General features: G+C 51.1%; 461 protein-coding genes, 6 tRNA genes, 2 rRNA genes, 2 other RNA genes and 41 pseudogenes (1 of these 512 running past the window's edge). 263 read left to right on the top strand and 249 right to left on the bottom strand.

Going from position 1 to position 441,486, the window contains the following annotated elements:
* Positions 1-16 precede the first annotated feature (16 nt).
* The 5 genes and pseudogenes from A7C91_RS11085 to A7C91_RS03865 form a co-directional block, all read left to right on the top strand.
* The gene (locus tag A7C91_RS11085) at positions 17-196 is read left to right on the top strand and encodes a hypothetical protein (protein WP_199920105.1); all 180 of its coding nucleotides are present in this window, start codon (positions 17-19) and stop codon (positions 194-196) included.
* Positions 197-533: 337 nt separating this feature from the next.
* Complete coding sequence (locus A7C91_RS03880) at positions 534-830, top strand: thermonuclease family protein (protein WP_324609532.1); 297 nt, start codon at positions 534-536, stop codon at positions 828-830.
* Between the two features lie 72 nt (positions 831-902).
* Positions 903-2,177 (top strand): amidohydrolase family protein, encoded by a 1,275-nt coding sequence (locus tag A7C91_RS03875; RefSeq protein WP_068665070.1) that lies wholly within the window; start codon positions 903-905, stop codon positions 2,175-2,177.
* Positions 2,174-3,133, top strand: a complete 960-nt coding sequence (locus A7C91_RS03870; RefSeq protein ID WP_068665067.1) for a DUF835 domain-containing protein — start codon at positions 2,174-2,176, stop codon at positions 3,131-3,133. Before A7C91_RS03875 ends, A7C91_RS03870 begins: the two co-directional genes overlap by 4 nt.
* A 348-nt stretch (positions 3,134-3,481) precedes the next feature.
* Positions 3,482-4,298: pseudogene (locus tag A7C91_RS03865) on the top strand (NAD(P)H-hydrate epimerase); the annotation flags it as partial.
* 128 nt (positions 4,299-4,426) lie between these two features.
* Here A7C91_RS03865 and A7C91_RS03860 read toward each other — a convergent pair.
* Both A7C91_RS03860 and A7C91_RS11080 read right to left on the bottom strand, forming a co-directional pair.
* Positions 4,427-4,723, bottom strand: coding sequence for a hypothetical protein (locus tag A7C91_RS03860; RefSeq protein ID WP_068665066.1), 297 nt, complete (start codon positions 4,721-4,723; stop codon positions 4,427-4,429).
* A gap of 48 nt (positions 4,724-4,771) precedes the next feature.
* Positions 4,772-4,993: a hypothetical protein gene (locus A7C91_RS11080; RefSeq protein ID WP_199920104.1), complete on the bottom strand. Its 222-nt coding sequence runs from the start codon at positions 4,991-4,993 to the stop codon at positions 4,772-4,774.
* Between the two features lie 18 nt (positions 4,994-5,011).
* Here A7C91_RS11080 and A7C91_RS11075 point away from each other — a divergent pair.
* From A7C91_RS11075 to A7C91_RS03830, 6 genes and pseudogenes are all read left to right on the top strand, one after another.
* Positions 5,012-5,212, top strand: a pseudogene (locus A7C91_RS11075) (IS6 family transposase); the annotation flags it as partial.
* 94 nt (positions 5,213-5,306) lie between these two features.
* Complete coding sequence (locus A7C91_RS03855; protein WP_068665064.1) at positions 5,307-6,272, top strand: radical SAM protein; 966 nt, start codon at positions 5,307-5,309, stop codon at positions 6,270-6,272.
* Positions 6,273-6,310: 38 nt separating this feature from the next.
* Positions 6,311-7,683, top strand: a pseudogene (locus A7C91_RS03850) (NAD(P)H-hydrate dehydratase).
* A gap of 219 nt (positions 7,684-7,902) precedes the next feature.
* Entirely contained in the window at positions 7,903-8,523 is a 621-nt protein-coding gene (locus A7C91_RS03845; protein WP_199920103.1) for a hypothetical protein, read from the top strand.
* A gap of 285 nt (positions 8,524-8,808) precedes the next feature.
* Complete coding sequence (locus tag A7C91_RS03835) at positions 8,809-9,252, top strand: hypothetical protein (RefSeq protein WP_199920102.1); 444 nt, start codon at positions 8,809-8,811, stop codon at positions 9,250-9,252.
* Between the two features lie 82 nt (positions 9,253-9,334).
* Positions 9,335-9,781 carry a hypothetical protein gene (locus A7C91_RS03830; protein ID WP_068665055.1) on the top strand — a complete coding sequence of 149 codons (447 nt, stop codon included), beginning with the start codon at positions 9,335-9,337 and terminating at the stop codon, positions 9,779-9,781.
* 394 nt (positions 9,782-10,175) lie between these two features.
* Here A7C91_RS03830 and A7C91_RS10740 read toward each other — a convergent pair.
* The 5 genes and pseudogenes from A7C91_RS10740 to A7C91_RS03810 all read right to left on the bottom strand — a co-directional run.
* Positions 10,176-10,334 (bottom strand): annotated as a pseudogene (locus A7C91_RS10740) (alpha-amylase domain-containing protein); the annotation flags it as partial.
* 137 nt (positions 10,335-10,471) lie between these two features.
* Positions 10,472-10,738: pseudogene (locus A7C91_RS12315) on the bottom strand (alpha-amylase); the annotation flags it as partial.
* Between the two features lie 231 nt (positions 10,739-10,969).
* Positions 10,970-11,527 carry an ArsR/SmtB family transcription factor gene (locus A7C91_RS03820; protein WP_068665051.1) on the bottom strand — a complete coding sequence of 186 codons (558 nt, stop codon included), beginning with the start codon at positions 11,525-11,527 and terminating at the stop codon, positions 10,970-10,972.
* Positions 11,528-11,833, bottom strand: coding sequence for a DUF211 domain-containing protein (locus A7C91_RS03815; protein ID WP_068665049.1), 306 nt, complete (start codon positions 11,831-11,833; stop codon positions 11,528-11,530).
* A gap of 24 nt (positions 11,834-11,857) precedes the next feature.
* Entirely contained in the window at positions 11,858-12,433 is a 576-nt protein-coding gene (locus A7C91_RS03810) for a winged helix-turn-helix domain-containing protein (protein ID WP_068665047.1), read from the bottom strand.
* A 143-nt stretch (positions 12,434-12,576) separates the two neighbouring features.
* On the opposite strand from A7C91_RS03810, the gene A7C91_RS03805 reads away from it, so the two are divergent.
* From A7C91_RS03805 to A7C91_RS03770, 10 genes are all read left to right on the top strand, one after another.
* On the top strand, positions 12,577-13,899 hold the full coding sequence (locus A7C91_RS03805) for an SLC13 family permease (protein WP_068665045.1): 1,323 nt from the start codon (positions 12,577-12,579) through the stop codon (positions 13,897-13,899).
* Positions 13,900-13,950: 51 nt separating this feature from the next.
* Positions 13,951-15,360, top strand: a complete 1,410-nt coding sequence (locus tag A7C91_RS03800) for an acetate--CoA ligase family protein (protein ID WP_068665043.1) — start codon at positions 13,951-13,953, stop codon at positions 15,358-15,360.
* 120 nt (positions 15,361-15,480) lie between these two features.
* On the top strand, positions 15,481-16,635 hold the full coding sequence (locus tag A7C91_RS03795) for a tryptophan--tRNA ligase (RefSeq protein WP_068665041.1): 1,155 nt from the start codon (positions 15,481-15,483) through the stop codon (positions 16,633-16,635).
* A gap of 283 nt (positions 16,636-16,918) precedes the next feature.
* Positions 16,919-17,836 (top strand): hypothetical protein, encoded by a 918-nt coding sequence (locus A7C91_RS03790; RefSeq protein WP_068665039.1) that lies wholly within the window; start codon positions 16,919-16,921, stop codon positions 17,834-17,836.
* A gap of 300 nt (positions 17,837-18,136) precedes the next feature.
* Positions 18,137-19,183 carry an aromatic amino acid transport family protein gene (locus A7C91_RS03785; RefSeq protein ID WP_068665037.1) on the top strand — a complete coding sequence of 349 codons (1,047 nt, stop codon included), beginning with the start codon at positions 18,137-18,139 and terminating at the stop codon, positions 19,181-19,183.
* A 184-nt stretch (positions 19,184-19,367) separates the two neighbouring features.
* The gene (locus A7C91_RS03780; RefSeq protein WP_068665035.1) at positions 19,368-20,045 is read left to right on the top strand and encodes a fumarylacetoacetate hydrolase family protein; all 678 of its coding nucleotides are present in this window, start codon (positions 19,368-19,370) and stop codon (positions 20,043-20,045) included.
* Positions 20,046-20,079: 34 nt separating this feature from the next.
* Positions 20,080-20,352 (top strand): hypothetical protein, encoded by a 273-nt coding sequence (locus A7C91_RS11070; protein WP_199920101.1) that lies wholly within the window; start codon positions 20,080-20,082, stop codon positions 20,350-20,352.
* Between the two features lie 397 nt (positions 20,353-20,749).
* Entirely contained in the window at positions 20,750-21,598 is an 849-nt protein-coding gene (locus tag A7C91_RS11645; protein WP_234394463.1) for an OPT/YSL family transporter, read from the top strand.
* Positions 21,562-22,476 (top strand): OPT/YSL family transporter, encoded by a 915-nt coding sequence (locus A7C91_RS11640; RefSeq protein ID WP_324609531.1) that lies wholly within the window; start codon positions 21,562-21,564, stop codon positions 22,474-22,476. Before A7C91_RS11645 ends, A7C91_RS11640 begins: the two co-directional genes overlap by 37 nt.
* A complete protein-coding gene (locus tag A7C91_RS03770) occupies positions 22,473-22,901 on the top strand; it encodes a cell division protein (protein WP_234394462.1) in 429 nt (142 codons plus the stop codon). The genes A7C91_RS11640 and A7C91_RS03770 overlap by 4 nt, the downstream gene beginning before the upstream one ends.
* Before the next feature lie 93 nt (positions 22,902-22,994).
* On the opposite strand, the gene trm14 is transcribed toward A7C91_RS03770, so the two are convergent.
* The 3 genes and pseudogenes from trm14 to A7C91_RS03755 all read right to left on the bottom strand — a co-directional run bounded on the left by trm14 (position 22,995) and on the right by A7C91_RS03755 (position 25,458).
* Positions 22,995-24,092: a tRNA (guanine(6)-N2)-methyltransferase gene (gene trm14, locus A7C91_RS03765; protein ID WP_068665033.1), complete on the bottom strand. Its 1,098-nt coding sequence runs from the start codon at positions 24,090-24,092 to the stop codon at positions 22,995-22,997.
* A gap of 6 nt (positions 24,093-24,098) precedes the next feature.
* Entirely contained in the window at positions 24,099-25,172 is a 1,074-nt protein-coding gene (locus A7C91_RS03760; RefSeq protein ID WP_068665031.1) for a GTPase, read from the bottom strand.
* A pseudogene (locus A7C91_RS03755) lies at positions 25,126-25,458 on the bottom strand (TIGR04076 family protein). The gene A7C91_RS03760 and the pseudogene A7C91_RS03755 overlap by 47 nt, the downstream one beginning before the upstream one ends.
* 73 nt (positions 25,459-25,531) lie before the next feature.
* On the opposite strand from A7C91_RS03755, the gene A7C91_RS03750 reads away from it, so the two are divergent.
* The 5 genes and pseudogenes from A7C91_RS03750 to A7C91_RS03730 all read left to right on the top strand — a co-directional run bounded on the left by A7C91_RS03750 (position 25,532) and on the right by A7C91_RS03730 (position 31,816).
* Positions 25,532-26,977 (top strand): DUF515 domain-containing protein, encoded by a 1,446-nt coding sequence (locus A7C91_RS03750; RefSeq protein WP_324609513.1) that lies wholly within the window; start codon positions 25,532-25,534, stop codon positions 26,975-26,977.
* A 10-nt stretch (positions 26,978-26,987) separates the two neighbouring features.
* Entirely contained in the window at positions 26,988-27,971 is a 984-nt protein-coding gene (locus tag A7C91_RS03745) for a hypothetical protein (protein ID WP_068665027.1), read from the top strand.
* Between the two features lie 3 nt (positions 27,972-27,974).
* Positions 27,975-29,830, top strand: a pseudogene (locus A7C91_RS03740) (CpaF family protein).
* A gap of 10 nt (positions 29,831-29,840) precedes the next feature.
* Positions 29,841-30,905, top strand: a complete 1,065-nt coding sequence (locus A7C91_RS03735) for a type II secretion system F family protein (RefSeq protein ID WP_068665024.1) — start codon at positions 29,841-29,843, stop codon at positions 30,903-30,905.
* Positions 30,906-30,910: 5 nt separating this feature from the next.
* A complete protein-coding gene (locus A7C91_RS03730; RefSeq protein ID WP_068665022.1) occupies positions 30,911-31,816 on the top strand; it encodes a type II secretion system F family protein in 906 nt (301 codons plus the stop codon).
* On the opposite strand, the gene A7C91_RS03725 is transcribed toward A7C91_RS03730, so the two are convergent.
* Complete coding sequence (locus tag A7C91_RS03725; protein WP_068665020.1) at positions 31,790-32,281, bottom strand: FKBP-type peptidyl-prolyl cis-trans isomerase; 492 nt, start codon at positions 32,279-32,281, stop codon at positions 31,790-31,792. The two genes, A7C91_RS03730 and A7C91_RS03725, sit on opposite strands and share 27 nt — an antisense overlap.
* Before the next feature lie 134 nt (positions 32,282-32,415).
* Here A7C91_RS03725 and A7C91_RS03720 point away from each other — a divergent pair, with 134 nt between their 5' ends.
* A complete protein-coding gene (locus tag A7C91_RS03720) occupies positions 32,416-32,709 on the top strand; it encodes a hypothetical protein (RefSeq protein WP_068665018.1) in 294 nt (97 codons plus the stop codon).
* A gap of 37 nt (positions 32,710-32,746) precedes the next feature.
* Here A7C91_RS03720 and A7C91_RS03715 read toward each other — a convergent pair whose 3' ends face one another.
* Positions 32,747-33,241, bottom strand: coding sequence for a DUF2118 family protein (locus A7C91_RS03715; RefSeq protein ID WP_068665016.1), 495 nt, complete (start codon positions 33,239-33,241; stop codon positions 32,747-32,749).
* 69 nt (positions 33,242-33,310) lie between these two features.
* Here A7C91_RS03715 and A7C91_RS03710 point away from each other — a divergent pair, with 69 nt between their 5' ends.
* From A7C91_RS03710 to A7C91_RS03690, 5 genes are all read left to right on the top strand, one after another.
* Positions 33,311-34,153, top strand: coding sequence for a DUF4129 domain-containing protein (locus A7C91_RS03710; protein WP_068665014.1), 843 nt, complete (start codon positions 33,311-33,313; stop codon positions 34,151-34,153).
* A complete protein-coding gene (locus A7C91_RS03705; protein WP_068665011.1) occupies positions 34,140-34,592 on the top strand; it encodes a hypothetical protein in 453 nt (150 codons plus the stop codon). The genes A7C91_RS03710 and A7C91_RS03705 overlap by 14 nt, the downstream gene beginning before the upstream one ends.
* Entirely contained in the window at positions 34,561-35,514 is a 954-nt protein-coding gene (locus tag A7C91_RS03700) for an AAA family ATPase (protein WP_068665009.1), read from the top strand. The genes A7C91_RS03705 and A7C91_RS03700 overlap by 32 nt, the downstream gene beginning before the upstream one ends.
* 90 nt (positions 35,515-35,604) lie before the next feature.
* Complete coding sequence (locus A7C91_RS03695; RefSeq protein ID WP_068667390.1) at positions 35,605-36,831, top strand: DUF58 domain-containing protein; 1,227 nt, start codon at positions 35,605-35,607, stop codon at positions 36,829-36,831.
* The gene (locus tag A7C91_RS03690; protein WP_068665007.1) at positions 36,828-37,253 is read left to right on the top strand and encodes a hypothetical protein; all 426 of its coding nucleotides are present in this window, start codon (positions 36,828-36,830) and stop codon (positions 37,251-37,253) included. The genes A7C91_RS03695 and A7C91_RS03690 overlap by 4 nt, the downstream gene beginning before the upstream one ends.
* On the opposite strand, the gene A7C91_RS03685 is transcribed toward A7C91_RS03690, so the two are convergent.
* On the bottom strand, positions 37,250-38,089 hold the full coding sequence (locus A7C91_RS03685) for a carbohydrate kinase family protein (RefSeq protein ID WP_068665005.1): 840 nt from the start codon (positions 38,087-38,089) through the stop codon (positions 37,250-37,252). The two genes, A7C91_RS03690 and A7C91_RS03685, sit on opposite strands and share 4 nt — an antisense overlap.
* Positions 38,090-38,245: 156 nt before the next feature.
* On the opposite strand from A7C91_RS03685, the gene A7C91_RS03680 reads away from it, so the two are divergent.
* On the top strand, positions 38,246-39,745 hold the full coding sequence (locus A7C91_RS03680) for a carboxypeptidase M32 (protein WP_068665003.1): 1,500 nt from the start codon (positions 38,246-38,248) through the stop codon (positions 39,743-39,745).
* A gap of 31 nt (positions 39,746-39,776) precedes the next feature.
* On the opposite strand, the gene A7C91_RS03675 is transcribed toward A7C91_RS03680, so the two are convergent.
* From A7C91_RS03675 to A7C91_RS03655, 5 genes are read right to left on the bottom strand one after another with little or no spacing between them, the layout of a single operon-like run.
* Positions 39,777-40,643, bottom strand: a complete 867-nt coding sequence (locus A7C91_RS03675) for a hypothetical protein (protein WP_068665001.1) — start codon at positions 40,641-40,643, stop codon at positions 39,777-39,779.
* The gene (locus A7C91_RS03670; protein WP_068664999.1) at positions 40,636-41,007 is read right to left on the bottom strand and encodes a prenyltransferase/squalene oxidase repeat-containing protein; all 372 of its coding nucleotides are present in this window, start codon (positions 41,005-41,007) and stop codon (positions 40,636-40,638) included. The genes A7C91_RS03675 and A7C91_RS03670 overlap by 8 nt, the downstream gene beginning before the upstream one ends.
* 44 nt (positions 41,008-41,051) lie before the next feature.
* Positions 41,052-41,267, bottom strand: coding sequence for a hypothetical protein (locus A7C91_RS03665; protein WP_068664997.1), 216 nt, complete (start codon positions 41,265-41,267; stop codon positions 41,052-41,054).
* A gap of 57 nt (positions 41,268-41,324) precedes the next feature.
* Positions 41,325-41,675: an ASCH domain-containing protein gene (locus tag A7C91_RS03660; RefSeq protein ID WP_068664995.1), complete on the bottom strand. Its 351-nt coding sequence runs from the start codon at positions 41,673-41,675 to the stop codon at positions 41,325-41,327.
* A gap of 9 nt (positions 41,676-41,684) precedes the next feature.
* Positions 41,685-42,800: a geranylgeranyl reductase family protein gene (locus A7C91_RS03655; protein WP_068667388.1), complete on the bottom strand. Its 1,116-nt coding sequence runs from the start codon at positions 42,798-42,800 to the stop codon at positions 41,685-41,687.
* 61 nt (positions 42,801-42,861) lie between these two features.
* Between A7C91_RS03655 and pcp the strand changes: the two genes are divergently transcribed.
* Together pcp and A7C91_RS03645 are read left to right on the top strand one after the other, a co-directional pair.
* Positions 42,862-43,464: a pyroglutamyl-peptidase I gene (pcp, locus tag A7C91_RS03650; RefSeq protein WP_068664993.1), complete on the top strand. Its 603-nt coding sequence runs from the start codon at positions 42,862-42,864 to the stop codon at positions 43,462-43,464.
* A gap of 49 nt (positions 43,465-43,513) precedes the next feature.
* Positions 43,514-45,508: a DUF460 domain-containing protein gene (locus A7C91_RS03645; protein ID WP_068664991.1), complete on the top strand. Its 1,995-nt coding sequence runs from the start codon at positions 43,514-43,516 to the stop codon at positions 45,506-45,508.
* On the opposite strand, the pseudogene A7C91_RS03640 reads toward A7C91_RS03645, so the two are convergent.
* The 6 genes and pseudogenes from A7C91_RS03640 to A7C91_RS11065 all read right to left on the bottom strand — a co-directional run.
* Positions 45,495-45,790 (bottom strand): annotated as a pseudogene (locus A7C91_RS03640) (transcriptional regulator). The gene A7C91_RS03645 and the pseudogene A7C91_RS03640 sit on opposite strands and share 14 nt — an antisense overlap.
* A gap of 9 nt (positions 45,791-45,799) precedes the next feature.
* Positions 45,800-46,327: a hypothetical protein gene (locus A7C91_RS03635; RefSeq protein WP_324609511.1), complete on the bottom strand. Its 528-nt coding sequence runs from the start codon at positions 46,325-46,327 to the stop codon at positions 45,800-45,802.
* A gap of 145 nt (positions 46,328-46,472) precedes the next feature.
* A complete protein-coding gene (locus A7C91_RS12135; RefSeq protein WP_267886253.1) occupies positions 46,473-46,604 on the bottom strand; it encodes a hypothetical protein in 132 nt (43 codons plus the stop codon).
* Positions 46,601-47,572 (bottom strand): TIGR00269 family protein, encoded by a 972-nt coding sequence (locus A7C91_RS03630; protein ID WP_068664989.1) that lies wholly within the window; start codon positions 47,570-47,572, stop codon positions 46,601-46,603. The genes A7C91_RS12135 and A7C91_RS03630 overlap by 4 nt, the downstream gene beginning before the upstream one ends.
* Before the next feature lie 202 nt (positions 47,573-47,774).
* The gene (locus tag A7C91_RS03625; RefSeq protein ID WP_068664987.1) at positions 47,775-48,911 is read right to left on the bottom strand and encodes a site-2 protease family protein; all 1,137 of its coding nucleotides are present in this window, start codon (positions 48,909-48,911) and stop codon (positions 47,775-47,777) included.
* A gap of 72 nt (positions 48,912-48,983) precedes the next feature.
* A pseudogene (locus tag A7C91_RS11065) lies at positions 48,984-49,256 on the bottom strand (NAD-dependent epimerase/dehydratase family protein); the annotation flags it as partial.
* Between A7C91_RS11065 and A7C91_RS11635 the strand changes: the two are divergent.
* The 3 genes and pseudogenes from A7C91_RS11635 to A7C91_RS11625 all read left to right on the top strand — a co-directional run.
* Positions 49,253-49,389, top strand: a pseudogene (locus A7C91_RS11635) (NDP-sugar synthase); the annotation flags it as partial. The pseudogenes A7C91_RS11065 and A7C91_RS11635 sit on opposite strands and share 4 nt — an antisense overlap.
* Before the next feature lie 40 nt (positions 49,390-49,429).
* Positions 49,430-50,050 (top strand): glycosyltransferase, encoded by a 621-nt coding sequence (locus A7C91_RS11630; protein ID WP_068664985.1) that lies wholly within the window; start codon positions 49,430-49,432, stop codon positions 50,048-50,050.
* Positions 50,051-50,080: 30 nt separating this feature from the next.
* Entirely contained in the window at positions 50,081-50,578 is a 498-nt protein-coding gene (locus A7C91_RS11625) for a glycosyltransferase (RefSeq protein WP_234394461.1), read from the top strand.
* Here A7C91_RS11625 and A7C91_RS03610 read toward each other — a convergent pair.
* Genes A7C91_RS03610 through A7C91_RS03585 form a run of 6 tightly spaced genes read right to left on the bottom strand, consistent with a single transcriptional unit; the run spans position 50,512 to position 55,019 of the window.
* The gene (locus A7C91_RS03610; RefSeq protein ID WP_068664983.1) at positions 50,512-51,870 is read right to left on the bottom strand and encodes a nucleotide sugar dehydrogenase; all 1,359 of its coding nucleotides are present in this window, start codon (positions 51,868-51,870) and stop codon (positions 50,512-50,514) included. The two genes, A7C91_RS11625 and A7C91_RS03610, sit on opposite strands and share 67 nt — an antisense overlap.
* Positions 51,867-52,817, bottom strand: coding sequence for a UDP-N-acetylglucosamine 3-dehydrogenase (locus A7C91_RS03605; RefSeq protein ID WP_068664981.1), 951 nt, complete (start codon positions 52,815-52,817; stop codon positions 51,867-51,869). The genes A7C91_RS03610 and A7C91_RS03605 overlap by 4 nt, the downstream gene beginning before the upstream one ends.
* A gap of 45 nt (positions 52,818-52,862) precedes the next feature.
* A complete protein-coding gene (locus A7C91_RS03600; protein WP_068664980.1) occupies positions 52,863-53,102 on the bottom strand; it encodes a hypothetical protein in 240 nt (79 codons plus the stop codon).
* On the bottom strand, positions 53,099-53,284 hold the full coding sequence (locus tag A7C91_RS03595) for an antitoxin family protein (RefSeq protein ID WP_068664978.1): 186 nt from the start codon (positions 53,282-53,284) through the stop codon (positions 53,099-53,101). Before A7C91_RS03595 ends, A7C91_RS03600 begins: the two co-directional genes overlap by 4 nt.
* Before the next feature lie 6 nt (positions 53,285-53,290).
* A complete protein-coding gene (locus A7C91_RS03590) occupies positions 53,291-54,394 on the bottom strand; it encodes a DegT/DnrJ/EryC1/StrS family aminotransferase (RefSeq protein WP_068667386.1) in 1,104 nt (367 codons plus the stop codon).
* Positions 54,395-54,404: 10 nt separating this feature from the next.
* A complete protein-coding gene (locus tag A7C91_RS03585; protein ID WP_068664976.1) occupies positions 54,405-55,019 on the bottom strand; it encodes an acyltransferase in 615 nt (204 codons plus the stop codon).
* Between the two features lie 59 nt (positions 55,020-55,078).
* On the opposite strand from A7C91_RS03585, the gene A7C91_RS03580 reads away from it, so the two are divergent.
* The 6 genes from A7C91_RS03580 to A7C91_RS03560 all read left to right on the top strand — a co-directional run bounded on the left by A7C91_RS03580 (position 55,079) and on the right by A7C91_RS03560 (position 61,352).
* Entirely contained in the window at positions 55,079-56,065 is a 987-nt protein-coding gene (locus tag A7C91_RS03580; RefSeq protein ID WP_068664974.1) for a glycosyltransferase, read from the top strand.
* A gap of 5 nt (positions 56,066-56,070) precedes the next feature.
* Positions 56,071-57,207: a glycosyltransferase gene (locus tag A7C91_RS03575; protein ID WP_082871978.1), complete on the top strand. Its 1,137-nt coding sequence runs from the start codon at positions 56,071-56,073 to the stop codon at positions 57,205-57,207.
* A gap of 39 nt (positions 57,208-57,246) precedes the next feature.
* On the top strand, positions 57,247-57,411 hold the full coding sequence (locus A7C91_RS10725; RefSeq protein ID WP_324609530.1) for a UDP-N-acetylglucosamine 2-epimerase: 165 nt from the start codon (positions 57,247-57,249) through the stop codon (positions 57,409-57,411).
* A gap of 112 nt (positions 57,412-57,523) precedes the next feature.
* Positions 57,524-59,356: an asparagine synthase (glutamine-hydrolyzing) gene (gene asnB / locus A7C91_RS03570; protein WP_082871977.1), complete on the top strand. Its 1,833-nt coding sequence runs from the start codon at positions 57,524-57,526 to the stop codon at positions 59,354-59,356.
* Entirely contained in the window at positions 59,356-60,507 is a 1,152-nt protein-coding gene (locus A7C91_RS03565) for a glycosyltransferase (protein WP_068664970.1), read from the top strand. The genes asnB and A7C91_RS03565 overlap by 1 nt, the downstream gene beginning before the upstream one ends.
* Positions 60,504-61,352 carry a class I SAM-dependent methyltransferase gene (locus A7C91_RS03560; protein WP_068664968.1) on the top strand — a complete coding sequence of 283 codons (849 nt, stop codon included), beginning with the start codon at positions 60,504-60,506 and terminating at the stop codon, positions 61,350-61,352. The genes A7C91_RS03565 and A7C91_RS03560 overlap by 4 nt, the downstream gene beginning before the upstream one ends.
* A gap of 28 nt (positions 61,353-61,380) precedes the next feature.
* On the opposite strand, the pseudogene A7C91_RS03555 reads toward A7C91_RS03560, so the two are convergent.
* The 6 genes and pseudogenes from A7C91_RS03555 to A7C91_RS03530 all read right to left on the bottom strand — a co-directional run.
* Positions 61,381-61,800, bottom strand: a pseudogene (locus A7C91_RS03555) (sulfite exporter TauE/SafE family protein); the annotation flags it as partial.
* 21 nt (positions 61,801-61,821) lie between these two features.
* Positions 61,822-62,364, bottom strand: coding sequence for an adenylyl-sulfate kinase (gene cysC, locus A7C91_RS03550; protein WP_068664966.1), 543 nt, complete (start codon positions 62,362-62,364; stop codon positions 61,822-61,824).
* Positions 62,365-62,376: 12 nt separating this feature from the next.
* Positions 62,377-63,798, bottom strand: a complete 1,422-nt coding sequence (locus A7C91_RS03545; protein WP_068664964.1) for an alkaline phosphatase family protein — start codon at positions 63,796-63,798, stop codon at positions 62,377-62,379.
* Positions 63,799-63,802: 4 nt separating this feature from the next.
* Entirely contained in the window at positions 63,803-64,738 is a 936-nt protein-coding gene (locus A7C91_RS03540) for a DHH family phosphoesterase (protein ID WP_068664962.1), read from the bottom strand.
* A gap of 29 nt (positions 64,739-64,767) precedes the next feature.
* Positions 64,768-65,907 (bottom strand): sulfate adenylyltransferase, encoded by a 1,140-nt coding sequence (gene sat, locus A7C91_RS03535; protein ID WP_068664960.1) that lies wholly within the window; start codon positions 65,905-65,907, stop codon positions 64,768-64,770.
* Between the two features lie 25 nt (positions 65,908-65,932).
* Positions 65,933-66,160 carry a ribbon-helix-helix domain-containing protein gene (locus tag A7C91_RS03530; protein WP_012572670.1) on the bottom strand — a complete coding sequence of 76 codons (228 nt, stop codon included), beginning with the start codon at positions 66,158-66,160 and terminating at the stop codon, positions 65,933-65,935.
* A gap of 391 nt (positions 66,161-66,551) precedes the next feature.
* Between A7C91_RS03530 and A7C91_RS03525 the strand changes: the two genes are divergently transcribed.
* Positions 66,552-67,412, top strand: coding sequence for a cation diffusion facilitator family transporter (locus A7C91_RS03525; protein ID WP_068664958.1), 861 nt, complete (start codon positions 66,552-66,554; stop codon positions 67,410-67,412).
* A gap of 33 nt (positions 67,413-67,445) precedes the next feature.
* Here the strand turns inward: A7C91_RS03525 and A7C91_RS03520 are convergent, their stop codons facing one another.
* From A7C91_RS03520 to A7C91_RS03505, 4 genes are all read right to left on the bottom strand, one after another.
* Positions 67,446-69,026 (bottom strand): hypothetical protein, encoded by a 1,581-nt coding sequence (locus A7C91_RS03520; RefSeq protein WP_068664956.1) that lies wholly within the window; start codon positions 69,024-69,026, stop codon positions 67,446-67,448.
* A gap of 173 nt (positions 69,027-69,199) precedes the next feature.
* Positions 69,200-70,363 (bottom strand): tyrosine decarboxylase MfnA, encoded by a 1,164-nt coding sequence (gene mfnA, locus A7C91_RS03515; protein WP_068664954.1) that lies wholly within the window; start codon positions 70,361-70,363, stop codon positions 69,200-69,202.
* Between the two features lie 37 nt (positions 70,364-70,400).
* Positions 70,401-71,576 carry a cation:proton antiporter gene (locus tag A7C91_RS03510; RefSeq protein WP_068664952.1) on the bottom strand — a complete coding sequence of 392 codons (1,176 nt, stop codon included), beginning with the start codon at positions 71,574-71,576 and terminating at the stop codon, positions 70,401-70,403.
* A gap of 1 nt (position 71,577) precedes the next feature.
* Positions 71,578-71,823, bottom strand: a complete 246-nt coding sequence (locus A7C91_RS03505; RefSeq protein ID WP_068664950.1) for a TIGR00304 family membrane protein — start codon at positions 71,821-71,823, stop codon at positions 71,578-71,580.
* A 76-nt stretch (positions 71,824-71,899) separates the two neighbouring features.
* On the opposite strand from A7C91_RS03505, the gene A7C91_RS03500 reads away from it, so the two are divergent.
* On the top strand, positions 71,900-72,598 hold the full coding sequence (locus A7C91_RS03500) for an HAD family hydrolase (protein WP_068664948.1): 699 nt from the start codon (positions 71,900-71,902) through the stop codon (positions 72,596-72,598).
* Positions 72,570-73,199: a diacylglycerol/polyprenol kinase family protein gene (locus A7C91_RS03495; protein WP_068664946.1), complete on the top strand. Its 630-nt coding sequence runs from the start codon at positions 72,570-72,572 to the stop codon at positions 73,197-73,199. Before A7C91_RS03500 ends, A7C91_RS03495 begins: the two co-directional genes overlap by 29 nt.
* A 39-nt stretch (positions 73,200-73,238) precedes the next feature.
* Here the strand turns inward: A7C91_RS03495 and A7C91_RS03490 are convergent, their stop codons facing one another.
* Positions 73,239-75,323, bottom strand: a complete 2,085-nt coding sequence (locus A7C91_RS03490) for a CARDB domain-containing protein (RefSeq protein WP_234394460.1) — start codon at positions 75,321-75,323, stop codon at positions 73,239-73,241.
* Positions 75,311-75,709, bottom strand: a complete 399-nt coding sequence (locus tag A7C91_RS11620) for a hypothetical protein (protein WP_234394459.1) — start codon at positions 75,707-75,709, stop codon at positions 75,311-75,313. The genes A7C91_RS03490 and A7C91_RS11620 overlap by 13 nt, the downstream gene beginning before the upstream one ends.
* A gap of 451 nt (positions 75,710-76,160) precedes the next feature.
* On the opposite strand from A7C91_RS11620, the pseudogene A7C91_RS03485 reads away from it, so the two are divergent.
* Positions 76,161-78,115 (top strand): annotated as a pseudogene (locus A7C91_RS03485) (alpha-amylase/4-alpha-glucanotransferase domain-containing protein).
* Between the two features lie 54 nt (positions 78,116-78,169).
* Here A7C91_RS03485 and ttuA read toward each other — a convergent pair.
* Together ttuA and A7C91_RS03470 are read right to left on the bottom strand one after the other, a co-directional pair.
* On the bottom strand, positions 78,170-79,096 hold the full coding sequence (gene ttuA, locus A7C91_RS03480) for a tRNA-5-methyluridine(54) 2-sulfurtransferase (RefSeq protein ID WP_068667384.1): 927 nt from the start codon (positions 79,094-79,096) through the stop codon (positions 78,170-78,172).
* A 245-nt stretch (positions 79,097-79,341) separates the two neighbouring features.
* On the bottom strand, positions 79,342-80,802 hold the full coding sequence (locus A7C91_RS03470; RefSeq protein ID WP_068664940.1) for an NAD(P)/FAD-dependent oxidoreductase: 1,461 nt from the start codon (positions 80,800-80,802) through the stop codon (positions 79,342-79,344).
* Positions 80,803-80,959: 157 nt separating this feature from the next.
* On the opposite strand from A7C91_RS03470, the pseudogene A7C91_RS03465 reads away from it, so the two are divergent.
* From A7C91_RS03465 to hisS, 5 genes and pseudogenes are all read left to right on the top strand, one after another.
* Positions 80,960-81,507 (top strand): annotated as a pseudogene (locus A7C91_RS03465) (CBS domain-containing protein).
* A gap of 19 nt (positions 81,508-81,526) precedes the next feature.
* Positions 81,527-82,383, top strand: a pseudogene (locus A7C91_RS03460) (cation:proton antiporter); the annotation flags it as partial.
* 1 nt (position 82,384) lies between these two features.
* Positions 82,385-83,506: pseudogene (locus A7C91_RS12510) on the top strand (cation:proton antiporter).
* Between the two features lie 103 nt (positions 83,507-83,609).
* Positions 83,610-84,221: a MarC family protein gene (locus A7C91_RS03450; RefSeq protein WP_068664938.1), complete on the top strand. Its 612-nt coding sequence runs from the start codon at positions 83,610-83,612 to the stop codon at positions 84,219-84,221.
* A 78-nt stretch (positions 84,222-84,299) separates the two neighbouring features.
* A complete protein-coding gene (gene hisS / locus A7C91_RS03445; RefSeq protein WP_068664936.1) occupies positions 84,300-85,607 on the top strand; it encodes a histidine--tRNA ligase in 1,308 nt (435 codons plus the stop codon).
* 4 nt (positions 85,608-85,611) lie between these two features.
* Here hisS and A7C91_RS12130 read toward each other — a convergent pair whose 3' ends face one another.
* A complete protein-coding gene (locus A7C91_RS12130; RefSeq protein WP_267886267.1) occupies positions 85,612-85,737 on the bottom strand; it encodes a hypothetical protein in 126 nt (41 codons plus the stop codon).
* A gap of 32 nt (positions 85,738-85,769) precedes the next feature.
* Positions 85,770-86,534: a phospholipase D-like domain-containing protein gene (locus A7C91_RS03440; RefSeq protein ID WP_068664934.1), complete on the bottom strand. Its 765-nt coding sequence runs from the start codon at positions 86,532-86,534 to the stop codon at positions 85,770-85,772.
* Between the two features lie 134 nt (positions 86,535-86,668).
* Between A7C91_RS03440 and A7C91_RS03435 the strand changes: the two genes are divergently transcribed.
* Genes A7C91_RS03435 through A7C91_RS03425 form a run of 3 tightly spaced genes read left to right on the top strand, consistent with a single transcriptional unit; the run spans position 86,669 to position 90,157 of the window.
* A complete protein-coding gene (locus A7C91_RS03435) occupies positions 86,669-86,965 on the top strand; it encodes a hypothetical protein (RefSeq protein ID WP_068664932.1) in 297 nt (98 codons plus the stop codon).
* 58 nt (positions 86,966-87,023) lie between these two features.
* Entirely contained in the window at positions 87,024-89,756 is a 2,733-nt protein-coding gene (alaS, locus tag A7C91_RS03430; protein ID WP_068664930.1) for an alanine--tRNA ligase, read from the top strand.
* Between the two features lie 17 nt (positions 89,757-89,773).
* The gene (locus A7C91_RS03425) at positions 89,774-90,157 is read left to right on the top strand and encodes a hypothetical protein (RefSeq protein WP_068664928.1); all 384 of its coding nucleotides are present in this window, start codon (positions 89,774-89,776) and stop codon (positions 90,155-90,157) included.
* Here A7C91_RS03425 and A7C91_RS03420 read toward each other — a convergent pair.
* Positions 90,126-90,593: a hypothetical protein gene (locus A7C91_RS03420; RefSeq protein ID WP_068664926.1), complete on the bottom strand. Its 468-nt coding sequence runs from the start codon at positions 90,591-90,593 to the stop codon at positions 90,126-90,128. The genes A7C91_RS03425 and A7C91_RS03420 overlap by 32 nt on opposite strands.
* 80 nt (positions 90,594-90,673) lie before the next feature.
* Complete coding sequence (locus A7C91_RS03415) at positions 90,674-91,429, bottom strand: Nif3-like dinuclear metal center hexameric protein (protein WP_068664924.1); 756 nt, start codon at positions 91,427-91,429, stop codon at positions 90,674-90,676.
* Positions 91,430-91,560: 131 nt separating this feature from the next.
* Here A7C91_RS03415 and A7C91_RS03410 point away from each other — a divergent pair.
* The 8 genes and pseudogenes from A7C91_RS03410 to A7C91_RS03380 all read left to right on the top strand — a co-directional run bounded on the left by A7C91_RS03410 (position 91,561) and on the right by A7C91_RS03380 (position 97,411).
* Positions 91,561-93,338, top strand: a pseudogene (locus tag A7C91_RS03410) (tRNA uridine(34) 5-carboxymethylaminomethyl modification radical SAM/GNAT enzyme Elp3).
* A 168-nt stretch (positions 93,339-93,506) separates the two neighbouring features.
* On the top strand, positions 93,507-93,668 hold the full coding sequence (locus A7C91_RS11600) for a hypothetical protein (protein WP_234394455.1): 162 nt from the start codon (positions 93,507-93,509) through the stop codon (positions 93,666-93,668).
* Positions 93,669-93,692: 24 nt separating this feature from the next.
* Positions 93,693-94,082 carry a hypothetical protein gene (locus tag A7C91_RS03405; RefSeq protein WP_234394454.1) on the top strand — a complete coding sequence of 130 codons (390 nt, stop codon included), beginning with the start codon at positions 93,693-93,695 and terminating at the stop codon, positions 94,080-94,082.
* 44 nt (positions 94,083-94,126) lie between these two features.
* The gene (locus A7C91_RS03400; protein ID WP_068664922.1) at positions 94,127-94,657 is read left to right on the top strand and encodes a hypothetical protein; all 531 of its coding nucleotides are present in this window, start codon (positions 94,127-94,129) and stop codon (positions 94,655-94,657) included.
* Between the two features lie 322 nt (positions 94,658-94,979).
* The gene (locus A7C91_RS03395) at positions 94,980-95,414 is read left to right on the top strand and encodes a YkgJ family cysteine cluster protein (RefSeq protein WP_082871976.1); all 435 of its coding nucleotides are present in this window, start codon (positions 94,980-94,982) and stop codon (positions 95,412-95,414) included.
* 41 nt (positions 95,415-95,455) lie between these two features.
* A complete protein-coding gene (locus A7C91_RS03390; protein WP_082871975.1) occupies positions 95,456-95,965 on the top strand; it encodes a PUA domain-containing protein in 510 nt (169 codons plus the stop codon).
* Between the two features lie 153 nt (positions 95,966-96,118).
* Positions 96,119-96,865: a KaiC domain-containing protein gene (locus A7C91_RS03385; protein ID WP_068664918.1), complete on the top strand. Its 747-nt coding sequence runs from the start codon at positions 96,119-96,121 to the stop codon at positions 96,863-96,865.
* Between the two features lie 21 nt (positions 96,866-96,886).
* The gene (locus A7C91_RS03380) at positions 96,887-97,411 is read left to right on the top strand and encodes a hypothetical protein (RefSeq protein WP_068664916.1); all 525 of its coding nucleotides are present in this window, start codon (positions 96,887-96,889) and stop codon (positions 97,409-97,411) included.
* Positions 97,412-97,444: 33 nt separating this feature from the next.
* Here A7C91_RS03380 and speD read toward each other — a convergent pair whose 3' ends face one another.
* Positions 97,445-97,870 (bottom strand): adenosylmethionine decarboxylase, encoded by a 426-nt coding sequence (gene speD / locus A7C91_RS03375; protein WP_068664913.1) that lies wholly within the window; start codon positions 97,868-97,870, stop codon positions 97,445-97,447.
* A gap of 161 nt (positions 97,871-98,031) precedes the next feature.
* On the opposite strand from speD, the gene A7C91_RS03370 reads away from it, so the two are divergent.
* From A7C91_RS03370 to A7C91_RS03300, 15 genes are all read left to right on the top strand, one after another.
* Complete coding sequence (locus tag A7C91_RS03370; RefSeq protein WP_068664911.1) at positions 98,032-98,949, top strand: protein translocase subunit SecF; 918 nt, start codon at positions 98,032-98,034, stop codon at positions 98,947-98,949.
* Positions 98,946-100,469, top strand: a complete 1,524-nt coding sequence (locus tag A7C91_RS03365; RefSeq protein WP_068664909.1) for a preprotein translocase subunit SecD — start codon at positions 98,946-98,948, stop codon at positions 100,467-100,469. Before A7C91_RS03370 ends, A7C91_RS03365 begins: the two co-directional genes overlap by 4 nt.
* Positions 100,469-101,164 (top strand): potassium channel family protein, encoded by a 696-nt coding sequence (locus tag A7C91_RS03360; RefSeq protein ID WP_068664906.1) that lies wholly within the window; start codon positions 100,469-100,471, stop codon positions 101,162-101,164. Before A7C91_RS03365 ends, A7C91_RS03360 begins: the two co-directional genes overlap by 1 nt.
* Positions 101,165-101,267: 103 nt before the next feature.
* On the top strand, positions 101,268-101,579 hold the full coding sequence (locus A7C91_RS03355; RefSeq protein ID WP_068664904.1) for a V-type ATP synthase subunit H: 312 nt from the start codon (positions 101,268-101,270) through the stop codon (positions 101,577-101,579).
* Position 101,580: 1 nt separating this feature from the next.
* Entirely contained in the window at positions 101,581-103,560 is a 1,980-nt protein-coding gene (locus A7C91_RS03350) for a V-type ATP synthase subunit I (RefSeq protein ID WP_068664902.1), read from the top strand.
* A gap of 15 nt (positions 103,561-103,575) precedes the next feature.
* Positions 103,576-104,064 (top strand): V-type ATP synthase subunit K, encoded by a 489-nt coding sequence (locus A7C91_RS03345; protein WP_068664900.1) that lies wholly within the window; start codon positions 103,576-103,578, stop codon positions 104,062-104,064.
* Between the two features lie 44 nt (positions 104,065-104,108).
* Entirely contained in the window at positions 104,109-104,720 is a 612-nt protein-coding gene (locus tag A7C91_RS03340) for a V-type ATP synthase subunit E (protein WP_068664898.1), read from the top strand.
* Between the two features lie 5 nt (positions 104,721-104,725).
* A complete protein-coding gene (locus tag A7C91_RS03335; protein ID WP_068664896.1) occupies positions 104,726-105,832 on the top strand; it encodes a V-type ATP synthase subunit C in 1,107 nt (368 codons plus the stop codon).
* The gene (locus tag A7C91_RS03330) at positions 105,829-106,137 is read left to right on the top strand and encodes a V-type ATP synthase subunit F (RefSeq protein ID WP_068664894.1); all 309 of its coding nucleotides are present in this window, start codon (positions 105,829-105,831) and stop codon (positions 106,135-106,137) included. Before A7C91_RS03335 ends, A7C91_RS03330 begins: the two co-directional genes overlap by 4 nt.
* 5 nt (positions 106,138-106,142) lie before the next feature.
* A complete protein-coding gene (locus A7C91_RS03325; protein WP_068664892.1) occupies positions 106,143-107,900 on the top strand; it encodes an ATP synthase subunit A in 1,758 nt (585 codons plus the stop codon).
* Positions 107,901-107,905: 5 nt separating this feature from the next.
* Positions 107,906-109,297 (top strand): ATP synthase subunit B, encoded by a 1,392-nt coding sequence (locus A7C91_RS03320; RefSeq protein WP_068664890.1) that lies wholly within the window; start codon positions 107,906-107,908, stop codon positions 109,295-109,297.
* A 29-nt stretch (positions 109,298-109,326) separates the two neighbouring features.
* Positions 109,327-109,971 (top strand): V-type ATP synthase subunit D, encoded by a 645-nt coding sequence (locus tag A7C91_RS03315; RefSeq protein WP_068664888.1) that lies wholly within the window; start codon positions 109,327-109,329, stop codon positions 109,969-109,971.
* Between the two features lie 106 nt (positions 109,972-110,077).
* On the top strand, positions 110,078-110,845 hold the full coding sequence (locus A7C91_RS03310) for an oxygen-binding di-iron domain-containing protein (RefSeq protein WP_068667382.1): 768 nt from the start codon (positions 110,078-110,080) through the stop codon (positions 110,843-110,845).
* Between the two features lie 10 nt (positions 110,846-110,855).
* The gene (locus tag A7C91_RS03305; protein ID WP_068664887.1) at positions 110,856-111,620 is read left to right on the top strand and encodes a methyl-accepting chemotaxis protein; all 765 of its coding nucleotides are present in this window, start codon (positions 110,856-110,858) and stop codon (positions 111,618-111,620) included.
* Between the two features lie 13 nt (positions 111,621-111,633).
* Positions 111,634-112,854, top strand: coding sequence for an alanyl-tRNA editing protein (locus A7C91_RS03300; RefSeq protein ID WP_068664885.1), 1,221 nt, complete (start codon positions 111,634-111,636; stop codon positions 112,852-112,854).
* Here A7C91_RS03300 and A7C91_RS03295 read toward each other — a convergent pair.
* From A7C91_RS03295 to A7C91_RS12505, 6 genes are all read right to left on the bottom strand, one after another.
* Positions 112,837-113,667 carry a 7-cyano-7-deazaguanine synthase gene (locus tag A7C91_RS03295; protein WP_068664883.1) on the bottom strand — a complete coding sequence of 277 codons (831 nt, stop codon included), beginning with the start codon at positions 113,665-113,667 and terminating at the stop codon, positions 112,837-112,839. The genes A7C91_RS03300 and A7C91_RS03295 overlap by 18 nt on opposite strands.
* Before the next feature lie 30 nt (positions 113,668-113,697).
* Positions 113,698-114,384, bottom strand: a complete 687-nt coding sequence (locus A7C91_RS03290; protein ID WP_199920099.1) for a hypothetical protein — start codon at positions 114,382-114,384, stop codon at positions 113,698-113,700.
* Positions 114,385-114,403: 19 nt separating this feature from the next.
* On the bottom strand, positions 114,404-115,294 hold the full coding sequence (locus tag A7C91_RS03285; protein WP_068667380.1) for a radical SAM protein: 891 nt from the start codon (positions 115,292-115,294) through the stop codon (positions 114,404-114,406).
* Positions 115,295-115,375: 81 nt separating this feature from the next.
* On the bottom strand, positions 115,376-116,077 hold the full coding sequence (locus A7C91_RS03280; protein ID WP_068664879.1) for a dihydroorotate dehydrogenase electron transfer subunit: 702 nt from the start codon (positions 116,075-116,077) through the stop codon (positions 115,376-115,378).
* The gene (locus A7C91_RS03275; RefSeq protein ID WP_394326665.1) at positions 116,061-116,906 is read right to left on the bottom strand and encodes a dihydroorotase; all 846 of its coding nucleotides are present in this window, start codon (positions 116,904-116,906) and stop codon (positions 116,061-116,063) included. Before A7C91_RS03275 ends, A7C91_RS03280 begins: the two co-directional genes overlap by 17 nt.
* Positions 116,792-117,286, bottom strand: a complete 495-nt coding sequence (locus A7C91_RS12505; RefSeq protein ID WP_394326660.1) for an amidohydrolase family protein — start codon at positions 117,284-117,286, stop codon at positions 116,792-116,794. Before A7C91_RS12505 ends, A7C91_RS03275 begins: the two co-directional genes overlap by 115 nt.
* A 358-nt stretch (positions 117,287-117,644) precedes the next feature.
* Here A7C91_RS12505 and A7C91_RS03270 point away from each other — a divergent pair, with 358 nt between their 5' ends.
* From A7C91_RS03270 to A7C91_RS03235, 8 genes are all read left to right on the top strand, one after another.
* Entirely contained in the window at positions 117,645-120,107 is a 2,463-nt protein-coding gene (locus A7C91_RS03270) for an ABC transporter substrate-binding protein (RefSeq protein WP_068664877.1), read from the top strand.
* A 167-nt stretch (positions 120,108-120,274) separates the two neighbouring features.
* A complete protein-coding gene (locus tag A7C91_RS03265; protein ID WP_068664875.1) occupies positions 120,275-121,330 on the top strand; it encodes an ABC transporter permease in 1,056 nt (351 codons plus the stop codon).
* A gap of 11 nt (positions 121,331-121,341) precedes the next feature.
* A complete protein-coding gene (locus tag A7C91_RS03260; protein WP_068664873.1) occupies positions 121,342-122,802 on the top strand; it encodes an ABC transporter permease in 1,461 nt (486 codons plus the stop codon).
* Positions 122,803-122,812: 10 nt separating this feature from the next.
* Positions 122,813-123,772: an ABC transporter ATP-binding protein gene (locus A7C91_RS03255; protein WP_068664871.1), complete on the top strand. Its 960-nt coding sequence runs from the start codon at positions 122,813-122,815 to the stop codon at positions 123,770-123,772.
* A 10-nt stretch (positions 123,773-123,782) separates the two neighbouring features.
* Positions 123,783-124,790: an ABC transporter ATP-binding protein gene (locus A7C91_RS03250; protein WP_068664869.1), complete on the top strand. Its 1,008-nt coding sequence runs from the start codon at positions 123,783-123,785 to the stop codon at positions 124,788-124,790.
* A gap of 32 nt (positions 124,791-124,822) precedes the next feature.
* On the top strand, positions 124,823-125,299 hold the full coding sequence (locus A7C91_RS03245; protein WP_068664867.1) for a hypothetical protein: 477 nt from the start codon (positions 124,823-124,825) through the stop codon (positions 125,297-125,299).
* Positions 125,296-126,057 (top strand): NAD+ synthase, encoded by a 762-nt coding sequence (locus tag A7C91_RS03240; protein WP_068664866.1) that lies wholly within the window; start codon positions 125,296-125,298, stop codon positions 126,055-126,057. Before A7C91_RS03245 ends, A7C91_RS03240 begins: the two co-directional genes overlap by 4 nt.
* 9 nt (positions 126,058-126,066) lie before the next feature.
* On the top strand, positions 126,067-126,936 hold the full coding sequence (locus A7C91_RS03235) for an EamA family transporter (protein WP_068664864.1): 870 nt from the start codon (positions 126,067-126,069) through the stop codon (positions 126,934-126,936).
* Here the strand turns inward: A7C91_RS03235 and glnA are convergent.
* Entirely contained in the window at positions 126,933-128,255 is a 1,323-nt protein-coding gene (gene glnA / locus A7C91_RS03230; protein ID WP_068664862.1) for a type I glutamate--ammonia ligase, read from the bottom strand. The genes A7C91_RS03235 and glnA overlap by 4 nt on opposite strands.
* A gap of 220 nt (positions 128,256-128,475) precedes the next feature.
* Here glnA and A7C91_RS03225 point away from each other — a divergent pair, with 220 nt between their 5' ends.
* The 4 genes from A7C91_RS03225 (at position 128,476) to rnpB (ending at position 131,181) form a co-directional block, all read left to right on the top strand.
* On the top strand, positions 128,476-128,883 hold the full coding sequence (locus A7C91_RS03225) for a DUF61 family protein (protein WP_068664860.1): 408 nt from the start codon (positions 128,476-128,478) through the stop codon (positions 128,881-128,883).
* Between the two features lie 66 nt (positions 128,884-128,949).
* Positions 128,950-129,165 carry a hypothetical protein gene (locus tag A7C91_RS03220; protein ID WP_324609529.1) on the top strand — a complete coding sequence of 72 codons (216 nt, stop codon included), beginning with the start codon at positions 128,950-128,952 and terminating at the stop codon, positions 129,163-129,165.
* A 42-nt stretch (positions 129,166-129,207) separates the two neighbouring features.
* A complete protein-coding gene (locus tag A7C91_RS03215; protein ID WP_068664855.1) occupies positions 129,208-130,812 on the top strand; it encodes a hypothetical protein in 1,605 nt (534 codons plus the stop codon).
* Positions 130,813-130,859: 47 nt separating this feature from the next.
* Positions 130,860-131,181, top strand: an RNA gene (gene rnpB / locus A7C91_RS03210) — RNase P RNA component.
* Here rnpB and A7C91_RS12500 read toward each other — a convergent pair.
* From A7C91_RS12500 to priL, 3 genes and pseudogenes are all read right to left on the bottom strand, one after another.
* A pseudogene (locus A7C91_RS12500) lies at positions 131,167-131,968 on the bottom strand (DMT family transporter). The gene rnpB and the pseudogene A7C91_RS12500 overlap by 15 nt on opposite strands.
* A gap of 44 nt (positions 131,969-132,012) precedes the next feature.
* Positions 132,013-133,047: a DNA primase catalytic subunit PriS gene (priS, locus tag A7C91_RS03200; RefSeq protein ID WP_068664854.1), complete on the bottom strand. Its 1,035-nt coding sequence runs from the start codon at positions 133,045-133,047 to the stop codon at positions 132,013-132,015.
* Complete coding sequence (gene priL, locus A7C91_RS03195; protein ID WP_068664852.1) at positions 133,040-134,242, bottom strand: DNA primase large subunit PriL; 1,203 nt, start codon at positions 134,240-134,242, stop codon at positions 133,040-133,042. The genes priS and priL overlap by 8 nt, the downstream gene beginning before the upstream one ends.
* A 135-nt stretch (positions 134,243-134,377) precedes the next feature.
* On the opposite strand from priL, the gene A7C91_RS03190 reads away from it, so the two are divergent.
* From A7C91_RS03190 to A7C91_RS03180, 3 genes are all read left to right on the top strand, one after another.
* The gene (locus tag A7C91_RS03190; RefSeq protein WP_068664850.1) at positions 134,378-135,127 is read left to right on the top strand and encodes an ATPase domain-containing protein; all 750 of its coding nucleotides are present in this window, start codon (positions 134,378-134,380) and stop codon (positions 135,125-135,127) included.
* A 67-nt stretch (positions 135,128-135,194) separates the two neighbouring features.
* Positions 135,195-136,361, top strand: coding sequence for a hypothetical protein (locus tag A7C91_RS03185; RefSeq protein ID WP_068664848.1), 1,167 nt, complete (start codon positions 135,195-135,197; stop codon positions 136,359-136,361).
* Positions 136,343-137,470, top strand: coding sequence for a tripartite tricarboxylate transporter permease (locus A7C91_RS03180; RefSeq protein ID WP_068664846.1), 1,128 nt, complete (start codon positions 136,343-136,345; stop codon positions 137,468-137,470). Before A7C91_RS03185 ends, A7C91_RS03180 begins: the two co-directional genes overlap by 19 nt.
* 13 nt (positions 137,471-137,483) lie before the next feature.
* Here A7C91_RS03180 and A7C91_RS03175 read toward each other — a convergent pair whose 3' ends face one another.
* Complete coding sequence (locus tag A7C91_RS03175; RefSeq protein ID WP_068664844.1) at positions 137,484-137,792, bottom strand: DUF5748 family protein; 309 nt, start codon at positions 137,790-137,792, stop codon at positions 137,484-137,486.
* A gap of 73 nt (positions 137,793-137,865) precedes the next feature.
* On the opposite strand from A7C91_RS03175, the pseudogene A7C91_RS03170 reads away from it, so the two are divergent.
* Positions 137,866-139,055: pseudogene (locus A7C91_RS03170) on the top strand (class I SAM-dependent rRNA methyltransferase).
* Between the two features lie 76 nt (positions 139,056-139,131).
* Here the strand turns inward: A7C91_RS03170 and A7C91_RS03165 are convergent.
* A complete protein-coding gene (locus A7C91_RS03165; protein WP_068664842.1) occupies positions 139,132-139,875 on the bottom strand; it encodes an RlmF-related methyltransferase in 744 nt (247 codons plus the stop codon).
* A gap of 535 nt (positions 139,876-140,410) precedes the next feature.
* On the opposite strand from A7C91_RS03165, the gene A7C91_RS03160 reads away from it, so the two are divergent.
* Both A7C91_RS03160 and A7C91_RS03155 read left to right on the top strand, forming a co-directional pair.
* Complete coding sequence (locus A7C91_RS03160; protein ID WP_068664840.1) at positions 140,411-140,968, top strand: hypothetical protein; 558 nt, start codon at positions 140,411-140,413, stop codon at positions 140,966-140,968.
* Positions 140,961-141,449, top strand: a complete 489-nt coding sequence (locus A7C91_RS03155) for a hypothetical protein (RefSeq protein WP_068664838.1) — start codon at positions 140,961-140,963, stop codon at positions 141,447-141,449. The genes A7C91_RS03160 and A7C91_RS03155 overlap by 8 nt, the downstream gene beginning before the upstream one ends.
* 522 nt (positions 141,450-141,971) lie before the next feature.
* Here A7C91_RS03155 and A7C91_RS03150 read toward each other — a convergent pair.
* From A7C91_RS03150 to A7C91_RS03135, 4 genes and pseudogenes are all read right to left on the bottom strand, one after another.
* Positions 141,972-143,102 (bottom strand): annotated as a pseudogene (locus tag A7C91_RS03150) (serpin family protein).
* Positions 143,103-143,310: 208 nt separating this feature from the next.
* Positions 143,311-144,579, bottom strand: coding sequence for a M20 family metallo-hydrolase (locus A7C91_RS03145; RefSeq protein ID WP_068664836.1), 1,269 nt, complete (start codon positions 144,577-144,579; stop codon positions 143,311-143,313).
* A gap of 12 nt (positions 144,580-144,591) precedes the next feature.
* Complete coding sequence (locus A7C91_RS03140; protein ID WP_068664834.1) at positions 144,592-144,927, bottom strand: PqqD family protein; 336 nt, start codon at positions 144,925-144,927, stop codon at positions 144,592-144,594.
* Positions 144,928-144,966: 39 nt separating this feature from the next.
* Complete coding sequence (locus A7C91_RS03135; protein WP_068664832.1) at positions 144,967-146,847, bottom strand: OPT family oligopeptide transporter; 1,881 nt, start codon at positions 146,845-146,847, stop codon at positions 144,967-144,969.
* A gap of 368 nt (positions 146,848-147,215) precedes the next feature.
* Here A7C91_RS03135 and A7C91_RS03130 point away from each other — a divergent pair, with 368 nt between their 5' ends.
* Complete coding sequence (locus tag A7C91_RS03130) at positions 147,216-148,031, top strand: MBL fold metallo-hydrolase (protein WP_068664830.1); 816 nt, start codon at positions 147,216-147,218, stop codon at positions 148,029-148,031.
* Between the two features lie 2 nt (positions 148,032-148,033).
* On the opposite strand, the gene glmM is transcribed toward A7C91_RS03130, so the two are convergent.
* The 8 genes and pseudogenes from glmM to A7C91_RS11575 form a co-directional block, all read right to left on the bottom strand.
* Positions 148,034-149,401 (bottom strand): phosphoglucosamine mutase, encoded by a 1,368-nt coding sequence (glmM, locus tag A7C91_RS03125; protein WP_068664828.1) that lies wholly within the window; start codon positions 149,399-149,401, stop codon positions 148,034-148,036.
* Between the two features lie 29 nt (positions 149,402-149,430).
* Positions 149,431-149,835 carry a UPF0146 family protein gene (locus tag A7C91_RS03120; RefSeq protein ID WP_068664826.1) on the bottom strand — a complete coding sequence of 135 codons (405 nt, stop codon included), beginning with the start codon at positions 149,833-149,835 and terminating at the stop codon, positions 149,431-149,433.
* Between the two features lie 32 nt (positions 149,836-149,867).
* Positions 149,868-150,993: pseudogene (locus A7C91_RS03115) on the bottom strand (ABC transporter ATP-binding protein).
* A 29-nt stretch (positions 150,994-151,022) separates the two neighbouring features.
* Positions 151,023-151,952, bottom strand: a pseudogene (locus A7C91_RS03105) (glucodextranase DOMON-like domain-containing protein); the annotation flags it as partial.
* Positions 151,934-152,179 carry an alpha-amylase family glycosyl hydrolase gene (locus A7C91_RS11590; protein WP_234394452.1) on the bottom strand — a complete coding sequence of 82 codons (246 nt, stop codon included), beginning with the start codon at positions 152,177-152,179 and terminating at the stop codon, positions 151,934-151,936. The gene A7C91_RS11590 and the pseudogene A7C91_RS03105, both read right to left, overlap by 19 nt.
* Positions 152,089-152,343, bottom strand: a complete 255-nt coding sequence (locus tag A7C91_RS11585) for a hypothetical protein (RefSeq protein WP_234394510.1) — start codon at positions 152,341-152,343, stop codon at positions 152,089-152,091. Before A7C91_RS11585 ends, A7C91_RS11590 begins: the two co-directional genes overlap by 91 nt.
* 8 nt (positions 152,344-152,351) lie before the next feature.
* A pseudogene (locus A7C91_RS11580) lies at positions 152,352-153,028 on the bottom strand (alpha-amylase family glycosyl hydrolase).
* Between the two features lie 27 nt (positions 153,029-153,055).
* Complete coding sequence (locus A7C91_RS11575) at positions 153,056-153,655, bottom strand: alpha amylase N-terminal ig-like domain-containing protein (RefSeq protein WP_234394451.1); 600 nt, start codon at positions 153,653-153,655, stop codon at positions 153,056-153,058.
* 71 nt (positions 153,656-153,726) lie between these two features.
* On the opposite strand from A7C91_RS11575, the gene trmBL1 reads away from it, so the two are divergent.
* The 4 genes and pseudogenes from trmBL1 (at position 153,727) to A7C91_RS03080 (ending at position 157,263) form a co-directional block, all read left to right on the top strand.
* Positions 153,727-154,749 carry an HTH-type sugar sensing transcriptional regulator TrmBL1 gene (gene trmBL1, locus A7C91_RS03095; protein WP_068664820.1) on the top strand — a complete coding sequence of 341 codons (1,023 nt, stop codon included), beginning with the start codon at positions 153,727-153,729 and terminating at the stop codon, positions 154,747-154,749.
* Positions 154,750-154,789: 40 nt separating this feature from the next.
* Positions 154,790-156,032: pseudogene (locus A7C91_RS03090) on the top strand (glycogen/starch synthase); the annotation flags it as partial.
* 14 nt (positions 156,033-156,046) lie between these two features.
* A complete protein-coding gene (locus A7C91_RS11570) occupies positions 156,047-156,811 on the top strand; it encodes a hypothetical protein (protein WP_234394450.1) in 765 nt (254 codons plus the stop codon).
* Positions 156,808-157,263 (top strand): hypothetical protein, encoded by a 456-nt coding sequence (locus tag A7C91_RS03080; RefSeq protein WP_068664815.1) that lies wholly within the window; start codon positions 156,808-156,810, stop codon positions 157,261-157,263. The genes A7C91_RS11570 and A7C91_RS03080 overlap by 4 nt, the downstream gene beginning before the upstream one ends.
* Positions 157,264-157,283: 20 nt before the next feature.
* On the opposite strand, the gene A7C91_RS03075 is transcribed toward A7C91_RS03080, so the two are convergent.
* Positions 157,284-157,646, bottom strand: a complete 363-nt coding sequence (locus A7C91_RS03075) for a ribonuclease P protein component 2 (protein WP_068664813.1) — start codon at positions 157,644-157,646, stop codon at positions 157,284-157,286.
* A gap of 82 nt (positions 157,647-157,728) precedes the next feature.
* On the opposite strand from A7C91_RS03075, the gene A7C91_RS03070 reads away from it, so the two are divergent.
* Entirely contained in the window at positions 157,729-158,811 is a 1,083-nt protein-coding gene (locus A7C91_RS03070; RefSeq protein ID WP_068664812.1) for a radical SAM protein, read from the top strand.
* A gap of 108 nt (positions 158,812-158,919) precedes the next feature.
* Here A7C91_RS03070 and ileS read toward each other — a convergent pair whose 3' ends face one another.
* The 3 genes from ileS to A7C91_RS03055 form a co-directional block, all read right to left on the bottom strand.
* On the bottom strand, positions 158,920-162,117 hold the full coding sequence (gene ileS, locus A7C91_RS03065; protein WP_068664810.1) for an isoleucine--tRNA ligase: 3,198 nt from the start codon (positions 162,115-162,117) through the stop codon (positions 158,920-158,922).
* A 431-nt stretch (positions 162,118-162,548) separates the two neighbouring features.
* The gene (locus tag A7C91_RS03060; RefSeq protein WP_068664808.1) at positions 162,549-162,923 is read right to left on the bottom strand and encodes a hypothetical protein; all 375 of its coding nucleotides are present in this window, start codon (positions 162,921-162,923) and stop codon (positions 162,549-162,551) included.
* A 63-nt stretch (positions 162,924-162,986) separates the two neighbouring features.
* Positions 162,987-163,817: a DMT family transporter gene (locus A7C91_RS03055; RefSeq protein ID WP_068664806.1), complete on the bottom strand. Its 831-nt coding sequence runs from the start codon at positions 163,815-163,817 to the stop codon at positions 162,987-162,989.
* Between the two features lie 113 nt (positions 163,818-163,930).
* Between A7C91_RS03055 and A7C91_RS03050 the strand changes: the two genes are divergently transcribed.
* From A7C91_RS03050 to A7C91_RS03035, 4 genes are all read left to right on the top strand, one after another.
* A complete protein-coding gene (locus A7C91_RS03050; RefSeq protein WP_068664804.1) occupies positions 163,931-164,458 on the top strand; it encodes an aliphatic sulfonate oxidoreductase polyferredoxin-like subunit in 528 nt (175 codons plus the stop codon).
* Positions 164,459-164,462: 4 nt separating this feature from the next.
* A complete protein-coding gene (locus tag A7C91_RS03045) occupies positions 164,463-166,334 on the top strand; it encodes an aliphatic sulfonate oxidoreductase WOR-like subunit (protein WP_068664802.1) in 1,872 nt (623 codons plus the stop codon).
* Between the two features lie 24 nt (positions 166,335-166,358).
* Positions 166,359-166,580: a MoaD/ThiS family protein gene (locus A7C91_RS03040; protein ID WP_068664800.1), complete on the top strand. Its 222-nt coding sequence runs from the start codon at positions 166,359-166,361 to the stop codon at positions 166,578-166,580.
* 73 nt (positions 166,581-166,653) lie between these two features.
* Positions 166,654-167,085: an OsmC family protein gene (locus A7C91_RS03035; RefSeq protein ID WP_068664798.1), complete on the top strand. Its 432-nt coding sequence runs from the start codon at positions 166,654-166,656 to the stop codon at positions 167,083-167,085.
* Here the strand turns inward: A7C91_RS03035 and A7C91_RS03030 are convergent, their stop codons facing one another.
* On the bottom strand, positions 167,086-167,394 hold the full coding sequence (locus tag A7C91_RS03030; RefSeq protein ID WP_068664796.1) for a hypothetical protein: 309 nt from the start codon (positions 167,392-167,394) through the stop codon (positions 167,086-167,088). It lies immediately after the preceding gene.
* A gap of 116 nt (positions 167,395-167,510) precedes the next feature.
* On the opposite strand from A7C91_RS03030, the pseudogene A7C91_RS03025 reads away from it, so the two are divergent.
* Together A7C91_RS03025 and A7C91_RS11060 are read left to right on the top strand one after the other, a co-directional pair.
* Positions 167,511-169,196, top strand: a pseudogene (locus A7C91_RS03025) (glycoside hydrolase).
* Between the two features lie 151 nt (positions 169,197-169,347).
* Entirely contained in the window at positions 169,348-169,491 is a 144-nt protein-coding gene (locus tag A7C91_RS11060) for a hypothetical protein (protein ID WP_199920098.1), read from the top strand.
* Here the strand turns inward: A7C91_RS11060 and cca are convergent.
* From cca to A7C91_RS02990, 7 genes are all read right to left on the bottom strand, one after another.
* A complete protein-coding gene (cca, locus tag A7C91_RS03020) occupies positions 169,488-170,855 on the bottom strand; it encodes a CCA tRNA nucleotidyltransferase (protein ID WP_068667379.1) in 1,368 nt (455 codons plus the stop codon). The two genes, A7C91_RS11060 and cca, sit on opposite strands and share 4 nt — an antisense overlap.
* Before the next feature lie 2 nt (positions 170,856-170,857).
* Positions 170,858-171,412 (bottom strand): RNA 2',3'-cyclic phosphodiesterase, encoded by a 555-nt coding sequence (thpR, locus tag A7C91_RS03015; RefSeq protein ID WP_068664794.1) that lies wholly within the window; start codon positions 171,410-171,412, stop codon positions 170,858-170,860.
* A gap of 138 nt (positions 171,413-171,550) precedes the next feature.
* Positions 171,551-172,210: a hypothetical protein gene (locus A7C91_RS03010; protein WP_068664792.1), complete on the bottom strand. Its 660-nt coding sequence runs from the start codon at positions 172,208-172,210 to the stop codon at positions 171,551-171,553.
* Positions 172,211-172,242: 32 nt separating this feature from the next.
* Positions 172,243-172,932, bottom strand: a complete 690-nt coding sequence (locus A7C91_RS03005) for a PEGA domain-containing protein (RefSeq protein ID WP_068664790.1) — start codon at positions 172,930-172,932, stop codon at positions 172,243-172,245.
* A gap of 6 nt (positions 172,933-172,938) precedes the next feature.
* Positions 172,939-173,463, bottom strand: a complete 525-nt coding sequence (locus tag A7C91_RS03000; RefSeq protein ID WP_199920097.1) for a hypothetical protein — start codon at positions 173,461-173,463, stop codon at positions 172,939-172,941.
* Between the two features lie 63 nt (positions 173,464-173,526).
* Positions 173,527-173,946, bottom strand: coding sequence for a C1 family peptidase (locus tag A7C91_RS02995; protein ID WP_199920096.1), 420 nt, complete (start codon positions 173,944-173,946; stop codon positions 173,527-173,529).
* 661 nt (positions 173,947-174,607) lie between these two features.
* Positions 174,608-175,072 (bottom strand): phosphoribosyltransferase, encoded by a 465-nt coding sequence (locus A7C91_RS02990; RefSeq protein ID WP_068664784.1) that lies wholly within the window; start codon positions 175,070-175,072, stop codon positions 174,608-174,610.
* Positions 175,073-175,533: 461 nt separating this feature from the next.
* Between A7C91_RS02990 and A7C91_RS02985 the strand changes: the two genes are divergently transcribed.
* Both A7C91_RS02985 and A7C91_RS02980 read left to right on the top strand, forming a co-directional pair.
* A complete protein-coding gene (locus A7C91_RS02985; protein ID WP_068664782.1) occupies positions 175,534-176,400 on the top strand; it encodes a hypothetical protein in 867 nt (288 codons plus the stop codon).
* Entirely contained in the window at positions 176,397-176,789 is a 393-nt protein-coding gene (locus tag A7C91_RS02980) for a hypothetical protein (RefSeq protein ID WP_068664780.1), read from the top strand. The genes A7C91_RS02985 and A7C91_RS02980 overlap by 4 nt, the downstream gene beginning before the upstream one ends.
* A gap of 12 nt (positions 176,790-176,801) precedes the next feature.
* On the opposite strand, the gene A7C91_RS02975 is transcribed toward A7C91_RS02980, so the two are convergent.
* The 14 genes from A7C91_RS02975 to A7C91_RS02915 form a co-directional block, all read right to left on the bottom strand.
* Positions 176,802-179,534 carry an adenosylcobalamin-dependent ribonucleoside-diphosphate reductase gene (locus A7C91_RS02975; RefSeq protein WP_068664778.1) on the bottom strand — a complete coding sequence of 911 codons (2,733 nt, stop codon included), beginning with the start codon at positions 179,532-179,534 and terminating at the stop codon, positions 176,802-176,804.
* Positions 179,535-179,724: 190 nt separating this feature from the next.
* The gene (locus A7C91_RS02970) at positions 179,725-180,159 is read right to left on the bottom strand and encodes a ferritin family protein (RefSeq protein WP_068664776.1); all 435 of its coding nucleotides are present in this window, start codon (positions 180,157-180,159) and stop codon (positions 179,725-179,727) included.
* Entirely contained in the window at positions 180,156-180,962 is an 807-nt protein-coding gene (locus A7C91_RS02965) for a 2-phosphoglycolate phosphatase (RefSeq protein ID WP_068664774.1), read from the bottom strand. The genes A7C91_RS02970 and A7C91_RS02965 overlap by 4 nt, the downstream gene beginning before the upstream one ends.
* Positions 180,963-181,021: 59 nt before the next feature.
* The gene (locus tag A7C91_RS02960) at positions 181,022-182,260 is read right to left on the bottom strand and encodes a glycosyltransferase family protein (RefSeq protein ID WP_068664772.1); all 1,239 of its coding nucleotides are present in this window, start codon (positions 182,258-182,260) and stop codon (positions 181,022-181,024) included.
* A gap of 9 nt (positions 182,261-182,269) precedes the next feature.
* Positions 182,270-183,109 carry an ArnT family glycosyltransferase gene (locus A7C91_RS02955; RefSeq protein ID WP_068664770.1) on the bottom strand — a complete coding sequence of 280 codons (840 nt, stop codon included), beginning with the start codon at positions 183,107-183,109 and terminating at the stop codon, positions 182,270-182,272.
* Between the two features lie 25 nt (positions 183,110-183,134).
* A complete protein-coding gene (locus tag A7C91_RS02950) occupies positions 183,135-183,611 on the bottom strand; it encodes a hypothetical protein (RefSeq protein ID WP_068664769.1) in 477 nt (158 codons plus the stop codon).
* Positions 183,612-184,338: 727 nt separating this feature from the next.
* Entirely contained in the window at positions 184,339-184,935 is a 597-nt protein-coding gene (locus A7C91_RS02945; RefSeq protein WP_068664767.1) for a TasA family protein, read from the bottom strand.
* Positions 184,936-185,019: 84 nt separating this feature from the next.
* The gene (locus tag A7C91_RS02940; RefSeq protein WP_068664765.1) at positions 185,020-186,009 is read right to left on the bottom strand and encodes a DUF1616 domain-containing protein; all 990 of its coding nucleotides are present in this window, start codon (positions 186,007-186,009) and stop codon (positions 185,020-185,022) included.
* 111 nt (positions 186,010-186,120) lie between these two features.
* Complete coding sequence (locus A7C91_RS02935) at positions 186,121-186,675, bottom strand: hypothetical protein (RefSeq protein WP_068664763.1); 555 nt, start codon at positions 186,673-186,675, stop codon at positions 186,121-186,123.
* Positions 186,672-187,004, bottom strand: a complete 333-nt coding sequence (locus A7C91_RS11565) for a hypothetical protein (RefSeq protein ID WP_234394448.1) — start codon at positions 187,002-187,004, stop codon at positions 186,672-186,674. The genes A7C91_RS02935 and A7C91_RS11565 overlap by 4 nt, the downstream gene beginning before the upstream one ends.
* A 50-nt stretch (positions 187,005-187,054) precedes the next feature.
* Positions 187,055-187,954, bottom strand: a complete 900-nt coding sequence (locus A7C91_RS02930) for a DUF58 domain-containing protein (protein WP_234394447.1) — start codon at positions 187,952-187,954, stop codon at positions 187,055-187,057.
* The gene (locus A7C91_RS02925; RefSeq protein ID WP_068664761.1) at positions 187,951-188,871 is read right to left on the bottom strand and encodes an AAA family ATPase; all 921 of its coding nucleotides are present in this window, start codon (positions 188,869-188,871) and stop codon (positions 187,951-187,953) included. Before A7C91_RS02925 ends, A7C91_RS02930 begins: the two co-directional genes overlap by 4 nt.
* Before the next feature lies 1 nt (position 188,872).
* Positions 188,873-189,871, bottom strand: a complete 999-nt coding sequence (locus tag A7C91_RS02920) for a DUF4350 domain-containing protein (RefSeq protein WP_068664759.1) — start codon at positions 189,869-189,871, stop codon at positions 188,873-188,875.
* Positions 189,864-191,612, bottom strand: coding sequence for an Ig-like domain-containing protein (locus tag A7C91_RS02915; protein ID WP_234394446.1), 1,749 nt, complete (start codon positions 191,610-191,612; stop codon positions 189,864-189,866). Before A7C91_RS02915 ends, A7C91_RS02920 begins: the two co-directional genes overlap by 8 nt.
* Positions 191,613-191,663: 51 nt before the next feature.
* On the opposite strand from A7C91_RS02915, the gene A7C91_RS02910 reads away from it, so the two are divergent.
* Together A7C91_RS02910 and A7C91_RS02905 are read left to right on the top strand one after the other, a co-directional pair.
* Entirely contained in the window at positions 191,664-192,383 is a 720-nt protein-coding gene (locus A7C91_RS02910; RefSeq protein ID WP_068664755.1) for a DUF7982 domain-containing protein, read from the top strand.
* Positions 192,374-192,613 carry a DUF8044 family membrane protein gene (locus tag A7C91_RS02905; protein ID WP_068664753.1) on the top strand — a complete coding sequence of 80 codons (240 nt, stop codon included), beginning with the start codon at positions 192,374-192,376 and terminating at the stop codon, positions 192,611-192,613. The genes A7C91_RS02910 and A7C91_RS02905 overlap by 10 nt, the downstream gene beginning before the upstream one ends.
* A 1-nt stretch (position 192,614) precedes the next feature.
* On the opposite strand, the gene A7C91_RS02900 is transcribed toward A7C91_RS02905, so the two are convergent.
* Complete coding sequence (locus A7C91_RS02900) at positions 192,615-193,568, bottom strand: NAD-dependent epimerase/dehydratase family protein (RefSeq protein ID WP_068664751.1); 954 nt, start codon at positions 193,566-193,568, stop codon at positions 192,615-192,617.
* Between the two features lie 86 nt (positions 193,569-193,654).
* Between A7C91_RS02900 and A7C91_RS02895 the strand changes: the two genes are divergently transcribed.
* From A7C91_RS02895 to A7C91_RS02815, 18 genes are all read left to right on the top strand, one after another.
* A complete protein-coding gene (locus A7C91_RS02895; protein ID WP_068664749.1) occupies positions 193,655-194,650 on the top strand; it encodes a sugar phosphate nucleotidyltransferase in 996 nt (331 codons plus the stop codon).
* Positions 194,651-194,827: 177 nt separating this feature from the next.
* On the top strand, positions 194,828-196,102 hold the full coding sequence (locus A7C91_RS02890) for an ATP-binding protein (protein WP_199920094.1): 1,275 nt from the start codon (positions 194,828-194,830) through the stop codon (positions 196,100-196,102).
* Between the two features lie 534 nt (positions 196,103-196,636).
* Complete coding sequence (locus A7C91_RS02885) at positions 196,637-196,882, top strand: hypothetical protein (RefSeq protein WP_199920093.1); 246 nt, start codon at positions 196,637-196,639, stop codon at positions 196,880-196,882.
* Positions 196,879-197,148, top strand: coding sequence for a hypothetical protein (locus A7C91_RS02880; protein ID WP_068664745.1), 270 nt, complete (start codon positions 196,879-196,881; stop codon positions 197,146-197,148). Before A7C91_RS02885 ends, A7C91_RS02880 begins: the two co-directional genes overlap by 4 nt.
* A gap of 123 nt (positions 197,149-197,271) precedes the next feature.
* Positions 197,272-198,330: a glucose-1-phosphate thymidylyltransferase gene (locus tag A7C91_RS02875; protein WP_068664743.1), complete on the top strand. Its 1,059-nt coding sequence runs from the start codon at positions 197,272-197,274 to the stop codon at positions 198,328-198,330.
* 9 nt (positions 198,331-198,339) lie between these two features.
* Positions 198,340-199,341 (top strand): dTDP-glucose 4,6-dehydratase, encoded by a 1,002-nt coding sequence (gene rfbB, locus A7C91_RS02870; protein WP_068664741.1) that lies wholly within the window; start codon positions 198,340-198,342, stop codon positions 199,339-199,341.
* A gap of 418 nt (positions 199,342-199,759) precedes the next feature.
* Entirely contained in the window at positions 199,760-199,969 is a 210-nt protein-coding gene (locus A7C91_RS02865; RefSeq protein WP_068664739.1) for a DUF2281 domain-containing protein, read from the top strand.
* 4 nt (positions 199,970-199,973) lie between these two features.
* A complete protein-coding gene (rfbC, locus tag A7C91_RS02860) occupies positions 199,974-200,531 on the top strand; it encodes a dTDP-4-dehydrorhamnose 3,5-epimerase (RefSeq protein ID WP_068664737.1) in 558 nt (185 codons plus the stop codon).
* Positions 200,532-200,620: 89 nt separating this feature from the next.
* Entirely contained in the window at positions 200,621-200,749 is a 129-nt protein-coding gene (locus A7C91_RS12125) for a hypothetical protein (RefSeq protein WP_267886251.1), read from the top strand.
* A complete protein-coding gene (rfbD, locus tag A7C91_RS02855; protein ID WP_068664735.1) occupies positions 200,746-201,609 on the top strand; it encodes a dTDP-4-dehydrorhamnose reductase in 864 nt (287 codons plus the stop codon). Before A7C91_RS12125 ends, rfbD begins: the two co-directional genes overlap by 4 nt.
* A 240-nt stretch (positions 201,610-201,849) precedes the next feature.
* Positions 201,850-203,229, top strand: coding sequence for an ATP-binding protein (locus A7C91_RS02850; RefSeq protein WP_234394445.1), 1,380 nt, complete (start codon positions 201,850-201,852; stop codon positions 203,227-203,229).
* A 393-nt stretch (positions 203,230-203,622) separates the two neighbouring features.
* A complete protein-coding gene (locus A7C91_RS02845) occupies positions 203,623-204,234 on the top strand; it encodes a helix-turn-helix domain-containing protein (protein WP_234394444.1) in 612 nt (203 codons plus the stop codon).
* Positions 204,221-205,081: a V-type ATPase subunit gene (locus A7C91_RS02840; RefSeq protein WP_068664730.1), complete on the top strand. Its 861-nt coding sequence runs from the start codon at positions 204,221-204,223 to the stop codon at positions 205,079-205,081. The genes A7C91_RS02845 and A7C91_RS02840 overlap by 14 nt, the downstream gene beginning before the upstream one ends.
* Positions 205,082-205,200: 119 nt before the next feature.
* The gene (locus tag A7C91_RS02835) at positions 205,201-206,214 is read left to right on the top strand and encodes an AlbA family DNA-binding domain-containing protein (RefSeq protein ID WP_234394487.1); all 1,014 of its coding nucleotides are present in this window, start codon (positions 205,201-205,203) and stop codon (positions 206,212-206,214) included.
* Between the two features lie 58 nt (positions 206,215-206,272).
* On the top strand, positions 206,273-206,881 hold the full coding sequence (locus tag A7C91_RS02830; protein WP_068664727.1) for an IS607 family transposase: 609 nt from the start codon (positions 206,273-206,275) through the stop codon (positions 206,879-206,881).
* Entirely contained in the window at positions 206,862-208,043 is a 1,182-nt protein-coding gene (locus A7C91_RS02825; RefSeq protein WP_068664725.1) for an RNA-guided endonuclease InsQ/TnpB family protein, read from the top strand. The genes A7C91_RS02830 and A7C91_RS02825 overlap by 20 nt, the downstream gene beginning before the upstream one ends.
* Before the next feature lie 28 nt (positions 208,044-208,071).
* The gene (locus tag A7C91_RS02820; RefSeq protein WP_234394443.1) at positions 208,072-208,395 is read left to right on the top strand and encodes a DeoR family transcriptional regulator; all 324 of its coding nucleotides are present in this window, start codon (positions 208,072-208,074) and stop codon (positions 208,393-208,395) included.
* Between the two features lie 629 nt (positions 208,396-209,024).
* Positions 209,025-209,564 (top strand): hypothetical protein, encoded by a 540-nt coding sequence (locus A7C91_RS02815; RefSeq protein WP_199920092.1) that lies wholly within the window; start codon positions 209,025-209,027, stop codon positions 209,562-209,564.
* A gap of 391 nt (positions 209,565-209,955) precedes the next feature.
* Here A7C91_RS02815 and A7C91_RS02810 read toward each other — a convergent pair whose 3' ends face one another.
* From A7C91_RS02810 to pyrB, 4 genes are all read right to left on the bottom strand, one after another.
* On the bottom strand, positions 209,956-210,519 hold the full coding sequence (locus A7C91_RS02810; RefSeq protein WP_068664719.1) for a hypothetical protein: 564 nt from the start codon (positions 210,517-210,519) through the stop codon (positions 209,956-209,958).
* A gap of 204 nt (positions 210,520-210,723) precedes the next feature.
* Entirely contained in the window at positions 210,724-211,179 is a 456-nt protein-coding gene (pyrI, locus tag A7C91_RS02805) for an aspartate carbamoyltransferase regulatory subunit (protein ID WP_068664717.1), read from the bottom strand.
* A complete protein-coding gene (locus A7C91_RS11055; RefSeq protein ID WP_199920091.1) occupies positions 211,180-211,347 on the bottom strand; it encodes a hypothetical protein in 168 nt (55 codons plus the stop codon). It abuts the gene before it with no gap.
* Positions 211,348-212,274: an aspartate carbamoyltransferase gene (pyrB, locus tag A7C91_RS02800; RefSeq protein ID WP_068664715.1), complete on the bottom strand. Its 927-nt coding sequence runs from the start codon at positions 212,272-212,274 to the stop codon at positions 211,348-211,350.
* A 119-nt stretch (positions 212,275-212,393) separates the two neighbouring features.
* Here pyrB and A7C91_RS02795 point away from each other — a divergent pair, with 119 nt between their 5' ends.
* From A7C91_RS02795 to A7C91_RS02780, 3 genes and pseudogenes are all read left to right on the top strand, one after another.
* Positions 212,394-213,284, top strand: coding sequence for a thiamine-phosphate synthase family protein (locus A7C91_RS02795; RefSeq protein WP_068664713.1), 891 nt, complete (start codon positions 212,394-212,396; stop codon positions 213,282-213,284).
* A gap of 276 nt (positions 213,285-213,560) precedes the next feature.
* On the top strand, positions 213,561-213,974 hold the full coding sequence (locus A7C91_RS02790) for a secondary thiamine-phosphate synthase enzyme YjbQ (protein ID WP_068664711.1): 414 nt from the start codon (positions 213,561-213,563) through the stop codon (positions 213,972-213,974).
* Between the two features lie 606 nt (positions 213,975-214,580).
* Positions 214,581-215,815 (top strand): annotated as a pseudogene (locus A7C91_RS02780) (RNA-guided endonuclease InsQ/TnpB family protein).
* Between the two features lie 76 nt (positions 215,816-215,891).
* Here the strand turns inward: A7C91_RS02780 and A7C91_RS02775 are convergent.
* Both A7C91_RS02775 and A7C91_RS02770 read right to left on the bottom strand, forming a co-directional pair.
* Positions 215,892-216,113, bottom strand: a complete 222-nt coding sequence (locus tag A7C91_RS02775; RefSeq protein ID WP_068664707.1) for a PLDc N-terminal domain-containing protein — start codon at positions 216,111-216,113, stop codon at positions 215,892-215,894.
* A gap of 89 nt (positions 216,114-216,202) precedes the next feature.
* Positions 216,203-217,549: a cyclic 2,3-diphosphoglycerate synthase gene (locus tag A7C91_RS02770; protein ID WP_068664705.1), complete on the bottom strand. Its 1,347-nt coding sequence runs from the start codon at positions 217,547-217,549 to the stop codon at positions 216,203-216,205.
* 208 nt (positions 217,550-217,757) lie between these two features.
* Here A7C91_RS02770 and A7C91_RS02765 point away from each other — a divergent pair.
* A pseudogene (locus tag A7C91_RS02765) lies at positions 217,758-218,204 on the top strand (alanyl-tRNA editing protein).
* Here A7C91_RS02765 and A7C91_RS02760 read toward each other — a convergent pair.
* The 6 genes from A7C91_RS02760 to A7C91_RS02735 all read right to left on the bottom strand — a co-directional run bounded on the left by A7C91_RS02760 (position 218,201) and on the right by A7C91_RS02735 (position 224,022).
* Complete coding sequence (locus A7C91_RS02760) at positions 218,201-218,992, bottom strand: DODA-type extradiol aromatic ring-opening family dioxygenase (RefSeq protein WP_068664703.1); 792 nt, start codon at positions 218,990-218,992, stop codon at positions 218,201-218,203. The pseudogene A7C91_RS02765 and the gene A7C91_RS02760 overlap by 4 nt on opposite strands.
* 379 nt (positions 218,993-219,371) lie before the next feature.
* A complete protein-coding gene (thrC, locus tag A7C91_RS02755; protein WP_068664701.1) occupies positions 219,372-220,511 on the bottom strand; it encodes a threonine synthase in 1,140 nt (379 codons plus the stop codon).
* Positions 220,508-221,602: a hypothetical protein gene (locus A7C91_RS02750; protein WP_068664699.1), complete on the bottom strand. Its 1,095-nt coding sequence runs from the start codon at positions 221,600-221,602 to the stop codon at positions 220,508-220,510. Before A7C91_RS02750 ends, thrC (A7C91_RS02755) begins: the two co-directional genes overlap by 4 nt.
* A 38-nt stretch (positions 221,603-221,640) precedes the next feature.
* Positions 221,641-222,243, bottom strand: coding sequence for an archaeal proteasome endopeptidase complex subunit beta (psmB, locus tag A7C91_RS02745; protein ID WP_068664697.1), 603 nt, complete (start codon positions 222,241-222,243; stop codon positions 221,641-221,643).
* 46 nt (positions 222,244-222,289) lie between these two features.
* Positions 222,290-223,009 (bottom strand): ABC transporter ATP-binding protein, encoded by a 720-nt coding sequence (locus A7C91_RS02740; protein WP_068664695.1) that lies wholly within the window; start codon positions 223,007-223,009, stop codon positions 222,290-222,292.
* Entirely contained in the window at positions 223,006-224,022 is a 1,017-nt protein-coding gene (locus tag A7C91_RS02735; RefSeq protein ID WP_068664693.1) for a FecCD family ABC transporter permease, read from the bottom strand. Before A7C91_RS02735 ends, A7C91_RS02740 begins: the two co-directional genes overlap by 4 nt.
* Positions 224,023-224,295: 273 nt before the next feature.
* On the opposite strand from A7C91_RS02735, the gene A7C91_RS11560 reads away from it, so the two are divergent.
* Both A7C91_RS11560 and A7C91_RS11555 read left to right on the top strand, forming a co-directional pair.
* Complete coding sequence (locus A7C91_RS11560) at positions 224,296-224,886, top strand: hypothetical protein (protein WP_234394441.1); 591 nt, start codon at positions 224,296-224,298, stop codon at positions 224,884-224,886.
* Between the two features lie 4 nt (positions 224,887-224,890).
* Positions 224,891-226,054, top strand: coding sequence for a hypothetical protein (locus A7C91_RS11555; protein WP_234394440.1), 1,164 nt, complete (start codon positions 224,891-224,893; stop codon positions 226,052-226,054).
* 15 nt (positions 226,055-226,069) lie between these two features.
* Here the strand turns inward: A7C91_RS11555 and nurA are convergent, their stop codons facing one another.
* From nurA to herA, 4 genes are read right to left on the bottom strand one after another with little or no spacing between them, the layout of a single operon-like run.
* A complete protein-coding gene (gene nurA, locus A7C91_RS02725; RefSeq protein WP_068664691.1) occupies positions 226,070-227,401 on the bottom strand; it encodes a DNA double-strand break repair nuclease NurA in 1,332 nt (443 codons plus the stop codon).
* 2 nt (positions 227,402-227,403) lie between these two features.
* Complete coding sequence (gene rad50, locus A7C91_RS02720; protein ID WP_068664689.1) at positions 227,404-230,058, bottom strand: DNA double-strand break repair ATPase Rad50; 2,655 nt, start codon at positions 230,056-230,058, stop codon at positions 227,404-227,406.
* Entirely contained in the window at positions 230,055-231,425 is a 1,371-nt protein-coding gene (mre11, locus tag A7C91_RS02715) for a DNA double-strand break repair protein Mre11 (RefSeq protein ID WP_068667377.1), read from the bottom strand. Before mre11 ends, rad50 begins: the two co-directional genes overlap by 4 nt.
* Before the next feature lie 9 nt (positions 231,426-231,434).
* On the bottom strand, positions 231,435-233,195 hold the full coding sequence (herA, locus tag A7C91_RS02710) for a DNA double-strand break repair helicase HerA (protein WP_068664687.1): 1,761 nt from the start codon (positions 233,193-233,195) through the stop codon (positions 231,435-231,437).
* Positions 233,196-233,394: 199 nt separating this feature from the next.
* Here herA and rimI point away from each other — a divergent pair, with 199 nt between their 5' ends.
* A complete protein-coding gene (gene rimI / locus A7C91_RS02705; RefSeq protein WP_068664685.1) occupies positions 233,395-233,898 on the top strand; it encodes a ribosomal protein S18-alanine N-acetyltransferase in 504 nt (167 codons plus the stop codon).
* Positions 233,895-234,410, top strand: coding sequence for a tRNA-intron lyase (gene endA / locus A7C91_RS02700; protein WP_068664683.1), 516 nt, complete (start codon positions 233,895-233,897; stop codon positions 234,408-234,410). The genes rimI and endA overlap by 4 nt, the downstream gene beginning before the upstream one ends.
* A 24-nt stretch (positions 234,411-234,434) precedes the next feature.
* On the opposite strand, the gene A7C91_RS11550 is transcribed toward endA, so the two are convergent.
* The 3 genes from A7C91_RS11550 to A7C91_RS02690 all read right to left on the bottom strand — a co-directional run bounded on the left by A7C91_RS11550 (position 234,435) and on the right by A7C91_RS02690 (position 237,125).
* Positions 234,435-234,626, bottom strand: a complete 192-nt coding sequence (locus A7C91_RS11550) for a hypothetical protein (RefSeq protein ID WP_234394439.1) — start codon at positions 234,624-234,626, stop codon at positions 234,435-234,437.
* 194 nt (positions 234,627-234,820) lie between these two features.
* Positions 234,821-235,831: a hypothetical protein gene (locus A7C91_RS02695; RefSeq protein WP_234394438.1), complete on the bottom strand. Its 1,011-nt coding sequence runs from the start codon at positions 235,829-235,831 to the stop codon at positions 234,821-234,823.
* A gap of 106 nt (positions 235,832-235,937) precedes the next feature.
* Positions 235,938-237,125, bottom strand: coding sequence for a glycine C-acetyltransferase (locus tag A7C91_RS02690; RefSeq protein WP_068664681.1), 1,188 nt, complete (start codon positions 237,123-237,125; stop codon positions 235,938-235,940).
* On the opposite strand from A7C91_RS02690, the gene A7C91_RS02685 reads away from it, so the two are divergent.
* Together A7C91_RS02685 and A7C91_RS02680 are read left to right on the top strand one after the other, a co-directional pair.
* Entirely contained in the window at positions 237,124-238,299 is a 1,176-nt protein-coding gene (locus A7C91_RS02685) for a replication factor C small subunit (RefSeq protein WP_324609504.1), read from the top strand. The genes A7C91_RS02690 and A7C91_RS02685 overlap by 2 nt on opposite strands.
* Before the next feature lie 6 nt (positions 238,300-238,305).
* Entirely contained in the window at positions 238,306-239,802 is a 1,497-nt protein-coding gene (locus tag A7C91_RS02680) for a replication factor C large subunit (protein WP_068664677.1), read from the top strand.
* A gap of 5 nt (positions 239,803-239,807) precedes the next feature.
* Here A7C91_RS02680 and taw22 read toward each other — a convergent pair whose 3' ends face one another.
* Genes taw22 through moaA form a run of 3 tightly spaced genes read right to left on the bottom strand, consistent with a single transcriptional unit; the run spans position 239,808 to position 242,684 of the window.
* Positions 239,808-240,827, bottom strand: a complete 1,020-nt coding sequence (gene taw22, locus A7C91_RS02675; RefSeq protein ID WP_068664675.1) for a tRNA (guanine(37)-N1)/4-demethylwyosine(37)-methyltransferase Taw22 — start codon at positions 240,825-240,827, stop codon at positions 239,808-239,810.
* A complete protein-coding gene (locus A7C91_RS02670; protein ID WP_068664673.1) occupies positions 240,784-241,722 on the bottom strand; it encodes a DUF835 domain-containing protein in 939 nt (312 codons plus the stop codon). Before A7C91_RS02670 ends, taw22 begins: the two co-directional genes overlap by 44 nt.
* Positions 241,723-241,760: 38 nt before the next feature.
* A complete protein-coding gene (gene moaA / locus A7C91_RS02665) occupies positions 241,761-242,684 on the bottom strand; it encodes a GTP 3',8-cyclase MoaA (RefSeq protein WP_199920126.1) in 924 nt (307 codons plus the stop codon).
* A 133-nt stretch (positions 242,685-242,817) separates the two neighbouring features.
* On the opposite strand from moaA, the gene A7C91_RS02660 reads away from it, so the two are divergent.
* The gene (locus A7C91_RS02660) at positions 242,818-243,564 is read left to right on the top strand and encodes a hypothetical protein (RefSeq protein ID WP_068664669.1); all 747 of its coding nucleotides are present in this window, start codon (positions 242,818-242,820) and stop codon (positions 243,562-243,564) included.
* On the top strand, positions 243,530-244,945 hold the full coding sequence (locus tag A7C91_RS02655) for an Rne/Rng family ribonuclease (RefSeq protein ID WP_068664667.1): 1,416 nt from the start codon (positions 243,530-243,532) through the stop codon (positions 244,943-244,945). The genes A7C91_RS02660 and A7C91_RS02655 overlap by 35 nt, the downstream gene beginning before the upstream one ends.
* Before the next feature lie 84 nt (positions 244,946-245,029).
* Here the strand turns inward: A7C91_RS02655 and radB are convergent, their stop codons facing one another.
* On the bottom strand, positions 245,030-245,734 hold the full coding sequence (gene radB, locus A7C91_RS02650) for a DNA repair and recombination protein RadB (RefSeq protein WP_068664665.1): 705 nt from the start codon (positions 245,732-245,734) through the stop codon (positions 245,030-245,032).
* An 11-nt stretch (positions 245,735-245,745) separates the two neighbouring features.
* Positions 245,746-246,381, bottom strand: a complete 636-nt coding sequence (locus A7C91_RS02645; RefSeq protein ID WP_068664663.1) for an MBL fold metallo-hydrolase — start codon at positions 246,379-246,381, stop codon at positions 245,746-245,748.
* 123 nt (positions 246,382-246,504) lie between these two features.
* Here A7C91_RS02645 and A7C91_RS02640 point away from each other — a divergent pair, with 123 nt between their 5' ends.
* The 3 genes from A7C91_RS02640 (at position 246,505) to A7C91_RS02630 (ending at position 248,489) form a co-directional block, all read left to right on the top strand.
* Positions 246,505-246,885 carry an ASCH domain-containing protein gene (locus A7C91_RS02640; RefSeq protein WP_234394437.1) on the top strand — a complete coding sequence of 127 codons (381 nt, stop codon included), beginning with the start codon at positions 246,505-246,507 and terminating at the stop codon, positions 246,883-246,885.
* Positions 246,878-247,582 (top strand): DUF1614 domain-containing protein, encoded by a 705-nt coding sequence (locus tag A7C91_RS02635; protein WP_068664661.1) that lies wholly within the window; start codon positions 246,878-246,880, stop codon positions 247,580-247,582. Before A7C91_RS02640 ends, A7C91_RS02635 begins: the two co-directional genes overlap by 8 nt.
* A gap of 67 nt (positions 247,583-247,649) precedes the next feature.
* A complete protein-coding gene (locus tag A7C91_RS02630; protein ID WP_068664659.1) occupies positions 247,650-248,489 on the top strand; it encodes a ribose-phosphate diphosphokinase in 840 nt (279 codons plus the stop codon).
* 84 nt (positions 248,490-248,573) lie between these two features.
* Here the strand turns inward: A7C91_RS02630 and A7C91_RS11050 are convergent, their stop codons facing one another.
* Entirely contained in the window at positions 248,574-248,822 is a 249-nt protein-coding gene (locus tag A7C91_RS11050) for a hypothetical protein (protein ID WP_199920090.1), read from the bottom strand.
* A gap of 356 nt (positions 248,823-249,178) precedes the next feature.
* Here A7C91_RS11050 and A7C91_RS02625 point away from each other — a divergent pair.
* The 5 genes from A7C91_RS02625 (at position 249,179) to A7C91_RS02605 (ending at position 255,018) form a co-directional block, all read left to right on the top strand.
* Positions 249,179-250,665 (top strand): 16S ribosomal RNA (locus A7C91_RS02625).
* 52 nt (positions 250,666-250,717) lie between these two features.
* A tRNA-Ala gene (locus A7C91_RS02620) sits at positions 250,718-250,794 on the top strand.
* A gap of 120 nt (positions 250,795-250,914) precedes the next feature.
* Positions 250,915-253,943, top strand: a 23S ribosomal RNA gene (locus A7C91_RS02615).
* The 16S and 23S rRNA genes sit together here with 1 tRNA gene alongside, the layout of an rRNA operon.
* Before the next feature lie 243 nt (positions 253,944-254,186).
* The gene (locus A7C91_RS12290; RefSeq protein ID WP_324609503.1) at positions 254,187-254,429 is read left to right on the top strand and encodes a hypothetical protein; all 243 of its coding nucleotides are present in this window, start codon (positions 254,187-254,189) and stop codon (positions 254,427-254,429) included.
* A 22-nt stretch (positions 254,430-254,451) separates the two neighbouring features.
* Positions 254,452-255,018 carry a DUF366 family protein gene (locus tag A7C91_RS02605; protein ID WP_068664657.1) on the top strand — a complete coding sequence of 189 codons (567 nt, stop codon included), beginning with the start codon at positions 254,452-254,454 and terminating at the stop codon, positions 255,016-255,018.
* Here the strand turns inward: A7C91_RS02605 and A7C91_RS02600 are convergent.
* The 3 genes from A7C91_RS02600 to A7C91_RS12280 form a co-directional block, all read right to left on the bottom strand.
* The gene (locus A7C91_RS02600) at positions 255,015-255,623 is read right to left on the bottom strand and encodes a diacylglycerol/polyprenol kinase family protein (RefSeq protein WP_068664655.1); all 609 of its coding nucleotides are present in this window, start codon (positions 255,621-255,623) and stop codon (positions 255,015-255,017) included. The two genes, A7C91_RS02605 and A7C91_RS02600, sit on opposite strands and share 4 nt — an antisense overlap.
* A gap of 66 nt (positions 255,624-255,689) precedes the next feature.
* Positions 255,690-256,130 carry a hypothetical protein gene (locus A7C91_RS12285; RefSeq protein ID WP_324609502.1) on the bottom strand — a complete coding sequence of 147 codons (441 nt, stop codon included), beginning with the start codon at positions 256,128-256,130 and terminating at the stop codon, positions 255,690-255,692.
* Between the two features lie 39 nt (positions 256,131-256,169).
* Entirely contained in the window at positions 256,170-256,520 is a 351-nt protein-coding gene (locus A7C91_RS12280; protein ID WP_324609501.1) for a hypothetical protein, read from the bottom strand.
* Positions 256,521-256,657: 137 nt separating this feature from the next.
* Here A7C91_RS12280 and lysS point away from each other — a divergent pair, with 137 nt between their 5' ends.
* Both lysS and A7C91_RS02585 read left to right on the top strand, forming a co-directional pair.
* Positions 256,658-258,238 carry a lysine--tRNA ligase gene (gene lysS, locus A7C91_RS02590; protein WP_068664654.1) on the top strand — a complete coding sequence of 527 codons (1,581 nt, stop codon included), beginning with the start codon at positions 256,658-256,660 and terminating at the stop codon, positions 258,236-258,238.
* 127 nt (positions 258,239-258,365) lie between these two features.
* Positions 258,366-258,947 carry an indolepyruvate oxidoreductase subunit beta gene (locus A7C91_RS02585; protein ID WP_068664652.1) on the top strand — a complete coding sequence of 194 codons (582 nt, stop codon included), beginning with the start codon at positions 258,366-258,368 and terminating at the stop codon, positions 258,945-258,947.
* A gap of 5 nt (positions 258,948-258,952) precedes the next feature.
* On the opposite strand, the gene A7C91_RS02580 is transcribed toward A7C91_RS02585, so the two are convergent.
* The gene (locus A7C91_RS02580) at positions 258,953-260,122 is read right to left on the bottom strand and encodes an MFS transporter (RefSeq protein WP_068667373.1); all 1,170 of its coding nucleotides are present in this window, start codon (positions 260,120-260,122) and stop codon (positions 258,953-258,955) included.
* 90 nt (positions 260,123-260,212) lie between these two features.
* On the opposite strand from A7C91_RS02580, the gene A7C91_RS02575 reads away from it, so the two are divergent.
* The 4 genes from A7C91_RS02575 to A7C91_RS02560 all read left to right on the top strand — a co-directional run bounded on the left by A7C91_RS02575 (position 260,213) and on the right by A7C91_RS02560 (position 264,249).
* Positions 260,213-261,127, top strand: coding sequence for a phosphate signaling complex PhoU family protein (locus A7C91_RS02575; protein ID WP_068664650.1), 915 nt, complete (start codon positions 260,213-260,215; stop codon positions 261,125-261,127).
* Positions 261,128-261,193: 66 nt separating this feature from the next.
* Entirely contained in the window at positions 261,194-262,114 is a 921-nt protein-coding gene (locus tag A7C91_RS02570; protein WP_068664648.1) for an isoaspartyl peptidase/L-asparaginase family protein, read from the top strand.
* Positions 262,115-263,299: an MFS transporter gene (locus tag A7C91_RS02565; protein WP_068664646.1), complete on the top strand. Its 1,185-nt coding sequence runs from the start codon at positions 262,115-262,117 to the stop codon at positions 263,297-263,299.
* A 2-nt stretch (positions 263,300-263,301) separates the two neighbouring features.
* A complete protein-coding gene (locus tag A7C91_RS02560; RefSeq protein ID WP_068664644.1) occupies positions 263,302-264,249 on the top strand; it encodes a LipS2 family lipoyl synthase in 948 nt (315 codons plus the stop codon).
* Here A7C91_RS02560 and A7C91_RS02555 read toward each other — a convergent pair.
* Positions 264,239-264,730 carry a hypothetical protein gene (locus A7C91_RS02555; protein ID WP_068664642.1) on the bottom strand — a complete coding sequence of 164 codons (492 nt, stop codon included), beginning with the start codon at positions 264,728-264,730 and terminating at the stop codon, positions 264,239-264,241. The two genes, A7C91_RS02560 and A7C91_RS02555, sit on opposite strands and share 11 nt — an antisense overlap.
* On the bottom strand, positions 264,720-265,652 hold the full coding sequence (locus tag A7C91_RS02550) for a serine/threonine-protein kinase RIO2 (protein WP_068664640.1): 933 nt from the start codon (positions 265,650-265,652) through the stop codon (positions 264,720-264,722). The genes A7C91_RS02555 and A7C91_RS02550 overlap by 11 nt, the downstream gene beginning before the upstream one ends.
* Before the next feature lie 117 nt (positions 265,653-265,769).
* On the opposite strand from A7C91_RS02550, the gene A7C91_RS02545 reads away from it, so the two are divergent.
* Entirely contained in the window at positions 265,770-266,903 is a 1,134-nt protein-coding gene (locus tag A7C91_RS02545) for an MFS transporter (protein WP_068664638.1), read from the top strand.
* Here the strand turns inward: A7C91_RS02545 and A7C91_RS02540 are convergent.
* The gene (locus tag A7C91_RS02540; RefSeq protein WP_068664636.1) at positions 266,890-268,086 is read right to left on the bottom strand and encodes a proteasome-activating nucleotidase; all 1,197 of its coding nucleotides are present in this window, start codon (positions 268,084-268,086) and stop codon (positions 266,890-266,892) included. The two genes, A7C91_RS02545 and A7C91_RS02540, sit on opposite strands and share 14 nt — an antisense overlap.
* A gap of 201 nt (positions 268,087-268,287) precedes the next feature.
* On the opposite strand from A7C91_RS02540, the gene cas6 reads away from it, so the two are divergent.
* Complete coding sequence (gene cas6, locus A7C91_RS02535; RefSeq protein WP_068664634.1) at positions 268,288-269,037, top strand: CRISPR-associated endoribonuclease Cas6; 750 nt, start codon at positions 268,288-268,290, stop codon at positions 269,035-269,037.
* On the opposite strand, the gene A7C91_RS02530 is transcribed toward cas6, so the two are convergent.
* Positions 268,994-269,902, bottom strand: a complete 909-nt coding sequence (locus A7C91_RS02530; RefSeq protein ID WP_068664633.1) for an MraY family glycosyltransferase — start codon at positions 269,900-269,902, stop codon at positions 268,994-268,996. The two genes, cas6 and A7C91_RS02530, sit on opposite strands and share 44 nt — an antisense overlap.
* A gap of 57 nt (positions 269,903-269,959) precedes the next feature.
* Between A7C91_RS02530 and A7C91_RS02525 the strand changes: the two genes are divergently transcribed.
* Together A7C91_RS02525 and A7C91_RS02520 are read left to right on the top strand one after the other, a co-directional pair.
* Positions 269,960-271,282 (top strand): glycosyltransferase, encoded by a 1,323-nt coding sequence (locus tag A7C91_RS02525; RefSeq protein ID WP_068664631.1) that lies wholly within the window; start codon positions 269,960-269,962, stop codon positions 271,280-271,282.
* Positions 271,283-271,287: 5 nt separating this feature from the next.
* Entirely contained in the window at positions 271,288-271,653 is a 366-nt protein-coding gene (locus A7C91_RS02520) for a DUF2304 domain-containing protein (RefSeq protein WP_068664629.1), read from the top strand.
* Here the strand turns inward: A7C91_RS02520 and A7C91_RS02515 are convergent.
* The 3 genes from A7C91_RS02515 to A7C91_RS02505 are packed head-to-tail and all read right to left on the bottom strand — an operon-like array spanning position 271,650 to position 273,347.
* A complete protein-coding gene (locus A7C91_RS02515; protein ID WP_068664627.1) occupies positions 271,650-272,189 on the bottom strand; it encodes a deoxycytidylate deaminase in 540 nt (179 codons plus the stop codon). The two genes, A7C91_RS02520 and A7C91_RS02515, sit on opposite strands and share 4 nt — an antisense overlap.
* Before the next feature lie 9 nt (positions 272,190-272,198).
* Entirely contained in the window at positions 272,199-272,975 is a 777-nt protein-coding gene (locus A7C91_RS02510) for a M48 family metallopeptidase (protein ID WP_068664625.1), read from the bottom strand.
* A gap of 6 nt (positions 272,976-272,981) precedes the next feature.
* Positions 272,982-273,347, bottom strand: coding sequence for a BlaI/MecI/CopY family transcriptional regulator (locus tag A7C91_RS02505; protein ID WP_068664622.1), 366 nt, complete (start codon positions 273,345-273,347; stop codon positions 272,982-272,984).
* Between the two features lie 144 nt (positions 273,348-273,491).
* Between A7C91_RS02505 and A7C91_RS02500 the strand changes: the two genes are divergently transcribed.
* From A7C91_RS02500 to A7C91_RS02480, 5 genes and pseudogenes are all read left to right on the top strand, one after another.
* A tRNA-Arg gene (locus A7C91_RS02500) sits at positions 273,492-273,569 on the top strand.
* A gap of 472 nt (positions 273,570-274,041) precedes the next feature.
* The gene (locus tag A7C91_RS02495; protein WP_068664620.1) at positions 274,042-275,169 is read left to right on the top strand and encodes a tungsten cofactor oxidoreductase radical SAM maturase; all 1,128 of its coding nucleotides are present in this window, start codon (positions 274,042-274,044) and stop codon (positions 275,167-275,169) included.
* 233 nt (positions 275,170-275,402) lie between these two features.
* Positions 275,403-277,219: pseudogene (locus A7C91_RS02490) on the top strand (aldehyde ferredoxin oxidoreductase family protein).
* Between the two features lie 309 nt (positions 277,220-277,528).
* Positions 277,529-279,499, top strand: a complete 1,971-nt coding sequence (locus A7C91_RS02485) for a S8 family serine peptidase (RefSeq protein ID WP_068664618.1) — start codon at positions 277,529-277,531, stop codon at positions 279,497-279,499.
* 40 nt (positions 279,500-279,539) lie between these two features.
* Positions 279,540-281,300 (top strand): prenyltransferase/squalene oxidase repeat-containing protein, encoded by a 1,761-nt coding sequence (locus tag A7C91_RS02480; protein ID WP_068664616.1) that lies wholly within the window; start codon positions 279,540-279,542, stop codon positions 281,298-281,300.
* 149 nt (positions 281,301-281,449) lie between these two features.
* Here A7C91_RS02480 and A7C91_RS11045 read toward each other — a convergent pair whose 3' ends face one another.
* Positions 281,450-281,629 carry a nucleotidyltransferase domain-containing protein gene (locus A7C91_RS11045; protein ID WP_068664614.1) on the bottom strand — a complete coding sequence of 60 codons (180 nt, stop codon included), beginning with the start codon at positions 281,627-281,629 and terminating at the stop codon, positions 281,450-281,452.
* The gene (bpsA, locus tag A7C91_RS02470; RefSeq protein WP_068664612.1) at positions 281,626-282,678 is read right to left on the bottom strand and encodes a N(4)-bis(aminopropyl)spermidine synthase; all 1,053 of its coding nucleotides are present in this window, start codon (positions 282,676-282,678) and stop codon (positions 281,626-281,628) included. Before bpsA ends, A7C91_RS11045 begins: the two co-directional genes overlap by 4 nt.
* Before the next feature lie 109 nt (positions 282,679-282,787).
* On the opposite strand from bpsA, the gene A7C91_RS02465 reads away from it, so the two are divergent.
* From A7C91_RS02465 to A7C91_RS02450, 4 genes and pseudogenes are all read left to right on the top strand, one after another.
* Positions 282,788-283,528: an ATPase gene (locus A7C91_RS02465; protein ID WP_068664610.1), complete on the top strand. Its 741-nt coding sequence runs from the start codon at positions 282,788-282,790 to the stop codon at positions 283,526-283,528.
* 63 nt (positions 283,529-283,591) lie between these two features.
* Positions 283,592-284,122, top strand: coding sequence for a metal-sulfur cluster assembly factor (locus tag A7C91_RS02460; RefSeq protein ID WP_068664608.1), 531 nt, complete (start codon positions 283,592-283,594; stop codon positions 284,120-284,122).
* Between the two features lie 175 nt (positions 284,123-284,297).
* Positions 284,298-284,488: pseudogene (locus tag A7C91_RS02455) on the top strand (ferredoxin).
* 123 nt (positions 284,489-284,611) lie between these two features.
* Positions 284,612-284,815 (top strand): ferredoxin, encoded by a 204-nt coding sequence (locus A7C91_RS02450; RefSeq protein ID WP_068664605.1) that lies wholly within the window; start codon positions 284,612-284,614, stop codon positions 284,813-284,815.
* 76 nt (positions 284,816-284,891) lie between these two features.
* Here A7C91_RS02450 and A7C91_RS02445 read toward each other — a convergent pair whose 3' ends face one another.
* The gene (locus tag A7C91_RS02445) at positions 284,892-286,064 is read right to left on the bottom strand and encodes a nicotinate phosphoribosyltransferase (protein ID WP_068664603.1); all 1,173 of its coding nucleotides are present in this window, start codon (positions 286,062-286,064) and stop codon (positions 284,892-284,894) included.
* A gap of 284 nt (positions 286,065-286,348) precedes the next feature.
* Positions 286,349-287,269, bottom strand: a complete 921-nt coding sequence (locus tag A7C91_RS02440) for an MBL fold metallo-hydrolase (RefSeq protein WP_068664601.1) — start codon at positions 287,267-287,269, stop codon at positions 286,349-286,351.
* A gap of 126 nt (positions 287,270-287,395) precedes the next feature.
* Here A7C91_RS02440 and A7C91_RS02435 point away from each other — a divergent pair, with 126 nt between their 5' ends.
* Complete coding sequence (locus A7C91_RS02435) at positions 287,396-287,860, top strand: hypothetical protein (protein WP_068664599.1); 465 nt, start codon at positions 287,396-287,398, stop codon at positions 287,858-287,860.
* A gap of 15 nt (positions 287,861-287,875) precedes the next feature.
* Here A7C91_RS02435 and gltA (A7C91_RS02430) read toward each other — a convergent pair whose 3' ends face one another.
* Positions 287,876-289,324, bottom strand: a complete 1,449-nt coding sequence (gene gltA, locus A7C91_RS02430; RefSeq protein WP_068664597.1) for an NADPH-dependent glutamate synthase — start codon at positions 289,322-289,324, stop codon at positions 287,876-287,878.
* Positions 289,325-290,173, bottom strand: a complete 849-nt coding sequence (locus tag A7C91_RS02425; RefSeq protein WP_068664596.1) for a sulfide/dihydroorotate dehydrogenase-like FAD/NAD-binding protein — start codon at positions 290,171-290,173, stop codon at positions 289,325-289,327.
* A 206-nt stretch (positions 290,174-290,379) separates the two neighbouring features.
* Here A7C91_RS02425 and A7C91_RS02420 point away from each other — a divergent pair.
* A pseudogene (locus tag A7C91_RS02420) lies at positions 290,380-291,164 on the top strand (4-phosphopantoate--beta-alanine ligase).
* Here the strand turns inward: A7C91_RS02420 and A7C91_RS02415 are convergent.
* Positions 291,161-291,892: a helix-turn-helix domain-containing protein gene (locus A7C91_RS02415; RefSeq protein WP_068664594.1), complete on the bottom strand. Its 732-nt coding sequence runs from the start codon at positions 291,890-291,892 to the stop codon at positions 291,161-291,163. The pseudogene A7C91_RS02420 and the gene A7C91_RS02415 sit on opposite strands and share 4 nt — an antisense overlap.
* Positions 291,893-292,247: 355 nt before the next feature.
* Here A7C91_RS02415 and dph5 point away from each other — a divergent pair, with 355 nt between their 5' ends.
* Together dph5 and A7C91_RS02405 are read left to right on the top strand one after the other, a co-directional pair.
* The gene (gene dph5, locus A7C91_RS02410) at positions 292,248-293,042 is read left to right on the top strand and encodes a diphthine synthase (protein WP_068664592.1); all 795 of its coding nucleotides are present in this window, start codon (positions 292,248-292,250) and stop codon (positions 293,040-293,042) included.
* A gap of 43 nt (positions 293,043-293,085) precedes the next feature.
* Positions 293,086-293,163 (top strand) — tRNA-Val (locus A7C91_RS02405).
* A 1,392-nt stretch (positions 293,164-294,555) separates the two neighbouring features.
* Here the strand turns inward: A7C91_RS02405 and A7C91_RS02400 are convergent.
* Positions 294,556-294,643 (bottom strand) — tRNA-Leu (locus A7C91_RS02400).
* 101 nt (positions 294,644-294,744) lie between these two features.
* Between A7C91_RS02400 and A7C91_RS02395 the strand changes: the two genes are divergently transcribed.
* From A7C91_RS02395 to A7C91_RS02370, 6 genes are read left to right on the top strand one after another with little or no spacing between them, the layout of a single operon-like run.
* Positions 294,745-295,038: a DUF2178 domain-containing protein gene (locus A7C91_RS02395; protein ID WP_068664590.1), complete on the top strand. Its 294-nt coding sequence runs from the start codon at positions 294,745-294,747 to the stop codon at positions 295,036-295,038.
* Positions 295,039-295,410 (top strand): hypothetical protein, encoded by a 372-nt coding sequence (locus A7C91_RS02390; RefSeq protein ID WP_068664588.1) that lies wholly within the window; start codon positions 295,039-295,041, stop codon positions 295,408-295,410.
* 11 nt (positions 295,411-295,421) lie between these two features.
* A complete protein-coding gene (locus A7C91_RS02385; protein WP_068664586.1) occupies positions 295,422-295,628 on the top strand; it encodes a helix-turn-helix transcriptional regulator in 207 nt (68 codons plus the stop codon).
* Complete coding sequence (locus tag A7C91_RS02380; RefSeq protein ID WP_199920089.1) at positions 295,615-295,803, top strand: hypothetical protein; 189 nt, start codon at positions 295,615-295,617, stop codon at positions 295,801-295,803. Before A7C91_RS02385 ends, A7C91_RS02380 begins: the two co-directional genes overlap by 14 nt.
* Positions 295,784-296,542 (top strand): ABC transporter ATP-binding protein, encoded by a 759-nt coding sequence (locus A7C91_RS02375; RefSeq protein WP_068664582.1) that lies wholly within the window; start codon positions 295,784-295,786, stop codon positions 296,540-296,542. The genes A7C91_RS02380 and A7C91_RS02375 overlap by 20 nt, the downstream gene beginning before the upstream one ends.
* The gene (locus A7C91_RS02370; protein ID WP_068664580.1) at positions 296,539-297,816 is read left to right on the top strand and encodes an ABC transporter permease; all 1,278 of its coding nucleotides are present in this window, start codon (positions 296,539-296,541) and stop codon (positions 297,814-297,816) included. The genes A7C91_RS02375 and A7C91_RS02370 overlap by 4 nt, the downstream gene beginning before the upstream one ends.
* A 12-nt stretch (positions 297,817-297,828) precedes the next feature.
* On the opposite strand, the gene A7C91_RS02365 is transcribed toward A7C91_RS02370, so the two are convergent.
* Complete coding sequence (locus A7C91_RS02365; RefSeq protein WP_068664578.1) at positions 297,829-298,236, bottom strand: RNA-binding domain-containing protein; 408 nt, start codon at positions 298,234-298,236, stop codon at positions 297,829-297,831.
* Positions 298,237-298,306: 70 nt separating this feature from the next.
* On the opposite strand from A7C91_RS02365, the gene A7C91_RS02360 reads away from it, so the two are divergent.
* Complete coding sequence (locus tag A7C91_RS02360; protein WP_068664575.1) at positions 298,307-299,116, top strand: ZIP family metal transporter; 810 nt, start codon at positions 298,307-298,309, stop codon at positions 299,114-299,116.
* On the opposite strand, the gene A7C91_RS02355 is transcribed toward A7C91_RS02360, so the two are convergent.
* Both A7C91_RS02355 and A7C91_RS02350 read right to left on the bottom strand, forming a co-directional pair.
* Complete coding sequence (locus tag A7C91_RS02355; protein ID WP_068664573.1) at positions 299,102-299,659, bottom strand: dephospho-CoA kinase; 558 nt, start codon at positions 299,657-299,659, stop codon at positions 299,102-299,104. The genes A7C91_RS02360 and A7C91_RS02355 overlap by 15 nt on opposite strands.
* 180 nt (positions 299,660-299,839) lie before the next feature.
* Positions 299,840-302,023 (bottom strand): ATP-dependent DNA helicase, encoded by a 2,184-nt coding sequence (locus A7C91_RS02350; RefSeq protein ID WP_068667371.1) that lies wholly within the window; start codon positions 302,021-302,023, stop codon positions 299,840-299,842.
* Positions 302,024-302,385: 362 nt separating this feature from the next.
* Here A7C91_RS02350 and A7C91_RS11545 point away from each other — a divergent pair, with 362 nt between their 5' ends.
* Positions 302,386-302,601, top strand: a complete 216-nt coding sequence (locus tag A7C91_RS11545) for a hypothetical protein (protein ID WP_234394509.1) — start codon at positions 302,386-302,388, stop codon at positions 302,599-302,601.
* 156 nt (positions 302,602-302,757) lie between these two features.
* Here the strand turns inward: A7C91_RS11545 and A7C91_RS11535 are convergent.
* Positions 302,758-303,856, bottom strand: a pseudogene (locus A7C91_RS11535) (ABC transporter ATP-binding protein); the annotation flags it as partial.
* A gap of 424 nt (positions 303,857-304,280) precedes the next feature.
* On the opposite strand from A7C91_RS11535, the gene A7C91_RS02335 reads away from it, so the two are divergent.
* Entirely contained in the window at positions 304,281-304,526 is a 246-nt protein-coding gene (locus A7C91_RS02335; RefSeq protein WP_068664571.1) for an Lrp/AsnC family transcriptional regulator, read from the top strand.
* On the opposite strand, the gene A7C91_RS02330 is transcribed toward A7C91_RS02335, so the two are convergent.
* Entirely contained in the window at positions 304,527-304,865 is a 339-nt protein-coding gene (locus A7C91_RS02330) for a signal recognition particle protein Srp19 (RefSeq protein WP_068664569.1), read from the bottom strand.
* 58 nt (positions 304,866-304,923) lie between these two features.
* Here A7C91_RS02330 and A7C91_RS02325 point away from each other — a divergent pair, with 58 nt between their 5' ends.
* From A7C91_RS02325 to gltA (A7C91_RS02310), 4 genes are all read left to right on the top strand, one after another.
* Positions 304,924-305,562, top strand: a complete 639-nt coding sequence (locus tag A7C91_RS02325; protein ID WP_068664567.1) for a DUF257 family protein — start codon at positions 304,924-304,926, stop codon at positions 305,560-305,562.
* On the top strand, positions 305,543-306,304 hold the full coding sequence (locus tag A7C91_RS02320; protein WP_068664565.1) for a tRNA (adenine-N1)-methyltransferase: 762 nt from the start codon (positions 305,543-305,545) through the stop codon (positions 306,302-306,304). Before A7C91_RS02325 ends, A7C91_RS02320 begins: the two co-directional genes overlap by 20 nt.
* Before the next feature lie 198 nt (positions 306,305-306,502).
* Positions 306,503-307,369: a sulfide/dihydroorotate dehydrogenase-like FAD/NAD-binding protein gene (locus tag A7C91_RS02315; protein WP_068664563.1), complete on the top strand. Its 867-nt coding sequence runs from the start codon at positions 306,503-306,505 to the stop codon at positions 307,367-307,369.
* Complete coding sequence (gene gltA, locus A7C91_RS02310; protein ID WP_068664560.1) at positions 307,369-308,817, top strand: NADPH-dependent glutamate synthase; 1,449 nt, start codon at positions 307,369-307,371, stop codon at positions 308,815-308,817. Before A7C91_RS02315 ends, gltA (A7C91_RS02310) begins: the two co-directional genes overlap by 1 nt.
* Positions 308,818-309,276: 459 nt before the next feature.
* Here the strand turns inward: gltA (A7C91_RS02310) and A7C91_RS02305 are convergent, their stop codons facing one another.
* From A7C91_RS02305 to gcvH, 4 genes and pseudogenes are all read right to left on the bottom strand, one after another.
* Positions 309,277-309,657, bottom strand: coding sequence for a hypothetical protein (locus A7C91_RS02305; protein ID WP_068664558.1), 381 nt, complete (start codon positions 309,655-309,657; stop codon positions 309,277-309,279).
* Positions 309,658-309,841: 184 nt separating this feature from the next.
* On the bottom strand, positions 309,842-310,465 hold the full coding sequence (locus A7C91_RS02300; protein WP_068664556.1) for a hypothetical protein: 624 nt from the start codon (positions 310,463-310,465) through the stop codon (positions 309,842-309,844).
* A gap of 548 nt (positions 310,466-311,013) precedes the next feature.
* Positions 311,014-311,352 (bottom strand): DUF7132 family protein, encoded by a 339-nt coding sequence (locus A7C91_RS02295; RefSeq protein ID WP_068664554.1) that lies wholly within the window; start codon positions 311,350-311,352, stop codon positions 311,014-311,016.
* A 61-nt stretch (positions 311,353-311,413) separates the two neighbouring features.
* Positions 311,414-311,817 (bottom strand): annotated as a pseudogene (gene gcvH / locus A7C91_RS02290) (glycine cleavage system protein GcvH).
* Between the two features lie 135 nt (positions 311,818-311,952).
* On the opposite strand from gcvH, the gene A7C91_RS02285 reads away from it, so the two are divergent.
* The 8 genes from A7C91_RS02285 to A7C91_RS02250 are packed head-to-tail and all read left to right on the top strand — an operon-like array spanning position 311,953 to position 315,737.
* Entirely contained in the window at positions 311,953-312,558 is a 606-nt protein-coding gene (locus tag A7C91_RS02285) for a Na+/H+ antiporter subunit E (RefSeq protein ID WP_068667368.1), read from the top strand.
* On the top strand, positions 312,534-312,803 hold the full coding sequence (locus tag A7C91_RS02280) for a monovalent cation/H+ antiporter complex subunit F (RefSeq protein WP_068664552.1): 270 nt from the start codon (positions 312,534-312,536) through the stop codon (positions 312,801-312,803). The genes A7C91_RS02285 and A7C91_RS02280 overlap by 25 nt, the downstream gene beginning before the upstream one ends.
* Positions 312,796-313,110, top strand: coding sequence for a monovalent cation/H(+) antiporter subunit G (gene mnhG / locus A7C91_RS02275; protein ID WP_068664550.1), 315 nt, complete (start codon positions 312,796-312,798; stop codon positions 313,108-313,110). Before A7C91_RS02280 ends, mnhG begins: the two co-directional genes overlap by 8 nt.
* Positions 313,091-313,321, top strand: a complete 231-nt coding sequence (locus A7C91_RS02270) for a hydrogenase subunit MbhD domain-containing protein (RefSeq protein ID WP_068664548.1) — start codon at positions 313,091-313,093, stop codon at positions 313,319-313,321. Before mnhG ends, A7C91_RS02270 begins: the two co-directional genes overlap by 20 nt.
* Positions 313,318-313,560, top strand: coding sequence for a Na(+)/H(+) antiporter subunit B (locus tag A7C91_RS02265; RefSeq protein ID WP_068664546.1), 243 nt, complete (start codon positions 313,318-313,320; stop codon positions 313,558-313,560). The genes A7C91_RS02270 and A7C91_RS02265 overlap by 4 nt, the downstream gene beginning before the upstream one ends.
* Entirely contained in the window at positions 313,557-313,958 is a 402-nt protein-coding gene (locus A7C91_RS02260) for a Na(+)/H(+) antiporter subunit B (protein ID WP_068664544.1), read from the top strand. Before A7C91_RS02265 ends, A7C91_RS02260 begins: the two co-directional genes overlap by 4 nt.
* A complete protein-coding gene (locus tag A7C91_RS02255; RefSeq protein WP_068664541.1) occupies positions 313,951-314,250 on the top strand; it encodes a cation:proton antiporter subunit C in 300 nt (99 codons plus the stop codon). The genes A7C91_RS02260 and A7C91_RS02255 overlap by 8 nt, the downstream gene beginning before the upstream one ends.
* Entirely contained in the window at positions 314,250-315,737 is a 1,488-nt protein-coding gene (locus A7C91_RS02250; RefSeq protein WP_234394436.1) for a proton-conducting transporter transmembrane domain-containing protein, read from the top strand. Before A7C91_RS02255 ends, A7C91_RS02250 begins: the two co-directional genes overlap by 1 nt.
* Here A7C91_RS02250 and A7C91_RS02245 read toward each other — a convergent pair.
* Positions 315,720-316,127, bottom strand: a complete 408-nt coding sequence (locus A7C91_RS02245; protein WP_068664537.1) for an ACT domain-containing protein — start codon at positions 316,125-316,127, stop codon at positions 315,720-315,722. The two genes, A7C91_RS02250 and A7C91_RS02245, sit on opposite strands and share 18 nt — an antisense overlap.
* Before the next feature lie 77 nt (positions 316,128-316,204).
* On the opposite strand from A7C91_RS02245, the gene A7C91_RS02240 reads away from it, so the two are divergent.
* From A7C91_RS02240 to A7C91_RS02200, 9 genes and pseudogenes are all read left to right on the top strand, one after another.
* Complete coding sequence (locus A7C91_RS02240) at positions 316,205-317,353, top strand: cation:proton antiporter (protein ID WP_068664535.1); 1,149 nt, start codon at positions 316,205-316,207, stop codon at positions 317,351-317,353.
* A 164-nt stretch (positions 317,354-317,517) separates the two neighbouring features.
* Positions 317,518-317,990: pseudogene (locus tag A7C91_RS02235) on the top strand (pyruvoyl-dependent arginine decarboxylase).
* 52 nt (positions 317,991-318,042) lie between these two features.
* Positions 318,043-318,894: a polyamine aminopropyltransferase gene (speE, locus tag A7C91_RS02230; RefSeq protein ID WP_068664533.1), complete on the top strand. Its 852-nt coding sequence runs from the start codon at positions 318,043-318,045 to the stop codon at positions 318,892-318,894.
* A 42-nt stretch (positions 318,895-318,936) separates the two neighbouring features.
* A complete protein-coding gene (locus tag A7C91_RS02225; protein ID WP_068664531.1) occupies positions 318,937-319,725 on the top strand; it encodes a UbiA prenyltransferase family protein in 789 nt (262 codons plus the stop codon).
* Positions 319,726-320,868, top strand: a complete 1,143-nt coding sequence (locus A7C91_RS02220; RefSeq protein WP_068664529.1) for a glycosyltransferase family 4 protein — start codon at positions 319,726-319,728, stop codon at positions 320,866-320,868.
* 10 nt (positions 320,869-320,878) lie between these two features.
* Positions 320,879-321,595: a creatininase family protein gene (locus tag A7C91_RS02215; protein ID WP_068664527.1), complete on the top strand. Its 717-nt coding sequence runs from the start codon at positions 320,879-320,881 to the stop codon at positions 321,593-321,595.
* Positions 321,595-322,236: an AAA family ATPase gene (locus A7C91_RS02210; RefSeq protein WP_068664525.1), complete on the top strand. Its 642-nt coding sequence runs from the start codon at positions 321,595-321,597 to the stop codon at positions 322,234-322,236. Before A7C91_RS02215 ends, A7C91_RS02210 begins: the two co-directional genes overlap by 1 nt.
* A 42-nt stretch (positions 322,237-322,278) precedes the next feature.
* Positions 322,279-323,091 (top strand): hypothetical protein, encoded by an 813-nt coding sequence (locus A7C91_RS02205; RefSeq protein ID WP_068664523.1) that lies wholly within the window; start codon positions 322,279-322,281, stop codon positions 323,089-323,091.
* Between the two features lie 118 nt (positions 323,092-323,209).
* Entirely contained in the window at positions 323,210-323,356 is a 147-nt protein-coding gene (locus A7C91_RS02200; RefSeq protein ID WP_068664521.1) for a C2H2-type zinc finger protein, read from the top strand.
* Positions 323,357-323,432: 76 nt separating this feature from the next.
* Here A7C91_RS02200 and A7C91_RS02195 read toward each other — a convergent pair whose 3' ends face one another.
* Positions 323,433-324,434, bottom strand: a complete 1,002-nt coding sequence (locus tag A7C91_RS02195; protein ID WP_068664519.1) for a cell wall-binding repeat-containing protein — start codon at positions 324,432-324,434, stop codon at positions 323,433-323,435.
* 45 nt (positions 324,435-324,479) lie between these two features.
* On the bottom strand, positions 324,480-325,154 hold the full coding sequence (locus A7C91_RS02190; protein ID WP_068664517.1) for a metal-dependent hydrolase: 675 nt from the start codon (positions 325,152-325,154) through the stop codon (positions 324,480-324,482).
* Between the two features lie 187 nt (positions 325,155-325,341).
* Between A7C91_RS02190 and A7C91_RS02185 the strand changes: the two genes are divergently transcribed.
* From A7C91_RS02185 to A7C91_RS02175, 3 genes are read left to right on the top strand one after another with little or no spacing between them, the layout of a single operon-like run.
* A complete protein-coding gene (locus tag A7C91_RS02185; RefSeq protein WP_068664515.1) occupies positions 325,342-326,721 on the top strand; it encodes an acetate--CoA ligase family protein in 1,380 nt (459 codons plus the stop codon).
* A gap of 11 nt (positions 326,722-326,732) precedes the next feature.
* Positions 326,733-328,679, top strand: coding sequence for an indolepyruvate ferredoxin oxidoreductase subunit alpha (gene iorA, locus A7C91_RS02180; protein ID WP_068664513.1), 1,947 nt, complete (start codon positions 326,733-326,735; stop codon positions 328,677-328,679).
* Positions 328,676-329,284, top strand: a complete 609-nt coding sequence (locus A7C91_RS02175) for an indolepyruvate oxidoreductase subunit beta (RefSeq protein ID WP_012572273.1) — start codon at positions 328,676-328,678, stop codon at positions 329,282-329,284. The genes iorA and A7C91_RS02175 overlap by 4 nt, the downstream gene beginning before the upstream one ends.
* Positions 329,285-329,293: 9 nt before the next feature.
* Here A7C91_RS02175 and A7C91_RS02170 read toward each other — a convergent pair whose 3' ends face one another.
* From A7C91_RS02170 to A7C91_RS02160, 3 genes are all read right to left on the bottom strand, one after another.
* A complete protein-coding gene (locus A7C91_RS02170; protein ID WP_068664511.1) occupies positions 329,294-330,301 on the bottom strand; it encodes a histone deacetylase family protein in 1,008 nt (335 codons plus the stop codon).
* 21 nt (positions 330,302-330,322) lie between these two features.
* On the bottom strand, positions 330,323-330,895 hold the full coding sequence (locus A7C91_RS02165; protein ID WP_068664509.1) for a TATA-box-binding protein: 573 nt from the start codon (positions 330,893-330,895) through the stop codon (positions 330,323-330,325).
* Positions 330,896-331,019: 124 nt separating this feature from the next.
* Positions 331,020-332,723 (bottom strand): DUF505 family protein, encoded by a 1,704-nt coding sequence (locus A7C91_RS02160; protein WP_068664507.1) that lies wholly within the window; start codon positions 332,721-332,723, stop codon positions 331,020-331,022.
* Between the two features lie 117 nt (positions 332,724-332,840).
* Here A7C91_RS02160 and A7C91_RS02155 point away from each other — a divergent pair, with 117 nt between their 5' ends.
* Entirely contained in the window at positions 332,841-333,248 is a 408-nt protein-coding gene (locus A7C91_RS02155) for a DUF356 domain-containing protein (RefSeq protein ID WP_068664505.1), read from the top strand.
* A gap of 56 nt (positions 333,249-333,304) precedes the next feature.
* Here A7C91_RS02155 and A7C91_RS02150 read toward each other — a convergent pair whose 3' ends face one another.
* Positions 333,305-333,838 (bottom strand): multiprotein bridging factor aMBF1, encoded by a 534-nt coding sequence (locus tag A7C91_RS02150; protein WP_068664503.1) that lies wholly within the window; start codon positions 333,836-333,838, stop codon positions 333,305-333,307.
* A gap of 72 nt (positions 333,839-333,910) precedes the next feature.
* Here A7C91_RS02150 and A7C91_RS02145 point away from each other — a divergent pair, with 72 nt between their 5' ends.
* Both A7C91_RS02145 and A7C91_RS02140 read left to right on the top strand, forming a co-directional pair.
* Positions 333,911-334,414, top strand: coding sequence for a GNAT family N-acetyltransferase (locus A7C91_RS02145; RefSeq protein ID WP_068667367.1), 504 nt, complete (start codon positions 333,911-333,913; stop codon positions 334,412-334,414).
* Between the two features lie 17 nt (positions 334,415-334,431).
* Positions 334,432-334,737 (top strand): hypothetical protein, encoded by a 306-nt coding sequence (locus A7C91_RS02140; protein WP_068664501.1) that lies wholly within the window; start codon positions 334,432-334,434, stop codon positions 334,735-334,737.
* Positions 334,738-334,827: 90 nt separating this feature from the next.
* On the opposite strand, the gene A7C91_RS02135 is transcribed toward A7C91_RS02140, so the two are convergent.
* Genes A7C91_RS02135 through A7C91_RS02125 form a run of 3 tightly spaced genes read right to left on the bottom strand, consistent with a single transcriptional unit; the run spans position 334,828 to position 337,457 of the window.
* Positions 334,828-335,232 carry a Zn-ribbon domain-containing OB-fold protein gene (locus A7C91_RS02135; RefSeq protein WP_068664499.1) on the bottom strand — a complete coding sequence of 135 codons (405 nt, stop codon included), beginning with the start codon at positions 335,230-335,232 and terminating at the stop codon, positions 334,828-334,830.
* A gap of 1 nt (position 335,233) precedes the next feature.
* Positions 335,234-336,394 carry a thiolase domain-containing protein gene (locus A7C91_RS02130; protein ID WP_068664497.1) on the bottom strand — a complete coding sequence of 387 codons (1,161 nt, stop codon included), beginning with the start codon at positions 336,392-336,394 and terminating at the stop codon, positions 335,234-335,236.
* Between the two features lie 10 nt (positions 336,395-336,404).
* Positions 336,405-337,457, bottom strand: a complete 1,053-nt coding sequence (locus tag A7C91_RS02125; protein WP_068664495.1) for a hydroxymethylglutaryl-CoA synthase — start codon at positions 337,455-337,457, stop codon at positions 336,405-336,407.
* A gap of 151 nt (positions 337,458-337,608) precedes the next feature.
* On the opposite strand from A7C91_RS02125, the gene A7C91_RS02120 reads away from it, so the two are divergent.
* Complete coding sequence (locus A7C91_RS02120) at positions 337,609-338,280, top strand: TIGR00266 family protein (RefSeq protein ID WP_068664493.1); 672 nt, start codon at positions 337,609-337,611, stop codon at positions 338,278-338,280.
* Between the two features lie 580 nt (positions 338,281-338,860).
* Here A7C91_RS02120 and A7C91_RS02115 read toward each other — a convergent pair.
* Complete coding sequence (locus A7C91_RS02115; RefSeq protein ID WP_068664490.1) at positions 338,861-339,541, bottom strand: fibrillarin-like rRNA/tRNA 2'-O-methyltransferase; 681 nt, start codon at positions 339,539-339,541, stop codon at positions 338,861-338,863.
* Positions 339,542-339,546: 5 nt separating this feature from the next.
* Positions 339,547-340,824: a C/D box methylation guide ribonucleoprotein complex aNOP56 subunit gene (locus A7C91_RS02110; protein WP_068664488.1), complete on the bottom strand. Its 1,278-nt coding sequence runs from the start codon at positions 340,822-340,824 to the stop codon at positions 339,547-339,549.
* A 612-nt stretch (positions 340,825-341,436) separates the two neighbouring features.
* Here A7C91_RS02110 and A7C91_RS11530 point away from each other — a divergent pair.
* Both A7C91_RS11530 and A7C91_RS11525 read left to right on the top strand, forming a co-directional pair.
* Positions 341,437-341,628, top strand: coding sequence for a hypothetical protein (locus A7C91_RS11530; RefSeq protein ID WP_234394435.1), 192 nt, complete (start codon positions 341,437-341,439; stop codon positions 341,626-341,628).
* 81 nt (positions 341,629-341,709) lie between these two features.
* Positions 341,710-342,192 (top strand): hypothetical protein, encoded by a 483-nt coding sequence (locus A7C91_RS11525; protein WP_234394434.1) that lies wholly within the window; start codon positions 341,710-341,712, stop codon positions 342,190-342,192.
* Between the two features lie 54 nt (positions 342,193-342,246).
* Here the strand turns inward: A7C91_RS11525 and A7C91_RS02100 are convergent, their stop codons facing one another.
* Positions 342,247-343,215, bottom strand: a complete 969-nt coding sequence (locus A7C91_RS02100) for a ribose 1,5-bisphosphate isomerase (protein WP_068664486.1) — start codon at positions 343,213-343,215, stop codon at positions 342,247-342,249.
* 238 nt (positions 343,216-343,453) lie between these two features.
* On the opposite strand from A7C91_RS02100, the gene A7C91_RS02095 reads away from it, so the two are divergent.
* Both A7C91_RS02095 and A7C91_RS02090 read left to right on the top strand, forming a co-directional pair.
* Positions 343,454-344,710, top strand: a complete 1,257-nt coding sequence (locus A7C91_RS02095) for an aminotransferase-like domain-containing protein (protein WP_199920085.1) — start codon at positions 343,454-343,456, stop codon at positions 344,708-344,710.
* A gap of 65 nt (positions 344,711-344,775) precedes the next feature.
* A complete protein-coding gene (locus A7C91_RS02090; RefSeq protein ID WP_068664482.1) occupies positions 344,776-345,612 on the top strand; it encodes a gamma-glutamyl-gamma-aminobutyrate hydrolase family protein in 837 nt (278 codons plus the stop codon).
* Here the strand turns inward: A7C91_RS02090 and A7C91_RS02085 are convergent.
* Positions 345,539-346,381 carry an SPL family radical SAM protein gene (locus A7C91_RS02085; protein WP_068664480.1) on the bottom strand — a complete coding sequence of 281 codons (843 nt, stop codon included), beginning with the start codon at positions 346,379-346,381 and terminating at the stop codon, positions 345,539-345,541. The two genes, A7C91_RS02090 and A7C91_RS02085, sit on opposite strands and share 74 nt — an antisense overlap.
* Before the next feature lie 59 nt (positions 346,382-346,440).
* On the opposite strand from A7C91_RS02085, the gene A7C91_RS02080 reads away from it, so the two are divergent.
* The 3 genes and pseudogenes from A7C91_RS02080 (at position 346,441) to A7C91_RS02070 (ending at position 347,854) form a co-directional block, all read left to right on the top strand.
* On the top strand, positions 346,441-346,848 hold the full coding sequence (locus A7C91_RS02080; RefSeq protein WP_068664478.1) for an OsmC family protein: 408 nt from the start codon (positions 346,441-346,443) through the stop codon (positions 346,846-346,848).
* Positions 346,849-346,887: 39 nt separating this feature from the next.
* A pseudogene (gene snatA / locus A7C91_RS02075) lies at positions 346,888-347,528 on the top strand (neutral amino acid NAAT transporter SnatA).
* 44 nt (positions 347,529-347,572) lie between these two features.
* Complete coding sequence (locus A7C91_RS02070; protein WP_068664476.1) at positions 347,573-347,854, top strand: family 4A encapsulin nanocompartment shell protein; 282 nt, start codon at positions 347,573-347,575, stop codon at positions 347,852-347,854.
* Here the strand turns inward: A7C91_RS02070 and A7C91_RS02065 are convergent.
* From A7C91_RS02065 to A7C91_RS02040, 6 genes are all read right to left on the bottom strand, one after another.
* A complete protein-coding gene (locus A7C91_RS02065; protein WP_068664474.1) occupies positions 347,838-348,734 on the bottom strand; it encodes a triphosphoribosyl-dephospho-CoA synthase in 897 nt (298 codons plus the stop codon). The genes A7C91_RS02070 and A7C91_RS02065 overlap by 17 nt on opposite strands.
* Positions 348,735-348,962, bottom strand: a complete 228-nt coding sequence (locus A7C91_RS02060) for a hypothetical protein (protein ID WP_068664473.1) — start codon at positions 348,960-348,962, stop codon at positions 348,735-348,737.
* Between the two features lies 1 nt (position 348,963).
* A complete protein-coding gene (locus A7C91_RS02055; RefSeq protein ID WP_068664472.1) occupies positions 348,964-349,392 on the bottom strand; it encodes a PspC domain-containing protein in 429 nt (142 codons plus the stop codon).
* Between the two features lie 42 nt (positions 349,393-349,434).
* Complete coding sequence (locus A7C91_RS02050) at positions 349,435-350,085, bottom strand: hypothetical protein (RefSeq protein WP_199920084.1); 651 nt, start codon at positions 350,083-350,085, stop codon at positions 349,435-349,437.
* 145 nt (positions 350,086-350,230) lie between these two features.
* Complete coding sequence (pfpI, locus tag A7C91_RS02045; protein WP_068664470.1) at positions 350,231-350,731, bottom strand: deglycase PfpI; 501 nt, start codon at positions 350,729-350,731, stop codon at positions 350,231-350,233.
* A 77-nt stretch (positions 350,732-350,808) separates the two neighbouring features.
* Positions 350,809-351,261 (bottom strand): Lrp/AsnC family transcriptional regulator, encoded by a 453-nt coding sequence (locus A7C91_RS02040; RefSeq protein ID WP_068664469.1) that lies wholly within the window; start codon positions 351,259-351,261, stop codon positions 350,809-350,811.
* A 118-nt stretch (positions 351,262-351,379) separates the two neighbouring features.
* On the opposite strand from A7C91_RS02040, the gene A7C91_RS02035 reads away from it, so the two are divergent.
* A complete protein-coding gene (locus tag A7C91_RS02035; protein WP_068664466.1) occupies positions 351,380-352,546 on the top strand; it encodes an OBG GTPase family GTP-binding protein in 1,167 nt (388 codons plus the stop codon).
* 5 nt (positions 352,547-352,551) lie between these two features.
* Here A7C91_RS02035 and A7C91_RS02030 read toward each other — a convergent pair whose 3' ends face one another.
* Entirely contained in the window at positions 352,552-353,034 is a 483-nt protein-coding gene (locus A7C91_RS02030) for a hypothetical protein (protein WP_068664464.1), read from the bottom strand.
* A gap of 319 nt (positions 353,035-353,353) precedes the next feature.
* Here A7C91_RS02030 and A7C91_RS02020 point away from each other — a divergent pair, with 319 nt between their 5' ends.
* From A7C91_RS02020 to A7C91_RS12270, 5 genes are all read left to right on the top strand, one after another.
* On the top strand, positions 353,354-354,970 hold the full coding sequence (locus A7C91_RS02020; protein ID WP_068664462.1) for a sodium/proline symporter: 1,617 nt from the start codon (positions 353,354-353,356) through the stop codon (positions 354,968-354,970).
* Positions 354,971-355,101: 131 nt separating this feature from the next.
* A complete protein-coding gene (locus tag A7C91_RS02015; RefSeq protein WP_068664460.1) occupies positions 355,102-356,586 on the top strand; it encodes an FAD-dependent oxidoreductase in 1,485 nt (494 codons plus the stop codon).
* Between the two features lie 5 nt (positions 356,587-356,591).
* A complete protein-coding gene (locus tag A7C91_RS02010; RefSeq protein WP_068664457.1) occupies positions 356,592-357,752 on the top strand; it encodes an NAD(P)/FAD-dependent oxidoreductase in 1,161 nt (386 codons plus the stop codon).
* Between the two features lie 87 nt (positions 357,753-357,839).
* Positions 357,840-358,316: an MFS transporter gene (locus A7C91_RS12275; RefSeq protein ID WP_324609499.1), complete on the top strand. Its 477-nt coding sequence runs from the start codon at positions 357,840-357,842 to the stop codon at positions 358,314-358,316.
* A 336-nt stretch (positions 358,317-358,652) separates the two neighbouring features.
* Positions 358,653-359,129: an MFS transporter gene (locus A7C91_RS12270; protein WP_324609498.1), complete on the top strand. Its 477-nt coding sequence runs from the start codon at positions 358,653-358,655 to the stop codon at positions 359,127-359,129.
* On the opposite strand, the pseudogene A7C91_RS02000 reads toward A7C91_RS12270, so the two are convergent.
* From A7C91_RS02000 to A7C91_RS01985, 4 genes and pseudogenes are all read right to left on the bottom strand, one after another.
* Positions 359,060-359,568: pseudogene (locus tag A7C91_RS02000) on the bottom strand (RNA 2'-phosphotransferase). The gene A7C91_RS12270 and the pseudogene A7C91_RS02000 sit on opposite strands and share 70 nt — an antisense overlap.
* Before the next feature lie 381 nt (positions 359,569-359,949).
* The gene (locus A7C91_RS01995; protein WP_068664455.1) at positions 359,950-360,660 is read right to left on the bottom strand and encodes a M48 family metalloprotease; all 711 of its coding nucleotides are present in this window, start codon (positions 360,658-360,660) and stop codon (positions 359,950-359,952) included.
* A 169-nt stretch (positions 360,661-360,829) separates the two neighbouring features.
* A complete protein-coding gene (locus A7C91_RS01990; RefSeq protein WP_068664453.1) occupies positions 360,830-362,566 on the bottom strand; it encodes an endonuclease/exonuclease/phosphatase family protein in 1,737 nt (578 codons plus the stop codon).
* 99 nt (positions 362,567-362,665) lie between these two features.
* Complete coding sequence (locus tag A7C91_RS01985; RefSeq protein WP_068664451.1) at positions 362,666-363,985, bottom strand: NAD(P)/FAD-dependent oxidoreductase; 1,320 nt, start codon at positions 363,983-363,985, stop codon at positions 362,666-362,668.
* A gap of 630 nt (positions 363,986-364,615) precedes the next feature.
* Between A7C91_RS01985 and A7C91_RS01980 the strand changes: the two genes are divergently transcribed.
* The gene (locus A7C91_RS01980) at positions 364,616-364,837 is read left to right on the top strand and encodes a hypothetical protein (protein ID WP_068664449.1); all 222 of its coding nucleotides are present in this window, start codon (positions 364,616-364,618) and stop codon (positions 364,835-364,837) included.
* A gap of 121 nt (positions 364,838-364,958) precedes the next feature.
* A complete protein-coding gene (locus A7C91_RS01975) occupies positions 364,959-365,357 on the top strand; it encodes a hypothetical protein (protein WP_068664447.1) in 399 nt (132 codons plus the stop codon).
* Positions 365,358-365,371: 14 nt separating this feature from the next.
* Here A7C91_RS01975 and A7C91_RS01970 read toward each other — a convergent pair whose 3' ends face one another.
* The gene (locus A7C91_RS01970; protein WP_068664445.1) at positions 365,372-366,748 is read right to left on the bottom strand and encodes a hypothetical protein; all 1,377 of its coding nucleotides are present in this window, start codon (positions 366,746-366,748) and stop codon (positions 365,372-365,374) included.
* A 408-nt stretch (positions 366,749-367,156) separates the two neighbouring features.
* Positions 367,157-367,348: a hypothetical protein gene (locus A7C91_RS11020; protein WP_199920083.1), complete on the bottom strand. Its 192-nt coding sequence runs from the start codon at positions 367,346-367,348 to the stop codon at positions 367,157-367,159.
* A gap of 60 nt (positions 367,349-367,408) precedes the next feature.
* On the opposite strand from A7C91_RS11020, the gene A7C91_RS11015 reads away from it, so the two are divergent.
* Positions 367,409-367,684, top strand: a complete 276-nt coding sequence (locus A7C91_RS11015; RefSeq protein WP_199920082.1) for a hypothetical protein — start codon at positions 367,409-367,411, stop codon at positions 367,682-367,684.
* 438 nt (positions 367,685-368,122) lie between these two features.
* Here A7C91_RS11015 and A7C91_RS01955 read toward each other — a convergent pair whose 3' ends face one another.
* The 10 genes from A7C91_RS01955 to A7C91_RS01915 all read right to left on the bottom strand — a co-directional run bounded on the left by A7C91_RS01955 (position 368,123) and on the right by A7C91_RS01915 (position 375,810).
* On the bottom strand, positions 368,123-368,398 hold the full coding sequence (locus A7C91_RS01955) for an SPASM domain-containing protein (RefSeq protein WP_068664439.1): 276 nt from the start codon (positions 368,396-368,398) through the stop codon (positions 368,123-368,125).
* On the bottom strand, positions 368,395-368,802 hold the full coding sequence (locus tag A7C91_RS01950; RefSeq protein ID WP_234394485.1) for a radical SAM protein: 408 nt from the start codon (positions 368,800-368,802) through the stop codon (positions 368,395-368,397). The genes A7C91_RS01955 and A7C91_RS01950 overlap by 4 nt, the downstream gene beginning before the upstream one ends.
* A 70-nt stretch (positions 368,803-368,872) precedes the next feature.
* A complete protein-coding gene (locus A7C91_RS01945) occupies positions 368,873-369,064 on the bottom strand; it encodes a hypothetical protein (RefSeq protein ID WP_068664435.1) in 192 nt (63 codons plus the stop codon).
* A 254-nt stretch (positions 369,065-369,318) separates the two neighbouring features.
* Positions 369,319-369,432, bottom strand: a complete 114-nt coding sequence (locus A7C91_RS12495) for a putative toxin-antitoxin system toxin component, PIN family (protein WP_394326664.1) — start codon at positions 369,430-369,432, stop codon at positions 369,319-369,321.
* 178 nt (positions 369,433-369,610) lie between these two features.
* A complete protein-coding gene (gene pyrH, locus A7C91_RS01940) occupies positions 369,611-370,288 on the bottom strand; it encodes a UMP kinase (RefSeq protein WP_068664433.1) in 678 nt (225 codons plus the stop codon).
* Between the two features lie 78 nt (positions 370,289-370,366).
* On the bottom strand, positions 370,367-372,277 hold the full coding sequence (locus A7C91_RS01935; protein WP_199920080.1) for a KamA family radical SAM protein: 1,911 nt from the start codon (positions 372,275-372,277) through the stop codon (positions 370,367-370,369).
* A 162-nt stretch (positions 372,278-372,439) separates the two neighbouring features.
* Positions 372,440-373,606 (bottom strand): NAD(P)/FAD-dependent oxidoreductase, encoded by a 1,167-nt coding sequence (locus A7C91_RS01930; RefSeq protein ID WP_068664431.1) that lies wholly within the window; start codon positions 373,604-373,606, stop codon positions 372,440-372,442.
* Positions 373,599-373,871, bottom strand: coding sequence for a (2Fe-2S)-binding protein (locus tag A7C91_RS01925; RefSeq protein ID WP_068664429.1), 273 nt, complete (start codon positions 373,869-373,871; stop codon positions 373,599-373,601). Before A7C91_RS01925 ends, A7C91_RS01930 begins: the two co-directional genes overlap by 8 nt.
* Positions 373,868-374,374 (bottom strand): 4Fe-4S dicluster domain-containing protein, encoded by a 507-nt coding sequence (locus tag A7C91_RS01920; RefSeq protein ID WP_068664427.1) that lies wholly within the window; start codon positions 374,372-374,374, stop codon positions 373,868-373,870. Before A7C91_RS01920 ends, A7C91_RS01925 begins: the two co-directional genes overlap by 4 nt.
* The gene (locus tag A7C91_RS01915) at positions 374,371-375,810 is read right to left on the bottom strand and encodes an FAD-dependent oxidoreductase (RefSeq protein WP_068664425.1); all 1,440 of its coding nucleotides are present in this window, start codon (positions 375,808-375,810) and stop codon (positions 374,371-374,373) included. The genes A7C91_RS01920 and A7C91_RS01915 overlap by 4 nt, the downstream gene beginning before the upstream one ends.
* Before the next feature lie 460 nt (positions 375,811-376,270).
* Here A7C91_RS01915 and ffs point away from each other — a divergent pair.
* The 3 genes from ffs to queC all read left to right on the top strand — a co-directional run bounded on the left by ffs (position 376,271) and on the right by queC (position 378,336).
* An RNA gene (gene ffs, locus A7C91_RS01910) (signal recognition particle sRNA) lies at positions 376,271-376,584 on the top strand.
* 81 nt (positions 376,585-376,665) lie between these two features.
* A complete protein-coding gene (locus tag A7C91_RS01905) occupies positions 376,666-377,568 on the top strand; it encodes a dihydroorotate dehydrogenase (protein WP_068664423.1) in 903 nt (300 codons plus the stop codon).
* A gap of 48 nt (positions 377,569-377,616) precedes the next feature.
* Positions 377,617-378,336: a 7-cyano-7-deazaguanine synthase QueC gene (gene queC, locus A7C91_RS01900; RefSeq protein WP_068664421.1), complete on the top strand. Its 720-nt coding sequence runs from the start codon at positions 377,617-377,619 to the stop codon at positions 378,334-378,336.
* Here the strand turns inward: queC and A7C91_RS11520 are convergent.
* The 3 genes from A7C91_RS11520 to A7C91_RS01885 form a co-directional block, all read right to left on the bottom strand.
* Positions 378,333-378,554, bottom strand: a complete 222-nt coding sequence (locus tag A7C91_RS11520) for a hypothetical protein (RefSeq protein WP_068664420.1) — start codon at positions 378,552-378,554, stop codon at positions 378,333-378,335. The genes queC and A7C91_RS11520 overlap by 4 nt on opposite strands.
* A gap of 327 nt (positions 378,555-378,881) precedes the next feature.
* Positions 378,882-379,106, bottom strand: a complete 225-nt coding sequence (locus tag A7C91_RS11515; RefSeq protein ID WP_234394433.1) for an ATP-binding cassette domain-containing protein — start codon at positions 379,104-379,106, stop codon at positions 378,882-378,884.
* Positions 379,099-379,344: a hypothetical protein gene (locus tag A7C91_RS01885; RefSeq protein WP_068664419.1), complete on the bottom strand. Its 246-nt coding sequence runs from the start codon at positions 379,342-379,344 to the stop codon at positions 379,099-379,101. Before A7C91_RS01885 ends, A7C91_RS11515 begins: the two co-directional genes overlap by 8 nt.
* A gap of 24 nt (positions 379,345-379,368) precedes the next feature.
* Between A7C91_RS01885 and A7C91_RS11010 the strand changes: the two genes are divergently transcribed.
* A complete protein-coding gene (locus tag A7C91_RS11010) occupies positions 379,369-379,533 on the top strand; it encodes a hypothetical protein (RefSeq protein WP_199920079.1) in 165 nt (54 codons plus the stop codon).
* Between the two features lie 245 nt (positions 379,534-379,778).
* Here A7C91_RS11010 and A7C91_RS01880 read toward each other — a convergent pair whose 3' ends face one another.
* The 3 genes from A7C91_RS01880 to A7C91_RS11005 all read right to left on the bottom strand — a co-directional run bounded on the left by A7C91_RS01880 (position 379,779) and on the right by A7C91_RS11005 (position 381,208).
* Positions 379,779-380,153: a hypothetical protein gene (locus tag A7C91_RS01880; RefSeq protein ID WP_199920078.1), complete on the bottom strand. Its 375-nt coding sequence runs from the start codon at positions 380,151-380,153 to the stop codon at positions 379,779-379,781.
* Positions 380,154-380,413: 260 nt separating this feature from the next.
* The gene (locus tag A7C91_RS01875; RefSeq protein WP_068664415.1) at positions 380,414-380,605 is read right to left on the bottom strand and encodes a hypothetical protein; all 192 of its coding nucleotides are present in this window, start codon (positions 380,603-380,605) and stop codon (positions 380,414-380,416) included.
* 342 nt (positions 380,606-380,947) lie between these two features.
* Positions 380,948-381,208: a hypothetical protein gene (locus tag A7C91_RS11005; RefSeq protein ID WP_199920077.1), complete on the bottom strand. Its 261-nt coding sequence runs from the start codon at positions 381,206-381,208 to the stop codon at positions 380,948-380,950.
* Between the two features lie 270 nt (positions 381,209-381,478).
* On the opposite strand from A7C91_RS11005, the gene A7C91_RS01870 reads away from it, so the two are divergent.
* Together A7C91_RS01870 and A7C91_RS01865 are read left to right on the top strand one after the other, a co-directional pair.
* Positions 381,479-381,555, top strand: a tRNA-Phe gene (locus A7C91_RS01870).
* A 12-nt stretch (positions 381,556-381,567) separates the two neighbouring features.
* Positions 381,568-381,644, top strand: a tRNA-Gly gene (locus A7C91_RS01865).
* A gap of 267 nt (positions 381,645-381,911) precedes the next feature.
* Here A7C91_RS01865 and A7C91_RS01860 read toward each other — a convergent pair.
* From A7C91_RS01860 to cgi121, 32 genes are all read right to left on the bottom strand, one after another.
* Positions 381,912-382,265 carry a hypothetical protein gene (locus tag A7C91_RS01860; RefSeq protein ID WP_068664413.1) on the bottom strand — a complete coding sequence of 118 codons (354 nt, stop codon included), beginning with the start codon at positions 382,263-382,265 and terminating at the stop codon, positions 381,912-381,914.
* Between the two features lie 213 nt (positions 382,266-382,478).
* Complete coding sequence (locus A7C91_RS01855; protein WP_199920076.1) at positions 382,479-382,751, bottom strand: hypothetical protein; 273 nt, start codon at positions 382,749-382,751, stop codon at positions 382,479-382,481.
* Positions 382,738-383,004, bottom strand: coding sequence for a hypothetical protein (locus tag A7C91_RS01850; RefSeq protein ID WP_068664409.1), 267 nt, complete (start codon positions 383,002-383,004; stop codon positions 382,738-382,740). The genes A7C91_RS01855 and A7C91_RS01850 overlap by 14 nt, the downstream gene beginning before the upstream one ends.
* Positions 383,004-383,528: a hypothetical protein gene (locus A7C91_RS01845; protein ID WP_068664407.1), complete on the bottom strand. Its 525-nt coding sequence runs from the start codon at positions 383,526-383,528 to the stop codon at positions 383,004-383,006. Before A7C91_RS01845 ends, A7C91_RS01850 begins: the two co-directional genes overlap by 1 nt.
* The gene (locus tag A7C91_RS11000) at positions 383,528-383,686 is read right to left on the bottom strand and encodes a hypothetical protein (protein ID WP_199920075.1); all 159 of its coding nucleotides are present in this window, start codon (positions 383,684-383,686) and stop codon (positions 383,528-383,530) included. Before A7C91_RS11000 ends, A7C91_RS01845 begins: the two co-directional genes overlap by 1 nt.
* Positions 383,667-383,900: a hypothetical protein gene (locus A7C91_RS01840; RefSeq protein ID WP_199920074.1), complete on the bottom strand. Its 234-nt coding sequence runs from the start codon at positions 383,898-383,900 to the stop codon at positions 383,667-383,669. Before A7C91_RS01840 ends, A7C91_RS11000 begins: the two co-directional genes overlap by 20 nt.
* 14 nt (positions 383,901-383,914) lie before the next feature.
* Positions 383,915-384,454 carry a hypothetical protein gene (locus A7C91_RS01835; RefSeq protein WP_068664403.1) on the bottom strand — a complete coding sequence of 180 codons (540 nt, stop codon included), beginning with the start codon at positions 384,452-384,454 and terminating at the stop codon, positions 383,915-383,917.
* A 17-nt stretch (positions 384,455-384,471) separates the two neighbouring features.
* Positions 384,472-384,645, bottom strand: coding sequence for a hypothetical protein (locus A7C91_RS10995; RefSeq protein ID WP_199920143.1), 174 nt, complete (start codon positions 384,643-384,645; stop codon positions 384,472-384,474).
* 385 nt (positions 384,646-385,030) lie between these two features.
* Positions 385,031-385,471 carry an AbrB/MazE/SpoVT family DNA-binding domain-containing protein gene (locus A7C91_RS01830; RefSeq protein WP_068664401.1) on the bottom strand — a complete coding sequence of 147 codons (441 nt, stop codon included), beginning with the start codon at positions 385,469-385,471 and terminating at the stop codon, positions 385,031-385,033.
* Between the two features lie 92 nt (positions 385,472-385,563).
* Positions 385,564-386,973, bottom strand: coding sequence for a hypothetical protein (locus tag A7C91_RS01825; protein WP_199920073.1), 1,410 nt, complete (start codon positions 386,971-386,973; stop codon positions 385,564-385,566).
* 13 nt (positions 386,974-386,986) lie between these two features.
* Positions 386,987-387,241, bottom strand: coding sequence for a hypothetical protein (locus A7C91_RS01820; protein ID WP_068664395.1), 255 nt, complete (start codon positions 387,239-387,241; stop codon positions 386,987-386,989).
* A complete protein-coding gene (locus A7C91_RS01815; protein ID WP_068664394.1) occupies positions 387,234-388,403 on the bottom strand; it encodes a coiled-coil domain-containing protein in 1,170 nt (389 codons plus the stop codon). Before A7C91_RS01815 ends, A7C91_RS01820 begins: the two co-directional genes overlap by 8 nt.
* Entirely contained in the window at positions 388,384-389,676 is a 1,293-nt protein-coding gene (locus A7C91_RS01810; protein WP_068664392.1) for an ATP-binding protein, read from the bottom strand. The genes A7C91_RS01815 and A7C91_RS01810 overlap by 20 nt, the downstream gene beginning before the upstream one ends.
* Positions 389,673-390,248, bottom strand: a complete 576-nt coding sequence (locus A7C91_RS01805) for an ArsR family transcriptional regulator (protein WP_068664390.1) — start codon at positions 390,246-390,248, stop codon at positions 389,673-389,675. Before A7C91_RS01805 ends, A7C91_RS01810 begins: the two co-directional genes overlap by 4 nt.
* A 169-nt stretch (positions 390,249-390,417) precedes the next feature.
* A complete protein-coding gene (locus A7C91_RS01800; protein WP_068664388.1) occupies positions 390,418-391,308 on the bottom strand; it encodes a hypothetical protein in 891 nt (296 codons plus the stop codon).
* Complete coding sequence (locus tag A7C91_RS10990; RefSeq protein ID WP_199920072.1) at positions 391,283-391,429, bottom strand: hypothetical protein; 147 nt, start codon at positions 391,427-391,429, stop codon at positions 391,283-391,285. Before A7C91_RS10990 ends, A7C91_RS01800 begins: the two co-directional genes overlap by 26 nt.
* Positions 391,430-391,434: 5 nt before the next feature.
* The gene (locus A7C91_RS01795; RefSeq protein ID WP_068664386.1) at positions 391,435-391,749 is read right to left on the bottom strand and encodes a hypothetical protein; all 315 of its coding nucleotides are present in this window, start codon (positions 391,747-391,749) and stop codon (positions 391,435-391,437) included.
* Positions 391,750-392,412, bottom strand: coding sequence for a hypothetical protein (locus A7C91_RS01790; protein ID WP_068664384.1), 663 nt, complete (start codon positions 392,410-392,412; stop codon positions 391,750-391,752).
* Between the two features lies 1 nt (position 392,413).
* Positions 392,414-393,118: a hypothetical protein gene (locus A7C91_RS01785; protein WP_068664382.1), complete on the bottom strand. Its 705-nt coding sequence runs from the start codon at positions 393,116-393,118 to the stop codon at positions 392,414-392,416.
* Positions 393,119-393,120: 2 nt separating this feature from the next.
* Positions 393,121-393,501 (bottom strand): hypothetical protein, encoded by a 381-nt coding sequence (locus A7C91_RS01780; protein WP_068664380.1) that lies wholly within the window; start codon positions 393,499-393,501, stop codon positions 393,121-393,123.
* A gap of 41 nt (positions 393,502-393,542) precedes the next feature.
* A complete protein-coding gene (locus A7C91_RS01775) occupies positions 393,543-393,776 on the bottom strand; it encodes a hypothetical protein (protein ID WP_234394432.1) in 234 nt (77 codons plus the stop codon).
* Between the two features lie 27 nt (positions 393,777-393,803).
* The gene (locus A7C91_RS10985) at positions 393,804-393,950 is read right to left on the bottom strand and encodes a hypothetical protein (RefSeq protein ID WP_199920071.1); all 147 of its coding nucleotides are present in this window, start codon (positions 393,948-393,950) and stop codon (positions 393,804-393,806) included.
* Positions 393,947-395,518 carry a S8 family peptidase gene (locus A7C91_RS01770; RefSeq protein WP_068664376.1) on the bottom strand — a complete coding sequence of 524 codons (1,572 nt, stop codon included), beginning with the start codon at positions 395,516-395,518 and terminating at the stop codon, positions 393,947-393,949. Before A7C91_RS01770 ends, A7C91_RS10985 begins: the two co-directional genes overlap by 4 nt.
* Positions 395,519-395,531: 13 nt before the next feature.
* Positions 395,532-396,842 (bottom strand): hypothetical protein, encoded by a 1,311-nt coding sequence (locus A7C91_RS01765; protein ID WP_068664374.1) that lies wholly within the window; start codon positions 396,840-396,842, stop codon positions 395,532-395,534.
* 31 nt (positions 396,843-396,873) lie between these two features.
* Positions 396,874-398,652, bottom strand: a complete 1,779-nt coding sequence (locus A7C91_RS01760; RefSeq protein ID WP_199920070.1) for a hypothetical protein — start codon at positions 398,650-398,652, stop codon at positions 396,874-396,876.
* Between the two features lie 153 nt (positions 398,653-398,805).
* Positions 398,806-399,000, bottom strand: a complete 195-nt coding sequence (locus A7C91_RS01755; RefSeq protein WP_199920069.1) for a hypothetical protein — start codon at positions 398,998-399,000, stop codon at positions 398,806-398,808.
* A gap of 133 nt (positions 399,001-399,133) precedes the next feature.
* The gene (locus A7C91_RS01750; protein WP_068664367.1) at positions 399,134-400,000 is read right to left on the bottom strand and encodes an integrase; all 867 of its coding nucleotides are present in this window, start codon (positions 399,998-400,000) and stop codon (positions 399,134-399,136) included.
* A gap of 891 nt (positions 400,001-400,891) precedes the next feature.
* Positions 400,892-401,218, bottom strand: coding sequence for a hypothetical protein (locus A7C91_RS01745; protein ID WP_068664365.1), 327 nt, complete (start codon positions 401,216-401,218; stop codon positions 400,892-400,894).
* Complete coding sequence (locus A7C91_RS01740; RefSeq protein WP_068664364.1) at positions 401,208-402,413, bottom strand: MFS transporter; 1,206 nt, start codon at positions 402,411-402,413, stop codon at positions 401,208-401,210. The genes A7C91_RS01745 and A7C91_RS01740 overlap by 11 nt, the downstream gene beginning before the upstream one ends.
* 14 nt (positions 402,414-402,427) lie before the next feature.
* Entirely contained in the window at positions 402,428-402,691 is a 264-nt protein-coding gene (locus A7C91_RS01735; RefSeq protein ID WP_068664362.1) for a TMEM165/GDT1 family protein, read from the bottom strand.
* 11 nt (positions 402,692-402,702) lie between these two features.
* Positions 402,703-403,881, bottom strand: coding sequence for an aminotransferase class I/II-fold pyridoxal phosphate-dependent enzyme (locus A7C91_RS01730; RefSeq protein ID WP_068664360.1), 1,179 nt, complete (start codon positions 403,879-403,881; stop codon positions 402,703-402,705).
* Between the two features lie 84 nt (positions 403,882-403,965).
* Positions 403,966-404,373 (bottom strand): KEOPS complex subunit Cgi121, encoded by a 408-nt coding sequence (gene cgi121 / locus A7C91_RS01725; RefSeq protein ID WP_068664358.1) that lies wholly within the window; start codon positions 404,371-404,373, stop codon positions 403,966-403,968.
* A gap of 210 nt (positions 404,374-404,583) precedes the next feature.
* Here cgi121 and A7C91_RS01720 point away from each other — a divergent pair, with 210 nt between their 5' ends.
* From A7C91_RS01720 to A7C91_RS01705, 4 genes are all read left to right on the top strand, one after another.
* On the top strand, positions 404,584-404,775 hold the full coding sequence (locus tag A7C91_RS01720) for a ribbon-helix-helix domain-containing protein (protein ID WP_068664356.1): 192 nt from the start codon (positions 404,584-404,586) through the stop codon (positions 404,773-404,775).
* A 65-nt stretch (positions 404,776-404,840) separates the two neighbouring features.
* Complete coding sequence (ftsZ, locus tag A7C91_RS01715) at positions 404,841-406,085, top strand: cell division protein FtsZ (protein WP_068664354.1); 1,245 nt, start codon at positions 404,841-404,843, stop codon at positions 406,083-406,085.
* 38 nt (positions 406,086-406,123) lie between these two features.
* Positions 406,124-406,894: a ParA family protein gene (locus tag A7C91_RS01710; protein ID WP_068664352.1), complete on the top strand. Its 771-nt coding sequence runs from the start codon at positions 406,124-406,126 to the stop codon at positions 406,892-406,894.
* Complete coding sequence (locus tag A7C91_RS01705; RefSeq protein ID WP_068664350.1) at positions 406,881-407,222, top strand: CopG family transcriptional regulator; 342 nt, start codon at positions 406,881-406,883, stop codon at positions 407,220-407,222. The genes A7C91_RS01710 and A7C91_RS01705 overlap by 14 nt, the downstream gene beginning before the upstream one ends.
* 72 nt (positions 407,223-407,294) lie before the next feature.
* Here the strand turns inward: A7C91_RS01705 and A7C91_RS01700 are convergent, their stop codons facing one another.
* The 6 genes and pseudogenes from A7C91_RS01700 to A7C91_RS01675 form a co-directional block, all read right to left on the bottom strand.
* Positions 407,295-407,735, bottom strand: a complete 441-nt coding sequence (locus A7C91_RS01700; RefSeq protein WP_068664348.1) for an FAD synthase family protein — start codon at positions 407,733-407,735, stop codon at positions 407,295-407,297.
* A 1-nt stretch (position 407,736) separates the two neighbouring features.
* Positions 407,737-408,255: an RNA-binding protein gene (locus A7C91_RS01695; protein WP_068664346.1), complete on the bottom strand. Its 519-nt coding sequence runs from the start codon at positions 408,253-408,255 to the stop codon at positions 407,737-407,739.
* 3 nt (positions 408,256-408,258) lie between these two features.
* Positions 408,259-408,890, bottom strand: a pseudogene (pyrF, locus tag A7C91_RS01690) (orotidine-5'-phosphate decarboxylase).
* A gap of 4 nt (positions 408,891-408,894) precedes the next feature.
* Positions 408,895-409,497 (bottom strand): DUF4443 domain-containing protein, encoded by a 603-nt coding sequence (locus A7C91_RS01685; RefSeq protein WP_068664344.1) that lies wholly within the window; start codon positions 409,495-409,497, stop codon positions 408,895-408,897.
* Between the two features lie 63 nt (positions 409,498-409,560).
* Positions 409,561-410,709: an inositol-3-phosphate synthase gene (locus A7C91_RS01680; RefSeq protein WP_068664342.1), complete on the bottom strand. Its 1,149-nt coding sequence runs from the start codon at positions 410,707-410,709 to the stop codon at positions 409,561-409,563.
* A gap of 43 nt (positions 410,710-410,752) precedes the next feature.
* Positions 410,753-411,733: pseudogene (locus A7C91_RS01675) on the bottom strand (NTP transferase domain-containing protein).
* Between the two features lie 100 nt (positions 411,734-411,833).
* Here A7C91_RS01675 and A7C91_RS01670 point away from each other — a divergent pair.
* The 3 genes from A7C91_RS01670 (at position 411,834) to A7C91_RS01660 (ending at position 414,986) form a co-directional block, all read left to right on the top strand.
* Positions 411,834-412,520, top strand: coding sequence for a diphthine--ammonia ligase (locus A7C91_RS01670; protein ID WP_068664340.1), 687 nt, complete (start codon positions 411,834-411,836; stop codon positions 412,518-412,520).
* Positions 412,521-412,749: 229 nt separating this feature from the next.
* Positions 412,750-413,511, top strand: coding sequence for an ABC transporter ATP-binding protein (locus tag A7C91_RS01665; RefSeq protein WP_068664338.1), 762 nt, complete (start codon positions 412,750-412,752; stop codon positions 413,509-413,511).
* An 8-nt stretch (positions 413,512-413,519) separates the two neighbouring features.
* Complete coding sequence (locus tag A7C91_RS01660; protein WP_068664336.1) at positions 413,520-414,986, top strand: hypothetical protein; 1,467 nt, start codon at positions 413,520-413,522, stop codon at positions 414,984-414,986.
* On the opposite strand, the gene A7C91_RS01655 is transcribed toward A7C91_RS01660, so the two are convergent.
* From A7C91_RS01655 to A7C91_RS01645, 3 genes are all read right to left on the bottom strand, one after another.
* Complete coding sequence (locus A7C91_RS01655; protein ID WP_068664334.1) at positions 414,976-415,329, bottom strand: Mth938-like domain-containing protein; 354 nt, start codon at positions 415,327-415,329, stop codon at positions 414,976-414,978. The two genes, A7C91_RS01660 and A7C91_RS01655, sit on opposite strands and share 11 nt — an antisense overlap.
* Before the next feature lie 4 nt (positions 415,330-415,333).
* Positions 415,334-415,843, bottom strand: coding sequence for an NUDIX domain-containing protein (locus A7C91_RS01650; protein WP_068664332.1), 510 nt, complete (start codon positions 415,841-415,843; stop codon positions 415,334-415,336).
* A gap of 93 nt (positions 415,844-415,936) precedes the next feature.
* Entirely contained in the window at positions 415,937-416,782 is an 846-nt protein-coding gene (locus A7C91_RS01645) for a carbohydrate kinase family protein (RefSeq protein ID WP_068664330.1), read from the bottom strand.
* A 122-nt stretch (positions 416,783-416,904) separates the two neighbouring features.
* Between A7C91_RS01645 and A7C91_RS01640 the strand changes: the two genes are divergently transcribed.
* Genes A7C91_RS01640 through A7C91_RS01630 form a run of 3 tightly spaced genes read left to right on the top strand, consistent with a single transcriptional unit; the run spans position 416,905 to position 418,642 of the window.
* Entirely contained in the window at positions 416,905-417,213 is a 309-nt protein-coding gene (locus tag A7C91_RS01640; protein ID WP_068664328.1) for a Gar1/Naf1 family protein, read from the top strand.
* A 13-nt stretch (positions 417,214-417,226) separates the two neighbouring features.
* Complete coding sequence (locus A7C91_RS01635) at positions 417,227-418,138, top strand: transcription initiation factor IIB (RefSeq protein WP_068664326.1); 912 nt, start codon at positions 417,227-417,229, stop codon at positions 418,136-418,138.
* Positions 418,139-418,147: 9 nt separating this feature from the next.
* A complete protein-coding gene (locus A7C91_RS01630) occupies positions 418,148-418,642 on the top strand; it encodes a metallophosphoesterase (protein ID WP_068664324.1) in 495 nt (164 codons plus the stop codon).
* A gap of 32 nt (positions 418,643-418,674) precedes the next feature.
* On the opposite strand, the gene hpkB is transcribed toward A7C91_RS01630, so the two are convergent.
* Positions 418,675-418,878, bottom strand: a complete 204-nt coding sequence (gene hpkB, locus A7C91_RS01625; RefSeq protein ID WP_068664322.1) for an archaeal histone HpkB — start codon at positions 418,876-418,878, stop codon at positions 418,675-418,677.
* A 391-nt stretch (positions 418,879-419,269) separates the two neighbouring features.
* Here hpkB and rbcL point away from each other — a divergent pair.
* A pseudogene (rbcL, locus tag A7C91_RS01620) lies at positions 419,270-420,603 on the top strand (type III ribulose-bisphosphate carboxylase).
* A 97-nt stretch (positions 420,604-420,700) separates the two neighbouring features.
* Positions 420,701-421,279, top strand: coding sequence for a thymidine kinase (locus tag A7C91_RS01615; RefSeq protein ID WP_012572193.1), 579 nt, complete (start codon positions 420,701-420,703; stop codon positions 421,277-421,279).
* Here the strand turns inward: A7C91_RS01615 and thrC (A7C91_RS01610) are convergent.
* Positions 421,276-422,445 (bottom strand): threonine synthase, encoded by a 1,170-nt coding sequence (gene thrC, locus A7C91_RS01610; protein ID WP_068664320.1) that lies wholly within the window; start codon positions 422,443-422,445, stop codon positions 421,276-421,278. The two genes, A7C91_RS01615 and thrC (A7C91_RS01610), sit on opposite strands and share 4 nt — an antisense overlap.
* 112 nt (positions 422,446-422,557) lie before the next feature.
* On the opposite strand from thrC (A7C91_RS01610), the gene A7C91_RS01605 reads away from it, so the two are divergent.
* Complete coding sequence (locus A7C91_RS01605) at positions 422,558-423,154, top strand: heat shock transcription regulator (protein ID WP_068664318.1); 597 nt, start codon at positions 422,558-422,560, stop codon at positions 423,152-423,154.
* A gap of 53 nt (positions 423,155-423,207) precedes the next feature.
* Here the strand turns inward: A7C91_RS01605 and A7C91_RS01600 are convergent, their stop codons facing one another.
* Positions 423,208-423,411, bottom strand: coding sequence for a 30S ribosomal protein S17e (locus A7C91_RS01600; protein ID WP_068667361.1), 204 nt, complete (start codon positions 423,409-423,411; stop codon positions 423,208-423,210).
* 110 nt (positions 423,412-423,521) lie between these two features.
* Here A7C91_RS01600 and A7C91_RS01595 point away from each other — a divergent pair, with 110 nt between their 5' ends.
* The 4 genes and pseudogenes from A7C91_RS01595 to A7C91_RS01585 all read left to right on the top strand — a co-directional run bounded on the left by A7C91_RS01595 (position 423,522) and on the right by A7C91_RS01585 (position 425,933).
* A complete protein-coding gene (locus A7C91_RS01595) occupies positions 423,522-423,941 on the top strand; it encodes a DUF371 domain-containing protein (protein ID WP_068664316.1) in 420 nt (139 codons plus the stop codon).
* A gap of 97 nt (positions 423,942-424,038) precedes the next feature.
* Positions 424,039-424,197: pseudogene (locus tag A7C91_RS10980) on the top strand (UPF0128 family protein); the annotation flags it as partial.
* Positions 424,178-425,254: pseudogene (locus A7C91_RS01590) on the top strand (glycerate kinase type-2 family protein); the annotation flags it as partial. The pseudogenes A7C91_RS10980 and A7C91_RS01590, both read left to right, overlap by 20 nt.
* Before the next feature lie 46 nt (positions 425,255-425,300).
* Positions 425,301-425,933: a diacylglycerol/polyprenol kinase family protein gene (locus A7C91_RS01585; protein ID WP_068667359.1), complete on the top strand. Its 633-nt coding sequence runs from the start codon at positions 425,301-425,303 to the stop codon at positions 425,931-425,933.
* Positions 425,934-425,942: 9 nt separating this feature from the next.
* Here the strand turns inward: A7C91_RS01585 and A7C91_RS01580 are convergent.
* Positions 425,943-426,731: pseudogene (locus tag A7C91_RS01580) on the bottom strand (radical SAM protein); the annotation flags it as partial.
* Positions 426,732-426,769: 38 nt separating this feature from the next.
* Here A7C91_RS01580 and A7C91_RS11510 point away from each other — a divergent pair.
* From A7C91_RS11510 to A7C91_RS01570, 3 genes are read left to right on the top strand one after another with little or no spacing between them, the layout of a single operon-like run.
* Positions 426,770-427,102, top strand: coding sequence for a YgjP-like metallopeptidase domain-containing protein (locus A7C91_RS11510; RefSeq protein ID WP_234394431.1), 333 nt, complete (start codon positions 426,770-426,772; stop codon positions 427,100-427,102).
* Positions 427,051-427,416: a M48 metallopeptidase family protein gene (locus tag A7C91_RS11505; RefSeq protein ID WP_234394430.1), complete on the top strand. Its 366-nt coding sequence runs from the start codon at positions 427,051-427,053 to the stop codon at positions 427,414-427,416. Before A7C91_RS11510 ends, A7C91_RS11505 begins: the two co-directional genes overlap by 52 nt.
* Positions 427,413-427,796, top strand: a complete 384-nt coding sequence (locus tag A7C91_RS01570; RefSeq protein ID WP_068664314.1) for an NfeD family protein — start codon at positions 427,413-427,415, stop codon at positions 427,794-427,796. The genes A7C91_RS11505 and A7C91_RS01570 overlap by 4 nt, the downstream gene beginning before the upstream one ends.
* Here A7C91_RS01570 and A7C91_RS01565 read toward each other — a convergent pair.
* Positions 427,768-428,085 carry a hypothetical protein gene (locus A7C91_RS01565; RefSeq protein ID WP_234394429.1) on the bottom strand — a complete coding sequence of 106 codons (318 nt, stop codon included), beginning with the start codon at positions 428,083-428,085 and terminating at the stop codon, positions 427,768-427,770. The genes A7C91_RS01570 and A7C91_RS01565 overlap by 29 nt on opposite strands.
* Positions 428,086-428,254: 169 nt before the next feature.
* Between A7C91_RS01565 and A7C91_RS01560 the strand changes: the two are divergent.
* A pseudogene (locus tag A7C91_RS01560) lies at positions 428,255-428,685 on the top strand (CoA-binding protein).
* Here the strand turns inward: A7C91_RS01560 and A7C91_RS01555 are convergent.
* Entirely contained in the window at positions 428,682-429,776 is a 1,095-nt protein-coding gene (locus A7C91_RS01555; RefSeq protein WP_068664313.1) for a methyltransferase domain-containing protein, read from the bottom strand. The pseudogene A7C91_RS01560 and the gene A7C91_RS01555 sit on opposite strands and share 4 nt — an antisense overlap.
* A gap of 119 nt (positions 429,777-429,895) precedes the next feature.
* Here A7C91_RS01555 and A7C91_RS01550 point away from each other — a divergent pair, with 119 nt between their 5' ends.
* Complete coding sequence (locus A7C91_RS01550; RefSeq protein ID WP_068664311.1) at positions 429,896-430,177, top strand: hypothetical protein; 282 nt, start codon at positions 429,896-429,898, stop codon at positions 430,175-430,177.
* Positions 430,161-430,565, top strand: a complete 405-nt coding sequence (locus A7C91_RS01545) for a secondary thiamine-phosphate synthase enzyme YjbQ (RefSeq protein ID WP_068664309.1) — start codon at positions 430,161-430,163, stop codon at positions 430,563-430,565. The genes A7C91_RS01550 and A7C91_RS01545 overlap by 17 nt, the downstream gene beginning before the upstream one ends.
* 1 nt (position 430,566) lies before the next feature.
* On the opposite strand, the gene A7C91_RS01540 is transcribed toward A7C91_RS01545, so the two are convergent.
* A complete protein-coding gene (locus A7C91_RS01540) occupies positions 430,567-431,127 on the bottom strand; it encodes an Era-like GTP-binding protein (protein ID WP_068664307.1) in 561 nt (186 codons plus the stop codon).
* 50 nt (positions 431,128-431,177) lie between these two features.
* Between A7C91_RS01540 and A7C91_RS01535 the strand changes: the two genes are divergently transcribed.
* From A7C91_RS01535 to wtpC, 5 genes are all read left to right on the top strand, one after another.
* Positions 431,178-431,492 (top strand): GTP-binding protein, encoded by a 315-nt coding sequence (locus A7C91_RS01535; RefSeq protein ID WP_068664305.1) that lies wholly within the window; start codon positions 431,178-431,180, stop codon positions 431,490-431,492.
* A gap of 2 nt (positions 431,493-431,494) precedes the next feature.
* Positions 431,495-432,049 carry an HD domain-containing protein gene (locus A7C91_RS01530; protein WP_068664303.1) on the top strand — a complete coding sequence of 185 codons (555 nt, stop codon included), beginning with the start codon at positions 431,495-431,497 and terminating at the stop codon, positions 432,047-432,049.
* Positions 432,050-432,115: 66 nt separating this feature from the next.
* Positions 432,116-433,159, top strand: coding sequence for a tungstate ABC transporter substrate-binding protein WtpA (wtpA, locus tag A7C91_RS01525; RefSeq protein WP_068664301.1), 1,044 nt, complete (start codon positions 432,116-432,118; stop codon positions 433,157-433,159).
* 40 nt (positions 433,160-433,199) lie between these two features.
* Complete coding sequence (gene wtpB, locus A7C91_RS01520; RefSeq protein ID WP_068664299.1) at positions 433,200-433,952, top strand: tungstate ABC transporter permease WtpB; 753 nt, start codon at positions 433,200-433,202, stop codon at positions 433,950-433,952.
* The gene (gene wtpC / locus A7C91_RS01515) at positions 433,939-434,973 is read left to right on the top strand and encodes a tungstate ABC transporter ATP-binding protein WtpC (protein ID WP_068664297.1); all 1,035 of its coding nucleotides are present in this window, start codon (positions 433,939-433,941) and stop codon (positions 434,971-434,973) included. Before wtpB ends, wtpC begins: the two co-directional genes overlap by 14 nt.
* Here wtpC and tsaA read toward each other — a convergent pair.
* The 3 genes from tsaA to A7C91_RS01500 form a co-directional block, all read right to left on the bottom strand.
* Positions 434,945-435,604 carry a tRNA (N6-threonylcarbamoyladenosine(37)-N6)-methyltransferase TrmO gene (tsaA, locus tag A7C91_RS01510; RefSeq protein ID WP_068664295.1) on the bottom strand — a complete coding sequence of 220 codons (660 nt, stop codon included), beginning with the start codon at positions 435,602-435,604 and terminating at the stop codon, positions 434,945-434,947. The genes wtpC and tsaA overlap by 29 nt on opposite strands.
* A 40-nt stretch (positions 435,605-435,644) precedes the next feature.
* Complete coding sequence (locus tag A7C91_RS01505) at positions 435,645-436,442, bottom strand: caspase family protein (RefSeq protein ID WP_234394428.1); 798 nt, start codon at positions 436,440-436,442, stop codon at positions 435,645-435,647.
* A gap of 301 nt (positions 436,443-436,743) precedes the next feature.
* Positions 436,744-438,009, bottom strand: coding sequence for an adenosylhomocysteinase (locus tag A7C91_RS01500; protein WP_068664293.1), 1,266 nt, complete (start codon positions 438,007-438,009; stop codon positions 436,744-436,746).
* Between the two features lie 54 nt (positions 438,010-438,063).
* On the opposite strand from A7C91_RS01500, the gene A7C91_RS01495 reads away from it, so the two are divergent.
* Both A7C91_RS01495 and A7C91_RS01490 read left to right on the top strand, forming a co-directional pair.
* Complete coding sequence (locus tag A7C91_RS01495; RefSeq protein ID WP_068664291.1) at positions 438,064-438,633, top strand: cyclase family protein; 570 nt, start codon at positions 438,064-438,066, stop codon at positions 438,631-438,633.
* Between the two features lie 229 nt (positions 438,634-438,862).
* Positions 438,863-440,008, top strand: a complete 1,146-nt coding sequence (locus A7C91_RS01490; RefSeq protein ID WP_068664289.1) for a cell wall-binding repeat-containing protein — start codon at positions 438,863-438,865, stop codon at positions 440,006-440,008.
* A 33-nt stretch (positions 440,009-440,041) separates the two neighbouring features.
* On the opposite strand, the gene A7C91_RS01485 is transcribed toward A7C91_RS01490, so the two are convergent.
* Together A7C91_RS01485 and A7C91_RS01480 are read right to left on the bottom strand one after the other, a co-directional pair.
* Positions 440,042-440,428: a ribonuclease P protein component 4 gene (locus A7C91_RS01485; RefSeq protein ID WP_068664287.1), complete on the bottom strand. Its 387-nt coding sequence runs from the start codon at positions 440,426-440,428 to the stop codon at positions 440,042-440,044.
* Positions 440,429-440,432: 4 nt separating this feature from the next.
* Positions 440,433-441,486 carry the 3' portion of a hypothetical protein gene (locus tag A7C91_RS01480; RefSeq protein WP_082871967.1) on the bottom strand. It continues 485 nt past the right edge of the window, so the window shows 1,054 of its 1,539 coding nt (coding positions 486-1,539); its start codon lies off the right edge, out of view; the stop codon is at positions 440,433-440,435.

Raw genomic sequence — 441,486 nt, 5'->3', positions numbered from 1 at the left:
GTCTTTTGAGAGCCACGTGATTTTTATGAAACCGGACAAAATAATTAGGGAAGATTACATCAACGGCTCCTTGGCCAAGAAAATCATCATAGAAAACGGCACACAGAAAGTGATATCCTCAAACGACACTTTCGTGCTTAACACCACGGTTGATGATGTCAGTGCCCTTGACCCATTTGCGGCCATACTGAACTGAACGATTCAACGTTACAATGGAAGGTGACACCTTGATTCTCAAGCCCAACGATACTGAAAAACCTGTCTATGAAGTTAAGCTAAAAGGAAAACTTCCGAAGAGCATCACAATTAAACAGGTTTTATGGTGGAGTACATGGATGTAGAGGTGAAGACTAGTTAGCCCGTAAACTGTTGACGGTGAACTTCCAGTTTATGGCTATCCAATCAATTTTAAACAGTTTTTGACTCTTCGGGCTTTACCGTGCCTGCGAGTTTGAGGCCTATGGGGGGTGATTGATGTTGTTGACAGCAATACTGTCTGGTTTTAGTCTTATAGAGGCTATCATGCTGGAGAGCTGTTCAAGATACGCCTTGCGGACATAAACGCGCCGGAAATTTACACAAGCGATGGCAAAAAGGCATGGCGTGCCCTTACCCGGTTGATACTTGGAGAGTACGTTTACATCGATGTCGATGATATATACGAAACCGACCCATACGACCGTGTTGTCGCTGTCGTTTATCTTCCCTACTGGGACGACGGTTATGCTCTCAACGTCAATGAGTGGCTGGTTGAGAACGGCTACGCCTACATTTGGGATCACTATAACGAGTTCAACCCATACGAATGGGCTCTCTGGGTTCCCCTTTGACTTTTCTCTCTTTCCCGACATCTTTTTAACTTATCTTCTAAATACCTCCTCTTAAAAAAGAGGGTGGTAGTTATGAGCATTCTAATCAAGAACGGCTACGTGGTTTACGGCGAGAACCTTGAAGTTATCAAAGCGGACGTCCTCATCGAGAGTAATAAAATAGTGGAGGTTGCCAAAAACATCAACAAGAGCGCCGACACTGTCATAGACGCCAAGGGAAAAGTTGTTTCTCCGGGATTCGTAAATTTGCACACCCACTCTCCAATGGGACTCTTTAGGGGCTTGGCCGACGATCTGCCATTGATGGACTGGCTTCGAGAGCACATCTGGCCGAAAGAGGCTAAGCTGACAAGGGAGTACACCAAAGTCGGCGCTTATCTTGGCGCGCTGGAGATGATAAAAAGCGGGACGACGACGTTTGTGGATATGTACTTCTTCATGGATGCCGTTGCAGAGGTAACCCTCGAAAGCGGTCTGAGGGGTTATCTGAGCTACGGCATGATCGACCTGGGCGACCCCGAGAAGACGGAGAAGGAGGTAAATGAAGCTCTCAGGATAATGAAATTCATAGATGAACTTGACTCAGACAGGGTTCACTTCGTATTCGGGCCCCACGCCCCATATACCTGCTCGATAGCCCTCCTTAAAGAGGTCAGGAGACTCGCGAACGAACACGGCAAGCTCATAACCATCCACGTCAGCGAAACAATGGCCGAGATAGGTCAGATAGCTGAACGCTATGGAAAGAGCCCAGTTGTTTTGCTTGATGATATCGGATTCCTAGCTGATGATGTTATAATAGCTCACGGCGTATGGCTTGACAGCAGAGACATACAGATTCTGGCGAGACACGGCGTTACCGTCGCCCACAACCCTGCGAGCAACATGAAGCTCGCCAGCGGCGTTATGCCCCTTCAGAGGCTTCTTAATGCGGGCGTTAACGTCGGCCTTGGTACTGACGGTTCAGCGAGCAACAACAACCTCGACATGCTTGAGGAGATGAAGCTTGCGGCTCTCCTCCATAAGGTTCACAACCTCAATCCAACGGTTGCAGATGCAAGGACGGTGTTTAAAATGGCAACTCAGAACGGTGCGAGGGCACTCGGGCTCAAGGCAGGCATGATCAGGGAGAGCTACTTGGCCGACATCGCGATAATCGACTTCAACAAGCCTCACCTGAGGCCAATTAATAACGTCATCAGCCACCTCGTTTATTCGGCAAACGGCAATGATGTCGAGACAACTATAGTGGATGGAAAAGTTTTAATGCTGGATCGGGAATTACTCACTTTGGATGAGGAGAAAATCCTTAATGATACCGAACGGGTGATCGGTGAGCTAACATGATTGAGTTCGTCTTTGGGGTTGCCCTTATCGTTTCATATGTTCTCCTTTTCTATAATTACCACGCTACTGGGCGGAAGGCATTAGCTTACTACGCGCTCGCATGGTTCAGCCTTTCTGTTCACTTCTTTGTCCCGGAGAAATCTGTGTACATCGTAGGTCTGGCATTTTTTGCGTTCCTCGTTTGGCTTGGGAATCTCCGCGCCTCGGAAGAGCTCCTCTGTAATATCTCCTATGTCCGTGAGCTAAGATATTTTTCTGCTGTCCCTCTCGCAGGGCTGATATTCCTGTTTCCTGAGCATATGACGTACTCCATGGTTGTTTTGGCAGGAAGTGTGGCTTTTTCAGGGATTTACCTCCTCCTTACCAGAAACGAATCTCTCAGACTAATGGGTATCTTGGAGATGGCTTTTGCCGTCATCGTCTTTTTGAGGGGCTACTACTTTACTAACCAGTACATAGGTCTCGTTACTGCTGTCTTTGCTGTTGTTCTAGCATACGTTTCAATAAAGACGTTCCTCGATAGTTCTTTTATAGGTGAATTTGAGCTCTCTGATGTTAAACTCGAGCTCAAACACGGCCTTACAATGATGCCTTCTGTTCCCGATGACATCTTGGAAGGAGCACTCGTATTTTCTAGGGTACGTAAGGACAGATCGAACTGGTTCTGGATAACCAAGTTGTCAGAAGAGCGTGCAATAAGCCCTACGAACCTGGCCAGGATGCTTGATATGGCCGTTAAGTTCATGAAAAGTGCATCTGATCTGGGAAAGAATGCTGTCATAGTCATAGACGGGCTTGAGTACCTGATCTTAGAGAATGGTTTTGTTCCGGTGATGAAGTTTTTGTCCGCGCTGAGGGATTACTCACTTCTGAATGGGGCAACGGTAATATTGATTGGTGACGACTCTTTTCTTGATGAGAGGGAGAGGCAGATTCTTAGGAAACTTTTCGACTGAGAGGAGTATGGTTTCCTTTGGGGTTGTTATAGGGAATATCATCCGCTTTCCTGCTGAGGCGATAGTCAATACAGCCCAACTATAAGGATAGGTAAGGAAGCTATGAGAGAGCAAAGTGGGCATGGTGAAGTCGTTGTAACACCAGCTTTGGCGCTGGGGCAGTATGAATTCTCGGAGCTTTGAGAAAAGCCGATGAATTAAAAGTTAGAAGCCTTCGGCGCTTCTTATGGGAACGTTCCTTGAAACGGCGAAAGACTTTTCAGAGGAGACTAAGAGTATTAAAGAGGTTTATCTTGTGCTCTATTCCGAATAGGGACTGTGATAAGACCAGAGCGATGTTTGAAAATGGTGATCATTGAAGTCGTTTACATCTGGGATATCAACGCCAAGTGGCTTGGCATCTCACCCTTTCAGCTCATGGAAAATGCCGGCGCTGGAGTGGCAAGAGCAATAGAAGAAAAGTTTGGAAAAGGCCTTAACGTGGCAATATTCTGCGGGACGGGAAACAACGGTGGGGATGGCTTTGTTGTTGCTAGACATTTAAGCTTCGAGAATGATGTGACGGTCTTTTTGGTGGGTGATGAAATAAAAATCTAGAAGTGAGGAAGCCAGGCACAACTGGGAAATCCTTAGGAAGCTTGACTTTGTAAGGATCAAAATCCTTAAGGACTCAAGCCAGATAAAGGCTCTCAATCTTGAGGATTATGATGTTATCGTTGATGCCCTTCTTGGAGCCGGCACAAAGGGCGAGCCGCGCGAGCCGATACGTTCCGCAATTGAGAAAATCAACGAATATTCTGGAAAAGCTAGGATTGTGAGTGTTGACCTGCCAAGTGGCTATCCCTCAAGAGTTCAAGTTAAGTGCAACTTTGCTGTAACATTCCAGTGGGACAAGGAGGAGTTTGAGGGTTTTGAAAGAATCGTTGCCAAAATTGGTTATCCAAAGGAGCTTTATCACCTAGTTGGCCCCGGTGATGCGAAGTTCGCTTTAAGGAAGAGGGGCGAGCACAAGGGTCAGAACGGAAAGCTGTTAATAATCGGTGGAAGTGAGGACTACTTCGGTGCTCCTTACTTGGCGGCAAAAGCTGCCAGCTATATCGTTGATTTAGTGTATCTGGTGATGCCGGAATATCCTGCGAAGCGCATAACCGATCCAGATATTATTTAGTATGAAGATGAGGTATAGCATATTAGAACGAAGGGTATTACCTGAAACATTTAACTACAATGCTCTTTTGATTTAGGTGTTAGATTTGAGCTTTAATGTTCTTAATGAAATTCCAAAAACAGCTCTCACCCTTCCTCATAGACGACAACGTTATCTAGCAAAGCTTTCTCATTGTAGGCCATCATTCCTCCTACTTCATGAATCCATTTTATTTCGTGAGTGCCTGCTGTTAGCGAAACCTTTGCATGGTGCCATTCCCCATCTTTCGTACAGATTTTCTTTAATTTTCCATCAACGTAGAAGTGGAACCAAGTTCCAGAACCACTGCAAAGCCAATCGAATTCTATCCAACCATCCGAACGTAGTGTAACAGTTCTGTAAATAACCGCCTTCGCACCAACTGCATTGGCCGTGCTCTCCACATAGCCATCCGTGAACTTCCAGCCCGAGCAGAATTTGGAGGGGTATTGTCATCCATCTTCCGGTCCGTCATTAAAGTCATCTTCAAATATGACTTTGGGCGCTGGTGTAGGCGTTGAGATGGAACATTTTATAGTTTCATTTATTTCAGATTCTATAGTTTCAAGCGTTCTTTCAGACATTTCAAATATAGGGCTGATTGTCTTTATTAGTATTGCTACTGTTATAGCTACCATTAGTATACCTATTACTAGAGTTACAATCATTCGCATTGCGTTTAATAATAAGTAATTTCAGCCTTAAAACCCTTTCGCGGAAATAAAATACCAGCAGAAAAGAAAAGTAGGGCAGTTGAATTATACCTGAAAGGCCTTACCCGCTAACTCGCCAGAATCCTCGGGATCAGCCACACAACAGTACAAAAATTGTTGAGTTACCCGCCAAAACTCCTCGCAGTTAAAAAACAAAGAAATCTCATCGCAGTTGATGAAAAAGCTAATACAAGACTGCCTTCAACTTCTTGGGGCTGAATAGTGAACCGAAAGATTTAAGGCTGATTAGGTGAATCTAATTCCTGGTGTAGTTATGATTGCCTTTGGACCGGTTCCTTCAAGACGGCTGGGCAGGAGTCTGGGAATAAACAATATCCCCGACAAGGTTTGCTCCTACGCCTGTGTCTACTGCCAGATAGGGAGAACCCTTAAAATGTATGTCGAGAGAAGACCGTTTTATCCTACCGAGTTCATCTTTGAGGAAGTCAAGAAAAAAGTGGAAGAAGCAAAAATACGAAACGAAACAATTGATTACCTCACGTTCGTCCCCGATGGAGAGCCAACACTGGACGTAAACCTTGGGAAGGAAGTAGAACTTCTGAAAAGCCTCGACATTCCCCTCGCGATTCTCACCAACTCCTCGCTGGTGTGGATGGAGGAGGTTAGGGAAGACCTTCTCGGGTTCGATTTTATATCACTAAAAGTTGATGCCGTCACCGACGAAGTTTGGAGGAGAATAAACAGGCCCCATAGAAGGTTAAAACTCGAACGGATACTTGAAGGGATGCTTGAGCTCAGGAAGGAATTCAAAGGCAGACTTGTTACTGAGACGATGCTCATCGACTGGGATGGCTACGGGAAAGAGTTTGAGAGGGTAGCCGAGTTTCTTGGGGAGCTTAGGCCGGATAAGGCATACATAGCGGTTCCGACCAGACCCCCTTGTGAGAGATGGGTTAAACCAGCAAGAGAAGAGACGATAAACCGGGTGTTCCAGACCTTTGCCAAAGTCCTTGGCGAGGACAGGGTGGAGTACCTCATAGGCTATGAGGGGAACGCTTTTGCATTAACGGGGGACGTGGTGGAGGACCTGCTCAGCGTCACGGCCGTTCATCCCATGAGGGAAAGCGCGGTCAGAGAATTCCTAAATAAGGCCAATGCAAATTGGAGTATCATCGAGGGACTTTTAAAAGAAGGCAAGCTCATGAAACTGGAATATAGGGGGGAGAATTTCTACATGAGGAGACTCCCGAGCAGAGGTGATAAATCTCAAACTGACTAGGACAAGCGGGGATTACTTTCTGTTTTTCAGCAGTAAGAATGGAAAAGGTCTTAACCCTCTTTTTCCGATTTTCCCATGGTGATGCTGAAGACGTTTACATCTGGGATATCAACGCCAAGTGGCTTGGCATCTCACCATGGAAAATGCCGGCGCTGGAGTGGCAAGAGCAATAGAAGAAAAGTTTGTAACGTGGCAATATTCTGCGGGACGGGAAACAACGGTGGGGATGGCTTTGACATTTAAGCTTCGAGAATGATGTGACGGTCTTTTTGGTGGGTGATGAAAGAAGTGAGGAAGCCAGGCACAACTGGGAAATCCTTAGGAAGCTTGACTTAAAATCCTTAAGGACTCAAGCCAGATAAAGGCTCTCAATCTTGAGGATTCGTTGATGCCCTTCTTGGAGCCGGCACAAAGGGCGAGCCGCGCGAGCCGCAATTGAGAAAATCAACGAATATTCTGGAAAAGCTAGGATTGTCAGTGTTGTGGCTATCCCTCAAGAGTTCAAGTTAAGTGCAACTTTGCTGTAACATTCAGGAGGAGTTTGAGGGTTTTGAAAGAATCGTTGCCAAAATTGGTTATCCAATCACCTAGTTGGCCCCGGTGATGCGAAGTTCGCTTTAAGGAAGAGGGGCGTCAGAACGGAAAGCTGTTAATAATCGGTGGAAGTGAGGACTACTTCGGTGCTCCTTACTTGGCGGCAAAAGCTGCCAGCTATATCGTTGATTTAGTGTATCTGGTGATGCCGGAATATCCTGCGAAGCGCATAACCGATCCAGATATTATTCTAAGGCCAGTCGAAGGAAAGAACTTCACAAAAGTGCATCTTGAAGGAGTCTTGGCACTGGCAGAAAAGGCTGATGCCGTCCTCATAGGACCCGGTATGGGAGTGAAGGAAGAAACCAAGGAGTTTGTTAGAGAATTTGTAAAGCACTGCGAAAAGCCTTTGGTGGTAGATGCTGACGGACTAAAAGCCATAGCTGAGGACTTGAGCGTTCTCAAGGGCAAGACCTTCGTCCTAACTCCCCACGGCGGTGAGTTCAAGGCTCTCTTTGGCATTAAGCCCGGAGATTCCCTCCAGGGGAAAGTTAAACTCGTTATGAAAAAAGCGAGGGAAATTGATGGTGTTATTTTGCTCAAAGGTGCTTACGACGTCATAAGCGACGGGAAAACTTGGAAGTACAACAAAACCGGCAACAGGGGGATGACAACAGGGGGAACCGGAGATGTCCTTGCAGGCCTTGTCGGTGCATTGCTGGCTCTGGGCAACGAGCCTCTAAGGGCCGCTTCAGTTGGTGCTTTTCTCAACGGCCTCGCTGGAGACATGGTGAAGGACGAGCTCGGCGAGAACTTCACGGCATTGGAGGTGGCCAACAAGGTGCCGCACGCTGTGAAGAGAGTGATGGAGTTCTAAGTTTGATTTCTTAATATTTATCTGGAAATCTCTTTTACTTAACTTGTTTTAGCTGAGTTATGTTGTATTTGTCCGTAAAAATTATTTTTTATATTGGTTTGTAATTTACCATTGAAGAAAAAACTTTTTAAAAACTTAGCCTCAATAATCAAGTGAAAACTATCGGAGGCGAACCACTTGAAGTGTAAGCCTTTGTCGGCAGTCCTCTTGGGACTGCTGATGGTTGGAGTGACTGCCGGGAGTGCTTTGGCAGTACCAATCCAGAAGGAGCCAATAAAGCCAGATGATACAATAGGTATTGGTGCATATATAAAAAGCACTTTACATGGCTATCATGCAGTTGTTTCGGAAATAACAATCCCATTACCTCCTATAACTTTCATTACCAAGGTGCGATACTATAAAGTGAGGCATAATGAACTTGGTGGCATTGCTGTGAAAATATACCGCATTATTCCCCTGACAAAATATGCTGTAGCTTTTTATGTACCATCCAATCTCAAAGTGTGGACTTCTTCATTGAATGGGGCCCATCTGATTAATGTGGAGGATAAAGGCAGATATAAGGTTATAACTGTCGAAACAAACAGTAGATTTACTTCCAATATCCGGATGGGAATAACTTTCAATTCGGGATATGGAAAACATGGGATACTCGTTATCGGGCATATGAGCGCTTCCGTTCTTCAGAGCTATATAATGAGTTTAGCTAGTGCCGGTGGTATCATTGGAGGGTTCATGGCAACCGGAACTACCGCACTTCTCTCTGAGGCAATAGGTATAATTTTAACATTGGCATCGGGAGCGTCCTTGGATGCCTTAATATACGAGGAGGTATAGGGGTGAAGCTTGGAAAAGTCATTATCGTCTCATTTTCTTTTTTGTTCAATTTTATTGTAGGTGCATCTTTTGGTGGCTTTATTATGCCGAATGTTGTTGTTCCACTTTTTGTATATTGGCTCTATCTAAAATGTACATCCCCTAAATCTGAATTAAAATCTTTGTTTATCGATATCCTGCTGATCTCCACAGCGAGTTTAGTGGGGTGGTACTTGGGGTCATCTTAGATTGTGGGGGTGTTAATGTGGAAACTTTCCGGAAGTTTATAAATTTCATTCCTTTATTTTGGGAAGCGCTTTCTCACTTAAGAACATATTTGTTATTGCTACTTGGAGCATGGCTAATAATGACTGGCTGACTTCTGCTGTTCTAGTATTTGCCGCAATAATCGGTGCTCTCTTGAAATTGTTTATTGTGTATGGAGGTTCGATGATTTTAATATCAATAGGATTAGTGGTCTTGTACAGGATAAAAATCACTTCATGGACTGAACATGTTGTTTCTTTTTACCCCCTGGGTATTGCGGGCCTTTTAAACTTTGTCTTATACTTTATGGAAGCTTCATTTCTTTTAAGAGAAATTGTAATGCTAATTGGATGGATTTGCTCATATTTTTTGTTAGCTAGGAGCATATCTAACAGGCTTGTAGAGAAATTGCCACTGGGACTGCACATTAATGTTGCTTTGTCTGGTGTGTTAATGCTATTTATTTTTCCTCCTGTTCTGTGATAAAGCCTCATGACAATGAACATACGACCATTCAGTATGATTACCTCAATATTCAATACAAAACTCCCTAGGGGTGAACTTCATGAAATGGAAACCATTGATGGCAGTTCTCATTGGACTGCTGATGGTTGGGGTAGTGAAAGTGCTTTGGCAGCTACTGGATATTTCAGTATTGGGTGTGGAAGTTGGGATGAACGATATCTTTTTATTTTTTGGGGCTATGGCCGCCGTAACCCCCTGGACTGTCCTGCTGGTTGGAATAGTGGTACATGTCAATAAAATTAAGTACCCATATTCTTCAGCTTTGAGTACAAGCGTGGCCTTTTTGCTTGGAGAGTATTTGGAGCACCTTTCGGATATCTTCTACTGGGTGACAAATTTTTGGCTTGGTGGACTTCTTCAGGAGATTAACTACCATGTTGATTGGCATAAAATTGTGGATTCCAGCGTTGTTATTCGGGGCATCTGTGATTGGGATACCGAGGGCGGGTTTTCAAAAATACAAAGAAACTCGGAGGGATACCAATGAGGACGGTCAGTAAATTGTTATCCTCTTAAACTAATCCTAAAGGCTCTACCGAGTTTGGAAACCTACTTTGAATCAACTATGCCACTCGCATTAGCTGGCATGACTGGATCAATACTAAGGCTTTTCTACAATGGTTAGGTGCCTTTTAGGATAATCGTGGAGCAGATAGCTCTAATGATAGGGTTAATCCCCGCTATGCCACTGCTGGGTAGAGGATTGAGCATCGGGAAGAAGTCCTGTTCACCTTGCGCTTTGGGAGGACTTTCAGTATTTTTGATCCGGACGTTTCTACTGTTCAGGGCCGGGTTGGCATTAGGATCCGAAGAAACGCTCGGCCTGAAGAGGCCGAGAGAATAATGAGATGAGGAAAAATTTACCTAACCCCACAGTAGCTCTAGACGGAGTAGCCGTAGTAGCCATTGGCAGAGTCATGAGGTAGAGCAGTAAGCTCAACCCATCCGTCGTACTGAACGTGCCTGTCCACCCAATCCCCCTGATTGCCTGTGTACTCGTGTATGCATGAGCCAGCAAACTTCGGAACGTAGACCCACCTGCCGGTTTTGCTTGATTATTGTTATCAAAAGCCTCATCCATCTTGTAGTTTTCACTTCGCAATCCTGCCCTTTCTGCGCCAACTTTTTAGCGGGTTTTAATGAGGTCCCTCAAACATTCCTGCCGTTGGCGGGGGTTATTGATTAGAGCTATGAGCTCCTGCTTTGAGCCGAACCTCGTTTCTACCGTCTCCTTTTGGCCATATTCGCCGAGGTCGAAGTGGTCGTATGGACCATAGTCCACGGAATAGCTGCCGCTCATGTCTTTACTCGCCGGCGGCAGCCATATTGCGGCTATGCCTGCTTGAGACCACTCAGGCACTTTAGCCCTTATTGTATCCCACTAGATTCCACCCATGGGCACATCTCAGTAGAAGGCCTGCATTATGACTCTGCCGTTTTCCAGTGTTTCCCCCTGGCTGGACTTCAAACAGGCTCATGGAAATCAGAACAGCTATCAAAACTGCAACGGCTGCTTTTCTGGCCATGATATCACCCCAAGTAAGACTGGTCACAATATATCACTGATGGTGAAATATTTAAGCTTTGCCACCAATGTGCATTAGTGAACGTAATTGCTCACTCACTGACGATGACAATGAAACTTCATGTTTTATCGGGAGGATAAAAAGAAGCTTCAGAACTCCACGAGCTTCTTTACTTCCTTGGCTTTCTCGCAGAGCTCGCAGCTTTGAAGGAAGACGAGCATGTTGAGAAGGTGGAAGAGCTCTATTTCCGTCAGATCCACCCCAGCTTGAGATACCCTCTTGATTATGGGCTGGGAGTTGAGTTCGATTTCGTTGAGTACTACTTTGATGAGGCGCTTCAGCTTTTCTCGATCCTTTATTCTGACTCCTGCCTTCTCGAGGATCTGGACGAGCTTCTCGGCCTCCACCTGGAGATAGGCCTCTCTGAACTCCTCCACACTCTCGTCCAGGTCTGACTTTATGAGGAACAGCCTCGCCACCCTAGTGTAAATCCTCTCGTTTCCGTCACTGTTGAGCTCCTCGATGAGTCCTGCGTTCTCGAGCATCTTCACATGTCGATAGACGGTTGTCCTGTCCTTTCCAAGGGCCTCGCTGAGTTCGTTAATCGTCATTGGGTGCTCCTTGAGGAGTTGCAGAATCCTGAATCGGGTTTCCTCCGAGAGTACTTTGACCTTTTCAGGTTCCGTGATAATGAGGACTTCCCTCACTTAATACTCCTCCAGCTTGTCCTGAGGCGTTTCGCCTTCTTCGACAATTTTCTTTCCGGCCGCGACCATGTCTATGCTGTGTACGACCCCGCCGAATTCCTCGATGGTTCTGACTATCTCCTCGTAGTCCAGGTTGTCACCGACCATTGTTATCTTGACGTTTTCGGTCTCTTTGTCTATTTCCACGAGGGTTATGTTGACCCCATCGACTCCCTCAAGTTCACTGAGTCCCAGGGCTAGCTCAGTCACTATCGGCTGGTGTGGTTTAAGCACGTCCAAAACGAGAAGCCTTATTCCCCTTGCCATAGTTCATCGCTTCCAGTTTCACTCTTACTTTTTAAGTATTTTCCCGAGTTTCTTGAGAAGCTCAATGGCTTCCTCGTCCCTACCCATCTTGGACATTGCCAGCCACTCTATAGCGTGGATTATGTCCTCGTTGGAGAACTCCTTCAGCCTCTCTTCGTTGGCTTCTATTTCGTTGGATATATCTGTCTTGTATTCGTGCTCCTTCCTGAGGAGTTGGTCCATTACATCCAGCAGCTCCTCGTCGTTGAACTCATAACCAAGGGTCTTGAATATCTCAAGCTTCGTTTTGAGCCGTGACCTGGCTAAGTAGCGGAGCTCCTCGTCGCCGAGGTAGAGGTTTATGTAGAAGGCATCCGCCGTCCTGCCGTAGTACTTCTCCACAAGGTTTCCCTTCATTTCGGTCCTCTTGACCTCAACGAGGCCAGCCTCTTTGAGCTTCTCGATATGATGGTAAATTGTCTGGGGTGTCTTTCCCAGAATCTCGCTGAGCTGGGAAATCGTCATTTCCCTGTTCCTTAACAGTCCTAATATCTTCCTCCGAGTATCTTCAAGCATCAATTTTATTATCTCTGGGTCAGTTATGACTTTAATCTTTGCCATCGCTCCCACCCAATTTAAACGTTCTAACGGTTCTTTGAACGTTCTGGCATATAACCCTTTTGCTTTCGGCGGTAGGTTTATATATGTCAAGGCTGCCCTCCACTTGAAAGATTTGCGGATAAAATATCCAATGGGTGAGTGGCATGGAGCGCAAGGAACTTGTCCATGGGATCATAATTTCGGCGGTTGTTTTGGGTTTTTATGTTCTCTCGAGGGTTTTAATGTCTGCTCAAATGTCTCTCCTTCTACTTGGTGTGGCTTTTGTTCTGTTCTTCACTGAGATAATCCCTATTGCATTTACCGCCGTCCTCGTCCCTGTGGTGCTCTCCGTAACAGGAATTCTTGACGCAAATACGGCCTTCTCCTATTTCGGTTACAAATGGGTCATAGTGTTCCTCTTTATGTTCATGGTAGGGGAAGGCCTCTTCAGGACAGGCGCGGCTCAAAAAATCGGTGAGCTTGTCGTCAGAATCTCCGGAACAAGCGAGGTTCGTCTTATGCTCTTCATTATGATAGTTACGGCAATCCTCAGCGGTTTTCTCAGCAACACCGCAACCACCGTCGCCTTACTGCCAATTGTCGTTGCTGCCTCTCGCTCGGCTGGAATAAGTCCCAAGCGAATGCTTCTTCCGCTGGCCTGGGCTGCTTCGCTAGGCGGAACTCTCACGGTCATTGGAACACCACCCAATGGAATAGTCAATAGCGTTTTAGAAGAGATGAGCCTTCAGCCTTTTGGCTTCTTTGAGTTTGGAAAAATAGGACTTCCTCTGACGATACTCGGTATAGCCCTGGCGGTAACAGTTGGAAGGAGGTTTCTGCCGAGTTCAGAAGCGTCATTCAGTGGGAGAGCTATCTCAGAACTCGAAGAGGTCCGGGAGGACAGAATGTGGATGGCGATAGTCATCTTCGTACTGACCATACTTGCCATGATGCTCAAGCTCCTTCCGTATCAGACGGCTGCAGCACTTGGGGCCGTCCTTATGGTGGCCTTTGGTATAATCTCTGCTAAAGAGGCCTTCAACTCCGTCAGTTGGACAACTGTCTTCCTCTTCGCTGGAATGCTCCCACTGAGTAAGGCGATGGAAGTAACTGGGGCAGCGGAGATGGTAGGAAAGGCCGTCACCGGCTATATTCACTCTCATTATATTCTCCTGCTGGCGATAATGGTTATAGCCTTCCTTCTCGGCAACAGCATGTCCCACACGGCTACAACAGCCATACTATCACCTTTAGCTGTGAGCATTTCCCAGTCTGCTGGTATAAGCCCCTACCCGCTCCTAATGGCGATAGCAATGACCTCATCAATAGGGTTCTGGACGCCGGTTTCAACGCCACCCAACACAATAGTCTTCGGCCCTGGGGAATATAGCTTCATGGACTACATAAGGGCGGGAGCAATAATAGAAATTCCTCTCTTCATAGCGCTCTACCTCATGATAATCTTCCTCTATCCATTTGATTTTTAGAGAGGGAAAACTTAAATAGAACTGACCGAAAAAATTTCGGAGGTGAATGAGATGGGAGCACCAAAACTGGACTTCATGTTTTACCCGAAAAGCGTGGCTGTTATAGGCGCTTCAAATGTTCCAGGAAAGGTTGGAAACTCGATAATGCGCTCGATAACCCTCAACTTCGATGGTAATGTCTACGCCGTCAACGTCAAAGGTGGTGAGGTTGAGGTCAACGGGAGGAAGTTCCCCGTTTACAGGAGCATTAAAGAAATTCCCGACGAGGTTGACGTCGCGGTCATAGCCGTTCCGGCCAAGTTTGCTCCTGATGTCCTCGATGAGTGTGGCGAGAAGGGCGTCAAGGGTGTGGTTGTTATTTCCGCCGGCTTCAAAGAGGCTGGAAACATAGAGCTTGAAGAAGAGCTCGTTAAGAGGGCTAAGAAGTGGGACATTCGCTTGGTTGGCCCCAACTGTCTTGGTGTTACCAACCTTGAGAACGGCTTCGATTGCAACTTTAACCCGCCGGAGAGGCAGGCGAGGCCACCCTTCGGAAAAATCGCCTTCATGAGCCAGAGCGGTGCCTTTGGAGCCGCTATTCTCGACTGGGCTGCCAACCACAGGATAGGTATGAGCAAGTTCATCAGCCTTGGAAACATGGCTGACTTAGATGAGAGCGACTTCATGGCTTATCTCGGCGAGGACCCCAAGACCGGAGTTATCACCGGTTACATCGAGGGCGTCAAAGACGGAAGGAAGTTCTTCGAGACGGCTAAGGAGGTTACTCTCAGGAAGCCCGTCATAATCCTTAAGGCCGGAAGGACCGAGGCCGGCGCTAAGGCGGCGGCTTCCCACACCGGCTCGCTCGCAGGTTCATACAAGATATACGAGGCTGTCTTTGAGCAGACCGGGGTTCTCTCGGCCAAGAGCATGAGGCAGCTTTTCAACTACGCCAAAGCTTTAGCCATGCAGAAGCCCGCTAAAGGCAACCGCGTCGCTATAGTCACAAACGGCGGCGGTGCCGGAGTCATGATGAGCGATGGCCTGCTTGAGCGTGGAATGGAGCTTGCCGAGTTCACCGAGCAGACTAATGAGCGCTTTAGGAAGGACATAGAAGAGGGCAAGCTCCCGCACCACATGAGCTACAAGAACCCGATAGACGTCATTGGCGACGCCCCGTCCAGCAGGTACGAGAGGGCCATGCGCTACGCCCTTGAGGACCCGAACGTTGACGTTCTTGTCGTTATCGCACTCTTCCAGAGTCCCGCTCTCGACGAGGGAATTGTTGATGCTGTTGCAAAGATGCAGGAATACGGCAAGCCTATAGTCTTCGTCGCTCCGGGAGGAGACTACCCGCACAAGATGGCAAGGAACATCGAGCAGAAGGGCGTCCCGGTCTACGAGACCGTTGAGGACGGAGTTGATGCCGTCTATGCCCTTGTCAGGTACGGCGAGTGGCTGAGGGAGAATGGAAAACTTTAAATTCTCTTCTTCCCTTTCCATTCCCATGCCCGGTGATTGTTTTTGGCCTTGGTGAAGCCTTCCTCTTCTGGTTGAGCTTAGCCCTGAGTTTCGTTTCCACTGGAACTGGAGGTGCTTTGAATGGACGAGTTTAAGGTTACCCCATGGGACGTTGAGGGTTTGGTGGACTACAACAAGCTGATAGAGGAGTTTGGAACGAGTCCTTTGACGGACGAGCTGCTTGAGAAGACCGCCCAGCTGACCAAGAGCGAGCTACCGCTCTACTTCAGGAGGAGGTTCTTCTTCTCCCACAGGGACTACGATAAGGTTCTCCAGGACTATGAGAGCGGAAAGGGCTTCTTCCTCTACACCGGGAGGGGTCCGAGCGGGCCGATGCACATAGGCCACATCATACCCTTCTTCGCGACGAAGTGGCTCCAGGAGAAGTTCAAGGTGAACCTCTACATCCAGATAACCGACGACGAGAAGTTTCTGTTCAAGGACAAGCTCACCTTTGAGGACACCAGGTACTGGGCCTACCAGAACATCCTTGATATAATAGCGGTCGGCTTCGATCCGGACAGGACCTTCATCTTTCAGGACAGTGAGTTCACCCAGATTTACGAGATGGCCATTCCGATAGCCAAGAAGATAAACTTCTCGATGGCGAGGGCAGTGTTCGGCTTTACCGAGCAGAGCAAGATTGGAATGATTTTTTATCCTGCAATACAAGCCGCTCCGACCTTCTTCGAGAAGAAGCGCTGTCTGATTCCAGCGGCAATAGACCAGGACCCCTACTGGAGACTGCAGAGAGACTTCGCTGAAAGCCTTGGCTACTACAAGACGGCAGCTTTGCACAGCAAGTTCGTGCCCGGTCTGATGGGTCTCGAAGGCAAGATGAGCGCCAGCAAGCCTGAAACAGCGGTTTACCTCACCGACGATCCGGAGGAGGCCGGCAAAAAAATCTGGAAGTACACCCTGACCGGTGGTCAGCCGACGCTCAAAGAGCAACGCGAAAAGGGAGGAAACCCCGAGAAGTGCGTCGTCTTCAAATGGCTGGAGATATTCTTCGAGGAGGACGACAAAAAGCTAATGGAGCGCTACCACGCCTGTAAGGCCGGAGAGCTGACTTGTGGGGAGTGCAAGCGCTACCTCATCAAGAAGGTGCAGGAGTTCCTCATTGACCACCAAAAAAAGCGCAAGGAGGCCGAAAAGCAGGTAGAGAAGTTCAAGTACACCGGTGAGCTTGCTAGGGAGCAGTGGGAGAGGAGCATCCCGGAGCCGCTGAAGGGTTGAGGCCCCAGTTTTTACTTCCTTTTCTAAAGTTTTTTGTACTTCTTTGGGTTTGAATTTTACTAGTGGGTAAAATGCAGAGGGCATCGCTTTTGGTCCCTCTTGTAGTCTTCATGGTCATAGTGAGCGGCTGTCTCGGGGAAAGCGGCACGTCAACGAGCACTTCCAGCCTTACCCCTTCCAGTAGAGCCTCCAATTTCGCGGTGCTATATCCGGAAAATCCTAGGATCGAAAACCTGACACCCGTGAGCGACGATCCCCTGTGGGATGAGCTCATCTCATCAACTTGGTTCAGCGCGGCAACCTGAGCATTGAGTACGATGGGGAACTGATACGCGGGCACTACGAGTTCGTGCTGAGCAATCTCTCGGAGAAGGTGATTTATTTCATGCTCTCCCACCTCAATGACAACCCGGGCTTCCTGAGGGTCAACCTCACGATTGAAGGCATCTCCATTGACTTCTCACGGCTTGACGAGCACAGGATAGTTGAGAAGCATGGCTATCTGTCCATCTACGCGGTGAGGTTCAACTCCTCGGAGGAAACCCTTCGCGGGGAGCTCACCTACGTGCTGAACTATAGCGCCTTCGTGGAATTAACCTACCACTACACCGGCTCGCCGCTTACTTGGTGGGAGATAAACGCGGTTTCCACCGGTCTGAACCTCTCATACTCTCTGCCCGATGGATACACCCTTGTCTTACCTGGCTACGGCTTCTTCAACTCCACCGGCCGGCTCAGCGGCCCTAAGCTCCTGTATGCCTTCGGTGAGGCGTTTATCTACCGCTGGGACATCGTTACCGAGAACTTCACAACGGCAGGCATCGAAGTTACGGCCTACATTCCGCATGAGAAGTACGACCCGGTTATCTGGCGGAAGATGAAGCGCTTAATAGCACTCTCCCTCGGACTGTACATCAACGTCACCGGCGTTGCACCGCTTGAGAATTTATCTGTGGTGTTTGAGCCCTACTACAACATCGGGCACGGCATGGAGATGCCGGAGGTCAATTCGGTTGTTCTGGGTGTCAGAGAGGGTTTTGGCGACCTTGTCCACTGCAACCTGGCATTTGTGTTCTACGATTGCCCACATGTGGTTCGCCGGCTACGTAAAGCTCGGCTACCTCGACGAGAGCTTCGCCACTTACTTCCAGATGCTTGCCACCACCCACTACGCGCTTGCGAGCTACATTACCATATTTGACCACATAGAAGACTTCGTTGCCGAATACGGCACATCCAGACCGACTATTTCCGAGCCTCTGAAGCTATGATTTAGTAGGCGCTATTCTCTCCTTTTGTCTTTTTCTTCCATCAAAGAGCCGCATATTTTCGGGACTTTTGGCATTTCATGAAAATTTTTTCACAAAGAAATGCATTTCTCTGTCCATTCGTGTTCATGTGTGCAGTTGAACGCTGGGATAAAATTCATCCGAGTCTTGATTTTTCTAACGACAAAACGTATTAGGTCCGAAGATCTATCATCTAACGGAGGTGGTGTGAGATGAAGAAAAGTGAAGCCCTCGCCGTGCTTATCGGTACTCAGATAGGTGCCGGCGTCCTCGGCCTGCCATATGCCGCCAAGAGCGTTGGTTTGATTCCCGCTGTAGTTGTGCTCATCTCGGTAATGGTGCTCATGCTTTTCACCGCGAGGGTCGTTCTCGACTTCTCGGCTAGGATGAAGGGTGCCCAGCTTAGCACGATAGCCAAAAGAACCCTCGGGCGTGGCGGCGGTCTGCTCATGTTTGTGAGCGTCACGGTGATGAGCTTCGGCGCGCTCTTGGCATACATCGCCGGCATGGGTAGCGTCTTCGCGAGCCTCTTCGGGGTTAGTGAGACTCTGGGAGCACTAATATTCTGGGTTCTTGCCTCCCTGGTAATATACCTTGGTCTCGAGGCGAGTGGAAAGAGCGAGCTTGTCATGAGTCTCGTCATGCTCTTCCTCTTTCTCGCGGTCGCGGTTATGCTCCTGCCCCGTGGAAGGCTTGAGAACGCCCTATACATGAGCGACAGCGGTCTGTGGGCGATTGTGGGTGTTTCAATCTTCGCCCTTGGCTGCCATACCGTCATCCCCGATGTCTACAAGGGTCTCGGGAGCTACGAAGAGACGAAGAAGCTCCTTAACTGGGCCTTCGTGATCCCAACGGCTATCTACGCACTCTTCATGGCATCTTTCCTGCTGGTCTTTGGCACCGAAACGCCCCAGATAGCCACGCAGGCTCTTGAGAGCATCTACGGGAGAACTGGGCTTATAATCGGCAACCTTATACCTCTCTTCGCAATAACGACCAGCTACATTGGAATAGGACTCGCCCAGCTGAGCAACGTTGAGGAGTACCTGAGGATGGACAGGAAGCTTGCCTGGGCCCTGACGGTTATTCCGCCGCTGGCGGTTTACCTTTCGGGCGTTGGTGACTTCGTGAGCGTTCTTGGAATCGCCGGAGACACTGGTGACCTGATGGCCTTCATCGTGCTGCCTATGGCCATATACATAGCCGACAGGCTTGGTCTGGCGTCAATCGAGAGAGAAGCGGAGGCTAGATACGGCTAAAATACTTTCAAACTCCATTCTCTTTTTTCAAGCCCTACCGTGAGCTTCTAGCCTGGAATCCCGATACGGGGGATGTGGCTTTTGCGGGCATGACTTTGATGACTTGGAGTCATATCACGGTGTGCTGGTGAATTCCTTGGGAAGCCTTAAATTCCCTTCGTATAACTCCCGCCGGTGGACCACAGTGCTTCGCCTTCCATTCCGAGACGGGTTTTACGAGGTAAATCCTACTAAGATAGTTGCTCTGGCCAAAAACTACGCCGAGCACGCCAAGGAAATGGGGAGCGACGTCCCAGAGAAGCCAGTCTTCTTCCTAAAACCGCCCTCCGCGCTCATCGGTCCGAACTCGATGATACTCCTCCCTCGGATGAGCAAGCGCGTTGACCACGAGGTAGAACTGGCGGTGATCATCGGCAAGAGGGCGAAGAACGTTCCAGCTAAGAAAGCCATGGACTACGTCCTCGGCTACACGGTACTGCTCGACATAACCGCTCGCGACATTCAGGCCGAAGCGAGGAAGAAGGGCCTTCCATGGACAATAGCTAAGGGCTTTGACACCTTCGCCCCGGTAGGGCCAAGTGTGGTCGATAAGAGAGAGCTCGACCCGAGCGACCTGGAAATAGGCCTGAAGGTCAACGGCGAAGTTAGGCAGCTCGGAAGGACGAGCGAGATGGTTTTCAAGATCCCAGAGCTGATAGAGTACATTTCAAGCGTGATGACACTCGAACCGGGCGACATAATAGCCACGGGGACCCCAGCTGGCGTTGGCCCCCTGAGGCACGGGGATAAAGTCGAGGCCTGGATAGAGGGCATCGGAACACTGGAGGAAGATGTGATAAGCGAGGGCTCGGTACTGTGCTGAGAAACTTTTTGTTTTTTCTTACCTTTCTGATGGTGTGAATGAAGCGCGCCTTGCCTTTCTGTTCATCCTCACTGTTCTGGCATCTGGATGCCTCAAGGGCAGAAACTTCGTCTACGTCAAGGGAAAGACCCTCGCCAGAGGGCACCAAAAAGTACGTCTTCTCTGGCTCCCTGAATCTGAGCATGAATCTATACTCCAGCCCCAGTTGAGGTTAGTTTCGGAAAACGGCAGGTTTCTAAAGGACTTTGGAACCCGAACCACGTCGATACCGTTGTGGAACTCCTCGGGAGAAAGTGGTTCGTGGTGATTCATAACCCGGGAGATAAGACGACTTCCTCGACATGGTGATAAAATAGGAGGTATGTATCGAACTTCCTTCGTGACTTTTTGAATTCCGCCCGATTTTATTTCGGTTCTGTCCCTCCAACTGACTATCATTCGTTTGTTTTCTTCATTGCTCAAATGTTATTCGATACTCCATGACGCAATGTGCGCCGGTGTCTATTTGAACATGCCACTGGTGAATCCTTATTTCTAAAATACCAAAAACTGCCATGAAGGCTTAATATAGCTGTTTATTGTTTTTAAATTCTCGTCTTTGAATTTTAGCGTTCTGACAAACTTTATATTTCAAAAAAAGCAATATCTTTTCCTTAAACTCTTCGTACCAATGTGAACATGGATGTTCATAACTGTGCAGGAGGTTGGGAAATGGGTGGAGAAAAGGGAACCTATCGCGAAGTCACGCCCGCTGCGATAGTACTCGGCGTGATCTGGGGCGCATTCATGGCTGCGAGCTTCACCTACGCCGGAATGATTATGGGATTCACCTCCGGCGGCTCTGCAATAGCCGCTATAGTCGGCTGGGGAACCTCAAAGGACTGCTCAAGAAGGGAACCATCGTCGAGAACAACATTGTCCAGACAATAGCCTTCGCAGTCAACTTCTCTGTCTCCGGAGTCATATTCACCATACCGGCGCTCTACATAATGGGTCTCAACGAGGAAATCAATATGCCCTACTTTTTCATCGCGGCGGCTGCCGGAGCGATACTGGGAATCACCTTCATAATCCCACTGAGGAAGCAGACGATCGAGATAGACCGCCTCAGGTTCCCGACGGGAACTGCAGTTCTCGTCCAGCAGTTTCCCATCCTCGGCCTTCCGGAGATAATCCCGGAGTACGTCGACCTCGGCTCTATCCTTCACCTGCCCTCCTGGGTCAACTTCACAATAGCGCTCTCCCTTATGGTCCTCGGAATGGGACTCATAACCGGAAGGAATGGTATCATAGTCCTTGCCGGTGGAGTGCTCTCCTACTACATCATCACCCCACTCGTCAAGGCCCTTGGATGGATTCCAAGTGATGTCACCGACGGTGCGATAAGCTCCTTCGTCTACGCCAACATGACAAGGCCCCTCGGTATCGGAATGCTCCTTGGAGGCTCCATAGCTGGCCTCATACTCTCGCTTCCAATCATAGTCGTCGCCATCAAGAGCATTGCTGGAGCAGCAAGCTGGGCTCAAGGGCTAGGAACGAGGAGCTTCCGATAAGCTACCTCTACGCTGGGATTGTCCTGGCGTTCCCCCTCCTGCTGGTGACGACCTACCAGCTTGGAGACCTCGGCTTGGGCAGGAGCCTGCTCACAGCACTCGTCGGCGTCGCGTGGATTTTCGTCGCTTCGCTCCTCGTTGTAATGTCTACTGGAATGACCGACTGGAGCCCGGTTTCCGGCCTCTCGCTCGTGTTGGTCATGATACTCCTCTACCTGACTAACAAGAACGTCCCGCTCACAATACTCCTTGGCGCCACCGTCGGAGTTGCCATCTCCGGAGCAGCTGACATGATGCAGGACCTCAAGACGGGCCACCTCTTCGGAGGCATTCCATCAAAGCAGCAGAAGGTCGAGCTCCTCACAGCAGGGATAGGGCCGATAATAGCCCTGACCGTCGTTGGTCTCATCTGGAAGGCTTACGGAATAGGAAACGAGATGGTTCCGGCGCCACAGGCAATGGCCCTCAAGTCGATGGTCGAGGCCATCCTCGGAGGAAACGTTCCGGTGGACAAGTTCATCGCCGGTGGAATCCTCGGCTTCGCCCTTTCGATGAGCGGCATTCTAGGACTTGGAGTCCTCGTTGGACTCTCGATGTACCTGCTGATGCTTTACATCATCCCCTACGGAATCGGCTGTATAGTCCACGAGGTCGCCAAGAGGAAGAAGGGACACGAGTTCATTACGGAGAAGGTCCTCCCAGTTGCAGCAGGTCTGATGGTGGGAGAGGCCGCGATGACCCTCCTGTTCGCGGTCCTCACCGTGCTGGGGTCCTTCACCCATGAGGTGATGGAAATGAAGAAGCTCATAGGCAACGTCATACTCATCATTGGTCTCGTTGGGGAGCTATCACGGCTGCCAGGATACCGCCAATGTTGAGTAGCCTGGCGGTTTCGCTCGGCGTCATGGCCATTGGCATAGTCCTGAGAAGGCAGGGTGCCAAAGAGGAGCTCCACAGAGCTGCCCAGAGCGGAACTGGCGGCGTCAAGGAGCTTGAAAGACTCCTCACCGAGAGTCTCTCAAGGCTCGAGGCCATAATAGACGGCCCAAGGGAGAAGGTTCTCAGTGAACTCACCGCCATACTGGAGGAACTCGAAGAGTTCGCGGAGAAGGCCCAGCCTCTCAGGATAGAGGGCCTCATGACCTATGGAACCATAATGACGGTCTTCAGCAGGGGTGAGAGGGCCCTCAACAGAGCCTGGAGCGCCTTCGCCGACGGCTATGAGGAGGGAAGGAAGTACCTGCGCTTTGGCTACGAGGATCTGAAGGGGACCCTTCAGGCTATCAAGAGCCTGAGGGTCTGACTCTCTTTCCTCTTCTTCTTAGCTGTTATTTATGTCCTTTTTGGGAGCAAAAAGCTGTGGGTGGTTTTGGCTCTTTAGAAAGATTGGGGATAGTTATTCAACAACGTAGGTGTGCACCATTAATCCACCGTGCCCGATGAGCCTGCGGTGGACAATCTTGAAGCCGTTCTCCCCTATCGCCTTTTCTATGGCCCTCTTCTCCGTCGTTATGAAAACGCCGCGCTTTTCAAGAACCTTGGCCAGCTCAGCAAAGAACTCCCTGTAGAGCCGTGGTATCATGCTTTTCCTCCCGATTTTGAGGCCGTAGGGCAAGTTGCTCACCGCAAAGTCAACGCTCTCAACGTATTCGCTCAGCTTCGTCGCATCGCCGAGTATAAATTCTATCCTGTCGTAAACTCCAGCGGCCAGTGCGTTCATCTCGGCCCCATGGAGGTGCTTTCTGTACTTCTCAAGGCCAATTATTTTGCCTCCGTAGCCTCCCAAAGCCAGCTCTATCGGAATCGTTCCACTTCCGCAGAATGGATCAATGAACGGTCCGCCGTCGGGTTCTGCAAGCTCTATGAGCGCGCTGGCTATGCTGGCCTTGAGGTGTGCTGGGTGGTCGTAAACTCTCCAAGGCCTCTTGTGGAGGGAAGAATCGCCGGTGGTGTCTATCCCGAGGAAGAATACTTCACCAACCAGTTCCGCTCGGAAGATAACCGCTGGATGGTCGAGGTTAACCTTTGGCGTTCCGTATCTGCTCAGCCTGTCAAAAATTGCCTTTCCGACGGTTTTTGCTATATCGACACTGGTTATCTTGTGTTCTCCTTTCCTGAAGGAGCGAACCGCGAAGCTCTCACTGACCTTGATGTATTTTTCCACCGGAAGGGAAGCCACGAAGTCTTTGATTCTCTTCAGCGCGCTCTCTGATTCTTCCTCACTTATTCCTTCGAACCTCTCGCTCGCTATCTCAACTATGACGCGGTGGAGCAGTCTTGAGCGTTCGTTTAAATACGTCGCAACGCTCAGCTCCCTCTTTCTGCCCTTTTCGTCGGTGTAGAAGGCCTCGCCTACCTCGGCCAGGACTCTACCCTCTACACCCAGCGGCTTCTCCTCCACTCGAAACTGAGCTCCAAGCTGGCTGAGAAGGTTCTCCACTTCGGCCTTTGTCAGATACTCAATCCCCTGGGAGGTCGTGAGTAACAGCCTCATCTTTCATCACTCCATTATCACAACAACACCCTTCCACTTCTTTCCGAAGCACTCGCTCGCTATGACTTGATTTCCTGTGAGCTTTTCAAGGAGCTTTATTCCGACGTCGCACTTCTTGAAGCCCGTCGCTATTCCAACGGTGAAGCCCTCTATCTCCTTTACCCCAACGCGCTTCGTGTTGTCGAGCTTTTCCCTCAGCTCTTCGCCGTATTTCCAGAGTATCCTCCTTGGGTCGAGGAGCAAATCCTTCTCGATGCCGTCAAGGACATCCTTGAAGTCCCAGACGAACTCTTGGCCTTTCTCTTCCTCCTTTCCAAAGAGGGTGAACCTTCCTGTCTGCCACTCGCGGAGGAGCCAGCGGGCAGTTTCCTCAAGGTCAATCTCGCCACCCTTCCTGATTATACCCTTGCGCTTTCCTACCGCCCTAAGGATGTCTTCTTCGCTGGAAAAGTCTTCAATGCCAAACTTCTCCGTTAGCGCCTCCTTTCTCGTCTCCAGGATTCTGCCGATGAGCTTCAGTGCCGGCTTAACGGGTTCCTCTATCTTATCTGCCGGAAAGCCTCCTTTGATGACTAGCTCGTCGAAGTCGTCTATCGGCACGACGCCCGGAGAATCTAGGAGCCATATTTTCTTGCTGAGCCTTATCAGCTGCTTCCCCTTCGTGTAGCCGGGAATGGGCGCGGTTCCTACAGCTTTCTTTCCCTTTAGTGTGTTGATTATCGTGCTCTTCCCGACGTTTGGGTAACCTATTAGGGCCACCTTTACCCTTTCCTGCTCGTCCAAAAGCTCTTTCGCAAGTTTTTTGATCTCTCTCCTGAGTATCCCAGTTCCTTTCCTATCGCGGGCTGATATAAAGACCATCGGAAGCTCGCTCTTCCGCTTATATTCTTCGGCCCATTCTTTGGGAACCAAATCAGCCTTGTTCATAACGATGAGGAGCTTTTTGCCTTCCTCCTGGACGAGCTTTTCCAGCTTTCTGTTCCTCGTTCCTATCGGGTCTCGGGCATCTACTACCTCGATGATTATGTCGGCCTCACCTATTACTTCTCTCACAACCCTCCACGCTTTCCTCTGTTTCATCTCGCACCACCGTCATCTCGAAAATCACGGTTCCACCATCGTGTACGGCGGCCGGGGTCAGGGCACTGCACGTAGGCTTTCTCCCCCTTACCGAGGCCAAGTTCCTTGGGCTTAATGCCCTTTCGTAGTACAACTATGTACGGCAGTAGCGAGGCAAGAGCATGCGTGCACACAGCATCGGTCTCCTCTAGGTTGATGGTTGGGCCGTCAATCACGATTTTGTCTCCGGAACTAAAAACGGGACATTTCCCCGAATTTCCACTACTAGAATCCCTAACTGCTCCATACTACCACCGAAATCTAAATAAAGCTTGGGGTTCAAAAAACTATCTGATAGGAGAAGCTTATGATAACGGTTGATGGTGGTGCTCAACGTGTCCGAGGATATTGAGGCGAAGATTCGCCGTTTGAGAGAGCTGGGCAAGGCCAGTGCAGAGCCCGATGCTCCAAAGGTAGCTAAACCCCCAATCAAAAAACCCCCTAAAAAGCCCCGCTCCATCGGGAGCATTAGAGAAAGGGAGAAGAGGAAAAAAATTCTCACTGGTGCGGCTATTGTTATAATTGTTATTCTTGTACTCTCTGTGGGAGCTTACGTCTATATTCAAAACCGTGCCGCGGAGAAGCTTGCTCAGGCGAAGAATGAGAAACTGGCGGAGGTCAACCAGTACTTCCAGGGGGAAATAATGAACAGCACTATTGGTCAGCAGACCAAGCAACAGCTGATAAACGAGATTAATTCTGCCCAGTCGGTTGATGAAGTAAATGCTATAGACGTTGCAGCTGCCTATCAGAAAGCTTGGCAGGGATATCAAGCCTACCTGGAGGAGCAGCGGCGCTTGGAGTATGAGATGCAACTCAACCAGACCAAGCAAGAGAAAATAAGGCAGATAGAGCTCGAGTTCCAGCCACTTCTTTCGATGCCTCTTCCGGATGACCTCAAAAAGAAAGTTGTGGATTCCATGAAGAGCCTCGAAGAGCAGGTTGCGATCTCCACCACGATAGAGCAGGTTGATTCTATCACAGTGGCTCCGTATCTCCTTGAACTATGGAAAGATTATTACTACTACATAATCGACACTATACCGACCCAGAGTGTCATACTGGAGAAAGGTACTACAAAGAAAATCGTTACAAAGGCCGAGGCCAAGTCCATTCTTGGTGGAATACGGGATTACAAGGAGCTCATTCAGTACAAAATTTACAAGGTTGAGTTCGTTGATATCGCTCTTGTCCTCTCGAGGGATAGGATAAACGGTGCCTTCCTAGCTCCGGGCGACAAAATAATGATATTCGCCAAGAACAGCACCAGCACACTGTTCCAGGAGATTGTAGACGAGGGTTATGTCGAACTCGTCCTCTTGCCAACAGAGGCTGGAGCCATATCCGTCAACGAGGCCCAGACCCAGACCAGCTCCTCGAGCACTTCCTCGTCTACCCAGTACACTGAGGACCACACCACTACTTACACTCCAGGAGACACCTCTATAACCAATGGACAGGCCATCAGCGACGTTTACAGCAACACTCAGACCGCTAGCCAGAGTGCTTCAGCCAGCTACAGCTATACCGTTGACCTCACTGAGATCCTCAAGGCAATAGCGGCAGGAAAGATACAGGCCAGCGAGGACGTCAAGGAGCAGCTGAGGAACTATGGGTGGGAGATAGTAGACCTCGAGAAAGAATCGGGCATGCTCGTGCTCGATCCAAACACCCAGTTCCTCGTCATCGTGAGGGTCCCATCCATCTTCGTGCCCGACATCCTCTCCAACCAGCAGTATATCTACATCGCGAAGGTCGCGACCTGAGGTGAGGAACATGAAGCGCCTCGCAGTGCCTCTCTTTATTCTTTTGTTAGCTTCGTCTCTAGTCAGTGCAGCGACCTACGATCTTCCCGGGGACAACTACAATAACATCGGCATAATGGGCGAAGTCACGATAAATCTGAACGTTACTATTGTCAACACTGCTCCCTTCCCGAAGTTCATTATACTCAACCCGCGCTATGAATTCACGGTCTACAGGCTCGACAATACCGAAACGATGAACGCGTTCCTCCTGGGGGGTAATGTGGTTCACAACCTATCAAACATCCAAAAGACAACCCTCAACTACTATACCGGCTTCTGGATACTCCCCTATGAGACGGTCGTCGTGAATTTTAGGATAACCTCTCACTATCCCTACATTGTTCCCACCACAGACTATCAGACTATCTGCGGAGATCGGGCTAAAATAACATCCGTTGAGTACAATGGAAGCCAGGTTACCGGGGTCATAGAGGACTTGGATGACATCTCGGTGTTGAGCTGTGGTGTCATGTACCCGCAACTCATAAACACTCCCAAGGTCTTATACCTGAGGAGCATGTTCCCAATGGTTGATGGACATATCAGGATCCTTAAGTACGATGGAACGGTCACTTTCCGCCTCACCAACGTTCCGAATCAGGCGGGGCTGTTTAACACGTTCTTTGCCGCATCGATACCAGTTATCTTTGATGGTGCTGAAATGTACGATTTTGTTCCTAACTATACCATGACCTACAAGGAATACTTGGAGAAGTTTATCTGGGAGTACAGGGGTCTTAATCCTCCCCAGAGGACTTCACAGCCACAGCCCCTTCCTCCTATGCCAGGAATGTTCCAGCTCTCAAACACTCTCATAAGTGGAGTCTCAGTTTGGGCTCCCCAGGTCACCGTTCCACAGTCCGAGGAGTTTGACTTCCCTGTGTGGATAATCTTCATGAGCAGTAATATTGATATAACCTATCACGTTAGCTGGAAGAACGAGGGACGGTGAGAGTTGGTGCTGGGGGAGAAAAAGAAGAAAGGCCTCTCATGGATAGATGAGATACTTAACGAGGAGGATGATCTCCTAGAACACGTTCTTGGGGGAAATAAGAAAGAAGATGAGAAAGAATCTCCCCCCTTTATTAAGGAAGGGGGAGGAGTAGACTTAGGGGAGATTCTCAGTACCCCCACTCCGGAGGAAGCAGTAGAAAATAGACCAACCGGCGCCGAAGTTTTGGGTGAGATACTGGCTAAAGAGACTCCACCAGAGAAACCCAAGTCCCTAGAGAAAGCAAAACCTAAGGTTCCGTCGACCCTTCAGGATATACTGGGGACATCGGCCCGTATTGAAGAGAACACCTATGCAGGAAGGGCTAAAGTCCTTGACGCCTACGGTAACGTTCGTATCCTCAAGGTTAAGGGTGAAGCTGTCCCAATATATGAGATAAAGCTGCCCAAACTAAGTCGTGAGGAGGAAGAGCTTCTCAGGCAGGTAAGGGAAAGGGCAATAACGGAGCTTCAGATAGACCCCACGCATTCCCAGACCTCGAAGAGCGCCGGCGGGTATTCATGAACGCCGTTAGGAAGATAATAAGGGAGGTGGCACCTCACTTCTCTGAGGGTAAGATCGAGATACTCACTGAGATGATCGTCCAGTCGATGATAGGCTATGATAAACTCGATCCGCTTGTCCGCGACGACAATCTTGAGGAGATAATGGTAATCGGAACCAACAGACCCGTTTACGTCTGGCACAGACGTTTTAACATGTGTAAGACCAACATAGTGTTCCCCACAGACAAGGAGATACTCAACATAATCGAGCGCATTGCTAGAGAGGTTGGTAGGAGGATAGACCAGCAGAGCCCGCTTCTAGATGCCCGCCTGCCTGATGGAAGCCGTGTGAACGCTACCATACCCCCCATAAGTCTCGATGGACCCACCATAACCATCCGTAAGTTTAAGAAAGATCCACTCACGATTATAGACCTCATCAAGTACGGAACTATGAACACTGACATAGCAGCTCTGCTATGGATATTCGTTGATGGCCTTGGGGTCAAGCCGGCCAACGTACTCGTCGCCGGTGGAACTGGCTCGGGTAAGACCACTACCCTGAACGCCATTGGAATGTTCATCCCGCCGAGCGAGCGCGTCATCACGATTGAGGATACCGCGGAACTTCAGCTCCCGGTTGAGCACTGGGTCAGGCTTGAGACCAGACCACCGAACCTCGAGGGCAGGGGAGAGGTAACAATGGATGACCTCGTCAAGAACACCCTCCGTATGCGTCCGGACAGGATTATCGTCGGTGAGGTTCGTGGTCCCGAAGCGAGAACTATGTTTACTGCAATGAACACGGGTCATGATGGATGTATGGGAACTATCCACTCCAACTCCGCGAGGGAAACCATAATACGTCTGGAAAGTCCTCCGATGAACGTTCCGAGGATCATGATTCCAGCCCTTGACATCATCCTAATGCAGGTTAGGTTTCACAGCAGGAAGAAGGGAACCCTCAGGAGAATTACTGAGATAGCCGAGGTCACTGGTATCGAAGGAGAAAACGTTCAGCTCAACAAGCTCTACAAGTACGACCCCGCAAAGGACGACCTCGTCCCAACTGGGGTTCCGAGCAGGACTCTGAACGACTTGGCCCACCATACTGGAATGAGCATATCTGAGCTTGAGTTGGAGAAAGAGAAGAGGAAGATAATCCTTGACTGGATGATTGAAAAAGGCATCAGGAGCATTGAGAAGGTAGGGTACTACCTAAGGCAGTTTTACATTGACGAAGAAGCTCTGTTCAAGAAGATTGAATCCGATAGTAACGTCGAAACTAGCAGGCAGATTAGGAATCTGATTTAGGGTGATGATCGTGGGCATTGTTAGGGCTTTCGCTGACTTTCTGGAAAGACTGGGTGGAAAGACCATAGAGGTTGCGGAGAAGCCCATTAGAAGGGTTCCCGAGGGAAAGAGCGTTCAGGAACGATTGAGGGTACTCAAACAGCTTCAAAAAGAACTTAAAATGGAGAGAGAATTCGTAGAGACAGAGGAAGAAATAGAAGAAATCCTCGAGTGGAGAAAGCAGGAAATTCGGAATCCCTTCTCGGAGAGGCTCGCAGAGGCTGTGCTCCGCTATTTCACGGGTCCAGTTGAATCTCTCACCAACTCCCTCAAGGGCCTGGATCAGGATCTCTACCGTGCCAACATTCTTATGCCCAAGGATAAGTATGTCGCCCTCATGCTCAGTGTTGCGGTATTCGCGGGAATATTCGGATTTCTCTTCGCGTATCTCTTGTACATACCGGTAGATACTTCCCTACTGGTGGGTCTCTTGGGTTTTGTCGGTGGATTCATATACATGAGGCAGTATCCAAAAATGGTCTGGAAGCGTAGGGTAATTGAGGTTGAGAGGGCAATGCCGTACGCGCTCAGGCACATGGCTTCCCTCCTGAGTGCTGGTGTTGGCATCTCCGAAGCGATACTCTCCGTTGCTCGTGCTAATTACGGTGTTATCTCTGAAGAATTTGAGCTTATAATCAGGGATATGAGAACCGGCTCCTCTTTTGAGGAGGCACTTTCCAAGTTCGATGAGAAGATGGGTTCGGAAACCGTTAGTAGAGTTGTTAAGCAGATACTTAGGGCTGTAAAGTTCGGTGGAAACCTCTCGGAGATCCTATACAAGCTGGCCGAAGATTTTGCCTTTGAGTACAGAATGAAGCTGGTAGAGTACGTCCAGAAGGTCAATGGTATAGCGTTCATTTACATGTTCATGACGATAGTTATGCCGACGATGTTCGTTGTTGGAATACTGGCGGGTTCGGTGATGGCTCAGGCTCTCATAATGCCGATAGAAACCCTTGCGGTGATTCTGCTGTTCGCCTTCCCAACACTGTCTTTCATAATAGTCAACATGATTAAGAAGGGCGAGCCGAGGTGAAAGCAATGCCCCGAGGTATATCTTCAATTTCAACTAAACTCGTTGAAAAGCTTCTTCCAGAGAAGTGGCTGAAGCGTTATGAGGTGCTCGTATACTCCGCTGGAATAAACTTCCTAGCTGCTGAGTACCTCGTTGTTTCGTTTCTTGTTGGGATAATCGTTGCCCTCATAGTTGACATGTTCTTCACCGCAGCATACGCGGCCGTTGCGTTTTTGGCGCTGTTTTTTGGAATGGCGTTTGGCTATCCCCACTGGAAGATAAACAAGCGCATTGAAGAAATGGAGAGGATGCTTCCAGATGCCTTCTTCTATCTTGCCAGCTCTCTGAAGGCTGGTATATCCTTCTCTGAGGCCCTTGAAGAGCTTACTACTACCAAACTCGGGGCACTAACTGAGGAATTCAAAAAGACAGTGGCAGAAATAAAGAAGGGCCGCTCCACGGCCGACGCCCTCAGGGCCTTTGCCGTAAGGAACAGGAAGTCCACGGTTATATACAGATCCATAATGATTATAATTGAGGCCCTTGAAAGGGGTGCCCCGATGAGCGATGTCTTGGTCTTTGTTGGAAACGACGTCAGGGAAATACTCAGAATCAAGCAAGAGCGCAAGGCATCAACTGGCATGCAGGTGATGTTTTTCATAATTACCAGCGGAGCGATAGGCCCGCTGATCCTCGGAATAGTCTCGCAGGTAATGAAAGCCATGAGCATTGGGGAGGTCACATTTCCGATAGATACTATACAAACGATACTGCTTGGATTTGTTATCCTTCAGGCGATAGTTTCCGGCCTGGGAATAGGCGTCATACGAGAAGGAACGTTTTCAGCAGGCCTGAAGTACAGCCTGCTGCTCGTGGTCATGGGTGTTGTGGTCTTCAAGGGAGCTTCAAGCTTCCAGCTCGGAGGTTTCTGATTCCTCTGCCTTTTGTATGTCCACGATCTTGACCTCAAAGATGAGGGTTTTGCCCGCGAGCGGGTGGTTGAAGTCGAGTGTAACGTTTTCTTCGCTGACCTTTGTTATCTTGGCGATCCCCGAGTCGGTCATAACATACATTCCCTGAATTGGTTCTATGCCCACGTTTGAGAACTCGGTTATCGGCACCTCTATGATAAGTTCAGGGTTCGGCATCCCGTAGCCCTTCTCAGGCGGTATCGTGATGGTTTTCTTTTCTCCGATTTCCATTCCAATAAGGGCCTCATCGAGGCCGGGAATTATCTCACCGACGCCGACATTAACGCCGAGGGGTCCATATTCCCTATCCTCGACATATATTCCATTTTCCTTTGCAACGTCCTCGTAACTCGTGTCAAAAATCTCTCCAGCCTCAAACCTTCCGATATAATTAAACACTACAAAATCTCCAACTTCTACTTTCATTTCTTTCAACTCCAAAAGTGCCTTCAGGGGGAGTGGACTTACATCCTTTATAATGGTTTTGGTTGTAATTTTAGTAAAGAAGCGAGATAATGTATATATGGAATAAGCGAGTTAATTCTAATGAGGTATAGGAAATGGGACATCTCTCAGATAGACTCCAGGAGGAGTATAGGGATCTCCAGATCAAGGAGGTTTACGCCACAAAGCTTGGAGGCACAGACATTGAGATCCTTGAGGTCTCGAAGGATGAGCAGAAGTTTATAGCTATGTTTCAGAGCCGACTTCTCAAAGATGGTATCTTCCAGTGGTCTCTCATAATAACAAGCGCAAACAATACGAGAACCATTAAAGGTCTGGATCCAACGGACGGCATAAAACTTGCCCTTAAGTCGAGCATAGACGCCATGATAGCTGGGATGAAAGAGTGAACCTCTATCAACGTCTAAAAATTTAGACAAATAGGGGCTACTCCTCGGGCAGAATGTAGTAGACGTAGTGCGGTCTATTGGTTATCTCATCGATAAAGACGACCGTCCCTGTCTTAGGAGGCTTGAGGTAGTGGACTTCGCCCTTCTTTGTCGTTACCGCTGCGAAGGCATCTCCCGTTCTAACACGATTGCCCACGTTGGCTATCAGCGTTTTGCTGAACCCCTCAACGGGAAGTAGAAGTAGCTCGTCACCTTTCTTCAGATATATCCTCGTCCTGCCATCGGGAAGGGCGAGAACGGCATCCACCTCCATCCTGCCCTCGAGCCTGTCCACGTAAAGGTAGAACCTGTCGTAGACTTCCTTGGCGAGGAACTTGGCCTTCTCGATGTCGACGAACTCTGGAACGCTCTCACCCTTCCTCAGCCAGACCTCAACATTGTCCATGATGATGAGGCAGTCCCTCGAAGCCTTGTTGTTTTCGATACACCCCTCCTTGGGGACTTCAACGTAAAGCTTTGGCATCCTCTCCATACATATCACCTGACCTTTACCTAGGGGTAAAAGTTTTTAAACCTGCCTTCCATACTGCCCCCGATAAAAATGTCCACCAGGGTAAAATTTCTAGCTTTCTTTGGACTGCTGTTTTCATTGATGACCCTTATGCTCAACTACGGCGCTACAACCTCTGAGGTTTCTAAGGGAAATGAGGCCAAATTTACAGGCATTCTCCTCGTTCTTCTTGCACTGGTGGGTCTTATAATTATCATTGAGGTTTTCCTGAGCTGGAGGGATATTCCCCAGAAGAGAAAGAACCTGTACCGCTTTAATGAAGCTCTTTATTATATCCTCTGGGCACTGAGCGCGGTTGGGGTCGTCTTTATATCCTACGGCATCAAAAACATGAGGATTCAGCCCCTTCCAATCAACGCATCCAACAACACCTCCTCAGTAGGAACAGTCACCGCTCCGACACCGGTTTACCACAACTCAACCCTTACCCCCGGAAACGAGATGTTTCCCACTACGTTTGCTCTCTATCTTGCACTGCTGGCTGCCCTCGCTGGCTTTCTCTACTTCACCCTGGTTTACTACCGTGAGGCTCTCAAGAAGAGGAAAAGGAAAGAGATGAAGCTCAGAGCGGAGCTGTTCGATAAAAAGCTCGACGAGCTCGGCCTTGACATGTTCAGCGACCCTAGAGAGGCTGTTGTTGGTATATACAAGAACGCCGTTCTCTGGCTTGAGGTTCTGGGTATTCCCTACAGGGAGAGCTGGACTCACTGGGAGCACGCCGAGCGCGTTAGGTACATGCACGACGCCTTCGTCGATCTCACGAGACTCTTCGAAAAGGCCAAGTACGCTCCGGAGAAGGTAACCTGGGACGATGCAAAAAGGGCGCTTGATGTTTACAGGAAGATGAGGGGCGGGCTGAGTGAGGCTCAATAAATACCTTCTTCTCCTCGCGGCGGTTCCAGCGCTTGTGGCAGTAACTGCTGGCTCTTATATGGTAAGATGGCTATCTGTGCTTTTCCTTGGGGTATTGCTGGCGCTTTTCCTCTTTGGCGTTGAGCTTCAGGTTGTAAGACCGGAGTTCAAGAGGGCCAAGAAAGTTGAGAGGAAAACGGACGTCGAGAGAACCGTTGCCCTGATAGAGAAGGCCAGGAGCGGGAAGGTGGCGCGAACCCTCATAGAGGAGAAGATAATCGAGATATACGCCACCCTCTCAGAGGAATACAATCAGACCTATCTGAATCTTAACTCTGACCCCAACGAGGCTCTTAGGGTTCTCCGCTCTGAGGGTGACTTTCTTGATAATCTTGAGAAGGCCCTAACTATTGTGGAGGCGGATCTAAATGAAGGTAGAAGAGGTAAGCCTGAAGGGTAATCTGGTCTTGGAAGAGGTCAAAAAGGCCATAGTAGGAAAGGACGAGGTGCTCAAGCTAATCCTGACGACCATATTAGCCGACGGTCACATACTGCTCGAGGATCTTCCGGGTCTCGCAAAGACCCTGATGGCGAAGAGCTTCGCCAAGGCTTTGGGTGTTGACTTCAAGCGCGTTCAGTTCACTCCAGACCTGCTTCCGAGTGACATTCTTGGCGTGAGCGTCTTCAACCAGAAAACGCTCGAGTTCGAGTTCAAGAAGGGGCCGATATTCACCAACATCCTCCTCGCTGACGAGATAAACCGTGCCCCTCCGAAGACCCAGAGCGCTCTCCTCGAGGCAATGCAGGAGAGACAGGTCACAGTGGAGGGTAAGACCTACGAGCTGCCCAAGCCCTTCATAGTTATAGCCACCCAGAACCCAATAGAGCAGGAGGGAACCTATCCCCTGCCAGAGGCCCAGCTCGACAGGTTTCTGGTCAGGCTCCGCGTCGGTTACCCTAGCAAGGGTGAGGAGATAGAGATACTCCGCAGGAGGATGGCCAGAAAGAAGGAGGAGGTGGATATAAACTCCATCCTTACTCCTGAGGAAGTCGTGGAGATGCAGAGGGCAATCGAGGATGTCTACGTCAGCGACGCCATCCTTGAGTACATAACGGACATCGTCATCGCCACCCGAGAGGACAGAAAGGAGATAGAGGTCGGTGCCTCTCCGAGGGGAAGCCTTGCTCTCCTCAAGCTCTCCCGCGCCTATGCCGCACTCGGGGGCAGGGACTACGTGATTCCCGACGATGTTAAAGAGATAGCCGTTCCTGCCCTGAGCCACAGGTTCATCCTCAAGCGCGAGCTCTGGTACACCAAGGTCAGCCAGGAGAGCATCATGGAGAAGCTCATTGAGCGCGTTCCCGTTCCCAAATTTGAGTGAGGTGGAAGAGTGGCCGAGAGCAGTGAGGTCATACTCCGGACCCCAACGGACGTCGAGGGCAGGGAAGAGCCTGCAGGACTAGCTGGGAGAATGATGATCACCGAGAAGGCCGAGCAGATACTGATAGCCCTGTGGCTTATCGTCCTCTTTGCCTTTCTCTTGCTCCGCTGGGAGATGGTTTACCTCGTTCTTCCAGTTCTCTGGCTGCTCTTCATAGCCGTTTTCTTCTTCAAGCCCAGCTTGAACGTTGAGATAGAGCGTATCATTCCCCATGATCGCTTTCTAGAGGACACCGAAGTCGAGATCCGGCTCAGGATAAAGTCCCATGAGAGGATCCCGAGCCTTAAGCTTGTGGAGGACATACCGCCCGGCCTTGAGCTCGTCGAAGGGAGCAGGGAACACGTGCTCTCCCTGAAGACGGGCGAGGAGAGGACGCTTAGATATAAGGTCCGTATAAAGCGTGGAATCCACGAGTTCAACTGGGTCGAGCTCAGCTACCGTGACCCCTTTGGCTTCTTCAAGGTTGATAAGAAGATTGAGCTCTACACGGAAATCGTGGGCGTTCCCATAATCGAGGGCGTCCCCACCCCATACTCCACAAGAGGAACAAAGATAACCGTCGGTCCACTGCCGTCGCCAAGGGTCGGCGAAGGTGTCGAGTTCCACGCGATAAGGGATTACCAGCCCGGTGACCCGCTCAAGATAATCAACTGGAAGGCCACCGCGAGGACTGGGAAGATAATGGCCAACGAGTACGAGAGCGAGAGGAAGGTGGACGTCGTCTTCATCGTCGATTCCTCCTATACGGGAGAGCTCGTCTTTGACTATCTTGTCCGCGCTGCTGCCTCGCTCATGCTCGACGCCCTTAACAACGGCACGAGCTTCGGTTTGCTACTGGCTGAAGAAGTCCCCCTCTGGATCAGGGTGGACTACGGAAAGAGGCACTTCTTCAAGTGCGTTGACTTTCTCAGCACCGCAAAGCCGGACAAGAACAACCTGATTGGCTATCAGGTTGAGCACCTCATAAAGTCCCGCTTCCCAGCGAGGGCTCAGCTGCTGTACTTCTCGCCCCTTCTGACGGAAGAGAGCAGGGAGGCGCTTAAAACCATGGCGAGGTACGGCTACAACGTCGTTGTCATAAGTCCCAACTCATACACGGCCCTCGAGCCGAAGAGCAGGGAAGAGGAGCTCGCATTGAAGCTTCTCAGCCTTCAGAGAAAGGCCATACTGAGGAAGATGGCAGCTTATGGAATAATAATCGACTGGGATGTCAGGAAGCCCCTTAAATCCGCCATCGCCGAGGTGATTGGGATATGAGGATAAAGAGACGGCTCTTTTCAGTGATTCCATTGGCTCTCCTCTTTGCGCTGCTGGTGAGGATTGACGGTAGGACCCTCTTCCTAATCCCCCTTGGACTTATGGGAATCCAGTGGTACTTCATTGGCTCCCTCTTCCTCGTTACTGTGGGCGCTTTCCTCATCTACACACGCACCGGAGGACTTTACGGCCTCGCGATAATAGTCCTAACTCTTCTGGCCATCGAGATGGGCTACCTCGACAGGGAGAGGGCTCCAAAGGAGCACTACTTCGTCGTCTTAGCTGTGGTAGTGCTGGCTTTTCCAATTTACCTCCTTATGGAGAGTATCTCCCCTGCTCTTCCGAGGCTCGAGGTTACTACCTTAGCCTCTTTCCTGCTCATAGCCCTGTACGTCTTTGCGAAGGCCGTTGCTGAGAGCTAAACCTCTATGCTCCAGCTCCCCATCTTTTTGAGGATCTCGCGGGCTCTTTCAAGACCCGTTCTAACGCATTCCTCAAGAGGTGCTCCCTTCGAGTATCCCGCCAGGAAGCCGCCCGCGAATGCATCTCCAGCCCCGGTCGGATCCACGATCTCCTCGGGGTTTATTGGGAGTGCCGGGAACTCTTTAAAGGTTCCATCGTAGATTAAAACTCCCCTCTCGCTCCTTGTGATGACCACCAGCTTTGCGCTCCAGTCGTGGAGAATCCTCGCGGCTTCCTCCACGGTCTCGGCTTTCGTTATCGTTAACGCCTCCTTCTCGTTGGGGAAGATAACCTCAACGCGCGAGACTATCTCCTTCATAAGTTCGGTTTTCCTCTCGTAGTCTTCCATGTAGGTCGGGTTGAAGTCGAGGCTTATCCTTTTCCCTTCGAGCCTTTTGATGGCTTTCAGCTGCTCCTCTGGGGGAATTGGGGCTATGTGGAAGAGTTCGGCTTTGAGGTATTCCTCGGGAATGGGCGTTTCCCCCATGGCCTGGGCAACTCCCATGTCAACGGGTGCATCCACGCTTCCGTCCTCGTGGTATATCATGTAGATGTGTATCGTCCTTCCCGGGAGAACCTGAACGCCTCTAACGTCGAGGACCAATGAGAGCTTCTCCAGCCACTCCTTCGGGAAATCCTCCCCCACCTTGGTAACGAGGCCCACCTTAGCCCCTGCTAGGGCCGCGGAAGTCGCTACTGCCGCTGCAGCTCCTCCCGAAAGGAGTATCTCCTCCCTGCCTGGAAACCTGAGGTGGTCTATTGAGACATGACCGAGCACGACGAGATCCATCCTCATCACCATTTTCTCTGTTTTATTTTGGCCATCATTATGAACCGATCTTTAAGCGATTTCCGGTTGAGTAATCGATTTCTACCCTCCGTTCAGATGCTCATCGAAAAGATTAAAAGAGCCTAATTCCAATGCTGAATTAAAGACAGTGGGGTGGTTGCCATGGAGGAAGTCTTCCAGAACGAAACCATCAAGCAGATTCTCGCCAAGTACAGGCGCATCTGGGCCATTAGCCACGCCCAGAGCGTTCTCGGCTGGGACATGGAGGTTAACATGCCTAGAGAGGGCATACTAGAGCGCTCTGTTGCCCAGGGCGAGCTTTCCGTCCTTAGCCAGGAGTTCCTTCTAAGGCCTGACTTTGTCGAGCTCGTCGAGAAGGCGAAGGGAATCGAAGACCTCAACGAGTACGAGCGCGGCGTCGTTCGCGTCCTCGACCGCTCAATCAGGATAAGCAAGTCTTTCCCACCCGAGTTCCTCCGGGAGATGAGTGAGGTAACGAGCCAGGCAACAAAAGCATGGGAAAATGCTAAAAGAACCAACGACTACTCCAAGTTCGAGTCCTGGCTCGACAGAATCATAGACCTCGCCAAGAGGGCTGCTGACTACCTCGGCTACGAGGACGAGCCCTACGATGCCCTGCTCGACCTCTTTGAGGAGGGGACAACCACCAGAGACGTCGAAAGGATGTTCAAAAAGCTGGAGAAGGAGCTCAAGCCGCTCCTCGAAAAAATAATGGAGGAGGGAAAGGTCCCGCAGAGCCATCCGCTCGAAAAGGAAAAGTACGAGAGGGAGCAGATGGAGCGCGTTAACCTCTGGATTCTGGAGAAGTTCGGCTTCCCGCTCGGCGTCCGCTCGAGGCTTGACGTCTCGGCCCATCCGTTTACCACAGAGTTTGGCATAAGGGACGTCAGGATAACGACCAGATACGAGGGCTACGACTTCAGGAGGACCATACTGAGCACCGTCCACGAGTTCGGTCATGCCCTCTACGAGCTCCAGCAGGATGAGCGCTTCATGTTCAGCCCAATCGCTGGAGGCGTCTCCCTTGGAATCCACGAGAGCCAGAGCAGGTTCTGGGAGAACATAATCGGAAGGAGCAGGGAGTTTGCCGAGCTGATTCATCCCGTGCTCAAGGAGAACCTGCCCTTCATGGCCAACTACACGCCCAAGGATGTTTACCTCTACTTCAACATGGTCAGGCCGGACTTCATCAGGACCGAGTCCGACGTTGTAACCTACAACTTCCACATACTCCTTCGCTTCAAGCTCGAGAGGATGATGCTCAACGAGGGTGTCAAGGCGAAAGACCTCCCCGAGCTCTGGAACGAGGAGATGGAGAGGCTCCTCGGCATAAGGCCCAAGAATTACACCGAGGGAATACTCCAGGACATCCACTGGGCCCATGGTACTGTCGGCTACTTCCCGACCTACAGCATCGGAACGCTCCTTTCAGCGCAGATATACTACCACATGAAGAGGGACATTCCGGACTTCGAGGAGAAGGTTGCTAGAGCCGAGTTCGAGCCCATCAATGCCTGGCTGAGGGAGAAGATACACCGCTGGGGTAGTATCTACCCACCGAAGGAGCTCTTAAAGAAGGCCATCGGCGAGGAGCTGAACCCGGACTACTTCGTCCGCTGGGTGAAGGAGAGGTATCTGTGATTTCTTTTCCCTCTACACCTTCATTTTCTACTCACTTTGGCGCCGATGAGCACACCGAGTAGGAGTCCAGCAGCGAAAATCGCCGGCAGCTTCCATGAAAGTCCGGATTGAGAGCTTGGTTTCTCTTCCACTGGCCTGGTTTGTTGCTCTCACATTTTCCTTCGTATAGGCTCAGTGCCATCAGCGCGTAGGCCTCGCCGTCAAAGGCCATGCCCTCCCTGGAACTCACAAGTTTAAGGAACCTCAGGACATCTTCCGTACTTCCATCGTTCCTGCCGGCAAGATGAAGCCATATCGGCGCTATCGCCGTTGAATAAACATCGTGGTTCCAAGAGCCGTCGAGGTGGGGGTCTTCTATTACCGCGTAGGTCTTTTCGTCCCTGAACTGGAAAACGCTCCTTTCGGCGTATCCGCACCCGATGAAGCTGATGTAGTTCTCTGGAAGCTCTGGAAATAGCCTTATGCTCCCTCTGAAGAAGCCGGATTCGTTGCTCAGGAGGGCTTTGTTTGAGCGTATCAAAAATTTGTTCCCCCACTCCGAGATTCCCAGGCTGACGTTTATTGCAGCCTTTCTTCTGGTCCCGTTCCGGGTTTCTACCGCCGTCCAGCCCGGTATGGTGTACATCATCTTCTCCACAGTGTAGTTCGTAACTCCTGTAAAGCTCAGTCTCAGCGTCGCGTTTCCGCGGTACTGAGTCCTTTTGAGGAGGGAAGCCATGAACTCAAGTGTCTCCCTGGGCGGCGTCATGTTCTTCTCCCTCAGAAAGAACAGGGGCAGAACCAGGCTCTCGTATGGAGCCCTTATGTCGCGGTAGGGCATCAGAAATAGAAAGCCCGTGAAAAAGTTGTTCAGGTAGGGAGTTACAAGATTCTCCGGGGTGAGTCTCCCCCTATCCATTCCTATTCCCGGGAGACGTCGTATCCAGCCTTGAGAGCGCCACAACGGCGTAAGCCGTCGCCACAATGCTCGGCGACTCCTTGACCAAGTTGATTCTCGTTTCCTCCCAGTAAAGATAGACGGTGCTCGTCCAGTGGTCTTCAGTCTCGTTCTTCCGGAGGAATTCTGTGGCTTTAGCTATGACATCTGAGTCCGGGCTCTCACCAGCTTCGAGGAGAGCGATTATTGCAAGCCCGGTTTCGGCTGCCTTTGAAAATTCCCAGTAGAACAGCTCCCCCTCCTGCTTAGGATAGTCGTCGATGATTATCGCCGGAAAAGATCCGTCGGAGTTTTGCTTCGATTTTATCTCCTCAACCAGCCTCAATAACTCCGTCGAGTTCCTTGGATAACCGCTCCTCGCGAGGGCTATTACTTGAGACAGGTCAGGTAGAAGGACTCGTTCTCCCGGAAGGCTCCCCATCCTGAGACGCTCTCGATGCTGTCCCAGGTGTAGGAGTGGAGCGTTCTGAGTTGATACTCCTCAATGTAATGCTCCGGGACTGGAAGTCCCGCCGATATTAATGGCGCGAGGACTGGGGAAGAAAGCATCAGGAGTATCACGAGAATCGTGGACGGTCTTTTCATACACCACACCGTGTTAAAAAGGAAGGGAATGATTTTAACTTTTTGGTAGTCCGGAGCTCACTCCAGCGGCTCCCCAACCCACCCAATAGGCTCTACCTCCAGGGCCGCGACACCGTACTTCTTCTCCTTATCCTCGCTGTAGAACTTTCTGTAAACCTTCACGCCTCCTTCGATGCTATCTACTCCAGGCAGGACGTTCTCAAGGCCCTCTTTCTCAAGCATCTCTCTGAAGGAGGAGTAAACTCTGATGTCCTTCACGACCACCATGAGCTTGTTCTCGAAGATTATCGTATCGCCTGGCTTTATTCCCTGCCTCTTCTCGTCGTAGAGTCTTCCCTCGACCTTCTTCCTGCCCTCGGCTATCGCCTTGAGGTACTCCTCCTGAAGACCCATTCTCCACGTTGCCATACTATCGCCTCACACAAGGTACCTGACGATGCTCGGGCTTATCCTCAGGAGCTTCGCGAGGAGCTTCGGCCTTCTAATTATGGCTTTGGCGGTCTTAACATGGTCGTCGAAGTCGGCCTGGCTCTCTATTACTTCCTTTGCCTCCTCACTTCCGAGAACCTCAAAAACCTTTTCGATGTCATCCTGACTCAGGCCTTTGAAGACTTTCCTGAAGCGGAGCCCAAAGGATATCTGTCTTTTTATGCTCTTGCACAGCTTTTCGTATTCCTTGGGCCTGCCTTCGATAAGGGCGCTTCTGAGGGCGTGGGCGCAGATCATCCCGTACACTATTCCCCCCGCCGTGGTGGGCTTTATCTGAAGTGCCGCATCGCCTATAAGCGCCACATTCCCCCTTATCCAGGGCTTTCTCACACCAAAACCGACGCTTCCTGCCTTGAACTCGACCACAGCGTTCGGCTTGAGCATCCTGATCTTGAGGAACCTGTAGAGTGCATCGAGGCTTCCGAAGGTTCCGACCCTTGCTAGACCTTCGTTAACCGGCGCAACCCAGAAGAAGAACTCCTTGTTTATGTCCTTGTTCACCCACACCTCAACGAAGTCCTTCCTCGGGAAGTCACCGACTACTTCAACCTCGTAGCCACTCAGGAACTCGGCGTTTGTCTGAGCTCCAATGGCCTTCGCCACGGTGCTGCTCACGCCGTCGGCGCCGACATAGAAGCCAGCTTCAATCTCAAACCTCTCGCCGAACCTCTGAAGAACGGCCCTTCCGTTCTTGAAGCCTAGGAAAGTCGTGCCCATGTAATAGTCCACTCCACGCTTAGCGGCCTTCTCAGCGAGGCTTTTCTCAAGGATTTTTCTGTCGACAAGGTAAGCTTGCGGTGATTTTCTCTCAATCTCGAAGCTCTGTATTCTGGAGTAGAAGACTGCTCCCCTAAGCTTGTTGAGGATGGCCTCCTCCGGAAGACCGAGCCTCTCGAAGTTCTCGGCTCCTATTATGCCAGTGCAGGCTTTTCCTCCGAAGGAGCCCTTCTTCTCCACCACCGCGACGCTGAAGTCCCTCGCGAGCAGGTTAGCGAGATAATTGCCAACGGGTCCACCACCGATTATAAGAACGTCGTACTTCATCCTCATCCCTCACACTGGGTGCGTTTTTAAACCTAAAAACCTAACCTTTTTGGTGGTCATCATGAAGGTGCTGATTACTGGTTTCGAGCCCTTCGGTGGGGAGAAGATAAATCCCTCGTGGGAGGCAGTCAGGAGGTTGCCGGACGAGATCGCCGGTGCAGAGCTGATAAAGCGCCAGCTTCCAGTTACTTTCAGGGGCGTTAGAGAGCTCTTGCCGAGGCTCATAGTGGAGACAAAGCCGGATCTGGTCATTCTGACTGGGCAGGCCGGCGGGAGACCGAACATCACAGTGGAGCGTGTTGCCATAAACGTAATGGACTCAACGATGCCCGATAATGAGGGTTTTGTTCCGGAGGACGAGCCGATTTTCGAGAGGGCACCGGATGCATACTTCGCCACCTTGCCGGTAAAATCCATCGTTAAGGCATTGAGGGAAGCAAAGATACCCGCGGCCGTTTCAAACACCGCCGGAACCTACGTCTGCAACACGGCTATGTACACTGCCCTCCATACGATAGCCGTCGCCGGAATGGAAACCAAAGCCGGCTTCATCCATGTTCCTTTCGTCTACGAGCAGGCCCTCGACAAACCTGGGCCCTCAATGGCCTTAGAAACGATAGTGAGGGCCTACGAGGTTGCTATTAGAACCTCGCTGAAGGACTAAAACCTTTTTAAAGCTCTTTCCCAACTTTTTATAAATCCCCCTGAGGGTGATGCCTATTCTAATCCTCGGAATTGACATAATAAGCGAGCACCCTAAGAGGTTTGCCGTCGTGAGCTGGTTCAACGGCAAACTCGAGAGAAAGGGTGAGTTCACTCTATACCGCTTAATCCGTTTCATCCAGAGCAAGAGGCCGGATATAGTCGCCATGGACAGCGTAACCGAGCTGGGTGATGATCTGAGAAAGTTCCTCCGGGCGCTACCCAATGAGACAAAGCTCGTTCAGGTAACCGGAAGACCTGGCGAGCAGCGCTCCCTCTGGAGCTTGGCTAAAGAGCATGGGATAAGGGCTGGCGATAAGTTCGATCCCTACGAGGAGGCCAAGGTATGCGCCCTCCTCGCTGCCAGGGGAGTTGGTTATGAAGTTCTGGCCTTCGAGGATGAGGTCGTAATCAAGGTAACACGCGGTAGGAGCCATGGGAAAGGTGGCTGGAGCCAGGACCGCTATAGGAAGCGCGTCCACAACCTGGTTAGAGACAAGGTTAGGGAGATAGAGGACAGGCTGAAGAGGGCCGACGTTCCCTTCGATTTAGAAGTTGAAGAAAAGGACTACGGCCTGGCGAAGGGCGAGTTTAAGGTCTACGCGAGCAGGGAAGAGCTGGCTGGCTTAATAAGACCCATGCGCGGCGGCGACGTTGAGGTCAGGATTTACCCAGTCGAGAGGGCCGAGATGGGTTTTGCTCCGCTGAAAAGCGAGAGGGCCATAAAGGAGCGCAGGAGCATAATAGTCGGCATAGATCCGGGAATAACCGTTGGAATAGCGGCTATTGATTTAAGCGGAAACATAGTGGCGCTCCACAGTGAGAGGAACATGCCCGTCGGTGAGGTCTTCCGCTTCATAAGCGACGTCGGTCATCCGGTAATGGTGGCAACCGACGTTAATCCCGCCCCTGGTTTCGTCGAGAAGATAGCCCGTTCCTTCAAGGCCCAGCTCTTCGTCCCGAGGGAGAGCCTCCGCGTGGAGGAGAAAAACGAGCTTTTGAGAAACCTTGGTGTAAGCGTTGAGGACGATCACCAGCGCGACGCCTTGGCTGCAGCCTACAAGGCCTACTTGAGGCTAAAGCCGAAGCTGGATCACGTGGAGGCGAAGCTCCGGGAGGCAGGGCTGACCAAAAGGGCAGATGAGGTCAAGGCCCTTGTGATTCAGGGCTACAACCTCGGCGAGGCCATGCAGCGTGTAACCCTCCGTGAGAGGCCAAAGAGGGAAGAGGAGAAGCCTGAGGAAAAGCCGAGCGTTGATCTTGGGCCATATCTCAGGAGAATCCGTGAGCTTGAGAAGAGGATTGAGCTCCTCGAGAGGGAAAACGAAGAGCTGAGGGGAATCATAAGGGAGCAGAGGAAGACGATAGGAAGGTTTGAGAGGAGGCTCGTGGATTACGACGAGGAGGTCAGGAAGAAGATTCTCCGCGAGAGGGAGCTTGAGGCCAAGGTCAAGCGCATAGAGAGGCTTGAGAGAGAACTTAGAGAGGCGAAGGCGATAATCGAGCGTTTGAGCAGAGATCTGGCTCAAGTTAAGCGGATGAACGTCATTGAGATACGGGGAAGTGCAGTTCCTCTCAAGGTCATGGAGGTTCTCAGCTGGCGCGAGCTTGAGAGGCTTGAGCGGGAGATAGGAATCAGGAAGGGTGACGTCCTCTTCGTGATCAACCCGGCCGGCGCCGGAAAAGCCATAGCGGAGTCTCTAGTCGAAAAGAAAATCCGAGCGCTGATAACTGAGAAGCCCCTGCCTTTAGCCGTTGTCGAGGTTCTCAAGGAGGCTCACGTGCCCTTCTTCACCTCTCAGGAGCTCGACGTCAAGAGGGTTGACGAGTTTGCCGTTGTGGAGAGGGAAACACTGGAGAAGGCCATCGGGGAACTCTTGGCGAAGTGGGCGGAGGAAGACCGCGAGAGGGAAACTGAAAAGTTCCTCCGCCTTATCGAGGAGTACCGCATCGAGCGTGTTAAGGAGCTGATGAGAAAAGCTGAGGACGAGTCTAAATCTCACTGAGGATCTTCTTCAGCGTCGCCAGGTACTCTGCCATTTCCTTTGCTCCTCTCTCCGTTATTTTAACTGCAGTCCTAGTCTGTAGGCGATTACCTTGTAGATCTCAACGTAGCTGGCTTTTTCAAGGGCCTTTAAATGGGAGTCAAGGTTTCCGGGCGTTACCTCGAGGACTTCGAGCAGATCTCAGAACAGGACCTTTTCTCTGGGCAGAAGAAAGAGCATAATGCCCAACCGAATCGGATTTCCGAGGACGTGGTTCTTCGTCAGCTCCCTCAGGGGCTCCATTCTATCACCCTACTCGATGGCCTTGAAGGCGTTGTGGATGTAGAGGAGTATCGTGACCGCGAAGCCCAAGGCCACGACGAAGCCGGCCAGAATCATGGCTCCATTCTCCATGTTCCAGACTACAGGAATGTGTATTCCTGGAATGAGGAACGCGGGAATTATCTCCTTCCCAGTTCCGCTGAACTTGGCTATGACTAGGAACATGCCGAGTATGGAGAGCGTTATGAAGCTCAGGGAGCCGACCGCGAGCTTCGCTTCTGCGTTAACTGCTATTGAGGTCTGGAGGATCACTCCTCCTATCACGATTCCGAGAATCCACGAGAGAGCAATGAGCATTCCTTCCCTTTTTGAGGACTCCACCTTTCTGCCAGTTGCCTTTGCTATCTCGACGAACCTCTTCCACACCCTTCCTGCGAACGTTATCGCCACGATAAAGGCAATCGGCCAGTAGACGAGATTGAACTGCCACGGTATATTAAGGAGTGCCGGGGTGTCGTAGTAGAGGAAAATTATTGCCAGCCATATCGCGAAGTTCAAGGCCTCATAGAGCTTGCCGGCAGCGATAAGTTTTCTCTCAACACGCTCTTAAGCTCCCTAACTTCCTCCATGCTTTCACCTCAATTAAATATACGCGGTAAAGCTATTTATAACCCGTGTGAAATTCTGGAATGCAGAAAAAATTTCAGTTGCCGGCTCTCGTGAGTCTGGGCCTCTCAATGAACTTCTCGACTTCTATATTTCGATACCTCCCTCGGGGGATGCCGTAGAAGTTACTCCAGTCCCTTGAGAAGTGGCTGTGGTGATGAGCTTTCATCCCACCCTAAAGGTTAAGCCCCTCTCCCTATCTTTCTTCTCCACCTGTAACCTGAACTGGCAGGCCTTGCATATCTCGCCCGTCGTCGGTTGGCCACATATCTTGCAGCGGTTAAGCTCGCTCGTCTTCTTCGTGTAGGTCTTCGCTATGAGCGGGAAGAGCTTGTCGTAGCTCCTGAGAATCTGGTACTTCGTTCCCGGATGCTTTTCCTCCATCTCGTTAAGCCAGTCCCTTATCTCGGCGCGGAAGGCTTCGACGGCGTAGGGGCACTCGCTCAAATCGACTTCAATATGGTTCAGCACCGCGTAGAGTATTATCTCCTTCTCGGGAATCTCGCGGAGGGGCTTTATCCTTGGAACCAGTTCGGGGTGAATCTCCTCGTAGTAAGGCCCGGTCCTGCCCAAGCGGGCAATGTCTCCCCTCAATATGTTCATTATGAACATCTGAACCTCATCGTCGAGGTTGTGGCCTACAGCCAGCTTATCGGCCTCCACATCTTTGGCCGCGTAGTTGAGGAGCCATCTTCTCCAGACGCCGCAGTAGGAGCAGGCACCTACTCTTTCACCTTTCTCAAAGCTTCCCATTATCTCAACGGTCTCATCGAGGGTGAAGCCTATGTACTCTTTGAAGGAATAGATTCTGTGCTCTATGCCGAGCTCTTTGGCGTTTCTCTTGGCTATCTCCACGCTCGGTGGACGGTAGCCGGCTATTCCTTCGTCTATCGTTACCGCCACCAGCTCGAAGGGAAACTTTTTCTGGAGCTTAGCAAGGAGGTGGAGCAGAACGACGCTGTCCTTTCCGCCGCTCACACCAACGGCTACCCTCTCACCCTTTTCTATGAGCCTGTACTTCTTAACGGTCTCCTTGAACTTCTTCTCCACAATCTCGTTGAAGTGTTTCCTACAGTAGTATCTCCCAGTGTAGCGTGCATGATAGACCGCCTCGCGGTTGCACTTGGAGCACTTCATGTCCTCACCGGTGGAGCAAATGTAATACCATTTAAAAAGATTAGTTCACGACAGGGTCATGAAGTTTTGAAGTTGGTCTGGTATCTCATTTTTTTAACCTCCCTTCAGCTCCGAAGGTTATTGACGGCTTTCAAAGTTTGGGCTGTCTAGACTTTCGTGGGGGGAGAAAAGATAATATTGGGAGCGTGTGAGGTTAAACTGGTCATCCAACAAGGCTCCTCAAAGCTGGCCACAGGTTCAAAGCCAGCAGGAACAGCCCTACTCCGATTGTGAAATGCCTTACAGGTTTAGCAACATTCTCCGGCAGGTAGGCATTAACTATGTCATCAAGCATTCTGCCGCCATCGAGGGGGATCAATGGGAAAAGGTTCATCAAACCTATTCCGAGGTTGAGAGCGTATATCCAGTAGAACGTGAAGAACAGCGGAAAGATTATGTTGTTGTGTCCTACCTTTGAGACGTAGTATGGGGCTGGGTAGATTCCGATGTATCCCTTCTCTGGGTTCTCTGGATGCGCTCCGAGCTTCAGCTGGACGTTCATCTTATTCCCGTCCCTCAGTATCGTCAGCGTTACGACTTGGCCGGGCTTGGTGGTGTTCATGAAGCTGATGAACTTCTCCATGTCCTTTATCTGCTGGCCGTCCATCGCGATTATTACGTCTCCTTGGTGGAGGACGCCGTAGGCTGGGCCGTCATCTAGAACCCCTGTCACGAGTATTCCAGAGGACTGGAGAACTGGCGTTATGGCGAAGTTGATTATGAGAACCGCTATCAGCGCCGTCACTATGTTGGCGAGCGAACCGGCGCCGTAGACTCTCAGTCTCGAACGTAAGGAAGCTTTCTTGAGGGCTTCTTCGTCGGGTTCAACGAAGGCACCGGGGATTACTGCAAGAAGGACTAGGCCGACAGACTTGAGGGGCAATCCGTCGGCTCTCGCAACTATACCATGGCTCAGCTCGTGGACGACCATAACAACTACAAGGGCTATCAGGCCATATGAGAGAGGGATTGTGATGCCTGGTATCACAAGCTGGACTCCGGCCTGCTCGCCTCCGTTCTGTATCGTATTCATCGCGGTCCTTAGAAGGGCATAGAAGACATATGCCATACCAAGGAATCCGAGAACTATACCAACGTCTCCATAAATCCTCCAGAAGCGCTTCCATCTATGGGCGAGATTGTCGATGAGGCCCAGCAGCTTTTTTGTCCGCCACATTGCAATAAAAAGATCAACTGCCAGGCCCTCTTCTGTTTCCTCCTCTTTCCTGCCAAATGCGGCATACACGAGCGCCCAGAAGGCTATTATCCCAACGATGACCATAATGAGTGTGCTGACCATTATCAACACCTCCTCCCCGCTATCCTAACTACTCGGCGGTACTTTATAAAAGTTAATCCTCAGCCGGAAGAAGTAGCTCTTCCTCTGGGTTCCGTCGCCCAGGATTTCCATCTCATCGGGGTTCTTCCTGAGCTTGTTGATGAAGTCGTAGATGACGCCGTGGTTGGAGCGCTCGCCTATTATGTTGGCCAGCCTGAAGACGAGAGCTCTGAAGTCGAAGGTGTGGGCGTAGCCGCTTATCAGGGCTTCAGCCGCGAGCTTCGCTCCCCCGTAGACGCTTATCGGCTCGAGTGGAGCATAGTCCTCTGAAGTCGGAATAAGCAAAGCATCACCATAAACACTCGATAATCTTTAGGAGGACTGTGATAAGGAACTCGACGATATGGCGTTCCATAATCGATGAAAAATGTGAGATAATGAACTTGAGCTCTGGAAGAGCCTTGTTGGCGGACACGCCAAGATACAAAGAGGCGAGTGAGGGAACTCTTTTAGCCTCGCATCTTTTATCTTTATCTGTTATGGAGATCCTAAAGATAGCCTTCGTCTACGACGTTATCTATCCCGGGGTGAAGGGCGGCGTTGAGAAGAGGATTTACGAGTTGGTCATCAGGTTGGCTAGGAGTCACGAAGTTCACGTTTACGGTTACAAGCACTGGAAGGGGCCGAAGGACATGGAGCGAAATGGGGTTTATTATCATGGGCTCGGGAATCGGGAGAAGATCTATGTTTTTGGAAAGCGGAATCCTCTGCCGATGCTACGCCTTGCCGCTCTTCTCCGCAGGCGCATTGATGAGCTCCGGCGATACGATGTCGTTGACGTCCAGAACCTCTTCTATCCCGGTGCCTTTGCGCTGAGGGATCTTTCGAACGCCATCATCACGTGGCACGAGTTCTGGGGGGATTACTGGTTGAGGTACTGGGGCCCTGCGGGAATGGTGGGAAAAGCCGTTGAGAGGACCCTCTTTTCCTTTGATCGACACATTGCGGTCTCTTGGAAGACAAAACTCGACCTTCTGGAAGCTAGCCTGAGAAAACCTATCACAGTAGTACCTAACGGCATTGACGTTGAACTGATAAGGTCAATTCCTCCCGCTGAGCTTGAGTCCGATGTTATATTCGTTGGCAGACTTATTCCTTAAAAGGGCGTTGACTTGCTATTAAGGGCGCTGGTGGGGGTAAAAAAGGAAATCCCAGACGTTAGGGCCATTGTAGTTGGAGACGGGCCCGAACGTGAGAGATTAATGATGATGGCAAAGGCCCTGAACCTTAAGAAAAACGTGGTCTTTACGGGGTTCCTTCCCTATGAGCGCGTGATAGCCCTTATGAAGGCCTCGAAGGTCTTCGTCCTTCCATCGAGGAGGGAGGGTTTTGGGATGGTTGTTTTGGAGGCCATGGCTTCTGGCCTGCCGGTGGTTACGCTCAATACCCCCATGAATGCCGCGAGGTTTTTGGTAGAGAACGGGAGGGGCGGGGTTGTTGTGGAGGAAAATAAGTTTGGGAGGGCTTTGATGTCCCTTCTTGTTGGAGAGGCTTTAAGACGAAAGATGGGAAAAAGGACAAAGGGGTCTCGGTCAGTTGCGGATGGGAGAGGACAGCCGACTTATGGCTGGCGGAGATTGAGCGTACCCACCCTTAGGTATACAAAACCATGCTCCTCAGCTTTCTGAAGATCTAGGACGTTTCTCCCGTCGATTATAACCTTACTTCTCATTTCTCTAGCGAGCTCCTTCAGGTCAAGGTCCTCAAACTCCCTATGGTCAGCGGTTATGATAATAGCATCGATATTCTTGAAGTCCTCCTTCCATTCTGCCCCAAAGCGTTCTGCATCCTTTGGAGTGCAGAGTGGGTCGTAGGCGTAGACGTTGGCTCCCCACTCTTTGAGCTCATCAATGATCGGCTTCGCCGCGGCCTTTATGAATCCCCTGACGCCGCCCCTGAAAGTTAGACCGAGCACGAGAATGTTGCTTCCCTTTAGAGGTCTACCGATTTCATTGAGGGCCTTTACGGCGAGCCCAACAACGTGGTGGGGCATTGAATCGTTTATTTCCCTTGCAGTCTTGATCAGGCGAGGGTTGGTCTTTTTGGCGAGATTTATCACGAACCAGGGGTACACCGGAATACAGTGACCCCCCACACCCGCCCCAGGCATGTGGAGGTGACAGTAAGGTTGGGTGTTGGCCGCCTGGAACACTTCGAGGGCATCTAAACCGTACTCCTCACACCACATTGCCAGTTCGTTTGCGAGAGCAATGTTAACATCCCTGTATACTCCTTCAAAGACCTTGACTGCCTCGGCCGCCTTTATGGAGCTCATTGGAATAACGCCCTTCCTGTTTATCGTCTCGTAGATCCCGATGACGGCCTCAAGGGTTCTTTCATCGCTTGCCCCAACTACCTTGGGATACTGGCCGGTTATATCTCTGATGGCGGTTCCCGTCATTGTTCTCTCTGGGGCGTGAGCAAGGCCAAATTCTCCGAGCTTGAGGCCACTTTTCTCAAGGGTCTGGGCTAAGCTCTCTGTGGTTCCTGGCGGCATTGTTGCTTCGGTTATCACGATGTTCCCCTTTTCCAGCCCTTGGGAAATCTTTTCAGCGACGTCATAGACCGGGCCGAACTTGAGGTTGCCCCTCTCATCGGTGAGCGTTGGGACTAGGATTATCATAACGTCAGCCTGCTTTGCGGCCCAAACTCCGTCAGTCGTTGCCTTCAGCCTTCCAGCTTCAACGTTTCTTCTGACGAGTTCATCAAGGCCGAGCTCTTCCTTTACATGGTTCTCGCCCCTGTTTATCATCTCAACGACTTTTTCGTTGATGTCAACACCTATAACCTTGGCACCGTGATCCGCGAAAACCGCCGCGAGAGGAAGGCCCATCTTCCCTATCCCGTAGACTGCTATGGTGACCTTTCCTTCTTTGATTGCTGTCTTAATCTCTTCTCTATTCAACCCGATTAGCCTCATACCTCCACCTCCGTAACTTCCCCAGTTCTGGCGCTCTGCTGGGCGAGGAGTGCTACCTTGAGGGCATGGAGGCCACCTTTCCCGTCAACTATCGGATTTTTCCCTTCTTCCACACACTCGAGAAAGTGTTCGATTTCGTTTCTAAGAGGCTCCCTCCTCCGTATCTTAGCCTCCTTGACCCAGTCGCTATTGTAGAGCTTGAGGTTCTGCTCAATGTAGTCGAGGTACGCTATCCCCACTGTTCCGACGACAGTGAGCGTTCTGGTTTTGTGAGGTGTGAGCCAGTTGGTTTCCACTATTCCGGTGCCCTCGTCAAAGCCGAGCGTTATTAGGGCGTGGTCTTCAACTCCCGCTGGGTGAACAACGTTCCCGGCCCTCGCATAGACCGTTCTAACCGGCTCGCCGAAGAGGTAGCTTATCACGTCTATGTCGTGGACTCCGAGGTCTATTATTATCCCGACGTCGCGTATACGGGCCGCCATTGGGCCAACCCGTTTGGCGCTAATCGTTACCAATTTACCCAGCTCTCCCTGAGATATCAGCTCCTTGAGCCTCATTACAGCGGGGTTGAATCTCTCGATGTGGCCCACCATCAGAGTAACCCCCATCTCCTCCGCAGCAATAATGATTGCTTTGGCGTTTTCTATGGTGTCCGCTATCGGCTTCTCAACGAGAACGCTCGCCCCCCCCTTTATAAATTCCAGAGCGACGTCTTTGTGGAGAGAAGTTGGAACAGCAACGCTAACTGCGTCCAGGTTTTCCCTTGCGAGCTCCCGATAGTCTGCGTATGGAATCGTGCCAAACTTCCTCGCTATCCCCCTGGCTCTCTCGAAGTTGGCATCAGCAACCCCAACGAGCTCGACTTTTTCCTCTTTGGCCAGCTCCGAGTAAACCCTCGCATGGTGCTGGCCCATCATTCCAACGCCAACAACACCAACGCGGAGCATTGTCATCATCTCCCAAGCAATTTTGTTACCTCCTCAATAACCTTTTCACCTTCCAGGAGATGCTACTTTACATCCCGTTTCAAGGGCGATGGGAAATACCAGCTCAAAGAGCTCCCGGGTTTCTATGAAATTCAGAACTTTAAAAGTTGACTTCATATTAAAAAGTTCGGGTTCAAAGGGGGAAACACTGTTTACATTCTCAAAAAACTGCTCTGATAATCTCGTTCTGTTCCTGTCGTATTCAAAAAATAAATCAACGAAAACCGGGATATCAACCACGATCATCGTCTCTCCTCCAGGAACGCCGCCCGGACATCCTCTTGAACCTTCTTCCTGTGCTTTCTGGCGAATTCCACGAGTTTCCTACCAGCAGTTAGAATTACTATTCCCCTGGTTCCTTCCCTAATGTGAAGTTTCCTCAGCAGCACGAACACGCCGTTTCTGTAACCCACTCCAACCCTCCCCAAAAACCATCACCCTGAGAGCCCTTCCAGCGTTTTCACAATGTATTCGATGTCCTCTTCGCTCACCGCGGGATGAATTGGCAGGCTGAGGACTCTCTTACTTGCCTCTATCGCCTTCGGACAACAATCTTTTTCATAGCCGAGCTTCTGGAAGAGAGGCTGCCAGTGGACGGGCATGGGATAGTGGACGGCAGTGCCTACACCTCTCTCCCTCAGTTTTGCCATAAGCTCGTCCCTGCTAAGCGGAAAGTCCTCTTCAACCCTGATCACGTACTGGTGGAAAACGTGATAAACCCTTGGATCGACGTACGGTGGCGTAAGTCCGGGGATTTTCTCAATACCAGCACTAAGCCTTCTTGCGTTCTCGTTCCTAATTTCGTTCCATTTATCGAGCTTCTTGAGCTGAACCCTACCGAGTGCTCCGCCGATGTTTGTCATCCTTAGGTTGTAGCCGAGCTCAACGTGGAGATACTTCTCGGCCTGCCCGTGGCTTCTAATGAGCTTTGCCCTTTTTGCGAGCTCGTCGTCGTTCGTAACAACCATCCCGCCCTCACCGGTGGTCATGTTCTTCGTTGGGTAGAAGCTGAAGGCTGCAACGTGGCCGAAGGTTCCAACCTTCTGGCTGTTGAATTCTGCACCATGTGCCTGGGCACAGTCTTCGATGAGGTAGAGGTTATGATCCTCGGCTATTTCTTGGAAGGCCTTAATGTCCGCAGGCTGACCGTAGAGGTGGACGACGAGGATGGCTTTGGTTTTGTCCGTTATCCTCTCAAGAACTTCATTTGGATCGAGGTTGTAGGTTTTCGGATCGATATCAGCAAAAACCGGTTTTGCGTTCTGGAAGAGGATCGAAGTGGCAGAGGCTATGAAGGTGAAGGGCGTCGTTATGACTTCATCTCCAGGTCCTATTCTGAGAGCCTTGAGGGCAACGTCCAATGCAGCGGTTCCATTGGCGACTGCTATTCCGTGCTTGGCGCCGAGGTAATCGGCAAACTCCCTCTCGAAGGCTTCGACCTCCTTTCCGTGGGCCAGCATTCCACTCCTCAAAACTGCAACGACGGCGTTTATCTCCTCATCCCCTATCAGGGGCTTGGCAATGGGTATATTTCTCATTTTCACCGCCTCACAGATCTTTTTCTTTGAGATAGAGCTCATAATCCTCCCTCCTGATTTTAACCTCCCTTCCGCAGTGGGAGCATCTGAATATCACGTGCTCCCCCCCCTCGCCGATTTTTTCCCCCAGCTTCCTTCCGCAGTAGCAGACGAAGCCCTTCAAACGAGCGGGATTCCCGTAGACGAGTCCGAAGGGTGGAACGTCCTTTGTAACGACTGCCCCAGCTCCCACCATCGCGTACTCACCTATGGTGACACCGCAGACTATCGTGGCGTGGGCCCCTATGCTCGCGCCCTTCTTGACGAGGGTGGGGACTACCTCCCAGTCCTCATTGAATGCTCTCGGGTAGAGATCGTTGGTGAATGTCATGTGCGGACCGAGAAAAACGTCGTTTTCAACCTTGACGCCGTGATAAACGCTTACTCCATTCTGGATTTTTACGTTGTTGCCTATCTCAACATCCACGTCGATGTAAACGTCCTTTCCTATGTTGCAGTTCTTTCCTATCTTGGAACCCTTCCTGATATGGGCGAAGTGCCAGATCCTCGTTCCTTCTCCGATCTTTACCCCTTCCTCGACAACAGCGAGAGGGTGAACGAAATATTTTTTAACTTCCTCTGGCATTAGGAACACCCGGCAGAGATTTCCCAAGGCTGAATATAAACGTTATCCCGGTGGACTTGATGGTTGAAAACGATAGGTTTCCCTTTGTCACTGTAATCATCCCAGCATATAATGAAGAGAGATACATAGCTAAATGTCTAGAGGAGTGGGTTAATCAGAACTATCCAAAGGATCGCTATGAGATACTGGTCTATGATGGGATGAGCACGGATAGAACAGCGAAGATAGTGAAGAATTTTGAAGAGCATTATTCTAGACTTGTGTACTATAAACTTAATCCAAAGCGAAAGCAGGTGTTTGCTTTTAACATGGGAATACGGGAAGCGAGAGGGGAGTTTTTTATAATCTTTGGTGCACATGCATACCCTGAGAGGGATTTTTTGAAAAAGAGTGTTGAAACATTCTTGGAAGTTAAAAAAAGTGAACCTAAGCTGGCTGGAGTTGGAGGGAAGATAATAAAGCTCTTTGAGAATCGTTTGGCAAAACTTGTGGCATTAATCTATTCCTCTCCTCTTTCTGGAGCAAGTACATTTTGGTATGAGGAGGGGCCCCACTTTGCTAAAACCATTGCGTTTGCGTTGTATGATAAAAAGATAGTAGAAGAGATTGGGGGGTTTGATGAAGATATGCTCACCGGAAACGACTTTGAGTTCAACCTTAGGATAAACAAGCAGGGATATAAGTTGTTCTTTAATCCAGAAATCAAGAGCTACTATTATGCTAGATCTACATGGAAGGGCTTCTTAAAGCAGACGTTCAACTACGGGGCCGTTAAAGCTGTGGCTATCAAAAAGGGTTATTTCTCACCAATGTGGCTGTTTCCTCTAGCGTTTTTGGGCTTTGAGATAAGTATGATTGTCTTGCGTTCCTTAATTTGGATTTTTATGCTTTATTGGCTAGCTCTCTTGGAGGAAGCTATAAGGTTAGGAGTTAAAATGAGAAATTGGAATGCTGTTATCATGCCGCTCATGATGTTCATTTTTCACAATCTAATCTCAATTGGTTTTGTTTCTGGGCTGGTACTTGGAAAGAAATCATTTCGGTGAGGGTAATGAAAGTGGTGATGACAGTGAGCAATCCTTTCAAGCCCGATCCCAGAGTCTACAAAGAGGCCAGAAGCTTGGTTAAACATGGGTATGAAGTCACCATAATAGCGTGGGATAGGGAAGGAAAGTATTCCAAGGAGGAATTATTTGAAGGAATTAAAATAAAGAGGATCAAACTAAAATCAAGATATGGGAACTTTTTAGATTTTGGCCTTAAACTTCCACTGTTTTACATTAAGGCTTTAGTGATTCTCCTAGAGGAGGACTTTGACGTGATTCATACTCATGATTTTGACACCGCTCTTTTAGGGCTCTTTATGAAGATTCTAAAAGGAAGGAGATGGATATACGATGTACATGATCTGTACTTTACATATTTTTCAAATAAGGCACTTAGAAGGATTATAAAAACTTTTGATATTTTGTTTGCTGGATATTCTGATATTGTCTTGGTAGCAACTCAATCCTTAGGAAAGCGATATCAAGGACTTAGAGAATTTTATATCGAGAATGGTATTCACTCTGAAAAAATAGTGACAATCTGGAACGTTCCCTGTCTTAAAGAATTCCTTAACTATGAGAAATTAGATCTCAAAAAATCCAAAAAAATTACAATAGGATTTATTGGATCCATTAGAACACTCACAAATTTTGTCTCACTGTTTGAAGCTATCAAACATGATCCACACTTGTATAAGGTTATTTTTGTAGGTAATGGTAAATATTTAAAAAAACTAAGAAAGATTGTTGAAAATAACTACTCCCAGCTCGACGTAGAGTTTATCGGCCATATTAGTTATAGGTTGATACCAAACTATTACAAACTCTGCGACCTTATACTTGCACTGTATCCCCCGCAAGAAAATGTAAGCAGGGCAATAGCAATAAAGGTTTTTGAATCCGCAGTTTTGGGTATACCTTGCATAGTACCTGCTGGAACCTTGATGGAAGATTTTGTAAAAGAATATCGATGTGGGATAGCCATCAAAGAAGAAATTGAGAATCTTAGAGAGAACATAGTCAAAATCAAAAAAATTAAGTTCAATCCAGAGATCATTCGGAAAAGATGGAACTGGCAAAGAGAAGAGAGGAAACTTATAAAAATATACGAATCAATTGTTAGGGATACGCAAAAGAAGTGAAAAGGTGAGAGTTGACATAATTTCCTAAAAGTTCCCTGTATTACATTAAGAGATAGGACGGAGTGGGTTGAGACGATTGAAGACGGCTGGAACGTCCTGGTCGGAGCCAACAAAGAAAAAATATTAAAAGCCATTAAAGAATTAAATCAAACGGAGAAACATGCTCATACAAATTCGGCAACGGAAAGGCAAGAAAAAGGATAGCAAAATAATCAAAGAAGAAATTGTGGCGCTGCTTAAAACCAACGAGAAGTAATAATCTCCTCATTGAAAAGCTGGCTCAACCTTTGCTAACAAGTAGGCTGGAGGTGGATTGATGTGTGGAATTAACGGATTTTCTTGGAGTGATGAGTCTCTTATTAATAAGATGAATGCCTCAATTCGTCATCGTGGACCTGATGATGAGGGTGTTTATGTGGATGATAATGTTAGCCTTGGTCATGTTAGGCTCGCCATTATTGATCTCTCACCAAGAGGCCATCAGCCTATGAGATATGAAAAAGATGGGAAAGAAGTGTGGATCGTTTACAATGGTGAGATCTATAATTTCATGGAGCTTCGTAAGGAACTGAAGAAAAAAGGTTACACCTTCAATTCAAATACTGATACAGAAGTTATTCTCGCCGCTTATCTGGAATGGGGTTTTGACTGTGTTAAAAAATTTAACGGTATGTGGGCCTTTGCAATCTACGATAAAAGTAGGAACATACTGTTCTTAAGCAGGGACAGGTTTGGAATAAAACCATTATATTACTATTATAATGGTCAGAATATAATCTTCAGCTCTGAAATTAAAGCCATATTGACCCACAACATTGAAAGGAAACCAAACGATGCGATTGTTTTTGATTTTCTATACTACAATCTGCTTGACCATACGGAGGATACTTTTTTTGATGGTATAAAAAAGTTGATGCCAGGTCATAATTGCGTATTTGATTTAGAATCGAGGAACCTGAGGATATGGCGCTATTACGACCTGAAGACGAGAATTTCCACGAGTAAAGTTATCAAAGACAATATTCCAGAGAGGTTTAGAGAAATATTCTTTAAGGCTGTAAAACGAAGACTTATAGCCGATGTCCCAGTTGGGTCTTGCCTCAGTGGAGGGCTCGATAGTTCGAGTATAGTATGTGCTATGAGACATTTAAATCCAGAATCTGAAATAATGACTTTTTCCCTGGTTTTTCCTCGATCAAAATTCGATGAGAGCAAATACCAAAGTAGTGTCGTTCAAAAGTGCTCGGTTAAAAGATTCACTACAACTTTTACAGTAGATGATATCATTAGGGATATTGATGACCTAATATACATTCAGGAAGAACCCTTCCCTACCCTCAGCATTTATGGACAATATATGGTAATGAAACTTGCACATGAAAAAGGTATAAAGGTTCTCCTTGATGGTCAGGGGAGTGATGAAATACTCGCTGGTTATCATTATTTCTTTGGTTATTATTTTGCAGAACTATTCAGGAAACTCCAGTGGAGAGAGTTATTCAGAGAAATAATTGCATATTACACTGTTCATAAATCAACTAGTCCCCTTATAAGCATGATTTTCCATCTTTTTCCTAAATTTATTAAACATCTACTGTGGAAAAGGAGATTTAAATATATTTCTGAGAGTTTTGTTGAAAGGTATAAACACAGAAACTCTAAAGATCTTGTGTGGAGCATTAAAACTCTAAGAGAGGCGTTAATACTTGCGGAGACATACTATTCCCTTCCCCACCTTCTAAGATTTGAGGATAAGAACTCTATGAGATGGAGTATAGAGAGTAGAGTCCCCTTCTGCGATTATGAGTTAGTTGAATACGTTCTTTCCCTTCCGTCTCAGGAAATACTAAAAAAAGGAATTACTAAGAGAGTCCTCAGAGAGGCCTTAAAAGATATACTACCGGAAGATATAAGAAATAGGATCAGTAAGATAGGATTTGCTACTCCTGACAAGGGCTTACTCCGAACAGAACGGGGTTATAGATTTGCCAAATCTATAATTGAATCTGATAGATTTAAAAAGCGAAAATATTGGAAAGCCGATGTAATAAAGAAAATGCTGGAGGAACATTATAGGGGAAAGGAAGATCATTCTCAAGAACTGTGGAAAGTTATAATCTTTAGAACTTTGGCTCAGGGGGTGGTTTGATGGAACGAAGAGTACTTATGATACTTAACAATGGATATATCAATGATCCCAGAGTTACCGCCGAAGCCGAGAGTTTAGTCAGGCATGGTTACAAAGTTAGGGTCATAGCATGGGATAGGAAAAGGCAGTATTCCTCTCATGATATTATCAATGGGGTTGAGGTAATTCGAATTAGAATACCCTATCTTTTGGATAAAATTCTGCCTTTTGAAATACTGAAGTTACCAATATGGCAGACATTGGCATATAAAAAGGCGCTTGATATATACAAAAACTGGAAATTTAAAATTATCCATGTCCATGACTGCCCCGATCTCCTAATAGGTGTTAAACTGAAACAGAAAATCAAAGGGATTTTAATTTATGATTCCCATGAGGTGTGGAATTACATGGTTTTCACCAACAAATTTCCAGAATTTATAGGAGAAGTGTTGTGGAGAGAAAGAAGCATGTTAAAAAGTGTAGATGTTCTTATAACCGTAGGTAGAGGTTATAAAAAATACTTTCTCAGATATGTAGATGATGTTAAAATCATTATGAATGCCAAACATCCAGTGAGTTCGTGGAAACGTCCTAAAATCTTTCCCCTAGTTATTGTATATATTGGAGGTTTTAATAATTTCAGATGTATAAAAGAACTGGCGAGATCCTTATGTAAAATTAAATATCCTGTAGTTGCGATTATTGCAGGGCCTGAATATGCAGATTACAAAGTACTCTTTGAGCGGACTAAGGAATGTGGAGTAAAGTATATCGGGTATGTCCCAAAGTCCCAAGTCATTTCTTTAACCCTAAATTCCAGCGTGGTTTATTACGTGTTTAATCCCAAATCCCCATTATACCAGATAGGTATGCCCAATAAACTGTTTGAAGCAATAACAACTGGAAGAGCATCTATCGCTGGAAAGAACACAGATAGTGGGAGATTTGTTGAAGAGTACAAAATTGGAATTGTTGTTACATGTGCTGAAGAAGAGATAAAAAGGGCTTTAGAGTACCTCATTGAGAATCCGAAGTATATAGTAAAATTTGGAAAAAGAGCTTATTCAATTGGAAGAAAGTATAATTGGGAGTTAGAGGAACAAAAGCTCCTAAAAATCTATGATTTATTAAACACTAGAGCCAATAACATTAATGGTGATTCAAGATGAATCTACAAGTTCTGCTCCAAGAACTAGAACAGAAATTTGGAAAATATACGACTATTGAATATATATTGCCTAGTATTGTGTTTTACTCAGTAGCAGCTGAGTATCTCAACTCTTTTTCTTTAGATAGAACTAAAGTTAGAGTATTGGATGTTGGAAGTTCTTATGGATATGGTGTCTACACCATGTCTAAATTATGTCCGAGCTGTATCCTCACTGGTGTAGATATCAGTAAAACAGCAGTTTCTGTGGCTACGGATGTCTTAAAATCAGAAAATACAAGCTTTGAGGTTGTGGATATGGTAGACACGAAACAAGTTTTGCAATTTATCAAAAAATACGGGAAATTTGACGCAATAACATGTTTTGAAGTTTTTGAACATATACTCCCAAATAAGTCCAGAATGCTGCTTAAAAATCTCAACCTCCTTCTTAAGGATTCAGGATTTCTTTTTATATCCACACCAAATCAGGTTGTGTACGATGTATTTGCCTTCACTAAAGACCATATTAACGAGGTTACATTAGATAAATTTCTTGATGCTCTCAGAGAGTATTTTAATATTCTTGAGGTGTATGGTTCCGATTTACATCCCAAATTGATGATTTCTCTATTTTGGAACCTTGGTCTTGTTGCGAGACAGAAGAACAAGAAAGTGTCGATGCCCAGATATAAGAAATTTTTAAGAAAATTATTACGCACAATATTTGAGCCCAGTGAGTTTTACCTCTCAATACTAAAACAAACTAATTACAGCAGTTATTTGTTGAAAAAATTAGACACATATAAGCTAAATCAAAAGCCTGAAAATTCGTCTTTAATATTTGTAATTGCTAAAAAGAAATAATGAAGATAGTAAGCTCATCATCTGGCTCGAAGCCGAGGAGGTACACGTAGGCCATCCGCGGTTTTATTGGGACATGGAACTCCCCCTTCAGGAGGCCAAGGGCTGCACTGAGCACCAGAATGAGCCCGAGGAGGAGGGTCAGGTAGTCGTTGAGTACCTCCCTGTTTATTTCCCTTAGGATCAGTCCACCGAGGACTATCGCCGGCAGGCTGCCTGCAAAGAGCCTGAGGGCGAGGTCATAGCGTATTCTACCCTTCCTGCGGTGGAAGAACACCCCAAAAACCCTCGTTATAGTGGCGTAGAGCAGATCGGTTCCGACCGCTATCAGTGGCTCGACGCCGAGGAAGATAAGGGAGGGGGTCATTAGGGCTCCTCCACCCACACCGGTAAGACCGACGAGGAACCCCACGAAGAAGCCAAGACTGATAAAAACCAATGCTTCTTCCATTGACCACCTCCTCCGTTATCGTTACGGTAGGTACCCAAGCTCCTTGGCTTTCTGAATGACGAGTTCAGCTTCTTCCTCAGGCGTCATCTTCGAGCTGTCCACTTTAACCTCCGGATTTTCTGGCTCTTCGTAAACGCCATCGTAGCCGGTGAGGCCCTTTATCTCTCCGCGCATGGCCTTCTTGTAGAGCCCCTTCGGGTCGCGCTGAATCCTCACTTCGAGGGGGGCGTAGACGTAGACCTCGATGAAGTCCCCTATTTCTTTCCTAGCGTACTCCCTGACTGCCCTGTAGGGGGAAATCAGCGAGACTATGGCTATAACCCCGTTCTTGCTGAGGAGTTTGGCCATATGGATGACGATTCTGTTATGCATTTCCCTCGCTTCCTTAGAAAAGCCGAGCTCAGGATAGAGCGTCTTCCTTATCGTATCGCCGTCGAGTATCTCCACGCGGTAGCCCATTTCTCTGAGTTTCTTGGCAAGTTTGACAGCTAGAGTAGTCTTTCCGGCACCGCTCGGCCCTGTAAGCCACACCGTAAAGCCCTTCTCAAGGTTTCTCTGCTCCATGCTCACCACCCGTCAAACGATGCTCTTTCCGTTGAGCAACTTTATCATCCCGAAGAGCCTGAGCACGGTTGGGGCAAAGTCGTAGATTGTGAGCTGGGTCTGTTTCGACTCGTCCATGCCTGGGAGATACAGCGAGAACACGCCGTATTCTGCGTGAACTGCATCGTCTGGGCCCAAGTCGTTCTCGAGGAGGTATGGTGTCTTGTATCCAAGGGTTCCCGCTGCTCTCCAGTTCAAGTCATCCAGATAAACCATCATGTCCGGCTTGTCTCCCTTGGCGGTGGGATAGATGTCCTCTGGATAGAACACCTTGGTGTTCCACTTCTCGCCGTTCGGGCCGCGTATGTTCTTTATAAGCTCCGCGACATCGTCTCTAACCTGGTGGAACTTTTCGGGCGGGATTATTCCCTGGGGCTCCCTTCCCTTCACGTTGAGAAAGATCCTCGAGTAGTAGCCGCCCCAGGCCCAGGCCGTAGTTTTGCTCCAGTCAACCTTGAGCTCGTTGAATCTAACCTGTCTGCCTTCTTTCAGTATCTCAGGGTTCTTGATCTTGAGAAGGCCCTCCTCGATGAGCCACTGGTTTATGGCGAAAGCTCCCTTCATGGCCTTTATTCCGTGGTCTGAAACTATGAGCACAGCCGTCTCGTCGAGGTCGAGGAGCTTCAGGGTCTTGCCTATCTCTTTATCTAGGAGCTTATAGTAATCGGGGATGACGTTCCGGTAGGGGTTGTCGTCGCCAGGATAAAGGTGGTGATTCTCGTCGAAGTACTTCCAGAATGCATGGTGAACCCTGTCGAGGCCTATCTCCACGAACTGGAAGTAGTCCCAATTCTTCTCCTCGATTAGGTACCTTATCACTTCGAACCTCTTCTCTGTCATCTCCCAGAGTTGCTCTTTGACTTCGTCGCGGTTCTCCTTTCTGAAGACAACGTCGAAGATGTATTCACCGACGAGACTCTCAATCTCGCCCTTGAGCTCCTTTGGATAGGTGTAGTCTACGCTCGCGTCGGGGGTTATGAAACACGACACGAGCCAGCCGTTTATCGGCTTTGGCGGGTAGCTCGGTGGAATTCCAACGAGAACCGACTTCTTGCCCTTCTCGGCTATGTGATGCCACACAGCCTTCTCTTTTACCATAAGGCTGTGAGCAATCCAGATGTCATTGTAGGTGCCCTTCTTCCTGTGCCTGAAGCCGTACAGACCCAGCTCTCCTGGCGTTTTTCCAGTCGCCATCACCATCCAGGCTGGAATGGTAATGGCTGGAATGGTGCTCTGCATTGGACCATAAATGGAGCGCTCTACGAGCCACTTTATGTTTGGCTGGTCATCCAAAAAGCGACTGAACAAAAGCTCGGGTGGAGCGGAGTCGAGGCCAATGACAAAGACCTTCTTAACGTTCTCCAACCCTCTCTTAACCTTCTCATCAAAGCTCATAACATCACCCCAGGTATTTCTCAACAATCTTGAATGCCTCCTCAACCTTCTTCCTATTACAGACGCATCCCAAAACTTCCCTCTTGCCGCCTGTGTTTGTTCCGAGGATGCGGAGCCTCTCAATGACCTCTGCCATGTTTATCCTTTCGGCTTCCTCCTTCGAGACCCTGAAGTAGAGCTGAGCCTTTCCGTGGAAGTTTTTATTGACAACGACGGCACCTCTAAAGCCCATTTCCCAGACGAGCCTCCTTGCAACCTTGGAGATTATGTTGAACGGACTCTCGAACTCGACTATCGCGAAGCCATTCCTCTCAGCCACGCTTGAGAGGGCTTCCTCTATTATGCGTCTTATCTCATCTGCTCGCTTCACCCACGGCTCATATTCAAGGAGCTCTTTAGTTTCTTGACTGAGCAGAACTGCAACGGCATCTTCAACGGCTTCTCTGTCCACGGCTATGTAGTTCGAGTCCATCAGCTCGACGAGCCTTAAAGCCTCCTCCCTTGATAGGCCTTCCCTATCGAGGAGCTCATTAACGCGAGGAACCTCAAAAGCCCTCTCCCCGATGTCGCCGACTACGCCAAGGGCGCTCCAGGCGTTCCAGAGGCCGAAGTACTCGGAAACTACCAGCGAGGCCGATGGATAATATTCACCGTCGAGTGAGGGGTTAATCTGTTTGACCTTTGGGTTCCTTATCCTCGGCTGCGTGTGATGGTCTATGAAGAGTGTTTCGATATCTACATTCTCCACCTCACCCGGAACGTTGAAGTCCATCACGTAGAGCTTTTCAGCCCCTTCTATTGCTTTCCGGATCCTCTCATCGAAGCGGAACTCGCCTATTTGTGCTGTCATATTTGTGAAGTCTTCTAAACAGAGTGCTCTGACGAGCAAAGCCGCTGAAGTTATTCCGTCCGTGTCCCAGTGATGAACTATTAGATGCACCTAACTCACCCCGCAAAAATAAAAGGGGCTCACTCCACGAAGGGCTTCTCAAAGCTCCTTATGACTTTGTAAACCTCGGGCCTCATCATGTATTCCGGCGGCTGCTCGCCGGCCATTATCATCTTCCTGAGCTTGGTGCCGCTTATGTGGACGTGGAACTCCTTTGGATGAGGGCATATCTTGGCGTTGACCATGCCGCCGCACTTCCTGCAGTAGAAGGCCTCTCTGATGAACATCGGTGTTATGCCGAGGTCAGGGAAGTTCTCGAACATATCCCAGGCCTCGTAGGGCCCGTAGTAGTCGCTGACTCCAGCGTGGTCTCTTCCCACGATGAAGTGCGTTGCTCCAAAGTTCTTCCTCATGATGGCGTGGTGGATGGCTTCCCTCGGGCCAGCATACCTCATTTCATAGCGGACGGTCGCTAAGGTCGCGGCGTTCTTTGGGTAGTAGTGCTCAAATAGCGTCTCGTAGGCCTTGATTATGACATCATCTTTATAATCGCCCTTCTTCTTTTTACCGAGGACGGGGTTGATGAAGATGCCGTCTACAAAGGTTAGCGCCGCCTTCTGGACGTACTCGTGCCCGACGTGGGGGGCGTTCCTCGTCTGGAAGGCAACGATGGTCCTCCAGCCGCGCTCCTTGAAGAGGATCCTCGTCTCGACGGGTCTGAGGGTGTATTTGGCGAAGGGATTTGGAACTTCATTGAGGAGCTCAATCTCGCCGCCGACTAGGTATTTACCTAGGGAATAAACCTTGGCAACGCCCGGATGATTTGGATCAGTGGTTTTGAAGACTTTCTGGGCGAACTCTTTCTTATCATAGGTATATATCTCCTCAACGTGCATCCTTGCAATGGGTATATCCTCGTAGTAGAGCAGAACCGCGTCTCCCACATCAAAGGTCTTTTCCACAATGTCGATCACTATCGGAATAGTCCAGGGGGTATCATCGCTCAGACGCATGTGGTTGAGTACACTTTGGAAATCATCACTTGTGAGAAAGCCTTTCAGGGGAGAATAGACACCATGGGCGATGTTCTCGAGGTCTATCGCCCTTCCGTGGTCGATCTTAACGGAGGGATACTCCTTCTGCTCGCTCAGAATTCTCTCGCGGGTTCTCTCTGCGACGAGCCTTCTAACTAACTTGCCTCCATGGGGCTTCGAGACCATGTTACCACCTCAAAAATTTGGGGAATCAGTCGAGGTAGCCAAGGGCCCTGAGGCGCTCCTTGACCTTTTCCTCTTCCTCTTCGGTGAAGACTTCCTCTTTCTCCTCCTCTTCGAGGCTCGCAAGAACCTCGCGGAGGACGTAGGTAACGTAGTCTGAGACGGAAGTGAATCCAGTGCCCTCTATCCTCTTCTTAATCTTGTCGTAGAGGGGTTTTGGTATGGAAACGGTTGTGTACTTCTTTTCGTCAGCCATCCGATACACCTCCAGTCTTTAATGATATTTAATGACATTTAATTAAATTTCATTAATGCGTATAAGGCTTTCGGTGAGGGGGTATCTTTAAAACCCTCCGGACGTATGTTATGCTGCGATGATGATTGATGGGCGAACCGAGTTGTGAGGAAGGAAAGGTGATCGCTGAGCATACCTTTTTAAGGCCCATTCTCCCACTTTTTCTGGGATGATGATTTCAGCCTTGTCCGAGCTGTGATGAGGGAGTGACGGACTGACCTTTGACCTTATTTTTATGGCAGTTTAATTAGGAGGCTCAAATAAAATTGGAAAACCTAATAAAGTTTGGCGAAAATTCTATGCATGGTAACGTTTAAGTATTGTGTGCATATGCACAAAAATAGGTGATATGATGAGGGATGTCTATAAGCCCATCTGGGTTAGCATCGTCGGCAACGTCCTGTTAGCGCTTATCAAAATTATCGTGGGTCTCTGGTACTCGAGCATAGCAATCATCTCGGACGGCGTTCACTCGCTCTCGGATGTTGTGACGAGCGTTATTGGCTACTTCGGCATAAAGCTCGCCTCCAAGCCACCAGATAAAGATCACCCTTTTGGTCATTCCCGCTTTGAACCCTTGGTGGCGTTTCTCATCGGTGAAGGCCTTGTTATAGTTGCCTATGAGATTGGTAGGGAGGCTTTTTTTAGAATGCTTTACGGAAGCATTGTGGAGGTAAATTCTATTATGCTTGCCATCACGATTCTTTCAATCCTTGCGAAGGAGGCCATGGCGCGCTATTCCATCCACGTCGGCAAGAAGCTCAACAGCCAGATTTTAATAGCCGATGCCTACCACCACAGGAGCGACGCGCTGAGCAGCGTCGCAGTCTTCATTGGGCTGGGAACTCAAAAGCTGGGCTTTGAATATGGTGATGCCCTGGCTGGTCTGGTGGTTGCGGTTTTCCTGGTTAAGGTTTCCTTTGATATCATCCTTGAGAATATTGGCTACCTCACCGGTCAGGCGCCTCCCTTCGAGCTCTGCGAAGAGATAAAGCGCAGAGCTCTGAGCGTTCCTAATGTCCTTGGTGTTCACGATTTGAGGGCGCACTACGTTGGGAGCAGGCTCCACGTCGAGCTGCACATAGAAGTTCCACCCGAGTTGACACTAAAGGAAGCCCACGACATAAGTGAAGATGTGAAGAGGCGCATAGAGGAAATTCCCGAGGTGGATAGGGTCTTCGTGCATGTGGACATAAAGGGGGTTACAAAATAGCTGACAAATAAGAAAGAGAAAAGGATTAGTGGATTATTGCCCTGTTAAATCGTCTGAAGTGGGGCATATCCCCGTTCTTGGGTCGCATGGTGGAAGGCTTCCACTGCTATGGATATAAACATCTCCGTACATACCTGCCAGACTGTACTTGTTGTCCTTATATGGGAACTTGACTTTACTTGAATAGAAAGTTCCGTCCACATACTGGTTTTTGTACTCCTCTTTTAGTTGCAAGTTAAGATGAATTAACGAGAACTGTGTGCTGTCCGTGTTGAATCCTACTCCCATCGCCATGATGAACGGTGCAATTTCAATGTTGTTGTAGTCAAGGGTTCCGAGTACCGCCGCCGACGCTGAGAAGAGGGGAATCGTGTTGGTGGACGACACGAAATCCACGTCGAGTTTTGTCAATCCCCCCTGCTGGCTCTCGTGGATAGTTGGCTCCCAATAGCTGTGGATGAACCACATTGTCCTCTCTCCAATACCCCCATATTGGCTTGGCCACCCATGCTCCACGAACTTCTGTAGGCTCATGTCCTCTTCATCGGGCTTCCCAAGGATTACGTAGGCAACGTCGTTGAGTTTTTGATAAACGAGACCGTCCCACCAGTAAAGCCTGTATTTTGCCAGCACGACGGTGCCCTTGATGCCCGCCCCTATTACAGAGGGGTTGGAAATCTCCGAGCCCCAAATTGTGATGTGGGATTCCGGAATCGTGAGGTCTTCTGTGTTGATACTATAAGAAGTTCCTATTATCTCCGCTTCTGTAGAGGAGCTGCTACCTCCTTTTTGTACGGCCGCGGCTGCAGAGAAGATCAGTTCCAGACTCTGGGTGGTCCTCTGCCGATACATTGTAGTTACGGTAATCCCGTTTATCTTGCTTGTGTCACCAGTGACTTGGAGGGCAACCAGGGGTATTATCGTGTTGGATTTTGAGACTATGACCTGCTCTAGTTTCCATACAAGGCAAACTTGGTAGCATGACCCAGTCCACCGATCACATTTCCAGTAGCACTGATCATAGTCAAAGCTTGGCGGCCAGTTTTCTGTGGTTGCTGAAATACTGTTGCCCTTAATCTTTTGGAGTTCTATTGATTTTAGCTTCCCCTCTATCTGATTTTTGGTGTAGAGAATTTTAGAGCTCCCTCTGGGTAGCTTCACCTGAATGCTCCTCTTGTCAAGTACTTCCCCCACATTAATCGGCACCGCTTTTATGAAGTATTGCACGTTGTTGTTTTCATCTCGGAGGGTTCCCAAGAGCAGAAGTGATGCCGACACCGCTCTGGAATCGAGCTTGGCACTTTTCAAGTAAGAACCCCAGAGTTTCATTGCTTTAGTGAGCTGGCTGTAGCTTATTTTTATCTTATCCTGTCCTGAGAAAGTTCCAAGTTCCATCAGAGAACCATTTGGAAGAAGGATTGACGCCGTAACTATCCCGTATCCCTTCTCCGGAAGCTCAATCTCAAGGCTGGGGTTGAGTATGAAGTTCCGCTTGTATTCAACCTTTGCTCCAAGATACTCCTTGGAGTCTATTGGGATGTTATATACTGCAGCTCCCGAGGCTATGCTTCCCAAGAATAAAACTACTATCAGTACTATAATAGTTTTTTTCATAACACCCTCTCAATATTACAATTCGGAATCGTTCTTAAAAACTTTTTGATACTATAAAAAGAGAAGTGCCTAATACGAAAACAATAACTTCCGATTTTAGTACTTCCACTACAACGTCAATCCTCTTGTGGTCTTCTTGTATCCTTGTGTCTAAGATTAATGTTTACACTAAATCATAGCTTGATAGAATGAACCGTTACCTCCCTCAAATCTCCCAAGAACTTCTCCAAATGCTCCCTCTTGACGTGGGGCATCATGACTATTCTTATGTAACCGCGATGGGCGCTGATTCCCCAGCCACGTCTCTTCAGCTCCTTCTCGACATCTTCGAGGTTCTTCGTTCCGAAGGAGACTATGTTGAGCATAGGTTCCCTTATCAGGTAAACCCCTGGTATCTTCTTTATCTGCTTTGCAAACCACCTGCTCAGCTCCATTGCGCGCTTCACTACCTCCTTGTAGCCCTCAAAGCCGAGGTGCTTTATCAGGGCCCACACTGCCAGAGCATTTGCTCCAGGCCGTGTCCCTGTTATCGTCGCCTGCCACACCTTTCCCCCGGCCAGATAGGGCGCGGGCACGCTTATCGCCTCTAGGAACTTCTTTTTTCTGAAGATTATTCCACCTGCGGGAATCGGGGCCATTCCCATCTTGTGGGGATCTATGGTTATGCTCTGCACACCTTTAAGCCTGAAGTCGAAGTCGGGGAGATCATAACCCAGGGCCTTGGCGAAGGGAATCACGAAGCCTCCGAAGGCAGCATCAACGTGGAGGGGGATTCCGTAATCGAGGGCCAGGTCGCTCAAAGCTGGGATGTCATCAACAACACCCAGTCCGGTGGTTCCTGCTATCCCGACTATCCCGATAGTGCCCTCGGTTATTTTAGCTTCGACGTCCTTAACATCAACCGAGTAATCATCCTTCAACTCGGCCCAGACAAGCTTGACGCCGAGCATCTCGCTTGCCTTGAGGAAGGAGAAGTGGGCGCTCTTTGGGAGGATAAGCTCCGGCTTTTCAACGTCGGCTAGGTTGCGGAAGGCCCTCACGGCCAGGATGTTTGCCTCTGTTCCTCCAGAGACGATGTTCCCGTAGCCCTTCTCGAGCCCCAGGAGACTAGAGAGCATCTCCACGGCTTCTTCTTCTATTTTCTGGCTTCCGACGTGAAGGCCCGGGTCGCCGAGGTTCCTGTCGATGTACTTCATGACAATTTTCTGAGCGAAGGGATGGGGATACGTGCACATTGAGCCGAGAATCCGCCCAGAACCAAAGGTTAAATCCTCTGCCGTTTTCTCCTCCAGCTCTGCTAAAACTTCTTCCTCGCTCGCGCCTTTCCTCGAGAACATGGTCTCACCAGCCTGGCACTACTCCACACTCCTCAATTTAAGCTTTTGCCCTTTTGATGTAGGTCTTAAAGAACAAGGGTGTTGTTAAGGCTGTCATCATGGAGACGACTATGACGCTCGCAAAAATGGTCTGATCGATGAGCCCTGTGTTGAGGCCGAAGGTGAGTATCGCCAGATCCAGGCTTCCCCTGCCCCCCATGCCTATGCCAACGAGGATTGAGTCCTTCCAGCTCAGGCCGAAGAGCCTGCTCCCCAGCCCACAGCCGATGAGTTTTCCAAGAACCGCCGCCAGGTAAAGCGTTCCTATCAAGGCCAGGCTGATGCTCGCTAACGGCGGGTTGAACATCAGTCCGACGTAGATAAAGAACAGCGGTATGAAAAACTCCGTGAGGACAACTTGCAGGTCCTCTATCAGCTCATTGAGCTTTATCCTCGTAACGACAAGGGGGTCCTTCCTCTCGCGAAGTCTGCTTATCGTGAGTCCTGCCAGGTATGCTCCTATTATTTGGTTAAGACCGACCTTCTCAGCTATTATCGCCAGAGAGAACGTCAGTATGAGTGTGAATGTGAAAAATACGTTGAGGTTCTTGACTATCGAGTAGAACCAGTGGGAGCGTTTGAAAACGAGTTCGGAGATTAGGAGTATTATTGCTATGAACAGGAATATCTTGATGGTCAGTATCCCAAGGGAACGGGCATCCAAGCTACCCTTAGTCATTGCTGTGATGATGCCTATGAGGTAAACCGCGAGTATGTCATCGACGAAGGCTGCACCCATGAGGATGGACGAGATCTCCCGTTTAACGCGCTCTTTGACGAGGATACTGCTCGTGACTTCTATAGCAGTGTTTCCGAGAGTTACCCCAACAAAAATTGCCGCTGAGGTGCTCTTCCCGAAGAACTCTACTGTAGCGAAACCAAGGATAAAGGAGAAAGCCACGCCAAGGACTGCAACCATTACAGCTTTTTTGGTGTTCTGGGCTATTGCCGAGAAGTTGCTGGTGAGACCCATGTAAAGCATCATCATTATCAGGCCGAACTCCGCCAGAACGCTGAGCTCGGAAGTCGGCTCTATGAGTCCGAGGACGAATGGCCCCAGCGTTATTCCGGTCAGGACGTGGGCTATGATGGGATGTATCTCTACCCTCTCAACGAGCCACTCGATGCTCTTTGCTGTGACGAGTAGAATGGCAAGGGCCGCCAGAAAGTCCACATCATCCCCTCCTTGCAATCAGAGCGCCTATTATCCAGAGAACCATCAGGACTACTGAGAGAACCATCACAAGTGTTGCCCCCCTACTAGTACCGAAGACTATCGGAATCGGGCCTATCATTATAACTCCGCCGCCCTCAACCTCGGCCTCTCCACCTGCGCTCAGCAGGGTTCCAATAAAGACTAGGAAGAAGCCTAGGAATATCATACCCATTCCAAGAGCTATGAGCAGGGTCCCCTTCTCCATACATCAAGGGTTTCTCCTTTTGGCTTTTTAAAGCTTTAACCCAAAGAATTAAAATGGAGCTCTCCAATCATTTAACATGCTCGTGCTTGTTGACCTCGACGATACTCTCTGCAACACCTGGGATGCTGGAAAGTACACGCTCATTCGCTTGATACCTTTCCTTCTCAAACGGGGGAAGTTCAAGTCTTTCTTCTACATAATCACCGCCCGCTATAGGGAGCTCGAGCAGTCGCGGGAGTTTCACATGATGGACCTCGATAAAATTCTGGAGAAGCTCCTCGGAAAGGTCTACGCGAGCATAACCCCCGAAGAGTTCGAGGAGATAATGAGCCTCGTTGATAGAGTCTTCTTTTCGAATCTTAAGCTCTATCCCGATGCCCTCCCCTTTCTTCAGGGGCTCAGGGATATGGGAGCCAAAATAGTGCTCATAACGGACTCCTCGAGCTACTGGCAAAGAAAGAAGCTCGAGTACCTCGGCATAAAGGACTACTTCGATGCCATCATAATCAGCGGCGAGACCGGCCACAGCAAGCTCGATCCCCACAACTTCCGTTTGGCTAGGAGCAAGTTCCCCCGCGAAGAGGAGGTCTACATGGTCGGCGACAGGGACGACACCGACATGAGGGGCGGTGAGGACATTGGTGCAGTTACTATACTCGTAAAGAGAGGCTACTTCAAGGGAAGACATCACAAACACGCAGATTACGTTGTTAACGACCTGATCGAGGCTCTAAGGGTGATCAAGGATGAGCATGAAAAGCGAGCTGAAGCGTAAGTCCCTTCACCTCACTGGCGTGTTGGTTCCGGTTTCGTATCTGCTTTTTGGAAAGGACGCGACACTCACTTTGATTGGGGTAGCCTTTTTCGTATTCGTCGTCCTTGAGCCATTCAGGATAATCGAGGCGCTCAGGGACAGAATCAAAGAGCGGCTCAGGCTCTATGTCTACGACGATGTCATTGAGCGCGTGGAGAAGCTTGAGAGGCAGATAGACGAGATAACGCGTGAGCACGAGCGATACCGCGTCGCGGCTCACATATACTTCGCGGCGGCCGCATTTATAGTGGTTTATTTCTTCCCAAAAAACATAGCCATCGGAGCTATAACCGTGGCCACCATCGGCGATGCCCTTGCAGCTATAATTGGGAAGTCCTTCGGAAGACACCGCTTTAAAAACGGTAAGAGCGTTGAGGGAAGCCTCGCCTACTTCCTCTCCGGTGTGTTCATCCTTTGGCCGCTCGTTGGTCTCCCTCTGGCAGTTGTTGGTTCGCTCGCGGGGATGGTTGCTGAGTTCTATAACCTGTTGCCCGATGACAACTTCTCGAACCAGCTGGCGATAGCTGTGGTGCTCTATCTCGCGAACGCTCTTGTCCTTTGAAGCTCCAATAGATAAAGAAGAACAGAAAAGGGGAAAGGTTCACTCTATCGCAACCTTCGCGAAGGTGGTGAAGTTATCTGCGTCGGTCCACTCCTCTCCAGGTGCTCTGTCGTGAATGCTCGGGTCTTCTGGGAGGCTGTCAACTGCTGAGTCCCCAGTCCCCTGACCTGTCACATAGGCTACAATGTATATCTCAGAGGGCTTTCCTCCAAGGGCCTTCCACGGAATAGCTATCTCGAGAGTCCGTCGTCCGTTCTCTCCGCCAGTATAAGCGTAGAAGCCCGTCCACTTGAGGTCGTTGTATATCCAGGAGCTTCTGTTCCAGAGCACGAGCTGGGCGCTGGAGATATTATTTGTTCCCTTGTCTTGGTCGAACGGCCCATTCCAGTAGAAGTAGAGCTGGGCGTTGATGCCCCTGCTGAAGCTGACCTTCCTGGCCCAGCTGTCCTGGCTAGTGGTGTAGCCGTCCTCCTTATAGTCGAGGGAAATACCGTAGGCAATCCTCCAGGAGGCCTTGTTCTCCGTGGTGAGCGCTATGTAGAAAAACTGGCCGTCGTAGTCCACGTAGAGCGCCTTGAGGTTCGCACCGTCCTGGCCGAAGCCGGTAGTGTCCTCCGCAACTGGCTCAACGCTCCAGTCGTCAAGGCTGCCGTCTATTTTCTTAGTGAGGTTCTTGGCGAGCTCTTCCATCTCTTTCTGCTTCTCCAGCTCACCGCTCTTGGCCCTCTCGATCATGGCCTCGAGGTCTCTTACCATTTTCTTGAGGCCCGTGTAGGAGAGGTATATCTTGAGCGAGGCGCTGAAAGCGTAGTTCGGCAGGTCTATCATGGACTTGCCCTCGTTGTAGAGCTTCAGCAGATCCATCAGCTCGGAATCGTACTGCTCAAGCTTCTTAGCCATCTCATCGGTGAGGGGCATGTTCCTGAGCCCGGTGGCAAGTTCCTGATAGAGGGTGTAGTCCCTCTCGAAATTCCTTATGCCATAGAACCTGTTGATCATGACGAAGGTGTTCTGGTACTGGATGAGCCTCTGCACCTTGACACTAACAAGGCCAGCGCTCTCGATGATGTTATCCATGGTTATGCGGACGAAGTAGTCCGGGATATTGTCCACCAGCTCCTGGGTGGTAGTTGGCTCGAGGGTAATGGTGTCAACGATATCGCTGTTGCCGTCGTTGGCGAACGAGTCTCCGAAGTTCCAGACAACTGGGCCGTAGCTGAAGCCGGTGGCAACCTGGAAGTTGAAGCTCCTTGCTCCCTCGAAGACGCTTAGGGGAACCCTAACTTCGATGGTGTTCTGGGTGAGGTCAACTCCAACGAGAGCCCCGTCCACGGAGATAACGTTTCCTTCAGGGTCAACGAAGTAGAGTAGCGAAGTAACGCTGTTGCCTGCTGAAGTCACGGCCTGCTCTTGGCCAACATACTGGCTTCCGCCAAGGTTTATCGCCATCTGAATGTCCCATGCTATAACAGTGTCGGTGTCCATTTTACCGGCAAACAGGTATGCATCGCCGTCCTTGTAGTCTATCGGGACCGCTATGAAAGTCGCGCCGTTGTCTCCTATCTTTATGTTGCTCATGTCCGCGAACGTGAAGAGGAAGTAAACGTACCTGTCGTCTTTGGTTACGCCGACTTCGGTGAGGTCTGCGTGGGAGGATTTGCCGCCTGGCAGATATGGATCCTTGTCATGCCTCTGATCGTCAAGGGTGTCTTTCCAGATGAAGAAGCCGTTCTGGACGGTGTAGGAGTTGGACTCAAAGGTAACTGTCAGCCAGTCATCGGGGTTTCCGTCAACGTCGATGTTGCCGACCCATACAACGTCAACGCTCATGGTGAACTCGTTGTTGTCCTCGTTTGCCTCGGCTATGGCGTTCTCCTCGTCAACGACGGCCCTTATGATATAGGTTCCGGTAGCGTTGGGCATCCAGTTGAAGAGGAACCAATTCTCCTCTCCTGCTCCTAGGTCGGTCGTCCAGTTGGCGTAGAGGTTTCCGTTGATGTAGACTTTGATTGTAACATTGCTCGCGGAGACGGAGCCTTTGTTCTCGACGGTGACTTTGTACTCAGCGAGCCTGTTGAGGCCCACAACACTCGGGCCGTGGGGGGCAACAGTTAGTTCTGGCATGGGGATAAACATCTCAAGGGAGGCAAGGCTTGTGAACGTATCGGCGTCGTTCCATTCGTCTGTGTTGTCCTCGAGTGCTGAATCCACGGTACGGAGGAAACTGCACTTCCACTTCCACCAGTTATCCAGGTTATAACTGCGAAGTTCCCCTTCTTGCCTCCGAGGGCATCCCATGGTATTCTAATTTCAATGGTCTGAAGACTAACTGAGGTATCACCAGTGTAGTTAATTAAATACCCTGGGAAGCTATTCTGCCAGTCATATAACCATGCACCGTTTTCGTATTTTATTAGCTGCATGCCCTCATTTGCTCCAAAGTTGAACTCCAGCCTTCCAGCCCCGTCGTTCCACCATCCATAAAGCTCGTAGTCTATGGCATAACGCATCTAAAACCTATGTTTTTGCCCCAAGCGTCGCTTGTTCCGGTATAACCGTTTTCAGTTCCTGGGTCAACGTCAATACCGACTCCATAGCTAAGTCCCCAGTTGGCGGTGTTGTTGGTTTTTATGGCTATGTAGAGGTACTGGTCATCTCATGCAACGTAAAGCTGGTCGAGGTTTCCTCCCGCGATACCATTTTCCTTTCGGTGGCTATCAAATCGGCTGAGGTCCAATCAAAAAAGCTTCCGTCGATTATCTTCTCCCCGTATCTGGCGCTTACCATTTTAGTTGCCGGAACTAAACTTAAAAAAGCAAAACCCTCATCAAAATTCCAAGGCCTTTCCTCATAGGATTCACCTCGGGTGATATCTGTTCACCATTGATGATACCTGTGCATAGAATATTTATATACCTTTTCCGATATCACCGGTAGTGATAATGGTTTTGGGGTGCATCGATGGTCAATTTCATCTTTGGAATACACAACCATCAGCCTCTCGGCAACTTCGGATGGGTGTTTGAGAGTGCTTACGATCGCTCCTATCGCCCGTTTATGAAAATTCTCGAGGAGTATCCAGGAATGAAAGTCGCAGTCCACATAAGCGGCCCCTTGCTGGAGTGGCTTGATAAGAACAAGCCGGAGTACATTGACTTCCTCCGCTCGCTGGTGAGGAAGGGTCAGCTTGAGATAGTCGTGGCAGGTTTTTACGAACCAGTCCTTGCTGCCATCCCGAAAGAAGACCGTATAGAGCAGATTAGGCTTCTCAAGGACTTTGCCAAAAAGCTGGGCTACGATGCCAAGGGGGTCTGGCTCACCGAGCGTGTCTGGCAGCCGGAGCTGGTTAAGAGCCTCCGTGAGGAGGGGATAGATTACGTCATAGTTGACGACTACCACTTCATGAGCGCGGGTCTGTCAAAGGAGGAACTCTTTTGGCCGTATTACACAGAGGACTGTGGTGAGGTCATAGCAGTCTTCCCGATAGACGAGAAGCTCCGCTACCTCATCCCCTTCAGGCCGGTGGAGAAAACTCTGGAGTACCTCCACAGCCTTGAGGACGGAGACGAGAGCAAGGTTGCGGTCTTCCACGACGACGGCGAGAAGTTCGGCGTCGGGCCTGGAACCTACGAGTGGGTTTACAAGAAGGGCTGGCTCAGGGAATTCTTCGACAGGGTTTTGAGCGACGAGAGGATAAACCTGATGCTCTATTCAGAGTATCTCCAGCGTTTCAAGCCAAAAGGTCTGGTATACATACCAATCGCTTCATACTTTGAGATGAGCGAGTGGTCACTTCCAGCGAAGCAGGCCAAGCTCTTCGTCGAGTTTGTAGAGGGGCTGAAGGAGCGCGGCCAGTTCGAGAAGTACCGCGTCTTCGTCAGGGGCGGCATCTGGAAGAACTTCTTCAAGTACCCGGAGAGCAACTACATGCACAAGAGGAGGCTCATAGTGAGTAAGCTCGTTAGGGACAATCCGGAGGCGAGGAAGTTTATCTTCAAAGCTCAGTGCAACGATGCCTACTGGCACGGCATCTTTGGCGGTGTTTACCTTCCTCCCTGAGGAGGACAGTCTGGGAGAGCATAATAAGGGCCCAGAGCTACGTTTCCACTGGAAACCTCGTGAAGGATATAGATTTCGATGGCAGTGAGGAGGTCTTCATTGAGAGTGAGAACTTCTTCGCCGTCTTCAAGCCCTTCTACGGTGGGGCACTCTTTGAGCTCAGCTCCAAGAAAAAAGCGGTGAACTACAACGACGTTTTGGCGAGGAGATGGGAGCACTACCATGAGGTTCCAGAGGCAGCTACGCTGGAGGAAGGGGGTGACGAAGGAGTTGCTAGCATACACGAGGTCAGAAAGAAGATACCTGATGAGATAAAGCGCGAGCTTGCCTACGGCAGTCACTTAAGGGCTATCCTGCAGGACCACTTCCTCTCCGCTGAAACGAGCCTCGATGACTACAGGCTTGTGCGCTACACTGAGCTTGGAGACTTCATTGATAATTTCTATGAGTTCGAGCTTATGGATGGCGCAGTAAAGCTCTGGCGCGACGGAAACGTTGCCGGGAGCCCCATGAGGGTCGAGAAAACGGCAAAGCTGGCCGAGGACGGCTTTGTTGCCGATTACTCCGTGAAGAGCGAGGCCAGAGCGCTGTTTGGCGTCGAGCTGAACTTGGCCGTCCACAGTGTCATGGAGGAGCCGGATGAATTCGATGCCAGGAAGATAGAATTGAACGACCCATACGGCATCGGAAAGGTGGAAATAAAGCTAGACAGAAAAACTAAAGTCTGGAAGTTCCCGATAAAGACCCTTTCCCAGAGCGAGGCCGGCTGGGACTTCATCCAGCAGGGCGTCAGCTATACTGTGCTCTTCCCAGGTGATGGAGAGCTGAAGTTCAGGCTCCGCTTTGAGGAGTTGTGAGGGGGCCTAAGCTAGGGGGGCCCTCATCATCCCTCAGGGCCCGAAAGGCTCACCTCATCGGCCCTTTCCGTTAATCTTTTTTACTCTGAAATCCAGCGGCTCCTCAAGGCGCCAGAAGCGGCAGAATGAACACACCTCACCGCTCGACGGCATGCCGCAGATCTTGCACTCTCTCAGCTCTACCTCTTCAAGCTCGGCCTCGAAGATGTGCTTCTTCCTCAGGTAGCCCTTCACGAAGTTTATCTTGGTTCCCGGTCTCTTCTCCTCCATATCGTTGAGGACTTCCTTGAACTCAAGTGTTGTGGCTCCGTGAGCGTGCGGGCACTCCTCGCTGTGGTACTCTATGCCGTTGGCAAGTGCATAGGCAACAACTTCTCTCTCGGTGAGCTCGTAAAGGGGCTTAATTTTCTTCACGAATTTGCCCTCACCGGGGGTTAGCGGTCCCTGTTTGGCCAGATACTGCGTATTCCAGTGCATCATGTTGGAGAATATGAAGCTCGCCTCGTCGTCGAGGTTGTGCCCGGTGGCGACTGCATCGAAGCCGTTGTCGTAGGCGAACTTGTTGAAGATGTAGCGCTTCGTTAAGCCGCAGTAGGAGCATGTGGGTCTTCTCGTCCTTACTTCGCCAATTCCGTGACCCAGGAGCTCCTTAACGCGGACTATGTGGAGAGGAACTCCCAAAGCCTCGCACTGCTTCTGTGCATGTTCTTCGCTCTTCTCCGAGTACTCCCCTATGCCGAGGTTTATGTGGAGGCACTCTATATCGTAGCCAAGTTTTTTCAGCACGTAAGCGGTAACGGCTGAATCCTTTCCCCCGCTCACAACGACTAGAACTCTCTCGTCGGGCTTCAGCAGCTTGTATCTCTCTATTGTGCGCTTAATCTTTCTCTCGAAGTACTCGGTGAAGTGCTCAGGACAGAGGTACATCTTTGGGTAGTGAAGCTTAATGAAAGCTGGTTTCTCGCAGAACTTGCATCTCATCGGCATTCTCTCACCTCCACAGCCCTTGCAAGGCAAGCGCTGGCGGAAAAACTTTTACCACTGTGGTGGCATATCTTCCAGCAGGTGCCGACCTGATGAGTTCATCTAAATTGCTCGCTGGTAGGATGCGCTCTTCGGGCGCGAAATGAATGCGAACTTCCCTAGATGGTCGATTTCTTGTACGCACCTCTCTCAGTAGCTCCATCTTTTCACCTTAACAGAAAAACGAAAGGACGGTTAAAAACTTACTCCTCAGGCTTAAGAGATTCCACTTTTGTCCTCCAGTTACCGGGCTTCCTGAAGTCCTTCTCCGTGTAGAGGCCCTCCTTCTTGAGTATGCCCCTCGCGGCAAGAAGACCCGTCGCGGCGGCATTGACGATGTCCCTGCTCAGGCCCGCACCATCTCCAGCGGCGAATATGCCCTCGATGCTCGTCTCGAGGTTCTCATTAACCTCGGCGCGCATGGCGTAGTACTTGATCTCAGGTGCGTAGAGCAAAGTATGGTCACTGGCAACCCCGGGCAGAACCTTGTCGAGCTTCTCCAAGCCTTCTAAGATGTTGGTGACGACCCTGTGCGGTAGTGCCATCGCGATGTCTCCTGGAGTAACGTGTTTGAGTGTTGGCTCGACGTCGCTTCTCTTTATTCTACCCCATGTGCTTCTCCTTCCACGCCTTAAATCGCCGAGCCTCTGGAGGAGGGGCTTTCCTCCGCCTATGGTCGTGGCTAACTGCGCTATGCTCTTTCCGTAGGCGGTGGTATCCTCGACTGGCTCTGTGAGTTCAATCCTGCTCAGGAAGGCGAAGTTAGTGTTGTTGCTCTTCTTCTCGTGCATAGAGTGGCCGTTTACTCCAACGTATCCGTCGTAGCGCTCTTCGACGACGAAACCGTTTGGGTTGGTGCAGAAGGTTCTCACGAAGTCGTCGTAGGTGTCCGTATAGATGTGAAACTTGGGGTCGTGGTTTATGCTCGTTATGGGTTCCATCACTATGGCAGGAACCTCGACACGAACGCCTACATCGATGGGTCCATGCTTCGCTTTGAGGCCTATCTTCTTGGCCACGTCGTGGAACCAGTCCGCTCCTCCCCTTCCGGGAGCGACGATGATATAACGGGTGTTTATAGTGAAGATGTTCTTTCCCCGCCTGACCTTCACCCGTCCCTGGCCGAACTCTAGCGCTTTCGTCCAGAGAAGGAACTCAACGCCTTTGCCCTCGAGGTGCTTTTTTATGTCGCCGATAACTTCGGGCGTTCTGTCCGAGCCGATGTGCCTCTGGATGATGGGGATGAACTTGACGCCGGCCTGAGCGGCCCTCTGCTCCCAGTACTTTACATGCTCGGGGTCGCCTTTGAACAGGTTTTTTGGGGCTTTGTGTTTAAGAAAAATCTGGTCAACCTCCCAGACGAGCTGCCAGGCGTAGTTCTCGTCGTTTGTGAGCTCCTTTAGGTCGCCGCCTATGTCCGGGCGGAGATTGATGGTGCCGTCGCTCAGTCCCCCCGCACCGCCAACACCGCTCATTATGTGGCAGGGTTGGCAGCCAATGCAGTAGCCGAGCTCGTACATAGGACAGACGCGCTGGTCGATGTCACCGCCTTCGTCTATTATCAGAACCCTAACATCGCTCTTCTCTGCCAGTTCGTAGGCTGCGAAAAGACCTGCCGGACCGGCTCCGATGATCACAACGTCGTACATCTTTCCAGAAACCATATTTCCCTTGTCGAGGTTTGGGACAATTTCCTTAAAAACTTTTTGGCAAGTTTCTGGTTAATTCTGCCAAATTATCGGGCAATTTTTGACATTTAAATTTTAGATACTTTCCCGAAACCTTTAAACAGAATTGAGTAGTACGACTTTCAGTGGGAGTATGGCCGGAGAGAAATCTGATAAAGCCAAGGCAAATAAGATAAAGATAATCCACAGCAAGAGAAAGCTTCTCCAGCTCCGGAGAAAGGAGGGGCTGAGCCACAACATTCGCTACATCTCCAAAGTCCCCGTCGAGATAGTCATGGATAGGGACTTTCTTGTTGTTCATCCTGACGATCCGCTCTTCGAGCTCATCCAGAACCTTCGGGACGAGGAGAGCTCTGCGGTTGTCGTTGACGATGAGAGGAAGCTGATGGGCTTTGTAACGATGAAAGACCTGCTTCATTTCTTCGAACCCCCAAGGAGATATTCCATAGTAGGAACCGGCCTCCTGAAGAAGTACTCCATAAGCAGGGCATCCTGCGTTAGAGACATAATGGTAAGGAAGCCTATAACGATTCACATCGATGACAACCTGGGGAAAAGGCCATAAAGATAATGATTGAACCCGGGAAGCATCATCTCCCGGTAGTTGACGAGAACGGCCATCTTCACGGCGTGCTTGAAATTAAGGACATAATCTGCCTCATCCGCATAGTTTCGGCTTGATATCACTTAAAACTATACCTTCGTACTCGGCTATGTTGGCGCTCTGGCGTGGGGGTACTCCAACATACAGGCCCTCTTCCTCGGTGGAATTCTCACCGCCACCAGCATGGGCCTTATCACCAGCATACTCATGGAGATGAAGACACTGAGGAGCAGGGTGGGAACGACTATTCTCGCCGCTGCCGTAGTTGACGACGTGCTTGGTATAATAATTCTGACGGTTCTCGTGGCCATGAACACGAAGGGAAGCGTTTATCCTATGGATGTGCTCATAATCCTTGGTGAGGTTACATTGTCCTTTATTTTGGGCCTTCTCCTTGGTAGTCCCGCTATAAAGGAAGCTCTCCGCGCGTCGGAGAGAATAAACCTCCCCGAGACGGTCACGGCCTTTGCGATGGCCATAATGCTCCTCTTTGCCTACATCGCCGAGCAGTTCTAGCTGGCGGGTATAACTGGCGCTTATCTCGCAGGTTTCCTCATAGCCGGGAGTGCAGAGGCCAGAGAAATAACGAGCAAAACGCTGACCATAGGCTATTCCCTCTTCATTCCCGTTTTTCTTGTGAGCATAGGCATTGAGACTGACATCCACGTTCTGGGCCACATCGGGCTTTTTGCAGGAGGATATGTACTCCTCGCAATAGCAGGTAAGGTAGTGGGCTGCGGTATCGGCGGTCTGCTTATGAAGTTCAAGCCGCGGGAAGCTCTTCAGATAGGCGTCGGCATGGTTCCCAGGATGGAGGTTGCGCTCATAATGGCCAACATAGGCCTCCGCGAGGAAGTGTTTGACAGAGGGACTTTCTCCATCCCCGTAAGTATGGTCATCATAACGACGCTGGTAATCCCTTCCTCCTGAAGTGGGCATTTTCGAGGGAGTGATATGGAGATACTGCTCCTCATAGCCCTGATGCTTGCAACGGCTAAATTGATGGGTTACATCTTTGAGCGCGCTGGCCAGCCGGTTGTGCTGGGCCAGATATTCTGTGGGCTTTTGATTGGCATCTTCTTCGATACCAACCCAGTTATAGGGCAGTTCTCAAATCTGGGAGTCCTGCTCCTCCTCTTCATAGCCGGCCTCGAGAGCGAGCTCAAGGAGTTCAAGCGCGTCGGGAAGCAGAGCGTTATGGTTGCTGGCCTGGGGTGTTTATAGCCTTCGTCTTTGGCTTCTCGTTGCTTATCCGTTTGTTCCTCCTCACGAGGCGGTTCTCTACGGGGCGATGATGACACCCACGAGCGTCAGCATAACCGTCAAGGTGCTCATGGAGCTAAGGAGACTGAACACAAAGGAAGGGATGACGATTCTCGCTGCTGCCGTTGTCGATGATGTGCTGGGAATCCTTATCCTGACGATCGCGATTTCGATGATAAAGGGCGGTGAGGTGAACTACGCCAGCCTTGCGGAAGTCTTGATATCTGTGTCCCTCCTTCTGTTCTTCTTCCTTTACTTCGGGCCTGGACTGCGGATAGGGCTTTCATGTTCATCTCGAGGATAGACCTGCCGGAATCAGAGACAGCCTTTGCCCTAGTTTTTCTGATAGCGTTTGCATACCTTGCCGAGCACCTCAACCTCGCATCCATTCTCGGGTCATATCTTACAGGCCTCGCCCTCGGTCAGAGTGCCAAGAAAAAGGCGGTAATGGAGCACGTGAACGTTATCGGATACTCCCTTTTCATCTCCCTGTTCTTCGTCGAGGTAGGGATGAGGATTGAGCTGGGCTACATCCTCCACGCAGGCCTCTTTGCGGTTATGTACACCGCTGCGGCCATATTGAGCAAGGTGCTCGGATGCGGAGCGGGAGTAAGACTTGCCGGCTTTGACTGGAATTCCTCTGTCAGGATAGGCGTCGGCATGATACCCAGGCGAGGTGTCGAGCTGGCCATGCTGGCGATTGCACTGGCAAGTGGGATTATAGGGCCCGATGCATTGACCGTTGCAATCCTGATGGTCTTCGTTACGACGATGATAACTCCGCCCCTGCTAAAGTGGCTCTATTCGAGGTAGCTCAGCCAACCGAGTGCTCTTCATCCATCCGTCAGTGCCGGTCTCATCATCGCGTGCACACTTCAGGGCATAGGTTTATAAAATCCTTGCCGGAGGAAATGCTATGAGTGAGTTCACGGCGATACTGAGTTCGGCCCTCTTCATGCTCATCATGATAGACCCGAGCGATAAGGTACTCCTGGTCAGTCTGCTGCGTGAAGACTTCCACATAGAGGATATAAGAGCCCTAATCATTAGGGCCAACCTCATAGGATTTCTTCTCCTCTTCCTATTCGCGGTTTCCGGCCAGATAATCCTCCAGCAGATTTTCCACATAGACCTCAACGCCCTCCGTGTCGCTGGAGGCTTTGTTCTCTTCAAGATAGGTCTTGAGGCCCTTGAGAGCGGTGGAATGATAACCCTCAAGAAGGAGAAAAACATCCTTGCTCTGGCTGCCGTACCTGTGGCCACCCCGTTGATAGCCGGCCCAGCGGCTATAACAACGGCAATAACCCTCACAGCCGAGAGGGGAATCTACCACGCCACCGCTGCTATATTCATTGCTATACTCTTTACAGCCCTCGTGATGTGCCTTACCCTATACGTTATCAAGAACATCAGCAAAACAACGCTCGGTGTCTTCATCAGGACAATCGGTATGTTCACGATGGCCATTGGAGCGCAGATGATGGTTCAGGGTGTGGTGGGGATATACATCATGATGACCGCCCCCTGAGGTTTGTCATTTAGGGGGAATTGGTAGGTAATATTTTAACCCCCTTCCTACTTTCTCAACCAAGAGGGAGGGTTTGAAATGAGAATTGAGAAGGTAAAGGGAACGCGAGATCTTTTGCCGGAGGAGATGGCGAAGAGGAGATGGGTCTTTGAGAGGATAAGGGGAGTCTTCGAGCGCTACAACTTTCACGAGATACTCACACCGACCTTCGAATACACCGCTCTCTTTCAGCTGAGGAGCGGTGAGGAGGTTGTGGAGCAGCTCTACGCCTTCGAGGACAAGGGCGGTAGGAACCTCTCACTGAGGCCTGACATGACGTCGAGCGTAGCGCGCTTATTCGTCAACCAGTTCCAGAACGCACCAAAGCCTGTGAAGTGGTACTACATCGCCAACATGTTCAGGTATGAAGAACCTCAGAGCGGCCGCTACAGGGAGTTCTGGCAGGCTGGAGTCGAGCTCATCGGTAGCGACAAGGTCGAGGCCGACGCTGAGGTCATAGCCCTCCTCGTCGAGAGCTACCTCGCGACAGGCCTCAGGGAGTTCACCGTCAACATCGGCGACCGCATTCTGCTCGACGAGTTCGCGAAGATGCTTGGCGTTAGCGATGACGTTGGTCTGATGAGGCTTATCGACAAGAAGGACAAGAGGAGCAGGGAAGACTTCATAGGGTCCCTGGGAGAGTTCGGTCTAAGCGACGAAGGTATTGAGAAGGTTCTGGCGCTGATAGAGATAAAAGGAAAGCCTGATGAGGTTCTCCCGAACGCGGAGGAGCTCTTCACGAGCGATAAGGCGGGGAAGGAAATAAAGCGCCTCTACGAGCTTGTGGAGCTCCTCAAGGCTTACGGCGTCTACGACTTCATACTCATAGATATCGGCATAGCCAGGGGCTTCGACTACTACACGAGCGTCGTCTTTGAGGCGATAGCGCCGAATGACCTCGGGATAGGCTCGATAGGTGGCGGCGGCCGCTACGACAACCTTATAGAGGTCTTCGGCGGAAAGCCAACTCCAGCGACGGGCTTTGCCATCGGAATAGAGCGCCTCATACCAATCCTCGAAAGCAAGGGCCTGATTCCAGAGCCGAAGCTCCGGCCAGACGTCTACGTGATTCCAATCGGGAAAGAGCTTGAGCTCAGGGCGAAGGCCATTGAAATAACTCAGAGCCTTAGGAAGAAAGGCATCACGGCCGACTACGACCTCATGGGCAGGAAGCTCAAGAAGGCTCTAGACTATGCGGGAAGGCTCGATGTGCCGATAGTTGTCCTCGTTGGAAAGAAGGATCTCGCGGAGGGCAGGGTAACGGTCAGGGACATGGTCACGGGCGAGCAGATAGCTGTTAAAATTGAAAGGGTCCCGGAAGAGCTCTCACGGCTTCTCAGGAGGTAGACCCTTACTTTCTCTTTACCTTGAATTTATTCGCCGTTCTCTTCATTCTCCACTCTTCGAGCTTTCTGACGAAGGGGCAGCGGGAGCGCCACTTCCAGTAGGCCCTCTTCAGCGACTCCATCATCTTCACCCCGAAAATGCTGGTGGAGTGAGTTTAAAGCCTTAGCGGATGCTCCGGAAGTAGTTAATCAGGCTCTTGGCGAGATCTTCGGAGACTATCTTGATGCTGACCTCGTGGTTCCAGTAGAGGGCGCTCTCGCTCCAGTTGTGACTCCCGAGGAAGACTATTTTCCCGTCTATCACCACCACCTTAGCGTGAAGCGTCGTTTCGGGCGAGTCAAAAGAAACGTCTACGCCGTTGGCTTTCAGGTAATCGTAGGCGGCCCGGTTGATGTCCGAGGAGTCCTCGAGAAGGACATGAACGCTGACTCCCCTCTTTTCGGCCTCCGCCAGGGCTCTTATGAGGTCGTTTGCCCAGTCGAAGCTGTCCGCGGGGTCGTACTTCATGGAGAACATCATTATGTAGATGCTCTCACCGGCGTTGTTTATGGCGTTGAGAACCTCATAGTAGTATTCATTATCGAGGAGTATTTCAAAACCTGCCCCGTTTCCAAGAGCCTGCTGAATCAGACAGCTCTCGTATTTGGCCTTCAACGAGCTGAGTTCTTCCTCCTTCTTGGCCAGTGTGGAGTTGAGCTCGGAGAGCTTTGAGACGCACAAGCTAAGATTCTCGGTCAGCTCGGTGACGTTGATTTCAGGTTCTATCACTTTCACCTCGGTATGGGTTTCGGATACGGTTTCGGTGAGTGTGTGGTTCTGGATTTCAGTTACGGTGGTTGTCACGGTTTGAGTTCCACCAAGACAGCCCGCTGATAGAACAGTTATGATGAGCAGAAATACCAGAGCTTTCTTCACGCGTACCACCATCCAATGGTGTACATCCAACTTGTGAATTTAACCTTAACGTAGGGCAACCGTTAAAACCATGAACGGCCAAAGTTGTTGGGATGATGAGTCTGGAGCCCCCTGATTGGTGAGGAGGTTTCGCGGGGCTGACCGCCATGATAAAGCACTGGCTGTGTAAAGACCTCTACGAAGAGATATGTAGGCTGGAGTGCTCCCTTCAAGAGCTCGAGGAGCAGATAATAGAGCTCCGAATGCAGCTTAACATGAAGGTGGACGAGGCCAACCGTCTGGCTGTAGAGAACGCCAGCCTGAGGCACAAGCTTGAGATGATGGAGCGCCGTGAGGAGCGCCTCTGGGAGTTTCTCAGGAAGATTAAGGTGCCCCTTGTCATAGTGGATGAGGAACAGTTCGAGGACGTTGACGTTGATTTGGAGGCTGATTTGAAAGACTAACAAAAACCTTAATTAGGCTCCGGCTCTTTTTACTTCAACTTAAAAAGAGGTGATGCTCATGAGCATGGACATGACCACGAGAATGTTCAAGGAAGAGGGGTGGATGAGGAAAACCTGTAAAGTCTGCGGAAAACCCTTCTGGACGCTCGACCCCGATAGAGAAACCTGCGGGGACCCGCCGTGTGATGAGTATGAGTTCATCGGAAAGCCTGGTATTCCTAAGAAGTACACCCTCGACGAGATGCGAGAGAAGTTCCTGAGCTTCTTTGAGAAGCACGGTCACGGCAGGGTGAAGCGCTATCCCATTCTGCCGAGATGGAGAGACGACGTTCTCCTCGTTGGTGCTTCAATTATGGACTTCCAGCCCTGGGTCATAAGCGGTGAAGCCGATCCTCCGGCCAATCCGCTCACCATCTCACAGCCCTCAATAAGGTTTACGGACATAGACAACGTCGGAATAACCGGCAGGCACTTCACGATATTCGAAATGATGGCTCACCACGCCTTCAACTATCCTGGCAAGCCGATATACTGGATGGACGAGACCGTTGAGCTGGCCTTTAAGTTCTTCACCAAGGAGCTCGGCATGAAGGCCGAGGACATAACCTTCAAGGAGAACCCCTGGGCCGGCGGTGGAAACGCCGGACCGGCTTTCGAGGTCCTCTACCGAGGCCTTGAGGTTGCTACCCTCGTGTTCATGCAGTACAAGAAGGCCCCAAAGAACGCGGATCCGAGCCGGGTGGTCGAGATAAAGGGCGACAAGTACGTCCCCATGGAGACGAGAGTAGTTGATACCGGCTATGGCCTCGAGCGCTTAGTCTGGATGAGTCACGGTACTCCTACAGCTTATGACGCTGTCCTCGGTTACGTCGTCGAGCCTCTCAAGAGGATGGCGGGGATAGAGAGGATAGACGAGAGAATCCTGATAGAGAACTCTCGTTTAGCCGGAATGTTCGACATCGAGGATATGGGCGACCTCAAGGCCCTTCGTCAAGAAGTCGCCAAGCGCGTTGGAATAAGCATGGAAGAGCTCGAGAGATCAATAAGGCCCTACGAGCTCATCTACGCCATAGCTGATCACACCAAGGCTCTCACCTTCATGCTGGCGGATGGGGTTATTCCCTCGAACGTCAAGGCCGGCTATTTGGTTAGACTCCTCATAAGGAAGAGCATAAGGCACCTCCGCGAGCTCGGTCTAGAGGTTCCGCTGACGGAGATAGTCGCCATGCACATAAAGGAGCTCTCCCCGACCTACCCCGAGTTCAAAGAGATGGAGGACGTCATCCTCGACATCATAAATGTCGAGGAGAAGCGCTACTTTGATACCCTCAGGCGCGGAAGCGACCTCGTGAAGAGGGAGATAGAGAAGCTCAAGAAAAAGGGAATAGAGGAGCTCCCACTGGAGAGGCTCTTACTGTTCTATGAAAGCCACGGGCTTACGCCAGAGATAGTCGCCGAGATAGCCGAAAGAGAAGGCATCAAGGTTCACATTCCGGACAACTTCTACACCCTCGTCGCCAAAGAGGCCGAGAGGCAGACTAAGAAAGAGGAGAAGAAGGTTGAGATAGTCGACTTCGAGCTCGTTAAGGACCTCCCGGACACGAGGACACTCTACTACGAGGATCCCTTCATGAGGGAGTTCGAGGCAAAGGTTCTGAAGGTCATCAACGATTGGGTCATTTTGGACCAGACGGCATTCTATCCAGAGGGCGGCGGACAGCCCTACGATACGGGTGAGCTCAATGGCGTTAAGGTTCTTGAGGTTCAGAAGGTCGGCAAGGTAATCCTTCACCGCGTTGAGAGGCCTGAGGAGTTCAAGGAGGGCATGACTGTCCATGGAAAGCTCGACTGGACTAGGAGGATACAGCACATGCGCCACCACACGGGAACCCACGTCCTCATGGGTGCCCTGGTTAGGGTTCTCGGAAAGCACGTCTGGCAGGCTGGTTCTCAGCTTCATACCGACTGGGCCAGGCTGGACATATCCCACTACAAGCGCATAACCGAGGAGGAGCTCAGGGAGATAGAGAGGCTCGCCAATAGGATAGTTATGGAGAACAGAAGGGTAGCCTGGGAGTGGCTTCCAAGGACTGAAGCCGAGATGAAGTACGGCTTCAGGCTCTATCAGGGCGGAGTTGTGCCGGGCAGGATTATCAGGGTGCTCAGGATAGAGGACTGGGATGTCCAGGCCTGTGGTGGAACCCACCTGCCGAACACCTGCCTTGTAGGTCCGATTAAAATCCTGAGAACCGAGCGCATACAGGACGGTGTTGAGAGGATAATCTTCGCCGCGGGAGAGGCCGCCGTAAACTGGATGCAAGAAACTGAGAGAATCCTCAAGAGAACAAGTGAGGTCTTCCGCGTCCCGCCCGAGAAGTTGCCAGAGACTGCCGGGAGATTCTTCAACGAGTGGAAGGAGGCAAGGAAGGAAGTTGAGAAGCTCAGGAAGGAGCTGGCGAAGCTCCTCGTTTACGAACTTGAGGACAGAATCGAGAGGGTCGGGGAAGTTGAGTTCATTGGCGCAGTCGTTGAGGGAACCATGGACGACCTCCGCGAGACGGCAAACAAGCTCAGGAAGGATAAGAGAGTTGTCCTCCTCATCAGCAGGGAGGGTCACTTCGTCGTTGCCGTTGGCGATGGCCTCGACCTTAAGGCCGGCGAGCTTGCGAAGGTGATAACAAGCGTTGCCGGCGGTGGTGGGGGTGGAAGAAAGGAGCTCGCCCAGGGCAGGATAAAGAACCCCCTGAAGGCCGAGGAGGCTATAGCCGAGGTGAAGAAGCGCCTCGGCTGATTTTTAAACTTTCCTTGGTGGTCAAAATCAAGGTCAAGACCCTGACCAGGCAGATTGTAGAGTTCTGCTCTGAACTCGGGCTAACTACTATTCCTGAGTATAGGACTCCAGACGGGACGAGGATAGACGTGGCGATTCTGAATGGCGGACAAAAGCTCCTCGCCATCGAGCTTGAGGCTTCCTTCAAGTGGTTTCCTCAGAGGGTTCTCTACGACGTCGTCAAGGCCCATAGGGCGGGGTTTCCGGAGCTTTGGGTTATAACGCCTTTTAAAAACGTGAAGCCGGGTTGGGTTCTGAACTACGCTGAGGAGTTAGGTGTGAGACTTAAGGTGCTCCCTCCAGAAGAGCTGGAAAAGGAAATAGCTGGAATCAGGGCTTTCTCTCTTCTTTCCAATACTTGACGTAGATTACGTCTTCAGCGTGCCAGAGTGGTATCTTGTCTCCCTTTATGATTATCTCCACCTTCCCGTTCTCATAGATGAGTTTCTTTGTTACGTCTTGTGGGAGCTGAAACTGGATGTAGATTTCATCGGGCACGGTGTCTTTGTGTATGGTGACTTTGAACTCGTTGGTGCCTTTGTAGTTTTCATTCCCGTATCTGATGAGGTATGAGGTCCCCTCTGGGAACTTTATTGTCAGCTCGAAGGAGTTCACGTGGGGACTAATCTTCATAGTAAAGAGCCCGACGCCGTCCTTTGTGATGAACGTAACGCTTTGGTTGTTGGTGTAGAAGACTTCCCTGTACTCTATGCTCGCAGGGGGAATTTGTGACGTACTGAGGGCGTAGGCCGCGAGCGCTATTGTGATTATTGCCATTATTGTGAGCGCCTTGTCCATGGTATCACCCCAAAATATTTTCCCCTGCCGTTATTAACCCTTTTGTGTAAGTGTTTACAATAGAGAAAAAACCGGCAGGCTCAAAGTCCAGTTGGCTCGTCTATGAAGAAAACGTCCAGCCCAAAGCGCTCTCTGATGAGCTCCATCAGCGCCTTAACGCCGAGCGTCTCGGTCTTGTAGTGGCCCGCAACCGCGATGCTTATCCCTAAGTCCATCGCCGTCAAATAGTTGGCGTGTGTAAACTCTCCGAGAACGAATAGGTCGAGGTTTTTCCTCTTTGCTTCCTCCAAGGCAAAGCCGCCGGCTCCTGTTATCGCCCCGACGCGCCTTACCTCCCTCGCTCCGAACTCGTAGGTCTTAACTGTCGTGTCCAGCTTCTCTGCGAGAACCTGTGCCACTTCCTCCACCGGCTTTGTCTCCTCAAACTCCCCGATATAACCTATCGTGACCCCTCCGTACTCGCCGAAGGGCTCCTTCGGTTCAAGCCCGAGAAGTTGGAGTAGTTGGACGTTGTTTCCGACCTCAGGGTGGGCATCTAAAGGCACGTGGGCGACGTAGAGGCTTATGCCAGCATCGAAGAGCGCCTTAAGCCTGCGGTACGTCACTCCAGTCACGTAGTCTATGCCACCCCATATCATGCCGTGGTGGACTATCATCATGTCGGCTCTGGCTTTGGCAGCTCTCTCTATCGTCTTGAGTGTCGTGTCGACGGTGAAGGCTATCCTCTCAACTTCCTCCGTTCCCTCCACTTGGAGACCGTTATTTGACTTGTCCGGGAAGGCGTTAATGTTGAGGTATTCGTTGAGAAATGTGACTATCTCGTCCCGCGCGACCATTTCGACCACCAAACTTAATCCCCGCGAGAGCTTTTAACGTCTCCGTATTCACTATACTAAATATCTCGAGCAACATCTCGACCAGCTAACCTTTTAAAAGGCCTGCCCAACTCGCTCCGAGAGGTGTTGGTATGGGTGGGAGTGACAACTTCAGGCGAGCGGTTGAAGAGATAGCGCGGGCAGTTTTGGCGGGCGAGATTAAAGATAGAAACGAGCTGAACAGGTATAAGATAATCGTCTCGCGGAAGTATCATCTGAGCAAGATTCCCGGTAATTCTTATATTCTCAAAGCCATCCCTGAGGGGGAGCGCGACTGCTTCCGGGAGCTCCTCAAGAGGAAGCCGACCAGGACGATAAGCGGAGTTGCCATAGTTGCCATGATGACCAAGCCTTTCCCCTGTCCCCACGGACGCTGCATCTACTGCCCGGGCGGTCCGAGCGTTGGCTCTCCTCAAAGCTATACTGGAAAAGAACCTTCCGCTCTGAGGGCCGTCCAGAGCGCTTACCACCCATATATCATCATGATGCGCAGGCTAAAGCAACTCACTGATATAGGTCACGACGTGGACAAGGTTGAGGTCATAATCCAGGGTGGAACTTTCCCTGCGGTCGATTTGGACTACCAGGAGTGGTTTGTGAAGTGCGCCTTCAAGGCCATGAACGACTTCCCGCACTTCAAGGACATAGAAAACCTCGAGGAGAAGCTTGTCCGCCTGATAGTCCACGGAGATAAGTCCGTCCTTGACGAGGACACGAAGTTCAAGGAGGCCTGGGAGAAAACGCACAGAAAGCCCTACTATTATCTCGAAGAGGAGCAGAGGAAGAACGAGAAGGCTAATGTGAGGATGGTCGGATTAACGATAGAGACCGCCCGGACTGGGCCTTCGAAAGGCAGATTGACAGGATGCTCAAGCTGGGAACGACGCGCGTTGAGCTCGGTGTTCAGACGATTTTCAACTTCATCCACGAGAGGACCAAGCGCGGCCACGGTGTTGAGGAGATAGTTAAGGCTACCCAGCTCCTCCGCGACGCTGGGTTGAAGATAAACTACCACATAATGCCCGGTCTGCCCGGGAGCAACTTCGAGAGGGATTTGTACACATTCAGAGCAATATTCGAGGATGCTTGCTTCAGGCCGGACATGCTGAAGGTATACCCTACGCTCGTTACCGCTGATGCTCCTCTCTACCGCTGGTGGAAGGAAGGTAAATACCGGCCATACCGCACGGAGGAGGCGGTTAAACTACTGGTTGAGGCATACAAGCTCTTCCCCAAGTGGGTTCGCGTTATGCGCATACAGCGCGACATCCCGGCGAAGCTCATCGTCGACGGCGTCAAGCACTCTAATCTTGGACAGCTCGTCTTCAACGAGCTGATTAAAAGAGGAATTCGCCCGAGGGAGATTCGCTTTAGGGAAGTCGGCCATATGATGCAGAAGTTCGGAATAGAGCCTGAAATAGAGCACATCGAGCTCTTAAGAGAGGACTACGACGCAGCCGGTGGGAAGGAGATATTCCTCAGCTTCGAGGACACGAAGAATGACATCCTCATAGGCTTTCTCCGCCTGAGGATTCCGAGCGAAAAAGCCCATCGGAAGGAGATAAACTGCTGTCCTTCGGCCATTGTCAGGGAGCTCCATGTCTACGGTCCTCTAGTGCCAATAGGTGGGAAGCCGAAGTATGAGTGGCAGCATCGCGGCTATGGAAGGGAACTTTTAGCGGAGGCCGAGAGGATAGCCCGCGAGGAGTTTGACGTCAAGAAGATGCTCATCATAAGCGGCGTCGGCGTGAGGGAGTATTACCGTAAGTTTGACTATCGCAAGAACGGTCCGTATGTTGCCAAGAGGCTCGATAGGGGTTATGCAAACTTTGAAAAGAGTGGGAAATTTGATGCCCACTTAAACACATGAGAAGGGCCTCAAGTAGGGGCCCCTTCTCCGGTGGATTTCGCCGCCTTTATCATCACCTCCGCTGACACTTAAAATAACTTTTTGTATTTAAAAATTTTTGTTCCTCGACTTTTCTGACAGTAAATCTTAAGTACTTCTTACTCCTCGGGATTAGTTAGGTGATTCCGAGTGAAAGAGGAATCCAAGAAGGGTCTCTCCTACGAGACTTCATTCATAATCAAGGTTCTCTTAATTGTCTTCGTAGTAGGTGTGGTCGTCCTTTTCGCGGTTATTTATCCTATCCTCTCCCATAACCCAAATCCCTTCGATGTTGCGGCTCCTAAGGGCTAGATAGTCCTCGCTCAGAACTTCACTATGGGTTCCATCAACTACACCAACGCCGTGCCTATAACTTCTCAGAACAACCTTCTCGTCCTGAAGGGCAATGACAACATGGGTGATAGCTTGACAATAAGCGTAACAAGCCCGGGGTGGTGCCTCGATCTCTGGGTCTGGGGCGGTTCGAACAACGGCTGGCAGTTGAAGTACAACTGCTCCAATGAAATCCAAATGAGTCAGTACGCCTTCAGGAGAGTGCCCACCCATGATGCCAAGGAGATACTTTACTGGTACCTCGAGCCTGGCTACGCGCTGGTTCTCCACAAAACTGAACCCGTTCAGAACTACGAACTCGTGAACCTGACCGTTACCTACGGAGGAATTACAGGAGAAGGCTCCCTGAAAGTGGCGATAAAGAAGTCATAACCTTTTTATTATTCAAAATCTTAGTAAGTCCGAGAGGTGATTGTATGAGAATCTCTTATGAGACTGAGTCAGTCCTTAAGATTCTTGTTGTCGTCGCAATCATTGCGATAGTAGTTCTCTACTACCTCCTCGTGCCGATAATCACTCACAAGCTCGTTCCCTACGGTGTTGCGTCTCCCAAGGGCCGGATAATTCTGCTGGAGAACATAACCCTCGGAAATTACACTTGGAGCAACGCAGTTGACCTTCAGAAGCACCTCATTCTGAAGGGAAGCGAGGATTATGGAAACTCCGTGGTGCTGAATATCCAGAATCCTGACTGGTGCCTCGACGTCCTCTTCTGGGATGGACAGAAATACGTGAGGAGCAAGGAGTGTGTTAGGAAGCTGGTCATACCAAAATATCTGTTCATGATAAGCAGTGCCTTCTACTGGTACGTGGAGAGCGGCTACCATCTGATTGCATACAAAAGGGATTCGGCCCCGGAGAATTATGAGCTGGTCAACTTCACGGTAACCTACGGAGAAGAAACTGACTGGGGAGCGTTCAAAGTAGCCTACCCTAAGGAAAGCTAACGGAACTCTTTTGAGACTTCTCTTTAACGTTTTTTATGAGGTTCAAGCCGAAATCTTTTCGAGAAGACGTCCACTTCAAGTGCAAGTTCTGCCTTGACTGCTGTAGGGGGAGGTTCATCTATTTAACTTTAAATGATATATTTAACTTTAAATGATATATTTAACTTTAAATGATATATTTAACTTTAAATGATATATTTAACTTTAAATGATATATTTAACTTTAAATGATATATTTAACTTTAAATGATATATTTAACTTTAAATGATATATTTAACTTTAAATGATATATTTAACTTTAAATGATATATTTAACTTTAAATGATATATTTAACTTTAAATGATATTAGAGAAATAGTAAAGGCCGGCCACGATCCACAGGACTCCGTAATGCTGACCCTTGACGGCGGGAAGGTTCGCTTTGTCATGGCCTACCGTGAGTGGGATCTCGGTTGCGTCTTCCACGACCCGGAAACAGGCAAGTGCAGGATTCATGACCAAAACCCGATAATATGCCGCATCTACCCATTCATGGTCTCCAGAAAGCCCCTGGGAGTTGAGGGGGAGGAGCCCTTCGAGTATAAAGGGGAGAACCTGTGGCTCTACTACGACGAGTCCTGCCCGGGAATAAACCCGGAGGAGCCTGAGGCGGTCATAACCCCAGAGGAGATAGCTGAGCTTGGCCTTGAGTTTGAGCGGGAATTAGAGAAGACGGATATGGACGGTTTCCTCAAACTACTTGAGGAACTCGACTGAGAAGATTAATCCTTATAAACGGCTTCCCCAACTCATGACCGATGTCGATGAATGAACTCCGCTATAGACGGGCCTCTGCGTGGGAGTACGACCTCATCCTTCGCGAGGCAGAGAAGTACGGTGAGCTTAGTCACCATACCTTTGCGGTCGTTGAGGGCAGGTTTAGAGACGTCTATGCTGTGAACGAGCGCGTTTGGAAAGAACTTGAAAACCTGAAAGTTAAGCCCTATGCCTACGGAACCTTCGTTGGCACGATTAAGGTGGACAAAAACCTTGTCGAGAAGTTCTATCCAAATGTCGAGTTCTTCTACTTTGTGGATGTTAAGAAAAACTACGCAATCCTAAGCCCCAGGGCGGGCTTCCTCTTCACTACGGGAAAAGATGTCCCCAGGAGCGGCGTCAGGAAGTACGACTGGCAAGGAACGAAGAAGCTTGTGGTATATGACGAAAATGGCATCATACTCGGTATAGGACGTATAAATCCCAAAAGCAGAAACAAGTTCATTCTAAATGTGACTGACATAGGGGAGTTCATCAGGAGGAGGCGCTGATATTCAGCTTTCTTTGACTGGCCGTGGTGAATACTCGGTTGTCTTCTGTAACTGTCTGGAGATTGTCCTTAAGGGTTCTGACTCTGACGTAACGCTTTTAAACTGAAATGTTAAATTAACTATTAGTGACTAAAACTTTCGGGGTGATACCCGATGATGAAGAGGGTAAAGACAGGCATCCCGGGTATGGACGAGGTTCTTCACGGGGGAATCCCGGAGCGAAACGTGGTTTTGCTGAGCGGTGGGCCCGGAACGGGAAAGTCCATATTCAGCCAGCAGTTTCTCTGGAACGGTCTCCAGAACGGCGAGCCTGGAATATACGTGGCTTTAGAAGAACATCCTGTTCAGGTTAGGCAGCACATGGCCAACTTCGGCTGGGACGTCAGGAAGTACGAGGAGGAAGGCCTCTTTGCTATGGTCGACGCCTTCACGGCTGGAATAGGTAAGAGCAAGGAGTACGAGAGATACATTGTACACGACCTGACAGATATCAGGGAGTTCATTGACGTGGTCAGAGGAGCTATTAAGGACATTGGGGCCAAGCGCGTGGTTATTGACTCGGTTACGACGCTGTACATCAACAAACCGGCAATGGCAAGGAGCATAGTGATGCAGCTTAAGCGTGTTCTGGCCGGTCTTGGGGTTACGAGTATCCTTGTGAGTCAGATAAGCGTCGGCGAGCGTGGCTTCGGTGGACCGGGAGTTGAGCACGGCGTTGACGGAATAATAAGGCTTGATTTGGACGAAATCGACGGCGAGCTCAAGCGCTCGCTGATAGTGTGGAAAATGCGTGGGACAAGCCACTCCATGAGGAGGCACCCCTTCGAGATAACTAACAATGGAATAGTCGTCCACCCAGACAAAGTTCTCAAGAGGGGGACTGTCGTCGGGCTCGAGTGAAAGCTGGGGGAGGTGGTAGCGATGGAGATTCCGCTGAATCCCCTTGGAAGGAAAGAAATACACAGGCTCGAAAGCATCCTGCTCTTCGCAACCCTCTTCAGGCCCGAAGTGATAGAGCTCATCAAGGATCCGGCAGAGAGGCTCACCTGGGTTGACAGTCTGGCAGTCGCTGCTGGAGCGATAGCCAGGGAGAAGGCAGGTATGGCGGTGAGGGAGATAGCGGATGAACTTGGAAGAGCCGAGGCTACTATAAGGAAGCATCTCAAGGGCGAGACTAAGGCCGGCCAGCTCGTCAGGGAGACCTACGAGCTCATAAAGGCTGGAAGGCTCGATGAGCTCGTCAGGAACGTCGAGGTTTTAGCTAAAGGCGGCCAACTGGTAGCACTCGAGGAGTACGAGAAGCTCAAGAGGAGCCTGGCTGAGCTTAATGCCCAGCTTGATGAGCTCAGAAAGGAAAACAAAGAACTCAAAGGCAAGCTTGAGAAGGCCAGAGAGACAATAGCAACTATTGAGCAAAAACTCGGGGAGATAAAGAACCTGCTCTGACGTTTCAAAAGTGGAGAAGGGAAAAGGGACCTCTTAGCCCTGCCCGTTCCCGTTCTTTCTTTCGAGCTTTTCTTCCCAGGTCAGTATCATGTGGGTGAAGGTTCCGTCGTCCTCTTCAATACCGCGCTTTATCTCGGAAACGTGGGCGTATTGGGCCTTTATCTTGTCGAGGATGTAATCAACGGCCTTTTCTGGGTCTGCCGTGGTGCCGCAGGTGTAAACGTCCAGGGCCGCGTAGCCCTTCTCCGGCCAGGTGTGTATCGAGATATGGGATTCAGCCACTATGACTACACCACTCACACCGGTTGGTGAGAACTTAAAGAAATAGCTTGCTTTGACCTCCATTTTACCTACTTTTGCTGCCTCTAGGAATATTTCCCTTATTTTGTCAGCGTTACCAAGGGTTTCCGGATCGCAGCCAGCAGCCTCAACCACATAGTGAAACCCTATCGTCTCCATGGCCTCTCACCTAAGTGAGGGGTTTGGCCTTCCCTTTTTAAAGTTAAGCCTCGCATTATCCGATGAACACTAGCCATCTTTAATCATTGAACCACTAATTTTAAAACTCGTCCGGACCAACTAACGATAAGTTTTGCAAAAACTCAAGAAGGGGTGAAGGTATGTCGAAACCTAAAACCAAGGGCGAGCCCGATGCTTGGGAAGCCGTCCGAATGAAAAAACAGAAGAAACTGAGTGTTCTCGCCAGGATGGATTATAAGAAAATGATTACCTACCCTCTGGCGGTCTTTATAGTTGCCCTGATTCTACTCGCGGTTCACTTTCCGCACCTTGGAATAGACCTCCAGGGAGGTGTGGTTATCACTGCTTATGGTGTCGATACTAACCCGGATGAACTTGCCAAATACATCAGCGACCAGATTGGCGTTGATGTGAGAGTTGAGAGCTTTAGCGGTGTAGACACCAAGGGTGTGAGGGTTTACGCGCCCACTGGAACAGACCCGCTTGAGATAATCAATGTCATGAAGACCAAGTATCCTGACGCGGAGTATACTCACAGCGAGGTGCAGCCGACCTTCGGTGAGATTTCCCAGCAGCAGGGTATCAGGGCTCTTATACTGGCGTTCATCGGAATGGCCGTAGTCGTGTTCCTCTTCTTCAGGAACTTAGTCCCGTCGCTCACCATAATGTTCTCTGCCCTTTCGGACATGGTGATAGCCGTCGCAATAATGGGGATCTTCGGCATCCAGCTAACAACCGCAACCATAGCGGCCCTGCTGATGCTCATCGGTTACACCGTGGACAGCAACATTCTCCTGACCACGAGGCTCCTGAAGCGTAAGGAGGACACCATCGAGGATGCCTACCTCTCGGCGGTTTCGACTGGATTCACCATGAGCACCACCACTCTCGGTGCCCTCTTTGTGCTCTGGCTCATCTCGACCTCTCAGACTATAGACAACATCGCAGTGGTGCTCATCTTCGGTCTCCTCGCGGACTTCATGAACACCTGGCTGCTCAATGCAGGGGTGCTGAAGTGGTACTTGGCCAGAGGCTCTACTAGGGGTGGTAAGGCATGAAAAGGAGAACTAAAAAGCTCCTCCTGAACTGGAGGATCATCCTTCTCACCGTGTTTCTCATAGGCTCGGTTGTGACTCTTGCTGTTAGGCCGCTCACCTTTGGAATAGATATAAGCGGCGGTGTTGCGCTCGTCGCTCAGACTGAGCACCCCGTTGATGCCGACACGATGCAGCTCGTTGTTGATTCGCTCCAGAAGAGGCTCAACACCCTGGGATTGAGGGACATAACTGTTGAGGCCCAGGGGGACCAGATAGTGCTCGTCAAGGTCGCCAACGTCACCACCGCTGAAGAAGCCGATGCCATTAAAAACGTCATTGAAAGCCAGGGTGTATTCTACATGGAGTTTGATGGAGTAATCTTTGGAACGGGTCAGGACGTTGAGTACGTCGGCATCTATCAGATAAAGCCCGACAACACATGGAGCGTCCCCTTCAGGATATCCAAGAGTGCCGCCGAGAAGTTCGCCGAGCTGGCGAAGGGCAAGACGGGATGGCCGGTCGACATGTTCCTTGACCCACCCGTTAACTCACTTCTCGTAGTTCCTGACAGTGTATATAATCTCATGAACAGCTCGGAGTTCAACGCCCAGGTTCCTGAAGCCCCGACCCTGCTTCAGAGGATAACCAAGGCCTTTAACATAACCGTCGTTGCTTATGCCAATCAGACCGCCGATGAGCTGGCAGATATGGCCGAGGGCAGGGAGAAGATAGTCCTCGTTGACCTCAACCAGGGCCTCCAGAGTGAGCTTGAGAACATGAACGTTACCGTCAGACTCGTCCAGAGGGGCCCAGGCGAGAGCGACCACGCACTCATCATTAGGACCCTTGGTCTCTACGGCCCGTACTCAGTGGGCGAAGGCCTCGCCACCGGCCAGCCGCAGCAGGATGTTCAGATAACTGGAACCGCCTCGGACAGGCTCACTGCTGAGCAGGAAGCCAGGCAGATCTACACCGTCCTCAAGAGCGGTTCGCTTCCAGTCAAGCTCAACGTCGTTGGAATGGAATTTATCTCCCCCAGACTCGGTGAGAACTTCAAGTACCAGGCCCTGCTCGCCGGTATCGGAGCGCTTATAGCGGTCTTTGCCATAGTCTACTTCCACTACAGGAACTGGAAGATAGCCATACCAGTTGCCTCGACCAGCTTCTTCGAGGCAATAATCATCCTTGGATTCGCCGCACTCATCCAGTGGAACCTCGACCTGCCGAGCATAGCGGGTATCATAGCCGCCATCGGTACTGGCGTTGATCAGCAGATAGTAATAACCGACGAACTTCTCGGTGGGACTAAGGAGACTAGGATAACCAGGCGCTCGAACGTTCTCAAAAGGATGGGAAGGGCGTTCTTCGTTATCTTCGCCTCGGCAGCGACGACGATAGTGGCCATGAGCTTCCTGCTCATATACTTCGTCGGAACACTCAAGGGCTTCGCTTTCACGACAATACTGGGCGTGGTCATAGGAATCCTCGTTACGAGGCCTGCCTATGCTGAAATAGCCAAGTACCTGCTCGGTGAGGACTAATGTTCGTCGTGATAATGGGCGCCGGAAGGGTTGGCTATCTCGTTGCCAAGATGCTCGAGGAAGAGGGCCACGACGTGACCATAATCGAGATGGACAAGGAGAGGGCCAAGGAGCTCTCCCTCCGTATCAACGGTCTCGTCATTGAGGGCGATGCCACCGACCCGAAGACGCTCGAGGAGGCAAACATAAAGCAGGCGAATGCATTCGCGGCTTTAACCGGCAAGGACGACGCCAACCTGCTGGCGTGCATACTGGCAAAGCACCTCAACCCGAAGATAAAGACCTCACTCAGGATAGGCAACCCGAAAAACAGGCGCATCTTCGAAGAGGTGGGGGACCTCCGGAGGTACTTTGACTTCGTCATCTCGCCGGAGGAGATAGCAGCGGAGTACATCAGCAGGAACATCGTTACGCCGGGCTTTGACCGTGTCCTCTTCCCCAAGGAGGGTGCTGAGATTGTGCGCTTCACTATAGACAAGGACAGTGAGATAGCAGGAAAGCTCGTTAAGGATCTCAGGATACCAAAAGACGCTCTCATAATAGCCGTCTATGACGAAAAAGGCAACCTGCTGATACCCTCCGGCGACACGAAGCTGCCAGAGGGGGGCCAGATAATTGTCTTTGCCAAGAACAACGTTCTTGACAATGTCAAAGAACTCCTCGAGAAGAAGAAGCCTGAGGAGACGCAGGAGTAAGTTTGCTCCTTCCTTTTCTTTCACCATAAACTATTTAAACCAATTAGGGAAGCCAAAGGTGGCGTAGAGAGAACCTGTTTTCAGGGTCATTGGGGGGCTCATCATGGAGGAGGTCATCAAAGAGATTGTCGATGCCGAGAAGCAGGCTGAGAAAAGGATTGAAAAGGCGAAGGAAGACGCTAAGGTCATAGTCCTTAAAGCCAAGGAAGATGCGAAGCTAATAGAGAAGGAGATAATCCAGGAAGCTGAGGAAAAGGCCAAGGCCCTCGTTGAGAAGGCCCGCCTGGAAGGCGAGGAGGAGGCGAAGAAAATCCTTGAGGAGGGCGAGAAGGAAGTCGAAGAGCTGAAGATTAAGGCCATCAACAACTTCGAGAAGGCCATATCTGCCGGCATAGAGCTCATAAGAGGGGGCTGAGATGTTCAGGCCAGAAGAGATGGTTAAAATCGAGGTAATGGCCCTCAACAGGTACAAGGATTCTCTCTTGACTTATCTCCACGAGCAGGGTGTCGTGGAGATCAGGGAGATAGACATTAAAATCGCCCAGAAGGATTCTCCCAACGAGTTCCACAGAAAGGCTGCCTCATACAGCATAACAATCTCAAGACTCGTTGATTTCCTCAAGGATTACAGAAAGACCAAGGGCGGCGGTATAAAGGAGTTCATCTTTCCCCCCGAGAGGGAGAAGAAGACCTACAAATATGGAGGAATCGAGAAGCTCATAAAGGACGTTGAGAGCTTTCTTGAGGTTGTTGAACCAGAGATAAAGGCCGTTGAGGGTAAAATAACCGCGACCCAGACGGAAATTGAGAGGATAAAGGCCGACATCTCAATTCTTGAGCTCCTCTCCTCGTTCAACCTTGATGTCTCCTATCTCAGGTCCACCGACATAGTCGAGATAGTGGTCGGAACCATCGATAGAAACAAGTTCCCACCCCTCATCGAGGAGGTCAAAAAGGCCACCGAGGGGAGAGTGGCTTTTGTTTCCAAGGAGTTCAAAGATAAGGTTCTGGTGGTTTTCGCATTCATCAAGAGGGACTACGAGAAGGCCAATCCGATACTGGCAAAGTACTCTCTCGAGAGGCTGGAAGTCCCAGAGGGTGAGGGGACTCCAAGGGAACTTATAAAAGTCTATGAGGAGAAGCTCAGGATCAAGGAGAAGGAGCTTGAAAGCGCGAAGAAGGACGCCGAGATGCTCGCCGAGAAGTACTACGACGACGTGGTTTTCTACCAGGAGCTGATGGAGAACGAGAGGGACAAGGCCACAGTCCTGCCGATGCTCGCGAGGACAAACATGACTTTCGCCATGACGGGCTGGCTCCCGAGGAGCGAGGTTCCGAATGTTCTTGAGGGAATCAAGAGGATAACTGAGGAAAAGGCCTACATCAACATCAAGGAGCCGAGCAAGGAGGAGCTCGATGACATCCCAATCAAGCTCAAGAACCCGAGCTTCTTCAGACCCTTTGAGATGCTCACCGAGATGTACGGTGTCCCGAAGTACAATGAGATAGACCCAACGCCGATAATAACCTTCACCTACTCGTTCTTCTTCGGCTTCATGCTCACGGACTTCATGTACGGCCTCATAATAGCCATAGTCGCTGCACTGCTCATCAAGGGTCACAAGAAGTTCAACGACGGCACCTACAAGTTTGCCTACACCTTGCTCATCAGCGCCGCCTTCACTATGATCATGGGCGTCCTCTTCGGCAGCTACTTCGGCAACGCCCTCGATTTGGCTGGCTTCAACGTCTGGCGCAAGTGGGACAGCATGACAGACGCGCTGGTAGTCCTCCAGATGGCATTGGCCATAGGCCTCGCCCACCTATTCACCGGATATACCGTAGGCTTCATAGCCAAGATGAAGAACGGCGAAGTCAAAGACGCAATCTTCGACCAGCTCTCCTGGATGCTCATAATACTCGGCGTCTCGCTCCTTGGCCTGGGAGCCATGGGTCAGCCAGGCTTTACCCTGCCTGGAAAGGCTCTCTTCGGGGCTGGCCTAGTGCTCTTCATCCTCAGCGAGTTCAGGAACGGTGCACTGGCAATACTGCTGACGATATCGGACTTCTTCGGCTTCGTCGGCAGCTGGCTCAGCTACGCCCGTCTGATGGCACTGGCTTTGGCAACCGCTGGAATAGCCATGGTCGTCAACATCCTTGTCCAGATGGTCTGGGGCATCAGCATCGGCCCCGTTCCAATAGGCATAGTCATTGGCCTCATACTGTTTGTCGGCGGCCAGCTGTTTTCGGTCGCCATCAACGCCCTCGGAGCGTTCGTCCACTCGCTCCGTCTGCAGTACGTTGAATTTTTCGGAACCTTTTACTCTGGCGAAGGTAAGCGCTTCGAGCCCTTCAGGGCAAAAAGGGAGGTCTCAAAGTTAGAGTTTGAAGCTTAAGGAGGTGTTTGAGAAATGGACCCGATAGTTTACGTATCCCTTGGAGCGGCCCTTGCGGCCGGTATAGCCGGAGCAGCTTCAGCCTTTGGTGTCGGTATAGCAGGTGCAGCGGCTGCTGGAGTCGTTGCCGAGGATGAGAGAAACTTCAAGAACGCCCTCATCCTTGAGGGTCTGCCAATGACCCAGAGCATTTACGGACTCATTACGCTGTTCCTCATCCTGCTGGTCTCGGGAATCCTCGGCGGCGGCTTCAAGTTCACCGACCCCAACAACGTGGACAACATCGTCAAGAGTGCCATACTCCTCGGTGCCGGCCTTACCGTCGGCCTCACTGGCCTCTCAGCCATACCGCAGGGTATCATCGCGAGCGCGAGCATCGGCGCCGTTGCCAAGAACCCAAAGACCTTCACCCAGGGCATCATATTCTCGGCTATGGCCGAGACCATGGCAATCTTCGGTCTCGTCGGTGCCCTGATAATGATAGTTACTGGAGTTGGCTTCTGAGCCCTCCAAACTTTCTTTATATATAGCCCGACGGAGGAAGGAAGATGAATGGAGCAGAGCTGATAATTCAGGAGATAAACAGGGAAGCGGAGCAGAAGATACAGTACATACTCAACGAGGCCCAGAAGGAGGCGGAGAAGATTAAGGAGGAGGCTTGCAAGAGGGCCGAGGCCAGGGCAGAGTGGATACTCAGGAAGGCCCACACTCAGGCCGAGATAGAGAAGCAGAGGATCATAGCCAACGCCAAGCTTGAGGTGAGGAAGAAGAGGCTAGCCGTTCAGGAGGCGCTCATCCAGGAGGTCATTGCAGCCCTGCGCGAGAGGCTGGCTGAACTATCCGCCGAGGAATACTTCTCGATGCTTGTGGATTTGACGGTCCAGGCCGTCGAGGAGCTCGGAAGCGAGAGCGTTGTCATTAATTCCAATGAGAGAACCCTTGAGCTGCTCCGCGGAAGGTTTGAGGAGTTCAAAAAGGTCCTTGAGGAGAAGCTCGGGAAGAACGTTGAGATAACCCTTGGTGAGCCAATAAGCACTATAGGCGGCGTCATCGTCGAAACCATAGATAGGAGCGTTAGGGTGGACAATCGTTTTGAGTCAAGGATAGAGAGGTTTGAGAGTGACTTGAGGGCAGAGATTGCCAAGGCTCTCTTCGGGTGAGGCGAATGGAAGCAGGAGCGGTAACTGGAATCCTCAACACAACATTGGCGGTGGTCTTCGTTTGGATGGGGTACAAGACGTCCAAGATAATCTGGAAGTACACTCCCTACTCCTACCCTAACGCGAGGATAAAGGCTATGGAGGCCAAGCTCCTGACCGAGCAGAGGTTCAACGAGCTGGCGGAGAGCAGAACTCTTAACAACTTCGTGGTCAGCCTGGAGGACACTGATTATAAGGGCTACCTCGCGGGAGTTTCAAGCTACACCGTGGAGGAGATAGAGAGGGCCCTGGATAAGGCCTTGGCCGGAACCTACGAGCTCATGGTTAAGATTCTTCCGAAGAGGGTCGGCCCCTTCTTCAGGCTCCTGCTCGAGGAGTGGGATGTCAGGAATGTAACCAGCACCGTCAAGGCCAAGAAGGTCGGCGAACCCGCGAGCGACTACGTTAGCGAGATTGGAACTATGGTCCCCAAGGTCAAGGCCATGGCTGAAGCAAAGACGCTCGAGGAGATACTCGTCATCCTTGAAGGCACCCCCTACGAAGAGCCTTACCAGAAGCTTCTGTTGGGGGAGATAAGCCTCAAGGAGTTCGAGACCGAACTTTACAAGATGTACTACGCCAAGCTCCTTGAATACGCGCTCTCCAGGAAGGACGACGAGAGGATAATCCTCAAAGAGTTCGTGAGGCTCAAGATAGACAAGACCAACATAATGACCGTCATGAGGGCTAAAGCGGCAAAGATGAGCGCCGAGGAGATAAAGCCTCTCCTCATACCTGGGGGAAGGCTCGGTAGAAGCCTTGAGGCCATACTCCACGTGGACGACTTGAGCATGGCTTTGGCCGAGCTCGACTCCACGAGCTACGGCAAGGTCATCAGGGACGTCAGGGATGAGGTTGAGAAAGACTTGAGCGTCCTCGAGAGGACTCTGGAGAGGCACATCAGGGAAAGGATGAACGAGCTGACCCGGTTCTACCCGCTCAGCGTGGCAACGCCGCTCAGCTACATACTGCAGAAGGAGAGTGAGGTCAAGAAGCTCAGGGCGATAGCCAAGCTCATCGACGATGGTCTCAAGCCAGAGATGATAAAGGAGATAGTGGGTGATGTCGCATGAAGATAGCCGTCCTCGGCGACAGGGACACGGCCCTTGGCTTTAAGCTCGCCGGGGCCCATGAGGTTTATTCCTTCGAGGACACGCCCCTCGAAATGGAGAGGCTCAGGAACAAGCTCAACGAACTCATCGAAAGGGGCGATGTTGGAATAATCCTGATAACGGAGAGATTCGCCCAGAAGGTTGAGCTTTCAGAGGTTACATTTCCGATCATTCTTCAGGTGCCTGACAAGTCGGGTTCGAGGTTTGGTGAAGAGCAGATTAAGGAGATAGTTAGAAGGGCGATAGGTGTTGAGTTGAAGAGGTGAAGAAAATGGGAAGGATAGTTAGGGTTACCGGTCCACTTGTCGTCGCCGAAGGAATGAAGGGCTCAAAGATGTACGAGGTAGTCAGAGTAGGCGAAATGGGACTCATTGGAGAAATCATTCGCCTCGAGGGCGACAAGGCCGTCATACAGGTCTACGAGGAAACGGCCGGTGTAAGGCCAAGTGAGCCGGTCACGGGAACCGGTGCATCGCTCAGCGTCGAGCTTGGTCCGGGTCTACTCACTGCGATGTACGACGGTATTCAGAGGCCGCTTGAGGTTCTCAGGGAGCTCAGCGGCGACTTCATAGCGAGAGGTCTCACCACTCCTGCATTGCCGAGGGACAAGAAGTGGCACTTCACTCCGAAGGTCAAGGTTGGCGACAAGGTCGTCGGTGGCGACATCCTCGGTGTTGTTCCAGAGACTAGCATCATCGAGCACAGGATTCTCGTTCCTCCATGGGTCGAGGGCGAGATAGTGGAGATTGCAGAGGAGGGCGACTACACGGTTGAAGAGGTCATAGCCAAGGTCAAGAAACCCAACGGTGAGATAGAGGAGCTCAAGATGTACCACCGCTGGCCAGTTCGTGTCAAGAGGCCCTACAAGATGAAGCTCCCGCCCGAGGTTCCGCTCATCACCGGACAGAGGACGATAGATACCTTCTTCTCCCAGGCCAAGGGTGGAACTGCAGCCATCCCTGGACCGTTCGGTTCAGGAAAGACCGTTACCCAGCACCAGCTCGCCAAGTGGAGTGACGCCCAGATTGTCGTTTACATAGGCTGCGGTGAGCGCGGAAACGAGATGACTGATGTTCTCGAGGAGTTCCCCAAGCTCAAAGACCCGAAGACCGGAAAGCCACTCATGGAGAGAACTGTCCTCATAGCCAACACTTCGAACATGCCCGTCGCTGCGCGTGAGGCCTCCATCTACACCGGAATCACCATAGCCGAGTACTTCAGAGACATGGGCTACGACGTCGCTCTGATGGCCGACTCGACGAGCAGGTGGGCTGAGGCGCTCCGTGAGATTTCTGGAAGGCTTGAGGAGATGCCCGGTGAGGAAGGCTACCCTGCCTACCTCGCGAGCAGGATAGCTGAATTCTACGAGCGTGCCGGTCGTGTGATTACCCTTGGAAGCGACGAGAGGATTGGAAGCGTTTCCGTCATCGGTGCAGTCTCACCCCCGGGTGGAGACTTCAGCGAGCCCGTCGTTCAGAACACCCTTCGTGTCGTCAAGGTCTTCTGGGCCCTCGATGCTGACCTGGCCAGGAGGAGGCACTTCCCGGCTATAAACTGGCTCAGGAGCTACTCCCTTTACATAGACTCCATCCAGGGCTGGTGGCACGAGAACGTTGACCCAGAGTGGAGGAAGATGCGTGATAAGGCCATGGGGCTCCTCCAGAAGGAGGCCGAGCTCCAGGAGATAGTTAGAATCGTCGGTCCAGACGCTTTGCCCGACAGGGAGAAGGCCGTCCTCATAGTCACCAGGATGCTCCGTGAGGACTACCTCCAGCAGGATGCCTTCGATGAGGTCGACACATACTGCCCGCCCAAGAAGCAGGTCACTATGATGAGGGTTATCCTCAACTTCTACGAGAAGACTATGGAGGCCGTTGACAGGGGCGTTCCAGTTGACGAGATAGCCAAGCTCCCCGTCAGGGAGAAGATCGGTCGTATGAAGTTCGAGCCTGAGATAGAGAAGGTCGCTGCGCTCATAGATGAAACCAACCAGCAGTTTGAGGAGCTCTTTAAGAAGTACGGAGCGTGATGCTGATGCCTGGAATGGAGTACTCCACCGTTAGCAAGATTTACGGCCCGCTGATGATAGTCCAGGGCATCAAGGGAGTCGCCTATGGTGAGGTCGTTGAGATAGAGACGGAAAGCGGCGAGAAGAGGAAGGGTCAGGTCCTTGAGGCAAGGCAGGACATGGCCATCGTCCAGGTCTTCGAGGGAACCCGTGACTTGGACATTAAAACCACTCGCGTCCGCTTCACTGGCGAAACGCTCAAGGTTCCCGTTTCCATGGACATGCTCGGCAGGATATTCAACGGTATCGGTCGGCCCATAGATGGAGGCCCAGAAATCATCCCCGAGGACAGGCGCGACGTCCACGGCGCTCCCCTTAACCCGGTCGCTAGAGCTTACCCGAGGGACTTCATCCAGACCGGTGTTTCGGCCATTGATGGAATGAACACCCTCGTTAGGGGTCAGAAGCTCCCAATCTTCAGTGGTAGCGGTCTGCCCCACAACATGCTGGCTGCGCAGATAGCCAGGCAGGCGAAGGTCCTCGGTGAGGAGGAACAGTTCGCCGTCGTCTTTGCTGCGATGGGTATCACCTATGAAGAAGCCAACTTCTTCAAGAAGAGCTTTGAAGAGACTGGAGCCATTGAGAGGGCTGTCCTCTTCCTCAACCTTGCTGACGACCCGGCAATCGAGAGAATCATCACCCCACGTATGGCTCTGACAGTGGCTGAATATCTCGCCTTCGAGTACGACATGCAGGTCCTCGTCATCCTCACGGACATGACCAACTACGCCGAGGCCCTGCGTGAGATCAGCGCCGCCCGTGAGGAGGTCCCAGGAAGGCGTGGCTACCCAGGTTATATGTACACCGACCTTGCTACCATCTACGAGCGTGCTGGAAGGGTCAGGGGCAGGAAGGGAAGCATAACCCAGATGCCCATCCTCACCATGCCCGACGACGACATCACCCACCCGATTCCAGACCTCACTGGATACATCACCGAGGGCCAGATAGTCCTCAGCAGGGAGCTGCACAGGAAGGGTATCTACCCGCCCATCGACGTTCTCCCGAGCCTCAGCCGTCTGATGAAAGATGGTATCGGTAAGGGAAGAACCAGGGAGGACCACCCGCAGCTCAGCCAGCAGCTCTACGCTGCTTATGCCGAGGGAAGAAGCCTGAGGGATCTCGTCGCAGTCGTCGGTGAGGAGGCACTCAGCGAGACTGACAGAAAGTACCTCAAGTTCGCGGACAGGTTCGAGAGGGAGTTCGTCGCCCAGCGCTACGACGAGGACAGGAGCATCGAGGAGACTCTCGACCTCGGCTGGGAGCTCCTCGCTGAGCTTCCGGAGAGCGAGCTCAAGCGTGTCAGGAAGGAGTACATCCTCAAGTACCACCCCAAGTACAGGAAGAGGGAGGCTTGACTCCCCATTTTATCCCTTAGGTGGTCGAGATGGCAGAGTTGCTCAACGTCAAGCCCACCCGTATGGAGCTCCTCAACCTCAAGAGGCGCATTAAGTTAGCCAAAAAGGGCCACAAGCTCCTCAAGGACAAGCAGGATGCACTAATCATGGAGTTCTTCACTATCTACGAGGAGGCCCTAAGCTTAAGGCAGGAGCTTAGCCAGAAGATGGAGGAGGCATTTAAGGCCCTTCAGATGGCAGAGATTGACGTCGGAATGCTCCGCCTCAAGGAGATAAGCCTCAGCGTCGAGCCCAACAAAGAGGTGGAGATAAGGAAGAGGAACGTCATGGGTGTTCCGGTTCCACTCATAGAGGCCAAAGGCTTTAGGAGGAGCGCCAAAGATAGGGGCTACGCCTTTGTTTCCAGCTCGCCAAGGGTCGACTTGGCCGCGGAGAAGTTCGAGGAAGTGCTCGATCTTGCCGTCCGTCTTGCTGAAGTCGAGGAGACCCTCAAGAGGCTCGCTAGGGAGATAGAGGTCACCAAGAGGCGCGTCAACGCGTTGGAATACATTATCATCCCGAGGATGGAGGCAACGGTGAAGTTCATCAAGCAGCGCCTCGACGAGATGGAGCGTGAGAACTTCTTCAGGCTCAAGCGCGTTAAGGCCCTCATTGAGGCTAAAGCCGGTAGTTAACCATCGTTTGGACTTTTTCCCTCTCTTTGGGTTTGTGTAGGTAATTGTGTATGCAAATGACTTAAATAGATTTTTATCATAAAGTTTTTTGGTGGTGATAATGGGTATGGGTGAATACTTTATAGAGCCGAGCCTTGACCCGAGGAAAGATCACGTTCTCTATAGGGATGAGGAGCACTTGGTGGTTTATCTTGGGACTCAGGAAGGCGGTGAAGATGTAGATGTCAACAGTTACCTCATTGTTAGCGGAGGTAGGGGTATGCTTATAGATCCCGGTGGGTACAAGATATTCTCAAAGGTTCTCGCTAATGTTTCGAAGTACATTGATCCCAGGGACATAGAATATGTGTATATCTGCCACCAGGATCCGGATGTAGCGGGAAGTCTTCCGCTTTGGAAGGAAGTTACCAATTCCAAGATAATCGTCCATTGGCTCTGGACAAGATTTCTCCCTCATTTTGGTTTCGAAGATGCCAATTCAATAACACATCAGTTATCGGATGATGGTGAGACCATTCATTTTGGGGCTACAACCCTCGAATTCATTCCCGCCCATTTCCTTCACAGTCCGGGTCACTTCACGATATACGACCACAGGAGTAGGTTCCTGTTCACTGGTGATATCGGCATAGCCATCTTGGATGAGCCATATATAGTGGTTGAAAACATGGAGAGGCACATTCAAGCTATGAGGCCGATACATGAGCGCCTTATGCCCACCAGCGCCGCGATAAAGCTCTGGCTCAACCGCGTTCGGTATTTGGATATAGAGGCTATACTGCCCCAACACGGGGCCATTATACCCAGACAGCATGTCAAGAGATTCTTTGATTTCCTTGAGAACCTTAAAGTAGGCGTTGATACGATGCGTTGAGGTGGTTACCATGAACATTAGGAACATCGAGAAGGCATCAAGTGCACTGGCTCAATCGGTTAGGATAAAAACCTCCAGCAGAGAATCCAGCAAGATTATCAGCGAGCTTGCGGATCAGATTAGTGGACAGTTTCTTGAGAACAACATGATGATTATCGAGAATATAGAAAAACTCTCTCAGGTTATGAAAGAGCTTAAACGCTTTCAAATGGAGTTTTTACCATTCTTCCAGCGCTTTGAGGTGTTTGCTAAGGAATTTAATACCCTTGTTGAGAATCTTGAATATATTTCTCGTATAAGTGATTCGATAGCAAGCGTTGCAAAGCAGACCAATTTGGTGGCCCTGAATGCTTCGATTGAAGCCGCGAGGGCAGGAGAAGCTGGTAGGGGCTTTGCAGTGGTTGCTGATGAGATAAGAAAGATGGCTGTTCAGACCATGGATCTCGCTAAGGAAATAAAGGATTTCAATACTCGTGTCATGGGTCAGCTTGACACGCTTCGCGATGCACTCTCCGTGATGGACCGGATCAAGGAGGGCACCGAGATACTCGGCAGGGATATTGAAACCATAGTGGAGATAAGCTCCGTCCTTGATGAGATTTCCCGCGAGCAGGAGGAGATTGTAAACGACATCAAACGCCTCAATGGCATCGCTCTTGCGCTGAAGAAATTCGCGGACATGCAAGATAGATACAATAAAGAACTCGCTTCCCTGATCAGAATGCTGGTCAGCGAGTATGCAAAGGAACAGATGGAGCTCTCCAATAAAGTTTGACCGGTGGTCAGTAATGACGAAGCGTCTTTTTTACACGGACCCTTATTTGAAAGAATCTATAGCAATTGTTCAGGCTGTTGAGCAGGGAAAGAGTATAGTAAGGCTCACCCTTGACAGGACGATTTTTTATCCGGAAGGAGGTGGTCAGCCAAGTGATAAAGGGATTATCAGAGGGGAGGGCTTTGAAATTAAAGTGGAAAGAGTATATGGCAGAGATGAGATCTGGCATGAAGGGAAGATTGAGGGTCGCCTTCCCCAAGCTGGGGAGGAGGTTAAGCTTAAGCTCGACTGGGAGTGGAGATATGAAAACATGAAACAGCACACAGGTCAGCATATCCTTTCTGCAGTCCTCAAAGATCTATATGACAGCAACACAACAGGCTTCCAGATTTTTGAGAATTACAACAAGATTGAGATTGATTTCGAGGGAAAGCTTACTTGGGAGCACATTTTGAGAGCTGAGATTAGAGCTAATGAAATTGTTCAGAAGGATTTGCCCGTCGAAATTGAGTTCTATGAGGAGTTAACAGAGCACTTAAGGAAGCAGCTCCGAAAAGAGCTTTCAGATAAAGTTAAGCCGCCGATAAGGATTGTTAGGATTCCAGGCGTTGATGTAATTCCATGCGGCGGAACTCATGTAAAAAGCACGAGAGAGGTTGGCTTTATTAAAGTGGTGAACTTCTACAAGAAAAGCAAAAACATCTGGCGTGTTGAGTTTGCTTGTGGGAATAGGGTGTTGAATTACTTGGACGAACTTTTGAAGGATTACTGGGGAAGCTTAGATGAGATGCCAAATAAGAACAGACCATTAGTCGAGAGAGTTAAAGAGCTTAAAAACGAGATTGAGAAGCTTGAAGAGGAAAGGAAAGCTTTAAGGCTTGAAGTATGGGAGTGGAAGGCTAAAGTCCTGCTCAGTAAAGCTGAAGAAGTTGGGGGAATTAGGGTGATCTCTCATGTTGAAGAGCTTGATATGAAAGATGCGCAGGCTTTTGTGGTATATTTGGTTGATAAGAATCCAAACAGCATTGCTTTGGTTGTAGGGAAAAACTACGTGATATTTGCAAAGAACAGAGGTGTTAAAGGTGTTTCAATGAGGGCGCTTTTGAGAGAAGTCCTCGAGGAGACGGGCGGCGGTGGAGGGGGCAGTGAAGTTTTAGCTAAAGGGGGAGGATTTAAGGTTGAACCGGAGAAAGTGCTTGAGATTGCTCAGAAAAAGTTAAAGCATTTCCTTTAAGTTTAAGTTTAAACGCTCATAAACATCTCTCTTTATCTCCTCTGGAATCTCCGGCTTTTTCACTTTTTCCAAAGCTTTTTCCTTGTCTAAGAGTCCATACCTAACCAAAGCTGCTATTCTCCTATGCTCAAAGCTGAGTCCGTGTTTTTCATAGTACCTCTCCAAGGCTGGACCTAAGATGAGGCAGTTCGTTGTATATCCCGCTAGCTTGGGAAACTCAAAAGGTAGCTTTTTCAGAATTTCAAAGCGCTCTTTTTCACTCATCAAGCTTAAAAGCCTGATTTGGATTATTCCACCGGACATCAGACGGTAGGGATGATGGCCAAAGGGTAACTCATGACCCGTGATTATGTATTTAATTCCCTTACTCAAAGCGTGCTTCCTAAGTTTTTCCATGGTTCTCTTTGAACATCTCCTGCATGGAGATTGGGCCTTTAAGAGAGCTTCACGGAATATATCGGAATAATCGTAACGCAGAATTGTGAAAGGGGCATCCAAATATTCTGCTATTCTTTTGGCATTTTCAATTGCTTCCTTTGCCATAAATCCGTGATCAATCATAATGGCCTCAAGCTCTGGCACTTTATAGTATTCCTTGGCCAAATACAGTGCAACTGTGCTGTCTTTACCGCCTGAAAATGCTACAACAGCTTTATCAACACTTTTCATAAGCTCATCTAGCTCGGCCCTAATTTTACCTCTATCCGGCTTGTGCTTGAGGTAAACTACGCATTCTTTGCAGATGGGCTTTCTGTCAACAATTTCAATTTTTGAGGTTTTTTCGTTGTTTATGCAGAGTGAGCATGTAAGCATGATGGGAAGAAAGAAAGGGAGTTTAAAAGGTTATCTTCTAAGCTGTTGAAAAATGTGCTTGGTTTTCTTTCCTGCTTTATTTTTCAGCTTTACAGAGACCTCGGGACTTCGCTTTCCAGTGAACAAAAGCATAAGTGCAAGCTCATTCTGCAAAAGAATTCCTCGATTGTTATGTGAGATAAATGCTCCAAATGCCGCTCCAAAAACTGCTCCAGCAACCCATAGATACAGTACAAGCCTATTAAGTTCTACTCTTAGAAGAGTTGTCACTCCTGCTGTTATGGCCTTGTAGGAGAGGGCCCAGATAAACAAAAATAAAACCTCGGCTAATATACCAAGTACCACTGCCTTGCTTACCAATCCTGTGAGCTTTCTATCTTTTGTGCTTTCTTTAACTATTTTAGCGTCATGGATACCATAGATGAACCTTTTGGTTATAGTTGCTCCATTTCTAAATGTCAGGAACGTTAAAGCCGCTAAAAGCATATTTGTATTTTCAAGCCTTTTCAGAGCATAGATTCCAGCCAATAGCCATGCAATTGTAAAGAGAATTTCATAACATCTTTTTTCATTTTTGGGGATTTGGGGTTTGAGGAGCTTTGCTATAAGCTTTCCACCAGTTGAAAAGAGGAATCCAGTTGCTGAAATCATTATGTTCATTAGAATAAATGGTATCAAAAGGAAGTATACAAACAAAAGGGCTAAATCCATAATCATCACCACTTAGAGAGCCAACTTATGTATTACTCTTTTCAATTTCATCAAGCTTCTTTCTTTTAACCAAAGGTGAGACTTCTCTTGAAACTTTATACACATTATACAGCGTTAGGGCATCCATTCTCTTGAGCTGAACTAGCAAACAGCCGCTTATTCTCACATCTATGTATTTTTTAGCTTCCATTGCTACCTTGAGTAACTCTCTAACACTTTCAGCTCTCTCAAAATCCAGGCCTGCTTCTCTAAGCCGCTCTCCATTGAGTTTATGAATTGTTAAAGGCTGGAGCATCATCTCGTCCACGCCAAGTGAAGCTGCTAATTCGGCTATCTTTGGTATGTCCTCGTCGTTTATTCCTGGCATGAATATCGTCCTAACGATGGAGCGGACGGATTTATCTCTCCCAACTATTCTGAGCGCGTTGACGACGTTATCGAAAGTATCAGCGTTGGTTATCTCGAGGTGCTTCTCTCTGCTCGCCGCATCTAGGCTTATCATCACCAGGTCAAAGTCCAGCTTTTCCCAGAGCTCTTCGGTCAGAAGCGAGCCATTAGTCTGGAGGTCGAGCCTTGCCTCTGGAAACCTCTTGCGGAGAATTCTATTGACTTCTATGATCCTTGGTGATATCAGAGGCTCACCGTACTGCGAAACCGTTATTGCATTGGGGTTATCCCAGCCGTAATAGCCTGGTTTAGGAGCTTTCCCGAGTTTTACGGCTACATTTGAATAACAGAAGATGCAGTCGTGGTTGCACGCTGGAGTTAATTCGTAACTTGGATGGTGGATAGGGTTTGGATTGCTCAAATCTAGTCCCTGACAGAACCGACAGTGAGAGGGATAAGCCAAATCGTCCACAAACTTCTTTAAAAGCCTAGCCTCTTCGTTCTCCAGAATCTGAGGCTCAACGCCCATTTTTCTCGCGAATTCTTCCCACGAATACTTCACGGTTCTCACCGAGGGCGAAGGAGAAAAGGAGTTTAAAAATATGATTGGTCAAAGGAGTCCTATGAGCTTGGAACCATCAAAGACCGGACCGTCCTTGCACACTAGATATGGGCCAAGATTGCAACTGCCGCACACCCCGATGCCGCACTTCATGTATCTCTCCGCGGAAACCTGGACGTTTCTGTAGTTCATAATACGCAATACTGCTTTTAGCATGGGTTCTGGGCCGCAGGTATAGACCTGGTCAAACTCCTCCTTCCTTTCGGCCAGAACATCGGTGGAAAAGCCTCTCCTACCGGCAGAGCCATTGTCGGTGGTTATTATCAGCTCGTCTACGTAGTTCTCGATATCCATAAGTGCGAGCTCTTCCTTTGTTCTGGCTCCATAGATAAGGGTGACCTTCTCGAACCTTCCGGCGTTCTGCTTGGCGAAGGCATAGAGGGGTGGAATTCCTATTCCGCCGCCAATAAGGGCTATATTTCTCCCCTTCGGCTCGAATCCATTCCCGTAGGGTCCGCGGAGCCAGAGATAGTCCCCGGGTTGGAGTTCAAAGAGCCTGTCCGTGAACGGTCCAACGCGCTTGACTACTATGATGTCTTCATCGGCCAGGCTGAACGGCTTCTCCCCGACTCCCGGAAGCCAGGCCATCATGAACTGGCCAGCTTTAAAGTCAATTTTTTTCTCGAACCTGAAGGCTTTAACGTCCCTGACGACGTCCCAAACCTCTCTCAGCTCAACTCTTTCCAGCATCAATCCTAACCCCCTGCGGCTTTCCTATGATCTCATCATCCTCCATAACGATCTGCCCACGAAGCAGGGTCATTACAACCTTACCCCTAAGCTTTCTGCCTTTCCAAGGGCTCCATTTGGACTTGGTGTAGAACTCCTCTGGCTTTACGACCCACTCCTGTTTCATATCAATGATAGTAAAATCCGCGTCCTTCCCGACATCCAGACCTTTGTTTCTTATTTCAAATATTCTAATAGGATTCGTGTGCATCTTCTCGACGATGTCCTTAAGACTGATCACCCCTCTGTTCGCAGCATCGAGAAGCAAGGCAACTTCAGTTTCAAGTCCTGGAATCCCTGCGGCCCCATTTTCCTTGTCCTCGAGTGTGTGTGGGGCGTGATCGCTCGCTATGATTGGGATTTCATCGAAGTTTCTCCATAGGAAAGCCCTATCGCCCGCATATCTCAGGGGAGGGTAAACCTTGAGGAAGGTGTTCCCTTCGTAGTCTTTCCTTGTCAGGAAGAGGTGATGTGGTGTCACTTCAAAACTCACCCACGGAAGGTTTTTCTTCATGATTAGCTTCATACCCCCGGCTGTTGAGACATGGCAGATGTTTAGGGGCTTTTTCAATCTTTCGGAGACGTCCAAAGCTTGGCTTATCGCCAGTATCTCCGCCTCCGGCGGCCTTTCGGGACTTTTCATTATTGTACCCGCGTCTTCGGCGTGGATGCTGACTATATCCGGTGCGCACTCGAAGTCTTCCTCAAAGTCCTTCGAGTATATCCCACCTGTTGAGGCTCCCATGAATATTTTGTAGAAGTCAGCCAGGACTGTTTTGCCTCGTCGCAGTTTCCAGCGATGAGAAAACTCAGCGCGTAGTCGGAGTAGGCTTTTCTTTCGAAGGCTTCCTCCCTGAGCCTGAACGTTTCTGCGCTTCTTATGGGCGGGTCTGTGTTGGGCATGTCAAAAACAGTTGTTATTCCCCCATGGAGGGCCGCCATCGTTCCAGTTTTTATTGTCTCTTTTGGTTTCTGTCTGAAGTCTCTAAGGTGGACGTGGATGTCTATCATTCCCGGAAGGATAACCTGTCCGCGACCAATCTTCAGGGTTTCTTCTCCTTTCAACTCTCCGAGAGAAATTCGGGAAATTTTGCCATTGAGAATCCCTATGCTTCCTTCTATTAGTTTCCCATCCTTCAGAAACTTTCCATTTAGGACTAGGTCGTACATAGTACCCGCACGATGGTGGCATCTTTCAGATTTTAAGTTTTTTGCTTCTTTTAATGGTTGCTTAAATATCTAAAAGACGGCTAACGATTTTTTCGGGTTTCCCCATAACTATGGTGTCTTTTTAATTGATCTAACCTTCTTCTGACGTTTGAAACAGTATACTAGGACTTATGAAGAACGCAAATCTTGAATAGGGAAATATAAGAGTTATTATCGGTGATCACTGTCATGTCTGCATTTTTTCATCGAAGATACTTTTACAAGAACGTAACCCTTAAATAGGCTTTCAATGTATACTATCATGCCATTATACACCACATATGGCGACATTGCCAAAAAGTGAAGGAGGCAGTGGAATATGAAAAAAGCTTTGGGATTGTTTGTTATGGGTTTGATGCTGTTTAGTTTGTTTTTTGTGAACCCAGTGGGTGCAGTAGATTACACCCCCAAGGACATACCGCTTAACAGCGACGAGGCCAAGGCTAGGTTCACTGCTGACCTCCAGTGGTACCTCCAGCACGGCCACTTCGTTATCAGCAACGGTCCGTACATTCTCGCCATGTACTCTCCGGAGAACCTCTACCTCAAGCTGGAGAAGTACACTGGGGACAGGAATATATTCACCAACGACCCGAACCTCCTGAAGGACGGTTACGCTGATGTTATTGAGTACCAGGGTGTCCAGAACCCTGAGAACGTCATCCTCCAGATCGCCAAGGGCGAGTACGACCTCGGTCTGTTCGCCTTCCCGGCTGGTAAGTACCAGGGTCTTGGTGCTGACGTTCTGTCTAACCTCAATCTCTACAAGAGTGCCAGTTCCTACAACGAGTTGACCTTCAACACTTATCATGACCCGGACAAGGATGCTCCGATTGTCACCGTTGGTGACCAGGTTTACTTCAACCCGTTCGCCATCAGGGAAGTCAGGTTTGCCATGAACTGGCTCATCAACAGGGACTACATCGTCCAGAACATCTACCAAGGAAGCGGTGCTCCGATGTTCGGCTGTATCAGGCCGAGCCACCCGGCCAACAAGTACTTCGTGCCCGTTTACGAGGCCCTTGGAATGAGCACTAGCGGCAACGAGGACTTCGCCCTCAAGATAATAAACGACGCTCTGAACGAGGCCGCCCAGCAGGTTGCCCAGTACAATCACACTCTTGAGAAGGGTGGCGACGGTAAGTGGTACTTCGACGGTCAGCCGGTTACCATCAAGTTCATCATCCGCATCGAGGACAATAGGAAGGAGATTGGTCTCTACGTTGCCGACCTCCTCGAGAAGAAGGTCGGATTTACCGTTGACAGGCTCCTCTGGGACAGGCAGAAGGCCGGTCAGGTCGTCTTCGCCAAGCCGCCGAGCAACTACGAGTGGAACATCTATACCGGCGGTTGGGGTGCCAGTGGACTTCCGAGCGTCTGGATTGATGACTACACTGCCTGGTTCTATTCTGCCTGGTATGGATACGTCCCAGGTGCAGTTGAGCCGAAGCACCAGAACACTGTGACTGTTGAAGAGGCCCTCAAGTACATCGGCAACGGTGACGCCAACGCTGGCCTCCAGAAGCTTGGTACCGAGTACTACAAGACCACTGACAGCCTCGGTCCGATCCTCAACTGGACTGAGGAGGAGCTCACTTACCTGCTGACATACTTCACCACTGCAGGTGCTGAGGGCACTCCGCACATCAACGCTGACCTCATCCCCAAGGAGCCGATTAAGATAACCACTGCTGGCCAGTACTGGGACCTCCAGAAGATAAGCATGCTCATAGGTATCATGGAGAGCGAGAGGGTCTTCCTCATTGAGACTTGGAATTTCTACCCGGCCAACAAGCAGAGGGTCACCAAGATCAACGCCGAGGCCAGCACTGGTATAAGCAGCCGCTGGAGCGTCATGAGTGCCGAGACCCCAGACAAGCACCTCAAGATTGCCCAGCTCGCTTCAACCGGTGCCATGTTCATGAGCGCCTTTAACCCGGTTGGAGGTCTCAGTGACGTTTACTCCACCAGGGTCTGGAATCTCATAAGGGACTACGGTGGAACCAACAACTTCGACGGTATCTTCACTCCGTACAGGTGTACTTGGACCATTGAGAGGGGAGACTTCAAGGTTCCAGATGATGCGGTTATCTACAACCAAACCCAGGGATGGATTGCCGCTCACGCCGGCGAGGACGCCTCCGTTAAGGCTACCGTCAAGTGTGACATTGGCACCTGGCATAATGGCGTGAAGGGCAGTGTTGACGACATTAAGTACTATGTGGCCTTCCTCTACACTTGGGCTTACAAGGATGGTGCTGACGACCCATACTACGACGAGAGTCTTGGTGGAACTGCCAGTGCTCTCAGCAACATCCTCGGCTGGCAGTGGACTGATGATGGTTACGTCGTCTACGGTACTTACGAGCACCCGCTCGCCGACGACATGACTGCAGAATTCTACATCTTCTACCCGCAGATGCCATGGGAGATGTACTGGGCCATGGGTGAGCTCGTCGCTAATAGCAAGAAGTATGGCATCGACAAGACTTACTCCTTCAGCAGCGGTGCAGAGGGAGTCCTCTGGCTCGACCTCCTCACCAAGGACCACGTCGATGACCTCGCCATCGTCATCCAGAAGATGTCCGGTATAAGCCTTAAGGACCTCACCAAGACCACGACCACCCAGCCAACGACGACCACTCCAAGCGAGACCACAACAACTCCAGCCGAGACCACCACAACTACTCCGAGCGGAACCAGCACCACCACCTACGTCGTCATCGGCCTTGTGATAATCATCATCGCCGGCGCGGCCTGGTACTTCACCAAGAAGAAGTGATTTCGTTCTTTTCCTTCTTTTTTGGAATTTTACCTTGATGTGCTTCACCCTTCTCAACCCTACGCTTCTATGAAATGTGTACATTTAAGCAGTAAGATATATAAGGTCAGTTTTACAATGCTGAAAAAGATACATTAAACACGAGCAATCTACTTGGGGGTGAAAAGATGGGGTATCTCAAGTACCTTGCGTTTAGAATCGTGAACGCCATTATTGTTCTGTTGATAGTGACTTTTATTATTTCGGCACTCTTCGTTAAAGTCGCGGAGGAGAGCAATAAATCAAAGATGTATGAGGAGCTGATGCTATGGGAAAGATCCGAGGGTGCCAAAATCAAGCAGAGTCAGGGACTTGAAGCTTTTGAACAGGCCAAGGCTGCCAAACAGGCATCCCTCGAGGAGAAGTATGAGCTGAACGTCCCCTACTGGCAGAAGGTTTACAATAAGGCGGTGCGTACGTTAAAGCTTGATTTTGGAACGACGAGCATGCCTATCTTCGGTACCAACAACGTTTCGGACATCATTAAAGTCGCGGTTCCGAGGAGCATACTCCTCTTCACGACTGCTACGATAATCGTTATTATCCTGGGTATTTTCCTTGGTGTTAGGGCCGCCAGACACGCCGGAAGCGTATTTGACAGGGCGTTGTCCATCTTTGCGCTGGTCACTTACAGTCTGCCGATGTGGTGGACGGGAATGATGTTCCTGCTCATCTTCGCCTACAAGCTCGGCTGGTTCCCCTTGAGCTCGATGTTTGACCCACAGCTCACCGGCTGGGCCCACATTAAGGATGTCATCTGGAGGCTCGTCCTTCCGGTCTTCACCTACGTCTTCGTTGTCTTCGGTGGCTGGGCTTGGACTACGAGGAACATCATGATAGGTACCCTCCAGGAGGACTTCATCATGGCGGCCAGGGCAAAGGGTATCCCCGAACACAAGATAATCTACGGCCACGCACTCCGCGCTGCCGCTCCGCCGATAGTCACCATGATCATCTTCGCCCTCCTTGGTTCGCTCGGTGGTGCAATCATCAGTGAGCTTGTCTTCAACTACCCAGGAATGGGCAGGCTCTACTGGGTCGCCCTCCAGCAGAACGAGACCAACCTTCTCATAGGACTCACGTACTTCTTCACGGTGCTCTACCTTGCCAGCGTCGTCCTTGCGGACATGATATACGGATTCCTCGACCCGCGTGTCAAGGTCGGTGCCTCTGCCAGGATGTGAGGTGATTCACGATGAGATGGGTTGACATCAAAGAGGGGTTTAAAGAGTTCCTTGATGAATTCAAGAAGGAGAAGACCGGTATAGCCGGTGTGATTCTCCTTATCATCCTTGTGCTCGTTGCACTAACCGCACCGTATACTACCATTCCAAACCTCCCCGAAAAGTGGAGGAACTCCCAGTACTGGGAGGACAACCCGAAGAACGTTCCACCGACCTGGTATAACATGTTTACCTCCAAGAAGCTCGTTCCGCAGGAGATTTACTATAAGGACGAATTGAAGATAACCCAACTTAACAAGAACACCACTATAATCGAGGTTGACTACGTCCTACCCGAGAACTACTACTTTGGACCGCAGGGCATCATAGTCAAGAATATTAACGTGACGCTGAATTCCCCGTATGAGGTTCCGACTATAAGTGTGTATTTAGAGAGGCCAGATGGTAAGACCGTTCCACTCCTTATCAATAAGCAGCTCAGCTCTTCACTGACCGTTGCTGTAGGTAGGGACAGCACTATATCCTCCAACATATACATCTGGCTTGTCAATGTAACCGAGGGTAGAGAAATAACTATGTTCGAGGTTCCACTTGAGACCATCCTTATCAGCGACATGGTCGCCCCATTATTTGCCAAGGTCGAGCCGGGAATGAACGTGGACGACATCATTGAGAACCCGCAGCCACTCCCTGGAACCTACAAGCTCATACTCAAGATTGACAACCCTGCCCCGGACGAGAACAAGGTCATATACGATGACATAAAGGTCACCTTCCTTGGAAGGACCTATGGAACCATGGGTACCGATTACCTTGGCAGGGATATCTGGGCTGGTCTCATCTGGGGTAGCAGGGTCTCGCTCACAATCGGTATCCTTGTCGCCGTGCTAAGCACGATCATCGGTCTCATCTACGGAGTTACCAGTGCCTACCTCGGTGGAAACGCCGACGAGTTCATGATGCGTATCAACGAAATATTCGCCTCAATTCCGAGTCTGCCGATACTTATCCTCATAGGTGCTACTGCCGGACACATTACCCTGTGGTTCATAGTGGTGCTGTTGGTCATCTTCGGATGGATGGGAATCGCGAGGATTGCTAGAAGTATGGCACTCCAGATCAAGGAGCAGACCTACATTGAGGCAGCGAAGGCCCTTGGCGCCGGCAACGGCAGGATAATCTTCAAGCACATCCTTCCGCAGCTGCTCCCGTACGCATTCTCCGTCATAGCCCTCAGCGTTCCCGGTGCGGTTATCGCTGAGGCATCGCTGAGCTTCCTCGGTATAGGTGATCCGACGGCCGTTACTTGGGGTCAGATACTCAACGCTGCACAGGCACAGGCAGCAACTACCAAGGGATACTGGTGGTGGGTCATTCCGCCTGGACTTGGAATTGCCGTCGTTGGTCTAACCTTCGTGCTTATAGGTACGGCCCTCGATAAAATACTCAACCCGAGGCTCAGGAGGCTGTGAGGTGGTATAAATGGCTAAGAATGTGCTTGAAGTTAAAGATCTCAAGATGTATTACTTCACCAGCAAAGGTGTCGTCAAGGCCGTCGACAACATCACCTTCAACCTCAAGAAGGGTGAAGTGCTGGGACTTGCCGGCGAGAGCGGTTGTGGCAAGTCATCCCTTGGTTTTACTTTAATGGGAATGCCTACCCCGCCAGGAAAGATCGTTGGTGGTAGCGTTAAAATCGATGGTAGGGAGATCGTTGGTCTCCCAGAGGACGTTCTGAGGAAGGAGATACGCTGGCAGAGGATATCCATGATATTCCAAGGTGCAATGAACGCCCTTAACCCAGTTTACACCGTTGGCTATCAGATGATAGAACCCCTCTTGCTCCACAAGGACATGGACAAGGAGGACGCCCTCGACAGGGCGCAGAAGTACCTCGAACTCGTTGGTCTTCCGCCCGACATCGTCTACCGTTATCCGCATGAGCTTTCAGGTGGTATGAAGCAGCGTGTCATCATCGCAACTGCCCTGCTCCTCGAGCCTGATGTGGTTATCGCCGATGAGCCGACAACCGCTCTGGACGTCGTTGTTCAGGCCCAGATTATCAACCTCATGAAGAAGCTCAAGAAGGAGCTCGGCCTTTCGATGATATTCATCACCCACGACCTCAGCATCCTCGCTGAGATTAGCGACCGCGTTGCGATAATGTACGCCGGTAAGATCATTGAGATAGGCGACAGCGAGAAGATCTACTACGAGCCGGCCCACCCGTACACCCAGAAGCTCCTTGCGGCAATACCGAGGCTCCACGAAGACATTGAGAAGCTCGAGTTCATCCCTGGACAGCCGCCCAACCTGATCACCCCGCCCAAGGGATGCCGCTTCCACCCGAGGTGCCCGTACGCGATGCAGGTTTGTAAGGAGCAGGAGCCCGAGCTGAAGGAAATTGATAGGGATCACTACGCCGCATGCTGGCTGTTGTGAGGTGTGAGAGATGGCGGAGCCGGTACTAAAAGTTGAAAAACTTAAGAAGTACTTCCCGATCAAGAGGGGACTGGTCAGCGCCCTCAAGGGTGAACCCCAGAAGTACGTTAGGGCCGTTGATGGCATAAGCTTCGAGATTGGGAAGCAGGAGGTCTTTGCCCTAGTCGGTGAGAGCGGTTGTGGTAAGTCCACCACTGGTAAACTCATAGTCAAGCTCCTCGAGCCTACGGATGGTAGAATATATCTCGAGGGTAAGGACGTTACCGACGTCAAAACCAAGGAGGAGATCCTTGAGTACAGAAGGCGTGTTCAGATAATCTTCCAGGATCCATTCTCCTCCATGAACCCGCGCTTTAGGATATTTGACATCCTCGAGGAGCCGCTCCTCATACACGGCATCGGCGAAACCAAGGCCGAGCGTGAGGAGCTCATCTACAAGGCCCTTGAGATGGTCAAGATAACCCCGCCCGAGGACTACATCGGAAGGTTCCCGCACATGCTCTCCGGCGGTCAGAGACAGCGTGTCGCTATCGCTAGGGCTCTCATATTGAACCCGACGTTCATAGTTGCCGATGAGCCGGTCTCGATGCTCGACGTTTCCATTAGGGCTGAGATCCTCGAGCTGATGAAGGAGCTCAAGCAGAAGATGGGCGTCACCTACCTTTACATTACCCACGACCTCTCAACGGCCAGATACTTCGCCGACTACATTGCGGTCATGTACCTTGGAAGGATAGTCGAGATGGGTCCTGCAGAGAAAGTCATAGACAACCCACTTCACCCTTACACGAGGGCACTTCTCGCTGCCGTTCCAGAGCCGAAGCCAGAGAGGAGGAACGTCATCAAGGAGCTGCCCATCAAGGGTGAAGTTCCAAACGCCGCCGAGGTTCCACCGGGATGCAGGTTCCACCCGAGGTGTATCTACGCCCAGAAGGGACTCTGTGATACCAAGCACCCGCAGCTCGTCGAGTATGAGCACAACCACTTTGCGGAGTGCCACCTGGTCGGTAAGTACTGACCTCCTTTCAACTTTTCTTTTAGGTGAGACTCATGGGCACACTGAGGGAAGCACTTGAGTATCCGTTTCTGAAGGTCGGTCTGATAATGCTTGTTCTAGCCCTGGTAATCTCAGCTATGGGGCTTTATGGGGTCGATAAGTCCTACTCATCCAATGGCACCCTTGGCGAGGGTAGGTATCTTCTCGGAGATGAAGACTTTGAAAAGAGCTATGTTTATTATAACCGCACTCTTGTTATCTCTTCATCCAACGCAACCTTCTCTGTAGTCCAAGGAAACGTTACAGAAAAATACGCCCTGTTAAACGGAACCGTAGAGATAATACCCACGACTCGGCCTGTGATAGACGTTTTTAATGGAACTATCAATTATACCTACACCGTCAGCGCGAAGGACTACCCTTACGCGATTTATTCTCTCCTCGCCTTCGTTCTTATGCTCGTGGGAACGGTTATGGCCTTTATAGGTTACACCCAATTCCTGAGGGACATTAAGGAGGGTAAGAGATGAGGAGTTTGGATTATGATGTTGTGATTGAGAGAATCGTTTCGTTTATCCGAGAGAAGGTCAAGGAAGCCAGTGCCACGGGCGTCGTTATAGGCATCAGTGGTGGTATAGACAGTGCTACCACTGCTTATTTGGCAGTCAACGCTCTCGGGAAGGAGAAGGTTCTTGGTCTAATAATGCCCTACTACGAGAACGGCGACGTTGAAGACGCAAAACTCGTCTGCAAGAACCTCGGAATCGAGTACAAACTCATAAACATAAAACCCATCGTGGACGAATTCGAAAATGCAGTTAGCGAACTTGACGTTAAAAGCAAGGGGAACATCATGGCTAGGACCAGGATGATTCTTCTCTATGCTCACGCTAACTCCATGAATCGTCTCGTCCTTGGAACCAGCAACAGGAGCGAGCTTTTAACTGGATACTTTACCAAATGGGGTGATGGAGCAAGTGATTATGCCCCACTGATTAACCTTTACAAGACTGAAGTTTGGGAGCTGGCTAAAAGGCTAGGCGTCCCAGAGAAAATTATTCAGAAGAAGCCGACTGCTGGCCTCTGGGAGGGCCAGACTGACGAGGATGAGCTGGGAATAAGCTATAAACTGCTCGACGAAATCCTGTGGAGACTAGTCGACCTCAAGATGCCCAAAGAGGATACTGCTGGGGAGCTTGGAATCCCGTTGGAGAAAGTTGAATACGTTGAATCACTCGTCAAAAGAAGCGAGCACAAAAGAAGACTTTCATTGGGCCCCGAATTCTGAGGTGAGTCCATGAAAAAAGGCTACCTTTTCGTTTTTCTTGCTGCCTCAATGTGGGGAACTCTGGGCATCTTTGCTAAGTACTTGGACAGCTTTGGACTGAGCCCCTTCACAATGGTCTTTTACAGGGTTCTCTTTGCCCTGATGCTCCTCGCGGTTTATCTTTATTTCAGATGTGGCTTTTCGATAGAGCGCTCTCGACTGAAGTTCTACGCCCTCTATGGCTTCTTCAGCATCTTCCTATTCTACACCCTCTACTTCTACACGGTCACCATATCCTCCGTTTCCTTTGCCGTTTTGCTCCTCTACACGGCTCCCGTTTACTCAATAGTGCTGGGAAGGGTAATATTCAAGGAGGCTCTCAGCAGGGAGAAGGTCGCCGCCCTGGCTATGGTGATGTCTGGCGTTCTTCTCGTTAACTGGGGAAAGGTTCAGTTTTCCACCAAAGCGCTCATCTTTGGCCTGCTGACGGGCTTTACATATGCTCTCTATGGCGTATTAGCGAAGTTCGCCATTAGAAAGGAAGAGCCAGAGAAGGCCCTCTTCTACACCCTCCTGTTCGGTTTCATCTATCTGTTCCCGTTCACTGACTTCAGTGTCCCGGCTGGTGCGTTTCCCTATCTCTTCGCCCTAGCCTTTTTTCCGACGTTTCTTGGATACATCCTTTACAACCACGCCCTCAAAGAAGTTGAGGTCAGCAGGGCTTCAATAGTGGCTACCATAGAACCCGTGGTGGCTATTGTCCTTGCTTTCATCCTCTTTGGAGAAACCCTCACTTTGAAGCAGCTCGTTGGGGCAGTGCTCATCATAGGCGGCTCGATGCTCGTGCACGCAAGAGAAAATGAAAAACTCGGGGAAGCGACTCTTGATGAGGTTCATTAGATGTAGAAGTACCTTTCCAGCTCCCACTCTGTCACCTTTTTCGTCTCGAGTGACAGTTCTCTGGCCTCGAGGTAGGAAATGTAGTCCTCCCACTCGCGCTCCTTATATCTTATGAAGTTCTTGTATGCATCCCCGAGGGCTTCTCTTACGATCCTGTCCTTCTTTAGCTCTTCAAGGGCTTCACCAAGGCTTTCTGGAAGGGTCTCTATCCCCAGGTTGCTCCTCTTTGCGTCGCTCATCTCGTACACGTTCTCCTCAACGTAGGCCGATGGTTCGGTTTTGTGCTTGATGCCGTCCAGACCCGCGGTTAATATCGCGGCAAAGGCGAAGTATATGTTGGCGCTCGGGTCGGGACAGCGATATTCAATGCGTGCACCGTTGCCCCAGAAGGCCGGTACCCTGATGAGAGCACTCCTATTCCTGTACCCCCAGCTTATGTAGACCGGTGCCTCGTAGCCAGGAACGAGGCGCTTATAGCTGTTCACTGTGGGGTTCGTGATTGCAGCTAGAGCCTTCGCATGCTTGAGTATTCCACCGAGGACGTGGAGCGCGGTCTCGCTCAGACCATCCTCTCCTATGAAGGCGTTCTCGCCGTCCCTCCAGAGGCTTATGTGAAGGTGCATTCCGTTGCCAGGCATTCCGTAGAGCGGTTTGGGCATGAAGGTCGCGTAGAGTCCGCGCATCTCTGCTATGGATTTGACGATATACTTGAAGCTCACGATGTTGTCTGCCGTCTTCAGTGCCTCGTCAAATCTGAAGTCTATCTCGTGCTGAGCTTTCCCAACCTCGTGGTGAAGAACTTCGGGAGTTAGGCCGAAGGAGGGCATGTAGAGTGCTATTTCCCTCCTGAGGGCTCTTGCCTTATCGAGTGTAACGAGGTCAAAGTAACCTCCACTGTCTGGTATGTGGAGTTCCCACGAACCGTTCTTTTTAAATAAGTAGAACTCCGGCTCTGGGCCGATGTAGGCCTTGAACCCCTCCTCTTTGAGCCTTTTTAGGGCTTCCCTGAGAACTCCTCTTGGATCGGCATGGTATGGCTTTCCGTCCTTGTATATGTAACCATAGACCCTCGCTATTCCCTCCCACGGCACTTCAGCGTAGGTCTCTGGATCCGCCTTAAAGACTAGGTCGCTGTCCTCTATTCCCTGAAAGCCTGGGATTGAAGATCCATCGAAGGTTATGCCCTCAGTTATTGCCTCTTCGTACCTGCTCGCCGGTATCTCCATTCCCTTTGGAACTCCATTGATGTCCACGAATATCAGCTGAATGAACCTCTGGGACTCACTTGGGAATGTTCCAGCTTTGGCTATTTCGTTCATTTTTATCACCACTTAATGTTACTATGTTCAGTTTTTCGCTAAGTTTTTGAACAAACACTATAATAAAAGCCTTTTTATTGTGTTTTTGTCATTATGACGAGGTATCCCCCATTGGGAACATGTGTTGACAAAATTTTGCACATTTAGTTATCTTCTCTGCACTAAATTTACAAATTAATGTTGAACAAAGGTTTTTGTGCTTCGGGTTGTATGCAAAACCATGCCAACTGCCGAGGATATTCTGAACAGGGAAATAGCCAGGGTGAACCTCCATCTGCCGGTTGTGAGACCTACCCTGCGCCAACTCATCGATGTTGAGGAGCCTAAAGTTCGCCTCCGTGACGGAAGCTACCACTACTTCAGGCGCTCGGAGCTCGAGTACCTCCGCTCCCTTCTCGATGACGGTGAAGAGGATAAGCTCAGGGTTCCCATAGTCCTGGAGATAAGCACCATCTACAGGGGCTATTTCAGGGTTAGGGGCAGGATTGAAGTCAAGGTCATAGACAAGATTCTTGGCACCTATACCGTACTGGATGAGAAAAGCGAGGAGCTATATCTCCGGTATCTTCTGCCGAAAATCAGAAAAACCCTTCCAACCACAACAACATACGCCTTCATAGCGGAGTGATGCCCAATGGACGAAAATACACGGGTTTTAAGAGACTATCTCATTTTCACTGTCCCCCATGTGACGATGTTAGCCGGTGCGGTACTTGGTGTTCTTCTTCTCCTGGGTGTTAGACCAAACGTTGCCCTCGGGATTTTTACGGCCTTCTACGGTTTCATGCTGCTCATTCTGGCTCTTGTGATAAGACCCCACTTTTCCAAGCTGACCATCTACAAAGTTGCGGTGGCTTTTTTTGTGGGTTTGATTCTTATGGGTGTCTTGCTCCTGTTCTATGGAGAGTAGCCTTTATATGGACAAAGTCACAACTACCAATGGTGGGAACGCATGAGAAGGGCAATGGTCACGTTGATCGCTTTACTATTGGTTATCTCGACCCTGCCTGGCTCTTCCGCCCAGTTCGTGAGCTTCACAACGAATGATATAATAACCGTTCTCCGCGGAGACTACAGTACAGGAACGATCCAACTTACCAACGCTGGTGGCCTCAGCTTTAAGGTGGTCAGCTATCAAGATTTCTGGGTTGAGGACTCAAACGGAAACAGGGTTTCTGGATTCGATTTAACTATCCACCCCGGAATATTCAGCGACTGGTCACCCCAGAAAACTTACTCTCTTCTCTATAACATCTCTTGCAATGCGAGTGTGGAGGGAGGAACTTACACTCTTTATCTAAAGTTCTGGGCCTTCACCAGTGAAGGTTCGATGTATATTGTTCATGCTGAGGTTCCTCTCAGGGTTATAGCCGAACCCCTTCGCTTTGAGGTTGCAGAGGCCTACGTCAAGGAAAGGCTCGGTTCTCCGTATATCCTCAATGGGGAGACCTTAGTTGTCTTCTCTCATGTCATTAACATAGGACACTCCAACGTCAGTATATCTGCGGCAGTGTTGTTCACGGGGAATGGAAATGTCTACTTCTTCGAGAACAGGACGCTTGAGATGGTTCCTGGTGACAACTTCGTTAAGTTTGAAATTCCTGTAGGCTATGAGATTCCGGAGGGCACTTACAAACTTGACTACATCCTACAGTACAGTGATGGGAGCTATAGATACTCCAGGGAGTTTCCAGTCAAGTTTGGGGTCAAGCTTGTAGGTTTATCCCTTCAGTCGAGCGAGGTGAAACTTGGTGAGGATAACAGGGCTTACCTGACACTCATCTCTGAGAGGTCAATAGGGCTGAACCTCACCGTGGAGACTTACAAAGGAGGAAGCCTCATCTCAAACATGACTACTCCGATAACTGTTAGTGGAGGTACCGATGTTTTGGATGTGTCTCTCCCGACAGACGTTCCTGGTTTCCTTAGGGCGTTCATAAAGCTGACCTTTAACGGCAGACTGATTGGTGAGGGCAACGTATCTTATACTGTTCTGGCTCCGCCCGTGATTAGGAACGTAACGTATGAGCGGCTATCAGAGGATGGGGTTGTTTTTACCATTAGTATCCTTAACCCCAACGGGGGTAACGTTGATGGTACCCTCACGTACAGGATAATCAGTGAAGGCAACGTGCTCTACAGGGAGTCCATTTCGGAGACACTGAAGCAGGGTATCAACGAGATAACCCTTGAGCTCAAACTTCCTGTAGGGAAGGTCGTTGAATACGAATTTACGCTATCCTCAATGGATGAGGACAGCAGTAAGAAAGGGGAAGTCTACCTCCAGCCACTAGTAACTACAAAGACAACGGCAACGAGTAGTACGAACAGCACCATAACAACGACTACTGAAGGCGGCGGATCCTCTGTATGGTGGATGGCCTTTCTCGTCGTAGTCATCCTGCTTTTTGTTGCTGGCGCATTCTACTACACAAAAACTGAGGGGAAAACAAAGAAGCACTTCAGACCAAAGCCAAAAAGACGCTCACCGTTGGGCAGGTTCCAAAGGCCGAAAGAGCCAAGATTCAGTGAGAACAGGGAGCTCCCAAAGAAGTAACATTCAATACCAAACCTTTTTATTACCTTTTCTACAACTTTCCCTTGGCGAGGGGGTCGGGGGCTCTCGGGGTGCTCCTGAGGAAGTTCCGCCCACCGCACCGGGGCCGCGGTGCCGCAAGGCACCTCCTGAGAGGGAGGGCAACGGCGCAGAAACGACACGTCCCGGCGGAGATGGGTATGAAAGCGGCGAAGGGCCCGGCGACGGCGCCCGAGTTAACCCGCAGACGACCCGTCGGGGACCGGTGAAACGGCCGTCCCGCGGGGTGCAAGGCCGAGGAAGGGGCGATGAGTTCCCGGTGGGAGCCCCGTGGTAGGCCGCTTAGTCGAATGCCCCCTTGATACAGAAGGCGGGCTACGACCCCCTCGCCCAAATGTCCAGCAGTGAAGCGAGAAGAATCAGCGCACCGCCGATGACTGTTCTGAGCTCCGGCACCTCACTGAAAACTATAAATGCGTAAACCACAGCGCTCAGTGGGTTTAAATAGCTCAATATGCCGCTTCATTCACTTCGACCTCCTTCAGGCCGTCCATATAGATGAGCAATGCAAAGGCTGTGTGGACGATGACGAGCACTGTAACCGCCCACCATACAGGATTTCCAACGCCGGAAACCACTATGAATGGCGCTAGAACCAGTGATGCTATCGCCAGCTGGAGGAAAGTTAGAACTAGCTGTCAACGTTCCTCATGAACCTTCCGAGGTTCGGGATGAGGGCGTAGAAAAATGCTGCCGTTAGTGCGAAGATTATCCCCAGAAAGCCTCTGTCGTTGAAGTTCATCTTTTATCCACTCATTATGAGGAGGAGGCCGAAGAAGGCCAGACCCACTAGGGCCCACCTTTTTACAGTTAGCCTCTCCCCCAGGAAGCGCCATGAAATGAGCGTTGCTATAACTGGTGCAAGGTAGTAAACGAGAACTGCCTTCGCTATGGTCGTGTAGTTGAAGGCCGTGAATAGGAAGACCCAGTTGAGGGCCAGAGCAATTCCTAGCGCGACGAGGGCTTTCTGCTTCTCCTTTAGGGATTTCCTAATGTTTATGATCCATGTCTTTTTCCCAGCCCCACAGACCAAGAAGAGCACCAGTGCGCCCAGGGAAACCCTGAAGAAGGCCACACCTAACCCTGAGAGGTTGGAAAAGCGTGCAAAAATGCCCACACTTCCCTAGATGAGCATTGAGACTATGATTTTTATCCTCCCGTTCACAGCTCATCCCCGTGGAGTTCAATCCACTCCTCGTGGGCTTCATCGACTTCTTCCCTTCTGAACTCCGGGACGGCGTCGCGAAGGGGGTTAAACTTCTCCAGCTTCCTCTCCTCGGAGCCTATGTACGTCGCTATTAGTCCCACCTTGGAGTGTAGGCTTGATGGAAGGCGCAAAATCCTCTTAACGTCAACGGTAACGCGCCCGTCGAAGTATGCCTTTGAGAACGTGCTTGAGAGGGCGAAGAGCCTTATAAGGGTTTTGTAGCCCGTCCCCTGCGGAAAAGCTGTTAGGAGTCCCTTTCTCACGAAGCCCTCATAGATTTCCTCCCTTTTTTCGATTATCCTCCTAACTTGCCCCTTTCTTAGACCGATGTTGAGTAGATGGTTCTCGTTAATCCTCCTTATGAAGTACCCAAAACGGAGGCGGAAGACCCTAAAGTAACCCGAGGATAACATTACCTTTCTGCTCTGCACGTCTTCGAACGTTATTTCCTCTGCCGCCGATATGTACGAGAGAATCTTTTCCCTCGCCTTTGAGTCAAGCTGGAGCGCCCAGTCGTCGAGAACGCGGAGGTGGTATCCCCTTCCAGAGTAGACCACGTGCACATCTTCAAATCCAAAGTCTTCCTTGAGAATAATGAGAGTGTCTTTGGCCAGCTCTTTGGCATCCTCCAGACAGATTGGGCAGACTTTCCCAGGCTCATGATTGCACCTTCTGAGGGGTAAGTCCTTCGCGTCTATGTCGAACACCAGCTCCGCTCCGAGCCAGCCGCTCATGCCTTTTGGTTCTTCGTACAGTGCAACGCTTGAGTAAATCGCGTAGGGGGCTGTGGCCTTCACGTAGTCCTCTAGGTCTCTAATATCCATGAAGACGTTCTTCCTGTCGCTGGGCCCTTCCCCGGTGTGGTCAAAGCCAAACTCCTTGTTTTCAAGGGTTTCGATTATGAACTCTGGCAACTTTTTCGCGTCCCATTCGGTGTGGTAGTAGAGAATCCTCTCCTCTTTGCTCACCTCTCGGAAAAGTTCAGCCATTCTCATCACCTTCTCCAGTCCTTTCAGCTTTTCTGCTCTCAAAGTATAGTTTTCTGAGGTAATAGGTCAGTGGGTTCTTGATATTCTTGCAGTCTCGGTCTGGCTTGCAGAGCTGGGGCGCGTTAGCCCTAATCTTTGCACAGTTTGGAGGGAAATACCAGGTGGAGTTACCGCTGTCTTCCAGCGTTGGCCTATCAGTTAGGCCGAAACCGAGGTGGTACCAGATGTTCTTAATTTCATGGGGCTGATCCTCAAAGAGGGGCGGCGAGCAGCGGTTTCCTGCCTCTATGATGATGGGGAGTATCTCCTTCTCAATTATGCCCAACTCTTGAATGCAATCCCTGACCCTCACGTCTCTCCTTGGAGGATTTGGACATATCCTTGCGTAGCTCAGGAAGGAGGTGAGCAAAACGGTTATTGCATAATTCCTCAGGCCAGAAGGAACACCGCCGAGGGCTATCCTAACACAAGGTGGGAAAAGGTCGAAGCGCAGGGGTTGGGCTTCTGCAGAGCCCATTCTCTCAAGCCGTTCTTTAAAGTACTCCCTGGCAAGTTCACGTAGTCTTTCGTAGAGTTGAAGGTAATAGCTTGGAAGTTCATCCCTTATTTCATAGAGAAGGTTTGCTACCCTCTCAAGGTTCTTCTCGAAGGCGTTTCTCCACAGTCTCAAGATCTGCTTTTGGGTTAGGAATGCATAACCTCCCCTTATGTAGACTTCCTTCAGGTTTCCATCCCATAGATCTAGGAATTTTTTCAGCTCAATTTTGTATTTGAGTCTCAGCCTCTCTCTGTCGCCTTGGGATAGTTCGGTGTGATGGGTTCGCTCCAGTATGACCCTATCCTTATTGGGGATCTCTCCTTCTCCAGCGTTCTCCAGCGGAACTGCGATTCCCTTTATATCTCTTGCTTGCTTTATCCTTTCAGAGTAGATTTTGAGGTTTGCCTCCTTCACCAGCTCCATTTCTATACCATACGGTGAAAACGCAAGGGCTCCAAGGAGGGCGTAAAATGTCATAAGGTCCTGGAGCTCACTGAGACATAGGATATCTCCCGGAATCTCACCAGATTTTACCCAAACTACTCTCTCCAGAGCTTGTTCTATTCCAACGTAAGAGGGAATTTTCGTGAGCAGGTCAGTGATATCGCCGAGTTCTTTGACGAGCTCCCTTGCTTCATGTCCAAAGGGGTCTAACATGGCCTCACCACTCATCTTTATTTTGGTAGGGGCATAAAACTCTTATGCATCCCAAAAGTTTTATATCCATTTAAGTCCACAAGTTATATTAGATGGAGATATTGGTTCGTAGTGAACACCCCGAAGGTGATTCGGATGATCGGAAAATATGAGATTGAGAGGGTGGAAAGTGGTATTCCAGGTTTTGATGATTTAATTCAGGGGGGATTCCCAAAGGGGACTACTGTTCTTGTCACTGGTCCAACAGGGAGCGGTAAGACCACGTTTGCTGTTCAGTTTGTTTATAAAGGTGCCGAGATGTACAATGAGCCGGGAGTTATAGTTACCCTAGAGGAGAGAGCACAGGATCTAAGGAGAGAAATGAAGGCTTTCGGATGGGATCTTGAGGAATATGAGAAGAAAAGGATGATAGCTATAGTTGATGGTGTCAGTGCTGTTGTTGGTATCCCCTCTGAGGAGCCGTTCGTTCTTGAGGGGAACATCAACGCGGAGGACTTTCTCCGTTACATCTACCGCGTGGTTAAATCAATAAACGCGAAGCGACTTGTTATAGACTCCATCCCCTCAATAGCCTTTAGACTTAGGGAAGAATCCAGAATAAGGGAAGTTCTTCTGCAGCTTAACACGATACTCCTTGAGATTGGTGTTACTTCAATTTTAACCACTGAAGCTCCCGATCCTAGCAGGGGCAGGATAAGCAAGTACTGCGTGGAAGAGTATATTGCAAGGGGTGTTGTCCTACTGGACTTCGTGGAGAAGGGCGTGGAGCTGAAACGTTATCTCCTCATCAGAAAGATGCGTGAGACCAAACATTCTATGAAGAAATACCCCTTCGAGATAACTGAGGAAGGTATTGTCGTTTATCCAAGCGGTGAGGTTTATTGATTCTCTCCTTTCTGTATTCTTATTCTAGTGGGGTAAACTTTTTAAGTCTTCATTGTTACTATAAACCATGGTCAGAAACAAAAGGTTAACAGTGGTTTTAATTGTCGGCTCCATAATAGTTTTAAGCGCCATGGCTACTTTTGGGGAGCAGAACGAGAAGCTAGATGAGTTCACGGGGTTATGTGTGTACTCCTCGGCTTCTTTTTCAGTTTTGAACAACGGAAAAACGAGCGTTGGGGTTTATGCTCCCCTTGAGGAAGGAAGAGTTTACAAGATAACTGGCAGGCTTATGAACTCCTCAGGCGAGTTAAGGATAAAGCCGGTAATGATTGAACCCGCCGAGCTCGATTTTCCACTGGAAAAGATCACGGGCGCTTACTGGCCCACTGACGGCTGCTATCTTCTAACACCAGACAGGATTAGGCTCGGGAGCTGCCTTAATGCATCGAAGGGTGAGGTTGTAGAGGCTGAAGGACTGTGGTATGGGAGAAAGTTCTACGTCCTGAGATATCGAGGTTTTGGTATTCCAGAAACACCCCGGGATGGGATGCCGTGGAGTGTTGAGGGAGTTGTGCTCTATACGGGCTCGAGAACTGTTATCTGGAACGGAAGTGAAGAGATCGTTCTATATTTGCCCTACGGAACAGAGCTCGAACTCGGCAAGAAAATCCACGTTCTTGGGATAGCGAAGTTCTATTCCAGGCTTTCGCTCATCGTTGATTCCCCTGATGACGTTGATGTTGTGGGAGATGCAGATCGTAAAAACGTCTCTCTGGCGCGTGTTGGGGATATAGCCTTTGGTACCTGCATTGTCATGGATGTTGGCCGTTCTCTTAGGCTTAACTGCACGGAGTTGAGGCTCTACGGCTTCTCGGCCCGGGTTGGAGACACCGTCTCATTTGAGGCCCTCAGAAGGAAGTCATCTCTGTACTGCCTTAGCTGTGAAGTTGTCAAGCCCAGGGAGAAGCTCTCCAACGCCATCTGCGACTTCGAGGAAGGTAAACTTGTCAGAATGAGCGGAGTGGTCGAGTGGGTTAAGGTATACAAAAACGGCTTTGGGCTTGCGAACGTTACAGACGGAAACTGTTGGGTTCTCCTCAAGCTCAGGAAATCTCTTGGAATTTCGCTGGAGAAGAATCAGACGGTTACGGCCTACGGGGTCTTCACAACTTACCGAGACATGCCCGCCCTTGAAATAGCCTTGGGTGATGACCTTTGCTCAGGGAGATGCTAGCAGGGATCCTCGGCGGAACGCTGAGCGGCATTTCCCCCGGAATCCACGTGAACACCCTGGCCGCTTTCCTCTCTAAAACTGGGGTTGCGGATAACCTACTCCTTTTCTCAATGGGGCTAACCCACACCTTCCTAGACGTCGTTCCATCCGCTTTCTTTGGTGTGCCAGATGAAGGAACTTCTCTGGGAGTTCTTCCTGCGCACAGGCTCGTTCTTCAGGGAAGGGCGATGGAAGTGGTTAGAATAGCCCTCTGGGCTAGCTTTCTGGCAGTTATTATCGTCATCCCACTGATGCCATTATACATCTCGCTTGTGCATCTCTATCGCCCCACGTTCGGCAGAATATTCGTCCTTTTTCTCGCGACCTTTCTGATTCTCACCGAGAGCGGCTGGAGAAAGTCTTTTGCGCTCATTGTGTTCCTGCTCTCGGGGATCCTGGGAATTTTGACTTTCAGACTTTCTTTGAGACAGCCATATTATCATCTCTTCACTGGCCTCTTTGGTCTCCCGGTGCTTATCGAAGCACTCCGTTCTAAAAACCCTCCCATGGAAACGAAAAGCTCGGAAATTGAAATGAGTGGGGAAAGGTTCATTGGGTTTTCACTCCTGGGGACACTCCTTGGTATGATTGCCTCCCTTGTCCCTGCTTTCACGGCCTCTCAGGCTGCCCTACTCGGCTCGTTCTTTTCCCGGGATGAGCGCTCCTTCCTCACTGTTGTCTTTTCGGTGAACACCTCGAACTTCCTCTTTTCCTTTGCGAACTTCTTGGCGACTGGTAGAGTCAGAAACGGAATCGTTGCGCTGATGACTCCTGCTGGAAGCGGGGCCCTAACTTTCTATCTCCTTGCGGCGCTTTTCATATCTATGGTCGTCCTAATCTATGGTGAGACCCTTGCGGGCCTGATTCTGAGGGTCGTCTCACGCGTTCCTTACAGAATGCTCAACCTAGCCGTGATTCTTTTCCTGTTTGACCTGTCCTACCTTTTTGACGGCCCTCTTGGTGTTCTTGTCCTGATTGGGGCATCTATGATTGGCCTGCTTGCCTCGAATCTCGGCGTCAAAAGGACGAACTGCATGGGTGTTCTCATGCTTCCGATAATAATCGGATAGAAGGGAAAAGGTATTAGGCGGATTTCTCCCCCAGGATCTTCTGGAGTTCCGGGTAATCGGTAACTATCCTCTTGCCGTCGAGGGTAGTGAAATAGGCTTTTTTGAGTTTAACGGTCTTAGCGCTGACGTACTTCTTCTCTGGCGGATTATATGAACCAGGCTCTACGACCTCGTACTCTATAACGTACGTCTCGAGGTCAGGCTCCCCCATGTATTTCCAAACTTCGTAGAAAATTTTGGGGTCGAGGTGGATTTCGCCATCTATCTCTGTCCAATCCGCCCCAATTTCTTCCAGAAACTCTTTCACTACATCGAAGTTCATAGAACCACCATTAAATATTAGGGACGCTAAGGGTTATATACCTATCGTCGAACTCCTAAAGGTGGTGAGAATGGTGGCAAAGGTTTACGTTGACGCTCAAGCTGCGAGAGCTATAGGTAAAGGCGCGATGATAGTCTTTAAAAAGGGCGTGATCCGCGTTGAGGGCAAGGTTAAGCCAGGCGACATAGCGGAGGTCTACACACGCGGAAAGAAGTTCCTCGGAAAAGGCTTCGTCAATCCGAACTCCAACATAATGGTTCGTCTCGTCACGAAGGACAAAGATACTGAGATAAACAAGGAGCTCTTCCGCGAGAGGATTAAGAAGGCCAATGAGTATCGGAAGAAGGTTTTAGGTTATGATAAGGCCTACCGCATGGTCTACGGCGAGGCTGACTATCTGCCCGGTCTAATCGTCGACAGGTTCAACGAGATAGCCTCTCTCCAGATTTCGAGTGTTGGAATGGAGCGCTTCAAGCTTGATCTGGCCGAGGCCATAATGGAGGCCGAGCCTGAGATAGAGACCGTCTTCGAAAAGAACACCGGTCGTCGCGCAGGAGGGAAGGCCTGCCCGAGATAGAGTGCGTCCTCCTCGGCAAGGAGAAGTATCGCACGATAATAGAGGAAGGAAGGGCAAAGTTTATGGTGGACATGCGCGGGCAGAAGACCGGCTTCTTCCTCGACCAGAGGGAGAACAGGATAGCCCTGGAAAAGTATGTCAAGCCTGGGATGAATGTTCTAGATGTCTTCACGTACACCGGCGGTTTCGCTATCCACGCGGCCGTCGCCGGTGCCGAAAAAGTAGTTGCCGTTGACAAGTCACCGAGGGCCATCGAGATGGCCAAAGAAAATGCAAAGCTCAACGGCGTCGAGGATAGAATGGAATTTATCGTCGGCTCCGCCTTCCCTGTCATGGAGGAGATGATAAAGCGCGGCGAGAAGTTCGACATAGTGATCCTCGATCCACCCGCCTTCGTCCAGCATGAAAAGGACCTAAAGCGAGGTCTTAGAGCTTACTTCAACGTGAACTACGCAGGTTTACAGCTCGTCAAGGAGGGAGGAATACTCGTTACTGCCTCGTGCTCCCAGCACGTTGACATGCAGACCTTCAAGGACATGGTGATAGCTGCAGCAGCAAAGGCTGGCAAGTTCCTCAAAATGATTGAGCCCTACAGAACCCAGGCGCCAGACCATCCGATACTTATGGCCTCCAAAGATACGGAATACCTCAAGGCGCTCTTCCTCTATGTGGAGGACATGAAGTGAACCTGAGGGACGATGAGGAGAAAGCACCTCCTCTGATTCCGGCGTGAGTGATGAGATGCCCACGGGCCCGAGTCCCTCATGTCTCTAAAATCAGGCTGTGCCTCCAGCGGGTCCCGGCTTTGAATCTCACATCTCTGGTTTTATAATCTAGCTCTTCCCCCTTCTCCTTTATTGCCTCGATAAGCGGCTTTTTATCTGGCAGGAAGAGGGCAACCTTTCCGCGGGACGGGAGGTAATCGCGCGCCTCTTTTATAAGCCTCACTGAGAAGCCCTCTCCATATTTTCCTCCACCGACACCTTCCCTCTCCGTCAGAACTCCCCTCGTAGGCCTCTCGTAGTAGGGTGGGGCAGAGAAGATAACGTCTAACTTCTCCCCCTCAGGGATTACACCCCGGATTATCCCGCCGTCGCTTTTGATTAGTCTGACTCTGGCATTGTTCCTCTCGATGTTGGCCTTGGCATAGGCGAAAAACTCCTCATCAATCTCCGTCGCGGTAACGTCGCAGTTGAAAAGCTTCGCCGCCATGAGCGCCATCATGGCAGTATGCCCGGTTCCTATCTCAAGAACTCTCTCGCCGCCGCGGAGGAAGGTTTTCAGAAAGATGTATCGTGAAATGGGGGTAGTAACAAGTCCGCGCGGGTGGTATTCTATGTCGAGACCGAAAACGGCCTTCGCGATAGCCTGGTTGTAGAGTATCCTTGCCTCCCTGTTCGAGAAGTCCAGCCTGCCTTTCTTGTCGAGGTGTCTCTCCAGCTCCGGGAAGATCTTAACGGCCTCACTGATAAGCAGTCCGAGCTTTCCGTCCTTCCATGTTGGCATGGGAATACAATCAACAAGGAGGTTTTTCAACTTTATGAGTTATTTTGTTTAGAAGTCATAGAAAGATTTAAATAATATCGTCATTAAAATACTATTGATGATCGTTGATGGTAACATTTGGACTGTGGTATTTTAGGTGGAATGGCGAAGAGAACATCTCCACGCTGGGCAATGCTGAAAATGAGTTTGGGAGATTCTTTGACTATGCAGTGGCTCTTCCAGCTAGGAAAGGGTAGATAGTGGTGTCAAAGAACTTGCTGTATACACTGGAAATGGCTTCAATGATGGAAGAAAATTCGCTGAAGATATCTTCTCGATAATAAAAAGTATCCCGGTATATGTGGCAATTCCTTACTGGAAGAGCTATATTCCAGACCCACGAGAGAATCCAAAAGGAGGGAACAAGTACTGGCTTGATTGGCTAAACGGAGTACTGAGTGTAAATTCTTCCAACCTCAGGGGATTTTATTGGAGTCTTGAAAGTGTTTGGATGTTTATAAATTACTATAAAGATGTTCTTTGCAATCATGGATAAATGCCTTACGTGAACCCCCAAACTATTGACATTTTAAGTGAAGAAATCCACAACAGAGGCCTTGAGTTTATATGGATTCCCTACGCCAGGACATATGCCCTCCAAAATACCGATATCTGGCCCCGTGATTATCCAGTGTGCGGAAAGGATTGGTCAATTCCAGGAGGTTCAGAATTTTTTGATCTGGTCTTCGTTCAATCAAATTATTATCAATGCAGGGATTGGTATAAAAATGTGCAGTGGACAGATGAGGAAAGAAAAGTGAGGACTGGCCTTTCTTTGGGTGAATGGGTGGATATGCTAACTGACATAAATCGTTCCAAAAATACCAGCAACGTCTTCGTCGAATTTGAATGTGATGGCAGAATTTTGACAGGCGGTGATGATAATTGCAGTGGGATTTGGCATCCCTCCACTGAATACAAAGATAGGGCATGTAAATACGTCGAGTGTTCTGGGCAGCTTATTAACCTAGCATACTACTTTGATACAAACTTGAATAACATTAGTTTTATGAATGGGTACTGCCAAGAAACGTTAGGTGAAAGGTATGTCTAGCTTCCTTAAAATAATTGCAGTATCATTGTGTTTCCTTATTTTTACATTTCCTTTTGTGTCATCTAATGTCAAGATTATAACCCAAGGACTACCTCCAACCAGGGGTATTCACGTGTCCGTAGGAACCCTTCCAAATTCGAACATAATATTCATCTTCACCGAAGAGATTGATGCATACGATGATGTATGGGTGAATCCCGACACGGAAATTGATTGGTACTACTATGTGGACTCCTCTGAGGTGCGCTTTCTTGGGACTGAGTGCTACACAAGGGCATACTCAATGTGCCCCAGGCTAAATTTGAACGTTTCGGAAAATCGGGCACGATTTAGGACTAAAACAAAATTCGTTAAGGGAGTTCATGTAAATGGCTCTATACTGTTTAATTTTGGGGAGAGTATCTACAAAGTTCCTGTTTCAGAAATATTGCCATATCTCTGGGATACTGCTGGATCCGGCACCTGTGGGGATATAACATGAATGGGAGCTTGATATTTCTTCCAAAAGTAATCATTTAGATAAGGGGGGCTGGGGTTAGGTATCAAGACTGTTCTATTCAAAACAGCCCTGCATCTGTGCTATACCTTGATCAGCAGTATAACATTACATACTACGTTAAGACCTCTTGGAAAAAGTCAAAAATTAAAAGTAATGTAATAGGCCAGTACAAACTCCTGCATCTCCTTAAGAAGCCGATCTATATCTTCTTTTGCAGTGGAACTTTTAAAGCCTTTAAAGTTGGCAGGATTAATTTTAGATATTCCACTGTTCTTGCTACCGCGAACAACAGCACTTCTGTTTTTGTAAGTCCGAGTTTTTACTATTCTAACATGGCATCTCCTTTCGTTTCAGCCAATACCATATATTCACATTCGAAAGGAACTAACGTTACTTCCCCTCGCCAAGATAAACATGAATTCTGGCTGTTAGCTGTGATACTATTTGCTGTTGCTATCACATGCCTGCTGTGCAGAAACAGAAAAAAATATGTAATAGGGTTGGTCAGTCCCTCGGGTCAACCACCCTCCCCATGAAGAGTATTGCCCCCGTTTCCCTGTCGTAGATGAGGAAGATGAACGGGTGGTCTGCCCTGAATACTTTCGTGTCTTCCGGTTATACTGTGGCAGCTAGGGTCATTATGACGGCTGTTGCCGCTGCCGCCTCGGTTCCGTTCTCGGCAACGCTTATGAAAATCTTGTGGATGATGTCGCTTATAACCAGGCCACCTCCGGACGAGATTCCCGAGAAGTCTGTCAAGGTGAAGGCGCTCCTCATGCCTATCTCCATGAGGGTGTCCTTCAGGTGGTACTCTTTCTCGAACCTGAACTTTGGCAGGGTTATCTCCACGCTCTCCTTCACTTTGTCGTTCAGGATGCCCTCTATGAGCCCGAGGCTCAGGCTCGCCTCGACCTCGTCAAACCTTCTCCTTCTGGGCAGGATTATCAACATGCCCAGCCTTCCGCCTTCGTAGGGCAGCTTAAGTGCCTGGAGCTCATTGTTTTCGAAGTATGGGAACTTCCCGGTCTGGTGCATCATCGGAACCGTAACCGGGCCCGATGGCGAGTAAAACGTCCCGTTCTTTGTCTCGCTCACCTTGAATCTGCTCGACCAGTTCCCCCTGAAGTAAATCGCGTTCGTTATTACGAGCTTTGTCGAGGGGGTGAGCCTCAAGACGATGTCCTTAATCCTGCCGTTCGTCTGGTTCTCCACCCAGCCGTTTATTTCCCTGGCAGCTCCCTCCGGGTCGTTCATGAAGTCGACCTTCTCGACCTCACCCATTTAGCACATCCTCGTGACCCAGAGGTACTTCTCGTTGATTGGGTAGTCCCTCTGAACCCAGAGCGCGTTCGCGGTTTTGAGGACGTATGGAGAACCGCATGGGGTTTCCAGGGAGAGCAACAGGTACCTGAAGCCCGTCCATCTCGTGTCGTTTTCGGGGGGTAGGTGGAGGACCTTTCCCCTTTCCTCCCTCGTGCCTCCTCTCGCCCCCTCGTATGTCATTGCTAGCGCCGTTTCAACGCTGTAGGGAGAGAAGAACACGTTGTCGTCTTCTTCGGCCAGTTTGTGATGCAGGTCACTGGCAAAGGTGTTGATTCCCTCAACTACCAGGTCTTTATGACCCTCTTCCAGCATGTCGTATTTCGTTCCCGGCGGCGTGAATGTTGAGCTGCTTGATGTCGTGGAGGGCCTGACATTCTCGGCCTGCCCGAGACAGCCCGCAACGATGACGGTGAGGAGCAAGACCAGTAAAACGGCTCGTTTATGGAATCACCGAAATTACTACACTGGAGAAGTATAAATACCTGGCGATGGCTTCAAACCGGCTTGAAACGGATAAAAATCAGAGCAGCGCCAAGGCCGCCATAACCTTGGCATCTTCAACCATGTTGTCTATCTTTGCGTACTCGTTGGGCTGGTGAGCCATCTCATCAAGTGTTGCCCACACAACTGCTGGAATGCCGAGCTTTCTGAAGTAGGCCGCGAAGGTTCCGCCGCCTATTCCGCCGACCTTGGCATCCTTTCTGCGGAGCTCCTTGAGGGCCGTCTGGAGGAGTTTCACTATCTCGCTGTTCGGGTCGGTTGGCTCCGGAGCGTCGAGGCGCTGGATAACTTCGACATTTATCTCCGGGAGAACCTCTCCGCCGATTTCCTTACTGTATTTTACCTTCACTTCTTCCGCGAGCTTCTCTGCATCGCTCAGTATCTCATCTATGCTGTACTTCGGCAGAATTCTGCAGTCAAAGACTATCTCGTGCTCTCCGGGTGCGATGTTCGGCGAATCGGCCGGGCCGTTAACCATTGTCGGCTCGAAAGTGCTCTCTGGCGGATCGAAGAGCTCATCCTTCTCGGAATACCTCTCGTGGAGGAGCTTATCCAAGTGGTAAGCGTAATCAAGGGCAACGCGGTGAGCGTTTAGGCCCTTATCGGGCATGCTCGCGTGAACTTGCTTGCCTCTAACCTTAACCCTGAACCAGAGGATGCTCTTCTCTGCCACCTCGATGAAGGTTCCATCCTCGTTTCCGCCGTCCGGAACGAGAACGAGGTCGTTTTCCTTGAACAGTTCGGGGTGTTCTTTCATAAGCCACTCGATACCGTACTTGCTTCCGGTCTCCTCGTCACTAACGAAGGCCAGAACGATTGTGCGCTTGGGCCTTATCCCGAGGTTCATCATGGCTCTTACCGCATAAAGCGAAGCAACCAAGCTCTGCCCGTTGTCCTCACTTCCCCTTCCATAAACTTTGCCTTCTTTAACGACTGGCTTGAATGGCTCTGTGACTGTCCACTTGCTTGGGTCTCCGGGCGGGACAACATCGAGGTGGGTGAGTATCCAGAGCCTCGGTGACTCTTCCCCATTTTCGCCGTAGTAATAGGCGAGAATGTTCGGCCTCACGCCGTTCTTAGCCCTCTCATCTGGGGCGTTATAGACCTCAACCTTATCGAAGGGCCAGTCCTTTATTATCTCAAGGAGCTTTTGCGCCTTGTCGTATTCGCCTTCGTAGCCGTAGTTCGGGCTTATGGCTGGGATTTTGATGAGCTCCACGAGGGTTTCTACCATATCGTTGCGCAGGTTCTCGATTTCTTGAGAGACTCTTTCGAGGGTTTCGCTCATGAGTATCACCACCTACTCTAACTCGCCAACCCTTTTAAACCTAACCAGGTTCCTTTTGTGAAGTTCAAAAAGAAATGTTATCAGGCGTTCGTAAAGTGGCTCAACATCTTTTTCAAACCTGTTCCTCAGCAGCTTTCCAATCTCTTCGACCGTTCTCCTACCGTCGCATAACTCCCAGATGAAGGCTCCGACCTCGTTGAGCTCTATTCTCCTGTAATCACCATGGAGTCTCCTAGCTAAGAAATCAAGGGGCGAGTCCATTGGTACTAGGAGGTAGTATTTTCCTTCGATTTTTCTCAGTTCAACGTTTTCGTTACGCTCTGGAATCAGATATAAATATTCCTCCATCCATGAACCTCCCTAGGAGCTAAAAAGAGTAAAGAAAAATCAGTCCCTCTTCTTTCCGGTCATGTAGAGCCATGCCAAGATGCCGAGGAGGAACAGTATTCCGAGGAGGTTGCTGCTGAATCCTATGGACGGGGCAACGTCCGCCACTATGAGGGCGGCGAAGATTATTCCCATTATTGCCTCTCCAGCGATGAGACCCGCCGCTCCAAGCACTCCTGGGTCGGTTGGGCTCTCCTCTCCACCGCCCCTGGCCTTTGAGACAAGGTGCCTAGTGATTCCACCGATAAAGATAGGTACGCCAAGGCTGAGCGGCAGGTAGATACCGACAGCGACAGGCATAACTGGGGTCCTGAACTTTGAGCCTCTCTTGGCAAGCATCTCGTCAAGGATTATGAGTACAATGGCTATACCGGCGCCTATGTAGACCATAGTCCACTCGAGGGTTCCGGTGAACACACCCTCGGTAACCTTGGCCATAAGGAAGGCCTGTGGAGCGGGAAGGGCATTTTCCTTGGCCGTTGGAGTTCCTGCTATTCCATAGGCCTGAATCAGAAGGTTAAGCACGGGGGCCATGACGAGAGCTGCAAAGAAGGTGCCGATTATCTCGAATACCTGCTGCCTCTTGGGGGTTGCACCAACGATGTAACCCGTGGCGAGGTCCTGCATGGTGTCACCTGCTATCGCCGCCGCTGTACAGATGACGGCCGCGACGAGTATCGTTGCAGCCATGCCCTCCATTCCGCTGAGACCGAGGGCTTTAAGGACAAAGGCCGTGAAGAGCAGGCTCATGATGGTGATTCCCGAAACCGGGTTGTTGGAAGAACCGACGACACCTGCCAGGTAGCCAGCGATGGAGCTTCCAAGGAATCCGACGATGAGCAGTATAACTGCCATGACTGCCGCGATTCCTATCGAGTTGATTATGTGGTAGTAGAGCAGGAACAGCGGAATGACGAAGGCTGCTATGAGCATTATGACTTGGTTGAGTGGCAGATCCTCGTCAGTCCTGAGTATTGACTCTCCAGACTGCTTTCTCCTTGCGACCTCGAGACCGGTCTTAACACCCCTTATTATTGGTCTCCTGAGCTTAATAAGGCTCCAGAGACCACCAACGACCATCGCTCCAACTCCCATGTATCTGATCTTGGTGCTCCATATGGTCCAGGCGAGGTCAAGAGCGCTTAGGTTGTCGGGGTTCCCCATGTGGGAGGCATAGATGGGAATTGCAATGAACCATGCGATGGCACCACCGAGGAACACGAGGAATGCAATGTTCAGGCCAACGATGTAACCAACGCTGATGAGGGCTGCAGAGAGGTCACTTCCTATGTAGAGGACCCTTGAACCGACAATCTTGGCGGTTTCAACAGTTCCAGACCAAAGGCCGGCACTTCCAAAGAGCTTGTAGAGTCCACCGAAGATACCGCCGTAGAATATCGGCTTGGCGTGGCTTCCACCTCTATCTCCCGCTATGAGGACCTCAGCACAGGCGGTACCCTCTGGATACGGGAGCTTTTCTTCGACTATAAAAGCCCTCCTCAGAACCACTGTGAAGAGGGCACCGAGGGAACCACCGAGGGCTGCTATCAGTGTCACGAGGTAGTATGGGAACTCGGTATAATAACCGAGAACCACCAGGGCAGGCAGGGTGAATATTATGCCCGCCGCCAGAGACTCTCCAGCCGACGCTGCAGTCTGAACCATGTTGTTCTCCAGGATGTTCCTGTCCTTAAACGCGAAGAGAATTGCCATCGATATAACAGCTGCGGGAATGCTGGCGCTAACGGTCATTCCTGCATACATACCAAGGTAGGCGTTTGCTGCACCCATTATAATTGCCAGAACAACACCCAAAACAAAAGCCTTGAGGGTGTATTCTGGCAGTGATTTTTCGGGCGGGATGTATGGTTTTAGTTCCATATTTGCACCCCCAGAAGGTATATGCATATTAATTATGTTGGTTCTATGTTAAAAACGTTTCCCTTTTCTGGAAGTTACATCGAACCATTTTAACATTCACCTTATGTTATTACATTTTGTTACGCTAATGCCTGTATATATTAGAGCAATCTTGACTGTAGTTATACATCAATGTTATAAAATCGAATCTCAACTCCAATGGAGTGTTCTCTTGATCGTAAAATGCCGTGGGATTGCAGTAATGGCTCACAAATTTCTTGAGTTACCCTGATCATAACTTGAGGTACTGCTGGTTGGGGGTGGGGCAATGCCTTATATACCTTCGGCGTGATATCCGTACGTCTGCAAAAGAACACGGGGGTGAAGAGTTGATAGAGATTACCTTCCTCGGCAGCGGCGGCGGCAGGTTCATCACCATAACCCAGTTCCGCTCCACGGGAGGATTCCATATAAGGGCGAGCAGGAACGTCTACGTTGATCCCGGGCCGGGGGCACTCGTTCGCTCGTGGAGGTACAAACTCGACCCCAGGAAGCTCGATGCAATATTCGTCTCCCACAGGCACGTTGATCACTGCAACGACACCGAAGTCATGATTGAAGCCATGACTGGAGGTGCACTCAAGAAGAGAGGCATGTTGATAGCATCGAAGAGCGTTGTATACGGGGACGAGACGCACACCCCTGCGGTCTCTAAGTACCACATGAACGTCCTCGAGTCGATCCACACACCCGAACCCGGAAATAAAATACCCATTGGGGAGGAGGAGTTCATAATAACTCCCACGAAACACTCGGATCCGACGACGATAGGCTTCCGAATGAAGACCCGTTACGGAGATATCGCATATATCCCCGACACCGAGTACTTCGACGAGCTCATCGAATGGCACAACGGCTCGAGACTCATCATAGCGGCTGTGACAAGGCCGAGGGACATGGGGATTCCCTACCACCTCAGCACTGATGACGTTGTCATGATGCTCAAGAGGATGGAGCGAAAGCCCGAAGTCCTCGTCATGAGCCACATAGGCATGAAAATGCACTTTGCGAACCCGTACAAAGAAGCAAAATACATAGAGACCGTAACAGGCGTGAAGACCTACGTCGCCAAGGAGGGCTTTAAAGTAATGGTGGATAAAAACGAAATAGCGGTGCGGACGCTGAGGCCCGCGCGGTTCGTTTAGCTTTACTTCTTCTTTTTCATTGCCTCTTCCACAGCCCTTCTGACGGTGCCGTAGGTCAGCTCGAAGAGCTCGTCGCGCCTCTTCTCCGTCGGGCCTTCCACGACTAACCTTATCTTCGGCTCCGTTCCGCTCGGCCTTACAAGGACCCACGAACCGTCCTTGAGGTTGAAGCGGAAGCCGGAGATGGTTAGTATTTCCTTTATCTCGTTCCTGAGCTTCTCTTCAAGGACGTGTCTGGCCACCTCAAGCACGGTTTTCTTGTACTGGTCGGGGCACTTCACGTTCTTCTTGGTGAGGTAGTAGGTCGGAATCTCCTTGTGGATTATTTCCGACAGCGGCTTGCCCTGTTCGTCTATCAGTTTAATAAGCAGACCCATCGTGACGAAGCTGTCTATCCAGAGACCGAACTTGGGATGGATGAATTTCCATGGCTCGGCGGCAAAAATCGCGTTGTACTTCTTTATGCCGTCGTGGGGCTGGCCGAGTGGGACGCGGTAGACCCTTCCTCCGGCTTTCTCGACGACTTCATCTATGCGCGAGCCCGTGTTTATCGAGGTGACGACTACTCCTCCTCCATGCTCCTCGACATAGAGCTTAGCGAAGAGCGCTATGAGAGTGTCCTCATCTACGTAGTTGCCTTTCTCATCGAAGACCGCTATTCTGTCAGCATCGCCGTCCTGGGCTATAGCCAGGTCAACGCCGAGCTCCCTCACGAGCGGGCCGAGATATGCTATGTTATCATACTTTGGCTCGGGCTTTCTTCCCGGGAAGTGGCCGTCGATGTGGGCGTTGACGCTTATAATTTTCGCCCCCATCTCGCGGAGGAGGTATGGGGCAACAACGCTTCCGGCACCGTTGGTACCGTCGTAGAGGACTTTCAGGTTCGTCTCGTGATTGACGAAATCAAGAACCTCGCCTATGTACTCGTCCACGATGTCCTTCTCATGGACTTTCCTTATCTCATCCCACCCTGCTTTCTTGTAATTTTCCGAGAAGATTATTCTCTCCAGTTCCTCCTCCTGCTCGAGGTAGAACTCCGTTCCGTCTCCGTTGAATACCTTTATTCCGTTGTCGGTCGGCGGGTTATGGCTCGCCGTAATCATAACCCCAGTGTCGCCGTAGCGTCTGGTTCCCCACGCGAGGGCAGGCGTGGGTATAAGCCCAAACTTGATGACCTCCATGCCCAAGCTCAGAAGACCAGAAATGAGTGCATTTTCAAGCATTATGCTGGACGTTCTGCCGTCCCGGGCTATCGTGACTTTTCCTTCTCTGACATACGTTCCTAGCGCTTTTCCGACCTTCAGCGCCAAATCTGGCGTGACCTTCTCCCAAAGAGTGCCTCTAATCCCCGCTGTTCCGAAGAGCTTCATAGCACCACCATGACTACTTGGGAGGGGCTTTAAATAGTTTTAGCCATGTATATGGCCAACCTCCTGTGGTTGATAAGCTTCAGGTTACTCGGCATTGTGTCGCCGCTGAGAGGGAGAATGTAAACAGGGAGGCCAAGCCTTTTCCCGAGCTCGAGAATCTGCTGGACTATTTCGGGCGTTGGTCTTACGGAGTACATGGCTTTGGCGTCCTTGTATAGCTTTAGCCTCGGATTGAAGATGTCGTCTCGGACGGCGTTTATCCCAAGCTCCCTTGCCCTCTCAACGGAGGCTGGGTTCCAATCAACTGCGAGAACATCGTAGCCCCTTTCCCTCAGCCTTAGGGCCACCTTGAACTGAAAACCTATACCGAGTTCGACTATTTTCCCTTTCGGAACCTTTTCCGCCAAGAACTCCGCGAAGTCTTCAATTGGCATGGTAAAAAATGGGAGAGAGAGTTTAAAAAGCTTCAGAAGACGGCCGTTCCGCTTCCCTTGTCAAAGACGTGAACCTTCCTCATGTCGAAAGCGATGTCTATCTCCTGGCCTTCCTTCACCTTAGACTCCGAGCGGAAGGCTCCAAGGAACGTGACCCCACCAACGCGGAGGTGGACTATCTTTTTGCTTCCGAGATTTTCGATGATATCAACCCTGGCCCGGTTCATGTTTTCTCTAGGTATTTTGACCTGCGCGAACATTGCGTCGTAAATGTCTTCTGGGCGAATTCCGAAAATGACCTCCTTTCCGATCAGATTCTTTTCCCTGAGGACTTCGGCTTGGTCGTCGAGGAGTTTGAGCCTGAACTCTCCGAAGTCGGCCCAGACGCCTCTATCGTCCTCGATTATCGAAGCATTGATGAAGTTCATCGGCGGGCTGCCTATGAATCCTCCAACGAATGTTTTTGCTGGCCTGTCGTAGACCTCATTAGGGTTCCGATCTGATGAAGGATGCCCTGGTTTATGACCGCTATCCTGTCGCCCATGGTCATGGCTTCGACTTGGTCGTGGGTGACGTAAATCGTTGTGACTCCGAGCTGTTTCTGTAGTTTCTTAAGCTCGGCGCGCATCTTTACCCTTAGCTTTGCATCCAGGTTGCTCAGCGGCTCGTCCATGAGGAAAACCTGGGGCTTTCTCACAATGGCCCTTCCGAGGGCTACCCTCTGCCTCTGGCCGCCACTCAGCTCCCTCGGCTTCCTCTTGAGGAGTTCTGTGAGTCCGAGCATTTCGGCGACTTCCCTCACCCTCTGGTCCATTTCCTGCTTGGGAACTTTCCTGAGCTTGAGGGGAAGGCTATGTTGTCGTAGACCGTCATGTGTGGATATAGGGCGTAGCTCTGGAAGACCATTGCAATGTCCCTGTCCTTTGGTGGAACAAAGACTCCTTTTTTCGGGTCGGCGACGAGCTTGTCTCCGATGTAGATTTGCCCCTTTGTGGGCTCCTCAAGGCCGGCTATCATTCTGAGAGTCTTTGTCTTTCCACAGCCGCTCGGCCCGAGGAGTATCATAAACTCGCCGTGTTTGATCTCAAGGTTCATGTCCTTGACGGCTGTGAAGTCCCCGAACTGCTTCCAAACCCCAATGAGCTTTACTTCGGCCATGGTATCACCTCAAAAATTTGAAAGGAGAGCTACCTTCTCCTCCTGAGCAGGAGCGGAGCCAAAGCCAGTCCAAGCAAAACCGCCGGACCGCAGATTCCTCCCTCTTCACCCGGAGTGGTGGTCTCGGCTGGAGTTGTTGTGGTCTCGCTTGGAGTGATCGTCGTTTCGCTCGGTGTCTCGGTGGGTGTCTCAGTGGGAATCACTTCCTCGCCACCGGTTCCCTCGACGAGCAGTATCATGAGAACCGTCGCGAGGGTCTTCTTTTCGAGGTCGTAGGAACTCAGCTGCTCCTCCTGGGTTGGTTTGAGCCCTTATGGGACGAGCATGTCAACCACTCTCGGGGCGAGATTGTCTATGACCGCCTGCGGGTCTGCTCCACCGAGCTTCCACTGCTCGGCTTCAACTGCAACTGGCCTCCACTTGTCCGGGCCGTAGCCGTCCTGGGAGCCTACGAGCACCGCAGTGTAGAGCCCGTAGTCGGTGATGCTCAGGTACTTCTTTGGGGCCTTTACGATTATAGCGTTCTTAACTGGGTCGGCTGAAATCTGCATTTCACCCTGGTAAACGGTTCCGTCCGGGAGCACTATCCGGTTTCTGTAGTCCCAGCCCGCTATCCTAAGGGCCAGGTCCCACGGGTGTCTCGGATCGAGCTGGACGTTGCTTCCTGGGTCGTTCGGGAACATCTTGATGGCGCTGGTGTTTCCTCCGTCGGTGAAGTAAAAGTAAACCTCGATTATCTGGAGGCTGAAGCCGTTTGGCCCGTTCCACGGGTTGCCGCCGAGGTCCTTGAAGTGAAACTCCATTACGTAAGCATCGCTCTGCTCGAGCATCCTGAACCTTAGGAGGTCGAAGGCTCCAGGAACGAAGACATTGTCGGGTGGGTATATGTAGGTTCCCGGACCGTAGTCATCGCCCTCGGGGTCGGCGATATCCACGAGGGTTACTCTCTTGACCTTGGCACTCTGAGTATCTTGGTGTTCCACATCTCTTTCTCCCATTTCATTGGAGTCCTTGAGCTTTCCATCCCAGAAGCACCTATTTCCCTCAGTCCTATTTCGTCACCGTAGAAAAGCGCTGGAATCCCCTTATATGTCATTAGGAAAGCGAGAGCGCAGAGGTATCTCCGCTCGTCACCGACGAGGTCGAGGAAGCGCTCAACGTCGTGGTTGTCAAGGAAGTTGTACATGGAGTATCAGCGGGCCCATAATAGGTGCTCAGGAGCTCGAGCCAGTTGAGGAACTCTTCGGCACTTATCTCTCCACGCACGAAGAACCTTAGAATGGCCTCGTACAGGGGATAGTTCATCGTTCCGTGGAACTTGTCGAAGAGCCAGAGTCTTGCGTCGTCCATCACTTCTCCTACCAGATACGCGTCCTCATGCATTCTTTCCCTGACCTCGCGCCACAGCTCTGGCGGGACGCCGTGGGGACATCCAGTCGCCAGCCATCGGCACCTTCTTCGAGCCAGTGTTTCATTACACTGACTATGAACTCCCTAACCTGTGGATTGTCGTGGTTCAGACGGGGCATGAGCCACACTGAGAAGAAGTTCTCATAGTTCTGATGGAGCTCCTTCAGTCCCTGGTACTTTCGCTCCGGCGGTTCGTTCGAGTCGAGAACCCGAAGGAAGTCCTCCGACACCACTGGGAACTTCAAGATTCTGTAGAAGTCCCGATATCTGCTCTCTCCTCCCTTCTTCACGACGTCCTGAAAGTATGAGTGAAAAAAGATCGTGTGGTGGAAGACGCCGTCGAGAATCAGTTTATGTCCCTCCTTTTCAGCTCCCGGGCGAGCTCTCCGAAGGCCTCGTTACTTCCGAACTTCCCCGCGACCTTGAAGTAATCAACTATGTCATAGCCATGGTACGTCATGGACTCGAAGATTGGGGTCAGATAGAGTGCATTCACACCGAGCTCCTCAAGGTGGCCGAGCCTCTTCACGATTCCGGCTAAATCGCCACCGTGGTGCCCCAGACCGGTTTCGATTATCCTTCTTCTTGGCTTTTTGATCACGCCCCTTTCGAACCTATCGGGCATTATATGGTAGAACACCCGATTGAATATTCATCTTGGGACTTGGAGCTCTCTCGGTTCGGCGGTGAAGTTACCGTATTCGATTGTTCCTTCTCCGGTCTCTATCTCGAAGCCGTAGCTCAGCTCCTCGGTTCTTGGAAGAGCGGCCTCGAAGTAGTCGAAGAGCTCGTCGCTTGCCTTCTTTCTCATCTCTATACGCTCATCGGTGATGAGGTAAGTGGAGATTGCTTTTCCCTTCACAGTCCTCGGCAGGACATGGGTTCTATCGGCAAAGGAGTACAAGTAAGCGAGCGCGGGTTCGTGATAGACGTCGTCTCCGGCGGATATTTTGGCAACGCTGGTTTCCCTCTTGAATTTGTATGACAGCCGTCTGTATGTTGTCTTCTCTGGATTCTCTGAGTCTGGAGCGTATTTTCCGTCAATTGAGAAGCCGTAGTACCAGACCCCCTCCGGCAGCTCGACCCTTATCCTCCACCTTCCTGCCTCTCTTCTCATCCGAAAGCTGCCTTTATTGAAGGCGTTGGAGCTCCCGACGAGGTAGGCGTACCTTCCTCTGGACGGGACTGAAGATTCAACCTTTGCGACCCGACCAAAGTACTCGTTTGACTCAAATCCAAAAATTTTATACACCTTCTCCACCCAGGTATCACTAGTGATGATTAAACTGATGCTAGTGAACTTAAAAAGTTGGAGGTCTGGAAATGAAGGAAGAGAAAATCGTCGAAAAGCTTCAGAAACTTGGCTTGACTAAGTACGAGAGCTTAGCCTACATAACCCTCCTTAAGCTTGGTCCCAGCAAGGCCACGGACATAACGAAGGAGAGCGGAATCCCCCACACGAGGGTCTATGACGTTCTGAGCTCCCTTCACAGAAAGGGGTTCGTTGACGTGATGCACGGTGCCCCAAGGCTCTACAAGCCCGTCAATCCAGAGGTCATCCTCGAGAAGATAAAGGAGGAGTTCATCGAGGACATAGAGAACTTGAAGGCAGCCTTTCTCGAGCTCTACCGCCAAGTGCACGGGGAGGAACTGCCAGAGATATGGACGATTCAGGGCTTTGAGAACACCGTCGAGAGGGCAGAGTACATCATCAGGACGGCCAAACACGAAGTTTTAATAAACACCCCATTCGAGTTCCTTCGCCTTTTGGGGGACGAGATAAAGCGCCGGAAGGATATAATCTTCGTTATAATCAGCAACTTCGAGGAGATTCCGGAGTGGCTCAACGCCGACAACATCATCCTGGCGAAAACCGGCGGCGCCCCCTGGCTCATGGCGAGCTGGATAATCGGCGACATTGACTATGCACTCTTCTTCGGTGCTCTGCCGATGGACAAGAGGCGCGAGAAGTTCTACTCCTTCTGGGCTAAGAGTCCAAAGATCATCCAGAACTACATGCACTGGTTCTACACCATATACCTCGACAACAGTGAGATCATCAAGCCCCTCAACTACAATAAGCTTCCCAAGCCACTATCGTTTGTGAACATCAGAACTCTCATAACTGTCCTGAAGTTTACAGAACTTCCCAGGAGGGCTGAAGTCATCGGCAGGCTCGTTGAGACGAAGAAACCAATAACCCTCGATGGGGAGATAGTTGGGTACGAGTACACGCCTCTTATGGCCAACGTTACGGTTAAGGCCAACGGTAAGGAATGGAAGATCGGCGGAATAGGGAGTTACTTCGAAGAGGTTGAGGGTGAGAAGTTCATACTTTTGGAGTGATTTTTTGCTCTTTCCCTATTTTAAAAAGGAGATGACCGCAATGCAGATTCTGATATTGGGATTTGAGTACCTGCCCGTGAAGGTTGGGGGCTTGCCGAGGCCTTAACCAGCATAGCCGAGGGCCTCTCGAATCTCGGCCACGAAGTGGTGGTCTTTACCCCGAGCCACGGGGAAGAAGTGGGCGAACCTTTCACCTCCTTCAGGGTTTCGGCCTTGGGGAGAGAATGGGGGTAACTGTAAAAAAGAGAGAGCAGAATGGTGTCGTGGTTTATTCTCTTGGCGGTGGTGTTCTTGACAGTCCTGACATCTACGGTCCCGGCTGGGACGGCCTGCTGAAGAAGGCCGTTCTTTTCGGCAAGGCCAGTGTTGGAATCATGAACGAACTGATAGGTAAGTTCAAGCCCGATGTCCTCCACGCTCATGACTGGCACACGGTCTTCGCGCTCGGTCTTCTCAGAAAATACTTTGGTTTGAGGAGCGTCTTCACCGTCCACAGGCTCAACAAGGCCAAGGTTCCAGCGTGCTACTTCCATGAGGCCAACCTCGATGAGCTCGTCCCCTATCCGGACATCGACCCCGAGCATACCGCAGCTTACATAGCCGACGCAGTAACGACCGTCAGCAGGAGCTACCTCTGGGAGGAATGGGACTTCTTAGGGTTCTTCGAGGGCAAAGTTACGCACGTCTTCAATGGTATAGACTGCTCCTTCTGGAACGAGAAGCCGATAGAGACGAGAGGCCTCCCTCGGGAGGAACGCAGGAGAAGATTCTTGAGGGCATTGGATTGCGCGATGGAAAGGTCTTTATGTTCATAGGGCGTTTTGATAGGGCACAGAAGGGTGTGGACACCCTGCTGTATGGATAGAGCTCCTCTATACTGACCCCTCTTTCAGTGAAATGAGGTTCATCATCGGCAAGGGGATCCGGAGCTGGGAGCGTGGGTAAGGGCCATGGAAAACCATTTCCCTGAGAACGTGAGGACACTTACCAAACTTCTCAGCAGGGAGGTCGTTAGGGAGCTCTACGGCTCCGTGGACTTTGTTGTAATCCCATCGTACTTCGAGCCTTTCGGCCTGGTTCAGCTCGAGGCAATGTGCCTTGGTGCCGTTCCAATAGCTTTCGCTGTTGGGGGATTAAAGGACACGATAATAGACCTCAGCAGCGATCCGGAGCATGCCACAGGGATGCTCGTCCCCCCAAGGGACGCCTTTGCCCTAGCGAGGGCGATGATATGGGCCAAAGAGCTTGACGACGAGACCCTTTCTACTCCCAGATGCCGTGGGAGCTCTATTGGGCCATGGGCGAGCTCGTCGCTAAGAGCAAGGAGTACGGCATCAACAGAACCTACTCCTTCAGCAGCGGTGCAGAGGGAGTCCTCTGGCTCGACCTTCTCAACGGCACCCATACTTCTGATCTGGCTGCAATTATGGATGCTATCTCTGTAGGTAACGTTGTGGAAACTTTCCCGGGCATTAACTGGACAGCTGTGGTCGCCAGGATAAACGCGGATTTGCAATTCTACAATGAACGCGGGCATCTCGTCATAAGTAACGGTCCGTACCTTCTTGCTACGTACCCCCTAGATAGCCCCCACCTCAAGCTTGAGAAGTTCAACGGTTCAAGAACCGTTTATACAGACTCCCTCCAGAGGGATGGAAACTCCAACGTAATAGAGTTTTATGGCACCCAGGACGTGACCGGTGCCATTCTCACTATCTCCCAGGGCATATATGACTTTGGTCTCTTCAGGTTTACTAAAGGCTGGTATTACTACTTTGATTCTGACGTTCTGTCTAACCTCAATCTCTACAGGAGTGCCAGCTCCTACAATGAGCTGACCTTCAACACTTACCATGACCCAGACAAGGATGCTCCGATTGTCACCGTTGGTGACCAGGTTTACTTCAACCCGTTCGCCATCAGGGAAGTCAGGTTTGCCATGAACTGGCTCATCAACAGGGTCTTGGAACCCCTGATGCATTCTCGACCGCCCAGTACGTCTCACGTACGATACCCTTGGGCACTAGGACGATTTCGAGATCAGTCGGCGAGTTTAACATGAGCACCGTAACTACCAATGCTGTTGTTGTCTCCGTTGGCGGGCCTCTGGTTAATCCAGTAACGGCAAAATACGACGGTATAGCCCTCGTCCACATGGCAATCGACGGAACTATAACCATAGTGACCCCAGAGGGCAACTTCACGTGGACGGCTCCAGTTCCGTGGTGGAACGTCACAGAGGGCTACTTCGTTATCCAGCTCTTTAACGATAGAACAACTGGTGCCCTTGTGGTGACGATATACGGTACGGATGCCTACAGTACTGCCGCTGGAGCTTACTACTTCCTCACCCAGGTCTATCCGAATATCGCCGACTACAACGGCATCAGCTACATCGTTGGTCTCTGGGAGGACACTGAGCTTGGTGCGGACATTCCACTGTCTGGCTCGAGCCTTGGAGACGACAGCGGATTCAGCGCTGGCGACACAATAACCATTGTCGCTCAGGGATGAACGGAATTAATTCATTTTTCTTATTTCCATCCGAATTCACTCAGGAACTTTCTCTTCAGCCTCTTTATCGTCCCAGAAACGCCAAGCGTCCTGAAAATCACCTTAGAGCCGTTTATGTGAGTGACGAGCGTCAGGGCGAAGCGAAGCTCTTCCACGTGCTTTCTATCAACGCGCATTATACCAGTCTGGCTCTTCTCGTCGAACTTTATGAACCAGGGCTTGGCCCGAGCGGAGCCGAGCGTCCCGAGGGTCGAGAGGCTCGCCTCCCAGATAGCCCTCTTTATCTCGTCCTTTGTGAAGGTCCTCTCACCGATGACCTGAAAGGCAATATAGCGGTGCTTGTCCCTCAGTGTCGGCGGCAGTGTCTTGGGTCTTTCCCTCATTTCAACACCTTCTCAGATTTGGTGACCAACCTTTTTAAGGTCTGCTCCTCTGGTTGTGTTATCGAGAGCTGGAGGGAGTTGGATGTGGGAGACCCCTTACTTTTCATACGCCGTGAGAGAACTGCCGAAGGGCTGCCAGATGTGCGTTAGAGGAGAGAAGCTTGTTCTCTTCACCACGGGCGCATGTCCGAGGGATTGCTTCTACTGCCCGCTGAGCCCTTGGAGGAGGGAGGATGTCGTTTACGCCAACGAGAGACCGGTTAAGAGGGTAGACGACATTATTGAGGAGGCCAAAATTCAGGAGGCAAGGGGAGCAGGGGTCACCGGTGGCGACCCGATGGTGAGGCTCGACAGAACCGCTGAGTACATCAGGGCCTTAAAGGAAACCTTCGGCGAGGGCTTTCACGTTCACCTCTACACGACTGGGGCTTTGGCAACAAAGAAGAACCTCGAAAAGCTCTACGATGCAGGTTTGGACGAGATACGCTTCCACCCAGACCTCTTCAATCCAAACTCAAGGCTCTTCAGGGTGGAGATTGAGAACATAAAGAACGCATTCGACTTCGACTGGGGCGTTGGAGGAGAGGTTCCCGCCGTTCCTGGTCAGGGTGAGAGGATTAAGTGGTTCGCGGAGTTTTTGGACGGACTTGGAGCGAAGTTCTTCAACATCAACGAGCTGGAGTTCAGCGAGACCAACCTGAGGAACCTCCTGGATAGAGGGTACCTGCCCATCAGCGATGAGAGTTCAGCGATTAAGGGCAGCTTAGAGCTTGGCCTCGAAATTCTCCGCTGGGGCGAGGAGAACACCTCACTGAACTACCACCTCTGCACCGCCAAGCTCAAGGACGCGGTTCAGCTCAAGAACAGGCTGAAAAAGATGGCGAGAAACGTCGCTAAGCCTTACATGGAGATAACCGAGGACGGAACGCTTCGCTTTGGCATAGCAGAGTACGAGGACTTAGACGAGCTCTATACCCTCCTCGTGGAGGAGGCAGAGGTTCCCGAGGAGTGGCTTTACGTAAACCGCGAGAGGGGCAGGATAGAGATGCCTGAGGAGGTAGCTCTGGAGCTTGCCGAGGCGATAGAAGGCGACATCAGGTTCTTCATCGTCGAGGAATACCCGACCTGGGACAGGATAGAGGTGGAAAGGGTTCCGCTGCCTTGAGCCTAAATCAAACTTTTACTCTTTTAAGTTGTTGGTTCTGGTGGCGTAAGTTACTTATGGGGGCATAAGTTGTTAGGGTTTTGCTGGAAAGATAGAAAAGAAATGAGGTTAGACCAGCTCAATCCCTATCTTTGCCTGAACTTCGGGCCATTCAACGACGTAGCCCCTGGCTTCGCCGAAGATTACCTCAGTTGCCCTCGTCTCCTTCTTTACGTAGTCGAGGTTCTCATGAAGGAGCTCACGGTTCTCGTCGGTGGTCTCTATGGTGACGATTATCCTGTCGTTGACGTCCAAATCGAGGCGCTTCCTCATCTCCTGTATTCTCCTGACGAACTCCCTCGCGAGGCCCTCAGCAAGGAGCTCCCTGGTGAGGGTCTTGTCCACGAAGATCCTTCCTCCGTCGAAGTCTTCGCTGACGAAGAAGTCTGGTAGCTTCTCCTCTATTCTGAGGTGCTCCCTTGTGAGGTGGAAGGTCTTTCCTTCGATCTCGACGTCCATCTCGCCGGCCTCGTAGAGTTCCCTACCGTGCTCGACTATCCACTGGGAGATGAGCCTGGCGTCGCCCTTGAACTCCGGCCCAACCCTCGCGAAGTTCGGCTTTATGATGAGCTCGCGCTCGACCCTTCCAACGACGACCTCCTTGGCGTTGAGTTGATCCCTGAGCAGTCTGTTAAGCCTCTCGACAGCCCTCTTTACGGTTTCATCCTCGGTCTCTATGATTATCCTCCTAACCGGGTAGCGGAGTTTTATCTTTGCCTTCTGTCTGGCACTTGAGCCGGCCTCGACTATCTTCCTTACGGCTTCCATCTCCTTCTCGAGCTCTTCATCAATGGCCTTCTCATCAGCCCTTGGCCAGTCAAGCATGTGGACGCTCTCAACGCCAAGGAACGGTTTGAGGAGGTTCTGATAAATCTCCTCGGCTATGTATGGTGTAAACGGTGCCATAAGCCTCAGGAGGACGTTGAAGACCTTCCAGACGGTGTAGTAGGCAGCTAACTTGTCCGGGTCGTCGCCTTCAACCCACATGCGCTTCCTGATCAGCCTGATGTACCACCTGCTCAGGTCCTCGACGACGAAGTTGTATATCGCCCTCGTTGCCTTGGTAAGCCTGAAGGTCTCTATGCCCTCCGTGACTTCTCCGATGAGGCTGTTGACCCTGCTTAGTATCCACCTGTCCTCCTCGCGGAAGGGCAGCTCCTCGGGGTTGACTCTCGTCGGGTCAAATTTATCTAGGCTCATGTAGGTGGCGCTCAAAACGTAGACGTTCCAGAGTATGTTGAGCATCCTCTTGACCTGAGCCAGGCCCTTCCAGCTGAACTTGAGGTTCTCCCAGGGGTTGGTGGCCCAGAGCATGTAGAACCTGAAGGGGTCCCTTCCTTCCTTCTGGACGACCTCTTCTGGCCTTATGATGTTGCCGAGACTCTTGCTCATCTTGTCGCCCTTTTCGTCGAGGACGTAGCCGTGCATGGCGACCTTCCTGTAGGGGACTGTGTCGAAGGCTATAACGCTGGCTGCCTGCTGGGAGTAGAACCACTTGGTTACCTGGTCTTCACCCTCAACTATGAAGTCTGCCGGCCAGAGCTCCTTGAAGAGCTCCTCGTTTCTCGGGTAGTCGAGGGAAGCCCAGCTGGCTATTCCGCTGTCAAACCAGACGTCAACGACGTCCTTAACGCGGCGCATCTCCTTGCCGTTGACCTTTATGATGAATGCATCCACGTAGGGCCTGTGGAGGTCCTCCGGGCCGAGCTTCTCTTCGATGACCCTGAGCTTCTCGCTGTAGTCCTCCGGGAGGTCTATCCTCTCGCCGTTCACTTCTATGGCCACGGAAAGCTTGACAAGCTCCTCAAAGCTTCCAACGACGTATATTTCGCCGTCCTCACTCTGCCATATCGGCAGAGGTATTCCCCAGTAGCGCTGTCTGCTTATGACCCAATCTCCGGAGTTCATGACGCCGTTGTCGTACCTGACCTTCACCCAGTCGGGGTACCAGGTCACCTTCTCGTCGTTCTCCTTGATTATCTGGTCTTTGACCTTGCTGACCTTGAGGAACCACTGGTCGGTGGCGCGGAATATAAGCGGCGTCTTACAGCGCCAGCAGTGCGGATATTTGTGCTCTATCGTTCCGGCCTTGACGAGGTAGCCCTTCTCCTTGAGGTGTTCTATAATCTCGGGGTCGGCGTCTTTGACGTAGACTCCATTCCATCTGCCCTCCACGTATCTGCCCTGGTCATCAACTGGTGAATATGCCGGAAGGCCGTACTCCCTTCCGACTTCGAAGTCCTCCTCACCGTGGCCCGGTGCGGTGTGAACCAGTCCGGTACCGCCCTCAAGCGTCACGTGCTCGCCGAGAATAACGCGGTGGGCCCACTCGTACCTCTCGCGGAACTCCTTCTGAGTTGGGTACTCCTCCATGAGTATGTGCCTGTAGTGGAGTCCCTCGAGGTCTTCACCCTTGAACTCCTCGACTATCTCTCCCTTAACGCCGACCTCGGCAAGAACCCTCTCGACAAGGGCCTTCGCCATTATCCAGCACTCCTCGCCGTTCTCGGTCTCGACCCTGACTTTGACGTAGTCGTATTCGGGATGAACTGCAACCGCGAGGTTGGCCGGAAGAGTCCACGGCGTGGTTGTCCAGACGAGAAGGTACTCGTTGTCTTTCCCCTCAACCGGAAACTTGACGTATATGCTCGGGTCCTTCCTTATCTTGTACTCACCGCGAACCTCGTGTTCAGCGAGAGCCGTCTCACAGCGCGGACACCAGTGCAGAACCCTCTTGTCCTTCTCGAGGAGGCCCTTCTCCCAGGCGCGCTTGAGAGTGAACCAGCCCGATTCTATGTACTCGTTCTTTATGGTCATATAGGGGTTGTCCCAGTCCATCCATATGCCGAGCATCTTGAACTGCTCGGTCATCACCTTGAGGTTGTTGAGGGCGAACTCCTTACACTTTCTTATGAACTCGTCAACGCCTATCTCGGTCTCTATGTCCTTCTTGGTCTTCAGGCCGAGAGCCTGCTCGACCTTGACCTCTATGGGCAGGCCGTGCATGTCGAAGCCTGGCTGCCTGCGAACGTTGTAGCCCTGCATGATCCTGAACCTTATCACCATGTCCTTGATTATCTTGTTCCAGGCTGTCCCGAGGTGTATGGCACCGCTGACGTAGGGCGGCCCGTCGAGGAAGTAGTACTTCGGGCCGTTTGCTCTGCTGGCCTTCGCCTTCTCATAGATGTTGTTCTCCTTCCAAAAGTGCTCGACTTTCTCTTCCAGCTTCCCTGGAGAATACTCCCTAAACTCTGGCTCCCTTATCATTTCAAAACCTCCCTGTGGTCTTTGAAAGGAAAGTTAGAACTAACTAGCTCAGAACAGTGAGGGGTTTTACTCGAAACGAGCAGAGCGAAGGATAAAACACTCCCCCCTCATTGGCATCGGGGCAAAATTGGGAACTTTCCTTATAAGGTTTTTGGATGGGAAGCGCTACGCGTCTCTCATTTTCCAGACGTTCCCTCTTGATTTTGGGCTTGCTGGAGACTAGTGGAGAGAAGTGTGCCCTCCCCGACCGACCCCAGGTCACTTCTCCCAGGGGCGTGAGGGGGAGGGCGCGGTGATGATTATCTCTCTAGAGAATTTAAACCTCACGGAGAACTGGGTGACGTGAAGAGCACTGTGAGAATTGGGGGGTCCTCCGGAAGCTTGTTTACTTGGCTTGTGTCAAAAGAGGGGATTAGAAAATCGAAAGGGGCTTACTCCGTCTTCACCTGCCTCTCTTCCTCTGGCTCGCCCTTTCTTCTGCTCTCATTCTTGATGACCTGAATTACGTAGTCTATGAACTTCCTGACCTCTTCGAGGTCTTCTTCGGGGATGTTCTGGATTTTCTTATTCTTCGTCTTGTACGTAAGGAGCTTGAGAAGTGCGAGCCTTCCCAGTGCAGTCTTGGTGCTTATCTCTCCCTCCTTCCAGTCGCGCCAGATGGCGTTGGCTATGCCGTAGAACTCGGGGATGCTGTCCAGTCCGGGATCTCCGACATCGAGGACTTCCTTGCCCAGATACTTGTAGCGCTTCTCCTTCTCCTCCTTTGGGAACTCTCTGGCCTTTTCCTTAATGTATGCGTGGACCATCTTCATCACCTCCAGAAGAGTGTACTTCAAAAAATTTATTAACTTTTTGTTGGTAAATACCTCTCAGCTCTCTTTTCTGACCTCGTTCCATATGCTTGCCATAATCAGCGCCGCACCGAGGTAGCCCTTGGGGCTCAGTATCTCGCCTATCGTCAGGAAAGCCGCTATGTGGCCGAATATAGGCTCAGCGGAATATATCAATGCTGCTCTGTGGGCCTTTGTGTCCCTCTGGTACTTGACTTGGAGCGTGAAGGCCACAACCGTTGCGAATATCGCCGTGTAGAGAATGCCCATCCAAGGCATCGGGTCTCTTGGAATCACCAAAGGCTCGAAGGTGAGCGCGAAGGCCGAGGAGAAAACGAAGTTCCAGAGTATCTGCCAGAAGGCCAAGCTCAGGTAATCTTGCTCCCCAAACTTTTGGACGAGGACTATCTGGAAAGCAAAGCTCAGCGCGCTGAGGACGGTCAGCAAATCTCCGTAGTTAAAGTTTAGACTGGCCCTGGATATAAGGTAAAGGCCGGTCAGCGCCACGATCAGGGAAAGAACGTCCCTTCCTCTCAACCTGTCTCCGAGGATGAAATAGGCTATAAACGGCGTGAAGACGACGTAGAGCGACGTGATGAAGGCCGAGTTCGAGGCGGTGGTGTACTTCAGCCCCACTATCTGGAAGCCGTGGCCGAAGAAGAGGGTTAGGCCTAAGACAAACCCCTCTTTCAGTGTCTCCCTTTTGAAGACGCGAGAGCGGAAGATGATGAGCATGAGGAGCGAGGCGATTCCGAAGCGATAGGCGAGGAACAGGATTGGGGGAAGGTAATCTAGGCTCGCCTTCATAGCTGGAAACGTGAAGCCCCATATTGCCGTGATGCCTAATAGTATTAGTTCGGAGCGGTTCATCGCCGTGTGTTGTCCCCTTTAATTTATAAGAACTTCCCCGCATAGACTCACGTCTGTGCGTTTTCATAATGGTTATATAGTCTGAATTCCAACTATGGTACTAGGTGTTCCCGATGAGTGACAATGCTACCAAAGAGAGGATATGGATTCTGATAACGCCTGACAAGTGCAGCGGCTGCAGACTCTGCGAAATAGCTTGCTCACTGGAGCATGAGGGGATAATATGGCCGGAAGCTTCGCGCATAAGAATATACGAGCTTCTGCCCGGAGTTAACGTCCCGCACACCTGCGTTCAGTGTCCTGATTATCCGTGCGTTGAGGCATGCAACTTTGATGCCTTGGGCGTGAATGAGAGAACTGGAGCGGTTCTCGTGAACGAAGACAACTGCACCGAGTGCGGCGCCTGTTTCCTTGCCTGCCCCGGTAACGTCCCAAGGATTCTCCCCAGTAAGAGAAGCGTGGTCATCTGCGACCTCTGTGGCGGAAACCCGAAATGCGTCGAGGTATGCCACGAGGCTGGTCACGACGCCCTAACCCTCGTGAAGGGTGACTACCGCTCGATCTACAGGACGTTCGCCAAAGACCCTGTGGAGAAGAGCGAGGAACTCTCGAGAAAGATGTACGGGGAGTTGTTGGGGTGATAACATGAAGGGATACGCTGGAAAGCTGATAGACGTTGATCTTAGCACCGAGACAGTGAAATTCGTTGAGCTCGACGAGGAGATGCTGCGGTTCTACGGTGGCAGGGGACTGGGGACTTACCTCCTCTGGAAGGAGCTGGGAGAGAGATGGGAAGATATTGATCCACTTGGTGAGGAGAACCTTCTACTCATCCTCACGGGCCCGCTGACTGGCTACTATCCGGGTATCAAAACCTCTGTCGTTGCAAAGTCCCCCGAGAGCAACGGTATCGTTGGCAGCGTCCTGAGTAGCGAGATTGGAATCGAGCTCAAAGCCTCTGGCTATGACGGAATAATAATCCGCGGGAGGGCAAAAGAGCCAGTATATCTATTCATAAACGATGAAACCATAGAGATACGCGACGCCTCGAAGTACTGGGGAATGGGTGGTGTTGAGCTTCACAAGACACTCCTTAAGGAAGTTCATGACGAGCTGAGGAAACGGGCGAAGCTCAGGGGTGTCCCCAAGGAGCCAGCTATGATGTACATCGGGAGGGGTGGGGAGAACAAAGTCCGCTTCGCTGCGATAATGGCGAAGATGATGCACGCCGCTGGCTACGGTGGCTTTGGAGCGGTGATGGGCAGCAAGAACCTTAAAGCAGTCCTCGTGAAGGGTAACGGACCTCTGCCTGAAGTTCATGATTCAATGAAGTTCAAGGCCATGCTCCGGGAGTTCCAGCGCGAACTGTTAACCCTCACGACATTCAGGCAGTGGGGAACCGGATCTGGCGGTTACAGCGTCGGAAAGGATCGCTCGAGCCAGCCGGTGAGGAACTGGCAGGAGGAGTATCACGACGACGAGAGGATAAGTGTAGTTAACTTCGAGCTCAGGACATGGGTCAAGAAGTATTGGGCAGACTACGGCTGTCCCGTCAACTGCATGAAGATTTCCTACCTCCGCTACGGGCCGTATAAGGGAGCCATCACAGATGCCCCTGACTACGAGCTGATGGCCTACATGGGAACCAACCTCGGCATCTTCGAGCCTGAGAAGATAGTCTACCTCTCATACCTCGTGGATGAGCTGGGGTTGGATGGTATAAACGCCGGCAACGTCCTCGGCTTTGCTGCCGAGCTCTATCAGAGGGGCATCCTCACGGAGGAGGACATCGGCTTCAGGCTTGAGTGGGACGATGAGAAGGCCTTTGCGAGGCTCCTTGAACTGATAGTCGAGAGGGAAGGGATAGGTGAAATCCTCGCGGAAGGAACCTACAGGGCCGCGCTCAAGATTTCCGAGATGAAAGGCGTTGATGCCATGAAGTACGCCGTCCACATCAAGGGCATAGGCATCGGAGCGCACGGGATAAGGAGCGACCTCGACTACACCAGAGACATAAGCTATGCCGTTTCCGTTCAGGGCGGCGACCACACAGCGACGGCAGGACTTCCTGCGAGGAGCTACGAGGGTGAGCTGGTGAATGCTTTCTACGACTCGGCCGTCATCTGCATGTTCACCACCAGACCGGGCTTTGAGAGAATACTCGAGTTTGGAAACGCCATCACGGGCTTCGATCTGACATCGGAGAAGTGGTTCAACGAGACCGGTCTGAGAATAATCCATCTCCAGAGAATACTCCTTCTCCTCGGCGGACCTGACGTTTACTGGGATCCAAGGAGAGACGACGACAATCCACAGCGCTTCTACGAACCCCTGCCGAGTGGCCCTGTTAAAGGCAAGGCCCCAAGCAGAGAGGAGATACGTGCGAAGGTGAGACAATACTACGATGAGGTCGGCTACGACGAGCACGGCATCCCGAAGGAGGAAGTCCTTGAAGAGCTTGGCATAGGTGAAGCGAAGCGCGAGGTTAAGCGTATAAGGAAGCGCCTCGGCCTCTAACCTTTATTTTTCGGAGGTGGTTCAATGAAGGTCATACTGATTCTCTATGGCGAGGTGGCCCTTCGCTTCTCACCGCGGATGGAGCTTGAGCTTGAGGAAAGAACAACCGTAGGTGAGCTTCTACGGGAACTGGGGATAAGCGCCGTTGAACACCATATACTTGTGAACGAAAGAAAGGTCGATCATAGTTGTGTCTTGAAGGATGGTGACGTTGTTAAGGTTCTTCCAGTGATTTATGGGGGTTAGCTCATTGTTTTAAACTTTCAGTTTGGGAGTTTCTTTTAAACTCTTGTGTATAATAAGTTTTTGGGTGATTTGAATGCCTGGATACAAAGACTTGGAGATAAAGGCCGTGGGAGAAAGACTCTCTCCAACCAAGATGAGGGTCAGGGCCGAGGGTTTTGAAATCCTCATAGACAAGCTTGGTGGGGAGTACCCATGTCCGCTAGACTACCAGCTCGCTGCCTTGGCGGGATGCCTCAACATAGTCGGAACCCTCGTTGCCAAGGACATGGGAATAAACATCGAAAGTCTAACCGTTGAGGTAAAGGGTATCTTTAATCCTGAGAAGTTCATGACTGGAAACGGTGGCAGGGCCGGCTTCAAGGGGATAAGTGTAAAGATAAAAGTCAAGGCTGATGCGGATGAGGAGAAGCTTAAAGAGTGGATTGAAAAGGTAGACGAGCGCTGTCCCATCAGCGACAATCTCCTCAACATGACACCACTCAAGATAGAAGTCGAAAAAGCTTGATCACTCCCCTGGCCCATGGACGCAGGACATGTTCATTGCAAGGAGCATCTCGACGTAACCAGATTCGAGATTTTCCTTTACTTTCCCGGCCAGTCGCTCGAATTCTTCGAGAGTGAGCGGTCTCTTGGTTTTTAGCCACTTAATCTTGCCGTCGTTCTTGTCGAGGATTACTATTTCCCCCTCGGTTATAAGCGGGACGTAGTTCATCTTAACGCCATAGAGCTCTTCGGCAAAGGCTAACTTGGCTCGAAGAAGCTCAAGGTAATTAGCCAGATCTTCGCCCAGAATCTTCCGGAACTCACGTTCCATTCTCCCACCGGTCTAAGTTCAATGCACAGCTTTATTAACTTATCGGCCATATATGGGTAGAAATGCACCTTCGAAAGGTCAATAAAGAGAGATGATGTATCACTCTTGGTGAGACCATGTTCAAGAAGTGTTTTATGAAGTACTCACACCATTTTCACGCCTACCAGCCGGGCGACATAGTTTATGTTAAGAACGGCGATGGAAGTAAGCCTATAGAGTATGAGGAGCGAAGGAGTTCTGTTGCCATGAAAATCCACGGGGAGGAAGTCAGGGGGGAGAACTGGACGAGGGCAATGCTCTATTCCTACGAGCACATAGCCGATACACTCTCGCGGATGAAGGGAATAAGCATAGACATTGAGCCGTTCACCTTTCTAATGCTCCTCCGCTACCACGGGAAGGCCTTCGAGGAGACGGTTTCCCTCTTGGAGAAGTTTGACGCTGTCCCTACCACACCATTCCATCCAATTGTCCCGCACCTCGACGAGTTCGAGCAGCGGATTCTGGCGAGGGTTTCCTTTGACTTCTACGCCCCACTTACAGGGAGCAAGCCCGTCGTTGGCTACTGGCTTCCCGAGGCTGTCATAACATTGGGGAGCGCCGAGATAGTCGAGTCCTCAACGGATAAAAGGCTCGTCTTCCTCCTCGACGAGAGGCAGCTCTTCTACGACTTTCCTCAGGCCAAATACTCCTGCAATCGCTATTCTAACTCCTTTGTCTTCGGTCGCGAGTGGGGACTGAGCGACGCCTTCGCTTTTAACACCCTCAACGTCTCGGAACTGATAGAGGGAACCCTCAGACGGTGGGACGACTATAAGGAGAGCCTGGGAGTTCCGTACTTAGTTTTTACTGCCAGCGACCTTGAGAGCCTCCTCGGGAATCCAGCCCAGCTCGACAGGTTTACAGCATGGATGGAGGGCCTCGAAGGGAATGGTGTCGAGAGAGTTCTGCCATGGAGTTCGTTAAGAAAAAGCTCACTGATGAGTTCAAGCGCCTCGAGGGAGAATGCGAGTTTGAGATGGGCGTCAGGGACTACTCTGCCTGGAGCGACTACTTCGACTTAAGCCTCGACGGAAAGACGAGCGATTCGAGGTGGCTGGGCTACAGAAGGGCCGATGGAAAGGTCTTTGCCCGTGAGGTGGAGGGGAGGAGGATAAGTCAGCTCTGGAAGTCGCTTTCACGCGCCTTTTTGAGGAGCTAAATAGGACTGTGAGATTGGGCGTGCTTGAAGGTTTGAAGGATTTCAACGCCAACGTCGAGGAGTTCCTCGTTAGATATGCGAGGATTTTCTTCAAGGATTACTATGACTACTTCGGCATTGAAACTTCAATGGACTACGTCCTCGAGCCAGCGAACGGCGAGAAGAAGGCCCTGAAGCTCGGAAGGATTTATTACCTCATGCTTCTGGCAAATCACTCCTGCCCGAGATTCTGGGAGAACCTCGACACGCGCGTGGCTTTCGGCAACGTCTCGGTAATGGCTAAGGCCTTCATTGAGCTTATGGAGTACTTCAACGACGAGGGGAGAAACATCTTCGTCGAGGCCTACCTGAAGCTCCGGAACTTCGGTAGACTCTACCACCTTTGGAACTTCGGCTCATTACCGGCTCTCGAAGGCTGGGAAACAAGCGAGAAAGCGTGGAATAGCGCGCTGAAGCCAGAGGTACCTAACAGCGGCTACAACATGGTGACGAGGGCCGCACTCTACGTCGGAGGGGGGACATGAAGGGCGAGCTTAAGGCCCTGATCGGATCCTACAACCTCGAGTGGGTCGTTGCCGACACCGGCCACATTCCGGGCTAGAGGCACGGCCAATGGGAGAATCAGGAGTGGTGCGAGCACAGAGACTGAATATTCTGACTTCAAATTTTCTTTATTGACGCAAGCAATCATTGCGGAGATTGGAAAGATGCTGGCAAAAGAAAACCGCTCCCTATCACAAAGGTGGTGCTGAATGAAGGAGTCCAAATCCTCTGGAGGGAACTCTTTCATACTGGAGCTGATATTTGGAACCCTGAATGGAGAGGAGTACTTGAAGTTGAAACGAATACTGGAGAAGATTGAAAAGCTGTTCGATGAACGACAACTTCCGCCTTAGCCCTTCAAATTCCACTTTTTCCTGCTCAGGAAGAGGTATGCCTCTCTCTTGAGCTCCCCTGGAACGTAATCCACCAGAATATCAGCGGAGTGGATGAACTCTCTTACCTGCTTGCCCAAGGCAACTTGATTCTTCTCCAGGAGCTCTACAATGACGTCGACGATGCTCTCCTTAACCCTTTTCTCCGCGTACAGCCTCTTTCCAATCAGCCAGACGCTCTCGTTCTTCCGGTAGAAGTCCCAGCCCCTCTCAGTGAAGAACTCCGGGCCGGGCTTTATGGTTATCTTCTCGCGCACTATTCTGTCCAGCTCCAGCATGATGAACGCTTCCTCTCCAACGTAGCCGTAGTCCCAGCCGAGAACCTTGAAGTTCTCCCTTCTCAACGCTTTCTCGAAGCCTCTGGCACTCCTCTCCAGCTGCGGGAGGATCAGGTCATCAACAAGCTGGGGCTTTTTGAAGAGGAGCGTGACGAGGTGTGTTCTCTTTCTTCTGAGCTCTCCGAGGTAGTTCTCTCCCGTGCTCTCCGTCGGGAAGAAGAACTCTACGAGGGGCTCTTCCAGAAATTGGTGGGCCTTGAAGTAGAACCTCCCGAACTTCTCCCAGCCCAGATTTGCGGCGACGTTCCTCCTCGGGTCAACGGGGTCTATGACGATGAGCGGCTTGTCCCCTTCAGCTTCCCTCTTAATGGTCTTCATGGCTATTTCTGGTTCACTCTTGAGCCAGCCGGCAGGGTCTATTATCTTCTGCCTCAGCATGAAGTCGGCCTTCTCCAGAACATCTAGGAATGAGCCGTACTTGATAATCAGGATTTCGGCAAGGTAGCCCGAAAAGCCCCTCACGTAAATCTCGCTGCCGTAGGCGTTTATTCCCTTGAGGAAGCGCTTCAAAAGCCTGACATCGTCGTTTCTGCGGTGGAGGTTTTCAAGCACCCACTTCGTGTGGAGTATGGAGCGATCAACTGCCGTTCTGACGTCCTTCCAGCTGTCGACGTCGTAGCAGGGGACTATATCAACTTTGACCCCTTTATAGCGGGCTCTCACGTAGGGGTGCTCCGCGTAGGCAACTTCGTAGCTATCGAGCCTCTCCGCTATGGCCTTACCAAGCTCGAGGCCTTTCCCGCGGAGCTCTTCGAGGGGAGTGTCGAGGGGAAAGGCCATGAAGAGGTCAACGTCGTGGTCGCCGGTTAGGTAAGTGTCCTTGGCGAGGGAACCAACAAAATAAGGTTTAATGTCAAGGCCAAGCTCTTCAGCCCTTCCACGGGCTATGTTCTCGATCTCTCGCATCAGGCCTTCAATAAAAGCTCTCTCCTCTTCGTTCGGCCTGATCCTGATGAGGACTTCCCCAATAACTTCTTGAACCATTATCATCACTCCGCCAGTTCAAACCTCGCCACGGTCTCGTAAATCGGGCCCTTGGGGGTGAGCGTGCTCTTCTTGAGCTCTATGGCCTCGACCTCAAACTCTCCGAAGTCCTCGTTTGCCAGATCTTTGAGCGCCATCGCCAGCTCCAGCTTGTCCCTCACGAACTTGACGCGACCGATTGTGATGTGGGCGACGAAGTCCTTATCCTTCTTGAAGCCCAGCCTCCTCATGGCCTTCTCTACGTCCTGGGCTATCGCCTTTATGCCCTCATCGTTCTCTATTCCCGCCCAGATGACGCGAACGTAGTTCGGGTTGGGGAAGAGGCCAATGCCCTTTACCCTAATGCGGTGCTTCTTGTGCTTCTTCGCTATTTCTGCCAAAGCCCTCTTCACTTCTTCGGCGGTTGCCTCGTCGATCTCGCCGAGGAACTTGAGCGTGACGTGGAAGTTCTCCCTCTCAACGAACTTTATCTTCGCCGCTTTATTTCCAATCCTTTCCTGAGCTTTCAGGAGGTTGTCCCTCACATTGTCACTCACTTCAATTGCTATGAACGCCCTCATAACACCACCTGATACCAGAAAGAATTGGGAAGTTAAATCAGTTTTCCTGAGTGATTGGAACAATAGGTAGACCTTGGGAGAATTTCATAAGCTTAAGATGACGTGTTGGTACCTCAAAACAAAAGAAAAGAATGCTGATCATCTCATAAATACTATTGTTATACTGTCGCCCGCACTAAAGCCGCTGGTGTCTCCCTGGCTGGCTCCGGGGAGTGGAATGTCAGCGCCCGGTTCAGTATCCTGCCAGAGACTGACAATGTAGTGAATACCCCTATATCTGTCGATGTTTGGATAGATTGTGGTTAGGAAGTAGTAGGCTCCGGCAGCGGTGCTATCGGCGTCCGTGCCGTATATCGTGAACACTGTGGCATTGAGAGCTCTGTCCGCAAAGCTCTGAATGACGAAGTATCCCGGTGTGACGTTCCACCCCGGTTTCGGAGCGGTCCATGTGACGTTGCCCTGGGGCGTTACTATCGTTATGGTTCCCCCAAAGATTTCCATGTGAACCATTGAAACGTTATCGTATCTTGCGGTTATTGGATTGACGAGGGGTCCACCGACCGACACCACTGTGTCCCCTGGAGACACCTCGTTCAGGTCGAAGGTGCTGGCTAATCTTGCGGTTCTCCTAACGCTGTTTCCGGACGCCACGGTCGGTGAGACGTAAAGGGCCGTTGAGAAGGCATCTGGAGTTCCGAGGTTGTTGAACACGAAGAACAACCTGCTCGCGTTCCCCACCGAGCTGGGGTAGTCCCCGATGGGGAAGAGGGCGTAGTCACCTGATGGGGTTAGCACCATGTCGATCACCCTGCTCTCCTGGAATCCAAGCGTTACTGCTGTGGTGTAAGTTTCGTATCCCGTTCTCGCGAGTGCAATGGGTGGTTCCCCGACGGAATTTCCAGGGTTAACGGGGTCATTCCCCTGTAGTTCCCGTCGATGTAGACGCTGGCGTTCGAGGGCCTGGAGAGGATCTTGAGGGTTGCTACGGGTTCTCCCAGGAGGGTTACCCTCCTCTCGGGCAGCCTTATTTCGTTCCCATTGGTCAGGTTCAGGAGAACCTGATAGGTGTAGTTGCCTGGTTCGAGTCCTGTTGCGTTAATCTTGAAATTATTCTTCCCTCTCCACATCCAGTACGTCTCGGTCTCTCTGTCCGTCACGGCCTGTATCGTCGCGTAGGGATTGTTGTTGATGCCTATGAACGTGTCCACCAGGGTCAGCACGAGGTCAGCCCGACCAGGATAGGCAGTTCCGTACTGAAGTGGGCCGTTGACTGGGTACAGATAGACGGGTACGCTCTTTTCAAGTGTTATTGGGTCGCTTTCAACCCCCGTGGCGGCGTTTTTAACTGTGATAATGGCCCTCTGGTCAATGATGTTTATGTCAAGGACGGTAACAATCCAGTCGGTACCCTCAATAGCCTGCGGCTGACCGACCGAGTACCATTGGATGGGCCTATCCTTTCCGAGATTTGTGAGTACGAACTCGGCGTTGTTCACATCGACGATGCTCTTTACCCCCACGTAGAGCTACGACTGGGCCAGGATATCACCATCGGAGGGTGTTGGAGACACGTACTCGGCCAGCGGAATGTCTATCAAGGCTACGATGTCGTTCCCCTCTGGAATTTGGGAATTGATGTAGGTCCATGTTTTTATGTTAAGTTCGGATATTTTAGCTCCAAAATACTCGAGGGTTCCGGTGATCCCGTCCTGGTACTTGTCCCTACCCTTGATGTACACTGGCACCACCGGTGAGTCCGCAACTTGAGCGGCAACTTCTATGGCGTCGGTGATGTCCGGGTAGATTGTAGTGTTCGGAAACGGGTGGGCCTGGTAGCTGGCCAGATCCTGAGGAGAGGATTGATAGCCCATGTAGAAGTTGAAGTACCGCCTGCTCCACGTGGGAGAGTCGGGGTTTCCAATTCCTATCTCTATTCCGCCGGACTCCTGGTTCCACACCCCGCCGATTATCTCTCCCCTGAGTGGGTGATTGATTTTGAAGCCCGCGAGAATCTTGGGCTGGTACGGTTGGGGATACTTTGGTACCATCACGAAGGCATAGCCCTGACTTATCTCGTGGTTGGGGTCCTGGGCGGCATGGTAGGTGAGCCAGAATTAGCCGTTGTCGCCCCAGCTCTCGCCCCACGAGTTCAGGAGCAGGAGCGCTCCCTGACCGTCTGGGGTCTGGATTGTGTCGTCGTACCCCACTATGGTCACGGCGTGACCGCCTTCGTAGTTCCCGCGGGTCTGGTTTAGGGCGTACACGTTGTGGGTGGAGTTGAATCCGTAGAACTCGTCGTATACGTTGATTCCAGTGTACGCAACGTAACCGTAGGCAAGCAGTCCCTTCAGGTACGTGAACTGTGTACTGTTCATCAGATCGAGCATGTAGATGTCCCAAGGATATCCTACAGGAGATGCCATTCCATCAACCCCGCGGTTGTAGGGGGCACTGCGCCATTGGGTGTCGTTAGGCCATAGCCAGGCGTAGTTGTCGGGGTCTCCATAGGGCCCGTGGACGAATAGGGGAAACACGTTCAGGGGAACGGCTCCGATCGTCGAGATTAGATTCATCGCGTCCAGCATGTAGCTGCCGCTGTCGGTTCCATAGTTTATTAGGTTGTAGGTGAAGGTGGGATTCATTATCTCCCCGTCCGTGGACGGCGTAGGATTGTTCCGGAACCAGTTTATCATATAAGTCCATGTATAATATGTGGAAGCCCAGCCGACGCACGAACCCACTGCTCCCTGGCTTCTAATCGGTGGCAGGTAGAGGCCATTCACGACCTTCGCCGGCAGGCTGTCCAGTGAGAAGACGTCGGGATACGCAAGGTTCTTGAGGTTCTCCTTCAGCGCGCCCGTCCTTCCAGGATATCCTGGAGCGTTCTCAATGAGCTCTCGGTACTTCTGCGGCGTTAGCCGCTTGGGCTCGAATCCTGTAACTCTTGCGTATTCCTACGGAGAGACGTACAGGGCTCCCGGTGAGTATTTCTGTGCTGGCGTGGAACCTTTCCCTGTGGTCTCTGGGGTTCTTGGCGCCGCGTTGACGAAAAACAACGAAAAAGTAAGCACGGCCAGAATTAGGATTGCGTGTAGTTTTTTCACTAGAACCACCCCTTGAATTTCTTGGAAGTGAAAGCTTAAAACTCTTTGGATATGGAATCTGACTTTCTAGCGGAAAGTAAAAAAAGAAACCTCACTCCCTCACAACAACAGGGAACTCTTCCCAGGGGAAGACTATCCACTTGTCGGTCCTGAAGACGTAGAAGTCCGGAACGATCTTTGTCCAGGGCTTCATACTCAAACATGCGACCTTTACTTCCTTGGCGCCGAGCTTCTTGACCTCCTCAATGACCACCTCGAGGGTCTTCCCAGTATCGCTGACGTCGTCCACTATGACGACCCTCTTTCCATCCAGTGAGCCGTGCAGCGGTATGGTCACCACGGGTTTCTCCATGTGCTCCTCTATATCCTTGTAGAACTTGACGGCTATGACCTTGACGTCAACGTCACCGAGGATGTGGCTGAGCCTTACAGCTGGAATAAGGCCGCCCCTGGCGACGCCGACTATGAGGTCAGGCATGAATTTCTTCCTCATCTCTTCGGCGAGCGCGAAGACGGCCCTATCTATCTGCCACCAGGTTAAGTAAACCTTGTCCATGCTACCACCTCCAAATAGCGCAGGTTTGAAAGGCCCTTACTTTAAGGCTTTCGTCCGATGGGGAGAAGTTAAAGCCGTAGACTTAAAAAACCTCCGTTAGCAGGAAGATGTTAAAATCAATTTTTGGTGATATCTGAGAACATGTTTTGAATTAATGGATAGTTGTGCTAATTTGTTCATCAGCTTATTCCTCTTTCTTTTGTCCCAAAGTCTCAGATAAATCATGATTAGAAAGAAACACTACTAAAAAAAGAAATTACTTTTGACAAAAAAGAAAAACTTATATGTTGGATCATCAACAAATGTAATGAAAATGTTGGGGGGTGGTCTATATAAAACACCAGATCTTGGGTAGCATGATATTAGTACTACTAGTGTTTGGTATTAGTGCCATACCCGTTGAGGCATCGGGTATGCAAGGATAGGGACCAAAGATTACAAGGGATATTTTAAAGCAAGTTATGAAGGAATATGTAACGCTAAAAGCACAAGAACGGACGAGGGAAGCAGATATGCTGTTAGAGAAATATGGAATTGTTAAACTTGGAGAAATCAAAAAGACTTTCAGTATTCATGTATCGAGGGGAATTTCTTCAGTAGAGTCTCAAAAATTTGGTAAGGGCCTACCTCATCCTGACACATGGGTTTCACAAAGTGACCTTACTTTGACTATTCCTATTCAGCAACAATATGCCACTTTGTTTATTGACTATTACTGGGAATGGGATTTGACTGAGGATCTGGCTGACAGTGGGGACATGGATGTCATATCAATAACGACTGTAGTTGGAAAGGCTAGTGAAAATGTTCTTGTAGAGCCAGTGGATGTGTGGGGTGGCCAGCTGGAGCAGGGTAGTGTATTTGGTAATCATGATGTTGTAAAAACTGCAGACAATACCAGCTTTGACTGGCAGAGTGGGGTTCTTGAGCATCATTTGAGCTTTAAAGTGGGGGATCAGATAAAACGGGGCTTTATCCAGGTCATGTACGATATAAACGCGGAATATCTTCTAGGAAAAGGTGGGGCTATTGCTACCTATGTGACTTATATACATACCTTTGGGAATAAATGGTTATCAGACGTCATCTCTAAACCGGCAGGCCTTATTGCTGGAGGAGCAACGGCACTCTTACTAAAAGATCCCATTGCAGGTACTATTGTTGGTACCGTTATTCAGTTTGCAGTGGATAAAGCTGTGGAAGAAGCTGTAGAGTATTTTGGAATTGTCAGAGATGGAATGGGGGCTACTGATCCTATAAAAGCCACAATACAATTACCTGACTATTGGCCTCCGGGTGCATTGAGCGTTGGAGGGATCAATGAATGAGCATGAGGAAAGTCCTGAGTGAGTTTTGGGCAGAATTTCTCTTTATTTATCTCTTTATACCTGTCGTGTTCGTCATTTATGTAATTGCAACTCCAGTTTCGGAAAGGTTTCCGGGTTTTAGTTGGGAAGGTGTTCGAAATTTTATCTATGGAGCAGGCCTTTACTTGGCAATATACTTTGCCCTGATACGGAATCCAAGACAGAGGAAAATCGCCGAGAAGTATCGTCGTAGCAAGAGGACTATGGCATATTACATACTCTCCGTGGCCCTGGTGGCCTTCCTTCCGGTGCCTTTTCGGTATGCTCTGCCTTTAATTATCATTGTGACGGTCTTCTTCCTCTATACGACTTACAAAATACGCCTCGGGGAAATGGGGTATAAAATCTGAGAGAAAAGGGCTTCAGCTTATCACACACTTGCTCCAGCTGCAGATAGGACAGGTGGCGCAGCCGCTCTCCATCTTGAGCTCGACGAGCTTTCCGTCCTTCTCATAGCAGACGGGACAGTAAGTGACTCCCAAGAGCTCCTTTATCTTCTCTTCAGGGATCTCTGGCGGCTCCCTGTGGTGGGGGTGCTCGTGAGTTTCTGGCTTAACCGCCTTTGGAACGTTCAGGGAAAAGCTGAGTGAGGGAGCTTCCTTCTTCTCCTTGCCGTTGGTGCCGTTGAGTATGCCCTCGACGTTGATGAACTTAGCCAGCCACGGCTCGGCCTCAACGACGGTCTTGAGCTTCTCGACAGCGTAAGCGCTCGGTTTGCTCTTGATGCGCTGCTTCTTCTCTCCTTCAACGCTGTAAACCTGAACGCTAAGCGAGCCGTCGCGGTAGACGGTTATACCCTTACAGCCGAGCTTGTAAGCGAGCAGATAGGCGGCCTTGACGTCCTCAACGGTGGCATCGTTTGGCATGTTGATGGTCTTGCTCGCGCTGTCTGTAAGCCAGAGCTGGATGTTGGCCTGAGCCAGTATGTGGTCGAGCCAGTGGATGTCCATCGAGGTGACGAAAACGCGCTGTATGTCCTCTGGGATTTCCTCGAGGCCCTGGACACTTCCATAGTTGTCGCTTATCTTCCTCAGTATCTCGTCGTTCCAGAGGCCGCGCTTCTTCAGTTCGGCCTCGAAGACAGGGTCAACATAGTAGAACTCGCCAACGGTTACGCTCTTCTTGTAGACGAGGGCAAAGATGGGCTCTATGCCACTGGAGGTATCGGCTATCATGCTGACCGAACCGGTGGGCGGGCAGGTGGTCACCATTCCGTTCCTGACGCCGTACTTCTTGATTTCCTCAACCAGCTCATCCCATGGAAGTGTCCAGATTTCCCTGTGATAGTAACCCTCGACCGGAAGCTCCCCATCCTTGTACCTCGTCTTCTCGTAGAGCGGGAAGGGTCCGCGCTTTTTCGCGGCCTCAACGCTGTACTTGTAGGCGTAGAAGGTAAGGTACTCGTTTGCCTTTCTCATGAAGGCAAAGCCTTCCTCGCTGTTGTAGGCTATGCCGAGCTTGAAGAGGGCATCGGCTAGGCCCATCATTCCGACGCCTATCCTCCTCGTCAGCTTGGTGTTGTAGTCTATCTCCGGGAGCGGGAACTTGTTGATGTCGATTGCGTTGTCGAGGTACTTGGCGACCTTTTGGATTACGTAGGCGTACTTGTCCCAGTCGAAGTAGGGCGTGCCTTCTTTGTCATACTTGACGAACTTGGCGAGGTTTATGCTGGCTAAATTACAGGATTCGTAGTCGTAGAGGGGCTCTTCTCCGCAGGGGTTGGTCGCGCGTATCTTTTCGCCCTTTGCTGGCTCCAGAACGTTTCTCTTGTTGATGACATCGAAAAATATGACTCCCGGATCGGCCTTGGCCCAGGCCATGAAAGCTAACTCCTCTAAGAGGCTCTTGGGGTCTATCTCCTTGACCTTCTCACCAGTCCTCGGGTTGATGAGCGGATAGCGCTTGCCCTCTCTCAGAGCTTCCCAGAAATCGGCCCATATGCCGACGCTGATGTTGAAGTTGGACAGAACGTTCGTTCCGATGTTCTTCTCCTTGGCGTGGATGAACTTCTCTATGTCGGGATGCCAGACTTCGAGGATGCCCATGTTCGCGCCCCTTCTCACTCCACCCTGCTTTATCACGTCGCTGACGGCATCGATGAGATGCATAAAGCTGACAGGACCAGAGGCTGCTCCAGTGGTGGTCCCGACTAAATCACCCTCCGGGCGGAGCTTTGAGAAATTCAAACCTGTACCCCCGCCCATCTTCTGTATCATAGCCACGTCATGTGCTGCCTTCATTATGCTCTCCATGTCGTCCTCTATTGGGACGACGAAGCATGCTGAGAGCATCCCGAGCGGCCTTCCTGAGTTTATGAGGGCCGGCGTGTTCGGCATGAAGGTCTGGCTCGTCATCAGGTGGAAGTACTCCTCTATTTCGTCCTCATACTTGTCAAAGGCCCCGTTCTCGAGCATCCCGATGACTTCGTCGATGGAGACCTTCATCTGGCCCTTCTGGGCGAGCTCGCGGTAGAGGTTGAGGAACCTTTTGAAGTGGTACTTGTTGAGCTTGAACCTGCCGATTGAGAGTTTTCTATCATACTCGTCGAGTTTCTCCATATATTTCTCGACCTTACTTAGGTCCTGCTCGTGGTTTCCTTCCCTGTTGAAGACCCTCTCATCGTAGAGCAGATCAGGGATGACCGCCAGAATCGCGACCCTCTCGAAGAGCTCCCTCGGGCTTTCTATTATCTCACCTTTCTCGTTCTTTATGAGGTATCTACTCGCCAAAACGCGGAGGGCGTTGATGGAGAAGCGCTTGTCTATCTCGTCTAGCTTGTCCTTGTTGAGGATCTTCTTCTTTTCCTCCCTGATCTCGGCCTTCTTCTTGCGGTAGAGTATGTAGGCCTTGGCGACGTCGAAGAGACCCACTCTCATCAGTTCAAGCTCGACTATGTCCTGGATGTTCTCTATGTGGGGCACCTGCCCGTCGTAGAGTTCGTTCACCCTTTTGACGACTCTTCTGACGACCCTGTTGAGAAGCTTCTCGTCACGGATACCGACTTCGAGCATTGCCCTTTGGATAGCCCATTTTATACGCTCCTTATCAAATGGGACAATTCTGCCGTCCCTTTTCATCACTTTTTCAACAGCCATATAAACACCCCTGACATACGGTTGTCTATTGTTGTTCCCATTAGTAGAAGCATCAGCACAGCTTTATGGCTGTCACCCCTACATATATCTTACCCCAGTGGCCTTTGCAGGGGTGACGAATTTAGGGCTATAAATTTGCCTTTGGGGTAAGGGAGTAGAAAAGGATGATGTCGGATAAATTATCCAAACGTCAAAGCCCCTCGTAGACCAGCCTGAGCCTGTAGGCGTGCTTGAGCTCCTCGCTGGCCATCATTCGGAAGATCTGACTCAGGGAACCGTCCAGGATTTCAGAGAGCTTTGTGTAGAGCTCGTAAGAGTGCTTTTCTCTCACGAGGGCTTCCAGTATCAGCTCTTCAAGGCTTTCTGGCTCGGCCCTCTCGTCGCTCAGCATGGGTTCAAGGCTCAGGGAGTCGAGGTAGTCTATCACGGCCGTTCCTTCAAGGGTTCCCCCTGAGAGCATGTCCTCGAGGGTCTTCCTGTGCCTCAGTTCCTCCTCTGCTATAAGACGGAACGTCTCAACGAACTCGGACCTTTCGTAGGTGGCAAACGTTTCGCCGAGCTTGTACAGGTTGTAGAGCTCGTTCTCCTGCCAGATGAGCTTTTCGAGCAGCTCCCCAAGGTTCATTTGGAAGCCTCCACTTTGACTTTCAGGTATTCGAGGAGCTCCTCCACGCTCGGGATGATCAGGTCGGGTTTTACCTCGCTCTTCTCGACGTCCTTCAGCGTGCTGACACCGGTTAAAACCATCACCGCTTTCATGCCGAATCTCTTGGCAAAGGCTATGTCTGTATCGAGCCTGTCCCCGGCCATCCAGACCTCGTCCACATCTCCAAGCTTCTCCATAACTACATTGTAGGCAGGCTCGTTGGGCTTGCCGATTATCAGGGGCTCCCTTTCGGTTGAGGCTTTCAGTGCCGCTATTACCGAGCCAGCTCCAGGGTAGAGGCCCTCCTCAGTGGGGTAAGTTGTGTCGGGGTTGGTCCCGATGAAGTGCGCCCCGTTCCTTATGGCGAGCGTTCCGTACTTGAGCTTCTCGTAGGTTAGGGCCGGGTCAAGGCCGACCACAACGTATTTGATCTCCCTCCACCCCTCCCTTGCTTCCTCGAGGCTTATCATCGGCCAGCCTATCTTCTTTATTTCCTCTTGGAGCCCTTTCCCACCGATGACGAAAATCGGCCCCTCCTCAAAGTGGGTCTCAAGGTATCTGGCAGTAGCGTAGCCTGAGGTGATGATTCGCTCTTTCTCAACGTCTATTTCCATCTCGAGGAGCTTCTCACGGTACATTCGGGCGTTCTTGGTGGAGTTGTTGGTGAGGAAGGCGAAGGGGATGCCGTTTTCTTTCAGGAAGTTTATTACCTCCCGCGCTCCATCTATGGGCTTCTTGCCCCGATACATCACGCCGTCCATGTCAAATATTATACCAATCATCATGAGCACCGGGATAAAAAATGGTGGTGGGTTTTAAAGCCCATCGTTCCTTTGCACCACTACCTTAGATCAATGATGGTGGTAGCTTTGTAACACAGCTGTCCAACCACAGCTCGGTTGTGCCCATCGTTTTTATCTTTATCTTTTACTGACACTCTGACCCTGTTTGTGGGGTCCCAGAATCCCAGTCTAATCCGATAGCATCCTGGGGAGGGAAGTAGTATGCTTCCACGATGGTTCCCCGGCTTCCATTTTGATGTGGGGCACAGGCCGTTGCAGGGCTTATGGTCCATTTGGAAGAGTGTGTTTCCATTCTCATCGGTTAAGTGGACGAATATTGTATAGTCTGTCCCTATTCCCTTGAGGACTTTCCAGCGGTACTCTATAAGGCTAATCCCTTCAATCCAGTACACACAGATGACCGTAAGCTGAATCTTGCCCTCGAAGGTTACGTTTTCTTTTTTGCACATTACCCTGACGTTCTCCTTGGATATGTTGGAGAAAAGTGTCTCATCTTTTTCGTGCCTGTAGAGAATGCCTATGGTTCCATCAGGGAATTCAAACTTCTCAATGGGAACGAAGACTCCAGTGATGTTGTTGTACGTTATGAATAGCTTTCTGGCCAAGGTAGAGTACTTGACCTTCCAGCGTGCTGAGTAGTATTCGCTGGTGGTGTACAGAACGTAGTCCGCGGAGAACACGAGGGGAATGAGCTGGCTGGTATTGGGTTTAACGACTTTTAGGTCACTTCCGTTGATTAGCGCTCTGTATTTCAGTGGATACACTATAATGGGGTTATTCGAGAGTATATACAAGATGCCGTTGTCTCCTCCTAGTTCTTCTACTGTGGAGAGTATTCTGTTAATTTCCCATTCTTCCTCCGTCGTGTCCAGATTAAACGACCAGTAGTTCCCTGACAGATACAGGCTGCCGCCTGAGATGGGTATAAGGTCGGGATTTTTGTAGATCTCTGTTTGGGGTATCACCCTCAAGAAAGTAGCCACATTGAGTGCTCCTCCAAGCACTATGCAGACCATGAGAGCGGAAGCTATCTTTGCTTCATTTTCTATTCTTGTTGCCAGCTCCACGCCGGAGCCCATCACGAGGCCAATGAAAGGTATGACCGGCATTAGGAATCTTGGGTCTTTATTGCGTGTCAGGGTGAAGATCATGTATGCGAGCAGGATTTGGATGAGGACTAGCTTTATGTACACGGAAATGTTCTTGGCCCTGCGGAGCAGCAGTACTATGTCCACGAACAAGGCGAACAGTATCGGATTCAGGTAAAAGTTTATCATCGTGTACGTTTAGTAGAGGGTGGACTGCACTGTGAATACTGGTGGGTCCCCTTCTATGGCGCCAGAAACACTGCTGTTGTACAGAACCAAGTTCAGCAGTATCTTGAGATTGGGTATGTACCACCATCCCGCTACGAAGGTGGCCACAATCTCGAAGAGAGCGAGGTTTTCTACGGCTTTCATGTTGTGCTTCAGCTTTACCATATGCCCCTTTGCCTCTAAACCAAAGGCGATTGCTAGTTCGTAGAGTAAGACTACCAGCACAAATAACACAAACGTCCACTTGGCGAGGAGGCCGAGCCCAAAAAACACGGCCTCCAGGACTGTGTACTTCCTTCTGGAGAGCCCCTTCGATTCCATCAGGAGATACCAGGTCATCATTACGGTTGCAGTGAGGAGGATGTCTATCATGAAGGTTATGGACTGATCGAGGATAATCGGGGCTGTGAGAACGATGAACGTGGAAGCAACTGCCGCGATTTTTCCGAAGTACTTTGACAGCTTGTAGAGTGCAAAAACGAGTATAACTATCGACAGACCGTTCTCTGCGAATGTTCCTATCTGTGGGGAGACTCCAAAGATGGCATATGCCGGTAGAGGAAACAAGGACCCCAGCGGGGGCCAGTACCTATTGATATACGGGAGGTTGAACTGTACGATGGCGAAGTAGTATCTCACACTGTCCGTGAAGTGTGTCGCTGCGTCCCATATGAGGGGAGGAGTATCCTGCAGGAACAATTTGTATGCCATCACAATTATGAGCCCCACAGTGACGAGGATAAGTATGCCTGTATATCTATCAGGTACTTTGATGTTTGGACGGACTCTTGTTCCTTCTGACTGATTCAAGGGAGTACACCTTTCTGGGATGAGATCAGGATCTTTTTAGGGGGTACGAGGTAGTTGTCGTCTCGTTTATCCTAAAAATTCCTCTGTCAAGCACAGTACCATCTTTGAGGTATGAATACCTTATTACAACACTTCCGTTAAGCTCTGATGGAAGCTTGAAGTACTCCACGCCGTCCACATCGTACCTTTTCTCAAAAACGAGGGTGCCATTATCTAGGAAGCCCTCCAGGATTAAATCTGTCCCCGTGGCATTGATGAATTTTAATGTTATGTCGCTGTCATTTTTGATGACATGGACATTTGGATGGTTGAATTTAAAGATCTTAATATATCCACCATCGGAATAGATGAGGGTATAATGTGGGTACTCATTGGTAAACATGAGTTTTGCCAATGTTGTCTGGAATGAGTTATCGTTCATTAGAACGGCATATCCGTAATTCAGGTTTATATAAACGTATGCATTCGCTTTGGTTGTTCCAGTGATGTTGACTTCGTTCACATCACTCCCCACTTCAATAAAGGCCCTCTCGGGAGAAAATACGGTTCCGGCAACGTTTACAAATATCTCCTAGCCTCCATTAATAGGACGTGCAGCTATTGAATATGAATCCACAGAGAATATGAATACATCCCCCTGTTTTGCTACCAGGGGATGGGTATCATGGGGTAGTCCTTAACAGGAACTTCGGCGGTATTTAAGACAGATGGGAATTTTAGGATGGTGTCATATGACACAATGACGTAATCCACACCCAGACTCATAAGCTCCTCCTTGGTGATCATACCCAAGTAGTACTTAGCCACGAACTCGTTTGGAACTCCTTGGGTGACTGGGGCTCTCCATGAGTAGTAGGTAACCCAATATCCTTGATCCCACCAGGTGAGAACAATATCGTTTCCATTGGAATGACTTCGTTGAAGAGGTGTACCCGAATCTGTTTCTCAAATACCAGAACACCAAATACCTTGTGGGGAAATGAGAAGAGAATGACAACACTGTAATCGACGTTGCGAAATTGACTTCCCAGGATACCAACGGATTTAGCCCGGGGGATAAAATCACGATTCTCGAAACGGGATAGCCTTATTGAACCTTTAGTTTTCGGCGTTGTTTTTAGGATAATAGGTACGTAGCCGGAGTGATTTAGATTTTAGCAGTTATTTATTCCATGTTTCTAGTTTGAGCTTTGTTATGCTGGTAATTAAATGTTGAGGAGTTTAAAAGCTCACTGCTCGGCGTTTATTTTCATGTTTACCTCCACTTTGTCGGTCTGGCACTCGTTACCCGCTTCTGGTGAGAACTTTACCTTCATAACGACCTTTAGCACCTCGCCCTCTTCCAGGGAGCCTTTGAAGAGCTCTATCTCCTTCCCGTCAAGTTCCCTCAGTGTTCTGCCCGCCACCTCCGTCAGGTCGGTGGTTGTGCCTCCGTGCTGTACCGAGAGGCCCGTTATCACGAGGTAGCCGCTCAGTTCGCCTCTCTCTGTGGTGTTGTCGACTTCCTTCTCGGCGGGGGAGAGGGCACCGTCCTCCAGGTCGTTAACGTAAATGGTCATAGTAATCCTCGAAACCTCGAGGTCCCCGCGGTTTTTCACGTAAAAGGTTACGGTTTTCTCGTCGCCCGGCTTTAAATTCGAGAAGTCGAAGAGCTTGAGGTCATTATAGAATCTTTCCCCGCCCTTGCTTATGCCTATGTCGAACTCCCCAGAGGATATCTCGTTGTTCTCAGAGAGGGCTATGTCCGTGAATAGGGAGCTGGAGAGCCCCGCGAGCGCAGCCAGCAGCAGAAGGACCGCACTCAGCACAACTTCTCTACGTCTCATTTCCACCACCAGCGATAGTATTCAACTAGTGATTACGTGAGATGGACTTATAAAGTTTTCTCTCAAAATAGTAAGAAGTGAGACTCAGGGGATTACCTTCACGTTGAGCTTGAGGCTCTGCACCGTGCCGTTTATCGCCTCAAGGATGAGGTTTCTAGCATCGGTTTCGGCGTAGTTCCCGTCCGGCGGTGCCGGCGGAAGCTCTGGCGGTTCGTCCTTGAAGAGGAGGAACCAGACCTGCCACTGGCCCGGCCTGTCTATGCTGAAGGTGTAGTTGGTCTCGAACTGGGGCGTCCAGTTGCCCTCGATGTTGACGGGAACGTCTGGCAGGGTGACATTGAACCAGCCCGGCATGGGGTACATCTCGTATATTATCGTCGTGTTGGTCGTGCTGTCCCACGTCAGGTTGACGAGCCATATCTGGACATAGTATGTTACGTTCCTGTGCTCGTGGTTCACTATGCCTATTATAACCCTACCTTCCTGGCCTACCCTCAGTTCGGTTGGGTAATCGGCGGCCTTGCCCTCTGGCCCGAGAATGTAGAACTCTGTGAAGGCCTCGCCGGGCTTCGGGTGGGTTATGACGTAGCCCAGCGTTCCAATGGATGTTATGATGGCGATTATCAGGATCACCGTGAGGGCCTTGTCGAGCTTGCTCGACTCCTCCCATTCAAGTTCTTTCTTCACGTCCTCGAGCGTTATCCATGGAATCCACGGCTCGAAGGCCTTTGCTCTGCGGTAGATGGCGATGATTGAAAAAGCAATGTTGAAAATCGTCAGGCTGACGAGTATTGGGATGAGCCTTATACCCCAGGGGGTGTAGTTGAGGCCGAGGCCTATGAGTGGAACAATGGCTATGCTGAGGCCAAAGCTGAGGGCGAGCCTTTCGAGGTTGTCGAGCTCCTTCCTGTTGGGAAAGAGGGCAGTTATGAAGACGTAGCCCGGGAAGAAGAGTACAAAGGCTAATCCAAGGGCTTTTCTAAGAAGGCTGTCCGGTGCGTAGAAAATCAGAAGGTCGAGGATCAACGACAGGGCGATGATTGTGAGCAGGTCCCAGTAGTTCTTGAGCTTCATTCACTTCCCCCCTTTGGGCGTCTTCGCCCGGTTTAAAACCCTTTTCCTCCGGAACATAGAATAGATTGGGAGTACCTGTGCAGCCGTCCTTGAGCACGTCGGGCTGGACATTCACTCCCCCTCAAACAGCTTCACCTCGAGGAACTCAACATCCTTCCGCTCGGCGAAGAGGATGAAGAGCAGTCCCAGGCCGATGATGACGAAGGCCTGAGCCACGGGGTCGGTGAGGCTGTCCCTTGTTAGGTACATCACCGCCGCTGAAAGTCCCAGCCAGCCGGCGAGGTATGCAGTCGCTTTCCCGAAGTGCCTGTAGGATGAGTAGAGAACTACTGCTATGAGGACTATCAGGAATGTGTAGTCCGTCACGGCCGAGACTATTAGAACCGCTGAGAGGATAAGCTCTTCCCCTTCGACCCTGATTCCTCTGAGAACGTCGTCGAGCGCGAGGATCGTGGAGAGGGCCACAAACACGGCAAGCTTGAGTCCTTCCCATGTGTAGATGGAAGTACTGGGAAGTGATACCGCTATGGAGAGGACATAGAGGTAGAAAGCGGCCAGTGAGGCATTCCTGCTCTTTAACCTCAGCAGATAAGCCAGCATGATCAGGAGGAAGACGTAGTTTTTGAGCACTATTCCAGTTAGGATGTTCGCTATCAGCCCTATCACAGCCTACCCACCACCCTTGGAAGCACGTCTCGGGGGCCGACTTCAATGACCTTTATCCAGCCCCTGACTTTCCTCATGACCTCCTTCCTCTCGCGGTAGCCACGGTAGAGGGTCTCCAGCTCTCTCTCGGTCAGCCCCTCTTTGCTGACGAAGAATACCGGGTTTAGATACAGGAGGACGGCCTTTGAGCCTTTTCTCTCGAGCATCCTCGCTGCTTTGATTATCTCCCTCGGGTGGAGGCCGAGGTCATCGACCATTATCACGTACGCCCCGCTCTTGACTTCCATTGCCGCTTTGAGGGGACCTGAGGCGCTGGAGCCGCGCTTCATCTTCAGTACCAGTCTTCCTATCGTCGATGGGGACGACAGGCCGGATGGCTTCAGCGGGGGTAAACCTTTCTCGCCCCTGAGTCGAGCTCGGAGACGAGTGTCAGCGGGTCACTTGCGTGCTCTATTACCCTGACAATGCCCGCCTCGTCATAGGCTACAACCTTCACGCTGTGGCCGAATCTCCTGAAGTAGGCGGAAAGCTGTGCTATGATAAGGACGAGGTAGTCTATCTTGCCAGACTTTAGCTCCCTGCGGAACTTGCGGTCGACGTTGACGAGCAGGTAAACATCAGCGAGGCTTTCCCTCCTGAAGACTCTGACTATAAGCGTGTTGAGCCTTGAGGTGGCCTTCCAGTCGATTTTGGTTATATCATCCCCTGGAAGGAACTCCCTGAGCTCCTCGAAGTCAAGGGTCTCTGCCCCGATTCCAAGGGCCCTCTCGACCTCGGCCAAGGCCTCGACTTGGCGCCTCTCCCTCATGGCCTCTTTTATGCTTCTGGGTGATGGGAAGATAGTCATCTCTCCGTGTTCTATCACAGGGAAGTCCTTCTTAAAGAGCCCGCGCTCATCCTCGAAAGTCGCCTCTGCTTTGATCACTATCCTGCCCTTAGCCTGGGGAACTATCGTCTGCTCGAGATATTTCTTATCGCCGGGATTCAGGAAGGTCCTGAGTTCTCTAGCGAAGACGCTCTTCGATGTTTCCCTTATCCTCAGTACGCCCGTAACCCCGGAGAGATTCTCGACTTTGATCCTGGCCTTTACAGGCTCCCTCTCGGTTCCTCTCTCCGGAACGGTTCTCTCGATCCTTACACTGGGCTCAAAGCTTAACCTTGCCAGGGCGTAGTGGGCCATTATCCCGACCGCCATCAGCGCCGCCGCTGGGTTGCCCATCAGGTAGGCGGCGGCCGAAAGGACTGCCGCGAGGGAGAGCAAGACTTCTGCCCTTTTCATTCCATTGGCACCTCTACCCTTTCGAGGACTTCCCTTACAATGGTCTTTCCGTCGATGCCGTCCACCTCGTACTCAGGCTTGACGATGATCCTGTGGGAGATGACTGGAATAGCCAGCCATTTAACGTCATCCGGGATGACGTAGCTCCTCCCTTCTAGGTAGGCCTTAACCTTGGCGGTGTAGAGGAGATGCTCGCCAGCCCTCGGCGAGGCTCCAAGGATCACCCTCTCGTCGAGCCTCGTCTCCTTGACGATGGCGTATATATAGTCGATTGCTGCCTCACTCACGTGGACTCTCATGGCCTCTCTTCTGGCCCTGGCCAGCTCGCTCCCGAGGACGACCTGGTTTGCTTCCGAGAACTGCCCTAGGCTCTTCATCCTGAGCATTGCCTTCTCGCTCTCCTCGGGGAGGTAAGTGAGGTCTATCTTCATCATAAACCTGTCAATCTGCGCGGTAGGGAGCTCGTAGACGCCCTCCATTTCCACAGGGTTCATTGTCGCGAGGACTATGAACGGCTCCGGGAGCTTGAGGGGGAGGCCCTCTATGGTGACCTGTCGCTCCTCCATCGCCTCGAGGAGAGCTGACTGTGTCTTTGGAGAGGCACGGTTTATCTCATCGACGAGAACGACGTTGGCAAAGATGGGGCCCTTTCTTATCTTGAACTCCCCGGTTCGCATGTCGTAAAAGGTGTGGCCGATTATGTCTGCCGGGAGTATGTCTGGCGTCATCTGTATCCTCGAGAACTTCAGTCCAATGGTCTGTGCGAAGTTCTTGCTCAGGGTCGTTTTCGCTATTCCCGGGACTCCTTCCAGGAGCACGTGCCCGTTGGATATAATGGCTATTGTCATCAGCTCGATCACATCGTCCATTCCGACTATTGCCTTTCCAATCTCGGCCTTAATCTTCTTGAGTATCATATCAACCACCCATCCTTTCGAGCATCTCAATTATCTCTTTTTCATCCCAGCCCCGCTCCCTTGCCAGAGCCAGGGCGAGCTCTTCGGGGCTTTCCTTCCTTCTGAAGAAGCGCGAGACAGGCTTCCAGAGCAGCCTTCCCACCGCTCTGAAGATGCCCAGCTCCTTGAGGAGTATTAGAATACCGATGACGAGTATCAGCCTGATTACAATGTCCTTGGGCAGCAGCCTCTTTATCGTGACTGTTCCAGCGGTATACAGGTTGAAGTCCGGGTGATGGGCCTCGTCTATGTAGAAGGTATCTCCTCCGAGGTACTCGATGAGGTTCCTTAGGAAAGGCTCGTTCTCGCCGTAGAGCTGGTTTATCAGTATATCCGGGTCTGCCAGGATTACGACCCTTCCATTCCCGTATTCGACTTCAGTCATGAGCGGGTACTGCCTCCTCTGGAATTTTATCATAGCCACCTTGCTTGCGTAGACCTCACTGCCTCCCGTCACGAAAACTGCTGAGGGCTCATTTGTGACTATTCTCGTGACGTTTCTTGCCAGAAGGGGGTTCTCTATCCTAACGGAGACTATGATCCTATCATCCTTCTCGTAGAAGAAGTCGCGGAGAGGATAGTTGGATATGCTCACTGACAAGTTGAGGGCCCTTAGTATCTCGTTGCCCGTGCCGAAGTCGTCGGCTATGAAGAGGGTATTTCCACGCTCCAGGAAGGTCTTAATCTGCTCTATCTCGGCATCAGTGAAGGCCATGTTGGGGCCGACTATGACTAGAACACCGCTATTCTCGCTGATGCTGGCCATGTCGAAGGATTCGAAGATGGGAGCGACCCGTTTCCCCTCTCCGTAGGCAAGCTTGACGAAGTTTGAAATCCCGTCCCAGTTTGTGTTGAACATACTGTACTGGGTGGAGCTCTTGAACAGGGGTACCGTCAGCGGCATGGTGATGAGGGTGAAGATTAGTAGGATAAGAACGAGGTACTTTATGGTTTTATTCACTTCTCTCACCCCGAAGCAGCCTCTCGATGCTCGCCCTGAACTCGGTTAGCTCCTTTCCACCCAGGGGGATTTCCCCGTAAACGGCTTTCTCGTGGAGCTTTGTTACGGCCTCAAGGTCTGGATACAGCTCCCAGTCGCGGAGAATCCTCAGGACTTCCCTCGGAGTCAGGCTCTCGCTTATTCCGAACATCTTCCTCAACCTTTCTCTGAGGAGCTTATAAGCCTCACCAATGTCTTCGGGGATTTCAAGGAACTCTCCGGACGTTTCATTCCCCCCTACCGCGTACTTGAAGACCGTCTTCTGGGATGCTTGAGGTGTTGTTTGGTCTTTCTTTCTCCTGGTTAGGATGCCAGCCGCGAGGAGCATCGCCAGGACAACGATTGCGATGTACCTCGGCAGTGTGTTCTCCGGCGGGACGACGGTGAGGAGGACCACATTGGAGGTGGCTCCCTCGTACACCTCGCTACCGGCGAAGGCCACGTAGACCTTCAGCCGACCGGGACTCTGCGGCTCCAGGGCGAAGGAGAAGGTTCCATTCTCGGCCGTAATGTTGAACTGAGGGGTGTCGTTGACATAGACGATGAGGGGGAAGGTCATGTTCGGCTTCACCCTTCCTGTGAACGCGGCTTTTTCCCCGAGGGTTATTCTCTCTGGCCCGTTGAGGGTTATCGCAACCGGGAAGCGCCTGAACTCAACCGTGACTATCTTTGAGGTTCCGGTGTGGGTTCCGTCGCCGGCGAATTCCAGCGGCACCTGGAACGTTACGGCCTCTGAGGAGTGATAGCTCTTTGCGAAGCCTCCATCGGATCCGGTGACGAGCGTTTCGTCTCCAACCGTTATCTCCCTTTCCCCCAGGGGGTTGCCGTAGTAGTCAACGAGCTTTCCGGAGACGGTGAGGCTCTGGTTCAGAAAGGCGCTGTAGACGTTTTCGACCAGAAAGACGGAGGGTATCTTCCTCACCGTCACGTTGATGGTGTTCGACCTGAGCCCTCCTTGGGTGGCGTACACCGCGTAAGTCCCGAGCTCCCTGAACTGGTACATGGTGGCAAAGAGCCCGTTCTGGGGGGTGACTATGAGGAAGGATGTGAAGTTCCCTTTTGTGATGATCACGGTGACGGTCTCGTTGCCCGGACAGGAGCCGAAGATCGTGACTGACTGGTAGAGCATCGGCTCTGAATCCGAGATCCCTATCTCGAACTTCCCGCTGGAGGGAGTCCTGGAGACAATTTTATCTATCTCGCCGAGGTACTTTCTGACCTTCTCCGTGTTGAACTTCAGGATTTTGGTCCCGTTCATCAGTCCCAGAGAGTCTATCTCATCCAGGAGGGACTCCATGTTGAGGACTGTGCCCCGGATCCCGGCTGTAACCGCGGGTGTCGGATTTTTGCGGAACTCAAGCATGAGCTCGTTCAGAACCACCAGCTCCCGGGAGAACTCGTAGAACGGCGGGATGACTTTCATCACCGTGGAGTTAACCCCTTTCTCTCTGTAGTACAGCGCCTCCAGGTGGATGAGCTCCAGCTCGTTTAGGGTGGTGTTGGCGAGCGTTAGGCCGTAGCTCTCGTTAACCAGGGCATACTCCAGGGAGTCTTCAAAGCGGAGGATAATCTTGGAGAAGTACTCATAGAGAAAAACATCCCTTTGGGTCGGCTCTTCAACGGCCTTCCCGGAGGCGAGTGGAACGGAGCCGACGATTAGAATTAGGGTTATTATTAAAAGCAACTCTCTCCTCATCGCCATCACATCCATAAGGCATAAAAACCTTTTAAGTTTATTCATTCCGGTGTTAGAATGGGGAGGATTTTAGGAAGTATCCTTTTAGCGGCTGGAATCGTCCTATGGTACCACGGGGGCGTATCTGGAAGAACATCTCTGGTCAACCTGGGGATAGGAGCGATAATTCTCGGTCTGGTAATAGCGGCCATGCCTTCCCGGGGCCACGTTGACAGGGAAGCCCTTTTCCTAACGTGCGAGCCTTCCTGTGAGTTCGTTGAAAAGCTAAGAAATGACCTCGAGCTCAGGGGGAAGCCCCTAATCATACCGCCCTACGAGAACCTCCCCAAAGGCGGCATCTTTTTCCCCAAGTCCAGGACTGTCTCACTTAGCCTTGGAAAGTTCGACGAGGGAACCGTCTTTGTTACGGGCACCGAGGAGGAGAGCGGCGTTCTGATAAGTCCTCCTGCTGGATGGGCGCTTGTGAACTACATCGAGGAGAACGTCGGCGGATTCTCCGGAACGGGCCTCGGATACGCCTCCTCGGCTGTCTCCTCCGGCTTAAGCGCCCTGGGCCTCGGTTCAGCGGAGGCCTTTGAGAGTGAGGACGGGACGATAGAGGTCTTCGTGAAGCCCCTCTGCGACGGCCCTGTCTACGCTGACCCCGTTGCCTCGGCCGTTCTCCTCGGAATCGCCGCCGGGATGGAAGAACTCATGAGGATAGAATCCGTTGAGAACGTGAAGGACTACATCAAGGTAACCCTTAAGCGGCTCGGTGGGATCGAGAGATGGCTATGAGGGAAAACGTCGTCCTGTTCCTTGCGCTGTGGATAATCACGGCCGCACTCGTGAGCCCGTCGGTGGAGATATTCTTGACCATAGCCCTTATTGGGATATTGATAACCCTTGAGATAGGTGAGTTTTATCTGCCGAGGGACGTCAAAAGCTCTCTGAAGCTCTCTGCCTATCTGCTCCTTCTCACCTTTGCCTTCATAGTGGCGAGAAAAGTGTATGAAGTGATAAAATGAGTTAGATGGTTGAGAGAAGCTCCCTAACCGTTCTCCTCACGGCCTCGTAGCTGTTCAGCCTCGGCTCCCAGCCGGTTTTCTTCGCTTTCTCTATGCTCAGGCGCATGAACTTGACGTCGCCCTTCCAGCCGCGGCCGCCGTCGACTCCACCTATGAACCTGAAGGCTGGATTCAGCCCCATCTCCTCGCTGACCATCTCGGCGATTTCCCTGACGGTTATCCAGTCGTTGTTTCCGAGGTTGTAAGCGTCGTAGGTTTTGCCTTCCTTCCTGAAGTGCTCGAAGATGTGGAGCATCCCATCAACGGTGTCGCTCATGTGGAGGTAGCTCTTCCTCTGGGTTCCGTCGCCCAGGATTTCCATCTCATCGGGGTTCTTCCTGAGCTTGTTGATGAAGTCGTAGATGACGCCGTGGTTGGAGCGCTCGCCTATTATGTTGGCCAGCCTGAAGACGAGAGCTCTGAAGTCGAAGGTGTGGGCGTAGCCGCTTATCAGGGCTTCAGCCGCGAGCTTCGCTCCCCCGTAGACGCTTATCGGCTCGAGTGGAGCATAGTCCTCGGGAGTGGGGATAACCTCAGCGTCGCCGTAGACCGTCGATGACGAGGTGAAAACCAAGTATTTGACCCCGGTTTTTCTCATCGCTTCAAGAAGGTTGTAGGTTATAACGACGTTGGTCTCGTAGAGCAGCTCAGGACTCTGGGAGCCGATTCTAACCTCCGGATTAGCGGCGAGATGGAAAACGACCTCTACGTCTTCAACGGCCTTCTCCACGATTTCCATTTTCCTCATATCCCCTTTGATGAACTCGAACCTCTCGTGGTTCAGCCAGCGCCCAATGTTGTCCAAGCTCCCGGCACTTAAATCGTCAAGAACCCTGACCTCTTGCCAGAGCTCCATAAGCCTGTCCACGAGGTGAGAGCCTATGAACCCTGCACCGCCCGTGACTAGAACCTTCATTCATACCACCACCAATGATGAAGCAAAATTATTTAAATATGTTTAGGATAACTATGCGGTTGAAGTACGTTCAAACGGTGAGTGCCATGAAGGTTCTAATAATGGCCGGCGGCTACGCGACGAGGCTCTGGCCCATAACCAAAGATAATCCTAAAGCTTTACTCCCTGTTGGGAACAAGGTGATACTCGACTACATCCTGGAGAAAGTCGAGGGACTTGGCTTCGAAGCCTACATATCGACCAACAGGTTCTTTGAGATGCACTTCCGCCCCTACGCCGAGAGGAAGGGTCTGAACCTCATCGTAGAGGACACCCTCCACGAGGAGGAGAAGCTCGGAACGATAGGAGCCATGAAAAAGGCTGTGGAGGAGCTCGGTTCAGATGACTACCTCGTCATAGCCGGCGACAACCTGTTCTCCTTCAGTTTGGCCGACTTCCTCGGGGCCTACGACGGGAGAACCCTCATAGCGGTCTACGACGTCGGCGACCTGGAGCTGGCCAAGCGCTACGGTGTGGTCGTTCTTGAAGGCGACAGGGTCATCTCCTTCCAGGAGAAGCCGGCCGAGCCGAAGTCGACCCTTGTCAGCACGGGCGTTTACGTCTTCCCGAGAAGGGTGATGGAGAAAATCGACGAGTACCTCTCCGACGGAAACAGGGATTCACCGGGCTACTTCATCCAGTGGCTCCTGGAGAACGGTGAGGACATCAGGGCCTACCGCTTCTCCGAGTACTGGTACGACATAGGAAGTGCGGACAGCTACCTGGAGGCCCTCAAGACTCTCCTCAGGGAGAGCTACGTTGAGGAGATTCAAATAAGCCCCTACGCCAAGATAATCCCGCCGGTGGTCATAAAGAAGGGCGCCAAAATACTCGGCAGGTCGATAATAGGGCCCTACGCCTACATAGGCGAGGAGTGCGTCATAGAGAACTCCGACATCAGCGACTCGATAATATTCAGGAAGACCATTATCAGGAACTCGACGATATGGCGCTCCATCATCGATGAGAAGTGCGAGATAAGGAACCTCGAGCTCAGGAAGAGCCTCGTTGGAGGGCATGCAAAGATACAGAGGGGTGAGTAAGATCTCTACATATTTTTTGCATCTTTGAACGGCCATTCCCCACTAGAGCATCTGCAACTTTTTATACCTGTCAAGGTATAATACCTATGGGGTATAAAAAATGAAGTTTTATGACCGTGAGCGGGAGATTGAACTCCTCAGAAGGGGCAAGAGATTGCCATAATCGGACGGTGCAGAGTGGGAAAGACTAGATTGGTCGAGGAGACTCTCAACCCTATAACGCTCTTCATCCCGGCCGAAAAGAACGAGGCCTTAATATGCCGAGGTTGGAGCGAAGAAATTCGCGAGAGGAGATACATTCCAACGCTCAACTCTATGAAGGAAATCGTTGAGTTCTTAATGAGGGAAGGGGAGACGATATTCATTGATGAACTCCAGAATGCCCTCAAGGTAAATCCCTCCTTTCTTTATGATCTCCAAAGGCTCCTCGACAAGTACCGCGATGCAAAGCTCGTCGTTACGGGTTCACTCATTAGTATGAGCAAGAAGCTTGTTGAAGACTATCAAGACCCGCTTTATGGTAGGTTTGATTACATTATAAAACTCCGGGAGCTGGGTTTTTGGACAGTGACGGAAATAATGCGCGATTTGGGTTACAGCATCGAGGACGCCGTTGTGATGTGGGCAGTCTTTGGCGGCTTGCCCAAGTACTACGAGACGCTTGAGAGATTCAGTATGCCGGTTGAGGACTTCATCCGTATGATGTTCTTTGAGGAGCTTTATCCAATGTTTCCTGAAGTCCTCATGATGCTCAAGGAGGAGCTAGGTAAGGAGTACAGGACTTACTTCAGCATCCTCCAAGCGATAAGCGAGGGCAAGAACATGCTAGGGGAGATTTCCTCTTATCTGTCCGTCAATAGCACGAGCCTCACCAAGTATCTCGTAGCCCTTGAGAGGGAGTATGAACTAGTCACAAAGCGGAAAGATGTCTTTGAGCGGGGGAGAAACAGGTATTACATAACCCAAAACCTGGTTGACTTCTGGTTCAGGTTTCTGTGGCGGAATTATTCCAAGCTCGAGAGGAGCGAGCTGAGCTTTGATAAAAACGATTTCAACGCTTACGTTGGCCGTAAGTTTGAGAGTCTGGTGGAGCTGCTTGTTCCAAAACTTGTGCCTTTTGGGGTCATCAGAACGGGCAAGCTCTGGGGGAAGTTCAAAGGCAAGGAGAAGGGTAAGGATTCCTTTGAGATTGATGTGGTCGCCCTCGGAAGGGAAGACATTGCGTTTTTTGAGGTGAAGTGGGAGGAGCTGAGCTTTGGCGAGGCCAAAAAGGAGCTCAAATTGCTGTCCAAAAAAGCCGAAGCTGTGGGGGATAAGCGGAGGATTCATTTAGTGCTCGTTGCGAAGAGGATTGGGAGTAAAGAAAGGATAGGGGGTATGGTGTATGATTTGGAAGATTTAAATGAGATGCTGGCAATGGCCACACCGTTTAGAAACGGAGCGGTAGAATAGTGAGGAGCGTCATACAGACGAGTCTGGAGTGAAGTTTCACTCTTGACAGACCTTTCCCTGCGTAATAGTGGCCCATAACCCTCTCGGATCACGGAATCACTGTTCGGGTTAGATCTGCCTGGGGTGAAGCTTTCGCTTCAGTCTCCCCCGCAGGCGCTCCACATATACCCTTAGGTGCTTTAACTATATAAATCTTTACTTTTATTTAAATCAAAATTTTTTGGCAACTTTCCGAGATAATTTCAATCAGGTTGGGAATTTGGTTTGAGATGGAGTGTTTAGTAGTTAGCTAAAATGGAAATCGAATCGTACATTGAAAAGACGGAGAAATGGAATTTCCTGCTTTTTCAAACCCAACCCTTAAATTCTTCGAGAACCAAAAGTTAATGATGGGGTGTGGGTAATGGGTAAGAAATTAATTAAGGTGCTGACGGTTCTCGTGGTTGTTCTGCTTGTCTTCCACATCGGCATGGTCTACGGTGCACTCAAGCCAGGAGCATAGCGCTGGAGGAGATAGAGGGTGTCATAACCCTTGTGGATGGCATGAAGAGCGAGAGGATAACAATCCAGTATCCGTTCGACCAGGAGATACAGGTCCCTCTCCAGATGAACCTCAGTGTTCCCGTTTCCATGGTGGCGAGGGTTCCGGTAAATGAGGAGATTGCCGTGAAGGTTCCTCTCGATACCTACGTTGACGTTCCCGTAAACAGGACTGTGAAAGTGCACATCGCCCAGAACATAACACTACCGTCGAAGTTAACGGCAAGCAGGAGACGGTGATAATTCCGCTTGATACCTACGTCGATGTCCCGATAGTCACGACGGTTAGGGTTAGGTTCAAGGACGTTGTAGACACCACAGTGCCGCTCAACATGACCCTTGAGGTGCCGATAAACCAGACGGTTGTTATGCCAATAGACGAGACGCTGATCGTTCCGATTAAGATGAACCTCGCCATCGAGACGACGCCGGAGGAGATGGGCCTCGGAGATCTGATTGATAGGGTTGTTAAGATGCTCGGGGGGATGAAGGCGGCGATTGGGTGAACCGGCCTGAGCATAACGTTACATTTGGAATCCTATTCATCCACCCTCTGAGGATGTTGGCCGTTACGACGGCCACGATAAGTTTTTATTTTCTGGGATAGTATTGACGGCGGTGGGTTGGATATGAAGGCTTTAATCCTTTCGGGCGGCCACGGAACCAGGCTGAGGCCTTTAACTTACTCCCAGCAGAAACAGCTCACCCCAGTCGCAAACAAGCCCGTCCTGTTCTACGCTATCGAGGATGTCATCGAGGCCGGCATTCACGAGATTGGTATTATCGTAGGCCCAAACAAAGAACAGGTTATCGAAGCAGTTAAGAGCGTTGATTGGGATGCAAGCATTGAGTTCATCTACCAGGGCGAGCCGAAAGGTTTGGCCCATGCGATAAAAGTTGCAGGGGATTACCTCGGTGACGATGATTTTGTGATGTACCTCGGCGACAACATACTCAGGGAGGGCATTGTGAGGCACCTGGAGCACTTTAAACGGGGAAATTTCGATGCGAGCATTTTGCTTTGTGAAGTCCCAAATCCCCAGCAGTTTGGAGTTGCCGAGCTGAGCGAGGACGGAAAGACAATCAAACGTTTAATTGAGAAACCCAAGGTACCGCCGAGCAACCTTGCTCTGGTGGGGGTTTACTTCTTCAAACCGGTGATTCATGAGGCGGTCGAGAACATAAAGCCCTCTTGGAGGAACGAGCTCGAGATAACCGACGCTATTCAGTGGCTCATCGACCACGGCTACCGCGTTGGCTGGACGAAGGTCACCGGCTGGTGGAAGGACACCGGAAAGCCCGAGGACATTCTGGACGCCAACAGATTGATCCTGGACGATATCGAGAGGGACATACGGGTTGAGACGAAGGCCAGAATCCATGGAAGGGTGGTTATTGAAGAGGGCACCCAGATCGATGAGAACACCGTCATAAAGGGCCCTGTGATAATTGGAAAGAACTGTATCATCAGGAACGCCTACATCGGCCCCTACACGAGTATCGGCGATAACTGCATCATCGAGAACACGGAGATTGAGGACTCGGTAATCCTTGAGGGAAGCGAAATCAGGTGCGGCGGGAGGATCGTTGAAAGCCTGATAGGGAAGAACGTGAAGATACTGGAGGGGAATAACCATCCCATTGGAAGGAAGCTGGTCGTGGGTGACAATTCCCAGTTGATGCTGTGAGGTGGAATGATGAGGCTCTTGGTGACCGGTGGAATGGGATTCATAGGCAGCAACTTCATCCGCTACATCATAGAAAAGCATCCCGACTGGGAAGTGATAAATCTCGACAAGCTCGGCTACGGCTCGAATCCGGCGAATTTGAAAGACATCGAGGACGACCCGCGCTACACGTTCGTTAAGGGAGACATAGCGGACTTTGAACTTGTTAAGGAGCTAATCAAGAAAGTTGATGCAGTGGTTAACTTCGCTGCTGAGAGCCACGTGGACAGGAGCATTTCAAGCCCAGAGCACTTTCTGAAGAGCAATGTCATCGGTGTGTACACGATACTCGAGGCCATAAGGAAGTTCAACCCCGAAGTTAGACTAGTTCACGTGGGCACCGATGAAGTCTACGGCGATATAAAGGAAGGCTCGTTCACCGAAAAAGACGCGCTTATGCCATCATCTCCGTACTCCGCTACTAAAGCTGCCAGTGATGTTCTCGTGCTTGGCTGGACGCGGACTTACAGTCTGAACGCCTCCATAACACGCTGCACAAACAACTACGGTCCCTATCAGTTCCCGGAAAAGCTCATCCCCAAGACGATAATCAGGGCAAGCATGGGGCTCAAGATACCGATATACGGCACTGGCCAGAACATCAGGGACTGGCTCTACGTCGAAGACCACGTGAGGGCAATCGAGGCCGTTCTGCTCAAAGGGAAGCCCAGGGAAATCTACAACATTTCAGCCGGCGAGGAAAAGACTAACCTGGAGGTCGTTAAGACGATCCTTGAGCTCATGGGCAAGGACGAGTCGCTTATAGAGTTTGTTGAGGACAGGCCCGGTCACGACTTGAGGTATTCGCTCGACTCCTGGAAGATAACGCGCGACCTTAAATGGCGCCCAAAATACAGCTTTGAGGAGGGAATCAAAAAGACGGTCGAGTGGTATCTGAACAGTGAATGGTGGTGGAGGCCTTTGGTTAATGAAAAAGTCCTTCATCCAACGCCCTGGAAGCTGGGGTGGTGAGGAGGTTTAAATACGTGCATACACATAATCCGGAACTCTACCGCCGGATGAAAAGGCATCCGGAAATTAAATGAAGCGAAGTTGTGAGAAAAGCCATAGCCGAGCACCTCAGTGAGCTTGAGAACTCCCGAACCGGGATGTCCATGCCCGAGTTTAGGGAACTTTTGGGGGAAGATGGAGTCGATTTCTGACGGGACTTACGGAGAATACCGTAGAAAACTTTATGCCCTCGCCCAAAGAGTACGCTCTGACCCTTAAGCTTTCCGAGAAACTCGTGAAAGCCGGGACTATAGTTGTTGCCGTTGCAATGTTGCCCCCGAGCTCAGACTCGAACTGGTTGAATGATATGGTTATTAATCACTTGGCAGTAAGCAAAAGGTAATTAAGTTCCGCGAGAATGTTTAGGATGGTGAACGTGATGAGGAACGCTTACAAGTTCTTTCAGCAGCTCCCAGATGACCTCAAGGATGAGGTGCTGGACCACATCGAGTTCCTCCTGGAGAGGAACGCGCGCAGGAGACGCTCCCTTGGATGGCACGGGGGGCTGAAGGAGCTCAGGAAGAAGTACGATTCTGATTTTGATGCAACCGATGTCGGTAAGGTTACGCCATTTCAGGCGATGAGGTGATGTTATGCCGTTCGAATTTAAAAGTCTGGAAATTCCCGATGTTATTTTAATCAAGCCCAAGGTCTTCGAGGACGAGAGGGGCTTCTTCATGGAAACTTACAAGAAATCGGATTTTGAGAAGGCCGGAATCAAAGGGGAATTCATTCAGGACAACCATTCAAAATCAAAGTACGGTGTTCTTAGGGGTTTGCACTTTCAGAGAAATCCTTACGCCCAGGCAAAGATAGTGAGGTGCATTAGAGGGATTATCTACGATGTTGCCGTTGATTTGAGGAAGAACTCACCGACCTTTGGAAAATATGTGGGGGTTATTCTTTCAGAGTACAACAAGTGGCAGCTCTACATCCCGAGGGGCTTCGCCCACGGCTTTCTCGTACTGAGCGACGTTGCGGAAGTGGTTTACAAGGTGAACAACGTCTACGCCCCTGACTATGAGGGTGGAATAATATGGAACGACCCGGATATAGGCATAGACTGGCCGGTTGATGACCCCATAGTCTCGGAGAAGGACAGAAAGTGGCCAACCTTAAAGGAGGTCATTGATAGGGGATGGGTGTTCTGAGACACTACTATCGCAAAACATTTTATAACGCCATGATAAAAACGGTGGTTGGATATGGGAAAAATCGCCATTGAGCTTAACATCCTGCAGTGGCATCAATGGACATTTATGGTCTACCCAATGATGCCATAATCCTGGCATGTGGGGGAGATGGAATTATTTTGATTGATAGCAAGGAAAAGCTGGGTGAAATAATTGGTTCCGGTGGTTCAAAATGAAGGTCGCTGTAATCGGTGCCCACGGCCAGCTTGGAACCGACCTGGTGAAGGTCTTTGGGGAAGACCCGTCTTTTGAGGTCATCCCGCTGACCCACAAAGACTTAGACGTTACCGTTCCAGAGACCTTGAAGGTGCTGAAAGATCTGAAGCCCGACGTCATCATCAATACCGCCGCCTATGTTAGGGTTGATGATGCCGAGCTCTACCCTGATAAAGCCTTCGCCGTCAATGCAATTGGGGCTTTAAACGTTGCAGAGATTGCTAATGAAATTGATGCCGTTAATGTTTACATCAGCACTGACTACGTCTTCGATGGAACTAAGGGAGAACCCTACACTGAAGAAGATGTTCCGAACCCGATAAACGTCTATGGCGTAAGCAAGTATGCTGGAGAGATCTTCACGAGGAACTATTCTCGGAAGTACTACATCATTCGGGTCGCGAGCCTTTATGGGAAGGTCGGTGCGAGTGGAAAGGGTGGAAATTTCGTCAACTGGGTCATCGAGAAGGCAAGGCACGGAGAGGAGCTGAAAATTGTGAACGACCAGTTCATGAGCCCCACCTACACGATTGACGTTGCCAGAACTCTGAAAAAGTTCCTGGAGATTGGGCCGGAGTGGGGCATATACCACATGGTGAACGAGGGTTACTGCTCGTGGTACGAGTTCACAAAGGCCGTCTTTGAAATCCTGGGCTGGGACGTTGAAGTGAAGCCTATAAAGTCGAGCGAGCTGAACAGACTGGCGAGGCGGCCGAAGTTCTCTGCGCTGGGGAATGGGATGTTGGAGAGAATTGGGATGAAGATGAAACATTGGAGAGAGGCATTGAGAGAGTATTTGGGAGAGAAGGGGTATCTCTAGATGTCTTTGGATAAAGGAGCTCCGCCCCTTGAACCCCGTTTTATCCTCTTTATCTCGGCGCTTACGCGCCGCACGTATTATATGATGCAAAAATGAAGCAAGAATGATGCAAAAGATGCAAAAAAAAGGCGAATCCTATGAGCGAGGGAGGTTATGCTTTACATTTTTCTTTGAAAGCCTCGCCCTTCAGGCAAGGAGGAGGTCAGGTTGCTAAAACCAAAATGTTTAAATATTCGAGTCATGTTTATTATAATCATGATTCGAAAATTTGTAAATAGGAAGAGAGAGCTCGAAGTCCTAGAGAGGGTGTGGAGGGTAGGCTTTCGACTTTTTGTGGTCTATGGGAGGCGAAGAGTAGGAAAGACCGCCCTTTTGAGGAAATTCCTGGAGAATAAAAGGGGCGTATATTTCCTCTGTTCCCAGAGAGGGTATGAGAAAGACCTTGAGAGATTTTCTCACGAGATAAGCTCTTTTATTGGTGCTCCGGTAAGATTCGAAAGCTTTAGGGACGCATTTGAGTTTCTAAGGAGCCAAGGAAGGCTTTTGGTAGTTTTTGATGAGTTCCCTTACTTAATAGAGGCAGATAGAGGTGTTACATCCGAGTTTCAGGAGGTAGTGGACATAGTGCTTGAGGGTTCGGATATCACCATTGTCCTCTGCGGTTCGAGCGTTGGAATGATGGAGCGTGAGGTTCTCAGCTACAAGAGCCCCCTCTATGGGCGGGCAAGTGGGGTTCTGAAGGTCAAACCATTCCGCTTCTTCGATATGGTCGAATGGTTTGGAAAGGACTTTGAGGGGCTTTTAAGACTCTATGGGGTCACGTGGGGGATTCCTAAATACATGGAATTCTTCAAAACGGGGAGCGATGATGAGATTATCAACAACTTCTTTGACCCGAGTGCATTTCTTTTCAACGAGGCGAGGCTTCTCCTCATGGAGGAACTGAGGAATCCAACCAGATACATGCAGATCATCGAGGCCATAGCCATGGGAAAAACCCGGCTTAACGAGATCGCTCAGTACGTTGGGATGGAGGCCAAAGACCTATCTGCATATCTTAGGGTGCTCTCGAATCTTGGAATTGTGAGTCGTGAGGTTCCAATAACAGAGAGGAAAGCCAAGAGGGGGATTTATGTTATAGAAGATGAATACTTCCGTTTTTACCACCGCTTCGTCAGTCCGCATTATGAGGAGATAGACTCCCTCAACCCTGAGCCAGCAATTCAGGATTTCCTGAGGAACTTTAACACTTACCTTGGAAAGACCTTCGAAAAAGCAGCCAAAGAGTTTCTAATAGAACTTAACAAGCATGGGGAGCTGCCGTTTAAGTTTACGAAGATCGGAAAGTGGTGGCATAAAAATGAGGAAATTGATCTCGTTGCACTGGACAAAAGGGAAAATACGGCTCTGCTGGTGGAGGTAAAGTGGAAGGAGTTGAGCGAGAAAGAGGCGAGGGGAGTTTTAAAAGGTTTAGAGCGTAAAAGTGGGCTTGTCGGGTTAGAAAACTGGCAGAAGTATTACGGGTTGATAGCGAAGGGCATTGAAAGCAAGGAAACCCTCAGGGGTGAGGGCTGGCTCCTGTGGGATCTGGGGGACTTCGAGAATTTGAATTTCAAATAAGAAAACTCTGAATATGTCCATTTCGAAGGCTAAAGACTCATCGTGAGTCAAATATGAGTCAAAAGGTGAACCCCGTGGCGAGGCGAGCCAGGCTTTGCAGAAAATACTCCCCGAACTGGTTCGGGAGGTATCGGAGCGGCGAAGAGACTGACCTACTGTGCCACAGGGAAGCTGTTCGCAGTGGTCAGGGACGACATAGGGGTCTACAGGTTTTCGGATCCGGTTTACAGGTACGCTGCGGAGAGACTGCCTCTATATCTAAAGGCGAGATGAGCGGGTAGTGGTGATGAACAAAAGGTGAATCCCGTGAGCGAGACGAGTCGAAATCGGTCATGTTTTGTTATCATCAATATCAACAAAAGACTTTTAAACATTTGTTGATATTGTAGATTGGTGGAGAGAGTGAAACCTCCAACTTCGAGGGAGAAAGTTTACAGCCTGCTTTTTGATCACGCCCCAATTTCAGTTCCTGAAATCTCCAGAGTCACCGGGATGAACTACAAGTATGTTTTCCAGGTTGTCAGGACTCTAAGGAAGGAGAATTATCTAACAACGACGCCAAGCGGGAAGCTGATGATTATCGATAGAAAAGGGCTGATATTCAAGTGGGCAAAGGATAAGGGGATAATACTGAATTCTTTGAGTCCAGTAACCATGAAGCTTATCCCGGATTACGACCTGAGGGATCTGGTTCTCTTCTCCGGAAACTCAGCCCTCTGGTTGCTCGGCAAGGTAATCAGCCCTGCAGGTGGAATTCTCTACGCAAGTGAAAAAACCTTCAAAGAGCTCATGAAGTTCAGGGATCCTGAAGGCTACCCCTTCAAGGTCTACATCTACGATGACTTCTACTTCAAGATTAGGAGGGAGCTCAACGGTTACTACATTCCAAGCTGGGGAATGATTCTGGCGGACATGCTCGCTCAGGGGACGTATACGAGGCTCTTTGACGATGTTTTTGAGACCATCGTTTCCACAATTGAAGGTGGGAAGAATGAAGGGGTCTAAACTTTCTGATGATATATCCCTTGAGGTTTATGATTTGAGGAGCCACAACAACGAGGTTATCAGGGAGTCAATAGATGCAATGTTCAAAATTACTGAAGAACTAAAGGGGAAGGTCATCCTTATTGGTGGCTGGAGTGTGTATTACTGGGTGGATAACGTTTTGGGCTACAACGGAGTTCCGTCAATTGACATTGATTTCCTCTCAAGGGCTGAAAGCTTTGAGAAAATAAGAGAAGTTATGAAAAACCTTGGATTTCAAAGTGCGGGCTTCAGGTTTGCAAAACCTGTCAAAAGCAGCTTAATCATTAGGGAAGATGTGAAGGTGGATTTTCTCTTTGACAAAAAGCCCTCTCATCTCAGCTTTGACACTCCGTTCGCTTCATCAATTTTCAGAAATCGGTATTATTCGGAGGTTCACTTTGAATTTCGTGATTTTAATGGAAATACAATCGCTGAAGGGGACGTTGACGTGGCTTTTCCTGAGGCAGTTCTGGCCCTAAAGTTCGACATTTACACCAATGCCGGAGATTATCCAGACGACAAGAGGGATAAGCACTGGAAGGACGTGATTGACGTTTATTCTCTCTTAATGGGCTTCTACAAGAAAAGAGATGCGTGGCGCGGAGGGGACTTCTATCTCAGGAAGGATGTTTTAAGGGAGCTCTACAGGGCTAAGAGCTATCGTCCGACTTCAGTTTATGAGATTTTAAAGGGAAGTCAGTACCGGGAGGACATTAGGGTAATGCTGGCTGACTACGTCGGCTTCAAAGTCTTTGAGGAGAGGCTATTTGAGAGGAAATTAAAAGAACTTGAGGATGCCCTCAAAAACGCTGACGGGTCACAGTGAAGGGTGAACCCCCATGAGCGAGGCGAACGGCAGAAGATTACAAGAGGAACGGGGAGTGTTTCCCATTATGCTGAAAAGCTTATTAACTAATTACTCCCTCAAAATGTTAGGTGGGCTGTATGAATGTTAGTGACCTGCTTAAGAAAGGCAAGAGCGAAACTAGTGAGTTTAAGAGGGAGCTGAATGATTCCGTGTATAAGACGCTGTCGGCATTTGCTAACACCCACGGTGGAATTCTGCTCCTAGGTGTTGGCGATGATGGAAAGGTTTATGGCTTCTCTGGAGACTTGGACAGCTTAGCCAGATCAATAAGGCACAACCTTGGAATAAACCCCTCCATAAAAGTTGAAGATATTGATGGAAAGAAAATCGTCATCATTGAAGTTCCCCAATCCCCTGTTCCAGTTTCTTTTAGAGGGAGGTACTACAGGAGGGTCGGTGCCCAGACCGTTGAGATGGGCTGGGAGGATTTGCGGAGGTTCTTCCTTCAGAAATCTGGGGCCACATGGGATTCTCTACCGTCTCCTGCAACTCTGGAAGATCTTGATGAGGAAACGATCAGAAAGTTTGTCCGTATGGCTAGGAACAGGTTGCCGTACATCAATGAAAACGAGGACGTTGAGTCAATTCTAGATAAGCTTGGGCTTCTAGAGGATGGCAAGATAACCAACGCTGCTCTTCTTCTCTTTGGAAAAGAGCCTCAAAAATATTATATCCAGGCTAAGGTCGGAATAGGGCGCTTTAAGGATCCGGTAACAATCATAGACGACAAGGAGATTGGAGGAACTCTCTTCACCCAGGTTGAAGAAGCAATGAAGATTATAATGAGCCATATTGGAGTCAGGTACGAGTTTGAGGGAGGGCTGAGGAGAAAGGAAATTTGGGATTATCCCTTAGATGCCCTCAGAGAAGCTATAATAAACACCCTGATTCATAGAGACTACACCGACCCGAGCAACGTGCAGATTAAAATCTTTGATGACTTCATCTGGATATGGAATCCCGGGAAGTTGCCGGAGGGGATTAGCCTTGAAGACCTGAAAAAGGAGATGCACCCATCCAAGCTGAGAAACCCCAAAATTGCTCAGGTTTTCTACTATGCCGGGCTGGTTGAGAGATGGGCTGTTTTATAGATTGAAACAAGCGAAACATTTAAATATTTTCCGTACATAATTGCAATTGGGGGGAGTTATGAGGCTTTATCGGACTGGTGAAGTTGCAAAGAAACTTGGAGTTTCAACAATGACAGTGCGGCGCTGGATCAGGGCAGGGAAAATAAAGGCATATCAAATTGGGAAAGAGTTTAGAATTCCAGAAAGCGAAGTTCTAAGACTTCTTGAAGGCAAAATCCCTGATAAAGTAGTCATTTACGCCAGGGTCTCGAGCAGAGACCAGAAGGAGGACTTGGAAAGACAGGTTGAATACCTCAAAAACTACTGCTCCACCAAAGGGTATCAAGTAACAAAAACCCTCACGGACATCTCATCAGGCTTGAACGAGAACAGGAAGGGCTTAAAAGAGCTTTTTAAACTTGTGGAAAGTGGAGAGACAACCAAGGTAATAATAACATGCAGGGACAGGTTAACCCGTTTTGGCTTCAAATACCTCGAACAATACTTCAACTCTCACGGCGTTGAGATTGAAGTACTCTTCGATGACGAGGATAAAACACCAGAAAAAGAACTCGTTGAGGATTTATTAGCCATCGTAACCTCATTTGCTGGAAAGCTTTATGGTATGCGTTCTCACAGGAAAAAACGCCTCGTTGAGGCGGTAAAGAATGCCCTCCGTGACGGTTAAACTCACGGCAAAATTCAAGCTCAAGACAATTCCTGAAGGGTTAGACGGTCTCTTCTCCACTTACCGTGAAATTGTGAACTTTCTCATAACTTACGCCTTCGAGAACAACGTTACGAGCTTTTACAGGCTCAAAAAGGAAACCTACAGAGAGTTAAGGGAGAAATACTCACAACTACCGAGTCATTACCTTTACACGGCCTGTCAAATGGCCACATCAATTTTCAAAAGCTACAGGAAAAGGAAGAGGAAGGGAAAAGCTAACGGAAAGCCTATTTTTAAGAAAGAAGTCATAATGCTGGACGACCACCTGTTTAAGCTGGATCTGGAGAAGGGCTTAATCAAGCTCTCCACTCCAAACGGGAGAATTCAATTGGAGTTTTATCCTGCAAAATACCACGAGAAGTTTGGGGACTGGAAGGTTGGACAGGCTTGGTTGGTCAGAACGCCTAAGGGCGTCTTTCTTCACGTTGTTTTCTCAAGGGCGGTTGAGGTTAGAGAGCCGAAAGCTTTCATCGGCGTGGACTTGAACGAGAACAATGTAACTCTTTCCCTCCCGAATGGTGAGTTTCTCCAAATCATCACTCACGAACGTGAAATCAGGACTGGTTACTTCCTAAAGCGGAGGAAAATCCAGCGGAAAATTCGAGCTGGTAAGAAAAGGAAAGAACTCCTCGAAAAATACGGGCAGAGGGAAAAGAACAGGCTTAATGATCTCTACCATAAAATAGCCAATAAAATCGTCGAGCTGGCGGAGGAATACTGTGGAATTGCCTTGGAGGATTTGAGTGAAATCAGGGATTCGATTAGGTATTCAGCCGAGATGAATGGTCGTTTGCACCGCTGGAGTTTTTGCAAACTCCAGTCAATTATTGAATACAAGGCCAAGTTGAAGGGTATTAAAGTTGTCTTCGTTAATCCCGCTTTTACTTCCTCCCTGTGCCCGATATGTGGGGGTAGGCTAAGCCCGAATGGGTGCAGGGTTCTGCATTGTGAAAATTGTGGCTTTGAATCAGATAGGGATGTAGTTGGTAGCTGGAACATTCGCTTGAGAGCCCTGAAGATGTGGGGAGTCTCCGCTCCCCCCGAACGCCAGCCAATGAAGATGGGAGGCTGGAAGGTTACCCACTACGATAGTTTTATATGTTCCAAAAGTAGCGGGTAACCAGAACGGTACTGGAACGTTTAAGATGGTGCGCCTCTGTCTGGAGAATGGTTTACCCGAGCCTGAGTTTAGTGAAGAGGCTGGAGGTTTCGTGGTTCTTTTGAGAAAGGACATCTATACGGAGGATTACCTGAGAAAGCTGGGTTTGAATGAAAGGCAGATTAAAGCAGTGCTCTATGTGAAGGAGAAAGGCAGCATAACAAATAAAGAATATCAAAATCTGTTCAGCGTTTCAAGACAAACAGCGACAAGGGATCTTAGTGATCTGGTTAAATTGGGAATTTTCAAGCGTGTTGAAAAAGGCAGGTATAAACTAAAGACTCATCATGAGTCAAATATGAGTCAACCATGAGTCAAATGAGTCAAAGGGTGATTTCATGAGCGAATCAAGTTATGCTCTGCAGAGGATTGCAAGGGGGACTGGGATTATCTTTGCGCGATGTTCTTCCGGTTTTTGAGTAAAGCTGTGATGGTAGGTAAAAAGAAGGGCTACTAAGGATAGTAATGTTTTATTGGAAAGTTTGGCACGGTTGGATTGAAGAAAGGGCAGGAAAAAGTCTGAGAATTATGGTTGAAATCGCTGAAAGGCACTATGGGTTGGGTACATATTAGGTTTGATAACACGACTCCGAAAGTGTTAAAAAGGTTGAAATCAATACGAACTATTGGGAACAGTAATTGATGTTAGAAAACAACTCATTCCACCCGCTCCCCTGTGAAGCCCGTCCGATGACAGGAGGGGGCGGATGAGTGGGTGTGTCTCCGGTTCTCTTTTTAATGTTTTATTCCCCTTCTTCTGAGATTAACATAATTATCGGCTATTGTTATCAGGATTTTCCTCTGTAGATAGTACTCCAGTTCTCTCTCGATTTGTTTCTGCATCATAACGTCTTTTTCTTTTTGTGCCCTCCACAACTTTTGTTTTAGCTCCTCTATAGCGGGGCAATATCGCCCTCCTTTATAATCGAAATCTGCATGTTATTGAGAGAGCTGGCGGTTAAAGAAGAAATTTCTGTCAAAGAGCTTCTGGCCAAATTTAAGGTTAACAGGCCTTATCTTTACAGAATTCTCAGATCATTGGAGAGCAACGGTGCGATAATTTTGGAGACGGGGAAAATAAGGGTTGTCGATAAAAAAGCTCTCCTCTATACCTGGGGAGAGGAAAAGAGGAAGATATTCCAGGTCATTAAGGGGGTAACCTACAGGGTGAGGCCGAAAAATGTCAGAGACTTTGTGGTGTTCTCTGGTACGTCGGCGTTATGGGTTCTTGGAAAGGTTCTGGAGCCGAGCTTTGGAACGGCTTACATCAAAAGGGAAGACTTTGAAAAGCTGAAACGAATTGGAATCAAACGGGAGGGTTACCCAATCAGGTTCTACTCCTATGATGAGGATGTTTTTAGCTATACGATAGACATAGGAGGGTACAGGCTGGCAATAATCGAGCAGGTTATTGCTGACGCCTTGGGAGAGGGAATATATACAAGAACCCTCGAAGAACTGCTGGAGGAGATGAGAAATTGAATGAACATGCAGGATGTTCAGAAGACGGGTAACCGTTCTGGTTACCCGCTACTTTTGGGACCTGTGATTGTAGCGGGTAACCTTCCAGCCTCTGCTCATCGGCTGGCTTTCGGGGGAGCGGGGGCACATCTTCAGTCAACGGCCCCCATTCGGGCTTACAACCCCACATATCGAGTTACATCACTACCACTTATCCTCCAAAACCATTTAAAAATTTCGAAAAACAAAAATTACCAAATATTTCACTCGTTACTACCTACGAAACAGCACTCGCGGTGTAGTAGATGAAGGGCAGCCTGCTCCAAATCGGGCCGTCATGGACTTTGAGCGCATCGTAGTATGGGAAGTCATTGAAGAAGACAAGGATCAGGTCTTTCCTTTCCTGCTCGCTTCAGTGGTAGTAGTAATAATCCGTGGCCCTGAGGTCCAGAACTAAAGTCCTGACTGAGGGCCCATCGAGGTTGCCAAGCTTGGCCATCAGGCCGAGTGTTTTGATGTGGTAGCTTAAATCCCCGTATGCCCGGAGGTAGCTCAGGTTCCCGGTTTCCTTCCATAGGTTAAAGTACTTCTCCCTCAGCTCTTTGTTGACAGTGAGCTCGGTGGGAAAGCCTGCCTGCGCAAGGATATCCACTACAGCTGTGGAATCATCGAGAAATCTGATGGTTGATACGTCCCGGCCGATGACGCCGCTGAGCTTTTCGTCGAGTCTCATAACAAAGATGCCTGGCTCGTGGACGGGCTCCAGCGTTACCAGGTAGGTCTTTCCAGCCTCTGTGTTTACGGTTACTTTTCCACTGACGTCGAATTCAATGCTGTTCCAGTTGATTGTCCATCCTTTAATCTTGAACATAACCCTCCCGGGCGCTCCTATGTAAGCCAGCATTGAAACGTTGGTCTCGTTTATCTTTACCTCACCAATCTTGATGATTAAAAAGAGCCACCTCAAAGGCGGCATTTTTGTTTTCGATCATTGCATATATCCTAACGCCCTCCTTGTTTTTTGTGATCTGAGTTCCAATGGGCCTGTCTTTGATGGGCTCTCCCCGTAAACGAATCCTACTATGCTCACGATAAGAATGAACGCAATTACTAACACAGCGATGGCTCTTTTCATACCACCCACAATTAAAAATAAGGGGTGGGGGATTATAAGCCGTTCTTAGAGGTTGCTCAGAATTTCACTTTCCTCCATTGTCCTCTCGCAGTAATGGCAGCGCACCTTCAGAGGCTCCCTTGAGACGACGTAGAACTTTGAAGTGACGTATTCGTGGTTGCTGACGCAATTGGGATTGGCGCAGCGGAGGATTCCGCTTATCTCCTCCGGAATCTCGACCTTGAACTTCTCGGTTACCTTGTAGTTCCTCACTATGTTTACTGTGACCGTTGGAGCTATCAGAGCTATCTTGTTGACCTCCTCTTCGCTCAGGAAGCGGCCTTCAACCTTGACGATGTCCTTCTTGCCGAGTTTTTTGCTGTGGACGTTTGAGGCAAGGAGCAAAACTCCCCCTTTAAGCATGTTTAGGTGGAGTATCTCGATGACCTTGAGGCCCTTTCCGGCCGGAATATGGTCTATAACGGTTCCTTCCTTAATCGCGGTAACCTTGAGCTCGGCCATTCACAGCACCCCCAGGACTTCAGCCCTTGCCTTCGCAAGCGCCTCTCTTACTCTCGTTCGAGCGTCTTTAATGGATGGCAGAAGTTCGGGAGTCTCCACTACGGGCTCCCCTTCAAACGCATCCCCACTCCATATGTTCTGAGGGGGATGCTTGGTTAAAGAGGCCACTCATAACACCCCCAACGTTAATCCGAGCAAAGCCATCCTCACTGGAACGCCCGAGAAGACCTGCCTGAAGTAGAGCGCGTGGGGCGTCTTGTCTGCCTCTGGGTGAATCTCGTCCACCCTCGGGAGTGGGTGCATGACCTTCAGGCCTTCCTTGGCGTTCTTGAGAAGGGAGCAGTTCACCTGGTAGCTTCCCTTGACCTTGAGGTACTCCTGCTCGTCTGGGAAGCGCTCCTTCTGAATCCTTGTTACGTAGAGCAAATCGAGCTCTTCGATAGTTTTCTCCAAATCGGTTGTCTCGTGAACCAGTACACCCCTCTCTTTGAGCTCCTCGACGATGTGCTTCGGCATCCTCAGAAGCTCCGGCGAGATGAGGTAGAGCTCCACATCGTAGAATGCTAAAGCTTCAGCCAGGCTGTGGACGGTTCTCCCGTACTTCAAGTCTCCGAGGAGGCCTATTTTGAGGCCGTCGATTTTTCCGAAGGTGTGCTTTATAGTGTAAATGTCGAGGAGCGTTTGAGTGGGATGCTGGTTGCTTCCATCCCCGGCGTTTATGACGGGAATATCCGCCACTTCGGCCGCTAATCGTGCAGCTCCTTCTATTGGATGCCTTATCACTATGACGTCGCTGTACTGCTCAACGGTTTTTATTGTGTCAGCTAAGCTTTCTCCCTTCTTCACTGAAGTACTCGATGCAGAGGAGAAGCCTATGACCGAGCCTCCGAGGCGGTGCATGGCGCTCTCAAAGCTCAGTCTTGTTCTGGTCGAGGGCTCGAAGAAGAGTGTGGCCAAAATTTTGCCCCTCGCGTACTCCAGCGAGCCCTTCTCGTTGAGCTCTTTCTCGAGTCTCTTGGCAACCTTCAAAACAAACTCGATGTCCTCCTTGGAGAAGTCCCTAACGCTTATCACGTCGCGTCCTTTCCATTCCATAAGTGCCCTTCCAATGTAAAAATCGATGGGTTTTTAAACATTTTTTGACATAAACTTGTTGACAGTAACGCTTTAAACCCCAGTTCGAATATTCAATAACCAGGTTTTAGGGTGATGCTATGAGGACGCCGAGCCTCTACGTTGCCGAGGAGCTCATGCCTTTCATCAGGGCCAAGATAGCTGAGAACCTTTATAAGAGTGGCATGAAGCAGGCCCAGATAGCTGGGTATCTCGGCATAACCCAAGCTATGGTGAGCAAGTATCTTGCAGGGAAATACAAGGTTCCCCCAAAGGAGGTCGCCGATGAGCTCGAAAAGCTCGCCTCCGAAGTGTCGAAGCTAATCCTCTTCGGTGGAACTAAAGAGGACGCCATAGTTTTGACCTCCCGCAGGCTCTTCGAACTCCTCCAGAGCGGTTTTCTGTGCAGGTTTTATTCGGACTACGCCGGGATAAGTGAGAAAGCTTGCAAGTCGCTGTTTTCAGCTCAACCCGCAAGGGGTGAGATACTGGAGAGACTTAACTTGGCCCTCAACGAGCTTCTTAGAAACGAGGCTTTCCCCTCACTTATTCCAGAGGTCAGGAGCAACTTCGCGTATTCCCTTCCAAACCCCGGAGGCTCTGAGGACGTCGCGGCCATTCCGGGGAGAATCACGGCAGTTAAGGGGAAGGCCTTCGCTTTGCCACCCGAGTTCGGCGCGAGCAGCTTCACCGCTGGCATACTCGTGGAACTTGGAAAGGTTCGGCTAGAGGTCAGGAGCGTCCTGAACATACGTTATGGTAGTGACATTGAATTAGCCTTGGAACGGGCGGGTTTCAAAGTTGCAAGGGTTAAGACCGGGGGGCTGGAGGAAGACGAGGCCGTTAAGATAATCGCAGATGCATTCAGGGATGGAACCCACGATGCCGTGGTGGACGAGGGTGGCTTTGGGGTTGAGCCTGTGGTTTACCTCTTTGGGAGGGATCCCTTTGAGGTCGTGGAGAAGCTCAAGAGGCTGGTGAATGGCCTTTGAGGCGGAAGCTACTCGTCCTTTATATCCTTCTGCTTTTCATTCTCAATCTCTCCCCTAGAACACCCTCTGCCCCCGTTGCCCACGGTGATAAGGTGGTCCATTTCTTGGAGTTCCTCACTTTAGGTTTCCTCGGATGGCCGGCTTTTCTTTACCTCCTTCCCCTGCCTTTCCTTCTCGAGTTTCTCCAGCTATTCGTCCCGGGCAGGACCTTCTCGCCATACGACATGGCCGCAAATCTAATAGGATTTGGCTTTGGAGTTCTTCTGGGGTGGTGGTATGGAGGTCGTCACGAAGGAGCTTCACTTCACAACGAAGGGCGAGATTGATCTCGTGGACATAACTCATGAGGTTGAGAGAATTGTCGAGGAGTCGGGAATAAATAACGGCCAGGTCCTCGTCTTCGTTCCTGGCGCTACTGGGGCGATAGTTACGATAGAGCACGAGTCAGGTCTCTTGGAGGACTTCAAGAGGGTCCTGGGAGAGCTCATACTCAAAGGCAAGGGCTACCTTCACGACAGAATCGACGACAACGCCCACTCCCATATAAGGGCCACGCTCCTCGGGGCGAGCGAGGGCTTTCCTGTGGTTGATGGAAAGCTCGTCCGGGGGATATGGCAGCAGATATTCTTCGTCGAGCTGGATGTGAGGCCGAGGAGGAGAAAGGTCGTTGTTCAGGTCATGGGGGAGTGAGAACTCCCGGCTCTCGCTCCTTTAAAGGGGATTTCATTGATATTGGTCTAGAAATAGAATGTTGCTATTCCTTTTGGCATCTGTTTTGTATCGTTTGGATAGTCCTTCAAATGTCGTCCAGAGGATGCTGTAAACTTTTCTCAAGTCACTTCTGCCAATTTTTGGGTTTATCCCAATACTAAAGACTATATCATGATTTGCATCCCTTGCACGCATTCGAATATAATATAGCGAAAAGGTATCGTTTGTTATTTGAATGGATATTTCCTTAATGCCTTCTAAAGGAAATGACTTTGGAGAAGTTATTTCAGTGGACTTTTTTCTTAAAAGGCCTGATTTAGCTGTATTGAACATAATTACCCTTTTGTTTGTACTAGCTAATTAGTCATAGATACCCTCAACCTTCACGTGATCTAGAAGGGTTACCAAATATTCCCCGGTATTAATTATTCATGGAGATTCATCCCTCCTCCCGGAGGGTATAATACTAGGAACCTTCATACCTTGGATGCGTATTGAACACTGGTTATGACTTCCGCAACATTTAAATATCCAAATGACCACTTTGAGTGTTAATACAATATCTCTATATTTTGGTAGTGAGAAATGAAAAAAGAGACGGTTAAGCTGACTGCAAAATTCAAGCTCAAAGAAACTCCTGCCGGATTAGATAGTCTCTTCTCCACTTACCGGGAAATTGTGAACTTCCTAATCACTTACGCGTTTGAGAACAATGTAACAAGCTTTTACCGGCTGAAGAAAGAAACATACAAAAGCCTTCGGAAGGAGTATCCGGAACTTCCGAGCCATTACCTTTACACGGCCTGTCAAATGGCGACAGCCATCTTCAAAAGCTTTAGGAAGAGGAAAAAGAAGGGAAAGGCCAATGGTAAACCCGTCTTCAAGAAGGAAGTCATCATGTTGGACGACCATCTCTTCAAACTCAGCGTTGAGGCTGGAATAATCAAACTCTCCACCCCACAGGGAAGAGTCCAATTGGAGTTTTATCCTGCCAAGTATTATGAGCGGTTCAAGGGCTGGAAAGTTGGCCAGGCTTGGTTAGGGAGAACACCGAAGGGTGTTTTTCTGAACGTTGTCTTCTCGAAGGGGGTTGAAATTTGAGAGCCTAAAGCTTTCGTTGGCGTTGATTTGAACGAGAATAATGTAACCCTCGCCTTGCCAAACGGGGAGTTTGTACAAATTATCACTCATGAGAGAGAAATCAGGACTGGTTATTACTTGAAAAGACGGAAAATCCAGAAAAAGCTTAAGACTGGCAAGAGGAGGAAGAAGTTGCTTAGAAAATACGGCGAGCGTGAGAGGGACATGTTTAACGACTTGTATCACAAGCTGGCTAACAAGATTGTTGAGTTAGCTGAAGAATATGGTGGTATTGCTCTTGAGGATTTGAGTGAAATAGGGAATTCGATACGGTATTCTTCAAGATGAATGGTCGTCTTCACAGGTGGAGTTTTAGGAAGCTTCAGAGTATTATTGAGTACAAGGCTAAACTAAAGGGTGTTAAGGTTGTTTTTGTTAATCCTGCTTTTACTTCCTCCCTGTGCCCGGTATGTGGGGGTAAGTTAAGCCCGAATGGGCACAGGGTTTTGAGTTGCAAGTGCGGGTTTGAATCAGACAGGGATGTTGTTGGCTCCTGGAATATTCGTTTAAAAGCCCTGAAGATGTGGGGAGTTTCTGTTCCACTCGAAAGCCCCGCAATGAAGACAAGGGCGGGGAAGCTGGCTTCTTCCGTAACAAAAAGGGAAGGAGTCGGCGGGACGGTAATAACCCGCCCAAGTTCATTGACTCCGCCTTCGGCGGTGCTCCCCGGGCAGAGGTAGTTGGTTGTCATACCTAAAAGGCTTCCGGTCAGTAAACCGGAATGTCATCGTTGGATTAGGGACTTTCCTCTCTCGGCTACTCGTACTTGTGGCTGGACTTAACGATAACGTAGTAGATTATCGCGCCTATTATTCCGAGAAAGAGCGCTACAATGATCCATACCACCTTCTCAACGTCGGGCATACGTTTCTGGTTAACCAGCACGTCGTAGATCACCCACACAATCGCGACAAGGCCTAAAATGCCCAAAATCCATCCAAATCCCCATAGTGCAAAAAATATTCCTGACCCCGTCATGGCATTCACCAAAGATTGAGTGGGTCTCTTTTTATAAAAAGATTACTTTTGGCTAATAGTATGGAAAAGAAAACGGGAGATTAAGAAGCTCACTTCTTGAGCTTCTCGCACTTTTCGACGAACTCCTTGAGGATGTCCTTGAGCTTGGGCTGGCCGATTTCTTCGAGTTCGTAGCGGACGCGGACGGCCGGCTTGTTGAGGTTCATGAAGCGCCTGAGGTCAACTGGTGTACCCATGATGACCACATCTGCGTCGGCCCTGTTGATGGTCTCCTCGAGCTCCTTAATCTGCTTCTTGCCGTAGCCCATCGCCGGAAGGATGAGGTCGAGGTGCGGGTACTTCTTGTAGGTCTCGACGATTGAGCCGACGGCGTAGGGCCTCGGGTCGATTATCTCCTTGCCACCGAACTTCTTAGCTGCAACGTAACCAGCTCCGTACTTCATGCCGCCGTGAGTGAGGGTCGGACCATCCTCAACCACTAAAACGCGCTTGCCCTTGATGAGCTCGGGGTTGTCAACGAATATTGGTGATGCGGCGTCGATTACAGTGGCGTTCGGGTTGACCTTCTCGATGCTCTCGCGGACCTTCTGGATGTCGTCCCTGTTGGCGGTGTCTATCTTGTTGATGATTATGACATCAGCAGCCCTGAAGTTGGTCTCACCGGGGTGGTACTTGAGCTCGTGGCCTGGCCTGTGGGGGTCGGTAACGACTATCCAGAGGTCGGGCTCGTAGAACGGGAAGTCATTGTTTCCGCCGTCCCAGAGGATTATGTCAGCTTCTTTCTCGGCCTCGCGAAGGATCTTCTCGTAGTCAACGCCCGCGTAGACGACCATGCCTCTCTCGATGTATGGCTCGTACTCCTCCCTCTCTTCGATGGTGCACTCGTGCTTGTCGAGGTCCTCGAAGGTCGCGAACCTCTGGACGACCTGCTTCCTGAGGTCACCGTAGGGCATTGGGTGTCTTATGGCGACGACCTTGTAACCCATCTCCTGGAGGAGCTGGGCGACCTTTCTGCTGGTCTGGCTCTTTCCACAGCCGGTTCTGACGGCGGTAACCGCTATGACCGGCTTGCTGGACTTGAGCATGGTGCTCTTCGGGCCGAGGAGCCAGAAGTCAGCGCCAGCGGAGTGAGCGCGAGAAGCGAGGTGCATGACGTGCTCGTGGGGGACGTCCGAGTAGGCGAAGACAACGATATCAATGTCATGCTCCTTGATTATCTTCTCAAGGTCGTCCTCGCTCCATATCGGTATTCCGTTCGGGTAGAGCTCGCCGGCAAGCTCGGGCGGATAAAGCCTGCCCTCTATGTCGGGAATCTGGGTTGCGGTGAAGGCAACGACCTCGTACTCGGGGTTGTCCCTGAAGAAGACGTTGAAATTGTGGAAGTCCCTTCCAGCCGCTCCAAGAATGAGAACCCTTTTCTTTTTTTTCTCGGCCATTTTTGTTCACCCCTAAAACTTTGTCCATCAGTGTATCAAGTGTCAGGACTTATAACACTTTTTGTTTACCCGTGAAAGGCTTTCACGTATGCTTTTTGGAATCTTGAGCCTTATTCCGAAAAACTCACAGAAAAGGCCAAACTTCCGCCGCTTCGGGATTACCCGTCATGTTAATAAATGATCTTTGAAGTTAGTTTCGGGAATCGTCATGGAGGTGAGAACTCACACCGCTCTGCACATCGTCAAGGGCGCCGTTGTTAAGGTTCCCGGAGAGAGAGCAAAGTGGATGGCCTCAACCTACGTTAAGGGGAACCGAGGAGTGCTCGTCGTCAAGTTCAACAGAAAGCCAAGTGAAGAGGAGATCACCGAGATAGAGCGCCTTGCCAATGAGAAGGTTAAGGAGAACGTCCCTGTCTAGGTATACAATTCCCCTCGCGAGGAAGCGGAGAGATGCTTCGGCGAGGATATGTACGACCTTTTTCCAATCCCTCCGGAAATCAAAACCCTCAGAGTCGTCGTCATTGAAAACTGGAACGTGAACGCCTGTAAGGGGGAGCACACGGCAACTACGGGCGAAATCGGGGAGATAAGAATCAGAAAGGTCAGGTTCAGGAAAAGCAAGGGGTTGCTTGAGGTGAGCTTTGAGGTCATTTAGTTTTTCCTCACCCACAGTGCCCCAGCCATGCCGAAGTAGGTTGGACATGCGTATGCTGAACCTTCCAGCTCAAATTCCGCCTTCCTCATGGCTCCGAGCATTATCAGCATCTGCCAGTAGCTGTCCACTAAGGCATTCTTCACGAGTTTCTCTGGGATTTTGAGCAGTTCCTCGAGGCGGTTCTCGTTGATTAGCCTCATGATGAGCCTGTCGTACTCTTCACTTTCTTTCCTGTAACCGTAGGGTCCGTCCTCGTCGTGGGCATGACCGTGGTCGGCGCTGATTATCAGGGCTATCCTTCTCTTGTCAGTATCGATGACATCACCGAGGACTTCTCCAAACTTGACGAGCGTTTCCCGGCTTACGTTTCTGGCAGGGGTTATGATAACCAGTGGTTTCCTTTCGAGAAACTGGAGAGGTATGAGCTCCCCCCAGCTCAGCGGCCAGCGGGAGTATTCGCCACGTAGAGCGGCGAAGTTCAGGCCAACGACAGGCATTTCTGCCCCTTTCTCGGTCCTGTAAACCTTTTCGGCAAGCTCCCTATCGGTTTTCCACTCACCGGGCAGTTCCTTCCCCTCAAAGCCAAGCCACGAAATTAGGTTCTCTGCCAAGACGACGCCGAGATGGTCGCTCATTCTCACGTTGTGGGGGCTGATGAGGATGTAAGCGTCAACGTCCCTGAGCTTCTCGCCTATCTTCCTGAGGACCTCTGCGAGCTTTCTCGTTTCCCCATCGGGGGGTTCCAGAACTGGATTTCCGTGGGGCATGAGACCTATCCCAACCAGCATCTTCATCACCGTGCCTTTTATGTTTCAGCGCTTATACCTCTTACCAACCTTTCTGGTCGTTGAACGCTCACACATGGCCAAAATTTATAAACTTTTACATTAATGTAAAAATTGGGTGGGCGGTGTAGACTTTGGACTCTTCATGGAGCGTTGTGGCTACAATATACTTCTTGGGTTTATGATTATCTTCACCTTCGGTTTTCTGATGGGAATTCTAACTTTCTAGGCCTATTTTACAAACGGTCTTGCGATGCCTTTAATTGCTTTTTATGGCGCAATTACGGTTTTTCTCGGGTGGCTCTATATTTTCTCTTTGGTAATGACCTAAATGTTCATGAGGAAGAAAACGAAGCAAACAGAAGATTGGGGAGGAAATTTTTCATGAATTATTTTCGATACACTCTCTAAGCTTTTCGATAGAACACTCCCTTACCTTACCCAATGGTGCCGTTGAGAGAGCTTTCAAACCGGAGCCTGTGAGTATGGAGACGACATTCACACCCTCTGGAAGGTTGAGCTTTTTCAGTGCCGCTATCCCGGTGGCGCTCGACGGCTGGACGAAGAGGCCTTCTCTTGCAAGCTCCGCTTGGGCTTTTATGATTTCCTCGTCGCTCACTGTAACGCAAAGGCCGCCCATTTCACGGAAGAGCTTCAAGACAGCGTTCCCGCTCGGTGGGTATGGGTTCTCTATGGCATGGGCTATCGTTTTTGGACTTTCAAAGCGCTCGATCCTTTCCTTCCCCTCCTTGAAGGCTCTGCATATCGGCGAGCAGCCTTCAGCCTGAACGGCAACGAGTGTGGGGATTCTATCTATCAGCCCGCTCACGAAGAGCTCAATGAAGCCTTTGGCAACTCCTCTGAAAAGGCCGCCGGAAGAAGTGGGTATAAGAACGTAGTCGGGCGTGATCTCTTCAGCTATCTCGAAGCTTATTCCCTTGTAGCCCTCCACCCTGAGGGGGTTGTCCGAGTTCATGAAATAGACGCCGAGCCTCTCTCCGAGCTTAAGGCTTTTGAAGTAGAGCCTCCCGTAGTCACCTTTTACCCTTATCACGTCAGCTCCATAAACAGAAACGGCCTTCAGCTTCTCCTTGCTGGCCTCCTCCGAGACGAGGATTTTGGCCTTTAAGCCAGCCTTGGCAGCATAGGCAGCAACGCTCGCGGCCATGTTGCCTGTTGAGACGGTTCCAACGGCTTTGTATCCTTCCTTCACCGCGTGGCTTATGGCCAAAAATGTCCCCCTGTCCTTGAAGCTCCAGGTCGGATTGACGGTCTCGTTCTTGAGATAGAGCTTTATTCCCAATTCATTTCCGAGCTTCGACCTAATCAGCGGAGTATCCCCTTCGCCGAGGCTCAGCTCGGGATCCGGTTCGACCGGCCAGAAGTCGTAAAAGCGCTCCCACACGGTCTTTCCTATGTAGGGTTTTCCATGAAAGAGCTCAAACTCTACCGGCTCGCCGCACTCACACCTCTGCACGGGCCTATCGTACTCCCTGCCGCAGATTGTACACCTGAGCTTCAACGACCTTCCCTCCTTTCCGCTATCAGGAGAACCGAGTTTCCGTCTATCCTTATCGTGTAGTTCGCGTAGGTATTATACTTGGTCATCTTCTCGAGCGCCTCCCCGAAAGCCATGGCACTCGCGCTGTTTGAGAAGACGACTGCCCACTGGAGAGTGTAGCCGCTTGCGTTCTGGGTCAGGAGCAGTCTATCACCGCGCCACGCGGACGAGATGTTCCACGCGGTCTCGTTGTCATAGCTGTGGTTCCTCATGAGGATGTAAATGTAGAACTCTCCCATCCTGTCGTCGCGGAGAACGCGCGAGTTTTCTGGAGCGCTCAGGCTCACGTTAATGGGTGTCACGTTCTCGAAGTATAGCTCGGGGTGCATAACCTGCTGGGTTGAAACTGGGGGATTTCTGTAGGCCTCGTTTACCAGCTTCCAGCCGCCCTTCTCGTAGAGGTGCCTCACGAAGCGGTCTCCAAAGACGTAGGAGAAAATGTTGAGGTCTGTGAGAGAGTCGCCGCTTAGCGAGCGTATCTTGTAGATGGGAATGCCCCCCCGCTCGCAGTAGATGTCGGCTATGAGGTCGGCGTCGCCCTCCACGAGGGCCCTTATCGCGAGTGTTCCGTCGAGCGTGTATGCGCCGTACTTCGCGTTGAACCACTGCTTTTGGAGGACGTGAATTGACTCGTGGGCTATTGTTCTTTCGGCCACGTCGAGGTTCGACAGGAAGTTCTCCTGGATGACGTATATCTTATCCCCTACCGTTGCTGCTATCCAGTTGGCGGAGCGCTCGGTTTCCTCCTTGGCATACTGGTAGTCTGGTTGTAGGAGAAGGGTCATCTTGTAGGTCAGCTCCTCTATTTTCATCCTCTCCACGTCTGCCTTGGACGGTTTCCACATCGCGAGGGCCTCGTTCTTCGTGATTACGATTATCTGGGGCTTTTCTTTGAAGGTCAAGTTCCTTATCTCCTGAACCTGGGTGAGAATCTCGCTTACCTGCTCGAGAACAACGTTGGGAGTAACCGTAACCTTCTCGACTGCGTAAAAGGCGGGAATTAGAAGCAGCACGAGGGCCAGGGCGATTAATCTTTGGGTTCTCTCCTGCATGAGACTGACTTGGAAAGGAAGTTAAAAAGGGATTTGGTTCAATCCTTGAACTCGACGAACTCCTCCTCCATGCTGTCCTTCGTGATAACGACCACCTGAACCTTCTTGCTTCCGGTGTAGACGTCCCTCTTTCCTGCCGTCCTGATGGCCTTCACTGCGAGTTCCTTGGCCTCTTCGATGCTCATGTCTTCCTTATAGCCGTCCTCAAGAACGGCTATCGCGAATGGACTGCCAGAGCCTGTCGCGGTGTAGTTGTCGAATATCAAGCCGCCGAGTGGATCCAGGTTCGCCAGCTCTGGCTCAGTGACGTAGCCGCCGATGACGATCTGGACAAGATATGGGAACCACTTGTTCTCGTTCAGTATGTTGCTGAGCAGGTTGGCCATGGCCTTGGTGCTCATCGGCCTGCCCCAGGTGAACTGGTAATAGCGAGCCTCCGCCTCGAGCATTCTCGCTAAAGCCTGCACGTCTCCAACGCTTCCGGCGGTTGTGATGGCTATCCTATCGGTGATTGGGACTATCTTCCTGATGTTGAGGGTTTCGACCATGTGGTCGAGGGAAGCCTGAGTATCGGCTGCTAGGACGACACCGTCCTTGACCTTTATTCCCACAGTGGTAGTTCCAGTCTTCTTCGTTTCCATTCTCTCACCCCTGAGACTGATTCTCACGGCAGGTTTTAAACCTTTGCTAGAGGTTTGCGAGCAGGAGCCTCTCTCCGTCAACCTCAACTATCTTTGCGTTGATTCCATAGACCTCCCCAATAACGGCAGGACTCAGCTCATCTGGCGCTCCATCCCAGCGTTTCCTACCCTCGTGGATAAGTATGAGCCTTTCAGCGTAGCGGAGTGCCAGGTTTAAGTCGTGGAGAACCGTTATGACTATCCTCTCTTCCCTCAGCTCGCGGAGGAGCTCCATTATCCTGAGCGCGTGGTTAATGTCGAGGTGTGAAGTCGGCTCGTCAAGGAGAATAACCTCGCTCCCCTGAGCGAGGGCCCGGGCTATCAGAGCCAGCTGGTACTCGCCGCCGCTTAAGTTCGTTATCTGCTCCTTCCGTTTCTCCCAGAGGTCCACCCTCTTGAGGGCGCTCCTCATGTCCCTGCGCGTGGCGTAGGTTCCGAGCTCGACGAACTCCTCTATTGTGAAGGCGAACTCGGGATAGGAGCTCTGGGGAACGTAGGTTATCAGCTTCGCCCTCTCCTTTGGCTTCAGCGAGAGCAGGTCGGTCCCGTTGAGCTTCACGTAGCCTGTTGGCCTCAAGATTCCCACCATCGACTTGAGAAGTGTGCTCTTTCCGGCGCCGTTCGGTCCGATTATCGCCAGAAGCTCACCCTTCTCTGTGGTGAACTCGACGTTCTTGAGGACCTCCTTCCCGCTGTAGGAGAAGGAGAGCTTAACCTCAAGAATCATGAGTACCGCTCCCCCCTCTTGTGCTTCGTCAGCAGGTAGAGGAAGAAAGGAGCGCCCATGAGGGCCGTTATGATTCCGACGGGCAATTCAGTCGGCCTAGCAACGGTTCTAGCGAGCAAATCCGCCACCACAAGGAGAACGCCGCCGAAGAGGGCTGAAGCGGGAGTGAGCTCTTTATGGTTCGGACCAAGAAGGAGGCGCATTATGTGCGGGCTGACAAGACCAACGAATCCGATTATTCCAGCGGTTGAGACAGCGAAGGCCGTGAGGAGCGCTATTACTCCAATAACGAGCTTCCGATAGAGGTTCACGTCGAGGCCTAGGGCTATACTCTCCTCACCGAAGAGGAGCAGGTTCAGCTCGCGCCATTTCAGGATGAGAAACCCGACTCCGAAGAGTGCGACGACAAACATCTCTCCGACATCCTTCCAGCCCGTGCCGTTGAACGTCCCCATGAGCCACATCCAGGTGACGTGGGCCTTTTCTCCCTGGCTTATGACGAGGTACCACGTGATAGCGCTGGCGAGGAAGCCGTAGGCTATCCCTGCCAGGAGGAGGGTATCAATGGGGACGTGACCATCGACGCGGGAAACGGAGTAAACGACAAAAACAGAGAAAAGCGCGAAGGCGAGGGCGAATGTGCCCATATGGGTGGGCGCGTATATGGCAGCAAGCGCCGCCCCTATGCCCGCTCCAGCGCTCACTCCAATTATGTATGGGTCAGCCAGGGGGTTCTTGAAGAGGGCCTGGGAGGCAACTCCAGAGGATGCCAGACCCATCCCCACGAGGTAAGCCAGGAGAACCCGGGGGAGGCGGAGCTCCCAGATGATGATGAAGTATTTTGGCTTTTCCCCGAGCTCTATCGAGGGGAAAAAACGCGCCAGGATTGATTTTATCCCATAGGCCACGCTCTCCGTCACGTCGGATGGGGAGATGCTAACTGATCCGATGTAAATGCCGAGGAATCCGGCGATAAGGGAGAGGGCTATCAGCCCCGGAAGCCACTTCCTCATGAGCCTGGATTATTTGTCCACTCGTTTAAAGCTTTCGGGTTAGGTATAAATAGATTGGAAGCGATAATTATACCCTAGTGAGACCTATGATTAGAACATCCCTAGCAGTTCTCGTGTTGGTGCTGTTTCTTGGTTCGTTTTCGCTATATGCATCACCGCTAATAATAGTCACACACCCGCATCCTCCCTTGATAATCGTGGGAAACGTTCCGGAGGGCTTTGTCACAGAACCCTCCGAGACATACGCCGTCTAATTCTACATCGCCGAGGACTTTGGCATCAAGAACATCACGGCCTACTACAGGATCAACGGGGGGTGGATGGAAACCCGCTTATGTAAAGACAGCAGCCGGAGAGAACTGGACGATTTATCAGTCTATAATAGACCGTTTCTACGATGAGAGCCAGAACTTCTATGTTTTTTACCGCAAGTTCAACCTTCCGGCTGGGGCACCGGGCACTAAGATTGAGTTCAAGATAGAGGTCATCGACGTCGAGGGCCACGTATCCGTCAGACCCGTCTATGCCTACTACGTAGTCAATCCCTTCGGGCCAAAGATTATCATCGTTGATCCATCCGTCGAGACCATGGCTTTCGAGCGCTCTCTACCCTCGCTCATTGAGCAGTTCAACAGCTCCAGCGAGTTCTACCACAACAACCTCTCTGACTACGAGGCCATAGCCGAGCCTCTGACAAAAATAAGCCCTTGGATGCTGAGCGAGCACCACTGGGAGATGCTTTCTGAGGATTACAACATCAGGATCGTCTCTCCCGGGGAGCTCATTGAAGCCCTCTGCGAGTTCAAGCCCGAGGTGATAATCCCCATCCAACCTATGGCTTCCCGAGTGAGGCCTCTCAGCTGACGAGATGGTTGCTCTCGAGGGCTACCTCAAAGCCAACCACGCGGGCCTTATATTCACCCACGGAAGCCTCCTAGATGCCTTGAACTCACAGCACATCGGAAGCCTCGAGAGCTGGGAAGAGCCGAGCCTTGCGAAGATGGTTGGTCTTGAGATTCTTCCCATAGCGGAGAGCGCCAGGAAGGTCTTTAACCTGACTGATGTTCCAGCTGTAATTCCCTACATCAGTACGGGCTATTTCCTCGTCCTTTTGAGGGACGGCCCGTTCGCTGGAGGCAAGCTCGAGACCAATGTCTATTCTGCCGCCGGCTGGCAGTACGTCCTCCCATCCCTCCAGTTCGGAATAGCGAAGAGGAGCGTGATGCGCTTCGCCAATGAGAACGGCTTGAGGATGTGCGAGATGGGACAGAGCATGGCCAACCTGACCAGGCTGACGTTCAACTTCTCCTTTGCGGCATCTATGCCCCTAGCCGAAATCCTCACCGGGATGAGCCTCTCGGACGACGGTATTTCCCTGGGCTTTGGAGACTCGTCCGTCAATCTGACTCTTGAGAGGCCAGTCTTGGAGCGCATAAGGCTCCTCCACGCGGTGAAGAAGTACCTGCCAGCGCTCCTTACATACACCGAGGATTACAGCGGTATACTGAGGAGAGATGGTGAATACCGGGCCGTCTACACTTCCCTCGAGCTTGAAGCTGGAGGAGATGCAGAATTCTCCATCCTCGAGGAGCTTATTAACTGGACGATTGACTACCAGCCGCTTCCTGCCCCTGAGGACGTCGTGCTCGCCAACGATATAGGCTGGGACATAAGAGGGGACCTGCTCGCTTCCCAGCTTGAGGCCCTTGGCCTCTCTGTGGAGTGCGTCACTGCCAACGAATTTGAGGTATACAAAGAAAGCCCAATAGTTGTAATCCTCGGTGGCCCGGAGGCCTACGACGGCGTTGGTTCCTATGTGCAGCAGGCTCTAAGCTTGGAGGAGCAGAACGCGATAATAAACGGCGAGGCCGGGATGTTCATCAAGACCAATGTCTGGAAGAACGGGCAGGTCGTGATAGTCCTAGCTGGTCAGGACAGGTGGGGAACGAGTAGAAAAATAAAAGCCTACCTGGGGGGTCTGGACTCGGCTTACGCTGAGCTGCTCGCGGAGTTCAGCGAGGCGGTTTCCTGACACCTTTTTCTGCTTTTACTCCAGCGGACTTCTTCCGTATTTGAGAAAGACCCTAAGCTCCGGTGACTCCCTCTTGATTATGTTCAGCAGGGCAGCAAGCTCGGCCTCGAAGGCCCTCTTCTCGATCTTCACCCCCTCGTGCGCTCTCTGGAGGGGTCTGAAGTAGCCGTTGCTCTCGTGCCAGAGGATTCTGCTCAGGAGCTCATCGTTTATGGGTTCGTTGCTCTGGAGGAGGTAGATGACGCCACCTTTCATGGTTCTGATGTAGGCCATGTTGACTCCCCTGTCTAATGCGTCTTCTATATTTTTGAAACGACCCTCTAAAACGTCTGGAATAGAGTGTTCAACCTTGACCTTTTCGGGGAAAGCATAATACCCAGCTATTTCTCCTTCAAACTTCATGTGAAGGTAAGCATCCAGGTACGGAACGTCAACGACGTCTATTCCGAGTCTCTGGGTTATCCTTCTGTTGTAGAAGCTTTTTGCAATGTAGACAAGATCCATTTCCAAAAGCCTGTCGAGGGAGTAAAGATATTCGAGATAGCTCAGAACGACGTGTATGGCTTCTCTAATGTCATCAAGGACAATCGTTCTACAGAATTTCCTCTTCACATCTTCGAGGATATCTTCCACTTTCTTTCCTATGTTTTTCTCAAGGTATTCGAGAGGTATTGGTATTTTCTCTGGAGCGGTTTCACATGATGGTATTTTGACCTTTTTCGCGTAACCTATGAGTCCCTTCTTGAGGTATCTTTTCATAAATGTCTCCACAAAGTCATCCGCAAGAATAACGCCCTCGGAGAGACGGTTTTCATTTTTCAGCTTTTCTTGGAGGGATTTGTAGTGCATTTCCAGCTCGGTCAAGAAATCGTCCACGAGACGCTCAAAGTTTTCATCGAGTATTGCTTGGAGAGCGTTTATGTCCTTGACGCTCTCCGGATAAACCGGCGGCCTCGTGAGCGAGCCGGTCAGCGTTCCGTCCATCATAATGTAGTCAACCTTCCCAAGCTCCCCTGCTAAATAGCCGAGCTTGTTCTCAAGCGTTCCCATCTGAAGGCGGATAATCTGATCTGAAATTCCCTGGTTGTAGAGCATCGCGTTGGTATAAACGAGCCTGTAGGGAGGACCATTGCCAAAGGCATAGGATGAGACGGCGTAGAATATAGTCCCGCTGAGCCTTTGCTTTCCCTGGCTCCCATCGATGGCGTAAACCGTGCTTCTGACCTTCTCTTTGGGAAGCTCACGCCACTCTATATCTTTCAGCTTGTTCTGTGCCTCCGCGTAGCCCCTTTGGAGTATCGCTTTGATCCTGTCCACACTGGCCCTGTCTATCAGCCTGTAGCTCATTCTCACACCCCCAGCTCTACTTCCTTTGCCACGGAAACGCCGTTCTCGAGGCTTACCCGTATCACCCTGTCGGCAGCATCTTTAAGCTCCTCGTCATGCGAGACCACTATGACCTGCGGAATCTTCCTCAGGTAGCGCTGCATTATGTCGACCAGCCTTCTGCGCCTCTCGTCGTCGAGGTAGGGGGTAGGTTCATCGAGAATAAGGAGTGAAATCTCTCCTGCGAGGTAGAGAGACAACGCCAGGCGGAAGGCCAGGCCTAGGGCAATCCTTTCGCCGCCGCTGAGAAAACCGAGGCCGTATTCCTTTCCGTCATAGACGACACCGAGCTTGACCTTATTTTCCTCGGCCTTTACCGTTACGCCCGAGTACTTCTCCTCTGTCAGCTCCTCGAATATCTCACTCGCCAGCTCTCCAACCTTGGACAGGGCGTCCTCCTTTAGCATCGCTTTGTAATGCCTCACTTTCTCCCTGAGGTTCTGCACCCGCTCTTTAGCTTTCTTCAGCCTTTCTAGCTCCTTGACCTTTTCCTCTCGTCTTTTCTTCTCTTCCTTGAGCTTCCTCAGGTTCTCCATGGTCTCGTTTCGTTTGTCCTCCAGTGCTTCGAGCTGGGTCCTCTTTTCTGCGAGCCTTTCTTTCAGTTTTGTGAAGTCTTCCCTTAGCCTGGTGTGCTCCTTGACGCTGTAGAGCTTTTCTTTCTCCTCGAGCTTATTTTTGGCACCTTTCAATGCCTGTGCCTCTTTCCCGAGTGTTTTCTTAGTCATCTTGAGCTCCCTAAGGCTTCTCTCGAGCCTTTCCTTTTCCCTCATCAGTTCACTTGCGGCAGATTTCAGCTCGAAATATCTCCTGTGGGCGGGCTCGAGCTCTTTGATCCTGCCGTCGAGCTCCTCTAGGCTTGAAAAGCCAAGTGTCCCGAGTCCTTCCTCGAGGTTCCTGAGCCTGTCTTCTACATCTTCCAGCTTCTTTTCAATGATCCTCCTCTTCTTTTCGAGGGTCCTTGCCTTTGCCAGCTCTTCCCTGATCCCCTTGAGCTCACCTTCGATTCTGTCCAGCTCGCTCTTCAGCTTCTCGTATTCTTCCGCCCCTTTCTCAAGCTCTTCGAGGTCGTATTCTTTGAGCCTCTCCTCAAGCTCCTTAATCTGCTCCAGGAGTTCTTTCTGGGAGAAGAGCTCGCGCTCCCTCCTGAGGATGACCTCAATCTCGACCAGCTCACGCCTGAGCTTCAGTTCCTCCTCATCGAGGGCCTGGAGCTCCTTCGAGAACCCCTTAAGCTCGAGGGTGTATTTTTCCATAAGCTCTTTCCTGTGCTCCTCCGTTAATTCCCTCCCGCAGACGGGGCACTTTCCGCGGGCCTTTTTAAGCTCCAGAATGGCATTATTGCGCTCCTTGACTTGGCTCTTTATCTCGCCTCTCCTCGAGCTTATCCCCTCGAGCTCCTTCGCTATCTCCTCCATTCTCGCTCTGGCACGCTCTATCTCTTCGGCGAGCTTTTTAATCTCCTCTGGCTTTAGCTTAAGTCTCTTTCTTAGCCTTTCAAGGTTGGTAGTTAGGCTTTTGACCTCTTCATAGGCTTTGGCGCTCTTTTCAAGGCTCTTGAGCTTCTCTTCGAGATTCCTCCGTTTCTCTTCGAGCTCTTTGAGCTTCTCCTTAAGAGCCCCAAGCTCTTTCAGGCGCTCGTCTATGCCTGAAATCTGGGCCTTATAGCTCTCCACCAGCTTCTCGCTCTTGGCTTTCTCTTCGGCGTATCTCCTCCTGAAGTCCACAAGTCTGAGGTATTCCTCTGCATTCTCCTTCAGCCCTTCGAGTTCCCTGACTTTCTCTTCGAGTTCCTTAACGCGCTCTTCGCTTTCCTTTATTCTTCTCTCCAGCTCCCGGAGCTTCGCTTCGAGGGCTTTTACGTTTCCTTCCTTTCTTCTGACTTCCAGCCTGAAGAAGTTGATTTCCTCTGCAAGGGCGTCGAGCTCCTTAAGTTTCTTTTCAACTTTCTCGAGCTCTTTTCTCAGCTTTGGAATCTCCGGCGAGAGTTCATTTATGGCATTAAGGGTTTCGGCTAGCTCCTTCTCCATACCTTTAATTAGCTCGTCTATGTTCTCGGTGCTCTTGAGGTAGCCCTCTATGGATTTTATCCGCCCTTCTATTTCCTTTCTGACCTCGAGAAGGTTTTTGTATGCGTTCTCGTACTTGTCAAGGCCGAGCACTTGCCTCACGACTTTATCACGGCTTTCGTCGCTCTCCAGGATGGCGTCTATCTCCCCCTGGCGAATGTAGATAGCGTTGACGAAGACATCGTAGGGGATGGCATTCTCCATCCATTCCCTGACATGCTTCTGACCGCTTTCAAGGGGCCTCCAGGAGCTTCCGTCGTGGTACTTGACGAAGGCTATGCCCCTGGTGATGTTGCGGTGCACCTGATACCTAACCCCGTCATTCTCGAAGAAGACGGTTATCTCCGTTCCAGTCCCGCCTATCCGGAGGAGGTCGTCCTTTTTGAGGTCCTTGGGCTTGGCGGGCCAGTAGAGACCCACCAGTAGGGCATCGAGTAGCGAGCTTTTTCCGGAGCCGTTCTGGCCGACGATGAGGTTTATCCCGCTCGTGAAGGTCACCTTTGTAATCTTGTGCGAGCGGAAGTCCTTGATTAGAATCTTCTCAACCTTCATTTTTCACCACCGAGCCACGCGAGAAGGTCGGCCCCTTTCTTTGGCTTTTTGACGGGTTTATCCTTCTTTTCGACTTTCTTTGGCGGTGCGTCTTGTCCCTCTTCCACCTTTCTATCAACTTTCCCGGTTCTTTCCTCAGATTTTTCCTTCCTGCTATCTTTTGGCTTTTCAACTGCCCTTTTCTTTGGTCTCTCCTCCCAGCCCTCACCGAGGAAAAGCTCAACAACGGCGTCAACCGCTTCGAACTTCTTCTCTCTAGTTAGCTCTATCGCCTTAAGCTCCACTGGAAGGAAGTATTCCTCTGGCTTCGGGAGATTTCTAGGCTTTCCGGCCTTGAGCTTCCTCTCGAAGCGCGTCCTGATGTAGATGTAGCGAACCTTCAGGAGCTCGTGGAACGCTGAGACATCGAAGGGTCTTTCCCACTTCAGGTCAAGTCTCACGAAGGCCTCACCCGGTATCTTGGCGCCCAGCCTCTTGATCTCCTTCTTGGCAGTTTCCTCATCTGCCTCTATCTTGATGTCTATGAAGGGCCTTATCTCTAGGGGGATGAATCTCGGCTCGAAGTCCTCGACAATGTAGAACCCCTTCTTGCTTCCGGCCTTTGCCCTGAATGCCCTTCCATCCCAGCGGTATCTTATCTCATAGTCGCTGAAGTCCCAGCGCTGGAGTGAACCTGAATAAACGAGCTTTCCAGTATCGTAATTCGTTTCGAAGTTCTTGTGGATGTGGCCGAGGGCGTAGTAGATGTAGCCCTTTGGTAAGTCCTCCATCTTCAGCTCGAAGTAGTCGCGCTGGCTCTCTGGGATTAAACCCACCATCCTCTCGATGAGCTCTTTGATGCCCTGGTGGAGCATGAGGATTGCATCTCCCTTTGGCTTGAATATGTCGCTCAGCTTATTCCTTTCGAGCCAGGCCGCGCTCATGTACTTTATCCCGTGGATTTCAATGCTCTGATGTCCTTTCTCAAAGATGCCCTTGACGAGGAACTTATTTCCAAGGCGCTCGCTGGTTATGTATTCATTTTCGACCTTCTCCTCGCGCAGGCCGACAAGATGGAGCAGGCCAAGGCTTTCGAGAAGGTGGTAAGTGGAGATCCTCCTCTGGGTTCTGTCGTGATTGCCCTCTATCGCGAAGACTGGGATACCCATTTCCCTTGGCAGGTTCAGGATTTCTATGGCCTCCTTTATCGTCTCCGGACTGGGCCTGCTCTGGTGGAAAAGATCGCCAGCGATGAGTATGAAATCCACCCTCTCTTCAACGGCCTTTTCTATTGCCTCCCTGAAGGAACTGGTGAACTCTTCGGCCCTATAAGGAAGGCGGTACTGCTCAAAGCCCAGGTGCGCGTCCGCTATGTGGGCGAACTTCATTCCCATCCCTCAGAAGTCTATCTCAATCTCCTCTTCTTCGTACAGCTTTTCTTTCTCCCTCTCGAGCCTCTCACGCTCTGCCCTTTCTTTCCAGCGGCTTACAACGCCTATGTCTTCCCCGCCATAGCCACCACCGAGGGCCTTGAAGTTGTGTATCTTGACGAGCGCCGGGAGGCTTATGGCTTGGCCTACTATAACGGCCTCACCCTTGCCGAGGGAAGCTATATCTCCGAGCAAATCGGAACTCAGCTGCTCGCTCGCCCTCAGGACGTAGTCCTGATCCTTTGGATTGACGATGCGGAGGATTATCTTTGTGTTGGTCTGGCTGAGGACATCCTCGTTGAGCTTGTTGGGTCTCTGGCTTACTATCCCAAGGCCCACCCCGAACTTCCTGCCCTCTCTCGCTATTCTGCTCAGTATCCTCACCGCGTCGTTGTGTTCACCATGAGGTGCGAAGATATGCGCTTCCTCCACTATGATGAGTATAGGCTCAGCCAAAGCCGGGCTCTTGTTCTCTATCGCCCTCATCGTGCTCTCGAACTTCTTAATTTCCTCCGCCGTCTTTGAGTTGGGGTTCTCTTTCAGGTCTTCTCTCAGGCGGAGGATGTTCTTTCTGGCCTGTTCGTAGTCGACCCTTGCTTCGAATATCTTCTCGAGGAGTTTACCAACTACAACCTTCATTTGGCCCTCATCCAGCGGGCCGAGGTCAATCACGTTGGCCTTTCCTGGCTCTATCTGGGCTATCAAATCCTCACTTGTTAGTAGGGAGCCGTAATTTCTCAGGAAGCGCCTTATCCTGTAAACGACACCCCTTAGCGTTTCGATCCTCTCGCTCTTGAGTTCCTCGGGTATGTAGCTCTCCTTCCCCTCGTCCCAGAAATAAGCAGCGCGGTTCATTATCCACTCGGTTATCGTGCTCATAAGGGCCTCTATGAGCTCCCTTCCGCCGAGAGTTGGGTTTTCGTGCTTGACGGTCTCCCAGGCTTTAGCTAAAAACTCCCTCTGTATTGTCGCGTTGCTCGCTATCTCGATTAGGTCAGCCAGCTCCTCGCTGTCCATTTCCTCGGGCATTATTTTGGCTTCTATTAGCTTGACGTATTTTCTACCCGTTTCAGGAAGCCTTAGCTTTACGTAGTCGCCGTGGGGATCAAGAACCACAACCGTTCCGCGGAGCCTGTTGGTTATCTCCCCTATGAGAACCGCCACAGTGTTTGATTTGCCCGCACCAGTAACCGCTAAAACTGCGAAGTGCCTCGAGACGAGCTCGTCGGCGTTGAGGTATATGGGAACGTCCTCGCGCAGGAGAAGGTTCCCGACCTCGATGAATCCAGGGCCGCCGTAGTAGATTGCCTTAAGGAGCTCGGAGCTGGCCCTGTAGACGGTGTTGCCGTTCGGTATCGGCACGCGGTTGGGGACAATCTCCGCTCGCTCACCGTTTATGATGACCCTTCCAAGCACGCGGACGTTCACTATCAGAGCCTCGTTCTCGCCTATGCTTTCACCGTACTCCCATATGTCCAGTTGGAGGGAGTGGTAGGTGCTTTTTCCTTCGCTGAGGAGCCAGTTTATGTTCTTCAGTCCCCTTATCGTTCCAATGACCCACTCGACATCATCGCTCCAGCGGCAGTTTCTCTCCTTCGCTTCTTTACAGAGCTTGGCAACGACGAAGTCTCCGAACTTTAAATTGGCATCGGGCTGAGCATAAAACTGGAATGAGTTGACGGTCGCTTCACCAGTCACTATTCCAACGGCCTCTTCTTTAATCCGCATAACACCACCTGTCGAGTAGGTTGGTTTTTCCAGGCTATAAGTTTTACTCAACGGGATAGTGGAAGTGAGGAGAATGGCGGCAATCAGCCAGGAATCCGGTCATCATCCCTGGGTCAGGTTCGAGAGTGCTCATCACGCCCGGGTGGCCACCGCTTAGAGTTCCCTCAAGCCTTAAAAGCTTTGACTCGTAGATTCTAACATGAGCGTCTTCACAACGGAGCTGGGCGGTAGAATCCCCCTATCAAGGGTGGTCATAAGGCCCGCCAAGCTCTTCGACATGCCTGACATAGTGAGGATAGAGCGGATTTCCTTCCGTGAGCAGTACCCGAGGGGTGTCTTTTTAGTATTCCTCGAGAACAATCCCGACACATTTCTCGTCGCAGAGTACCACGGAAAGGTTATAGGTTACGTGATGGCCTATCTCAGGCCTGATTTGGAGGGCCACATAATGAGCATAGCGGTTGATCCAGCGTATCGGGGCAACGGCATAGGTTCCACCCTTCTGAGCGAGGCGATAGAAAGGTTAATAAAGAAGGGCGCGCGCTACATAGGGCTTGAAGTCCGCGTGAGCAACGAAAAGGCGATAAAGCTCTACGAGCGCTTCGGCTTCAGGAGGATTAAGCGGATAATAGGCTACTACGCCGACGGCGAGGATGCATACTACATGCTCATGCCGACCGACGAGTGGGGTGGGAGGAATTGAAGGGGCCGATAGAGTTTAAGCTCAGTGGTGACAGGGTCTTCAGCGAGAGGGAGAAGGCAATAAACCAGCTCCACAATAAGCGCTATTTCGGTGAGGTCATCAACGGGAAGCTCTTTCTTTCGCTCATAGAGGCGGCATACCTGATGGAGAGGGGTAAGATAAAGGTTCTTGACGGCGATAAAGAGCTCTCCTTTGAGGAGCTCTTTGAACTCGGCCGGAAAAAAGACGACCAGTTCGATATCAAGTACCTCGTTTATAAGGACCTGCGCGACAGGGGTTATGTCGTCAAGTCGGCCCTTAAGTTCGGCTCCCACTTCAGGGTTTACCGGCGCGGAATGGACGAGCACTCCCAGTGGCTGATATGGGTCGTCCCGGAGAACCTCCGCTTCAGCCCTAACGATATAACGGCTCGCGTGAGAGTTGCCCATGGCGTCAGGAAGAACATGGTCATGGCGATCGTTGATGAGGACAACGATGTCGTGTATTATAAGATTGAGTGGGTGAAGTTCTGAAAAAAAAGGAAAGAGATCTCTAGCTTAGTTGTCAGAATTTATGCATATGCCTGTTCTTGGATTACAGGGTGGGACTGGGGATCTGCCGTCGGTTATAATGCCAAACACAAGCGGCACGCTGACCTTTGGCCCGTAACTATTTACCTTCACCCCAAGAACGCTGTACATTGCGTAGCAGCTCTTTTTGGGCTTGACCTCGACATTGTATAATGCCATTGAACCTGCGTTCATGTACTTGTGGAATCCAAACGTTAGGCTGAGCGCGCTGGCCAGTTTTCCAAGGGTGGGATTTATACCCGCAAGGTACTTTCCGGCGGCATAGCCTATTGGGATGCTCAGGCTGGAGCTCGATGAGAAGACCTCACTTTGGGATTGTCTAACATAGACGGCACTCTCCCAACTCCCGGCACTTATCCACTTCCTTTTCCACTCCGCTTCTTTTGAGATGTTCCAGATGCTGGGGTTGTGGTGATCCTTGGAAGGTTGTTCCCCTGCGACTCCGTGAAGTAGGTGCCCCTTGTGGAAGACTCCCTTATCGTATACTTTCCGGTGCTGTGGATTTTGATCGGGTACGTTTGTGCCATCTCTATGTCCACATACCTCCCCGTGAGCTTGTCGTACGCTGGAACCTTAGCGTGAGCCACAATGTACTCCACCTTGATGTTAAGATACCTTTCCCAGGTGTCTGAATTAACTGTCAAGGGCCCCAATGAATGATAGCCTATATCCAGTGCCCAGCCTTCGAAGTGGTGTCCCTTGGATACGCTAAGCACCGCGAAGGGCCCAACGTCAATTCCAATCGTCCAGTAGCTGTAGGTACTCCTGCTGAGCACGAGAACCCAGTCGAAATTCATCTCTTCTGCGACTCTGTTCTCTATTTTTAGTCCCATCACTGAGACCCATTCGTTGAAGGTTTTTGATTTTGCCCTACTTTCAAAGTACAGATCCCATTGGGGGTTAAGGCAGTATCTGCCTCCGAAGTCTATCCAGCCCCTTGGGCACGAGCCGATGACTTCAACCTCTCCCTTCAGGTTTAATATTCCCTTTCCGTCGAGTTCAACCCTGCTGGATGTTAGGCTTTTGATCCCCAGGTTTCCGTCTCTGGTAACGTAGAGTATCAGAGGGGTTGGTGGGGCGTAGAGAGCCTCTTCACCCGTCGAGAGTTGTCTAATCCATTCCTGCCTTGGCACCTTCACAAAGGTTGGGAAGAGCTTTCCTGCTTCCCCTTTCCTGAGAACTTTAATGCTCCCATTGGGGAGGGGATAGTAGATGATGTAATCACCGGAGCCTTCTATTTTGTATACATCGTAACCAAGGATTCTGGTTACGGAGTCTTCGTTGCCTGCGGTGTAGCTCAAGGCCCCTGCCGCGGTTCCTCCGAGGAGGATCAACACTATTAGCAAAGGTTTCTTACTCACCATAGAAAGTCATGTGCCAATTACTTTATGTCAGCTTATAAAATTTACTATTAAAATTCAAAAAACTGACAGATCGCTTATAATGAAGAAGAAAAGAAGAGAGGAAAAATCACTTCAAAAATCCGGTTTTCTTTCCGAGGTCCTCGAAGGCATCGATGACGTACTGCAGGTCCTCCTTGCTGTGGGCCGCTGACGGCTCGAGCCTTATTCTGGCAGTTCCAAGCGGAACAGTCGGATAAACTATGGCCTGCGCGAAGATGTTGTACTCCTCGTAGAGCCTCTTTGAAAACTCCTGCGCCAGCTTCTCGTCGTAGAGCATGACCGGGGTAATCGGGTGCTTGGTGTTGCCGAGGTCGTAGCCGAGGTCTCTCAGGCCCTTCTGGAGGAAGTGGGTGTTGTCCCAGAGCTGTCTGACAAGTTCGTCGCTCTTCTGGAGTATCTCAACGGCCGCTATTGCCGCGGCAACGTCAGGCGGGTTCGGAGCGCTCGAGAAGAGGAACGGTCTTCCCCTCTGTTTTAAGTACTCGATGGCCTCCTCCGGACCGGCAACGTAGCCACCTATGACACCGAATGCTTTACTGAGAGTACCCATCTCGAAGTCAACCCTGTCGTGGAGCTTGAAGTGATCCACTATACCCCTTCCGCTGTCTCCGAGGACACCCTCACCGTGGGCGTCGTCGATGTAGAGTATCGCATCATACTGCTCAGCTAATTCTGCCATCTCAGGGAGCGGGGCAAGGTCTCCGTCCATCGAGAAGACACCGTCGCTGACGATGATTTTCTTCTTCTTGTCCTTGTTCTCCTCCAGCCTCTTTTTGAGGTCTTCCATGTCGAGGTGTTTGTAAATGACCTTTGGAGCGCCGCTGAGGCGCATTCCGTCGATTATGCTCGCGTGGTTGAGTTCCTCGCTAATGAATACTCCATCCTCGCCCTTCTTGAGGAGCGCACTTATAGCTCCCAGGTTGGCGTTATAACCGCTCTGGAAGAGTATAGCAGCCTCTCTCTTCTTGAACTTAGCCAGTTTCTCTTCGAGCTCCACGTGGAGCTCCATAGTTCCGGCTATGGTCCTAACCGCTCCGGCACCAACACCGTAGTCGAGAATGGCCCTTATAGCGGCCTCCTTAATCTTGGGATGTGCAGCAAGGCCGAGGTAGTTGTTGGAGCACATGTTCAAAACTTTCTTTCCATCAATGACAACCCAGGGCCCCTGGGCGCTTTCGAGCTTCCTTATGGTCACGTACAGCCCCTTGTCCTTAAGCTCCTGAAGTTCTTCCCTAATCCAGTCGAGCTTCCCCATGAGAACCACCGCTAGAAGTTGGACATTGAGGTATAAAAGCTTTGCACTAATCAGTTCAGTACATTGGTCCCAGCGGGAAGTTGACTTCTCTAGCAGAGGGGTAAATCAGCCTCGTGCTTGGCACGCTCAAGCAATTATGGCAAAAGGCTTAATACCCTCGTTGCCCATTAAACCTTTAGGTAAGGTGGTAACCATGCGAGAGGAAGTTCAGGAAGTTAAAATCCTCGAAAAGCCGTGGGTTGAGAAATACAGGCCCGTTAAGCTCGATGATATAGTTGGTCAGGGGCATATAGTCAAGCGCTTAAAGCACTACGTTAGAACCGGTTCAATGCCGCATCTGCTCTTCGCTGGTCCTCCCGGCGTTGGAAAAACAACCGCAGCACTATGTCTTGCTAGAGAACTCTTCGGGGAGCACTGGAAGCATAACTTCCTCGAACTCAACGCGTCGGATGAAAGGGGCATCAACGTCATCCGCGAGAAGGTGAAGGAGTTCGCGAGAACTAAGCCAATAGGCGGTGCAAGCTTTAAGATAATCTTCCTCGACGAGGCGGACGCTTTAACCCAGGACGCCCAGCAGGCGCTTAGGAGAACAATGGAGATGTTCTCAACCAACGTGAGGTTTATACTCAGCTGTAATTACAGCAGCAAAATAATCGAGCCAATACAGTCGAGATGTGCCATCTTCCGCTTCAGGCCGCTCAACGACGATGACATAGCAAAACGCATCAAGTACATAGCCGAGAACGAGGGGCTTGAGCTCACTGAGGACGGCCTTCAGGCGCTCCTTTATGTCGCTGAAGGTGACCTCCGGAGGGCAATAAACGTCCTTCAGGCGGCAGCAGCTTTAGACAGAAAGATAACCGACGAGAACGTCTTCCTCGTTGCGAGCAGGGCGAGACCGGAGGACGTACGTGAGATGATGAACCTGGCTCTGGAGGGCAACTTCCTCAAGGCCAGGGGAAAGCTGAGGGAGATACTCCTCAAGCAGGGCCTCAGCGGTGAGGACGTTTTAATTCAGATGCACAGGGAGGTTTTCAACCTGACGATCCCAGAGGACAAGAAGGTCGCTTTGGCGGACAAGATAGGCGAGTACAACTTCCGGCTCGTCGAAGGTGCGAACGAGATGATACAGCTCGAGGCTCTGCTCGCTCAGTTCACCCTGATGGATAAGTGATGCCCAATGCCGTCTTTCGACGTTCCCTGGGTTGAGAAGTACCGTCCGAGAAGGCTGAGCGAGATAGTGAACCAGGATAAGGCTTTGGAGCAGGTAAGGGCTTGGATAGAGGACTGGCTGCACGGTAATGCACCGAAGAAGAAGGCTCTCATCCTCGCTGGGCCTCCGGGGACGGGCAAGACCACCACTATCTACGCCTTGGCCAGAGAGTACGGCTTTGAGGTCATCGAGCTCAACGCGAGCGATGAGAGGACCTACGAGAAGATAGAGCGCTACGTCCAGGCAGCCTACACGAGGGACATCCTCGGAAAGAGAAGGAAGCTGATATTCCTCGACGAGGCCGACAACATAGAGCCGAGCGGGGCCAGGGAGATAGCCAAGCTCATCGATAAAGCCAGGAACCCTATAGTCATGTCGGCCAACCACTACTGGGAGGTCCCGAGGGGGATAAGGAACAAGGCTCAAATCGTTGAATACAAGCGCCTGACCCAGAGGGACATAATGAAGGCCCTCATAAGGATTCTAAAGGCAGAGGGTATAACCGTTCCGAAGGAAATCCTCCAGGAAATAGCCAAACACGCCAACGGCGACTTGAGGGCGGCAATAAATGACCTCCAGACGGTTGTCTCTGGTGGAATCGAGGATGCCGAGGAGGTCTTAGCTTATCGCGACGTGGAGAAGAGCGTCTTCCAGGCTTTAGCCCAGCTGTTCGCAACGGACAACGCTAAACGCGCCAAGCTGGCCGTTCTGGGCGTTGATATGTACCCCCACGAACTCCTCCAGTGGATAGACGAGAACTTGCCCTACGTCTACTACAAGCCCGAAGATATCGCGAGGGCCTATAAAGCGCTCAGCAGAGCTGATATATACCTTGGCAGGGCTCAGAGAACGGGCAACTACTCGCTCTGGAAGTACGCCACTGATATGATGACGGCTGGAGTCGCCGTTGCTGGAGTCAAGAAGAAGGGCTTCGTCAGAATTTATCCCCCAAAGACGATAAAGCTTCTCACGGAGAGCAAGGAAGAACGCTCGCTCAGGGACTCTATAGTGAAAAAAATCATGAAAGAGATGCACATGGCCAGGATGGAGGCCCTGGAGACGCTCGAGATCATCAAGTCGATATTCCAGAGCAACCCAGAGATGGCTGCGCACTTTACTGTTTTCCTCGAGCTGAGCAAGAAGGAGGTTGAGTTCCTGACCGGAGACAAGGAACTGGCCAGGACAATATGGGACAAGAGCCTCAACATCCACAAGAAGCTGAAGGAGGCGCGGAGCGAGCTGGAGGAACACGTCAAAGCTGCCGTGGAAATCATGGAGGAAGCCAAAGGGGAGGTAACGGAGGAGCCAGAGGAGGCCGAAGAAGCTGAGGAGCTCAGCGAGGAGGAGCTTGAGAAGGCCGAGGAGGAGATAGAGCCCCTCAGGAAGGAGAAGAAATCTGACAAGATAGACAAGCCCAAAAAGAAGGGCAAACAGGCGACTCTGTTCGACTTCCTGAAGAAGTGAACTTTTCATTCTTTCTCCAAGATTTTTACATCTGCACAGACCTTGAAGACGTGGGGCTTGAAGTCGCTGACCTTCTTTATCCTTACCTCGCATTCTTTTCCCAGTTTCTCGCATTCCCTTAGGATTCTTTCCTTGAAGGCGCTGATTTCGTCCTCGTGGACAAAGTCGTAGTAGTGGAGCCATCTCTCGGCCCTGCTCAGGGTTAGAGCTAGGGCATCCACTCCCCTCGGCGTTGGGCTTATAACGCGGTTGAACGTTGTCAGTTTTGGAAGTATTTCAAAGGCATCGCCGTGGATGAACTCTATCTCTCCCTTGAGATTTTTCCTGTTGAGTTCGAGGTTCTCAATGCCGAGCTTGTAGGCCTCTTTATTCAGCTCGATGGCCGTTATCTTCACCGCCTTATAGCTAGCTATAACCAATGCGTAGGGAAGGACACCGGCGAAGGGTATCAGAATCCTCTCGCCGTCCTCGACGAGCTGAGCCAGTCTGTATCTCTCTCCCTTCATCCGCGGGTTGAAGAAGGCCTTGCTTAAATCTACCCTCAGCATTACTCTGTTCTCCTTGTGAACCGTGGCTAAGCGGTGCTCGCCCCAGATTATTGAGTAGTCGCGAATTCTAAAGGCCCCCTCGTGGAAGCCCTTCCGGGCTATAACCTTCAGGAAGGGATGGACTTTTCTCAGGCCCCAGACGATGTCGTCAACACGGTGCTCCAGCTCGGGAGGGATTTGGGTTACGGCTATGTCACCCACAACGTCGTAGCGCCTCAAGTGGGCGAGCTCCTCTGGAGTCAGGCGCTCTGCTAAAACGCTCTCCAGGTTCTTGTAAATCTGCCTCTCAGGCCTAAGTGGAAGGTCAACAGCGAGAACCTCGTAGCCGAGCTTCCTCACTTCTTCCGGATTCAAAACCGGTAGAAGAACGAGCTCTCCTTCCCTTTTGGGACGTCTTTTTCCATCATAGAGACCGAGCCGTTTAAGCTTACGTTTAACCGGATCTGCTTCCCTCTTTGGAATCGCTATCGCTGGCATTCCCCTCTCCCGTTTGTTCCTCACTTTTTCTGCTTTTAACCTTTGTTTTTCCAATTAACTTGTCCATGTCCTCTCGGGTTATGCTCCCAAAGAACGCCTTACTGGATAGTATTTCCTCAACTTCCTCTATATCGGGCTTTTTGAATTCCTTGGCAAGGATGGTGAACTGTTTTTTGTCCAGGATTGAGGGTGAGGCGAGGACTATCATGTAAGCACCGTTAACGAGTGCGTAGTCCCTAAGTGTGAAGAGAAACTTTGCTATGGCATTGAACTCCACGTAGAACATTAGGTATTCTATGCCATCTATGTAAATTGCACTCCTGTCGTGATTCCTCATGAATTTCACGGATTCCTCTCTGAGGATGTGCAAACTGCTTGGGTTAACGGCATGCTTATGAGGTACTCCGCTGAGCCATAGGAATTTTTCGGGATTTATCCCGAATTTGTGCGTCCAGTCGTCCTTTGGTCGTCTGCTGATGACAAAGATTGGCACGTTCTCACGCTCAAGGGCCTTCAGGAGAAGTTTGGCTTCTTCAGTTGTTTCAACGAGAAAAACGTCTGACTTCTTTATTCCTGTCTCTCCAGTGAGTTTTTTGCCATATATACCCTGGGTTTCTTCCTCTAGGTATCTAATGGACAAAGCTACCAAGAACAAAAATCCTGTGATGAGTACAAGTTCAACCAGCAGAAATAGCCCTTCCCCGAGAAAAGCCATCAGGATCATCGTGGTCCCACCGGCAAACCCAAAGAGCACCAATGCCACTTCAAGCCCGGTAATAAATCGTCTAGTGGGACTGTCTGCGAGGCCATAGTAACGCCTAGCTCTGAGTATCCCATAGGCGGTTACAAGCAGGAGCAAAAGCCCCACTGTGAGGGGCAGGGGATTGACTTCCATCGGGTCACCATTATAGTTTGGGATGAAGTAGTATTAAACTATTTCCAGTATGGTTCCCTCAATCTTATTGCTTTCTTGAAAATCTCAATGAGCTCCTCGTCGCTGGCCCCGTTTCTGAGGGCGGTAGCGAAGTCGATAAGGTCGTTCTTCCTAAGTAAACACGTCTTGAACTTTCCGTTGGAAGTTACTCTAAGCCTCGTGCAGTTGGCGCAGAACATTGTGTTATGCATCGAGCGAACTACTTCCACCTCTGCGATGCCATGGTCTGTTGGTATGAAATATTTCTTCCTTCTGTGCATCTGCCGTTCCTTTGTCTCAATGGCCATCTCCTCCAGCTTTTGCTCCACTGGTTTTAGTGGGAAGAAATACTTCCTGAAAAAGTTCGTCTGGGTCATCTCCTTTGGAGCTTCCAGCTCTATCAGTTGGAGTATTACCCCTGTTTTGGCGGCGAACTCTATCATATCCCATATCTCGCCGTCGTTGAGGCCTTTCATCACTGTCATGTTAAGCTTAACCGGGCTTAGGTACTTTACAGCCTCGTCTATACCCTCGAGAACCGTGTCAAGCATATCAACGCCTGTTATGCGCTTGTAAACCTCTGGCCTTAGACTGTGAAGGGAGACATTGACCCTGTCCAGTCCTGCCTCCGCTAAGGGCTTCGAGAGCTCCTTAAGCCGGCTCCCGTTGGTTGTCATGGAGAGGTCGGCCACGTAGGGCTTTATGCGCCGTACTATTTCCAGGATGTCGTCCCTAACTGTTGGTTCGCCTCCGGTGAGTTTCACCTTCTTTATCCCCAGGTGGGAGGCTATTCTAACCAATCTCTCGATTTCAGCTGGAGTGAGCTCTAACCTCGCGTTGAAGTGCTGGCCCTCTCTATGGCAGAAGAAGCACCGGAAGTTGCAGTCCTTCGTGAGGGAAATCCTGAGGTTAGTCACTGGCCTGCCGAAACGGTCGAAGAGCACCATCTTTAAGCACCCGGGATAATTAACCATCTGGCTTAAAAAAAGATTTTGGGTAAGTACTTTCGTTTAATAAACTCTCATCGAAAACTACAAGTAGGTGAAATGGGAAGATAATCCTTAGGGGGTTTTCCGCATGAACGTTGAGGAACTTGGGAGTAAGCTGTCCCGTCTTGAAGCCCTTCACGCCGAATTTGAGCGTCAGTTTCCTTCCATCTATGAGGAGAAGGATTATGTGGCTCTTCTCGAGAGAATCAAGGGGCTCTACGCACTGTCCAGAGAGAAGCGGGAGATAGCCTCGGCACTCTACCGTGAGCTTGCATACATTGGTGGAAATGCCGAAGAGCTGGCAAAGGAGATTCACAGGAACGAGCACCAGATGAAGTTTCGCCTCGAGGAGGTTCTGTCGCTACTGGCGAAAACAACCGATTATGACGCCAGGCTTAGATTGAACACTGTTCTGGACAGGCTGGTTCACTTTCATAGGATTTATGACTACGCGGTGAGCAAAGCGCTCCAGGAACTTGCTACCGAGGTTGAGGGACTGACCCTTCTAACCGAAGGCGAAAAAGAGAAAAAGGTGCCTATGAGTATAATGGACAAGCTTAGGAAAATTGAGGAGCTTGAGGTTGAGCTCGGAGTCATGAGGCGCTTCATATTTCGGCTTTACTATCATCCTGGTGACGTTCATAAGGTTGAAGAGGCCCTGAAGGACTGGCATTTGAGGGGCCTGCTCTGGGTTGAGGCGAGAAACGTTGAGAAGCTCAGCGGCGTCGTGAACGCTGGAGAGATACTCGAGGGACTCACACTCATTGGGATAGTGGAAAAGAAGATGAGGGGTGGTGAAAGTGTCTACAGACACAGGAGTTTCAGTTCGGGTTAGGGGCATCTACAGCACAGCCTTGACCAAAGTGCTCCTTGACAGGGGCTTTGGTATCGTCCAGTCGAGCCAGAAGATCGTCGAGCGCTTCAACCTCGACAGAACCTACGACGAGTTTGATGTTGACATATACGACAAGAAGGATCACCATGGTGTTATTCTCGTCGGAACAAAGGTTGAGGAAGTTAGGAAAGTTCTGGAGGAGGAACTAATAGACGTTTTCTTTAGAAGGCTTCCCTATCAGATCTACGGTATCTACAAGGGCATGGTGGTTAAACGGGATGAGCGCTACGTCTATATCGACATAGGGAGTGCTATCGGAACCGTCGTTGCAGAGGAACTTCCGAACGTTATGGAGGGCGATGAGGTTCTCGTTCAAGTGAAGAAGCACAACCTCCTGCCGCACTTGAGCGTTACACTGACCATCCCCGGCGACTACGCCGTGCTGATTCCAAAGCCGATAGGGGCGCAGAGGCACGTCAAGATTTCAAGGAAAATACGCGACCAGGGTGAGAGGGAGAGGCTGAGGATTCTCGGGCTGAGCATAGGCCTCGGTGAGTGGGGTATCCTCTGGAGGACGGCCGCTGCCTACAAAGACTGGAACACCCTCAGGGACGAGATAATAAGGCTCTCAAAGCTCGCGGACAGGCTCAAGAAGGCCGATTCATACACAGCTCCGTCCGTTATAATCGAGGGAAGGAACATCTACGAGGTCGAGTTCGGTGGAGGAGCCAAGAAAAAGCTGGACGAGATAAGGAACAAGATCGTTCCGACGGTCGAGGGCCACCACCAGCTCAAGGCCTACGATCCCGAGCTGAGCTTCGCCGTCGAGATAGCTGAGGGTATTCTGAGCAAAGTCCCGTCCCAGAGGGAGAAGGTGAAGCAGGGCCTCTGGGAGGCGCTGATAGCCAACAAGGGTCCAAGGAAGGGCTGGCTCTTCAGCCTTGAACACTACAAACCCGACGGCCAGAGGATAAGAATCGGACCTGGCGAGATAATGGAGGTCTCAATGAACCCCTTGAAGGTGACCATGAAGCGCCATCTAAAGCCGGGTAAGGTCTACGACGGCCTAGACCTGCCGATAGAGTTCGGCGACTACGTGATCACTGAGATAGAGGCCGGAAAGTGGTGGTTCGTCCACAGGTACTACGACAGGAACGGCAACCTGAAGGGCGAGTACTACAACATCAACACTCCAGTTGAGATTTACCCGGACAGGGCGCGCTACGTGGACCTCGAGGTGGACATCGTCAAGTGGCCCGACGGCAAGAAGGAAATAATAGACAAGGAGAAGCTCACGGAGCACTACGAGGAGGGCATTATCACGGAGAAGCTCTATCGGGCCGTTCTGAGGATAACGCAGGAGGTCTTTGAGAAGGTCTGAGCGTGGTCTTTTTATGTCTCTCTTATTATAAACCGCAGTGCAAGTAATAATTCCCAGAAATGGCGATGGTAAGGATTCATGAAGTCAGAATGGAGTGAGGTTGCCCTCTTTCTTGACTTCCCCAGTTTCAAGCGCGTCCTCTATGCCCTTCTCCGTTATCCTGAAGTAGACTATTCCGCCCTCTGGCTTAAAACGGTGCCTCTCAAGGATTGCAACCCTTAGCCCCGGCGTGTTCAGCTTGTCCAACCTCAGTATGTCCTTGCAGCGGTAACCGAGGGTGTGCTCGGCCACCGGCTTGAGCCTCTCGGCGCGGGAGTCGAAGTGCACCTGGTTTATGACGATGACTGGAATTCTGTTCTTCCTCGCGAGCCAGAGGAGAACCTGTAACTGCTTCCCTAATTCAGCTGTCAGGTTTTTCCTCTGCTCCTCGACGCGGTAGTGGGCGGTTATAGAATCAACGACGATGAGGGAAAACGTTTTGTCAATAATCCTCTTTAGGCTGCCTATCGTTCGTCTCTGCTCCTTGAAGTCACTCGGTGTGAAGAGGATGAATCTATGAAGAGTCTCGCCGGGATCAAGACCCCACGCTGAGGCCATTTGAGCGAGCCGCTCTGGAAAAAAACTTCCCTCTGTATCAATGTATGCGACCTTCCCTCCACTCAGAAGTCCGACCTGGAGCGCCAGCGTAGTTTTGCCAGTTGCAAAGCTACCATAAACCTGTGTTAGAACCTCGGAGGCTATGCCGCCTCCTAATAGCTCGTCGAGTGATTTGACCCCCGTGGTCAGCATCAGGGTCACCGCTAAAGTGAGAGCTCCTCGTAGAACTGGAGGGGTTTTACCACAGCCCAAACACGCCTCTTTCTCAGCTCGTCCTGGAGCTTCTCGACGCTGCCCCCGCCGTAAACCCCGTAGTGCATTGGAATAACTATCTTTGGCCTGATGTCCTCGATGATTTGTGTGGCCTCTCGCTCATTTGCCGTTGAACGGCCGCTTATGGGCACCATCAGCACATCGATATTTCCTCGGAGCCTCTGAAGGGCCGGAGCTGAATAGGTATCTCCGGTGTGGAATACCGTCTTGTCGCCCTCTATCAGGTATCCAAGCGGGTACTGGCTCGAGGGGTGCTCCATGTAGATCGCCGTAACTTTAACCCCGTTGTCAAGTTCGAGGGTTTGACCCTCTTCAATCTCCTTTACCCTGGTTACGCCATCGCTGATAGCCATAAGGTAGACTGGCTTTGGCCCTATGACCGTCGCATTGCGGAGCCTTGAGAGCAGCTCGACCTTTCCGTAGTGGTCACTGTGCTCGTGGGTTATGAGGATGTAGTCAACCTCACCAATTCGGTCATCGTCAACCTCAGGGTAGGGGTCGATGAGCAGTCTCACGCCGTTGGTCTCGACCCAAAAGCACGCGTGTCCGTACCAGATGATCCTCATCGGTAATACCTCCAGAGAGTGGGTTCGGTGAGGTAAACTTAAAGTTTTTCATTGTTCACTTTTCTTTGGGAATTTCAAGGGTTGACGTTGGTTTTATAAACTGCCGCTTCGCTATTCCTTTGGATGCCTATGGGGGAGCCGGACCTCAAGAAAGGTCTCATAGTAAAGGAGCCCTTCGCGAGCTTAATCGTTGAAGGGAAGAAGACATGGGAGATACGGAAGTCTCGAACCAAGGTGAGGGGTGAGATTCTCATTCTCAACAGAGGAAGGGCTTTGGGAAAGGCTGAACTCGTCGAGGTTCTCGGGCCTTTCACACCCGAAGAGCTCGCTGAGCACAGGGACAAGCATCTCGTTGATTTGGATTTCCTAGTGGATTACTCAAACGGAAAAGCCCTCTACGCGTGGGTTCTCCGCAATGCAGAGAAGTTTGAGAAGCCCATTAAGGTATACATTGCCAAAGGGGCCCAGGTCTGGGCCAACGTGAGGGTGGATGAAGATGAATAGCCGCCGCCTTATAGTTCCGCCTGTCTCGATTCCCGTACTTATCGTGATGTTCCTCCTCTTTGTGATTCTCTTCGTGTTCTTCTCGAGCATCGTTACGGCCGCCTTTGAGAGGCTGGGAATCCCGCCGCAGGTGGCCTATGCTCTCTTTCTCTTTGCCCTTTTTGGCAGCTTCATCAACATCCCCATAGCTGAAAAGATCTCCCACGAGCCCGTCTTGAGGGTGAGGGAGGTCAGGTTCTTTGGGATACCCTACCCAGTTCCGTACTTCGATTGGGAGGAGCGAAAGGTTATAATAGCGGTAAACGTCGGCGGCGCCTTGGTTCCTCTAAGCGTCGTCATATACGGGCTGCTAAGGACTATTTACCTCGGCCAGTTCGGGCTACTCTTCAACACGTTAGTCGCCATAGCAATCGCCTCGCTGTTCAGCAACGCCGTTGCAAAACCGGTTAAGGGTCTTGGAATAGCGATGCCGATGTTGTTCCCACCACTAATGGCAGTTATTCTGGCACTTTTCTTGGGAGACGGCAATCCCCCACTGGTGGCCTACGCGAGTGGAACGATGGGAGTTTTAATCGGCGCTGATTTGATGAACTGGAATAAAATCAAGAACCTCGGCGCACCGATGGTGAGTATCGGCGGTGCTGGAACCTTCGACGGCATCTTCCTGGCAGGAATAATTGCCGTTCTTTTAGCATGACGGTGGGTTTATAAAGCAGAGATTAAACATGGAAACGGCAAGATTTCACGGTTACGAGGTGATTGATATGATCGTCGTTGGAAGCGGTGCGGGGCACCTTGAGGAAGAGGTTAGAGCTCTCGGCGGGGAACTCGTTGAGGTTGAGATAAAGAAGTTCCCAGATGGGGAAAAATACGTCAGAGTCCTCGGCTCTGGCGATGAGGCTTTGGTGGTGCAGTCCACTTTTAAGCCCCAAGACGAGAATCTCATCGAGCTCCTTCTCATCGGTGATGCCCTCCGCGAGAGGGGGTTCACCAAGCTTAGGGCCGTTGTTCCTTACTTGGCATACTCAAGGCAGGATAGGGTCACCAAGGAGGGCGAGCCGATAAGTGTTAGGGCAATAATGAGGGAGATAGGTCTCTACTACGACGAGCTCTACGTCTTCGACCTACACAACCCCGAAACCTTGAGGTTCTTCCCTGGGAAGGCTGTTAACCTTTCTCCAGCGAGAGCAATAGCTGAGTACTTCAAGGATAAGCTCGGCGATGGTGTAGTCCTTGCCCCCGATAAGGGCGCGCGCGCGAGGGCCAGAGCTGTGGCGGAAAAGCTCGGCCTTGAGTACAGCCACTTTGAGAAGAAGCGCGTTTCGCCGAGGGAAGTGAAGATGTGGCCCGTGGATATAGACGTGGTCGGGAAGAACGTCCTCATAGTTGATGACATCATCAGCACGGGCGGGACGATGGTTAAGGCAGCCAACCTGCTCAGAGCGAGGGGGGCCGAAAAGATATTCGTTGCGGCAACCCACGGTGTCTTTGCCGAGGGCGCTATTGAGCGCGTCAGCAGAGCCGTTGACGAGCTCGCGGTTACGAACACCATACCGACGCCGGTTTCGAGGATAAGCATCGTGCCTGATATACTGGCGCTTTAACTCTTCTTCACGACCCTTTCAAATCTCTCTTTGCATTTTCTCTCGAAAACCTTCAGTATGCAACGGTAGCCTGTGAGATACTCCTCAACGTAAACGCACGTCGTTCAGTTTGTCAGGAGGATATTTTTTGAGGGGCAGTGGGACGAGTGCCAGAAAGTCCAGTATCCAGTGGCCGAGGCTTCCGTAGGTAAGCAACAGCAGGATTACCAACTCGGCCATCAGGATGAGTATGATGGATGCCATACGTGCTGGCTTCTCTCTCACGCCATGATGCTTCACCACATAACTCTGGGAGTTGAGGGAGTGGATGGGAGCTTCCCAATGGTTTATCATTTTTATGTTAAAATTTTTGAATTTTTGAAACGCTTTTTAACATCTTCTTTTTCAAAAATCTGCCCCCTCAAAGGTTTTGCAAAAATTTTTCACTGTTGGAGTTCGCCCCTATTGGGTGGAGCGCCCAAACAGGGCGCGGAACACCCAGGCGCCAGACGGCGGCGTCGGGGGGAAAGGGTGCAAAGCACCCAAGATGAACCCCGCCCTCCAGCCTGGGTCACAAGAGGTGCGCTCCCGAGGAAACGCCGAAAGGCGGACCCCTCGGGGGTAAGGCAGGCCCGACATCCCGACTAAACCCCGGACGGAATTTGGTACTTCCCGCCATGGGAAGTCCCACCGGCCGTACTCCTTGCTTAATTCCGGTTGATCCTGCCGGAGGCCACTGCTATGGGGGTCCGACTAAGCCATGCGAGTCATGGGGCGCCTTGCGCGCACCGGCGGACGGCTCAGTAACACGTCGGTAACCTACCCTCGGGAGGGGGATAACCCCGGGAAACTGGGGCTAATCCCCCATAGGCCTGAGGTACTGGAAGGTCCTCAGGCCGAAAGGGGCTTCGGCTCGCCCGAGGATGGGCCGGCGGCCGATTAGGTAGTTGGTGGGGTAACGGCCCACCAAGCCGAAGATCGGTACGGGCCATGAGAGTGGGAGCCCGGAGATGGACACTGAGACACGGGTCCAGGCCCTACGGGGCGCAGCAGGCGCGAAACCTCCGCAATGCGGGAAACCGCGACGGGGGGACCCCCAGTGCCGTGGCATCGCCACGGCTTTTCCGGAGTGTAAAGAGCTCCGGGAATAAGGGCTGGGCAAGGCCGGTGGCAGCCGCCGCGGTAATACCGGCGGCCCGAGTGGTGGCCGCTATTATTGGGCCTAAAGCGTCCGTAGCCGGGCCCGTAAGTCCCTGGCGAAATCCCACGGCTCAACCGTGGGGCTTGCTGGGGATACTGCGGGCCTTGGGACCGGGAGAGGCCGGGGGTACCCCTGGGGTAGGGGTGAAATCCTATAATCCCAGGGGGACCGCCAGTGGCGAAGGCGCCCGGCTGGAACGGGTCCGACGGTGAGGGACGAAGGCCAGGGGAGCGAACCGGATTAGATACCCGGGTAGTCCTGGCTGTAAAGGATGCGGGCTAGGTGTCGGGCGAGCTTCGAGCTCGCCCGGTGCCGAAGGGAAGCCGTTAAGCCCGCCGCCTGGGGAGTACGGCCGCAAGGCTGAAACTTAAAGGAATTGGCGGGGGAGCACTACAAGGGGTGGAGCGTGCGGTTTAATTGGATTCAACGCCGGGAACCTCACCGGGGGCGACGGCAGGATGAAGGCCAGGCTGAAGGTCTTGCCGGACACGCCGAGAGGAGGTGCATGGCCGCCGTCAGCTCGTACCGTGAGGCGTCCACTTAAGTGTGGTAACGAGCGAGACCCGCGCCCCCAGTTGCCAGTCCTCCCCGCTGGGGAGGAGGCACTCTGGGGGGACCGCCGGCGATAAGCCGGAGGAAGGAGCGGGCGACGGTAGGTCAGTATGCCCCGAAACCCCCGGGCTACACGCGCGCTACAATGGGCGGGACAATGGGAGCCGACCCCGAAAGGGGAAGGAAATCCCCTAAACCCGCCCCCAGTTCGGATCGCGGGCTGCAACTCGCCCGCGTGAAGCTGGAATCCCTAGTACCCGCGTGTCATCATCACGCGGCGAATACGTCCCTGCTCCTTGCACACACCGCCCGTCACTCCACCCGAGCGGGGTCTGGGTGAGGCCTGATCTCCCTTCGGGGAGGTCGGGTCGAGCCTGGGCTCCGTGAGGGGGGAGAAGTCGTAACAAGGTAGCCGTAGGGGAACCTACGGCTCGATCACCTCCTATCGCTGGAAATCCGTCCGGGGGGTTTAAGGGATGTCGGGCCTGCCATCCGTGGGCCGGTAGCTCAGCCTGGGAGAGCGTCGGCTTTGCAAGCCGAAGGCCCCGGGTTCGAATCCCGGCCGGTCCACCACGAAGAGGTGCACATCCCGAGCACAGCTCGGGGTGGAAGGGTCCTAGGCTCCGAACAGGGGTCACGATGAGGACCGTGCATAGGTGGATTGACCCAAAAAATGCCCAGCCCTCTAAGTAGAGGGTAGAAAACCTAAGCCGCCTGGTGGATGGCTCGGCTCGGGGCGCCGACGAAGGGCGTGGCAAGCTGCGATAAGCCTCGGCGAGGCGCAGGCAGCCGTCGAACCGGGGATTCCCGAATGGGACCTCCCGCGGCTCTTGCCGCACTCCCAGTCGGGAGGGGGAACGCGGGGAATTGAAACATCTTAGTACCCGCAGGAAAAGAAAGCAAAAGCGATGCCGTGAGTAGGGGCGACCGAAAGCGGCATAGGGCAAACTGAACCCTCTGGGGAAACCCGGAGGGGATGTGGTGTTGTAGGGCCCTGCGTCGGAGCCTCGAGGGTGAAGCCGAAGTCCGCTGGAACGCGGCGCCGTAGAGGGTGAAAGCCCCGTAGGCGTAAGCCCTCAGGCTCCTGCAGGGTTCCTGAGTACCGTCGGTCGGATATCCGGCGGGAAGCTGGGAGGCATCGGCTCCCAACCCTAAATACGTCCCGAGACCGATAGCGAACTAGTACCGTGAGGGAAAGCTGAAAAGCACCCCTGGTAGGGGGTGAAAAGAGCCTGAAACCAGGCGGCGATAGGTGGGTGCGGCCCGAAAGGGTTGAGTCTCTCCGAAGGAAACCGCGGCGACGCGGGAGTACGAGGGGAGAGGACCGGGGTTGCACCGTCCGTCTTGGATCACGGGGCAGGGAGTTCACGGCCGTGGCGAGGTTAAGGGGGTTAAGCCCCGAAGCCACAGGGAAACCGACAGGTCCGCAGGCGCTTGCCGAGGGACGGGGTGTGAAAGCGCCCGGAGTCACGGCCGTGAGACCCGAAGCCGGTCGATCTAGCCCGGGGTAGGGTGAAGTCCCTCAACAGAGGGATGGAGGCCCGCTAGGGATGCTGACGTGCAATTCGCTCCCGTGACCTCGGGCTAGGGGTGAAAGGCCAATCGAGGCCGGCGATAGCTGGTTCCCGTCGAATTATCCCTCAGGATAGCCCGGCCGGAGGTAGGTGGTGGGGTAGAGCACTGATTGGGGGTTTAGGGGGAGAAATCCCCCGGCTCCCTGTCAAACTCCGAACCCACTACCGCCGTAGATGGCCGGAGTAGGGGGGCGGTGTAAGCCGTCACCCGAGAGGGGAACAACCCAGACCGGGGTTAAGGCCCCTAAGTGCCGGCTAAGTGTTACTCCAAAGGGTGTCCCTGGCCTTAGACAGCGGGGAGGTAGGCTTAGAAGCAGCCATCCTTTAAAGAGTGCGTAACAGCTCACCCGTCGAGGTCAGGGGCCCCGAAAATGGACGGGGCTTAAGCCGGCCGCCGAGACCCCGGCGCACGGACCGATTGGTCCGTGATCGGGTAGGCGGGCGTGCCGATGGGGTGGAAGCTGGGCCGTAAGGTCCAGTGGACCCGTCGGTATTGTGGATCCTGCCGGGAGTAGCAGCATAGCCGGGTGAGAATCCCGGCCGCCGAAGGGGCCAGGGTTCCACGGCAATGATCGTCAGCCGTGGGTTAGTCGGTCCTAAGCCAGCCCGTAACTCGGAGCTGGCGAAAGGGAAACGGGTTTATATTCCCGTACCGCGGTGGTAGATGCGGCAACGCAAGCCCAGAGGGTGACGCCTCGGGGTAGGCGGACCGGTCCACAAGGCCGGCTAAGCGTATAAGCCCGGGGAGTACCGTAATGGTGAGAACCGGGTGAAAGCGCGAATGGCCTCCCGTAAGGGGGGTTCCGCCGATCCCTGGGGCCCGTGAAAAGCCCTCTGGGAACGATCCACCGCGACCGTACCGAGAACCGACACTGGTGCCCCTGGGTGAGAAGCCTAAGGCGTGTCGGGGGAAACCCAGCCGAGGGAACTCGGCAAATTGGCCCCGTAACTTCGGGAGAAGGGGTGCCTGCGGGTGCGCAACTCGCAGGTCGCAGTGACTAGGGGGGCCCGACTGTTTAGTAAAAACACAGGTCCCAGCTAGCCCGAAAGGGTTTGTACTGGGGCCGACGCCTGCCCAGTGCCGGTATGTGAAGCCCGGGTCCAACCGGGTGAAGCACCGGTAAACGGCGGGGGTAACTATAACCCTCTTAAGGTAGCGAAATTCCTTGTCGGTTAAATGCCGACCTGCATGAATGGCGTAACGAGGTCCCCACTGTCCCCGGCTGGGGCCCGGCGAAACCACTGCCAGGCGCATATGCCTGGGACCTCCGGTGGGAAGCGAAGACCCCATGGAGCTTTACTGCAGCCTGCCGTTGCCGTACGGCGGGGGGTGCGCAGCGTAGGCGGGAGGCGTCGAAGCCCGTCCTCCGGGGCGGGTGGAGCCGTCCATGAGACACCGCCCACCCTCTGCCGTACGGCTAACCCCAATAGGGGGACAGCGGTAGGTGGGCAGTTTGGCTGGGGCGGCACACCCTCGAAAAGGTATCGAGGGTGCCCTAAGGTCGGCTCAGGCGGGTCAGGAATCCGCCGTAGAGTGCAAGGGCAAAAGCCGGCCTGACTGGACCCGTAACAGAGGCGGGTCCAGCCGCGAAAGCGTGGCCTAGCGAACCCCTGTGCCTCCCCGGTGGGGGCCAGGGATGACAGAAAAGCTACCCTGGGGATAACAGAGTCGTCTCGGGCGAGAGCCCATATCGACCCCGAGGCTTGCTACCTCGCTGTCGGCTCTTCCCATCCTGGCCCTGCAGCAGGGGCCAAGGGTGGGGGTGTTCACCCATTAAAGGGGAACGTGAGCTGGGTTTAGACCGTCGTGAGACAGGTCGGATGCTATCTACCGGAGGTGTTGGCCGCCTGAGGGGAAGGCTCCCCCAGTACGAGAGGAACAGGGAGCCGCGGCCTCTGGTCTACCGGTTGTCCTACAGGGCATAGCCGGGCAGCTACGCCGCGTCCGATAAGGCCTGAAAGCATCTAAGGCCGAAGCGGTCCCCGAAAATAGGCGGCCACTCTCAGGCGACAGGGGGTCGGGCGACCGGTCCTTTGCCTGGGACGAGGGCTCGGGAAGAAGACCCGTTTGATGGGGCGGGGGTGTAAGCGGGAAGGGAAACCGACCCGTTCAGCCTGCCGCTCCCAACAGCCCGAGGTTTCTGCCCTCGAAAGGAGGGCTGGGCATTTGATAGGTCAATCCGCCTATGCACGGTCCTCAAAGTCTTTAACTTCTCGCGCTTCTGTGCACTTCAATTGCAATCGTTAAAACTTGCCTGTGGATTCTAACCTTGGCTACATGATCGTGGAGATGTCTCTCTTCTAAATCCGCCCTGCGAGTTCTATGGTGATTATCTCATTGATGTCCATGTGAAGAACTCTACCGTTTCATGGTATCCGTGATTTTCTCGAATGAGCGAGCGCTTTATTCTGAGTATAGCCAGCTGGAACCTCGAAGAAAAAGTCTGGTCTATTCTCGAGGGCTTCGGGTTGTGGGATTACTTTTTCCCAAAAGAGCTTCCATCGATTGGCCACGAAATCGAGGGAGCGATCTGCATAGATGACAGAACATTCCACACTGATAAAATCCTTTTAAAGGTTCATAACGTTGATTTCATCCATATGTGGGTGGACGTTGATGGGTTGACGAGCTGAAAAAATTGTTGGAGGGTTCGTGATGGAGCTGCTCGTAGTTACGGACAAGTGTATTGACTACGACGGCTCTGCAATCCAGAGCCACTGGGCCTACCGAAACTTTGGAATACTTGGCAACTCACTCGTCGTCTTCAGGGGGAAGTGCGACGTCAAGGTCGAAGAGATGATAGATATTGAAGATTTACGGGCAAAGAAAGAGATCAGGAGCGACGACATGGTGCACTACATCATTGAGGTTTTCGACTTTCCCAACGTCCTCTTGGCCTCAACCCTTCAGAAGCTCTTCATAGCCAAGCTATGCGAAGTTCTTGGTGGTTACGGCATCAAAACCGTTAGGAAAGGTGATGACATCTACGTGAACGGTAAGAAGCTTAGCATCTCTATAGCCACGGTTTCACCTGTCAGCATCAAGATTCACATCGGCATCAACGTCGAGGCGAAGGGGATTCCCAAGGGCATCGATGCCATCGGCCTAAAAGAGATTGGAATCAACGATGTCGATGGCTTCATGGATAGAACTGGAAAGGCCCTCGTTGAGGAGTTCAAAAAGGTAAAGAAGGACAGTCTAAAAGTCAGGTGGGCGAGCTAAAACGCTAAAAAGAGGACGCTTCCCACGAGTGGAACGGCCAAGTTGTCATCCACGTAGGGTTGGTACTCTGCAAGCATCAGAATTCCCGCCCATGCTATTTTCATTATTGCTCCCGCATCGAGCAGTGCGAAGGCTATTATCGCGGCAGTTACTATGTAGCCGAGGCTTCCGGTCCAGTGCTTCTTGAGCTTGACGTTGAAACCATGCCGTTTGAAATAGTGATGCCTGATTATTCCTGTAACCCCGTCACTTACTGCCATGGCCAAAAGCAGGGCCGTTGCATACTCTTGGGGCAGGAAAAACGCAACAGCTGAAGCGGAGAATGCGAAGAAGACCTCCCCGTAGTTGTGCTTGATTTGGTACCACGAAAACTCACTGTTCTTCAGGTGTGGCCAGAGCTGAACGGCGCCGAAGATAAATGCTGCGGCACTAAAGACTTCCTTCGGGATCAAGCCCGGGTAGTACATCAGGACAGCTGGAACGATGCTGAAGTGGATGATTTTCCTGTTGATCCATGCATAGTCTTCTCCGAGATGCCGTGTTATCCATATCGCGGCTAGTATAAACGTCGCGGCGATTACTGTGTAGATGAGCCATGGGACCATGTGATTCCACCTGAAGTTAAAAATGAAAGAATGTTAATATGCTTTTCGCTCAATGCCTTAGTGTTTTTAGCTAGCTGCCGAAAGCCGAGCGGACTCTTCTGAGACCCCAATATCTCCTCTAGATTTTCCTACCAGCTCATCGTAGAGTCCCTGAATCTTGACTCGAGGTGCAGTCGTTGAGAGTTTCATCGCTATCTCCACGGGCTTCCCATCCTCCCAGACTATTCCGACTTTTAGACCTGCCTTCGTTTCCTTCCTCTTTTTGAGGCCGAGCTTCAGATAGCGCAGCCTCTCGGAATCCACGCCGTTTTCTTCTGCCTTCTCCCGGAGGTACTCCTCCGCCAGGGTTAGCCCGTGGAGGCCGAGGGCGTAGCCGAAGACGGGAATTCCGATGTCTTTTCGGCTTCTCCCCTTGTAGGCGTAGACTTCTATTCTCCTTCCTGAACCCTTTGACGCCAGGTAGAACCCTTTCGGCTCCTCACCATTGAACTCCCCCAGAAACTCCATGAGCTCCTCGCAGGCTGAGAACGGCATTGAAAAGCTTGCTCACATCCCCCATACTCTAGGGGGCACTGAGACGAAACCCATGTCCTCCAGGTGGTATTCGAGCGGCTTTACCGTCATCCTGACAAAGCCCTTTTCGTTGACGCCCACCCCTAAGATGCTCCTCTCGGGCGGAAGCTCCACGAACTTTCCATCCCCAGGAAACTCCTTCGCCATGAGGAGCCTGGACTTCCTGATCTTTCTTCCCCTGGAAAAATCTGACGCAACAGGAAGGGGTGTTCTTATGCCGCTCTCTTTATCGTAGGGCACCTTGAATCCTGCTTTGAGCAGTTCTTCTTGTCTCTCCAACGAGGCCGGAAAGAAAACCTGCATCCTTTCCAGCCCAAACTCCATCTAAAGACCCCCCCATTATTTTTACGTCCCAAAGTTGTTTACTACCAAAGTTTTTAAATTTTTCCGTCGTGAAGTTATTATTATCTGGCGAACTTAAACTTAAAAGCCCCTCCACCAAGCTATCTCGGGTGAAAAAAATGGTGCACTGGGCTGACTACATGGCTGAAAAGATTATCCAAGAGATGGGAGACAAGGAGGAGTACGTGGTAGAGAGCGGCATAACCCCGAGCGGTTACGTTCACATAGGCAATTTCAGGGAGTTTTTCACCGCCTACATTGTTGGTCATGCCCTCAGGGACAGGGGAAAGAAGGTCAGACACATTCACATATGGGACGACTACGACCGCTTTAGGAAGGTTCCCAAGAACGTTCCGAGCGAGTGGAAGGAATACCTCACCATGCCTGTCCGTGAGGTTCCAGACCCCTGGGGCTGCCACGACAGCTATGCCGAGCACTTCATGAGCCTCTTCGAGGAAGAGGTGGCCAGGATGGGCATCGAGGTGGATTTCCTATACGCCAGCGACCTCTACAAGTCCGGCGAGTACGCCGAGGACATACGCCTGGCCCTTGAAAAGCGCGGCGAGATAAAGGCCATACTCGACAAGTACCGCGAGAGGGCCAAGCAGCCGCCTCTCGAAGAGAGCTGGCAGCCTGTCATGGTTTACTGTCCCAAGTGCAGAAAGGAGGCTGAGTTCGTTTCATGGGACGGCGAGTGGAAGGTAGCCTATAAGTGTTCCCACTGCGGAAGCGAGGGAGAAACGGACATCCGCGAGGGCAACGTCAAGCTCCGCTGGCGCGTTGACTGGCCGATGCGCTGGGCCCACTTTGGCGTTGATTTTGAGCCCGCTGGGAAGGATCACCTTGCGGCTGGGAGCTCCTACGACACGGGCAGCGAAATAATGGAGAAGGTCTTCGGAAAGCCTGCCCCCCTAACGCTAATGTACGAGTTCGTGGGCATAAAGGGTCAGAAGGGCAAGATGAGTGGAAGCAAGGGCAACGTTATCCTCCTTAGCGACCTCTACGAGGTGCTCGAGCCAGGAATAATTCGCTTTATCTACGCCAAGCACAGACCCAACAAGGAGCTCAAGATAGACCTTGGCCTCGGTCTGCTCAACCTCTACGACGAGTTCGACAAGGTTGAGCGTATCTACTTCGGCCTTGGGAAGGCCAAGAATCCTGAGGAAGAGGAGGAGCTAAAGAGAACTTACGAGCTTTCGATGCCGAAGGTTCCCAAGAGGCTGGTCGCGCAGGCACCGTTCAGGTTCCTCGTTAACCTTGTTCAAATGCCACATCTCGACGAAAGCGGTATTATCGAGGTCCTCAAGAAGCAGGGCCATCTCCCGGATAAGCTCACCGAGGAAGACCTCGAGAGAATTAGACTCAGAATCTGCTTGGCTAAGAATTGGGTCGAGAAGTACGCGCCGGGGAACGTTAAGTTCTCAATCCTCAAAAAAGTCCCCGAGCTTGATCTTAACCAGGATATCCTTGAAGCGATGGAGGAAGTCGCTGCATGGCTCGAAGCCCACGAGGAGTTCACCGTCGACGAGCTTAACAACGTCATCTTCGATGTAGCTAAGAAGAGGAACATAAACAGCAAGGAGTGGTTCAAGGCGCTCTACAACGTTTTCATCGGTAAGGATCGCGGTCCCAGACTTGCCAGCTTCCTAGCTTCACTCGACAGACAATTCGTGATTAGGCGCCTCCGTATGGAGGCCTGATTTTTCTCCCCTTTTATTGAGTCCCGCCACTTTTCTACTGCTTTCCTGCGCTGGGACTGTTTGACCGCCAACATTGCCCTTCTTAATCTTTAAAAACATCAAGATAGTACAGCATTAGGTGGTCCAAATGGAGTTCAACCTTATAATTACTGGCGTGGGCGGTCAGGGGGGATTGACCCTCTCGCGCATAATTGGAAACGCCGCGATGAAAGAAGGCTATAACGTTAGAATTGGAGAAACCCTTGGAATGAGCCAGCGTTATGGTAGCGTTCTCTCATACCTGCGTTTTGGTGAGGAAGTTTATTCCCCCTTAATTGAAGAAGGGAATGCCAACCTCATGCTCGCCCTTGAGCCGGCCGAAGCTTTGAGGAACGCCCGCTTCCTCGGTAAAGAGAGCTACGCAATAATCAACGCCCACCCGATTCACACCGCGACAACCCTCGTAGGCAAGGAGAAGTATCCCTCCCTTGAGGAGATAGAGGCTGCCCTAAGAAGGGTATGCCCAGTAGACGTGAGGAACTTTCAGGAGGAAGCTGACAAAATCAACCCGAGAACCCTTGGCGTCCTAATGCTCGGCTACGCTTACGGAAAGGGCCTGATTCCCCTCAAGAAGGAGAGCATCATGGACGGAATAAGGGAGACCCTCAGGGAGAGGCTCTGGGAGATAAACTTCAAGGCTCTCAAAAGGGGTATAGAACTCTCCCGCTGAGCTTTCTACTTATTGTGCTTGATGAAGAATGAGTAGAAGATTGCCGTTGCAACGATGTACAGGAAAGCTGTAGCGTAGAAAGGATAGCTTAACGACATGCCGAATAAAATGCCTCCTAAGTAATTCCCACTTCCTCTCATGAACGTGGAGAAAGCCCTCCTTATGCCCGAAGCGGTGGCTTTTTCTTCGGTGTTGAAAAAGCCCATCATGAAGGAGTCGTTTATCGGCCAGACTATGTTCATCAGTATGGAACGGAGGATGTAGAGTGACGCTGCCAGGAGGAACGTCTCTATTGAAGGGAATATGATGAACAGAAAGGCTGCCGTGCTTTGAAAGAGGCTTATGACCTTTACCGGACCTATCCTTTCAACGAGTTTCGGCAGTCCGAAGGAGCCAAGGCTCATGGTGAGCTGCTGGATGAAGAACACCCCACTTATTGATGTGAGTGTTGTCCCGAAGCGGAGCTTGAAGTACAGGCTCATATAGGGAATTGTTATTCCTGCGCCAAGGCCTATCAGGGCGCTGGGCAGGGAAAACTTGAGTATTTTGACGACCAGCTCGCGGTTCCAGTTTATCTTGGGGTTCCTCACGGGAACGTCGTGAATAATAACGAGTGCTGGTATGACGAGTACAAACTGCAGGAGCGCGAGGGAAACCACAAGTCTGTAGGCGATGTCCTCAGTTATGCCAAGGCTGTTAATGAGAAAATCTGGAGCAAATCCCGCTATCAAAACTCCCACTGCGTTGAAGAGGGTTCCCAGGCCAAAGCTTATGGAGAATGCGTGGTGCCTCTGCTCATCGCTTACCTCCTCGCTTAGGAGTGCTGAGAAGTTGGGCTGTCTGAGACCCATGTTGGCGCCAACCAAGAAAAAGCCGAGGGCGAGTACGTAATAGTTAATTGCAAGCACCTGGAGAAGCCGCCCCGCTAATCCAAGGATGGCGCTCAATATGAGGGTTTTCTTGTAGCCCAATCTTAATGAAATCTGGCCGGCAGTGAGGAAGAAAAGCCCCCCGACCAGCGTTTGGATCGAAAAGAACGTTCCCATCTGTGCCATGTCATACCCAAGTGCCGCTAAGTAAAAAGGCATTATGAAAATCGAGAACTGTAGGAACAGCTGTCCAGCCGCGTTGGCTCCTATGAGTATCTTTGCGTCCCTGCTGTATCCCTTGAGCATGGTCGAAATGTGAATCTTAGCGTTTATAAGATTATCGAAGTGAAGCGTTTTATACATATCCAGCCGACTATATATTGGCAGGTGATCTCTATGGAGTTCAGAAAGATTCAATTTACCGGCAGGAGCTCATACATAATCTCGCTGCCAAAGAAGTGGGTTAAAGAACACAGTCTAAAGCAGGGCGATGTCGTTCCCCTTGCTCTGAATCCTGACGGCAGCATAACCATCTTTCCAAAGGAGCCAAAGGAGGTAAGTGAGAAGAAAATCTTATACATATCCAAAGAATACTCCCCTGACATGGCCGTTCGTTTGGTCATCTCTGCCTACATTCAAGGCTATGATATCCTTGAGATTCACTTCGCCGAGGAGATGCCCATCTACAAGGTCAAGATAAGGAAAGTGCTCCAGAGCCTTCCAGGGGTTGAGATAATCCTTGACGAGCCCCAGAAGATGGTCGCCAAGAGCCTGCTCGATGAGGAAGAGGTTAACCTTGCGGAACTGCTTAGCAGGATTCGCTCGTTGATAATCTCAATGCTTGGAGACCTCGAGCTTCTAATATCTTCCCCCAGCGAGGAAGAGATCCTGAGGGACATAAACGATTTGGAGAACGAGCTAGATCGCTTTTACTTCCTCATAATACGCGCAGTGAACAGAATCCTCACGAAGCGCGGCGTCACTGAGGAGAGCGGCATAATCAAGCGCACCTTCGATTTGCTTGGCATACTCTTCATAGTTCGCAACATCGAGCGCATAGGCGACCACATAATGCGCATAGCGGAGAACCCCAGTGAAATCAACGTTCCTTACCTGAAAGAGAAGTTCAGCCAGATGATGGCACAGATCGAGGAGAGGGACCTAGGCAAGATAGACAAGCTGATGCTTGAGCTGAAGGAGGAAATAAGTTCCATCGACCACCATCAGTCCATAGCCCTCGAGAGCTACCGCAGGATCCTCGAATATCTTGAGAACATAGGGGAAACGATAATCAACATGGCCCTGAGCTGAGGTTTCAATCTTTTCGTTTCCATAACCCTTTTAACCGTTCGAGGCCCATTACCTACGGTGGTTTTCATGGTCGCAATAATAGTTCACGGCGGTGCCGGTACGATTAAGAAGGAAGATCGTATCCCAAGGGTCATCGAGGGTGTTAGAGATGCTGTTCTTGCTGGCTGGCGCGAGCTCAAGCGCGGCTCTGCCCTCGATGCCGTTGAGGAAGCGGTTAAGGCCCTCGAAGACAACCCGATTTTCAACGCCGGAACCGGCTCCGTTCTGACCCTCGATGGAAAGGTCGAGATGGACGCTGCAATAATGCGTGGGAAGACTCTCGAAGCCGGTGCCGTCGCTGGGATTTGGGGAGTCAGGAACCCGATAAGCGTCGCGAGGAAGGTCATGGAGAAGACTGACCACGTCATCCTCAGTGGAGAGGGGGCAGTCAAATTTGCCCGCCTTATGGGCTTCGAGGAGTACGATCCAAGAACCGACGAGAGGCTGAAGCAGTGGGAGGAGCTGAAGAAGAAGCTCCTCGAGACTGGGGAAGTTAAGCACTGGAAGAAGCTGGGCGAGCTCATCAAGGGATACCCTGAGGTGCTGAGGAGCACCGTTGGTGCCGTCGCTTTCGACGGAGATGAGGTAGTTGCGGGGACTTCAACGGGTGGGATCTTCCTCAAGATGTTTGGCCGCGTTGGGGATACTCCTATAATCGGCGGTGGAACCTACGCCAACGAGGTCGCTGGGGCTTCGTGCACCGGCCTCGGGGAGGTGGCAATAAAGCTCGCCCTGGCCAAAAGCGCCACCGACTTCGTCCGCCTCGGCATGAACGCTCAGGCCGCCAGCGATGCCGCTATAAGCCTCGCCACGAAATATTTCGGCGCTGATACTATGGGCATCATAATGGTTGATTCCCGCGGAAATATTGGCTTCACCAAGAACACCAAACACATGAGCTACGCTTTCATAAAGGATGGCATGAACGAACCTCAAGCGGGGGTCTGAATGGGAAAGCAGGACATCTGGTTCCTCCACGCTTCGACGTTTTTCTTCTTCCTCGGCATGGCGGTAGTGAACCCTCTAATCTCGCCCCTCGCCATCAACCTCGGTGCGGATCCTTTCATCGTCGGAACCCTAGCGGCAATTTCATCGATAGTGGCGCTCGTCTTCAAGCCCTTTGGGGGAGTTTTGGGTGATAGGGGACTGCGCTTCCAGGTTATGGCGCTCGGATCGTTCTTTGGGGCGCTCGCTGGCGGTTTTTACGTCACTTCCATTTTCTTGGGCAGCCTAACGATCTTCGCCCTCGGTAGGGCTCTTCACGGCTTTGCAATGGCCCTCTTTTTCCCCTCTTCCCTATCCACCGCCATAGACATGGCTCCAGAGGGCAGGGTTGGCGAGACCCTTGGTTGGCGTGGAATGATGTTCTCCTTTGGCAACCTCATGGGGCCGGCATTGGGTGGCTTTGTCGCTGATTTACTTGGATTCCAGGTGGCTTTCGTATTGACCGTAATCCTCTCTCTCCTCGCTATTGGGTTTGTTCTCATCGCCCACTCTCGGATCAAGGGAGAGGTAAGTCTAAGGTTCCACGAGAGGTATGATAAGCCGAGCTACAGGGCTCTCCTAAGGCCTTTCTTCGTGGCGGCTTCGCTTGCCCTGTTTTTCATGTCTCTTGCCTACGGCGGGCTGAACACATTCCTTCCCGCTCTCTACAAGTCCCTCGGCTTTGGAACTCGCGTCTTTGGCATTTACGCCAGTATAATGGGTGGCGCTAGCCTTCTGACGAGAGTCATCGGGGGCAAAGAGGCCGACAGACGCGGTCCTCTTCCCGTGACGGCCGTTGGTCTCGGCGGTGTTCTTGTTGCGTACGTCATCCTCACTTTCTACACTAGCCCCCCCGTTTCTTACGTCAGCGCTGCCCTTCTCGGCGCGGGGTTTGGCCTGGCGGTCCCCTCACTCCAGATGATGGCTCTCGCGAGCCTGCCGAGGAGGATAAGGACCTTTGGCTCTGGTATCTACACGATGTTCTTTGACCTCGGCTACCTTACCGGCCCGATAGTCCTCGGCTACATCGCCCAGCTCAAAGGGTACGCCGCGATCTTCCCGCTGTTGCCGCCCATAATGTTGCTGTCCCTCCTCATAGCCCAGCTACCAAGGTTTTTAAGGACTGGTGAAGAGGCCAGTGGGGGATGAGCATGCTGATAAGGGTCTCGTACGGCACGGCTGTAGCTATGGGTTTAATCAAGGCTAAAATGCTTGCAAGGCCTCATACTGCTTATCTGATGACGTATCACGAGGGCCGTTGCAGAAACAACTGCGCCTTCTGCCCCCAGGCGAGGGAAAGTAATGCAGATTTGAACAGGCTCTCCCGCGTGACCTGGCCAGCCTTTGAGCTGGAAACCATTGTGGAAAAACTTCGCGATGGAAACTTCGCTCGAATATGCCTCCAGACCATTGACTATCCCGGTTTGGTCGATGACGTTTTTACAATCCTCGAAGGTCTCCAGCCCCTCGGCCTTCCGATTTCCCTCTCGATAACGCCCGTTGATAAAGAAACCCTTGAGAGGTTTAGGGAGCTCGGAGTCGATTACATCGGCGTCGGCCTCGACGTCGCGAGCGAGAGGCTTTATCCTGAGATAAAGGACTCCACCTATTCCTGGGACGATATGTGGCGCTTTACCAAGGATGTCATAAGTATCTTCGGCGAGGGCAAGGCTTTTGTGCACATCATTGTAGGCCTTGGTGAGACGGATAGGGAAGCCCTTGAGACGATAGCAAGGGCTTATTCGATGGACGCGGAGGTTTCCCTTTTTGCATTCACACCCATCAGGGGGACGCGCCTTGAAAAGGTTGAACCGCCGAACTTCAAGCGTTACAGACGCATTCAAGTGGTCCACTACCTTCTGAAGGAAGGAATAGTCGAGTTTCATGACCTTGAATTTGATCGAGATGGTGGCCTCATAGGTTTTGGAATCTCAAAGGGTGAACTGGCTGAGATCCTTCCGGTGGAAGTTTTCACTACTCACGGTTGCCCCGGTTGCAACAGGCCCTACTACAACGAGAGGCCGAAAAAAGAGCCCTACAACTTCCCGTTCATTCCGGAAATGGAGTACGTGAAGAGATCCCTGGACATTATTCTTTGAGGGCCTCAATTATCTCTCTGAACTCCTTCAGCTTGAAGTCTTCCTTCACTTCTTCGCCCCTCGCGAGCCTCACGAGGGCACTCACGAAGGAGTGGAGCTCTTCATCGTCTTTCACGAGGCTGAGGGTAATGTCCATATTCTCGGGGAGTTCCCCCAGGCGGTTCTGCCTCTTCATGATGAAGAGGATATCCCCAAGCCTTTTGATACCGGAGAGGTAAAGGTCCCTATTTGGGGCGTTGTATATTCCCCTTATCGCGCACTTAACGGCTCCACGGTAGTTGTTCTCCTGGATGAATACGTCGGCCATCCTGAAGCAGGCCTCGAAGTAGAACTCCGGCTCGGTCTTGCGAGCCAGCTCCATTATCTCATCCAGCTTTCTTTTGGCGGTCTTCAAATCCCTAGCGTTCTCGGCTTCTATGGCCTCTCGGAAGAGTTTAACTATCTTCTCCCGCCGGTTCAGCGGTTCGAATTTAATTGCCATTTTTACCACCTCTGCTCATGAGCCATGCTTCATAAAATTCTCTCCATATCTCGCCAAAATCCCTCTCAACCCGCCATCTCCTTCTGAAGGCGTTGAGCAGTACGGTTATGTCTCTTTTTAGGTATTCAAGGCTCTCTGGATAGGCTGTCGGCAGGTACTGCGGCCAGTCTATGATTAGGATGTCGTCATCGTTGGTTAAAACTATGTTGAACTCGCTCATGTCTGAATGCACCATGCCGAAGCGGACTATCTTGAGGTATTCCCCTAGAACCCGGTCGAGTATACGTGAGGCTTCCTCGGTGGTCAGATCAGTGTCTCTCAGCTCGGCCAGCTCGGTTCCCTCGATGAACTCCATCACTATGACATGTCTGTTCCAGCTTATGGGACGTGGAACCCTTGCGATTGGCGAGAGGAGCTGCAAAGCTTCATACTCCCTTTGGGCAACGAGGCGCGAAACGTAGAGCCAGCTTATGTGGTGCTTGTCTATGAAGTCCCTACGGTAGAGCTTTACTCTCGTGAAGCTCGTTCTTCCAATTCTGTTGAACTTTACGGCAACCTTCTCGCCGCTCGGGGTTAGGGCTACGTAAACGTCGGCCTCTTTTCCAACGCCTATCTGCGTTGTGCTGATGGCCTCGATAACTCCCCTCTTCGAAAAAGTTCTGATGGCTAGGACATCGTAGCCGTGGATCGTGAGCTGGTAGCCGATGTAACCTATGTCGCTCCTTCTCCTCACCAGCCCCCAGTTGTCGAGCTTTCCGAGGCGGAAGGACGCAGTTTCTGCATCCACCCTAGCGAACCTTGCCACGTCCTCGAGCGGCACCCACTTGTGATGGCGCATGTTCAGCTCTACCCCTCTGAGTATGCGGAAGTCTAGGTCTCGCAGGTTCGGATAAGCCTCAAGTGCCAACAGTTTGCTTACCATCTCTTCTCCCTAAAATCGCTCGGGAACAGGACTTTATAAACGTTAGTCGGCATTTCCGTCCATTGAGTGGGCAATTCTGCCGACAATCTTTTAAGCGCTCAGTTCTTTATCGAAACCATGCGCCGAAGGCTCTTGCTCCTCCTATCCCTTGGCTGGATATTCAACTACGCGCACAGAATGGCAATTTCGCCCCTCATACTGATGATAAAAGGAGAATTAGGGATAAACAACGCCGAGGTTGGCCTTCTGATGACCTCCCTACTTCTTCCCTATGCCCTCATCCAGGTTCCGGCCGGTTACCTCGGTGACAAAATCGGAAGGAAACGCCTCCTCGTGATAAGCATAATCGGCTACTCTGTCTCGTCCGCACTCATAAGCTTTGCCAAGCATTACTGGGAACTTCTCGCGGTTAGGGCGGTCTACGGTTTCTTCTCCGGCCTTTACTACGCCCCAGCTACAGCTTTGATAAGTGAGGTCTACCGCGAGAGGAAGGGGTCTGCCTTGGGAGTCTTTATGGTGGGCCCACCCATCGGGAGCGGCATGGCACCCCTGATAGTCGTTCCCATAGCCATTAACCTAGAGTGGCGCTATGCGTTCCTTGTCCTCTCGGCTATGAGCTTCGCCGTCGGTCTCGCCCTGGCTTTTGCTATTAAGGGTGAAGTCTCAAGGCCGAGCAAGGTCAGTTTCTCTATCCCCAAGAACGTCTCCCTTCTCAGTGTGGCGAACTTTATAGTCCTCGCGGCTTTCTTTGGCCTGCTCACATTTCTCGTCTCATTCTTCATAAACTCTGGTGTTTCGCTTGAGACAGCCTCACTATTCTTTTCCTTGCTGTCTGTTGTTGGAATAGCCGGCTCGCTTTTTGGTGGTGAGCTCTACGACAGAGTTGGAAAGAGGAGTATTGAAATAGTGTTCGGTCTCAACGCCCTCTTAACCTTCATCCTAGCCATTACGGCATCCCCCTGGGTTGTACTTCCTCTTGGGTTGAGTTTCTACTCCGTGGGGGCGATAGTCACCGCGTACACATCCGAAAAGGCCAGTGGGGCGAACATGGGCTCAGTGATGGGCTTTGTTAACATGGTCGGCTTCTTTGGAGCGACGGTGGGTCCTTATCTCTTTGGCCGGTTAATCGATAGTTTCGGCTATGAGAATGCTTTTCTTTCGATCCCGATCATGTATCTTCTCGCCTGGGCGATAATCAAAGTGGGAGGAAAACTGGAGAAAATGGAAGAAAGCGGCGTCAGCCGTACATGACCTCGTGCATGGCTATCTGCTGGGCGAGCCTCTGCTCCGAGCCAAAGACCTTCTCGATAGCTTTGAGGAAGTCCTCCTGAGTAACGTACTCGCGCCTGTCCCTTATGGCAAACATTCCCGCTTCAGTGACTATGGCCTTCAGGTCTGCACCGCTCGCCCCTTCGGTCATCTCCGCGATTGTCCTAAGGCTAACGTCCTTGAGGCTCATTTTCCTCGTGTGCACCTTGAGTATCTCGAGCCTGCCCTTGAAGTCTGGCAACGGAACCTCTATGAGCCTGTCGAATCTTCCTGGCCTGAGCAGTGCTGGGTCAAGGATATCTGGCCTGTTGGTCGCTGCAATGATCTTGACGTTGCCCCTCGGATCGAAGCCGTCCATTTCTGCAAGGAGCTGCATGAGAGTCCTGTTGACCTCCCTCTCGCCACCGGTGGTCTCGTCCATCCTTTTTGCTCCAATGGCATCTATTTCGTCGATGAATATTATAGTTGGAGCCTTCTCCTTGGCCAGCTCGAAGAGCTCGTGGACAAGCCTTGCACCATCTCCAATGAACTTTCTTACTAACTCGCTTCCGACAACGCGGATGAAGGTCGCGTTGACTTCGTGGGCAAGGGCCTTTGCCAGGAGGGTCTTTCCACATCCCGGCGGGCCATAGAGGAGAACGCCCTTAGGTGGATCTATTCCGACCTTTTCGAAGAGCTCCGGATGCTTGAGTGGGAGTTCTACAGCCTCCCTCAGCTCTTGGAGCTGCTTCTCGAGGCCGCCTATGTCATTGTAGCTGACCGTTGGCCTTTCGATGACCTCGAAGCCGAGAACGCTTGGATCCTTCTGGCTTGGAAGGAGCTCTACGATGGCCATTGTCCTCTGGTCAAGGGCAACTCTCGCTCCAGGCTTCAGGTTTTCCCGCTCCACCCACGGAGCGATTCTAACGACGAAGCGGGGTCCGTTGTAGTTCTGGACTATTGCCCTATCTTCATCGAGGAGCTCTATCAGCGTCCCCGCGAAGGCAGGAGGCTGCCTTAACCTCGACATCTCCATACGTAAGCGTGAAAGCTCCCTCTCCAGTCTCTCCTTGTCGGCCTCAAGCGTTCTCACCTGGAGCTCAAGCTGCCTAATCCTGCGCTTGAGATACATGACGTAGTCATCGTACTCCTCTGAGGGTTTAATCTCAACGTCTTCAACACTCATAAGTTTCACCTCTCTCCGGGTTCAATTGTGTAGAAGAGCCTTTTTAACTCTATCCATTGTGGGGTTATATTGGATGTACTATTTCATATACTTTTTGATTTGATGGTGATTCAAAACGATATGCAGGAACTTCTCTACGAAATTCTTATTAATTTTAAGTGTTAATTTTGTTAGTGGTAGGTTATACCTAGGGGTGATGTAATGAGGGTTGAGATAAAATTCAGGCCCGCTGAAGAAGGCACTGTTCTTCCGTTCAACTACAACTATGATGTTTACACTCAGCTCATCGAAAAAATGGCAGTAGTTTCTCCTGAGCTTGCTCGTGAGGCCAGGGTCAGTCATGTTGACTATCTCACCTTCTCCCGCATAATGGTGAGAAAGCGCGAGCTGATACCTGACAAGGGAATAAGAGTTCTCTCAGATGATGTCTCACTCTACATATCCTCTTCGTCGAGTGAAATTATAAAGGCAGTGGTTGTGGGTTTCATTGATAGTCCCATTCTTCAAATAGGAGATGCTGCCTTCATAGCTGATGATATAAAGATGCTTAAGGAGCCTAAAATAAAGAATGAAGCTCTTTTTTCTACTCTCAGCCCAATCATGGTCAGGACGGTCAAGTTGGGCAGTAACAATATGAAGATATGGGATCTTTATCCAAATGAGAGGGCCTTCTTCGAGAAGCTCAGGAAGGTTATGCTGATGCGCTATTCGGCCATAATGGGGGCGATGCCTGAGGATAAAGATTTCACAATAGATGTCATCAAGTTCAAACCCGTTAGGATACTCGTCAAGGATACCTACTACCGCGGCTCTCTGATGATATTCCGCTACCGCGGTTCCCTTGAAATAGCTCGCTTTGGCTACGAGAATGGCTTTGGGGAGAAAACGAGGTATGGCTTTGGCATGGTTAAAGTGATAGACGAAAAACCAAGACGAGAAGACCAAGAATAGCCTCAATGAACCATACTATAGCGACCAGCTTTGGCTCTGTTACTTTGACTTTTCTCATTATCATCCCCAAAAAGCTTGGATACGGGGGAGCCTGAAGGGTCCCATCGGGGCGGACGGTCGTTCTTCCGTGCCTGCGGACTCCAAAACGTACCCCCATCGCTTTTATGATGAAGTCGAGGAAATGAGGTATAAGGAGTACCGCTGCGTAAGCCTCGACTTTCCCTATAATTCCTATTAATCCTATAAGAGCCCCGACGCTCAGTGTTCCAGTATCGCCGGGAAAGACTCTTGAGGGGTATCTGTTCCACCACAGGAAGCCGAGAGCAGCACCCATTCCAGCTAGTGCGAGCAGTCTAGCGTTTCCTTCGGTTATTAGGGATAGAAAGAAGAGTGCTACCGCCGAAGCGCCAATCTCGAGCCCGTTGAATCCGGCGAGCATGTTCACAAGGTTCGCGGAACCGGTTACGAAGAGCACCGTGAAGATTGGATAAAGAACCCCTAGGTTGAGCGAAAAGCCGAAGACATCAATCTCCGATGAAACCCCAAGAAACATAGCGGGGATGGAGACGAAGAGCGAGAGGATTACCTTGTGGAGCTGTCTGAGGTTCGTCAGGTCATCTATAACTCCAACGATCCCGAAGAGAAGGAAAACAATTAAGGCCATTGCGAGCTCTTCGTTCATGAAGGGCGAGAGCGCCACAGGAAGCGCCAGAAGGATAGTGATTCCCCCCATCTCGGCTACGTCTGGCTGATCGGGTTTGTGGATATCCCGTCCGGTTATCCCTGCCTTCTTCATTCTCCTGGCAACGTACGGCGTGAGGATGAGAGTTAGGGTTAAACCTATAAGAGGAGCGGCCCACATCATACTAAGCACACCCACAGGTGTTACGGCTGCCTAGAAATAAATCCTTCGGTGGAAGCTATGGACATAAGGCTGGTGGTCTTTGATCTGGACGGAACGCTAATAGGAGCCCCAAAGCCCTTCTCTGAGGTGAAGGAGGAGCTGAAATCAAGATTGCTCCAGATGGGCATCCCAAAGGAGATAATGGGGAATCTAACCCCAATGTACGAGAATCTCCATAGGATAGCGAGGGAAACCGGGGGGAGCTTTAAGGAGCTTTACTCAATAATGGTTGAGCTTGAAGTGGAGCGGATGGAGAGGAGCTTTCTCTTCAAGGGAGTCATGGATGTTCTGGAGTTCCTAAGGGCAAAGGGTATTCCTATGGCGATAATGACGAGGAGTTCCCGTGAGGCAACGATGAAGGCCCTCGAGATGCACGGCATTAAGGACTACTTCTCGCTGATATCCACCCGAGACGATGTTCCGGTCGGGGAAGTCAAGCCAAATGCTGGCCAGCTTGAGAGGATAATTACCGCCTTCGGCGTCGAGCCAACTAAGGTTCTCGTCGTTGGGGATCACGGTTACGATGTAATCCCCGCTAATGAGCTCGGTGCCCTGAGCGTTATGATAACTGGCCACAACGCCGGAAGGATGAGCTTCAGCGTCGAGGCAGAGCCGAGCTTTGAGGTTGAAACGATTAAAGAGCTCCCTCGACTGCTGGAGAACCTGTTAAGCACCTACATCGTAGTTCCGGCCTACAACGAAGAAAAAACCATCAGCGTGGTTCTCGACGACCTTTTGCGCTACTTCCGGGCAGAGGAGATAGTCGTCGTCAACGACGGTAGCAGGGACAGGACTGCCGAGATAGCCCGCTCAAAGAATGTCCACGTGCTCACTCATCTCGTCAACCGCGGACTCGGAGGGGCATTAGGTACGGGCATTAAATACTCCCTCAGAAGGAGCGCGAGGTTAATCCTAACTTTCGACGCCGACGGCCAGCATCTTGTTAGTGATGCTCTTCGCGTTATGAAGCCAGTCGCTGAAGGCAAAGCGGACTTTGCGGTGGGTTCAAGACTCAAGGGCGATACAAGTCAGATGCCATTCGTCAAGCGCTTCGGCAACTTCGTTCTCGACGCCATAACCGCGGTCTTCGCGAGGAAGTACGTCAGCGACAGCCAGAGCGGGCTTAGGTGCTTCAACCGTGAGTGTGCGTCAAAAATAACGATAACCTGCGATCGCTATGCGGTTTCGAGCGAGATAATCATAGAGGTCTCGAAGAACGGCTGCAGGATTGTGGAGGTTCCTATAAAGGCCGTCTATACCGAGTACTCCATGAAGAAGGGTACGAACATTTTGGAGGGGGTTAAGATAGCTCTTAACCTGCTGTTTGACAAACTGAGGTGATGGACATGTACGCGGTTCAGTACATAACGATAGTTGTTGTCCTGGCTTTGATGGTCTATGTGCTCGGCAGGTACGGGCGCAGGGAGTTTGAGTGGGAAGACTTTCTCTTCTGGGAGGCACTCTTGCTTGGCCTCATGATAGTCGCGATATTTCCCGTGGAGATAGCCAACGAGATAAAGCGCATCCTTGGCCTTGGAAGAGGTTTTGACGCCCTCTTCGTTATAGGTATCGGCCTAGGATACATCCTCATCTTCAGGGTCTACCTGGCCGTTGACAAGACCGAGCGTGAGATAACGGAACTCACTAGGAAACTCGCCATAGAGCTTGAGGAAATGAACAAGAGGTTGGAAAAAATAGAGGAGAAGCTTTAATCCTCCACGAACTCTCCAAAGAGCTCCTCTAGGAAAAGCCTGACGCGCTCCTTCGGGAGCTTGAACTGTCTTATTTTGACAATTCCCTTTTCCTGCGCTTCCCTCAGGAGAATTTCCGTGGCCTCGTTGGGATACATCTCTTCGTAGACTATCTCCCTGATTCCGGCGTTGATGACTAACTTAAAGCAGGTGTCGCAGGGGAAGTGGGTGACGTAGAGCGTTGCCCCCTCGAGGCTTATGCCCTTTCTGGCAGCCATCGCTATGACGTTCTGCTCGGCATGAACCGCTCTGTGGCAGTGGCCGTCAACTATGAGGCAGCCTACATCTATGCAGTGCTCCATGCCCCTGGGGGCGCCGTTGTAGCCTGTCGCAAGGATGTATCCGTCCTTAACAGCAACTGCCCCGACCCTGAGCCTCGGACAGGTCGCTCTAAGGCTCACGAGCTTTGCTATTAACATGAAGTACTCGTCCTTGGTTGGCCTGATTTGCTTTATGCGCTCCGCCTTTTCCCTGTCGAGGAATATTTCAACCCCCATAGCCCATCACTATATACTCTTGTTGAACATGTTGCCGTTTATCTCAGCGAGAATTCTTAATATCCTCTCATCGTAGCTCGGGTGGGTGTCTATAAGCGTTACTCTCTGCTTTCTCTCTATGGCAGGCTCGATGCTCGGCAGAGAGGTGTGCCTGACTCCTATTCTAAGGTCTTCGTAGTACTTTAGCTCCTCGAGGGCGCGCTTCAGACTCATTGGGATATCCAGCAACCTGAGTGCCGTCTCGTCTGCCTGGAACTCCCTCTTTTTGAGGAAATCGACACGGGTGACCTCGTAGAGGACGTAAAGACCCAGCGCGGCTATCGTCATTCCTATGCTGTGGGCAAGCAGGATCAAGATTGCTGTGAAGACTATCATCAGGTACCTTCCGTAAGCTATGAGCGGGAAGGTCTTGGTGTCGCCATTCTTTATGTGGCCGAGCTCGTGAGCGGCAACCGCGAGAATTTCGTCTTGGTCGAGAACCTCAAACAGCCCAAGGGATAGGACTATGGTGTCCTTGAAGGAGTATGCGTTGGGTATGTAGTCGTCGAGGATGTACACCCTTGGCATTGAGAGCTTTGCCTTCTTTGCCATCTTGGCTATGCCGTCGTAGAGCCAGGGGATCTCGCTCCTCTCAAGGGTGATATAGTTGCCCCTGATCTCGTGGGTCGAGACCCAGAGGTAGAAGGCGAAGATGATGCCGAACGCTGCCAGCGCTACCTTGAGACCCAGTTCCTTTAAGGCTATGACTGCCAGCAGGACCTCAAGGGATATTATGATGAAGAGCATCTTTCATCACTTCTTAATTTTGGAGAGGTAAGCGTATGTTGCCTCCCTGAAGTTCGTCATGAGGGCGTCGAGAATGCTTTCCACCACTTTTTTTTCGAACTCCTCCTTCGTGGTGGTTATTGAGTAGACATATCTCATACCACCCCTTCCCTTCTCGACCCCCCTCTTGAGGAGACCGCGCTCGCAGAGACGGTTCATGAGGATGCTTATGGTGGAGCGCCTTATGTCGGGGTGCTTTTCCTTCATGTACTCATAGACCTGGCCAGCCGTGGCGACTTTAACCTTCCACATGTGCTCCATTATCTCCGCCTCGAGAGGTGGCAGAACAGCCTTTATTCCTTCCTCGGTGAGCTTGAACTCGTGGGGCTCCATAGGTACCACCTTTCTAATCCCTTACTCTATGTAGGGTGCTCAGTCTAAAAAGTTTTTGTGCGTTGTAGTACCTCCATGTACTCTTTAGTTCCGCGTATTTTGGAATTAGGTTTTTAAATCCACCCCTCGAGTAATTATGGGCGCGGGCCGGTGGCTTAGCTAGGACAGAGCGTCGGCCTCCGGAGCCGAAGGTCGCGGGTTCAAATCCCGCCCGGCCCGCCAGCAGCCTTTACGCAATTAAAGACTGGCGATTGAATTCCATGGGAAATGGCTTCCTTTGAGAGGTTTGCCTTGTAAGTACCCCCACTTGGGGCACGATTGTGAGTCAAACCCTCCAAAAGAGCTCTTTGCTTAATGGAGGATACCTGCCAATAATCCATTTGGCTTTACAGTAACTAACCTTTAATCAAAACTTTGCACAGGCCAAACTTTGCAAGGCAAGTTTGATCAGGGCTCGTATGTCCTGTTAAATCGTTAATTTGGGGTGAACCTGTTTTTGGCGTGCTGTCCTTATAGTGTTTGCCACTGGTGGCGTTCTCCGAGTGCTGAAATGAAAATGCTCGTTTCTAAACAGCCCGTTGACGAGAGTCCACTCAAACTTGGTGTCCCTGAATGACTCACTTCTTTATTATCCCATAATGCCCATTAAAGGTTATAAAGTTCCCGACTGTACTTCGCAGTCGGGTGATTTAAGTTGGAGAACAACGCTCATAAGTTCGACCTTAATGGTGCATTCGTTTTAATTCCCAAAAAACCGGATTTGAGATACCTATACATTGAGATAACCAACCGCTGCAACCTCCGCTGTGAGATGTGCTTCAAGCAGTACTGGCAGGACAGAGAAGGAGACATGGACTGGGGTCTCTTCATCAAGATACTCGATGACGCCGAGGAACTCCCAGAGCTCGAGATGATATACTTTGGGGGCATAGGCGAGCCCACCATCCATCCCCGCTTCATGGACATGGTCAGGGAAGTCAAGAGGCGCGGCTTCGCCCTTGGTATAAGCACCAACGGCTTTCTACTCACGGATAAGCGCATAGAGGAACTTGTAAAGCTTGGGGTGGATTTGATATATTTCTCGATGGACTCTGTGCCAACCCAGCCGGTTGACATCGGTCACATAAAGCCAGACTACACGGGCGCCAGGATAAAGAAGATACTGGAGGTCAAGAAAAAGCTTGGGAGTGATGTTCCCCACATAGGCGTTGAGATTGTGGCGACAAAGGAGAACTACAAAGAGCTCCCCGAGATAGCGCACTACGTTGGCTCTTTGGGCATAGATACCCTGCTCATCTCGAACATCATTCCCATAGCCAAGGAGCATGCTGATATGATAGTCTATAACGGCAGCGTAGATATGAAGCCGATAGTGAACAAGCTCCAGGCCATATACCATGGCTACCTGCACAAGACGGCCGAATTCTCGCTGAAAACCGAGCGTCACTGCGAGTTCGTGGAAAAGAAAGTCGCCGTCGTACGCTGGGACGGAGAGGTTGCCCCCTGCTACCGTTTCCTGCACACATACCCAGAGATAGTCTTCGGCAGGGAGAAAATGGTCCTCGCTTACTCTTTCGGCAACGTCCGGGAGAGGAGCATAGCTGACATATGGACGAGCAGGGATTATTCCTGGTTCCGTTTTGTGGTCAAGAACTCCCTCTATCCAAGCTGTACCGACTGCTCGCTCAACGAGTCCTGCTCCTTTGTACAAGATACGCAGTCTGACTGCTGGGGCAACATCCCAAGCTGTGCCGACTGCCTCTGGTCAAGACGCATAGTCCTCTGCCCGATACCAGAGAAAGGCATGAAGGGCTTCTGGTGACTTTCCAAATATATTTTTCAATTTCAATATCATGTATTTACATATATTCTGGAAATTGGCAGTGTGTTTCTCTAACTTAAATGTTCGGAAAAGGGTCTGGCTATTTTGCCACTATGGTTATGTTAAACAAATGTAATTATCTTGCCTATTTCATGCTTCTCTTTTTGCTTTCGTCAAATTTATTAGTGCTAATGTACAAAAATTCCTTCGACAACTATCTGGGGAGTCGAAACATGTTTGCGTACTGGGGAAAGATTTTGAGGGTAAATTTGAGTACGGGCAAAATAAGTGAGGAGAAATTCGACGAGAAGTTTGCCCAGAAGTGGCTTGGAACCAGAGGATTTGGTATCTACTGTCTTCTGAAGGAGATGGATCCCACGGTGGATCCCTTCAGCCCAGAAAACAAAATAATTTACGCCACCGGTCCCCTGACCGGAACCACTGCCCCAACTGGCGGCAGATATATGGTTATAACTAAGAGCCCGCTGACTGGCTATACAGCCATGGCTAACTCCGGTGGCTTCTTCGGAGCCGAGCTGAAGTTCGCTGGCTGGGACGCTATAATAGTCGAGGGCAAGGCTGATCACCCGGTCTACATATACATCAACGATGACCAGGTTGAAATCAGGGATGCGAGCCACCTCTGGGGCAAGCTCGTGAGCGAGACTGAAGAGAAACTCAGGGAAGAAATCGGCGACAAGAGAGTTCGCATAGCCTCAATCGGTCCGGCGGGTGAGAACCTCGTCCGCTTTGCCGCGGTCATGAACGACGAGCACCGCGCCGCTGGAAGGGGCGGTGTCGGGGCTGTAATGGGAAGCAAGAACCTCAAGGCCATAGTCGTTCGCGGCCACAATAGGGTTGAGGTCGCCGACAGGGCCAAGTTTACCACCGTCGTCAAGGAGAAGACCGATAAACTCAGGAAAGACCCAACTGCCGGCGGTGGGCTGCCGAACTACGGTACCGCGGTTCTTGTCAACATAATCAACCAGAACGGTCTCTACCCGACTAGGAACTTCCAGGAAAGCCAGTTTGAGTACGCCGAAGAACAGAGCGGTGAGGCCATGACCGCCAAATACCTCATCAGGAACAAGCCCTGTTACGCCTGTCCGATCGGCTGTGGAAGGGTCAACAAGCTTCCAACCGTCGGCGTCACTGAAGGTCCAGAGTATGAGAGCATCTGGGCGCTCGGAGCGCACCTCGGAATAAACGACCTGGCAAGCATCATAGAGGCCAACCACCTGATAGACGAGCTCGGTATGGACACCATCTCAACCGGTGGAACCCTTGCTACCGCCATGGAGCTCTACGAGAAAGGATTGCTCAAGCAGGAGGACATTGGTGAGGATGCTCCGCCCTTCAGGTGGGGCAACACCGAGGTTCTGCACTACTACATCGAGAAGATAGCGAGGAGAGAGAGCTTCGGTGACAAGCTCGCCGAGGGTGGCTACAGGCTTGCCGAGATGTACAACGGAACCGAGTACTTCATGGGCGTCAAGAAGCAGGAGCTTCCGGCTTACGACCCGAGGGGTGCGGAGGGACACGGCCTCGGTTACGCCACCAACAACCGCGGTGGCTGCCACATCAAGCAGTACATGATAAGCCCGGAGATTCTCGGCTACCCGTACAAGATGGATCCGCACGACATCAGCGACGAGAAGGTTAAGATGGTCATAACCTTCCAGGACCTCACCGCATTGATAGACGCCGCGGGCCTGTGTGTATTCACAACCTTCGGACTCGGTGCAGATGACTACCGCGACATGCTTAATGCAGCTCTCGGATGGGACCTCACTACCGAGGAGTACCTCAAGATCGGAGAGCGCATCTGGAACGCAGAGAGGCTCTTCAACCTCAAGGCTGGCCTCGATCCACTCAAGGAGGACACCCTGCCCAAGAGGCTCCTCGAGGAGCCCGTCAAGCAGGGTCCGAACAAGGGAAGGGTCGTCAGGCTCAAGGAGATGCTTCCGAGGTACTATGCACTCCGCGGCTGGACCGAGATGGAAGAATTCCCAAGGAGAAGCTCGAGGAGCTCGGCCTGAACGAGTTCTGAATTCTCTTGTCTTTTCTTTAATATATTGTTGTTTCTCCAATATTTTAAGGTTCCTACAGGGGCCCGTGCACATCGTGCTACATAGTCCCCTGTTGGGGATTATATGTTAGTTTTCGCTCAATATAACTTACAATCTGTTGTGTTTTAAGTTTACGTAAAATAACTAAATTGCCCAGTTATATAGACCATATGTAATAATACGCTTTAAAATCGAAAGATTTATACGGCAGATGTCCAGAGAAGTACCTCGATGACGGGTAGAGTACCCGGATGGTTCAATGCGCTAAAATCCAACAAGGGGGTATATGAATGAAAGGTTGGAAAGCAGCTGTGGTTGCACTCTTTCTTGTTGGTCTAATTGCAGGGACTGCAGCAGCTGTGCCAACAAAGCCAATCGCAGTGAGCCCTGTACAGGAAAAGAACTATGGACTCTTGACTCCGGGACTCTTCAAGAAGATCCAGGGTATGAACTGGAACCAGGATATTAACACTGTCATAATGTTCAACAGCCCAGCTGACCGCGATAGGGCAGTGCAGATTCTCAAGATAATGGGCGCTGAGATTAAGTACAGCTACAAGATTATACCCGCGGTTGCAGTTAAAATAAAGGTCAAGGATCTCCTTCTCGTTGCGGGAATGATCGATCCAGGCTTCTTTGGAAACAGCAGGCTGTCCGGTGTGAGGTTTATCCAGGAGGACTACAAGGTTCAGGCCGCTGACTCAACGTCAGTTGCTCAGATTCAGGCCGATGCCGTATGGAATCTCGGTTACGATGGCACTGGAATAGTCGTTGCGGTTATCGATACCGGTATCGACGCCAACCACCCTGACCTCCAGGGTAAAGTCATCGCTTGGTACGATGCCGTGAACGGAAAGACCACCCCGTACGATGACAACGGTCATGGAACCCACGTTGCGGGTATTGTCGCAGGAACAGGTGCTGCGAGCAACGGCCAGTACATCGGTGTCGCTCCGGGCGCCAAGCTCGTCGGCGTCAAGGTTCTTGCCGCCGACGGTTCTGGAAGCATATCGGACATTATAGCCGGTGTTGACTGGGTAGTCCAGAACAAGGACACTTATGGGATTAAGGTCATCAACCTCTCCCTTGGTTCAAGTCAGAGCTCAGATGGTACTGATTCACTCAGCCAGGCGGTCAACGCCGCTTGGGATGCGGGCCTTGTTGTCTGTGTCGCAGCTGGAAACAGCGGCCCTAACACCTACACCGTCGGTTCTCCAGCTGCTGCCAGTAAGGTCATAACCGTGGGTGCCGTTGATAGCACCGACACTATAGCTAGCTTCTCAAGCAGGGGTCCGACTGCCGACGGCAGGCTTAAACCGGAGGTTGTCGCTCCAGGTGTCGACATCATTGCCCCGAGGGCCGCCGGAACCAGCATGGGAACCCCGATTGACACTTACTACACCAAGGCCTCCGGAACCAGCATGGCCACCCCGCACGTCGCTGGAGTTGCCGCCTTGCTCCTCCAGGCTCACCCGGACTGGACCAACAGCAAGATCAAGACTGCCCTCATTGAGACCGCCGAAATAGTGGCCCCAGCTGAAATAGCCGACATCGCATACGGTGCAGGTAGGGTCAATGTCTACAAGGCCCTCAACTACGACAACTACGCCAAGCTTGTCTTCACCGGCTCCGTCGCGGATAAGGGAAGTGTCAGTCACACCTTCGACATAAGCGGCGCGACTTTCGTCACCGCTACCCTTTACTGGGACAACAGCGCCAGTGACCTTGACCTCTATCTCTACGACCCGAACGGCAACCAGGTCGACTACTCCTACACCTCCTACTACGGATTCGAGAAGGTTGGTTATTACAATCCGACCGCTGGAACCTGGACGGTTAAGGTTGTCAGCTACAGCGGTGCCGCCAACTACCAGGTCGACGTCGTCAGTGATGGAACTCTCAGCCAGTCTACCGGAACCACTCCGACGCCCGCTCCTACCCCAACTCCCACCACCGACAGCCAGACCTTCACTGGCTATGTCCACGACTGGTACGACAAGAGCGACAGCTTCACCATGACCGTCAACAGCGGAGCTACCAAGATAACTGGTGACCTCACCTTTGACACTTCACTCCACGACCTTGACCTCTATCTCTACGATCCGAACGGCAACCTCGTCGACCGCTCCGAGACCTCCACCAGCTACGAGCACGTCGAGTACCTTAACCCGGCTCCTGGAACATGGAAGTTCATAGTCTACGCCTACAACACCTACGGCTGGGCCAGCTACCAGCTTGACGTCGTTGTCTACTACGGTTGATTTTTAAGCCTCTTTTCTCTTTTCATTTGAGGTGATAGCCATGAGAAAAGTTCTCGCAGCAGTGTTCTTTGTTGTGATCATCGTATCATCTGTTCCTCTCGCAAACGCTAAAATCGAGCCCTACGTATACAAGCCGACCGTCCCTGACACGGCCTTTTCAGTTCTTGCCCTCTATGAAACTGGTGACTATGCGAAGGTTCTCGAGGGCTGCGAGTGGCTGATGATGCTCAGGACACCTTTTGACTCATGGGGATTCGCATACGGCGAAGACTACGAAGCCAAGTACACCGCGATGGCGATACTCGCGCTCCTAAGAGGCGAGAGGATAGCTAGTGGAAGGTACAACACCACCATAAACAGCGCCGCTTATTGGCTCATCTACAAGCAGAATCCAGACGGCTCCTGGCAGGACTATACCGACACTGCCCTCGCACTTATTGCCCTCAGGGAGTTCCTCAATAGCGGCTATCTCAACGAAAAGCTCCCAGGGTTTAGGAAGCAGGTTCAGGGGGCAATAGACAGGGCCCAGGGTTGGCTTATGGCTGCACAGCCGAAGAACGACGTCGAGAGAGTATTAGGCTATATGGCTCTAGGGAAAAAGGAAGATCTGAAGAGGATGGAAGTTGACGGTGAACTGGCAGCATACCGAGCATTTGCACTCGCCTATATGGGTGAGAGGATTGAGTTGACTGAGGACTTTCAGAGCACGGTAGCAATAGCAATGGCCCTCTACGCTACCGGTAGTGAAAAATACCGCGAGGAACTCCTCAAGAAAGAACACTTCGGCTTCTGGGGAGTTCTTCACTATCGTGTCCTCGACCTGTTGAGCGCTTCGAAGATAAGTGGTTTTGAGGACTTAAAGCCGATAGCCTGCCCTTATATTGACAAGATAACACCCAACGACGACTGGGAGAAGGTGATTTTCGCCGACTACTATATAGCCTGTAGCAAGAAGCCCGAACTCCCTACCAACTACTCGGCTCTGCTCCCCTGGCAGATCGCTGAAGTAGCGAGAGTTAAGGCCCTGCTCAGCGAGGATTATGAAGATGCCGTTAGCTACCTCCTCAAGATATCTAAGGATGGCATCTGGAAGGACTTCTACAACACAGAATACGTCGTCTGGGTGCTCAAGAATCTTGGTGTGAACTATGACTATGCTAGGTCTCTAGAATATCTCCAGGAGAACCTCACTTGGATGCTCGAGACGAAAGATTCCAAAACAGGCAACCCGATTTACTACAACACGCCCACCTACTACTTCGCCTACGCGGCTATCGTCTTCAAGGAGTTTGGCCTCGAAAGGCCCCTTAACGAGAGCCTCAGCATCCTCGCAGAAAGACAGTATCCTAACGGCGGCTGGCCATACACTCAGGGTTCGGTGGTAGGGCTGACGTCCACGATCAGGGTTCTGTGGGCCCTTCAGGAGGCAGGGCTTACGGATACCCCAATGTACGAGAAGGGAGTTAAGTTCCTCAGGACCATACTCTACGTTGACATACCCGAGCCCGAAGAAAGTGGGAATGAAGTAAAGCTGGCCAATGCGACATTCCTTCTCGTGAGAAATGGACTTTACATCGGCAACTCTACGAACAGTGCAGATGTTAGCAGCTTGGACGGCTACGTGGTCATTTATCCCTCTCAGAGTCCACTGATGATTAATGCCTATGAGGTTGATGGCTTCATCGCCAGCGAGCCGGCACCAAGTGAAAGGATGACATACGTCTACATGATAGCAGGAGCAGTTCTGATAACACTTGCCATTGTGGTGTCAAGGTCCTGGAAGAAACGAAACAAAAGGTGATATAAAGGCCTTTTCTTATTTTTCTTACCCTGAATCTCACGAACTCTTTCAGAAACTCTTCGTCAAAGTATGTTTTTCTTTCATCAAGATATGCCTCGTATATTCTAATCGCATCACCATCGCCGAGATCTTTCAGCGTTTTAAGGACGTCATCCTTCTTCAGGCCAGAGCCATTCAACACCATCATCAAGGATCGAGAAGAAGTCAACGTCGCTCGTTCCGGGAATGAAGTCGCCCCCAACCAGCGAGCCAAAGAGAATTAAAGAGTGGAGGCCGGGAACCCGGCCGAGCTTTTGCCTCAAGCATTCTATGAGGCCTTCAACCTTCATGTGGTTGAGGCTTCCTCGTCGTTGTAGATGTCCCAGTTCTCTATTTTTTCCTCGTAGCCCTTTGAGCCCTTCAGTGTCTGAATCCTGAACATGTAGCTCTTGTACCAGTTGTAGGACGGCTTGACCTTAACCGGAAGGAGCTTCCAGGCCCTGGTCTCCTCCTCGTAGCCCCAGTTGACATACTCGTTGAAGTTCCTGATGATGTCTGTTATGACGACGTTGAACTCGTTGAGGAGAACCCTCTGTATATCGCGCCACTTGTCGAGAGAGCTCTCGCGCCTCGTTATACCGAAGTAGCCGGCGCAACCTGGTCCCTTGAGGGTGGCGATTCCCCTGCCGACGAAGGCTCTTATGGCGTCAACAGTCTCTGGTGGGTCAGTGATGAAAGTGTCGAACTTGTGGAGGGCGTAGTCTGGAAGCGGCTCCCTGAGGTCGAAGGTGAACATCTCGATGTTGCTGAAGCCTATCTCATCGGCGACCTTCTCGATGAACTTAACAAGCCTCTCGTCGATGTCGAGGACGGCTATCCTTTTCGGAAGGCCGCTGAGCATCAGGGCAACGCTGGTGAGGTCGTCATCACCCAGGACAAAGACCTCCTTGTTCTCAAGGTCGCCCCTCGTGTGCATCAGGGCAATCCTTGCCACGGTGGTCTCTGGCGTAACGTAGGCCTGATCGAAGTTATGGAGCGGCTGTGGCCTGTCCTTGACGATCTCCTTGAACTGCTCAAGTAAATCGCTGAAGGCGTCGAGCTCGACGGTCTTGCCCTGGCAGTGAGAGCAGGTGTATTTCTTTCTTGACCCGATTCCATACTTCTCCACCAGCTCCTTGCCCTTGGCGGTGAGCCTCACGCCGTTCTCCTCGAAAGCGATGTAGCCGAGCTCGTGGAGGGCCGTTATCACCGCGACGACCAGCGGGAGCGGCTCCTCGCTAAGGTCAACTATGCGCCAGACGTCGCTGCTCGCTAGAACTGCGCTCAGAACGTTCTCGACGGTCCTCTCGTAAACGGGAATGCTCGTCTTCTCTTTGACCCTCCCCACTATTTCCCTCATTTCAAGCACCTCCAGAAGGATTTTATTCGTGAACGGGGTTAAGGTAAGGCACTTTTAAAGGTTTTCCACTGGAGTAAGGTTAATAAGTTCTGCAACTTTCGGGTCTTTGATGCTAAGAGTTGTTGGAGACGACTTCGTCAAGCGATACTGCCTTGAGTACAACCGCGAGGCCCTTGAGGAGGTTAGGCCTTACATTGGCGAGAGACCTTACTCCCGTCTTAAGGCTCTCCTTGAATATCGTCTGACTGGAAAAGACTTCGACCGCTCACCCGTTGGTGAAAAAATAGCTCTGGCTTTTTCTGCCGGCTCAGACAGCACCTCAACTCTCAAAATCCTCCGCTGGGCTGGCTTCGAGGTTGTCCCCGTTACGGCAAAGCTCCCCCAGATAAACGAAGGGGTTATCGAGAAGGCCAAAAGCTACGGCGCGGTTTTTGTTGAAATTCCTGGTTATCTTGAGGCGATGACTGAGCAGATGAACAAGGGTGCCCCAATCTGCGGCCGGTGTCATTCGATGGTCATAAAGGCCGTCGAGGACTACGCGAGAGAGATAGGTGCCAAAATCGTAGCCAGCGGCGACTTGCTGAGCTCTGGCCTTATTTCCATCTACAGGAACGGAGACATAGTAACGCTGAACCTCCCGGCTTTTCTTGCTCTCGACAAGGCTGAGATAATCGAGCTCATAGGTGGAAAGTACGACCTCAAGTTCGGCTGTCCCCTTCTGTGGGAGACCTTTAGGAAAGCGCCCAGCGTAAAGCGATTCTCCATCCAGAGGGTTCTCCGTGAGCTTAGAGCCAGGGCCATAACCCCTGAAATAGCGGAGACATTGATACTCGACATCCTATCCCGCTGACTACTCATTTCTGACCCAAAAGGTTTAAATTTGTCATCTTGAACTTCGCTTAGGTGGTGAATTATGGTAACCAAGGAAGAAGTAATGGAGAAGGTTAAAGCGGTGGTTGATGAGAAGTACGTTAAGGGACTTGAAATCGGGGAAGATAATTCCATAACGATTACACTCGCCAAGAACACTCCTAACATAGATGACGTTCTCATAAGGCTCAATGCCGAGCTCCAGAAAATAGAGGGTATAGGTACGATAACGATAAACCGAGAGCGCGAGAAGACCGTTGATGAGGGCGCCGAAGTCACCAAAGAGATCGTACTCGAAAAGCTCAAGGAAGTCATCGACCCGGAAATCGGCGTTGATGTCGTTAATCTGGGCCTTATATATGAGCTGGACATCAGGCCCGACAAGACCGTCTACGTCAAGATGACGATGACCACCCCGGGTTGTCCTCTAACCATGTGGATTCTCAGGGCTGTTGAGGATAAGATACTGGAAATCCCAGGCGTGAAGGATGCGGAAATAGAGCTTACCTTTGACCCGCCGTGGACGCCGGACAGGATAAGCGAGGAGTACAAGAAGAGGCTGGGCATATTCTGATGCCCTCTTTTCAAACTTTGTCCCTTCTATGAACCTTGGAATACCCACAGGCTAGCGTCTTCTGCACATCAAAGCTTTTCCCAGTACACCTTTACACGCCCATTTATATATGTCAAAAAGTTCATCTGTCAAAAGTTTATATTTGAAGAAATTCACCCAAACCGGGTGATGTACAGTGGCGTGGAAGGTTACAGTTGATCAGGACCTTTGCACTGGATGCGGAGTTTGCGCCAGCCTCTGCCCGGACGTCTTCGAGATGAACGACGAGGGCAAGGCCCAGGCCATCGCGAGGTCACCGAAGTCGAATGTGCCTCTGAGACTGCCAAGGCCTGCCCTGTTGGTGCCATAACCATAGAGGATGTCTGAATGCCTTCTTCTTCTTTTCCCATCCAGCCCGGGCGCCGGCGGCCGTTCCATAATCCACGTGCCGGGGAATTCTAACAAAAAGTTTATATTCCCAGAAGGTGCATCTAAAAGCGGTGATGTGCCATGGCGTGGAAGGTTATGGTTGACCAGGACACCTGTATTGGAGATGCCATCTGTGCCAGCCTCTGCCCGGACGTCTTCGAGATGAACGACGAGGGCAAGGCTGTTCCGGTTGTGGAGGTTATCGATGACGAGAACCTCTACAACTGCGCAGTTGAGGCTGCCGAGGCCTGCCCGGTCAGCGCTATCGTCATTGAGGAGGCCTGAAGGCCTCTCCTTTTCCATTCATTATATCAGACTTTTCTGAGGACATTTTCCCAAAAATATTTGAGGAAGAACAAGCTCATTCGAGGTCCAGCTTAAACCTCTCTGCTTGCTCCAAGACGTACTCCCTTATCTCCCTCGCCTTTGGAAGCTCTGCCACTATTTCGCCGTTTTCGATGAGTGGCTTTAAGAGCGGCTCGACTTTCGCCCCACAGACTGGACACCTTTCCAGCTTTTTATCTGCTGGAACGCGGTGATAGTGGCCGTTCTCACAGCGGTATATCTGCTTCCTTCCGCTGAGCTTGCCGCGCTTGGTGAAGGGCTTTCCCTCGATCTCGACTATGTCGAGGGAGAAGTCTATGGGTTTAGCACTGGCGATGGACGAGCCAACACCGAAAGCATCTGTTATGTCCACTATCTCCCTTATGCTCTCCTCGTTTAGGCCTCCACTGACGAAGATTTTAACGTGGTCATAGCCCATCAAATCGAGCTCCCAGCGAACCTCCTCGATTATCCTCCTGAAGTTGCCCCTCCTCGAGCCGGGCGTGTCGAGCCTCACCGCGGTCAGGCGTTCTCCCAAAGCTTCGGCCGCCATCAGAGCCTCAAACTTCTCGTCGCAGATGGTGTCAACCAGCGCTGTTCTTGGAACTTCCGGCTCGACGACCTCGTCGAAGTACTTCCAGGCTTTCATTTGGTCACCTACGGTAAGAATCAGCGCGTGAGGCATCGTTCCAACGGGCTTTTCACCTATCATCTCCGCCCCAAGAACGCCGCTTACTCCATCACAGCCACCTATGAAAGCCGAGCGGTCAATCATTGGAGCTATTGCCGGATGCATGTGCCTTATGCCAAAGGAATAAACTGGCTTGAAGTTCGCGGCGATCTTGACCCTCAATGCTGCGGTGGCTATACCGCTCGCCTGGCTGAGCATTCCAAGTAAAGCAGTCTCGTAGATGCCGAATTCCTCGTAGTATCCCTCAATCTGAAGAACTGGTTCGTAGGGATGGAATATCGTCCCCTCTGGCATGGCGTAGACGTTCACCGGCAGGCCTTCGAGGAGCTTGGCAACTTCTTCGATTCCAACCAGAACTCCCCACTTCCAGCCCTTTGGAAGTCCCGTCGTGGTTACGTCGGCGAAAACCTTCTTGTGGATGCCCTTTTTCTCAAGGATTTTCTTTGTCCTGATGAAGTAAACGTCAGTGGTCCTTCCGGCTTTTATATCTTCCTCGTGGGCGATATAGAAATCCCTCATTTTCCTCACCTAAAACAACTTTACCCCCCTCGATTTAAGGCTTTCCTCAGTTGAAAGGTCTAAGTAGTACCAAAACTGACCCTGTGAGTAGTGAAATCATGGTCTGCACAATATACAACACCAGGTGATGCTCGACGGAGAAGGTCGCTCACTGGATGGCAGAGGCGATAAAGGACGTAACGTGAGGTAAAGTGACCTGGGTCACCGAAAAACCCAATGTTGACGACCACAATCTGGTGATTATATAGGAACTGTCCTTTCACGAACTCGACGAGTGATTATCCCTAGGGACGGCGGCTTCCTCGACTTAGTTTGAACGGTATCTCTGCCTCCCCACCTTTCTCGATTTTGTGAAGTTCCCGCCTGTAAGCCTCCAACGGTCGATCTTCAACCTTCAGGTAGCCCGCGAAGGTCTTTGGTATCTCCTCGAGCTCGTCGAAAAACCTCGGATAGTTCTTATCTCTGATGATATGGTGGTCGAGTATTATCTCCGCTCCTGTTTCGCGGATTATCTCGTTGAGGTTTTTAATGCCAACCTGCCAGCTTCCCTCAGCGCGCTTACCGAGGTATGTCGGTGGCCCCCCAGTTATGAGCAAATCTGGAATCTTCCCGATTATCCACTCTACAGATTTTCTGTTGAGCATCTGAATATCGCTCGCGTGGATTACTCTCTTAGAGCCGTCATCAATGAGCGTCATCACAACGAAGCCGAGCCTGGAACCTTCGCCTCCATGGGGAACTGCTGGAGAGAACTCCAACTCAACGCCGCCGAGGTCAAAAGATTTGCCGTCCGCGAACTCAATCTTCCCCGCTATCGGTTCGGTGTTTTTGAGGAAGGCCCAAGCGCGCTTCCTCTGGCTGAAGTTTATGTTTTCCTGGGGGTGCTTTATGAAGAGGGGCTTTCCCTCGTATATCTCCCTCGCGTAGCTCTCGCTTGAACTCTCGTACAGACCTTCGAAGAACGGTGTGTGGTGGTCGTAATGATAGTGGGAAATAACGACAACCTCACTCCTCCGCGCGTAGCCCTGAAGCTTCCGTCTCATCTTCTGGAGTACCTCCATCTCGGCCTTAGCCGGTGGAAGGCCGTAGCGCTTCGGCCCGAGGGCGACACCGGGGTCGATGAGGATTTTTATTCCAGAGGCCTCTACGAAGGTGGCTAAGCTCCTCACGCCTAGGCTCTCCGATGTGAGTGGGATGACGCGCATTCCATCACCTAACAAAATGGAGGGCCAAACCTTAATAAGCCCTACCCATTAGTGAGGTTGACCGATGATGAGTGTCATCCCTCCCGAGGAGACGATGAGGACATTATCCCCACCTGAGGTGGTCTCATGTTTGGATTTTTGAGACGAAAGAACAAGGAGAAATACGGGCCGCTCGTTTACCTGAGCGAGCCCACGATACTATATCATACCCGGACGGAGAAGGTCATCCTTGAGCTACTCGAGGAGAAGTTCGGCTCGAACAACTTCATAGTTCCTTCAGACTACGGACTCAAGAGCACAGATCACATGATAAAGGACGCGGAGATATTTGTGGCAATAGCCATAGTGAGCAAGTTCACCTCCCTCGTTGCTAGGGAGATAAAAATCGCCCAGGAGCAGGGAAAGAAGATATACACCCTCGATGTGGCCAGGAAGGGTGACGAGATTCTATACCTCCTTGAGGAAGGCATTCCAGAAAGGATTGAATGGCTCTCCCCGGAGGAAACGCAGAGTCTCTACGCGGCCTTTCGAGGCGAGGATTTCTCAGGCTTCATGAAGTTCTTCTTCGGTGAGAGGAAAAGGCAATGGTAGAGAAGAAAAGAGGTATCAAGCGTTCGCCTTCTTGGCTTGTATATAATTGTGGATTGCCTTTGCCGCCTTTTTTCCATCACCCATCGCTAGGATGACGGTCGCTTCTCCCCTTATTGCGTCTCCGCCTGCAAAGACGCCCGGGATGCTTGTCATGAGGTTCTCGTCCACCACAAGTGTTCCATCGGAGTTCGTCTTGAGACCGGTGGCTTCCTCGCTTATTATTTTGTTGGGTTCAAGGCCAATGGCGATGATGACAGTGTCGGCTTTCAGCGTTATGTACTCAACGGTGCCAACTATCTTTCTCTTACCTCTGCTATCACGCTCATCGAGCGGCCTCATCTTCTCGAACTTCACTGCCTTCACTTTACCGTTCTCGTCCCCTATGAACTCGACCGGATTCACGAAGAACTCAAACTTAACACCTTCTTCCTCAGCGTGCTGAATCTCTTCGATACGGGCGGTCATGTCTTCCCTTCCGCGACGGTAGGCTATCGTAACTTCAGTACCCAGCCTGAGGGCGGAGCGCGCTGCATCCATCGCCGTGTTTCCAGCCCCAATAACGATTGTCTTCTTTCCTATTGCTATCGGCTCGTCATATTCGGGGAAGAGGTATGCCTTCATGAGGTTAATCCTCGTGAGGAACTCGTTTGCGGTGTAAATCCTGTCGAGAAGGATCCCGGGTATGTTCAGGAGCTTTGGAGTACCGGCACCGGTGCCGATAAAGACTGCATCGTACTCTTCAAGGAGTTCCTCAAGAGTTACAGTCTTCCCGACGATGTAGTCTAGCTTTATCTCAACTCCCAACTCCCTGAGCTTTGCTATCTCTTTCTCGAGTATTTCCTTCGGGAGCCTGAATTCGGGAATTCCATAGATAAGTACTCCACCTGGCTTGTGAAGGGCCTCGAAGATGGTAACCTTGTAGCCCATCTTCACAAGCTCTCCCGCACAGGTCAGGCCAGCAGGCCCGCTTCCGATCACGGCGACCTTTCCCTTCATTTCCCCATTGTCTCCCATGAATTCCTTGAGGAGCACTTCCTCTATGCCGTGTTTCCTCGCGTAGTCAGCCACGAACCTCTCCAGCTTGCCTATGTTTATCGGCTCTCCGACCTTACCCATCACACAGTTCATCTCACACTGCTCCTCTTGCGGGCAGACCCTTCCCGTAACCGCAGGTAAGGTATTGTCGTTCCATATTACACGCAGGGCGTTCTTGACGGCTTCATCCGGGTTATCAGGGTTCTCACGGAGGGCCCTTATGAATCCTGGTATGTTTATGTGGACAGGGCATCCTTTGATGCATGGCGCGTACTCGGGTGGACACTGTATGCAGCGCTCCGCTTCCTTTAGGGCCGAAGCAAAGTCATAACCGAGGTTAACCTCAACGAAGCTCCTCACCCTCTCCTCCACTGGCACTTCTGGAGTGGGAACGCGCTCCTTGATAAGCTTAGGTTTGGCCCTCTCCATTCAGATCACCCCATTCTCCCTCAGCTTGGCAAGGTATCTCTCCCTTGCAATTTTCTCCTGCTCAGCAAAGCGGGCGTTCCTCTTTATGGCATCGTCCCAGTCTATTTTGTGAGCATCCATCATCGGCCCGTCCCTGCAGGCGAACTTTATCTCACCGTCGTAAAGAACCCTACACGAACCGCACATTCCTGTTCCGTCAACCATTATCTGCCTGACCGTGACTATCGTGGGGATTCCGTAGGGCCTTGTTAGCTCAGCGAGCTTTTTGAGGGAGCCGAGCTTTCCACCGCCGAAGACTATATCCACCTTGTCCTTCTCGATGAACTCATTGAGGACATCAATGTAGTGGCCCTTTATACCAACGCTTCCATCTTCTGTTGTGAGGTAGTGCTCGTCCGCCACCGGTTTTGCTAGGTACTTCTCTGGATAAACGTTTGCGGCGTTCTCAAAGGTCTGAATCGCTATAGTGTAGTTTCCAACTTCTTTCATGGCCTTGAGCGTTGCGTAGCTCTCGGCCTGCGCACAGACAGCATTCGAGACAAAGACAACGTTGCCGTAGTACTTGACGTCAATCGGCTTTCCAAGAGGGCCTGTTATACTGAGAATCTCGTCTCCAACGTCGAACTCATACCAGAGCTTGAAGGTTGTGATTCCATGGCGTCTGAGAAACATACCTATCCTTCCGTCATCAGCATGATAGACAGACATCGGGACTCTTTCGCCCTTATCATCGGGAATCAAAACCACGAACTGGCCCACCTTCCAGGAGCGAGCTATGTGGGGTGCCTCGACCTCCATGAAGAAGTCTATGGCGCTCAGGTTCTCCTTTTTTGTTATTTTATACCCCATAATGCACCACCTTAGACATGTGTTCAAATTTGTCCACCCAAGGTTTTTAACCTAAGGTTTATATTCCTTTTTTAAACCAAAGGTTCAGAACTCCGAGCCGCCCCAAAAAAGTTCTCTGCAGACTTTATTATAGACGGGCTAAAGAATAAATTTAACGAGGAAGGCTTTTTATCATATTATGCCAAGACCAATACAAGGTGATGGAAGTGGTGAAAATACCTCCAAGCCATCCGCGTTACTGGAGCCTTTACTATAGAGAGAAGATCATCGAGGGAATGGAAAAAGGAATGACGGCGAAGGCAGGCTTGATTGCCCACGGTAGGGGAGAAGCCTTTGACTATCTCATCGGCGAAAGGACGATAGAACCTGCCGAGAGGGCCATGAGGGCAGCGGTCGCGAAGCTCCTCCTTGCGGAGGATCCTGTTGTATCCGTGAACGGCAACGTTGCGCTTTGGTGCCCAAGGAAACCATAGAGCTCGCTAAGGCTTTAAACGCGAAGCTCGAGATAAACCTCTTCTACCGCACGGAGGAGCGCGTTAAAGCGATAGCAGAAGAACTTCGCAAATACGACCCTGAGATAGAGCTCCTTGGTATAAACCCGACGAAGAGGATTCCCGGCCTGGAGCACGAGCGCGGCAAAGTCGATGAGAACGGTATCTGGAAGGCCGACGTGGTAGTTGTTCCCTTGGAGGACGGTGACAGAACAGAAACTCTTGTGAAGATGGGCAAGTTTGTGATAACTATCGACCTGAATCCACTCTCCCGCTCGGCAAGGATGGCAGACATAACGATAGTTGACAACATTGTCAGGGCTTATCCAAGGATGACGGAGTTCGCCCGTGAAATGAAGGACTACAGCAGGGAGGAGCTTCTCAGGATCATAGAGGAGTACAACAACGGAAAAGTTCTGAACGATGTTCTTCTCCACATAAGGGACAGGCTAACTAAGCTCGCGGAAGGTGGGATTTGGAGAAAGAAAAAACTCGATTAAAGCTCCCTTTCTGTCTTTTCCACAAGTTTTCTGAGGCCTGTTATGAGCTCTGCCTCGGTTTCTGTGTGGGATACTATGAGGGGAACGCGCTCGCGCTCGGCAAGCTTTACCGCTAGCTCATCGAGCTTCTTGACGCCGTGAAGCACCACAACTGCCGGCTTGAGCCCCTGAACGCGGACGGCTATCATTGGACTCCTTCCAGTCGTTACCTTGGTGAATATGAGCGCCCTCTCCGTCGTCCATCCGTAGAGCTTAAGGAACTCTTCCGCCGACATCTCGAGGATCGCTTTGATGCTGTCAACGACTGTGTAGCCGTATATCTTCCTGTCGAGGAGGTGCATGTTCGCCACTACCTCACCTTTGACGGCACTCACAATGTCCTTTATCGTGACGGGCAGTGCGAATTCCCTTATGTCCAGAATAGCGTTGGTTGGAAGCTCGTTCCCGAGAGTCTTGCTGAAGGCTTTTATGACGTTGCCTCCTCTGCGCTCGTCTATTTCCAGGAGGGCCTCTACAAACTTCCTTATGGTTGAGGCACCAGGACTCTTCCTCCTCCCACCTTCATAGTCGCTTATGACGGAAGAAGAGACGCCGAGGTATTCGGCGAGCTCCGTCTGACTTATACCGAATATCTCCCTCCATTTGCGCATGGTCTTTCCGGGGTCGGAGGAGAGGGTTATTTCCCCTGCTATCCTCTTGGCGAGAGCTTCTTTCTCCTTTTCAAGCATAGTGAAAGATATTCGTCAATCATTATAAACCTTTCGGCAATTGCCTAACAAACTTTGCTTTGCAAAGTTTGATCAAAGTGATTAACCCATTACGATTGCAGTTTTGCAATGAATTCCTCTTTTTACTTGGCTTGCTTGTTGATGGATCCATTCACTGAATGGCGGTGTTTATGCGAGTTTCTCCAACCTGACGCCTTACTGGCATCTAAAACAAGGTGAACCCGCGTTAAACCGGCCATTTTAAGTTGAATCCAGGTTTAACATTAATTGGGAGATTAAATGCAGTCTCAGAGTTGCCCACGTTTGGCGGTCAAGCTTAAAAACCTCCCATCCTACGCTGGGTCGGTGGAAGAGAATGGCGATATACTTCATTGGGTTGGGACTCTACGACGAAAAGGACATCACGCTCAAGGGCCTTGAGATGGCCAGAAAATGCGACCTCGTCTTTGCCGAGTTCTACACCTCGCTTTTGGCAGGGACGACGCTTGATAAAATTGAAGGACTCATAGGGAAGCCCCTCAGGAGGCTCAGCAGGGAAGAGGTAGAGCTCCAATTTGAGAGAATCGTTCTTAGCGAGGCGAAGGGCAAGGACGTCGCTTTTCTAACCGCTGGCGATCCTATGGTGGCAACCACTCACTCCGACCTCCGCATAAGGGCAAAGGAGCTGGGCATTGAGAGCTATGTAATCCACGCGCCCAGCATCTATTCTGCCATAGCCATGACTGGCCTCCAGATATACAAGTTCGGCAAGAGCGCAACCGTGGCTTATCCAGAGAAGAACTGGTTTCCAACGAGCCACTACGACGTGATAAAGGAGAACAAAGAGCGGGGACTTCACACGATGCTCTTCCTTGACATAAAGGCCGAGCAGAACAGATATATGACCGCCAACGAGGCCATGGAGATTCTTCTCCAGGTTGAGGAGATGAAAAAACAGGGCATCTTCACGCCGGAAACCCTTGTCGTCGTTTTGGCCAGGGCCGGCTCGCTAACGCCGACGCTTAAAGCCGGTTATGTTAAGGACATGCTAAAGGAAGACTTCGGAAGGCAGCCGCACGTTATGGTCGTTCCCGGGAAGCTGCACATCGTTGAGGCTGAGTACCTTGTGGCCTTCGCCGGTGCGCCGAAGGATATACTCGACGAAGTCTAGGCGAAAGCTTTATATTTCCGTTCCCTTCCACTATTCCCGGGACGGGCCCGTGGTCTAGCCTGGTTATGACGCCGCCCTCACACGGCGGAGGTCCGGGGTTCAAAGCCCCGCGGGCCCACCAGAAACAAACTTTTCTGGCGAAAAGTTTGATCAAAGTTGGCATCTCATTCTGAAGTTGCCCACTTCTAAGCGAGTTTACATTTAACCTGTCAATCTTCAGGGTTTACGCTTCAAAAATAATGTCCTTTGGGCATTAAGGGGAGAAAAACCTCTTAACTTGCCAGCTTTTTGAATTAAACTCGCTTTAAACTAGCAAGCTTAAAAGAAGATGCGAACTCATTTCTGCCCGTTTAGTGAGAAGTTTATCCTTTGATAAAACTTTGTTCCAGCAAAGTTTGTTTGCCTGCGCATATTGGAGCGAAGCTCCGACACACTGAGAACTTTGTTCTCAGTGAAGTTTCATCAAAGTTAGTACGTCTCTTCTAAACTGCCAATCTTACAAGTAGACTCGCTCTTTAAAGGGCAAGTTTAGAGTGTTCAACCCAATTTAGCGCCCTACGGGCGCAGAAGAAAGGAACAAACGTCAAAAGCTTTGAATTTAAATAGAGTCCCATCATAAACGGCGATAAATAATGGACGTACAAATTCATCTTGACTCAATTCTACCAGCCAATATTTTTGATCAAACTCTCGCTATCAAGTTTTGTCTAGCAAAGGTTGACCAAAGTGTCCCTTTCTTGCTCAAGGACAGAAAATCAAGCGTGCACTATCAAATCCCTAGGATTTAAAGGGTTTGTACAAAAGTAATCTTTTTGAGAGGTTTATACTCTTATTCTGACGTCCTTCGGACGCCTTGAGGAGAGTGAAACCCTGAAGAGTTGGCAACTGGTGAGTAAACCTATTTCACAAGAGACCAATTTAGAATTGAACGCGATTTTTCCGTCAACACTCAGCCTTTAGGAAAAGCTGGCGAAAGGCTCGTGATTCTTTTTAGTGCACGTCCAATTTTGGGGATTTAACGTTTGAACGGTAAGTTACTAATGGAATGCAATTCTGAAGTTTAACCTGTCGAGGGTTTGCTTTCTTTAGCGCTCCGGAGGAGCGCAGGTGGAGTAAAAATCCAATCAAAGGTATATCAATACGACTGCATTCCTTCAAAAAGCGCCCATTGAAACGAAATTCCTTCACGAGAAATCCTCAAACAGGAATCACGAACTTTGATGAAATTTTTGATTGGCAAACAAACTTTGCTGGAACAAAGTTTAATCAAAGAGTGCCCTCCTCTTCAACTTGTTGGAGGACAGTCGTGCACTCATAATTTGCTGGTTGGAAAGTGGGTTTAACTTCAATGGAAGTCTTTCAAACAGTTTGCTTTTTGTTCTGGCGTCCAAAGGACGCCTTGAGATTAGCAAACCCTGAAAAACTGCAACTTGAAGAGTAAATCATCACAAAACTTGACGTTCTTAGAAAAGCACCTAATTTTCCGCCAGCGCTTGCGAAGCAAGGGCTGTTGTGGTGCGGGGGCGGGGATTTGAACCCCGGAACCCCTACGGGACGGGACCCTAAATCCCGCGCCTTTGACCAAACTCGGCAACCCCCGCGCGGATGGAACTTCTCCCCCGCTCTTTAAAAACTTTGAGGGGCAAAGCTTATAAGGATGTAAAGGAAGCTTTACGTAAATGAAACTTTACATGGTGGGAGCATGAACTGGGGCGCTGTCGTCGGACTCATCCTTGGGCTCGCCGTAGCGACCTACCTTCCGGTTATTTACCGAAGGAACATAGGGCTCGAAATGGACGAGAGAGTTGCGAGAATAGAGGAAAAGGCCTCGAAGGTGACCCTTGAGCTTGTTCAGTTAGTAAGTGGATTGGGAATCGCCTACTCGGCCTTCGTTGCCAAGAACCTCTCAACGGCCTTCACGTTCCTTCTGCTGGTTTTCATGGCATCAACCTTCGGACACCTCGCGTTTAAGGTTCACTACTCGAGGGTGATGTGAATGGAGCGATACCGCTCCTTGATTTTCGCCTTCCTCCTTGCGATGTACCTGCCGATGTTATATTTCCTGAACAGCAGGCCCGCCCTGAGTCTGGTCTTTTTCATGAGCGCAGTTGCCGGGACCTGGGCAATCGAGAAGTTCTACAACGCGAAGGTTGAACCTGTCGGGAACGAGAGGGCGGAGCTGATAAAGCTGAGGAGCTTCTACCACGGCACATTAACGTTTTTGACTGGAATAACGCTCGAATTCATATGGCTCGCTGGAAACGACCAGGAGAGTGCTCTCGTATTCGCAAAGCTCCTCGCGGTTCCGCTTACGTTGATGGTAGGGGCCTTGGTCATCTCCAGGGCCTACTACTCAAGAAAGATGTGAGGGATTGAGTTATGAAGAACCGCCTCCGCGAGCTCAGGGAAGCCAGGAGGCTAACCCAGGAGGAGCTGGCCAAAGCCCTCGGCGTTACAAGGCAGACGATAATAGCGATAGAAAAGGGTAAGTACGATCCGTCGCTTAAGCTCGCTTTCAAGATAGCGCGCTTTTTTGGAGTTCTCATTGAAGACATTTTCGTCTACGAGGGTGATGGCGATGTTTAGGAGCAGATACCGGAAAGTTGCTTGGTTTCTCCTCCTCGGGGCCTTAGTGACGGGCTTTTCCGGTGGCCTTTCAGGGTTTGAGCGGGCCAAGTGGCTTGCCCTGCTCCTTGGCATTGGGGTGGTTGCACTCCTCGAGTACGACAGGAGGTTGTCAAATGGCGGTCATAAAAGTTGAAAACCTCGAAAAATACTATGGGAAAGTCAAGGCCCTAAATGGGATAAGCTTTGAGGTTAAAGAGGGTGAAATATTTGGTCTGATAGGGCCAAACGGCGCAGGTAAGAGCACTACGCTGAAAATACTCGCCACCTTATTGAAGCCAACCGTTGGGAAGGCAATCATAGCTGGTTACGATGTTGTCAAAGATGCCCCGAAGGTGAGGGAGCTGATAAGCTACCTGCCGGAGGAGGCAGGAGCTTACAAAAACCTCACGGGCATCGAGTACCTCGAATTCATGGCGAGGCTATACGCGAAGGGTGGAAGAAATGTGGAGGAAATGCTTGAGCTCGGTGTCAAGATTTCAGACCTGGGCGAGAGGCTCCACGATAAGGTCTCCACTTACTCTAAGGGCATGACGAGGAAGCTCCTCCTCGCGAGGGCCCTGATGGTGAAGCCGAAGCTGGCCATCCTAGACGAGCCCGCGAGCGGGCTGGACATAGTCAATGCTTACACCATACGGAATACCATAAGGGATTTCGCAAGGAACGAGGGCGTTACCTTCCTCATATCGAGCCACAACATGCTGGAGGTCGAGTACCTCTGCGACCGAGTGGCGCTCATCAACCGGGGCAGGATAGTTGAAATGGGCACTCCAGCAGAGCTAAAGGAGAAGTACGGCGCTAAAAACCTTGAGGAGGTCTTCATGAGTGCCGTCGGTGCTGAAATCAACGAGCCCGTTGGGGGTGAGGGCTCATGAGCGACTTCTGGGTGATGGCAAAGAAGGAGCTTAAGAACCTTTTCAGGGACAGGAAGCTGCTCTTTGGCCTCGTGGTGATTCCCCTCATCCTGTTTCCCATCATGGGTAAGGTGATAAACGTCGGCATAGAGCAGGCTCAGGGCGAGACTAGGGTCGCCATAGTGAACTTCGATGAGGGGAAGTACGGGGAGACTCTCATAAAGGCCCTTGAGGTTACCCCAAACGTGACCGTTACCGTTATTAAGGCCACCTCGCTCGACGAGGCTCTCAGGAAGGCTGTTGTGGAGAAGCAGAACGTTTTGGTTGTAATTCCTCCAGACTTCTCGGCTAAACTGGAAGGCAACGAGAAGGCTAATGTGCAGGTTTACGGGATATTTACATCCATAGGTGCAGGAATAAAGGAGAGCGTCAGCGAGGGCAGGATAAACGCGGTTATAGGACTTCTCGGAGACGAAATAGCCAAGATAAAGGTAGAACAGCTCGGTGCCCAGAATCCCGATGCCATCCTCCAGCCGATAGAGACGGAGAGCAGGTCTGTAATCAACGGCAAGGTTGTTGACGTCTCTCCAAGTCTGGTTTCCAACGTCATAGCCTCTCAGGCGTTCTCGATACCGATGATAGTCTTCCTCATGGTCATAATAACCTCCCAGATGGCCGCAGGGGCGATGGCGGCTGAAAAGGAGAACAAGACCCTTGAGACCCTCCTGACGCTTCCGGTGGCGAGGACGAAGATAGTCGGCGCGAAGATATTCGGTACCGCCGTGATGGGCCTAGTCGCGGCTTTGGCCTATATGATTGGAATGCGCAGCTACCTCGGCTCCTTTGGACTGGGCGCTGTTGGCATAACCCTTGAAGACATCGGACTCCGGGTTACTCCGACGGGGATGCTCCTATTCTCCCTTGTGGTCTTCCTGACCATAATATTCGCCCTCAGCCTGGCGATGATACTGGCTATCTTTGCCGAAGACGTCCAGAGCGCCAACACCGTTGTAAGCGCCGTCATAATGCCACTGGCCTTTCCGGCCTTCCTCCTGATGTACACGGGCATCAACGATCTGCCCGTGGCCGTCAAATACCTCCTGCTGGCGATTCCCTTCACGCACCCCATAGTGGACTACCGCCACATACTCCTTGGAGACTACGCCCCCGTGCTCCCCAGCGTGGCCTACCTCGCCCTTATGGCCGGGCTGACGCTCTACGTTACTGCCTGGATATTTTCAACCGAGAAGATGCTGACGGCGAAGATAAGCGGGGGGAGGAAGAAAAGAGAGTGAACTCTTTCTTTTTTATTCTATCGGTACTCCGTCCTTCGTCCTCGGGGCGAGCCACTTCATTATCCTGTGGGGATTCTTCGTGCGGATGATTATCGTTATCGGGCCGAGGGGGGATTCCTCGTTGAAGTTCACCTTCCCGGCGTATGCCGCCTGCTTGTTGACCTTTATTATGATCTCCTCACCGAAGTAGCCCTCCTCAAGGAAAGAGCGCGCCGTGTCGAGTATGGCCTGCCCGCGGAAGAGCTCGTAAAGCCTCTGGAGGGCTTTCTTGCTCTTGGTTCTGCCCGTCAGAATGATGTAGTCGCCCCTATCGAAGGCCTCGAACTCCAGTCCTGGAACGAGGTTCAGCATGGCCTCTTTGACTTTCTCGATATCCTCAGTTGGATAAACGTAAGCCTCGACTTCGACTTCCTCAAACATGTTCCCACCGCTATTGGCTCTACCCAAAGCTTATAAAACCAACCCACGAATTAATTAGGGTGGCCTAACTATGTTAGAGAACTTCATCACGAACCTGGCCGAGTGGCTGCTTGGAATCTCTGGGGGTAGCATTCTCTGGGTATCTTTCTACGCGGGCCTGTTCGTGGCCGTGATGACTTCTCTCGGCGCAATGGTTGCCATCTTCGCCAAGAACATACCCGAGAGGGGCGTGGACTTCAGCCTCAGCTTTGCCGCCGGCGTCATGATAGTGGCCAGCTTTACGAGCTTAATCCTCCCGGCGATATATAGCACGGGTAGCTTTGCTCCTGCCGGGATTGGTATAGCCCTCGGTGTGTTGCTGGTCTTCCTGATAGACCGCATCATTCCCCACGAGCACATGGTCAAGGGCTATGAGGGGCCCAGCGATTTGAAGAACAAGCTCAGAAAGGCCTGGCTCCTTGTCTTCGCACTCGTAATCCACAACCTCCCCGAGGGCTTGGCTATCGGCACTTCTCTCATCTACAACCTTGAGGTTGGTCTCGTGACGGCCATAGCGATAGGCATCCAGGACTTCCCGGAGGGGACTGTGGTTTCCCTCCCCCTTGCGGTCATTCAGAAGAAGCGCCTCCAGCCAATCCTCATAGGTATCCTCAGCGGACTGGCTGAGATGGCAATGGTCATCGTAGGGGCGGTCTTCTTCACGGCCTTCGAGTGGTCCCTACCCTACGGTCTCGGACTCGCTGGCGGGGCGATGCTCTACGTTACTGTCAAGGAGATGATTCCCGAGATATACAAAAGAGAAGAGAACGACATTCTCGTAACCCTTGGTTTCTTTGTGGGCTTCTACGTGATGCTGTTCCTTGACTCAATGCTCGGCTAAAATCCTCTCCACGAGCTCCTTGACCTTTTTCTCATATTCTTCCTTCGGTCCGTCGTTGACTATCATGTAGTCGGCCATCGCTATGACGTTGCCTATGCCGAACTTGAGCTCCTTCCAATCACGCTCCTCGAAGTCCTCCCAACTCTGCGGGTCGTCGCTCCTTCCTCTCTCTCTAAGCCTCTTGAAGCGCTGCCTCGGCGGGGTGTGGACGGCAAAGATAACGATCTCCTCATCGGGAAAGGCGCTCCTAAATGTTCCTATCTCGTCGAGCGAGCGGACGCCGTCGATGATTACCACCCGGTGCTTCTCAAGGAGCTCTCTTACCTTAGGAACAGTGAGTTTTGCTACTGCATTCTGGCCGAGCTCCTGCCTTAGGCGGATGCTGACCTTCGCCATGCCCTCCTTGGTCTTGGGGATTCCCCTGCGCTCCGCCTCTTCTCTTACGACGTCCCCCATAGAAACGTGAGGAATTCCTCTCCTGGCGAACTCCCAGACGATTTTGCTCTTTCCAGAACCCGGCATTCCAGTTACGATGATTATCATAGTGCCCACGCCAACGTAAAAGATGGGAGTTTAAAAATTTAATCCACGTTCAGTGATTTGTGCCTTTTCTCTTTTTCAAGCTTCGCCTTTCAGGGGAGAGGAGGTCAGTTCTGGAATAGATTATGGCGTCATCTTTGCTGTCACTGCTTTTTCTCCCAGTGGAGGTTGAGGACGATGTAATTATCTAAGGAAGTCGTCGAGCGTTCCCCTGCGCTTTTTGGGGTTTCTCTCGTCTGCCCCTTTCTTTGATGCCCCTGGAAGCTCAACGCCGAAGTACCTGAACAACCCTTCGATGACCTTCATACCTATTCCCTCGACCGCGAGGAGCTCGCTCACTTTGGCCCTGATTATGTCCTCCTGCGTCCTGAAGCCCGCGTTATAGAGCGCCCTCGCCCTCTTCCTGCCGATGTTGGGTAGCCTGACGAGCTCGAGGAGTTCTTCCCTAACACCGTGCCTCAGGCGGAGGTGGAGATTCCTGAGGTAAGCTAAAACCTCCTCCTTCGGCTCGAAGAGCTTGTAGAGCTCAATGAGTGAATACATCAGCCAGTCAGCAAGCTCGAGGATTCTGTAGAGGTCGCCGGGGTCTATGTTGTAGGCGTCGTATATCCTCGTCTCGGGCACTTCGTTTATCCAGTCGAGGAGGATTTTTGCCGTTTTTACCTCGTTGATGAAGCTCTGGAAGGTGTAATCCTCCCAGTAGGGGATGTTGACGTAGAGCTTCTCTTCCATCTCGTATGCCAGATCGAGATAGTCCTCCATCTCCTTCCTGCGCGCGTTCAGTGTGCCCATGTCTGGTGTGGAGGCTATCAACTGGAAGATTCCAAAGGGATTTGGATTTTTCTCCAGCTTTGGAAACGCATCGCGGAACTTCTTGGCCGTGAGCGGGTCTATGTAGAGCTGCGACGTTCTTCTGCCGAATAGCAGGGGCATGAAATGGTCGTTAAGGTCAAGGTCTATGAACTCGTTCTCGATGAGGAAGTAGACTATCTCCTTCGCCTTCCACTCCAGCTGAGAGGTGTCGCTCCTCTGGTGGAAGTAGAATGTCCTCTCAAGGAACTCTATCAGCTCGCGGAAGTTTCCGATGCTAAAGTTGGTGATTAGGGCCAGAATCTGTCCCCTGAAGGCTGATTCGTTAGATAGCATTGAGAAGAGCTTTTCCGGCTTTCCAAAGACGTAGCGCTCCATCAGCTTCTTTGGATCCTCAGTCTTGGCCACTATTATGGCCTCTCCACGTTTGTCGTACTTGGGCCTTCCAGCGCGCCCCATCATCTGCTGAACCTCTAAGACGGGTATGTCCACCCAGCCGAAGTTGGAGTAGCGCTTGGTGTCCCGTATTATGACGCGAAACGCGGGGAGGTTTATTCCAGCAGAAAGCGTCGGAGTCGCTGTTATTACCTTAATCAGGCCTTCCCTAAAGGCATCTTCTATCACCGTCCTCTCGCTTCTCCCCAGTCCAGCATGGTGGAAAGCCACACCCTTCTTTAGTGCTTCCCTCAGCCTGTTGTTGGTGGGGTTGCTCTCCAGCGACTCCGTCAGCTCCTCCAGCTTTCTCTGCTCGGGCTTCGTGAGGAGTCTGTAAATCTTGGAGGCAAGGCTCACCGCTTCCTTTTCAGCCGAGCGTCTCGTGTTCACAAAGACGAGTGCTTGCTTGCCCTTTTTTATTGCATCAACTACGAGGGAATCCCAGCTCGAAGGATACCGGTCTATTTTACCGTCCTCCCAGAAGAGCTGGCCGTGGGAGAAGACTCCCTTTCTCAGCTCCACGGGACGCCAGTCGCTCACAACGAGCTCAGCGTTGAGCCACTCTGCCAACTCTTCTGCGTTTCCAACGGTGGCGCTCAGGGCTAGGATTTGAGCCTTATCGAGCATATGACTGAGAATCATTTCCAGCGTTGCTCCTCTATCGTAGGAGCCTATGAGGTGGACTTCGTCCGCGACTACGAGCTTGACGTCCCTAATCCAGCTTGAACCATGCCTCAGGAGGGAGTCGAACTTCTCGGCGGTGGCGACTATTATGTCGTACTTTCCGAGCCACTCATCGGTGGAGTCATAATCCCCCGTCGTCGCCGCGACGCGCAGTCCCAGCACTTCCCAGGCTTTGAACTCGCGGTACTTCTCCTCGGCGAGGGCCTTAAGAGGGACGAGATAGATCGCTTTTCCGCCCTCATGCAGGAGTTTGTTGACCATCACTATCTCAGAAACGAGGGTTTTCCCGCTAGCCGTAGGGATGGCAAGGACTAGGTTCTTCCCCTCAAGTACCCCGCTTTTCAAAGCTTTGGCCTGAGGGGGATAGAGCTCCTCTATGCCTCTCTCCCGGATGATCCTTTTAACTCGCTCATCAACGGAAAGCTCCTCAATTCTCATAACCCTCACGTCCGATTTCATTCCGCCGGCGGTTTTATATGCTTATCCCCCTAAGGTTGTGGGGGAGAACATGAGGGTGAGGTTCTCTACGTCCTGTTCGAGACGAAGACGGGGAAATACGGCGTCGATACATACTTCTCGCTCAGGGTTGCGAAGCTCAAGAGGCGGGCGACTCTGATAAGGAAGGCCGATGACCTTGAGTGGACAATGGACAGGCCACCGGTTCTTCTGCTTGACGATGACGGCGTGGAGAACTACTTTGGGGAGCTTTTCCTGGCCCTCTATGAGCTGAGTGGAGAGGGTTCAGGAAGCGAACTGACCACATGAGGCGCTGGAATGTGTGACGTATCATCGGCATCCCTATGGGGCACCAGAGGCACATTGACAGGGACGAAGAGCTAGCAAAGGAGAACCGCGAGGCCATTTTGGCGCTGGCGATACTGCAGAAGGTGCTCTGGGCGAAGAAGCCGAAGGACCTCGAATGGATCCTTGTGAGGCTCTACCGCTACGCTTTCTTGGAGGTTGAGATGACCGGGAGCGAAGTGGGCGACCCCATTTATAGGGAGCTGTTCAAATAAACCACGGGGCTGGAATGGCGCTCGTGTGGCTGAACTGGGCGAAAGGAGAAAAGGTCTAAAACTTGGCGTAGAGCCAGCAGGCGGCATAGTGGTCCTTCTCACCTCGATGAGCGGAGGTTTCTCCTTCCTGCACCGCTCCTCCGCGGAGGGACAGCACAGGTGGAAGCAGCAGCCGCTCGGGGGCTCTATGAGATTTGGAACAGTCCCTGGAATCGTCTCAAGCCTGTCTATCTTCCCGAGAGGGTTGGGAACGGCCCTGGGGAGTCCCGGGGTGTAGGGCTGAGGGAGGACGAGCTTGAAGACGCCGGCGGTCGGACCGTCGTAGCTGAAGAACCTCTTGAGGTCGTCGAGACTCTTTATCTCGGCGGTCTTGCCGCGGTACTAGGCTATGAGTAGGTGCTCCTTGAGGTACTGGTCGAACTCCTCCTCTGTTAGTGCCTGTGAGGCGTTGACGTCCATGAAGCTGCTCACCATCCAGCTGACGCTGTGGCCGAGCCTCTCAACGCGGAGGAAGGTGAAGGCAACGTCGGTGGCGTCAATCAGGTAGGTCTTGTCGTTCCACGGGTCGTAGGCATTGACGCCGTCCATTATGAGGAAATACCACTCGATACCGTCCTTGTTGTGGGCCCAGGCGACGGCGAGGTCCTGGCTGGCCTCCTCGGTCTCCTCTTTCCAGTAGGTGACGAGGGTGTCGCCTATCTCGTGCCATATCTGCCAGCCGAAGGTCTCGTAGGTCATGGCCGGGTCAAAGCTCTCCGGCCACCCGCGGTGGCTATGACGTAGGTCTCAGGATCGTTGGTGCAGTCCTTGATGCCTATCATAACAACCGGAGCGTTCGTGTCCTCGGTGAGGAGGTCGTAGCGCTCGGCGAGGGTCGGGTGGTAATAGCGTCCCTTGACCCAGTCCCAGTAGACGCGGAGCTGTATATTCTGGCCGAGAATGACCTCAGGAACGAACTTGTTTCCGAGGATGTAGAACGCCTTAAAGAGCTCGGTTCTTATCGTCGGTTCGGTTTCCCTCCTCGCGGTGACGACGAGGGCATCAACGTGCTCATCGCGGAAGAACGCTGGATTAATCGCACCGAATCCTAGCCATTCTCCCTGAGGGTCTTGACGTCCGGCGTGTTGGCTTCATCGACGACGTAGCTGACGGTTATAACCTTCTTTCCTTCGGGAAGCTCGACGGTCGGCTTCTCGCCCTTCGGGCCAACAATGATGACGCTCTTGTCAGTGACTATCACATACACCTTGTCCATTTCTATGATGACGGGCCCACCCCGGGCTGAGGTTTGAGAACCGCTCTGCGTGGAGGTGCCGGTTTCGGTCTGTGTGCCCGTCGTCGGTGAGCTCTGGGTCGGGGTTTCAGCGGTGGATGTCGTTGTGTTCTCAGAGTCGCTGACCACTACTGAAAAAACCACCAAAAAACAACCAGCGGGGTTATTGCACCCTTGCCTTCACTAAATACCCTTCTGTTCATTGAGGACATAGTCTCCTACAATCGGGTGAGTAATAAATCTTTCGATGGGTATATTAGTGCTCTGGTCGCCCTTTTAATGTACCATTGGTTATTAACTCTCATTGGGTTTAAATTCGCAGCAGGGGCGCCCTGAAAAACTACGAAAAGCTTAAATGATGTGTGAGAGTAAATAAAAACGAAAACCTTTCCCCGGTGGTGAAAAAATGGTTAGGTCGTACGTTTTATTGACTGTTGAGATTGGAAAAGTAGAAAGCGTCATAGAGGCCCTTAAGCAGATTCCTGGGGTCACCAAGGCCGATGCAGTCACCGGGCCCTACGATGCGATAGTCCACATCGAGGCCAAGGACCTCGGGGAGCTGACCAGAAAAATACTCCATGACATCCATAACATCGATGGGGTAATTGATACAACGACCGCTATCGTCGTAGAAATGAAAGAAGAGGAGTGACTACCTTTTTCTCCTCTTGGATTTGGACTTCTTGCCCTTAGAGTGAGTTCTCCTGATTTCTCCGATTTTCTGACATATCATCTTGAGACTCTTACCCTTGGGGTGTTTGCTTTCTATCCTGACCATTCCACGCCTTCTGTACTCTTCATCGAGCCCTGCCAGCTTTGGATTGAGCTTGTTCTCGTCGACCTCAATGATTTTCATCCCAAGACTTTCTGCGGCATTGATGATTTCCCGAATCGTGGGCCCATCGACAGCAAAGCTCTTGCCAACGGCGCGCCCGTATTTCCTGCTGAGCCGTGCATCGAGCTCGTTGGGCCACACCACAAACTTTCTCATTTCTTCCACCTAAAAGGTTTAAAAGAGGAGTAGTTAAAAACCCTTTTGGTGAGCTGATATGGACACCACCGACTTTGAGACTTATCTCTTCGGGAAGGTCCAAAAGGGCGACATCGTTATGGTAGAATATCCTTCGGTGTATCCAGTTGAGGAGTTTTCGTGGGGATTGCTCATCCCTATGCTCGTGGATAGGGGGGTAGTTGTTATAGGTGACTTCTTTGGAGTGGGAGACCTCATGTTCAGGAACTACATTCGCAGAATATCCGGCAGGGAATATTCCAAAATCATTGAAATCATCAAAAAAATCAAGATTGTCAAAGTTGGCCCTGGCTCGGCCAGTTACGGCGAGGTAATAGAGGAAGTGGTACCAGTTTATGATTCCCACGGTTTCTTCAAGAACTACCACATGGTTGTTAACAGGATGGCGAACTGCCCAGCCAAACCAGATTACGTCCTGACATTCGGCCTGGCCCAGTACATACGCTTTGGAGGCGATGAAGCAATGAAAGCGATACTCACAAGCATCAGTACAATCCCAATGGAAGACTGGATCGGGATTCACTTTGTTAATGTGGACATTTTAAGTCCCGAGCATCTTGCGATGCTTGAGGAAGTCTCGTCGATAGTCTTCTACATTTCCAAGGAAGGTTTAATTATAAAAAAGGAAGGTGAGGCGTTTGCTACAGGAGGGGGATAAGGTATTGCTAATAGATATGAGGGGGAAGGGGTACCTTCTGACGGTTGAGAAGAAGGAGTTTCATACGGATCTTGGTATAATCAACCTCGAGGAGCTCCTTGAGAAGGATTACGGTGAGAAGATAACCAGCCACAAGGGCGAGGAGTTCCTCATCCTCAGGCCGAGCATAATAGACTACATCGAGAAGATGAAGCGCGGGCCGCAGATAGTCCACCCGAAGGACGCCGGAATAATAGTCGCCTACGCGGGAATTTCGCCGGGGGATACGATCGTCGAGGCTGGCGTCGGTAGTGGAGCTTTAACCATCTTTCTCGCCAACATCGTTGGCCCCACCGGACGAGTCATCAGCTACGAGATCAGAGAAGACTTCGCGAAGATAGCCGAGCGCAACATCAGGTGGGTGGGCTTCGACGACAGGGTCACGATAAAGCTCAAAAATATCTACGAAGGGATAGACGAGGAAAACGTTGACCACATCGTCCTCGACCTCCCACAGCCAGAGAACGTTCTTCCACACGCAGTCAAAGCCCTTAAGCCCGGCGGATACTTCGTGGCTTACACGCCGTGCATGAATCAGGTTCACCGGTTCTATATTGCACTTCAGGAGTACCGGAAGCACTTCTACAGGCCGAGGACCGTTGAAGTCCTCGTCAGGGAGCAGGAGGTTAAGAAGGACTGCATGCGCCCGAAAACCAGGATGCTGGCGCATACTGGATACATAACCTTCCTGAGAAAGCTCTGAGCCACTATTGTCTTCTATTCTTTGGACGGCTTGTATTCGAGACTGTCCATTCTAAAACGGCCAATTCTCGTGAATATCTCCCAGAGTTCGAAATTATTTCGGGGTTGATAACCAAAAGTTAACAACAGATTTATAAACACTCAGAGTTGTAAACCTCTTTGATGTCCAAATCTGACCACATGTATGGAGGTGTTCATTGTGTATAAAATCCTCGAGAAGAGGGAAATCGCCATGCGCAACACTTGGTATAAAATTCACGCCCCCCATGTGGCCAAGAAGGTCGAGCCGGGGCAGTTCGTCATAGTCAGAGCCTTTAAGAACGGGGAGAGAATTCCCCTCACTCCGGTCATGTGGAACCCTCAAGAGGGATGGGTGGTTCTCATTGTCTTCACCAGGGGAAGGACAACAATGAGGATGGCCTTTGAGCTTAGGGAGGGCGACGAGATACTCAACATAGCCGGGCCGCTCGGAAATCCGGCTCCCATGGAAAAGTTCGGTAAAATACTTGCTATCGGTGCCTACACTGGAATAGTCGAGGTCTTCCCAATAGCCAAGGCCTGGCAGGAGCTTGGAAACGACGTTACGACCCTTAACGTTACCTTTGAACCGATGGTCGTCCTCAAGGACGAGCTCGAAAAGGTCGTTGGGAGGCACATGGTTGAGCCTGTTCCAATAGACCCGAACCTTGACTTCCCAGCCAACATGAAAAACGTCACCAAGAGGCTCACCGAGAAGGTCCGCGAGATGCTCGAAAAGGAGGACTTCGACCTGGTATTCATGGTCGGTCCTACTGGAGACCAGAAGGCAGTCTTTGAGGTCGTTAAGGAGTTTGGCCTCCCAATGAGCGTTGACCTGCACCCGATTATGGTTGATGGAACTGGCATGTGTGGTGCTTGCAGGGTAACCGTCGGCGGTGAGATAAAGTTCGCCTGCGTTGACGGGCCCGAATTCGACGCCTACCAGGTCAACTGGGACGAGCTCATAGCGAGGAGCGGCTACTACACCGACCTCGAGATGAGGGCCATGCAGGAGTATATGAAGGCCTTCCAGGGAGGTGCTCAGTGATGGCCGTTAAGAGGAAGCTCATCAAAGAGCGCGTTCCCACTCCCGAGCTCCCAGTTGGGGAGAGGATAAACTCATTCAAAGAAGTCAATCTCGGCTACACCTTCGAGCTGGCTGTTAAGGAGGCCGAGCGCTGCCTTCAGTGTCCATACAACTATGCCCCCTGTATCAAGGGATGTCCTGTTCACATCGACATTCCAGGATTCATAAGCAAGCTCGTTGAGTACCGTGATGATCCTGATAGGGCCGTCAAAGAGGCTCTCAACGTAATCTGGGCCTGCAACTCACTCCCGGCGACCACAGGTAGGGTCTGCCCGCAGGAGGAGCAGTGTGAGATGAACTGTGTGATGGGCAAGGTTGGCGACAAGATAAACATCGGCAAGCTGGAGCGCTTCGTGGCAGACTACGCCCGCGAGCACGGCATCGACGAGGAGCTGCTTTTCGAAATAGTGCCTAGGATAGAGAAGAAGGGCCAGAGGGTTGCCATAATCGGAGCTGGTCCAGCTGGTCTCACCGCCGCCGGCGAGCTGGCAAAGCTCGGCTACGACGTCACTATCTACGAGGCCCTCCACGAGGCGGGCGGAGTCCTCATGTACGGAATTCCCGAGTTCAGGCTGCCCAAGGAGATAGTCCAGAGCGAGATTGAAAAGCTCGAAAAGCTCGGCGTCCAGATACTCACCGACCACGTCGTCGGAAAGACGGTGACGATTGAGGAGCTCCTCCAGGAGTACGACGCGGTCTTCATCGGCTCCGGTGCTGGAACGCCGAAGCTCGTCAACGCTCCCGGAATAAACCTCAACGGCATCTACACCGCCAACGAGTTCCTGACCAGGGTCAACCTCATGAAGGCATATCTCTTCCCAGAATACGACACACCGGTTAAGATAGGGAAGAAGGTGGTCGTCATAGGTGCTGGAAACACAGCTATGGACGCGGCGAGAACCGCGAGGAGGCTCGGCGCCGAGGTCACCATAGCCTACCGCCGCGGCCCAGAAGACGTCAGCGCCCGTGTCGAGGAAGTCGAGCACGCCAAAGAGGAGGGCATAGAGTTCTCGTACTTCGTTAACCCAGTGGAGTTCATAGGTGAGAACGGCAGGGTAAAAGCTGTCAAGTTCGAGAAGATGCAGCCCTTGAACGAGCGCGATGCCAGGGGCAAGAGGAAGATAGTCCCAACGGGTGAGTACGTGACGTTTGAGGCCGATACGGTTATCATAGCCATTGGAAAGCACCCAAACAGACTCATCGTTAACACGCCTGATTTAGAGGTCGAGCGCGGAAAGATAGTGGTCGACGAGAACCTCATGACGAGTATTCCTGGAGTCTTCGCCGGTGGAGACGCGATAAGGGGCGAAGCAACGGTTATTCTCGCCATGGGTGACGGAAAAAGGGCTGCAAAGGCGATACACGAGTACCTGACGAAGAAGAGGGAAGAGCAGAGAGAGAACGCCTGAGCTCCTTTCTCTGTTCTTCTCAACTTTCCTCTTACAACTACTACCCCAGAAGTTGCGGCACCTTTATCAATTCCCTGGCAAATGAAACTCTGGCGATGACAAACTCCGGAGTGGCTGAATCGGGCATGCCATGATGAAGGGCATACTGGCCGAGCCGCTAATTTACTAAACTCACAAAAGAGATAACCGCGCTGAGATTCTTAGGATATGTCATTTCTGGCTGTTGATTTAATGTTCACTCGTGCTAACCCTCAGATAAGCGAATACGGCCATTACAAACACCTCGTGCGGGTGCGTAGACAAGTGCTTATAGGCCGTTTGCCCCTCTACGGGACAAACTGTCAGTGTTGGATTTTGTCTCATAAGGAGTTCTGGAAAAGAAACGACTGTTGTGGAACAACTCTGTGAGGGGTTTGTCCGCTACAAAACGGTCGCTTTGCACCACTCCAGATGATATACTCACTTTTTCTTTTCAACTACCTCCACCACCTCGCGGAGGACATCAGCAACGAGACTACTCTTAAAATAGGCCTCGTGAATCCTGATGAAATAACGGTGTTTTGGTAGTATGGTCTTGTTCCAGAAAAACCTCCTTCTTTCTACCACTTCAACTTGCTCCAGAACAATCTGGATTAATGAGAACCGCTGGCCTTTGCGGTCGATGAGGAAGTAGCTGTTCCAGAACTTCCCTATGTCCGTTGCCACTGGACTCTCGAACATATAGTCGATTTTGTCTATAATATTCCAGTAAGCCCCGATCTTTTTCTCCGGGTCGAAGAGCGCCCTCACTTTGTATTTCTCCACGATTTTTCTCAGAAACTCGAGTGCTTCCGATTCCACACATTAGGGGGTATATTTCTCTTTGGAGGACTTATAGCTGAGGAGAAACTCGCCGCTCCCCAACTTTGGGTTAGCGAAGTCCCCGAGAACGAAATTGAGAAGTGAGTATGGAGCGAGGAAGAAAACGGCGGAAAGTCCCAGGTATGCCCTAGCCAATTTGAGTTTTATCCAACCCGTCCATTCGTTACTTCTTTTTACTATCCTTGGTCCATTTCCGTATTATTGAAATGCTATTCTCGATATCGAGCTTCAATACCGAGGTTGTGGTCGTTGAGACCACATATATGAGAAAGCCGGCGCCTACATTCTCGATGTTCGGTTCCACATAAACGAGCGTATCAGCCCACCACAACAAAAGAATGCCGTAAATCGCTCTGCAAAGGATAAATGTGGGAACAACCCACTTTTCAAACTCCCCCAGCAGATTGTCCACCCACACAGTAAGAGACATCTTTGAAGCAACTTCGGGGAACTTTTCATAGAATACATCTTCGAGCTTCTCATAGTTCCTAATTGCGGCGCTCACCAGCTCGAAAGCCTTATCGAGGAATTTCTCGAAGCCCTCTTCCTCGTCCTGTGTTATATCGGCTGCCCTCCGTGATAGAATTCTCCGGACACATACATACTCTACCAGGATCGCTACGGAGAGGATAAAGCGGATATATGTGTTAGATGGCCATAGGACAAAAGCCGCAACCCCGGTGACGGCCGTGAAATAGAGAGAAACTATCTGGATCAGTTTAAGCGAGGTTGTGAGTTTCCTCTTGTCCTCTACGACCGCACTGACGAGACCTATGAGTTCCCCCAAACCACGGCTGCGACACTACATAATTGTTCGTGTTTCGTCTTATAACCTTACCTGTGCCAGTGATGCCGCAGAGTCTTAAAGTTTTTTCTACATTGTTACCATTAGTAAAGGTATAAATGAGCACGAGGTTGTGTCCGTGCTGGACAACATCATCAGCTCCGTGAAGCTATGCTCCATTGATATATATTACTAGGTGCGGCCCTATAGAGCGGTGAGATGAACAGGGGAGCGACCTTCTCCGGAATCCTGCGAAGCCCTCGTTGAGGAAATACGGAGGGAGAACGATCCGCAGAGGGCAGAGAACCTCCGCATTGAGATCTCGAAACGAAGGCAGATATCGCCGAGGTTTTAAAAAAGAGAAAAAGGTTGCGGTTGTTGATGGACGGCATGGGAGTACTCCCTGGCGACAAAAACGACCATGATATCTAAAAAGAACGAAACTGATAAAAGCTATGTTTTGGAAATAATGGACAACTAGCAAGGATAAAAGTGAGCGATGAAGACCTCTAGGGTATCTGAGAAAAAGATGATGATGGTCAAACCTGAGCTCACTCTTCCATATCCTCGATTTCCTCGAAAATCTCCTCGAACTTCTTGAAGTCCTCGCTCCTGGCGACGAGGGTTATGAAGTCGTCAATCTCCTTCTTCTCAAGGAACGCCCCAGCGAGGAGCTTGCCCGTGTAGCGGTTGTTCTTTATCTCCCAGAACATGTAAAACTCGGGGAAGTTCTCCTTAATCTTCCTGTAGGCGACGCCGTATTTAGAATCCTTTAGTGGGTTCTGCTCGAGATAGAAGTGCCCAGGTTCGAGCTCTATCATGTGCAGAATAGCCCCGCGCTTGGTCTTTACAAGCTTAACCTTAACATCCCACTCCTTTAGAACCTTCATGGGAATCACCGATAGAAGAAGGGCCCAAAAATACTTAAGCTTTCTGAAAGGAAAGAAAGGCTTAGAGGCTCTCAAGGTATTTGGCATAAGCTTCCGCATCCATGAGCTCATTGAGCTCTTCCTCAAGGTTGCTCGGCTTGAGCTTGGCTATCCAGTTCTCGTAGGGGTCTTCGTTGAGAACCTCGGGGCTGTCTTCAAGCTCATCATTGACCTCAATCACTTCGCCGCTGACGGGAGCGTAAACTTCTGAGACAGCCTTAACGCTCTCCAGCTCGCAGAGGACGTCGCCCTGACTTACCTCCGTCCCAATCTCCGGAAGCTCGACGTAGGCCAGGTCACCGAGCTCCTTCTGGGCATAATCGCTTATTCCAACGAGAACCGTTCCATCATCAAGAACCTGGACCACTCGTGGTCCTTCGTGTAGTAAAGGCCCTCCTTGACCTTGTATTCCCCAGCCTCAATCATGAGCACCACCAAATCTCTCTGAAACGGCGGGAGATTTAAACCTTTCCATGGTGAAACCACCTGATGGCCGATAGCTTCCCGGAAAATCTTGGCGTCTGCAAAACCGTTATAACCCTCCGCGCCGTAGTCTACACCATGAGCCGCGTCACCTTCTACCTCAAGGAGAGGCTGGAGAGCCTGCGCCAGAGGATTCTCCACGAGAGGTTTGAGGCGTCGAAGCTTCCTGTCTGGGAGAGGGTAGTCCTAACCTGGGCGGTTCTGTTCGCTTTCTGGATTGTAATCTCATCGAGCCTCAGGCTGGAGAACCTCGCGGTGGGCGCGGCGATGACTCTTATAATGGCCTCCTTTATGCGGGATATGCTAACTGAGGATATACGAAAGACAGGGCACATCCTTGAAAAACTCCTCTATTTCGCTTTCCTTTACCTGCCGCAGTACATCGTGATAATGGCCTTCAGGCTCGTGGAGAGCAACCTCAAAGTCGCCAAGAATGTAATCTTTATGGACATCAATCCGGGCATAGTCAAGATAAAGACCGACCTGCACTCTGACACCGGCGTTACAATACTTGCCAACTCCATAACCTTAACTCCGGGGACGCTAACGCTGGATGTACGCAAGAAGCTCGGTGAGACCTATCTCTACGTCCACTGGATAGACCTCAAAACGCTCAACCGCGAGAAGGCTGGGGAGAAAATAAAGGGGGACATCGAGGAATGGCTCAAGAGGGTCTTCTGGTGAGCGCTTTCTACCTGCTCGTCTTCACGGCGATGCTGATAATCTATCGCGTGGTTAGGGGACCAACCCTTCCGGACAGAATAGTGGGCCTCAACGCCATAACGACCAAGGTGGTGGTGATAATAGCCGTCTTATCCGTGCTCCAGCAGGAGTACTACCTCATAGATCTCGCCATAGTCCTGCTCATGGTGAACGCGGTTGGGGGTTTGATACTGGCAAAATACATGGAGAGGAGGGGCAATGATTGAGGCGGCTCTTCTCATCTTCGGCGGGGCCGTCATGCTCTTCGGGGCGCTCGGGATACTCCGATTTCCAGATGTTTACACACGCCTCCACGCGGCTACCAAGTGCGATACGGGCGGAGCGATGGGCATAATTTTAGCTCTCGTCCTCATGATGGAAGCTCCAGCCCTAGTCAAGCTCAAGTTCCTCGTGCTGGCCTTCCTTATAGCAATGATAAACCCGATGGTCTCGCACGCCATAGCGCGCGGGGCATACAAGTACGGGGTTAAGCCGAAAGTAGTGGTGGACATGTATGCTTGGGACAATCCTTGATGTTGTGTTCATAGCCATGATAATCCTCGCTGTTGCGGTGGTAGAGGAGAATGAGCTGGTTAGTGCTGTCGTTAAGTACTCCCTCCTAAGTTTGCTCTTCATACTGGTCCTCTTCGAGCTCAAAGCCCCAGACGTCGCACTCTCTGCCATAGTGGTCGGCGCGGTAGTTATTGGTATATTCCTGTTCACCATCGAGGAGGTGACGAGGTGAAGAAGGCTGGGGTGGTTATAACTCTCGCCCTTGGCATCGTCCTACTCAGCCTTGACTACTCCCACGAGGTTAGTGGAAGCTACGCCTACTACGTCCAGAACTGGGGCGAGATAGGGGTTCCGAACTTAGTCTCGGCCATACTCGCTGGCTGGAGGGTCTACGACAGCCTCGGCGAGGCGAGCCTGCTGTTCACGGCGGTCGTAGGATTCTACCTGCTCCTCGGGGGGAAGAAGAAGTGAAGATGAGCATCGTGGTTAGAACAACCACAAAGCTCGTGAGTCCATTTCTCGTCACCTATGCAGCATATCTCATGTTCTATGGTTACTTGAGCCCTGGGGGAGGATTCCAAGGAGGCGTCATCCTGGCGGTTGCTGTGATATTGCTCATTACCTCTCATGGCTACAAACAGGTTCGCAAAAAGTTCAAGTTCAACTGGGCGAGCCTGATAGAGAGCTCCGCCGGGGCCTTTCTCGTGCTCCTTGGTTTGGTAGGTCTTGCCTTCGGAGCCTTCTACGCGAACTTCCTGCCCTCCGAGGGCGGCATAATAGTCCCCTTCAACATCGCTGTTGGCCTGGAGGTTGGGGCGGCCTTCACATTCGTCTTTTACATACTGCTGAGGTGGGTGGAAAGTGATTAGCCCGGAGCAAACTGGGGTAATCATAATGCTAGTTGGAATCTACGGCCTGATGACAAAGAGAAACCCGGTGAAGTTAGTCCTCTCCGTGAACGTCGCGTCGCTCGGCTTAGTTCTCTTCTTCGTCGGCCTAGCTTATTCTCCGGGGAAAGACGTCCCCATAATGCCCACTGAGCCTGTTGACCCCCTCCCAGCGACGCTGATGCTGACTACCCTCGTCGTTGATGTGGCGATAACCTCCCTCGCCCTCGCGATGATAATGCGCATGAGGAGGGAAAACCAGTGGTTTCCCTGATGGTCGCCCTTCCATTGCTCTTTGCCTTCCTGATCATCCTGATGGACACCTTGGGCGTAAGAAAACTCCTAATAAAGGTTGTCTTCCTCCTTGGCGCCCTGCTTCCCGCTGGTGTGCTCCTCCGAGGCATCCCGGCGAGTGAAGTCGTCGGCGGGTGGAACAGGGTGAGCGGGATAGAGGTCGGAATAAACGAGGTGAACCTGCCATTCATCGTCGGAGAACTCATCCTTTTCGGCTTTACTGTTCCATACGCACTTTCCTACTTCGACTTCAGGAAGAAGACCCCAAAGGCCCTGGCGCTTCTACTCCTGCTTCACGCCGGACTGCTCGGCGCTTTCATAGCGAAGGACCTCTTCAACTTTTACATCTATATGGAGATAGCTTCGGTATCTGCCTTCGCGCTCATAACATTCTCCGACGACCCCAACTCCAGAAGAGCGGCCTTTAAGTATCTCATCCTTTCCCTGCTGGCATCTTACCTTTTTATCTTTGCCATAGGTGTGATCTACATGGAGACAGGCTACCTGAACCTCGCCCTCATCTCAGCTAATGCTCTCCCGTCGAGGGAACTGAACGCGGCGGTGGGAATAGTCATTGCTTCCCTCCTGCTGAAGGCGGGCATATTCCCCCTCCACTCCTGGCTGCCGGACGCCCACTCGAGCGCGCCAACGCCGGTGAGTGCTATTCTGTCTGGAGCGGTCATTAAGGCTCCTGCCTACGGTCTTATACTGGTCTTCTCTGCCCTTCCCATTGGCCGGACGTTGAGGATTGCCGCGATGGGCGTTGCCGTCGCTTCTATCTTCTTTGGCATAGGCATGGCACTCATCCAGAGGGACGCAAAGAGGCTGCTCGCATACTCAAGCGTTGGACAAATGGGCTACGTTCTGCTTGGGATAGCGAGCCTCAACTTCGTTGGTGCCGCTTACTACGCCCTCGCCCACTCACTCTTCAAGGGCGGCCTTTTCCTGAGCGTCGGGGGACTGGCGAGGAGGACGAGGGAGCTTGGAAAGTTCGGCTATCGGACTGCTCCAATCATGGCGCTCTCAACGATAATGCTCAGCCTTGCCATCGGCGGAATTTCACCGTTCGTGGGTTCCTACGCCAAGGGTCTTATTTCCTCCGAGCTTAGCGGGACTTGGAAGTACGCGGTTTATCTCGGGGGCATTGGCACTCTCCTTTCGTTCACGAAGCTCAACTACTCTCTCTCCAGGGCCAGTTCGGAAGACGTCAAAACCGTCTGGAAAGTCGTTTCCATGTCGCTTGCCCTCGTTACCCTTGGCATGGGTCTCTACCTCGGCTCCTGGATTGACCTTATGGATGCCCTCTATCTGGCATCTGCTCTGGCACTGTTCGTCCTTCTCAAGTCCCTCGGCGTTTTTAAAAATGGGATTAACGTTCGCCCCAAGGAAGTTGGGGAGGAGATAAACGTCCTCGTTGCCCTCTTTGTCTTGGCCGTCCTGGCGGTAGTCCTACTGCAGGGGGCGTAGGGTCACTTCCTTTACTTCCCTAAGAGCTTCTAACTCTCTTCTCATCTCCTCAATGGTGCCTATCATTTCGCTCACATCTATTACTGCCACTATTCCTCCAAGTTCTATGCCCTCCAGCTCCTCTGTCTCACTGAAGAGTATGTTCGCCCTGTGCTTTCCAAAAAGGCCACTTATCTTGGCTAGAACACCGGGCTTGTCTTCAACAATCAGCTCGACCTCCACGAGCTTCTTTCCGGGCAGGGCTATTCTCTCCATGTGAACCTCATTAAGGTCTGTGTCTATCTCGAGGAGAAAGTAAGCCCCCTCCACGAGGCCGAGCTCATAGGCGTAGTCTGGGGGTATTTCAACTTTTCCTTTCTCCCTTACCCTGACTATCTCGTAGTGCCTCATAGTCTAAGCTCTCCTTCCACCGATAAAAACCTTGCCCAGCAGAAAGATTATTAACTTGCTCGCTGTAGGATTTCAACATGCAAATCATAGGCTACGTTTTCATAATCATAGCCTTTGCAAGACTCTTAGCAGAATGCTTTGAGAGACTGGGCTACCCTAGCTTTTTGGGTGAGATAACCGCGGGCATGATACTGAGTGCAGTTTTAATCGACATGCCAAGGGGAGAGATGGTTCTTTTAGCTGAGCTCGGCCTGTTCTTCCTCATGATTTCCGCTGGCCTCGAAGTTACGCCTGAGGAGCTCCACTACGCAGGTAAAAAGACACTGCCCCTGTATGCAATCACCTACGCCGCGATGTTCCTCGTCACGCTGCCCTTCACGGGCTGGGCGGTCAGCTCGGACAACATCATAGTTGCGGCAATACTATCGACGGCGTCTGCTCCGATAGTGCTTAGGCTGAAAAGGTTCTTCGGCGACGACTTCCTCCATGTTGCCCTCTCCTACGCGGTCATAAGCGAGGTCATGAGCCTCTTCATAGTCTACATGATGGTGAGGATACACGAGACCCCTGGCGATTACACGCCGATAATCACGAGCATCCTCAAGGATGCCATCTTCATAGGGGGCATCATGTACCTCAACTACATCATAGGCATACAGCACAAGGTCTGGATTACGATGACATTGAGGAGGCTCAAGAGCGACGAGGCCGTTTTTGGCCTCTTCATGGTGTTTTCGACTTCCCTGGCTTTCGTCAGCGAAGAGATAGGCATGCACTTCAGCATAGGTGGCTTCCTTGCTGGCCTAATGATGCACAGCGACCTCGTGGGAACTAAGCAGTACGACAGGCTCATCACCATAGTCAGCGGTGTCACCTACGGCATCTTTGCCCCGATATTCTTCGCATGGAGGGGACTGAACTTCGAGACGGAGCTTTCCCTTACCGTGCTGGAGTTCTTCCTCGTGGTTTACTTTATTAGGCTTCTCCTCTCAGCGGCTGTGGTTAGGCACAGGGATGTCCCAACTTCTCTGGTTAGGGGAGCAGGAATAGCGAGCTTTGGAGTTTTAGGCCTGCTCGTCGGTGAGATAGGCTACGTCTCGGGCGTCCTCAGCGAACACATGTACGCCATGGCCTCACTCGCCTGCATCTTAGGAATAGTTGCCTCAGCTACGCTGGGCCGGGCTGTGAATCACTACTGGATAAGGCTTGCGGAAACGGCCTATTGAACCATTCAATCTTTTTTTGATGGGGCTTTTAACTGAAAAAAGGCTCTTCGACGTTCTTTCCAATGTAGCGAAACGTTTTTAAGTGCCCCACAAATTAGCGAGTAAGCGAACCCTTGCTTTAACGTATAACCGTTTACCCTGTGAGAAAAAAGGAGGAAGTTGAAATGAGTTGGACAACTCCTAAGAGGGCTTTCATAGGAGCCGCCGCGGCAGAGGGCGGTACCAAGCTTAATGCATTTGACAACGCGCTCCTTAAGCTTGGTATAGCAACGTCAACCTCGTCAAGCTCAGCAGCGTCATACCAGCGCACATAGAATGGATAGAGGAGCTCCATGATGTCCCAGTAGGAATGCTCCTCCCGACGGTTTATGCACACATCGAGAGCGACGAGCCAGGAATGACCATCAGCGCTGCTCTCGGCATCGGAATAAGTGAGGGCAACGGTGGAGGACTCATCTACGAGTACAGCGGCTACTGCACCAAGGAAGAAGCGGAAGAAATGGTCAGAAAGATGGTCGAAGAGGGTTTCAGAGTCAGAGGCTGGAAACTGAGGGAGTTTAAGGTTGCCTCCGCTTCGATAACTGTCAGGGACAAGCCCGCTGCGGCCATAGCGGCTGTGGTTATGTTCCCCTACTGAGGGTTTAGTTTTTAAGCCCTTTCTCTTCTTCAGCTTTTAGGGGTGGGAATTTATGGGATTCAACGAGAGGGAGAACGCTTTCATTGAATGGTACCCCCGCGGCTACGGGGTGGGTTTCAAGGTTAAGGAGCGCTTGTTTGAGACTCAGACAAAGTATCAAAGACTCGAACTTTACGAGACCGAAGGCTTTGGCAAGCTCCTCGTCCTCGATGGGACTGTTCAGCTGGTCGAGATCGGTGAAGAGAGCTACCACGAGCCCCTCGTTCACCCCGTCATGCTCGCTCACCCGAACCCGAGAAGGGTGCTCATCATAGGTGGTGGCGACGGAGGAACGCTGAGAGAAGTGCTGAGGCACAAGACTGTGGAAAAAGCCATCATGGTCGAGATAGACGAGATGGTCATAGAGGTCTCCAAGATCTACATGAACGTCGCGAGGGGCGCCTTCGAGGACCCGAGGGCAGAAGTTATAGTCGGCGACGGCGTTGAGTACCTCAAAAACACGGATGAGAAGTTTGACGTCATCATTGTTGACTCAACGGATCCCGTTGGACCGGCAAAGATGCTCTTCAGCGAGGGATTCTTCAGGAGCGCCTACGAGACGCTCAACGATAACGGTCTGTACATCACCCAGTCGGGCAGCGTCTACCTCTTCACCAACGAGCTGCTCGACGCATACCAAAGCATGAAGAACGTCTTCGACGAGGTACACTACTTCAGCTTCCCGGTGATAGGCTACGCCTCGCCCTGGAGCTTCCTCGTTGGAGTCAAAGGTGATATTGACTTCGGAAAGGTAGATTTGGAGAGGGCCAAAGGGCTTGGCCTCTACTACTACGACCCAGAGAGGCACGAGACCCTTTTCCAGATGCCCAGGTACGTGAGGGAGCTCCTCGAGAGGAGGGCCTAACTCTCTCCCTTAAACTTTGGAATTTTTGGAGGTGATTCACGCATGTTTCGAGTGATACTTAAGAACACCCGAGTACTCGACGGTAGGGCCTTCTTTGGGATAGGCCTCCTTGGTGTGGCCATGAGCTTTCCAGATTGCCCCGATGTTTATGATGCCCTCATATTGGTGGTTTCGCTCGTCCTCTATGTTGCCTATGCCTTCGCGATAAACAACTGTTTCGACGCCGATACGGATTCCCTCAATCCAGCAAAGAGGCACAAGAACCCTGTGGCTAGCGGAGAGCTGAGCTTCCGCGCCGGGGTGATTTCGTCCCTCTCGATAATCCTTCCGGGAATCCTGCTCTCATACTCCCTTGGATTGGGTGAGTTCGCGATATATTTGGCTATGGTTGCCCTTGCAACGGTTTACTCAGCCCCGCCGAGGCTCAAGGCCCGTCCGATAATCGACGTGCTCTCCCACGGAATATTTTTTGGGGTGCTGCCCTTCCTTTACGGGGCTTACTTCGATGGTATCCTCACGCGGGGGGAGATAACCATAGCCGTCGCGGTGCTCCTTTACTCCTTTGCCTTAGAGCTGAGAAACCACCTTGGGGATTACGAGAGCGACCTCAGGGCAGGCTTGAAAACCACGCCAATAGTCCTCGGTAGGGAAGCCTCAGAGACCCTCGTGGTAGTCTTCTCGGGTCTCTCACTAGTGCTTCTGCTCGCTTCCTTCAACTTCGCTCTGGGGGCGCTTGGAGTGGCTGTCTATAGCATCAGGGGCAACTACCGGCTGATGGACGCTGGAATCGTCGCACTGCTCATTACCCACTTGCTCGGAGCGGTGGTGTGAATGAGGATCGCCCTCGTCAGTGACTGGTACTACCCTAAGGTCGGCGGCGTCGCCAGCCACATGCACCACCTTGCAATCCACCTCAGAGAGCGCGGTCATGAAGTGGCCATTGTTACCAACGACCTTGAGACCGGGAAGGAGGAGGAACTCGAAAGCCTCGGCATCGAGCTCGTGAAGGTTCCGGGGAGGATAAGCCCTATACTTGGGATTAACATGAGCTACTCCCTTGCATCAAGCGAAGAGCTGGGCGAATTTTTGGAGGATTACGATGTCGTGCACTCCCACCACGCCTTTACGCCTCTTGCGCTCAAGGCTGTTAAAGCCGGCAGAACCCTGGGGAAGGCGACCCTGCTGACGACCCACAGCATATCCTTCTCCCACGAATCGAGGCTCTGGGAAGCTCTCGGACTGACTATCCCTCTCTTCAGCAGGTATCTTCGCTATCCCCATGAGATAATAGCCGTCAGCAAGGCTGCGGAGGCGTTCATCAACCACTTCACGGACGTTCCTGTGAGGGTCATCCCGAATGGAGTAGATGATGAGATCTTCAAACCCTTGAGTAAGACGGAAAGGGAGCGCCTCAAGTCCGAACTCGGCATTGAAGGAAAGGTCGTCCTGTACGTCAGCAGGATGAGCTACCGCAAGGGCCCACAGGTTCTCCTCAACGCGTTCTCCGGAATTGAGGATGCCACCCTTGTCATGGTGGGCTCGGGAGAGATGCTCCCCTTCCTTAAGGCGCAGGCTAAGTTCCTGAAGGTGGAGGACAAGGTGCGCTTTCTCGGCTACGTGGAGAGCTCTCTCCTTCCGAAGCTCTTTGGCATGGCGGATGTCTTCGTCCTTCCATCCATTACGGCGGAAGCTTTCGGTATAGTGATTCTCGAGGCGATGGCATCAGGCATTCCCGTTGTCGCGACGGACGTTGGGGGAATCCCCGAGATAATTAAGGAGAGTGGAAGTGGACTCCTCGTTCCACCAGGCAACGAGCTTTCGCTTAGACGGGCAATTCAAAAGCTCCTTAACGACGAAGAACTGCGCAAGTGGTTTGGAACCAACGGAAGGAAAGCCGTGGAGACCCGTTACTCGTGGAAAAGAGTCACCGTAGCGATAGAAAAGGCTTATGAGGATGCACTCCTTATGGGATAAGGGGATAATTATGAGGATGGAAGAACTCACCTGGCCTGATTTTGAGGAAGCCAAGAAGTCAATAGACACGGTTCTTATTCCCGTTGGGAGTGTGGAAGCCCACGGCAGGCATTTGCCGCTTGGTACCGACGTTTTTGCCCCCCTGGAGCTCTGCAGGCGCGTGGAGAAGAGAGTGAGAAAAGCGGGGAAGGACGTTCTAATAGCGCCGCCGATATGGTACGGCCATACATTCGTCCTGAACGTTTATCCCGGGACCATCGACGTTAGAGCCGATGCCTTCAAAGTCTACGTTAGGGAAGTCATCTCGGAGTTCGTCGAGGAGGGCTTCAAGAGGGTAGTCCTTATGAACGGCCATGGGGGCAACGTTTATCCGCTCGTTGAGGCCGCCGAGGAAGTTGCGGAGAGCTATCCGAACGCCGAGATATGGCTCATAAACTGGTGGATCGACTTCAGGGAGGACATACTCAGCATATGCTCCAGCCAGGGCCATGCAGGCCAGGACGAAACGTCGGTGATGCTCGCCATAAGGCCGGAACTCGTGAAGATGGACAAAGCAGTCGGCGAGAAAAGGACGAGCAGGGTTAGGGTCATCAGGAAGGACATAGGGAGGGAACTGTTCCCGGGTGGGGTCAACGACGACCCTGGGTCGGCGATGAGGGAGAATGGCGAGGCAATACTAGGTGTAATCAGCGAAAAGATCGCCCGGTTGCTCTTGGGTGAAGTGTGATGGGAAAAGAGAAAGTTCTGGAAGAGATGGACAGGCGTATAAAGAGACTTGAGGCCGAGATAGAGTTCGCCGAGGAAAGGCTCCGCTACCTTGAGGAGATAGGAGCACCCTCAAAGTACAAGGCACTTAAAAGGAGAGACTACTCCGTTTACTACACCATCTTCATTGGTGTCTGGATGCTCGTCGGCCTGCTCGCCTTCATGAGCATCAAGGACCGTCTCCCGGGGGTAATAAACATACCCTTGCTTCCATACCTTTTCATAACCCTCTCGATCATTCTCATCCCCATCCTCTACCTGATGTGGAGCAAAAATCAGGAAGTTAGAACTCCGATGGACGAGTTTGAGGAAAGAGAGCGGCTCGCTCGGACGATAATCGCATCCTTCTATCGTCCACTCATGAAGGCCATTGAGGAGGACGATAAAGAGGCCATGAAGAACCTCGCCGAGGAGCTCCTCCGGAATCCTGTCCTTGCAGGGGCCATTGAAAGAATGAACGAGGGTGACCCTAAGCTCATGGCCTACGCCCTCTACCTGTACGCTTCCTACACCGAGGGCCTTGAGGACGAAGTGAAGGAGACCATAAGCCGGCTCCACAACAAGCCCCTCAGGGCTCTCCTTGAGACCCTCATCGAGACCTAAAGGTTATAACCAATGCCATCTCTCTTTTTATCGGTGAGACAGTTGAGATTTGAGGTTCTGGGCAAGGACGATATGAACGCCCTCTCAAGGGAGCTGAGCAGGGCTGGGATAATGAACCGAACTCTGGAGGAGGTTTCGCCCGAGATAGCGCACTACGTGGTCATAAACGGCACGTACGCCGAGATTATAGAGAAGGCCGAGGATATAGAACCCCTAGAGGAAAGCCTAGGGGAGCTCAAGGCGGCTTTCGACGACCTAATGAGCAACTGGGAGGTAAACCAGGGAAGGACACTTGAGGAGCTCTTTGATGAGTCGGACCTTGGAAAGTTGCTTGTTGTTACGTCCCTCATTGAAGTCGGTGCTGTCATGGAAGAGGACGGAAGGCTCGTTCTCATGGAGAAGCCGAGGCTCGAGGGACTGTCCATTGAGCTGCGCTTTCCGATAGATGAGATCGAAGAGTATCTGGAAGAGCTGGAGGAGCGCTTTGAGACGAGCATGGTGACAGAGTTCACGCTGGAGAGGCACTACTATGTAGAGGTCATGGAGGTTGACAGGGAGCTCGTCGAGGCCGCACTGGAGATAGCCGAGGAGTACGCAACGGAGGAAAGCATTGTCGAGGCCATGTTTGAGGGAATTGCTCGTTCGGTTTTGGCGGATGTTATCCTCGAGCTGGCTGAGAAGTACAAGAAGAAGAACGAGCTCATTGAGGCCCTGCTCGAGAGGGAGCCAATAGTGGTTGAGGGCAAGCGCGAGAGGGTTAACATATACTTCGACGAAGAGGCCATAGAGGACTTCCTGAAGGAGCTCCAAACGCTGGGCTACCTCAAGGTCAAGGGCAACAGGATTTGGATTTGAACTTCCTTTTTCTTCCGGATTTTGATGGGTGTGCATGGCAACGGGAAATAGTGCTCAATGAAGCGAGCGGGATAAAGCTTAAAAATTCATTCTTCTACCTACGGCAGGGGTGGAGGAGATGGCGGTGCTGGAGGCCATCAAGTTCAAGGACAGGGACGGAGAGCTCTACTTCCGCTGCCCAAGGTGCGGAATGGTCTTCCGCAGGAGCAAGGACTACGTGAGGCATATCAACAAGGCTCACGGCCACCTCTTTAAGAAGGCTTGATCCCTCCCACTTTTTCTGAGGGATGAAGAAAAGCTAAGGGTCTGAACCGTGATGAGCGGTTTGGGCTTGCTGACCGTTATTCCCTAATCGCTATTTCTTTTGTCAGCTTGACTATGAATGTCTTGCCCACCTTTTCCCTCGTGACGAGTTGCTTCTTCTCCAGCTCCTGGATTATCCTGCTTATGGTCGGTCTGGAATAGCCCGTCAGTTCGGGCAGCTCCTCCTGTTTTATAACGCCTCCCCTGTCGAGTATTGCCTTGACGACTATGCGCTCCTTCTCCGTGAGCACCTCTATTGGGACCCTGTTGGCGGCCCAGCGCTTCTTGGCGTAGTAGAGCGAAACCGGCACCGCGACGGCTAGAGACAGCAGCACCGCGGCGATTACCATGATCCAGTTGGTTCCTTCCTCTTTGGGTTTGGGTACGGTTATCTCTATGTCCTCTTTGAGCCAATACGTTTGGTAGCCCAATGCCTCTATCTTCGTCTGCACGTCCTTTGACATGCCCGCTCCCATTAGGATGACCAACTCCGGCTTCAGCTTCTTGATAGCATCGGCCGTTGAGTCTGAGAGGGCATCCTCCTGCGTGAGGAGCAGGGGGTAGTTGTAGTTCATTGCCCATCTAGCCGCTGCCAGAGCTGAGCCGTAGTCGCTGGAGCTGGCCACGACGACGGTCTCCGCGCCGTTGGGATAGAAGTGGAGTGCAAGCTTTGCGGCAGTTTCGGTTCTAACGGCCCCGCCTATTCTCTCGACTACGAAGCCTATGTTCAGTAGCTCGTCCTGAACATCGTTGCTTACCGCTTGGGAGTCCCCTATGATAAGCACGTGGTTCCAGCCGGACTGGGCATAGGACTGGAGCTGGGCCAGCGTTCCCGGATCGAGTTCCTTCGGATCAACGGGCAGAATAGGGACACCGAGCATCTTGGCGTACGGCCACGCCACGATGTAATCTATCAAATCATCGTTCCTCACGATTATCAGGTCATATTTTGGAGTCTCCTCCTGAGCGGCGGAGAGGGAAAGTATGAGGGGCGAGACCATAAACAGGATGAGCACAAAGACAAGGGCCCTTTTGACCATTTTATCACCTGAAAAAAGAGTAGGGGGAGCTCCTTAAAAGGTTTTTCAAAGCTCCAGGCTCTCGCCGGGCTTGAGTATTACGACCTCTGCCTTATCTCCGACGAGCCTCTTGAACTCCTCAGGGTCTTTGGCAATCGGTGGCCAGGTGTTGTAGTGCATCGGAACGACCCTCCTCGGCTTGAGGAACTCGACGGCCTTGGCTGCTTCCTTCGGCCCCATCGTGAAGTGGCCGCCTATTGGGAGGAGTGCCAAATCAATCGGCCCGTAGAGCTCTGCGAGCAGCTCCATGTCCCTGAACACGAAGGTGTCGCCGGCGTGGTAGATTTTAACACCATCGAGATCGATGATGTAACCACAGGCGTTTCCAATGCTGTACTTGCCGTCGCTGCTGGAGTGCCAGGCCGGAACCTGAACGATTTTCACGCCCTCAATCTCGGTCGGACCGTAGTTCATGCCTATGGTCGTTATCCCCTTGTTGTTCTCCATGAGATAGGTGGCTATGTCGTACATCGCCACTATCTTAGCGCCGGTTCTTTGGGCTATCAATACGGCATCGCCAATGTGGTCGCCGTGGGCGTGGGTAACTAGGACCAGGTCGGCTTCAAGCTCCTCGGGCTTTACTGCCGCGGCCGGGTTGCCCGTCAGGAAGGGGTCGATGAGAATCCTCTTGCTTCCCACTATCTCGAAAGCTGCATGGCCCAGAAACCTCACCTTCACCATATCATCACCCCTAGCGGATATAATAACCAAAGCTCACTTAAATCTTTCGACTCTTGAGGAATTGGTCAATAATGGTCTTTTTAGCTCATGGGAGCTTTACTTATTCTCTTCCATGTTCATATTTGCCTTACTGGCCGTTTTGAGAAAGCTTATATAGAATTCCACCGAGTTAGGTTCGGTGATCCTGATGACGTTTGATTACTTCTTCAAACCCAAGGCCATAGCCGTAATCGGAGCTTCTAACGATCCTCTCAAGCTTGGCTACGAGGTCTTCAAGAATCTCAAAGGGTACCAGGACGGCAAGGTCTATCCGGTGAACGTCAAGGACGAAATCGTTCAGGGAGTCAAGGCCTACAGGAACGTCAAGGACATTCCGGATGACGTGGAGCTAGCGGTTATCGTCGTCCCCAAGAAGTTCGTCAAGCAAACGATAATCGACTGCGGCGAGAAGGGCGTCAAGGGAATAGTACTCATCACCGCGGGCTTCGGCGAGACTGGTGAGGAAGGAAAGAAAGAGGAGTGTGAGCTCGTCGAGATTGCCCACAGGTACGGAATGAGAATAGTTGGCCCCAACTGCGTTGGAATAATGAATACCCACAACGGCATGAACGCCACCTTCGTGACCAATGCTAAGAAGGGCGACATAGCCTTTATCAGCCAGAGCGGAGCTTTGGGGGCTGGAATCATCTACAAGACCATCAAGGAGGGCATCGGCTTTTCTAAGTTCGTCAGCATAGGTAATATGGCTGACATTGATTTCGCCGAATTCATGGAGTACTTAGCCAACGACCCTGAGAGCAAGGCGATAGCGCTTTACATCGAGGGGCTCAGGGATGGTAGGAAGTTTATGGAGGTTGCAAAGCGGGTAACAAAGAAGAAGCCGGTCATAGTCCTCAAAGCCGGGAAGAGCGAGAGTGGAGCGAGGGCAGCTTCAAGCCATACTGGCTCTCTGGCGGGCTCCTACAAGATTTACGAGGCCGCCTTCAAGCAGAGCGGCATAATCGTTGCCGAAACCATCGACGACATGCTCAGCATGGCTCGTGCCTTCACCCAGCCGTTGCCTAAGGGCAAGCGTGTCGCCATAATGACCAATGCTGGCGGCCCTGGAGTTCTTACGGCCGATGAGATTGACAAGCGCGGATTAAAGCTGACTAACCTCGAGGAGAAGACGATAGAGGAGCTCCGTTCCTTCCTGCCGCCGATGGCAGCAGTGAAGAATCCAGTCGATATGATAGCGAGCGCCCGCGGCGAGGACTACTACAGAACGGCAAAGGCCCTCCTCGAGGACCCGAACGTTGACATGCTCATAGCGATATGCGTTGTCCCAACCTTCGCAGGAATGACGCCAACCGAGCATGTTGAAGGCGTCGTCAGGGCGGTTAAAGAGGTCAACAACGGCAAGCCAGTTCTTGGACTGTTTATGGCCGGATACATAAGCGAGCCCGCTAAGGAGGTTCTCGAAAAGGCAGGCATTCCAAGCTACGAGAGGCCGGAAGATGTTGCTTCTGCTGCTTGTGCCCTTGTCGAATTCGCGAAGGACGTTGGAATTTTGAAGGAAGAAAAATGAGGTGATTTTGGATGGCGAAGGTTACCGACATAGTGTTGTGGGACAAGCCCGGGGAGAAGGTTATCCTCCTCGGTAACCAGGCCATAGCCAGAGGAGCACTTGAGGCCAACATAGCGGTTTTCGCGGCATATCCTGGAACTCCAAGCTCAGAGCTTACCGACACCATGGCCATGGTTGCTAAAAAGGCCGGTGTTTACATGGAGTACTCGACCAACGAGAAGGTTGCCTTTGAGACCGCTTTGAGCGCCGCCTGGGCCGGATTGAGGGCCATGACGGCAATGAAGCACGTTGGCTTGAACGTCGCTGCCGACACATTCATGAGCGCCGTTGGAATGGGCGTTGAGGGCGGCTTCGTCATAATGGTCGCCGACGACCCGAGCATGTGGTCTTCACAGAACGAGCAGGACACGCGCGTTTATGCTAAGTTCGCAAACGTCCCGGTTCTCGAGCCGATTTCGCCGCATGAAGCCAAGGAGATGACGAAGTACGCCTTCGAGCTGAGCGAAAAGTTCAAGCACTTCGTCATCCTCAGAACCACCACCAGGAGCTCCCACGCTAGGGGCGACGTAGTCCTCGATGAGCTCCCTGAGGAAATAAAGACCGGCAAGAGGAAGTTCGGTGAGTTCAAGAAGGATCCGGGCAGGTTCGTCGATGTTCCCTCCAACGCGAGGCGCTTCCACCCGCAGATACTCGAGAAGATCGAGAAGATAAGAGCAGAGCTCGACAACTGTCCCTTCAACTGGATTGAGGGCAAAGAGGATGCTAAGGTCGGTATCATCGCTCCGGGTTTGAGCTACGCCTACGTCAAGGAAGCTCTGGCATGGCTCGGCGTCGATAACGTTAAGGTACTCAAGCTCGGAACGCCCTTCCCGGTTCCCTACGGACTTCTCGAGAAGTTCTTCGACGGCCTTGAGAGGGTTCTCATCGTTGAGGAGCTCGAACCGGTGGTTGAGGAGCATGTCAAGACCTGGGCCTTCGATAGGGACATCAGGATTCCGATACACGGCAAGGACATCGTTCCGAGGATCTACGAGATGACCACGAGGAGGGCCGTCGAGGCCATAGCAAAGTTCCTCGGCCTTGAAACCCCGATAGACTTTGCCGAGCTTGACGAGAAGTATAAGAAAGTCAGCGAGATGGTTCCGCCGAGGCCGCCGAGCCTCTGTCCGGCCTGTCCTCACAGGAACACCTTCTACGCCATCAAGAAGGCCGCAACGCCCAGGGCGATATTCCCGAGCGACATCGGCTGTTACACCCTCGGTGTTCTCCCGCCGCTCAAGGCCGTCGATACAACCGTCGCGATGGGCGGTTCGATCGGAGTTGCCCACGGTCTCAGCATAGCCCTCAACGGCTCCGTCGCTGAGGATGAGCACAAGGAGGGCAGGGAGAAGAAGGTTATTGTGGCGACCATCGGAGACTCGACCTTCTTCCACACGGGACTTCCGGCTCTGGCGAACGCCATCTACAACCGCTCCAACGTCGTCATAGTTGTCGTGGACAACCTCGTCACGGCAATGACCGGCGACCAGCCGAACCCGGGAACGGGCGACACCCCGCACGGACCGGGTAAGCAGATCAAGATCGAAGAGGTCGCCAGGGCACTCGGTGCAGACTTTGTTGCGGTCGTTGACCCCTACGACATAAAGGCCACCACCGAGACCATCAAGAAGGCCCTCCAGGTTGAGGGTGTGAGCGTCGTTGTTTCGAGAAGGGTCTGCGCCCTCCACAGGATCGGCGAGCTCAGGAAGGCACGCATACAGTGGCCTCTCTACCAGGTCAACGAGGAGAAGTGTACCGGCTGTAAGATATGTATCAACGCCTACGGCTGTCCTGCGATCTACTGGGACGCTGAGAAGAAGAAGGCAAAGGTCGACCCGCTCATGTGCTGGGGCTGTGGCGGATGTGCGCAGGTCTGTCCGTTTGATGCCTTTGAGAGGGTCAGGGAGGGAGAGCTATGAGGGAGTACAACATCGTTATCACCGGAGTTGGCGGCCAGGGAATCCTTACGGCCGCAAACCTTCTCGGCTGGGCCGCCCTCCACGCCGGCTACAAAGTGAGAGTTGGTGAGGTTCACGGCATGAGCCAGCGCTTCGGTAGCGTTATCGCTTACGTCCGCTTCGGCGAGGACGTTTATGGCGCAATGGTTCCTGAAGGGAAGGCCGATGTTATCCTAAGCTTCGAGCCAGTTGAGGCTCTCCGCTACATCAACTACCTCAAGAAGGGTGGCCTGGTCTTCACCAACGCGAGGCCGATTCCGCCGGTTCAGGTCTCCATGGGACTCGCCAAGTATCCGAGTCTCGAGGAGATAAAGAAGGTCGTCGAGGAGGATTTTGAGGCCAAGTTCATGGCTTTCGACGCCGAAGAGCTCGCCATGAAGGCCGGCAACGTCATCACTACGAACGTCGTCCTCATCGGCGCACTGACCCAGACACCGGGCTTTCCGCTCGACGCCGAGCACGTCAAGGAAGTCATTCGCGTAAGCGTCCCGCCGAAAGCCGTTGAGGTCAACATGAAGGCCTTCGACCTTGGAGTCCAGGCGGCAAAAGAGATGCTTGGGCTCTAAGTCTTCCTTTTAAAGTTCCCATTGCTTTTTTTGTATCTCGATTATTTTCTCCACAGTTTTGAGGGTTTCGTAGCTTGGATGAACGGTCTCTTCAGTTTCTATCCCGCTTAAGTGGCCCTCAATGAAAGCTGGCAGGCCCTTCCTCAGTCCAACGTCGTAGCCGCCCTCGAGGATTACCGTGAGGGAATACTTGGAAAGCGTTGAGCCAGCATAGCGGAAGAACCTCTCCGTAAGTCTTAATGTCGTGAGGTGCTCCCCACGGAAGCCGTCAAAGCCCGCAGAGATGAGGATGACCTTTGGATCGAGGTTCTCGACTATGGGTACAACTATCTCCCTCCATACGAAGATGTAGTCGTCGTCCCGTGAGTAGTGCGGCATGGGTATGTTTACTTTGGTTCCTTTTGCATCTCTGCCGCCGACCTCATGTTCGTGGCCGCTCCAGGGGTAGATGTCTGTCTCGTGGATATCGATGTGAATCACGTTTGGGTCGTTCCAGAAAATCTCCTGCGTTCCGTTGCCGTGGTGGGCGTCGAAGTCGATGATTACCGCCTTTCCGTCGAGGGCTTCAACTAGCTTAGCCGCTCCAGCTATGTTGTTGAATATGCAGAAGCCAAGCGTTGGGGCGTTGAAGGCTTTTCCATTCCTGCCAGAATGATGGCCGGGCGGCCTGACAAGGGCGAGGTAGAGACCTTTCCGCTCCATCGCCGAAAGCGCGGCCTCGCGAGAAGCCCCAAAGGCCTTTAATGCCGCGTTCCAGGTGCCCGGAGAAACGTAGGTATCAGGGTCGAGGTTTCCGGAGCTTTTACTCAGTTCCCTTACCCTCGCCACGTAGGGCCTCTCGTGAACCCCAAGGAGGTCGTTAGGTGTAGCCTCCTCCGGCTCCCTGATGTTCTTCCAAAGGTCGTTGGCTTTTAGGCCCTCTATAGCGTAGTCCAGCCTGCTCGGGTTCTCGGGGTGGTATTCCTCAGGTTTGTGCTCCCTGAAGAGGGGAGAGTATAAAACTTCGTAAGCGGGCAAGGCCCGCGCCCTCCAAAGGGATCACCACTCATCCTCTTCCTCGATGAGCCCGTACTTCTCGAGCTCCCTTAGGAGCTTTCTCACGGCTTCCCAGGCGTCGTGCTCGCTCTTCGCGCCGGAGCAGACTATCTTTCCTGATGAGAAGAGCAGTATAACGGCCCTTGGCTCCTTAACGCGGTAGATAACGCCCGGGAACTGCTCTGGTTCATACTCACAGTTGGGCAGGCTCAAAGCAATCGCATCGAGGTTGAACTCCATGCCGATATCGCCGCTGAATACCATGTTCTGGATGTCTATCTGTGGCGCGCGCTGGAACTTGGCCCCTATACGCTTGAGCATCTGGATGAGCTTGTTGACTGCCCTCTCGATGTCTTCAACGCTCTTTGCACCTGTGACGACGAGCTTGCCCGAGCTGAATATTAGAAGGGCCACCTTCGGCTCATCGAAGCGACATATAATACCCGGGAACTCCTCGGGGTTGTACTTGGAGTTGGGGCATATTTCGATGACTTTCTCGAGGTTGAGCTGTGTGAACAAATCCACAGAAGCGACAATGTTCTCGATCCTGAGCTTTACATTGCTCATGTCTACCAAGGCTTACACCTCCGGATGGTGGGTTTAAAAACCCTTTATAAATGAACGCTCGAAGTTTTTAAAGGTTTAGGTCATGAAAATGTCAAAACCCCAAAAATTGAACGTGGAAGAAAAGGAAGGGAAATCAGAGGTAGGCCTCCACGAGCAGCCTTCCGGCCTCCGTGAGGCTCTTCTCTCCGAGGAAGCCCAGTGTCCTCAGTATCGTTAGGGCCTTCTTGATTTCCTCCTCGCTGAGGCTAAGGTGTTTCCTTATCACGTCTACCTCATCCTGCTTGTAGCCTTTAATCTCTCCCTTCTCCTTCCATATCCTGTTGAAGACTTCGAGGTTCTCGTAGACCACGCGGAGCACGTTGTAGGTCGTTGGCGTAATTCCAAACTTCGTGGCGATGACTTCTTGGACCTTGGCGTTTTCAATGGCCGTCTTGACCTTCTCGCCGAGCTCGGTGAGCTTGACCATGCCGTTATGGAGCTCGACGATGAAGCCCTTTGCCTCGGCCTCTCCAATGGCCCTTACGATGTCTCTCTCGTCCCCGCCGACGTAGTTCCTTACGAGCTCCACCAGCTCGCTCCTTGAGATGTACTTCCTCTTCGGCGTCTTGAGGAGTATGACGGCATCGTACTTGGTTAAGTATGGCTTCCTCTTTATCTCCCTGCTCATCCTGAGGTAGAACCTGCCCTTATCGGTGATTCCGTTCCTTATCAGGTCCTCCTCCTTGGCCTTGAGCACCCACTCGGCTATTGGGACATCGCCGCTCTCGGCGTAGGTGAGGGCCTTCATTCCGTCTGGAGTTACGACGCCGAACTTCTTAGCATTCATGCCCCAGTCGGTAAGCCAGTAAGTGTCCTTGTTCTTCATGAGCTTTCTCTCGATGAGCTCCTTTGACTCGAGGATGTGAAGCACCGCTCCGAGATCCTCTACTTTGGCGAGCTTCTCTACCTCCCTGTACGTTGGCAGGATTTCTGGGTTGGTCTTGTATTTCTCTTCTATCTCCGCTATAGCCTCGAGAACCTTGAGCTCGTCTGCCAGCAGGTATATTGGAAGGATCCTCTCCTCTTCCCTGCCTATTGCTTCGTAGGTTTCCATCATGGCTTTTCCAAACTCTGTGATGCCCTTCTCATCGGTGAAGCTCTGGGCATCGCTGGCCGCGCTCCTCTTGCCTGCCTTGAGAGCCTCGAAGTCCTCCTTCCTCAGGGTTATCGCGCCCGTGAAGACGGGTACCATGCTGGCGGCTTTGAGCGCGAGCCTCGCCGCGGGGGTGGCGACGAAGGCCTTTCCCTTCTCGGTGGCGGGCGAAATCTTGAGAAGCCTCATCGCCTGAAGGGCGTTAGTGATGTTGTCTCCGTAGAGCCTGGCGTTCTTGTAGTTCACCAGCTCGTCCAGGGTTCCTATCTTGGGCATTCCGCGGAGGAAGGAAACTATCTCGGGCGTGAGGTAAACGACCGGGTGGGTCTCACGGTATATCTTCAGGAGCTCCATTCCAAGCTCGTTAACACCGTTCTCGTCAGCCAGCTGCCTCTCCCTGAGGAGCTCCATCCACTTCTCGGGAACCTCTCCAGTCTCGACGGCCAGTTCGAGTATCTTGATTATCTCGCTATCGGCAAAGACGTCGGGCAGTTTTTCAACGTCAAGCTTTTCGACGAGCTCAAGCATCCTCTTTCCTGCCTCGGTGAACCTTATTTTACCCCCCTTAAGCTCGACGAAGCCGAGGATGTAGAGCTCAACAGCTCTTATCTGGAACTCTTCTGGGAGCTTCGCCTCTATTTCGGCCCCACTCTTGGTGTTCTTCATCTCCTTCAGAATCTCGAGGTGCCTCTTCTTAAGGAACATTCCTATCCCTCCTCTCCCTTTTTGGACTTTTTTATTACCTGCATTTTTTAAAACTTTCGGTAACTAAAAATGGAGAAGACTTAAAAAGACCACTGATAAGTTGGTGGTGGTGAGAGCATGCTAAACACTATAGTATTGGTGAGAACCGACAACTTCCAGAAGGCCATCGTAGCACTGGCCGACCTCGTCCGCTACGGCGGTATGCGGATAAGGGGAGACCCGAGGATAATACCCCCCGCGCTCTCTGACTGGGCATTTGAGAAGATCTCCGGAGAGAAGCCAAGAAAGAAGTTCAAAGCTCACGTGGTGGCTCAGATAGACTTCCCCCCAGCGAAGGCGATAGGCAGGCTTATGGACATCCATCCGCCCGCTCACATTCTCGTGATACCCCCAGACACAGAGGTTCACAGGGAGTTCCTCAGGCTCTGGGGAACCTTTGAGAAGCTCCGCGGCTTCCACCCACCAAAGAGAACTAAGGGCGAGGAGGGGGCCAAGAGAAAGGAAGAGGACTTTGAAGAGTTTTAATGAACCTCCAGTTCCATTTCTTCTCGAGTTTGTTGAGTCATCGTCAAGCGTCGCAGTTACTTCTTCCTCTTCCTGATCCTGATGTTCGCTATGTCTCCAAGGGTTGGCTCGTAGTCCTTGGGTATAGTTGCCTTTTCCTTGGGGACTTCCTCGACGCGCTCGATGAGGGTTATCTTGAAGTACTTCTCCAGCTTCTTGGCCTCCTTTATCGTCGGCTCGCGGTAGCCGTGGGCTATGGCCTTTAGATCCTTCATCGAGAGGCCGATCTCGTGTGAAAGCTCCTCATAGCTCTTTCCGCTTCTCTGTATCGCCTGGTAAACTCTCTCCGCATAGTCTTCGACGATGTCCTCTGTGTAGAGGGGCCTCTCCGTCCTTGGCTTGGGAGCCGGCTTTGGCTTGGGCCTCGCGTATTTTCTCCTTGGCTCTCTTCCGGTGGGCATCACGCTGAAGGTTCCGGGCTTTTTACGCCCGTATCTCTCGTAACAGCGGTCGCAGACGAGGAGTTCGGCTCCCTCGACCCGTATCGTGTGACCCGGACCCCTGATGGTGGCACCGCAGATTTCACATATCTTGGGCTTTGCCTTCCCCATATCAATCACCTTTTGGCTCCACTTGAAGCTTGGAGCTATCTTTTATAAATCCCTCGCCGTAGTCCTAGTTTGATGAGTGAGGTAAGGATGGAGAAGTTGCAAAAGCTTGACCAGGAAATTCTTGAGAGGCTCATCGAGATATACATGAGTGGCTATGAGAATATGCGCGAGTACGGCGGCGAGGGCGAGAGCTATGCCAAGCGCTATCTGAGATGGTGCTGGAACAAGGCCAAGGACGGCTTCTTCGTGGCGAAGCTTGGGGATGAAATAGTGGGCTTCATAGTCTGTGATAACGACTGGTACAGCAAGTACGAGGGGAGGGTCGTCGGTGCAGTACACGAGTTTGTGGTGGACAAACGTTTCCAGGGGCACGGGATAGGCCACAAGCTCATGGAGAATTGCCTGGAATATCTGAGCAAATACAACAACAGGATAGAGCTCTGGGTGGGGGAGAAGAACGAAGGTGCCATTAAATTCTACGAGAGCTACGGTTTCAGGAAAGTTGGACAGAACGGGATATGGGTTAGGATGGTAAAGGACCTCCGAAAGGATGATAAAGAGTGGAAAGATAGTTAGTTTGTTGGGTGGATGTTATGCCTTGCATAGATACACCAAGTCCCGAGAAGGTGAGGAAGTTGAACGAGGAACTTAGAGAAGAGAGTTTTATAAGGGAAGGAAAGGGCAGGCTGAAGGTGACGATAGAGAGCAGTGGAGAAGCCCTCGAAACGACGATGAGCGGCTCTTTAAAAAGCGTTGGAGAGATAGCAAAGATACTTGGAGTTGAGGCAAAGGGCGGGAAAATAGAGGCCGTCGTAGATGGCGTTAAGGTCAAGATGGAGCGCGGAAAGCTTGAGCTGGAGTTCGATAATGTAGATAGGATGAGGATAGAGAAGGCTTGAATCTCATTTCTCAATTTCCTTTGTTGGACTGGTTTTATCTTAAACTTCCCTCAAGGATCAGGGGAAAAAGGAAGTGGAAAAGAACTCGAATCATTTCACTGGCGGCCTGAACTTGTAGCCGTAGAGGATTATTCCGTCCTCCTCGAACTCTCTTATCTTCTTGGTGACGACTTCAACTTCCATGCCGAAGTCTATCTCCTCGGGATCAATGTCCGTGAGCTGGGCCAGAACTATCGGCCCCTCCTCGAGCTCTATGAGGGCGAGGGGATAGGGCTTGTAGTATTCAAAGCCACTGGGGGGATTTCTAATGATGGTCCAGCTGAGCACTTTGCCCTTTCCGCTCAGTTCTACCTCTTCGATCTCCCTGCTGCCACAGACTGGGCAGATTGGCCTCTTTGGGAAGTGGACGTGACCGTTCTCGCACTTTCCGCCGATGAGCCTATACTTCTCGCGAAAGTGCCTCCAGTAACGGGAAACCTGCATTGGCCTAGACATTTCAGACCCTCCTCAAAACGGTAACCGTTATGTTCGAGCCGGTTCCACCTATGTTCTGGGTTAGGCCCACCTCAGCGTTTGGAACCTGGTTCGGAGCCTCACCGCGGAGCTGGAGCACTGCCTCAACCGTCTGGTAGACGCCAGTCGCTCCAACTGGATGGCCCCTGGCTTTGAGTCCACCCATGGTCTGTATCGGATAGTCGGCATCGATGGCGATCTGACCCTCCCTGGCGAGCTTCGCACCATCTCCCTTCTTCGCTACTCCGAGGGCCTCGAGGCTGAGTGCGGCCATGATGGTGAACGCGTCGTGGATCTCGAAGAAGTCAATGTCCTTCGGCTCAACGCCAGCCATCTTGTATGCCCTTTCGGCGGCAATCTTCGCCGCTTTGAGCGTGAGTAAGTCTTCCCTGTTGGCGAGGTTGATTGTGTCGATGGCCCTTCCCATTCCCGCAACTTCTACCCACTTCTCCTTTGGAACACCGAGCTCCTTGGCTTTCTCTGGAGTTGTGATTATCACCGCCGCGGCACCGTCACAGACTGGGGAAGCATCGAATAGCTTGAGCGGATCAGCGATGTAGGGGCTCTTTAAGACTGTCTCAAGCTTTATCGACCTCTTAAACATCGCGTAGGGGTTCTTTGCTCCGTTGGTGTGGGCATTTACCGCGAAAAGAGCAAGGTCCTCCTCGGTGTAGCCGTGGGTCTTCATGTAGTAGCGCATCACGAGCGCGTTGAGCGCCACGAAGCTCGCCCCGTGGAAGAGCTCCCACTCAGCATCGGCGGCGTAGGCGAGGTAACGCGTGGCATCGTTCGGCCAGGCATCGGTCATTTTCTCGACGCCGACTACGGCCACGACGTCCTCGAGGCCGCTCAGGACAGCTTTAACTCCCTCCTGAACCGCGGCACCGCCGCTGGCACAAGCAGCTTCGATCTTTACCGCCGGGATGTTTCCTAAGCCGGCCCAGTCGGCTATGAGCGAACCGAGGTTCTCCTGTTCGACGAATGGGCCTGAAATCATGTTTCCGACGTAAAGGGAATAAACCTTGTCTATTCCAGCATCGTCCATCGCGTTGAAAACGGCTTCGACGGCCAGGTCGCGGAGGGCGAGCTTCCAGTGCTCACCAACTGGGGTCATGCCTGCACCGATTATGACGGCTTTCTTCATCTCAACCACCTCACATTATATACTTCCTTCTCGCCTTCGCGTAGAGGGCGTAGTCGATGTACTTCTTCCTGTTCACGTAGTCCATGGTCTTTGGAGCGAGGTCGCGTTTCTCCTCTATGGCATCCTGTACGACGATGCTGAAGGCATCGCTCCCTGCTCCCGAACCGAAGGAGACCCACAGTATTCTATCGCCTGGCTTGGCGATGTCGAGAACGGCAGAAACGCCCACCATGGTCGCGCCGCTGTAGGTGTTTCCTATGATTCCGGTGAGCAGTCCTGGGAGTATCTTCTCCCTTGGGATTCCAAGAATCTTGCCGACGGTAAGCGGGAACTTGACGTTGGGCTGGTGGAAGACGGCATAGTCGAAGTCGTTGACGGTTAGACCGAGCTCCTCCATAAGTGTCTTGGCGGCGTTGACTATGTGGTGGAAGTATGCCGGTTCCCCAGTGAACCTGTTACCGTGCCTCGGGTAGTGCTCGTGCTGCCTCCTCCAGAAGTCAGGAGTGTCTGTGACGTAGGAGTAGCTTCCCTCAAAATACGCAACGGTCTCGCTGCTCTTCTCGCTAACTATGAAAGCGGCACCTCCAGCGCCGGCGGTGAACTCGAGGTGGTCGCCGGGCCTTCCCTGGGCGGTGTCGGCACCGATGGCCATAGCATACTCGGCCATTCCTGAGCCGACAAAACCTATGGTGGTCTGAAGTGCCTCGGTTCCAGCCTTACAGGCGAACTCGAAATCGGCGGTGCTCACATCTGGAGTTGCACCGATGGCTTCAGCTATTACGGTTCCGGTGGGCTTAACGGCGTAGGGCTTGCTTTCGGAGCCAAACCACACCGCCTTGATGAGCTTGGGGTCTATTCCCGCCCTCTTGAGGGCGTTGCGAGCGGCTTCAATTCCTATGGTGAGCGCATCCTCGTCAAGACCTGGAACGGCTTTCTCCTCGATCGGGAAGCTCGAAACTCCCCAGACCCGTCCAATCTCTTCGGCTTTGATTCTATACCTCGGAACATAGGCACCGTAGCCGACGATACCGACGTCCTTGATGGGCTTCAAGAGCTTTCTCATGCGGCATCACCTACAAAAGTTGAACGTAACTCCGCCTACGGTTGAGGTGGACCTTATAAAAGTCTTTCGGTGAAAGTGAAAGGCTTTTTCGACGATTGGCTATACGAGTGTATATAAAGACTCGCTGGCAATTACCATTGAGGTGAACGAAGTGAGATACGAGATAATGCACAGGCCGAGTTTTTCCCTTCTTGAGGTAGAGCTTGAGAGGGGCGAGGCAATACAGGCGGAATCCGGTGCGATGGTGCATATGAGCCCGACAATAACGCTCGAAACAAAGGCAAAAGGCGGCGTTTTTGGGGCTTTAAAGCGTTCCGTCCTTGGAGGGGAGAGCTTCTTCATCAACACGTTCAGGGCCGAGAACGGGCCCGGAACCGTCGGTCTTGCGCCGGCCTATCCTGGCGACATAGAAGTCTTTGAGCTGAATGGGACTATCTACGCCCAAAGCGGTGCTTTTCTGGCAAGTTCTGAGGAGATAAGCATAGACACCAAGTGGGGAGGAACGAAGACGTTCTTTGGCAGGGAGGGTCTGTTTCTCCTGAAGATGCAGGGACGCGGTACTGTTTTCCTTTCCAGCTTTGGCGCGATATACAAAAAGGAGCTCCACAACGAGCGCTTTGTCATAGACACGGGACATATGGTGGCCTTCAGTGAGGGGCTGGACTTCAAGGTCAAAAGGGTTGGCAGTCTGAAGAGCACTCTCTTCAGCGGCGAAGGCCTTGTAGCGGAGTTCTACGGAACAGGAACACTTTACATCCAAACTAGAAGCCTTGACAGCTTTGTGGGCTGGTTAATACCATATCTGCCAAAGAGAAGTGACTGAACTTTCTTTTTGGATTTCGCCCATCTGGATATTTTGGCTGAGATTAGTTCTAAGAACACCCACTGTTATTCAGAATCAACTCCAGAAAGTCCGAATACCCATGTAATCTTCTGAACATGGCCTTATGATACCCCCTCAGGCAAGCTCTCAGAAAACTATGCCTGTTCTCACATCCATTAACGCCGCGGGCAGACTCTTTCTCAGAATGATTAACCGTCCGTGAGCCCTGGTGATACCCCCTAGTTTTTCTCGCAGAGAATCATAAATAGATGCCTCCTTTGGTGTGTGTCCGTTTTTCTGGACTTCTTTACTGCCGTAGTGTGGGTAAGTTACTCCGTTTGTCCATCTGGTTTCTCTGATTATTCTGTAGCATTTCCCCGGTCTGGCAGGAAGAATCTTCGGGCGATAACATCGTTTGTAAGCTTCCCCATCGTGATGGGTACTTGAGAAGGAAACTTTGGAACATTCCAGCCACAATATGTGGATGAGCCGTGGATTTTTATTTTCCCCTCTTATAGCTTTTTATGAGTTATCCGATTCAGCAGTATGCAGAATAAAACGGAAAACAAAATGAGAAAGGTCAGGGTTTCCTGACCACGAAGAGCGTGTGGTCCTTCTCGTAGGGCTCGAGCGAAATCCTCTCGACGACCTCGAAGTAGGTCGCAAGCTCCTTTTCGACCTCCTTGAAGACCTGCTCGGGCTCTTTGGTAACGTCTATGCTCCTGCTCTTGACGGATATCATGGCATAGCCACCGCTTCTGAGATAGACCTTGGCGTTGTCGATGAGTATCTTTGCCTGCGTAGGCTGAGCCACGTCCTCGAAGATGACGTCCACCTTGGGAACCAGCGCGCGGTATTCCTCTGGCTTCGTTGCGTCACCGAGAATGGGAACGATGTTCCTCCTCTCTTCGACGATTGGTACAAGCTCCCTGAGAACCCTTGGAGAGAACTCCACGCCGAAGACCCTACCCTCCCAACCGACGATGTCGCTGACGTGGGAGGCAGTGGTTCCGCTCGCAACGCCCAGGTAGAGAACGCTTGATCCGGGCTTAATCGGGAAGTGCTTGAGGCCGTTCAGTATGGCCGCGCCGAGCTTCGAGCGCCTCGGGTTCCAGACCCTGTACTCCTCGCCCTCGAACTTTATCAGCCTCTCGCCGTAGACCTTCTGGCTATGGACGAGGTTCTTGGTCGCTATCTTCTCGCTCCCGTCCTCGTCGATGAAGACGTAAACGCCAGGGAACTCGTGCTTCTTAATCTTCATTCAAATCACCTCTTACCGCCCTTTTTCTTCTTTCCACCTTTGCTGGGCTTCTCGCCTTTTCCGCCTTTGACCTTTTTCTTCTCCTTTCCTCTGAACTTCTCCTTGCCCTTCTTCTTGGACTTCTTGCCCTTCTCTTTCTTTTCGGGCTTCTTGGCCTTCCTCTTGGGCGGGTTCGGGTACTTCTCCTTGATCTCCTTAATCCTTGTCTCTATCTCCTGTTTGAGCTCTTCGGCTATGTATTCCCCTGAGAAGTAATCAACGCGCGCTGCTATGGCCAGCTTTCCAGCAAGGGCCCTCGCTATCTTACCCCTCTGCCACCACGGCGAGCGGTTTATGGCTGGATATTGGAAGATGACACCGTGCTTGGGCGGCTTGGCACCGCTCCTTAGGTGCCTGAAGAGGGCCTTCTCTGCACCGAGCACCTGTATGGTTGAAGCCGGCATCATGGCAAGCTCCCTTAGGCCCCCCGCAAGGCTAATGAGCCTGGCTCCAAGCTTCGCTCCGACGAGGGCCTTGAGGTTTGGCGCGACGTCGTCCATGGCCCTCTCGAGGTAGTCCTCTATCTCGGCGCGGAGCCTGTAGAGCCTGTCTATCTCCTCGGCGAAGTACTTCACGATCTTGAGGTCGGTCTCGTCCATCTGCGCTCCCATGGTGGTCTCCTTGGCCCTAAGTATCTTCTCTATCTTGCCCTCGCTCAGTCCGAGCTCTTCGAGCCTCTCCCTCGTTGCGTTGTCCCTGTGTCCGATTGCCTTCACGAAGGCGACGTACTGCTGGTGCTTCGGCAGGAGCTCATCGAGTTCGGGGAAGTGTAGACTGTACCACTCCCTAAGCCTCGAAACGAGCAGATTGACGACCTTGTCTATATCATCCAGGGCCTCGATGGCCTGGATTATCATCTTGTCTCTTGCTCCGCTCTGCTCTTGTATCCTCATCCTGGTGAGGGCGACGCCAATGGTGAAGTACTCCTCAAACCAGTCCTTTCCGAGAAACTCTTCTGGGCTTTCACGGAGCTTCTGGCCGGCCAGGTTGGGGAACTTGCTCACTGCGTTGTAGCCAAGATCCTTGAGCTTTCTGCTCAGCTCCCCATCCTCGACCACGAACTCGTCGTAGCCTCTGCTTTCAAGCTCTTTGAGGAACGAAATGAGCTCGTCGCTCGGCTCGCCCTTCAAAAGCCTGTCAAGGCTAACCTCTGGCTTTCCCGAGAATACTTTCTGGTCGATGAGATTACCGCTCTCGTCAAAGGCGTAGATGCCCCTGACGTTCTCAGCAAGGTACGCTTTCATTATAATCACCCTCTCAGTTTTTGTCTCCAAAGTATAAAAGGGTTAGGCGTTTTAAACCCTTGCGTGTATTCGTTACAGTATTAATCCCCCATATAGGCATGCCTGCAGTCGATAAACCAGATCAGTTTGGGTTTTAATGGTCATCGATCCGCATCGCATAGGTTTATGTATGTGCAACGACGTGGGATTTATACCAGTATAACTTAGTTCCAGCCAAGTTTTCACTTCTGATGATAGAGAGAGTTAAATAGTAGCCCAATTGGTATATTTTGTAATGCCATTTCCTCATTGGGGGTGCAGGTTATGAACCGGAAGGCCCCTTCAGTGCTCCATACAATCACAGTAGTTGGCTATAATGTATACGACAATGGTGAAAACTACTTATACATTTCACATAACTTACGATGATCCATACTCAGCATGGATACTTCTAGACAGCATCGGCAGCGTCAGAACACTTACACTGATTAACCCGGTAAAAATCTTATGAGGTGATTAGAAGTGGACAGAAATGTGAGGATTATAGTTCTCGTTTTCTCTTTTATTTTGGTTCTCACGCTGGGTTACTACATACCTGAGAACTAGCTACCAAGCAAGGACTTCAGCGACGGGGTGGACTACTCCACCGCAACCTGCACGCTTGAGACGGAGCCCCAGTTCACCCACGCAAACGCTTGGACTGGCTGGAGCATCAGAGAGCTTGTAGACAACCGCATGGTAGAGTTCACTGATTTCCTGGAGTTGATTCCAAAGGTATCGCTGAGTGAAGGGAAGAGTAGCGGTTACCTTCACGCAGATGACTGACCGGCAGAGCTGGGCATAGCGCCCAAGTGCACCCTTGCCGGTAGTGCCGTCTTCTTCGAGAACAACGACACCACGAGAGGAATGTACTACCCAGTAGTTGTCGGAAACAGGGGAGAGATAAAAAGGCAGGACATCGAACTACCATCAGGAGACGTTTACTTCGTCCACTACGTGATACCCTTGAAGAATACCCCCTGGGAGGTAACGGAAAACCTTGCGAACTCGAACGGGACGGACTTCCTGATGAGCAGCGGCATCTCGGAGAGAAGGAGGACACAGCTCACCGGTACATGCACGTGTCCGGTCGAGGCAGTGATTGCGCAGCTCGATGATGCCATAACGGCTAAGGGGTTTGAGGAGGTAATCTTGGAGAAAAAACCGACTAAAAACGAGTATTTCAAGCCGCTCAGTGTCAAACTCTACCGCAAGGGTAACCAGTACCTCTACGTTGAATTCTCGGAGGTCAAAGGCATGGATTTGGTCAGAGTCCTCATGATAATGGGCGATGAGGAAGTCGTGAAGGCATATGCCGAAGCGTTCACCGCAGGAAGCGTCGGAGGTTAAAGCCTTTCATTTTTCACCATCAAATGACGAGAAATAAAGAGACAAGGAAAAACCTCAGTCCTCCCAGGGCTCGGTGTACTTGAGGGCCCAGCCGAACTCCTCCTTGAGTATGTCGATGGCGGCGCCTGGTGGGATTACACCGCGCTCGGTTATGATGACGTCCACGTATTCAGGCGGAGTGACATCGAAGGCAGGGTTCCAAACCTCGATGTTCTTTGGCCACGTTTCAAGCTCCTCCTTTGGTATGACCTCGTAGGGGTCGCGCATCTCTATCTCGACGAGCTGACCGAGCATGGTCTCGGGGTGGAACTTGTAGGTTTCGGCGGCAATCATATTCCATACCCTGTGCTCCTTGGCGGTGAGTGCTATTAGGGCAGTTCCAATCTTGTTTATGACGGCACCATTCACGGTTATGCTGTCCGCGCCCATGACGACCTTGTCCGTCATCTTCATGTAGTGCCTCGCTGCGGAATCAACCACATAGATGACAGGAATGCCATATGAGGCTAGCTCCTTCGCGGTTAGCTTGCCCTGCCACTTGGGCCTTGTTTCCGTAACGATGACCTTTATGTCCCTGCCCTGATCCCAGGCAGTTTTCATGACGCTTATCGCCGCCTTGCTGTGGCAGTGGGTCATTATGATGTCGCCATCCTCTATCCTCTTGGCTCCGAACTCGCCTATCCTTATCACCGCGTTTTCCGAGTTGTGGATGAACTCTTTAGCCGCGTTGATGACGACGAACTTGAGCTGATCAAGATCTGCACCCCCGGCGTATGCCACCTTTCCGCGGTGCATGACGTAACGGAGCGCGTTAGGCAGGGAAACCGCTGTGGGCCTTGTCTCAAAGAGTATCTTCGCCGCCTGCTTCATCTCGCTCCAGAACTCGTCCACGTTTGTGGCCTTGCTCTTCTCGGCTTGAACCTGAAGCGCGTAGGCGGCCGAACGGGCTATCTTACCCGCCCCCCTGATCTCCATGTTTCTAATCTTCTCTGCTATCTCCAACACTTCTTTCACTACCACCATCCCTATCACCCCTCATTGGTAACCCCAAATTATGCTGAGGGGGTTTATAGAGCTTTTTATGTTCACTGATGAAATCCTCTGTGCTTTGATGTTCATAAAGAGGCTTAGAACTTTCCCTTTGCAAAAGTAAAGGGCTCTAACGACCATTGCAGAAAGATTTATAACCAATCGTCGCCACTTCTTAAGTGTATAAAATTGATGACGTAGACAGTATTGTTCATCTAAGGGGGGAATGGAAGTGGAGGAAAAGCTTATAAAGAAGTTGGGTTCAGGGTCACTGGATTTTGAGTCATACTTCTCGGAGAAGGCAATGGAAATGAAAGCCTCTGAGATTAGAGAGCTTCTTAAGCTCGTTGAGAGCTCGGACGTAATCTCGCTCGCCGGTGGCCTTCCAGCGCCCGAGACATTCCCGGTGGAAACAATCAAGGCCATAACGGAGGAGATCCTCAAGACCCACGCGGATAAGGCCCTTCAGTACGGAACCACCAAGGGCTTCACGCCGCTCCGACTTGCCCTTGCCGAGTGGATGGAGAAGCGCTACGGAATCCCGATGTCCAAGGTTGAGATAATGATGGTTGCTGGCTCGCAGCAGGCCCTCGACCTCATCGGAAGGGTCTTCATCGATCCTGGGGACATAGTCGTCGTTGAAGGCCCGACTTACCTCGCTGCCCTCAACGCCTTCAAGTACTACGATCCGGAATTCCTCTCTATTCCAATGGACGACGATGGAATGATTGTGGACATCCTCGAGGAGAAGCTGAAGGAGCTTAAGGCAGAGGGGAAGAAGGTCAAGTTCGTCTATACTGTATCGACCTTCCAGAATCCAGCGGGAGTTACGATGAGCCTTAAGAGGAGGAAGAGGCTCATAGAGCTCGCACACGAGTATGACTTCCTTATCGTCGAGGATAGCCCATACAGCGAGCTTCGCTACTCCGGCAAGCCGATTCCACCCATCAAGCACTTCGATGATGAGGGCAGGGTCATATACCTCGGCACATTCTCGAAGATATTTGCCCCCGGCTTCAGGCTTGGCTGGATAGCTGCTCATCCACACTTCATCAGGAAGATAGAGATAGCCAAGCAGGCCGTTGACCTCTGCGCCAACCCATTTGCTCAGGTCATAGCCTGGAAGTACGTCGCAGACGGTCACCTCGACGAGCACATCCCCAAGATCATCGAGTTCTACAAGCCGAGGAGGGACGCTATGTTCGAAGCTTTGGAAGAGTACATGCCAGAGGGAGTCAGGTGGACCAAGCCGGACGGAGGAATGTTCATTTGGGTAACCCTTCCAGAGGGCGTCGATACCAAGCTCATGATGGAGAAGGCCGTCGCCAAGGGAGTTGCCTACGTTCCTGGCGAGGCGTTCTTCGCCTACAGGGACGTCAAGAACACCATGCGCCTGAACTTTACCTACGTGCCAGAGGAGACGATACGTGAAGGCGTTAAGAGGCTCGCTGAGGTCATCAAGGAGGAAATCAAAGCTCTTAAGGGCTGAACTCCTTTATTTTCTTCTGTAAATCTTTTTATACCCTACAGCGTTTCTCCCTCTGGGTGGTTGTGATGAAGCCCTTAATCGGTGTAATCGGTAGTATGGACTACTCCAAGAACCGCCTTTTCCTCAACAAGGCCCACTTGGAGAAGGTACTCAATGTTGGGGGAATTCCCGCTGTTTTCAGCGCAGATTCGTCCCCTGATGAGGTTATAAAACACGTTGATGGAATCCTCCTCATCGAGGGTCCGGATATACACCCCCACTTCTACGGGGAGGATCCTTCCGGTGTCCTCAAATACGTGGATGTTGCAAGGGATGAGTTAGAGATATGCCTGGTGAAAAAAGCCGTTGAGAATGGGGTGCCCATTCTGGGCATCGGCAGGGGCATGCAGGTGATAAACGTCGCCCTCGGTGGAACGCTCTACCAAGATGTTTCAGCAGAGATTCCTAAGGCGATAAAACACGACTGGGACCTTCACCTGATGGGACCAACGCAGCGTGTCCACGGGGTGAGGATAAAAACGAGTTCGAGGCTCTACGAGATACTGAAGGAAGAGCTGAACATAGAGGGCACCAGCGATGTGTTCCTTCGCGTGAACAGCTTCCACCATCAGGCCATCAAGCGGGTCGGGGAGGGAGTAAAGCCGGTCGCCTATGCCGTGGACGGCCTCATAGAGGCGATAGAGGGTGGAGAAGGCCTCATCGTGGGTGTCCAATGGCAGGCGGAGTATCTTCCAGAGATGGAAAGGCTCTTCGAGGCCTTCGTCCTCGCTGCGGCTGAATACCGTGCCAAAAAGCTCGATATGGATAGGCGGGAGATAGAAGCTAAAGTCAGGGAGGAACTAAGTGAGAGCCATCGCAGCTCGGAAACGAGTAGTAACCCTCCCGACACGAGCCAAATGTGATTCCCCTATCCTCTATCTTTCTCCTCGCCTCTTTGAGGATTTTCATCCTGAATTCTCTTGGCAGGTAATAGTAGCCTCCAATCCTCTCACCTTTCTCATAGAGGGGCTCCAGCCTTTCCATAACCTCTGGCAGCTTTGCCTTCATTCTACTCAACCCATCGGGCCTCAGCTTCAGCGTCGAGACCGTTATGTGGCTCACGAAGCTCAGCGCGTCGAGGGTCTTATCGAAGTCTCCCCAATTGTAGAATGGAATTATCGGGTCTATGCGCGCGTAGACTGGAATTCCTGCACTCTTGGCCTTTTTAAGCGCCCGTATCCTGTCCTCTGGCTTCGGTGTCTTCGGCTCTATGAGCTTGGCAGTTCTTTCATCAATGGTCGTAACGGTGATCCCCACGGCACACTTCAGCTCGCTCAGAATATCGAGGTCGCGCTCGAAGATGTCTGATTTTGTAAGCAAAAGACACCTCACGTCGTATCGCCGGAACAATTCGAGCACCTTTCTTGTTATGCCTAGCTCTTTCTCGATGGTTGGGTACGGGTCGGAGGAATAGGAGAGAGCTATTATGTACCTCCTATCGAACTTCCTCAGCTCGCGTTCCAGCTTCGGCAAAAGCCCCTCCTTCGTCCTCACGCGGAAGGCCTTGGGGATGTAGCTCGTTATGTAGCAGTAAAGACAAGCATGGTCGCAACCGGTGTAAACGTTCAGCGTATACTTGAACGGGCATGTGCAGAGCTTTGCCTTCCATGGGTCGAAGGGTCGGATGTACATGTTTCTGTCTACGAAAATGCCTTAAAATGGATTGCGTTTCCACTTACGGGTGAAAAAAAGTGTCAAGCGAGGTTAGGGGTAGTGTAAAGTGGGTTGAGAAGGGGCAGTTCATCGGCAAGGTGGAGCCTGGGAGGTGCTCGATCGTCCTTGGGGACGGCGGGATAAGCCCGATGAAACTCCTTCTCCTCGGCGTCGCTGGCTGTACTGCCTATGACGTGGTTATGATACTCCAGAAGATGAGGGAACCTATAGAAGGGCTTGAAGTGGAGATAAGCGGCGAGAGGCGCGAGGAGCACCCAAGGATGTATGAAAAGGTTCACCTCCACTACAGAATTTACGGCAATGTGAAGGATGAGAAAGCAAAGCGCGCCATAGAGCTCAGTCAAGACAAGTATTGCTCCGCCTCGGCCCACATAAAGCTCAGTGGTGCAAAGCTCACGTACTCCTATGAGATTATCAAGAGTTAACCTTTTAATTTCTCCTTCTTAGCCAGCACGGGTGGTCGCGTGATAGAGATTATCAAGTACTTCGTGCTCCTCTACGGCGGACTGTTTGCAATTACCAACCCAGTCGGTGCTGTCCCGGTCTTTCTAAGCGTTACTCATGACCTTTCCATGGAGGAGAGGCGCGAGATAGCGGCCAAAACTGCCGTAACTGTAGTCATAACCCTCATTACCTTCGCCCTCATCGGTCAGTGGATATTCCGGTTCTTCGGCTCGAGCGCAGACGCGTTCTCGATAGCCGGCGGTATTTTGCTCTTCCGCATGGCGATGGATATGCTCTCGGGAAGTCTCTCCTCGATTAAGATAAGTAGGGAAGAGACGGAGGAGTTCGACGAAGAGGTCGTTACTCTTGAGGAGGTCGCCATAATTCCACTCGCGATTCCCCTAATCTCTGGCCCAGGCGCGATAACAACCGTTATGCTCTATATGGCCAAAAGCCTCAGCGTATCAGAGAGGGCTGCGGTAATAGCGAGCATAGTCGCGATAGGTTTCACCGTTTGGCTCGTACTATGTTCAGCCAATAGGATAAAGACAAGCTTGGGAGGGTTGGAATCAAAGTCATGACGAGGATGATGGGCCTAATTCTGACATCTATGGCAGTGCAGATGATACTCAACGGCATCAAGGGTGCCTTTGGCCTTTGAGGAAGGCTTTTTAAGTCTTTTTTCTAACTGTCCCTGGTGATGGTATGCGGGGAGAGCTGATTAAGATTCTCAGCCTCATTGAGGAGAAGGCCAACGAGCTCACGCTCGACGGTTACGAGCCAGATGTCGTTCTCTTCGGCTTCGAGGCCTACGAGTTCCTGAAGAACCAGGTGAACAAGGAGTTCGGCGGTGAGGAGGAGGTGCTGGAGCTTTCTGGCATGAAGGTTCGTCTCCTCGACGAGCTCGGAAAGGACGCGGTCGTCGTTGACAGCAAAGCTTTGGGCCTCGGCCTGGGGGGAGCGAAGCGCTTTAAGGTTCTCGAGTGAGGCGGTAGCCCTTGAGAACGAACAGGCCCAGGGCGATGGTCATTATATCGGCCAGACTTCCCGGATTCCTTAAGTCCTTCTTTCCTCTCAGGAAGGCGTCGAACTCCTCGAGAGTGAGCCTTCCCTCGAGGACTTCCCTGGCTCTCTCCTTGACGAGTTCCGCTTCTTCCTTTCCTGCCTTTCTCACAATGAGGGTGTCAGTGTTTTCGGCCAGAAGTTCGACGAACGCCCCCTGAACTGCCTCTTCGAGCGTCATTTCTTTCGTCAGCTCGTAGAGCCTCGCAAAGGTTTTATAACTCAGCTCGTAGCCGTTGAGCCACTCGCAGAAGATTAACTCCCTTTCACAGCTTATTTCGGCCAGCCTTTTCAGGTTGATGCCGTCCCTAAACAGCTCCCTGAAGGAGTCATCGGAATAGACGTCGTACTTGACCCCGCTCGGGATTCCCTTGGGGTTCGCTATTCTTATCGCCCGGTAGAGCTCCATCGTGTCCCGGACAGTGGACTCGTCTAGGAGCCTTCTGACACAGTCCCGAGCCTCGAGCATGTTCCTGCTCATTGAGAGGGCTATCACGAGCGGGATCTGGAGTGCCACTATCCCGAAGTTCGGGTTTGCATCCTGAACCTCCCTTGTGTTCTGGACGGCGCGCTTTATCAGCTCGCCTATTCCGGCCTCGTTGAGCCGGTAGGTTCCCCTCCTGAGCTGGTCACCGATCTTAGTGGCCTCGTGGAGTATGTCTATTATCCAGGTCTCCGCGAAGATGAAGTGGTAGAGGGTCAGGTCTTCGAAGTCAACGTAGCGGTTCACGTTGCCCGGCTTCGGGATGGCCGCCTCTAGGAGGGACCCGAGGGTGAAGGCCTTTATGATCCTCCACCGCTCCATTCAGACCACCAGGTAGAGGAGAAGGTAGATGAGGTACGCTATGAGGACGAGCTTCCTGGCGGTTCTTCTGGTGAGCATGTAGAGACCGAAGGCTATCAGCGTAACGCCCCAGAAGGCGCCCTTGATTTGGTGAGCGTAGGGTGCAATCCACGAGATAAATGCTGGATTGAACTCTCTTACCAGAAGAACGATTCCGAGGAAGATGAGTATTATCCCGAGCGTCCGCATCTCAATCACTCCTCTTGAGCAGTATTATGCCTATTACCAAGAGGGTGAGGGCTAGGAGTGTAGTTCCGCCAATCGGGCCAATTATCAGAGGGAAGAGCGGCTTTGCTACAATAGCTGCACCGATGGCTATCAGTATTATTGCGAAGGTCTTTGTGCTGTTGCTGCCCGAAAAGATATCGTTGATCTTCTTTTCAGTTTCATCCGCCAGCTTGTTGAGCTTCTCCTCGAGCGACGTTTCCCCGTTCTCTTCCTCTGGCATGACCAGCGCCAGCAGGAAGTACAGCAGGGTCATCGCGGAGGGGTTGAATACAAGCAGAACTACAAAGATTACTCTCACGAGCGTCGGGTCTATCTCGAGGTGCTCGGCTATCCCTCCGAGAACCCCCAGGAAGACCCTGTTGTCCTTTGAGCGCATCAGCCTCTTTGCCATTTCTCATCACCGGTTGTAAGAAAGTGAAAGGGGCTTAAAAAGTCATCCCCTAATGTTCACGTCTCCAACTACGTTGGAAATTGAAACGATTATTGTGCCATTTTCTCCGCCCGCGGTGTTCGTGACGCCTCCCAGCACGTCCTCCGCGTTGAGGTTCACACTAAAGTCCGGTGGGGCTGTTATCAGGATGTCCCCAACGACGTTGTTGATCCCAACATGGTCGCTGGCGTGGAGCGTTATATCCCCTACGACATCCTCGACTGTGTATTCTGCCCAGTTCTCGCCTTTAAAATTGCCGACAAAGTCTCTCACGATCACTCTCTTGGCCCCTGCCGAGACTAAGAAGTCCCCGACGGCGTCCCTTATGCCTAGGTACTCGAGCTCTCCACCAACTTCTACCACAACAGTGCCGTTCCTGTAGTCTTTGCAGACGTTCCTCCTCCCGATAATGCTTTCCTTGATCGGGTAGTACACTTCGAGGATGCCGTTTTCAAAGCTGACGTTTATGGGGAGGTTGCTCTTGACCACGAGGCCGCTCACGTTTGCCTTAACCACGTATACATCTCCCACGGTGTTCCTGATGACGAGGGATGATGCGTTAGACTCTCCAAACTTGACAAGCGCTCCGGCGGTCTCTTTCGGGGTTATGCCTCTGATCTCGATGTCACCGTGGAGCGCTAAGGCTAACGTCACAGCGGCACCCACGAGAACCGCCACTAGGATGAACGTGATAAATGTGCCGAGAGCCCCGCCTTTTCATGGCCTGTACCTATGAAATTCTCATCACTTTTCTGTATAAGGCTTATGTTGGAGAAAAGTTAACAAGAAAAGTTGGAGCTCAGCGAAGGAGCTTCACGAACTCTCTCATCCAGGCGTAGAGGTCGCCCGGATGCCTTGAGCTGACCCAGTTACCGTCGACGACGACCTCGGCATCTACCCACTCGGCACCGGCGTTGACAACGTCGTCCCTTATGGTTATTGTGCTCGTTCCCTTCCTGCCCTTAAGCACTCCGGCGGAGATGAGTATCTGCGGCCCGTGGCATATGCTCGCTACCGGCTTTCCGTCCTCAAACATCTTCTTCGTTACTGCCACGGCCTTTTCGTTGAGCCTGACTATCTCCGGGGCCTTTCCACCAGGAAGAACGAGGGCATCGAACTCATCAGGATCAACCTCGTCAAAAGCTAGGTCAACGTTCACGGTGTAGCCGTGCTTGCCCGTTATCTTCCCCCTTTGAAAGCTCGCAACGTAGACCTCGTGGCCCTCCTCTTTAATCCTGTGGAGCGGGTATATCAGCTCCAGATCCTCGAAGTCATCCGCGCTTAGAAACAGCACTTTCATAGAAACACCTCCGTATTAACGCTCAGAGAGAAATAGAAATGGGATACTTATAAGCTTTTGTGGACAGAGATGGGCAATTAAAGGGGCAGTTCGGTGGTCTCTTTGTGGACCTTGAGCACGACCATGGTGTTGGTCGATTCAACGCCCTCGATTTCACCGATGGTGTCCAGGAACTTGTTGAGCTCCTCGCTTCCCTTGGTTCTTATCTTCACAAGCATGTCGTAGTCGCCCGTCGTCTCATAGATTTCAATTATCTGCGGGTATTTCGTGAGCTCCTTGGCGACGTGGGTGTATTTGCCGGCTTTCGACTTTATGAGGATGAAAGCCAGTATCTTGAAGCCAAGGGAGTCTGGATCGAGAATGACTGTGAACTTCCGTATGATTCCCCTTTCCTTTAGCTTCTTTATTCTCTCATAAACGGTCGATTCGGCCAAGTTGACCTCTTTAGAAATCTCTCTCAAGGGCGTTCTACTGTTCTTCTGAAGTATGGTGAGAATCTTCTTGTCGATTTCGTCCAAACCCACTAGCATGAGCATCACCGTCTGTAAAAAATTTTCGGAAGGTTATATAAACTTGCCGATTTCCGGGAACCATACCTTTATAAAATACCTCCCTCTCCTTAATTCAGAAACTTCTGGAGGGTCAGCCATGCCAACCAACGTTACGGCAGAGTACTTAGCGGCCGAGGATGAGTACAGGAACGCCAAAACTATCTCAGAGAAGATAAGGGCGCTCGAGAAGATGTACGCCACCGTGCCAAAACACAAGGGGACTGAGAAACTTAGGCTCCAGATAAAGCGAAAGCTAGCCGAGCTGAGGAAGGAGCTTGAAAAGCAGAGGCAGGCTCAGAAGAAGGGTAGTGGTTACTCCTTCAGCGTGAGGAAAGAAGGGGCGGCACAGATAGTCCTGGCTGGCCTTCCAAACGTTGGGAAAAGCTCGCTTATGAAGGCACTGACCAATGTTGACATAGACGTTGCTGACTACGCCTTCACCACCGTCGAGCCCATCCCGGGAATGATGCACCATAATGATGTTCAAATCCAGCTCGTTGAGGTTCCTGGCCTCGTTGAGGGGGCCGCTCTCGGTAAGGGCATGGGGCCGCAGCTTTTAAGCGTTGTAAGAAACGCAGACGCCATAGCGATAGTCGTTGACCTCTCCCAGGATCCTGTGAAGCAGATGGAAATCCTCCTGAGAGAGTTCGAGAGAGCTGGAATAAAGCTCAACAAGCGCCGCCCGGGGGTCGAGATAAAGAGAACCGCCAGCGGCGGAATAATCATCAACGGCCAGGAGAACATAAAGGGCGACATTCAAGAGGTCATGAAGATGCTTCGCGAGGAAAGAATTCACTCCGCGGAGATAACCGTCAAAGAGCCTGTAACTCTGGAGGAGTTCGCCGATGCGCTCGACGAGAGTCTGGTTTGGCGAAGAGCGATGATAATAGCCAACAAGGGTGACTCTCTGGGGAGTAAAGAAAACTACGAGAAACTCGTTAAGGTTTACAGTGACTGCTTTAAGATAGTCCCCGTTTCCGCAAAGAGGAAGATAAACCTTGATAGGCTGAAGGATGAACTATACGAGCTCGCCGAAATAATCCGCGTCTTCACGAAAAGCCCAGGGGAGGAGCCAGCTTATCCACCAGTCCCGCTCAAGAAGGGCTCAACGGTTATGGACTTGGCCGAGAGGATTCACAAGGACTTCGCCAAGAACTTCCGCTACGCTAGGGTTTGGGGCAAGAGCGTCAAGTTCCCGGGCCAGAGGGTCGGAGCGGATCACGTCTTGGAGGACGGAGATATAGTGGAGATTCACGCGCGGTGATCTTGTCACCTACATCTCAGTCTGCGGCATGTTGGTCGTCTTTCTATTCTTGTTAAATCCTTCAGCCTGAACCCCTTTCCGTCCAGGCTGTCCATCACGAACTTTTCTCCGTCCCTCTTGAAAACCCAGAAGACCTTGTAGGCCATCACATCCATTACTATCTCAATCCTAGGTAACCACCAAGAGATTATTTTCATGTTGCCCCAGTGGATGGCGCTCTCAAAGGCCTTCATTTTGGCTTCTTCATAGTCCACAATGGGCCCCATTATCCGGTTCTCGTTAACGTCCCACTCATAGAGCTCTATGAAACCGTCGCCCCTCTCGGCGCCGAGGCGGTAGAGGTCAACGTAGGCGTAGTAGTCAAGAACCCTGTCGCTCCTGCCGAGGCGCTTGTAGAAGAGTTTGAGGTGAAATATCCAATAAGGATAGAGTACGAACTTAGAATTCCCTTCAGGCTGGAATATTGGACGCATGACTTTAACCCTCATCTGGGTATCCTCCGTTACAATCTATTGGGCCCAACTTAACTCGCAATCTCAATCAATAGTTTTCAACGATAGGTTTATAATATTTTGGTGTCTATTGAATGTTGCTGATCATTAGTCAGCATATATATTCGGGAGGGTTCAAAATGGGTCTAAGTAGTGCAGCTTGGGCGACCCTTTTGGTTCCAACTATTTTGGGCATTTTGGTGATGGTGCTCTACGGCTATTGGGACAAGATAACGGGCAAGGAGTACTACGTAGACGACGAGATTCTGGCCTATGACGAAGACCTTATGGAAGAACTCGGGAAGGGGGGTAAGGTATGAACATGGGAATACTCTTCGGTTTCCTGATTTACCTTGTCCTCCTTGCTTATATAGGCTGGTGGGCCAACCGCTACACTAAAACTGAAGACCAGTACTTCGTCGGAGGAAGGAAAGTCCATGTCCTGGCAGCCACCTTGAGTGACAAGGCGAGCGACTTCTCGGGCTGGCTGATGCTCGGCTATCCCGGAGCGGCCTTCAAGAGCGGTCTCGGAGCATTCTGGGCAGCCGTTGGCTGTTTCTTTGGAACTCTGGCTGACTACCTTCTTATAGGGCCGAGGCTCAGGATATACACCGGAAAGTTCAGGGCCATAACGGTTCCTGACTACCTTGAGGCAAGGCTCAAGGATGACACCAAGCTTATCAGGATTCTCGGAGCGCTAATCATCGTGATATTCATGACGGCATACGTTGCGGCCCAGTTTACCGCCGGAGGAAAGACCTTTGCGGAGGGCTTTGGGATAAGCGACAACATGGGAATAATCCTGACGGTGATAATCCTCACTGCCTACGTTATCACCGGTGGCTTTTTCGCCGTCGTTTGGACTGATGTTGTTCAGGCCATGTTCATGCTACTGACCCTCATAATCGTCCCGTTCTTGGCGCTTGCAAGGGTTGGCGGCTTTGGAAAGGCCACGGAAATCATAGCCGCGAGCAACCCAACGCATCTCGACCCATTCGGTGGAGCAACGGGATGGGCTGCCCTAATCTTTGCCATAGGCTATGCCAGCTGGATAGTTGGTTACCTTGGACAGCCGCACATAGTTACCCGTTACATGAGCGTTGAGGATCCGAGGAAGCTCAGGAGGCCGGGTATATTCATCAGCGGCATCTGGACGATAATAGTCCTCTGGGGAGCCTTCTTCACGGGCTTTCTCGGCTACGCCATGTATCAGACGGGCATCCTCCAGGTCAGTGACCCGGAGAAGGTCATCCCTGCTATGGCGGTTGAACTGATGCCCAGCTGGTTGGCGGGCTTCGTCATAGCGGGCATAATCTCGGCCGTCATGAGTACTGCGGATTCCCAGCTCCTAGTGGCTTCATCCGCCATCGCGAGGGACTTCTACCACAAGGTTCTCGGCAAAGAGCTCGGCAAGAGGCAGATGGTCAATATTGCGAGGATAGTCGTTACGGGTATCGCCCTGGTGGGCCTCTACTTCGCCCTCACTGGCAATAAGGTCGTCTACCAAATGGTCGCCACTGCCTGGGGCGGCCTCGCGGTTGGCTTTGGTCCGATACTGACACTGAGCCTCTGGTGGAAACGCGTTACCAAAGAGGGCGGAATAATAGGAATGGCCTACGGTCTCATCAGCGAGGTCATTCTTGAGGCTAAGATATACGGTTGGGCATTCAACCCGGATGCTCCTGGCTTCTTCGGCACCTTAGGCCAGTGGTTCAACGCCGTGCCAGTGTTCTTCATAAACTTCTTCGTGACGCTGTTCGTCATAATTGTCGTCAGCCTGCTCACTAAGCCGTCTGAAGAGGTAATCAAGCTCCACGATGAGATATTTAGGAAGGTGCCCATTGAGAAGGGCGGCAAGACCGTTATGCAGGCCAGGGCCAAGAGTCAGGTCGAAAACGTCGCAGAGTTCATTCTCGCGACGGGACTCGCCTGATTTCCCTTCATTTCTATTTTGGGGGTGGTAAGATTTAACCTAACGTTGAGAACCATTTTTGGACAACCCAATGTTTATAAGCATCGGTGTATAAGGTCGAACGCTGGCTTAAAATTCTTCGAGGTGGGAGCATGCGCAAACTTGATCTAACCGAGAAGGACCCTTCTGGGAGAATCACTATTTACTTTGAAGGCCAACCTCTCAAGGCCTACGAGGGAGAGAAGATAACGGTGGCCCTCCTCGCCAACGGAATCTACTGGCTCACCACGAGCACGGAAGGTAGAAAGCGCGGGGCCTTCACCTTCGGCCCGGTTCCGATGGTTGTTAACGGCGTCAGGAATGTCAACGCGAGGAAGACCGCAGTAAGGAACGGAATGAGACTTGAAAGGCAGGGTTACGGCGACTTTCAGGAGGCCGTTAAGGTTGACGAGGGCAAGCCAGTTCTGAGGCAAGTCGTTGACGTCGCTATAATAGGTGCTGGACCCGCCGGGATAGGGGCAGCGTTGGAGATTCAGGAGCATCTGACCGTTGCCCTCATCGAGGAGCGCGGCTGGCTCGGCGGCGACATGTGGCTCAAGGGCCTCCCCCAGGAAGGCTTTGAGGGCGAGCCAAAGGGGGTCATCAAAGGGCTCACCGGGAAGTTCAACGAGAGCATTAGGGTTTTCAGGAAGACTATAGCATTGGGAGTCTTCGACGAGGGTGAGTACTTCCTCGTTCCAGTCGTTAGGGAAAACCAGCTCATCGAGATAATGGCTAAGCGCATCGTTTTGGCCACTGGATCGGTGGACAACATCCTCCTCTTCGAGAATAACGAGTTTCCAGGTGTCTTCAGGAGGGACTTCGCGCTGGAGGTTATGAACGTCTGGGGAGTCGCTCCCGGGAGGAAGGTCGCCGTCGTTGGAAGCAGGCCCGAGGATGTAACTCCTGAGCTGGAGCGCTGGGGAATTGACTACGTCGTCGTTCCGAATCCAAAGCGCGTCGAGGGAGACGAGAAGGTTGAAAGACTCATAGACATGAACGGCAACGTTTACGAGGTTGATGCCGTCATTGTTTCCGACGGTAGGAGGCCCGACATAAACCCTATAACCCAAGCTGGAGGAAAGCTTCGCTTCAAGAGGGGCTATTACACCCCTGTTCTCGACTCAAAGCACCGGATAAGGGATGGAATTTACGTAGCGGGAAGCGCTGTCAGCATAAAGCCGCACTATGCGAACTACCTTGAGGGGAGGCTTGTTGGAGCGTACATTCTCCAGGAGTTAGGCTACGAGGCTAACCCCTGTATCTACAAGGAGAGGTTGAAGGAGTACGAGCCTGAAGCTGTTCCGATTCACAGGATACCCTTCGAGGAGTTCAACCTCGAGGACATCCAGATATGCGGCTGCGATGTAAGCTTGAAGAAGGTTGACGACGTCGTCAAGCAGGGCATAACGGACTTGCAGATAATCAAGCGCCTGACGCACCTTGCCATGGGCTTCTGTCAGGGAAGATTCTGCCTCTTCAACGGCGCAGTGGTGGTCTCCCAGAGAACGGGAACCGACATGGCGAAGATCGATCTGCCTGTTGCGAGGCCTCCACTCAAAAACGTGAGGATGAAGGTTACTGCCGCTAGGGGATGATTGCCATGCCGACGAGGAAACTCCCCGAGAAGAGTCAAATCGTAATCATCGGCGGGGGGATAATAGGCGTTACCCTCGCCCACGAGCTGGCCAAGCGCGGTGAGGAAGTTACCGTCATAGAGAAGCGCTTCATAGGCTCCGGCTCCACCTTCCGCTGCGGAACGGGTATCAGGCAGCAGTTCAACGATGAAGCCAACGTTCAGGTTATGAAGCGCTCAGTGGAGCTGTGGAAGAAATACAGCAAGGAGTATGGCTTCTCCTTCAAGCAGACGGGCTACCTCTTCTTGCTATATGATGAGGGGGAAGTCGAGGAGTTCAAGAGGAACATAGCGATACAGAACCGCTTCGGCGTCCCCACGAGGCTCATAACGCCAGAAGAGGCCAAGGAGATAGTTCCCCTCCTCGATATAAGCGAGGTGATAGCTGCATCATGGAACCCGACCGATGGTAAGGCCAGTCCCTTCCACTCAACCGCTGCCTTCGCCCTCAACGCTGAGAAGTTCGGGGCAAAGCTGGTTGAATACACCGAGGTCAAGGATTTCATCATCGAGAAGGGCGAGATAAAGGGCCTTAAGACGAGCAGGGGCGTCATAAAGACGGGCATAGTCGTTAACGCCACCAACGCTTGGGCCAAGCTCATCAACGCGATGGCCGGAATAAAGACGAGCATCCCGATAGAGCCCTACAAGCACCAGGCGGTGATAACCCAGCCCATCAAGAGGGACGCCATAAAGCCCATGGTCATCTCATTCAAGTACGGCCACGCTTACCTCACCCAGACCAGCCACGGCGGAGTCGTTGGTGGTGTGGGCTACGAGATAGGGCCGACCTATGATCTCACGCCGACCTACGAGTTCATGCGTGGGGTGAGCTATTACTTCACCAAGATAATCCCTGCCCTGCGGGAGCTCCTTATCCTGAGAACCTGGGCGGGCTACTATGCCAAAACGCTCGACAGCAACCCTGCCATAGGAAAAATCGAGGAGCTGAGTGACTACTACATAGCTGCGGGCTTCTCCGGCCACGGCTTCATGATGGCGCCGGCCGTTGCCGAGATGGTGGCTGACTTGATAACCAAGGGTAGGACCGACCTTCCAGTCGATTGGTACGACCCGTATCGCTTCGAGCGCGGTGAGCTCAGGGGACAGGCGCTCCAGATGGGCTGAGTCCCTCCTTTCTTTGACTTTTCAAGCGTTTTCAGCGCTTTTAGAGCCGGAGAAATTTTATAAAGGGGAATCTCCTAGGCGCGAGCAATGAGCAGAAGGGAGCTCGTCGTAACTCAGGGAAGGCGCGAGAAGGCAGAGGAGGTTCGCAAAATAAGAATCAAGCGCCGGAACGTGGTTCTGTTATCTGTAGGCATGTTTCTGGCCAACGTCGCCTTTGGCGTGGCCTTTCCCTATCTGAGCCTCTACATGAGGCTCCTTGGTGGTGGCATGCTTATGGTGGGTTTACTAAGCGTGGCCTTCAACCTGACCTCGACTGTCTTTCAGTACCCCTTTGGCTACTTCTCAGACAGGACGCACAACAGGAAGGCCTTCATATCTTTCGGCCTCGTCTCCACCGGCGCGATCTACGCACTCATGGCCTTCGTATCCACTCCCATCGCCCCCCTCGTCCTGAGGACTGTTCAGAGGGGCCTTCGGCTCGGCCATGATGCCTGCTCACTCAGCTCTGATAGCAGAGCTATCCACGAGGGTAGGCTCAGCTTATGGGCTCTTCGGCTCGATTGAGAACGCAGGCTACATGCTGGGCAACTTCCCCGGGGGATTCATCATAAGTACGTTGGGATTAGGGGAATCTTCCTCATAGCGGGGGCTTTCCCCGTCCTCTCCTCTGCGATAGTTCTCCTCCTCAGGGAGAGACCAGGCCGAAGAGGGCTCCAAGAAAGCTTATACTCGTCCAGAAAGGGAGGGAAAGCGAGAATGCAACCTTCCAGGGTGCGGCATTCAAGTGGCTCATGCGCGGTTCACTGGGCGTTTTCTACCTCACAGTTCTGCTCGTAATGTAGCTTCAGGTCCGGTCTATTCGGTGGTCTCGGTATACTTCGAAAAGACATTTGGCAGCGAGTGGGTCGGCCTTCTCTTTGGCATAGATTCCCTCGCAGCTGCTTTAAGCGGCTACCTCCTTGGGAGCTCATAGGCAGGTACGGTGCAAAGGAGTTCTACCTTCTGGCGATAGCGGGCTATGCTATTGCCTTCCTCAGTTACGCCTTTGCCAAGAGCCTGCCCATGATGGTTGCTGTGGCGATTCTCTCGGGCGTCAAGTGGGCTATGACCATTGGAGTTTCGTCCACATACGTGGCAACTAAGGTAAAAGCCGTAGAGAGGGGCCAGGCTATGGGCCTGCTCAACGCGGTGATGAGCCTTGGCTGGGTGATTGGGCCGTTCATCGGAGGCTATCTCTCGAGCATGAGCTTCGAGCTGAACTTCACGAGCACGCTCGTTCCCCTCGGCTTGGCCTTTTCTCCTGGCAGTCAGACTTCCAGAGTGATGCACTCTGGCGGAACCCTCTCGACTATCCTGACCTTCTTCCAGGCTTTGTAAATCTTCAAGCCTTTCTTTCGAAGGCATTCGACGTCTATTACCAGAAGAACCACGTCCCGCCCGTGCCGCCTGCCGGTTTCGATTGCCTCGCTTTTGATTGTACTGAGGTGGACGAACTGCCTCTTCATGGGCTTCAAACCCTCGCGGAGGATGCTCTCGAGGTTCCTCCCCGGCGTACCATGGTAGAGAATCTTGTTTTCCCTGTTCTCCTCGTGGTTCAGGCTCCCGGAAGGCTGTAGCCGTAGCAGGCGCGGATTTTGTTTCCTCTGATTTCGTAGCGACCCTTGGAATCGAGTTCGACTGTCCTTCTTACGAACTCCTCCGTAACGTCTGGATAGACAGTTTTTAGGGCCTCGACGAGCTCGGAAAGGGGCACGAAGCCCTCCACGTCAGGCCTCAGTCCGAACTCCTCCGGCGAGTGCCGCAGGATGTAGTCCATTAGCTTGCTGACCTCCACGCGGTTCATGGTTCAAGGTTGGTGAGACGTTTTAAATGCTCTGCCCTCTTTTCAATTGAAGGGTGTCTGTTCAGCAGGTTAAACCATTTCCCCGTTTTTCCGGCAGCAGGTTGAGCTCGGCCAGCTTTTTAAGCGCCCTTAGAGTTGGCTCAAGTCCCACGACATCCGCCGCAAACTCATCTGCCTTTAACTCGTTCCTTATGGCTATCCTTGTTCAATAACAAAGAGCCAGGGGTAGGAGGCAAAGAAGAAACTCCCGAAGAAAACCCACGGCGAGGAAAACAGCTGAACGTTGAATTTGCGGAGGATGTAAATGAGTCCTATCTGGAAGAGGAACCAGCTGATGCTCAAAGCCGCGTTTATCTAGAGGTGCTTTCCTTTTATGTGCCCTATCTCATGGGCTAAGACCGCTTTAATCTCGTCCTCTTCGGAGTTATCAACCAGATAGCGGGTTAAAACAACGTAGCAGTAGCGGGGAATTATACCCGTAACCATGGCGTTGGTAAGCTTTTGGCCGGGCTTTCCTTTAACGATGATGTCCCTGACTTTAGCTCCCTGCTCCTCACAGAACCTCCTTAGCCCGGCCTTAAGCTCGGGGCCGAGCTCGCTTCTTGTCCCAACTCTAATGAGGATGAGCGGAAAGAGCGCAAAGAAAGCGAGTATTAGAATTAAGTACATGAGCAGGTCGAACCACCACTTTGAGGTTAACTCTCTGGCAGGTAGAGCATCAGCAGCAGCCAGATAAAGGCAAAGCCAATGATTGGGCCCGGGATTAGTGCGATAGCTTTTAGAACCTCCTTTTTTTGGATTTTCAATCTTTTCCTCTGTAATATTCATTCCTGCTTTGACAGTCTCGTAGATGATGAGGAAGATTGACAGGAGAAGCGAGAAAAGCAGGATTGCTGCAAATGCAAACACCTTGAATATTTCAGGTAGGGGAAGCTTATCTACCACGTAAGAGGTCCAATCGAGGGCTATCATCGTCGGGAAGTAGAATACGAAGGCCCCAAAGATACAGATGACCTCAGCCTTCAGCAGATTGTAGTTTTTCTCTTTCTTTGGTAGTTCTTCCATCAGGATTTTGCGGCCCCACTATCTCATGATGAGGGGAAGACCAAGGACGGTTGCAATGGACACCAGAATCAATGAAATCTTCTTCATATTTTCACCGAACAGAGATACGTCTGGTTTGGAATTTAAGAGTTGTGGTCCAATTTTCGAAAAAGGTTGGAAGAGTAAAACCTCACAGCAGCTCGATGACGGCCCATATGGGCCTGTGGTCGGAAACTTCCACATCGCAGAGGCAGCCGTAGTCTTTGACCTTTGCAGGCCAGCCCTTTTTGAGCAGGATATAGTCTATGTTTTCGATGTCTATGTTGCCCCAGTTGAAGGTGTATGGCGGTCTTTTCTCGAAGGTGTCATAGTATTCGCGCGTGAGTATGGCTATCGCCTCCTCATCCGGCTCGGCGTTGGTGTCGCCTGCTATTATCTGCGCCACCGGCGAAGCTTCAGCGAACTTGAGGAGCTCTTCCGCCTGCATCGCCCTCTCCTCGGGCGAGAGCCCCATGTGGACGTTGACGAGGGTTAACCCGAGCTCATCGATGGTCACCTTCTGAGCCGGCCTCGCCTGTCCGACGCTCTCGAGATTGAGTTCACTCTCCGTCTTCATGTGCCAGTGCGAGAAGACCGCTATGCCGTAGGTTCCTTCAACGGCCGGTTTGTACTCGTAGGCATAGCCGAGGTATGCGGAGATCATCAGGGGAACATCTTGGTAGCCGTTGCCTATCATTCCACCGACGACCTCCTGCGCCGCCCAGATATCGGGCTTCTGCTCCTTCAGGAGGTTAATCAGCTCGTAGCCGTTGAAGGTGCCGTCGTAGGGTCCAAAGCCCTGGTGGACGTTGTAGGTCCAGATAAGGATGTCCCTCTTGGCCTCAACGTAAGTTGGGCCTGTATTGAATATGGCGAGAACTATTATCGAAACCACTGCGAGGCCGAGGAGCGAGCTCGCTATTTCTTTTGCGTTTGGAAGTCTAACCTCAGCACTTCCACTGTAGCTCGCGAGGGCGTAGATCACGGAAGTGGCTAGAATTAGGGCTTCAAGGTTGTCCTCCATGAAGGGCAGTCCGATATCCCTACCGACGTAGGCGCCCAAAGCCAAAGTTGCCACGAGGAAGAGGTAAACCGAGCCTATTACTCCGAAGCGGCCTCCTTTGGTGTTCTCAAGGAGGGCAAGTGAAGAAGCTAATGCCAGCGGGAGGCCGAGGAGGCCGAGCGGTTCAACGAAGAGCGTCGCCGCGCCCAGAACCAAGAGGAGCGATGCGATGCCCGATTTCTTGGCCAGGTATGGTCCAGCGAGAATTGCCAGAGCAATCACGAAGGAGTAGGCAATGAACTGGGGGAGGTAATAGACAGTAACCCCGGAATACCTCAGGACAGCGTTGGGATAGATTAGGCCAAGCTCAATTAGAGCCACGAAGGCGTAAAGGCCGAAGCCAGGCTTTTTGAGTGTTCCCGCTTCCTTCCAAAGCGCAAAGGCTGCAAGGAGCACCAGAACCGCCAGGAGAACCCTCGTGTGTGGGAAGTCTATCGGCTCACCGCCAACGGCAAGAACTCTTAAGCTCAAATCCGCCGCAAGGCCGATTGCAAAGTATTTAACGTCTAGTTCCTTGACGAGTGCGAGGGCTACTGGAATGGTCAGAGCTGCTATGAGGTGGGTGTATTCCGTTGCATCCGTGAGGAGCGACGCTAGAGCGTAAGCGACCATCACCGCTGCTCCTACCTTCCTGCTTATCTTACCCACTAAGAACGCTGCGATTACGAAGAGGACTATCCCCAGTGCCGAAGGAAAGTTGACACCATAGAAAAAGGTCTTCTCCAGACTTGAGTAAGCTCCAGCGACGAAAACCCTCAAACTCGATGCCAGCAGAACTCCAGTTCCTATCCCGAGCAGCATTCTGTCCTTCTCGCTCACTTTCATGGTATCACCTAAGTATGCGGTTTGACCTAGGAGGACTTAAAGTTTGCCCGTAGTGGCCGTCTCGCTTGGCCTCACAAGGGATATAGAAAAGAAAATGACTCACCTGAGCTTTCTCAAAGCCATCTCGGCCGCAACGCTTATCGGATCTATCGTCGGGCTTATTGGCGGGGCGTAAGCCGTTTCGAGGTAAACGACATTATCAACCGTCGCGCCCTTCTGGGCTAACGCGGAGAGGGTCATTATTCTACCCCAGACGCGCTCGCCGCCGACTATCTGCGCGCCGATGAGCTTTCTATCGTCCTTTCTGAAGATGACCTTAACTGTTATCGGCTTGCCGCTGGGGTAGTACTCGGGCTTGGTGGAGCCTTTGAACTTACCGACGGTTATTGCGATGCCCTCTTTCTTCGCCCTATCCTCCGTTATGCCGAAGGTGCCGATCTCAAGGCCGAAGAGCTCGGTTATTGCCGTGTTGAAGACGGGCCTGAAGGAGACGTCCTTTCCTGCTATGTGCTCCGCTGCCACTTTCGCCATCCTCACTGCAGAAGTTCCCAGCTGGCTGAGGATTCTCCCTCCGGTAACGGCGTCAATAACTTCCGCACAGTCGCCTATCGCGTATATGTCTGGGTCGCTCGTCTGGAGGTGCTCGTTGACAACTATTCCGCGGTTAACTTCGAGGCCCACTTTTTTAGCAAGGTCAACGTTGGCCCTCACACCGGTGGCAACGATAACTAAATCAGCCTCGACTTCCTCGTCACCAATTTTGACGGACTTGACGGGGCTACCCATTATCTCGCTCACACCGACGCCAAAGCGGAAGGAAACACCGTGCTTCTCCATCTCCGTTTGAACGAGCTTGGCAGTATCTTTGTCGAGCATCGTGGGTAGAAGCCTGTCCAGCAGCTCGACGACGAGAACCTCCATGCCGAGCTTTGCGAAGGCCTCCGCGCCTTCAAGACCGATCAGGCCGGCGCCAATGACGACAGCCTTCTTCGGCTTCCTCTCGGATAGGTATGCATTTATCTTCCTCACATCGTCGAGGCTCTTGAGCGTGAAGACGCCTTCGTTCTCGACGCCCTTAATTGGTGGAACGAAGGCTTTTGAGCCCGTAGCAAGGACGAGCTTATCGTAGGGAACTTCACCCTTGTCCGTAATCACAACTTTCCTCTCGCGATCTATTGCTTTAGCCTCGGTGCCAAGCATGAGGGTTATTTTCTGCTTCTCGTAGAACTCGTTAGGGAAGACGATAACGTCCTCGGGCTTCTCTATCGTGCCGCTTATCACGTGCGGCAGGGCGCATGGGGAGTACTGCATCGTTGGTTCCTTTCCGATGACGGTTATCTCAGCTTTCCTGTCGAGCTTCCTCATGAAGAGGGCGAAGTTGCTTCCGGCAGTTCCAGAACCGATGACGACGATTTTCATAGACACCACCAGAGAAAAGATGAAGGGGAGATATAAAAATCTGCCCTTAACCGAAGGTTGATTAGCGCATCCATTTGCGAGCTATGACGGCGACGATAAGCGCCATGAAGACGGCACCGGTGAGAGCTTCGATTGCACTCAATGCCTTGAGCCAGCCTGCTGTGTGTATTTCGTTTTCCAGAGTTCAAATACAATCATGCCAAAAACCAATAGGAGTGAACATATAATCCACTCGAAGGGGTCTGTCCGTCGTGAGGTTTTGGGTTGATATGTGAGTGAAAGTCCTCCCGTTCAAATCCACCCCCACAACGGACTTGGGTTTCATCAGCCTCAACTCCCCTCTGGGTTCACTGGGGCGTAAATCATCGGTCTCACCCCCACTCAGGGCGACCCCAAGTCCCCATATACACTCACCTCTAATCACAAAGACTTATAAAACTTTTACTCACAAAGGATAGTTGATTAGCCACATCACTAATTCCAATTACAGCCATACCAACCACAATTACTTTACCAGGTAAAGCCAACCTCAATTTCACTGTTAAATCACTCACAGTACAAAGTAATAGTTTATAAACACTCCCCTCAATTGCTAAGACTGATTTTCAGTATAATAAAATGGTGAATAAAATGAAAACAGAGATTATTAAAAAATCACCAGTTGAACAAATGATTAAAGAAGAACTAAAAAAATATGGTAAATATATGCAAATCTCATCCAGTTATTACGAAGCCCTTGAAGAAGAAGTTAAAAGACTCCTCAAAAAACTGATAAGCAAAAGCATAACAAACACTCAACCAGATGAAAAAAGACTGATGAGAAAGCATATAGAAAGAGCCCTAAGTGAATAAGCATATCAAGCACTACACAATTTTACACATTCATACAGTGTCAAAAGTATCTCAAATTCTGAACACAAACAAAATTTAATTTTTTAAGCAAAATAGAAAATAAAATTATGGGAAAGACAGTATGAAGATAACTATAATCACAGACATACTTCTTATGTATACCACAGTTCTCTTATATGCAATCCCAATAATAAACACTTACAATTCAATTAAAACGGGCCAAATTGAATGGTTATTATTCAACATCCTCTACCTTACAGCACTCACAGTCAACCTGATACTAACCTTTGAAACAACCTGGAACAACAGACTAACCACAGCAAACATCCTCCTAACCCTCAGTTTGAGCATAGTAATAATCCCATTGGGCTTAAAACCCACCACCCCCGACCTATTAACCAAAGTCACCACCTACCTTTTCCCAACACTGTACTCACTCATAACCATCACTTATAATCTAATGCACAACAAAAACTTTGTAAAATGGATAAAGAAAGGAACTCCAGTCTATAATCCTTAACTCTTAACTTTTGTTTAATCATTAACAACCCAGCTCGGGTCTCCCAACTTTTCTGGAGCCCTACCCTTATTAATGTAAACATTAATTTCCCTGTACAATCCCCTTTCAACAAGTATCTGTTTTAACTCACTGATAGATATAACCCTGTCACTCCAGTTTTTAACATAGTACAAGTATGGGTCATCTGGTGTTGGGAGCTTCCACACTTCAAACCAGAATTTATCTGTATGATACAGCTTCTGGTGGCTCAAGTACCAGTACAGTGCCTCTTCAAAACTGTTGAATTGTATCTTCCCAGCAGGCACATACACTTCTGAAAGCATTGAAATCCCAACGTCCCTGAAGGTGACAGCATACTGGGAAGTGGGTAAATCTCCGTTACTTGGATAACCATGCCCATATTCAAATGCATGAATCTTTTTAGCTTTTATCAATTTTCTATAAGCCTCTACATTCACTCCACCCCTGTACTTGTAAAAGTAACTGGCACTAACAAAGTAACTGTAAATCTCCCAAGTTCCAGTTTCTGGGTAGTACACAAACAACTCTGAATGACCATTACCACTCCCTGATGGGTAGACATCAACTTGATAATATTCAGCCTTAATCCCCAGTAACCTGTTTATGTTGTAAATCATTGCATAGTGGTAGAGGACGTACCCATCACAGTCTATTGGTTTACCTAGAATTGCTTTTGAAGGCAGGGTGGGGTCATTACCATCTCTCCCTTTAACAAAGTAGAATAAGTTTATAAATGTGTATTCTCTCAGGATTTCTGGGGTTGGGGGAAGGTTGAGCTCTTCTAAGCTTTTGATTCGCTTGAAGGCTCCTACCCCATCGAAATCACATACTCCCCTTCCACACCAGTAGTCTTTTTTGACATATTCATTGATGATTTTTTTATCATACTGCCCATACATTGCATCCAGGATGGCCTTAAAGACTTCTTGTACTGGTTTGCTTTGCAGGTCATCAACCAAGTCTTTTGCTGTAAAAGAGTACCACATATCGGCTCCTTCTTGTCCATGTTCAATTTTCTTAAGTGTAAAGTTTGGTTTGATTCCTATTTTTGGTTGGCTGAGTGGCTTGTAATACTTGGATAGTTTTCCTTGGAATTCAAAGTAGTCTTCAATGTAATCGTCAGGTGTATAAATTTTAGATTTTTCAGTTCCAACTTCCATGCTAATAACTGTTTCTCCCTTCTCAATTTGGTACCTGTAATATACTGCCTTGAATGGTGTTACAATGAATTTTCCTATATTGTATAATACTCCTAAAGCTCCATCAACTTGAACATTACTCCTAGTAACCTCAGCAGGTGCAGTATAATTTCCTACAATAAGAAAGATGATAAAAATAAATGCAATGGGTTTTAATATTACTTTAATCATCTATATCACCCAATATAAGTTGGTGTTAAAAGTTTATAAGTTTTCTGTTTGTTTGTTCAAAATATATAACGATATATAACAATAAAAGGGGGTGTATGTTCTGTATGACTTCCTCCTCACATTGAAAGGGCTTGTTTGTGCTATTTGTTGTGGCTAGATTTCCCAGGGCGAGGAACAAGGGTAGCACTACCATACCAACCCCGGAGTTTACCAGTGAAATCATTGAAATAGCTGAAGCTCGTATCTCAGAAGTGATTACAGAGTTCCTCAGGTGAGCGATAAAGACGTAGTATGAACCGATTAATATCTCAAAGACAAACAGAAGCACTAATATTAACATTGCAGTAGGTTTGGTGGGGTTTGATTTTAGCAGTAGGGCTACGGTCGATGTAATGACGGTGCCACCAATTAGGAACATCTGTACCCTCTTATTTCACTGGATGTCCTTCTTGCGAGGTAACTACCTATGGCCATAAAGGTCATTAGCACGAAATACACAAACCCAAGTTCATCTATGCCCACATCCCTCAGGGTTATCGGCCATATCACAAAGAACACTGAGAGCATTGAGGATACTAAAAGAATAATCAGCACCAGCATAGAAAATCTGATGTCCCTAAACATCCTTAGATTTTTTAATAGGATTGTTCTGCTGTCATGATGGCCCCTGTTATCTTTCAGGAAAATAACATTGCTGGAGAAAGAACGCCCAAGGCACCGGAGAGCAACAGTGGCCATTTCAGGCCCATATATTTGACAGAAATCCCAGCTAACACTGATACGACCACCCCATCAGTGTTCTTCAGTGTTCCCATCTTGGAGAACAATTTTTTCAAGTTGGCCCTGCCAAAGGTATCCACCGCTCAGGCCTCTAAGGAACCGGAGATGAAAGCCATTCCCGCGCTTCCAAGTACGGCGGAGAGAATTACAATGTAACCCTTGGGTGCTTCAAAAATCACCAGTACAAGCATACTCATTCCAAGCAAAAATGAACCCAACATCGTTGATTTAATCCTTCCAACCCTATCGGCCAGCACCCCGGATGGATACTCTAGCAGAAGATTGGGGACTCTGTTCAAGGGGTATGCCAAACCAATCCAAGGTAGGGCGACGTACGCGTTAAGATACAGTACGAAATAGGGTCCCGGTAGGTACATGGAGACGGAGAGTAGAAAATAGAACAGAAGAAAGATTAGTTGCCCATTTGAACCTTCTCTATGTGCGGACATAGGGGATCCTTCCGGTTGATAGTACCGTAAAATGCATATCAGTTGTATGCACATCCACCTTTGCAGATGTTGAAAATTGGCATTTTGAACAGTTTGTGCTTTCTAAGGTAATCACCCTCTTGCTTCTGAAAGTATTTAGCACCTCCTAGTTTACCCAGAAGTCATAGAAATCCTGTTTAATGAGGTTTCCGGCTATGAACTCCTTATGGCCTAGAAACAGAGAACATAGGTATACATTCCCTGAATTGTCCAAGTGGAGAGTTCTTCTTGCAGCACAGACTCCTGCTAAATTTAGTTCCTTTAGCGTGCTAAAAGAGTCTGGATGTTTTTCCCAAGTAAATGTATACCCGAAGTCACCTAACATTACCTTGAACGTGTCTGTGGAGTACTTCTCAACAAGACGCTCCAGTTGGTATTTCATAAATGGGATTTCGGTTTTGTTAATCTTATTGATTCTCCAGTTTGCTCCCACGCACCTGGTGTTCCCCTGAATTCGTTATGGTTCTCGCTGTCCACATCATCGAGGCTTATAAAAAGACCCCCCACCTCTCTAACCTTAGACAGGAGATTAATAACCTCCTCGCGGAATATGGCTCCGTTCGTTAGCACAGTGAAGTTGAGTTTTGTTGAGAGGTAAATGTACCGGATTATTCTCTCCAGTTCGGGGTGAAGGAAAGGTTCTCCTCCAGTAATAGCTAGATGAGTGGCTCCTGCTGAATCTAATTTTGACAATATCCTGACGAGATCCATAAAGCGGGCATGTTTCCCGCGGTGCAAAGCACTTGCATAGCAGTGGTGGTATGATAGATTGCACGCGTTGGTCACATCTACTGACACATCATAAGGAGCTGAAGGACTAAAACTGGAGTTTTGGATGGTGTTATTATTCTAGTCTCTAGTCTCCAGTCTCTACTGTGTCCATTGAGCTGAGTGAGACTTCGAAGATCTCTTCCATCATGTCTGATGGCTCCTCGAGAAATCCTGAAACGACTTCCTCTACAGGGGATACTATCCTGACTTGAGCACCTTCTCTTAAGTGAACATACACTCCGAATGGCTCCTCCCTAATGGTCACATTATACTTCACCATAACCACCTCTTTATGTTTGGAAGTATAAAAATCAAAAATAAAAGGATAACTTTAGAGTCCAACTGAATCATGGCTGTTCCAGTGGTAGCGCCCAGCATTTCGTATGTTTGTGTTGTGTGCACTAATTAATACTTTGGCAATAAAAAGTTCAGGAGTTTGCAATATAACTTAAACTTTAAGAAACTCGGCTGGAGTTAGAATTAGAAACTCGTGCCCGTTCTAAACGAATTTTCTATTCTCGTCCCTCAGCGTCAGTTGTCGAGGCTTATCAGAAAATCCGCCCTGGCTGAATACACCGCGTCAAAAAACTTGTTGTCATCCGGGTCAGGCGAGACTTCAAAATGCTCAGCAGGCTCAACAAGGATTGACGAGGCCCGAAATTTTCGATTTCTTCCTCCGATGGAACCCTCCTCTCCTTCGCGAGGAGTTTATATGTCTCCCAGAGCTCTTCAGGAGATTCATAAGCTCGCTCCGGCTTGAGAACTCGCCACTCTCCACGAGCTCATCAATTATAAACGTTGTGAAGCAAAATTGAAAGAAACCTCACGGCTCCACAACCGTCCCGCTGTGCTTCCCCTTTATCACATCGAAGAGGCTGTAAGCGTCCTTCTTGCCCACGATGTATGTCCTTATCTTGCCGCGCTGGATGAACTTCGCAGCAAGGGCATCAACTACGCTGCTCCCTCCAGCTTTGCTTTCGCCCTGCATGGCAATTTCAACGAGCTGATCCACGGTTATCCTGTCGAGCTTCTTTGCGTCAGGATTCTTCCTCGGATCGCTGTCGTAGACACCGTCAACGTTGGTGACCACGATCAGAAGGTCGGCCTGCAGGTACTCGGCGAGAAGGGCAGCGACCGCATCGGTCGTGTGTCCTGGGTGAGTTCCGCCCATTATGGGTATCTTCTTGAGCTGTATGACCTCCCAGGCCTTCCTGAAGTCCTGGACGACGAAGGGATAAGCTTTCTCGCCGAGCGCAGCTATTAGGAGCATTGCGTTGGCTCTGGTGATGTGAATTCCTATGTAGTCCTTGAAGGTCTCGTTGGGCGTAAAGGTCTTCGCGGCCTTGATGTACTTGCGCGCCACTTTGCCGCCGCCGACTACCACAGCCACCTCATGGTCCTCGCTTATCTTGGTGAGCTCATATGCGATGGCCTTGATAAAATCGATGTCGGGATCGTCCGGAACGAGAACTGAACCGCCTATGTCAAAAACTATCCTCATGATGACCCTCACGATGCTAATCGGGGCTCCTTTATAACCTTTTCTTGCCATTACAATATCAAAAAGAGTAGAAAGCCCTCAGTAGTAGTACCAGATGGTCTCGTAGTCTTCCCTCTTCTCCCCGATGCTCTCCAGATAGCGGAGATACTCCTCTATCGGGACGTCCGTGTAGGTGTAAAGCTTCGTCTCGCTGATGCCTTTCTCCCACGGGTGGAAGAGGTATACCCTGCTTCCGTCGGGCTTTATGGCTATGAGCTCCCTGTCCTGCCAGGCCCTTAGGTGGTTCTTGCCCATCCTCGGCACGTTGAAGATTGGCTCGTCAGTCCTGAACTGGCCCGGTAGGAGCCTTGCCTCCTCTTTCCTCTCCTGGATGACCCTCGCTATCGGCACGAGGTAGTCTCTCTGCTCGATCTTACCTTTGGGATAGAAGGTGTAGTATGGATCGATGCCGATCTTCTTGAGGGCTATTCTAAGTGCAACGTTCTCGAAGCGCCTGCTGACGTTTCTCTGGTAGACCAGCTGGTTGTAGACGTATATTCCCTGCCTCCTAAGGTTGTAGACTGCCCTGGCCATCTCTGGGGTCACCTCGTAGGCCGTTTCTATATGGGTCGAGACGGCCACGTTCCTCTTGCCTGGTTCGATATACGATCCGAGTATCTCGGCCAGCTCTTCAGTTACGCGCATTGGGACGGTCACTGGAATCCTTGTTCCCCAGCGGATGTTAATGACGTGGTCGAACTCGCCCAGACGGGACATTATCTTGTCTATAATCTTGTTGCTCAGGGCGAAGGGATCTCCTCCTGTTATGAGCACGTCTATCATCGACTCGCGCTCGCCGAACCACGCTATAGCCTTCTCTATCTTGTCCCATCCTGGGAACGAGCCTGCCATAAAGGGTTCAAGGACCTCCCAGTTTCTCTGGCAGTAGACGCATATCTGCGGACAGGTGTCGAAGGCCTTGAGGATCGCTATCATCACGTACCTCCTCGTGACGAGGTCTATCGGAGAGGTGTCGTGCTCGCCCATGAAGTCGAAGGCGTACTCTCTGTCCTTGCGGTGGAGTATCATGTTGTCCATGTACCACTTGGGCGGCATCACCTGCCTTCTGACGTGCCTGTCCTCCTTGTAGGGCTCCTTAAAGTCCCAGAGGTGGAGGTAGTAAGGTGTTATTCCCCAGGGAATGCGATACTTGACTGCCCTCTCGACTTCTTCCAGATCCTCCTCTGGAACCTTGACGATGCCAAGTTCGTTGAGCTCTCTGAGGATTTCAAGGCCCTTCCTGCCCTTGAGGACATGGCTGAACTGCCACCTGTAGTCGAACCACTCCTCATCGTCTATGCCCCAGTACTCCTCGAGCTGCTTCCTCTGCTCCTCCCTCTTCTTGATTATCCTCTCGTCGAGTCCACTCGGATAGCGGTCGAGCCAGGCCTTTATGTACTTGTAGACCTTATCGAGGTAGTCGGAGCGCAGCTTCCCTGCCTCCCTGCCATGAACCTTACTGAAATCGGGTGAAACTATGCTTGCTTTTTCCAGCTTCGGCCCAAGCCAGCCCTTGGAGTAGTTGGCTTTACCAGACATGGCAAGGAAGAGGTGCCTGAACTCCTCGAGGAATCCCTTAGTGATAATACTGAGGGTCTTTTCGTCGCCCTTGGCGGCTTTCCAGAGATATTCCAGCGTTGAGAAGCCTGCTGCCTTTTCGTTGTATGGCGAGAGAATGTTCTCAAAGACGTCGCAGGCATAGATGGCGAGCCACCTGTCTATTGGGCTTACATCTATCTCGCCGCTTTTGAACTTCCACCCCAGGTTCTTCGTGAATTCCAGGAGCTTCTCCCTTGCCTCCTCAAGACTCTCGCTCTTCTGGAGAATTTCGCCTATTTCTGGAAGTGGCTCGAAGATTTCCATGAATTCTCCGTGCCCCACCCCCTGCTCAAGACCCCATGGAGACTTCTCAACCCCAAAGGCTGAAAGGGCACTCTCAACCCTAACCACGGTGATCACCTCCTGACCTTGAAGAGGACAGAAAGAGGCGTGGAAGTACGTATGCGTGCATTAATTCTGAGAATATCTATTTAAATTTTACTCCCATTCTCGAATAACCTGCGTCACATAGTGTAGAAAACAAAAGAATATTTGGCAGACTTTTGGGATATATCAGCCTATCTGAAAGGCCGAGCTCCTCAGTTCGCCGCGCTCGAATCTGTACGGGTCGTACCACTCCCAGTCGAGGGGCACTTTGCTTTTTCCTTTGGTCATGAACTCCGCCATCGCTTGGGCAACCGCTGGAGCCATCATGAAGCCGTGGCCGCTGAAGCCGGCAGCGATGTAGAAGTTGTCGAGGAGCCTTCCTATGGCAGGGTTCTTGTCAGGCGTTTTAGCGTAGAAGCCGGCCCACTGGCGAACGATATGGGCGTGTCTGATGGCGGGAATTATTTTCACTGCGTATCTCAGCACGCCCCTCAGGAAATTGTAGGTTGGTTCGTAGTCGTCCAGACTTTTGGCCTCGTGCTCTATTCCCGAGCCGCAGATTATTCCGCCGTCCTCGCCGTCTTGAATAACGTAGCTGTCGTTCCAGCTTGGGGGGCATACCAACGGTTCGACCTGACCTTCCTTAAGAGGCTCGGTCTTCACAAGCTGGTGCTTGTAAGGGGTTATCGGGATCAGGTCCTTCTTAAGCCCTGCCATCTCGTTTATGAGCGGTGCCCATGCATTGGAGGCGTTTAAAACGGCATCGACCTTAACACTCTCAACCTTCCCGTTGCTCCTGAACTTAACCGCCTTAACCTCATCACCTTCGCGCTCTACTCCGATTACCTCGGTGTGCTCCCTGGCATCGACGCCCAGCTCCTTGGCCTTGGCCAGATACGCGAAGAGCGTCTTGAAGGGATTTGCTTTACCATCCATGGGGTTCCAGGCCCCGGCCAAGAACGGCTCGGTGTTCAGGATGGGAACGATTTCTCTGGCCTCGTCCATCTCGATTAGCCTTGTGGAGACCCCAAATCTGTTCTGGAGATTTATGTTGTTTTTGAAGGCTTCGACCTCCTCCTCGCTCGTGGCTAGGAAGAGGTATCCCGAGTGCCTGAACCCTATCTCCGCTTCGAGTTCCTCTCCAAGCTTCTCCCAGCGTTCGATGGAATACTTCATGAGCCTTATGTTCGCCTCATCGGTGAACTGTGCCCTTATGCCGGTTGCACAGCGGAAGGTGGAGCCAGAGCCGAAGTAGTTCTTTTCAAAGAGAATTACCTCCTCCCCCAGCTTCGCCAGCTCGTAGGCCGTAGCAACGCCGATTATCCCGCCGCCGATTACCGCTATTCTACTCATCGCCACCACCCACGAGAACCTCAACGCGGACGGGCCTGATGGGAACCCTCGCTTTAGGCAGGGGTATCCCCTCAGGTTTCCTCCCGGTCTTCCTTGCGAGGATTGAGATTACAATCGGAATGCAAGTCCTTCCTTGGCATGGCCCCATGCCTATTCTGAGGAGTCTCTTAATTTCCTCGATGTCGGTGATGCCTGAGTCGATGAGCCTCTCGACGTCCTCAACGGTTACATCGTTGCAGCGGCAGACGATTTTCTTCCCGCTCATTCTCTCACCACCTTAACCGCCCTTACATCCCACGCCAGCTCAATCGGCACCTCGACGACGATTATCGGCGTGTCCCCCTTGCTCTTCTCCCTCGGGACGACGGTTATGACTTTCCCCATTCCGACTGGCTCCCCAACCTTGTTGAGAAGAACAACCTCCTCGCCCCTCTCAGGGACTGGGAGAAGTTCATGAGGCATCGTTATCCGGGCCTTGTCGCCGACGTAGTGAACCATGAAGAAGGCCAACCCGGGACAAATCTGGACGCAAAGGGAGCAGCCTATGCACTTCTCATAGTCAACGACCGGCAAATCGTTCGGGGTCGGCATGCTGATTGCTCCGGTGGGACATATTTCTCTGCAGGGGGCGCACGGAATCTCCTGGGGGCACTCAGGAACGGCAACGGGCCTTTTCCTTAGCCTCTCCTCGCTTGGCTTTGGGATTATCGAGAAGAGCTCCTCAGGCGTTATGTATCCCCTCTGAAGGTAAGCGGGAATCTTGCTCATGCTCTCACCTCCGCCAGTATCTTCCTTATCCCATCAGCGATGTGCCTGCCGAACGGTCCGGAGCGGAACTCATCGAGGTCGCGCTGGGCAGTCTCAAGCCCCTTCACCCAGCTCTCATTGGCTATGCCGAGTCTGAGAGCCGCGGCAATACCCGCTATCTTCCCCTCAAGCATCGCAGTAGTCGCCTCCTCTATTCCGGCTGAGTCACCAGCAATGAAGATTCCCCGAACGGTTGTCTCCATCCACTCGTCGCGAACCGCCACGTGACCGCCGAGCTCGCGGACGTACTTTATCTGACAGCCCACCTGGTGAAGAAGTTCTATGCTCGGCCTTAGTCCAACGGCAAGGGCTATGACGTCAACCTCGAAAGTTTTCTCAGTCCCGGGAGTTACCTGCCAGTTCTCGTCGAGCTGAGCCACAACAGCTCTCTCTACCTTCTCCTTTCCCTCAGCGCGAAGAATCGTGTGCCTCGTGAGTATCGGAACGCCAAGCCTTCTGACCTTCGCCGCGTGGACGAAGTAGCCGCCGACCTTCGGCATCGCCTCGACTATTGCTTTGACTTCTACGCCCGCCTGTATGAGCTGGTAAGCCAAGATAAGCCCCACGTTTCCAGCTCCAACGATGAGAACTCTATCACCAGGTTTTACGCCGTAGGTGTTCATGAGCGTTTGAATAGCTCCAGCACCATAGATTCCCGGCAAGTCGTTGTTTTCGAAGGGTATCATCTTCTCCATCGCGCCTGTGGCCACTACGATGGCCCTCCCCCTGAACTCCAATAGCTCACGGTTCTTCCTGACTGCCAAGACGAGCTTTTCATCGCCTTCCTGAAAGATTCCCACCGCGGAAGTTTCAAGGAATATTTCAATGTTCTCCCTCTTCTTGAGTTCCTCTTCAAGGATTCTCGCTATCTCAACGCCCCTAACACCGGCGAACTGCTCGCGCTTTCCGAAGAACTTGTGCGTCTGCTTGACGAGCTGGCCGCCGAGCATGTGGTTCTCATCGAGGAGAACAACCCTAGCTCCCGCATCCGCCGCATGAATTGCTGCCATAAGTCCTGCAGGCCCGCCGCCGATGATGACAATGTCGGCAGTTACTACCTTTGCGTCCCTGAACTCTGGTGGTTTGGCTTCTCTCGGCAGTTTCGCCCTCCCATGCTGGCGCTCTATCCTCATACCATCCTCGACGAGTGTTATGCAGGTTCTCACGTTTGGAATTCCGTTCACTACCATCAAGCAGGAGGAGCACTTGCCGATGGCGCAGAAGAGGCCCCTTGGGCGCTTCTCGTTGGGCGAGTAGTTTAGAACCCTAATTCCAGCGGCGTGAAGGGCCGTAGCTATTGTTTCACCCTCATAGGCCCTGATTGGCCGTCCCTCAAAGTATATCGTGATTTCCCTGCCGTGCTCAAATCTCAGAACAGGATGCTCATTGAGGCGCATTGACCGTCACCTATGAACTGGTAAAGAACTGAGCTTATGAAAATTTTTCAACCCGAAGGTTCTTCACCTTTGGTTTTCGAGCCGAGAGGTATATAGAGAAAAGGAAAAGAACTCAAATCCGTCCGTTTCAGATCTTATTTGGTACTGCATGTGAATCTAACGACCCCCAGCAGGGAAACTTTATAGACCCATAGTGTAAACCTGCAAGGTGTTTAACCCTGGGCTAGAGCCCTTTTCTCTTGCGAGCCCTGTAAAGAGCTACCCCGCTATGACACCAATGCTGAGTACTAAAATTGTCAGAATTCTTTCATCAGAGGGATATTGTGTTTTCACCACTATCCTCTCGCCGGAGAACCCAAACATCATAATACTGCCCGCATTACCCTAACACAAAAATAAGAGGTTTTCGGTATCCAGGCCTACCAAACATTTATATACCCAGCTCAGAAACTAACCTTGGCGGCGGGCTAGGCCGGGGGGTTCGGCGTCCCCTGTAACCGGAAACCGCCGATATGCCGGGGCCGAAGCCCGGGGGGCGGTTCCCAAAGCCGTCCCCGGAAGCCGGGGCACAACGATGAGCCCTCGTCCCACGGGGCCGGCGGTGGGCGGGGCGGAGCTGAAGGGCTCCGCTAACGTCCTTTGCCCGCCGAACCCCGCAAGGCCCGGAAGGGAGCAGCGGTAGGCGGGACGTTCGGCGCTCGTGGGGTAGCGGGGGTGAGCGAGCCCCGGTGGAAGGGAGCGGTGGAGGGTTCCCACCCCCGGGCGCGCCCGCCGCCGTTAGAAATCCACTCTTTTTTAAGATGATGACAAAAACCTTAATAGTCAACCGAATCTTTTGCCTTTGAGGTGTTAAAGGTGGCCAAACTTGAAGTTGAGGTTGCCGGGATTAAGCTTGATAACCCGCTCATTCTTGCCTCCGGCATAAACGACAAGACGCCTGAACAGTGGATAAGAGCCCACCGCGAAGGAGCAGGCGGAGTTGTTACAAAATCGATAGGAATCGAGCCGAGAAATGGCTACGACAACCCCACTATCGTGGAGCTTCCTTATGGACTGATAAACGCGATGGGGCTGCCGAATCCTGGCTGGAGGGGCTTTCTGGAGATGATTAAGGACTATACCTTCGACTTTCCGCTGATAGTCTCGATTTTTGGGGGAACGCCGGAGGAGTTCGCCTTTCTCGCTGAAAAACTGAGCGACGTGGCAGATGCTTTCGAGCTCAACCTTAGCTGCCCCCATGCGAAGGGCTACGGCATGGAGATAGGTCAGAGGCCGGAGATGGTCTACGAGGTCGTCAAAGCAGTAAAGGACGCGACGGATAAGCCAGTAATGGCGAAGCTCACTCCTAACATAGATGATATCACAAAGCTCGGACTCGCCGCTGAAAGGGCTGGAGCAGATGCGGTCTCGGCCATAAACACCCTTAAGGCTATAGTCATAGACGTCTACGCGAGAAGACCAATACTGAGCAACCGAGTCGGCGGCTACTCCGGACCGGGTGTTAAGCCCGTCGCCCTGAGAGCCGTCTACGATTTGGCGAGGATCCTCGACATCCCCCTCATGGGGATGGGTGGAATAACGACCTGGCAGGATGCAGTTGAGTTCCTCCTTGCCGGGGCTTCGGCCCTTCAGATTGGAACGGCCGTCTCGCTCCGCGGGTGGAAGGTCTTTAGGGAGATTAACGAGGGAATCGAGAGATACCTTGAAAGTGAGGGTTTTTCGAGCGTGGAGGAGATAGTGGGCCTGGCCCTGGAGTAAGTTTTTAACCCCAACATCACTTTTGAATCAAAAAGAGAGGGTGATAACATGAAGCGCGCGGTCGTTCTCTTCAGCGGTGGGCTCGACTCGACGGCCTGCCTCTACTGGGCGAAGAAGAACTACGATGAAGTTATAATGCTCACCGCAAACTACAGCAGCAACGAGGAGAAGGTTATGAACAGGGTTGCTGAGTTTTTCTCCAAAGAACTCAACGTTCCGTTCAAGGTAATCCGCCTTGACTTCCTCGAGGAGTTCTCGAAGCTCAGGGGGACAACGCTCGTCGGCGGTGAGACGCCAAAGGTTACCGCCGAGGAGCTTGAAGACTTCGAGAGGGCCAAAGAAACAGCCAAAAGCGTCTGGGTTCCGGCTAGAAACGTCGTCCTCATAAGCGTTGCAGCATCACTTTTGGATGCCCTCGGCGGCGGGGACATAATAGTTGGCTTTAACGCCGAGGAAGGGGCGACCTTCCCGGACAACACGCCAGAGTTCGTCGAGAGGATGAACGAGATGCTGAAGTACGGCACCATGGCGAAGGTCAAAGTTGTTGCCCCGCTCATCGAACTCGACAAGAAAGGCATAGCGAGGCTTTTGAAGGAGCTCGATGCCAAATACGAATACTCCAGCTCCTGTTACATGCCCAGGGGCTTCACCGATGATGAGAAGCCAATACACTGCGGTGAGTGTGAGAGCTGCGTGAGGAGGCACCGCGGTCTTATCGAGGCCATCGGCGAGGACAGGACTGTCTACGCGGTGGAGCCGAAGATTTAGCCTCCTCCCATCCCTTTCTTCAGGAGCTCCATTATCCCCTCTTCGACCCCGATACACTCGATGGTTGTGGGTTCCTTTCCGGCCTGTATTAGTTCAACGGCCCGTGGAAGATTGTTTTCAACGATTTCATCAGGAAAGACGAACCTGATCTTCCTAAGGAGTTTTATTTCCTTCCCGATTGGATTCGCAACAACCTTGCCGCCGTAGAGTACCACCATGGAGCCTATTTCAGTCAGGTTGTCGAAGACGTGCGAAACTATGACTACACTAGTCCCGTGTTCCTACTGGAGGATCTTTATTTTCCCTCTTCGCCACAATGTCGACGTTGCTGAAGGGTTCATCTAGTAAAACAACCTCTGGAAAGCCGACAAATGCAAGGGCAACCAGGAACGCTTTTTGTAACCCATTGACAGCTCGTTGAATCTTTTGGCTTTAACCCCTCAAGGCCGAAGAGCTGAAGGAGTTCTTCACTGTTGTCGTCTCCCTGTATGCTGCAACGTCCCTTATGTGCTAACCAACACGAGTCTGGGTGGATTACCGGCCTCTCAAACGCAAAGTCTGCCCTTTTCCATAGGGTATTCATCGAGAGGGACACCTTTGATCCTCACCTCTCCCGAGTCAGGCCTTATCAACTTGGCGATTATCTTTATCAAGGTGCTCTTTCCACTGCCGTTGGGGTCAAGGATGTAGGAAATACCCTCGGTAAGGGCAAAGCTGACATCATCAAGGGCTTTCACAGCGTCTTTCCCCCTTCCGTACGTTTTACTCAAACCCGAACACTCTAAAAGCGAGTGCAACGCTCACACCCCCAATGAAGCCCAGACCCAGGTAGAGGGCCAAGTTGCCAATTTCTGGTTTTGGGATGAGCCTCACCACCACAGTCTCGTTCATTGGACCTGGATAGTAGAAGTAGACGCCACGCAGTTTCAGGTGAATCTTTCCGGGGCCTTTAAGGATCCCACTTGGCGTTATTAGGGTAGAGCCATTGGGAACATCAACGCGGTACATCCCTGAGACCTCAAGGGATATCTTATGTACTCGACAAAAGCTCTTCTCTTTGATCCAAGAAGTGAAACAATGTTGACTATATCCCCACTCGAAAGGGCCCTTCCAAAGGAGTACGCAGCAAAAGTTCCGGAGAGGAAAAACACCGCAAGGAGTCCCCAGTGGAAAGTATCGAAAAAGGCCTTCTCCTGAAGGATGGAAAGCTTGGAAAAAACGCGATGGCTTTTGAAACAACGTCCGTCGGAAGACCTTCTGTTGTATTATATGGGACGAGCCTGAGAGAGCCGGCGAGCCCGGAGGGCCAATAAGAGGTGGCCTTCTTCCACATCCCATAATATATCAGAGCAGGTGAAAGTAACATCAGAAAGACAACACCGGGATCCGACGTCAGCCTCTTTCCAAGCCATCTCATCTCTTATCCCTCCACAGCGCCAACGCTATGACGGCAACGAGAATGGCCCCTCCAAGGTAGAGGGACGTTTTTGAGTCATCATCTGAACCTTCAAAGGCCTAGCCCCAATGAGCTGGGCGTTTCTTTCAGATTCAATCATCTGTGAGGTGAACTCAACGGGCCCATCTAATACGCCCAAGGAGTCGATGGGGTATATTCCGTGGACACCAGTTGGATAGTTACCGGTGAAGTCTACATCCAAAACTGAATCAGGTTGGGGCTCAAAGCCAACACATTTTCTGGCTTCGATATCAACCTTGGAACAAAAGTAACCCATAACGGTCTTCCCCACCAAAGAATAGCTTGGTCCAAAGGTTAGATTTACAGGGAATCCGCTGAAATTGACGTTCCACCATATCACTTCATCGGCTTCTTCTTGACAGATACACGTTCGTTGAAGTGGTAAGTGAACTTGAGCTTTTCGTTGCGTATGTAGAAGGGGCGGAATGCCTTTGTTCTGTTGAGGACTATGGAGTTCGTTTTTTGTCCACCTCAAAGACCCTCTTAAGGATCTTGTTAATCGTAACGTTAACACCAAAGGTGTGGTTATTTTATAAAAACCCTAACAGTGCAGGAATCGGTAGAATCGTTAACAACGGTCACATTGGTTATTAAAGCTTTTTACCCAACACTCGCAAGAATAATATCCCCAGTACCAGGCTCTATAACCGGCAGGTATCCATTTCCGTTCCAGTAGAGGAGGGTTTCGGAGACGTTGTAGAACGGGGAATCAGCCGCCGCTTGGGCCGTGGCGAGAGGGGACAGCAGGAGAATAAATATGAAATTGGGAAGAGCTTTATTCTGTCCATCCAATATCGCACCATTATGATTCACTGGGGTTCACAGACAGCATTGTTGCATATGGGGCTGCTACTCCGACCAATTCATAATCCTTATAATTAGCAATGATAACGATTGAATCTGAGCCTATAAGTTTCTTTGTGATCTTGGTTACTTTTAACCTAAAAGCAGTAGAAACATATATCCATCCACTTGAACTTCTTTTGATCTCAATCCATTTGATCCATCTAAAACTGTGCTAGTAGTATATTTTTGTGAAATTAATTGGCCCCCATGTGTCGTACTCTTTCTCAGCATAATCATAGTCCCTGCCAAACAAGACATACTTGTGAAGGTATGAATCGTAAACTCCAGTCAGGGTAGCACCAAATGCGAACCCATGTTATCGTTAAAAGTAGTTGAGACGGTTACAGTTACTCCCGCGTATCCACCTCCAACAGAAACGCTCATTGACTTCACGTTTTCAATGGCCAGCTTGGCTCTATCTAACTGCACAACTTCCGAGGCTCCGGCACTGACGGGAGCCACGACAAATCCCAAAACACTAAACCCAGCAATGCACCTCCCAAACGCTTCCCCATTTGTGGCACCCCCATTTTTGTGGAGACTTGGCAATTTACATAAGTACTTCAGATTTTAAAAAACTTTGTTAAGTATTTTTTATCATTATAACTATGGAGTATTTTTAGCAAACACCCAACTTAATAAAAATTAAAAATTGCAGACACAATTGGACACACTGGGTAACAGCAAATGGCTCTCATTGATCATGTGCTGAAGGAATCCTAAGACAGGCAATAAAATGAAACAGTCCTTGAGGACCACAAAACTTGGTCATCCACCGCAAGATTTATAAATCCCGGTTTGCCCCTTATCTTTGGGCATGGGGCGGTAGCTCAGCCTGGGAGAGCGCCGGACTGAAGATCCGGGTGTCGGGGGTTCAAATCCCCCTCGCCCCACCACTTTCTCTCAGTGCGGTGGTAGTCTAGCCTGGTCTAGGACACCGGCCTTCCAAGCCGTGACCCGGGTTCAAATCCCGGCCACCGCACCATTCCAGTTTTACGATGATTTCTGGAACTTCCTCGCCCAAGAAGATCCACCTCGCTGTTTTGTTGAAGAATTGCGACTTGTTAATGCCCATCTCGTTCATGGCACCGACCACCTCTTCATCAATGTATATGTGGATGCGTGTCTTTCGGCTCTTTTTGCCCAAATCTCCCAAATGAGAGCCGCTATTTTTGTGGGCCTTTTTGGGCCATTGTCCCACAATCTTCCACCAACACTAATATACATAATAGTACTTATGAACATTGGGGGTTCACCAGATTTCTTCGACTTTGCCTATTTTGAAGAGCCATAGTTTTGACAGGTGTTCCATCCTATCGCAGAATTTTTTGCTCAAAATGTACGTGTGGTAAGCACCACGACTAATAAATCCAAGTGCTTCAAGCCTCTTTATCACCCTAAAGTATAGGTAATGTTTCTCTGGAGGGAAGATGCTCCTGTACTCGTCCCAACCCATTCTGCCATTCCTCTTTATATGCTCTATGATCTTCTCGGCCATCTCTCTCGCATCTTCACTCTCAAAGACCACTTCAAAGATGTCTTCGGGTGGCTGGTATACTGGCAACTTAATACTCACAACATCTGGAAGGCGTCTTTTCCTCGGCATAATTACACCCCCCCGACACTAACTGCGATGAACGTAATGTTATCTCTTGTGGTGCGGTTCGCTGGTTGGGGAAGAATACTGCATTTAGACGCAAGTATTCCACATTTGCTTTGTTTGACCTTGTCCAAACGAGAAAAATGTCTTAAGAAAAATGATAATAACACAAAACTGTCATTATCCACTTTCTTTACATTAGCCACGGCCATCACGCCCCTACCACAACCTAACTGCTATAACCATGATGCTTGTCATTGCATCAAGCTTAGTCTCAAGAACGTCAATTAAATCAACCTCGTCTTCGTTCCATTCTTTGAGCTTTTCAATGAGCCTCTTAATGTCCTCTTCTTCTGCGTATCTTGTTTTCACTTTGACTTCCTCATCAAGCATTTGTCTGAGAAACTTGTTTGCAAAATAGCTAAGTATTTGTCTCTCTTTTTCTGTAAAATTCTCTTTATTATATGTGTTTACAATCTCAGCCACGACCATCACGCTCCTTCCCAATTTCGAGAATCCCAATTTTCATTAACCATTCCGCGAGTTTTCTCATCTCTGACAATGAAAGCTCTGTTTGGAAATGGTCGTGGAGAATGTGAAAGTATGGTTTGTTGTCTACATCGAGATCTGCTTCAATCTCTATGAGACTGTTATATCTATCAGATATTGTGATTTTAAGTTCCTTCCTCAGTTGTTCCAGTTCATTTAATTTATTTAGGAAATCATTGAGCGTTGCCACCACCATCACCTCCCCCATAGCAGGATCCTGAGTGTCTCGGGTAGGTCCTGAGCAGGAACGCGGATCACATCATCGAGGTGGACGAACGCGTAGTAATCATGGGCCGGGCCGTGCCCATGCCAGTCAAAGCTCACCGGCGTGTTCACCACGTTCCAGACCAAGAACTCCCGCCCAAGGTTAACGAGGTAGTAAAAGTCAATGCCCGCTTTGAGGGCAAACATCCTGTGCCCCTTGTACTGCTTCCCATTCACCTTAATCATCCTATTCACAACCGCCGAGCGCGGGTTCATGTTTTTGAGTTCAAAGCCAGTGAAACGGAAGCCCTTGACGCCGTTCCGCTGAAGGTACTGGACGATGAGGCTGTCAATGTCCGTCACATACATATGCACGCCCAAGCCTTTACGAGCCTTCTGCAGCGCCCGGCTGAAGTGAACCCTGTTCTCAGCATCCTGCATGAGTCTCTTAAAATAAGTGAAAGCGTCCTCAACACTGAGAACATCCTGATAAACAAAAGCCGTCCGCGAAGCCATCAAACCACCCCCAACTTCTCCCTCAGCCTATACAACGCCCTCCTTGCCTCCTCCAACTCAATCTTAAGAGACCAATCCGCAACCTTAAACTCCACGTAATCAATCCTTCTAAGAGCCTCCTCCACCTCAGCCAACAAATCAGCCCTTACAAAGTCCATCCAACACCACCCCCCTGAGGACCCTCCTTACATCCAGGAGAGCTTCAAAGTAGCCCTCCCAATACTCATAACCCTGCTTTCCAAACAAATCACGCTTTGACTTCTCCGCAACCCTAAGCTCCTTCTCCAACCACTCAAAAAACCAATCCAGGTTCTTCTGCTGCTCCACCACTACCCTACTCCTTTCCCGAGCAACAAACTCCCAAAACTCCACCTCAGCCCCCAAACTCATGCTTTCACCTCCAACTTGCGAACTTTCCAACCGAGCATGCCCACGTGCTCGGAAGGCTCAAGGGCAACACCAAGCTCCTTAGAAACGAAAACCTTCCCCTCCAGCACGAACCAGCGCTTAAGGAACGCTTCCGCTTTCTTCTTCAGCGCATCGCCAGTCTCAGAATAGCCAAGGTGGCGGAGCAGTTCGAGAAGCTTAAGCTCATTGTAAGTAGAGAGGATTTGGTGAATCTCCTTGTGGAGGTCCTTGGCTTCGCGTTCGCGAGCTGATACTCTACCGGTTTTCTCCAGCTGTTCCTGAAGCTTTTGGACGAGTCTTGTAAGCTCTTCCACGCGGGCCTTAAGCTCCACGTTTTCTCTGCGGAGGTTCTCCAGCTCTATAGCATTAACGACCTCTCCTTTGTGAGCCTGCCAGAGGAGAGTGAACACTTTGCCGTAACTAAGCCTACCCCTGAACTGGTCGATCTCGTCTTTGATTTCTGCCTCGACGGTTACTGAGAACGTTCTTGGATTTCTGTACTCTGCCTTCCTAGCCATGCTCGCCACCTGTCAAATCAACTCAACGCCTCAATGTTACGGGTCTTCTCCAGAAGCCAGGCGAGGTATTCACCACGGGTCATTCCTCGGGCTTCTCTTCTGCGCTCAAACTCTTCCGCCACTTCTGGAGCAGCGGAAATCGAGAGGATTGTTGGACCGTGTTCATACTTCTTTGGACGGGCCATCTCCATCACCTAACAATATTTTCATCATAACGTAATTGTTGTTATTATTTAATAAACCTTTCGGGAACTTAAAAGTTCATTGTTACACAATTCAGAGAACAGAACAGAGACAGGGTAAGTAATAGTAGTATGTAGTATATTGGCAGATAAATTGTTTAACAAACAATTTATTTTTCCTCTTTACCAGCTCCTTTAGCTGTTCTCAGCTTTTTGAGACCTGCTTTATTTATAAAGGTCAATTATGTTAAAAAATAGTGGACATTACTCAGCAGTCAAATAATGTTCAGAATTTTCTAACAGCATGAGCATTTATAAATAACCAAGCCCTCTTAGAGGAGAATACACTAAACAGATAATTCTCAGAAGAGAAATTAATTGTTTGTTAAACAATTTATTCGCCAAAATAAGATATATGATATATACCTTTAGAGAGCATAGAGAGAAGTCTCTTCTCGTCTTCTTCTGAGATGAGTTTGTATTCATTCGAGCGTAGAGCCTTCATGATTCTCAACCCATGATCTCCAATTACGTCTTCAATCCTGATGAACCCAATGAGCAGAACTTCCACAAAATCGCCATCTGAGATACTTAACTCACGTCTTAGGCCGAGAGGAATTGTTAAAACTCCCCTAACAGTCAGCTGTGCCAGAAACCAGCCTCTACCTATGATTTTATCGCCTTCGTATTTTCTCACGATTAGCTCGACTATGTCGTGCTGGTCCAGTCCGTAGTAATCTCGCTCGTTCTTAGGTACCGCTATTCTGCCGTTGCGGTAAACTTGGGCGTGGAACTTCGCTAGTGGCTCTATTATTCCTCGTTTTGGCTGGCTCATTGGCTCACCTCTGAACTTGTAGCTGTCTTTTGGTATTCTGTGAATGTAGTATATAAATTTGGCTTTTAAAAAAGGTAATGAAAAGAGAAGAATTAACCGACGAGTACTTTTACTATCTGGCCGTTTTTATCCACAATGATGGCGATTGGCTGGAGCTTGAATGGGTTGTTTGGGTCTATTGTGATGGTAAACGCTTCGAGTGGGTTCTGGCTGAAGAGCATGAGGGCGCGACCTTGGAGTTCAATGAGGTATTCGAGTTCAGGTCTTGGCTTTTCTCCAAGGATTGGCTTCATGAACTCTCCTTGAAGGAGTTCGCAGGCGGCGTAGGTGCCCCACCTGTCGAGGCCTGCAACCACAATATCGGCTACTTTTATCTTACCTTCGATCCTTCTTTGCTGGAACTCAAACACGTCCTTCGCGGTAGGGATTGTGAGGATGATTCCATAACTGCCGTCCCATTTGTCCCCGTATCTGCTTACCAGGTACCACTTGCCGTTCTCTTTGACGAACTTGACTGGCAGTCTGTTGGCATTCTTCTCAAGAATAGTTTTGGTGTATTCGTTGGCCGCTGGCCCGCCGACGGTGTAAACGACTGGTGCTATCGTGTCAGGGTCTTTCACTTCCGTGTCAAGCATGGCATCGGCGTTGAGGTTCTGGATCGGTGCCATGGTAGTTTTGATTATTGCGGGCCCGAGAGGTCCGAGGAATCCCCTGGCAGCTTCCCCCGCCGTCTTATCTTTGAGAATGTCTATCCATTTTTGGACGGCTATTCCGACTTTTGCTCCAGCTGCAACGTCGGCCCCTGCCGCGTGCTCACCGACGACGATCATCGCGATGGGCGTGCTGATGTTAAGGGGCGGGATTTTTGGACTTTCGTTCGTCTGGTTTTCATTGGGGGTTGCTCCTGGAGTTCCTTGTGCTTGGTAGTGATACACGACGATATCAGCCTCGATGGGTGTTTTGTAGGTGACATTGAACTTTACCGTTGTGCTAAAAAGGCCGATATTAATGTCAATTAGCTTAATTGTGGCCTGTGGAACGCCTTTTGCTGTGATGCTATCGCCGACAGAGAGCGTCACGGTCCTGTCTTCGTGGAGAAGGTAGAGTCTGACGGTTCCGAGGAGGGGGTCAACGTTGTCTACTTTGAAGGTGCTCTCGGCGTCCGTGTCATCGGCCTTAAGCTCTTGGATCTGGTGCCATGTGTCAAATTCAATGTTCTCAAGCTTGAATTCATAGAGCTTTTCGGGGTCGGTCTCACCGCTCGGACGGGCACAAACGCCGTGGTCTCCGCCGTTGTCATAGATTACATGGATTGGTGCGCAGATTTCTCCATTGATCCACCAGAACTCTCCGTAATATTCCACTGTGGCGTGCGGGAGTTGGGCTGTTGTGCTCTGCCCGGAGATGATGTGTATTGTTGCAACTGGTTCTTCGGCCATTATCTCTACCGTACAGATAAGAAGAAAAAGAATTAGAAAGGTGGTAACCTTCCGCATAGGCATCACCATTGATTTATTATAGTTCGGGGATTCCTTTTAGGGTTTTTGCTTTCTTCCTGAGCGCTGGTTTTTCGGTTGTGACTTTGTAGCTTCTGATCTTGATTTTCTTGTCTTTTGCCAGCTGTCTGATGATGTATTCTACTCTGTCCGCGTCGCCCTCGACGTTGATGGTTATCCAGTATCTTCCGGGACCGTGAATTTTGTCGGTGATGAGCTCGTATATCAGCCAGCCACCCAAAATCAACGAAATGATGAAGAACCACTCAAACATTGTTTTCCTCCTCCTTTATCTTCTCCTTCAGTTCGGCCAGCTTTTTCTTCAGGTACTCAACACGGTTTTCTTTTAGCAGGAAGCGCTTTCTCGCAAGTTCTGCGACTTTTTCGATATCAAGTTCGAGTATATCGCCTTTTGTGATTTCTGGCGAGCCGGTTATCTGTGGGATGATGGTTTTCAGAATGACTAGGAGGTTTGGATCATCGACGATGGTCTCGATCTTTGCCTTCAGCAGGTCCTTCTTGAGGTATTCAGAGAGAAGCTCCTCCTTGAGCTCTTTCGCCTTGAGGTCAATCTGGACTTCCATATACTTCTTCATCTTCTTATACTTCCGATAGCTCACGACAAGCCCGCCCAAGACAAGCGGAAATAGGTATGGAACCCATAGGATGTATTGCTCTTCGGCCTTCTCTTTCGCCGTTTCCCATGACCACTGTTCAGCCTTGAGACGCTCAATCTCTTCTTCTAATTCCTTGATTTGCCGGTTCCTCTCCTCGAGGGCTTTCTGGAGTATCTCGATCTGCTTTCTCAGTTGCTCGTTCTCAGTCATTGTCATGTTGAGCTGTTGCTGGAGGTATTGTAGCTGTTTGACCAGCTCGTCGCGTTCTTTTTTCAGCTGTTTGAGTTGTGCTGTTAGGTTATTGATTATTTGTTGGCACTCCTCGACGCTCTCGCAGGTAATGTTTTCGGGAATTATTACGAGAGTCAGGTTTACAGGGGTGAGATTAACCGTCAGGTTCGCCTTGGTCTGGTTTGTCTGGTTCGCGACGGTGATGTTCGTCAGGTTCGCTGGTTCGGCCAGTTCGCTCTGGAGCAGAACGGTGTAGGTATCAGGGCCGGTTATGATGACGAGAGCAGTCTTGTTTTGCAGGTTCTTTCTTGTGCTGACTATGCTGATGTTCGTGCTGTCAAGCTCGATGGTGTTCCAGTCAATGTTCTCGACCAAGAGCCTTCCGGTTTGAAGGTCTTGGATGAGGGCGTAGGTGTGGTTGTCTTGTTTGTTGATCTCAATGGTGATGTTGTAGAGCAGGGTATCGTTGTGATACACGAGGATGGGCTCACCGAGCTTGACTTCCTTTTGCCATGTAAATGCAAGTGCGTAGGTACAAGGCACTATGTTCATAATTATGAATAGGATGCTAATAAGTTGCCTCCTCATTCTCCCACCTCTCGTATGCGTCGAGAAAATGAATTGGTGCGTATTCTCCAGCGGCAGCTTTTCGGGAAACTGGAGGTCGCAGGAGGACTTTATATTTTGTCAATGGTCCCACGTAGATGCCTTTTTCAACAGATAGCATTCTAAGGACTTTTGGCTCAATTCCTAACCTTGGGGCGAACTCCCTTGCGTACATCCTTTTGATGAACCATTCTTTACACTCACTAACAATACTTGGACTTAGGTCGTCATGCCTTTGCGTGTCTAGGGTCCAGGCCATATTTTTCCCGCGGGAAATCTTCACATAGATTTGGAGTTCTTGTCTCATTAAGGTCTGGAAATAGGATAACTTCTCTATGATGTCTCTTGTGGAGTTTGGTGCAAGCAGATTGGCGTCCGCGACAAAGAAGCTCATGAGATAGTCCCGCTTGAGGTTATCAATCCAGTTGGAGTATACAGTCACGAGAATGGCAAAGGTCCAGATGTAACGGTCCTCGGGCCTCTCGATGAAATGGGTGGTGAAAACGCTTATCTCGTTCTGGTTTTTCATCATGTCTTTGAGTGATGTTCCGTTTGTAATCTTGACACCTTTTAGGACATGATAAAATCTATTTATCTTCATTAGAGTGTTTTCTATGTTTACATTTGTTCCTTTGCCAATTTCCTGTACGTAGTTTTTGAATTCTTCGATGTTTCGTTTTTTCCTCTTCTTTACCACGCTGATGTACTGATCGTATGCGTCTGCCACAATTAGACCCTCAATTGAACCAGTGGGCAGAATTCTGGCAATAATGTCTATAATGTCACTCTCTGTGAAAGTGAGCGCTCTGAAAAATTTAATTCCTGGTGAGTTTTCGTACTTTTTAAGAAAGCTTGCAAACCTCGGGGTAGGTGGACTGTAAACGACCGTTTGAAAGGGCCACTCTTTGAAGTCCTCTATGTCTATTCCAAACTTTTCACGAAGGACTTGGAGCATTTTGCTGTCATTGTTGGGGAGATTCATGAAGGCTCTTTCAGATTTGGCCTCAAGTGCCGGTTCAAGCTCAAAAACCTTACGGCCTCTTAAGAAGTCTATTTCCATCAGGGTTTGAGCGAGTGTTGTTTTTCCTGCGCCCGTTTGTCCCATTATAAGTCTATGACTTGGTTCATTGATTGGATAGGCAAGTTTGCCTCTTTTTGTCAGGCCAAATGCCAAGAGTGGATTCTCGGAATGTGCAACTTTTTCTTCATACTTGGGGATGTATTCATTTAGAATATCCCGAAGGGCCAGACTCATTTGTCATCATCCCCTCTGAGAAGATATTCTTCTTCCAGCCGGTCATAAGCGGTATCAAATAATTCAAAGAGTGCGTTAATTATGCCTTTGCGAATGTGGAGCCCGTTTTTGCCCCTCTCTACATAGCCCATTTCTATGAGAAATCTAAGGGCTTCGCTAATGGTGCTTTCACTCTTGTCAAGAATTTTTGCGAGCTCATTTGCTTTTAGTTCTCCGTGGACAAGAAGAGCCATAATGATGCGCGTGCGGAGGCTTGCGCGTCCTCCAAGTGCTCGTTTCATGTTCTCGATTTGAATAGAAACGTCCTCAGCGGCATAAATGGCGCGGAGAAGGTACTCAAATGCTTCTTTCCAGCGCTCTATTGATTCTATGGCCAGTTCAAGCTTTTTGCTAACGTAGATGTTCGGCAGTTCGCGTGCTTGCTTTTCTATTGCCTCTGCCCTTTTTGCAACTGAAATTGCGATGTCAAGGTATTTGGCAGTTGGCAGGATACGAGCTTCCTTCTCAACGCGTGAAAGAACGTGATCTATACCCCACACTAACCCTGTTGTGGCTTTCTCTCCCTCCATCATTTAGACCCCCTCTTTCCGATCAGTCATGGAGCGTGAAATTCGGGTGGGATTCTCCCGAAGTCACCTCCTGATTTTTTGGCCCCGAATCGGGCCGTCCATACGGGCTTGGGCCGTTCGGAATCCCTACTTGGCCCACTGCCCGCATTCTGGACGGCAAAAATGTAAAAGATCAAAGTTCTCCCTCTTTTTTGAGTGCATTTATGATTGCCGTAAGCTCCTCTTTCCTCATCTTACCCATCTCTGCAAAGAAGCCTTTTCCGAGCACCTCTTTCATTATTCTCACCGCATCCTCGTAACCCTTCTCACGTAGGCTGTCGAAGAACTCTCTTGGGAGAGCCGCTATGGTTCTTGCAAGCTCGTAACCCTTCTCTGCATAGGCTCTCAGTGCAGAGTTTTCTGCTTTTAGATACTCGATTTCCTTCAGGGCCCTCATATAGAGCTCGTCCGCAATGTTGATTGGCTCCCACACATAGACCGGAATGCTTTCACCTGTGTTCTTGTCAATCTCGTAGAACGTAGGTTTGCTTGGCTTCTTCGCGGCGATGATTCTTGTGTTTCCATAGCCAAAGATAGCATCACCTGGAATGTAATGAACTGTGCCGTCCCACTGCGGTGAAAGGAGGGACTTGTTCGGATACACGCGCCAGCCGAGCTCGGTCTCAACAATGTGCGGCTTTATTCTCTTGTTCTTGATCTCGCGATTTGTGAACGGAAGCTTGAGCCCGATGAGTGGCTTCTCCTTGACCCATATCTCAGTCTCTGGCGAGGTTAGGGGAATGAGCCTTTTGCTCCTAGCCTTTGCGCTCTCGACCCACGTCATCCTCATAAACTCGACGAATGCTATTGAACCCACAAGGACGTAGAAGGAATATCTTGGCGCGGCGAGGCTCTTGTGGATTTCTGTCAGAGTCTCATAGAAGCCAGGAAAGGCGAGCATGATGAGTCCAACTGCTACACCAATGCCGATCCCAATGAGGGCGTATTTGATGATCTTAGTCTTCTGATCTTCATTGACCTTCTGCGCAAGCTCCTCCCTAATATCCTTTTGCATTTCTTCCATGAGCCCTCACCTCTTTCGCCTGCTTCAATAGCCTTAGTAGACGCGCCTCTTCCCTAGCAATGCGCACTTTAAGTTCTCTTATCACGTCAAGTTTTCTCTCGGGCATCCTAACTTTGTCCATTCCCGTCACCCCTGTGTTATCCCAATTACAAACGCCACGACCGGTGGAATGAACCATACTGCCCTGATGAGGTCGAGCACTGGATTTAGGAGGAATATCAGTGCCAACGAGCCAAGGACCAATGTTACTCCCCATGGCCACAATGGAATATCAAAGATGAACTTTGCGACGAACGCGGTTACAACGAGGAGTATTACTGAAAGACACAAGTATACGAATGCAATGAGACCTGCTGTTGGTTCGTTGACTGGAAAGCCCGCTATTAGTAGGAGTGGAATGAAATATGTAGATGCTAAAATCGCTCCAGCTTTAAACTCCATTTATCCTTCCTCCCCCTTCTTCTCCTTCTTTCTGACAATATAAAGCGACTTAATTATGTGCTTATACGTGACATCCACAACAGTCACGTTCCCAAAGCCTTCAAACTCTTCAAAACTCATGAGTTTTGTTGTGTTGTCGTCGAAGAGAAGCCTGACAGTGCCATTTTCAAGGATAGTCACGTTTTTGATGTTGAGGTCGCTCGCTGAAGGCAGGTTGTATGCTATGTATGCCTTTGTGGCATTACTCCATCCGGTCCTTTTCCAGTCAAATCCCCAAACGAAGAATGCTCCAATCCAGCCGTCCCCAATCTTTTCTTTTGTCCACCAGATGTCATCATATTCGGCATATTTGAATGCAAAAATGCCAAGATAGACTTTGTAGACGGTAACTTTCACAGTCACTTCTCGTGGGATCCACCAGCTAAACCGGACTTTTACATCCTCAAGACGGACGTAGTAATCAGGATTCCACCAGTTTGCACCCTCAATGATGAAACTCTTCCCCACCTCCACGCCCGTATAACCGTCTACCGGCATGACTTCACGCTTGAAAATCTCCAGAGCATTGGATATGGTGCTCTTTAGGAGGTCGCTCAGACTCCATGCGCTCACTGAAGGGGCAATTATCAAAAACAAAACCACAACCGCAATGGCTTTCTTCATATCAATCACCCCACTGCAAAACTAGAAAGATTCCAATCAAAACCAAGCCAATTGGGAGCAATAGAGCAAGCGCGTGTTGGTTCTGGTTATATACAGAGTATCCCACTACATCGTCCAGCCAGATTATCAGTCCAGCGATGAAGCTCGTTGTTGCAACAAAGCCTCCAATAAAATATTCAAAGAGTATTCCCGCTACCATGAAGCCTATGCCCCAAATTAAATGAGTTACTCCAACAACGCTGACAAGGAAAAATGAGACCGCAAATGCTGTGATAATTGCAATTGCTGCCTCGCTATCGTAGGTAAAGCCCCCTCTGAATCCCTCAATAATGACAATGACAGTTGCAGGAACGAGTGCAATTAAAAAAGTCTTGTCAATGTTTCCAGGAATAGTGACTGGCATCAGGTAGTATAGGATAAGCCCAACAAAAAGTCCAATTCCTGCATAGAAAAAGCTCCCTCGAATGGTTCCTTCATCAAAGTCTGTCATATACATCAGCAATGCAAGGAAGAGCATTCCTCCAGCCACATAGACTATGTGATAGTAATCTTTAGCCACAAACGCCATGATGAGTATTATCATCGATGCTCCCAAGATTTCGGCTCTCCTTGAGAGCATGAAATAAGCTCCCAACGCAACCGCAACTATCAGCACGCTCAGTATAATTCCATGATTGCTCGCTTGTGCAAGAGAAGCTGAATACACGCTCAACCACCTCCAATCTTGATTACTCCTTTCAACGCACTCAGATCTCCTTCTTTTATTGGTCCCAAGACGCCAAGGGCGTGGAGCACTATCAGAACAAATACTATGACGACAAGTACCTTGCCCGGCGTTCCAAAAACGTAGCTTCCAAGGAACGTCATATAGAGGAAAAGCGCCGTCCAGAGTCTAATTCCGAGCCAGTTTCCAATCATAAGAACAGGGGTCATCATTAATTGGCCTTGATTGCTCGACAGATCCCACAAGAAAAGCAACCCAATGATAACTAAACTAATGAAGAACGCCGCCTCTCCACTTGAATACCACATTGTCGTAATTCCAAAGATAATGATTCCTGTGAGTATGACTACTGCCAACATTCCCATTCTTATCTCCCTCCTTACCTCAAAATAGGAAAAAAGAAAACTCAGATCCAGCCGAGCTCATCCGCTATCACCATCACCGTGGCACTCGGAAACAAATCAATCGGCGCTGGAAGGATACCATCTGCTGCTCCAACTGCGAGCGCCTTGACGTTGTCAGTGAGAGCATACGCCACAAAAGCATTGATTGGAGCTTCGATGAGATCACTGATTCCCGGGATCATATTAAACGCGTCAATAACATCAGCGATAATCGCTATCCCCAACCTAACAGGCAAAGGCTTACTTTCCAACCCCCACATAGCTTAATCCTCCACCCATTCATCAACCAATTTGAGCACGAGAGCGATTGTTATGGCCAGGGCAACGTTCTCCAGGAACTTGTCGAAGCCGACGAGGATCACTGTAAAGAGGAGGATAACGATAAGGAAGATGACGAACTTTTTGATCATGGCAACAACCTCCTGAACCGGTCCCATATTGAACTCTGAACGTTTGCAGTTACCGCGGCGTAGGCGTCAACAAGGCCGGCTCCACTCCAAGTTGGCAGGGCGTTGATGCCCTCGAGAGGATAAGCGGTCTTCTGTAGAATCATTTTGATTGTCTCGGGTGTGAGTGTTCCATGCTTTTGGAGGAGCAGGGCTACAACTCCAGAGACATGAGGAGTTGCCATCGAGGTTCCACTCATAGCTATTAGTTGGCTCCTTGTTCCTGCCTTCGCAGCCACAATCCTGACGCCAGGAGCCGCTATGTCGGGCTTGATGTCGTAGATGTTTAGGCCGGGCCCTTTTCCGCTGAACTCCGCCACCTTCATGTCTCTGCCAACTGCCGCAACTGTGATTGCACCCGTTGCAATTCCTGGAGAGTCAATGACCACGAACTCATTTCCAGCCGCGATGACGACCGGAATGTGCTCCTCGCGAATCAATTGTTCGACCTTCTGAACCATTGGGTCTCTTGGACTCCCAAAGGGGCTTCCGAGGCTCATACTCACGACTATCGGCTCGTCCGGGTGCTTCTTGTGCCACTCAACCACATAGTCGAGGCCCTGGATGATCTGAGTCATCGTCCCGCCGCCGTCCTTGCCGAGAACCTTGACCGCGAGGACGTTTGCTTCAGGAGCTACTCCTGAGACATAGACGATCTGACCATCTACGTTCGCCTTGACTGGCCTTCCAGCCGCTATCGAGGCCACATGGGTTCCGTGTCCATTTAGGTCATCAGGGGGCTCGTTGTTCACAAAGTTTGCCACGCCAACACAAGCTCCTTGAAGCATGACATGATTGCAGTCCACTCCAGTGTCGAGAACCGCTATCGTGACGCCCCTGCCCGTGATACCCTTCTTGCTCCAGGCCAAATCTGCCTTGATGAGCTTGATGTTCCAGTTGGCATTAGCAACCTGCTCGGGAGTAATATTCCCCTGAATAAATACAGCACTGGTGTTCTCAATGTACACAGGGCTGTTGGCGACGTAAAAGTCAGGCCAAACCTCACGGATGTAAAAGCGATAGTTAAAGTCAAATGCCTTTGAATAGACGAGGTTCTTGACGAGGCTCGGGCGGGCACGGATGGTTATGGCATTGATATCCTCATCGACGTAAAGAACCTTTGCCCCAATTGCTTCGAGAGCTTCTTTTACGCGATCATTTGGCTTCGTCCAAGTGATGATGATCCAATCGACTTCTTCGTCGTTCTGAACCTTTTGCTTGAATGTGTTCAGCCAGTTCAAAGCCATGTCAGTGAGGTTGGCACTCACCTGAATCGAACCCGTGACCCAATTCCAAAACCTCTCATCGACATAGATACCAGTATTGGTTCTGATTAACCCGGTGCTGTCGAAACGCCACTCCTTGAACTTGATTAGGATTTTATTCATGTAGTCGGAGAGAGTGAGGGAAGGGACATCAAACTTAACCTGTGTGGTCTCGATAGCGGCTGGAAGGCTACTGTCAGCTACTGCAACGCTGAATAAAGAAAGAAGGACAATAAAGACAATAAAAGTCGCTGAAAGGGGCCTCATTCAATCAGCCCCCTCAGGACTCATCCTCAAACCCGAGGATTGATTTCCAATCGATGCCCGGCTTGAACAACCCCCTTCCACTTGGGTTTAGGACAGGATTGAATCCTCTGAAGTCTTCAGAACTCACGGCAAGCTCGTTCAGCGAGCGCTCACGTAGGCTGTAGCTGTTTGGAATCGTAATATCACCAAGGCCCTTACGTATCTCCCATACTCTCCATCTTATCATTGCCGCGTTCCCAACCCACTTTCCAAAGACCGTGATAATGTTGTCAATATTCACGTTCTTATTGAAGATGTTGCCACTGTACACCTCCTCTTCCTTCCCGAACAGTCCAAAGAAGTACGTTGTCCTCTTTATCACCTTGACGTCTGTTCTCTCAACGTTGCCAAATCCTTCTCTCCAGTGTTCTCTACCGCGTAAAGGAATGATATAATAGTCGACTGCCTTTATGCCAAGCTTTGCGAGCCAGCTCTCGTCCCACACGACGTAAGCTCTGTAATTGCTTCCGTCCTTGAATATCTTGTTCGTAAACTTTACCCTTCCATCTGACTCTCTCACTTCGAACGTGTTTTCGAGATTGAAGTCGTTTAGAATGTTCCCATCATTTGAGTAGACCATTAGTACATACTTACCATCATTGCTCCTCGCAAAGACGATCCAGTCGCCTACACCGTCCCCCGTTACATCCGTGCTCCAGCTGAAAATTCCATCGCGATTATCGTCAGTTATCGTCTGCGTTGTAAGGTTTCCGAGGTCAAGGATGGCCCCAAGGTCGCTCAGTCCTCTGATAGTAAAGCTCATGGTGCCAATCTCGATAGTATCGCCGTCCTTGACGTCAGCGACTGCAACCCAATACTCACCACCAGCGACCCAAACTTGAAGCTCAAGGGTCGCGTTGTCAATGATTGTGTTTGTGGTACTGTTCTGCGCTATAGCATCGATTTTAAGTGTGTATAGGCCGGGCTGGACATTTGAGACGTTTATGGTAGCAGTCCAGAGGCCGGGTGTGCTCGTGTTCGTGAAGGTGTAGATGTCGGCAGTGCCGTCTCCATTCATGTCAAGAGCGTTTCCATACTCATCGACAAACTTGCCCGTCACAGAGATGGTATCCGCGCCGGCGATGTTTGCGAGGTCAAAAGGATCACCATTGGAGGTCAGAATGGTGACGTTCACTGTAGCCGGATAGCCGGGAATAAGCTCAATCTCCGGCTCGGTTATGGCGTTCTCCCATATTACGTCTGTAATGGTTGCTGCCCTTACTACTGCAATTGAAAACACAACCACAAGGGCCACAAACAGCCCAAGAGGTTTCTTCCATTTCATATCTCAACCACCTCCATAACAAACAACCAAATCAGCCACCTCCAAGCCCAAACAAACTCAGAATCTTCCTCATAAGCGAGCGTATCTTTTCAAGTAGATTGCTGAACCAAGAGTCTGACTTGTTATAGAGGACTTTTATCTCAGCATGCCCGGAAACAAAGGCATCAGCGGGCACTTTCACGACTATCTTGCCGTCATCCAGTCTCTCGATCTGAAGCGTCTCTCTTGAGCCAGTTAGGGCCACGGCTTCAATAACATCGTCCTCATCTTCGACGTTAAGCGGGACAAGAACGGTGACGTTGCTCACATCAGCGTTGCTATCTATCTTGATGACTTTCACATAAGTATCAGTCTTACCCTTGATGGCATTCTCAGCCATTCTTTGCGCTACTGTCCAGTCGGTGATGCTTCTGAAGTCGTCAAGCTTTGCCGGAAACTCAAGCTCCTCCTTTGAGATAGTCCATACCGAGCGTATCCAATGCGTTGAAATCTCGCCCGGCTCAAGGCTGTCTGTGCTGATGAGATAGAGCGTCGAGCTGTTTGATGGTCTCCACTCTGCCATCCTGATGCCATCAATTTCAAACTGCGGATATTGGAGAACGCTAAAGCCCAAAGAAGTTGGGTCAACAGAATAGACGACGTTCAAGCGTGTAGCAGTTGGATTCGTTACTTTGAACTCCTTCTCATAGACAAACGTCTTCTTGTCTCCGTTAAGCAAAACCGTCTTGGAGAAGCCTCCTTTTTCGCGGACGGTTTCAAACTGTATCGGCAAATTGAACTGGATTTTGTCGGCACGATACCAGTAGTGGCCCTGATAATAAAATGGAGCACCTGTATAATCGGAGACCAATTTCGGAGCGCTGGTGATGCTCATGTTTACGGCAGACTCGGGCACGGGCACGTAGCCATTCGGGTCGGACGTGCTGACCTCGAGACCAGCATAGAACGTTGCCCTATCGCGGGATATATCTATGAACGGACTGGAAATCTGTCTGAAGTTCGCTAGCTCGGAGAGTTTTTTCCTGCCTGCTAAATACAAGAGCTTTATCTCGTCGTCTGTGAGTGCTCGGTTGTAAATGCGCGCTTCATCAACATCCCATACATGCAACCCTTGATAGCCTGGATCCCCACTCCTGAAGTAGTTATACACCAGACCATCAAGCCCACCAAGACTTGAGAAGTCTTTGCATGTCCACTCTCCATCATCAACCCTCAAGCATATCTGCTTTATGTTGAAATCAACTTTTCCCACGTACATATGCCACTGTGAAATGTCTCCATACCACTCCACACCAATCTGCGCTGTTCCGTTATTAATTATAAAGACTGATCTGTCCTTTGCATCCAAATTTGCTGAATATCCCGTAGCAAACTCAAGTCTAATATTCGTCCAGCTTGGACCCAATATTATTAACATATCTGGAAAATCATATCCAGCATCCTGCTGTATTAGTCTCCCCCATACCACAAATGTGAGAACTCCCGTTGCCGGAATGTTGATATTTCCCTGTACATATGTTCCACCCGTAAACTCAAACGCATTCTCGATTTTGCCCGTTGTGAGTTTTGGATACCCCGTCGTGGTGTTGAAGACAATTGTCGCATTCACCGGTGTCCCGTTCACATAGCATAAAGTCACGTTATTGGTCACGTCCATAGCGTCCAGCGGGCAGAACAGGGTAACGTCGGCGAAGTTTAATGCATCTTCAGGGACGATGACCCACTTTGGCAGGTCGGGAGTTGCAGCGCTCACCGAGCCAACTACGCCGACGAGAAAAATAACCATCGCCAAAATGCCCGTCTTCTTCACATCCACATCCCTCCGCGGAGGTTTTCAGCCGGGCCTCATCGCTCTGCCGGCTCAGCCCTCCACCATGAATGTGAAAGAAGTGATTTGAGCAAGTGGGGTGTTCTAAGAAGGTGAATTGGTAAGGAAAGCTTAAATACAATGTTTCAAAAGAAATCATAGGAGGGCTTTTTTCACAAAATTCTCGAATCTCTGCGTCGGTTTTCGTCTGCCATCGGCGTCGATAATCACATACCGTGGGTCATCGCCGTAAATGGAATGATAAAGGTTGAACAGCCGCCAGACCTTCATATGGTTAAGGCCATACTTCCGTGCGATTCCTCTTATCGAAACAATCCTCACGCGCTCCACTCACCCCTCCCCCCATTAAATAAAGAGATGTCTGCGTCGCGGACGCCATCATTGTAGCCGTCGATATAGCCATGCGCTTCTATACAAAATGCAAGGAAAATAAGGGCTCCAAGCAGGAGCATCCAAACCGGGCTCATTCCGACCCCTCCAACACGGCTTTCAACTTGTCAACAATCTCGGCGTATTCCCTATCCGCGTGCCTTTCGAGGAGAGAATAATCAGCGTCCAGAACCTTCTTCGGAACCCTACCTTGGATGTAGTTAATGACCGCCGGCTGAACCTTGAGTTCAACGAGGTAATCCGAGAACCAGGTTCTGATGTGGCTCGCATTCAGCCGGCCGTAGCGCAGGTACTTCTTCGCCATGTCATATGAGTAGTCGCTCCTGAACAGCTCGTTCGCCAGCTCAGCTGGCATGTAGACGTAGAACATTGACTTCGTGCCCTCGTGGTAGAACAGCGCGTACTTTGCTATGCCTTTATCCTTCAGTACGGTCAGCTTCTCGGGCGTGTAGTTGTTAAGGAGCAGCTCGACCAGGTGCTTGAGCCTTGCGCCGCTGAGGACGAGCAGCTTGTAGAGCAGAACCTCCTCAGGCCGGCCGTATTTCTTGAAGTACTCATAACCCTCACGGATCTCCTCGGGAAGGATGTGGAGCTTGCGAACCTTTGCCTCCTTGATTTTGATGATCCTCTTGAGCTTCATGTAGAGCTCGCCGGAGATGACGTCGTGGTCGTAGAGGAAGCCAAAGAACTTCCTGAGGGCTTTCCCGTAGTTCCGCTTCTGGCCGTTTGCTATGTATGCCCTGCGAAGTTCTTCAGTTGTGCTGATTCTGTGGGCACCGAAAAAGCGGTCGAGCGCGCTCAAGTAGTCTTTCGCTGTGGATTCAGCCACTTCTGCAACGAGAGCCTCTGCAAACTGCCCCTTGTACCTGACCCACAACTCGTTGAACTCTACCGGCCTTCCAAGCCGTGACCCGGGTTCAAATCCCGGCCACCGCACCATTCTAACAAACTTCGTGCAGGCGAAGTTTGATCAAGGCTCGCATGTCTTCTCAAACTGGTAGTTTTTGATTTACTTTGCATTTTGCCAGTTTTATAGCGTTTCACTGCAGGAATAAAGTCCTTCGGGCGTTAAGAGGAGAGTGAAACATTTCAATTCGCAGGTTTTCAAGTTAAACCCCTGGAAATTGCTGTTTTTAAAAAACATGCAAACTCATTCCAGCGGATTTAAGGTGAAGTTGACTCTTTGATCAAACTTTGCACTGTAAAGTTTGCTTTGCTGGCGCAAAGCGCCGCTTTTGCTAACGCTCAAGCATCCTGACGGATGGCTGAAAAATTCTGGCTGCTTTTGAAATACTGGCTTTTGAGAGTGCACTTGCTCAAGTAACAGAGTTTAAGCCGGATTTTTTTGTTAACTGGCCATTTTCGATGAGTCTCTCACGGTATGACACCCGAAGGGCGTCAAGAAGAAAAGCAGACTCTAAAGTCCATGGGGTCGGTTTTTCATCATGAAATCCCCCTTAACGGACGAGTTTGAAGAAAGTGCACACCGTTAAATGGCCAATTTATCGAGCAGTCACAACTTTGGTCCGCCTTCGTGGGAAGCGAAGCTTCCCGACGTGTTGAGACGAAAGTCTCAACATGCGAAGGCAAAGGTTGTTCACCTTCGCGTTCTAAGACTGTTGTCTTAGCCTCTCCACTTTGCTGGAGGAATTGACGGGGTTCGTGCATTTTTCTTCACGTACTAACTTCGCAGGACTCTTCATTCGCTAGCTTTTAAGTCAAGCTCACGTTAAACTCATGGATTTGAGAAGATAACTCTTTGATCAACCTTCATTCGGCGGAGCCTGGGGACTGAGACGACAGTCTCAGGATGCACAGGCAGAAGTGTCGTTCAGCTCTTCAGCTCCATTCTAACCTCCTCATCCAGGAGTATGAAAAGTGCCAGTGCTGAGAGCAGCGTTAAGCTTACCGCTGGAACTGACAGGCCTATGAGAACCCACAGGAGGCCAAAGAGTAAATCGAGAAGCGCTATGTGCGGGGAGGCGTCCACAATGGGCTCGTGGCCCTTTTTGATGCCGTAGGAAAAGGCCAGATGAATTGTTGCGATTATCAGAAAGCCCCAGAATGTGTATTTCTCCCCAACGCTTATAGCGGCCATGCCGTAGAAATACACCGAGAGAATTAAAAAGAAGGAAAAGACAACCGTTTTAGGCCGCATCGCCTAGCTCCTCTACGGGGAGCTTCATTCTTGAGACTGCTATAAGGGTCAGGATTCCGAGGAGCGGCATTAAGGCCAGCTCCCCTAGGGCCAGTGTGGTGCTCTGCCTTGCGAATATATCCGTAACGGTCGGTGCCACAGCGTTGGCCGAGTTGGAGATTAGCCCGAGGGCGAACGAGGCCTTCGGGAAGATGCTCTTTGGATATGTCGCCGGGGCGCTCGTCCAGAACGCCGGGCCAGTTCCCTGGAGGGCCCCAATGAGGACAACAGAGGCGAGCGCTAAGGTGTAGTTGCCGTCGAGCATGGCCTTGGCGTAGATGACAAGTCCTATGAAGGAGATAGCATAGGAAAATATCATGACCTGGACGATGGCCTTGAAGAGTCCCTTGGCGGTTGGGTTCTTCCTTGAGAGCATGTAGCCGATGTAGCCCATGCCTATTGACCAAAGGGCCTTGGATATGTTGAGGCTCGTGCTGAGTGTTGCCACGTGGTCCTTAGTCCACCCCATGCTGTAACCGAGGGAAGCAGAGAAACCCACGATGGTGAATATGACCCACAGTGCTGGGAAAAATGTGGAACCGAGCACCCATGTGAACTTCATCTTCCAGACGTTGACCTTGGTGGTTGTCTCACTCTTGTGGGATATCTCAAAGTCTTCAGTGAGAAGCCACCAGATGGCGAGAACCGCGTACATAATAAGAACCGTGCTCCAGAACCCACCCTTCCAGCCGAGGGCTTCAACCGCGTATTTGGCGCTCATGCTTCCGAAGACCCCTCCCCAGAAGATGCCCGAGAGAATTATGCCCTTGGCAAAGGGTCTCTCGGCGACGAAGAAGTGGGCTATCTGAGTGCTGAAGAGGGGGACAAGGGTGACGACAAAACCCTGGATAAATCTCAAGAAGACGACAACGTACCAGTTCGGTGCGAGGGGGATGAGTGCTTGGGTTATCGCGGCCCAGCTCAGGGCTATGGCAACGCTCCTCTTGAAGCTGCCTTTATATATCTTAGTATGACCGAGGAGAAAAGCGATGAAAAGACCGAAAACATAAGCTATGTGCTGCCACTCGTAGGTATTAGCATCTATTCCGAAGTGAGCCATAACGTCGGGCTTCGCAACTGCCATCATGCTCAGCGTTCCGAATCCAGCCGTCATGACGAGGGTATCTAACAAAACTGATTTCCACCGTTTATCCATGCTATCTCTCCTCCCTACAGCTTTCCAAGTATCATCAGCACCCCGAAAAGAATGAAAAGCCCTCCGGCTACCTTGTGGACAACATCGAGGGGGAGAACATCTCCGAGTTTGTCGCCCAGAAAGGCCCCGATGAGGGTGACTGCCGTGAGACCGAAAATTGCACCGACGAAGGCTGTCTTCCAGCCGTACTTGGAGGCAAAAGCTATGGTGGCAAGCTGAGTCTTGTCGCCCAGTTCAGCAAGAAAAATTGCAATAAAAACCGCGAGTATTCCGTCCATTACCTTCACCATCATAGTTCTAAGAGGGCTGCCTTCATCCTCTCCATTGCCTCGATTAGCTGGCTCTTCTTGGTGGCGTAGCTGATTCTAATGTAGCCCTCGCCGGCCTTTCCGAAGGCCGTTCCGGGTATGACGACAACTCTGGCATTCTCCAGAAGCCACTCAGCGAAGTCCTCGCTGCTCATGTCTAGCTCCGGATCTATCTTTGCCCATATGTAGAAAGCACCCTTTGGCTTGAAGGGTGTTATGTGTGGCATCTTGTTGAGGTATCTGAGAACGACTTTCCTTCTCTCGGCGTAGGTCTGGCGCATTCTTTCAACGGCTTCCCAGCTGCGCTTGTCGCGAAGGGCGGTTATCCCTGCTATCTGGACGAAGGAGGTGACGTTTCCGACGATGTAGGCGTGGAGCTTTATCATGTCTCTTATTACCTGGGTCGGGGCTATGGCGAATCCGAGGCGCCAGCCCGTCATGGCGAAAGTCTTGGAGAAGCTGTTCGCTAAAATCGTGTTGTCTGAGGCGTACTTTATCATCGGGTAGTGTTTTGCTCCCTCATAGAGGAAGTGCTCGTAGGGCTCGTCGCTGAGGATGTAGAGGTTGTAGTCCTCGGCTATGTCGGCTATGGCCTTTACAGTCTTCTTCTTCAGTATGGCTCCGGTAGGATTGTTCGGGTAGTTGATGACGAGCATCCTCGTGCGCTTGGTTATGGCCTCGACGAGCTCGTCTGGGTTAAGCTGGAACTCGTTCTCCTCACGGAGGGGAATCCTGATTATTCCCGCTTCTGCTATCTTGGCATCCTCAACGTAGCATACAAAAGCCGGATCTGGAATGATAACGTTGTCATCCTTCTCGAGGAGCGTCTGGAAAGCGAGATATGTAGCTTCATAAGCTCCGGCGGTAACGATTATATCATTTGGAGAAACGTCTACCTTATAGTAGCTCTTATAGTATTCGGCTATCGCCTCTCTGAACTCTGGAATGCCCGCATTGGGTGTGTAATGGGTGTATCCCTCATCGAGGGCCCTTTTTGCGGCCTCTTTGATGATTTCAGGCGTGTCAAAGTCGGGTTCGCCGATGCCAAGGGAAATGACATTTTCCATCTTTGAAGCCTTTTCGAAAAGCTCTCTGATCTTTGAGCGTTGAATCAGGTTTATACGCCCCGCAAGGAAGTACTTGCGCTTTTTATACTTCATGAGCACCACCCCAAGCAGTCCAAAATGAGGAAGGGATTTTATAAATCTATCCTAGAGGGAGTACAGAAAATAGTCATATGGCCCCTATAAAACTTCAACAAGTGCTGCTTTTTCAAAAAAAGTTTTCACTTTTTCTTTATCACAGTCGTCCATCGGCAGCTCTTTCAGGCCCAGCTCTCGAATAATGGCCTCCATCCTGCTGCGGTTTCCAAAGACAATGAGATAATTCTCCCCGTTCCTAACTCCGTGCTGGGCTATGGCGTCTTTTATCTGCAGGGTTCCGGCGAGGCGGAGGAGCAGCTCACCACTTGGGGTTCTTGCGTGGTTTTTACCTCTTTCGAATGAGCGGATGGCTAAGAGTGCTGCAAATGCCGCCGCTTCCCAGCATTCGGTGTAAACGATCTGAAAGTCCCCGCCCAGCTTGGGGATGAGCTTATCTGCGTTTTTCACGTGAACTTTTGCAATGTAGAGGTTCTCCCTTATTTTTCTCATCGAGCCACCCAAAGTTAGCTGAAATTTTCGACGTTAAAACCCTTTCTCTCCCCCGTCTTTTCGAGGATTAATGTATTTTTTGTTCATTTAAACTTTTTTTTAAAATTTTTTGAAAATTATAATATGCTGATAATATTAAGCAAGCGCAAAGTATTTAACTAATTAAAGCACTACTTATTTTAGCAGCTTATTAGACTAGGTGGTGCAGTGATGAGCAAGATGCGCGTCATTAGTGTACAGCTCCCGCAGGGTTTGATAAACGCCATGGATCAGCTTGTTAGAAAGGGAGTCTATCCCAACAGGAGTGAGGTAATCAGGGAGGCAATTCGCGAGCTTTTGAAGAAGGAGCTGTACCAGCTCGAGACCGAGGAACGTTCAACACCAGATTACATCATGAAATAAGCTGCTGAAATCACGTTTAAACTAACTTTCAATGTAATTGCCTATGAACCGAGGGGGTTGGGGCCATGGTATTTAAGCTCCTAGAGCAGGCTGGAATTAAACTGGATTTGGATGATGAGCCAAAAACAGCGAAGCTTGATGGGTTCTCCAAAGAGAACCTTGAGGATCTGATAAGGATAGTCATAGTGGGTGTGGGTGGTTCTGGAAACAACACGATAACCAGGCTCTATGAGCTTGGTGTCCAGGGTGCTGAGCTTATAGCCATGAACACCGATGCCCAGCATCTCGCTAGGACCAAAGCTCACAAGAAGCTCCTTCTGGGTAAGGAGATAACCCATGGTAAGGGTTCTGGAGGAAATCCTGAGATGGGCTACCGTGCTGCCGAAGCGAGCGCCCACGAGATTGCCGAGACCATAGGTGATGCTGATCTGGTTTTCATAACCGCCGGTATGGGTAACGGCACGGGCACGGGTGCTGCTCCAGTCGTTGCCAAGGTCATCAAGGAGCGCGCGAGGCACAACGGTCGCTTTAGGGAACCGCTTGTCGTCAGCGTCGTTACGTTCCCCTTCAGGAACGAGGGTAAGATTAGGATCGAGAAGGCCAAGGCGGGCATAAAGGCCCTCATGTACTACTCGGACACTGTCATAATCATCGAGAATGACAAGCTCCTTAAGCTAGTTCCCAAACTTCCGATAAACGCCGCCTTCCGCTTCGCCGATGAGATAATCGCCAGGATGGTTAAGGGAATCACGGAGACCATAAAGCTCCCGTCGATGGTTAACATTGACTTCGCCGATGTTTACAGCGTCATGCACAACGGTGGGGCGGCCCTCATTGGAATAGGTGAAAGCGACTCCAGCAACAGAGCCGTTGATGCCGTCAAGAATGCCCTAGAGAACAAGATGCTCGACGTCGAGTTCGGGAGCGGCGATAAGGCGCTTGTCCACTTTACCGTTGGTCCTGATGTCAGCCTTGGCGAGATAAGCGCTGCCATGGACGTTGTCTACGAGAAGCTCGGTGAGAAGTCGGAAATCAAATGGGGTGCAAGGATAGACGAGGACATGGGTAAAGTTGTTCGTGCAATGGTAATCATGACCGGAGTCAAATCACCGCAGATATTCGGCGGTGAGCAGGCCCTCCGTATTGGCACCGAAAAGGATAACCTTATAGCACCAGAAGATATCAAGCCGTTCCCATCAAAGGGCAAGGACTTCAACGAGATATTCAGTGCCATCATTGGGAGGAAGAACGAGGAGGGCCTTCCACCCTACGCGAAGAGGGTTCTCGACGGCTTTATAGACTTCACATGATTTCTTTCCACTTTTTAACCTTTAGGCAGGTGATTCTAATGGCAATGGTGATTAGCATAGCCAACCAAAAGGGTGGGGTAGGGAAGACAACGCTCACCATGAACCTCGGCCACGCGCTCGCCGCCATGGAGAAGCGCGTTCTTCTGGTAGACATTGACCCGCAGTTCAATCTCACATTTGGGCTCATCGGCATGGAAGTGCTCAACTATGAGGGGAACAACGTCGGAACAATAATGACACGCGAGAGCAGCGTCGAGGAAACCATCGTGGAGGTTAAGGAGAACCTCCACCTTATACCATCGCACCTTAACCTCTCTGCCAAGGAAATAGAGATAATCAACGCCTACAACCGCGAGAGAAGGCTTGAAAAGGCCTTAACTCCTATACTGCCCGACTATGACTACGTGCTCATCGACAACCCGCCAAGCATGGGCATCTTCCTCGTCAACTCGCTCACCGCTTCCGACTACGTTCTCATCCCGCTCGAGCTGAGTTACTTCGGCGTCATCGGAATGCAGCTCATGTTCAATCTAATGCGCATGATACGGGAAGAAACCAACGAAAACCTCAAGCTCCTCGGCCTGATTCCCAACAAGTTCACGCGCCAGACCAAGGTTCCTAAGACCCGTCTCAAGGAATTGAAGGAGGCCTACCCCGACGCACCGATCCTGACCACGATCCCGAAAGCGATAGCACTCGAAAAGGCACAGGGTATGGGGTTGAGCATATTCGAGTTTGAGGGTGGTGGCAGGGCCGCAAAGGCCTTTTCAAAGCTCGCCAGAGAGGTGGTTGAACTTGTCGAGGAATAATAAAATCCCAAAGCTTTTTGATGGTTCCGTTAACGAGCTCACCAGGCCGTCAAAGCCCAAGAGGAAGGAGGAAAGGGCCAAATCTATGGACCTAAAGAAGGAAAAGAAGCAGAAGACCCTTTACATAAGCCTCGACATAAACAGGAAGCTCATCGAGCTCTACGGAGAAGAGGGCAGGAGGCAGAGCATTATCGTCGAAGATGCCGTCAACCTATACTACTACCTCAAGCAGGCCCTTGGCGAGAAGAAGTTCGACGAGCTCATGAGCGCGGTCAGGAGGGAGGATTCCGAGTTCCTGAGGGAGTACATGGAGAAGTTCAAACTCTAACGTTAATCAAGCCCGTGGAATAACCCGCTAAAATCGGGGCCCCAACCCCGTTGGGATTAAATCAGAGTGCAATCACTCGCAGTAGGTTTCTACTATCCTCTGGATTATTTTGCTCGTCTTTGCCCTGTCGTCCCTGTAGAGGTATGGAATCCTTATGACCTCGGCCCGGATGCCATGCTTTTCCAGCTCTTCCTTGAGCCTCTCGCAGCTGAACCTCTGGTCCGGCCCGATTGCTATGATGTCTGGGTTTATTTTCTTCACTAGCTCATAGTCTATCGTCCCGGGGGTGCCTATGTAGACCTCATCGACCATCCTCAGAGCCCTCAGGAGTTCAGCTCTGTCCTCGGCTGGGTTTATCGGGTTGCGGCGCTTCTGCATTCTAACAGTTTCGTCGTGGGCGACTATAACTACCAGCTCATCGCCTAAACTTTTGGCCTGGTTCAAAAAGTGGATGTGACCGACGTGAAGGAGGTCGAAGACCCCGCCCACGAGCACCCTTATCTTCTTTCCCATTTCATCCCACCGTCAGCTCCCAAATCTTGTCCTTGGCGTGGTGGATTACCTTCACGGCTTTGCCCTTGGGTTTTTCCTTCATATTCTTACCGTCCATTAGTGCTATCCCTATGGCCAGAGGCCTCCCGTAGTCTTCCTCAACGACGAAGACGAAATCCCCTTCTTTAATTCCCTCGTCGGCGTCTGTTATGCCTGGTGCCATAACATCTGCCCCTTTCAGGATGAAGGGAACCGCTCCAGCGTCAACGACGACTCTTCTCCTCCACTTTCTCAAATCCTCTTCGTTAGACAACTCGTAGAGCGCTATGACGAGCGGAAAGATGAGGCCCTTCCGCCTTATGAACGTCGGCCTGCCGTTGACGAGAATTATCTCTGTAGTCTTGTCGAACTCCGCCAGTTCAACCCGGTCCTTCTTTCTCACAAGCTTTTCTGCCACCTCTTCACCGAAAATTTCACCCATCTCGCGGATGGTTTCCTTTATCTCCTTCTTGCTAAGGGGGTACTTGACCTTCAGCTCCATGGCTCACACCTCCTCAATCTCTTCGTACAGCCTTTTGGCGCTCTCCCTTGGATTCTCGCTCGCGTAGATGCTCCTCCCGACTATGATGTAGTCAGCGCCAGCCTTTAAAACTGCACGTGCATCTCCCCCTTGGGCGCGACGCCGGGGGTGAGTAATTTAATCTCTGGTTCTAGCCTCTCGAGGATATACGCGACGCGCTCGGACCTCGTGGCGGGGGCTATGACGCCGAAGGGTCTCAGCTCGTTGGCCATCTCGATTAGCTTATCCGTCACTGGCTGGATGAACTCTTTTGCTCCCGGGTGGCTCATCTCGACGACCATTATCGTTTTCCCGAGCTCCATGACGGCTTCAACACTGTCCCTCCCAACGAAGCCGTGGGCTATAATGTAGTCGGCTCCTGCCTCAAAGACCCTGCTTGCTATCAGCTTGTTGGTGTTCGGGATGTCGGCTAACTTGAGGTCGGCTATTATTGGCAGCCCAGTAACCTGCTTAAGCTCGGTGATGATGCCTAGCCCAGAGCCTATTATGAGAGGCCAGTTCACCTTCACAGCCCAGAGGTACTCAGCGGTGCACTCGGCTATCTCAAGGGCCTTTTCACGTTCATAAACGTCGAGGGCGAGGATCAGCCTGCTCATTTCCTCACCTCACGAGTGATTTAATGTCCTCTGGCAGCTCGCTCTCCTTCAGGAAAACCACAACGTGATAGGCGCTCTTCATTGCATCCGGCTCCCTCTCCGCCCACGTCACCACGACGAGGTCGCCCTCCCCAAGCTGGAAGGTCTGGGTTATTCTCTCCGCCAGCTCGGGCATGGTTTCACTTAGGGACCTTCCGTCCTCCGGAAAGACAGGCTCTCCATTCCTGATGAGCAGTATCATAGCTCCCTTGGCGAAAAACCTTATGGCCTCATCGCGGAGCTCTATACTCTTGAACTCCGGCGGGTTCCTAACGACGAGGGCGTAGGCTAGGTAACCATCGATTTTTCCCACCTTATGAACCTCGGAGAAGTGTTTTGAAATTTTTCCAAGTAGCCTCATGCCTTTCTCGTTGAGGACATGTCCCCTCTGGGTGGACTCGATAATGTCAAGATTAGCGAGCTTCTTCAGGAGGGTCCTAACACTTCCTTCTCCAAGGTCGAGAATCTCCGAAATAGTTTTTCTACCCGTGGGGTTTCTCAGCATGAACAGAATCGCAACGGCATCCTCAAGCGTGAACTCTGGATAGGCTCCCCTCTTCCAGCTCATCGGCTTCCCTCCGAGAAAAGTATGGCAAGGAGATTAAAACTTTATTGGAAAATGGAGAAAGGCTCAGAGCCACTTGGGTTCGAGACCGGCCCACATGCGCATCTTCTCGTGGGCGATGATCCTTGGAATGTTGCCCTTCTCTACTGGTCCCGGGTTCTTCATGTAGAAGGCGTTGACCTCGTAGACGGTTCCGTAGGCCTTCTTGTCGAGGGCTATCTTGCCGAGCCTGGCGAGGTCAACGAGCAGGCCGGCCAGAGCAGGGCTGTCGTTTATCCTTCCAGTTATTACGAGCTCATCGTGGGCGCCGTTGAAGCTGACATACTCGATGTGCATGGCGATGAACTTCTTGTCGCCGAGCGGCTCGAGGAATCCAGTCGGCTTGATGTAGTGCGGTGCGTCGTAGCCGAGCAGGTCCTTGACGATGGAGCTTTTGGTGAACTCCTTGCTCTTGTTCCTTTCCTTGTCGGTCAAAGCCAGGAAGTCCTGGTTTCCACCGATGTTGAACTGGGCTATATCCAAGACGTAGCGGTTCCTCTGGGCGAGGTGGCTGAGTACGTCGGCGGTGAGCGGGGTTGCACCAGTGGCACCGTCGTCGCCAAAGATGACGAGGTTGCTCTCCTTGGCGAGCTCAACGAAGGCCGGATCGTTGGCTATGAGGGTGGGAATCGCGTTGACGAATGCCGCTCCTCCGACTTCCTTGGCGTACTGAGCGACGGCGTAGGCGTAGAGCTGGGTGGCAGTGAGCCTCTCCTTTCTGTCCTCGGCTATGGCATTCTCAAGCTCATCCTTGCCCTCAAAGGGGACGAAGGCCTCGGTGGTACAGACATTGACGAAGACCTCTGCCTTGAGTTTCTTCCACTCCTTGACGAGGTGCTCAACGGCTTCCTTAAGGGTCATCTCGTCGTCGAGGCCAGTTGCCTCGAGCGGAAGGTTCCTGAGGCTTCCAAGGTGGACACCCTTCCTGATGGGTATTCCCCTGAGGCTTTCAGGGGCTTTGGGGTCGTAGGACTTGACAACATCGTAGAGATCCTTTCCGACCTTGGCCTTGTCAACGTCGTAAGAGCCAACTATCTCGATATCCTTTATCTTAATCGGGAGCTCGTCGGCAAGGGGGACGCCGTAGGGCTCGAGCTTTCCGGCCTTTATCTTCTCCAGTCCACTCGCGAAGATGCTTGCGACATAGCCCTGTCCGAGTATCACAACCCTGACCATTTCACCCACCTCCTTTTTGTTGTTTTCAAATATTTTACAGTAGTTAAATAGTTTTTGGTTGCCAAACTTTTTTGGCCAAGAGGTACGCTGTCAGGGCAACCCGGACGTTTGTCAGTATGGCGAGTAGCGCAAAGAGGGTCTTGACCGACAAGGTCGAGGGCCAGAGGAGGAAGAGCATGGTCAGGAAGACTCTCTCATCCCTCTTTCCAGGGAGCCTTCTGAGGACAGGAACCTCCTTGTAAGCGTCCCTGCAGAAGGCTCCTTTGAACCTCTCGGTAGAGTAGCTCACCAGCACAGAGCCGAGGATGGCCAAGAGCGCAACGAGGTACCAGATGGGCTCCCTGAGGGTCGAATAGGCTAGGAGGGCCAAAAAGGAGCCGTCAACGTAGCGGTCGAGGAGCGAGTCTACGTAGCCACCAAGCCTGCTCGTCCTCAGCTGGGCCCTCGCGAGCTCCCCGTCACCGCCGTCGAGTCCTCGCGCGTTTTACGTCCTCTGGCATATCTACGTCTATCCAGGGGAGGCCGTCGATGAAGGTAACCTTCAACTTGGCCCCTTCAACGACTTCCCTCAGCTCAAAGCTTTCCTTTTCACTAGCAAGCGCTGAAGTAACTTCGAAGATGCTCTCGCCTAGCACAAAGAAGCCAGTATCAACGGCGTCCCACTCGTGGAGGTCCTTTCCAATCTTAGCAACTTTGTCGCTTTCCACCCTGACCTTGGTGGCCTCTTCAACATTGGCCTATTTTGGTTCTCTGTCGGCTATTAAAGCGAGTAGCCGTTGCCCCGCTCCGGCTCGGGATTGATTACTATCTCGGCGTTGAAGCCATTTCGCTCGACGAACTCTTTGTAGAGATTCGAATATTGGGTATTAGTGACGATGACAAACCTGGAAACTCCAAGCTCTTCCAGCGTTCTCATCGTTCGGTAAATTATCTCCCTGCCGGCCACCTTGAGCAGGCCCTTAGGCTTTTTGCCCATCCTACTTCCCAGGCCAGCCGCGAGAACCACTGCTGTCTTTGGCACCATTAACATCACCTTTTTAAAGTTCCCATCGAGCGCTTTGAGAGGTCCTTAGAATCTAAGATTAAATTAACTACAGGTAATTTAAGATTTTGGGGTGAGGGGGATGCGCGTTGCAGTGCTCTATTCCGGTGGAAAGGACTCCAACTACGCCCTCTACTGGGTCCTCAAGCAGGGATTTGAGGTAAAATACCTCGTTTCGATGGTGAGCGAGAGGGAAGACAGCTACATGTACCACGTGCCGAATATACATCTCACAGAGCTCCAGGCGAAGGCGATAGGGATTCCCCTCATTAAGGGCTTCACAAGCGGTGAGAAGGAGAAGGAAGTGGAAGACCTGAAGGAGGTTCTTGAGGGCCTTAGGATAGACGGCGTTGTTGCGGGGGCTTTGGCGAGCGAGTATCAAAAGAAAAGAGTGGACAGGGTTGCTGGGGAGCTTGGCCTGGAGAGCTTTGCTCCGGCGTGGCACAGAGACCCGGTCGACTACATGAGGGAGATAATTGAGATTTTTGACGTCGTTTTTGTTGGAGTCTCAGCCTACGGTCTCGACGAGAAATGGCTTGGCAGGAAAGTAGACGAGAAAGCCCTGGAAGAGCTCATCAAGATTAACAAGAAGTACGGCATCCACGTCGCTGGCGAGGGGGGCGAGTTCGAGACTTTCGTGAGGGATGCGCCGTTTTTCAAAGCTAGGGTCGTTTTCGACGAGGTAGAGAAGCGGTGGGACGAGTGCAGCTATTCTGGAACGCTGATTGTCAAGAGGGCTCATTTGGAGTGGAAGGACGCTCAGAAATGATTTGGGCTTTTCTGGGTCTGTCTTTTGTTTTCATCTGTTTTCCAAGTGCTTTGCTCCCATAGTTTCAACCCGATTGACTAATAGTAATGAGAAAAGAAATTAAGCCCCATACGGAGGTTTGGATTTTATGCAATTCTAGCTATCTCCTATTTTAAGAGTTTCTTCAGTGAAAGTCATCCAACCAGCAAGGTTTATTAAAGATCGCTCGGCTTTTAGTTGGGGGAGGGGTGTGATTGAAGTCGAGAACCTAGTTAAGAGCTTCGGCGCCACGCGCGCGGTTAGGGGAATAAGCTTCACCGTCAAAAATGGCGAGATATACGGTCTCCTTGGGCCCAACGGGAGTGGAAAATCAACAACCCTGAAGATTCTCGCTGGAATAATGAAACCCACTTCCGGCAGGGTTCTGGTGGATGGTATCGACGTTAGTGAGAACCCGCTCCGTGTAAAGGAGATAACCGGCTACGTCCCGGAAACTCCAGCCCTCTACGAGAGCCTCACCCCAGTTGAGTTCTTCAACTTCATCGGCAGCGTGAGGAGGATTCCACGGGAGCAGCTTGAGGAGAGGGTAACCACTCTTGCCAGGGCCTTCGGCATCGAAAAATATCTCGGAGAGCTCATAGGTTCGCTCAGCTTTGGAACCAAACAGAAGATCTCCCTCATAAGTGCACTCCTCCACGACCCCAAGGTACTCATTCTCGATGAGGCCATGAACGGCCTCGATCCCAGGAGCGCGCGGATCCTGAGGGAGCTCCTCATCCAGTTCAAGGACGAGGGGCGGAGCATAGTGTTTTCGACGCACGTCCTCCAGCTCGCGGAGATGCTCTGCGACCGCGTCGGGGTCATCTACAACGGCGAGATAATAGCTGAAGGGACGGTGGATGAGCTCAAAGAGTTCGCCCACGAGGAGAGCCTGGAGGATGTGTTCCTCAAGCTGACGGAGAGTCAAGCTGAGGTCTTCGCAGTTGTCCAGGCCCTTAAGGAGACTCTTTAGGTGGGAGCATGCTTGAGATTGTGGGGATACTCTATAAGGAGCTTCACTATAGAAGGCTGAAGAACAACCCTCAGATAGCGAGCGATCCCAAAAAGCTCGCGAAACAGCTGAAGACCAGTGGGGATCTGGTTAAGGGCGTCATTTTCCAGTCTGCGGTCCTTCTACTCTTTGGCTTTATGATCGGGATGGCGGTTAACTCCACCAATGATGAGTTCAAGGCGGTAGTGGTGTTCTCCACCTACGCGATGCTCCCCTTCGTGATGGCCCTATACACGACAGCCGTCAACGCTTCCTACGCAACCTCTATGTGCATCTTCGAGCCGTTGAAACCACTCCCCATCAAAACTGGCGCGAAGTATCTCAGCCTGCTCCTCATGGTTGACAACGTCCCGGCTTTGGTGGCTATGCTCCCAGCGGTGGCTTTCCTCACGCTCAGCTACGGCATTGTTGGCTTTCTGGGCCTGCTCTGGGTTGTCGTCGGCGCGTTCCTGGGCCACACCCTGGGGCTTGTAATCTTCTCGCTCTTCGGCCTCCGCACGAGTATCGGCGGAAGGTTCTCGGGCCTCAAAACTCTCGCCAGGGCGATTGGGATTTTGCTCTTCATCGGTATGTTCTACGCGATAAACTATCTTCAGGCCTATGTTTCTGAGCACTACGAGGAGCTGGCGGGTCTGTTTTCCCGTTACGCCATAGCCTACCCGTTCTCCGTGACGTCTATACTGGAACCTCCTACCTCGGTTCTAATGCTCCTCTGCTACGTTGCGGTGCTCGTTCCCGTTTATCTTGCGGTGATTGGAAAGCTCTGGGAGGGAATGGGCGAGGGCAGGATCGTGTCGCAGGGTGGCAGTACAGTCTTTAAGGCTAAAACGCTACTCCCTGCGGTGGCGATTGCTGTGAAGGACTTTAAAATAGTCTTCCGGAAGAGCGCTCTCCTCGTCGGACTAATACTTCCTATTTTCATAGTCCTCCCCACGGCTTTGAGCGTGCTGAGCGAGGGCGGAACGAGTGAGCATGCCATCATGCCGGTTCTCTTCATGATAGCCTGGATGGGCTCCATCGGAGTCGATACGGTGCTTAAGATAGACGGACTGGCCTTTGAGGTTCTTCAAAGCCTGCCCATAACTCCCAGCCAGTTTGTCAGGGGAAAGCTGATAACGATGAACGCCGTTCCGGTCTCGGCAGGTTTTCTTCTGGTTGCGATGGCTGCTTACCTTAAGCCATCCCTCGTGAGGCTCCTCCCGGCGGCTGTAGTTCTGCCCCTCATGACGTCTTCGCTGGCCATGCTCTACTTCTACCGCGGTGAGAAAGAGCTCTCCCTGCCAGAGACGAACGTTGGCGACGTTATAGTCCTCATGATACTCAACGGAATAGCCCTTGGAACAGTCAGTGTCGTCTGGTTCCTCTTCGGCTACTGGTACACACTGGCCTTGGCCCTTGCTGGAGTTGTCGTTTTTCTGAAGGCCGTCAGCACGTGATGTGGAATATCCCAAGGGCTCTCTTCTCTTTTCTCAGCTTTTCGAAGAGCTCGGCCACCTCTGGCGTTGGGCTCTCAATGATTTCTTTGTCCTTGACCAGCTCCCTACTCTCCGGTAGAATGGAGAGCATACCCCAGAGGCCGGTCCCAACGACGAGAACGTCAAAGTCCTCTGTGAGGTACTCCCTTAGCTCCTCCGGGTCGAGCTTGTGGCTCGTGCCGTGCTTTTTCTTGCTTATCTCCTTCTTCCTGCGCTCCACCCTGCCGCTGGGGTAGACCACTATATCATACGTGTATTCCTTCCCGTCCACGATTATCCTTCCAAACTCTGGAATCTCGATCATGTCATCACCTCAGTGGCAGGGCGTCTTCTATAATCCTCGCGTGGTCGAAGGCGAGGGGGACTTCCTTAACTCCATCGATTGGGACAACCATGACTTCCTTTGCATCGTCCCCTGCCTTGAGCTCCCCCCTGCCGAAGGCCAAAAAGGCCACCGTCACAGTGTGTCCCCTTGGATCCCTGTTCGGGTCTGAGTATATCCCGACAAGGCGGAGGAGCTTTACGTCGAGACCGGTCTCTTCCTTCGCCTCCCTTACCGCGGCTTCCTCTACCGTTTCGCCGTACTCGACGAAGCCCCCCGGCAGGGCCAGGTGGTCCTTGAAGGGCTCGTTCTTTCTCTTCACGAGAACAATGCCCTCGCGGTATAGGATGACGAGATCAATGGTCAGGCCTATACATCTGTGGAGCCCAATCGTTAGCTCTGGATGTTTTTCTCCGAGAAAAGCCTTGAGCTCTTCCCTTATGGATTCCATGTCCAGCCCCTTGGGGGCCTTTACGAGGAGAACGTACCTGTCCATATCACCACCTCAGTTAAGTCCCTTCTCATCATCTTCAGCACGCTGACGTTCCATCATCGGTAGAGAATAGTTCCCGTGGGGCTTTTATAGTTTTCAATGTTGAGAAACACCCTCACTTTTCTCGACTTTTACCCTCCTCGCCAGCTCGTCCACCTCTTCCATGGAGAAATCAAAGCTCCTTCTCTCCAGGAACAGTCCCGTGAAAGCGTTTGCTCTCTTGAGAGCCTGGATGAAGGGGCAGCTCTTGTAGAAGTAGCTGAAGGAAGCGAGGAAGACATCCCCTGCCCCAGTGGATTCCTCCACGTCAAACTTAGCCGGTCTGTAGATGTATTCTTTACCTCTCAGGTAGGCCCTTCCGGGCTCTGGTCCGTTGGAAGCCAACAGGACCTCAACGTCTTTTGGCTGGAGACTCTTCAGGTAGGGAATCTCAGATATGTCCGCGTGGAGCACCTTAATGCCTTTGAGGAAAGAGGCATCAATGGAAATGAGCTTGACCTCCCCGATTTGGGGAGCCCTTATGAACCCCTGGACGTCTGCTACTAGGAAGTCCGTCCTTTCCTTGAAAGCTTCAACGGTTTCTGGAGGAATCTCGTTGGCAACGGGATTGAGTACTACGATGTCATAGCGGTTGGGAGAAACTTCGGTTATCGGCTCGGCCCTACCGAGGAGCCTCAGCGTCCTCGTGTTCCCGTCCGAATAGCGGAGCTCGTAGGTGGTGCTTTTCTCTGAGGGAATGGCCTTTACTTTTATCCCCCTCTCCCTGAGGCCGTCCAGCCATTCTCCCGGAAAATCTCTGCCCACACTGGTTAGTATCTCGACCTCGCAGAACTTTGCCAGCGCGAGCGCGGAGTAATAGGCACCGCCCCCGATTCGCCGTTCGTTGGTTGAACCCTTGGCTATGATGTCAGCTGTGAGATAACCCACGAGAAGGCACTTCATTTGACCCCGCCTAACTTCAAATATAGAGAGCGCCTTAAATAAAAACCTTTTGGAAATTCGCCGAAAAGTTTATAAACCTAAAAGCGAAAAGCTTAAAAGGATGTTCCTTTTGGGGTGGGGCTATGAAGCGCCTAGGCAAGGTTTCTCACTACGCAAAGCAGGGGTTTTTAATTCTGCGCACTGACTGGGTTCCCTCGCTCAACGAGCTCGTGGTGGATAAGAAGCTTACGGTGGTTGGGGTAGTGAAGGATGTTTTTGGGCCTGTTGAGAAGCCCTACGTAGCTGTTAAACCTCGTGTCAGGAACCCCGAGAACTACGTCGGGGCTCTACTCTATGTCGACACCAAACGCAAGAAGGCTAAGGCGAATCACGGAAAGACAAGAAAGCCCTCCAAGGTTGGGAAGAAAAGGCGCCCTGCCCCCAGGAAGTAGGGGGTGAGAGCTTTTGGCTGATAAGAATGTTTGTCCCATTTGTGGCTCCGATAAGCTGTTCTACGATCCGCGGAGAGGCGAAATCGTCTGTTCTGTCTGCGGTTACGTCATTCAGCAGAACATCATCGATGAGGGCCCCGAATGGCGCGCCTTTGACCCAGACCAGAGGGCGAAGCGCGCTAGGACCGGTGCGCCCATGACGTTGATGATCCACGATAAGGGCCTCTCTACCGATATAGACTGGCGCGACAGGGACATTCACGGCAACCAGATTACGGGAATGTACCGCACCAAGATGCGCCGGCTGAGGATGTGGCAGCGCAGGATGAGGATAAACGACGCCGCCGAGCGTAACTTGGCATTCGCCCTGAGCGAGCTCGACAGGATGGCGGCCCAGATGATGCTGCCGAGGCACGTTAAGGAGGTCGCCGCCTCGCTCTACAGGAAAGCCGTCATGAAGAAGCTCATCCGCGGAAGGTCAATCGAGGGAATGGTCTCGGCTGCCCTCTACGCCGCCTGCAGGATAGAGGACATTCCGAGGACGCTCGATGAGATAGCGGCCGTTTCCAAGGTTACAAAGAAGGAAATAGGCAGGAGCTACCGCTTCCTCGCGAGAGGCCTCAGCCTGAACCTCAGGCCAACTAGTCCCGTAGAGTACGTCGACCGCTTCGGCGATGCCCTCGGCGTGAGCCAGAGAACCAAAAAGCGCGCCAAGGAGATACTCCAGGAAGCCATCAGGAGGGGCATAACCAGCGGAAAGGGGCCAACAGGTTTGGCAGCGGCTGCTTTATATGTCGCCTCCCTGCTGGAGGGAGAGAAGAGGACTCAGCGAGAAGTGGCGGAGGTTGCTCACGTCACGGAGGTCACCGTTAGGAACCGCTACAAGGAGCTCGTAGAGAAGCTCGGCATAAACGTCCCCATCTGAGGGATAATCATGCTCGTGGCAGTGATTAGCGACACACATTACGGCAATAAAACAAAAAACCTCCCTTCCCTTCTTTTTCAGCATCTTGAAAAGAAACGCCCAGGCCTTATATTACACGCCGGAGATATTACCTCTCCGGAGCTCCTTGAGAGGCTCGAAGAGTTTGCCCCGGTAGTGGTGGTCAGAGGCAACGTAGACCACCTGCACCTGCCTGAAGAGCAGGTTATCGAGGTCGAAGGCCTCAAAATTGGCGTACTTCACGGTCACCAGTTCGTGATCATGAACGCCCAGACACTCACCTACAAGGCCCTCGACATGGGCGTTGACGTTCTCGTTTTTGGCCATACTCATAGGTATTACTACGACACATACTCCTTTCATGGCCAGAGGGTTGTTCTTCTTAACCCGGGCTCGCCGACCTTTCCGAGGATGGACTCCGCGGGATTTGCTTTTCTAAAAGTGGACAGTACAAACATCTCAGTCGAGCGCATTAATTTCTGGTAGGACAGTGGAAAATCAAGAGAAAAGAAAGGCTTTCAGGCCTTGATAGCGAGCTTGATGTCCTCGGCCTTGACGGTCTTCCTGCCGGCGTGGTGGGCAAGGTCAACCGCCTTCTTGGCGATCTCAATAGCCTTCTCCTCAAGGTGCTCGGCGAGGAGCTTGGCAGCGTCCTCGCTGACGCGGGCAGCGCCAGCCTTCCTTATCAACCTGTCAACTGGGGCAATCGGCAACTCAGCCATTTTCCCAACCTCCTAAACGTTGTTTTGCAGGCATCTGCGTTCTATTCTAAGAACAAGGAGCTATATAAACTTTTCGGAAATGGGGCACTCTGGAGGCAATACTCGGCCATTTTTCAGTGGGGTATTGAGAAATTGGGCATCATTGGGTCTGTGACTTATAAACGGCTCAATACTAACTTCAGGGCGAAGTTTCGAAAGTCGATTTTGGGCATTTAAATCAGGTTTACTTACTGCTTGTTGTTCTGATTTCCCAAAAGGGGATGGGAGTTTGGGTCGCTGGCGAAGGAAAAGCGCCCTTAATACGCACATAGAGGCATCAATGTCCCAAAATTGAACCATAGCATTTTTATAGGGATTTATGCAACCTTTAGGTTACCAAGGAGGTGAAAGGATGGTAGAGAAGTTTGACAAGATATATGACTACTACGTGGACAAGAGCTACGAACCCTACAAGAAGAGGGACATCATAGCCGTATTCCGCATAACCCCTGCTGAGGGATATACCATCGAGCAGGTGGCCGGAGGTGTGGCCGCCGAAAGCTCTACGGGAACTTGGACAACACTCTACAACTGGTACGAGGAGGAGCGCTGGGCCGACCTTTCAGCTAAGGCCTATGACTTCATTGACATGGGTGACGGCTCATGGATAGTTAAGATCGCTTATCCGTTCCACGCCTTCGAGGAGGCTAACCTTCCGGGACTTCTCGCCAGCATAGCCGGAAACGTCTTTGGAATGAGGCGTGCCAAGGGGCTACGCCTTGAGGACATGTACTTTCCGGAGAAGCTCATCAGAGAGTTCAGCGGTCCGGCTTTTGGTATCAAGGGCGTCAGGAAGATGCTTGAGATCAAGGACCGGCCCATCTACGGTGTCGTTCCCAAGCCAAAGGTCGGCTATTCTCCGGAGGAGTTTGAGAAGCTTTCCTATGAGCTTCTTCTCAACGGGGCCGACTACATGAAGGATGACGAGAACCTCACCAGTCCATGGTACAATCGCTTTGAGGAGAGGGCTGAGACCATCGCCAAAATCATCGAGAGGGTCGAGAGCGAGACGGCGAGAAGAAGACTTGGTTCGCCAACATAACAGCTGACGTTAGGGAGATGGAGCGCAGGCTGGAAATATTGGCTGACCTCGGCCTCAAGCACGCGATGGTTGACGTCGTCATAACCGGTTGGGGAGCCCTTGAATACATCCGCGACCTCGCGGCAGACTACGGTCTGGCCATTCACGGCCACAGGGCAATGCACGCGACCTTCACCAGGAACCCCTACCATGGCATCTCGATGTTCGTCCTGGCGAAGCTCTACAGGCTCATCGGTATCGACCAGCTCCATGTTGGAACTGCTGGAGCTGGCAAGCTTGAGGGTGGCAAGTGGGACGTCATACAGAACGCCAGAATCCTGAGGGAGGACCACTACAAGCCCGACGAGAACGACGTCTTCCACCTGGAGCAGAAGTTCTACAGCATAAAGCCAGCCTTCCCGACCAGCTCAGGCGGCCTGCACCCGGGCAACCTGCCGATAGTCATAGACGCCCTTGGAACCGACATAGTCATCCAGCTTGGCGGTGGAACCCTCGGCCATCCGGACGGGCCTGCCGCTGGAGCGAGAGCAGTGAGGCAGGCTATCGATGCCCTCGTCCAGGGTATACCACTCGACGAGTACGCCAAGACCCACAAGGAGCTCGCAAGGGCATTGGAGAAGTGGGGCCACGTCACCCCAATCTGACCGCTCTGACGGCTTTTTCTTCCCATTTTCGTCTTCCGTTCAACTTTTCTTCCGCAGGTAATTTTAACCCCAAGGTTCTTGGTTCTTCGGTGAGACCATGCATCCGGGAGGGTTCTTGGAAGTCATTACGGGCCCAATGTTTGCGGGTAAAACAACGGAGCTGATTAAGCGCATAGAACGCCAGATGTTTGCAAAAAGAAAGGCAGCGCTCTTCAAACCTGCCATAGACAACAGGTACAGCGAAGATGAGATCGTTGCCCACAACGGGCTGCGCTATGAAGCTTTTGTCATACCGACGGATGAAGAGGGTGTGAGAACGATAGGAGAAATAACCAAGAGAGAGAACTTTGAGGTCATAGGAATTGACGAGGTGCAGTTCTTTCCGATGAGTATCGTTGAAACACTCGACAGGCTTGCCGATGATGGTGTTTACGTCATAGCGAGTGGTCTGAATCTCGACTTCAAGGGAGATCCGTTCCCTGTAACTAGGGAACTTCTTGTCAGGGCTGACAACATAGTCTACCTAACCGCGGTCTGCACTGTCTGTGGGAGGCCTGCGACCCGAAGTCAGAGGCTTATCGATGGAAAGCCTGCTCCCAGGGATTCCCCGGTAATCTTAGTTGGGGGAAGGGAGAGCTACGAGGCTAGATGCAGGCTCCATCACGAGGTGCCTTAGCTCGTCAGCACTTTGCTCCAGGTGTTGATGTCTTTGAGTCCGTGGCCGGTTGCGATGATAACTACACTTTCGCCTTTGTCTATTATTCCCTCTTCCCTCATTTTCTGAGCAAGGGCCAGGGAGGTTGCGGAGGAGGGCTCAACAAAGAGTCCTTCCCTTCCGAGGAGAAGGCCAGCAGCGGCTGTTTCTTCATTGGCAACTGTATCGAGGTATCCATTGCTCTCCTTTACCGCCTTGAGAACGTTCTCTCCATCGACTGGGGCCTTGACGGCTATTGCACTGGCGATTGTTAGGACTTTTTTTGTTATCTTTTCAATGGGTTTGCCGGTCTTCCAAGCTCTAACTATTGAGTCATAGCCCTCAATTTGGACGCCTGCTATCCTTGGAAGCTCACTGATGAGGCCAATCCGGTAAAACTCTTTTAGGCCCTTCCAGATTGCCCGGAGGTGTGTTCCGGCTCCTATGGGCACTACTATCCAGTCGGGAACGTTGAAGTGGAGCTGATCGATGATTTCAAATCCCGTCGTCTTCTGTCCCTCGACACGGTAGTGGTAGTTGCCGGTCAGATAGTAGCCATCCTCAAGCGCCCTTCTCTCTGCCTCTGCCAGCGCTTCATCGTACGTCTTTCCGAAAACCTCCACGTTTGCTCCATACATCTTGGCCTGGACGAGCTTGCCCTCTGGGGTTCCCTCAGGAACTATTATAGTGACTTTGAGGCCAGCTTTTGCCCCGTATGCACTTATTGACGCCGCCATGTTGCCGGTTGAAGCTACTATCACTTTCTGCGCGTGAAACTCGAGGGCTTTTGTAATTTCGACACTTGAGCCTCTGTCTTTAAAAGCCCCAGTTGGGTTCTCGCCTTCGTTCTTGATGTACAGCTTTGAGATGCCTATTTTTTCCTCAAGCCTTTTTGCCCTGTAAAGTCTTGTACCGCCTTCATTGAGCGTAACCGCTTTTTTAAGATTGGAGACTGGAAGGAACATCCAGTACTTCCAGACGTGCGGATGCTCCCTGAACCAGGGGTCGTTATCCTGGATGAGGTCTGCTATATCGTCGTAATGATAGCGAACATCTAGGGGTGAACCACATTTGGTGCACTTATAAACTCCACATGCTAGGGAGTATTCCTCACCGCACTTTGTGCAGACCAGCTTCACTGCGAACATTGGGATCACCGCTGGTAATTCTTTCGATGCCTTTTAAAGTTGGGCATCCAAACCGAAAAGCTTAAAGTGGTATTTTCTTACATTAAGTTAGGTAAAGATGGGGGGTGAGAGCATGGAGTTAAATAAGAACATGGGACGGTTGCTTGACATACTGGGAAACGAGACGAGGCGTAGGATACTCATCCTGCTCACTAGGAGACCATACTTCGTGAGCGAGCTTAGCCAGGAGCTTGGAGTTGGCCAGAAGGCCGTTTTGGAGCACCTCAGGATACTTGAGAGTGCCGGACTGGTAGAGGGCAGGGTAGAGAAGATCCCGCGCGGCAGGCCGAGGAAGTACTACATGATAAAGCGCGGCTTCCGTTTGGAGGTTCTCCTGACACCTTACACCTTTGGAACCGAGATGTACGAGCCCAAAGCACCAAGGCCCACCCGTGAGTACGCCCAGGCGAGAGAGCTTATAAAGTCCACCGAGCCGACCGAGGACAAGATCAGAGAGCTCGTGATGTTTCTCTCTGAGATTCAGGAGAGAATAGAGGAACTCATAAGGACAAAGCAGGAGCTTGAAGAGGTTCGCCTCCTAACGGAGACCTACATCGAGAACCTCCTGCGGAGAATAGCCCTGGAGAACGAGCGCGAATTCGAGAGGCTCATGCGCGAGTTTGGCCCAAGGCTCCCCAAGAAGATATCGGAAGACCTCGATGACTTTTAGAAAGCGCATTGAGAAGGAGAAAGTTAAAGCTCAGAAAAACGATGGATAGGGCATCAGAGTATCTTGCCCTCTTCCTTCATTCTCGCGAGCCTGGTGATGTAGCCGGCTATCCTGTTTCTGATGGTCTTGCTGGTGACGTTGGTCAGCTCCTCGACCTTCTTCTTGTTGTGCTCGAAGTCCCTGGTGAACTGGTCTGGATAGCGGTCAAAGAGCTCCCTTGCAACCCTCTTAATGAACGTCTGCTTGATGTTTCCCATCATCAATCCCCCCATTAGCTTGAGTTTGACAACCATATGCCCAATCTCGAAAGCCGTTTTAAAACTTTTCCCTGGCTTAGGCTTATAAGCCCACCTTCAAAACTGGAACCATGCTCAAGGAAATCATCCACTGCCGGGGCCACGAGAACGTTAGGGCCACGCACAAGTCCACGCTTGAGTTTACAAAGGAGGATTACCTCACGCCGAAGGGAGATTGCATACTCTGTATTGAAGCTGACAAAGGAATAAACGACCTTAGTGGGGAGTTTAAGCGGGCGCTGAAAGAAGGGAAGAGGCTTCTAATCCGCATTAAGGTGGGGGAGCTCGTGGACGAGGTCTTAGCCTGTGGCAGTCCAGAGCTGATTCTGAACCATGAGTACTCCATGGTGATACGGAAGAGCACATATGTGGATGGGAGAACGCTTGCGATAAAAGCGAACAAAGCCGCTAAAGACATAGACAGGCGCATCGTTGAGCTCCTGAAGAACCCCGAAACCATGGCGGAGATAGAGCTGATTATTCTTGATTGAGCGCTCTTTCAACCGCTGTTTTTGCAATATACCTTTGTTGAGATGTGTAACTAAACCTCTAAATACTTACCCATTTTATTAATCTTTGGTGATGAAAATGCTCGAGGGGTATTACATAATCGAGAACTCGGGAGTCGTCCCTGCTGGGAGGAGGTTCAAGTTCAAGGACTTAAGGGCATGGGGCTACGACCTTCACCTCGGAACCATAGAGGGCGAGAGGGCCTACTTCGTCTCCGGAAGGCCTCATCGTCACAAAATACGGATACGCTGCAAACTGCGTGGACGACCCGAAAATCACGATAATCGGGGCGGGCCACCCAGTCCCCGATGAGAACTCTATAAGGGACGCGCTGGCTGGCGTTGAGCTTGCGGAAAAAGTTGGAGAAGACGATTTACTTCTCGTCCTGATTTCAGGTGGAGGTTCAGCTCTCTTTACTCTCCCCGAGGACGGCATAAGCCTCGACGACAAGGCTTCTTTTGAAGAGCGGGGCGAAGATTTGTGAGATAAACACCGTCAGGAAGCACATCTCAAAGGTGAAGGGCGGAAAACTGGCAAAGCTCGTGAAGGGGACGGTTGTAAGTTTAATCCTCTCGGATGTCGTCGGTGACCCCTTGGAGGCCACCGCCTCTGGACCAACTGTGAGCGATCCCACGACTTTTGAAGATGCCCACAGGGTTCTGAGGCTCTACGGCGTGTGGGACAAGCTCCCGGAGAGTGTTAGGGAGCACATAGAAAAAGGCCTCCGGGGGGAAGTAGAGGAGACCTCAAAGAAAATCTGCCCAACGTTCACAACTTCATAGTGTGGGGTGGGGCTATAGCGTGTGGGGCCGCGAAGAGAAATGCCGGAGAGCTAGGTTTTAATGCCCACATCCTGACGACCACTCTTGAAGGCGAGGCAAGGGAGGTAGCACTCGCAATCGGCTCGCTGATTCAGGAGATAGCTTCGAGAAACTGGCCCTTTGAGAGGCCCGCCGTTCTGATAGCCGGCGGTGAGTGGACAGTCACGATTGAGGGGGAAACTGGTCTCGGCGGCCCGAACCAGGAGTTCGCGCTGAGCATAGCGAGGAAGATAGCCGGCTTAAACGCCGGAGTTCTGGCCCTTGACACCGACGGAACCGACGGTCCCACCGATGCAGCCGGAGGAATTGTTGACGGATCCACTATTAAAAAGCTCAACGGGGCTGGAATAGATGTGGAGGAAGTCCTTAGGAAACACGACGCCTACAGGGCCCTCAAAAAAGTAGGTGCGCTCCTTAGAACCGGCCCGACGGTGACGAACGTCAACTCGCTGATAGTAGCCGTGATTCCGTAGTAGGGGATATAAACATCTTCGCTGAAATCTAAGGGGAGATGAAATTATGAAAGGGATACCTAGAAGGGAACTTGTCAGAAAGGGCTGGCACGTTCTGCCCGGAATACTGGGGGCTCCGATAATCGTCTTCACGCCAAAGTGGGTAACGCTCTTGGTGGTGTGGGGTTTCGCATTCCTCTACACTCTCCAGCATCTCAAGCTCAGGAGGGGCTGGCGCTTCACAGTACCTGTAGCAGACCTGAGCTACCGCCAGATGGCGAGGGAGGACGAGGCCGACAACTACCTGGGGAGCTTCCTCTTCTGGGTTACGATGGCGATGGTATGCTCAGTCTTTCCAAAGATAGCTGCCCTCTCGGCGCTGTGGGTCTCGACCTTCGGTGACTGCTTCAATGCGATAGTGGGCCAGACAGTGGGCGGGCCGAGAATCCCGTGGAACGGGAGAAAGACCCTCGTTGGGAGCGTTACTATGTTTGTGGTATCTCTGGCCATGCTGGTTTTTGCCCACAGAGTCCTTGGTATGCAGTATTCTCTTCCGTTCCTGGCACTGGTAGCCTTGGCTGCGGTACTCTTGGAGAGCCTTCCCATCCCGTCGGCCTACGACGAGTTTACCGTCCCCTTTTCGACTGCCCTTCTTCTGTGGCTCGCTTATGGTGGAGAACTGCTTGGTGTGACGTGGTGACCAGAGCGGGACGAACTCCCACCCCTCCCTGTGGGTCTCCACCCCCTCAGTTTTTATGTCGAGCCCTTTAATTTCTTCCCTCAGCTTCGAAATGAAGCGCGTGAACTTCTCGTCGTCCGTTAGAATCATGTAGCTCTCTGGATAGTTCTCCCGCAAAACCCATTGGAACTCCTTTCCGGAGGTCCTGAGGTTCAGCACCTCGAAAAAGTAGTGGTCCACAAAGCCCTGGGTCTCCTCTACGATGGTTCTGAATCGGTAACTCCTGGGATTGTGGGGCTCACGAAGACGTAGGTTCTTATGCTCTCATCGTAAAGCCTCTGGAGCGCGGTGATCGGGCCTTCTGAACGGGTGCCAGCGTTCAAAGAGCCTCTTTCCCCTCCCATCAAAGCCGTTAATAGTCAGGCCGACCTCTATCGAGCGGAACTCCCGGAATAAGTCTATGTCACGGGTGACCAGCGGCGACCTCGTCAGTATAAACAGCTCGTTTCTCTTGTCCATGCAGCGGAGAACCCGCCGCGTCAGCTTCAGTTTGGCCTCTATCGGTTGGTAGGGGTCGCTGACGGTTGACATCACAACGCTCCCTCGCACCCGCTTCCTGGCTAGCTCCTGTGCGTTGGTCTTCACCTCCACCTAGCTTCCCCACTCGCCGTGATCCCTCCACCGGCACAGGAACTTGGCGTAGCAGTACCTGCAGGAAAAGGCACAGCCGACGTACTGGTTAACTGTCCAGTTAACTCCCGGAATCTTCGAGCGGGTGTAGAGGCTTTTGGCTTTTCTCTTGAGGACCTCAACTTTCATAAGCTCAGCTTCTTACTTTTCCTTAAAAGGTGAGCGGGATGGACTACGAGCTCTGCGTGAGGCCGGTGAAGTACGCCCGGCTTGAGGTCAGGCTGGATGGGAGGGTAGTCGTTACTGCTCCATCGGGCTTCGACGTTGATTCCTTCATCGAGAAGCACAGGGAGTGGCTAGAGAAAAAGATTGCCGAGGTAGAGAAGGCTAAGAACGAGGCCGAACTGGGTTTCCCCTCGACGGCAGATTCTACCACGTCATCCATGGTAGAAAGCCGAAGATACACGACCGGTTCGAGACGGTCGTCCTCCCTCCGATTCCCGAACCGATGGTCTCGCTCCTCAGGGAGCGCCTCAGGAAGGAACTCCACGAGCTTATAGGTGAGTACTCCCGGAAGATGGACGTCGAGCCCGGGAAGGTCTACGTGAGGCTCGGCAGGAGCAAGTGGGGAAGCTGCTCATCGAGGAAAAACCTGAGCTTCAATCTTCGTCTCATAGTCGTTCCGGAAAATCTGAGGCGATACGTTGTTGTTCACGAGCTTGCTCATTTAAAGCATCTTAACCACTTCAAGGCCTTCTGGGAGCTCGTCGGAAGGTCTTATCCTGACTACAAAACCGCCAGAATGGAGCTCAAACACTGGTGGCGCGTGGTTGAGCTGAACCGATACTGGCGCTGGCTGGAGGGGAGGGAATGAAAAAGGAAGATTTCCTAAAGTTGCTCGCCCTGATGACGGATGAGCTGATTGTGGCTGGATTATTGCTCTTTATTCTGCCTTCAATGAGGATAAACGTCCCTATACGTGGAATTATGATAGTTCTGGGGGTGCTGCTCGCTAAGGACATCGCAGTGGCTCCATTTCTCCTCGGAACCTTCGACAGGAAGGTTGAGGTTGGAGTGGAGGCGTTGATTGGGAGAACCGCCGTGGTTGTTGAAGATCTGGCTTCTGAAGGACTGATTAAGCTCGATGGCGAGCTCTGGCGCGCCGAGTGCCTCAAAGGAACCGCGAAGATTGACCAAGAAGTCAGGATAGTGGCCGTCAGGGGGACTAAGGTTCTCGTGGAATGCCCAGAATAGAGAGAATCTTTGCTATCTCCTCGGGCCGGTTGGTGGAGAATGAGACGCTCCAGCCCTTCCGCGGAATTATCACCACATAACACCTGGCGGGCAATGCGAAGTGCACCCTCCCGTAACACTTCATCCAGCTATCGCCAACCTTGAAGCTGGCGATGTTCTCCAGGGGAATTGTCTTCCTCATTATTAGTCCTAAGGTTCCCCGTATCCTTATCTTACGGTCGTCTATCTCTATCCTCATCGCAATGATGTCCAGTAGAAGGACTAAGACCACTACAGTGGCTGGGAGCATGACCTCAATGCCTTCCCCTGTTCTTTAGGCCTGATACGTCCCCCAGAGCATTGCCGCCAGAGGGATAGTCATTAAGAGCTGAAACATCCTGCTTATCACGGTTTCTTCATAGAGCATGTTTGGCAAAAGATGTTATAAACGTTGGCTAAGAAATGGATATTGTGATAACATGGTAAGGATAATACCCGTCGACAGGCTAACGGATGAAGACGTTAAGGAAATTCTGACCAAGTACAGGAAAATCACCCTCGTGGGCGAATCACCAAAGCCCGAAAGGGACGCCAACAAGGTTATGAGATGCCTTATCGAGCACGGCTACGAGGTCTATCCAGTAAAACCCCACTACGAGGGAGTTTTGGGGAGAAAGTGCTACTCGAGCGTTCTAGGCATTCCAGACGAGATGGAAATCGTTGACATCGCCGTTAGACCGGAGTTCACGATGGACTCGTCGAGCAGGCGATAAATAAGGGTGCCAAGGTCGTCTGGTTCCAGTTCAGAACCTACAACAGGGATGCCTTCAAAAAAGCGAAGGAAGCGGGACTTATAGCAGTTGCCTACCGCTGCATGAAGCAGGAGCACGAGAGGCTGATAGGGGATTAACCCCTGTACCTCATCACGTGGATGTCCCTTACGAGCCTGTGCCTCTCCTCGTAGTCAGTGTACCCTCCCAGAACCTCGAAGCCGAGTTTCCCGAGCCACTTCCTATTTTTTCTATATATTCCGCCGCCGGAGAGCCTGTAGGCTGGAAAGACGAATACTACCCTTCCGTTTCTTTTAAGGACGTCGGCAAAGCTCTCAAAGACCTGGTAGTAAAACCTATCAAGCTCGTTGGCAAGCTTTATCGCCTCTCCTCTGCTCGGGTTCCTCTTGAGGGGCTTGCCGAGGTAGGGCTCGGTAACTATTGCATCAAAGCGCGTCCTGAAGCACTTCTTCAGCTTTCTCGCGTCGCAGACTTCCAGGTGAGCTGAGTTTTTAAGCCTGAACTCCTTCCTTAGCCAGGTGAGGTTTTTCTTGGCATCGCGTATTGCCTTCTCGTCTCTGTCGCTCCCGTGGGCGTTTAATCCTTGGAGAACGAATTCTTGGACTATAGTCCCTCTGCCACAAAATGGGTCGAGGAAGTTACCCTTCCTGACCTCAGTGAGGTTCACCATTATGCGCGCGAGCCGTGGGGGGATAGAGAGTATTGGCCTCTGAACCGGCCTCTCCACGTCGAGCTTCTTGAGCTCGAAGGGATCTGCAACCTTCACCGTCTCCCCGACCCAGGGGCTCTCGCCGAAGAGGAATACGAAGTCTTTAGTTTCTGGAAATCCCTTGAGGATGAGCTCGGCTGGCATGGCGTAAACTTTGGCTGGCTTGAAGAACTTGGAAGGTCCTTCGGCTTTGAACTCCCGTTTTATCTTGCTCCCAAGCTTCCGCCAGAGCTTCCAGTCGCTCTTCCCGTAGAGGCTCACGGTGAAGAGCTTGGAGTATTCAAACTCGCCTATAGTCTCTTCGCCCTCACCAAAAATCTTCACCAGCTTTAGCGAGCCTCCGAGCCATCTAAAATAGCGTTCAACGTTTGAGCTTGATTCAAACACCAGCCAGTCTTGCCCAGTCCCAACTACCCTGACCTTTAGGTTAAACCTTCTCGCGAAGGCGTAAAATTCTGCCTCGCTGAGGTGGGGATTCTTACCAAATATTACCGCATACATGGTTCCTCCCTTCTGTCCGGCTCTTAAAACTATTCCGAAGGTTAGGTTTAATAAGATTAAGCGCGCACCTAGATTAAAGCTTGAGTCTTATGTAGAATTTACTCTTGCAGGTGAATTTCATGCTGATTAAAGAGATACTCGTCTCCGAGATTCTCCTCAAAGCACTCGAACGTGAGCTTGCGGGGAGGGTGGCCATGGAATGGCCCTGGGCGCTGATGGAACAGAAGGTAGGCAGGGTGGAGTTTATAGGAGACCTCATCTACCTGCTCCTGGCGAACAAGGAGGTTTACTCAGACGAGGTTCTCTTCGGGAATGTCGTGGGGGTTAAAAATCCTGAGGAGATCCGCATAGAGATTCAGAAAAACCCCGGGGGTGGTGAGGTAGATGCTCTTCGAGATTGAGGTTCCTACTAAGGGGAGGTTTCAGATAATAGACATAACCCGGGAAATTCAGCACGTAGTATGGAGGAGTGATGTGACGAGCGGCATAGTGGTGGTTTTCACAAAGCACACCACCACGGGCCTGTTAATCAATGAAAACGAGGAGAGGCTTCTTCAGGACATAAAGGCAAAGATGAAGGAGCTTGTTCCTAAAGGCACTGGCTACGGTCACGATACCATCGACAGCAACGCCCACTCCCACATCAGGGCAAGCCTTTTCCTGAGCCCTGAGGTTGTAGTGCCTATAGACGAAGGGGAGCTCCTCCTTGGAACTTGGCAGAGGATTCTCTTCGTCGAGCTCGACGGCCCGAGGCGTAGGAAGGTGCTCGTTAAGATATGCAAGTGCTGATTCATCTGACGTATTGGGCGTAATAGGCCAATGCCTTCAGCAGGTCGTTGAAGCCCTCGTAGGTTACAAGCGAGAGCGGAATGGCATCCTGCTCGAGGCGCTTCTTTATTATCTTCCTCAGCTCTTCAACTCTCTCGGCTGGAACGAGGTCGATTTTGTTGATGACGGCTATTATTGGCTTCTCGTGACGCATCTTAAGGAGGTGGTGGAGCTTCTCCATGCCCCTGTGAAGGCCGTACTGGGCATCCACCATGTGGATGACGACATCGGAAGATAGGATTTCATTCAAAATCTCCCTGAATTTCTCCTCGCTGAGGACCTTCCCCCTGAACTCCCTCTGGGGGTCGAAGAGTCCTGCGGTGTCTATCAAAACGAACTCATCCGCACCCCCGAGCGGGTTTTTCATGCTCTTTGGTATCTTCAGCTTGCCGAAGCGGCGCCTTATTATGCCCTTCGTTGTTCCTGGAAGGTTCTCGACCTCAGATATTTTACCACCGATAAGCGCGTTCATGAGTGTTGACTTGCCAACATTCTCGGCACCGATAATCGCAACCTTTATCATACCCTCACCCCACACATAATAGGCGACATGGGGCTATAAAGGTGATGAACATGTCCAAACGGGTCAAGCTGGGTCACCATTACTATTACATCGTTACCGTTGATGAGCTCCATGCCGGTGGTTTCAGGGGTAAGAACGTTGTTATAGAGGGCACCATCGAGGACAAACCTCTAATTGAGTTCCTTCCTATGGAACTTCCGGGATACAGAACCACGTTCAAAGTTTCTGGCATCAGGATAGAGTTCTCCGGAAGCCCCTGCTTGGGCAAGGGTGAGTGGGTGAGGGTTTATGGAAGGTTCTTGGGTGACTGCATAATAGCGAGTGCGATAGAGACCGAAAAAGCGGTTTTCACTACGGAGGATTGAAGATGCTCGATCTGTTTTTTGAGGCCGGCAACCTGAAGAGGCTCCCCAGAACCGGGTGGCTCCTTCGGGGAGTTTCGAATCCCGAAAGCATAGCCGACCACAGCTATCGGGCCGTTCTGATAACCCTCTTTCTCGCCGACTCGCTGAGGGAGAGGGGAGTGGACATAGACGTTGAGCGGGCCCTTAAGATAGCGATCCTCCACGACCTTGCCGAGGCGAGGATAACGGACATACCCCTGACTGCCCAGTACTACCTCGACAAGAAGAGGGCCGAGACGAGGGCCGCGCTGGAGATTTTCATCAAGGCCGGCCCTAAGGCCAGAGACTACTTCGAGCTTTTCAGGGAGTACGAGGAGGGCCTTAGCTTGGAGGGCAGGTTAGTTAAGTTCGCCGATAAACTCGAGATGCTGATCCAGGCGCTTGAGTACGAGGAGGCCGGCTTCAGAAACCTCGACGAATTCTGGAGTACCTTGGATGACCTCAGAAAAAGCGAGTTCTACGAACATTTCCAGGATCTGGTTGAGGGACTCGCCGCTCTACGTAAACAGAAATGTTAAATTAAACATGTTTGTTTTCTCAAAACGCTTAAATACCCGCTTCTGGGTATTAGTTCGGTGGTTCCAATGAGGTGGAAGGGCATTCTCTTAATGGCTGTTCTCATCCTTTCGGTGGTCGCCGCAGGATGTATAAGCGGCGATGGCTCTGAGACTTCGACCTCTGGACCTAAGGAGGCGACGCTGATAGTCTTCCACGCCGGCTCGCTCAGCGTTCCGTTCCAGCAGTTAGAGGAAGAGTTCGCAAAGTACGCAGAGGAGAACCTCGGATATAAGATAACTTTCCAGGATGAGGCCAGCGGAAGTGTTGCGGCCGTCAGGAAGGTCACGGACCTCGGTAAGAAGGCCGACATAGTCGCCGTCGCCGACTATACCCTCATACCCCAGTTGATGATACCCAACTACACAGACTTCTACGTTATCTTTGCCACCAATGAGATAGTCATAGCCTTCACCGACAAGAGCAAGTACGCTGACGAGATAAACTCCGACAACTGGTATGAAATTCTCTCAAGGGACGACGTTTCCTTCGGCTTCAGCGACCCTAACCAGGACCCCTGCGGTTACAGGAGCGTTATGGTCATGAAGCTCGCCGATTACTACTATGGCAAGCCAATCTTTGAGACCCTCGTCGAGAAGAACACCAACATTTACTTCAACGGTACCCACATCGTGGCCCCGAAAGAGATTCAGATTAAGAACGACCGCGTCGTCATAAGGCCTAAGGAGACAGACCTCACAGCACTGGTTGAGAGCGGCTCCCTTGATTACTACTTCATCTACAAGAGCGTGGCCGAGCAGCACGGCCTCAAGTACATCGAGCTCCCCAACGAGATAAACCTCAAGGACTTCAAGATGGCAGACTACTACGGCAAGGTTCAAATTTACATCGGCTCAACAGAGAAAGTTATCCGGGCAAATCCCATCGTTTACGGCGTCACTGTCCCCAAGGATGCACCCAACAGGGAGCTGGCGATGGAGTTCCTCAAGTACCTCCTGAGTGAGAAGGGTAAAGAGATATTCCAGAAGAACTATCAGGACTTCATATGGCTGCCGGTAGCTTTCGGCAACGTGCCTGACGAAATCAAGGACATGGTCACGGTTGAGGGATGATATTTTTATTTCCCTCTTCAAAATTTTCTGGGGGGCGAAAATGAAGCGCGACTACACGGTGGCGTTCTTTGCCATTATGGGGAGCTTCATAGTGCTCTACATTGCAATTCCCCTAATCGTGATTTTCCTTAAGCAGGCCTCCGACTGGGGGATGCTCGTAAAGACGCTCCACGACGAACTCGTCATAAAGGCCCTCAAGAACTCCCTGCTAACGGCAACCGCGACCGCGTTAATATCACTCCTCTTCGGCGTTCCACTCGGCTACGTCTTGGCTAGAAAGGACTTCAAAGGTAAAAGCCTCGTTCAGGCCATAGTTGATGTTCCAATCGTTATTCCCCATTCTGTTGTCGGTATAATGCTCCTGGTAACCTTCTCGAGCGCCATTCTTGACAGCTACGCCGGAATAATAGCGGCGATGCTCTTCGTTTCAGCTCCCTTCGCGATAAACGCCGCGCGCGACGGGTTTTTGGCAGTGGATGAAGAGCTTGAGCACGTCGCCAGAACCCTCGGCGCTTCGAGGCTTAGGGCCTTCTTCTCAATAGCCCTCCCAATGGCGTTTCCAGCCATAGCGAGCGGCGCGATAATGACCTGGGCCAGGGCCATAAGCGAGGTCGGAGCGATTTTGATAGTCGCCTACTACCCCAAGACTGCCCAGGTTCTGGTCATGGAATACTTCAACAACTATGGGCTGAGGGCATCGAGGCCCATTTCGGTGATACTCATAGGCATGAGCCTCACTATATTTGTGGTACTTAGATGGCTCGTGGGGAGGAGGGCAAATGCTGGAAGTTAAATCAATCTCCAAGGACTGGAAGGAGTTCAAGCTTAGAGAGATAACCTTCGGCGTGAAGGCGGGTGAGTACTTCATAATACTCGGCCCAAGCGGGGCTGGAAAGACCGTTCTGCTGGAAATTATAACGGGCATACTGGAGCCCGATTCCGGAAAGGTGATCCTCGACGGGAAGGATGTGACAGGCTGGCCCCCTGAAAGGAGGAGTTTAGCTTATATCCCACAGAACTATGCCCTCTTTCCCCACATGAGCGTTTACGACAACATAGCCTTTGGCCTGAAGTTAAGAAGGCTTCCTAAGGAGGAGATTAAAAGGAAAGTGAGAGACATAGCTGAGGTCCTCGGCATAGACCACCTTCTCCACAGAAAGCCGAAAACGCTGAGCGGCGGAGAGAGCCAGCGCGTCGCCATAGCGAGGGCCTTGGTGATTGAACCGAAGCTTCTCCTCCTCGACGAGCCCTTCGCCAACCTCGACGTCCAGACGAGGGCCAGGCTCATAGGAGAGATGAAGCGCTGGCGTAAAGAGCTCGGCTTCACGGCCCTACACGTTACCCACTCCTTTGAAGAAGCCGTCAGTCTGGGTGATAGAGTTGGAGTGATGCTTTCGGGGAGACTCGTGCAGGTGGGAAGCATTAGGGAGGTCTTCTCAAGGCCAGCTAACGAGGAGGTCGCCCGCTTCCTCGGCTTCGAGAACATCATCGAGGGCTTTGCCAAGGGGAGAAAGCTTAGAACTAACGGTCTTGAGATAGAACTCCCGGTTGAGGTGCATGGCAAGGTTCGCGTTGGTCTAAGACCGGAGGACATAATCCTGTCGCTTGAGCCCATAAGAACCTCCGCGAGGAATGAGTTCAAAGCCACCGTTGAAGCCGTTGAGGAGCTTGGACCTCTCGTCAGGGTGAGGCTCAGGGCTAGGGGACTGGAGCTGAGCGCCTTTATAACCCGCTCATCCATGCTCGAGATAGGAATAGGGAAAGGAAAGGAAGTCTACGTGAGCTTCAAGGCGAGTGCCCTTCACGTCTTCTGAATCTGTCCTTTATCTCCACGGGCAGTTTGTCGTAGAACTCCTCTAACACTTCAATGAGGTCCACGAGTTCTTTTGCAGTTAGAACCGTCGTCTTCGGTCCGATTTCGACCACCAGGGCGTTGTATTTATCTGGAGAAACTTCCTCCAGCTCGTCGAGGTGCTCGTCTTTCCTCGGAATCAGGTTTATCTCCCCCACCTGCCGCGATTTCCCGATGTCGAGCTTCCACTCCTCGATTGGAGTATCCCTCGGACAGTCGAGTCTCTCCACGAGTATCTTGATGTCCGCTACCGGCGTCCCATCGTGGGCGTCTATCCAGTCTATGTACAGCCTGCTCCCTTCGATGCGGTGAATCCTGACGGTGTAGATCGCGAGGGGGTTTGGTCTAACTGGAGAGCGCGTGGCGAAGACGCCCGTGAGGGGATTTTTAGGGTTGTTGTAGGGATGAACTTTCAAGACGCTCCTTCGTTCGGGCGTGTCGCTTTCATGGAACCAAAGGATGAGCTTTATCCAGTCCTCCTTCCCAAGCCCCTCTACTGCCTCGCTGAACTCCGGATAGATTTCAAGCCAAGTTTTCTCGTTTTCTTTCCTGACCATGCCAACGGGAATAATCTTGAAAGGCTCACAGTCCATACCATCACCAGAAGAAGAAAAGAAGGGAGAGTTAAACGCTTTACGGCAGTAAATCGTTGGTGAAGCCATCTGATATAACAGGCGTTTGCTGCTCGCAGTTGGCCAGGGTGTAGTCAAAGGCCTCCTCTACAGTGACGTCCGGAGTGGCGGGGTCTCCATCGTGGTCGTAGACATCGGCGTAGCCCGCGTTGATGCCCTCAAGGAAGAAGTAGTACGTGAACTGACCGTGTCCCCACTCGGAGCTCTCAAGCGAGAATTCCCTCTCTCCAGAGGCCATAACCACTATCCTGCCCTCGGCAGCCAAATCGGTCATTCCTCCGGAGTAGCAGCTGTCGAAGATGAATATTATCCTGTCAGTCGGGAAGTCATCGAACCAGGCCTTTAGCTGTCCGTCCCATATAAGGATGAAGCTGCCATCCGGGTTGCCGTCGTGGGTGACTATTGCCTCGTCTATTACCTCACTGTCTCCATCATCGGCCCTTCCTGTTGAACCGTGCCCGCTGAAGTAGAAGACAACCTCATCACCCGGCTGAACCTTCGATTTGAGCTCCATAACCGCGTCGTATATGTTGTAGAAGCTCGCGTCCATGTTGAGGAGGAAGATTATGTTCTCCGGCTTGAATCCATAGACGTTAATCAGGGTGTCATAAACCAGCTGGGCATCATCATCGGTGTATTGCAGATCGCTCGACGTGCCGGGGTAATCTGCTATCCCGATGACTATTGCGTACTTCTCTCCTTCGACTGGGGCCGAGAATACCCATTGCCGCGGTTGTGGTGCTCGTTCCCCTGTCCCTTCCGCCGCGGAATCCTCCTGCCTTTGGAATGTAGTCCACACTTATCTTGTGTCCTATCTTCACGTCCTCTGCATACAGGGGCTTGGAGGAGTCTATGTCGTATCTCTGCTGAACAGAGGCGACCATTGGTAGACTTAATAGAACTACTAACACCATAAATATGGCTGAAAGTTTCTTCATGTGGATAACCGTAACTGGGTATGGATTTATGCATAAAAAATTTTCTTTAAATTGTGCTTGAAGGAAGACCTTATCGTTACAAGTAGCAATGAAAGAGTTCTCAAAAGTGAATAAAAATTGGAAAACCTTTGCATTATTTTGCGGACAAAATCAACGCTTTCCTTATGTCCCGTGCTCCCAGCTCTTGAGATATTTCCTCTGCTCCTCGGTGAGCTGCTCGATTTCAATGCCCATGGCTTTCAGTTTTATCCTCGCCACCATCTCGTCTATCTCCCTCGGGAGCACGTAGACCTTAGGCTCAAGCGTATCGTGGTTGTTCCTGATGTACTCGGCCGCCTTCGCCTGTAACGCGAAGCTCATGTCCATGATTTCGGCGGGATGACCATCCGCTGCAGCCAGATTAACGAGTCTGCCCTCCGCGAGGAGATAGAGCCTTCTGCCGTCTTTCATCTTGTACTCGGTTATGTTCGGCCTCGGCTGGTTTATCTCAACGGCTAATGCCTCTAAGTCGGGCTTGCTTATCTCAACGTCGAAGTGGCCTGCGTTGGCCAAAATGACGCCGTCCTTCATGAGCTCGAAGTGCTCTCTCCTTATGCAGTTGATGTCTCCGGTTGCCGTGATAAAGATGTCTCCAACCTTCGCCGCTTCAGTCATTGGCATCACTAAGAAGCCGTCCATCCTGGCCTCCAATGACCTTATTGGGTCCACCTCAGCGACTATGACGGTCGCTCCAAAACCTCTTGCGCGCATCGCTATTCCCCTTCCGCACCAGCCGTAGCCGACGACAACGACGTTCTTGCCGGCAACGAGAAGGTTCGTCGTCCTTATTATGCCGTCCCATGTAGACTGGCCCGTTCTGTAGCGGTTGTCGAAGAGGTACTTGGTATAGCTGTCGTTGACCGCTATGATTGGGAACTTCAAAACCCTGTCCTTCTCCATGGTGCGGAGCCTTATGACGCCGGTCGTCGTTTCTTCACTCGCCCCCCAGATGTTATCGATAAACTCGGTTCTCTCCCGGTGGACGACGCTTATCATGTCGGCACCGTCGTCTATTATTATATTCGGTTCTATATCCAAAGCCCTGTGCATGTTCTCGTAGTATCCCTCCCTGCTCTCGCCCCTTACAGCATAAACCCTAACGCCTGCCTTAGCTAAAGCCGCAACCACGTCATCCTGAGTGCTCAGCGGGTTGCTGGCAGTGGCTGAAACCTCTGCTCCTCCAGCTTTCAGCGTGAGAAGCAGAAAAGCTGTCTTCATCTCGAGGTGGAGCGTGGCGGCTATCTTAACCCCCTTGAAGGGCTTTTTCTCCTCAAAGTCCTCCCTTATGCTCTGCAAAACCGGCATGAATCTTGACACCCAGTCGATCTTCTTCTCGCCGCTTGGGGCGAGCCTTATGTCCTTAACGCAGTAATTCTTCGTGCAGTCCATCATTATCACCGCAGGGTTTTAATCCTTTAACGTTAAAAGTCCATTGGTGGTTCCATGATAATCGACCTCTCCCTTTCCCTCTCCGAGGAGACCCGGGTTTATCCTGGAGACCCTGAGGTACGGATAAAGCCCTGGACGGTTATAGAACGTGACGGCTACTACATGAACGTCTTAAAGCTGGGTGAGCACAGCGGGACCCATGTCGATGCGCCGGCGCACTTCATACCTGGGGGGAAAACAGTTGATGAGCTTCCCCTTGAGAAGTTTATGGGTCCCGGCCTCGTTATCGATGTCCGGAGTGGTGAAGGACTGGTAGGGCTTGAGGAGGTGCCTGACTTTGGATTCCTGGGGAGGGTTGTTCTGTTCCTCACTGGAGGAAGGGAGCTATCACCAGAGATTGCCCTGTTCCTTGTCGCGGAGGGAGCCAGAGCTGTTGGAACAGACGCCATGAGCATAGGGGATGATGCCGTGCACAGGATACTCCTCAGTGGGGAGGTACCGATTTTTGAGAACCTTACCAACCTCGAGCTTTTGGTGGGGAAAGAGTTCACATTCATAGCATTTCCACTGAAAGTTAGGATGGGTTCGGGTAGTCCAGTCCGAGCAGTTGCTATAACCGAATAAGTCTGTGCTGATATCTGTTTGGCATTCCACATCCCAGCCGTTTTCTAGATTTAGCGGTGAATCCTCAATTTTTAAACGCAACTAAACATTGAGAAACCTTTGTTAACAGTTGCTGGATAAAAACCGCATCTCAACGCTTTTTTCTAAACAATGGGTAACACAGCTGGACGATTTCCTGAAAAAAGCTTAAATATGTCCTTTTTCATAAGGATAACTGAGGTGAAGTGCCATGATGGTAAAGAAAGCTCTGGCAATCCTGTTCGGATTGCTTATGGTAGCAATGTCAGTGAGTTTTACCGGTGTCAGCGCGGCGACGAGCAACATAGTCATCCTTGTCAGCGATAACGCCGCGGACAAGGGCATAGCAGAGTACCTCGCCAACGTGACCGGCGCGGTTATCGTGACAACCACATGGGGTGTCTACGATCCGAACGTTACCGCTGAGATTATGAGTTACGCTCCCGATGAGGTCATAATAATCGGCGGTCCTGACGCTGTAGTTGAAGAGTACGTTACAGACCTCCAAGAGCTCGGCATCTCGGTCGAACGCTGGGGTGGAGAGAACAGGTACGAGACCAACCTCATAGCCATGACCCAGGCCCCTGTCAAGTTTGGACTCAAGTTCAACGGAAGCGTTATGGTCGCTGGAAACGACAGCATGGCAATTCAGAACGCCATCAGGATAGCAGTTCAGAACAGAGCCATAATACTCTATATTAACAAGACCACGAACATCACCCTGCTGATGGAGAGGTTCCAGATAAGGAACATGACTATGGTTCACACCAATGCCTCTGAAATGACCATGGAGCTGGTTAGGAAGCAGCTGAAGGAGTGCAACTGCACCGCAGAGGAAGTCCAGGTCAACGTTACCAAGGAGACCGTGCTTCAGCTAATGATTCAGGTCAGGGAGAGGCTACTGGCGATCGAGAAAATAGCCAACGCCACCAATACAACCCAGCTCATGGAGCAGGTTCGCGTCATGGAGATGGCCATGGAGAAGGCCAACCAGGCCCTTCAGGCCGGCAACTACACCTACGCCTACCAACTTATGCTTGAGCTCCAAGTTCAGACTCAATTCAGCCTCAAGGCGGCGAACGGCGAGATGAGAATAGCGATAAAGAACAGCGAGAAGGTGGCCCTCGAGAGGGAGCTGGCAAAGCTTGAGGCCCAGATAAAAGTTATGGAAAAAGCCGGTCTCGACATGGCCCAGCTTAACCAGCTTATGGAGCAGTTCAAAATCGCCATCAAGAACAGTCAGTACGACGTTGCCAGGCAGCTGATGGACCAGATAAAGAGCATGATTCAAGAAGCCTACAAGAACAACAGGGAGGTCATAAGAAACGTCCCGAAGGAGAGGCCTCGAAGGCCGTGATCTACTCTATTTCCTTCCTCTCGCTGAGTAACATCAGACATTCTTTTTATCTTTCTCCTCGGCTTGCATTCTGCGCCTCTTCTTCTGCTCCTTTAAGTACGGATACCTCATTACATGCCCGCAGTTGAGGCACTTGATTACCACGTGGGGCATCCTTTTGTTCCTCAGCCTAACCCTGGCGTTCACGCCGGGAACGAGGAACGAGTGACATTTCTTGCAGTAGTGCCTCTTCCATTTCTTTGGCATCCTTATCTTGGCCTTCTGCTGAACGGCGAGGGCTATTTCGACGTAGCGGTTGGCTAATTCAGGCTCGTAGGGAAAGACGCGCTCGGCGAGCGTGAACAGAATATTCACTCTCTCCCTTGCTATTCTCTTCTTCTCCCGCTGCTCTCTTTGGCGTATGAACTTCTTTTTCGACATGATATCACCGTACCAGCCTCAGCTTTCCGGGAAATGGCTTGTAAATGTAGCCGGTCGCGATGAGTTTTTCAATCAGCTCAGATGCATCGGACGCGGAGAAACCGTACTCTGTGAGCCCCGCTAGGAACTCTTCACGGGTTATCTCTCCCGTTAGACTTGTCGATGCGAGGTCGTGGAATATCTCAACGGCTTTCTGTGCCCTGACATCCCCCGGGACGTAGCGCTCGTACTCCCGGGTGAGTCTCATTACAATCTCCGGATGGGTTCTTTTGAGGTCGTTGATAACCACGTTCCAGTCGTTGAGTATTGACTCGTTTATTTCCCTTACCTCTTTTGCGGCTTTTTTTGTTATCTTCCCCCTGAACCGGGTTATCGCTCCAAAGAGCCTTGTATCGAGGTAGTAGCGCATGCCTAGGTGTAGAACTCCTTCCGAGGTTGTCAGTTTTCCAAAGGTCTCACCGTACTCCCTCCTTCCCCACTGCCTCCACTTCAGGTGCTCCTTTTTAAGCTCCTCCAGTTTCAGGGGGCTCATTGATCTGAACCGCTCCCTCTGCATGAATACTGTGACCAGCAGGTTCGGGAGCAGCTGTTTAAACTCCCGGCTCTCCTCGAAGTAGGGCTTCTCCTCCCAGGGGGCGAGGACGAAGGGCGTCTCGGAGATCTTGGCCAAGATATCCATTGGGTTCGGTTCAACGTTGTGGGGAAGCAGGCCTATGGCGTTTTTGTTTATAACGAACCTCTCAGCCCACTTCGGGAGCTTTACCAGGCTTTTCTTTGATAGCGGTGTGTAGTACATCATATCGGTTTTGTTAGGATTTCCTACCCGGAAGTCAATGCCGAGCAGCGGGTCATCAATCTCAAGCGCCGTTTCCTTCCCAAGGCGAGTCTCCCAGGGCAGGTTTGAATAGAGGTACTTGAGGGCCTTCCAGAGTGCAAGCAGCCCCAGGTCCTCTCCGTGCTTGTAAACGGTGTAGTCAAACCCCTCGCCCCACCTGGGAGCGTTGCTTCCCCAGGGCATGTAGGGGACACCGTAGAGCGAGTATATGAGGGCCCTCCTC

The sequence above is a fragment of the Thermococcus piezophilus genome, from assembly GCF_001647085.1.
Classification (GTDB): Archaea; Methanobacteriota_B; Thermococci; order Thermococcales; family Thermococcaceae; genus Thermococcus; species Thermococcus piezophilus.
The sequence above is the reverse complement of the archived record's forward strand: the minus strand, read 5'-3'. Positions and strand labels throughout refer to the sequence as shown.

Excerpts from the sequence above, each read along its gene's own strand:
- A7C91_RS02975 (WP_068664778.1), bottom strand. The coding sequence starts at position 179,534 with ATGGCTGTTGAAAAAGTGATGAAAAGGGACGGCAGAATTGTCCCATTT.
- rfbD (WP_068664735.1), top strand. The coding sequence starts at position 200,746 with ATGAAGGTCGCTGTAATCGGTGCCCACGGCCAGCTTGGAACCGACCTG.
- A7C91_RS11525 (WP_234394434.1), top strand. The coding sequence starts at position 341,710 with ATGTACTACCCAGTAGTTGTCGGAAACAGGGGAGAGATAAAAAGGCAG.
- A7C91_RS02330 (WP_068664569.1), bottom strand. The coding sequence starts at position 304,865 with ATGAGAAAGTTTGTGGTGTGGCCCAACGAGCTCGATGCACGGCTCAGC.
- A7C91_RS01980 (WP_068664449.1), top strand. The coding sequence starts at position 364,616 with ATGAAAACAGAGATTATTAAAAAATCACCAGTTGAACAAATGATTAAA.
- A7C91_RS02630 (WP_068664659.1), top strand. The coding sequence starts at position 247,650 with ATGATCGTCGTTGGAAGCGGTGCGGGGCACCTTGAGGAAGAGGTTAGA.
- A7C91_RS02915 (WP_234394446.1), bottom strand. The coding sequence starts at position 191,612 with ATGGCGATGAGGAGAGAGTTGCTTTTAATAATAACCCTAATTCTAATC.
- A7C91_RS03710 (WP_068665014.1), top strand. The coding sequence starts at position 33,311 with ATGTCCACCAGGGTAAAATTTCTAGCTTTCTTTGGACTGCTGTTTTCA.
- A7C91_RS03285 (WP_068667380.1), bottom strand. The coding sequence starts at position 115,294 with ATGGGCGTTGAGCCTCAGATTCTGGAGAACGAAGAGGCTAGGCTTTTA.
- A7C91_RS03520 (WP_068664956.1), bottom strand. The coding sequence starts at position 69,026 with ATGAAAAAAACTATTATAGTACTGATAGTAGTTTTATTCTTGGGAAGC.
- A7C91_RS03645 (WP_068664991.1), top strand. The coding sequence starts at position 43,514 with ATGCCTATTCTAATCCTCGGAATTGACATAATAAGCGAGCACCCTAAG.
- A7C91_RS02660 (WP_068664669.1), top strand. The coding sequence starts at position 242,818 with ATGAACGTTGAGGAACTTGGGAGTAAGCTGTCCCGTCTTGAAGCCCTT.
- A7C91_RS02510 (WP_068664625.1), bottom strand. The coding sequence starts at position 272,975 with ATGCTCTTCATCATAATATCCCTTGAGGTCCTGCTGGCAGTCATAGCC.
- A7C91_RS01850 (WP_068664409.1), bottom strand. The coding sequence starts at position 383,004 with ATGGTGGTGGCAACGCTCAATGATTTCCTAAATAAATTAAATGAACTG.
- A7C91_RS01815 (WP_068664394.1), bottom strand. The coding sequence starts at position 388,403 with ATGAGGAGGCAACTTATTAGCATCCTATTCATAATTATGAACATAGTG.
- ttuA (WP_068667384.1), bottom strand. The coding sequence starts at position 79,096 with ATGAGATGCAAGTTCTGCGAGAAACCAGCTTTCATTAAGCTTCACTAC.
- A7C91_RS12505 (WP_394326660.1), bottom strand. The coding sequence starts at position 117,286 with ATGTACGACCTAGTCCTAAATGGAAAGTTTCTGAAGGATGGGAAACTA.
- A7C91_RS11550 (WP_234394439.1), bottom strand. The coding sequence starts at position 234,626 with ATGGCATTATACAATGTCGAGGTCAAGCCCAAAAAGAGCTGCTACGCA.
- nurA (WP_068664691.1), bottom strand. The coding sequence starts at position 227,401 with ATGAGCTACAGGCTGATAGACAGGGCCAGTGTGGACAGGATCAAAGCG.
- A7C91_RS02060 (WP_068664473.1), bottom strand. The coding sequence starts at position 348,962 with ATGCGGACGCTCGGGATAATACTCATCTTCCTCGGAATCGTTCTTCTG.
- A7C91_RS01630 (WP_068664324.1), top strand. The coding sequence starts at position 418,148 with ATGCTCGTGGCAGTGATTAGCGACACACATTACGGCAATAAAACAAAA.
- A7C91_RS02200 (WP_068664521.1), top strand. The coding sequence starts at position 323,210 with ATGGCGGTGCTGGAGGCCATCAAGTTCAAGGACAGGGACGGAGAGCTC.
- A7C91_RS01740 (WP_068664364.1), bottom strand. The coding sequence starts at position 402,413 with ATGGATAAACGGTGGAAATCAGTTTTGTTAGATACCCTCGTCATGACG.
- A7C91_RS03165 (WP_068664842.1), bottom strand. The coding sequence starts at position 139,875 with ATGCCAACATGGAAGGACGGAAAGCTCGGACTGCTTATCAGTGAGGCC.
- A7C91_RS03530 (WP_012572670.1), bottom strand. The coding sequence starts at position 66,160 with ATGGCTGACGAAAAGAAGTACACAACCGTTTCCATACCAAAACCCCTC.
- A7C91_RS02980 (WP_068664780.1), top strand. The coding sequence starts at position 176,397 with ATGAGCATGAGGAAAGTCCTGAGTGAGTTTTGGGCAGAATTTCTCTTT.
- A7C91_RS03800 (WP_068665043.1), top strand. The coding sequence starts at position 13,951 with ATGGGAGCACCAAAACTGGACTTCATGTTTTACCCGAAAAGCGTGGCT.
- A7C91_RS01555 (WP_068664313.1), bottom strand. The coding sequence starts at position 429,776 with ATGTATGCGGTAATATTTGGTAAGAATCCCCACCTCAGCGAGGCAGAA.
- A7C91_RS02555 (WP_068664642.1), bottom strand. The coding sequence starts at position 264,730 with ATGGCAATTAAATTCGAACCGCTGAACCGGCGGGAGAAGATAGTTAAA.
- A7C91_RS02380 (WP_199920089.1), top strand. The coding sequence starts at position 295,615 with ATGGCGATGTTTAGGAGCAGATACCGGAAAGTTGCTTGGTTTCTCCTC.
- A7C91_RS02215 (WP_068664527.1), top strand. The coding sequence starts at position 320,879 with ATGAGGATGGAAGAACTCACCTGGCCTGATTTTGAGGAAGCCAAGAAG.
- A7C91_RS03725 (WP_068665020.1), bottom strand. The coding sequence starts at position 32,281 with ATGAAAGTAGAAGTTGGAGATTTTGTAGTGTTTAATTATATCGGAAGG.
- A7C91_RS02775 (WP_068664707.1), bottom strand. The coding sequence starts at position 216,113 with ATGACGGGGTCAGGAATATTTTTTGCACTATGGGGATTTGGATGGATT.
- A7C91_RS03030 (WP_068664796.1), bottom strand. The coding sequence starts at position 167,394 with ATGGAACGTGAGTTCCGGAAGATTCTGGGCGAAGATCTGGCTAATTAC.
- A7C91_RS03280 (WP_068664879.1), bottom strand. The coding sequence starts at position 116,077 with ATGCTGGAAAGAGTTGAGCTGAGAGAGGTTTGGGACGTCGTCAGGGAC.
- A7C91_RS12275 (WP_324609499.1), top strand. The coding sequence starts at position 357,840 with ATGAGCAGAAGGGAGCTCGTCGTAACTCAGGGAAGGCGCGAGAAGGCA.
- A7C91_RS03295 (WP_068664883.1), bottom strand. The coding sequence starts at position 113,667 with ATGCTTACATGCTCACTCTGCATAAACAACGAAAAAACCTCAAAAATT.
- A7C91_RS03745 (WP_068665027.1), top strand. The coding sequence starts at position 26,988 with ATGAAGCGCCTCGCAGTGCCTCTCTTTATTCTTTTGTTAGCTTCGTCT.
- rfbC (WP_068664737.1), top strand. The coding sequence starts at position 199,974 with ATGCCGTTCGAATTTAAAAGTCTGGAAATTCCCGATGTTATTTTAATC.
- A7C91_RS03785 (WP_068665037.1), top strand. The coding sequence starts at position 18,137 with ATGAAGAAAAGTGAAGCCCTCGCCGTGCTTATCGGTACTCAGATAGGT.
- A7C91_RS02030 (WP_068664464.1), bottom strand. The coding sequence starts at position 353,034 with ATGAGGGTTAAAGTCATGCGTCCAATATTCCAGCCTGAAGGGAATTCT.
- A7C91_RS01680 (WP_068664342.1), bottom strand. The coding sequence starts at position 410,709 with ATGGTCAGGGTTGTGATACTCGGACAGGGCTATGTCGCAAGCATCTTC.
- A7C91_RS02140 (WP_068664501.1), top strand. The coding sequence starts at position 334,432 with ATGCCTTGCATAGATACACCAAGTCCCGAGAAGGTGAGGAAGTTGAAC.
- A7C91_RS03630 (WP_068664989.1), bottom strand. The coding sequence starts at position 47,572 with ATGAAGTGCTCCAAGTGCAACCGCGAGGCGGTCTATCATGCACGCTAC.
- A7C91_RS03700 (WP_068665009.1), top strand. The coding sequence starts at position 34,561 with ATGAAGGTAGAAGAGGTAAGCCTGAAGGGTAATCTGGTCTTGGAAGAG.
- sat (WP_068664960.1), bottom strand. The coding sequence starts at position 65,907 with ATGGTCTCGAAGCCCCATGGAGGCAAGTTAGTTAGAAGGCTCGTCGCA.
- A7C91_RS02150 (WP_068664503.1), bottom strand. The coding sequence starts at position 333,838 with ATGGGGAAGGCAAAGCCCAAGATATGTGAAATCTGCGGTGCCACCATC.
- A7C91_RS02960 (WP_068664772.1), bottom strand. The coding sequence starts at position 182,260 with ATGATAAACTTTTACCTGAATCCGATACTGTTCGCCTTGTTCGTGGAC.
- mfnA (WP_068664954.1), bottom strand. The coding sequence starts at position 70,363 with ATGTTCTCGAGGAAAGGCGCGAGCGAGGAAGAAGTTTTAGCAGAGCTG.
- A7C91_RS02370 (WP_068664580.1), top strand. The coding sequence starts at position 296,539 with ATGAGCGACTTCTGGGTGATGGCAAAGAAGGAGCTTAAGAACCTTTTC.
- A7C91_RS02850 (WP_234394445.1), top strand. The coding sequence starts at position 201,850 with ATGTTTATTATAATCATGATTCGAAAATTTGTAAATAGGAAGAGAGAG.
- A7C91_RS01615 (WP_012572193.1), top strand. The coding sequence starts at position 420,701 with ATGCATCCGGGAGGGTTCTTGGAAGTCATTACGGGCCCAATGTTTGCG.
- A7C91_RS01500 (WP_068664293.1), bottom strand. The coding sequence starts at position 438,009 with ATGGACTGCACGAAGAATTACTGCGTTAAGGACATAAGGCTCGCCCCA.
- mre11 (WP_068667377.1), bottom strand. The coding sequence starts at position 231,425 with ATGAAGTTCGCCCACATAGCGGACGCGCACCTGGGCTTTGAGCAGTAC.
- A7C91_RS03345 (WP_068664900.1), top strand. The coding sequence starts at position 103,576 with ATGGACCCGATAGTTTACGTATCCCTTGGAGCGGCCCTTGCGGCCGGT.
- A7C91_RS01605 (WP_068664318.1), top strand. The coding sequence starts at position 422,558 with ATGGAGTTAAATAAGAACATGGGACGGTTGCTTGACATACTGGGAAAC.
- A7C91_RS01640 (WP_068664328.1), top strand. The coding sequence starts at position 416,905 with ATGAAGCGCCTAGGCAAGGTTTCTCACTACGCAAAGCAGGGGTTTTTA.
- A7C91_RS12135 (WP_267886253.1), bottom strand. The coding sequence starts at position 46,604 with ATGAAAGCTCATCACCACAGCCACTTCTCAAGGGACTGGAGTAACTTC.
- cysC (WP_068664966.1), bottom strand. The coding sequence starts at position 62,364 with ATGGAGCAGAGAAACCTTGAGAAGGGCTTTACGGTGTGGCTTACAGGG.
- A7C91_RS03440 (WP_068664934.1), bottom strand. The coding sequence starts at position 86,534 with ATGGTGGTACGCGTGAAGAAAGCTCTGGTATTTCTGCTCATCATAACT.
- A7C91_RS02220 (WP_068664529.1), top strand. The coding sequence starts at position 319,726 with ATGAGGATCGCCCTCGTCAGTGACTGGTACTACCCTAAGGTCGGCGGC.
- A7C91_RS03590 (WP_068667386.1), bottom strand. The coding sequence starts at position 54,394 with ATGAGAAATATACCCATTGCCAAGCCCCTGATAGGGGATGAGGAGATA.
- A7C91_RS02225 (WP_068664531.1), top strand. The coding sequence starts at position 318,937 with ATGTTTCGAGTGATACTTAAGAACACCCGAGTACTCGACGGTAGGGCC.
- pfpI (WP_068664470.1), bottom strand. The coding sequence starts at position 350,731 with ATGAAAGTGCTGTTTCTAAGCGCGGATGACTTCGAGGATCTGGAGCTG.
- glnA (WP_068664862.1), bottom strand. The coding sequence starts at position 128,255 with ATGAACGAAATAGCCAAAGCTGGAACATTCCCAAGTGAGTCCCAGAGG.
- pyrB (WP_068664715.1), bottom strand. The coding sequence starts at position 212,274 with ATGGAATGGAAAGGACGCGACGTGATAAGCGTTAGGGACTTCTCCAAG.
- A7C91_RS03145 (WP_068664836.1), bottom strand. The coding sequence starts at position 144,579 with ATGAGCGAAACCCTCGAAAGAGTCTCTCAAGAAATCGAGAACCTGCGC.
- A7C91_RS01595 (WP_068664316.1), top strand. The coding sequence starts at position 423,522 with ATGCTCAAGGAAATCATCCACTGCCGGGGCCACGAGAACGTTAGGGCC.
- glmM (WP_068664828.1), bottom strand. The coding sequence starts at position 149,401 with ATGAAGCTCTTCGGAACAGCGGGGATTAGAGGCACTCTTTGGGAGAAG.
- A7C91_RS03580 (WP_068664974.1), top strand. The coding sequence starts at position 55,079 with ATGGTTGAAAACGATAGGTTTCCCTTTGTCACTGTAATCATCCCAGCA.
- A7C91_RS03035 (WP_068664798.1), top strand. The coding sequence starts at position 166,654 with ATGCCTGGATACAAAGACTTGGAGATAAAGGCCGTGGGAGAAAGACTC.
- A7C91_RS10995 (WP_199920143.1), bottom strand. The coding sequence starts at position 384,645 with ATGGAGATGGCCCGTCCAAAGAAGTATGAACACGGTCCAACAATCCTC.
- A7C91_RS03055 (WP_068664806.1), bottom strand. The coding sequence starts at position 163,817 with ATGAACCGCTCCGAACTAATACTATTAGGCATCACGGCAATATGGGGC.
- A7C91_RS02480 (WP_068664616.1), top strand. The coding sequence starts at position 279,540 with ATGAGAAAAGTTCTCGCAGCAGTGTTCTTTGTTGTGATCATCGTATCA.
- A7C91_RS03010 (WP_068664792.1), bottom strand. The coding sequence starts at position 172,210 with ATGGTGCTAACCCCATCAGGTGACTACGCCCTCTTCCCCATCGGGGAC.
- taw22 (WP_068664675.1), bottom strand. The coding sequence starts at position 240,827 with ATGCCAGCGATAGCGATTCCAAAGAGGGAAGCAGATCCGGTTAAACGT.
- A7C91_RS03335 (WP_068664896.1), top strand. The coding sequence starts at position 104,726 with ATGGAAGCAGGAGCGGTAACTGGAATCCTCAACACAACATTGGCGGTG.
- A7C91_RS01660 (WP_068664336.1), top strand. The coding sequence starts at position 413,520 with ATGCTTGAGATTGTGGGGATACTCTATAAGGAGCTTCACTATAGAAGG.
- A7C91_RS02790 (WP_068664711.1), top strand. The coding sequence starts at position 213,561 with ATGGAGGTCGTCACGAAGGAGCTTCACTTCACAACGAAGGGCGAGATT.
- thrC (WP_068664320.1), bottom strand. The coding sequence starts at position 422,445 with ATGTTCGCAGTGAAGCTGGTCTGCACAAAGTGCGGTGAGGAATACTCC.
- A7C91_RS03320 (WP_068664890.1), top strand. The coding sequence starts at position 107,906 with ATGCCTGGAATGGAGTACTCCACCGTTAGCAAGATTTACGGCCCGCTG.
- A7C91_RS01990 (WP_068664453.1), bottom strand. The coding sequence starts at position 362,566 with ATGAAAGTGAGCGAGAAGGACAGAATGCTGCTCGGGATAGGAACTGGA.
- A7C91_RS11505 (WP_234394430.1), top strand. The coding sequence starts at position 427,051 with ATGGTCTCGCTCCTCAGGGAGCGCCTCAGGAAGGAACTCCACGAGCTT.
- A7C91_RS02985 (WP_068664782.1), top strand. The coding sequence starts at position 175,534 with ATGAAGGAATATGTAACGCTAAAAGCACAAGAACGGACGAGGGAAGCA.
- A7C91_RS03450 (WP_068664938.1), top strand. The coding sequence starts at position 83,610 with ATGAGTGAGTTCACGGCGATACTGAGTTCGGCCCTCTTCATGCTCATC.
- A7C91_RS11050 (WP_199920090.1), bottom strand. The coding sequence starts at position 248,822 with ATGATAAACCATTGGGAAGCTCCCATCCACTCCCTCAACTCCCAGAGT.
- A7C91_RS11020 (WP_199920083.1), bottom strand. The coding sequence starts at position 367,348 with ATGCTGGTGCTGATTATTCTTTTAGTATCCTCAATGCTCTCAGTGTTC.
- A7C91_RS02360 (WP_068664575.1), top strand. The coding sequence starts at position 298,307 with ATGTTAGAGAACTTCATCACGAACCTGGCCGAGTGGCTGCTTGGAATC.
- A7C91_RS03380 (WP_068664916.1), top strand. The coding sequence starts at position 96,887 with ATGGAGATTCCGCTGAATCCCCTTGGAAGGAAAGAAATACACAGGCTC.
- A7C91_RS03075 (WP_068664813.1), bottom strand. The coding sequence starts at position 157,646 with ATGAGGGAAAGACCCAAGACACTGCCGCCGACACTGAGGGACAAGCAC.
- A7C91_RS02385 (WP_068664586.1), top strand. The coding sequence starts at position 295,422 with ATGAAGAACCGCCTCCGCGAGCTCAGGGAAGCCAGGAGGCTAACCCAG.
- A7C91_RS02585 (WP_068664652.1), top strand. The coding sequence starts at position 258,366 with ATGGAGTTCAACCTTATAATTACTGGCGTGGGCGGTCAGGGGGGATTG.
- A7C91_RS01585 (WP_068667359.1), top strand. The coding sequence starts at position 425,301 with ATGAAAGGGATACCTAGAAGGGAACTTGTCAGAAAGGGCTGGCACGTT.
- A7C91_RS02795 (WP_068664713.1), top strand. The coding sequence starts at position 212,394 with ATGAGGACGCCGAGCCTCTACGTTGCCGAGGAGCTCATGCCTTTCATC.
- A7C91_RS02575 (WP_068664650.1), top strand. The coding sequence starts at position 260,213 with ATGGAGTTCAGAAAGATTCAATTTACCGGCAGGAGCTCATACATAATC.
- A7C91_RS03665 (WP_068664997.1), bottom strand. The coding sequence starts at position 41,267 with ATGAAAAGACCGTCCACGATTCTCGTGATACTCCTGATGCTTTCTTCC.
- A7C91_RS02415 (WP_068664594.1), bottom strand. The coding sequence starts at position 291,892 with ATGCTTGAAAAGGAGAAAGAAGCTCTCGCCAAGAGGATAGCAGGGGAA.
- speE (WP_068664533.1), top strand. The coding sequence starts at position 318,043 with ATGGGATTCAACGAGAGGGAGAACGCTTTCATTGAATGGTACCCCCGC.
- A7C91_RS02905 (WP_068664753.1), top strand. The coding sequence starts at position 192,374 with ATGGCTATGAGGGAAAACGTCGTCCTGTTCCTTGCGCTGTGGATAATC.
- A7C91_RS02645 (WP_068664663.1), bottom strand. The coding sequence starts at position 246,381 with ATGAGGATCATCTGGTACGGACACGCGTGCTTTTGGGTCGAGACCAAC.
- A7C91_RS03675 (WP_068665001.1), bottom strand. The coding sequence starts at position 40,643 with ATGGATAGGGGGAGACTCACCCCGGAGAATCTTGTAACTCCCTACCTG.
- A7C91_RS03810 (WP_068665047.1), bottom strand. The coding sequence starts at position 12,433 with ATGGCAAAGATTAAAGTCATAACTGACCCAGAGATAATAAAATTGATG.
- A7C91_RS03155 (WP_068664838.1), top strand. The coding sequence starts at position 140,961 with ATGTCTAGCTTCCTTAAAATAATTGCAGTATCATTGTGTTTCCTTATT.
- A7C91_RS11590 (WP_234394452.1), bottom strand. The coding sequence starts at position 152,179 with ATGTACAACTTCCTTGACAACCACGACGTTGAGCGCTTCCTCGACCTC.
- A7C91_RS03160 (WP_068664840.1), top strand. The coding sequence starts at position 140,411 with ATGCCTTACGTGAACCCCCAAACTATTGACATTTTAAGTGAAGAAATC.
- A7C91_RS11555 (WP_234394440.1), top strand. The coding sequence starts at position 224,891 with ATGGTTGCTCTCGAGGGCTACCTCAAAGCCAACCACGCGGGCCTTATA.
- A7C91_RS03660 (WP_068664995.1), bottom strand. The coding sequence starts at position 41,675 with ATGGCAACGTGGAGAATGGGTCTTCAGGAGGAGTACCTCAAGGCGATA.
- A7C91_RS03260 (WP_068664873.1), top strand. The coding sequence starts at position 121,342 with ATGAGATGGGTTGACATCAAAGAGGGGTTTAAAGAGTTCCTTGATGAA.
- A7C91_RS02605 (WP_068664657.1), top strand. The coding sequence starts at position 254,452 with ATGGAGCTGCTCGTAGTTACGGACAAGTGTATTGACTACGACGGCTCT.
- A7C91_RS03505 (WP_068664950.1), bottom strand. The coding sequence starts at position 71,823 with ATGGAGAAGGGGACCCTGCTCATAGCTCTTGGAATGGGTATGATATTC.
- A7C91_RS01970 (WP_068664445.1), bottom strand. The coding sequence starts at position 366,748 with ATGATTAAAGTAATATTAAAACCCATTGCATTTATTTTTATCATCTTT.
- A7C91_RS02065 (WP_068664474.1), bottom strand. The coding sequence starts at position 348,734 with ATGGAGCGGTGGAGGATCATAAAGGCCTTCACCCTCGGGTCCCTCCTA.
- A7C91_RS01795 (WP_068664386.1), bottom strand. The coding sequence starts at position 391,749 with ATGGAGTTTAAAGCTGGAGCGATTTTAGCATCTACATATTTCATTCCA.
- A7C91_RS03715 (WP_068665016.1), bottom strand. The coding sequence starts at position 33,241 with ATGGAGAGGATGCCAAAGCTTTACGTTGAAGTCCCCAAGGAGGGGTGT.
- A7C91_RS02940 (WP_068664765.1), bottom strand. The coding sequence starts at position 186,009 with ATGAAGCTCAAGAACTACTGGGACCTGCTCACAATCATCGCCCTGTCG.
- A7C91_RS02925 (WP_068664761.1), bottom strand. The coding sequence starts at position 188,871 with ATGATACTCAAGAAGATTAAGGCCGAGATTGGAAAGGCAATAGTCGGA.
- A7C91_RS02670 (WP_068664673.1), bottom strand. The coding sequence starts at position 241,722 with ATGGAAGTCAATCCCCTGCCCCTCACAGTGGGGCTTTTGCTCCTGCTT.
- alaS (WP_068664930.1), top strand. The coding sequence starts at position 87,024 with ATGAGCATGGACATGACCACGAGAATGTTCAAGGAAGAGGGGTGGATG.
- A7C91_RS11080 (WP_199920104.1), bottom strand. The coding sequence starts at position 4,993 with ATGCGAATGATTGTAACTCTAGTAATAGGTATACTAATGGTAGCTATA.
- A7C91_RS03680 (WP_068665003.1), top strand. The coding sequence starts at position 38,246 with ATGGAGGAAGTCTTCCAGAACGAAACCATCAAGCAGATTCTCGCCAAG.
- A7C91_RS11520 (WP_068664420.1), bottom strand. The coding sequence starts at position 378,554 with ATGGTGGTACTCTACGGCGGCAAGGTTGTTGCGAATCCAATCGGGAAG.
- A7C91_RS03855 (WP_068665064.1), top strand. The coding sequence starts at position 5,307 with ATGATTGCCTTTGGACCGGTTCCTTCAAGACGGCTGGGCAGGAGTCTG.
- lysS (WP_068664654.1), top strand. The coding sequence starts at position 256,658 with ATGGTGCACTGGGCTGACTACATGGCTGAAAAGATTATCCAAGAGATG.
- asnB (WP_082871977.1), top strand. The coding sequence starts at position 57,524 with ATGTGTGGAATTAACGGATTTTCTTGGAGTGATGAGTCTCTTATTAAT.
- A7C91_RS02570 (WP_068664648.1), top strand. The coding sequence starts at position 261,194 with ATGGTCGCAATAATAGTTCACGGCGGTGCCGGTACGATTAAGAAGGAA.
- A7C91_RS01700 (WP_068664348.1), bottom strand. The coding sequence starts at position 407,735 with ATGGGAAAGAAGATAAGGGTGCTCGTGGGCGGGGTCTTCGACCTCCTT.
- A7C91_RS02010 (WP_068664457.1), top strand. The coding sequence starts at position 356,592 with ATGCCGACGAGGAAACTCCCCGAGAAGAGTCAAATCGTAATCATCGGC.
- A7C91_RS10985 (WP_199920071.1), bottom strand. The coding sequence starts at position 393,950 with ATGATCAAAAAGTTCGTCATCTTCCTTATCGTTATCCTCCTCTTTACA.
- A7C91_RS03060 (WP_068664808.1), bottom strand. The coding sequence starts at position 162,923 with ATGGTCCACGCATACATTAAGGAAAAGGCCAGAGAGTTCCCAAAGGAG.
- A7C91_RS01790 (WP_068664384.1), bottom strand. The coding sequence starts at position 392,412 with ATGAAGAAAGCCATTGCGGTTGTGGTTTTGTTTTTGATAATTGCCCCT.
- A7C91_RS03870 (WP_068665067.1), top strand. The coding sequence starts at position 2,174 with ATGATTGAGTTCGTCTTTGGGGTTGCCCTTATCGTTTCATATGTTCTC.
- A7C91_RS02910 (WP_068664755.1), top strand. The coding sequence starts at position 191,664 with ATGGGGAGGATTTTAGGAAGTATCCTTTTAGCGGCTGGAATCGTCCTA.
- A7C91_RS01535 (WP_068664305.1), top strand. The coding sequence starts at position 431,178 with ATGTCCAAACGGGTCAAGCTGGGTCACCATTACTATTACATCGTTACC.
- A7C91_RS03355 (WP_068664904.1), top strand. The coding sequence starts at position 101,268 with ATGGAGGAGGTCATCAAAGAGATTGTCGATGCCGAGAAGCAGGCTGAG.
- A7C91_RS02635 (WP_068664661.1), top strand. The coding sequence starts at position 246,878 with ATGAATAGCCGCCGCCTTATAGTTCCGCCTGTCTCGATTCCCGTACTT.
- A7C91_RS03175 (WP_068664844.1), bottom strand. The coding sequence starts at position 137,792 with ATGAACTTCGATGTAGTGAAAGAGTTTCTGGAAGAAATTGGGGCGGAT.
- A7C91_RS03495 (WP_068664946.1), top strand. The coding sequence starts at position 72,570 with ATGAGCATGAAAAGCGAGCTGAAGCGTAAGTCCCTTCACCTCACTGGC.
- A7C91_RS03720 (WP_068665018.1), top strand. The coding sequence starts at position 32,416 with ATGGGACATCTCTCAGATAGACTCCAGGAGGAGTATAGGGATCTCCAG.
- A7C91_RS02110 (WP_068664488.1), bottom strand. The coding sequence starts at position 340,824 with ATGAAAGCGTACCTTGCTGAGAACGTCAGGGGCATCTACGCCTTTGAC.
- radB (WP_068664665.1), bottom strand. The coding sequence starts at position 245,734 with ATGCTGACCACGGGGGTCAAATCACTCGACGAGCTATTAGGAGGCGGC.
- A7C91_RS03215 (WP_068664855.1), top strand. The coding sequence starts at position 129,208 with ATGAGAAGGGCAATGGTCACGTTGATCGCTTTACTATTGGTTATCTCG.
- A7C91_RS11060 (WP_199920098.1), top strand. The coding sequence starts at position 169,348 with ATGAAGGAGTCCAAATCCTCTGGAGGGAACTCTTTCATACTGGAGCTG.
- A7C91_RS01920 (WP_068664427.1), bottom strand. The coding sequence starts at position 374,374 with ATGAGCAAGATTCCCGCTTACCTTCAGAGGGGATACATAACGCCTGAG.
- A7C91_RS01885 (WP_068664419.1), bottom strand. The coding sequence starts at position 379,344 with ATGTACCGCGTTGATGTTCCCAATGGCTCTACCCTAATAACGCCAAGT.
- cas6 (WP_068664634.1), top strand. The coding sequence starts at position 268,288 with ATGAGGGTTGAGATAAAATTCAGGCCCGCTGAAGAAGGCACTGTTCTT.
- A7C91_RS01770 (WP_068664376.1), bottom strand. The coding sequence starts at position 395,518 with ATGAGGCCCCTTTCAGCGACTTTTATTGTCTTTATTGTCCTTCTTTCT.
- A7C91_RS02395 (WP_068664590.1), top strand. The coding sequence starts at position 294,745 with ATGAACTGGGGCGCTGTCGTCGGACTCATCCTTGGGCTCGCCGTAGCG.
- A7C91_RS01540 (WP_068664307.1), bottom strand. The coding sequence starts at position 431,127 with ATGATAAAGGTTGCGATTATCGGTGCCGAGAATGTTGGCAAGTCAACA.
- A7C91_RS11570 (WP_234394450.1), top strand. The coding sequence starts at position 156,047 with ATGGGCGAGCTCGTCGCTAAGAGCAAGGAGTACGGCATCAACAGAACC.
- A7C91_RS01735 (WP_068664362.1), bottom strand. The coding sequence starts at position 402,691 with ATGGACGGAATACTCGCGGTTTTTATTGCAATTTTTCTTGCTGAACTG.
- A7C91_RS03360 (WP_068664906.1), top strand. The coding sequence starts at position 100,469 with ATGTTCGTCGTGATAATGGGCGCCGGAAGGGTTGGCTATCTCGTTGCC.
- A7C91_RS02240 (WP_068664535.1), top strand. The coding sequence starts at position 316,205 with ATGCAAATCATAGGCTACGTTTTCATAATCATAGCCTTTGCAAGACTC.
- speD (WP_068664913.1), bottom strand. The coding sequence starts at position 97,870 with ATGGAGACGATAGGGTTTCACTATGTGGTTGAGGCTGCTGGCTGCGAT.
- A7C91_RS02365 (WP_068664578.1), bottom strand. The coding sequence starts at position 298,236 with ATGTTTGAGGAAGTCGAAGTCGAGGCTTACGTTTATCCAACTGAGGAT.
- A7C91_RS02210 (WP_068664525.1), top strand. The coding sequence starts at position 321,595 with ATGGGAAAAGAGAAAGTTCTGGAAGAGATGGACAGGCGTATAAAGAGA.
- A7C91_RS02125 (WP_068664495.1), bottom strand. The coding sequence starts at position 337,457 with ATGAGAAAGCTCTTGAAGCCCATCAAGGACGTCGGTATCGTCGGCTAC.
- A7C91_RS02750 (WP_068664699.1), bottom strand. The coding sequence starts at position 221,602 with ATGCAGGAGAGAACCCAAAGATTAATCGCCCTGGCCCTCGTGCTGCTT.
- A7C91_RS03290 (WP_199920099.1), bottom strand. The coding sequence starts at position 114,384 with ATGATTATGGATTTAGCCCTTTTGTTTGTATACTTCCTTTTGATACCA.
- A7C91_RS03240 (WP_068664866.1), top strand. The coding sequence starts at position 125,296 with ATGAGGAGTTTGGATTATGATGTTGTGATTGAGAGAATCGTTTCGTTT.
- hpkB (WP_068664322.1), bottom strand. The coding sequence starts at position 418,878 with ATGGCTGAGTTGCCGATTGCCCCAGTTGACAGGTTGATAAGGAAGGCT.
- A7C91_RS02690 (WP_068664681.1), bottom strand. The coding sequence starts at position 237,125 with ATGGGGAAGCTCGACTGGATTAGGGAAGAACTTCAGGAGCTTAAGGAC.
- pcp (WP_068664993.1), top strand. The coding sequence starts at position 42,862 with ATGAAGGTGCTGATTACTGGTTTCGAGCCCTTCGGTGGGGAGAAGATA.
- A7C91_RS03245 (WP_068664867.1), top strand. The coding sequence starts at position 124,823 with ATGGGCACACTGAGGGAAGCACTTGAGTATCCGTTTCTGAAGGTCGGT.
- A7C91_RS02460 (WP_068664608.1), top strand. The coding sequence starts at position 283,592 with ATGGTAACCAAGGAAGAAGTAATGGAGAAGGTTAAAGCGGTGGTTGAT.
- ileS (WP_068664810.1), bottom strand. The coding sequence starts at position 162,117 with ATGATAAGGGAGCCAGAGTTTAGGGAGTATTCTCCAGGGAAGCTGGAA.
- A7C91_RS03185 (WP_068664848.1), top strand. The coding sequence starts at position 135,195 with ATGGTCAGAAACAAAAGGTTAACAGTGGTTTTAATTGTCGGCTCCATA.
- A7C91_RS02055 (WP_068664472.1), bottom strand. The coding sequence starts at position 349,392 with ATGGCAAAGAGGCTGATGCGCTCAAAGGACAACAGGGTCTTCCTGGGG.
- A7C91_RS03400 (WP_068664922.1), top strand. The coding sequence starts at position 94,127 with ATGAGAATCTCTTATGAGACTGAGTCAGTCCTTAAGATTCTTGTTGTC.
- A7C91_RS12280 (WP_324609501.1), bottom strand. The coding sequence starts at position 256,520 with ATGGAGTTTGGGCTGGAAAGGATGCAGGTTTTCTTTCCGGCCTCGTTG.
- A7C91_RS03395 (WP_082871976.1), top strand. The coding sequence starts at position 94,980 with ATGATATATTTAACTTTAAATGATATTAGAGAAATAGTAAAGGCCGGC.
- A7C91_RS02020 (WP_068664462.1), top strand. The coding sequence starts at position 353,354 with ATGAACATGGGAATACTCTTCGGTTTCCTGATTTACCTTGTCCTCCTT.
- A7C91_RS03470 (WP_068664940.1), bottom strand. The coding sequence starts at position 80,802 with ATGGTTTCTGGAAAGATGTACGACGTTGTGATCATCGGAGCCGGTCCG.
- A7C91_RS02600 (WP_068664655.1), bottom strand. The coding sequence starts at position 255,623 with ATGGTCCCATGGCTCATCTACACAGTAATCGCCGCGACGTTTATACTA.
- A7C91_RS02295 (WP_068664554.1), bottom strand. The coding sequence starts at position 311,352 with ATGAAGGTTCTAAAGGAGTGGGATGTTAAGGTTAAGCTTGTAAAGACC.
- A7C91_RS01930 (WP_068664431.1), bottom strand. The coding sequence starts at position 373,606 with ATGAGTAGAATAGCGGTAATCGGCGGCGGGATAATCGGCGTTGCTACG.
- A7C91_RS03805 (WP_068665045.1), top strand. The coding sequence starts at position 12,577 with ATGGAGCGCAAGGAACTTGTCCATGGGATCATAATTTCGGCGGTTGTT.
- A7C91_RS02825 (WP_068664725.1), top strand. The coding sequence starts at position 206,862 with ATGCCCTCCGTGACGGTTAAACTCACGGCAAAATTCAAGCTCAAGACA.
- wtpB (WP_068664299.1), top strand. The coding sequence starts at position 433,200 with ATGAAGCGCGACTACACGGTGGCGTTCTTTGCCATTATGGGGAGCTTC.
- A7C91_RS03385 (WP_068664918.1), top strand. The coding sequence starts at position 96,119 with ATGATGAAGAGGGTAAAGACAGGCATCCCGGGTATGGACGAGGTTCTT.
- A7C91_RS03610 (WP_068664983.1), bottom strand. The coding sequence starts at position 51,870 with ATGAGGCTAATCGGGTTGAATAGAGAAGAGATTAAGACAGCAATCAAA.
- A7C91_RS01710 (WP_068664352.1), top strand. The coding sequence starts at position 406,124 with ATGGCAATGGTGATTAGCATAGCCAACCAAAAGGGTGGGGTAGGGAAG.
- A7C91_RS02540 (WP_068664636.1), bottom strand. The coding sequence starts at position 268,086 with ATGAGTGTTGAAGACGTTGAGATTAAACCCTCAGAGGAGTACGATGAC.
- A7C91_RS01750 (WP_068664367.1), bottom strand. The coding sequence starts at position 400,000 with ATGGTGCGGTGGCCGGGATTTGAACCCGGGTCACGGCTTGGAAGGCCG.
- A7C91_RS02160 (WP_068664507.1), bottom strand. The coding sequence starts at position 332,723 with ATGTTCCTTAAGAAGAGGCACCTCGAGATTCTGAAGGAGATGAAGAAC.
- A7C91_RS02875 (WP_068664743.1), top strand. The coding sequence starts at position 197,272 with ATGAAGGCTTTAATCCTTTCGGGCGGCCACGGAACCAGGCTGAGGCCT.
- A7C91_RS03390 (WP_082871975.1), top strand. The coding sequence starts at position 95,456 with ATGTCGATGAATGAACTCCGCTATAGACGGGCCTCTGCGTGGGAGTAC.
- A7C91_RS01490 (WP_068664289.1), top strand. The coding sequence starts at position 438,863 with ATGATGGTAAAGAAAGCTCTGGCAATCCTGTTCGGATTGCTTATGGTA.
- A7C91_RS03225 (WP_068664860.1), top strand. The coding sequence starts at position 128,476 with ATGCCAACTGCCGAGGATATTCTGAACAGGGAAATAGCCAGGGTGAAC.
- A7C91_RS03690 (WP_068665007.1), top strand. The coding sequence starts at position 36,828 with ATGAGGATAAAGAGACGGCTCTTTTCAGTGATTCCATTGGCTCTCCTC.
- A7C91_RS01955 (WP_068664439.1), bottom strand. The coding sequence starts at position 368,398 with ATGAAATACCAACTGGAGCGTCTTGTTGAGAAGTACTCCACAGACACG.
- priL (WP_068664852.1), bottom strand. The coding sequence starts at position 134,242 with ATGTTAGACCCCTTTGGACATGAAGCAAGGGAGCTCGTCAAAGAACTC.
- A7C91_RS02695 (WP_234394438.1), bottom strand. The coding sequence starts at position 235,831 with ATGGTGAGTAAGAAACCTTTGCTAATAGTGTTGATCCTCCTCGGAGGA.
- rad50 (WP_068664689.1), bottom strand. The coding sequence starts at position 230,058 with ATGAAGGTTGAGAAGATTCTAATCAAGGACTTCCGCTCGCACAAGATT.
- A7C91_RS02135 (WP_068664499.1), bottom strand. The coding sequence starts at position 335,232 with ATGTCTAGGCCAATGCAGGTTTCCCGTTACTGGAGGCACTTTCGCGAG.
- A7C91_RS03080 (WP_068664815.1), top strand. The coding sequence starts at position 156,808 with ATGAGCACCGTAACTACCAATGCTGTTGTTGTCTCCGTTGGCGGGCCT.
- A7C91_RS01530 (WP_068664303.1), top strand. The coding sequence starts at position 431,495 with ATGCTCGATCTGTTTTTTGAGGCCGGCAACCTGAAGAGGCTCCCCAGA.
- A7C91_RS02525 (WP_068664631.1), top strand. The coding sequence starts at position 269,960 with ATGGACATAAGGCTGGTGGTCTTTGATCTGGACGGAACGCTAATAGGA.
- pyrH (WP_068664433.1), bottom strand. The coding sequence starts at position 370,288 with ATGAGGATAGTTTTTGACATAGGCGGTTCAGTTCTCGTTCCGGACGAT.
- A7C91_RS02040 (WP_068664469.1), bottom strand. The coding sequence starts at position 351,261 with ATGCTAGTGGGTTTGGACGAAATCGACAAGAAGATTCTCACCATACTT.
- A7C91_RS01845 (WP_068664407.1), bottom strand. The coding sequence starts at position 383,528 with ATGGCTTCGCGGACGGCTTTTGTTTATCAGGATGTTCTCAGTGTTGAG.
- A7C91_RS02965 (WP_068664774.1), bottom strand. The coding sequence starts at position 180,962 with ATGATTGGTATAATATTTGACATGGACGGCGTGATGTATCGGGGCAAG.
- A7C91_RS02865 (WP_068664739.1), top strand. The coding sequence starts at position 199,760 with ATGAGGAACGCTTACAAGTTCTTTCAGCAGCTCCCAGATGACCTCAAG.
- A7C91_RS03585 (WP_068664976.1), bottom strand. The coding sequence starts at position 55,019 with ATGCCAGAGGAAGTTAAAAAATATTTCGTTCACCCTCTCGCTGTTGTC.
- A7C91_RS03315 (WP_068664888.1), top strand. The coding sequence starts at position 109,327 with ATGGCAGAGTTGCTCAACGTCAAGCCCACCCGTATGGAGCTCCTCAAC.
- A7C91_RS01655 (WP_068664334.1), bottom strand. The coding sequence starts at position 415,329 with ATGATCGAGATTCCAGAGTTTGGAAGGATAATCGTGGACGGGAAGGAA.
- A7C91_RS01830 (WP_068664401.1), bottom strand. The coding sequence starts at position 385,471 with ATGAGCCAGCCAAAACGAGGAATAATAGAGCCACTAGCGAAGTTCCAC.
- A7C91_RS03310 (WP_068667382.1), top strand. The coding sequence starts at position 110,078 with ATGGGTGAATACTTTATAGAGCCGAGCCTTGACCCGAGGAAAGATCAC.
- A7C91_RS02530 (WP_068664633.1), bottom strand. The coding sequence starts at position 269,902 with ATGATGTGGGCCGCTCCTCTTATAGGTTTAACCCTAACTCTCATCCTC.
- A7C91_RS02760 (WP_068664703.1), bottom strand. The coding sequence starts at position 218,992 with ATGCTGGTTGGGATAGGTCTCATGCCCCACGGAAATCCAGTTCTGGAA.
- A7C91_RS02580 (WP_068667373.1), bottom strand. The coding sequence starts at position 260,122 with ATGCTCAAGGGATACAGCAGGGACGCAAAGATACTCATAGGAGCCAAC.
- A7C91_RS03050 (WP_068664804.1), top strand. The coding sequence starts at position 163,931 with ATGAGTGACAATGCTACCAAAGAGAGGATATGGATTCTGATAACGCCT.
- thpR (WP_068664794.1), bottom strand. The coding sequence starts at position 171,412 with ATGAGGGCGTTCATAGCAATTGAAGTGAGTGACAATGTGAGGGACAAC.
- A7C91_RS02090 (WP_068664482.1), top strand. The coding sequence starts at position 344,776 with ATGAAGCCCTTAATCGGTGTAATCGGTAGTATGGACTACTCCAAGAAC.
- A7C91_RS01925 (WP_068664429.1), bottom strand. The coding sequence starts at position 373,871 with ATGAGCGGGAAGAAAATCGTCTGCCGCTGCAACGATGTAACCGTTGAG.
- A7C91_RS03255 (WP_068664871.1), top strand. The coding sequence starts at position 122,813 with ATGGCTAAGAATGTGCTTGAAGTTAAAGATCTCAAGATGTATTACTTC.
- A7C91_RS02270 (WP_068664548.1), top strand. The coding sequence starts at position 313,091 with ATGCTTGGGACAATCCTTGATGTTGTGTTCATAGCCATGATAATCCTC.
- A7C91_RS02130 (WP_068664497.1), bottom strand. The coding sequence starts at position 336,394 with ATGAAGAAAGCCGTCATAATCGGTGCAGGCATGACCCCAGTTGGTGAG.
- A7C91_RS01685 (WP_068664344.1), bottom strand. The coding sequence starts at position 409,497 with ATGAGCTGGAAGAGGGGAGCCTATCCAGAGTTCACGCTTGAGGATGCC.
- A7C91_RS03300 (WP_068664885.1), top strand. The coding sequence starts at position 111,634 with ATGACGAAGCGTCTTTTTTACACGGACCCTTATTTGAAAGAATCTATA.
- A7C91_RS03845 (WP_199920103.1), top strand. The coding sequence starts at position 7,903 with ATGGTTGGAGTGACTGCCGGGAGTGCTTTGGCAGTACCAATCCAGAAG.
- A7C91_RS02945 (WP_068664767.1), bottom strand. The coding sequence starts at position 184,935 with ATGAGACGTAGAGAAGTTGTGCTGAGTGCGGTCCTTCTGCTGCTGGCT.
- A7C91_RS02895 (WP_068664749.1), top strand. The coding sequence starts at position 193,655 with ATGAAGGTTCTAATAATGGCCGGCGGCTACGCGACGAGGCTCTGGCCC.
- A7C91_RS03190 (WP_068664850.1), top strand. The coding sequence starts at position 134,378 with ATGATCGGAAAATATGAGATTGAGAGGGTGGAAAGTGGTATTCCAGGT.
- A7C91_RS01670 (WP_068664340.1), top strand. The coding sequence starts at position 411,834 with ATGCGCGTTGCAGTGCTCTATTCCGGTGGAAAGGACTCCAACTACGCC.
- A7C91_RS01855 (WP_199920076.1), bottom strand. The coding sequence starts at position 382,751 with ATGGTCGTGGCTGAGATTGTAAACACATATAATAAAGAGAATTTTACA.
- A7C91_RS03405 (WP_234394454.1), top strand. The coding sequence starts at position 93,693 with ATGGGTTCCATCAACTACACCAACGCCGTGCCTATAACTTCTCAGAAC.
- A7C91_RS03140 (WP_068664834.1), bottom strand. The coding sequence starts at position 144,927 with ATGGAGGAATATTTATATCTGATTCCAGAGCGTAACGAAAACGTTGAA.
- A7C91_RS02155 (WP_068664505.1), top strand. The coding sequence starts at position 332,841 with ATGCTAAACACTATAGTATTGGTGAGAACCGACAACTTCCAGAAGGCC.
- psmB (WP_068664697.1), bottom strand. The coding sequence starts at position 222,243 with ATGGAAACGAAGAAGACTGGAACTACCACTGTGGGAATAAAGGTCAAG.
- A7C91_RS02680 (WP_068664677.1), top strand. The coding sequence starts at position 238,306 with ATGCCGTCTTTCGACGTTCCCTGGGTTGAGAAGTACCGTCCGAGAAGG.
- A7C91_RS02375 (WP_068664582.1), top strand. The coding sequence starts at position 295,784 with ATGGCGGTCATAAAAGTTGAAAACCTCGAAAAATACTATGGGAAAGTC.
- A7C91_RS03040 (WP_068664800.1), top strand. The coding sequence starts at position 166,359 with ATGAAGGTCATACTGATTCTCTATGGCGAGGTGGCCCTTCGCTTCTCA.
- A7C91_RS02355 (WP_068664573.1), bottom strand. The coding sequence starts at position 299,659 with ATGATAATCATCGTAACTGGAATGCCGGGTTCTGGAAAGAGCAAAATC.
- mnhG (WP_068664550.1), top strand. The coding sequence starts at position 312,796 with ATGATTGAGGCGGCTCTTCTCATCTTCGGCGGGGCCGTCATGCTCTTC.
- A7C91_RS01780 (WP_068664380.1), bottom strand. The coding sequence starts at position 393,501 with ATGGGAATGTTGGCAGTAGTCATACTCACAGGAATCATTATCTTTGGA.
- A7C91_RS03435 (WP_068664932.1), top strand. The coding sequence starts at position 86,669 with ATGATAAAGCACTGGCTGTGTAAAGACCTCTACGAAGAGATATGTAGG.
- A7C91_RS01570 (WP_068664314.1), top strand. The coding sequence starts at position 427,413 with ATGAAAAAGGAAGATTTCCTAAAGTTGCTCGCCCTGATGACGGATGAG.
- A7C91_RS01835 (WP_068664403.1), bottom strand. The coding sequence starts at position 384,454 with ATGGCTAGGAAGGCAGAGTACAGAAATCCAAGAACGTTCTCAGTAACC.
- A7C91_RS01820 (WP_068664395.1), bottom strand. The coding sequence starts at position 387,241 with ATGTTTGAGTGGTTCTTCATCATTTCGTTGATTTTGGGTGGCTGGCTG.
- gltA (WP_068664597.1), bottom strand. The coding sequence starts at position 289,324 with ATGGAGAGGGCCAAACCTAAGCTTATCAAGGAGCGCGTTCCCACTCCA.
- A7C91_RS03370 (WP_068664911.1), top strand. The coding sequence starts at position 98,032 with ATGTCGAAACCTAAAACCAAGGGCGAGCCCGATGCTTGGGAAGCCGTC.
- A7C91_RS02465 (WP_068664610.1), top strand. The coding sequence starts at position 282,788 with ATGCTAAGAGTTGTTGGAGACGACTTCGTCAAGCGATACTGCCTTGAG.
- A7C91_RS02390 (WP_068664588.1), top strand. The coding sequence starts at position 295,039 with ATGGAGCGATACCGCTCCTTGATTTTCGCCTTCCTCCTTGCGATGTAC.
- A7C91_RS03340 (WP_068664898.1), top strand. The coding sequence starts at position 104,109 with ATGAATGGAGCAGAGCTGATAATTCAGGAGATAAACAGGGAAGCGGAG.
- A7C91_RS01730 (WP_068664360.1), bottom strand. The coding sequence starts at position 403,881 with ATGAAGTATAAAAAGCGCAAGTACTTCCTTGCGGGGCGTATAAACCTG.
- A7C91_RS03565 (WP_068664970.1), top strand. The coding sequence starts at position 59,356 with ATGGAACGAAGAGTACTTATGATACTTAACAATGGATATATCAATGAT.
- A7C91_RS01565 (WP_234394429.1), bottom strand. The coding sequence starts at position 428,085 with ATGCTCCCAGCCACTGTAGTGGTCTTAGTCCTTCTACTGGACATCATT.
- A7C91_RS02810 (WP_068664719.1), bottom strand. The coding sequence starts at position 210,519 with ATGCCGCCTTTGAGGTGGCTCTTTTTAATCATCAAGATTGGTGAGGTA.
- A7C91_RS03655 (WP_068667388.1), bottom strand. The coding sequence starts at position 42,800 with ATGAAGTACGACGTTCTTATAATCGGTGGTGGACCCGTTGGCAATTAT.
- A7C91_RS03600 (WP_068664980.1), bottom strand. The coding sequence starts at position 53,102 with ATGATCGTGGTTGATATCCCGGTTTTCGTTGATTTATTTTTTGAATAC.
- A7C91_RS11015 (WP_199920082.1), top strand. The coding sequence starts at position 367,409 with ATGGCCCCTGTTATCTTTCAGGAAAATAACATTGCTGGAGAAAGAACG.
- A7C91_RS02190 (WP_068664517.1), bottom strand. The coding sequence starts at position 325,154 with ATGGTGAAGGTGAGGTTTCTGGGCCATGCAGCTTTCGAGATAGTGGGA.
- A7C91_RS12285 (WP_324609502.1), bottom strand. The coding sequence starts at position 256,130 with ATGGAGTTTCTGGGGGAGTTCAATGGTGAGGAGCCGAAAGGGTTCTAC.
- A7C91_RS01860 (WP_068664413.1), bottom strand. The coding sequence starts at position 382,265 with ATGCCGAGGAAAAGACGCCTTCCAGATGTTGTGAGTATTAAGTTGCCA.
- A7C91_RS01995 (WP_068664455.1), bottom strand. The coding sequence starts at position 360,660 with ATGGAAGAACTACCAAAGAAAGAGAAAAACTACAATCTGCTGAAGGCT.
- A7C91_RS11000 (WP_199920075.1), bottom strand. The coding sequence starts at position 383,686 with ATGGACTTTGTAAGGGCTGATTTGTTGGCTGAGGTGGAGGAGGCTCTT.
- A7C91_RS11545 (WP_234394509.1), top strand. The coding sequence starts at position 302,386 with ATGGGGCACCAGAGGCACATTGACAGGGACGAAGAGCTAGCAAAGGAG.
- A7C91_RS01800 (WP_068664388.1), bottom strand. The coding sequence starts at position 391,308 with ATGGAAGAAATGCAAAAGGATATTAGGGAGGAGCTTGCGCAGAAGGTC.
- A7C91_RS02565 (WP_068664646.1), top strand. The coding sequence starts at position 262,115 with ATGGGAAAGCAGGACATCTGGTTCCTCCACGCTTCGACGTTTTTCTTC.
- A7C91_RS02175 (WP_012572273.1), top strand. The coding sequence starts at position 328,676 with ATGAGGGAGTACAACATCGTTATCACCGGAGTTGGCGGCCAGGGAATC.
- A7C91_RS03120 (WP_068664826.1), bottom strand. The coding sequence starts at position 149,835 with ATGCCAATTGAAGACTTCGCGGAGTTCTTGGCGGAAAAGGTTCCGAAA.
- A7C91_RS03490 (WP_234394460.1), bottom strand. The coding sequence starts at position 75,323 with ATGCCAGAACTAACTGTTGCCCCCCACGGCCCGAGTGTTGTGGGCCTC.
- A7C91_RS02280 (WP_068664552.1), top strand. The coding sequence starts at position 312,534 with ATGGCTCAAGAGGGTCTTCTGGTGAGCGCTTTCTACCTGCTCGTCTTC.
- A7C91_RS01485 (WP_068664287.1), bottom strand. The coding sequence starts at position 440,428 with ATGTCGAAAAAGAAGTTCATACGCCAAAGAGAGCAGCGGGAGAAGAAG.
- A7C91_RS03560 (WP_068664968.1), top strand. The coding sequence starts at position 60,504 with ATGAATCTACAAGTTCTGCTCCAAGAACTAGAACAGAAATTTGGAAAA.
- A7C91_RS02830 (WP_068664727.1), top strand. The coding sequence starts at position 206,273 with ATGAGGCTTTATCGGACTGGTGAAGTTGCAAAGAAACTTGGAGTTTCA.
- trm14 (WP_068665033.1), bottom strand. The coding sequence starts at position 24,092 with ATGAGGCTGTTACTCACGACCTCCCAGGGGATTGAGTATCTGACAAAG.
- A7C91_RS02505 (WP_068664622.1), bottom strand. The coding sequence starts at position 273,347 with ATGGAGCCCCACGAGTTCAAGCTCACCGAGGAAGGAATAAAGGCTGTT.
- A7C91_RS02425 (WP_068664596.1), bottom strand. The coding sequence starts at position 290,173 with ATGGGGTATAAAATAACAAAAAAGGAGAACCTGAGCGCCATAGACTTC.
- A7C91_RS03045 (WP_068664802.1), top strand. The coding sequence starts at position 164,463 with ATGAAGGGATACGCTGGAAAGCTGATAGACGTTGATCTTAGCACCGAG.
- A7C91_RS03815 (WP_068665049.1), bottom strand. The coding sequence starts at position 11,833 with ATGGCAAGGGGAATAAGGCTTCTCGTTTTGGACGTGCTTAAACCACAC.
- A7C91_RS03685 (WP_068665005.1), bottom strand. The coding sequence starts at position 38,089 with ATGAGGATGGATCTCGTCGTGCTCGGTCATGTCTCAATAGACCACCTC.
- A7C91_RS02450 (WP_068664605.1), top strand. The coding sequence starts at position 284,612 with ATGGCGTGGAAGGTTATGGTTGACCAGGACACCTGTATTGGAGATGCC.
- A7C91_RS03605 (WP_068664981.1), bottom strand. The coding sequence starts at position 52,817 with ATGCTCCGCGTTGGTGTTGTTGGCGTTGGAATGATGGGCCAGCACCAT.
- A7C91_RS01650 (WP_068664332.1), bottom strand. The coding sequence starts at position 415,843 with ATGGACAGGTACGTTCTCCTCGTAAAGGCCCCCAAGGGGCTGGACATG.
- A7C91_RS01645 (WP_068664330.1), bottom strand. The coding sequence starts at position 416,782 with ATGAAGTGCCTTCTCGTGGGTTATCTCACAGCTGACATCATAGCCAAG.
- A7C91_RS03545 (WP_068664964.1), bottom strand. The coding sequence starts at position 63,798 with ATGAGCTTTGATGAGAAGGTTAAGAGAGGGTTGGAGAACGTTAAGAAG.
- A7C91_RS01975 (WP_068664447.1), top strand. The coding sequence starts at position 364,959 with ATGAAGATAACTATAATCACAGACATACTTCTTATGTATACCACAGTT.
- A7C91_RS03305 (WP_068664887.1), top strand. The coding sequence starts at position 110,856 with ATGAACATTAGGAACATCGAGAAGGCATCAAGTGCACTGGCTCAATCG.
- A7C91_RS11010 (WP_199920079.1), top strand. The coding sequence starts at position 379,369 with ATGTACTCGACAAAAGCTCTTCTCTTTGATCCAAGAAGTGAAACAATG.
- priS (WP_068664854.1), bottom strand. The coding sequence starts at position 133,047 with ATGGCTGAACTTTTCCGAGAGGTGAGCAAAGAGGAGAGGATTCTCTAC.
- rimI (WP_068664685.1), top strand. The coding sequence starts at position 233,395 with ATGAGCGTCTTCACAACGGAGCTGGGCGGTAGAATCCCCCTATCAAGG.
- A7C91_RS02550 (WP_068664640.1), bottom strand. The coding sequence starts at position 265,652 with ATGGTAAGCAAACTGTTGGCACTTGAGGCTTATCCGAACCTGCGAGAC.
- A7C91_RS11565 (WP_234394448.1), bottom strand. The coding sequence starts at position 187,004 with ATGAAGCGCGGCTCCAGCGCCTCAGGTCCCCTCAAAGCGGCAATGGAA.
- bpsA (WP_068664612.1), bottom strand. The coding sequence starts at position 282,678 with ATGAGGGAAATAGTGGGGAGGGTCAAAGAGAAGACGAGCATTCCCGTT.
- A7C91_RS11045 (WP_068664614.1), bottom strand. The coding sequence starts at position 281,629 with ATGAAGGTTGAAGGCCTCATAGAATGCTTGAGGCAAAAGCTCGGCCGG.
- A7C91_RS02070 (WP_068664476.1), top strand. The coding sequence starts at position 347,573 with ATGCGGGGAGAGCTGATTAAGATTCTCAGCCTCATTGAGGAGAAGGCC.
- rfbB (WP_068664741.1), top strand. The coding sequence starts at position 198,340 with ATGAGGCTCTTGGTGACCGGTGGAATGGGATTCATAGGCAGCAACTTC.
- A7C91_RS02435 (WP_068664599.1), top strand. The coding sequence starts at position 287,396 with ATGTTTGGATTTTTGAGACGAAAGAACAAGGAGAAATACGGGCCGCTC.
- A7C91_RS03265 (WP_068664875.1), top strand. The coding sequence starts at position 120,275 with ATGGGGTATCTCAAGTACCTTGCGTTTAGAATCGTGAACGCCATTATT.
- A7C91_RS02835 (WP_234394487.1), top strand. The coding sequence starts at position 205,201 with ATGAATGTTAGTGACCTGCTTAAGAAAGGCAAGAGCGAAACTAGTGAG.
- A7C91_RS03575 (WP_082871978.1), top strand. The coding sequence starts at position 56,071 with ATGAAAGTGGTGATGACAGTGAGCAATCCTTTCAAGCCCGATCCCAGA.
- A7C91_RS02285 (WP_068667368.1), top strand. The coding sequence starts at position 311,953 with ATGAGCCGCGTCACCTTCTACCTCAAGGAGAGGCTGGAGAGCCTGCGC.
- A7C91_RS02485 (WP_068664618.1), top strand. The coding sequence starts at position 277,529 with ATGAAAGGTTGGAAAGCAGCTGTGGTTGCACTCTTTCTTGTTGGTCTA.
- queC (WP_068664421.1), top strand. The coding sequence starts at position 377,617 with ATGAAGCGCGCGGTCGTTCTCTTCAGCGGTGGGCTCGACTCGACGGCC.
- A7C91_RS03500 (WP_068664948.1), top strand. The coding sequence starts at position 71,900 with ATGCTCGTGCTTGTTGACCTCGACGATACTCTCTGCAACACCTGGGAT.
- A7C91_RS03420 (WP_068664926.1), bottom strand. The coding sequence starts at position 90,593 with ATGGACAAGGCGCTCACAATAATGGCAATAATCACAATAGCGCTCGCG.
- A7C91_RS02515 (WP_068664627.1), bottom strand. The coding sequence starts at position 272,189 with ATGGGGGTTGAAATATTCCTCGACAGGGAAAAGGCGGAGCGCATAAAG.
- A7C91_RS02145 (WP_068667367.1), top strand. The coding sequence starts at position 333,911 with ATGAGTGAGGTAAGGATGGAGAAGTTGCAAAAGCTTGACCAGGAAATT.
- A7C91_RS01545 (WP_068664309.1), top strand. The coding sequence starts at position 430,161 with ATGCTCTTCGAGATTGAGGTTCCTACTAAGGGGAGGTTTCAGATAATA.
- A7C91_RS11510 (WP_234394431.1), top strand. The coding sequence starts at position 426,770 with ATGGACTACGAGCTCTGCGTGAGGCCGGTGAAGTACGCCCGGCTTGAG.
- A7C91_RS01765 (WP_068664374.1), bottom strand. The coding sequence starts at position 396,842 with ATGAAATGGAAGAAACCTCTTGGGCTGTTTGTGGCCCTTGTGGTTGTG.
- A7C91_RS01550 (WP_068664311.1), top strand. The coding sequence starts at position 429,896 with ATGCTGATTAAAGAGATACTCGTCTCCGAGATTCTCCTCAAAGCACTC.
- A7C91_RS03695 (WP_068667390.1), top strand. The coding sequence starts at position 35,605 with ATGATGATCACCGAGAAGGCCGAGCAGATACTGATAGCCCTGTGGCTT.
- A7C91_RS03350 (WP_068664902.1), top strand. The coding sequence starts at position 101,581 with ATGTTCAGGCCAGAAGAGATGGTTAAAATCGAGGTAATGGCCCTCAAC.
- A7C91_RS03625 (WP_068664987.1), bottom strand. The coding sequence starts at position 48,911 with ATGGTCAGCACACTCATTATGGTCATCGTTGGGATAATAGCCTTCTGG.
- A7C91_RS02770 (WP_068664705.1), bottom strand. The coding sequence starts at position 217,549 with ATGGCCGAGAAAAAAAAGAAAAGGGTTCTCATTCTTGGAGCGGCTGGA.
- A7C91_RS10990 (WP_199920072.1), bottom strand. The coding sequence starts at position 391,429 with ATGGACAAAGTTAGGATGCCCGAGAGAAAACTTGACGTGATAAGAGAA.
- gltA (WP_068664560.1), top strand. The coding sequence starts at position 307,369 with ATGGCCGTTAAGAGGAAGCTCATCAAAGAGCGCGTTCCCACTCCCGAG.
- A7C91_RS03875 (WP_068665070.1), top strand. The coding sequence starts at position 903 with ATGAGCATTCTAATCAAGAACGGCTACGTGGTTTACGGCGAGAACCTT.
- A7C91_RS01600 (WP_068667361.1), bottom strand. The coding sequence starts at position 423,411 with ATGGGAAACATCAAGCAGACGTTCATTAAGAGGGTTGCAAGGGAGCTC.
- A7C91_RS02015 (WP_068664460.1), top strand. The coding sequence starts at position 355,102 with ATGCGCAAACTTGATCTAACCGAGAAGGACCCTTCTGGGAGAATCACT.
- A7C91_RS02350 (WP_068667371.1), bottom strand. The coding sequence starts at position 302,023 with ATGAGAATTGAGGAGCTTTCCGTTGATGAGCGAGTTAAAAGGATCATC.
- A7C91_RS03270 (WP_068664877.1), top strand. The coding sequence starts at position 117,645 with ATGAAAAAAGCTTTGGGATTGTTTGTTATGGGTTTGATGCTGTTTAGT.
- iorA (WP_068664513.1), top strand. The coding sequence starts at position 326,733 with ATGGCGAAGGTTACCGACATAGTGTTGTGGGACAAGCCCGGGGAGAAG.
- A7C91_RS01495 (WP_068664291.1), top strand. The coding sequence starts at position 438,064 with ATGATAATCGACCTCTCCCTTTCCCTCTCCGAGGAGACCCGGGTTTAT.
- A7C91_RS03365 (WP_068664909.1), top strand. The coding sequence starts at position 98,946 with ATGAAAAGGAGAACTAAAAAGCTCCTCCTGAACTGGAGGATCATCCTT.
- A7C91_RS02930 (WP_234394447.1), bottom strand. The coding sequence starts at position 187,954 with ATGAAAAGGGCAGAAGTCTTGCTCTCCCTCGCGGCAGTCCTTTCGGCC.
- A7C91_RS03415 (WP_068664924.1), bottom strand. The coding sequence starts at position 91,429 with ATGGTCGCGCGGGACGAGATAGTCACATTTCTCAACGAATACCTCAAC.
- A7C91_RS11620 (WP_234394459.1), bottom strand. The coding sequence starts at position 75,709 with ATGCGTTATGCCATAGACTACGAGCTTTATGGATGGTGGAACGACGGG.
- A7C91_RS03235 (WP_068664864.1), top strand. The coding sequence starts at position 126,067 with ATGAAAAAAGGCTACCTTTTCGTTTTTCTTGCTGCCTCAATGTGGGGA.
- A7C91_RS02335 (WP_068664571.1), top strand. The coding sequence starts at position 304,281 with ATGGTTAGGTCGTACGTTTTATTGACTGTTGAGATTGGAAAAGTAGAA.
- A7C91_RS03525 (WP_068664958.1), top strand. The coding sequence starts at position 66,552 with ATGAGGGATGTCTATAAGCCCATCTGGGTTAGCATCGTCGGCAACGTC.
- wtpC (WP_068664297.1), top strand. The coding sequence starts at position 433,939 with ATGCTGGAAGTTAAATCAATCTCCAAGGACTGGAAGGAGTTCAAGCTT.
- A7C91_RS02560 (WP_068664644.1), top strand. The coding sequence starts at position 263,302 with ATGCTGATAAGGGTCTCGTACGGCACGGCTGTAGCTATGGGTTTAATC.
- A7C91_RS03730 (WP_068665022.1), top strand. The coding sequence starts at position 30,911 with ATGCCCCGAGGTATATCTTCAATTTCAACTAAACTCGTTGAAAAGCTT.
- dph5 (WP_068664592.1), top strand. The coding sequence starts at position 292,248 with ATGGCGATATACTTCATTGGGTTGGGACTCTACGACGAAAAGGACATC.
- A7C91_RS02990 (WP_068664784.1), bottom strand. The coding sequence starts at position 175,072 with ATGGACAAGGTTTACTTAACCTGGTGGCAGATAGATAGGGCCGTCTTC.
- A7C91_RS03250 (WP_068664869.1), top strand. The coding sequence starts at position 123,783 with ATGGCGGAGCCGGTACTAAAAGTTGAAAAACTTAAGAAGTACTTCCCG.
- A7C91_RS02840 (WP_068664730.1), top strand. The coding sequence starts at position 204,221 with ATGAAGGGGTCTAAACTTTCTGATGATATATCCCTTGAGGTTTATGAT.
- A7C91_RS01695 (WP_068664346.1), bottom strand. The coding sequence starts at position 408,255 with ATGGAGCTGAAGGTCAAGTACCCCCTTAGCAAGAAGGAGATAAAGGAA.
- A7C91_RS03760 (WP_068665031.1), bottom strand. The coding sequence starts at position 25,172 with ATGAAACAGAGGAAAGCGTGGAGGGTTGTGAGAGAAGTAATAGGTGAG.
- A7C91_RS03220 (WP_324609529.1), top strand. The coding sequence starts at position 128,950 with ATGTTAGCCGGTGCGGTACTTGGTGTTCTTCTTCTCCTGGGTGTTAGA.
- A7C91_RS03795 (WP_068665041.1), top strand. The coding sequence starts at position 15,481 with ATGGACGAGTTTAAGGTTACCCCATGGGACGTTGAGGGTTTGGTGGAC.
- A7C91_RS02735 (WP_068664693.1), bottom strand. The coding sequence starts at position 224,022 with ATGAGGAAGTGGCTTCCGGGGCTGATAGCCCTCTCCCTTATCGCCGGA.
- herA (WP_068664687.1), bottom strand. The coding sequence starts at position 233,195 with ATGCGGATTAAAGAAGAGGCCGTTGGAATAGTGACTGGTGAAGCGACC.
- A7C91_RS03830 (WP_068665055.1), top strand. The coding sequence starts at position 9,335 with ATGAAATGGAAACCATTGATGGCAGTTCTCATTGGACTGCTGATGGTT.
- A7C91_RS02195 (WP_068664519.1), bottom strand. The coding sequence starts at position 324,434 with ATGGTCAAAAGGGCCCTTGTCTTTGTGCTCATCCTGTTTATGGTCTCG.
- A7C91_RS03325 (WP_068664892.1), top strand. The coding sequence starts at position 106,143 with ATGGGAAGGATAGTTAGGGTTACCGGTCCACTTGTCGTCGCCGAAGGA.
- A7C91_RS02740 (WP_068664695.1), bottom strand. The coding sequence starts at position 223,009 with ATGATTCTTGAGGTTAAGCTCTCCTTCTCCTACAGCGGGAAGGAGGTC.
- tsaA (WP_068664295.1), bottom strand. The coding sequence starts at position 435,604 with ATGGACTGTGAGCCTTTCAAGATTATTCCCGTTGGCATGGTCAGGAAA.
- pyrI (WP_068664717.1), bottom strand. The coding sequence starts at position 211,179 with ATGGCCGAGCTCAAGGTTACCGCGATTAAGGAAGGAACCGTTATAGAC.
- A7C91_RS01810 (WP_068664392.1), bottom strand. The coding sequence starts at position 389,676 with ATGAGTCTGGCCCTTCGGGATATTCTAAATGAATACATCCCCAAGTAT.
- A7C91_RS02970 (WP_068664776.1), bottom strand. The coding sequence starts at position 180,159 with ATGAACCTTGGGGAGCTGCTCGAAAAGCTCATCTGGCAGGAGAACGAG.
- A7C91_RS01825 (WP_199920073.1), bottom strand. The coding sequence starts at position 386,973 with ATGCCTATGCGGAAGGTTACCACCTTTCTAATTCTTTTTCTTCTTATC.
- A7C91_RS02545 (WP_068664638.1), top strand. The coding sequence starts at position 265,770 with ATGCGCCGAAGGCTCTTGCTCCTCCTATCCCTTGGCTGGATATTCAAC.
- A7C91_RS02440 (WP_068664601.1), bottom strand. The coding sequence starts at position 287,269 with ATGCGCGTCATCCCACTCACATCGGAGAGCCTAGGCGTGAGGAGCTTA.
- A7C91_RS03750 (WP_324609513.1), top strand. The coding sequence starts at position 25,532 with ATGGTGGTGCTCAACGTGTCCGAGGATATTGAGGCGAAGATTCGCCGT.
- A7C91_RS01720 (WP_068664356.1), top strand. The coding sequence starts at position 404,584 with ATGAGCAAGATGCGCGTCATTAGTGTACAGCTCCCGCAGGGTTTGATA.
- A7C91_RS03135 (WP_068664832.1), bottom strand. The coding sequence starts at position 146,847 with ATGGAACTAAAACCATACATCCCGCCCGAAAAATCACTGCCAGAATAC.
- A7C91_RS02640 (WP_234394437.1), top strand. The coding sequence starts at position 246,505 with ATGCCTATGGGGGAGCCGGACCTCAAGAAAGGTCTCATAGTAAAGGAG.
- ftsZ (WP_068664354.1), top strand. The coding sequence starts at position 404,841 with ATGGTATTTAAGCTCCTAGAGCAGGCTGGAATTAAACTGGATTTGGAT.
- A7C91_RS02520 (WP_068664629.1), top strand. The coding sequence starts at position 271,288 with ATGTACGCGGTTCAGTACATAACGATAGTTGTTGTCCTGGCTTTGATG.
- A7C91_RS02035 (WP_068664466.1), top strand. The coding sequence starts at position 351,380 with ATGCCAACCAACGTTACGGCAGAGTACTTAGCGGCCGAGGATGAGTAC.
- trmBL1 (WP_068664820.1), top strand. The coding sequence starts at position 153,727 with ATGAAGGAAGAGAAAATCGTCGAAAAGCTTCAGAAACTTGGCTTGACT.
- wtpA (WP_068664301.1), top strand. The coding sequence starts at position 432,116 with ATGAGGTGGAAGGGCATTCTCTTAATGGCTGTTCTCATCCTTTCGGTG.
- cgi121 (WP_068664358.1), bottom strand. The coding sequence starts at position 404,373 with ATGAGAAAAATAAGGGAGAACCTCTACATTGCAAAAGTTCACGTGAAA.
- A7C91_RS11585 (WP_234394510.1), bottom strand. The coding sequence starts at position 152,343 with ATGGACGACGCAAGACTCTGGCTCTTCGACAAGTTCCACGGAACGATG.
- A7C91_RS02245 (WP_068664537.1), bottom strand. The coding sequence starts at position 316,127 with ATGAGGCACTACGAGATAGTCAGGGTAAGGGAGAAAGGAAAAGTTGAA.
- A7C91_RS02900 (WP_068664751.1), bottom strand. The coding sequence starts at position 193,568 with ATGAAGGTTCTAGTCACGGGCGGTGCAGGGTTCATAGGCTCTCACCTC.
- A7C91_RS12290 (WP_324609503.1), top strand. The coding sequence starts at position 254,187 with ATGAGCGAGCGCTTTATTCTGAGTATAGCCAGCTGGAACCTCGAAGAA.
- A7C91_RS11630 (WP_068664985.1), top strand. The coding sequence starts at position 49,430 with ATGGAGATCCTAAAGATAGCCTTCGTCTACGACGTTATCTATCCCGGG.
- A7C91_RS03330 (WP_068664894.1), top strand. The coding sequence starts at position 105,829 with ATGAAGATAGCCGTCCTCGGCGACAGGGACACGGCCCTTGGCTTTAAG.
- A7C91_RS02325 (WP_068664567.1), top strand. The coding sequence starts at position 304,924 with ATGGACACCACCGACTTTGAGACTTATCTCTTCGGGAAGGTCCAAAAG.
- A7C91_RS03070 (WP_068664812.1), top strand. The coding sequence starts at position 157,729 with ATGTGGGAGACCCCTTACTTTTCATACGCCGTGAGAGAACTGCCGAAG.
- A7C91_RS02250 (WP_234394436.1), top strand. The coding sequence starts at position 314,250 with ATGGTCGCCCTTCCATTGCTCTTTGCCTTCCTGATCATCCTGATGGAC.
- A7C91_RS02185 (WP_068664515.1), top strand. The coding sequence starts at position 325,342 with ATGACGTTTGATTACTTCTTCAAACCCAAGGCCATAGCCGTAATCGGA.
- A7C91_RS01745 (WP_068664365.1), bottom strand. The coding sequence starts at position 401,218 with ATGCGGCCTAAAACGGTTGTCTTTTCCTTCTTTTTAATTCTCTCGGTG.
- A7C91_RS02685 (WP_324609504.1), top strand. The coding sequence starts at position 237,124 with ATGAGAACCACCGCTAGAAGTTGGACATTGAGGTATAAAAGCTTTGCA.
- hisS (WP_068664936.1), top strand. The coding sequence starts at position 84,300 with ATGAGAATTGAGAAGGTAAAGGGAACGCGAGATCTTTTGCCGGAGGAG.
- A7C91_RS02085 (WP_068664480.1), bottom strand. The coding sequence starts at position 346,381 with ATGTACATCCGACCCTTCGACCCATGGAAGGCAAAGCTCTGCACATGC.
- A7C91_RS02100 (WP_068664486.1), bottom strand. The coding sequence starts at position 343,215 with ATGGTGGTAGTGAAAGAAGTGTTGGAGATAGCAGAGAAGATTAGAAAC.
- A7C91_RS02115 (WP_068664490.1), bottom strand. The coding sequence starts at position 339,541 with ATGAAGATTAAGAAGCACGAGTTCCCTGGCGTTTACGTCTTCATCGAC.
- A7C91_RS01915 (WP_068664425.1), bottom strand. The coding sequence starts at position 375,810 with ATGCGCCTCAATGAGCATCCTGTTCTGAGATTTGAGCACGGCAGGGAA.
- A7C91_RS02445 (WP_068664603.1), bottom strand. The coding sequence starts at position 286,064 with ATGAGGGATTTCTATATCGCCCACGAGGAAGATATAAAAGCCGGAAGG.
- A7C91_RS01985 (WP_068664451.1), bottom strand. The coding sequence starts at position 363,985 with ATGAAAATCGTCGTCATCGGTTCTGGAACTGCCGGAAGCAACTTCGCC.
- A7C91_RS01805 (WP_068664390.1), bottom strand. The coding sequence starts at position 390,248 with ATGATGGAGGGAGAGAAAGCCACAACAGGGTTAGTGTGGGGTATAGAT.